We start from the raw sequence: 458,457 nt of genomic DNA, 5'->3' as shown, positions 1-458,457 counted from the left end.
ACGCGTGCAGGCCACCACGCCGCACGCCGAGTGGCCGACGCGCGTCACCTGATCGCGCGAAGGCGGTGGCCCGAGCGGCCACGTTCGACCTGAGAGAAGCCGCATTGGCGGCACAAGCTGAAAACGGGATCGAAGCCGGCGCGTCGCGTACGTTGGGCGGCGCCGGTTTCGCGTCCTCCGCCCAAGGTCATCGCCGGAAACGGCTCACACCGCCGTCGCGCGCGATCAGCCCGTCACCGCGAGAATCACGCTCGATGCCTTGAACAGCGCGATCGCACGCCGGCCGGCGTCGAGCTGCAACGCCCCGACGCTGTCGTTCGTGACCACGGCCGTGAGCGTCCCGCCGCCGTCGAGCGCCAGCGTCACCTCGCTGTTCACCGCGCCCGCCGCGACGGCGTCGACCGTCCCGCGCAACTGGTTGCGTGCGGATACCTTCAGAGACGCTTCGGCGCCGCCTTCGTCGTCAACCGCCAGCACGACCCACGACGCCTTCACGAGCGCGCACGCATCCGCGCCCGGCTGCAGGCCGAGCGCGTCGGCGCTTTCGTGCGTGAGCACCGCGACGATCACCTGCCCGCCGGGCAGCACGAGCGTCACCTCGTCGTTTACCGTGCCGCGCACGATCGATTCGACCTTCCCGAACAACTGGTTGCGCGCGCTCGTCTTCATCCCGATCCGGCCGATCAGCGCCCAGTCGACGTCGAAACCGGACACCGCCGCGCTCGCGGCGTCGATGAAGCGGCGATGCTCGCGCTCGATCGTGCGGAACGCGGCGATCAGCGAGGTCGCGCGCGGCGTCAGCGTCGTGCCGCCGCCGCCCTTGCCGCCCGTCGCGCGCGTCACGAGCGGCTCGCCGGCCAGGTTGTTCATCGTATCGATCGCATCCCACGCGGCCTTGTAGCTAAGCCCGACGGCCTTCGCCGCGCGCGTGATCGATCCGGTGTCGCCGATCGCCGCGAGCAGCGCGATGCGGGTGGCGCCGCCGAGCGTCTGCCCGCCCGCGCGCAGCCACAGTTCGCCGCCCAGTTCGAGCGGTCCGGCGGAAGAGGAAGGAGGCGACGCGTCGCTCATCGGTCTGTCTGAAGAAAACGGGTGGCCATTATAGTGAGCGCGCGAGGCTCAGCGCGGCTTGCCATCCAGCTTCGGCGGACGCAGGCTCGCGAGCAGCGTCTCGGCGTCCCTCGCCGCGCGTTGCTCGAGCGCGGCACCGTAGCCGCGCACGAAACCCAGCTGGTAAGCGGGCGCCGCCAGTTGCTCGAGATGATGCAGCGCGACGATCGTGTCGTTCGCCTCGCCGAGCACGCTTTGCACGCGCGCGAGCGTCTTGACCGTCTCGTTGCGCGTGCGGCGCGAGGCCAGCGACGCGAAGAATTCGAGCGCATAGCGCAGCCGCTTCGCGTCGATCCGCACCTGATGCCGCGCGGCCGTGTCGAGCGACGTGAGCGACGGCGACGCATACAGGTGACCGAACAGCCGCCGCACGCGCTTGGTTGCATGCCGCCGCAGCGACGGTGTGTCGTCCGCATCGGTCGGCGGCAGCGCGAGCCCGCACAGCCACTCGAGCCAGCCGAGCGTCAGTCGCGCATAGCGCGCCGAATGCAGCGCCTGGCGCAGTTCGACGCGCGCGGTCAGCGCCTGTACGCGCGCGGCGTCGAGCGTGCCGTCCCAGTCCGCGCTGCCGCCGTCGGCAGCGATCAGCGCGGGCAGGCTCTCGGTCGAGAACACGTCCCAGTCGCGCACTGTGCCGAGCAGGGCCGCAAGCCAGCGCAAGTCGACGCCGAACGTGTTCTGCCATTGATCGTCCGCGAAACGCGGGAAGAAGCGCATCAGCGTACGCAGCCGTCGCAGCGCGACGCGCATCTGGTGCACGAATTCGGGATCGTCGCGGTCGAGCACGCCGCGCTCGTTGCCGAGCCATTGCGCGGCGATGTCGCCCGACAGCGCGAACAGCGCGGCCCGCTGCGTGCGGATGCCGGTGAGGTCGACGAGTTGCGCCTTGACCGGCCCGGCGACGGCAGGCTCGCCCGCGCACGCGCGATCGATCACGCTGGTCAGCTGCACGAACGCGGGCCATGCGCCGCTGAGCTCGCGCGCGGCGGCAAACAGCGCGCGAAGCGCGGCCGTGCGTGCGGCGGCGGTTTCCCAGTCGGGCGCCGCGAGGCGCAACTCGACATGGCGGCGCGGCGGCTCGGCGCCGCCGTGCAGCGTGATGTCGTCGAGCGTCATCTCGACCACCACGCCGCTGTCGTCCGCCCAGCGCCCGCGCCGCCGCTCACTGACGAGCCGCGTCGGCGCCGGCGCCGACGATGCGGCGACCGCCGCTTCGTCGACGTGGCCGGGCACGACGCGGTCGCCCTCGCCCGCGGCCTCCGCCGATTCCGTATCGGCAACCGGCCCGGACGCCGGTGCGGCCACGACGACGCCCGCATGCTCGGCATCGAACAACTCCCGCTCCACAACGCCGGGCGCGAATGCCTTCGTGCGTGACGCAACGACCCGCCGCCCCTGCGCGTTCGACTCGATCCACGTCCACCAGCATTCGCCGGGGTTCGGTTCGGCCTCCTCGACCTGGCACGGCTCGATCGTCACGCGCTCCTGGCCGCGCCGCATCCGCACCTGCGGGCAGATCCGCCACGCGCGGACGAGTTCGGCACCGAAGTCGCGCTGCTCGCCACGGGCGCGGCTTCCCGTCTTGACCGGCCAACCTTCCAGCGACAGGCACAACACGATTTCCAGCACACGCGACATGGAGGCTCCTGCACATGAAGAATCGCCGGCGCATCCTTCGCACCGGCGTCGCCCGTGAAGCAGCTTCCATAGTACACGCCGCGAAAACGCGCGGGAAACGATCTGGCCCTGTCGCGCCTGTCGCGTGTCAAACGACGTATCAGACGACGTATTGCGCGATGCCGTTGCCGAACGACCAGTCCTCCTTCAGCACTTCGACGAGACTGATGAATACGTCCTGCGGCCGCACGCCGGGCTGCCGCGCGAGGTTTTCGGCGATGGTCCGGTACAGCGCCTGCTTCTGCTCGAGCGTGCGCGTATTGTTCGCCGTGATCTGGATCATCACGAGATCGTCGCTGCGTTCGATGTCGAGGTAATGGCGGCCGAACACGAAGTTATCGGCCGAATGCTCGGTCACGACCATGAAGATGTCGTCCTCGGGCACGTTGAACGTGTGCATCAGCGCGCGATGCACGCCGTCGACGAGCGCCGCGCGGTAGGCGGCGGGTTTGCCTTCGCGCACTGCGATACGGGTGAACGGCATGGTCTGCTCCTTTCGGTGACGTTGAAAAGTGGAAACGCCACGCCAGATTAGGCGCGCATAACTATAATGAACAGTCATCAATCAATATTTCATTCATTTTCATCTGAAATGAAAGTCCTCGACCTCGATGCGGTGCGCGCGTTCGTGCTGGTCGCCGATCTCGCGAGCTTCACGCGCGCCGCCGACGCGCTCGGCACCACGCAATCGGCCGTCAGCCTGAAGCTGAAACGGCTCGAAGCGCACCTCGGCAAGCCGCTGCTCGCGCGCACGCCGCGCGTCGTCAAGCTGGCCGCTGACGGCGAGAACTTCCTGCCGGCCGCCCGCGCGCTGCTCGACGCGCACGACCAGGCGCTCGGCGCGATTTCGGCCGGCACGCATCGCCTGTCGCTCGGCGTCAGCGAGCACGTTGCGGTGCCCGACCTGCCGGCCGTACTGACGAGCCTGCACCGGCAGGATCCCGGGCTGTCGCTGGAAATGCATCTGGGAATGTCGGCGAGCCTGCTCGCGCAATACGACGAAAGGCGGCTCGACGCGGCGATCGTGCGGCACGAACCGGGCGAGGATCCGCCGCGCGACGACGGCACGCTGCTGTTCACCGAGCCGCTCGCGTGGCTCGCCGCGCCCGACTGGACGCCGCGCGCCGGCGAGCCGCTGCCGCTCGCGGTGCTGGCCGGGCCGTGCGGCGTGCGGGCCGCCGCGCTGCGCGCGCTCGAGCATGCTGGACGCCCGTGGCGCGAGCGCTTTACGGGCGGCGGCGTCGCGGCGGTCACGGCGGCCGCCGCGGCCGGGCTCGCGGTCTGTCCGCTGGCCCGGCGCGTCGCGCCGCGCGCGCTGGTCGACGTCGGCGCGAAATTCGGCTTGCCGCCGCTGCCGCACTCGCAGGTCGTGCTGTATTCGCGCGTGCGCGACGCCCGCGCGGCGGCCGCACTCCGAAGGTTTTCCGACAGCCTTGCAATCTCGGCGTAAACTAGTCGGTTTCGCCGTTCGCAATCTCCCGAAGAATTCCGATGAAGCCCGAAGCCCGCAAGCACCTCCGCGCCAACCTGCTGATGCTCGCCGCCGCCGCGATCTGGGGCTCGGCGTTCGTCGCGCAACGACTGAGCCTCGACGTGATCGGGCCGTTCCTGTTTACGGGGCTGCGTTTCCTGCTCGGCGCACTGGTGCTGATCCCGCTGCTGACGTTCAACGCGGGCTCGCGCGCGCAGCTTGCGGCGATTCGGCGCGAACCGGCGCTCCTCGCGCCGGGCCTCGCGCTCGGCGGGCTGCTCGCCGTGTCGATCTCGCTTCAGCAGTTCGGCCTGCAGTACACACGGGTCGCGAACGCGGGCTTCATCAGCTCGCTGTACGTCGTGATCGTGCCGCTGATGGGCGTGTTCGTCCGCCACCGGATCGGCGCCGGCACGTGGTTCGGCGCGCTGCTCGCGGCGATCGGCCTGTATTTCCTCAGCATCGACGAGCATTTCTCGGTGCTCTACGGCGACTGGTTCCAGCTCGTGGGCGCGGTGATCATCGCCGCGCACGTGATGACCGTCGGCCATTTCGCGAAGCGGCACGATCCGCTCGTGCTCGCGTTCCTGCAGTTCGTCGCGTGCGGCGCGCTGTGCCTCGCGGTCGGCCTCGTGATCGAGCCGGTCAGCGTCGCGATGCTGCGCAGCGCGCTGCCGACGCTGCTGTACGGCGGGCTGCTGTCGGTCGGCGTCGGCTATACGTTGCAGGTCGTCGCGCAGCGCGATGCGGCGCCCGCGCACGCGGCCGTGATCTTCAGCATGGAAGGCGTGTTCGCGGCCATCGCGGGCTGGGCCGCGCTCGGCGAGACGCTGACGCTGCGCGCGCTGGTCGGCTGCGCGCTGATGCTCGCCGGCCTGCTCGCGTGCCAGTTGCTGCCGAACGGCGACGCCCGGAAAAAGGACGAGGACGCGCTGCCGGCGTGACACGCGCGATCCCTATAATGGCGGTTCGCGTGTTTTTCATGCCAACCGCTTCCGACAGGCCAGCTCCGTGACGTCCCATCCCGTCGATCCCGCCGCCGACCTCCTGCGCGAACGCGCAGCGCACTATGCCGCCGAGGCCGCGCTGTTCCTGCGCGACCAGGCGCTGTCCACCGCATCGCACGACCTGCGCAGCCCGTTGAACGCAATGCACAGCTGGGCGTACGTGCTCGAGCGCCAGCTCGCCAGCGCCGACCCGAACCTGCAACGCGCGCTCGCGGGCATCCGCGCGGGGATCGACCAGCAGGTCGCGCTGATCGACGACGTGCTCGACGCGCCGCGCGCGGCAACGCGCACGCTCGCGATCGCCGTGCAGCCGTTCGCGCTGCGCCCGTTGCTCGACGACACGCTCGCACTGGTGCGCTTCGCGCTCGCCGACGCGCGGCAGGTGACCATCGACGCGACGCTGCCCGACGGCGAACCGTCGCTGAGCGCCGATCGCGAACGCATCGCGCAGGCGCTCTGGACGATGCTGACGACGGCCGTCGAAACCAGTGCCGCCGGCAGTCGCGTGACCTTCACATGCACGCGCGACGGCGCGCTGTGCGTCGCGCACGTCACCTGCGACGTGAGCGCCGACGCCCTCGCCGATCCCGCGCTGCCGCACGCATTCGAACCGTTCGCCCGCAGCGAGATGCTGCGCGCGCGCGACGCGAAACGCGTCGCGTGGACGCTCGCGTTGTGCCAGCGTGTCGCGCTCGCGCACGGCGGCACCTTCACCCACACCCCGTTCGCCGACGGCTCCGCCGTCACCCTCTCGCTCTCCGTCCCCTGCGAGGCGCCGGTGTAACCGATCGGCGCCCGAATCATTACATTTCCCTTTCCGGCCCTATACTGATGGGCCTGTCATGACTGGAGCGATTCTTTGTTACAGATCTTCGCGCTCATCGGCGCGTTGTTCCTGGTGGCCCTGAACGGGTTTTTCGTCGCGGCCGAATTCGGCCTCGTCAAACTGCGCGCGACACGCGTCAAGACACTTGCCCGCAAGCACGGCCTGCGCGGCCGCATCCTCGCCGTCGTGCACGGCCGGCTCGACGCGTATCTGTCCGCCTGCCAGCTCGGCATCACGCTCGCGTCGCTCGGCCTCGGCTGGGTCGGCGAGCCGGCGTTCGCGGAACTGATCGGCCCGCTGCTCGACCTGATCGGCGTGCAGTCCGAACGCATCGTGCACCTGATCTCGCTGGTGTTCGCGTTTTCGCTGATCTCGTTCCTGCACATCGTGGTCGGCGAGCTCGCACCGAAATCGATGGCGATCCGCCAGTCGGAAAAGGTCGGCCTGTGGGTCGCGCTGCCGCTCTACGCGTTCTACTGGGCGATGTATCCGGCGATCTGGGTGCTCAACAGCAGCGCGAACGCGGTGCTGAGGCTCGCGGGCCTGTCGGCCGACCACGGCGGCGACGCGCACTACTCGACCGACGAACTGAAGCTGATCCTGCGCAGCCGCCGCAGCGCGGGCAACGCGGCCCAGCCGGCCCGCGGCACGTACACCAACGACGAGTGGAACACGCTCGCGCATTCGCTCGATTTCTCGTCGATGACGGTGTCGGACCTGATGCGGCCGGCACACGAAATGATCGGCCTGCGCCGCGACCTGCCGCTGCCCGACAACATGGAAATCGTTGCGCGGCACCGCTTCAGCCGCTATCCGCTGTTCGAGGATGCGTCGCGCGAACAGGTGAGCGGGCTGATCCACCTGAAGGACCTGCTGCTCGCGCGTCATGCCGGTGCGGCGCTCGAGGATCTGTCCGACTACGTGCGCCCGGTGCAGTACGTGAAGCCCGACATGCCCGCGCTGGAGCTGTTCCGCCGCTTCCGCAAGGGCGCGCCGCACTTCGCGCTGGTCGGCAACAAGGGCGAGAAGCCGATCGGCTTCCTGACGCTCGACAACCTGCTCGGCGCGCTGGTCGGTCAGATCCACGACGAGTTCCGCCAGGGCGATGCGGACTGGAGCCGCCTCGACGACGGCACGCTGATGGGCAAGGGCAGCCTGCCCGTCGTGTCGCTCGAGCAGGCGCTCGGCATCGACATCGACGAAGGGCGCGCGGAATCGGTCGGCGGCCTCGTGATCCAGGCGCTCAGCGATTTGCCGACCGAAGGGCAGCGCGTGTCGTTCGATCGCTTCGACGTCGTCGTGAAGAAGATGAACGGGCCGCGCATCGTGCTGGTGCGCGTCTATCCCAAGATCGCGAAGGAGGCCGACGAATGACGGCCGCCGCTCGCCGCACGCAATGACGCCGACGCTGCCGCGCTACTGCGTGATCACACCGGAGCCGGCGTCCGCGTCGGCCGCCGATTGCCGCGCATTCCTCGACAGGCTGTCGGCCGTGCTCGCACGCGGCGAGACGCTCGTGCAGTTGCGCGTGAAGTCGTTCGATGCGGACGCGTTCGCGCGGCTGGCCGCCGATGCGCTCGCGCGCTGCGACGCGGCCGGCGCGCAACTGATGCTCAACGGTCCGATCGATGCGGCCGGCGTGATGCAGCTCGACGGTGCGGGCTGGCACCTCGACGGCGCCGCCCTGCGCGCCGTCGCGCAACGGCCGCTGCCGGCCGCGCGCCGCATGTCGGCCGCATGCCACGCGGCCGACGATCTCGAGCTGGCCGCGCGCGCGGGCGTGGATTTCGTCACGCTGTCGCCCGTGTTGCCGACGCTCAGCCATCCCGGCGCGCCGACGCTGGGCTGGACGCGATTCGCTGCATTGGCCGCGCAGGCCGCGATGCCGGTCTATGCGCTCGGCGGCATGACACGCGCGCATCTCGACGACGCGCGCCGCCACGGCGCGTATGGCGTCGCGGGCATTCGCGGCTTCTGGTAAGTGTGCGGCCGGGCGCGCCAGCACCCGGCAATTCAAACATCATGCGCCAGGAACGGGACGCACTGCGCGCCGTGCGCTGTCGTCGATCCGGCGCACGTCGTGCGTCAGCGCGTAGCGGTTGACGTCACCCGTCAGCCACGCGACGAGCGAATACGGCGGCAACTCCCCTTCATCGACCCGGTCGCGTGCGCGTGCCGGCGTCTCGAACACGACCTGCCCACTCGGCGCATCGAACGGCACCGCGTCGGGCGACAGGTTCAATGCGATGGTCAGCGTCTCGTCATCGGCGAGCCACCATGATGCGAGCAGCGCATCGGCATCGCCGTCACCGCTCGCCTTCAGCGCATGCGCGTCCTGCGGCCGGCAATCGGTCAGCCGCGGCGCAATCAGCTTCGCGCGCACCGCGAGCGCCGACTGCACGAAATGCGCACGATCGACATCGCGCGCGGTTTCGTCGAAGATCAGCGGGATCTGCGGCGTGAGCAGCGACAGCGCAAGCGCCGCGAGGCCCGGCGTTTGCTCGTGGTCGCCATGCTCGCTCTCGTGCCATGCGCCATCGGACAGCACCAGCGACGTGAGCGACAACCCTTCCGCGCATGGACCGTCGCCCGCCGTGGCCGGCTGGAATGCCGCGCCTGCCGCGGTCAGCGCGCGCGCGAGCGTGTGGATCGACTGGTGAGGCGAAATCCCTTCGTGCGCCGACACGTCGCGCCCCGTCAGCCGATGCAGCGCACGTTCTCCGCAACCGTTCCACTGCGCATCGAAATGCGTATCGGCCAGATGCACCGGATGACGCTCGCTGCCGAGCACGAGATGGATCATCCGGTCGGCCGGCACGGCCGCACGCACGCGGTCAGCGATCTCGCGCAGCCACGACGTGCCGATCCGGTCAGCCTCGCGCAGCCGCAAGCCGTCGCAACGGTATTCGTCGATCCAGTACAGCGCGTTGTCGCAGAAGAAGTCGCACACCTCCGGATGGTCGAGCGCGAGCGGCGGCACCTGCAGCGGATCGTCGCCCGTGTGGAAGAACGGCGCCGCGTAATGACGCAGCGCGTCGGTGCCGCTGCCGAAGCGCGCGTAGTCGAGTTCCAGCAGCACCGCGAGACCGTAGCCGTGCGCATCGTCGATCAGCGCCTTCAGTGCGTCGGGGCCGCCTTCCGCCGCGAGCGGCGCGAACGGCAGGCTGTCGTGCGGCGACGCGAGCAACTCCAGCGCGGTCACGCCGAGACGGGCAAGCTGAGGCAACCGGCGCCGCACGCCGTCGAAGCCGCCCACCGCATGCGGACGAATTGCGTACAGCGCAATGTCTTCCCACGCACGTCCGCGCCAGAACGTGTTGCGCCACGTGAACGCGCGCGGATCGACGACCTCGCTCGGGCCGTTGAGCCCGTCGGGTTGCGAACGCGACGCGGGATCAGGAATCGACGTGACGTCGTCGAGCCGATAACGGTAACGCGCGCCCGCACCGCATTCGACGAACGCTTCGAACCAGTGCGGACCGGCCGCCGTCATCGGAACGAGCGTCGGGCCCATGCCGGTATCGAGTTCGAGCTGGATATGCGTGCTGCCCGGCGCCCACACGCGGAAATGCGTGCGCGGCGACGTGCCGAGCGCGCCGCAGGGCTGCGCGCCGGACGGCAGGCAGTGAATGTAGTGCTGCGCATACGGATCGTGCGGACAATCTGACATCATGCGCTCCTCGTGCGTGCCGAGCGGCATGGCCGCGCGGTCGGCGCGGCGCATCGTGGCCCGGCATGCGACGGCCAGGCAGAGGGGGAGAAAAGTATGCGCCGGTTTCACGGCCGCGATGCATCGAATCCTCACATTTTTAAATGCGAATCGACCCCGCCAATGTTTGCGCGTATCGCGCGCCGAATCGGGTAGTCCGCATACCGGAATGTCCGCTCGCCTTGTTGCGCGGCCGGCCCGCGCTTACGCTCCGTGCGATGCGCGTGGGCGCCCCGTCCGCGCCCGAACCCGAGGAATCCGCCATGTCGCTCCCCGCCAGCGCCGCGAAGTTCGATCCGGCACGCGCGCACGAATACGCCGAACAATCCCGCATCGCGCTCGCCGGCTACGACGCGTGCCACGAGCTCGCCGCTTGCATGCTCGCGTCGGCGATCGATGTGCCGGAGGCGCGGCTCCTCATCGTGGGTGCGGGCGGCACCGGGCAGGAAATCTGCGTACCCGCGACGCTGGAGCCCGGCTGGCAGTTCACGGCCGTCGATCCGTCCGCGCCGATGCTCGCGCTCGCGCGTGCCAACGTCGAAGCGGCGGGTTTCGCCGCCCGCACGCAATTCGTCGAGGCCGGCGTCGACGCGCTGCCCGATGCGCCCGCCTTCGACGGTGCGACGTTGATCGGCGTGCTGCATCACGTCCCCGGCGACGCGGCGAAGGCCGCGCTGCTGGACGCGATCGCGCGCCGTCTGAAGCCCGGGGCGCCGCTCGTGATCGCGGGCAACTATCGCCGCTACGCGGACCACCCTCGCCTGCTCGACGCGTGGCAGCAGCGCTGGCGGATGAAGGGCGCATCGCCCCACGCCGTGCGTGCGCAGCTTGCGAAAATCCTGCAGGGCGCCGACCCGCCGGTTGCCGAGGAAGCCGTGTTCGCGTTGCTGCACGATGCGGGCTTCGATGCGCCGCTGCGCTTTTTCTCGAGCCTGTTCTGGGGGGCGTGGATCGCGGTGCGGCGCGGCGCGTGACAACGCGAAACGCCGTGAAGCGGCGGTCTCCACGAGCCGCTCAAGTCACCCGCGTCAGCTCAACAACCCTGCCGCGACGTTGATCGACAGACCGAGCACGGCCATGTTGAAGTAGAACGACAGGATCGACTGCGCGAGCACCGCGCGCCGAGCGGAGCGGTTCGCGAGCGACACGTCGGCCGTCTGCGACGCGACCGCGAGCGTAAACGCGAAATAGAGGAAATCCCAGTAATCGGGCTCGGGGTTGCGGTCGGGGAACCGCAGTGCGCGATCGCTGCTCGGCGAGCCGTAATAGAGCCGCGCATAGTGCAGCGTGAAGATCGTCGGAATCAGGAACCATGCGCCGAACAGCGTCGCGCCCGTGACCGCGTAATGGCCGAGCCCGGCACGAAAGCCGACGTTCTTCGCGGTGGCGAGTTCGATCGCGATCGCGGCGACGCTCGCGACCGTCGCGATGCAGATGACCGTCAGCACGGTCGTCGCGTTCTCGTCCTCGCGGATCGCGATCTCGCGCACCTGATGATGATGCGCGGTGACCATGCGCACCCACATCAGCACGAGATACAGCCAGATCGTGCAATCCCAGCCGATCAGCGCGCGCGCGGTCGGCCTCAACTGCAACGGCAGCAACACCGCGCAGAGCACGCCCGCGGCGAGGGCGGCGACCATGCGCGGCCGATTGCGTAACACCTGCGGATAAAGCGTCATCGTACGATTCCGAAAGCGGATGGAAAGGATTCGGCCGGCGTGCGAACGGCCCGCTGCGCCGCGCCGGGCGGTACCGCCCCGATTATCGCCATTCCTGCATGACGTTGCGATGGGCGTGAGCGCCTAAGATATCGGGATGACTCCCGTCCTCTGCCATCATCCCGCGAACGCGGCCGGCCGCGACTTCGTCGTCGGCGATCTGCACGGTTGCGTGGATGTGCTGCGCGCGCTGCTGCACGACATCGGCTTCGACCCGGCTCGCGACCGGCTGTTTTCGGTCGGCGATCTCGTCGATCGCGGCCCCGCCTCCGAAACCGCGCTCGAGCTGCTCGACCGCCCGTGGTGCCACGTGGTGCGCGGCAATCACGAAGAAGTGCTGAGCCTCGTGTCGCGCGGCAAGCTGTCGCCCGACGCGTGGCGCGGAATCGGCGGCGACTGGGGCGCCGATCTCCCGCCGGAAAGGCTGCACGCGCATGCGGCACGCGTCGACGCGCTGCCGCTCGTGCGCGTGATCGGCGACGGCCCCGCGCGCTTCAACGTGCTGCATGCGGAATTCTTCGGCGCGGACGCTGAACTCGACACGGGCAGCTATTCACCCGACGTGCGCGAGCGGCTGATCTGGGGGCGCGACCTGGTGCAGGGGCTCGCCGACCCGGCCCGGCAGGCCGGCCTGTCGCTGACCTGCACCGGCCACACGCCCGTGCGCGCGCCGCAGCGCATCGGCGCGCAATGGTTCATCGACACCGGCGCGTTCGCACCATCCGGACGCCTGACGATCGTCGAGCCGCGCACGGGCGAGACGTGGTCGCTCACCCAGGCCGACGCGCGCGCACGTCACGCGGGCGACCTGCCGCTGCCTTGAGGTCTTCACGCCGATAACGGACCTGAGGCCCGCGGCGTTCATGGCGTGCCCCACCCGCACGCGTTTGCGTTCGCGAGCACCGCGCGGGCTAACCGACCTGATTCAATTCGAACACCGCGTCGATTGCGGAACCGTTCCAGTTGTATTCGAGGTACGCCGCGTGATGGCAGTCGCGCAGCACCGTCGTGCGGAACGCCGCGAGACACTCGCCGCGCGGGTCGCGCACCGACGGATAGACGATCCCCGCGCCGCCCGCGCTGCGCACTGCACGGCCGAACGCCTGCCCGGCGCTGTAGTCGAGCGGATCGAGCAGCCCCGGGCTGCGCTGCGGCCAAGTGCGCACGTCGGCGACGTCGCCCTGCGCGTACACCGTGTACAGCCGCATCTGCTGGCGCATCGGCGCCTCCTTCGTCGCGGCCAGGAATAGCCCGCTGTGATAGCGCGTCTCGGCGATCGCCGTATCGCGCGACCGCCCGCAGTAGAACACGCCGTAGCTGCCGTCGGAAAAGCGGCTGCCCTGCGGATTCAGGTGCGTGAACGCGGCCATGATCGGCCCCCAGCCCTGGCCGTAGCGGCGCTCGGCCGGCGGCACGAGTTCGAGCGTGCCGACTTCGTTGCGGATGCGGTCGTTGGTCAGCGATTCGAGCGCATAGAGCGCGTCGAAATCCTCGGCGGACGCGACGCGGTCGAACAGGTTGATGGCCGGAAAACGAGTGGGAATCACGCGATAGGCAGGTGCCCAGTCGACGACGGTCGTGGGCCAGTGTTGGACTGCTTCGATCGGCATCGTCACGCCCAGCCACCCCGCATCGCGTCGAGATATTGACGGACGGCAACCAGGTCGCCGACGTTGCCGGCGAGCATGCGGTCGAGCGCGCGCTTGCCGCCGAACGGCGCGGCGTCGTTGGGCCGCTTGACCCAGGTGTCGGCCGCGGCCGGCTGCGGCAGCAGGATCTGCAGCGCCTTGTAGATGCCGAGCAGCAGCGATAGCCGCTCGAGTGTATCGCGCGGCAGGCGCGCCGATTCCGGCGCGGCCTTCCACTTGAAGAACGTCGAGCGGCCGGGCGACCCGAGCAGCACGATCTGTTCGTCGATCGTCAGCTCCCAGTCGCGCGCGATGTTGAAGAATGCGCGCAGGCCGGCCGCCGACATCTGCGCGACCGAGGCCTGCCGCGGGGCGGAATGCGGATCGAAGGCGGGCTGTGACATGATCGTTAGTCTCGAAACGAATTTACTAACAAGATTAGTCCATTTTCGTATTTTTGCAAGGATCGTCCCCCACCGCGTCGGCATTCCGTCCGAAGGATCGATATTTTTTGTCCATTCTGGACTGCGATTTTATTTTCTGCGTTAATGACCGTGCGGACGGCGCAGCGGGACGCGGTGCGTCCCCGCAGCAACCGTGTCGCCCAGAACCGGATAGACCACGCCAAGGAACCACCATGAAGAGACTGATTGCCGCCGTTTCGATCGCCCTGCTCGCGGTATCGGCAGGCCCCGCCGCCGCGAAGGACTGGACCACGCTGCGCTTCGGCACCGATGCCAGCTACGCGCCGTTCGAATCGAAGGCGCCCGACGGCAAGCTCGTCGGCTTCGACATCGACCTCGGCAACGAGATCTGCACGCGGCTGAAGGCGAAGTGCGTGTGGCTCGAGAACGATTTCGACGGAATGATCCCGGCGCTGAAGGCGAAGAAGTTCGACGCGGTGCTGTCGTCGATGTCGATCACGCCGCAGCGCGCGGAACAGATCGGCTTCACGACGAAGATCTACAACCAGCCGACGCGGCTCGTCGTGAAGAAGGGTTCGCCGCTGTTGCCGACGGCCGAATCGCTGAAGGGCAAGTCGATCGGCGTCGAACAGGGCACGACGCAGGAAGCGTATGCGAAGGCCTACTGGGCCAAGCAGGGTGCGAACGTCGTGTCGTATCAGAACCAGGACGGCGTGTATGCCGACCTGACGTCGGGCCGCCTCGACGCCGCGCTGCAGGACGAGGTGCAGGCCGCGATCGGGTTCCTGAAGTCGCCGCGCGGCGCGGGCTACCAGTTCGTCGGGCCCGAACTCGTCGACGAGAAGGTGCTCGGCATCGGCGCCGGCATCGGGCTGCGCAAGGAAGACACCGACCTGAAGGCGAAGATCGATCGCGCGATCCTCGACATGGTCAAGGACGGCACGTACAAGCGGCTCGCGTCGAAGTACTTCGACTTCGACATCTACGGCGGCTGAAGCGGTGCCGCGCGCGCACGGGTGCGATGCCCGTCGCGCGCGGCCTGACCGCCCCTCCCCTGCTCGCCGGACGGCGACGCCTCCCTGACGTTCGCCGTCGCGCCGGTTCGTCGTCCGTATTGCGCATCCGGACGCGGCACGTCATTCGCATTGCAAACGGATCGCCTGCGCTGGCGACCGCAGGCGCTCGACGTCGTCAATAAGCGAAGATCGGGCGCCGGGGGACCGGTGCCCGCGTGCACATCCCCATGCGGATCGGGTTGGCGAGCGAGAAAGCGCCGGCCCGGCGCGGATGACCGGGTATCAGCCGGATCCGCCTCGCACCGGGCGCGGAGAGGTGGCCTGTCGACGCATGCCGGCCGGCAGCAAGATGCGCGGTCGACCGGCGATGGGTCGAATCACTGCGATCGCGGCCTGCCGGCCGCGGCGTGTGGCGATCGTTCGTCATTTTTCTACCCCGTATTCGATCCGTAGCTTGTACCGGCAACCGGACAACGCCGGCGCCCCGACGATCCGTCGACAACGGCCCATGCCGTTCGGAGCAGGGCTGTGCTGCCCGTCCGTCCGGTCATCCCCCGGACTGCGTCCTTGCCGGTCCTCGCATGGTTCGCTGCCGAACCGGCCGGACGCCACGTCGTCGACTTTCGCACCTCAAACTTCGCAAGGAGCGGGCCAGCTTCGTTCCGGGCCGGCCGCGCAAGGCTTTCGTCGGACAAGCCCGCGGCCGGAACGGTCGGGGCAGGCAGGACGTTGCGAAACTGAAACATGGCGGGCGCAGGCGCGCGCGCCCGTGTGACGGCGACGCCTTGTCAGACAAGGCGCGCGGACGATCCGGAAAATTTTCCCGGCGCGGGCGGCACGCCGCCGCGCGCGTTTGCATGGGCGATTCGGGCGGCCGCCGGCAGGAAACGTTTCACGCGCTTTACATGGCGCCGGCCGCCCGCGCACGGGACGACCGCGGACGCTTCCCGCCGCCGTTCAGCCGACTCGCTGATGGTCGGCGTCGTCCGGCGGCGCGCCGTCCTTTCCGCCGTTGTCGCCGTTGTTGTCGTGGTCGTTGAGCCCGTGCTCGATCATCATCCGGTAAAGCGTGACGCGCGAGATGCCGAGTTCGGCGGCGGCCTTGTTGATCCGGTGATCGTTGCGCAGCAACGCGTTTTCGATCGCGGTGCGCTCGGCGAGCGAACGCGCCTGCTCGAGCGTCACGGGCTCCGTTTCGCCCGGGACATCGAGCCCGAGATCGTGCGGCGTCAGGAGCCGGCTCTCGGCCATCACGATCGCGCGGCGCACCCGGTTGATCAGCTCGCGCACGTTGCCGGGCCACTCGTAGCGGCGCATCGCATCGAGCGCGGCCGACGTGAATCCGCTGATCTTGCGGCCGCTGTCGGCCTTGTATTTCTGCAGCACGTAATGCGCGAGGATGTCGATGTCCTTGCCGCGCGCGCGTAGCGGCGGCTCGTGAATGCGCAGCACGCAGAGCCGGTGATAGAGGTCCGCGCGGAAGCGTCCGGCTTCGACCGCGCCATCGAGATCCACGTGCGTCGCCGAGATGATCCGCACGTCGACCGGAATCGATTCTTGGCCGCCGAGCCGCTCGATCTTCCCTTCCTGCAGGAAGCGCAGCAGGCTCGCCTGGCTTTCGACCGGCATGTCGCCGATTTCGTCGAGAAACAGCGTGCCGCCGTTCGCGGATTCGATCCGACCCGCGCGCCGCTGGTTCGCCCCGGTGAATGCGCCGCGCTCGTAGCCGAACAGTTCCGACTGCAGCAGGTGATGCGGAATCGCGCCGCAGTTGATCGCGACGAACGGCCCCTTGCCGCGCGCCGAGCGCTCGTGGATCGCGAGTGCCGTCAGCTCCTTGCCGGTGCCCGACTCGCCGGAGATGAACACGCTCGCGTCCGTTTTCGCGACCTTGCGGATCGTGCTGAACAGCTGCTGCATCGCTTCGCAGTTGCCGATCATCCCGTGCTCGCCGATCGACGCCGCGTACGCCGCGCCGTCGACGCGATCGAGCGCGGCCATCCCGCGCGCGTGGCCGAGCACGTGCGAAATCCATTCGTACGGCAACGGCAGCGTCACGTAATCGAAACAGTAGCTGCGGATCAGCTCGCGCACGGCAACGCCGATTGTGATGCCGGCCTGCGCGACGGAAATCCAGCCGATCGCCGGCTGGCTCAGGCACGCCTTCAGCGCGGGATAGTCGCGCGACGTGAAGCCCGAGAAATCGACGAGCCCGGCGGCGACGTTCACGCCGGACGTCATGTTCTGCGCGGCGCCGGCCGTCTTCGCGACGGAGATGTCCCAGCCGAGCTCGCGCAGTTGCGCCAGCAACGGCTCGTCCGGCGAACGCATGATGACGAACAGCTTGCGTCCGGCCTCGGGAGCGGTAACGGACACGAACGGCATCTCGGACGCCGTCGTCCCGCTTGCGTCGGGTGACCTTGCAACCATCGTTGTTCCCCGCTTGGCGTTGGTATCGTGCGCCGGCTCGCCGCCGCATCCGAAGGACCTCGATCGAACCGACATATTGGCCGCATTTCCGTCCGAATAAAATCCCCCCGGGCAATAATCGCGCGCCGGGCGGATCCTTTCATGAACGGTATAACGGTGCCGCCGATGTGCGGCTAGATGGGTGATATCCCGGTGGCGCGGCGCGTGAGAAACCACGGCCGTACGGGTATCGGGCGCGCGAAGCCGCGCCGGTGCGGGGCGCGCCGGTGCGCCACGCGACGCCGGGCACGAGGAATCGGACCGGCGGCAGGCGCCGGCACGGCCGCGGCGGCCGTACCGGCGCCTGCTCGCGCAACCGTTTTCCGCTTGACGCCAGTCAATCGTCGGAAGAAGTGGGGTTGATGCACGAACGCAACACGTGCCGCGTGGCGCGGCGGCGTCAGCGCCCCGAGGCGAGCGGCGCGAGTGCGTTGGCGCGGCCGCGTCCGGCCGACGCGCCGTCGTGTTCGCCGTAGGCGGCGACGAGCGCGTCGACGCGCGCGAGATGGTGGCGGTTGTCGTGGTCCCACGGATGGAAGCCCGGCCGGAAGAAGCTCAGCCATTCACCCGCGATACGCGGGAACAGCCCGCGACGCGGCCCGTACAGGAATGCCATCATGCGCAGCATGCCGCGCACGCGATGCCTGATGTCGCGATCGCGCGACAGCAGCGTCACGTGCATCAGGAACACGGTCGGCCAGAACGTCAGCGTCGTCACCAGGTACACGCCGACGCGGATCAGGTAGCGGCGCGGGCCCGGTTTCATCACGGCGTTCCACACGTCGTAGGACACGGCCTTGTGCTCGGTTTCCTCGAGCGCATGCCACAGCCACATCTGCCGGTAACCTTCGACCGAGCCGTCGAGGCGCGTCGGGTCGCGCAGGAGCCAGTCCGCCAGCATCGCCGTGTAGTGTTCGGCGGCGACCGTGTGCGCGAGCTGCACCGAATGCGGCAGCGTGCGCTTCACGAAGCCGAGCACCGTCCACACGCGCTTGTCGAGCTTGCGCGCGGGCAGGCGGTTGGCCTGCATCAGCTCGTTGTATTCGACGTGCTCGCGCGTATGCATCGCCTCCTGGCCGATGAAGCCGAGCACCTGCCGCTTGAGCACCGGGTCGTCGATCCGGTCGCGATAATTGCGCACCGAATCCATGAAAAAGCGTTCGCCGGCCGGAAACAGCAGCGACAGCGCATTGAAGAAGTGGGTCACGTGCGGGCCGAGCCCATGCCAGTCCTTCGCGCGTTCGACCGGCAGGTCGAAGCGCAGGTCGCGGCGCACCGGCATCACCTCGGCGGCGGTGGCGGAAGCGGCTGACTTCATGTTCGTCGTTCTCCTGGTTTTCGGGCGGCCCGGCAGCCGTCGCGGCCTTGTCGGCGCGGGCCCGGGCAGCGCATCGCGCAACGCCGAAATCTTGACATCGATAGCTGTAAAGATAGGCGCCGGCCGGCGCCGCGCGCAAGCTACGCGGTAGACGCGCGCTTCCAAACAGGGCACGGTCGGCAGCGCGGAAAAAGCGACGTTCGAGCGGCGTTCGCGCATGCCACGATTCGAACGCGCATGCCGGTAAGGGACCGCCAGCCGGGCGGCGCGCGCACGCGCCGAAATCGGCACGAAAACGCCGCGTGACGGGCGTTTCACGGGATCGCGCGATGGCGCTCGACGTGACGCCGAGCAGCCGGGTGGCGCCGATTCATACGCGCGCCCCGTTCGCGCGGTGCAACCCCGTCGCTCCGGTTCGCGAAAAATTCAAACGCACGTTCCATTGGCGTATCGGGCGGGTTCTGCGAAGACCGCCGCGACCGACCCGCGATCGGCACGCGGACGGGCGCTCGCCGCGTACGGCGGCCCCCTGCCCGCTCGCCTACAATAGCGGTTTTACCCAACCCCCTTTTCAGGAGAAGTCATGTCTGTCACTACGACCGCATCGGGCCTCAAAATCGAAGACCTGACCGAAGGCACCGGCGCGCAGGCGCAAGCCGGCCAGACCGTCAGCGTCCATTACACGGGCTGGCTGACCGACGGTCAGAAATTCGACTCGAGCAAGGACCGCAACGACCCGTTCGCGTTCGTGCTCGGCGGCGGCATGGTCATCAAGGGCTGGGACGAAGGCGTGCAGGGCATGAAGGTCGGCGGCGTGCGTCGCCTGACGATCCCGCCGCAACTCGGCTACGGCCCGCGCGGCGCAGGCGGCGTGATCCCCCCGAACGCGACGCTCGTGTTCGAAGTCGAACTGCTCGCCATCTGACGACGCCACCGGCCGACGTCCTTCCGATGGAACGCATCCCGTCTCCCGCCATCGCGCTGCGCCGTTACGACACGAGCGAAGCATCCGACGTGCACGACTTTCACCAGGTCGTGATCGGCGTCGATGGCGCGATGGTGATGGCGGTGGACGGCGTCGGCCAGCGCATCGACCGGCACGCGGCGTGGCTGATTCCGGCCGGCGCGCGCCACGATTACGCGGGCCTCGGCGACAATCGCCAGCTCGTGCTCGACTTGCCCGCCGCGTCGCTCGCGGTGCCGCGGCGGCTGTTCGACAGCGCGCGTGCCGTGTCGATCGACCCGGCGCTGACGTCGCTCGTCGCGCAGGTCGCGGCAGCGGCCGCGCAACTCGACGGGACGGCCGGCGACACGCGGCGCGCGCATCGCTTCCAGTGGCAGGCCGCCGCGCGTCTGTGCGACGCGCTGCTCGACGATGCCGGCCTCACCGCGCCCGCTGTGGGCCTGGATTTCGCGCGCATCGACCGCTGGCTGCGCGCGCGGCTCGCGGAACCGCTGCGCATCGCCGATCTCGCCGCGCACTGCGGTTACGGGATGCGCCGCTTTCATCAACTGTTCGTCGACGCGTTCGGCGAAACCCCGCATCGCTACCTGCAGCGGCTGCGGCTCGACGCCGCCGTCGTGCTGCTCGCGGACGGCCGCCATCCGCTCGTCGACATCGCCGGCATGGTCGGCTTCGCCGACCAGAGCACCTTCACGCACGCTTTCAAGAAGCGCTTCGGCGTCGCGCCTGGGCGCTGGCGCGGCGAGCGACACTGAGCGCTCACGCACGCCGCTGCGGCCTGCCGGAAAGCCGTGTCACGGCTCGCCGAGCCTCCCGGCCCCCGTTCCCCGTTTACGCACCGGACGGCAAGCCGGTCGCATCGCGACGATATCGACGCTTCACGCCCCCCTGAAACATCACCCGCCCGTCGCACCCTACGATGGGCGCATGAATACGACCGCCACCTCCCCCGCGTTTCCGCCCGTGCTCGCACGCATCGTCGCGGCCGTCAGCATCGGCTTCGTCGTCACACAACTCGACGTGACGATCGTCAACATCGCGCTCGTGCATCTGGCCGGCGATCTGCGTCTGTCGGTGGCCGGCCTGCAGTGGGTCGTCGATGCGTATACGCTCGCATTCGCCGTGCTGATGCTGTCGGGCGGCGCACTTGGCGACCGCTTCGGCACGCGTCGCATGTACATCGCCGGCCTCGTGCTGTTCGCGCTCGCGTCGCTTGCGTGCGGCGCCGCCGTCGCCCCCGCGATGCTGATCGCGGCCCGCGCGCTGCAGGGCGTCGGCGCCGCGGCGATGCTGCCGAATTCGCTCGCGCTGCTCAACGATGCCTGCCGGCATGATCCGCATCTGCGCGCCCGTGCCGTCGGCTGGTGGACGGCCGCGGGCTCGATCTCGATCGCTGCCGGCCCGGTCGTGGGCGGCCTGCTGATCGCCGCATGGGGCTGGCGCGGCATCTTTCTCGTGAACCTGCCGCTGTGCGCGGCGGGGCTGGCGGCCACGTTCGCATGGGTGCCCGCGCACCACATCGGCGTTGCATCGAAGCAACCGACGACGCCCGTGCGTTCCGTGCATGCCCTCGACCTGCGCGGCCAGCTCATCGCGATCGCGATGCTGTCCGCGCTGACCGCCGCCGTGATCGAATGGCAACCGCTCGGCTTCACGCATCCGGTCGTCGCCGGCGGCTTCGCGCTCGCGGCAGTGGCCGGGCTCGCGTTCGTCGCGGTCGAGTCGCGCACCGCGATGCCGATGCTGCCGTTGTCGCTGTTCCGCCGGCGCACGTTCAGCGCGGCTGTCCTGTTCGGAATCTGCGTGAACCTCACGTACTACGGCACCGTGTTCGTCCTTGCGCTGTATCTGCAGCGCGTGCGCGGCGAATCGGCGTGGCAGGCGGGGCTCGCGTTCCTGCCGCTCACGGGCGGCTTCCTGCTGTCGAACCTCGCGAGCGGCCGCGCGGTCGCGCGTCACGGCCCGCGCGCGCCGATGCTCGCGGGCGCGCTGGTTGCCGCGCTCGGCTACGCCGCGCTGCATTTCATCGATGCGTCGACGCCGCTGCCGCTGCTACTCGTGCCGTTCCTGCTGATTCCGACCGGCATGGGCTTCGCGGTGCCGGCGATGACGACGGCCGTGCTCGCGTCGGTCGAGCATGAGCGCGTGGGTATCGCATCAGCGGTGCTGAACACCGCACGACAGGCCGGCGGCGCGATGGGCGTCGCCGCGTTCGGCGCGCTCGCGGGCGGCGGCGGCGCGTGGCAGACCGTCGAGGGCCTTCATGTCGAAACCGGTGTGTCGGTCGGGCTGCTGGTCGCGGCCGCGCTGCTCGCGACGCGGGTCAGGCCGGATGCGTATCGCGGCGCATCCGGTCCGCGTCGTGCGGTGTCGGCAGCCGATTGAACGGAACGGTCGGCCGTCATCGGGCGCGACCAGTGCGTCGGCGCAGCGAAGCGGAAACGACACGCTTCTTGCGTCGCGCGGCGATCGGACACTCACGCGCGCTTCCCGCCCCCCTCGTCGCCCACTTTCCGCACGACCGTCTCCGCCGCCTTCAGCGGCCGGCCGTCGTCGTGCCGGAGCGCGAGCTTGCGGATCGCGCGGCCGGTCTTGCGCTCGACCAGCACCGAATGCGGCTCGCCGCGCTCGAACAGGTTCGCCTCGCCCCACTGCCGCAACATCACGATCACCGGAAACAATCCCTCGCCCTTCTTCGTCAACGCGTATTCCTGATACGCGCTGCCGTCCGACGCGGGCACGACTTCGAATACGCCTGCGTCCACCAGCATCCTGAGCCGGTCCGACAGGATGTTGCTCGCGACGCCGAGGCTCGCACGGAAATCGCCGAACCGGCGCACGCCGTCGAACGCGTCGCGCACGATCAGCAACGCCCAGCGATCGCCGACGATATCGGTCGCCCGTGCCACCGGGCACGGCGAATCCGCAAGACTTTTCTGCCTGGCCATATTGCTCTCCGCTGTCGCGCCGGCGCCTTCGCGGGCCGCCGGCCGTCCGTGCGCGGGCCCGTCGCCCGCCGTCACACAGGTTGCATTTTAAAACCACTTTTCCTACACTCACACTGATTTCAAATTGCAACTACTTGAGCAAGCGTGAGGCCCACCATGGAATCGTCCTGTTCAGGAACGGTCGCGTCGAACGCGGCATCGCGCGCCGCGCGCCCGGTCGCCATCTCACGTGTGCCGACGGCGCTCGTCGCGCTGCTGGCCGTGTGCTGCGCGGCGAGCGTCGCGAACGTGTACTACGCACAGCCGCTGCTCGACTCGATCGCACATGACTTCGGCGTATCGCAGGCGGCGGTCGGCGGCGTCATTACCGCGACGCAGCTCGGCTGCGCGCTCGCGTTGCTGTTCGTCGTGCCGCTCGGCGACCTGCTGAACCGCAAACGCCTGATCGCCGTTCAACTTCTGCTGCTGACGGCGGCATGCATCGGCGTGGCCGCCTCGTCGACGCGCATCGCATTGCTGGCGGGCATGGTCGCGGTCGGGCTGCTCGGCACCGCGATGACGCAAGGGCTGATCGCCTGCTCGGCCGCGCTTGCGGACGCCGGTGAGCGCGGCCGCGTGGTCGGCGCGGCGCAGGGCGGCGTCGTGATCGGCCTGCTCGCCGCGCGCTCGCTTGCCGGTGTGGTCACGGATGTCGCCGGCTGGCGCGCGGTTTATCTGGTGTCGGGCGCGCTCGCGATCGCGATGCTGGTCGCGCTGGCGCGGCTGTTGCCCGATTCCCACGCGCCGCGCGAGCGCATCGGCTACGCGGCGCTGCTCGGTTCGATGGTCACGCTGCTGCGCAACGAGCGCGTGCTGCGTGTGCGCGGGGCAATCGCACTGCTGATGTTCGCGGCGTTCAGCATCTTCTGGAGCGCGCTCGTGCTGCCGCTGAGCGCGCCGCCGTATGCGATGTCGCATACGCAGATCGGCGCATTTGGTCTGGTCGGCGCGCTGGGTGCGGCCGCCGCCGCGCGCGCGGGCCGGCTCGCGGATCGCGGCCTCGGCGAAGCCACGACCGGCGCCGCCCTCGCGCTGCTCGCGCTCTCGTGGCTGCCGCTCGCGTTCGCCGGTACGTCGATCGCGCTGCTGGTTGTCGGCATCGTGCTGCTCGACGTCGGCGGGCAGGCCGTCCACGTCGTGAACCAGAGCCTGATCCTCGGCGCGCGGCCCGATGCGCATGCCCGCCTCGTCGGTTGCTACATGCTGTTCTATTCGGTCGGCAGCGGGCTCGGCGCGATTGCGTCGACGATGATGTATGCGCACGCCGGATGGATCGGCGTCTGCGCGCTCGGCGCGGCGGTCAGCGTGGTTGCATTCGCCGTCTGGGCCGTGACGCTCAGGCGTGCATGACGCGTGGCGACGTGTCGAAGTGTCGAACGCGGAGCGCTGAGCGCGAATCGCGGCGTGCCTCGTATAGAACGAAAAAACTGGCTCGCCCGGTTCGGGCGGCCGGCATGCGGACCGGACGCATGCGCATGCGCCGGCCCGACCGTCGCGGCGGCGTGCCGCGTTCGCTTACCCCGCCGCCTGGATCGCCTCTTCGTACACGCCGGCGACGCGCCGCGCGATCACCGCATTGTCGAAATGGTCGCGCGCGTAGCGCTTGCATGCGGCCTCGTCCGGCAGCGTGATCGCGCCCGACAGCGCGCCGCCGAGCCCTTCCGCGATCGCATCCGCGCCCGTCGACGGCAGCACGAGATCGCTGGACAACCCGGCCACCGCCTCCGGCAGCCCACCGACCGGCGTCACCAGCACCGGCGTGCCGGACGCCAGCGATTCGACCGTGATCAGCCCGAAGCCTTCGAGCGCGACCGTCGGCACCACGCTGACCGTCGCCGCGCGGTACAGCGCCGCGAGATGATTGTCGGGCACGAAGCCGAGCAGCTTCACGTTGTCCTGCAGCCCCGCGTCGTCGATGCGCTGCTGCAGTTCCTCGCCGATCTTGCCCTTGCCGGCGATCAGCAGCAGCACGTCCGGGTGACGGTGCTTGACGAGACCGATCGCGTCGATCAGGTCTTCCAGCCCCATGCGCCGCACGAGGCGGCGCACGGCCAGCACGATCGGCCGGTCCTGCGGCAGTTGCAGCTTGTGCCGCGCCTCGGCCGGCGTGAGCGGCGTATCGAACTGCGCGGTATCGACGCAGCCGGGAATCACGCGCACGCGCGACGGATCGATGCCGTAGCGGTTCGTCAGGATCTGGCCGAACGCCTGCGACAGCACGATCAGGCGCGACGAGCGCGTATAGACGGCCTGTTCGAGATAGCGCTTCGCGCGCTGCCCGAGCGACGCGGCGCCCTCGACCTGGCTTTCGTCGGCCCACGGCCCCTGGAAATGCGACACCTGCGGAATCCCGCGCGTCACGTCGAGGCCCGGAAACGTGTACAGCGCGAAGTGCGACGAAATCACGTCCGGCCGCTCGCTGCGAATCTCGTCGCGCAACGCGCGGCGCGCGGCGAGCATGCGGCGCGCGAGCGGCTGCGACGCGGGTCCGAAACCCTGGATCGCACCGCCCGTGTCGTCGGCGACCTTCGGCGAGCCGGCGACGAGCCCGCGCACCTCGACGCCCGCGCCGGGCAGCGCGCCGACGAGCGAGTAGTACATCCGGTCGAGGCCGCCCGCGCGTTCGGGGAACCAGTGCATGCCGATCTGCAACGATTTGATCGGCCGGGAAGATTGGGACATTACGACTGCTCCTGCGTAACCGCATGCTCGACCCGCTCGAACGCGGACGGCTGCGAGGGTTGGCCGATGCGCCGGTAGAGCGCGACATACTGGGCGCCCATGTGGGCCCAGCCGAAACGGGTCATCAGTTCGCGGGCCGCGTCGCCCATCGCGCGGCAGGTGTCGCGCGACGCCGCGAGCGAGCCGATCGCCTGCGCGAGCGCGGCCGGATCGTCGGGATCCTCCAGCACGATCCCGCAGTCGCGCGTGATGATTTCCGCACCGCCGGCGGTGCGCGCGGTGACGACCGGCAGCCCGGCCGCCATCGCCTCGAGCAGCGACAGGCTCATCGCTTCGTAGCGCGACGGAAACACGTATGCGTCGACCGAGCGCATCAGCGTCGGCATGTTCTTCACGAGACCGAGGAAATGCACGCGCGAATCGATGCCGAGCGCGCGCGCCTCGTCCGGATACGGGCTGCCGGGCAGATAACCGGCCACCGCGAGATGGACGTTCGCCGGCAGCTTCGTCAGCGCCTTCAGCACGGTGCCGAGGTTCTTGCGCGGCGTGCGCAGATCGCCGACGAACAGCAGCAGGAACGCCTCGTCCGGCAGCTTGAACGCCGCTCGATCGGCCTGCGCGCCCGCGAACGCGCTGCCGTCGACGCCGTTGTAGATCACGCTGATCTTGCCGCTGTCGATGCCAAGCCCGGCGATCTCGTCGGCCACCTTCTGCGACACGGCCGTGATCGCGCGCGAACGCCGGTACGCCCAGCGCTCGAGCGCCGTATTCACGCGCGTGTAGACGTACTGGTACGCCGACCACAACCCCTTCGTCAGCCCGAACGGGTAATACGGACTCTTGAACCAGCCGCCGTGCACGAAGTGCGCGGTATTCACGTCGGCCTTGATCCACGAAATGAAACCGTTCACGTGCAGCACGTCGTACTCGCCGCGATGCGCGCGCAGCCACCACGCGCTCTTCAGCGCGAACACCTGCTGCTTGACGAGATTCGACGGCCAGAAGCCGCCGACCTTCACCGGCACCCAGCGCACGCGCGGGTCGGCCAGCAACTCGGGCGCGACATGCGACGCGACCAGCGTGACCTCGTAGCCTTCGGCCAGCGCCGCGCGCGCGATTTCGTAATTGACGCGGCCCTGCCCGTCGTTATGTCGCACGACGTGCGTGACGATCGCGATTCTCAATGGTCGCCTCCCCGTGAACGCGCGGCGGCCAGCAGGCGCTGTGCCTTCTGCCAGTGCGCCGCGGATAGTATTGAAAAAATGGCCGTGAACAGCAGCAGGCCGCCTGTGCCGATCAGCGAGTTCGTGAACACGAGCATCGCGAACACCGACAGGCACAGGCTCAGGCATGCGCCGACGAACTTGTCCTTGCGCAGCTTGAACGCCGCGCGCAGTGTGCGGGCGAGCAGCATCACGACGCCCGACAGGTACAGCAGCGTGCCGGGCCAGCCGAGCACGAACGGCACGTTCATCACGCCGCTGTCGAAGCTGCCGTACTTGCCGAGCTCGCCGCTGTCGCTCGACAGCTTGGTGGACGCGCCGGTCGCGCCCATCCCCTCGCCGGCGACGTCGGTGAACGCCGTTTGCGCGAAGGTCGCGTAGAACTTGTTGCGGTCGTCGTAGCTGCGATCGTCCTTCAGGTTCGTGATCGACTGCAGGCGCGCGCCGAGCCGGTCGGCCACCGGCCCGACGGTCAGCAGCGGCACGCACAGCCCGACCAGCACGACACCGCTGATCAGGATCCGCATCCGCACACGGTTGCTCGACTGCACGAGCTGGATCGCGAGCGCGATCACCCAGCCGCCCCAGGTCGAGCGCACGAGACACAGCGCGAACGACACGAAGCCGGCGGCGCCCGCGAACCAGCGGACCTTCTGCGGCGCCGCGAACACGAACACCAGCGCGCCCATGATCGCGAACGCGAACGGGCCCGACGAGTTCATCGTGCTGAAGACGCGGACACCGTACGGCACCGGCTCGCCCTGCGAACCCATGTCCGAGCCGATCATCCACAGCACGTCCCACTGCGGCATCACGAAGTACTGCACGACCCCGTACACGCCCATCACGAGCATGCCCCACATGAACGTGGACAACAGCACGTCGCGGTACTCGGGATAGTCGCGCGAGTTGACCATGATGTGAAAGCCGATCAGCACCGGGTACACCCAGTTCGCGAGGTCGTAGGTCGCGGCCATCACGCCGCTCGACACGATCCCGACCAGATACGCATACGTGAGCCCGAACAGCATCAGCAGCACGGGAATCCCGCGCCGCTGCGCGAGCACGCGGTAATGCCTGAGCAGCCCGAACCCGGCGATCATCGTCACCGCGAGCGGCGCGACCTGGATCAGGCTCGTCGGCGTGAACGCGCCCTTCGACCAGTCGGCGAGACGCCGCACTTCGGGGCTCAGGAACCACACCCACCACATGAAGCCGACGTAGCGCGCCGGGCTCTTGAAATACAGCCAGATGCCGACCGCGATCGCCAGCACCGGAAACGCGAGCGTCAGCACCTTGCCCTGGTGAATGGCGATCAGCGCGGCGGTAAACGTCCACAGCCCGGCTTGCCCGACCCAGTGCTTCGGTTCGGGCAATCGGCTGCGGCTGCGCGACGGTGCGCGTTCGGCGGCAATCGTACTCATCGATCCGCTCTCACCGCGACGACGGGCGCGAATCCGCGAGCGGCATCGCGAGACCGGCCGCCGCCGGCGTGCGACGCCGGCGCAGCATGTCGCGCGTGATCCGCACGTGCTGTTCGGCGAACGCCTGCGTGGTCAGGTCGCGCTCGCGCAGGCACGCGGCCGCGGCACGCGCGCATTCGAGCGCGGCGACCGGATCGGCCGCGAAGCGATCGGCGGCCTGGCGCATCGCCGCCGCATCGAACGCCGGCACGTAGGCGGCCGTGTCGTGCGGGAAGTAGTCGCTGAGCCCGCCGACGTCGGACACGATCATCGGCTTGCCGACCGCCGCCGCCTCGAGCATCACGGTGATGCCCGATGCGTGGAAGTTCGGCCGCAGCGGCACGACGATCACGTCGGCCCACGCGTACAGCTCGTGCTGCTTCGCGAGGCCCGAGGCCGAGCCGATCTTCACGTTCGGCGCATGCCATTCGCGCGGCACGCGGCGCCGCGTCGCGAGCCGCACGTCGTAGCGCTCGTCGCCGCCGAACGCGGCGAGGAACGTGCGCCAGTCGCGATCTCGGTCGTTGCCGATCGCCGCGATCCGCAGCGGCCGGTTCGGCTGCCACTGCCGCGGCTCTGTCGGCGGGAAGTCCTGCGTGTTCAGCCCGTAGTAGACGAACTCGGCTTCGCGTCCGAGAAAGCGGCGGCACAGCTCGGCGTTGTCGCGGGCGAGCGTCGTCAGCGCGTCGGCGCGCGCGAGCAGCTTGCGGTACAGCCAGCGGCGCGGGCCGCCGAACGTGTTCCACTTGTCGAACAGCCACACGCTCTGCGCGAGCAGCAGCGGACGCTTGCCCTGTGCGCCGGCGAGCTTCAGGATCAGCGCGGCGGCGAGATGCTCCTGCTCGGTGTGCGTCCAGATCACGTCAGTGCCCAACAACGCGGCGCGATTGCGCCACGCATGTACGACGTCGAAGCCGAGCGCCGCCTTCAGCGCACGGCGCGCGAGGCTCGCGACGCGGTTCTCGCGCCGGTCCTGCGAATAGGTCAGCCGGAATTCGTCGGATTCCGCGTGGTGATAGCCGTACAGGCAGCCGATGTTCTCGCCTTTCCGGTAAGTACGCGGATCGGCGCCGTAGAACAGGTGAACGTGAACCTTCGTGGAATTCATGTCAGCCTCCGCCGGGCCGCCCCAAGGAGGCTGACCGTCCCCTCAGGAGACAGCGAACAAAGTGAGCGTTGGGGTCGTACCATTTCAAGCCCTCCGGGGATGGCCGCGCGTCGTGCGCGCAGCCCGTTCAAGACGTCACCGGCGGCATCGCCGCACGATGGGGGGCAAGGTCGGCGCGGCGCGCATCGCGTGCGCCGCGGCGCACCGCGCGCCAATGCTCGCGCACGCGCTCGCGCCGCGCGGTATGCAGCGACAGCAGCACATGTGCGAAGCCCGGATAGACGCGCGTGCCGATCAGCGTCCACCACCACCACGCGATCTCGCGCCGCACCGGCGGCAGATGCTCGCGGAGAATCAGATGCAGGTTGTACGCGCCGTTGCTGATCGCATTGAGCGATGCGGCATCGCGCCGGTCGTCGTCGAAACGCTCGGCCGGAAAATGATCGACCGCGATCGCCGGGTCGTAGACGAGCGTCCAGCCGTCACGCTGCACCTGCATGCTGAAACCCATGTCGTTGTGCACCTGCGCGCCGGCGCCGCGCAGCCGCGTGTCGAAGCGCAGACGTTCGATCGCGGCGCGGCGGTAGCTCATGTTCGCGCCCTTGAGCATGTCGACTTCGCGCGCGCCGCCGACGCCCAGATGATGGTTGCCGATGATCTTGCCCGACAGCGTGAGCTGACCGACGAGCTCGCGCGACTCGTCGAGCACGCGACCCTTCTCGTGCACCCAGTCGCGGCCGCCGACCGCACCGACGCGCGGGTCGGCCAGGAACACGGCCTCGATGCGCGCGAGCCAGTCGGCGCGCGGCGCCGCGTCGTCGTCGGTGATCGCGACGATGTCGCCGTTCGCCGAGTCGAGTCCCTTGTTCAGCGCGGCGACCTGCCCCGGCACGTCGACCGGCACGATCCGCAGCGGCAGCATGCCGCCGACCGACGGGTCGGCGAGGCGCTCGTGCGTGGCATCGTCCTCCGGGCGCGCGACGACGATCACCTCGTCGGGCAGCCGCTGCTGACGCTGCAGCGCCAGCAGGCAGCGCGCGAGGTCGGCGGGACGCCTGTAGGTCGGAACGAGCACGGAAATTTTCATCGAGGGTTCTCCAGTCGGCCGGGCCGGCGCTGCGCACGCCGGCCCGGTTTCGTGCAATGCCGTCAGGCGCTCAGGTATTCGTGGACGGCCGCATAGCCGCGGCCGTAGCCGCGCGCCTTCGGCGGCACGCCGTTGAAGATCCCGCCTTCCAGATCGACGCCCGCGGTACGCAGGCGCTTGATCGCGTCGGCGATCTCGCCTTCGGTATGCATGCCCGAGCGCAGCACCATGAAGGTCGCGCCGGCCATGCGGCCGATGATGGTCGCGTCGGTCACCGCCAGCACCGGCGGCGAGTCGATCAGCACGACGTCGTAGCGCTTGCCGAGGCCTTCGAGGTATTGCGGCAGGCGCGTCGACATCAGCAGCTCCGACGGGTTCGGCGGGCGCGTGCCGGCCGAGATGAAGGACAGGCCCTGCACCGGCGTCTCGCGGATCGCCTCCTCGAGCGGCGACTGATCGCTCAGCAGTTCCGACAGGCCCGGCTGCGCGGTGAGGCCGAAGTAGCGGTCGAGCATGCCGCGACGCATGTCGGCGTCGATCAGCAGCACGCGCTTGCCCGAATGCGCGAGCAGCACCGCGAGGTTGACCGTCAGGAAGCTCTTGCCGATGCCCGGCGTCGGACCGGTCAGCACGACCACGCGATTCTTCGCGTCCATCATCGCGAACTGCATCGCGGTGCGCAGGCTGCGCATGCTTTCGACGCTCAGGTCCTTCGGACGCAGGCTCGCGAGGATCGGCCGCGCGCGGCCGCCGCCCTTCTCGGCCATGGCGTCGAGCTTCACCTGCTCGGTGCTTTGCGGCACCAGCCCGTACAGCGGCAGGTTGAAGGTGCGCTCCACGCGATCCGGATCCTCGATGCCCTGGAACAGGTTGCGGCGCAGGAACACGACGCCGGTACCGAGGATCAGCCCGAGGAACACCGCGGCCGACAGGATCAGCACCTTCTTCGGCTTGACCGGATCGCCCGGGCGCAGCGCGGAATCGACGAGGTGGATGTTGCCGCCCGTGCCGGCCTTCTGCACCGACAGTTCCTGCACGCGGTTCAGCAGCAGCACGTAGATGTCCTCGGCGACCTTCGCGTCACGCTGGAGCTGGACGGCCTTCACTTCGGTCGCCGGCAGGCTGCGGAAGCGGTTGCTGAACTTGTCCTTCTCGCCCTGCAGCTCCGCGAGCTGCTGCTTCGCGGCGATCACCATCGGATGCGAATCGGTGAAGCGCTGCGCGAGCGACGCGAGTTGCAGGCGCTGAGCCGCGATCTGCTGCTCGTACTGCACGCTGCCTTCGAGGTAGACCTTCGCCTCGTCGCTCGCGTTGATCGAGCCGGACGTGCGCTGATACTGCGTCAGCGCGGCTTCCGCGCGCTCGAGATCGGACTTCAGGCGCGGCTCCTCGCCCTTCAGGAAGTCGAGCATCTTGGTCGCTTCGGCCTGCTTCGCGATCACGTGCTGGTTCAGGTACGACTGCGCGAGCGCGTTCGCGATCGCGGCGGTCTGGTCCGGGTCCTTGCCTTCGAGCGAGATCTGCACGACGCCCGTCTGCTTGCCCTGCTCGGACACCTGGATGCCCGACTGGAAACCGGTGATCGCATCGAGATCGTTGTAGCGGACCACGGTGAACTGCGTGCCCGGACGCGCGACCAGCTTCTGCACGAGCAGCGTCACGCCGCCGCCCTGCTCCGATTCGCCGACACGACCCGACAGCAGGCGGCTGCCGTTCGCGTCGACGAGCGTGTAGGTGCCGTTCGGGCCGGCCGTCAGCGTCATCTTCTTGCCTTCGAGCGCGGGCACGACGTTGATCGTGTCGATGTCGGCGACTTCGCCGCCCCAGGCGTACGACCGCAGGCCGAACCACGCGCGCGACGGCTCGCCCGGCGTCGCGACGCGCGCGGACAGGCTGCCGAGCAGCGGAATCGTCTTCGGCACGACCGAGAAGTTCAGCTTGAACTGCTCGACGACCGGCGTGACGACGCCGCGGCTCTTGATGATCTCGATTTCCGCGTCGGTCTGCGCCTGCTGCGGGCCGCTGTTGATCGTCGCCCCCGTCTGCGTCTGCGTGAGCGCCTGCGACGTGTTGTCGTTGCTCTCGACCCGCACGTGCACGTCGGCCTGGTACACCGGTTTCGCGATGTAGCAGTAGAGACCGGCGAGCGCGATGACGGTCACCGCGATGCCGAGCAGCAGCCAGATGTCGTCCATCAACACCTGGAGCAACTGGCCGAGGACGACGTCCTCTTCCTCGGTTTTCGCGGTCAGATCCGCGTAGGCGTGTTTTGCTTGCGTGTTCACCATTCGTTCCCGCTTGAGTGGTGCCGGGGCGGAGGCGCCGCCCCGGCGGGCTATCAGCGCGTGATTTGCCGCATGTAGAAGATCGTCTGGATCGTCGGCAGCACTTGCTGCAGCACACGGTTGAACTGCACCGAGCTGGCCGTGCTGACGTAGACGACGTCGAGCGGCTGGAGCGGGAAGCGGCTCGACAGCATCAGCGCGTCCGGCTGCGTCATGTCGAGACGGAACACTTCCGGCTTCGTCGGGTTGTCACGCATCCCGCGCATCACGTAGATCTTGCGCGGGTTCGCATCGGTGTCGAGGATGCCGCCGCCGGCCGTCAGCGCGTCGGCGATGGTCAGCCTGCCCTTGAGCATCGGCACCGTGACCGGTGTCTTGACCTCGCCCATGATGAACACGCGGCTGTCGCTGCGGTCCGGCACGTTGACGATGTCGCCCTGCTGCAGCATCACGTTCTGCTTCACTTCGCCGCGGTCGAGCACGCCGTTCGCGTCGAGCGTGTACAGCTTGCCGTCGCGCGTCAGGCGCACGCGCTGCAGGTCGGCCTCGGCGGTCGAGCCGCCCGAGCGCGAGATCGCGTCGACCAGCGTCAGCGGCACGTCGCTCATCGCGAGCGGGCCCGGCGTCTTCACCTCGCCCGTCACCTGCACCTTCTGGCTGCGGAACGACAGCACGCGCACGTCGAGCTGCGGATTCTTCACGTAGCGCGCGAGGCGCGTGGCCAGCTCGTCGCGCGTCTGCGCGATCGTCTTGCCCGCCACGTGGATGCGGCCGACGAACGGGAAGAAGATCGTGCCGTCGGCGGCCACGGTCTGGCCGTACGGATCGGCCTGGCCCGGCAGCGACGACGAATACGGCTGCTGCAGCGCGCCCGCGATCGTCTGCGTCGTGTTGCCGCCGCTCGAGAACGACTGGCCCTGCGGCGTCGTCAGCTCGGGGTGGTCCCACACGGTGACGCCGAGAATGTCCTGCGGGCCGATGCGGTAAACGTACTGCGACGGATCGGTGTAGCGGCCCGGCGGCAGCGGGTGTTCGACCTGCTGCTTCTGCAGCTGATCCATCACCAGCTTCGCGTCGATGTAATGAACCGGATAGGTTTCGGTCTGGCCTTGCCGGCCTTCGTCCTTCAGGTTCGACGAGTCGAGATAGTTGCCGGGCGCGGTCGCGCAGGCCGACAGGAATGTCGTCATCGCGACGGCGAGCGCCAGCGGGCGCATGGGACGTTTCAGCATAGTTTTTGCAGCCATCCTTGAACCAGACGTTCGATCAATGAGTAGCTCTCGCGATAGTCGGCCTCGGGGCCGCCATGCGGATCCGCGATCTCGGCGTCCTCCCACTTGCCCAGCAGGTGGACCTTGCCGCGCGCGAACGGATCGACCGATTCGACGGCCTTGATCTGTTCGCGCTCGCTGACGAGAATCAGGTCGGCGTCGCGCACGATCCGGCGCGACAGCCGCCGCGACCGGTGCGTCGTTGCATCGACGCCGCGCTCGGCGAGCAGTTGCCGCATCACCGGATCGATGCCGTCGCCGTCGTTCGCACGCACGCCGGCGGAGTGGAACGTCACGCGCGGGCCGCCACGCGACGCCGCGTGCGACTTGAACAGCAGTTCCGCCGCCGGACTGCGGCAGACGTTCGCGTGACAGACGATCAGGATGTTCCGGAACATGGCGTCTCGATTCGGGTTACGGGTAACGGCGACGCGCGGATTACGCGTTGGCGCGCGCGGCGCCCGGCACGCGGGCGGCGACGGCCTGGCGCGAGCCGGGGCGGCCGATCGGGTGGTATTCGATGCCCTGCTCGCTCATCGTCTCCGGCTCGTACAGGTTGCGGCCGTCGAAGATCACCGGCGATTTCCATTGACGGCCGAGCGCGACGAAATCCGGGCTCTTGAACGCCTTCCATTCGGTGACGATCACGAGCGCGTCGGCATCGCGCGCGGCCTGGGCTTCGTCGTCGACGAAGGTGAGGCGCTCGAGCCAGCTCGGGTGATCCGCGAGATCGAGCGCGAGCACGCGGCGCGCTTCCTGCTGCGCGACCGGGTCGTACGCCGCGATGCGCGCGCCGCGCGACAGCAGCTCGGCGATCAGCTCGCGGCTCGGCGCCTCGCGCATGTCGTCGGTGTTCGGCTTGAACGCGAGACCCCAGATCGCGAACGTGCGGCCCGTCAGGTCCTCGCCGAAACGCGCGACGATCTTGTCGGCGAGCACGCGCTTTTGCGTCGCGTTGACCGACGACACGGCCTTCAGGATCTGCAGCGACTGGCCGTGCTCGTCGGCGGTGCGGATCAGCGCCTCGACGTCCTTCGGGAAGCACGAGCCGCCGTAGCCGCAGCCCGCATACAGGAAGTGATAGCCGATGCGCGGATCGGAACCGATCCCGCGGCGCACGGCCTCGATGTCGGCGCCGAAGCGGTCGGCCAGGTTCGCGAGCTCGTTCATGAACGAGATGCGCGTCGCGAGCATCGCGTTCGCCGCGTATTTCGTGAATTCGGCCGAGCGCACGTCCATGTACAGCGTGCGTTCGTGGTTGCGGTTGAACGGCGCGTAGAGCTTCTTCATCAGCTCGCGCGCGCGCTCGCCCGGCACGTCGTCGTCGCAGCCGATCACGATGCGGTCCGGCCGCGTGAAATCGTCGACCGCCGCGCCCTCCTTCAGGAATTCCGGATTCGACACGACCGAGAACATCGGGGCGTCGCCGCCGCGCTTCGAGAGTTCCTCGGCCACCGCCGCGCGCACGCGCTCGGCCGTGCCGACCGGCACCGTCGACTTGTCGACGATCACCTTGAAGCCCTTCATGGTGCGGCCAATGTTGCGCGCCGCCGCGAGCACGTATTGCAGGTCGGCCGAACCGTCCTCGTCGGGCGGCGTGCCGACCGCGATGAACTGCACGTCGCCGTGCGCGACCGCGGCCTCGATGTCGGTCGAGAAGCGCAGGCGGCCGGCCGCGCGGTTGCGCGCGATGACTTCCTTGAGGCCCGGCTCGTGGATCGGCACGCCGCCGTTGTTCAGGACGTCGATCTTCGCCTGATCGACGTCGAGACAGAACACGTCGTGCCCGATGTCGGCGAGACAGGCGCCGGTGACAAGACCTACGTAACCGCTGCCGATGATAGTCAGATTCATGATGTGTCGGACCTCGTGACCAATGATTCGAAATTCGTGAAACCGGAGTGTCTGCGCGGGATGAAACCGCGTCAGTACGCGTTGCTGCCGGTGAAGCCTTTCCAGAGCGTCAGCACGACGATCTTGATGTCGAGCCAGAACGACCAGTTCTGCATGTAGTACAGATCGAGCTTCACGCGTCCCATCATCTTCTCGATCTGGTCGGTCTCGCCGCGAAAGCCGTTGATCTGCGCCCAGCCGGTGATGCCCGGCTTGATCCGGTAGCGGAACATGTAGCCCTTCACCAGATCCTTGTAGATGTCGTCGTGCGCGAGCGCATGCGGCCGCGGGCCGACGACCGACATCTCGCCCTTCAGCACGTTGATGAACTGCGGCAGTTCGTCGAGGCTCGTGCGGCGCAGGAAGCGGCCGACCGGCGTCACGCGCGTGTCGTTCTTGGTCGCCTGCGTGACCTGCCCCGCGACTTCCTGATGCACCTTCATCGAGCGGAACTTGTAGATCTCGAACTCGTGGCCGTCGATGCCCTTGCGCTTCTGGCGGAAGAACACCGGCCCGCGCGACGTGAGCTTGATCAGGCACGCGATCAGCACCATCGCCGGCGCGAGCGCCGTGAGCGCCGCCAGCGCGAACAGCCGGTCGAACACGAACTTCGGCAGGATCCGCACGTCGGTGATCGGCGACGCCGCGAGGTTGATCGCCGGCACGCCGAGCACCTCGACCACTTCCTGGTTGAAGAACGACAGCGTGCGCACGTCCGGAATGAAACGGATATTCACGAAGTCGTGGCGGAACACCGTCACGATCTGGTGAATCCGGCGCTCCTCCGTGATCGGCAGCGTGAGCCACAGCTCGCTGATCGCGCGGCTGCGCACCAGCCACACCAGCGATTCGAACTGCCGCTCGATGCGCACGTCGTCGAGCGCGACTTCGCCCGGCACTTCGCTTTCGTCGTACACGCACACCGGGTTGAAGCCCGCTTCCGGACGCGCCCGCATCTGTGCGATCAGCCGCCGCGCCGCCGGCGTGCCGCCGACGATCGCCACCGCCTTCAGGTTGTAGCCGCCGCGGCGCAGTTGCCGGAGCACCACGTGCACGCAAGCCTTGGAGCCGGCAAGCAGCGCCATCGTCACGAGCGCCCAGTAGCCGAGCCACAGTCGCGACAGGTCGCCCGACTGGTGGAAGCTGAAGCTCATCAGGATGCCCGCGAGCTCGACCACCAGCCACGCGAACGCGACGCGCCCCACCAGCCCGACGAGGCGCTTGCCGCGCCACGACTGGTAAATGCCGATGGCCGGAAAGAACACGACGACCAGCAGGCAGTCGAACAGCACCGTCGTGCGCTGCAGGTCGTTGAGCCAGATGCTGCCGCCGTGCAGCGCGGCGGCGATCAATGCCCCCAACACGACCATCGCAATATCGATGACTCTCGCCAGCACGCTCAACATGTCCGCTTCCTCTTTGAACAGGCGTTTGCCGAACAGCTCCTCGTGCAGCCCGTGCCGCACCTTCGATTCAAACGTTGCATGACGCTATTGAAGCGACAAGAAAATCGCGCCTCAAGCGCTCAAGTATTTCGAAAAATAATCGGAAATTCTTGCCGCGCAATTCTTGAATTAAATCGGCACGTTTTCCCGAATCGGTCGTGAATCGGGATTTTTTCGAGAACTTTACGGACCCCGCCAACCCTTTGCAGGATGGGGCCCCAGCCAGATTCAGCGAATTATTTTTTATTTTTTTATTTGCATCGCGTGCGATAGGGGAAAAATTTCCATGACGCATGCGCGCCGAATATCGCGCAAATCACCCGGTTTTATTGTCGATTTACTTCATGCTACAAAACAGGCACTGACTTCAATCGAGGAGAGTGTCATCATGAATGCTCCGGCCGTGGCAGCCGATACGCGCCCTTCTTCTTCCGCCGCAACCGACGCCGCGACGCGTGTCGCGGTGCAGCCGGTGATCCTTGCCGGCGGTTCGGGCACGCGTCTGTGGCCGATGTCGCGCGAACACTATCCGAAACAGCTGATCGGCCTGCTCGGCGATCATTCGCTGCTGCAATCCACCGCGCTGCGGCTCGACGGCCTCGCGACCGGTCATCCGCTGAACGACGACGTGCTGATCGTGTGCGGCGAGGATCACCGCTTCACGACCGCCGAACAACTGCGCCTGACCGGCAAGCGTGCATCGATCATGCTCGAGCCGCTCGGCCGCGACACCGCGCCCGCGCTGACCCTCGCCGCGCTGCGGATCGTCGCCGGCGGCGGCGATGCCGTGATGACCGTGATGCCGGCCGACCACGCGGTGGCCGACCAGCCGCGCTTTCATGCGGCCGTCGCGGCCGGCGTGCACTGCGCGGCCCAGGGCAAGATCGCGACGATGGGCATCGTGCCGGGCCGCGCCGAAACGGGCTACGGCTACATCCGCGTCGGCGCGCCGCTCGGCGACGCCGCCACCGGCAACCTCGACGTGCGCCGTCTCGACCGCTTCGTCGAGAAGCCGCATCTCGAACTCGCGCAGCAGTACGTCGCATCCGGCGAATACTGGTGGAACAGCGGGATCTTCATCGTGCGCGCGTCGGTGTGGCTGAACGCGATCCGCCAGCTCGAACCCGAGATCCTCGCGGCCTGCGAGCAGGCCGTCGCACGCGGCAAGGACGACGGCGACTTCTTCCGCGTCGATCGCGACGCGTTCGCCGCGTCGCCGTCGAACTCGATCGACTACGCGGTGATGGAGCGGCTCGTGAACCTGCCGCAGCTGTGCGAAAGCGTCGTCGTGCCGCTCGACGCGGGCTGGTCGGACGTCGGTTCGTGGGACGCGATCTGGCAGATCCTGCCGAAGGACGAAGCCGAGAACGTCGGCCGCGGCCACGTGCTGTTCGAAAACGCCGAATCGACCTTCGCGCATTCGGAAAGCCGGCTCGTCGCGTGTGTCGGCACACACAATCTCGTCGTCGTCGAAACGCCCGATGCCGTGCTCGTCGCCGACAAGTCCCGCGTGCAGGACGTAAAGAAGATCGTCGGGCGCATCAAGGCCGAACGCGGCGCGGAAGCGACCGATCACCGCAAGGTCCATCGCCCGTGGGGGCATTACGACTCGGTCGACACGGGCGAGCGCTTCCAGGTGAAACGCATCGTCGTGAAGCCGGGCGCGCGACTGTCGCTGCAGATGCACCACCACCGCGCCGAACACTGGATCGTCGTGCGCGGCACCGCGCGCATCACGCGCGGCGACGAAACCTTCCTGCTGTCCGAAAACGAATCGACGTACATCCCGCTCGGCGTGTCGCACCGTCTCGAGAACCCGGGCAAGATGCCGCTCGAACTGATCGAAGTGCAGTCGGGCGCGTATCTCGGCGAGGACGACATCGTCCGCTTCGACGATACCTACGGACGCCAGTGACGCAATGCCTGCCGGGCGCGCCGTCTCGACGGTGCGCCCGGCATCACGGAAATAACGAACACAAAAAAACGCGCGGGCGTCGTGACGGACGACGACCCGCGCGTTTTCGTTCGGATGACGATCAACCTACGCGATACGCGTATTCGCGACGGTCCGCTTGCACCGGGTCGTTGCGGCCCTCGGACAACGCGCCCGCACGACGCTCGGCGATGAAGCGCTTGATGTCCGACTCGGCACGCGCCAGCGCGGACAGGCCGGCCAGCACCTCGCTTTGCGGCGCACGCACCGGTTCGTCGCTCGCTCCATGGCGATCGATCCACTGACGCGCCCAGTCGAGCGCGTACTGCTCCGCTTCCTCCGCATCGGTGAAGCGCGGACCGATCAGGCCCGAGCGCTCGACGCGCCGGTCGTCCTGCATGATCTCGGCCCACGCGCGGTACATCAGGTTCTGCACCGGCTGCGCGCTGCCGCGGATCGTATAGCCGCGGTATTCGTCGACTTGCGGTTCGGCCGCGGCGAAGCTCGCGGCGGACGGACGCCCGTGACGCAGCCCCGCGGGCTGCGCACCCGGCACCGCGAACGACGTACCGGACGATGCTTCGGCGGCGCCGTTCGGCATCGCGGTCAGCGAAGCGCCCTCGCCATCCCAAACGTTTGCCTGCGCGACCGGCAGTTGCCACGACTCGGGGTTCTGCCAGAACACGCCGCGCAGACGGTCGTTGTCGGGCACGGGCTCCGCACGGCATGCCGGCGCGACCGGCACCGGCGGCGGCGGCACGTACGCGAACGTGCGCCCGCTGAACTGGGTCAGCACGTCGATCATCTGCAGCAGCGTGCCGTTCGCGAGCCACTCCTCGTAGCGGCGGCGGCACGTCGGCCCGGACGGATAGCGCCCGGGTAGTTTCGACCACGCTTCACCGGTCGTCAGGATCCAGAGAACCGCGTTGGCGACGACGCGCGGTTCGGCTCGCGGACGGCCTCGACGGTTCAGCCGAATGGGTTCATCGGCGATCAGCGCTGAAAGTCGAAACCACTCTTCATCGTTAAGCTCATCGAAGAACATAGTCGATTTCTCCACGCAGCCAGGCCGGGGCTGCGATTGTCGGCGCCGTCGTCACGCATCGCGTCACGGGGCGGCCCGGTTGCACATTATGGTTATCCGATTGTTGTGCATGCCGGTGCGACACCGCACTTTCACGGTGCCGCCATTCACGGCAATGGCGCACAAACTACGGTCTCACTCCAATGTGGGAATTTTTGTGCACGAAGCATACCATCCTCAGGGTTTATCTCAATATGACAATGACTTAATGTTACGCACTGAAACAACCTGCCATGGATGCGCAATCAATTTACGCTTGAATTTTTTTACGCGATCCTTATGCGAGATGCTGGGAAGCCCCGTCTGGCGGGGCTTTTCGAGGCCCGTCAGACGGGCCTCCGGCGTTGTTCCGACCCTTGCCCGCAACCCTCCCGGGAATCGCCGCCGAAAATCGGTAAATCAGGGAAAATTTCGTAACAAGATATTCACGGATCGGTAATTCGTTCAAATTGCATTCAACTGAATTTTCCCCGCGCACAATCTTGTTATTGTTTCTCCGCGAGTAATGAAAGCGGTCTGAGGCCGATGCACATCGTTTCGCGGCATGCAAGCGTCGACGGGTTTGTTACATCTCGGCGTAGCAGACAGCCAACGGCGGCGGGCGCGACGATCGGGCGCCGCGTTTCGGGTCGGAACGATGTGGGGAATCCGCGCGATACGGGAAGCGGCGCCGGGCCGCGCGCGTCAGCGCAAGTCGCCGGCCAGCGACGCGGCGACGTCCGCGTCCACGCGTTGCGGCGGCATCGTATAGGCCGGGTGATCGCAGCCGATCGACAGCATCGCGCCGCCCTTGAGCGCCGCGCGCATCGGCCCGTCCAGTTCGAAGCGCACGAAATGCACGGCCGAGGTCTTCTCCGCGTTGTCGCGATCGAGATCCTCGTCGGCGATCGCATAGACGTCGGGGTGCCCGTCGACGCGCAGGTACACGCGATCCTCGACGCCGATCAGCCGCGCGAGCGCCGCCCGCCGTTCGGCTTCGTGCTCGTATTCGATCTGCAGCGTCGCCTTCAGGTTGGTGCCGTCGGGCACGAGCGGCAGATAGGCCTCCAGTTCGCCTTCGATGCCGGCCTCGTCGAAGATCTTCTCGATGTGCAGCATTTCCTGGATCTGGTAGCGGATCGTGGTCTCGTCCTCGAACAGGAGGCGCAGATGGTTACCGAGCGCCACCGCGCGGCGGCGCTTGTACGCGACGAGCCTCGCGTGTTCGGCCTTGCGGATCTTCGCGTACGCTTCGAGCGTCAGCAGCGAGTCGCGGGTCAGCGTCATGGCGTGTCCTTGGATAGCGTCGATGTCTTCGTTGAGCGGCCGGTTCAGATGCCGTACGCGCGGCGCAGCAGCGTCAGCGGATGCGCGAGCGGCGCGGCGGGCAACCCATTCTCGTCGATGCCCTGCACGATGTGATGGCCGGCAAGCGCGCAGTCCGACGACACGACATCCGGCTTCGGCTCGGCCATCGCCTTGAACACCGGGGCGCCGATCCGCATCGCGTCCGCATGGAAGGCCTTCTTCACGCCGAACGTGCCCGCATGCCCCGAGCAGCGCTCGACGACGTTCACGCGCGTATCGGGCACGAGCGACAGCGTGTCGGCCGTCTTGCGGCCGATGTTCTGCACGCGCGCGTGGCACGGCACGTGATACGACACGGTGCCGAGGCCCTGCTTGAAATCGGTCTTTAGCAAACCGTCGCGATGCCGCGCGATCACGTATTCGAACGGATCCCAGAATGCGTCGGCCACCGCGCGCACGGCGTCGTCGCCGGGAAACATCAGCGGCAGTTCGCTCTTGTACATCAGCACGCAGCTCGGGATCGCGCCGATCAGCGCGTAACCTTCGCGCGCATAACGCTCCAGCACCGGAATGTTCACGGCCTTCTTCGCGGCGACGCCCGCAAGGTTGCCCTGCTCGAGGAGCGGCATCCCGCAGCACGCTTCGCGCGTGACGAGCTCGTACGGGATCTCGTTGTGCGCGAGGATCGCGAGCAGGTCGTGGCCGATGCCCGGCTCGTTGAAGTTCACGTAGCACGTCGCGTAGATCGCGACCTTGCCCGGCGTGCGTTCGCCGTCACGTACCGGCGGGCCGTCCGAGCGCTTCGCGGCACGCCGAAACTTGCGCGGCGCGAACTCCGGCAGCCATGCGTTGCGATCGACGCCCAGCGCCGCTTCGAGCGCGTGGCGCGCGGGCGGCGTGCGATTCACCGCGTTCACCGCCTGCGTGACGATCGGGATGCCCGCGAAATGGCCGAGCGCGTCGGTGTTCGACAGCACCTTGTCGCGCAGCGGCGCCTCCCCGCGCTTGTAGCGCGCCGCCTTGCCGCGCAGCATCAGGTGCGGGAAGTCGACGTTCCATGCGTGCGGCGGCACGTACGGGCATTTCGTCATGTAGCAGAGGTCGCACAGGTAGCACTGGTCGACGACCTTGCCGAACGCGTCCTTCGGCACTTCCTCGATGTCGCCCATCGGCGTGTCGTCGACGAGATCGAACAGCGCGGGAAACGCGCCGCACAACGACACGCAGCGCCGGCACCCGGCGCAGATGTCGAACACGCGCGTCATTTCCGCATCGATCGCGGCCTGGTCGTAGAACGCTTCGGACTGCCAGTCGAGCGGATGCCGCGTCGGGGCTTCGAGACTGCCTTCCTTGTGTGGCATGGGGCGCTCCAGCGTGGCGCGCATGCGCGCGGACGCGCCGCCCGCGTGATGCGGGCAGCGATCAACGCACGGCCGGCCGCAGGATGTCGGGCCGGGCCGTGCTGCCTTGCTGCCGGACTCGCGTCAGTCGACGAGTGCGTCGAGCGCCTTCGTATAGCGGTTGGCGTGGCTGCGCTCGGCCTTCGCGAGCGTCTCGAACCAGTTCGCGATTTCGTCGAAGCCTTCGTCGCGCGCCGTCTTCGCCATGCCCGGATACATGTCGGTGTATTCGTGCGTCTCGCCGGCGATCGCCGATTCGAGGTTCAGCCGCGACGAGCCGAACGGCAGCCCCGTCGCCGGATCACCGACTGCTTCGAGGTATTCGAGGTGGCCGTGCGCGTGGCCCGTTTCGCCTTCGGCAGTCGAGCGGAACAGCGCGGCGACGTCGTTCTGGCCTTCGACGTCGGCCTTCGAAGCGAAATACAGATAGCGCCGGTTCGCTTGCGATTCGCCCGCGAATGCGGCCTTCAGATTCTCTTCGGTCTTGCTGCCCTTGAGTTGAGCCATTTGCGCCTCCGTTCGAGTCGGCGCGGCCGCGTGCGAAGCCGGGCCGATGATGTATGTGGGGAACGAAGCGCAGGCCGGACGCGCACGCTTCGTGCCTTTTAATCTAGGCGCTGGCGTTCGCATCCCCCAATAGGCTTTTTCAATCCGCTCGATAGCGGAGAGCGGGAATGAGGGACAGATGACGGGTGGGACCGGGATGGGTCGCGTCGTCGGGTGGGTCGGCGTTATGCTCGGGATTCGGCTTCTTGCTTCTGGCGCGACGCCCGGTGCGCTCGCACCGGCGTCGCTCGTCACGCGTCACGCGTCACGCATCCGTCGCGCGCTTCAACAACAATTCCCTTTCACGCTCGTTGCGGGTCAACTCCGCCGCACGACGGAACTCGACCTTCGCTTCGTCGGCGCGGCCGAGCTTCGCGAGCAGGTCGCCGCGCACGCTCGGCAACCAGTGATAGCGGGCGAGCGCCGGATCGTCGCGCAGCACGTCGACGATTTCCAGTGCCGCGGCGGGCCCGAACGCCATCCCCACCGCCACCGCGCGATTCAGCTCGACCACCGGCGACGGCGCGACTTCGGCCAGCGCGTCGTAAAGCGCGACGATCTGTGCCCAGTCCGTTTCCGACGCGTGCCGCGCGCGCGCATGGCACGCCGCCAGCGCGGCCTGCAGCGCATACGGGCCGCGCACGCCGCCGAGCTTCGTCGCCCGCTCGAGCGCGGCGAGGCCGCGCCGGATCAGCAGCGGATCCCAGCGGGAGCGATCCTGGTCGAGCAGCAGCACGGGCCGCCCCTGCGCATCGGTCCGCGCGTGCATGCGCGACGCCTGCAGTTCCATCAGCGCGACCAGCCCGAGCACCTCGCTTTCGTCCGGCACGAGTCCGGCCAGCACGCGGCCGAGTCGCAGCGCCTCGTCGCACAGCGCCGGGCGCGTCCAGTCGTCGCCCGCGGTCGCCGCATGGCCTTCGTTGAACACCAGGTAGATCACTTCGAGCACCGACGCGAGCCGCGCGGGCCGCGCATCGGCGGCCGGCACCTCGAACGGCACGCGCGCCGCCGCGAGCGTGCGCTTCGCACGCACGATGCGCTGCGCGATCGTCGGCTCGGGCGACAGGAACGCGCGCGCGATCTCGCTCGTGGTCAGCCCGCCGAGCAGCCGCAACGTCAGCGCAACGCGTGCATCGGTCGACAGCACCGGATGGCACGACGTGAAGATCAGCCGCAGCAGGTCGTCGCCGATATCGTCGTCGCTCGCATCGGCGAGCGCATCCGCGATGTCGGGGACGACGTGCGCTTCGAGCGCGTCCATTTCATGCCCGAGCTGGTCACGCTTCGCTGCATGCAGCGACTCCTGCCGGACCCGGTCGAGCGCGCGCCGCTTCACGGCCGTCATCAACCATGCGGCCGGGTTGTCGGGAACGCCGTCGACGGGCCAGTGCTCGAGCGCCGCGACGAGCGTGTCCTGCGCGAGTTCCTCGGCCACGCCGACGTCGCGCACCACGCGCGCGGCGCGGGCAATGATCTTCGGCGCCTCGATCCGCCAGACCGCTTCGATCGCACGGTGAGTCGCCTCACGCGTCACGACGCCTGCCCCTGGGTGGCGGCATCCAGCGGCATGGCCATCAGCTCCCATGCGTGGCCGTCCGGATCGTCGAAACCGTGGCCGTACATGTTCGGATACTCGCGCGGCGCTTGCGGCGCGGACCCGCCGGCCGCGAGCGCCTTCGCGACGATCGCGTCGACCTCGGCGCGGCTGTCGCAAGACAGGCACGACAGCGCCTGCACCTGCGTCGCCGGATCGACGATGGTCTTGCCGGTGAAGGTCTGGAAAAACGGCCGCACGAGCAGCATCGCGAAAATCGTGTCGCTGATCTTGATGCAGGCGGCCTGATCGTTGGTATAGGCCGGTACGACTTCGAAGCCGAGTGCCTGGTAGAACGTCTTCGAGCGCGGCAGGTCGGCCACGGGCAGGTTGATGAAGACCATCTTGTGCATGACGGATGCTCCGGTGAGATTGGATTCAGGCAGACTCAGGCTTGGGTGCGGCCGACGTGGAGATCGCGGAACCGCTCGACCGCGTCGCTCGGTGTGAGGTCGTCGAGCTCGAACAGCGGCCGCACCTCGATCTCGCAGTCCATTTCGGCGCCGAACGGCGCGGGAAACCGGCGCGTCCATTCGAGCGCCTCGTCGCGCGAGCGCACCTGGATCAGCGTGTAGCCGGCAATCAGCTCCTTGGTCTCCGCGAACGGGCCGTCGACCACCGTGCCCTTGCCGCCGGTGTACCGCACGCGCCAGCCGCGCGCGCTCGGCCGCAAGCCGTTCGCGTCGAGCAGCACGCCGGCCCTAGCCAGTTCCTCGTGGTAGACCGTCATCGCCTCGACCAGCCGGTTGTCCGGCAACGCATCGGATTCGCTGACGGCGTTCGCCCGGATCATGATCATGAATCGCATCGCTCACTCCTTGTCATCGGTGAAAAGGGGCGTCCGTTCATCGGCGCCTTATCCGGACGACGGGCGGCAGACCGCCGGATCGACGTGCCGCGCGACGAATCAGGGTAAATACCGAGGCGCAGCCGTCACAGAAAGCACGGGCCGACCGCGCGCACTTCGACCGTGCACCATTGCGCGGCCGGGCACTGGCGCGCGATCTCGATCGCTTCCTCGCGCGTGTCGACGTCGACGATGAAGAAGCCGCCGACCATTTCCTTCGCCTCGGCGAACGGGCCGTCGACGAGGCGCGTCTCGCCTTCGCGCACCTGCACGCGCGTCGCGCGCTCGGAGCGCTCCAGCGACTCGACGCCGCGCAGCACGCCGCGCTCTTTCAGCGTCTCCGCGAAATCGACCATTCGCGCGTACAGCGCCTGCCCGTCTTCGAGCGTACGTTCGGCGCGCTGGCCGGTCGGTTCGACAATCAACAGCATGTAGGACATGGAAATCTCCTGTGGGGGCCGTGCGCGGACGCGTTCGGATCGCAGGCCGGAACGATGCGTCAGATGCGAAGCGTAGCAGCCCAGGCCGGCCCTGCCGTCATCGTTGGCCGTTCGGCACTGGCCTGATGGCCAATTCGATCACAACACGCGATTTTGCCGTCAGGATGCTTGCCCGGACCTTCGAATTTTCTTCCCGTGGAGCGCTCCATGTCACACCTGCCGCCGTTCATGCCGCCGCCTCGCTTCGCCGTTTTCGCCGCCCGCGTGAAGGCCGTGCATGCGTGACACACCAACGCCGCTGAGCCGATCGCGCTGCAATCCGTGCCCGATTACAAAACCCCGGCGCGACGGGCCGCCTGTTACGCATCCGATGCATATCGCTCGTCGGACCACGATCCCGTCGTCATGCGCCTCGGGCTGGACGGCGCCGCCGCCTGAGGCCATCGCGGGCACAAACCCTGCTCCACGAAGAAATGGACGATTAGTGCAATTGCATCGGTACGGCACGTGCAATGGCACTATTTACCTGACGCATCGGGCGACGCCATATTTACCGGACTTTCACGTCGCGCAACGGCTCGCTAGGTCGTTTCGCCCGAAGCGCGAAATTTTTTCAACCGCCGCCGCGCCCCGTCGCGCGGGGCTTCCCGGGAAACTTGCAGACGAATTGAAAATTTGTCTCGAAACTCAATTGGCTGATGTGAATCACATTGGTTGCTGGGATTCGTCTTATCTTCAAATGGGCCTGCAAATCCGGGCTGCAAACCAAATCCAAGGAGGATAAACATCATGGCGCTCACCGACTCGATCGAACACAAGCTGGACCGCGGCCTGTCCGATATCCGTCGCACCGGCCGGCGCGTGGGACGCTCGGCACGCTCGGCCGCCCGCGACCTGCATGCGGACGTGTCCGACGATCTGCGCGGGCTGGTCGATGAACTGGAAGACCTGCTGAAGAACGACGGCGACGGCGATATCGCCGCGCTGCGCAAGCGCGTGCAGTCGCGGCTCGACGAAGCGCGCAGCACGCTCGACTACGCGTCGGGCAGCGCGGCCGCCCGGCTGCGCGATTCGGCCGAGCGCGTGTCGCAAGCCGTGCACGACAACCCATGGCAGACCGCGGGCGTCGTCGCGGGTCTCGCGTTCGTCGCGGGCCTGCTGCTTGCCCGTCGTTGAACGGGGCTGCCCGCACCGCCGCCCGCCCCATCCGTTCTCAACCCGACAACGAAGGAGAAACGCCATGCAGAAGTCTCTCGCCCTGAAGGCCGCCGCCGCCGTCATGCTCGGCAGTCTCGCCCTTGCCGGTTGCACCACCACGCCCGACAAACCCGACAACGCATCGGCCAGCGCGTCGAAACGCGAATCGATCGACGCGAGCGTGAATGCGACGCTATCGCGCCTCTATTCGACGGTGCCAGGCTCGCGTGAACTCGTCGCGAAATCGCGCGGCGTGCTCGTGTTCCCGAACGTGCTGCAGGCCGGCTTCATCGTCGGCGGTCAATCCGGCAACGGCGCGCTGCGTGTCGGCGGCAGCACCGTCGGCTACTACAACACGTCGTCGCTGTCGGTCGGCCTGCAGGCCGGCGCGCAATCGAAGGCGATCGTGTTCCTGTTCATGACGCAGGATGCGCTCGACTCGTTCCGCAAGTCCGAAGGCTGGTCGGCCGGCGCCGACGCCTCCGTCGCGGTCGTGAAGGTCGGCGCGAACGGTGCGGTCGATTCCAACACGGCCACCGCTCCGGTCGAGGTGCTGGTCCTAACCAACGCGGGCCTGATGGGCGACCTGTCGGTCAACGGCACCAAGGTCACCCGCCTCCACATCTGACGAGCCGGCACGGCCCCAGGGCCGATTTGCTTTCCGGCAACGCCGCGACTCCGGTCGCGGCGTTTTCGCGTGCGCCGCGCGCAGCGGCTATGATGGCGGCACCTTTGCGGGCATACTGCCCGTCGGGCCGCCCTGCGCGCGCTTCGCCGCGAACCCGTGACGTTCGCGAGCCGATCGCGCCCGAGGCAACGAAATTCAATCAAACCAGGCATCAATCTGCGCGAACCATCCATGGATAGCGGACACGATCACCAAAAATTCTTCTATTTCCTGCTGTTCGCGGTCACCGTCGGACTGTGCTGGATTCTCGCGCCGTTCTCCGGCGCCGTCTTCTGGGGCACCATTCTCGCGATCCTGTTCCAGCCGGTGCAGCGCTGGCTCGCCGCGCGCTTCGGCAAGCGGCGCAACCTGGCCGCGCTCGTGACGATGTCGCTGATCATCCTGATCGTGATCCTGCCGCTCGTATTCGTCGCGGCGACGCTCGTGCAGGAAATCGCGTACGTGTACCAGGAACTCAAGAACGCGCAACCGAATTATTCGCAGTACTTCCATGACATCATTCACGCGCTGCCGACGTCGATCCAGAACCTGCTGCAGAAATACGGGCTGACCAACATCCCCGGCATCCAGAAGAAGCTGACCGACGGCGCCGCGCAGATCAGCCAGTTCGCGGCAACCCAGGCGCTCAGCATCGGACAGAACACGTTCCAGTTCGTCGTCAGCTTCGGCGTGATGCTGTACATGGTGTTCTTCCTGCTGCGCGACGGCGGCGAGATCGGCCGCCGCGTGCGCCGCGCGATGCCGCTCGACGAAGAGCACAAGAACCTGCTGCTCGCGAAGTTCACGACGGTGGTACGCGCAACCGTGAAGGGCAACATCGCGGTCGCACTCGTGCAGGGCGCGCTCGGCGGCCTGATCTTCTGGATCCTCGGGATCGAGGGCGTCGTGCTGTGGGGCGCGCTGATGGCGTTCCTGTCGCTGCTGCCGGCGATCGGCGCGAGCCTCGTGTGGGTGCCCGCCGCGCTCTACTTCCTCGCGATCGGCGCGATCTGGAAATGCGTGATCCTCGTCGCGTTCTGCGTCGGCGTGATCGGCCTCGTCGACAACCTGCTGCGACCGATCCTCGTCGGCAAGGACACGAAGATGCCCGACTGGGTCGTGCTGATCTCGACGCTCGGCGGGATGGCGCTGTTCGGCATCAACGGCTTCGTGATCGGACCGCTCGTCGCCGCGCTGTTCATGGCGAGCTGGGACATCTACGCGCGCGCCGAACAAGGGGAATGACGCAACGCGTCACGGATGTCGAATCCTGATCACGACGGGCGCCACGGCGCCCGTTTCCATGTCCGGCCCGGCGACCGTCAGCTCGCCGCCATACGGGCCGACACGATGCGCACGGCCCGCTTCCAGCGGCACGATCCGATCGTCGCGCGCATCGCGCCATGTCGCGCGAACCTGCGCTTCCGCGGGCCGCGAAAGCGGCTGGCCATCCAGTTCCACGAGCGTCACATGCGCGCCGGGCAGGCGCCGGCCATGCGCGTCGAACCGGAGTGCCGCCGCGGTCACGCTGCTTGACGCGCCGATCGACGGCGCGTCGAATCGCACGTCGTACAGATCGACGAGCGCGCCGGTGAATTGCACGATCCCATTCGCGTGAGCCTGCTCGGCCGCACCCGCGCCCGACATCGCGAACGCGATGCCGAACCCGGTTGCGACGATCCGCAACTTTGTGCCAATGCGCCGCTTCGTTCGATCACGCACCGCCGCCGGTGCCGCCTGCCCCGTCTTCGTTTGCATGTTTCGCCTCCCGTTTTGCCGTGCAAATGAAAAACGGCGGCGTGACGCGCATGTCACGCCGCCGTTTGCTGGCAATTACTTTAAGGAGAGCGGCCGGAACAATATATGGGACGAGTCTTAAATTGATGCCGGACGATGCAGACTCAACGCGCGCGCGTGCCGCGGCTCAAGCATCCGGGTCGACGCGCAGCACGAGCTTGCCGCGATGGTCGCCGTCGAACAGTCGATTCAGCACGTCGGGAGCGTTCTCGAGCCCGTCGGCGACGGTTTCCTCGGCCTTGAGTCGGCCGTCGCGCAGCCATCCGGCGAGCGTCTGCACCGCTTCGCGGCTCTTGCGGTAATCGAGGATCAGGAAGCCGCGCATCGTGAGCCGCTTCGAGATCAGCACGCCGACGTCGTCCGCCGCGCGGCCGCTGTTGTAGTTCGAGATCACGCCGCACAGCGCGACACGCCCGCCGATCACCATCCGCGACAGCACCGCGCGCATCACCTCGCCGCCGACGTTCTCGAAGTTCACGTGCACGCCGTCCGGTGTCGCTGCCTTCAGTTGCTCTCGGAAATCGTCGGCCTTGTAGTCGACGGCCGCGTCGAAGCCGAGCGTCTCGGTCAGGTAGCGGCACTTGTCCGCGCCGCCCGCGATCCCCACGACGCGCGCGCCGTGAATCTTGCCGATCTGGCCGGCGATCGAGCCGACCGACCCGGCCGCCGCCGACACGACGAGCGTCTCGCCGGGCTGCACCGGCGCGATGTCGGTCAGCCCGTAATAGGCGGTCAGGCCGCTCATCCCGCACGCGCCGAGCAGCGTCGGCAGCGGCAGACCCGACTGCGCGGGCAGCTTCACGAGCTGCGCGGCCTGCTCGGCCGGTACGACCGCATAGTCCTGCCAGCCGACCAGCCCCTGCACGAGATCGCCCTGCGCGCAACCCGCATGGCGCGACGCGACCACGCGCCCGATGCCGAGCGCGCGCATCACTTCGCCGATCGCGACCGGCGGCAGGTATTGCGGAACGTCGCTCATCCACACGCGGTTGGTCGGATCCATCGACAGATACAGCACGCGCACGAGCACTTCGCCGTCGGCGAGCGCCGGCACCGGCGTTTCGACGAGCGAAAAATGTTCACGGCCGACCCGCCCTTCCGGGCGCGTCTTCAGCAGCAGCTGGCGGTTCACGGGTGTCGACACGATGTTCTCCTCCGGTTGTTGTCGTCGATGCGCGTCAGACCGCGCACATGCCGCCGTCGATCACGAGTTCGGCGGCCGTCACGAAGCGGCTTTCGTCGGATGCGAGATAGACGGCCGCATGCGCGACGTCGTCCGGATCGCCGAGCCGGCGCAGCGGAATGCCGCGTGCGAGCTTGCGCGTCGCATCGCGTTCGCCGAGCGACTGGAACAGCGGCTCGACGATCCCCGTGCGAATGAACGCCGGGTGAATCGAGTTGCAGCGCACGTCGAGCTCGCGGCGCGCGCAGTCGATCGCGACCGACTTCGTCAGCGACGCGACCGCGGCCTTCGACGCGTTGTACGCGGTGAAATCCGGTTCGACCTTGAACGCGGCCACCGACGAGATGTTGATGATCGACGCCGGATGGCTCGCGCTCAGGTATGGCAGCGCGTGCTTGCAGCCGAGCACGATGCTCTCGACGTTGATCGCCATCACGCGCCGCCATTCGTCGAGCTCGATCTGCGCGGGCGCGCCGATCGACCCGACGCCGGCATTGTTGACGAGCACCGACAACCCGCCCATCGCTTCGTTCGCCTGCGCGAGCAGCGCCTGCCAGCGCGCCTCGTCGCGCACGTCCTGCGTGGCCGCAAACGCGACCGGCGCCGCGTGTCCCGCATTGAGTTCCTGCGCGAACGCGTCGAGCACCGCCGCGTCGGCGACGTCGGTCAGGAACACGCGCGCGCCCTGCTCGACCATCCGGCGCGCGATCGCGCGGCCGAGGCCGCCGGCGGCGCCCGTGATGTACGCGCACTTGCCTGCGAGGCGCGGGGAAACGACTGTCATGAGACCTGCTCCTATCGTGAATCGTCGTGGCGGACCGGTGCCGCGACGGCGGTTGCCGTGCGCGGGCCGACCGCCGCGCGGTTTGCGCGAGTATAGCGAGCCGGCCGCACCGCGTCGGACAAATCGGGCGGGCCGCCGCTGCCGGCCACGATCGAACGAACGCCAGCGTACGCGATTGCCGCCGATCGATGAAATGAATATTCGTAATGCCCGGTCATAGACCCGGCTCATGACCTTCGCCTCTCCGAGCGACGGGACGAGCGTGTCCCGCGCGCCGGATCACCGCGAATACCGATTCAATGAACGCGGAACGCCGGATTTTGACAATGAAGAGGAAAGAATTGGATGTGACTCGGCGGGGCCGCCGCCGCGGGCGACCACCTCACCTGACACCGGGACACCGACGCCCCGGGAAAAACGCCCTTCAGAACCCGTTGCCGGACGTGCGCATAAATGCGCAGAACTGCGGGGAATGCGTATCGATCATCTGCTGGAACGGCGCGCGATTCCCGTACGCGATGCCGGACACGAGCAGCAGGCAGACGGCCGCGATGCGCGGTGAGAACGAGCGCTTGTGCGCCCGTTCGTAGGTCCGCAGGAACACCAGCGCGACCAGCGCGCCGAGCAGCCAGCCGACAATGACTTCGGGAATCGTGTGCGAATGGTCGAACACGCGCGCGACGGCCGTCACCGCGCCGACGGCGAGGCCCGCCGCCACGCCCGGCACCTTGCCCGCACGGAAGGCCTGCCACAGCATCGACAGCGCGACGGTCCACACGGACGTCGACAGCATCGTATGGCCGCTGATCACGCGGAAGTCGAACTGCGGGATCTCGACACCGCAGCCCGCATAGAGAATCTTGGTCGCCCCGACCAGGCTCATGCCGGCCGCGAGCAGCACGATCCAGCGCACCGCGAGCCGCCAGTCGGACAGCGCGAGCCAGACCGCGCAGGTCAGCGCGACCGGCAGGGTCAGCGCGGCGTCGCCGATGTTGCTGATTTCACTCCACATAACGGACGTCGAACGGCTGGAAAACGCGCAGTTTAACGCACGCGCGCCACGCGCCTGTTTCAGCCTGTGACAGGCTGTATCAGCCCGCGACACCCGTAATCAGCAGCAGGTTCGTGCCGGTGATGACGGCGAACAGCGTCCATGCGGCGACCTGCATCCTGCGGCCGATCGCATGCTCGCCCATCACGTCGCGATCGCTGACCGACCGGATCAGCGGCCACATCGCGAACGGCAGTTGCAGGCTCAGCAGCACCTGGCTCCAGACGAGCAGTCGCCCGACCGAGTTCTCGCCGAGCCACAGCACGCCGATCAGCGCAGGCGCCAGCGCGAGCCCGCGCGTGATCAGCCGGCGCTGGTAGCACGGAATCTTCGTGTGCAGGAAGCCGTCCATGATCACTTGGCCGGCGATCGTGCCGGTCAGCGTCGAGCTTTGCCCCGACGCGAGCAGCGCGATGCCGAACAGCAGCGCGGCCGCGCCGCCCGCGATCGGCGTGATCAGCCGGTACGCCTGTTCGATGTCCGTCACGTCGTGCTGGCCGGTCGCATGGAACGCCGCGCCCGCGACGACCAGGATCGCCGCATTGACGAGCATCGCGACGAACAGCGACACGCAGGTGTCGATCCGCACCAGCGCGAGCGTGTCGCGGATCAGGCCGCGCGCGCCGCCGACGACATGGCGCGTCTGCACGACCGACGAATGCAGATACAGGTTGTGCGGCATGATCGTCGCGCCGACGATGCCGAGCGCGAGCACGATCGCGTCCTTGCGGTCATGGCCCGGATCGCCCGGCACGAGCCCCGAAGCGACCGCATGCCAGTCGGGCGGCGTGATCGCGACCTGCGCGACGAAGCAGAACGCCATCGTCGCGATCAACCCGAGCACGATCGCCTCGATCTGCCGGACGCCCTTGCCCTGCAGCCCGAGGACGATCACGGTGTCGAGTGCGGTGAGCACGATCCCCCACGCGAGCGGCACGCCGAGCAGCAGCTTGAACGCCAGCGCGCAGCCGAGCACTTCGGCGATGTCGCACGCGATGATCGACACTTCGGCGGTCACCCACTGCACGACGCGGCCGAAGCGGCCATAGCGGTCGTAGCTGGCCTGCGCGAGATCCTTGCCCGCGACGAGGCCGAGCCGCGCGGCGAGCATCTGCAGGAAGATCGCGGCGAGGCTCGAGAACGCGACGACCCACAGCAGCGAATAGCCGAACTGCGAGCCGGCCTGGATGTCGGTGGCCCAGTTGCCGGGATCCATGTAGCCGATCGCGACCAGCAGGCCCGGGCCGAAGAAGCGCTTGAGCTTCATCCAGCGCGACGCGCCGGCGTCGATCGTAATGCTGCCCTTTACTTCCGACGGGCAGAAGGGGGCTGTGGCGGTAGTGGGGAGCAAGGGCATGGAAACCGGGGATCGTGATCGCGACACGGTGATTTTACGGTTATCCGGCCCGTTTTCTCCCGCGCATCGGCGCGCGCGCCCCGGCTCGCCCGCTCGCCGCCGGATTTCGCGGGCCGCGGCACGAGTTGCGGATCGGCCGCGCCGGCGCCGTTCGTCAGGATCCGTTCGCGCTCGGCGACGCGAAATTCGGTCGGCGACACCCGCAGGCGCTGGCGAAACAGCTTCGCCAGACGCTCGCCGCTGCCGAAGCCCGTGCGCCGCGCGACCTTGTCGGCCGGCAGCGTCGTGTGGATCAGCATGTGGCACGCGCGCTCGAGCCGCACGTGCTGCACGAACTCGGTCGGCGTCACGCCGATTTCCTTCTTGAAGCGCCGCAGGAAATTGCGCTCGCTCATCGCGGCCGTCTGCGCGACTTCCGCGATCGAAATGCGGTTCGCGCTCTGCGCGCGCAGCCGTTGCGCCGACATCCTGATCGACGGGCTCGCGCTCAGCTCGCGAAACGCCCACATCGACTGTGCATAGCGCTGCTCGACCGGCCGCATCAGGTTGCTGGCGATCTCCTGCGCGGCGCTGTCGCCGAGATCGGCGCGGAACATGTCGAGCACGGCCGAGAACACGTCGGCCTCGCCGGCCTGCAGTTCGATCGTGGCCGCCGCCCGGCGCGTGCGATCGGTTCGCGCGTGACTTCCATCCGTCTGCCGCTGCGACGCGGCGAGCGTCGACAGGTCCATCGCGTCGACGATCCATCGCGCATGCCGGCGGATGTCGCTGAGCCGACGCCGCAATGCATCGTTCCAGTTGACCGACGCGCGGTCACCATGAAGATGAAAGAACGCGAGCGCACGATGGCCGTGCTCGTCACCGAGCGGATCGGCGGCGATCTGCACGCCCGACGACGACTGCAGCAATCCCCCGCTTTCCGATACGTACTTCAGCTGGTAATCCGCACTGAACGCGTGCAGGCGATTCGCCAGATTGAAGGCCTCGCCAAGGCGCGCGGCCTGCGCCAAGGAAAACCCCGTACTCAAATAGATTACGACCCACCTCTGATCTGCTGCTTCCACTGCCAAGCCCCCGGACTGTTTCGACTTCTTGTAATACCGTCGAACTGTCAGGCTTATATTTGGTTTGAACGCGTGCGACAGGGACGGCTATCTCGAAATATGAAGCGACGGCATCTTAGCCGAACGGGTCGTGTCTTTGGCATGAAATGGCTGACCGGGACAGTATGATGGCGGATTTCTACAGGCTGTCGCCGAACGCTGGTGCGACCGCGCGAAAATGCGCCTGCCGACGGGCAGGCTCGCATCGTGCGCACGATCCGCATCGCGCATCGGATGCGCACGCTCGCATATCGGGTCGATCGTCATCGACACGCATCGAACGGCATCGATCGTCTCTCTAACGCACGCACCCGCATGCCGTTGTTCGCGCATCCATTAGAATCGCTCCACCGTCCACCACGCCGACTTCGTCCGTGCCCGCCGATCATCGTCTCGACCTGAACCTGTTCCGCGTGCTCGACGCCGTCTACGTGCACGGCGGCATCGGCGCGGCCGCCCGTGCGCTGCACCTGACGCAGCCGGCCGTCACGCATGCGCTCAACCGGCTGCGCGCGCATTTCGACGACCCGCTGTTCGTTCGCCAGGGCAACCGCGTCGTGCCGACCGAACGCACGCGCACGATCATCGCGGACGTGCAGCTTCACCTCGCCGGCCTGCAACGCGCCGCGCGCGACCCGTCGGCATTCGACCCGGCGACGCTCGACCTGAGCATCGCGGTCGGCATTCGCGACGTGCTCGAATCGATCGCGCTGCCGCAGATCGTCGCCGCGTTCGCCGACGAAGCGCCGGGCCTGCGATTCGTGAGCCGCCGCATCGCGGTGCACGACATCGAACGCGAACTCGCGTCGGGCAATCTCGATCTGGTCGTCGATCGACGCGTGCAGACCGGCCCGCGCATCGCGACCGAACATCTGCTCGACGATTCGCTCGTCGTCGCGATGCGGCACGATCATCCGTTGACCGACGGTCCGCTGCGGCGCGGCGACTATTTCGCCGCACGGCATGTCGCGGTGTCGCCGCTCGGCGAGCCGCAATCGCTCGACGTGCTGCTCGGCAACGACGGGCGCTTCCGCCACATCCAGCTCGTTTGCCAGCATTACTTCGCCGCCTGCCAGATCGCCGCGGCGGGCGACCTGCTGCTGACGCTGCCGCGCACGTATGCGCTGCGCATGGCGGCGCTGCTGCCGATCGCCGTGCAGCCGCTGCCGCTGCGGCTCAAGCCGTTTCCGCTGCTCGCGTACTGGCACGAGTCGCGCGAGACCGACCGCGCGCACCAGTGGGTACGCGAACGCGTCGCCACGCTCGTGCGCCGGAGCGCCGGCGTCGCCGGCTGACTCTGGCGAGCCGCGTCGACGCACGCAGCGCCCGCGATTTTCGTCGAGACGGTATGCTGACGGCTCGCTCGCCGCGCATCGTCGCGGCCGCCTCTTTCCCCGCTTACCGGAGTCTTGCCATGCCGCTCATCCATGCTGCCGCCACCCTCGCCGCCGACGCGCCCGACTACGTCGTCCAGCTGCAGGCCGGCACGCACGCGCTGACCGGCGACGAAGCGCCGCGCGAAGGCGGACAGGGCCTCGGGCCGGCGCCGTTCGAGTTCGTGCTGGCCGGCCTCGCGCAATGCACGGCCGCGACGCTGCGCATGTACATGCAGCGCAAGACGTGGCCGGCCGTGCGCATCGACGTGCGCACCGAACTGCACGCCGATCGCGAAGGACAGCAATACGTGCGCCGCGTCGTGACGCTCGACGGCCCGCTCGACGATGCGCAGCGCCAGCGGCTCGCGGAAATCTGCGAGAAGACGCCGGTGACGCTGTTCATCAAGCGCGGCACGCGCATCGAAACGACGCTGAACTGACGGGCGGCGCAGCGCGCCGCACACGATCGCTACGCAACAAGCAAAACGGGCGGGCCGCGCACGATGCGCGACCCGCCCGTTTTCGGATGTCGTTCGGTGCTTACAGTCCGAGCGCGGACAGGTCCAGCTTGCCGTCCTTCACCGGCGGGCACCAGAAATACGCGCCCGTCAGCGGTCGCGTGAAACGGAACAGGCCGTCGACGATGCCGTCGTCCGCGCCGCTCATCCGGCGCATCTGCACGTCGAACGCGCGGAACGAACAGCCGAACGCGACGAAGTAGAGGCCCGCGCGACGCGCGTCGGACCACGGCGACGACCGGCGCAGCATGAACGCCTCCGGCTCGAAGCTCTCCTGCGCGGTGCGCTTCACGTGCGCGAACTCGGGCGCGTCGTCGAGCTCCTCGTTGTCCGAGCGGCGGCGGCCGACGATGTGATCCATGTCGCCGGACGCAATGCGCTCCATCTGGTCGAAGTCGTGCAGCCATTGCTGAACCGCGACGAAGCTCGAACCGTCGAGACCCGCGCCCTGCCCCGTGACGATCGCCGCGGCCAGCGCGTCGTCACCGGTCGGGTTCTCGGTGCCGTCCTCGTAACCCGACAGGTCGCGATCGTTCGAATAGCGGAATCCGTCGACCGCGTCCTGCAGCGCGAACGCCGGCGCAAGCGCCCGCTCGATCGCCCGCGCACGCAGCACGAGCTCGCCGCGATCGTCGCCGCGCAGCCAGACCCAGATGTCGGCCGGCGTGATCGGCAGCGTGCGATCGTTCACCGCGAACGCCGGATATTCGGTGAGGCCCGGGACCGGACGCCCGAGGTGTGCGGCCAGCGCGTGTCCGAAGCCCGCGACCGTGTCGCGCCCGTCAACGAGCTCGCGCAACGCCGTCAGCGCCGCTGCCACGTTGCCGTTGTTCGAAATCGTGAAAGTGAGGTATCGGGCCGCCGTGTCGATCGGAGCCAGGATGCCTTGCTGAACGTCGCTCATCGTTTCCTCAGGAATGTATCGGAGTGAATCCGCGCGGCCGCAGCGGCCGGCGCGCAACGGCAAAGTGTAATCGATGCGGCCCGCCGACCCGTGCGGCACCGCACCGCGGAACCCGCGCGAAAAAGGGCCGAAACCCCGAATACTAACCGTATCGACGCTGCAACGCCGCATTCGTCAGACGTTGCGGCGACTCCGGCAGTGCTGATAAAATCCCTTCACGTCTTTTCGGCGTCCTTTCAACCGTTCACTTCAGGGAGGTGCAGATGTTCCGAATGCCAGCAGCCTTCCCGAACGTGGTCCCACGGCGCGGCTGATCCAGCCCGTCGTCCGCGCCGGCTCCCGAGTGCTCCGCTAACTCGCCGGCCCGCGCATTTTCCCGACAGTCCGTTTCGTTTCGCCCGCGTCATCCGCGCGGCCGGGCTGTTGCGTTTTCGACGTTCTCCGAACCGGAAAGTCCCGTCGCGCGATGCGCCGGGCAACGATACATGACCAGAAAAACCACCCATCTGGGCGGCCAGGCATTCCAGGCCGTCTTCGGCTTCACGTTCCGCTACTGGCGCAAGCAGCCGGTGCGCATCGCAACGATCACGACCCTGGCGCTGCTCGGCGCGCTTGCCGACGTGCTCACGCCGCTGTTCGCCGGGCGCCTCGTCGATGCGCTGTCGACCGGCCTGACCGACCGCGCTGCCGCGTGGCATTCGGCCATCGTCGCGTTCGGCACGCTGGCCGCGCTCGGCGTCGGCGCGACGCTGTTGCGGCAGGGCGTCTACCTGAACATCATCACGCTCACGCTGAAGATGATGAGCGAGATCGCCGCCGCGTCGTTCCATCGCGTGCAGCGGTTCTCGACCGACTGGCACGCGAACAGCTTCGCGGGATCGACCGTGCGCAAGATCACACGCGGAATCTGGGCGCTCGACCTGTTGAACGACACCGTGCTGATCGCGCTGCTGCCGTCGGTCACGATGCTCGTCGGGGCGACGGTGCTGCTCGGCACGCACTGGCCTGTCATGGGGCTCGTCGTCGGCGTGGGTTCGCTGCTGTACATCTCGGTGACGGTCGCCGTGTCGCTCGGCATCGTCGCGCCGGCCGCGCGGCTCGGCAACATGTGGGACACGCGCATGGGCGGCGCACTCGCCGACGCGGTGAGCTGCAATGCGGTCGTCAAGGCGTTCGGCGCGGAAACGCGCGAGGAAGCGCGGCTCGCGCGCGTGATCGGCAAATGGCGCCAGCGCACGCGCCGCACGTGGGTACGCGGCACGCTCAACGGCGGGCTGCAGGGTGCGATGCTCGTCGCGATGCAGGCGGCGATGATCGGCGTCGCGCTGCGGCTGTGGGCGAACGACGAAGCGAGCGTCGGCGACATCGCGTTCTCGCTGACGATGTTCTTCATGCTGCAGGGCTACCTGCGCGACGTCGGCATGCACATCCGCAACCTGCAGCGTTCGGTCAACGACATGGAAGAGCTCGTCGCGCTCGAGCGCCAGCCGCTCGGCATCGACGATCGTCCCGGCGCGCCGGCGATCCGGATCGGGCAAGGCGAGATCCGCTTCGAGCACGTGACGTTCCGCTACGGCAACCATCCGGTGCCGCTGTACGACGACTTCTCGATGCGCATCGCGCCCGGCGAGCGTGTCGGCCTCGTCGGCCATTCCGGGTCGGGCAAGACGACGTTCATCAAGCTGATCCAGCGTCTGTACGACGTGTCGGGCGGCCGCGTCACGATCGACGGCCAGGATATCGCGCAGGTGCGGCAGGATTCGCTGCGCAACCAGATCGCGATCGTCCAGCAGGAACCCGTGCTGTTCCACCGCACGCTGGCGGAGAACATCGCGTATGCGCGTCCCGACGCGAGCCGTGCGGACATCGAGCGCGCCGCGCGTCTCGCCAGCGCGCACGACTTCATCGCCGCGCTGCCGGACGGCTATGACACGCTGGTCGGCGAGCGCGGGATCAAGCTGTCGGGCGGCGAACGCCAGCGCGTCGCGATCGCGCGCGCGTTCCTCGCGGATGCGCCGATCCTGATCCTCGACGAAGCGACGTCGAGCCTCGACAGCGAAAGCGAGGTGCTGATCCAGCAGGCGATGGAGCGGCTGATGGTCGGCCGCACGACGCTCGTCGTCGCGCACCGGCTGTCGACGGTGCGTTCGCTCGACCGACTGCTCGTGCTCGATCGCGGCAAGGTGATCGAGGAAGGCAACCACGACGCGCTGATCCGCATCGACGGCGGGATTTATCGCCGGCTGTTCGAGCGGCAGGCGCTGGAGCTGGCGAAGGGCCTGATCGATTCGCCGCGGCGCACGGTCAGCGGCGATGCCGGCCCGCGGGGGGAGCCGGCGGAGGCTTGACGGCAACCCGGTCGGGGCCGGACGTGCGGCAACTGCCGCCGCGCGCCCGGCCCCGACGCCGCCCGCCGCGATCACTTATCATACCGGCCAGGCAATTTGCGACGAAAGGCGGATCATGTTTACAGGCATTGTTCAGGGTGTTGGCGTCATCAAGGCCATCAAGGATCACGGCGAACTGAGAACGTTCAGCATCGAATTCCCCGAGCGGTTCACCACCGACATCGAGATCGGCGCGAGCGTCTCGGTCGACGGCGTCTGCCTGACGGTGACGACCATCCACTCACCGCTGCTGATCGACTTCGACGTGATGTTGCCGAGCCTGAGAATCACCACGCTGGCCGACCTCACGACCGGCGCCCGCGTCAACGTCGAACGGGCCGCGAAGGACGGCGCGGAAATCGGCGGGCATCCGCTGTCCGGTCACGTCGACTTCATGGGGACCATCCTGCAAATCGCGTCGTCCGAACACAACCGGATGATCCGCATCGGCGTGCCGGCCGATTTCAAACGTTACGTGTTCGCGAAAGGCTACATCGCGATCAACGGCTGCAGCCTCACCGTGTCGGACGTCGATCGCGACGCAGGCTGGTTCGACGTCTGGCTGATTCCCGAAACGCGACGCGCGACCACCTTCGACGCCAAAGGCGTCGACGACAAAGTCAACATCGAGATCGAGCGCAGCACCCAGGTCGTCGTGGATACGATCCGCGAGTCGGTCAAGGAAACGCTCGGGGAACTGACCGGCGTCGTGACGGCCTTGCTCGCGGAGAAAGGCGTCGACATCGAGGAACTGCTCGCGCGCAACGTCGCGAAACTGCCGAAGGCCTAACGGACGCCCCCCGCTCCCGGTGATCGGCGCGATCATCGGGTGTCGGTTTCGGTCGACGCACCGCGGTCGGCCGCCCCGCGCGCCGCCGTCACTCCGCCTCCACCTGCGCCCCCTTCCCCACCGCCACCCGCTGCGATCGATAAATTCCCGCGTGCCCGGAAAACAGATAGGCGACCACGCAGGCGACGATCGCATAGACGCCGACATCCGCGCCGAACAGTTCGATCGCCATGATCGTCGACGCGATCGGCGTGTTGGCCGCGCCCGCGAACACCGCGACGAAGCCGAGCCCCGCGAGCACCGGCACCGGCAGCGCGAGCACCTGGCCGAGCGCGTTGCCGAGCGTCGCGCCGATGTAGAACAGCGGCGTCACTTCGCCGCCCTTGAATCCCGACGCGAGCGTGACGACGGTAAACGCGAACTTGCCCGCGAAATCGTAAGCCGGCAGCGGCCCGTGAAACGCGGCCTCGATCGTCGGAATCCCGAGCCCGAGATACTGCGGTACGTTCAGCGCGGTGGCGGCGACCGCCACCAGCGCGCCGCCGAGCACCGGCTGCAGCGGCGCGTAGCGCACGACGCGGCGGAACCATGCGGTCAGCGCATGCGTCGCGAACGCGAACAGCCGGCCGACGACGCCGAACGCGACACCCGCGACGACCGTCGCGGCCAGCCCCGTCGCCGACACGGCCGGCACGAACGGAATCGCATACACGGTGTGATGCACGCCCCACGCGCGGCACACGACGTCCGCGACGATCGCCGACGCTACGCAGGTCAGCAGCGCGTCGTATCGTACGCGGCCGATCGCGAGCACCTCGAGCCCGAACACGGCGCCCGCGAGCGGCGTGCCGAACACCGACGAGAAGCCGGCCGCGATGCCGCCCATCAGCAGCACGCGCCGATGCTCGCGATCGAGCCGGAACAGGTGCGTGACGCGATCGGCGAGCGCGCCGCCCATCTGCACGGCCGTGCCTTCGCGGCCGGCCGACCCGCCGAACAGGTGCGTGACGACGGTCGCGACGAGCACGAGCGGCGCCATCCGCTTCGGCACGAGCGCCTTCGGGTCGTGAATTTCGTCGATCAGCAGGTTGTTGCCGCGCGCGACCGACTGGCCGAACCGGTGGTAGACCCAGCCGGTCGCGAAACCGGCGGCCGGCAGTCCCCACAACAGCCACGGATGCGCGACACGCGTGCCGGTCGCCCAGTCGAGCGCGATCAGGAACAACGCGGAAGCCGTGCCGGCCAGCGCGCCGAGCAGAGCGGAAAGCGCGAGCCAGCGGCACACGTAGCGCACGGTCGCGAAAAAATCGGCAGAAGTCGAGAAAAACATGATTTCCAGATTCGACAGGACATCAAAACCTGGGCGGCAGAATACCGCATGGACGGCCTGCGACCTCCTGACGACCCAGGAACACGCAGGCATCATCAGCCGGGCAACCGGCGGTTGAGGGCCGAACCGCGCGCGACGCGCGGGGATCGACCGCAGGGAGGCATGCCATCTCCGCAGGCGGCAATTGTACGCGACGCCGCGCGGCGCCTGCAACGCGGCCCCGCCGGGGTCGCGCGCCGTCAGTCGAGCGGCATGCGCGTCACGCGCGAGATCAGTTGCGGCGCGATCCGCTCGAGCGGCAGGATCGCCGACGCGGCGCCGATCGCGGCGGCCGCCTTCGGCATCCCGTAGACGGCGCTCGTCGCCTCGTCCTGCGCGATCGTGTAGCAACCCTTCGCGCGCATCGCCTTCAGCCCCAGCGCCCCGTCGCGCCCCATTCCGGTCAGCAGCACGCCGAGCGCGTCGCCCTGCCAGCCGTCGGCGACGCTGTTGAAGAACACGTCGATCGACGGCCGGTACGGCGTCTCGGCCGGATGCCGCGTATAGCCGAGCACGCCGCGCGGCGACATGTACAAATGATCGTTGGTCGCCGCGAGCAGCACCTCGCCCGCCTGCGGCACGCTGCCCTCCCGCGCGACGCGCACGGGCAGCCGCGTACAGCCGTCGAGCCACTCCGCCATGCCGACCGCGAACGCCTGGTCGACGTGCTGCACGATCACGAGCGCAGCCGGAAAATCCGCCGGCAGCGCGCGCAGCAGCGCGGTGAGCGCGGTCGGCCCGCCTGCCGACGCGCCGATCGCGATCAGCGTCGGCAGGCCGCGCGTGAGCGCCGGCCCGGGCGGCACGAGCGTCACGGTCCGGCTTTCGAGCAGCCGGCCGATCTGGTCGATCTTCGCGAGCAGCGGCTGCGGCCCCGCATCCGACGGCAGGCCGAGTGCGAGCGTCGGCGTGTCGACCGCGTCGAGCGCGCCGGCGCCCATCGCCTCGTAGACCGACGACGTGTTAGCGCTGACGCTCGCGGTCACGACCAGGATCGCGCACGGCGCGCGCGCCATGATCTGCCGCGTCGCGGCCACGCCGTCGAGCTTCGGCATCACGAGATCCATCAGCACGAGGTCGGGCGGATGCGCGACGCAGAAATCCACCGCCTCGTCGCCGTCGGTCGCCACCCACAGCACGCGATGATCGGTGCGCAGCGCGATCACGCGGCGCAGCGCCTCGACCGCGAGCGGCAGATCGTTGACGATGCCGATGTTCATCCGCGTGCATCCCCGATCAGGTCGTGCACCGCATCGAGCAGCGCCTCGTCGTGGAAACTGCTCTTCGCGAGGTAGTAGTCGGCGCCTGCGTCGAGCCCGCGCCGGCGATCCTCGTCGCGATCCTTGTACGACACGATCATCACCGGCACGCGCTTGAGCATCGGATCGCCCTTGATCAGCGTGACGAGTTCGATCCCGTCCATGCGCGGCATGTCGACGTCGGTGACGACCAGATCGAACGCGTCGCTGCGCACCGCGTTCCAGCCGTCCATCCCGTCGACCGCCACGGTCACGTCGTAGCCGCGCTTTTCCAGCAGCTTGCGTTCGAGCTCGCGCACCGTCAGCGAATCGTCGACGACGAGCACGCGGCGGCGCCGGTCGGCGAGTGCGAGCTGCGGATCGCGCTTGAGCTTCGCGAGCTGTCCGCCGCGCACGAGCTTGTCGACGGAGCGGATCAGGTCTTCGACATCGACGATCAGCACCGGGTCGCCGTTCTCGAGCAATGCACCGGCCGCGATGTTCTGGATCTTGTTCAGGCGGCTGTCGAGCGGCTGCACGACGAGCATTCGTTCGCCGAGAAAGCGGTCGACGGCGACACCGTAGAGTTCGGGCTCGCCGCCGACGACCACGACCGCCGTGCTCGCGCGCGCGACGTTGGGTTCGCCCGCATCGAGCAGCTGATGCGCGCCGACGAGGCCCGCGCGCCGGCCGTCGAACGGAAAATGCGGCTGCCCTTCGAGCACGTCGATGTCGTCGTGCGACAGTTCGAGCGTGCGGCGCACGTGCGCGAGCGGGAACGCGTACGGCTCGCCGCCGACCTCGACCAGCAGGCTGCGGATCACCGACAGCGTGAGCGGCAGCTGCAAGACGAAGCGCATGCCCGCGCCGGGCTCGTTGAAGATGCGCACCGCGCCGCGCACGCCGCGCACCATTTCCTGCACGGCGTCGAGGCCGACGCCGCGCCCCGACACGTCGGTCACCGCGTCGCGCATCGAGAAGCCCGGCAGCAGCAGGAATTCGAGCAGTTCGGGATCGGACAGCCGCGCGGCCGTCTCGTCGTCGGTCAGGCGCTGGCGCACGACCGCCGCGCGCAATGCGTCCATGTCCACGCCCGGCCCGTCGTCGATCACGCTGACGAGCAGCGAGCCGGCGCTGTGGCGCGCCTCCAGCGTGACGCTCGCCTCGGTCGGCTTGCCGCGGGCGCGCCGCGCGTCGGGCGCGTCGACGCCGTGATCGATCGCGTTGCGCAGCAGGTGGCCGAGCGGCGCGTCGAGCAGGTCGAGGATGTCGCGGTCGACCTGCGTGCCTTCGCCGACGATCGAGAAGCGCACCTGCTTGCCGAGCGAGCGCGCGAGATCGCGGACGATGCGCGGATACGCGCGCGTCGCGTCGCCGAACGGCCGCATCCGGCACTGCAGCGCCTCGTCGTACAGCTGCTCGGCGATGTGCGTGCTGCGCCGCTCGAAGCGGTCGAATTCGTCCATGCGCTCGGCGAGCGAGCGCTGCAGATCGTTGAGCATGTGCCGCACTTCGTTCACCGACGCGAGCACGCCCGCGTCGAGATCGTCGGCAAACTGTTCGTACAAGAGATCGAGCGAACGGGCCGCATCGCGCTGCGCACGCTTCACGCGCAGCATCGACTCCGCGAACGGCTTGAGCCAGCGCGATTCGACGAGCGACTCGCCGGACAGGCTCAGCAGCCGGTTCAGCGTATCGGCCCGCACGCGGCGCATCGCGCCCGCGCCGGCCGCGCGGCCGGCCTGGACCGGATCGGGCACGGCCGCCGACACGGCGAGCGGCGGCACTGCGGCGCCGGCCCCCACGGATTCGCTCGCGGCGCCGTCGTGCTCGCGAAGCGGCACGACGGACGGCGGCGCCGGCGGCGGCGCGAAGGCCGAGGCCGAGACCGGCATCGCGTGCGCGCCGTCGGCGCCCGTCAGCGCCAGCGCGAACGCCTCGATCTCCGTCGATGACACGGGCTGCGCCTGCGGATCGGCGACGCGCACCAGCAGGTCGACGCCGGCGAGCAGCACGTCGACGTGCGTGGCCGTCAGCGCGATCGTGCCGGCCTGCGCGGCGACGAAGCATTCTTCCATGCGCCCCGCGATGTCGACGCCGAGCGGCACGCCAACGATGCGTGCGGCGCCCTTCAGCGAATGCGCGGCACGCATGCACGCCTCGAGCGCGACGGAGTCGGGCTCGCCCGATTCGAGCGCGAGCAGGCGTTCGGACAGCGCCTGGGTCTGCGTGCGCGTCTCCTCGCGATACAGCTCGAGCAGCGACAGGTGGCTCAGATCGTCATCGCCGCTCATCGCATGCTCCGTGTCACGGCGTCGAACAGCCGATCGTCGTCGAGCAGGCCCACCGACTTGCCGCGCCACGACAGCACGCCGCGCGACAGGCCGGCACTCGCGCGCCCGACCGTCGCCGGCACGGGCACCCATTCGGATGCGCTGAAGCGCAACACGCCCTCGACTTCGTCGACCGGAAACACGACCGGCTCGCCCTGGTGCGCGGCGACCAGCAGTCGCGTGAAACGGCCGTCCGCGCCGCCGTTGCCACCCTTGCCCGCGTCGAGGCCGAGCAGCGCGCCGATCGAGATCGCGATGCGCAGCGTGCCGCGAATGTTGACCACGCCGCGCACGGCCGAATGACGGCGATACGGCAGCGAATGGATCGGACGCGTGCCGGCGATCTCGCGCAGCACGCCGATCGGCAGCGCGAGCCATTCGTCGGCGACGCGAAACGCCAGCGCCGCCTGGCGCGTATCGTCGTCGCCATACGCGCGGGTCGCGTCGAACGCGCTGATCCGCTGCGTGGCGTCGGCCATCTCGGCGACGCCGAGCGGGCGCTCGAGCAGCTTCGCCGCGTGATACGCGTAGACCGGACAGTTCAGGCAGCGCAGGCAGTCGGCCAGCCGCTCGCACGAGCGGTCGCCGTGCGTGCCGATCCGGTTCCAGCAATCGTCGACGCCGATCGTCGTGTCGTCAGTGGCAACGGCGTCGCGGTTCATTCTTTCCTCGGTCATCCCGATATCGGCTCCCAACCCGTATTCCCGTTATCCGGCCGAGCGTCGCGCACGCTCGAGCAGCCATCGTGCGCCGGCGCCGTCGCCGCCGACGTCGAGCAAGGTCGCGAGATGCGTCAGCGCTTCGTGGTGCGTCGGCCGCAGATACAGCGCCTTCCGGTAGAAGTCGCCCGCTTCCGCGACGCGCCCGCGCGCATCCGCGATCAGCCCGTTCAGGTAGAACGCGTCGGCGTGCGGCCCGGCGTGCGCGGAGAACTGCGCGAGCACGCGCTCTGCCTCGTCGAACGCGCCCGCGTTAGCCAGCGCCTGCGCTTCCTCGAGCGTCGGTGCGGCGCTGTCGGCGACCGGTGTCGCCGGCGCGGGCGTGTCGGCCACGTTGGCCACCTTGGCCACCCGGGTCGGCGAGTCAGCGTGCAGGTCGGCCCGCGGCTCGAGCGCCGTCGGGCGCTCGGCCGGCGCGAACGCGGCGCGCGACGGCGCGGCATCGCTCCATGTCGGCGGCACGACGGCCAGCAGCGGGCGCGTCGCGGCGGGCGGCGCCACCGTGAAGCGCTCGGCGCGACGGTACGGCGCGATCGCGGGCATCGGTGCCGCCTGGCCGTCCGCCACGGCGCCGCCGCGCACGCGATGAAACGCGAACGCCAGCGGCACGCGCGCCGAGCGCATCCCGTGCCGCATCGCGACGCCCGTTTCGGCGGGCCCGACGAACAGCATCCCGTCGTCGGCGAGCGAGTTTTCGAGCGAATCGATCACGCGATCCTGTGCGTCGCGGTCGAAATAGATCAGCACGTTGCGGCAGAACACGAAGTCGTAGCGGATGCCCGTGTCAGGGCCCGGTTCGACCAGGTTCTCCTGGCGAAACTGCACGCACGCGCGCACGCGCTCGTCGAGCATCCAGCCGTCGGCGACCGGCGTGAAGTAGCGGCCGCGAAACTCGGTCGCCGTGCCGCGAAACGCATTGCGCCCGTAGCAGCCGAGCCGCGCCTGTTCGATCGCGCGCGCGCTCAGGTCGATCGCGTCGATCGTGAAGCTGGCCGGATCGAGCCCGGCGTCGAGCAGCGCCATCGCCGCCGAATACGGTTCCTCGCCGGTCGAGCACGGCGCGCTCAGCACGCGGATCACGCGCCCGGGCATCGCGGCAAGCCGCTCGGCCGCGAGCCGCGCGAGCGTGGCGAACGCCTCGCGATCGCGGAAGAACCACGTCTCCGGCACGACGAACAGTTCGATCAGCGCGCGCCGCTCGTCGGCCGACGCGTTGAGCTGCTGCCAGTAGGCGTCGAGCGCTTCCGGCGTGACGGGCGGCCGCGCCGCCGACGGCAGCCGCTCGCCGTCGCCCTGCAGCGCCTGTACGCGCTCCGTCAGCGCGCGGCTCAGGAAATCGTTGCCGAGCGAATCGGGGTCGATGCCAGTCTCGCGCAGCAGCCAGCCACGAAATCGCGAATCGGGTTCTTTCATGCGGACTCCCCTCCGTGGCCCGGCAGGCCGTCGAACAGATACAGGCGCGCAACGTCGTCGATCAGGTCGGACACCGAGACCTGCTGCACGATCCCGTCCGGCGTGTTCGCGACGCGCCCGAGCCAGCGCGTGCGCGCGGTCGACACGCCGCTGGCGCGGAACGCGGTGCGGTCGATCCGCAGCGTCTGCGTCGCGCGCTCGACGATCAGGCCGACCACGCGATCGCGGTCAGGCTGCCCGACGCGATAGCGCGCCATCACCAGCCGCGTCGACCGCAGCGCATGCGCGCGCCGCCCGAGCGCCAGCATCGGCACGTCGATCACGGGCACGGGCTGACCGCCGCGCATCAGTAGCCCGGCAATCCATTCGGGCGCGCCGGGCACGGCCTTGGCGGTCGCAAGCGGCAGCACCTCGTCGATGTCGGCCGCGTCGAGCGCATAGCGCTCGCCGTCGAGCTCGAACATCAGGAACAGCGCGTGCGCGCCGCCGTGCGACTCGGCGCGCGTCACGCGTCGACCTTGAAGCGCGACACACTGGTGCGCAACTGGTTCGCGACGAGCGTCAGGTCGTCGATCGCCTGCGACGACTGGCGCAGCGATTCGGCCGTCTGCTGCGCGGCCTCCGATAGTTGCGACAGCGCCTGCGTGATCTGCTCGGCACCGTTCGCCTGGGTCTGCATCCCTTCGTTGACCATCTGGAAGCGCGGCGCGAGCGTCTGCACCTCGGCGATGATCTGCGACAGCTGCCCGCCGACCTGCTGCACGTCGAGCATCCCGCGGCGCACTTCCTCCGAGAACTTGTCCATCCCCATCACGCCCGCCGACACGGCCGACTGGATCTCCTTCACCGTCTGCTCGATGTCGTACGTCGCCACCGCCGTCTGGTCGGCGAGGCGGCGGATCTCGGTCGCGACGACCGCGAAGCCGCGGCCGTATTCGCCGGCCTTCTCGGCCTCGATCGCCGCGTTCAGCGACAGCAGGTTGGTCTGGTCGGCCACCTTGGTGATCGTCGCGACGACCTGGTTGATGTTCAGCGCCTTCTCGTTGAGGATCGCGAGCTTCGCGTTCACCGAACCGGCCGCGTCCATCACGCTGCGCATCGTCTCGCCCATCCGCGTGAGGCCGCTCTGGCTCACGCCGGCGAGCGTCGCCGACTGCTCGGCCACGCCGGCCACCTCGTTCATCGTGCGCAGCAGGTCGCGCGACGTCGCGAAGATCTCGCGCGAGGTCGCGCCGATCTCGGTCGTGGTCGCCGCGGTCTCGTTCGCGGTCGCCTGCTGCTCGCGCGACGTCGCCGCGATTTCGGCGACCGACGTCGTCACCTGCAGCGACGACTGCTGCGCGCGCGCGACCAGCTCGGTCAGCTCGTCGGCCATCCGGTTGAAGCCCGTCTCGAGCGTGCCGAATTCGTCGCGGCGGCGCAGGTCGAGGCGGCGCGTCAGGTTGCCGGTGCGCATCACGTCGTGCACCTCGACGAGCCGCGCCATCGGCACGGTGACGGAACGGTACAGCCCATAGCCCAGCCCCAGCGCGGACAGCAGCACGATCGCCAGCGCGGTCGCGAGGACGATCTCGGTGTCCTGCACGGATTCGCGGATCAATTTCGCGGACTGGTCGGCGAACTTGCGGTTTTCCTGCACCAGGATATTCGCGTTGCGCACGACCTCGGCCCACGCAGGCTGCACCTTCGCATAAGCGGCGACGGCCTCCTCGCGCGACGCGCGGCTCTTCTGCACCGCGTCGTTCAGCAACGGCAAGTAGCGGTCGAAGGCGCCGCGAAAGGCCGCGAAGCGCTGGCGGTCGTCATCGCGGAACGTCGTGTTCTGATAGTCGACCGACAACGACTCGATCTCCTTGAGCGTCTCGCCGATCTTCGCGAAATCACGCTGCACGAGTTCGGGATCGGTGTCGACGAACGTCGCCTGCTGCAGCGTCGCAAACGATTCGTTGACCGCCCCACGCAGCGACGCCGCCAGATACACGCCCGGCAGCGAATCGCGTTCGATGCTGACGGCCTCGGTGTTGATCGCACGCAGGCGCTCGTAGGACACGCCGGCCGTCACCAGCATCAGCACGAACAACACGCCGAAGCTGAACAAGATACGGTTGCCGAGCGTCAGCCGGGCGGCGCCGATCGTCGGGTGCAGGCTTTCATTGGTCGCGCGAGGCGTCACGGTGGCCATGTTCGTTATGGGCTTTCTAAAATCAGCGTTGAAAAAAACCGCGCCCGCCCGCGCGCCGGACGGCGCGCCACGAGCGCATCGGGGTCTGCGGGCGGCGCGGCACCGGCCGGCCGCGCCGCGAAATCATCGCTCCGCTTGCGCCGGCAGCCGAAGCGCGACCATGAAGCCGCGCGCCGTATTGCGCATCAGGATCTGGCCGCGATGCCGCGCGGCCGTCGCGCGGACGAACGCAAGCCCGAGGCCGAAGCCGCTGCGCGCCGCGCCATGCGCGGATTCGAGCCGCACGAACGACTCGGTCGCGGCCGTGCGCTGCTCGGGCGCGATGCCGGAGCCGGCGTCCTCGACGCCGATCAGCCACGCGCCGTCGTCGTCGCTCAGCGTGCAGTGCACGTCCGTGCCGGCCGGGCCATACTTCAGCGCGTTGTCGATCAGGTTCGCGACCGCGCGCGTGAGCATCATGCGGTCGCCCATCGTCACGCACTCGGTGCCGGGCACGTGGGCAAATACCCGGCTGCCGAATCCGGCCGCCTTCTCCCACAGCTGGTCGACGGCGTCGAGCACGATTTCGTTGAGACTCAGGACCTCGTGCGCGCGGCGTTCCGACTGCGCGCGGGTCAGGTGGATGAAGCCGTCGGCGAGCGCGAGCGCGCGCCGTGCGTGGCCGGCAATGCGCTCCATGATCGGCGGCATGTCGCCGTGCTCGGTCCGGTAGACCTCGAGCAGCGCGAGGATCGACGTCTGCGGCGAACGCATGTCGTGCGACAGGAAATCCAGCGCTTCGTCGCGCTGGCGCGACATCAGGTACGAATTCGAGTGATAGCGGATGCGCGCGGTCAGCTCCATCGCGTCCGGGAGCTTCACGAGGTAGTCGTTCGCGCCGGCGATGAACGCCTCGCGCTTGACGATCGGCTCCTCCTTCGCCGACAGCACGATGATCGGCACGCGTGCGGTGTCGGTGTCCGCGCGCCACGCGCGAACAAGGTCGAGGCCGTCGATTTCCGGCATCACGAGATCCTGCAGGATGACCGTCGGCTTCACGTCGCGCGCGACCGCCATCGCCCGATGTGCGTCCGTGCACACATGCAGGTCGATATCGTGCTCGCTGCGCAACGCGCGGCGGATCACCTCGCCGACGAACGGCTGATCGTCGACGAGCAGAACCGATAGCCCCGACTCCAGACAATCCGGCGCATTTTCACCGCTGGATTCTTTCATAAATACCGTTTCAAACGCCAAATCTCCAATTGATTCTTTCATAGGAGTTGTTTATCCGACTTGGACGCCATCTTAAAACTGGCGGCGGAGAAATCCGCCAATTGTTGCCGATCTGGCCTGTCGGCATTGCCTCGCGGGGATCCGAGCGCCGAATTCACCCCGACGACGGTCGCATTACCTCCGCGCGCTTTCTCTCAATAAAGATAACCGGCTGATTCTAAATGAAATTAGAACACAGCATCTATCTCCTTCCGGTTTAGTTTTGCCAAATATGGTGAAAGAGCGGGATTCAGATAAATCAGATCATTTCCGGATGCGAAAGACGATAACGTTTGCGAAGCCGGCACCGCGAGGTTTGCATGCGCTGCAAGGCCGTCGTGTCGAACGTTCTGGGGCCGGATTCCGAAGCGGCGGAATCGGGAGAGATGGAAGGGGGAAATCGTGCGCCGCGCCTGGACCGGCGCGACGCGAAGGCTCGCGGCACCGCGCGACGAACACGATCGGCGCGGCCACGCGGCCGCGCGGCCGCGCGTTCATGGCCCGCGCGCGCCGCCGGCTACCCGCGCGCGTGCTGCGCGGACACTTCCTGCAGGTCGAGATCGCGCTCGAGCATGTGCAGCATCTCGTCGTGGATGCGGCCCGAACGATGCAGACGCAACAATTCCGCACGCCCGGCCTTGATCGCGGCCAGCACGACGTCGTAGTGCGCGGTGCGTACCTCCGCCGGATAAGCAGGCTCGTTCTTCGCCCGCTCGGTCAGTTCCGCGCGATACGTGTATTGCTCCAGCAGGCGCGGGTGAATCACCTTGCCGCTCTCGTCGCGCACCAGCGGCTGGATCGCCGCGAGCTGCGCGGCCTCGATGTGCGCCCACGCCTGCGGCTCGGTCAGGTGATGCGCGGCGCGCTCCTCGCGCTGAGGCAGGCGCAGCAGCCGGATCAGCGGCCCGATCGTCGTGCCCTGCATGAGCACGGTGACGAGGATCACCGCGAACGACGCGACCAGGATCACGTCGCGGCCCGGCATCGCCTCCGGCAACGACAGCGCGATCGCCAGCGTCACGACCCCGCGCATCCCGGCCCAGCTCATGATCGTCGCGGCCTTCCAGTCGGGTGCGGCACCACGCCGAATGATCCCGCGCACCGGCACCTTCAGCGCCTCGACCGCGTAGATCCAGACGAAGCGCGACACGATCACCGCCACCAGCACCGCGAGCACCGGCGGGACCATCGTCGCGAGCACCTGCTCGAAACCGCCGAGCCGGTGGATCGCACCGCGCAGCGACAGCCCGATCAGCACGAACACCAGCGCTTCGAGCAGGAACACGATGACCTGCCAGAACGCGGTGCCGCGCGTGCGCACGGCCGCCGAGAACACCTCGTGCTGATGCCAGCCGACGATCATGCCGGCCGTGACCGTCGCGATCACGCCCGACACCTCGACCATCTCGCCCGCGATGTACGCGATCCAGCCGGCGATCACCGCGACGGTGATCACCAGATAGTCGTCATCGAGCAGCTTCAGGAACCACACGACGAGCTTGCCGACCAGGAAGCCGACCACGACACCGCCGAGCCCGAGTTCCGCGAAGCGCACGACCGCGTGCTCGAGGCTGAACGCGCCCGTCAGCGCGGCGGCGACCGCGAAGCGGAACAGCACCAGGCCCGCCGCGTCGTTCAACAGGCTTTCCCCTTCGAGCAACACCATCAGCCGGCGCGGCAGCGCGACGCGTTCGAGCACCGCTTTCGCGGCCACCGCGTCGGGCGGCGACACGATCGCGCCGAGCGCGAAGCACGCGGCCCACGGCAGCGACGGCACGACCCAGTGCACGGCGAAACCGACCGCGAACGTCGTGAACACCACCGCGCCGATCGCGAGCATCATGATGCCGCCGACGTTGCGCTTGAATTCCTCCCATACCGAGAAATACGCGCCGTCCATCAGCAGCGGCGGCAGGAACACGAGCAGCACGAGTTCCGGATCGAGGTTGATCGGCGGCAGACCAGGAATGAACGCGATGCCGATGCCGCCGATCAGCAGCGCGGCCGCGGGCGGCAATCGCAACCGCTTGGCGATGTATTCGAGCGCGACGATCGCGAGGAATGACAACAGAATCAGCTTGAATGCCGAGACGGGGGACATGAATCGACCTCGTGAGGAATGAATGCGCACGCCAGCCGGTGTCGTACCCCGGTCGGCCAATTCGCGCGATTACATCACGATGCGATGCAGGCAGTCGAGCGCGTTCGGCAAGCATGGCGCGCGGTGCCGCCACGATGACGCAATGGCGGGCATCTCCGCGCCCGTCGGCGTGCGCCGAGACGAAAACGGCACGCGGGCCGGCACGATCGCCCGCCCGCGTGCCGTCAGGCCGCCGCCCGTCGCGCTAGCGGCGCCGCACGACCATCAGGCGCGGCTCGGTCATGTCCTCGATCGCGTAGCGGATCCCTTCGCGGCCGAGCCCCGAATCCTTCACGCCGCCATACGGCATGTTGTCGACGCGGAACGACGGCACGTCGTTGATCACGACACCGCCCACCTCCAGCTCGTCCCACGCACGCTGCGCATGCGCGAGCGAATCGGTGAACACGCCGGCCTGCAGCCCGAAGTCGCTGTCGTTGACGCGCACGAGCGCATCGTCGAAACGCTCGAACTTCTCGAGGATCGCGACGGGACCGAATGCCTCCTTGCGGTACAGGTCCTGTTCGCGACCGACGTTTTCCAGCAGTGTCGCCTCGAACATCGCGCCGTCGACCTTGCCGCCCGCGACGATCTTCGCGCCCGCCGCGACGGCCGCATCCATCCAGCCGGACAGCCGGCGCGATTCGGATTCGGAAATCATCGGGCCGACGAACGTTGACGGATCTTTCGGATCGCCCATCTTCAGCGAACGCGTCTTCGCGATCAGCTTGTCGCGCAGCGCGTCGTACAGATCCGCATGCACGAGGATCCGCTGCACGCCGATACAGCTCTGGCCCGACTGGTAATACGCGCCGAACGCGAGACGCTCGACCACGTAGTCGAGCTGCTCGCGCTGGTCCGCGTCGACGATCGCCGCCGCGTTGCCGCCGAGCTCCAGCACGACCTTCTTCTTCCCGGCCTTCTCCTTGAGCGCCCAGCCCACGGCCGGCGAACCGGTGAACGACAGCAGCTTGAAGCGCTCGTCGATCGTGAACAGGTCGGCGCCGTCGCGATGCGCGGGCAGCACCGAGAATGCCCCCTTCGGCAGGTCGGTCTCGGCGAGCACCTCGCCGATGATCAGCGCGCCGATCGGCGTGCGGCTCGCCGGTTTCAGCACGAACGGACAGCCCGCGGCCAGCGCGGGTGCGACCTTGTGCGCGGCGAGGTTCAGCGGGAAGTTGAACGGCGAGATGAACGAGCACGGGCCGATCGGCACGCGCCGCGTATAGCCGGTGTAGCCTTGCGCGCGTGCCGAGATCTCGAGGTTGATCACCTCGCCGTCGATGCGCACCGACTCCTCGGACGCGACGCGGAACGTATCGATCAGCCGCGTCACTTCGCCCTTCGAATCGTTGATCGGCTTGCCGGCCTCGATGCACAGCGCCTCGGCCAGCTCGTCGAATCGCGCGCGAAAGCGCGCGACGCAGTGGTCGAGCACCGCCTGACGCTTGTAGGCCGGCAACTCGCGCATCGGCTTCGCGGCATCGACCGCCGCGCCGATGGCCGCATCGATCGCCTTCGCGTCGGCCAGCGCGACGCGGGTCGCGACCTTGCCGCTGAACTTGTCGGTCACTTCCAGATCGGTGTTCGCGTAGACGGCCTCGTTGGCCAGATAGTACGGATAGGTATCCTTCAGCATGGAACGCTCCTTCCGGTGAACTGCGGATTCAGAGTTGCGCAGACAGGCGCTTGATTTCGCGGTTGAGCACGCGTTCGTTTTCCGAATAGTCGATCGGCACGTCGATCACGTGCACGCCCGGCGTCGCGAAGCAGTCGCGCAGCAGCGGCTCGAGATCGTCCGCCGCTTCGACGCGATGCCCGTGCGCGCCGTAGCTCTGCGCATACGACACGAAATCGGGGTTCTTCAACGTCATCGCGAAATCGGGGAAGTTCATGTTCTCCTGCTTCCAGCGGATCATTCCGAACGCGTCGTCGCGCAGGATCATCACGACGATGTCGAGCTTCAGCCGCACGGCCGTTTCGAGTTCCTGCGAATTCATCATGAAGCCGCCGTCGCCGCACACGGCGATCACCTTGCGCTGCGGATGCACGATCTTCGTCGCGATTGCCGACGGCAGGCCCGCGCCCATCGATGCGAGCGCGTTGTCGAGCAGCAGAGAGTTCGGTTCATGCGCACGCCAGTAGCGCGCGAACCAGATCTTGTACATCCCGTTGTCGAGACAGACGATCCCATCGGTCGGCAGCGCGTTGTACAGGTCGTTCACGATCCGCACCGGATACATCGGGAAGCGCGGGTCGTGCTGGCCTTTCTGCAGGTGCGCGTCGAAGTGCTCCTTGATCATCGCGAAGCGCGCGAAATCCCAATGCGGCTGCGGCGCGATCGCCTCCTTCATCTGCCACACCGCGTTCGCGATGTCGCCGACCACCTCGATCTGCGGGAAGTAGACGGGATCGACCTGCGCGCCGAGGAAGTTCACGTGGATCACGGTCTTGTCGTCCGTGCGCATGAAGAACGGCGGCTTCTCGATCACGTCGTGGCCGACGTTGATGATGCAGTCCGCATGCTCGATCGCGCGGTGCACGAAGTCGCCGTCGGACAGCGTCGCGTTGCCGAGCCACAGCGGATGCGTTTCGTCGATCACACCCTTGCCCATCTGGGTCGTGAAGAACGGGATGCCCGTCTTGTCGACGAATTCGAGCAGCATCTTGCAGGTCGTCTTGCGATTGCCGCCCGCGCCGATCATCAACAGCGGGTGGCGCGCGGCCTGGATCGCGTCGACCGCGTGCGCGACCGCCTTCTCCTCGGCCACCGGCCGCCGGCTGTAGCTGCGCGGAATCGGCTTGCCGTCGCCCTCCTCGTGCGCGATGTCCTCCGGGAGTTCGAGGTGCGCAGCGCCCGGACGCTCCTCCTCCGCGCGACGGAACGCCTCGCGCACCGCCGACGGGATGTTGCCGATCGACACGATCTGTCGCGTGAACTTCGTGAGCGGCTGCATCATGCCGACGACGTCGACGATCTGGAAGTGCCCCTGCTTGCTGGACTTGATCGGCTTCTGCCCGGTGATCATCAGCATCGGCATGCCGCCGAGCTGCGCATACGCGGCAGCCGTCACGAAGTTGGTCGCGCCCGGCCCGAGCGTCGCGAGACACACGCCGGTGCGGCCCGTCAGCCGGCCGTAGGTGGCGGCCATGAACCCGGCCGCCTGCTCGTGCCGGGTCAGCACGAGCTTGATCTTCGATCGCCGCAGCGATTCGAGCAGATCGAGGTTTTCCTCGCCGGGGATGCCGAACACATACTCGACGCCTTCGGCTTCCAGCGCCTTCACGAACAGATCCGATGCTTTCATGGGGGACTCTCGGTTGATGCCGCCTGCCCGGCTTACGAGCGCGCGACGTTCAGAACGCGCGCCGGCCTACGGCACGCGGACGCTTTACCTACTGGTGACCACGGCACTGCCCGCCGCGCAACGCACGGCGGTGCCTCCCTGTGCAGGAGGACAAACGGATCCGCCCGCGCGCGGCAAGCACGCACGGGCGGCAAGGACGTTTTTGATTGTAGACGGATTCGCGGAATTCCGACTTCGGCCGAATGGCCGGGTCCGGCCGCGCGAAAGGATCGGCCTGACGGCCAATTCGACCTCAAACGGCACGCGCGGCCCTATTGTTGGACGCACCCCGATTCCACTCACCGAACATGTGAACCATGGTTGACATACCGCGATCCATGTCCTACAGTGCGCCTACATTCAGTATCCGGACTACCGACGTCTTCGACGCGTGGTTTGCCCGCCTGCAGGATCGCGTCGCCCGGCGGCGCATCCAGGCGCGCATCGACCGTCTGTCGATGGGCAACCCGGGCGACTGGAAATCCGCCGGCTCACCCGTCGTCGAAATGCGTGTCGACCACGGCCCCGGCTATCGCGTCTATTACGTCAGACGCGGAACGATATGGGTGATCCTGCTCTGCGGCGGCGACAAGTCGACGCAACAGGCGGACATCCGCGCCGCGCACGCGATGCTCGAGCGGCTCGACCTGGAGTGATCGATGGACAAGATCAAGACCCGGCCGTGGGATTCGGCCGAACACCTGAAAACCGACGACGACATGGCCGACTACTTCGAGGCCTGTCTGCAGGAAGCCGGCGACGACCCGGCCTTCATCGCGCATGCGCTCGGCGTGATCGCCCGCGCGCGCGGCATGTCGCAGGTCGCGCGCGATGCGGGCCTGTCGCGCGAAGGTCTGTACAAGGCGCTGTCGCACGACGGCAATCCGAGCTTCGGCACGATCCTGAAAGTGATCAAGGCCCTCGGCCTGCAACTGCACGGCGCGAAGGCACACGCTTGATTCAGCGGCGTACGGCGGCGCGCCACGTGCGCGACGGCCGCGCCCGCATCAATGCAACCACTCGGCCGCCCAGCGCGGCACCAGCGAGACCAGATACAGCCCGAGCCCGATCAGCCCGCCGACCAGCGTGCCGTTGATGCGGATGTACTGCAGATCCTTGCCGATGTTCAACTCGATTTGCCGCGACATCTCGCGCGCATCCCAGTTGCGCACCGTATCGCGGATGTGACGCATCAGGAAATCCGCGAAATCCGGCGCCATCTCGTGCACGGCCTTCTCGACGTGCTCGTTCAGCGACGCACGCAGCGCCGGGCTCTCCGCGAGCCGCGCGCCGAGCCAGCCGCCGAGCGTCGCGGCCTGCCGGTGCAGCGTCGAATCGGGCCGCGCAAGATCGGCCTTCAGCCATGCGCGCAACTGGTCCCACAGATCGCGTACATAGTCGTTGAACGCGTCGCCGTCGCGGATGTAGCGCTTGATCTCGTCGCCCTTCGCGATGAATACCGGGTCATGCTTCAGCCGCTCGGTGAGCCGCACGACCGTGCGGTCGAAGCGCTGCCGCAATTCGTGCTCCGGATCGGCCGCCACGCCCTCGAGCACACGGCTCACCGCGCTCGCCAGCATGCGCGCGCCGTTCTCGCCGAACCACTGCGTCGGCATGATCTTCTCGACCTTCGGGTATTGCGTCTTCAGCCATTCGACGATGAAGCCCGCGATCACCTCACGGTTCTCTTCCTTGTCGAGCACGTCGACCACCTGCCCGATCGCGTCGTCGAGCAACGCCTGGTGACGGCCGTCCTTCGTCAGCGTGTCGAGGATCGCGCCCACCGACTGCGACAGGTCGATCCGGTCGATCACCGCGCGGAACGCGTCGTGGACGAACGACTGGATCCGCGCATCGTCGGTCATGTCGAGCGCGAAGCTCATCAGCTTCGTCACGTAGCCGCCGAGCGCGTCGGTGTTCGCGGGCTCGCCGAGCCATGCGCCGAGTTTCCGTGCGGGATCGTGCTGGCGAATCTGCGCGACGAGTGCGTCGGGGCCGAGGAATTTCTCGCGCACGAACACCGCGAGGTTGTCGGCGATCTTGTCCTTGTTCTTCGGGATGATTTCGGTGTGGCGCGACACGAACGGGATCGGCACGCGGCGGAACAGCGCGACGACCGCGAACCAGTCGGCGAGCGCGCCGACCATCGCGGCCTCGGCCACCGCCTTGAAACCGTCGACCCACGGGCCGCGCGGCAGCAGGATCGTCGTGACGAATACCGCGACCGCGGCCAGCAGCAGCCATAGCGCGCGGCGCTTGCTGCGTTTCAGTTCGAGGGCTTTGTCTGGCGTCATGGGCGACCGGTGAAACGGCAATGCCGCTAATATGCACCGATCGCCGGCCCGCGACAAACCCGCACGCGAGGCGCGAGCCGGAAAGATAGCCCGGAACAGGTTTCCTTCGACGTTTCAGCGACCCGACGCGAACACGACCGCGCCTGCCGCGTTCGCGCACTGCCTCAGAGAAACGTCTTCAGGTTCACCGCCGGATCGGCGAGCTTCGCCGGATCGGGCACGGCGCCTGCCGCGATCAGGCGCCGCGATGCACCGATGTCGCGCCCCAGATTCGCCGCGGCCACCGCGGCGATCTTCCCGTCGTCGTCCAGCCCGAACACCGTGAACGGCCCGCTCACGGGATCGCCACGCACGACGGTCGTTCGCTCGTCGCCGAACAGCCCGAGCATCTGCAGGTTGCAGTCGTACTGATCAGACCACAGCCACGGCAGCTCGGCATAGATTTCATCCGCGCCCAGCAGGTTCGCGGCCGCGACCGCCGGCTGATTCTCCGCGACCTGCCACGACTCGATCCGCACGTGACGCCCGAGCAGCGGATTGAAGTGCATCGTCACCTCGCCCGCCGCGAAGATCGCGCGATCGGCCGTCCGGCACCCCGCATCGACACGGATGCCGTTGTCGACCGCGAGGCCGGCTGCCTGCGCGAGTTCGACGTTGGGCACGACGCCGATGCCGATCACGACGACATCGGCCGACACGTCGCCGCGATCGGTCTCGATGATCGCGCCGCCGCCCGGTGCGCGGCGAATCGCGCGCGGCAGCGTCGCCATCTGGAAGATCACGCCGCGTGCGTCATGCAGTTGCCGCGCATACGCGCCGACGACCTCCGGCAACGCACGCTGCAGCAAGCGTTGAGCCGGGTCGATCACCGTCACGTCGCAACCGAGCTGGCGTGCTGCGGCCGCCACTTCGAGGCCGATGAAGCCGCCGCCGAGCACCGCCACGCGACGCCCCGGCGCGAGCTGCGCGCGCAACGCACGCGCGTCGGCAACGGTGCGCACGTAATGCGGGACGACGCCTTCGTCGACCGGCCCGCCGAACGCACGCACGCGCGAACCCGTCGCGAGCACGAGCCGGGCGTACGGCAACGTCGCGCCGTCGTCGAGCCGCACGCGCTGCGCATCGCGCTCGATCGCGTCGACGCGCGTGCCGAGCCGCAGCTCGATGCGCTGCGCGTCATACCAGGCCGCATCGCGGATGAATGCACGCTGCTCGCCGCCGTCGCCCAGCAGCGCGTCCTTCGACAGCGCGGGCCGGTCGTACGGCAACTCGCGCTCCGCGCCGATCATCACGATGCGCGCGTCGGCGTCGCGCGCGCGCAGCGCCTCGGCCGTGCGCCGCGCCGCGTGGCCGGCGCCGACGATCACGAACGGGTCAGCCGACATTGACTTCCACCTGACCGTCGACGATCCGGATCGGATACGTCCGTACCGGCTCGGTGATCGGCGCGCATTTCGGCGCACCGGTGCGAATGTCGATCAGCCCCTGGTGCAGCGGGCATTCGACGCAGCCGTCTTCCACATAGCCTTCGGACAGCCGCGCGTGACCATGCGAACAGAGGTCGTGCATCGCGAACAGTTCGTCGCCGATCCGGAACACCGCGATCGGCTTCTGGCCGGCGACGCGCGCCGCCGGTTCGTCTTCGGAGAATTCGTCGAATGCGCCCAGCGGATGCCATTCGGCGAGCGTTGCTTCGGTCATGTCGTTTCCTTCGCAGTCAGATCGGGGTGGCGAGCAGCGTCTGCACGCGCGACGTGTCGTAGATCACGCGCTTGCTCTTGTAGCGCACCCCGTCGGGCGTGCGCACGACCGTGTCGTAGTACTTGCCGGCCTGGTACACGTTCGATTCGCCGTTGCTGCGCGTCTGCACGACCACGTAGTTGCTCTCGGTGTCGATCTCGCCGTCGCGCTCCGCGACGATCGTGAGGCCCGACGTCATGTGCCGGTACGTGTGCTCTTCGAAGATGTTCGCGTGCCGCAGCGACACCACGCGGTCGCGCAGCATCCGCTGGTTCGTGCAGTGGACGATCCCGACCGGCAGCCCGAGATCAGCATTCTCCTTCGGCACGATTTCGTACGTGCAGTCCTCGGTGAACATTTCCGGCCAGTGTTCGAGCCGGTCGTTGTCGAGGTGGCCGATGTAGCGGTTCTGGAGCATGTAAATCTCGAACCATGTCTTCATGTCTTCCGTCAGGTTTTCCATCGTTCCGCGCTCCCGCTTCAATAGCCCATCAGCTTCTGATAACCGACCCAGAACTTGCGGATCAGGCTTTCGGTGATCACCGTGTCCTGCTGGTCCGGGTTGCCGCGCGACATTTCGATCACCGACGTCGCATCCGCATCTCGCACCGTGCCGCGCTGCACCAGTTCGGTCGCCTCGGTGTCCTCCATCGAGATGTAGCCGGCCGGCCCGACCAGATTCGCCTGCTTGATGCGCAGCGCGCGCAGTTCGGGCGTGTCGTCCGCGTAGCCGAAGAAGTGGAAGATCAGCTCGAAGTTGTCCGGCCCCTTCGGCAGGATCTGGCGCGCGACCAGCGTGTTGTGGATCTGCTGGATCACGAGTTGCGGAAAGATCGGCTGGATATGGTTCGTGCAGTCCTCGTCGTATTCCGACACGAGATCGAGGATCGATTCGTCTTCCAGATGGAAGCCCTCGTCGAACGAGCGGATGTTCTGCTGCTTGTACGCGGCCGACGTGTCGTCGCCTGTCTTCGTCACGGTGATGATGCTGTGCAGCCCGTGGTTCGCATCCGGAATCGAGCGCGCCTTCATCCCGACGCGGAAGATGTTGAAGGTCGTATGGAACAGGTGCAGCATGCTCGCGTGATACGGATCCTTCACGTTCTCCATGTACAGCTTCCAGTTCGACTTCGAATACTGGCGCGTGCAGCCGAGATACTCGATCGGCTTGTGGAAGATGCGGTCGATCCACGGACGCATCTGCTCGCCGAGATAGTCGGGCAGCGGCGCCACGTCATCGCTGAAGGTCGCGAACACGAGCCCGCGATAGCTGTCGACACGCAGCTTGCGCAGCCCGTGCTGCTTCGGGTCGAAGTCGGCCGGCATCCCGGTCATCCCCTTCTGGCCGCGCCGGAACGGCACGCCGAGCAGGTTGCCCTGGTTGTCGAAGCTCCACTGGTGGTACACGCACGTGTGCGAGCTCGCGTTGCCGCGCGACTTGCGGCACACCTGCGCGCCGCGGTGCGCGCAGCGGTTCACCCATGCGGACAGCGTGCCGTCCTCGGTGCGCGTGACGACGACCGGCGTGTCGCCGACGAACGTGCTCTTGAAGTCCCCGGCGTTCGGGATTTCCGCTTCCAGCGCGACGAAGTTCCAGGTCGGGCCGCGGAAGATGCGTTCCTGCTCGCGATCGTAGACCGCGCGCGAGCTGAACACCTTGTACGGCACGCGCGAGCCGTCGTCGTGCGGAAAGCGCACGTCGGACGCGTCGTCGCGCGCGGCGAATACGACGGGCGATTCTGTCTGCTCCATGTCGGACTCCTTCTGGTTCCGTTTCGTTAATTGCATGGAGGCGATTTTTGAAAAGCTAATATTCGGCGTCTATCCGGAAAGTGCGATTGCGGCGGCGCAATATCCACTTTCGGCGGATTTCTGCGCTAGCATGGCGACACACGCGACCCGCGCACGATCGCGACCCATTCGTCGGATCGAAGCGCCCGTCGTTCATACCAAGGCCGATGCCCATGTCCCCAACGTCGTTCGAGCCGCTTGCGCTGCGTGCGCACCGGCTGTTCGAATCCCGCGATCTCGACGAGACGCGCGAGCGGATCTCGCGCGTGATGCAGCCGCATGCGCTGCTGCCGAGCGGCCGCGTGCAAAGCGCGTCGCATATGGATTTCGTGCGGCTCGGCGGGCTCGGGATCGGCACCATCGCGTTCGGCGACGCGATGCGCGTGCAGGTCGACGCCGTCGACGGCTATTACCTGCTGATGTTCTGCCTGTCCGGGCAGGCGGAAGTCCACGCGATGGGGCGCCGGCTCGGCGTCGACGGGCAGACCGGCGTGCTGTGCGCGCCCGGCGAGCGCTTCGACGCGGTGCTGTCCGCCGATTGCGAGCAGTTCGTGCTGCGCATCGATGCCGCGACCGTCGGCTCGCTGACCGGCGACCCGCGCGCGGTGCTCGACCCCGTGCTGCACATCAGCGATGCCGCGCTCACCGCGTGGCGCCAGCAGTTGATGCTCGTCGCCCGCTCGCCGGCGCTGCTCGAACGGGCGAACGCGAACCCGCGCGTCGCGTCGCAGCTCGAGCATCTGCTGATCGATTTGCTGATCGAAGGCCACCCGCCGTCGGCGCCGAGCGCGCGCCAGGATCCCGCGCCGGGCTTCGTGCGGCGCGCGCAGGAGTTCGTGAACGCGCACTACGCGCAACCGCTGCAGCTCGCCGATATCGTCCAGGCCGCCAACGTGCCGGAGCGGACGCTGCGCGACGCTTTCCTGCAGTTCCGCGGGATGAGCCCGATGCAATACCTGCGCGCGACGCGGCTCGAGCATGCGCGGGAGTTGCTGCGCGGGTCGGTGTCCGAGCGACGGATCGCCGATATCGCGCTCGATTGCGGGTTCACGCATCTCGGGCGATTCGCGATCGCGTACCGGGAGAAGTTCGGCGAATCGCCTTCGGAGACGCTCGACGGGAAGCGGTAGGCGGTAGGCGGGCTCCCCGCCTTGCCGATTGCCGGCCGAGGCAGCGTGCCGGCTTGCTGCCCGCCTGCATCAGCGGCATATGACATCTGCATCACAATACCGGCTCCGCATTCGGCCTGGCTCGCCGAAATTGACCGTTAGTTGCAGTCAATACGGAAACGACCGTCGCTACGCCGCCGGCGCGATCATCTCCCGCGCGATCGCGCAGAACGCGGTCGTCGCGGCGCTTTCGCCGTGCAGCCGGCGGCTCATGATGATCGGCGACGTCGCCGTGGGTTCCGGCAGCCGCCGATAGACGACGCCCTTCACGCGCACGCCTTCCACACTTTCCGGCACCAGCGACACGCCCACCTGCGCGGCGACGAGCCCGAGCGCCGTCTGCAGTTCGCGCACCTCGTGCACGGCCGCCGGCACGAGCGCGCCGTCGCGCAGCGCGGACAGTTGCTGGTCCGCGAAGCTCGGCCGCGGCGTGCTCGGATAGACGATCAGCGTCTCGTTCGCGATGTCCGCGAGCGTCAGCGGCCGGTCCGGATCGGCGAGCGGATGCCCGACCGGCAGCGCCGCGATCAACTTTTCCTCGATCAGGGCCTCGCGCACGAGCTGGTCGTCGTCGAAACGCAGGCGGCCGAACCCGACGTCGATCCGCCCGCCCTTCAGCGCGCCGAGCTGCTCGAGCGTGAACATTTCGATCAGCGACAGCTCGACGCCCGGATGCGCCTCGCGAAACGCGCGGATCACGTCCGGCAGCGCGCCGTAGAGCGTCGACGGCACGAAGCCGATCACGATCCGCTCCGACAACTGCGCGAGCCGCCGCGTCAGCGGGCCGAGCTCGTCGGCCTGTTCGACGACGCGCGTCGCCTGCGCATAGAACACGCGGCCCGCGTCGGTCAGTTTCAGCGGCCGCGCGCCGCGCTCGAACAGCGGCAGCCCGACCTCGTCCTCGATCGCCTGGAGCTGGCGGCTCAGCGGCGGCTGCGTCATGTGCAGCCGCTCCGCGGCCCGCGTGATGTTCATTTCCTCCGCGACGGCGATGAAGTACCGAAGCTGGCGCAATTCCATTTCATGCCTCGAAGGTATGGAAGTAGTCGGAAAGAGTGTTGGACGCCGCCGGGCGGGAATTCCTACCATGTGCACCAACAGGAGGAATCGCATGATAGCAACTACCGCCACCATCGAACGCATCGAGACGCTGCTCGTCGACGTGCCGACGATCAGGCCCCACAAGCTCTCGGTCGCCACGATGAATTGCCAGACCCTCGTGCTGGTCCGCGTTCGATGCACGGACGGTATCGAAGGTGTCGGCGAGGCGACCACGATCGGCGGTCTCGCGTATGGCGAGGAAAGCCCCGAGAGCATCAAGGTCAACATCGACACCTACTTCGCGCCGCTCCTGCAAGGCATGGACGCGACGCGCCCGGGCGCCGCGATGGCGCGTGCGCGCAAGCTGTTCCAGGGCAACCGGTTCGCGAAGTGCGCGATCGAGACCGCGCTGTTCGACGCGCAGGCGCGCCGCCTCGGCGTGCCGCTGTCCGAGCTGTTCGGCGGCCGCACCACCGATGCGGTCGATGTCGCGTGGACGCTCGCGAGCGGCGACACGCAGCGCGACATCGCGGAAGCCGAGGCGATGCTCGACGCGCGCCGCCATCGCGCATTCAAGCTGAAGATCGGATCGAACGCGGTCGACGACGACGTCGCGCACGTGATCGCGATCAAGCGCGCGCTCGGCGATCGCGGCGACGTCCGCGTCGACGTGAACCAGGCATGGACCGAAACCGACGCGATCCGGGCCGGCGCACGACTCGCGGAGGCTGGCGTGAGCCTCGTCGAGCAGCCGATCGCCGCGACCAATCGCGCAGGGCTCAAACGCCTCACGCAGCTCGCGCAGATTCCGATCATGGCCGACGAGGCGCTGCACGGGCCCGTCGATGCGTTCGCACTCGCGCAGGACCGCGCGGCCGACGTGTTCGCGGTGAAGATCGCGCAATCGGGCGGCCTGCTCGGTGCGGCGAGCGTCGCATCGATCGCGTCGGCCGCCGGCATCGACCTGTACGGCGGCACGATGCTCGAAGGCGCGGCCGGCACGATGGCGTCCGCGCAACTGTTCAGCACGTTCGGCTCGCTGAAATGGGGCACCGAGCTGTTCGGCCCGCTGCTGCTCACCGAGGAGATCCTCGTCGAGCCGCTGCGTTACCAGGATTTCAAGCTGCACCTGCCGGCGACGCCCGGCCTCGGCATCACCTTCGACTGGGCCCGCATCGAACGGATGCGACGCAACGCCCGCTGATCCCGCATGACACGACAACCGAAACCGGAGACACAGATGAACAAGCAAGCCATCGACGCCCTGCTGAAAACCTTCGACGACGCCGCGGAAAAGCCCGGCAACCCGCGCGTGCGCGCGATCGTCAACCGGATCGTGAAGGACATCTGCTACACGATCGAGGACTTCGACGTGCAGCCGAGCGAGTTCTGGACCGCGCTCAACTACCTGAACGAAGCCGGCCGTGAATTCGGGCTGATCGCCGCGGGCCTCGGCCTCGAGCGCTTCCTCGACGTGCGGATGGACGAGGCCGAGGAAAAGGCCGGCTTCCACGGCGGCACGCCGCGCACGATCGAAGGGCCGCTGTACGTCGCGGGCGCGCCGGAATCGGTCGGCCATGCGCGTCTCGACGACGGCACCGATCCGGGCCAGACGCTGATCATGCGCGGTCAGGTACTCGGTCAGGACGGCGCGCCGATCGCGAATGCGCTCGTCGAGGTGTGGCACGCGAACCATCTGGGCAACTATTCGTACTTCGACCAGTCGCAGCCGGCGTTCAACCTGCGCCGCTCGATCCGCACCGATGCCGAGGGCCGCTACAGCTTCCGCAGCGTGCTGCCGGTCGGCTACAGCGTGCCGCCGGGCAGCAAGACCGAGCAACTGCTCGACCAGCTCGGCCGTCACGGCCATCGTCCGGCGCACATCCACTTCTTCGTTTCCGCGGACGGATATCGTAAGCTGACGACGCAGATCAACATCGAAGGCGATCCGCACATCTGGGACGACTTCGCATTCGCGACCCGTGAGGGGCTGATCCCGAAGATCAAGCAGGCCGAGGGCGCGGAAGGCAAGCCGTATGGCATCGACGGGCAGTTCGCGCTGATCGACTTCGATTTCTCGCTGCTCAAGGACAAGCAGGACGTGCCGGCGAGCGAAGTCGAGCGGGCGCGTGCACAGGCCTGAGCGGTCCCGTTCGACGAATCGACAACGCAAGGAGCGCAGGATGCTGTTTCATGTGGAAATGACCGTCCGTCTGCCGGCGGACATGGATCCGGTCAAGGCGGCCACGCTGAAGGCCGAAGAGAAGGCGATGTGCCAGCGGCTGATGAACGAAGGGACCTGGCGGCATCTGTGGCGGATCGCGGGGCAGTATGCGAACGTCAGTATTTTCGACGTCGAAAGCGTGCAGCAACTGCATGACGTGTTGAGTCAGCTGCCGTTGTTTCCGTATATGGAGATGGAAGTGCGGGCGCTGTGCCGGCATCCGTCTTCGGTGCGGGAGGATGATCGGTAAGTGAACGCGACGCGCGGCGCGACTGAACGGCCGCGAAGAGTACGGCACGGGCGGCCGGCGATTTTCTCGCCGGTCGCCCGTGTCGTTTTGCAGCTGTCCCGTCCAGGTATCGACCCGCATCACGACGATGCGGCGACGATCACCGCTCCTGCGCCAGATGCGCCGCGAACCCCACCGTCCCCGGCGCGATCTCCGCCTTCAACGTCAGCGCCGGAATATCGTAGTCGCCCGCGTTCTGCCGCCGGAACGGAATCGGCTGCGCGGTCCACAGTTCGTCGAGACGTTCGCCGAGCGCAGCACGCGTTTCATCGAAGCGCGCGTCGTCCATCCGGTGCGTCTGGTAGATCACGAACGGCGGCAGCACGTCGAAGCCGGGGTAATAGAGAATCCCGTGCTGGATCGGAAACAGCACGTCGTCGATCGGCCCGTTGATGCCGCGTGCGCTGTAATGCGACTCCCAGCCGCCCGTCGTGACGACGATCATCGCGCGCTTGCCCGCAAGCGAACCTTCGCCGTAACGGTCGCCCCAGTGCAGGTCGGAATGTTCGCCGACGCCGTATGCAAAACCATACGCATACACGCGCTCGACCCAGCCCTTCATAATCGCCGGCATCGAAAACCACCACAGCGGAAACTGCAGGATCACCGCGTCGGCCCACTTCAATTTTTCCTGTTCGCGCGCGATGTCTTCGCTTTGCGTGCCCGTCGCGAACGCGTGCTTCGAGTCGAGCGACGGATTGAAACGCGCGTCGGGCGTGCGATCCGTCACGTCGTTCGCGTCGAACGCGGCCTTCCAGTTCATCGCATACAGGTCCGTCACCTGCACGCTATGCCCCGCCGCTTCGAGCCGCTCGACGGCAAAGTCGCGCAGCGCGCCGTTCAGCGAACGCGGTTCCGGATGGGCATAAACGATCAGCACATTCATGTTCGTCACTCCGTTGATTGAATGACTGCAGGATGCCGTCGCCAAAGGTATATTTGAAATGAATTCCTGATATTCCAGGTATAGCCATGAACAATCTCAGACGACTGGATCTGAACCTGCTGGTCACGCTCGACGTGCTGCTCGCCGAGCACAACGTCACGCGTGCGGCCGAAAAACTGAACATGTCGCAGCCGTCGGTCAGCGTGCAGTTGCAGAAACTGCGCGATTTCTTTGGCGATCCGCTGTTGCTGCCCGGACCGCGCGGCATGCGGCCGACCGCGCGGGCGGAAACGTTGCGCGAGGCGCTGCGTGACGCGCTCGACGCGGTCGAACGCGCGGTGCTGACGGCCACGCCGTTCGATCCGGCAACCGCGACGAACACGTGGCGCGTGGCCGCGACCGACTACGGCGAATCGACGATCGTCCTGCCCGCGCTGAACACGCTGCGGTCGGCCGCCCCCGCGACGCGCGTCGCCGTCGTCGAGCTCGTGCCACCGCGCATCGAGCAGGACGCGGAGCGAAACGGCATCGACCTGGCCTTCCACACGACGGAAGGTTCACCGGAAGGGATGCGGCGCCTGCCGCTGTTCATCGAGCGCTACGTGCTCGTCGGCCGCGCCGGTCATCCGAAGCTGAAGCGGCGCCCGACGCTCGCGCAGTTCGGCGCGCTGGAACACGTGATCGTGTCGCCCGACGGCGGCGGCTTCTTCGGCGTGACCGATGAAACCCTCGCGAAAGCGGGCGCCGCGCGGCGTGTCGTGCTGTCCGTTCCGCATTTCCTGTTCGTGATGTCGGCCGTCGCCAGCACGGATCTCGTCGCGATGCTGCCCGAGCGTCTGGTGCGCGACGTGCCCGCGCTGCGCGTGGTGGAAGCGCCCGTTCGCGTTCCCGGCTATGAAATGTCGATGTTGTGGCACGAGCGCGTGCACCGCGATCCCGCGCATCGGTGGTTGCGCGAGACGATCGCGGCGTCGGTGTAAGCCGTTCGCGAAAGCCGCTCGGTGCGCGCGTCGGCCACCGCCGCCGCCGCGCTCGACCCGGTGCCGGCAAACAGACATGCATTCAGGACTTGAAACCGCCTCTAACACTGTATATATTTACAGTACTTTTGCACCATTTGACCCGAATTCCGTCACCCATGACGGACGGACTTTTGTGAGGCGACCATGTTCCAGTCATCCGCATTCGATCCCGAGCAACCCGGCTTCAACCCCGCCCACTTCGAACGCGCCGCGCAGCGGGCGGTCGTCGACCTGCAGCGTGTCGTCGGCGGCCCCGCCCAACGCGCGCTCGGCCTGCGGCGCCGCACCCATCCGGCCGCCGTCCGCACGATGAGCTGGCAGGCGCTGCTGAACGTCGAGGAACTCGCGTTCTCGAATACCGGTTTCCTGAGCCGCAACGATCCGACGGTCGTCGACGCGTTCATCCGCCTGCGCGACAGCCGGCTGGTCGCGGCGGATGTCGAGGAACCGGTCGACTGGCGTCGCGACGACGACGACCTGCCGGCCGTCTACCTGATCGTCAAGGCGATGCTGGAAGCAGAAGAGGAAGAGCGCGCCGAAGCGGCCTGACGCATGCCGGCCGATCGCGAATGGCGTTCTGACGGAATCGCGTCGCCACGTTGCATGGCGACGCGGGAAGTCGCCAGCGCGTCGCGCGACGCACGCTGCCGTTTCGCAACCCGGAACGACGCCCCTTACAGCCGCGCCGCGAGTCGCGATCCCTGATCGATCGCACGCTTCGCATCGAGCTCGGCCGCCAGTTCCGCGCCGCCGATCAGATGCACCGAGCGTCCGGCCGCCTGCAACGGCGCGAGCAGCGCGCGCTGCGGTTCCTGCCCCGTGCACAGCACGATCGTGTCGGCTTCGATCAGTTCATGATCGGTCCGCTGCTCGCCGTACGACACGTGCAGCCCGCGCGCATCGATCCGTTCGTAGTTCACGCCGCCGATCATCTTCACCTGCTTCATCTTCAGCGTCGCGCGGTGAATCCAGCCGGTCGTCTTGCCGAGCCCCTTGCCGAGCGGCGCGGCCTTGCGCTGCAACAGCGTCACTTCGCGAGCCGGCGCCCCGACCTGCGCGCGCGTCACGCCGCCGCGCGTCGCGGCCGGATCGGTCACGCCCCACTCCGCTTTCCACTCTTCCAGATCGAGCGTCGGCGACTCGCCGCCCTGCACCAGATATTCGGCGACGTCGAAGCCGATGCCGCCGGCGCCGACCACCGCGACACGCCGGCCGACCGGCTGCCCGCCAGCCAGCACGTCGATGTAGCTGAGCACGTTCGGCCCGTCCTGGCCGGGAATCTTCGGGTCGCGCGGCGCCACGCCGGTCGCGAGCACGATTTCGTCGTAGCCGCCCGCGATCAGGTCGCTCGCATCGACGCGGCGGTTCAGGTGCAGGTTCACGCCGGTCAGCTCGACCTGACGGCCGAAATAACGCAGCGCTTCGTCGAACTCCTCCTTGCCCGGAATCCGCTTCGCCATGTTGAACTGGCCGCCGATCTCCGGCGCCGCGTCGAACAGATCGACGTGGTGGCCGCGCTGCGCGAGCACGGTCGAGCACGCGAGCCCGGCCGGCCCCGCGCCGACCACCGCGATGCGCTTCGGCTGCTGCACGCGCGTATAAATCAGCTCGGTCTCGTGGCATGCGCGCGGATTCAGCAGGCATGACGCGATCTGATTCTTGAACGCGTGGTCGAGACACGCCTGGTTGCAGCCGATGCAGGTGTTGATCTCGTCCGCACGGCCCTGCGCGGCCTTGACCACGAACTCGGCATCCGCGAGTAGCGGGCGCGCCATCGACACCATGTCCGCGCAGCCGTCCGCGAGAATCTGCTCGGCCACCTCGGGCCGGTTGATCCGGTTGGTCGTCACGAGCGGGATGCCGACCTCGCCCTTCATCTTCTTCGTGACCCATGCGAACGCGCCGCGCGGCACCGACGTCGCGATCGTCGGCACGCGCGCCTCGTGCCAGCCGATCCCCGTATTGATGATGGTCGCGCCCGCGCGCTCGACGGCCTTCGCGAGCTGCACGGTTTCGCTCCAGTCGCTGCCGTCCGGAATCAGGTCGAGCATCGACAGCCGGTAGATCAGGATGAAGTCGCGCCCGACCGCCTCACGCGTGCGCGCGACGATCTCGATCGGCAGGCGGATCCGGTTCTCGTACGAACCGCCCCATTGGTCGCCACGCTTGTTCGTATGCATCGAGATGAACTGGTTGATCAGATAGCCCTCGGAGCCCATGATCTCGACGCCGTCATAGCCGCCCTCGCGCGCAAGCTGCGCGCAGCGGACGAACGCGCGGATCTGCCGCTCGACGCCGCGCGCGCTGAGTTCGTGCGGCGCGAATGGCGAGATCGGCGACTTGATCTTCGACGGCGCGACCGCGAACGGGTGGTAGCCGTAGCGGCCGGTATGCAGGATCTGCAGCGCGATCTTGCCGTCGTCCGCATGCACGGCGTCGGTGATCACGCGATGGCGCCGCGCGCCGGCCGACGTCATCAGCGTGCCGCCGAACGGCTTGGTCCAGCCGGCCACGTTCGGCGCGAAGCCGCCGGTCACGATCAGGCCGACGCCGCCGCGCGCACGTTCGGCGAAATAGTCGGCGAGCCGCGGCAGCGTCTTGCGGCTGTCCTCGAGGCCCGTGTGCATCGAGCCCATCAGCACGCGATTCTTCAGCGTGGTGAAGCCGAGGTCGAGCGGCGCGAGCAGGTGGGGAAAGGAAGTCGTCATGGTGAGTCTGCCGATAAGCGATACGTGCCATCGTAGGCTGCGCGCCGCCTTGAACGTGAGGGGGCAAACAGCCATAATGCTTGTCATTTCCGGCCAAATCGACATGACCTCCCCGTCACGCAAGGACCACCTCGGGCTACGCCGGCCGACGATTCCGGTCGCCTACACGCGCCTGCTGCTGCAGGCGCTGGCCGCGCGCGGCGTCGATCCGGCCGCCGTGCGCGCGGGCACCGGGCTGCGCGATGCCGTATTGGCCGAACCGGACGCGCGCGTCGCGCCGTCGCAATGGGGCCGGCTCGTGCTCAACGCGATCGAGATCGGCGGCGATCCGGGCATCGGGCTCGCGTTCGGGCTGCTGCTGAAGCCGACCGTGCACGGCTTCCTCGGTTATGCGACGCTGACCGCGCGGGACATCCGCGAAGCACTGGTCGTCACGCAGCGCTACTTCCGGATGCGCAACCGCCAGTATCGGCTGACCTATGCGGAGGACGACGACGGCGCGACGCTCGAACTGCACGGCGTGCAGGCGAGCCCCGTGCTGCAGCATCACGTGATGTTCGAGTTCGTGCTGACGGGGCTCGCGCAGAACATCTCGCAGTGGTCCGGGCGCGCGTCGCCGCCGATCGCGCTGCGCTTCGCATGGCCGGAGCCCGATTACTTCGCACGCTATCGCGACCAGTTGCCACCGGTCGAATTCGGCTGCGCGGCGAACGCGCTGTGGATCGCGCACGACGTGCTCGACTGGCCGCTGCCGCTCGCCGACGAAGTCGCGCACCGGCAAGCGCTCGTGCAGGTCGAGCGCGAGTATGCGCAGGTGCGTCAGGAGGAAGGCGATCTGGTCGAGCGCGTGCGCGCGGAACTGGCGCGAACCGCCGGCAACTATTCCAGTCCGGAGGCGCTCGCCGACGCGCTGCTCGTGTCGACGCGCACGTTGCGGCGCCGGCTCGAGGAAGCGGGGTCGAGCTATCGGCAACTGCTCGACGAAGCGCGGTTTCGCGATGCGAAGCTATTGCTGTCGGCGTCGGATCTCGACCTGAAGACGATCGCCGAGCGGCTGCAGTTCACCGACCCGGCGAATTTCACGCGCGCATTCCGGCGCTGGGCCGGGCAGACGCCGAGCGCCTATCGGGAAGCGGCCGCCGGAGCCACGCACGAATGACCGGAGAACGCGGGCGGTGCCACGCGCCCCGTTGATATTTCATCGTTCGGTCAAACGACGATCGGCCTCTTCGTGCAAGTACGCGGCAAGCGCGAGATGGCCGGCACGAAACGCGCTGGCGCTCGTGCGGGAAGATACGCCGCACACCCGCTTCCTCCGAACCGGCGAGCGCGTGACGCGTCAGCCGCCGACGTCGATCCGCGCGCCGCCGTCGCCCTCGCCTGCGTCGATTCGCACGTCGCCCGTCGCGGCGACGATCGCGTCGTACACCGCATCGGTCACGCACACCACCGGCACCGCGATCGCATACAGCTCGGCAGCAACGATCGCGCCGATCGAGATGATCAGGTCGCGCTCCTTCAGCACGATCCCGACCGGCCCCGTGCCGTTGCGCACCGCTTCCGCGAGCACGCTGCTGCTCGAACTCGAGCCCTTCGCATGCGGCATCACCATGATCCGGCCGGCCAGGCTCGCGCCCGCCTGCGGGTGCCCGCGATCGACGATCCGCCCCGCGCCCGAGTCGTAGCCGCCCCAGAAGCTGAGCGGCTTGTCGAGCACGATCGTCGGCGCGCATGCGCTGCCCGGCACGAGCGTATCGCCCGTCAGTTTCCGAACGCTTGCTTCAGTCATCGAATCGCACCTTTCCTTCGAACGCGGAACGCACGCACTCGCGCATGCTGCCGTACGCGACCGTGACGCCGATGTTCGCGGGCGCATACGACGCCCATTTCCCCGAGTTCGTCATCACCAGGCCCGACAGCTGTTTCATCACCGGCGTGATGTACGTGCAGGTGTCGACGACGATCTGGATGCCGCGCGCGTCGAACTTGTCGGCAAGCCCGAGCTCGCCCAGTTCCCACAGGATGAAGCGGCTCGTGTTCACGTAGAAATCGCACTTCGGCTTGCCGTCGAACTGGTCGAGCAGCGCGTCGAGCGTGCGGAATTCGGCCAGCGAGAAGTGCGGCGTTCCGAGCGCGACCGCGACGAGCGCATCGCCGGCCGCGCCGTGATTCAGCGTGCGGCGGATCTCGTCGAGATCGGCCATTGCGACATCGACCGTTCGCTGCGCCGCCTGCCCGTGCAGTGCGGCGTCGAGCGTCGGCGCCTCGGGCGTGACGCCCACCGCATGGAACAGCGCGACCGCGCCGCTCGATGCGGCGGCCGCGCCGAGCGCCTTGAGTTCGTCCTCGGTGGTGTCCGCCGGCAGCCCGACGATCGCCGGCACGGTCGCGCCGGCAATCCGGCCGATCAGCAATCCGAGCGCGGCGAAATAGATGTCGCGCGACGGCCGGTGGCCGAAGTCCGGCGCGTTGAACACGATCCGCGCCGCGCGATTCGATTCGACGTGCAGCCCCGCATACGGCGCGCGTCCGGTGATCGCGGCGGCCAGATCGAGGAAGTCGCCGTAGCGGCTGGTGCGCGCGCCGAGCACCGAGTTGGCGAACACGATCGCATTGGATTCGGCCCACGCGATCTGCTCGCCCAAACGCGGGCGATTCTTCAGCTGATACGGCGCGCACGTGAAGCTCGACTCGCAGCCGAGCTGGAGATGCGCATCCATCAGGCGTTGCGCGTCGCGCTGGATCGTGCGGTCGCCGTGATACAGCTCGGGATGGATCAGGTCGAGCGACCCGACGTTCAGCGTGGTCGGCACCGCGACCTGCGCGCCGGTGTCGACGAAATACTCGACGAAGTCGAGGCTGGTCTGGCCGTGGTAAAGACAGCCGTCGATATGCGCGGACGTGATGTCGATCAGGCGCGGCGCCGACATGACCTCGGCCGTGCGCGAGACGATCCGCATCGCGCGCGCGACGCCGTCGCCGAATGCGCCGCGCAACATCGCGTCGTCGCGCTCGCTCAACTGCAGCATGGGGGTGCTCCTCGTGTCTCGTCCGGTGGATCCGGATCGCTTTTGTAATACTACCGCGCGCGTCGCGCCTATCGCTGCGCCGTCAGGCTGAACAGCTCGTCGCGCAGCGCCTTGGCGCGGCCGCGGCCGAACTGCGTCTCGAACTCGTCCTGCGCGGCTTGCCACGCGACTTTCGCCTGCGCGTAGGTACGCTCGCCGAGCTTCGTCAGGCTGAGCGCATGCGCGCGCGCGTCATGCTCGGACGCGGCCGCGGCGACGAAGCCGTCGCGCTGCAACGGCTTCAGCGCGCGCAACAGCGTCGTGCGATCCATCACCAGCGCATCGGCGAGTTCGCTCATCACCAGGCCGGGCCGGTGCGACAGGTTCACCATGATCGAGAACTGCGCGGGCGTGACACCGACCGGGGCCAGATGCCGTTCGTAAAGTTGCGTGACGAAGCGCGCTGCCTGACGCAGCGCGAGGCAATTGCAGGCCTGGGCCATCTGGAGATCGTTCATGACCGGCAATTTATATGTGCATATGCATAAAGTCAATGTACACTCCGCCGTAACATGGCCGGGCCGGCCGCGTGGATCAGGCGCCCCGCCATCGCCTCGAGGAGACGGACATGGACTACATCGACAAGCTGCGGATCTTCCGGTCGGTGGTGGAAATGCGCAGCTTCACGCGCGCCGCCGACATGCACGGCCTCGCGCGGCCGGTCGTGTCGCGGGCGGTCGCGGATCTGGAGGCGCGCTTCGGCAGCCGCCTGCTGCACCGGACCACGCGCCAGGTCTCGCTCACCGAAACCGCCGAGCGCATCTACGAACGCTGCGCGGCCGTGCTCGACGAACTCGACTCGCTGGAAGCGCAAGCGCAGTCGCACACGCGCGAGCCCGAGGGGCTGCTGCGCCTCGTCGCGCACACGACGGCCGCGCTGAACCGGCTCGTGCCGCTGATCGCCGGCTTCAAGGCCGCGCATCCGAAGGTGCGCCTCGACGTCACGCTGACCGAGCGCCCGGTCGACCTCGTCGGCGAAGGCTACGACATCGGCATCGTCGTGCCGTACATGCTGACGAGCGAGACGACCATCGTGCGGCTGGTCGAACGCATCCCGGTGGTGATCGTCGCGACGCCCGCGTATCTGCGCACGCATCCGCGTCCCGAAACGCCGGCCGACCTCGCCGGTCATGCGTTCGTGCCGCTGTCGCCGTCGCTGCGCCGGCCCGCGCTGTCGTTCCGCGTCGACGGCGACACGCTGACCGTGCCGTTGAGCTTCGACATCTCGTCGAACAGCCCCGTCTTCAACCGCGAAATGGTGATGCACGACTTCGGCATCGGCGTCGTGCCGAAAACGCTCGTCGAAGCCGAGCTCGCGTCGGGCGCGCTCGTGCAGTTGCTCGACGGCGCCGACCTCGTCGATGCGTTCGTCGAAATCAAGCTCGCGTACGCGAATCGCGCGCTGCTGCCGGCGAAGGTCAAGGCGTTCATCGACTACACGGCCGCGTACTGCGACCGCGAAGGCGGGATTGTTCCGGCCGCCGCCTGATCCGGCGCGAAAACGCGCCGTTGCACCGTCGATTGGTACAGCCACGGCACCAATCTGATCCTGCCTCGCCGCTCGCTTCAGGCCGCTGCGCCACCTAATATGTGCACATGCACAAGTCCACGCTTACCGATGACGATTGCTTCGCGGTCCGGCAAGCCGCCCGGCGGATCTCGCAGTTCTACGAGCGCTACCTGTCGCAGGCGGGCGTCACGCCGTCGCAATACAGCATTCTCGCGCTGCTGCGGGAGCGCCCGGGTCTGACGATGGCGACGCTGTCGGCGGTACTGGTGATCGAACGCACGGCGCTGCTGCGCGCGCTCAAGCCGCTGATCGGCGCGACGCTGGTCGCGGGCCGGATCGAGCCGCGCTGCCGCCGCCAGACGTTCGCGCTGACCGCGCACGGCGAAACGAAGATCGCCGACGCGCAGGTGCACTGGCTCGCCGCGCAGGAGGCGTTCGAGCAGCGGTTCGGGTCGGCGCAGGCCGCCCGCCTCAGAGACGAATTGTTCCGGATCACACACAACCTCCCGGAACGCTGACCCCTTCCCCGATCGGCGACGCGTCGTCGGTCGTTTCAATTAGTGCATATACATAGGTGAATCGATGGACACGACCCAAGCCGCTGCCTCCCGCGAGGCAGCCACAACCGACCGGCCGGCAAGGCAGCAACGCCGCGTGCCGTGGATGCGGATCGCGGTGGCCGCCGTCGTCGTCGCGATCGCGGCCGCGGCGCTCGACTGGCTGTTCGTGCTGCGCTTCCAGGAAAGCACCGACGATGCGTATGTCGGCGGCGACGTCACGGTGCTCGCGCCGAAGGTGAGCGGCTTCGTCGACAAAATACTCGTGACCGACAACCAGCGCGTGAAGGCCGGCGACGTGCTCGTGCGGCTCGACGCGCGCGACTACGATGCGAAGCTCGCACAGGCGACCGCCGAAGTCGACAGCGCGCGCGCCGCGGTGACCGAACTCGAGGCGAAGCAGCAGCTTCAATACGCGGTGATCGGCCAGCATGCGGCGGACAGGAATGCGTCGTCGGCCGAGCTCACGCGTGCGTCGTCCGATCGCGTGCGCTATCGCGAACTGGTGAAATCCGATGCGGTGTCGAACCAGATCGTCGAACGCGCGGACGCCGATTATTCGAAGGCGGATGCGGCCGTCGCGCGCAGCGACGCCGCGCTGCTCGCATCGAAGCGGCAGCTCGACGTGCTCGGCGCGCAGCTCGCCGATGCGCGGGCCCGCGTGAACACCGCGCTCGCCGCGCAACGCGTCGCGGCGCTCAACGTCGAGTACACGACGATCCGCTCGCCGGTCGACGGTTACATCGGCAACCGCACGGGCCGGGTCGGGATGCTCGCGAACGTCGGCGTGCCGCTGCTGACGGTCGTGCCCGTGTCCGGGCTGTGGATCGACGCGAACTTCAAGGAAGACCAGCTGCGCAAGATGCGCGCGGGCGATCGCGTCGACGTCGCGCTCGACGCGTCGAGCACGCGCCTGCACGGCCGCGTCGACAGCCTGGCCCCCGCGACCGGTGCGACCTTCAGCGTGCTGCCGCCCGAGAACGCGACCGGCAACTTCACGAAGATCGTCCAGCGCGTGCCGGTGCGCGTGCATCTCGATCCGCAGCCGGGCATCGAGCATGTGCTGCGTCCCGGCCTCTCCGCGGTCGTGACCGTGCACACCGACCACACGAACTGAACGGGAGCCTGCGATGACCACCGCGTTTTCCGGCGACCCCGCGTCGCAACCGACGAAGCAGCGCGTCTTCGCGTTCGCGCTGATGTGCGTCGGCTTCTTCATGGCGACGCTCGACATCCAGATCGTCGCGTCGTCGCTGCGCGACATCGGCGGCGGCCTGTCCGCGAGCCAGGACGAGTTGTCCTGGGTGCAGACGGCCTACCTGATCGCCGAAATCATCGTGATCCCGATGTCGGGCTGGCTGTCGAGGGTGATGTCGACGCGCTGGCTGTTCGTCGCGTCGGCCGTCGGCTTCACGATCACGAGCATGCTGTGCGGGCTCGCGTGGGACATCAACTCGATGATCCTGTTCCGCGGGCTGCAGGGCGCGCTCGGCGCCGCGATGATCCCGACCGTGTTCACGACCGCGTTCGTGCTGTTTCCGGGCAAGCAACGGCTGATCGCGTCGACGACGATCGGCGCGCTCGCGTCGCTCGCGCCGGCGATCGGGCCGGTGATCGGCGGCTGGATCACCGATCAATGGTCGTGGCACTGGCTGTTCTACCTGAACCTCCTGCCGGGCATCGCGGTGGCCGCGCTGGTGCCGCGCTACGTGCATATCGACGCACCCGATCTCAGCCTCATCAAGCGCGGCGACTATCGCGGCATCGCGCTGATGTCGGGCTTCCTCGGCTGCCTCGAATACGTGCTGGAAGAAGGCCCGCGCAAGAACTGGTTCAGCGACGATGCGATCGTCATCTGCGCGTGGATCTCCGGCATCTGCGGCTTCCTGTTCATCGTGCACGCATTGACTGCGGAAGACCCGATCGTCGATCTGCGCGCGCTCGCCGTGCGCAACTTCGGGATCGGCAGCCTGCTGTCGTTCGTGACGGGCATCGGGATCTTCGTGACGGTGTTTCTGACTCCGCTGTTTCTCGCGCAGGTGCGTGCGTTCAGTTCGCTGCAGATCGGCATCGCGCTGCTGTCGGTCGGTGTGTTCCAGCTGCTCGCGCTCTGCGCGTATGCGTTCGCCACGCGCTACTTCAGCATGCGCGCGCTGCTCGTGTTCGGGCTCGTCTGCTTCGGCCTCGGCTGCTACATGTATACGCCGATCACGCACGACTGGGGCTGGCGGGAACTGCTGCTGCCGCAGGCGCTGCGCGGCATCGGCCAGCAGTTCAGCGTGCCGCCGATCGTCACGATGGCACTGGGCTCGCTGCCGCAGTCGCGGCTGAAATCGGCGAGCGGCCTGTTCAACCTGATGCGCAACCTCGGCGGTGCGATCGGCATCGCGGTGAGCGCGACGATGCTCAACGACCGGCTCAACTTCCACTACCTGCGCCTGAACGAACACGTGAGCGCCGGCGAGCCGCAGGTCGCGTCGCTGCTCGATCGCCAGACCGCGTACTGGACCTCGGTGGCCGGCAACACGCTCGATACCGCGCAGGCCGGCCTCGCGAACCTGCACCGCCTGATCTATCGCGAAGCGCTGACGCTCACCTACGCGGATGCGTACTACGCGCTGTCGCTGTGCTTCGTGGTCGCGCTGCTTGCCGTCGCGTTTTCCCGTCCCATCACCCTGAACGCGCCGCCGCCGGACGCGCACTGAAGCCAAGGTCGTCATCATGAAAAAGCTACTCGTCGCGCTGGCCGTCAGCGCATTCGCCGCAGGGTGTGCGGTACAGCCCGCGCAGCACCCGGCGCTGCACGATTCCGTGCAATCGCTCGCGCCCGCCGCGTGGGACACCGACGTGCCGCGCGCGGACATCGACGCCGCCGCGTGGTGGGCGCAGTTCAACGACCCCGTGCTCGACCGGCTGATCGCGACCGTGCTCGACGGCAACCTCGATCTGCAGGCCGCCGCCGAACGCGTGAAGCAGGCGCAGGCGCTGACCGTGCAGAAGCGCGCGGCGCTGCTGCCCGAACTCGACGCGACCGCGCGTGCGTCCGACGCGCGCCAAAACACGCCGCCGCCGCTCGGCTACGTGCGGCAGGCCGGCGCGGGACTCGCGCTGAGCTGGTCGCCGGACGTGTTCGGCGGCGAACGGCTCGACCTGCTGGCCGCGCAGGCCGAGCTGGTCGGGCAAAAGCACGCCGAAGACGCGATGCGGCTCGCGCTCGCGGCCGATGCGGCCTCGGCCTATGTGGATCTGCGCTGGGCGCAGCAGGAACTGGTGATCCTGCAGGACAACGCGGCCATCCGCCGGCATGCGCTCGAACTCACGCGCAAGCGGCAAGCGTTCGGGTTGTCGACGGAGCTCGACGTCACACGCGCGCAGAACCAGCTCGATGCGCTCGAAGCGCGGATTCCGCCAACGCAGGCGCAGATCGCGCATCAGCTCAACCTGATCGCCGTATATTCGGGCCGCACGCCCGAGTCGATCGACCGGCTCGTGCTCGCGCAGGCCGGCGCGATTCCGGCGCCGCCTGCCGGGTCGCCCGCCACGCTGCCGTCGCAGGCGCTGCTGCGCCGGCCGGACGTGCTCACCGCGTACGCCCAGGTCGAGCGGCGCGCGGCGCAGGTCGGCGTCGCGAAGGCCGAGCGGTATCCGAAGTTTTCGCTGAACCTGACGGACGGGATTCTGGCCGCGTCGTATCTCGGGTTGCCGACGCTGACCGACAACCTGTTCAGCGCGGCGTTGAGCGCGACGAGCCCGATCTTCAACGCGGGGCGAATCACCGCCGACATCACGCAAAGCGAAAGCCGGATGCGCGAGTCGGAACTCGGGTTGCGGCAGACGATGCTGCAGGCGCTGCGGGAAGTCGAAGACGCGCGTGCGAACCTCGTCAGCAGCGATGAAGCGACGCGGCGCCTCGATAGCGCGCTGTCGGCGTCGGACAAGGCGCTCGGGCTGGCGAACCAGCTCTACAAGGGCGGCGCGACGGATTTTCTGGACGTGCTGTCGGCGCAGGAGGTGTATCTGCGGGATTCGGATGCGCTCAATCAGGTCAGGCGCGAGCATGCGCTGGCGGCGGTCGCGTTGTATCGGTCGCTCGGCGGTGGGTGGAGCAGGAACGATGCGGCGGGTGAAGCGCAGGCCGTCGCTGCCACCGCCGCGCGGGAGTGACCGCGGCCATGCGATGCCGGCGCCGTCGTCCGTGCACGGGAGGCCGGGCGTGCGGCGCGGTCAGCCCGCGTCCGGCCACCGGTACCCGATCACCTCGCTCACCGGATACGCAAGCTCGCGCACTTCCTCCAGCTGATTGCCGCCGAACAGGTGCACACGCTCGTCGTCGTGACGCAGATAGAACCCGACGTGGCCCTTCCAGCTCGCCGGGTCGTCGCGCGTCAGGATCGCGACGCAGCCGTACACCGGACGCTCCAGCGGTCGCCCCCATTCGAGCCACGAACGCGCGAGCGCCGACCCCGTGCCGCGAATGCCCGCATGCGTCATGCACCAGTTGACGAACGACGAGCACCACGAAATCTTGTCGTCGTAGCCGACGAGGTTCGTGTGGTTGTTGTATTCGACGATGCGCGGATTGATGCTGCCGGGCGGGAAGCGGCGAATGCCCAGCTCGGCCAGTGCGACGGCCATCCACGGCGGATGGCCGGCTGGCGGGTTGCCCTCGGGGTTCGATCGGATCACGACGGTCTCGATGGAATGCGGGTGGGATGTCGCTCGATCTTCGCACGAATGCGGCGGTATGGTGGTGTCGATTCGGGCCGCCTCGGGTGAACCGGTCGAGCATTGGGGCTCCGCCGTTACAACTGATGCCGTCGTCTTTCCGGATTCCCGATACAGAAGAAAACAATCGGCCGGATTCTTTTGCTTTCGTGCGGAGAACCCTGATTCCGGCGCGAGCCGTTCCACCAGATTACGCACCACCCGTGGTTCTGGTCGCGCCAGAGCCTTCCCGGCCGTCAATGACTCGTCTGGCCGGCCCGACGACGTCAAATCGTACGGACGTTTGCGTGCCGATCGCTGCTCAAATTCTGGCGTTACGCAACCTTAGCGCGTTCGAAATGACCGAAGCGGAGCTTAGACTCATTGCAAGTGCCGCAATCATCGGCGAGAGCAGCAAACCGGTGAATGGATAAAGTACCCCTGCCGCCAGCGGAACGCCAAGCGCGTTGTATATGAACGCGAAGCCGAGATTCTGCTTCATGTTCGCAACGGTCGCCTCGGACAGCACTCGAGCACGCGCGATACCGCGCAAGTCGCCCTTGACGAGCGTCACCTGAGCGCTACTCATTGCCACATCCGTGCCTGTTCCCATGGCCACGCCGACATCGGCCTTGGCAAGCGCGGGGGCGTCGTTTATGCCGTCTCCAGCCATCGCGACGACATGCCGGGCTTGCTGAAGCTGTGATACCAGATTGAGCTTATCGGCAGGCTTCACCTCGCCATGGAATTCGTCGATGGCGAGCTTCTCGGCCACCGCCTTCGCGGTGACCACGCCATCACCGGTCGCCATTACGACTCGAATACCGTTCTCCCTCAATGTCGAAAGCGCTTCCGGCGTCGTCGCCTTTATCGGGTCGGCGACCGCCAGCAGTCCGGCCAAACCGCCATCGACAGCCAGGTACATGACACTGGCGCCTTGCGCACGCAGGCCGTTCGCCTCCTTGGCCAGCGATTCGACGGATATGGCGTCAGCCTGCATCAGCGCGGTGTTGCCAAGCGCAAGTCTCCTGCCGGCGACCATTCCTCTCACGCCGATACCCGTCGCGGATTCGAAATTTTCCGTACGTTCCAAAGTCAACTTCTTCTCACGGGCTGCCGCAACGATGGCTGCTGCAAGCGGATGCTCGCTACCCTGGTCGAGGCTCGCCGCCAGACGAAGCACTTCGTCGGCCGTGTATCCGGTTGTGCCCACGGCTTGCTCGAACGCTGGACGCCCCTCGGTCAGCGTTCCGGTCTTGTCGACGATGAGCACATCGACCTTGCGAAAATTCTCAATCGCAGCCGCATCGCGAAAGAGGATCCCCGTTGTGGCGCCTTTTCCGCTCGCGACCATGATGGACATTGGCGTCGCGAGGCCTAGCGCGCAGGGACATGCAATGATGAGCACCGCCACTGCATTGATGAGACCGAACACCCAGCTGGGCTCGGGGCCGACGATGCCCCACACGACGAACGTCAAAAGAGCGACGCTGACGACCCCGACGACAAACACGCCAGCCACCTTGTCAGCCATACGTTGCATGGGGGCACGGGACCGCTGCGCCTGCGCGACCATCTGCACGATTTGCGACAGGAAGGTTTGGGAGCCGACCTTTTCCGAGCGGATGACGAGACTGCCCGTCGCGTTCATCGTTGCGCCAATGACGTGGTCGCCAACACGCTTCGTGACGGGAATGGGCTCGCCGGTAATCATGGACTCGTCAAGCGAACTCGTGCCGTCCGTCACTACGCCATCCACAGGAACTTTCTCGCCCGGCCGCACGCGAAGCAGGTCTCCCACATGTACATTGGACAACGGAATATCTTCTTCGGCGCCATCCGGGTTGATGCGTCGCGCAGTCTTGGGTGCGAGCCCGAGTAGTGCCTTGATGGCGGCGGACGTTTGCGAGCGCGCCTTCAGTTCGAGCATCTGCCCGAGGAGCGTCAGCGAAATGATGACTGCCGCCGCCTCGAAATACACGCTGACTCGGCCGTGCGCGCTGTACGTTTCCGGAAACACGCCGGGAAAGATGGTCGCGATGACACTGTAGATGTAAGCGGCACCTGTCCCAAGCCCAATAAGGGTCCACATGTTGGGGCTGCGGTTCATGAATGAGCGTACGCATCGCGCGAAAAACGGCAGGCCTGCCCACAGGACGACCGGCGTAGAGATAATGAACTCGACCCAGCTCTCGGTGTCGACGTCCATCGATCCGAAGCGATGGCCGAACATCGCAAGGACGAAGACTACGACGGTCAGTGGTAGCGTCCACCAGAATCTGCGTTGGAAATCGACCAGTTCCGGATTCTCGCCTTCGTCAACGCTGGGCAGAATCGGCTCCAGGGTCATGCCGCACTTTGGACATTGCCCCGGATGGTCCTGGCGAATTTCCGGGTGCATCGGGCACGTGTAGATGGTTCCGTCTGGCACTGCTTGCCGCTGCTCGATGGTCGAGGGCTCAACATACTTGGACGGCGCAGCCTGGAATTTCGTCAAGCACGCCTGGCTGCAGAACGCGTACCACTCGCCATTGTGTTCGCCGTGGAAGCGGGATTTATCGGACACCGTCATTCCGCAGACGGGGTCGCGAAGCGAATCCGTGGAACGAACGTGCTCGGCCCGGCCCTCATGCTGATGCGCACGCGCGCCGTGTCCGTGCGCGGCGGAAGGGGCGTGCTTGTCCGCCTCACGAGCGTGATGTTCGCCCGATGACACGCGGCCGGAAATCCGTTGATGATGAAGATTGTCTTCGCCGGGTCGGCCGCTCATTTGACGCTCCTATGTTCACCCGTTCCGCTTCCATTGAGGCCCGTCGCCCTGCGCATCAGAGGGCGCCACCGACGACGTGTCGGTATGTCGAGCGCTAGCACGGGAGCAACGATCATTCCGTGCTTTCCCGTTCAACCCGTTATCTCACTCTCCTGATTTCCGGAGACGGACACGGGCAACGTGTGGTCCGGGAGAGAGGTACGGGCGTACGGAATTGCGTCAGCCCGGTCCACTCAGGCGGTTGTGTAACCACGCGAAGAAGGCGCCAACTGCAAAGAACCAGACCGCGAACACACCGGCCGGGTAGACGACGAACCACCACGACAGTGGCTCGCCCGTCTGAAGGCGCCGAAAATCGAGTCCGTGAAAAAGCATGTTCATGAAGTTCATGAACGGTTCAGGAAGTGCCATCCATACGAGTGTGCACAGGACATAGAAGAGCACAACCGTGGCTGAAAGCGTCACGCCAGTCTTGACGGGCTTCATGGTAGCCTCCTCATCCCGGAAGATTGCGATTGAGTTCAGCAGCGGTGCCAGCTATCGGTGAGCCGCCTGAAATCAATGTATTTGGGCCGGGCGTTTTCCAAAAACGTTGGGTACAAATCGGGGCGTATGTGCCGCGTATTCACGCCACGCCGCGCCGAACTGCGCCTCCGAATCGCGTTCCTCTTGTATCGCTAGTCGAACGTACATGAAAACCAGAATGGGAAACATTGCCAAGGTCACCAGCGTGGGCCATTGGAGCAGGAAACCCAGCATGATGACGACGAACCCGACGTACTGAGGATGTCGGATTTTCGCGTAGGGGCCGGTGGTGGCCAACTCCTTGCTACGCTGAGCTTCATACAGTACGTGCCACGCCGTGGACAGCAAGTAGAAGCCGCCCAATATCAAGAAGAAGCTGAGAAGATGCGGAAGTCCGCCATGCGGGTCGCCGTGCCTGCCGGTCAAGGTCCACCACAGGTGTCCTGTATCGTGCGACAGTAGATTTGTTTGCGGAAAGCGCGTCTGCAACCAACCCGACAGCAAATAGATGGTGAGCGGAAACCCGTACATTTCCGCGAATAGCGCGACGATGAAGGCAGAGAATCCACCGAACGTTCGCCAGTCCCGCTTTGTCGCCGGCTTGAAGAAGCTGAACGCGAAGATGATGAAGACAAGTGAATTGATCGCTGCGAGGCTCCATAACCCGTAACCGTCATCGATGCTGGTCATGACCCTCTCCCGAATCAGGACGCCCCTCGGTCGATTTCGTTCCATGGTGCCCGTGCCCATGGTGCATAAACAGATGCATCAGCGGGCACGAGAGCAACAGCAGATAGGGCAACACCCCAAGGAAGTGGGCTCGGTGTTCGGAAAGCAGGAGAAACAGTGCTATTGCAGCGAACGCGACGAGTGCAATGGCCGACCGTGATTTCCAGAACGGCCGAGCACCATGTGAGTTGTCATTCACCGCTGCCTCCCATTTCGTACCGTCTCACTTCCCGGCCGGATGCTGCCGCGCAGTTTGCCTTGCTCGGCACTTTTGCGGTCGCCGTATTGGGATGATGGCGAAAGCGAGCTGCATTGTCGGTGCCGCCCGCGGACCGGCGATTGCAGCGCCATGACCATGCCGAGCGCCGCAACTGTGATTGCCGGTTTTTTCGGCAATGCCATCGCGTTCTACACGAGCATGGCTCCGGATAGCCGGTCGAGCCCTGAAATCACTCTATGCTGACACCCCTTCGATGGCTTGACGTGGCTCAACGAATCACGAATCGAACGCTTCATACGTAGCACATCCGCGGGGCGGACATGCGACCGGCAAGGGGTATCGCTGCGGGCACGCTCGACAATGCAGCATTGACATGAATCAACTCTGCGACCGCGCTGCCACTTACGATAAGCAGTGCACACGCGAGCGGCGGAATGCCGAGGCAAATATCGGACAGAGGCGCGTCCATGTCGACAAATCCTGCAGCAATCTCTGCGCGGCGCAGTCTGGCCCGCGCACTTCTGATAGCCGCATCGGCGGCGAGTCTGCTTGCTCTCTCCGGGTGCGGTTATAACGCCATCCAGAGCGAAGACGAGCAGGTAAAGGCCAGTTGGTCAGAAGTTCTAAATCAGTATCAACGGCGCGCCGACCTCGTTCCCAACCTCGTCAACACAGTGAAGGGGTACGCGAACCAGGAAAAGGAAGTGCTCGTCCGCGTGACAGAGGCCCGGGCACAAGTCGGCTCGATTCGCGCCACGCCCGAACTCATTGCCGACCCGCAGGCGTTCGCAAAGTTCGAAGCGGCGCAGGGACAGCTCACGTCGTCTCTGTCACGCCTGCTCGTGGTATCGGAGAACTATCCGCAATTGAAGTCGGACGCGAACTTCCGGGACCTGCAGGCGCAGCTCGAGGGTACGGAAAATCGCATTGCCGTAGCCCGCAACCGATACATTCGCTCCGTCCAGACGTACAACACGACGATACGTTCGTTCCCGAACAATTTGACTGCGAAGGCATTCGGCTATCTGGAGCGCCCCAACTTCTCGGTGAGCAACGAAGCCGAGATTTCCAAACCGCCTCGGGTCGACTTCGGCTCGACGCCGGCATCTGCAGGCAAGGCCTCCAATTGAACACGTTCCGACTGGCGATGGTCGTCGTCTTTGCCTTCTTTGTCCTGGGGGTAGCACACGCGCACGCGGACGCCGCTATCCCGCCACTGACATCCAGAGTGACCGATGAGACCGGAACCCTGACCAGCGGCCAGACGGCCAGCCTTGAGAAGACGTTGAGAGAGTTTGAGGCGAAACGAGGAACGCAGCTTTCAGTTCTCATTGTCCCGACCACGGAGCCCGAAACCATCGAACAGTATTCGATGCGAGTCGTCGAGCAATGGAAGCTTGGGCGCAAGAATGTCGACGACGGCGCGCTCCTGATCGTCGCCAAAAACGACCGGGCACTTCGAATCGAGGTCGGGTACGGCCTCGAAGGTGTGCTCACCGACGCAACGAGCAATCGCATCATCAACGAAGCGATAGTCCCGCGATTCCGAAACGGGGACTTCTACGGCGGCATCACCGCCGGCCTCGACGGCATCATGCGCGTCACCAGCGGCGAGCCGTTACCTCCGCCGCAGCGACCACCTCGGGCCAGCGACGGCGCCGGACGGTTACTTCCTGTTCTTTTCCTCCTGACGGTCATGGCCGGCGGGCTACTGCGCGCCATGTTCGGGCGTCTGCCAGGAGCCGTCGTTACCGGCGGCATCGTTGGGATACTCGCGTGGATTTTATCGCAGGCGCTTTTTGTCGCCATCGCGGCGGGAATGCTGGCGCTGCTCTTCACATTGCTGGGTGGCGGGATGCGAGCCGCTGGCGGGCGCTTCATTGGCGGTAGCGACGCACGTTTCGGTCGTGATTCGAATCGCGACATCTTTCGCGGAGGCGGTGGGGGCTTCGGCGGCGGTGGCGCATCGGGACGGTGGTGAGCATGGACCTGAAACGCCTCTTCCGGCATCTTTTCACGACCCACTGGCAGGTCAACCGCGCATTTTCACGGCGGGCGCTTGACGCTATCGACGAGGCTGTACGTACTAGTCATCGCGCGCACGTGGGTCAAGTCAGGTTTGCTGTGGAGGGGGCGCTGCACATTGGCGCCTTGCTGAAGGGCACAACTGCGAGGGATCGTGCCATCGAGGTGTTCTCGAACCTCAGGGTTTGGGACACGGAGCACAACAACGGCATTCTCATCTATCTTCTTCTTGCGGACCGCGACGTCGAAATTGTTGCGGACCGAGGCATACACGCCAAGGTGGATAGCCGCGAATGGGAGGCGATTTGCCAGGCCATGGAGGCTCATTTCCGGCAAGGCGATTATCGGTCCGGTGTTCTGCGAGGTGTCGAGCAAGTGACCGAACTGCTGCAAAAACACTTTCCAGTTCACGGTCCGCAGCGCGATGACCTTTCGAGTTCTCCCATCGTGATATGAGCTCCGGAGCTCGAGATCAGTCCTCTCCTCTCCGCGAGCGGCAAGCCGCCGATTCGTTACACGAGGTCGTCTGGATGAGACCGTGGACGGTTACTTCGTCGGCAAAGCGAGCGCCAGCAAGAAAAGGGAGCTAAAAAAGCTTTAGCCCCCTTCGCACCTCCCGTCACTCCACCGTCACCGATTTCGCGAGGTTCCTCGGCTTGTCGATATCCGCGCCGCGCAGGCAAGCCGCGTGATACGCGAGCAGTTGAAGCGGCACGACATGCAGGATCGGTGACAGCAGCCCGTAGTAATCCGGCATACGCAGCACCGACACGCCTTCGCCGTTGTCGATCCGCGTATCGGCATCGGCGAATACGTAAAGCTGCCCGCCCCGCGCCCGCACTTCCTGCATGTTCGACTTGAGCTTCTCGAGCAACGCGTCGTTCGGCGCAATCGTCGCGACCGGCATCGCGTGCGTCACGAGCGCGAGCGGCCCGTGTTTCAGTTCGCCGGCCGGATACGCTTCCGCGTGGATGTACGAAATCTCTTTCAGCTTCAGCGCCCCTTCGAGCGCGATCGGATAATGCAGCCCGCGCCCGAGGAACAGCGCGTTCTCGTGCCGCGAGAATTCCGCAGCCCAGCGCTCGATCTGCTGTTCGAGCGCGAGCACGTCCTCGAGCGCGTTCGGCAGCCGTCGCAACTGCGTCGTATAACGCGCGAGCTGCGCATCGTCGACGTAGCCGCGCAGCCGGCCGAGCGTCACCGCGAGTATGAACAGCGCGACGAGCTGCGTCGTGAACGCCTTGGTCGACGCGACGCCGATTTCCGGGCCGGCGCGCGTCAGGAACCGCAAGCCGGTCTGGCGCATCATCGCGCTGGTCGGCACGTTGCAGATCGCCAGCGTATCGATGTGGCCGAGCGCCTGCGCATACTTGAGCGCGGCGAGCGTGTCGGCGGTCTCGCCGGATTGCGACACGCTGACCACCAGCGTGTTCGGCAGCGCGAGCGCGTCGCTGTAACGGTATTCGCTCGCGATCTCGACCTGCGCGGGCAGGCGCGCGATCGTCTCGAGCCAGCGGCGCGCGGTGAGGCCGGAATAATGACTCGTGCCGCACGCGAGAATCAGCACGTTGTCGATCTGTTCGAACGCGCGCGCGGCATCCGGGCCGAATATCGCCGGATCGAACAGCCCCGCATCGGGAATCGTCGCGGCGACGGCCTGCGGTTGCTCGAAAATTTCCTTCTGCATGAAATGCCGATACGGTCCGAGCTCGACCGCGGCCTGCGCCGACGAGACGGTCTGGATCGGGCGATCGACCGGCGTGCCGCCACGCTCGAGGATTCGCACGCCGCCCGGCGTCAATTCGACGATGTCGCCTTCCTCGAGAAAGATGAAGCGATCGGTGATGCCGGCGAGCGCGAGCGCGTCGGATGCGAGAAAACATTCGTCGTCCTTCAGGCCGACGACGAGCGGCGATCCGACCCGCGCGCCGATCAGCCGCTGCGGCTCATGCTTGCTGAACACCGCGATCGCGTATGCGCCGTGCAGTTGCGACGTCGCATCGCGCACGGCGGCGAGCAGATCGCCGCGATACTTGCTGTGGATCAGATGGGCGACGACCTCGGTGTCGGTCTGGCCATCGAACTGGTAGTGCTCGTCAGACAGTTGCCTGCGCAACGTTTCATGATTCTCGATGATGCCGTTGTGCACGAGCGCGATTTCGTCGCGCGAGAAGATCGGATGCGCATTGCAGGTGGCGGGCGCGCCATGCGTCGCCCATCGCGTATGCGCGATGCCGGTGCTGCCGGACAGCCCGGCGCTGCGCACGTGCGCGTCGAGATCGGCGACCCGCGACACACTGCGCTCTCGTCGCGCCTGGCCGTCGACGACGGTCGCCACGCCGCATGAATCGTAGCCGCGATATTCGAGGCGGCGCAAACCTTCAATCAGAATCGGAACGATGTTCCGTTGCGCGACCGCGCCGACGATGCCACACATGACACGTCTCCTTCCCTGTTTCCGTTCATCGACCGTGCGCCGTCGTGTCAGCGCGATCCGGTCACCGTTATCTCCGCCGTCGTGAACCCGCATTTGGCGGGCGCGAGCGGGTCGGCCATCCGGCTTTCGAATGCCAGATACAGCGCCTCCTCCAGTACGTTCCAGTGCGAGCCATGACGGTACGGGCCCGAGCGCGCATACCAGCAGGCGACGGTGCTCCAGTCGTTCATCTTGAATGCGACCAGCGCGATCAGCCCCCACGGAAAATCGGAGCCGGCCAGTTGCATCCAGGTCTTTCCGTACTTCTGCATCCACTGCGCATAGATCGTCTCGTTCGACTGGTCGGGCACCTGGATGCCGGACAGGATCGGGAAGATCTGCGCGACTTTCGCCGGATAGAAGCTCGTGTCGCTGATTTTCTGCGTGCTCGCGCGAAAGCCGGATTGCGTGCCGCGCCAGAACACCTTCACGATCGCCGACGACAGCCGGTCGGCACGCTGGCTCCACGGCCCCGCGTGCGCGTAGTCGGCGCGGCGCACGTAATACGCGGCGAGCGCCTGGAACGCGCTGTGCACCTCGACGTTATCCATCAGCAGTGCGACATGCAGCGACGACGAGATCTGATAGACGCCGCTCGCCTTGTCGAGCAGCGTGTCCAGGTGCGCGCCCGCGCGGTTCAGGCTGAGTTCCCAGGCAGCCGGCATCCCGTCGGGAGGCGCAAAGCGCGCGAGCAGTTCGATCCAGGTCGCCATCATCGCGTCGTCCGCGTCGGCTTCCGCGCACGGGCCGACCTGTCCGCTCTTCACGCAGAAGCGGTCGAATCCGCCGTCCAGCCGCTGGCGCGGCAACACCCATCCGATCCACGCGAGTGCGGCCTGATGGGCATCCATATGGGTGTCGGCGGCGGCAAGCAGCGCCTTCGCCGCGAAATAAGGATCGATGCCGGCGCCGTTCAGGCGCACGGTGATCGCGCCGTCCGGGCGTTGATACAGCCCGTTCAGCTGAAGTTCGGCGGCGCCCGCGTGCAGCACGGAGCAGCACGCGGCGACGCAACAGGCAACGCGCCACGCATGGCACGGCCTGACAAGGGCCGCCACGCACGCGCGTGCGGCCGGGAAAAGCGCGGGCCGTTTCATGATCTGGGGCTCCTGCGCGGTAGTTCTGCGCAATTCGCGCCGGGCGCGGCGTTGGCCGCGTCGCGCACCGGCGAGTGTATCGACGTTGCGGCTCAGTGCACCTTGGCGCTGGTGAACTTGAGGCTGGTGCCGCTATTCGCGGTCACGAGCCAGTACGTCGAGTCGGTGATATTCACGCTGCCGCTGCCTTGCGTGATGATCGGCAATGCATACGCGGCCTTCGGCAACAGCCACGTCATGTTCGTCAGGCTGCTCGGGTGGCTGGCGGAGAATGCCCAGCCGCTACCCGTGTCGGTGGCCGACCACGTGACGTTCAAGCGCGCCCGGTCGAAGACCGTGATATCGGTCATCGTGTACCAGCGGAACTGCCCGGTCAGCTTCAGCAAATTGGCTTGCGTGAAGATCGAGGACAACGTCGATGGATAGAACGACGCGCCGTACGGGTGTGCATAGATCAGCCGGCTCGTGTGGTTCGCGACGACGAAGTTCATCAGCGCGGCGTACCAGTTGTTCACGTCGGTCGTCGGCACCGCGTACTGCTGGAACTCCTCGAACGTCGCGTACTTGCCGAACGGCATCACCGGGTACGCCCACAGCCCCGGGTTCAGCAGCGCACCGTTGCGGTATGCGCGGGTCGGCGCCGAGCCGGTGTGGCCGGTGAAGTAGTACCCGTTGAAGCCATTGCTTTCGAGCCAGTTCACCGACCAGGTCGGCGTGTTGCCTTCCGGCGCCGCGTATTCGACGTCGGGCTGGAGCGTCGCGGCCTGCACGGCCTGGTGGTTCATCACGAGGTACTGCGTGAACGTGCTCGCGTTCGTTTCGCTCGCATTCGCACCCCAGTAGTCGTGAATCCAGCCGCCGTGACTGCCGACATGATGGCCCCTGCTGACGAAGTACTTGAGGAGATTCTGTGCCGTCGGGTTGTTGGCGAGATTGATGCCGTCGCCGTCGCCGAAGGTTGCCTCATCCGGGCCGGCCGTCACGACGAGCGAGAACGGTCCGTTGTTCCACACGCCGAGGCTCTTCAGATAAAGCGCCGGCTGGATCTGGTCGCCCGCGCAGAAGTGCCAGTTGAACACGAGCCCGGCCTGCGCCTTGGGCAGCGGCGACAGCGACGGAAGATTCAGCATCTGCGTGCCGAAATAATGCAGGTAGCCGTGAATCAGCATGCCGTCGGTCTGGCCGTCGAGGTAGGCGAGCGGCAGGTTGACGAACAGCACGCCGCCGTTGCCGTACGGGTTGTAGCCCGACACCAGCCCGAACGTCGGCGAGGTCAGGATCGTCGTGCCGGAGAAGGTGCCCTGCGTCACGAAGCTCGGATAGGTCAGGAAGCCGTACACGTAGCCCGAAATCCCTTCGAGCGTGTCGGTGCTGGTCGTCAGCGTGGAAGCGAGCGTGCTGGCCGTCTTGCCGGTCGCGGTGCTCAGCAGCGAACCGGCGCTATACGTCGTGGTCTTCTTCAGCTTGCCGGTCACGGTGCCGGTCAGCTTCGGGAGCGTCTGGCTCAGCACGCCGCTGCCCGTGGGGGGCGTCGTGTACTGGAACCACGCATTGTGGTTGTAGTTCGCGAGGCCGCCCGGGTTCGACGGGCTGGCGGCCAGGAACAGCGCGCTGCCGGACGTCGATGCCGACGTCTTCGACGAGCCGGAGCTGCTCGTCGACGCGAACGAAGTCGTGGGGCTGGCGGCCGTGGTCGCCGAAGTCGTCGTCGTCCATGCCATCGACTTGCCGGGGGGCACTTGCAGCGTGCGCAGCCAACTGCTCATGCCGGTCACGTTGCCGAGGCCGATCATGTTGCCGCCGTATTGGTCATACAACACGTAGTCGACGCCGACCATGTTGCTGAAACGAGACTTCGGGCTCACATAGAAGCCTGCCGAATTCAGTACGCCGAAATCGTAGACGAGCATCACCTTGCCGCCGTTCAGCGCGTAATTCTGGATCGCCGTCACGAGCGCGTCGGCGGCCGTCGTATGAACCTGGTCCGGCAGGATCAGGCCCGGATACTGCGACAGCGACGAGCCGGCGGCCATGAACTGGCTGTCGGTCATGACGGTGATCTGCAACCCTTCTTCCTGCGCGGTATCGAGCCACGCGGACACGCGAGAATCAGGCAGCGTCAGCGTGTCGGGCACCAACAGGAGAAGCTGGTTGGTGGCCGCCCGAACGCCGCCCGGACTGAATGCGAACGCCAGCGCGAATAGCGCGAACAGTATCCGCAAGAACTTGCCTGACTTTGCCAACATGGTGTGCTCCTCGCTTAAGGAATGGGTGGCGCCACAGCAGCGATGAGCGTGCCGCCAGCTCGGCCCACCTTGCCCGGTAGATGTGTGCGGCTGCCCAGTTCGTCGAGCATCGATCGACGTCGGCCATCGGCGGCCGGCCCGTCTTCTCCGTTGGAAAAGAATCGATGCGACGCAGGGAGAGAAGCGAACAACGTGCCATTGGCTCCGGAAGCCCTGTCGTGCTCGCTCGGTGCGTCGCGTGCCGTGCGGTGCGGCGAAAAACGCGGCCGAATCGTTTCATCACTGATACGGCGGCGTTTAGCACGAATCGTCGGACGGATTCGTCAGCGAGCCGGGCCAGCTCGCGCAGTAGGTATAGAGCGTGACGAGCAGGCCGATCAGGAGCGGGCCGCCGAGCAGGAAATAGCAGAACGGCAGGAACAGCAGCGAGCCATGATGGATGACGACCGCGTGCAGCAGCATCACGAACGGCAGCGCGAACACGAAGTAGCCGACCACGAGAAGCGATGCGGCGATCTTCTGCAGCGGCGTGAAATCGAGCGGGTAGTAAAGCGCCGCCATCACCAGCGGAATCAGCGCGATCGCCGCGCCGTGCAGTACGAACATGTCACGCAGATGCAGCATCGGCACATATGGGAACGCGCCCGGTGCGAGCCAGAAATACGCGCAGATCAGCAGCTGAGTGAAGCTCGCGATACGTAACAGATATGCAACGGGCAACCAGTTCGCACGCCGGAAGAACGACGCGCCGAAGCCGATCGCGCAAAGCACCGCGGTCACGGCAAGCTGCGTCCCGCTCGGCATTCGCGCGGCGAGGTCGATCGACAGCAGCGGGACGCGCGGCGCATCGGGCGGGTAGCCGATCACGATCACGTGCAGTGCCGGATCGATCTCGTGCGCCCCCCACGCCATGACCGCGCGCCAGTAGCGCCACGCGAGCGGCAGGCCGAGCCACAGCAACGCATAGAGCGTCGGGGTCAGCAGCACGATCGACTTCAGCCAGCGCTGTGGATGCGGATGGATCCGCAGCGAACGGTCGACGGGAGGACGGACGGGATGCGTCTGCATGGCGCCCGTTCCCGTTACCAGCGATAGAACACGCTCAGCTCGCCGCCGATCCGTGAATAGTAAGGGTTATGGTAGTAGTCGAATTCGAGTTGCGTACCCCACTTGCGCGTGAACCAGTAGCGCCATTTCGCGATCACTTCGTGACTGCGGAAATCGGCGATCTGCGAACCGGATCCGGTGACCTGATACGCCTCGCGGCCGAACCCGCCACGCAGCACGATCACGCTCTTTCCGACCTCGCCGTAGGTGACGGCGCCGTAGTATTGCGGCGCCTTCACCGACCCCGGCGAATCGACCGTGTAGTTCGTACCCGCCTCGAAGATCCACTTCGGCAGCGCATACCAGATCACGCCGGCGTGATACAGCTGATCCCGGTGGCCGCTGCGGTTCCATGCATAGCCGGCGCCCAGCGACACGATCAGCGACCGGTTGGACAACAGCTTGCGGTTGATCGAGAGATCGACGCGCGCGCTCGGCAGGATCGTCCCGGACGTCGTGCCGGAAAAGCCGATCCCGCCGAACCAGTCCGGTCCCAGGTCCTGCACGTACGTCAGTGCGCCGAGCTGCGTGTTCTCGCCGAAGCGATGCAGTTGCGCCAGCTCGCCGAGTATCGTGCGGCCGCCGTCCTGATAGACGCCGCGCACGTGCACGCCGTACCAGTCGCCATACCCGTGCGTCAGGTGCGCGCTGGACACGCCGAGCGACATCTCGGCATGCGGTTCGCTCGGCGCCTGCACGTGCGCGATCACGGCGTCGGGCAACGGCGGCCGGTTCGTATCGTCAGGCGAGAATTCGGCGAGCGGCGTGCCGTCCGGCAGGCCGTCGGCGGACACGCGCACGAACGCGGGCGCGTCCAGCGTGCGCGGCACGATGACGGGTGCGGCGGCGGTGGGCGACTGCGCGGGTGCCGGCGCACCGGCGTCATCCGGCTGCGCCGCGAGCACCGGGAGCGGGCCGACGGCAACGCCGCACAGCACCGCCAGAGCGGCGACCGGTGCGCGCGTGCCGCGACGGCGGGAACGATCGGACATGGAGGCGCTCCTTAACGGGATGCGTGGAACCAGCCGCTGCGGCATGCGACGAGGTCGCCGTGCACGCATGCATGCCCGACGACCGAAACGTCGCGCGCACAGGCGCTGACAGGATGACCGGCGACGCCGATGCGCGCGCCGGTCAGGCGCAGCAGGCCACCGGCCGACACGACGCCGTCGATGCAGCTGCCGCTGGCGAGCAGCACGTCGTCCCGCGCGAACACCGAGCCGTGCAGCAACGCGTGTCGCTCGAGCTCGACGCGATGCGCCTTGACGCCGCCGCGCAGCACGCAGCCGTCGCCGAGCACCAGCGTGCCGTCCACGACGAGGTTCCCCTGCACGACCGTATGCGCGGGCAGACGCACGTCGCAGGGCAGCAGGTAGCGGCCGTGCACGTAGCGATGCGGCAGCGTCGAGAAGTGGCGGGTCAGCGAGATCGCGCGGCGCGGCGCGACGGCCGTATCGTCGGTCGGCACCGTCGGCGCCTTGCCGAACACGATCGGCTCGCCGTACAGGCACGCGAAGCCGCCGGCGCCATGCAGGTATACCGTCCCGCCCACCACGACGCCGCGCAGCACCGCGCTGTCGACATCGATCTGCGGCGCGTGCGCGAGCATGCCGATCGTCGCGCCGGCACGAACGTCGATGCGCTGCTCGGCGAACGCATACGTGGCCCGCGCGCCACGGTCGAGCGTGATCGCGCGATCCGCGTACAGCACATCTTCGCAATGTTCGTCGTGCACGACGCGGATCTCGTCGTCATGCCGCACCAGGAGCCCGAGCGCGTGCCACGGCGGCATCGCGGACGCATCGGCCGGCCGCGCACCGCCCGCGTGCGCGCGCAGCGCATCGCGCCAGCGCGCGGCGAGCAGCGCCTGGTCGACGAACGGCCCGTCGCCGATCGGCAGTGCCGCCACGTCGCTGCGCCGGATCAGCTCGTGCAGCAACGGCAGGAACGGCAGGCTCAGCACGCCTGCCACCGGCACCATCACATTGAAGGTCGTCATCGTTCACCGCCCCGGTTTCAGTTGCCGGCGAAAACGCTCGGTCTTGTCCCATTTCAGTTCGCGGCGCAACGCGGCGTCGAGCACGAGCCCCCATAGCGCGGACACCACGGCCGCGATCGTCACGCAAAAACCGACCACGTTGACCGGCACGAGCCGCAGGCGCGTCGCGCGACCGTCGAGCCGCGCGGCGACGACGATCTCGAAGAACACGCCGAAGTTGCCGAAGGTGCTGAACGCGAACAGCGCGAACAGCGACACGAGCAGGCCGAGCGCCGTCGAGTTGACGCCATTGAGCAGATAAAGCGTGATCGCGGTGCCCCACGCGATCGCGAGCAGTGCAGGCATCAGGAACACGCCGAGCAGCAGCGCGCCGTCCAGCCGGCAGCGCCGCGAGATCAGCGGATTGCGCAACACCGGACCGAGATAACGCAGCAGCGTCTGGTTGTGCCCCTTCGCCCAGCGCGTCAGTTGCCGCGCGCGCACTGCCCAGCGCTCGGGCACTTCCTCGTAGCATTCGGCGTGATTCAGGTAGACCGTGCGCCAGTCGCTCAGCAGCAGGCGATAGGTCATGTCGGTATCCTCGGCGAGCATGTCGTCGCACCATCCGCCGACCGCATCGAGCGCGCCCTTGCGGATGCCGCCGACCGTGCCGCCGTACTGCGGCACCAGGTTCAGGTTGTTGCGCGCCTGCTGGTTGACCTGATAGCCGCCCGCGCGCTCGAGATCGAGCAGCCGCGCGAGCAGATTGCTGTCGGCGTTCTGCGGCACGACGCGGCCCATCACCGCGCCGACTTCCGGATCGAAGAACGGCGCGACGAGTTCCTTCAACAGCCCGGGACGCGGCAGATAGTCGGCATCGAACACCACCATGATGTCGCCGCGGATGAAGCGCAGCGCATCCTTCAGCGCGGCTGCCTTGCCCGGCTTGCCGCTCTCGCGATGAAACGGCTTGATGAGCTCCGGCGCCAGCGCGCGCACCTCGTCGATCAGCGCGCGCGTGTTGTCGGTCGAACGGTCGTTGACCGGAATGATCGTCAGCCGGTCGTGCGGATAGGTCGTCGCGAGCAGCGCCATCAGGCAATCGACGACGACGGCTTCTTCGTTGTGCGCGGCGACGAACACCGTGAGCCGCGGCCATTCGCCGTGGGTCACCGCCCGATAAGGCGCGTGCTGCGGTTTGAACAGACGGTCGAGACTGAACACGTAATGCCGCGCCGCATAGACGCAGGTCAGTAGCGTGAACAGCCACAGGTAGGCGACACAGGGAATCAACAGCACGTCGGGATCGAACGTGACCTGCGCGGTACGGGCCGGCGCCGGTCCGAGCAACGCGTCCGCGTCGGTCGACGCGCGCACCGCGAGCGGCGCGGCACCGGCATAGGCCGCGCTGCGCTCCGCCGCGCCGGCTGCGGGCACGCCGATGCGCACCGCGTCGGCGAACGGCCGCAACGCGGTGTCGTGCACGACCTGCGAGCAGGCCAGCACGATCAAAAGCAGGATGCCCTCGACGCAGAGCGACACCGTCCGACGGTTCTTCATGTCCTGCCCCCGTGCCGGCGACGGCGGCAGCCGAGCGCTTGCGCCCGGGCCGTGCATCGCGCGGATGTCAATGGGAAGCGGCCGCACGTTCGTCGCGCAAGCGCGGGCGTCTTCCGCGCCGGAGGAACGTGTCGTGCCGCTTTCCGGATTCGTTGCTTTGGCGTCCCTGCCCGTCTGCTGTCGTTGGAACACGTCGGAACGCGCCTGTCCGCCCAGAACAAGCAAGCGGCGAGCCATCGACCGCCGCGCCCCGTGCGGCAAGGACCCACGATCAGGCGGCGGGCGCGGCCGGGGCCGCGGCCGAGTGTTTTTGATTCACCGGCGAATCAGCCTTTGGCACGGCATGTGCGGTCGGCATCGCGATCCGTTCGCGTTGCGCGACGAATCGTCTGTTCATCGCACGTATGTCGCCTCGCGCGCTTCGGCTTCGAGACGCGATCCGTCGCGAATCGCCGTCGCACGGGCCATGTCCGGAAAACGTCCGCGCCAACGCTGCGGCGCGCGCTGGAAGGCCGTCATGCGTGCATACCCGCCGCATTCCGGCCGCGCGTTACAGATACGCAACATTTCGCGCCTGTCGGCTCGAGCAGCGCGAGCGATGCGGCACGACGGGCAAATCATTTTTCCGCGACCCGATCCGGACAATCGGCGACATGCCTTTCATTGCCCAGACAAAATTCGCATGTCGAAGCGATTCAATGCGCTTCGAACGATGGATGCCGTTCGAGCGGTAGTCGACGCTCGATCCACGCCGCCGCGCTTCGCATGTCGCGACCGCACTGCTCACGCGAATGGGCGCCCGTTTATCTGCATCGCACCCTTGCGCCGATCCGGCGTCCGTAGCAGTTGTGAAACGTTCCGTAACGAACCGCGCGTGCCGCGCGAATCGGACCCGGACGCAGGGGCCGCTGGTTTGAATATTGCTGTATGGAAAGCGGGATCGCCTTTCTGGTGCGCCGGCGTGCAGCGACGCGAATCGTGTGACGGAAAGACGTGGCGATCGACACAATGAGGAACGCTAATGACGTGATTGACGAGATGCAAGGGGGCGTCCGTAGTCCGACGATTGCGCGGCGGAGACCGCGCGGACAAGAACGGTGCGCTCGCCCCGCCGCGCCGCTGCATGTCGTGCGGCCGACGCCGGCCGGCGTGGCCGCATGCGGGACGGGACGAGTCGCCTGCAACCAGGCTTGGCGCCAGGTGCCGGGTCTTCCGGCGCGAAGATGCTCAACGAGGATAACGATGAAGAAGATCTTGCTTGTATTCGGGACTCGGCCGGAAGCCATCAAGATGGCGCCGCTCGTCCGCGCGCTGAAGTCGCGCAAGGATGTCGACGCCCGCGTATGCGTGACCGCCCAGCATCGGGAGATGCTGGATCAGGTCCTTACCTTGTTCGACATCAAGCCAGACTACGATCTCAATCTGATGCGCCAGAGCCAGACGCTGACCGACGTGACGACCGGCATTCTTCAGGCGATCGGGATCGTCTTCGACGACTTCCGCCCCGACGTCGTCCTGGTGCACGGCGACACGACGACGACGCTGGCCGTCAGTCTCGCGGCGTTCTACCGCTATCTGCCGGTCGGGCACGTGGAGGCGGGCCTGCGCAGCGGCGATATCTGGTCGCCGTGGCCGGAGGAGCTGAATCGCCGCGTGACCGATGCGGTGTCGTCATGGCATTTCGCGCCGACCGGCCAGGCGCGCGACAACCTGTTCAGCGAAGGCGTGCCGGTTGGCGCGGTCGTGATGACGGGCAACACCGTGATCGATGCGCTGCACGACGTCAAACGCATGCTCGACCACGATACCGTGCTCAACGACAAGATCGCCGCGCACTTTCCCTTTCTCGATCCGTCCCGCCGCGTCGTGCTGATCACCGGCCATCGCCGCGAAAGCTTCGGCGAGCCGTTCCGGCATTTCTGCGAGGCGCTCTGCACGCTCGCGAACCGCTATCGCGATGCGCAGTTCGTCTATCCGCTGCACCTGAATCCGAACGTGCGCGAGCCGGCGCGCGCGCTGCTCGGCAGCGTGCCGAACATTTACCTGATCGATCCCCAAGAATATCTTTCGTTCGTATTCTTGATGTCGCGCTCGCATTTCATCATCACCGATTCGGGCGGCATTCAGGAGGAAGGGCCGGCGCTCGGCAAGCCGGTGCTGGTCACGCGCGAGACGACCGAGCGGCCCGAGGCGATCCAGGCCGGCACCGCGCGGCTCGTCGGCACGGACCGGGAACGAATCGTCTGGGAGGCGTCGCGGCTGTTCGACAGCGAGAGCGCGTACGAGGAAATGGCGCGCGCGAGCAATCCGTATGGCGACGGCCATGCGAGCGAGCGGATCGTTCACGCGCTGATGCATTCGCCGGGGGCGACCGCGAATGCGACGAGCTTTTCGCTGGGCGCTGCGGAGATGCCGTTCAACGCGCTCACGCTGGGACTGCAGGCGTTGCGGTCGCCTTGAATCCGGTCGGCGGGCGACAGGCCGACGGCTACCGTCCGCTACCGGACCACGGCATCGGCCATCGATTGCGCCTGCGCGATCAGCCGCGGGTAGATCCGCTGTGACACCACCTGTCTGGCGAAACACGCCTGCCGCGCGTCCTCGGGCACGCGCTCCGCGCCGCACGCCAGGATCGGGCGCAGCGTCACGCTCTTCCACTGGATATAAATCCGTTCGCCCTGCCGGACCGACACGGCCAGCGTGTTCGGCCCGTCCGGCACGCCGTCCTGGCTTTCGCCCAGCAGCCACGCCTTCACCACGCCGTCGGCCGGCTGCCGCTTGACGGGCAACTCGGCGAAGCGAAACGCCGCGGCGTCGTCGCCGAATACGTCCGTGTAAAGCGTTTCATTGTCGAGAATCGCGGCCACGTCGTCCGTCGGCTTGATGCCCGCATCCGCCGTGCTCGCCCACGCCTTCAGCAGCGGAACCGTCGTCACGACGAGATTCGTCTTGCCGTCGGCCGACTTGAAGGCCAGCCCGTCCGGCCCCGGCGGCATCCCGTCGACGGGGCCGACGCTCTGCACCGTGCCCGCCGCCTTCGCGGCAAACCCTTTCGCCCGGACCGTGCCGATGAGCCTCGCGAGCCGCGCATTCACGTCGGCCGTGTACTGCTGGTCGACACTCGGTCGATCTTCCGTTCGCGCCGCGGCCACGGCCGCCGCGGCCTTCTTCCGATACGCAAAATACGAATCTGCCGGCGATGCGATCACCTTCGCCCCAACCGCGCCGAGCACCGCCGCGACCACCACCGCCCCTACCCCGACCTTCAATCTTGAAATGCGCTTCATTTTTATGACGTTAACGAATCCCGCGCCGACCGCGAAAACGTCCGCCGCGATCCCGCGGCCGACGTCCCTCAGAAGCGCATCATTCTAACGTCGCGCGCGCGTCATTCATCCACCTTGAATGCCGATACCAGCTGCGTCAGTTCCGCCGCCTGCTGCTTCAGGCTTTCCGCTGCCGCCGCGCTTTCCTCCACCAGCGCCGCATTCTGCTGCGTCATCTGATCGAGCGACTGCACCGCGTCGCCGATCTGGTCGATGCCGGCGCTCTGTTCCAGGCTCGCTTCGGCGATCTCGCTCATCATCGCGCTGACGCCCTGCACCTGCGATACGACGTCACTCATCACCTTCCCGGCCTCGCTGACGAGCCGCGACCCGGCGTCCACCGTCCCCGCGCTGTGTTCGATCAATGCCTTGATTTCCTTCGCCGCCTGCGCGCTGCGCTGCGCGAGATTGCGCACTTCCGACGCAACGACCGCGAACCCGCGGCCCTGCTCGCCGGCGCGTGCGGCCTCGACCGCCGCGTTCAGCGCGAGGATGTTCGTCTGGAACGAGATGCTGTCGATCATCACGATGATCTCGGAGATGCGCTGCGACGCATCGCTGATCTGCTCCATCGTCGTCACGACTTCGCCCACGACGTGTCCGCCACGCATCGCCGTATCGGATGCGCCGGTGATCAGCTTCGCGGCCGTCGTCGCGGTTTCGGTGTTGTTGCGCACGACCGCCGTGATTTCCTCCATCGACGAAGCCGTCCGCTCGAGGTTGCTCGACTGCCCTTCGGTCCGTTCGCTGAGGTCTGCATTGCCCGACGCGATCTGCGCGGACCCGGTCGCGATCGACGCGGACGCCGCGCGAATCCGGTGAACGAGCGTCGACAACGACGACACGAAGCGGTTGAACGCGTCCGACAGCTGGCCGATCTCGTCCTCGCTCTCGACCGTCATCCGGCGCGTCAGGTCGCCCTGGCCGCTCGCGATCTCCGACAGCAGCGTCGCCGCGCGGCGGATCGGCGCGGCGATCGCGCGCCCGACCAGCCAGATCACGACCAGCGCGACGCCGAGGCCCGCGACCGCCGCGACCAGCGCCGCGCTGCGAATCGCACGCGTCACCGGGCCGAGCAGTTCGGCCTGCGGCACTTCGACGACCACGTACGCATTCAGCTCCGGAATGAACGACGTCGCGATGAAGCGCGCACCGCCGTCGCCGTCGTAGCTCAGGTACGCATACGGCTGGCCGGCCAGCAACGTCGACGATGCATCGCCGGGCAGCCCCGGTTCGTCCTTCAGGAAGTGCTTGCCGTCGATCAGCGACGTATCGCGATGCATCATGATCGCGCCGTCGGGCCGCACGAGGTATGCGAACCCGGTATCGCCGATCCGGTACGCAGCAATCCCCTTCGCGAGCGCGTCGACGGACAGGCTCATGCCGGTCGCGCCGACCGGCGTGCCGTCGAGTTCCACGCGGCTGTTGATGAACATCATGTAGCCGCCGGCCGTGACCTCGCGATCCATGTTCACGTCGTAGGTCTTGCCCGATGCGAGGAAGGTCGCGAGCCATCGATCGTTCTCGGTGACCTTCCGCTGCAGGCCGGCCTCGTTGTAGTAGTTGCCGCTCTTCACCGACACCCACTGCACGGACGCCGCCTTCTGCTCGTCCTTCACGTTCCTCGCCAGCTGGATCCAGTTGCGCGTGCCGGCGTCGGGCTCGCCGTCGGCTTCCCATTGCAGCAGGAACGCATCGCGCGCGAGGACGCGCGATGCGGCGATCGGCCCGGCCAACTGCCGCTGCACGTCGGCACGGATACCGCTCACGGCCGTCGGCAGCCCTTCGCGGACGACGCGCTCGCGCACGGCGTTGCCGATCAGACGGACACTCAACCCGCTCGAGATCGCGACGAACACGAGCAGGCAGCTCGTCATGCTGAGAATCAGCTTGCTCTGAATGGACAGCTTGCGCCAGAAATGCATGGGGAACCCTCGATAACCGCTCGGTCTGAGCCAGCTTGGTTTATCGGCAGGCGCGCGCGGAATCGCATCGCCGGGTTCACATGTTCGTCATGCGAGATCGGATATGTCGTTGACGGATAACCGTCGCGCGCCTGGCGAGGTTCGCACGCTCAATACGCGACGAAGATGGTCACGCGCCGGTTGCGCGCCCTGGCGGCCGCATCGTCGCCCGCGACGAGCGGCTGCGTATCGGCCCGCCCGATCGCGGCGAGCCGGTGCGGGGCGACGCCACGATCGGCCAGATAGCGCACGACGCTGCCCGCCCGCGCGGACGAAAGCTCCCAGTTCGATTCGTATTTCGCATTCGCGATCGGCACGCTGTCGGTGTGCCCTTCGACGAGAATGTCGCCGGTCGCATGTTCGCTCAGCGCCTGCGCGATCTGGCCGAGCACCGGCGTCGCATCGGGCAGCAAGCGTGCGTCGCCGACGTTGAACAGAACCTTCGCGTCGATGCCGATCTCGATGCCATGCCGCGCGCGCACGAGCGAGATGCGGCCGTTCGACTTCAGCGCGTCGAGCGATGCCAGCCAGGCGGGGGCACGCTCAGGCATCGCTGCGCCGGGCGCGCTGGCGGTCCCGCTGTCGTGCCGTGCAAGCGTCTGGTAGCGCGCATCGAGCGCGTTGTATTTCGCGAGCTGCAGCACGTACAGCGCGAGAAACAGCACCATCAGCGTCGTGATGAGATCCGCGTAGGAAATCAGCCAGCGTCCGGACTGCGTGCCTTCGCCTTCGTCGTCGCGATCGGCGGCGAGCGAGCCCGCCCGCGCGCCGTCAGTTCGAGCGGTCATGTCGAAGCTCCCGGTGCGTCATGCGAGGGACTCCGCCGCGCGGCCGCGCACGTCGCCGGTCAGCCGCGTCTCGATCGTATGCGGCGATTCCTTGCGCGAAATCGCGAGCAGGCCGTCGAGATACAGCTTGCGGAATCGCAACTCGCTGTCGATCTGCGCGCGCAGCTTGCCGTAGAGCGGCAGAAACACGAGGTTCGCGAACGCGAGGCCGTAGAGCGTCGCGATGAACGCGACCGCGATGCCCGGTCCGAGCTGCGCCGGTTCGAGAATATGGCTCGTCACCTGGACCAGCCCGAGCACCGAGCCAAGAATGCCGAACGTCGGCGCATAGCCGCCGGCCTGCTGCCACACGCGCGCGGCCGCGAGCCGGCTGCGCTCGTATGCGTCGAGCTCGCGGTGCAGCGCGTCCTCGAGCACGGCGGTCGACACGCCGTTCGCAAGCAGTTCGAGCCCGCGCCGCGCGAACGGATGGATACCGCTCACATCCATCGATTCGAAGGCGAGCAACCCGTCGAGCTTCGCGCGATCGCCCCACTCCAGCAGGTCGGTCAGGTGCTTGCGGTCGACTTCCTGCGCACGCACGAACGCGAGCCGCAACTGTTTCACCGCATCGAAGAACCGCGCCCACGTGTTCTGGATCATCACCGCGCCGAGCGTACCGCCGAGCACGATCACGAGCGCCTCGAACTGGAACAGCGTCGAAAAATGTCCGCCTTCCAGTGCGAAGCCGAACACGATGGCCGCGCCGCCGAGCAGCACGCCGGCCAGGGTCAACAAGTCCATGGGTGTCTCCGTCGGGTTGCGCGTCACGCGTCGGATGAAGCCAGCGGCATGGGTGCCGCGCCTGCCGCCGGCGCCTTGGCCGCGCGCACGGCATCGAGCACACGTCGTTCGATCTCCTCGATCTCGATCGGGTCGAGCTTCAGCTCGCGGCGCATCACCCACGACACCTCGTTGCGCCGCGCTTCCGTCATCACGGAGAACAGCTTGTCGGCCACCGCGCGATCGTCGAGACTCGCGATCAGCTTCGCGAGATCGTACGTATCGAATGCGCTGATCACGTCGAACAGCGTGCGCTGGTCGACCCACACGATGTCCTCGAGCGCGCGCACGTCGCCGCCGGCGCGCGGGCTGCGCCGCGAGAAATACGCGACGCCCTTCTGCTCGACGTAACCGAGCACCTTCGACTTGCGGAACGCGAACACCTCGTCGGCGATCTCGCCGTGCGACAGCTTGTTGAGCAGCAGCTTCCGGTCGACGCCGATCAGCGCTTCGAGATCGGCCAGCTCGATCAGTTCCAGCTCGCTGTTGATCGACAGGTCGAGATCGTGATCGGCGACCTGCTGCGCGCGATCGACCACGCGCGCGGCATCGAACGTGACGACCTGGCGCGCATCCGATGACGCCGTGTAATCGGCCGCGCCGCCGGCATGGTCCGCCTGCGCGGCTTCGATCGTGACGAGATTGAGCTTCTCCATGCGGCGCAGCATCGCAAGCACGTGCGGGCGCGAATGGCCGGCGATCGCGCGACAGCGGCGAATCACGTCAGCGAGCGGCACCGATGCCTCGCCCGCTTGCGCCTGCATCGGCCGCCGCGACCACGCGTCGTCCGATCCGCGCGTGTCGGCGCCCGCCATCAGCGACAGCACATGCGCATACGACAGCACGCCCGGCATGAAATCCGCGTGCGTGTAGGTCGCGAGCTGGTCGTCCTTGCGCTTCACGCGCCGGATCATCGTGCGCACGACATGACGGAGCAGCGCGGACACGTGCTCGATTTCCTCGTCGAGCAGCGTGGCCGGCACGACCGTGAGCTGACAGAACGACAGCGCCTTCGCCGTATGCGCGCGCGGCTCGGAAGCGAGCAACGCGGATTCGCCGAAGAACTCGCCGCGCCCGAGCGTCGCGACGACGACACGCTTGTCTTCGCAGCGCGTCGACAGCTCGACCTTGCCGTCGGCGATCAGAAAGATGACGGGCTCGCCGGCGAAGCCCTCCGAGTAGATGATCTCGCCGGGCGCGGCCGTACGCGTCCAAGATTGCTGACGGTTCAAGTTGGTTCCCCTGCTGCGCTGGTTGTTGCGGACTGCGCGTCGCATGTCGCATGCATGCGATCGACAGTCGTCCCCGTGCCCGTTTAACGTCATCGGCACCAGCATCCTTTAGGGAATTCGTCCTCGTTTCCAGCGAAAATCAACGTAAAACGTTTGCGAGTTGCGCAGTTGCGGCGGCGGTTCGTTTCGATGGACGTGCCGGCGTCCGACTCAACGCACGAAGGTGCGTCGCGCGTCAGAACTCCATGTCCAGTTCGTCGATGTCTTCCTGCTCCGCTTTCGCGGCATCGATCCACTCCGCGACGAACGGATGCGCGAGGATGCGCATGCAGTACTCGGCGATGTCGGGTTCGAGTTTCACGTCGTAGGTCAGGAATCGCGTGACGACCGGCGCGTACATCGCATCGGCGACGCCGATCCGCTCGCCGAACAGCCAGGGGCCGCCGTACGCGCCCAGACAATCGCGCCAGATCGTCACGATGCGCTCGATGTCGTGCTGCGCACGCGACCAGATCCGGAAACCGGGGAAGTGCGCGCGCAGGTTCATCGGCAACGCGGAGCGCAGCGCGCTGAAACCGGAATGCATCTCGCCGCAGATCGACCGGCAATGCGCGCGCGCATGCCGGTCGTCCGGCAACAGCCGCGCCTGCGGTCGGATCTCGTTCAGGTATTCGGCAATCGCGAGCGTGTCCCACACCGTGCTGCCGTCGTGCGTCAGGCACGGCACGAGGATCGACGGCGACAGCAGCAGCAGCTCCGCGCGCGATGCCGCGTCGATCGGCACGCTGACGGTCTCGAACACGAGCCCGCTCAGCCTCGCGAGCAGCCAGCCGCGCATCGACCACGACGAGTAGTTGCGGCTGCTGATGGTCAACGTCGTCCGCCCGGTAGATTCCATGTCGCTCTCCCGCTGATTGCCGTTCGTGCCCCTGCACCGAAAGGGCACGCCGCGCCATGCGAACCGCACCACGCCAGTGCGGCGCGTTCGCCGAAGTGGCGCATCGCCGCCTGGTGCAGAGGCACGGCCGTTACCCCGAACCGCAGCAGCAGCGCGCGGCGTTCGGTCGCCCGGCTGCACGGGGACCGCATGTATCGCCGTGTCCGTCGCCGCATTCGCGAACCGCGTGCAACGCGCGTGCCAGCCGCATGCTGGCACACGGCTTGCCTCGCTCCATGCAACGTGACGCAACGAGCGACGGACATGAACCTGCTTGCCTATCCGTACTACCAATGGTCTGCGGAATGCCTGCGCCCGGCGCGCGCATGGGCGGCAGTCACACGCGCGACGATGTCGCAGTGGCCGGCCGCCACGTCGACGCCGACGGGCCGCATGGTCGACGCGCTGTGCGAACTGCTCGAATGCTGCGCGTTCTCGCACCGGCGCCCGCCGTTCGGCATCGCGTCGGTCGTCGTCGACGGCGAATCGGTGCCGATCGTCGAGGAAGCCACGGCGGCCACGCCGTTCGGCACGCTGCTGCATTTCCGCAAGGCGCGGCCGGTTGCGCGCCAGCCGCGCGTGCTGATCGTCGCGCCGATGTCCGGGCATTTCGCGACGCTGCTGCGTGGTACGGTCGCCACGATGCTGGCCGATCACGACGTGTACATCACCGACTGGCACAACCCGCGCGACATCCCGCTTTCGGCCGGGCGATTCGGCTTCGACGAATACGTCTGGCACGTGATCGATTTCATTCACCAGATCGGCCCGGACGCGCACGTGCTCGCGATCTGCCAGCCGACCGTCGCCGCATTGTCGGCCGTCGCGCTGATGGCCGCCGCCGGCGATCCGACCCAACCCGCGAGCCTGACGCTGATGGCGGGACCGATCGACTGCCGCGTGAATCCGACGAAAGTCAACGCGCTCGCCACGAGCCGGCCGATCGAATGGTTCGCGCGCAACCTGATCAGCGTCGTGCCGACCGGCTTCGTCGGCGCGCAGCGTTGTGTGTATCCGGGCTTCGTGCAGGTCGGCGCGTTCATGTCGATGAATCCCGACCGCCATGCCGCTTCGTTCGCCGACCTCTACTACGAGCGTGCGAAAGGCGACCCCGCGAAAGCCGACACGCTGCGCCACTTCTACGATGAATACTTCGCGACGGCCGATCTCACCGCGGAGTTCTATCTGGAAACGGTCGAGAAAGTATTCCAGCAATACGCGCTCGCGCGCGGCGAGCTGCTGGTCGGCGACCGGTTGGTGGAACCGGCCGCGATCCACCGCACCGCGCTGCTGACGATCGAGGGCGAGAAGGACGACATCTGCGCCGTGGGCCAGACGATGGCCGCGCAGGATCTGTGTTCGGGATTGCCGCCGTACCTGAAAACGCACCACGTGCAGACGGGCGTGGGCCACTATGGCGTGTTCAACGGCAGCCGTTGGGAAACGCAGATCTATCCGATCGTGCGGGCGACGATCCATGACAACGAGCCGTACGATCGCACCGCCGATACGGACGGCGGCGCGAGCGGCGCGCACTACGTGACGCTGCGGTCATTGCTCGATGCCCGCGCGGCCGATCACGATGCGGCGGCGGCCGCGACGCAATCCGATCGCGTGCACTGAACCCGCGCGGTACGGCAGCAATCGGCGCGGCACATCGGAGTTGAAAACGAAGCGCCCCGCACGGACGGCGGGGCGCGATGCCGGTCAGTGCGCGAGCGGCAACGCTCGCGCATGCCGTCGATATTACGAACAGGCCTTGCCGTGCGATGCGTGGTAGCCCTTCGCCTTCGCATTGGCTTCCGACATGTAGCTGCCGTGCTTCGTCTTGCCGTAGTACTTGTCGGTCGAGCAGTGGTAGACCTTCGTGCTGTCGTTGGCCCACACCTTGCCCGCGCCGCCGCCGGGCGCCGCTGCCGCGGTCGTCGCGGGCGCGCTCTTCGCCGGTGCCGCGGCCGATGCGGCGGAAGCGGAAGCCGCGGTCGCGGGGGCTGCGGCCGGTGCGCTGGCCGCAGCTGCCGACGATGCGCCGTACCACGTCTTCACGCCCTTGTGACCGGCGCATGCGCCCTTCTTCGACGCGCCCGAGTAGAACGAGCCATCCTTGCACAGCCCGGTCGTGCCGGCCGGCGCGCTGGCCGGAACCTGTGCGAACGCACCGATCGACATGCCCATGCCCGCGACGAGCGCGGCGATCAACATCGTCTTTTTCATAGTCCTCTCCTGATTTGCCTGAATGGGAAAAACGTCCCGACGCGATGCCGGGAATACCGCGCCACGGGTCAACGGACCCAGCGGCACACGCGGTGATGGTGGTGATCGAAATGGCACACGCGGTGCGAATGGGCTTCGGCCAGCGCCGGGACGAGAGCGGCGCAAGCGACGGCCGTCACGGTCAGGATCTTCGCGATGCGGGTCATGACATTCTCCTGGGTAAGCCAGCCGGTGATCCGGCTGTTATCCCCTTAACGCCAGCCACCGATATGCCGTGCACCGCACCCGCATCGAATTGACGATCTTTGACGGCGTGTAACGAAACGTCACGCGAGGCTGACAAACAACCGTCCGTTATTTCGATTTCCTTACATGGAGAACGCTTCGGATGTCGAATGACCGAAGGAGGGCAACGCGACTAAAGAAGGCCAATAAAAAAAACCGCCCGAAGGCGGTCTTTCCCAGGCACGTGGATGCCTCGCATGCGAAACGACGGCGGCTACGCGCCTGCGTCGCCCCACGGCGTCGGCGCAGGCACTTCGCACGGCCCTTCGACGTCGATCGACTTGAAATCGGCCGGCCCGACGATCTCCAGATACTCCATGTCGGGCGAGTAGTCGAACAGGTAATGCACGATTCCCGGTGCCTGGTGCACGCAGTCGCCGGCGTTCACCAGCGTCTCGCGGTCGCCATACATGAAGCGCGCCCAGCCCTTCAGCATGATCACGATGTGGAACTCGGCCTCGTGACGGTGCCAGCCAGTGCCCGCCGTCGGTGCATGATTCGCCCTGACGAGTTGCGCGACGACCTTGCCGTTCGTCGCGGCCGCGATGCCGAGATCGCGATACAGGAAGAAGTCGCGCAGGCCTTCGCCTTGATACGCGGTGTCCTGCGGCCTCACATGGGAAAACGCGGTAGGGGTCGGCGTGCTCATCGCGGCGCTCCTCGATCGAAAGAGTCATCCGGGACAAGCATTTAGCGTTCCAGGCCGCGGCAGCGTCCGCTTACTTGAGCCGCCCCGACAGGAACTGCCCGAGCCGCTCGCTTTTCGGATTGACGAGAATCTCCCGCGGATCGCCCTCTTCCTCGATCTTCCCCTGGTGCAGGAAGATCACGTGGTTCGACACGTTGCGCGCGAAGCCCATCTCGTGCGTGACGACGACCATCGTGCGGCCTTCCTCGGCGAGCTTCTGCATCACCTTCAGCACTTCGCCGACGAGCTCCGGGTCGAGCGCCGACGTCGGTTCGTCGAACAGCATCACCTCCGGTTCCATCGCGAGCGCACGCGCGATCGCGACGCGCTGCTGCTGGCCGCCCGACAGGTGCGACGGATACATGCCTTCGACGCGCGGCGCGAGGCCGACCTTCTCCAGATACTTGCGCGCCCGCGCGACGGCCTCTTCCTTGCCGATCCCGAGCACCGCCATGGGCGCCTCGATCACGTTCTCGAGCACCGTCATGTGCGCCCACAGGTTGAAGTGCTGGAACACCATCGACAGCTTCGTGCGCATGCGCTGCAGCTGCTTCTGGTCGGCCACGCGCAGCGAGCCGTTGCGGTCGCGCGTGGTCTCGATCGGCTCGCTGCCGATCGTGATCTGCCCCGAGCACGGCTGCTCGAGGAAGTTGATGCAGCGCAGGAACGTGCTCTTGCCGGAGCCGCTCGAGCCGATGATGCTGATCACGTCGCCGGCCTTCGCCTTCATCGACACGCCCTTCAACACCTCGTTGTCGCCGAATTTCTTGTGCAGGTTGTCAACGGTGAGCTTGTACATGCTTGGTCCTTCCTTGCGAATCTTGCGAATGCGTTAATGGCCGCGCGGCGACAGGTACGCGAGCCAGCGCGTCTCGAGCTTGCGGAACGCCCAGATGAGCGCGAACACGACGATGGCGTACAGCACGGCCGCGATGCCGTAGGCCTGGAACGACATGTACGTGGCGGAGTTGACGTCGCGCGTGACCTTCAGGATGTCGGGCACGGTCGCGGTGAACGCGAGCGTCGTCGCGTGCAGCATCAGGATCACTTCGTTGCTGTAGCTCGGCAGCGAGCGGCGCAGCGCGGACGGCAGGATGATGCGCGTATAGAGCTTGAAGCGCGACATCCCGTAGGCCATCCCGGCCTCGATCTCGCCGGCCGACGTCGCCTTGATCGCGCCCGCGAAGATCTCGGTCGCATACGCGCATTCGTTCAGCACGAACGCGAGCAGCGTGCAGTTCATCGCGTTGCGGAAGAACGTGTCGAGCAGCACGTGGTTGTGCACGACCTGCAGGCTGTAGATGCCGGTGTAGCACATCAGCAGCTGCACGTAGAGCGGCGTGCCGCGGAACACGTACGTATAGAGCCACACGGGGCCGGAGATCCAGCGGTTCGACGACGCACGCGCGATCGCGAGCGGCACGGCCAGCGCGAAGCCGAGCGCGATCGACACGACCAGCAGCCACAGCGTGATCGCGAGGCCGCTGAAGCGGTAGCCGTCGGTGTAGAGATAGCTTTGCCAGTACTGGCTGACGAGTTCGATCACAGTGCAAGCCTCCGGACGCCCGCGGAATAACGCTTCTCGAGGTGGTGCAGCACGACGTTCGACACCGTCGTGATCGCGAGGTAGATCGCGCCCGCCGCGAGCGTGAAGAAGAAGAAATCGAGCGTGCTCTTGCCGGCGTCCTGCGACGCCTTCACGACATCGGCGAGGCCGATGATCGATACCAGCGCCGTGGCCTTCACGAGCACCTGCCAGTTGTTGCCGATGCCCGGCAGCGCGAAGCGCATCATTTGCGGGAACAGGATCCGGTGGAACACGCGCCAGCCGCTCATCCCGTATGCGAAGCCCGCTTCGAGCTGGCCGCGCGGCACCGCGAGGAACGCGCCGCGAAACGTCTCGGTGAAGTACGCGCCGTAGATGAAGCCGAGCGTTACGACGCCGGCCACGAACGGGTCGATGTCGATCTGATCCCAGCCGAGCAGGTCGGTCGCGTCGTTCAGCAGGATCTGGATCCCGTAGAACAGCAGCAGCATCAGCACGAGATCGGGCACCGCGCGGATCAGCGTCGTGTAGAACGTGCCGACCGACTTGAGCGCGCGGTTGGTCGACAGTTTCGCGCCCGCGCCCGCGAGGCCCAGTATGAGCGACGCGGCGAGCGACAGCACCGCGAGCTTCACGGTCTCGACCGTGCCGGCCCACAACAGCGGGCCAAATCCTTGGAAGATCATATAAGGGATCCAGAACGAAGTGGCTGGATTGTCAATAGCCATTAACCGCGCATCAAACGATATCTGCGCACTACCTGATGCGACTTGCTCATCAAGCCGGATGCATCATGCGAAGCGGGTTGCACGCGGCAACCGACGCGGCGCGCGCCACAGCCGACGCGCGCCGCATGGACGATCAGCCGCCGTAGACGTCGAATGCGAAGTACTTCTTCTCGAGCTTCTTGTATGTGCCGTCCTTGATCATGTCGGCGATCGCGTGGTCGATTTTCGCCTTCAGGTCGGCGTCGTCCTTGCGCATCCCGATGCCGGCGCCGTTGCCGAGCGTCTTCGGATCGTCGATGTCCTTGCCGGCGAATTCGAAGTTCGCGCCGCGCGGCGTCTTCAGGAAGCCGAGGTCGGCCTGCACCGCGTCCTGCAGCGCGGCGTCGAGGCGGCCGGACATCAGGTCCTGGTACACGCCGTCCTGGTTCTGGTAAGGCACGACCTGCACGCCCTTCGGCGCCCAGTAGGCCTTCGCGTAGGTCTCCTGAATCGTGCCCTGCTCGACGCCGACCGACTTGCCCTTCAGCGATTCGGCCGTCGGCTGCAGGTTCGCGCCTTTCTTCGCGACCAGGCGCGTCGGCGTGTTGAACAACTTGTCGGAGAATGCGATCTGCTCGGCGCGCGCCGGCGTCATCGACATCGACGACAGCACGCCGTCGAACTTCTTCGCCTTCAGCGCCGGGATCATCCCGTCGAAGTCGTTCTCGATCCACACGCATTTCGCCTTCAGCCGTGCGCAGATCTCGTTGCCGAGATCGACGTCGAAGCCGACGACCTTGCCGCTTGCGTCCTTCGATTCGAACGGCGGATAGCTGGCGTCGACGCCGAACCGGATCGTCGACCAATCCTTGGCGTGGGCACCGACCGCGAGGCAGGCAAGGGCAATACTGAGCGCGAGTTTCTTCATGGCGTTCCTGTCTTAGGCGAACTGGGCACGGATCCCGTCGGCGTCGCCGCCGCGAACCCTTCCAACCCGGGAGCCGCCTGTCCGGTGACTCTCGAAGTTGTACATACAACTTTGCCTTTTTCAGGTCACTGCCAGCAATCCGTGTTTATCTCTAATTGTCGGTTGATTGTTTCCATGAGCGAATTTCCCTTATATTTCAATTCGCTAGAGATTACATGCAGATGAAATCCAGCTTTCTGTGCGGATTCCGTGCGTCGTCGGCGCGACTACATTTGTCTATACTTTTTCGTCTGTCGCGCTCGCCGACGCGGCGGCCGCGGTCCGTACGGCCCCTGCGGGCTCCCCGACCGGCGCGCCGGATGCAGGCCGGAATTACCCGAATCCCGGGCCCACAGTCGGGCCCGCACCGCGTCGAACCCGGTACACTCCGCCCGGACACCGCACGAAGGCCGGCCTGCGACGGCACGCGGCCGCCGTCTCTTGAACAGCAATGCAATGACCACACCGATCTATCAGGAAATCAAGGACTTCATCCTCGCGCGCATTCATGCGGGCGAGTGGGCGGAAGGCGACCAGGTGCCGTCGGAGAACGAGCTCGCGCGCGAATTCAACGTCGCGCGGATGACGGTCAACCGCGCGCTGCGCGAGCTGACGGCCGAACAGGTGCTCACGCGCACGCGCGGCTCGGGCACGTACGTCGCGTCGCCGAAATACGAATCGACACTGGTCGCGATCCGCAGCATCTCGGATGAAGTCGCCGCGCGCGGCCATGCGTATCGTGCGCAGGTGCTGGACGTCGGCGCGGCCGTTGCCGACGCGAAACTCGCCGACGAGCTGCAGCTCGACACCGGCAGCCCGATCTTCCATTCGCGCGTGCTGCACTTCGAGAACGACACGCCCGTGCAGCTCGAGGAGCGCTGGGTCAACCCGGCCTGCGCGCCCGAATATGCGTTGCAGGACTTCACGACGACGACGCCGAACCAGTACCTGACGCGCGTCGCGCCGCTGCAGCGGGTCGAATACCGCATCGAGGCCGCGATGCCCGATGCGGCAACGCGCCGCCACCTCACGACGGACGAACGCGAGCCGTGCCTGCTGCTGCATCGGCGCACGTGGTCGCAAGGGATGGTCGCGTCGGTGGCCAATCTGTGGCATCCGGGCAGCCGCTACCGGTTCACCGGGCATTTCTGACGCGGGGCGGACGCGTTCAGCGCACGCCGGGGCGCCCCCAGCGCTCGATCGCGCCGACCGCCAGCCGCACCCCGTCTTCCCGCGCGATCCGCGCACCGAGTTCGGCGGCACGCGCTTGCGTGTCGGCGCGTGCCGCGAACGCGATCGCGCGTGCGAGCGCCGCAGCGTCCACACGCCGCCCCGCCACCGGCCCATCGGCCACACCGAGGCGTTGCAGCCGGCTCGCCCAGAAGAACTGATCGCCCGCGAACGGCACGACGACCGACGGAATCCCCGCCCGCGCGGCCGAATGCGTGGTACCCGATCCGCCGTGATGGATCGCCATCGATACATGCGGAAACAACCAGTCGTGCGGCGTCTCGCCGATCACGCACACGTGCGCCGGCAGCATCGACGCATCGATGCCGCTCCAGCCCGGATGGAACAGCGCGCGCCGGCCGTCGAGCGCCTGCAGCAGCGCGTCGACCATCGCGCCCCGGTCGAACCCGGCCATGCTGCCGAAGCCGATATACACGGGGCGATCGCCCGCATCGAGGAAGCTCGACAGCGCGGGCGGCGGCGTCCACGCCGGCGCGTCGACGCGCCACTGACCGCATGCCAGCACATGCGACGGCCAGTCGGCCGGATCGGCCAGCAGCGCGGGCGACACGCCGTACAGCATCGGATGATCGGTCCATACGCGCCGGCGCGGCGGCAGTCCGCACACGCTGGCGCGCGCTGCATTGGTCGCCTTCCTGAACGCGTGCCACAGCAGCGCGTTCACGAACCTGTGGCTCGCGCGATTCAGCCAGCGCGGCACCTTGCCGGGCGGCAGAAACGGCGACGCGAACGCCGCGGTCGGCGTGATCGGGATCATCCCCGTGCCGATCGCCGGCACGCCGCGATACTCGGCGATCGACAGCCCGACGAACGACGCCAGCCCCGACACCAGGATCGCATCGCAACCGGCCGACGCGACCGCGACTTCGCGCATCCATGCCGCCGTATTCGTATTCGCGATCGCGGCGAGCGCCTTCGACGTGTCGTTGAAACCGCCGCGCCCGCGCACCGCGTCGGACAACGCGCCATCCGGCGCGATCGCCGCGCGGATGTCGCCAGACAGCGGCGCGCAAGGCACGCCGAGCGCGGCGGCCGAACCGAGCGTCGCCGCGTCGGCCAGCAACCGGACCTCATGGCCGGCATCCAGCAGCGCGCGGCCGAGCGCCGCGAGCGGGCGCGTGTCGCCTTCGGTGCCGTAGGTGGCGATGACGAGCTTCATGCGTGGCTCCTCCTGCACGATGCAGGCGAGTGGATTCATAAAAATGCACGTCGTATACTAATGCAATTCGTGCACTTTCAGTCGATACCGAACCATGCCGACGACGACCGACGATCCGGGCCGCCGCGCACGCAAGCGCATCCAGATGCTCGCGCATCTCGCCGACACCGGCGCACGCCTGTTCGATGCGCACGGCTACGATGCCGTGACGATGGAACAGATCGCCGCGCAGGCTGATGTCGCGAAGCGTACGCTGTACAACCACTTTCCGACGAAGGAGGCCGTGCTCGCGCACTGGCTCGAAGGCGAACTCGCGCGCGACCTCGCGCACCTGCAGCGTGACGTCGCGCGACGGCGGACCTTCGCGTCGCGGATCGCCTGCGTGCTCGACGCGTCGGCCGCATGGTGCGAACAGCATCCGGTGTATCTGCTCGCATACCTGCGGCATCGGTTCCTGAGCATCGGCGTGGTGGAAGCGGAAAGCGGGAAGGACGGCGGCGGCGACATCGCGCTCGTGTGGCAGCAACTGATCGCGGCCGGACAGCAGGCGGGCGAACTGAACCCGGCGCTGGCGGCCGACCAGCTCGCCACGTGGTTTCATCACCTCTATCTCGCGGCGATGCTGCGCTGGCTGACGGTGCCTGGGTTGTCGCTGAAGCGGGAATTCCGGTCGATCGCGAAGCTGTTCGTCGAAGGCGCGCACGCGAAAGCGTGAGCGGTCGCGCAGGCGACGCCCGGTCAGGAACGTGCGTCCGCGTCGAACGCGCACCGCGCGCGACGACCGTTGAACGCATCGCATGATGCGGAGGGGTTTTTACAACGATCGCACGGACGGGATGCCAAATTTCCCGCGCAGCAGTATGCTGGTGCCGTACGACCGCGCACGATGCCTCGGGCAATCCCTTAGTCCGCACGTCGTCGCGCCGCCGTCGCGACCGCAATCATGCGTTGCAAGGAGGGCTTCTTGATGGCTACCACGCATCAGCACTTCCACCTCGAACTACGGCACGCCACCGCGCCGACGTATTTCATCAGCTACCTGTTTCCCGCCTTGCTGTTCGTCTACGAACTGCTGCGCGTCGGCCAATGGATCCGCGATCACGGGATGCAATTCGCCGCGTACAAGCAGATGGGTTACGAGTATCTGCTGATGCTGCTGTTCGTCGGACTGCAGATCGTCGTCGAGGCGATCTTCCTGCTCGGTGCCGCGATGCGCCGCGACAATCGCGACTTCGAACACCGGCTGCCGAACGTGGTTCTCGGCATCGGCTGCTCGATCGCGATTCTCGCGATCGACCTCGCAATCCAGCTGTCGTTCTGAGCCCCGGCGGGCTCGGCCCGCCGGTCGCATCGCACGCCGGCGCCCTCGCGTTCAGGCGAGCGCATCGCGCAGGAACGTCGCCACGGCCGCGAGAACGTCGTCGGTCCGCTCGCGATGCGGCATGTGTCCGCATCGATCGAGCAGCAGGAACGACGACGGCCCCGCGACGCGCGCGGCGATCCGTTTCGGATGCACGTCGGACCCGTATTCGTCCTGCTCGCCGTGAATCGCGAGTGTCGCGCAACGCACGCGCGGCAGGTCGTCGTCGAGACACCAGTCGCGAAACGCCGGCGACAGCCACGTATCGACCCACGCACGCAGCACCCATTCGGCCTTGTCGCCGTGATAACGCGCGAGCCGGTCGAGCTGGCCGGGCGCATCGAACTGCTGCGCCGCCTCGCGAATGCCGTCGCGCGTGCGATCCTCGACGAACGCCTGCGCGGAGACCGTCACCAGTGCGCGGCAACGCGCGGGATACGCGGCCGCGCAGCCGACGGCCATCCCCCCGCCGACGCTGTGCCCGAACGCCACGAACGCGTCGATGCCGAACCGCTCGAGCAGTGCATGGAATCCGTGGTCGGCCTCGTCGCGCACGAACGTCATGCCGAGTTGCCCCGGATGACGATCGGACCGGCCGAAGCCCAGCCGGTCATATGCGATCACGTCGCGGCCCGTGGCGCGCGCGAGTTGCGCGGGGAAGTCGCGCCAAAGCTCGATACAGCCGAGCGAATCGTGCAGCAGCACGATCGGCGCGGCCGGCTCAGGTGCGGCCGGCTCAGGCGCGGCCGGTGCCTGCGCGGGCACACCGCGCCAGCGCTTCGCGAAGAGACGCCCTTGCGGCGTCTCGACCCAGGTCTCCTCGGTCACGATTTCAGTCATGTGTGTCGTCGTCTGCATGAAGGCGGCCGCACGCGGGCGGGCCGCATCGAATGCCGACGATGGTGGCCCGGCGACGCGCGCGGCGTCAAGCAAGCCCCCACCGCCCGCACGCTCATTCGGGCTGCGGCGGCAGATACTCCATCTGCGACTCGTCGTACAGCCGGTAGATCAGCGCCTGCATCGCGCGGATGTCCTCCGATTCGTCGAGCATCCGCATGCTCATGATGATCGGCGACACGAGGTTCGGATCGTCGAGCGGCTTGTAGCTGATGTCGTCGCGCTTCAGGCCGTACACGCTGTGCGGCACGACCGACACGCCCTCGCCCATCGCAACGAGTCCGAGCGCGATCTGCAGTTCGCGCGTCTCGTAGATCTTGCGCGGCTGCAACGCGCGATCGTGAAAGGCGGCGAGCACCTGGTCCGCGTAGCTCGGCCGCGGCGCCTTCGGGAAGATGATCAGCGTGTCGTTCACGAGATCGTGCAGCGACAGCACGGGCTTCGCGCCGTCGAGCACGTGACCGACCGGCAGCGCGACGATCATCCGCTCCTCGCGCAGCACGACGCGCCGCACGCTCGGATCCTCGTGACGGATGCGCCCGAACCCGACGTCGATGCGCCCTTCCTTCAGCGCCTTGATCTGATCCATCGTCGACATCTCGTGCAGACTCAGCTCGACGGCTGGATATTCGCTGCGAAAGCGCCGGATGATCTTCGGCAACATCCCGTACAGCGTCGAGCCGACGAACCCGACCGACATGCTGCGCTCGATCTTGCCGACGCGCTTCGTCATCGATTCGAGTTCGGTGGTCTGCGCGAGCAGCTGCACGGCGTGCGAATAGAAGAACCGCCCCGCGTCGGTCAGCTTCAGCGGCCGCGCGGTGCGCTCGAACAGCGGCACGCCGAGCGCCTCCTCGAGCTGCTGGATCTGCCGGCTGAGCGGCGGCTGCGCGATGTGCAGGCGCTCGGCCGCGCGCGTGAAATTCCGCTCCTCGGCAACCGCGACGAAGTAGCGGAGGTGTCTCAACTCCATGTTCGATCCCTCCCGGACCGGCAACGGACGTTCATTCGGCCCCGCGCGCATGCGTGCCGCGCCGGTCGTCCCGTGATCGCCTGATCCCGATGCCATGACGATACCTCAGCCCGCGCCGATACCGGCGCGAGCAGCGCGGTGCCGCCCTGGCGTCCGGCACCGCGCAAAGCAAAACGGGAAGCCGTCAGGCTTCCCGTTGCTTCATCGACGCCGCGTCGCGGCGGCGTCTCGACCGCGCGTCACGCCTCGGTCGCGTACAGCGCATCGCGCTGCGCGTCGCTCAGCGAGTCGAGCGGCACGTCCGGCAGCCGATAGCAGATCATCGCGCCGTACAGCTCGGCCAGGCAGTTGCTGCCGGCATCGAGCGCGTAGCCGTCTTCGCCGTCCGGCGCCGGCGGATACACTTCGCGCCACGCGTTGATCGCGGCTTCGATTCGCACGATGGAAACGGGTCCGGCCTTCCGCTCGGCGGGTGATGCGCTCATGGATTCCTCTGGGTTGCGCGCTCCGCAGGCCGTGCCGGCCGCGGCGGAGCGATGAAAACGCCGGGCGCCGCCGGCCGCCGCGACAGGCGCGCGCCGGATGCCCGATCCGCGCCGCGCTCGTCGCGCAGGCCGGGCCGTGGCCCGGTAGGGTCGGGCAATATAACCGGCTTTGACCCCGTGCAGGGAAAAGCGGACAAAAAAAACGGGAAGCGCGCGGCTTCCCGTTTCGTTGCGCCATCGCGCGGCCGCATGCCGCGCCGGCATCAGCCCACGGTTTCGCGGTTCTCCACGCGCTGCAGCTGCGCGCCGCGGTTCGCGGCGATCCACGGTGCGATCTCCATGTCCTCGTAGCGCACGAAGCGGCTCTTGTTCAGGAACCGGTAGCCGAGCCACACGACGAGGAACAGCGGAATGCCGACGTAGGTCGCGGCCACGCCCGCCCAGTCGATCCGGTTCGCGAGGAACGCCTGATAGTCCTGGCCGAGCGCGATCACGAGACACAGGACGAATGCAAACAGCGGGCCGAACGGAAACCACTTCGACTGGTACGGCAGCTGGTCGAGCGCGTAGCCTTGCGTCACGTAGCCCTTGCGGAACCGGTAGTGGCTGATCGCGATGCCGAGCCACGCGATGAAACCCGTCATCCCCGACGTGTTGAGCAGCCACAGGTACACCGTCTTGTCGCCGTACAGCGACGTGAAGAAGCACAGCGCGCCGACGGCCGTCGTCGCATACAGCGCATTGCGCGGCACGCCGCCCGGCGACAGCTTCGCGAACAGCTTCGGCGCACGGCCTTCCGTCGCGAGGTTGTAGAGCATCCGCGTCGACGCGTACATGCCCGAGTTGCCGGCCGACAGCACGGCCGTCAGGATCACCGCGTTCATCACGCCGGCCGCGAACGCGAGGCCCGCGTGGCGGAACACGAGCGTGAACGGGCTCACGCCGATGTCGGTCACGTCGCTCTTCAACAGATTCGGATCGGTATAGGGAATCAGCACGCCGATCACGAAGATCGCCAGCACGTAGAACAGCAGGATGCGCCAGAACACCTGACGCACCGCGCGCGGGATCGTCGTGCGCGGGTTCTCCGATTCGCCGGCCGCGACGCCGATCAACTCGGTGCCCTGGAACGAGAAGCCCGCGATCATCGCGACGCCCATCAGCGCCGGCAGGCCGCCCGCGAACGGCGCGTCGCCGATCGTCAGGTTGCCCCAGCCGTTGCCCGGCGCGCCTTTCAGAATGCCGAAGATCATCAGCAGGCCGACGCCGATGAACGCGACCACGGTGACGACCTTGATCAGCGCGAACCAGTATTCGGCTTCGCCGAAGCCGCGCACGGTCAGCGCGTTGAGCAGGAACATCACGCCGAGGAACGCGGCGCTCCACCAGACGCCCGGCACGTCCGGGAACCAGTAGTGCATTACGAGCTGCGCGGCGACGAGTTCGACCGCGATCGTCACGGCCCAGTTGTACCAGTAGTTCCAGCCGAGCGCGAAGCCGAAGCCTTCGTCGACGTATTTCGCGCCGTAAGTCGCGAACGAGCCCGACACCGGCATGAACGCGGCCATTTCGCCGAGGCTCGTCATCAGGAAGTAGACCATCAGGCCGATCAGCATGTACGCGACCATCGCGCCGCCGGGGCCGGCCTGCGAGATCGACGCGCCGGACGCGACGAACAGGCCCGTGCCGATCGAGCCGCCGATGGCGATCATCGTCAGATGGCGCGCCTTCAGCGCGCGATGAAGCTTGGGTGGGTTCGCGGACGAACCGGGTTGGTCGGAATTCGGAATTGCGGACATAAACGAGACGAACGTTGAGCGGGCCGGCATCCGGAGCCGGCGCATGCGGGATCGGGGCGCGGCGCGCCGCCTGCGGCGATGCATTCGATGCGGCCCCGATACGCGTTGCGCGCCGGGCGCCTGCGGCGAAGCGCGGATTCTACCTGATTCGCCGCGCGGACAGCTGAGCGCCGGCCGCGCCGCCTCCGCACGCAGACGCAGCAGAATCAACAAGTTGGATGCGGCGCGGCGACGAGACGGCGGCACGGCCGCGGGTGGCGCGGCACAGGTCGTGCCATTCGACGGCCATCCGCGATGGCGCACCGTGCAATGCGTAATTGCGCCTGCGCAATCGTCGGATCCTGTATTAAACCGACAAATCGAACGGCATTCATCGCCAATAATCAGACAAAATATCGGCCACCCGTGAATTGATTCAAATCAGTTTGGGCACCTGGTTCACGGTAATGACATGTAATCGTTCCAAATCGTGAACGATGCATGCATGTTTGCATCGCGCGACGAAATTCGGGAATTCGCGAGATAATCCCGATTAATGCGAATTAATCAGTGCGCGGAATCGTCGACGACGCAAATTTCCGCCCCCCGCCCCCGAGGATGAAGCCACACACGCCGCTCGCTGCGCTGCGCCGTCATACCGCGTCGGCCGTGGCACGCATTCTGTCGCCCCGCGGCGTGCTCGTCGCGGGCATCGTGCTGCTGCTGTTCAGCTGGGGGCTCTCGACGTCGCTTTTAATCGAGGCACGCCACGACGCATACGACCATGCGGTCGAAAATGCGCGCAACCTGATGCTGCTGATCGAGCGCGATATTTCCCGCAATATCGAACTGTATGATCTGTCGCTGCAAAACGTCGTCGACGGCCTCGCCGATCCGGAACTGATGGCATTGCCGCCGCACCAGCGTCACCGGCTGCTGTTCGACCGCGCCGCGAGCGGCGCGTATCTCGGCGCCATTTTCGTGATGGATCCGCACGGCAATATCGTGATCGATTCGGCCGCATCGCCGCCGCGGCAAGGCAATTTCGCCGACCGCGAATATTTCGCCGTGCATCGCGACCGGCTCGCACAGGGCCTCTACATCAGCCGGCCCTATGCGTCCCGCCTGCGCGGCGGTGCGCTGACGATCGCGCTCAGCCGACGGATCACGCTGGCCGACGGCCGCTTCGGCGGGATCGTCGTCGGCACGCTCAGCATCGACTACTTCCGCGCGCTGCTCGACGGTCTCGCGGTCGGCAAGCACGGCAGCGCGGCGATCGTCGAGGACAACGGCGTGCTCGTATCCCGCCTGCCGTTCGATGCGCGCGTGGTCGGCCTCGACCTTCACGACTCCCCGCTCTTCATCGAGGCGCAGCGCAGCGGCGAAGGCGCGCTGACCGGCGTCGGCGCGATCGACGGCGTGCGGCGCATCTATGTTTACAAGCATCTCGCGAATCTGCCGCTGATCGTCGACGTCGCGCCCGCCGAGATCGACATCTACGCGTCGTGGCGCCATCGCACGATCTGGACCGCCGTGCTGATGGGCCTGTTTACCGTGTTCATCGCGTGGGGCTCGCTCGCGCTGTCGCGCGAACTCAGGCGCCGGCAGATCGCCGAGTCGAAGCTGTACCGGCTCGCGCACACCGATTCACTGACCGGGCTCGACAACCGCGGCACGTTCGACACGGTGCTCGCGAAGGAAGCGCAGCGCGCGTCGCGCAGCGGCCGCCCGCTGTCGGTGCTGTTCGTCGACGTCGATCATTTCAAGGCGTTCAACGACTATTACGGCCACCTCGCCGGCGACGACGTGCTGCGCCGCGTCGCGCAATCGGCATCGCGCTGCCTGCGCCGCGACAGCGACCACGTCGCGCGCTACGGCGGCGAGGAATTCGTCGTCACGCTGCCCGACACCGATGCGCGGGGTGCTGCGACCGTCGCCGAAGGGATCCGCCGCGCGATCGCCGGGCTCGACATCGCGCACGGCCGCAGCCCGTATGGGCACGTGACGGCGAGCATCGGCGCCGCGACCGCCACAGGCGGGCGCGTCAACGCCGCGACGCTGCTGCGGCAGGCCGACGAGGCGCTGTACCGCGCGAAGTCCGGCGGACGCAATCGCGTGTCGCACGCCGAGGCAAGCACGGCCGACGCGTGACGCGGCCGCCGCCGGGGCACCCGCGCCGCGCCGCCGTGGACAGCCCGCGCGCGTTCGGCTAGCGTTACGTCAGCTGCGCGTGCGGCGCGGCGCCGGCCCGCGCTGGCCGCCCGCGTGTATTCCGGCCACCCCGCCGGCCACCCCCGCACCGTCATGACCGCCCAGCTCCCTGCCCGACTGCCGCCGCTCCTGCGCCACGCCCTCCGTCCCCTGCTGGACCCTTACCGCCGCTACCGGCACGCGAAGCTGATCCATGCGGCGCGCGTCGCGCTCGCGATCCTCGTGTCGATCGCGTTGTCCACCGGGCTGCGCGTGCCGCACGGCGAATGGTCGACGATCACCGTGCTGATCGTCGTCGGCGGGCTGCAGCACCACGGCAACATCCGCAAGAAGGCGGCCGAGCGCGCGCTCGGCACGTCGATCGGCGCGCTCGCGGGGCTCGGGTTGATCCTGCTCTACTCCGTCCTGCACGCGCCGCTCGCGATCTACCTGCTGATGGCGATCGCGTGCGGGGTCTGCGCCTATCACGCGATCGGCAAGGCCGGCTACATCGCGCTGCTGTCGGCGATCACGATGGTGATCGTCGCCGGGCACGGCGACAACGAGATCGTCGACGGCCTGTGGCGCGCGGTGAACGTGCTGGCCGGCATCGCGATCGCGCTGGCGTTCTCGTTCGCGCTGCCGCTCTACGCGACCTACTCGTGGCGCTACAAGCTGGCCGACGCGCTGCGCGCGTGCGCGGCCGTGCATACGCGCCTCGCGGGCGACCGCCATGTGAGCGACGACGCGCACCTGAAGGAAATGGCCGCGCTGAGCGCGCTGCTGGTGCAGCTGCGTTCGCTGATGCCGTCGGTGTCGAAGGAATGCGAGATCTCGGTCACGCACCTCGAGGCGATCCAGCGCAGCCTGCGTCTGTGCATCGGCTACCTGGAGATCCTGTCGAGCATGGTCCCGGCCCGCGACGACCTGGCTGCCCGCGAATACATGCGCAGCGACATGAAGGCCGTGAACCGGCGCATCCGCGATACGCTCGTCGGCGCGAGCCGCGCGCTCAAGTTCGGCACGCCGAGCCGGCTCGCGGCCCGCCGCCGGCCGGCCGAGCCGCCGCACGACCTGCCTCCGCCGCAGTTGTCGGGCTACGTGTCGATCACGGCCAAGCTGGCCGGCGAAGTGGATCAGTTGCGCGAGAAACTGCTCGATACCGCGCAGGCGTGGAATATCTGAAGACCGGCGGATGGCGGGAAACGCCGGCAATACTTTCAAATATCTTTCATGAAGACGGACCGGCATCCCGTCGACGGCGACCGTGCCCGTCGGCCGATCCGGCCCCGGAAACCGGGCCTGCGCGCCGCCGCGTTTCCGCCGGTTTCGACAGCCGCCCGCGGCCGGTTCCCGCCGGATTCTCCGGCCGGTTAACCGCCGCCGGGCCCGCCGCGACAGGCCCGACGACGTATTGGCGCGAAAATCAGGTCTTGCCCCAACTTCCCGGACAGCCGATACTCGCATATTCCGCGAAATACGATCCCACCGGCTTCAATCCACGGTAATTCCTATGAGCACGATTCTCGAAAGCCTCCCGACCGGCCAGAAGGTCGGTATCGCCTTCTCCGGCGGCCTGGACACCAGCGCCGCGCTGCACTGGATGAAACTGAAGGGCGCCGTCCCGTACGCATATACGGCGAACCTCGGCCAGCCCGACGAAGACGATTACGACGCGATCCCGAAACGCGCGATCGAATACGGCGCAGCCGGCGCCCGCCTGATCGACTGCCGCGCGCAGCTCGTCGCCGAAGGCATCGCCGCGCTGCAAAGCGGCGCGTTCCACATCACGACGGCCGGCGTCACGTATTTCAACACGACGCCGATCGGCCGCGCCGTGACGGGCACGATGCTCGTCGCCGCGATGAAGGAAGACGGCGTCAACATCTGGGGCGACGGCAGCACGTACAAGGGCAACGACATCGAGCGCTTCTACCGCTACGGCCTGCTCGTGAACCCGGATCTGAAGATCTACAAGCCGTGGCTCGACCAGACGTTCATCGACGAGCTCGGCGGCCGTGCCGAAATGTCCGAATTCATGAACCAGGCCGGCTTCGCATACAAGATGTCGGCCGAGAAGGCGTATTCGACCGACTCGAACCTGCTCGGCGCGACGCACGAGGCGAAGGATCTGGAAAGCCTCGAAAGCGGCATCAAGATCGTGAACCCGATCATGGGCGTCGCGTTCTGGCGCGACGACGTGAAGATCGCCGCCGAGGAAGTGACGGTGCGCTTCGAAGCGGGCCAGCCGGTCGCGCTGAACGGCGTCGAGTTCAAGGACCAGGTCGAGCTGCTGCTCGAGGCGAACCGCATCGGCGGCCGCCACGGCCTCGGCATGAGCGACCAGATCGAGAACCGCATCATCGAGGCGAAGAGCCGCGGCATCTATGAAGCCCCGGGCCTCGCGCTGCTGTACATCGCGTACGAGCGTCTCGTCACCGGCATCCACAACGAAGACACGATCGAGCAGTACCGCGAGAACGGCCGCCGTCTCGGCCGCCTGCTGTACCAGGGCCGCTGGTTCGACCCGCAGGCGATCATGCTGCGCGAAACGGCACAGCGCTGGGTCGCGCGCGCGATCACCGGCGAAGTGAAGATCGAACTGCGCCGCGGCAACGACTACTCGATCCTGAGCACGAAGTCGCCGAACCTCACGTATCAGCCGGAACGCCTGTCGATGGAGAAGGTGGCATCGACGTTCTCGCCGCGCGACCGGATCGGCCAGCTGACGATGCGCAACCTCGACATCACCGATACGCGCGACAAGCTGCGCGTGTATTCGCAAGTCGGCCTGCTGACGCCGGGTGAAGCTTCGGCGCTGCCGCAGATCAAGAGCGACAGCGGCGAGTAAGCAAGCCGTTTTCGCGGGCAGCCGGGCGGCATGAAAACCGCCCGGCTGCGTGCAGCACTTCCTTCCCTCCCCCTTCAGGCACGGCCGGATCCAGACCAGCCGTCGCGTCATGGTCATTTCGATGCCGTGGCCGTCCCGGTCGCGGTCGTCGTCATCGCGGTAGAAGCAGTCGCAGTTGCCTGCGCCGGCGCCGGCGTGCGGGCCAGATCCTGACCGATCGTGTCCACGACCGACTTCTCGCACGACTTGATCCCTTCCACCGACTTGTCGAAATTCTTCTCGAGATCGCTGAAGCTGCCGTACGTATAAGCGAAATCGCTGTCGATGTGGACGCTGTTCGACTTGATGTCGTAGCCGCATGCGAACGTCTTGTAATAGATGTCCTGCTTCGTCTTCGCGTCGAGAATGCGCGCGCGGACGACCACCCACGGAATGTAATCGGGCTCGGTCGGCGGCGAGATATAGCCGAACGACGTAAACCAGACGTTCATGATGGCATCCGCGTCGGTCTGGATCGCGGAGTAGTCGTCCGACTTGCCGTCGTCGCTGAGCTTCACTTTCTGGCCGTCCAGCTTCACGACCTGATAGCCGTTGCTGGTGAGGCGGCCGGTGACGCCGTCCACGATGTCCGGTGCGAACACGATCTTGCCGGCCGCCACGTGATCCGTGTAGGTGCTCGAATGGCTCGCATTGACGGCGGCTTGCGCGAGCGCGCCGATCAGGCCGAACCCGCCCGCCGCGCCGCCAAGATTGATGACCGCGACACGCTTCGGCTCGTTGACTTCGAGGATCGCGATCGAATGCAGTTTCTGACGTGCTTCGGGTTTCATGTCGGTGTTCGGCAACGTGACGCAGCCGGAAAGCAGCGTCACGAGCAGGCCGCAAGCGAACAGGGTGGCTTTGGATGAGTTCTTCATGAGGTGTGTGGCTTTTTGTTGTTGACGGAACGTTTTCGCCGGGCCGTCGCACGTGGCGCGTCCAGGTGCTGCGTGCGAGTCGGCCGTACGCTTATTGTTTGATGACCTGACCGCAGGCGATGAAGCTGTAACCGGCCGCTCGCGGCACGTACGGGATCGAGCACTGGAAGCCGTGGGTTCCCGTGATCGACATGAACATGATTGCGGCGCGTCCAGACAGCGGAACGCCTGCCGGCAGCTGTCGTGCGGCTTGGTAATACTTTGGTGCGCTACCGAGAAAGGGTAACGGCGGGGCTTGATGTTTCTTTAGGGCTCGCTATCGAACAATTTTTCTAATCGTTTCGATATTACAAACAGGTTTCTGCACGCGCGTTCCATGCGGCTCGTCGTCTTCGTATCGGGCGCGGTATGAACGCCGGCCCGTGCGCCCGAGTGTCTCTACAGCCGCACGGCTCCCGCGCACGGGATCCTGATGCGCGCCGAATGGGATATCCGCGCTATCTGGCGGACGGGCGCCTCGTCGTCGTGCTGCCGGATTACGAGACGCCGAGCGCGGCCATCTATGCGGTGTATGCGCAGCGGCATCAGATGTCCGCGCGGATACGGGCGTTCGTGGATTTTCTGGCGGGGGAGCCGGGCGGCTGAAGGCCGGCGGCCGGCGCAAGCATCGATGCCCGAAACGCTGATATTCTGGCGAATCGAGCAGTGAATGATCGGAACATTCGCGCCGCCGCGTCGTCCCCCGCGCTGCGCCAACCTTGCCGGAGCCGCCATGTTCGACCTGACCACGCTGACCACCTTCACCGCTGTCGTCCTGGGTCTGTTCCTGATTCCCGGCCCCGCCGTGCTGCTCGTGCTGAGCCGCACCGTGCAGGGCGGCCGCAGGACCGGCATCCTGACCGGGCTCGGCGTCGCGAGCGGCGACTTCGTGCACACGCTGTTCGCGGCGGTCGGGCTGTCGGCGCTGCTGATGACGTCGGCGCTCGCGTTCAACGTCGTGAAGCTGGTCGGCGCCGCGTACCTGATCTACCTCGGCGTGCGTGCGCTGCTCGACAGGCCGTCCGACCCGTCGCTGCCGAAAGTGTCGCCCGTCACGCCGCTGAAGGCATACCTGCAGGCGATTCCCGCCGAAGTGCTGAACCCGAAGACCGCGCTGTTCTTCCTCGCATTCATGCCGCAGTTCGTGCATCCGGAACGCGGCTCGACGTTCGTGCAGTTCGCGGTGCTCGGGCTGATCTTCGTCGTGCTCAGCTCGCTCTACACGACGCTGATCGCGTGCTCGATCCGCCCGCTCGGCCGCCTCGTGAAGCGGCTTGCGCGGCTCACGCGCTGGCAGGGGAAGATCATCGGTTCGATCTTCATCGCGCTCGGGCTGCGCGTCGCGGTCCAGCAACGCTGACGCGCGCGTTTCGCATGGCGTCCGACGCGGCAACCGCCGGCGAAATCCTCTATACCGACCCGCGCCTCGTCGCGGTCTACGACCGGTTCAACGCAGGCGATCGCGACTTCGCGTTCTACGCATCGCGCATCGGCACCGCACGGCAGCGGATTCTCGATCTCGGCTGCGGCACCGGCACGTTCGCGCGCCGGCTCGCGGCGGCCGGGCACGACGTCGTCGCGATCGATCCCGCGCCCGCGATGATCGACCATGCGCGACGCCAGCCTGGCGCCGGCGCGGTCGGCTGGCTCGCGTGCGATCTCGGCAGCCTGCCGCCCGGCGCGCCATTCGATGCCGTCGTGATGACCGGACACGCATTCCAGTGCCTGCTGACCGACGCGGACATCGACGCGACGCTGCACGGCGTGCGGCGCGTGCTGGCCGACGGCGGCCGCTTCCTGTTCGACACCCGCAACCCGCGTGTCGAGCCGTGGCGTGGCTGGACGCCGCAGGCGTCCGCGTCCCGCATCGATTCGCCCGAGTTCGGCAGCGTCGAGCTGCACCATGCGGTCACCGCGGTCGAGGGCCCGATCGTGTCGTTCGACACGGTCTACCACTTTCAGCGCGACAATACGCGGATGAAGAACGCGAGCCGGCTGCGCTTCATCGCGCAGCCCGACCTGCGGGCGCGCGTGGCGGCCGCCGGCTTCACGTCGGCGGAATGGTGCGGCGACTGGCACGGCGCGCCGTTCGACGACGCGGCCAGCGCGGAGATCATCGCGATCTGCCGCGCGTGAGCGGTTGAACGCCGCGCCGGACGCGAATAGTGGAATGAAGGGTGAAGCAAATGAGTAGCGACGAATTCCAGGTGATGGAATTGTCGAACGGCAAACCGGTGAAGATGTGGACGCAAGGCGTCGCGGTCGAGGACGACGCGCGCGCGCAGTTGCGCAACACCGCGCAGATGCCGTTCATCTTCAGGCACGTCGCGGTGATGCCGGACGTCCACCTCGGCAAGGGCTCGACGATCGGCAGCGTGATTCCGACGAAAGGCGCGATCATTCCGGCCGCGGTCGGCGTCGATATCGGCTGCGGGATGATGGCAGCGCGCACGACGCTCACGGCAGCGGACCTGCCGGACTCGCTCGGCGGGCTGCGCGGCGCGATCGAACGCGCGGTGCCGCACGGCCGCGTGCCGGGGCGCCGCGATCCCGGAGCATGGGGCGATCGCACGCCGCCCGCCGTGACCGAGTCGTGGAAGTCGCTGCTGCCGGGCTTTCAGCGGATCGTCGACAAGTATCCGAAACTGGAGAAGACGAACCACCGTGCGCATCTGGGTACGCTCGGCACGGGCAACCATTTCATCGAGGTGTGCATCGACGAGGCCGGACGCGTGTGGTTCATGCTGCACAGCGGCTCGCGCGGCGTCGGCAACGCGATCGGCAGCCTGTTCATCGAGCTCGCGCAGGCCGACATGCGGCAGCACATCGCGAACCTGCCGGATCGCAATCTGGCGTATTTCACCGAGGGCAGCCGCCACTTCGACGATTACGTCGAGGCGGTCGGCTGGGCACAGGACTACGCGCGCCGCAACCGGCAGGCGATGATGGATGCGGTGATCGGCGCGACGCGCGGCGTGATCGCGAAACCGTTCGCGCTCGACGAGCACGCGGTGAACTGCCACCACAACTACGTGCAGCGCGAACGCCACTTCGGCGAGGACGTGCTCGTGACCCGCAAGGGCGCGGTGTCCGCGCAGAAGGGGCAGCTCGGGATCATTCCGGGCTCGATGGGCGCGAAGAGCTTCATCGTGCGCGGGCTCGGCAATCCGGAGAGTTTCTGTTCGTGCAGCCACGGCGCCGGACGCTCGATGAGCCGAACCGAGGCGAAGCGCCGCTTCACGGTCGACGACCAGGTGAGCGCGACGCGCGGCGTCGAATGCCGGAAGGACGCGGGTGTCATCGACGAGATCCCGATGGCCTACAAGGACATCGACGCGGTGATGGCGGCGCAGCGCAGCCTCGTCGAAGTGGTGCACACGCTGCGTCAGGTGGTCTGCGTGAAAGGATAGCGCGGCGCGCGCAATGAAAGTCGGTAGCCGCAACCGTATCGCACGGCCCGCCGACGATCGCGCTGACGCATCGCCGTCACGTCACGCGCCGACGATCGAGATCGAAAACCCGTCCCAGCCGCCGAGCGTGCCGACTTCGAGAATGCGCCGGGCTCCGCGAATCGTCGCGAGCAGTTGCAGCAGCTTGCCCTGGTTCGGCGCGACGTTGATCGCGTGCAGCCCGGCCAAGTCGCTCGCCGCGAGCGCGGCGGCCCCATAAGCAACCAACCATTCGTTCTAAAGGCGGCAGCGCACCTGCTCCTATAATCGCTCGACCACGACAACAACAGACGGAGCACCCATGACCGATCAGGCCACTTCGAACTGGCGACTCGAAACCATCGCCGTGCACGGCGGTTATCGTCCCGACCCGACCACGCGCGCGGTCGCGGTGCCGATCTACCAGACCGTTGCGTACGCATTCGACGACACGCAGCACGGCGCGGACCTGTTCGACCTGAAGGTCCAGGGCAACATCTACACGCGAATCATGAACCCGACGACGGACGTGCTCGAGCAGCGGATCGCCGCGCTCGAGGGCGGCATCGGCGCGCTCGCGCTGGCGTCGGGCCAGGCGGCCGTCACGTACGCGATCCAGACGATCGCCGAAGCCGGCGACAACATCGTGTCCGCCAGTTCGCTGTACGGCGGCACCTACAACCTGTTCGCGCATACGCTGCCGCAATACGGCATCACGACGCGCTTCGCCGATCCGCGCGACCCGGCGTCGTTCGAGCCGCTGATCGACGCACGCACGAAGGCGATCTTCGCGGAATCGGTCGGCAACCCGCTCGGCAACGTGACCGATATCGCCGCGCTCGCGGAAGTCGCGCATCGTCACGGGATCCCGCTGATCGTCGACAACACGGTGCCGTCGCCGTATCTGCTTCGCCCGTTCGAACACGGCGCGGATATCGTCGTGCATTCGCTGACGAAGTATCTCGGCGGCCACGGCACGAGCCTCGGCGGCGCGATCGTCGATTCGGGCAAGTTCCCGTGGGCGCAGCACGCGGACCGCTTCAAGCGGCTCAACGAGCCCGACATCAGCTATCACGGCGTCGTGTACACGGAAGCGTTCGGGCCGGCCGCCTACATCGGGCGCGCGCGGGTCGTGCCGCTGCGCAACATGGGCGCGGCGATCTCGCCGTTCAACGCGTTCCAGATCCTGCAGGGCATCGAGACGCTCGCGCTGCGCGTCGAGCGCATCAGCGACAACGCGCTGAAAATCGCGCGGCATCTCGCGCGCCACGAACACGTCGAGTGGGTGAACTACGCAGGGCTGCCCGATCACCCGGATCATCCGCTCGTCGCGCGCTACCTGTCGGGCCGCGCGCCCGGCATCCTGACGTTCGGCGTGAAGGGCGGCCGCGACGGCGGCGCGAAGTTCCAGGACGCGCTGAAGCTGTTCACGCGGCTCGTCAACATCGGCGACACGAAATCGCTCGCGACGCATCCGGCCTCGACGACGCACCGCCAACTGTCGCCGGCCGAACTCGCGAAGGCCGGCGTGAAGGAGGAAACGGTGCGGCTGTCGATCGGCATCGAGCACATCGACGACCTGCTCGCCGATCTCGACCAGGCGCTCGCGCAGCTGTAACCCGAAGCGGGCGTGCCGACACGCCCGCTTCGAATGTCTTGACCTTGAAGCGGCTTCAAGGTGTTCAATCCCCGGTTGATGCTCCACCGCCGAGGCCCACATGACACCGACCGCGAAGCTCGCGCTGCTCACGTTACCGCCGCTGCTGGCGGCTTGCTTCGGCGCGCTCGCCGCCGCATGGCGCGCACCGGGTCCGAAAACGTCGAGCGTCATCCAGCATTTCACCGGCGGCATCGTGTTCGCGGCGGCCGCGCTCGAGCTGCTGCCGCAGGATCGCGCGCACGCGCTGTTTCCGGTCGTCGTCGGCTTCGTGCTCGGCCTCGCGCTGATGCTCGCGATCCGCGCGCTGTCCGGCGCGGTCGAAACGCGCTTCGAGGACGCGCGGCTGCCGGTCAGCCTGATCATCGTCGCCGCGATCGATCTCGTCGTCGACGGTCTCGTCCTCGGCATCGCGTTCTCCGCGAGCGACGAAAGCGGCATCATCCTGACCGTCGCGCTGACGCTCGAGGTGCTGTTCCTCGCGCTGTCGGTCAGTGCGGCGCTGGCTTCGGCAGGTGTCGGCCGCCTGCTCGCGATCGTCGTGTCCGTTGCGCTGGCCGCGTTGCTGAGCATCGCGGCCGTCGTCGGCAATGCGGTGTTCGCGGGGCTGCCGGCGAATCTCTACGCAGCGCTGCTCGGGCTCGGCACGGTCGCGCTGCTCTACCTCGTCACCGAGGAACTGCTGGTCGAGGCGCACGAAGTGCCGGAGACGCCATTTGCAACCGCCGCGTTCTTCATCGGCTTCATCGTGTTCTTCCTGATCGAAGGTTCGGTGAAGGCCGGCTGAAACGCGAGCATCACCACGTCGTCGCGGCGGTCGGATACGTCTCGACGATGCGTGTGCCGTTGACAGGCGTCACGCCTTCGTTGCGCAATGCGGCCCACAGGTCGATCGCATGCTCGCGCGACTTGCGGCTGCCGTCGTCGGTCAGCACGTTCAGCGCGATCATTTCGTCGCGCGTGGTCAGTTGCAGTTGCTCCTTCAATTTGCGCGACTGATGCGACGCGGTACGCACCTCGCGAAGCATGATCCGCTGCTCGGCGAGCGGCGCCGGCACGGCGCCCGCATCGGCGGGCAGGAACGTGAGCCGCCCGTTCCCGACTTCGCATTGCCCGCGCGTAAACGTCGCGCTCCACTCGCCCGTTGGCACTGCCGCGAACTCGCAGCGCATCCGTTCGCTCGCGCGGCGGCCGACGTCGTGTTCCGGCGCATGCGACAGCGCGCGCTCCGGCCAGCCGGCCGCCGTCGCGGCTGTCGCCGTCAGGCACGCAGTCAGTGCGATCGCTTTCATCATGTTGCGCATCGTCCGTTCCTCCTCGAAAAAATATCAACGCACTGCCAAGCCGTTGTCATGCGCATCGACGACCGGCGCGGATTCGCCGCGATGCACCGTCGCGCGATGGATTTCCTGATTGCGGGCGATGGTGGCCGGGCTCGGCGGATAGTCGTGCTTCGGACTCGGGATCACACCGTCGTGACGGGCGCGCAGCAGCTCCTGGCGCACTTCCTGCCGAGTCCTGGACTGCGCGGTGGCCGACTGCGAGAAAGCGGCGATCGACAGCGCGGCAACGGCGATCGAAATCAGGGGGCGTCGAATGTTCATGAGCTTTGCTCCTTGTCCGGAATGGGTAACGTGAGTTCCAAGATTGATCCGGCGGCGGTGCGCGATCATGAACACGGGATGACGATTTCGTCATCGCACGCCCCGCCCTGAATCGCAGTGCGAAGCAAATCGACGAGATGCTGCGACTCACATGACGCGCGGATGACATTTTTCTCATTTGTCCCTCACCGTCGCGATTCGAACGGTTCCCAGAATCGCTTGCACGTTCGCCATATTCGTCGCCCGCACGCGGAACGCGCGGCGACACGATCGACGGACGCACGAAACGATCAACTCGAACCTCAGGGACCCAACATGAACACTCCAGCTCGGCTCGTCATGCTGTCCGGTGCGCTGCTCACGACCGCCCACGCGGTTCACGCGTCGGAAGTCAGCCTCTACGGCCTGTTCGATACGTCGCTGACGTATGTATGGAACGCCAATGCAGACGGCAAGAATCTTGTCGGCCTGGGCAACGGCAACCTGCTCGGGAACCGCTTCGGCGTGAGAGGCGCGGAAGACCTCGGCGGCGGGCTGAAGGCGATCTTCACGCTGGAGAACGGCTTCAATCCGAATACCGGCGCGCTTGGGCAAGGCAACCGGATGTTCGGCCGGCAAGCGTTCGTCGGTCTCGACAGCTCGCGCTGGGGCACGCTGACGATCGGCCGCCAGTACGACGCGCTTGCCGATGTCGCATGGCCGATTACCGGCGATTTCTACTTCGGCAGCGTGTATGCGACGCCCGGCGACGTCGACAACTACGACACGTCGTCGCGAACCGACAACGCGGTGAAGTACACGTCCCCCGTGATCGCCGGGTTCCAGTTCGTCGGTATGGTTGCGCTCGGCGGCGTGGCCGGCAAGACGGGCGCGGGACAAACTTGGTCGGCCGGGCTTTCGTACAGCAACGGCCCGATCGATGTCGCGGGCGGCTATTACTACGCTGCCAATAAGTCGCCGCTTGCCGACGGCATCCGGACCGGCTGGAACGGCACCTCCGACGGCACGTTCGACGGATCGCTGGTCAACGGCGGCTACGTCTCCGCGAAGTCGATCGGCATTGCACGCGGCGCGTTGCGCTATAGCTTCGCGCCCTTCGCGATCGGCATCGACTACAGCAACGCGCAGTACAAGGCCGATGCGATGTCGGCGTTTCGCAACACGCAGAAATACGATACCGTGCGCGGCTTCTTCAACTATCAGGCGAGCGCGAGCCTGCTCGTCGGCGTCGGCTACAGCTACACGAAAGCCCACGGCGATACGCGCGCGACCTACCATCAGGTGTCAGCCGGCGCGGACTACGTGCTGTCGAAACGCACCGATCTCTATGCGGTCGGCGCGTGGCAACGCGCGAACGGCGAGCAACGCACGCTCGACGGCGGCATGCAGAAGGCGCAGGCGTCGATCGGCTCCTACGGCTACGGCGGCACGCGCACGCAAGGGATCGTCAATCTCGGGCTGCGCCATCGCTTCTGATCGGGGCAGCGGCAACGCGCGGGTACGCGCATGACGAAAATTTCATCTTTCGATCAGGTTCGCGATGCATCGTGTCGCTACCATCGAATGCGTGACGGGCGATGCCCGTTGCAATCCACGCAAGCGGATCGCTGTCGCACGGCACGATCACGCGTTCGGCCCGGACACTGTGAGTGCCGGGCTTTTTTTTCGTCAGTATGACGGATCAAGGCGTGACGTTTCGCTTCGGGAACAGGCACGGGTGCGTCTTCACGTGGAAGTTCGGATTGCCGCAGCGATGTCCCGCATAGTCGATCTGCTCGCCGGGCGTCAGGCCGGCGGGCACCGCATTGCGCACGGCCTTCGGTGCGGACGATCCGACCGTTCCTGCATCGGGACGGGACGAAGCGCAACCGGCAACCAACGGGGCAATCAGCAACGCAAGCAACGACAGGCGAATGGCGGGACGATCCACTGTTTGGTCCGGAATGAAAGTCAAAACGAAGCCGGCCGCCTTCCATGCCGGTGCGGCGAACGGCGCGCATGCCGACGACACCATCGGCCGTCGGCAAGCGACATGCTCCGCTTTCCGTTCATCGCACGCATGACCCGAACATGACGATTACGTCATGTCGGCCAGGGCCCGCACGTTGGATACGCCGCCGCGCAATCTGACGGATTTTTCATCTGCCGATCACGGTCACGCTCGGCTGCTTTCGCATACTGGTTCCATGGATCGCCACCCGGCGGCCTCATCAAGGAGAGCTCCATGAAAACGGTAAAACTCGCTGCCCTGTTCGTCACCGCGACGCTGTCGCTCGGCATCGCCACGCAAGCCGCGTTCGCACAAACGCAAACACAAATGCAGGGCAAGACCCGCGCGGAAGTCATCAACGAACTGAAGCAGGCGCAGCACGACGGCGTGGTGCCGACGAGCAAGACGCAGTACCCGCCGACCGGCGAGATCGTTGCGCGCAACAAGGAGCTTCACGGGATTTCGGTGCATGCCGGCGAGAAGGCGCCGCAGGCCGACAATCACGACAGCCTCGCGACCCGCTGATGCCGGTCAGGCGCGGGCGCTGCCGCGCGATCGCGGGCAGCGTGCCGCGCGCCGCCGTATCGCGGCGAACGCGCGGCCGTGCCGGCGTGCGATTTCAAGCATGGGCCGCCGGCATCGCCTTCGGCGCACCCGGCGGCCGCTGCGGAAAGCGCAGCCAGAATGTCGTGCGCCGGCCGGGAACGCTGTCGACGCCGCATTCGCCGCCATGGTTGTCCATGATCGATCGGACGATCGCGAGGCCGAGGCCCGTCCCCGACGCCGAATTGTGCCGCGACGGATCGACGCGATAGAAGCGCTCGAAAATCCGCGCGACGTGCTGCGCATCGATGCCCGGCCCCGTATCCGATACGGCGATCGTCGTCGCGCCAGCCTGTTCCGAACAATCGATCGTCACGACACTGCCGCGCGGCGCATACGCCAGCGCATTGGACAGCAAGTTGCTCAACGCGCGCTGATACAGCGTGAGATCCGCGTCGACCCATGCGTAGCCGTCGACCTTCACCGACACACCCGCGTCCTCCGCGAGCGGCTCGTAGTAGCCGGCGACTCGCGAAGCCTCCTCGGCCGCATCGAGCCGCCGCACGTCGATCGACGTGCCGGCCTGCTCCGAGCGCGCGAGGAACAGCATGTCCTCGATCATCCTCGACAGCCGCTGATACTCGTCGATGCTCGACTCGATCACGCTGCGATATTCGTCCGCGCCGCGCGGCTGCGATAGCACGACCTGCGCGGCCGCCTGCAGGTTCGTGAGCGGCGTGCGCATGTCGTGCGCGAGATTCGACGAGAACTGGCTCAACCGCGTAAACGATTCGTTCAAGCGCGCGAGCATCCCGTTGAACGCATGCTCCAGTTCCTTCAGTTCACCTGACGTTTCGAGTTCCGGCAGCGGATGGGCCAGGCGGCTCGTCGACATCTGCTCGGCCCGCGCCGCGAAGCGCCGCAGCGGGCTCAGCCCGAGCGCCGCGATGCCGTATGCGATCGCGGTCGCCAGCACGACGCCGAACACCTCGATCACGACGATCGTATAGGCATGCGTGCGCAGCAGCAGCACGTCGGCGCTGCGATCGTACTGCACCGCGACGCGCACGACGGGCGCGCCCGCGCCGGCGAGCGGCACGGTCATCACCAGATACTGGTGCCGTACGCCGGGCGGCGCGACGAATACCGGAATACGGCCCGCGTCCGTCGACAGCAGCGGCGCGTAGGTCCGGAATCCCGGCGTGCCGACGATGCGCGTGCCGGCCGCATCGTAGATCGCCAGGTCCATGTTCGGATGCCCATGCAACTGGTCGATCCAGATATCGGGGTTGCGCGCGACGTCGGCCGTCGAAGGCGCTTCCGCCAGGTGCGTGCCCAGCGCGGTCGAAATGCCGGCCATCTGCTCGGCCGCCGTCGTCTCGATGCGATTGCTCAACGCCTTGTACAGCGCGACGCCGCTCGAGGCGAGGATCACCGACGTCGACAGGATGATCAGCGCGGTCAGGCGTCCGCGCAGCGTGCGCGGCAGCAGGCGCGCGATCATGTGGCCGCGCCGTCGCGCACTTCGAGCACGTAGCCCATCCCGCGCACGGTGTGGATCAGCTTCGGTTCGTAGGCGTCGTCGATCTTCGAGCGCAGTCGCCGGATCGCGGAATCCACGACGTTCGTATCGCTGTTGAAGTTCATGTCCCACACCTGCGACGCGATCGTCGCGCGCGGCAGGATCTCGCCTTCGCGACGCATCAGCAGCCACAGCAGCGCGAATTCCTTCGCGGTCAGCAGGATCGTGTCGCGCTGCCGCGTGGCCTTGCGGCGCGTCAGGTCGAGTTCGAGATCGGCCACGCGCAGCGTGTTCGAATCGCGCGGCTGGCCGCGCCGCAAAATCGACTTGATGCGCGCGGTGAGTTCGACGAAGTCGAACGGCTTGGCCAGGTAATCGTCGGCGCCGAGTTCGAGCCCCTTCACGCGGTCACCGACGTCGTCGCGCGCGGTGAGGAACAGCACGGGCGTCGACTTGCTGCGACGCAGGTTCTGCAGCAGCGTCCAGCCGTCCTGCCCCGGCAGCATCACGTCGAGCACGAGCAGATCGTACTCTTCGGTCTCGGCCTGGTGCTGGCCCGTGATGCCGTCCTCCACCCAGTCGACGACATAGCCGGCTTCGGTCAGGCCCTTGCGCAGATAGGCGCCGGTTTTCGGTTCATCCTCGACAATCAGAATTCGCATCACGCATTACCCTTGAAGAAACCCAGCCGGCGCAGCACGCCCGCGCCGAACCCGCCGCGCAATACCGCTCGCCACGACACAGCGTGGCTCACGCGGTACAGCACCGGCAGCACCAGCAGCGTCAGCGCCGTGGACGACAGGATACCGCCGATCACGACCGTCGCGAGCGGGCGCTGTACCTCGGCGCCGGTGCCGGTCGCGAATGCCATCGGCAGGAAGCCCAGCGACGCGACGAGCGCGGTCATCAGCACGGGCCGCAGCCGCGTGAGCGCGCCTTCGCGCACGGCCGCGTCGAGCGGCATCCCGTCGTCGCGCAGGTTGCGGATGAACGAGATCATCACGAGCCCGTTGAGCACCGCGACGCCGGACAGCGCGATGAAGCCGACCGCCGCGGTGATCGACAGCGGAATCCCGCGCAACCACAGCGACACCACGCCGCCGCTCAGCGCGAACGGAATGCCGGTGAAGACCAGCAGCCCGTCCTTCACGTTGTTGAACATCACGAACAGCAGCACGAACACCATGAACAGCGCGAGCGGCACGACGAGCTTCAGCCGCTCGCTCGCACTCTGCAACTGCTCGAACTGGCCGCCCCACGACACCCAGTAGCCGGCCGGCATGCGCACGTCCTGTTGCAATTGCTCGCGCGCATCGGCGACGAACGAGCCGACGTCGCGGCCGCGCACGTTCGCGCTGACGACGACACGCCGCTTGCCGTCCTCGCGGCTGATCTGGTTCGGGCCGGGCGCGACCTCGATCGTCGCGAGTTCCGCGAGCGGCACATACGGCGCCTGCGCGAGCGGCGCGCTGGCACCCGCGGCCGGCGCGGGCAGCGCGATCGGCAGACGCTTGATCGCCTCGATGTCGGAGCGCAGTTCGTCCGGCAGCCGCACGACGATGTCGAAGCGGCGATCGCCCTGGAACAGCGTCCCCGCCTTCTGCCCGCCGACGGCCGCGGCCACCGTATCCTGCAGGTCGGCGACCGTCACGCCGTAGCGCGCGAGCTTGTCGCGGTCGAGGTTGACGGTCAGCACGGGCAGGCCGGTGGTCTGCTCGACCTTCACTTCGGATGCGCCCGGCACCTTCTGCAACGCGGCCGCGATCTGCTCGCCGGTCTGGTTCAGCACGGTCATGTCGTCGCCGAAGATCTTCACCGCGACGTCGCTGCGCACGCCCGAGATCAGCTCGTTGAAGCGCAGCTGGATCGGCTGCGAGAACTCGTACGCGTTGCCCGGCAGTTCCGCGAGCGCCGCCTCGATCTCGCGCACGAGCTGATCGCGCGGCTTGTTCGGATCGGGCCACTTGTCGGTCGACTTCAGCATGATGTAGCCGTCCGACAGGTTCGGCGGCATCGGATCGGCCGCGATCTCGGCCGTGCCGGTGCGCGCGAACACGCGCTCGATTTCCGGGAAGCGCGCCTTCAGCGTCTTCTCGATCGCCTTCTGCATCTCGACCGATTGCGACAGGCTCGTGCCGGGAATGCGCAGCGCGGCGACCGCGAGATCGCCCTCGTTCAGGCTCGGGATGAACTCGCTGCCGAGCCGCGTCGCGAGCCCGAGCGTGACCAGCACGATCGCGCCAGCGCCGAGCATCACGCGCGCGGGGCGCGTCATGAACGCGGCGAGCACGGGTTCGTATGCACGCCGCGCCCAGCCCATCAGCCGGTTTTCCTTTTCCTCGACGCGCTCGCCGATGAACAGCGCGACCGCTGCCGGAATGAACGTGACGGTCAGCACCATCGCCGCCGCGAGCGCCATCACCACGGTGACGGCCATCGGATGGAACATCTTCCCTTCGACGCCGGTGAGCGCGAAGATCGGCAGGTACACGACCATGATGATCAGTTGCCCGAAGATCAGCGCGCGGCGCGCCTCCTGCGATGCGCCGAATACTTCCGCGAAGCGTTCGTCGCGCGTCAGCGGCCGGCCGGCGACGGCCTGTGCATGCGCAAGCCGTCGCACGCAGTTCTCGACGATCACGACCGCGCCGTCGACGATGATCCCGAAGTCGAGCGCGCCGAGGCTCATCAGGTTCGCGCTGACCTTCGCGTTGACCATCCCGGTGAACGTCATCAGCATCGACAGCGGGATCACGAGCGCGGTGATCAGCGCCGCGCGGATGTTGCCGAGAAACAGGAACAGCACCGCGATCACGAGGATCGCGCCTTCGAGCAGGTTTTTCTTCACCGTCGCGACAGCCTTCTCGACGAGCACGGTGCGGTCGTAGACGGGAATCGCCTTCACGCCGACCGGCAGCGTGCGGTTCACGTCCGCCATCTTCGCGGCGACGGCTTTCGCGACCGAGCGGCTGTTCTCGCCCATCAGCATGAACACCGTGCCGAGCACGACCTCCTCGCCGTTCGACGTCGCTGCGCCGGTGCGCAACTCGCGGCCGATGTCGACCTGGCCGACCTCCTTCATCCGCACCGGCACGCCGCCGACGTTGGTCAGCACGATGTTCGCGATGTCGTCGACGGTGCGCGCCTGGCCCGGCACGCGCACCAGGTACTGCTCGCCGCGCTTCTCGATGTAGCCCGCGCCGACGTTGTCGTTGTTGCGTTCGAGCGCGCGCACGACGTCGGCGAGCGTCAGCCCGTACGACATCAGCTTCGCCGGGTTCGGCGCGACGCGGTATTCCTTCACGTAGCCGCCGATCGAATTCACCTCGGTCACGCCGCGCACGTTTCGCAGTTGCGGCCGGACGACCCAGTCCTGCAGCTCGCGCAGGTCGGCCGCCGTGTAGAGCGTGCCGTCGGGCTTGCGCGCAGCCGCGTCGGCCTCGACGGTCCACAGGTAGATCTCGCCGAGGCCGGTCGACGTCGGCCCCATCGCGGGCGCGATGCCGGCGGGCAGCTTGTCCTTCGCTTCCTGGATGCGCTCGTTGACGAGCTGCCGCGCAAAGTAGATGTCGGTGCCGTCCTTGAAGATCACGGTGACCTGCGACAGACCGTAGCGCGAAATCGAACGCGTCTGCTCCAGGCCTGGCAGGCCGGCCATCACGGTCTCGACCGGATACGTGATGCGCTGCTCGGCCTCCAGCGGCGAGTAACCGGGCGCGGCCGTGTTGATCTGGACCTGCACGTTCGTGATGTCGGGCACTGCGTCGATCGGCAGCTTCTGGTAGCTGAACACGCCCAGCGCGGCCACGGCCGCGATCGCCAGCATCACGAGCCAGCGGTGCGCGATCGCAAAGCGGATCAGGCGCTCAAACATGGCGGGATTCCTCGAAGCGGGGAATGTCCACTGCGTGGGCCTTCGATACGTGACGTTCATTCATGTTCCGCGCTCCCCTTGCCGAGCTCGGCCTTCAGCACGAAGCTGTTCGCGGCCACATATTCCTGGCCCGGCTTGAGCCCCTTCAGCACTTCGGTCGCACGGTCGTCGCGCCGCCCCGTCTCGACGGCCTGTGCGACGAAGCCCTTCGGCGAGCGCACGAATACCGACGGCACGCCGTCGACGTCCTGCAGCGCGTCGCTCGTGACGGCGAGCGGCACGGCCTGCTTGCCCGCGTCGACTGACACGTTCACGAACATCCCCGGCCGCCACACGCCGTCCGGATTCGGCAGCACGACGCGCGCGGGCGCGGTGCGCGTCTGTTCGCCGAGCAGCGAGCCGACGTAAGCGATCGGGCCGCTCGAGCGCGATTCGAACGCGGTCGCGCTGACCGTCGCGTCGCGGCCGACGCGCACGTCGTTCAGCCGCTGCGCGGGCACGGCCATCTCGGCCCACACCGTCGACAGGTCGGAGATCACGAACATGCTCGCGTCTGCGGCGATCGCTTCGCCGGGCGTCGCATGCTTCTCGACGATCGTGCCCGCGAACGGCGCGCGCAACTCGTAGCGGTTCAGCGCGCCCGCGCCGACCGGCGCGTTCAGCGCGGCCAGTTTCTGCCGCGCGTTCTGCACGGCGATCTCGGCCTCGCGCAACTGAACCTGCGCCTGCTGGTAGTCCTGTTCCGCCGAGATGCGCTCCTGCCACAGCGTGCGTTCGCGTTCATAGGTCGCGCGCGCGCCCGACAACCGGCGTTCGGCGGTCAGCAGTTCGCTGCGACGGTCCGCGAGATCAGTGCTCGCGATCACGGCCAGCACCTGCCCCTTCGCGATGTTCTGTCCAAGCGCCACCGACACCTGTTCGACGATGCCGGCCACGCGCGGCACGACGTGCGCGGTGCGATCCTCGTTGAATTTGATCTCGCCCGGGAGCTGGAATGGCGTGGCGATCTGCGCTGGGCCGGCCTTCGCGAGCACGATCTTCGACGTCTGCAGTTGTGCGTCGGTCAGCGCGATCGCGCCGTCCGCACGGGCAAACGGGAACGACGCGGCCTCGTTGCCCGCCTTGACGTCGATCGTCGCGTCGAACACGTGCGGCTTCGCGATCGATTGCGCCGACACGAACTTCTGGCCCGCCGCGTCGAAGCGCATCGGTTCGTGCGAGCGGTCGTACCGCACCAGCGTGCCGGACACGGCAACGCCCTTGGTCGCAGGCTTGCCGTCGACGAACGGATAGACGACGAGCCGCGCGTCGCCGGGCTTTTCCGTCATCACGATCTCGACGGACAACGTGCCGCGCGTGAGCACGACGCCGCCGTGCGAGCCGGTGCCGATGCCGTCGGCCGCCTGCGCGGCTTCGGTTCCCGCGGGCACGGACGCGCCGCCTCGCGTGACGGCGAGCGCGCCGAGCACGATCCCGACGCCGCCGAGCACGGCCGCCGCAATGATGAAGATTCTGCTGCGTGACATGATGATCCTTCAGGTAAGAAGCGCGGCTATTGCGCGACGGCCGCGAGCGGCGTGCCGACGAGCCGGCCGATGTCGGCGCGGGCCGCATGCGCGTCGGCGAGTGCGCGCACGTATTGCGATTGCCCCTGGAACAGCGTGCGCTGCGCGTCGAGCACGTCGAGGAAGCTGAACTTGCCGAGCTCGTAGCCGCGCGACATCGCATCGAGCGCGAGCCGCGCGCCGGGCAGGATGTCGCTCTTCAGCCGCCGCGCTTCCTGCGCGGCCGCGTCGAAATTCGCGTACGCCTGCGTGAGTTCGAGCCGCAGCCGCGTGCGCTCGCGGTCGAGATCGGCATTCGCGCGCTCGGCCTTGTGCGTCGCTTCGAGCAGCGCGCCCCGGTTCGTGTCGAACAGCGGAATCGGAATCGACACGCCGACCACCGCCTGGTTGTCGGGCACGCCACCCGTCGTCACCCGCTTCATGCCCGCGCTGACCGTCACGTCGGGAATGCGCCGCGCGCGTTCGAGCGACACGGCCGCGTTCGAGCGCAGCATCTGCGCACGCGCGACGCGGGCGAGCGGCGCGTCGTCGAGCTGCGCGATCAGCGCGGACAACGCCTCGACCGCGGGCACCGTTTCCAGATCGCCGAGCGCGACGCGGCGGTCGCCGCGCGCTTCACCCATCACCGCATTCAGCTTCTCGCGCGCGACGTCGACACGGCCGCGCGCGGTCGCCACCTCGATCTGGACGCCGGCCGCCGCCACCTGCGCCTTGGTCGCCTCGACCGGCGACACCTTGCCGGCCTGCGCGCGGCGGCCCGCGAGGTCAGCCGAGCGCGCGGCGATCGCTGCCGACTCTTCGGTGACATGAAGTTGCCGCTGCGCGGCAAGCAATCCGTAGAACGCCGCGATCACATCGGCGCGCACGGCGGCACCCTGCTCGTCGAGCGACGCATTCGCGGCCTCGCGGCCGTACGACGCGACATCGAGCCGCGCGCGGCGCTTGCCCCCGAGTTCGATGGTCTGGTTGATCAGCGCGGTCGACGTGCGCTCCGCGCGGCTGAAGCCTTCCTGCAGGAACGACACCTCCGGATTGGGACGCGCGCCGGCCTGCATCAGCGCGCCGGCCGATGCGTCGACGTCCGCGCGCGCGCCGCGCAACGCCGGGTTGTTGCGGGCCGCTGCCGCGAGCGCGTCGGACAGCGTCAGCGATGGGGAAGAAGCGGCGTCGGACGGCGGTGCAACAGCGGATGCCGTCGAGGCCAAGGCCGGGGCCGCGACCTGCAGCGATTGCGCATGGGCCGTCGCGGCCGTCGCGAAGACGACGGCCACGGCGAGGGTGAGCTTGAGCATGTTCGGTTCTGCGATAACGGTTCGCACCGATGCTACGGATCGGGTGCAGTGCGAACATGAGCCGAAGATGACATTTCCGTCATGTTGGATGCGACGGCGTGCGGGCGTGCGGCGTCCTGCGGGAGCAGGGTCCGCTTCGTGGATCGGATGATTTCAGTGAATGTGCGGTGCGATCGCCGCACGGAAGGAAAATGGCTTTACCGGCTCGACGACGTCCGGCGTGCAGCTTTACACGCTGCCCCGCTTCGCGCGCCGGCGTTGCACCAGCCAGTCGAGCAGTTGTCGTCCGTCGCGTTCGCCGAACCAGCGTGCGTGCCCGAGCAGGTAGCCGTCGTACGCGACGTCGACGATCGCCGGGGCCTCGATGATGCACCCGAAATACGCGACTTCCGACAGCGCGAACTCCGTATGCACGATCGGCAGCATCGCGACCAGCGCCGCATACGCATCGTCGCTCAGCGGTTCGAGCGATTCGTAGCCGTCGAGCAGCGCATCGATGTGCGCGTATTCGACGCGGCGCGCATCGGCTGGCGCCATCCAGTCGATCGTATTGCGCTCGATCGCCAGCGCGACGTCCATCACCGCGCACGTGCGATCGGACAGGCCGAAGTCGAGCACGGTGCGCACCTGTGCGCCGGGGCCGGCGTCGGTCCACAGCAGGTTCGACGCATGCCAGTCGCCGTGCGTCCACAGCGGCGGCAGCGCGGGAAGCAGCGGCACGAGGCGCGCATGATACGGGCCGATCGTATCCGCTACATCGCCACGCCAGTCGCGCGTGCCGAGCGCACGCACCAGCAGCGGCTGCGCATCGACCCAGCGTTCGAGCGCACCCGCCAGATCGGCGGACGACAGCACGCGGAAACTCGACAGCAGCGTGCGCACGGGCCGCGCCGGCGCATCGTATCCGGCCGACGCGCGATGCAGTTCGGCCAGCGCGCGGCCGGCCGCGTAGGCATGCGAAGGATCCGTGAACGGCTGCCACGACATCACGCCGCGATACGCATCGACACCCGGCGCGACCACGTGCACTTCATAGGTCCAGTCGCCGGATGCGAACGCGGTCGCGCCGTCGCGACCGGCGAGCACATCGGCGACCGGAACATCGCGTGCACGCAGATGCGCGATGAAGCGATGCTCTTCCTCGAGTCCGGCGACATCACGCAAGCTCACGTGATGACGCTTGACGAACAGCGTGCGCTCGTCTGTCGTGTGCACCAGCACGGCCGCCGAGAACGGCCGCGGGCTGTGCCACGTGAGCCGCGCCGGCGCGCCGACGCCGTCGATCCGCGCCAGCACGCCCGCGACTTCGTCGTGCGTCATCAGCGGCCAGTCGCGTTCGGCGTGCTCGCCGTCGACGCCGAATTGCGGCGGTGCGACGTCCCGCGCGTCGGCGGCGTCACGCGACGCAGGCGCGTTCGGCTCGAGAGGGAATGTCATGAACGACGCTGCTCCGTAGTTGAATCGGCCCGTGAATCAGCCCGCCGGGCTGGCCGTCGCGCGCAGCGCGTCGGCCGTCCGGCTCCAGTCGCGCCAGCCGATGACGGCGAGCGCGATGAACAGCGCATAGAGTCCGGCCGTCAGATACAGTTCCTTGAACACGAACATCCCGACGTACACGACGTTCACGACGATCCACAACCCCCACGACGCGATGTAGCGCCGCGCGGTCCAGTATTGCGCGACGAGGCTGAATGCGGTCAGCGACGCGTCGACGAACGGCAGCGCCGCGTCGGTCCAGCGCGCCATCATCCCGCCGAGCAGCGCGCTGCCGACGACGGCCGCGATCAGGTCGGGCAGCATCTGCCGCGGCCGCACGCCGGTGACGGGCGCGACATCGCCGGCCGGCGCCGCGCCGCCGCTCGCCTCCAGCGTACGCTGCGCGATCCAGCGGCGCCAGCCGTACACCTGCAGCACCGCGAACGCGCCCTGCAGCAGCATGTCGGAATACAGCTTCGCGTCGAAGAAGATCCAGCCGTACAGCGCGACCGACGCGAGCCCGACCGGCCAGCACAGCATGCGCCGCTTCGCGGTCAGCCAGATCGCGAGCGCGCTGACGATCACGCCGGCGATTTCGAGTGGGGACATCGTCTGTGCTCTCCTGGTTGGCTGCCGGGGCCGCGCATCACGCAGCCGGATCCGGACGATCAGAAATCATAGGTCAACGATACGCGGGCGGTGCGCGGCGCGCCCGGGAACAGGTACGCGTCGCCCTGCTGCTCGCCCGCGTCGCGCCAGTAGAACTTGTTGAACAGGTTGTCCACCGACACGCGCAGCACCGTGCGATGGCCCGCGATCTTCGTCGTATAGCGCGCGCCGAGATTGAACACGAACCACGACGGCACGCGCGCGGTGCCTTCCTCGTTCGCATTGCGCGCGGCGCTGTACTCGACGCCGCCGAGCACGTTCAGACCGGCAACGCCCGGCACCGCGTAGTCCGCATACAGCGATGCGCGCAGTGCCGGCACGTTGATGATCTGATGCCCTTCGTAGGCCGGCGAACCCGAATCGTACGCGCGCGCGCGAATCGCCGCGACGCTGGCCGTCAGTCCGAGCCGCTCGGTCACGCGCCCGGCCGCACCGAGTTCGATCCCCTGGTGGCGCTGCGTGCCGCGCTGCACGAACGTATAGCTCGTGCCCGACGCATCGGGGTCGGCGAACTGGAACGGCTTGCTGATCGAGAACACGGCGGCCGTGAGGCTCAGCCGGTCGAGCCAGTCGTATTTCGCGCCGAGTTCGAACTGGTGCGATTCGACCGGCGGCAGGAACGCATACGCGTTGGTCGCGCGCACCGGCGCCTGGTCGCCGAGCGACAGCGCCTTGCTATACGACGCGTACAGCGACAGCACGTTCACCGGCTTGTAGACGAGCGCGACCTGCGGCAGGAACACCGAGCGGTCGGTGTGCGTCGCGTCGCCGTCGAGGCTGTTCCAGCTGCGCTGGCGCAACAGCACTTCCTTGCCGCCCGCGAGCACCTGCCAGTGCTCGCCGATGCTGATGCGGTCGAGCCCGAACACGCCGTACTGCCACGAGTCGAGCTGCGGATACGACGGCCCGGCCGTGTTCGGCGACGGCGCGAACGCGATGTCGGGCCCGTAGATGTTCTCGCTGCCCACGTAGTCGTACACGGCGTTCGCCATGTGCACGACGCGGCGCTGCACGCTCACGCCGAGCGTCAGCTCGTGGCGCAGCGGGCCCGTCGCGAACCTGCCCGTCGTCACCGCGCGCAGGTCGTCGTTGCGGCGGTATTCGCCGGGGCTGCGGAAATCGTACACGTCGTAGTCGCCGTTCGCGCCGAAGAAGAACGGCGACGTCGTGCCGGCCGCGCAGCTCGGCGCATACGAGCAGCCGTACGCGAACGCGCTGTTGTCGTCGATCATCGTGCGGCTGCGGCCCGCGGCGATGTAGGCCTTCCAGTCGTCGTTGAACTGGTAGTCGAAGCGCGCGTTCAGGTTCAGCGCGTCGGTCGTCACCGGCTTCGCCCACGGCTGCGTGCCGAGCGCCTTCGACGTCGTGTTGACGGACGGCACGACGGTGCCGCCGAGCAGTTGGTAGCCGGGCGCGGAGCGCTGGATCCACTGCTGGAATTCCGCGTTCAGCTGCAGGCTCGCGCGCGGGCTGATGTCCCAGTCGGCGGCGATCGAGCCGAACGTGCGTCGCCCGTTGGTGCCGTCGATGTACGAGTGCATGTTCTCCTTCGCGGCATTGATCCGGAAGCCGAACTGATTGTCGGGGCCGAAGCGGCGGCCGAGATCGACGGCCGCCGACGTCGAGCCGCGGCTGTCGACGCCGGTCGTCACGCTCGCTACGTTCGCCGAGCGCTTCGTCACGAAGTTGATCACGCCGCCCGGCGCAACCACGCCGCTGTCGATGCCGGCCAGTCCCTTCAGGATCTCGACACGCTCCTTGTTCTCGAGCGGCACGTTCTGCTCACCGGACACCGTCAGCCCGTCGATCCGGATTGCGCTCGCGAGATCGACCGGAAAGCCGCGGATCGCGAAGCCTTCGAAGTAGCCGACCGGCGCATAGTCGTTGACGACCGACGCATCGTTGCGCACCACGTCGCTCAGCCGCTTCGCCTGCTGGTCGTCGATCAGCGCCCGCGTGACGACGTTGACGGAGGCCGGCGTGTCGCGCAGCGGCGCGTCGTCGAGCCCCGCGACCGACGCCTCGCGCACGCGAAACGAGCCGCCGCGCTCGCCGCTGACCGTGATCGTCGGCAGTGTCGCGGCCCCGGCCGCATCGGCGTCGGATGCCGGCGCGTCGCCCTGTGCCGCGGCGGCCTGCGCCGCGGCGGCCTGCGCCGCGAAAAGCGTGATGCCGAGACCGACGCCAAGCCCGACCTTCGCGCGCCGCCGCCGTGCGGGCGCCGCTGTTGTTCTATTCACCGTCATTGTTCTGGATGGAAAACTCGCCACTCGACCCTGTCGAAACACTCGAAACGCGTTATGCAGCCGCGAAGCGCGACCTCGCGCAAGAACCCGCGGCGGCCCCGCGGACGCCGGGCGCGAACGTCGACACGACATTCATCAGACGAATCGGACGATCGGGCAGCATGCGTGCCGATCGATCGGGAAAGCGCTGGATGGGACATCGGATGACGGTGACGCGCCGGGTACCGACGCAGCCGCCGACCGGTTCGTCGGGAGCGTGTCGGGCGGCCGGCTGCATCGCGCGCGGCTTGTCATGCGGGGGGACGCTTCGAACGCCCCGTTACGGGCGCGACGTACTTGCGCGCGCCGTTCGCTGGAACGGCGGCATGCCCGTCGCGCACGACATCGCGGCGCGGCGCGCATTTTACCCCGGGCGGGGCTGACTGCCCTGGAATCGGGCAAATCGGGGGCGAGGAAGGCGAGAACGGAAACCGCGCGATCCATGCGACACGGCGACGGCGCCGAGGTGCGCGTGACTGGCGTCGTGCGCGGGCACCTCGATGGCCGGCACGGTCACGCGGCCGGATACCGGAGCGGGAACGTTCGCCCGCTCGCGATTCGGCGGTCGGTCAGAACCCCTGCATCGTCGCGGTCGGATCGACGACCAGGTGCACCACGCCGTAGATGACCGCACCAACCAGCACCGCGAGCACGATCGCCACGAACGGCAGCAACGTGTAGTTGACGTTCGCGAGATCGGCGGCGTGCGCCTTGCTGTTGCGTACGCCGAAGAAACTCCACAGGACCAGCTTGATCATGCCGAGCAGTTTCATGGTTGTGCTCCTTTCATCGAATCGGTTGACGCTATCGTCGACCCGACCGGCATCCGAAAAAAGCAGCAGTTGCGCGCGCTTTTCGCGCAGCAGGCCATCTGCGGCGGCATGTCGCATGGTGCGTTCAGCGCTCGAGCACGAGCGGTGCCACGGCCCCTTCGGCAGGCTGCGCGACGCACAGCAGCACGCAGCCGGGTTCGACCGGCGCATCGTGCGACCGCACGTAATCGACCGCACCGGACAGCATGCGCGTCGCGCACGTCCCGCACGATCCCGACCGGCACTCGGACGGCACCGCCACGCCCTGGCCTTCGGCGAATTCGAGCAATGTGCCGTCAGCGGGTGTCCAGGCAGCTTCGCGGCCCGTGCGCCGGAATACGACAGGCACGCTAGCCACTGGCGGCGCTGCTGCCGCTCGCGTCGCACTGCGCACGACGCTCGACGGCCCGAACGCCTCGAAGCGGATACGCTCGTCCGGCACGTTCAGCGCGCGCAACCCGTCGTACAAATCGCGCATGAACGCGGACGGCCCGCAGAGGTAGAAATCGTAGTCGTCGAACGGCAGGATGCGCTTCAGTTGCGCGATGTCGATGCGGCCCGGTCGCGCCGCGCCGTCGCGCTGCGGCCGGCTGTCGAACCAGTGCAGCGACACGCGTGCGCCCGCGTCGGCGATGCGCGTCAGTTCCGCCGCAAACGGCCGGTCGGCCGTATCGCGCGCGCCGTGCACGAACACGATGCGACGCGACGCCTTGTCGTCGGCCAGCGCGCGACGCAGCATCGCGATCATCGGCGTGATCCCGATGCCGGCCGACACCAGCACGGCCGGGCGCGGGCTCGCAACGTCGAACGTGAAGCGGCCGCGCGGCATCTGCGCGTCGAGCGTCATGCCTGCCTGAGCATGATCGTGCAGCCACGCCGACACGCGTCCTTCGCGCTTCACGGTGATCCGGTAACGCGGCGCGCCCGGTGCATCGGACAGCGTGTAGCTGCGGATCGTCGGCGCGTCGCTGCCCGGCAGCGCGACGCGCAGCGTCAGGTGCTGCCCGGCTTCGTACGTCGGCAACGCGTCGCCATCGGCCGCTTCGAAATGAAACGAGCGGATCGCGCGCGCTTCGTCGACGATCTTCGCGATGCGCAGTGGGCGCCATGCGGGAGCCGATGCGGTTGCCGATGAAGGCGCGGAGGTGAGCGCGGACGGCACCGGCCCGTCCGCCGCAACCGCGCCCGCCGCCATCGCCGCGAACTGCGGCGCACGTTCGACCGCCGACCACCTGAACGGCAGCACCGCACGCATGCGCCGCACTTCCCGCACATGAAACCGCACGACCCGCTGCGCGCCATCGAACGACGCGACGAGCGGCCCGTCCCACACGATCTCCGCCCGCGCGGCGACATACAGCAGATCGCCGCTGTCGAAATCGACGAACAGCAGCCCCGCGCGCGGATCGTGCTGCAGGTTGCCGAGCGTGTTGAAGAAGCGGTTGCCGCTGAAATCCGGCGTCGTCAGCGTGTGCGCGTCGTCGACGCGCACGAAGCCCGGCATGCCGCCGCGGTGCGACACGTCCGCGCCGCGCGCGGCGCCCGCGTCGGCCGACGTGTTCGCACTCGCGACGAAGAGCGTATCGGCCTGCGCGAGCAGCGCGCGATCCGCGTCGCTCAGCCGGTCCGACACGTCGGACGCGATGGACGCCCCGGCTTCACGCGCCACGAAGGTGGGTTTGCGGCCCTGGATGTACTTCGCACAGTTGCCGAAGCTCTGCTCGACCGCGATCGTCAGCGCGCCGCTGTCGGCCGAACGCACGACGCCGTTCACGCGATTGCGCCGGCGCGTATCGAATTCGATCCCGAGCCCGCCGAGCGGCGCCCCCGGCCGCCACGCGTCGGCCAGCGGATCGCCTGGCAGCGCATCGCCGTCGATGCGCAGCGTGCGCGCGTCCGGCGCCGTCACGAAGCCGGGCGTCCCGACCCGCAGCGTGGCCCACGGCTGGCCGTACGCATCGACGCCGCCGAGCACGAAGAACGGCAACTGCGCGAAGAACGTCCGGTGCTGGTCCGGCATGAAGCGGCGAATGCCGCGCCGGCCGGCCGTGCCCGCGGCCTCCGTCACGCCCGCGCGCTGCTGCACGGCAAGCTCGCCCGCGTGAAACGGCGCAACGTCGAGTTCCCAGCCCGGTACGGCGGCGGTCGGCGTGGTCATCGCGTTCTCCCGGTCAAGGCGCGGCTTCGCGTCAGGCGGCAAGCAGGCCGGCACGGGTCGTGGGCATCGCGACGAAGCCCGGCAGCGCCTCGACGCGCGCGAGCCACGCGCGCACGTGCGGATACGGTTCGAGCGACACGCCGCCTTCCGGCGCGTGCGCGATGTACGTGTAGGCCGCGATGTCGGCGATCGTCGGCTGCGCACCCGCGGCGAACGGCTTGCCGGCGAGTTCCCGGTCGATCACGGCCAGCACCTTCGCGGCCGTGCGCTTGGCCGCGTCGTGATCGAGCGGCGCGCTGAACACGGTGACGAGCCGCGCGGCCGCCGGCCCCGATGCGATCGGCCCGGCCGCGTACGACAGCCAGCGCTGCACCGTCGCCGCGCCGGCGGCATCGTCGGGCAGCCAGTGCGCGTCGCCGTAGCGCTTCGCGAGATAGACGAGGATCGCGTTCGAATCGGCGAGCACGGTGCCATCGTCGTCGATCACCGGCACCTGGCCGAGCGGATTGAGCGCGAGGAATGCGGGTTCGCGCTGCGCGCCGGCCGCGAGATCGACGTCGACGGTGTCGAACGGCAGCCCCAGCAGCGACAGGAACAGCCGCACGCGATGCGCATGCCCCGACAGCGGGAACGAATAGACACGAACCGGACGGGCGGGCTTGCTGGCGGCTGGCATGGAGAGGCTCCTGGATCTCGCGCCGCCGGGAATCGGCGACGAACGGCCCCAGCGTAGCGCTCGCCGTTCGCGTCCAGAAGACGGATAATCGCTGAAACATTATCCGCTTCCATAGGACAATCGACGATGGCCGATCTTCGCGACGTGAACCTGAACCGGCTGGCGATCTTCGTCGCGGTGGTCGATGCCGGCTCGCTGACGGCTGCGGCCGAGCGGCTTGGCCTCGCGAAGACGGTCGTCAGTACGCACATGCAGCGGCTCGAATCCGAGGTCGGCGCGAACCTGCTGGTGCGCACCACGCGGCGGCTGAGCGTGACCGACGCGGGGCGCGCGTTCTACGACGCGTGCCGCGACATCGTGCGCGCGACCGAAAGCGCGCTCGACGCGGTGTCGTCCGACGCGGGGCCGCTGCGCGGCACGCTGCGCGTGAGCGTGCCGATCGACTACGGCGCGCTCGTCGTCGCGCCGGCCATCGTCGCACTGCGCGACGCGCATCCGGGGCTCGACGTCGAACTGATCGCGAACGATCGCGTCGTCGATCTCGTCGCGGACAATCTGGACGTCGCGATCCGCATCGGCCGCCTCGCAGATTCGAACTATCGCGCGGTGCAACTCGGCGAGTACGAGAAATGGCTGGTCGCGAGCCCGGCGTTCGTCGCGCGGCACGGGCTGCCGCGCGCCCCGGATGCGCTCGCCGCGCTGCCGTTCGTGATGCTGTCGACGCTGTCGCGTCCGCATACGCTCGAACTTCTCGACGCGAGCGGCGGCCATGCGTCGGTGCGCTGCGTCGCGCCCGTCGTGTCGAACACGGCGACGGCCTGCCGTGCGATCGCGCTCGCGGGCGGAGGCTTCGGGCTCCTGACGGATTTCTCGATCGCGGAGGACGTCGCTGCCGGCCGGCTCGTCCGGCTGCTACCCGCATGGCGCTCGGCGCGGGCCGGGATTCACGCGGTGTATCCGTCGACGCGGCTGCCTTCGCCGAAGGTGCGTGCGTTCATCGATGCGATGAAGGCGAGGATCGGAGAAGCGCGATCAGCGACGCCGGCACGATCGAAACGCTCGAGGATGTGAAGCGTCGGATGGCTCCGCGACGCAACCGGATGCGAATCGCACAAGTCCGATCGTCGCCGCATCCTAGCCCGCTTCGCGCAACGTCCCCAGCAGCACTTTCCTGCAACTCGCGACCATCTGCGCCTCCGGGTCGCGATACCCAGTGAGCAGCCACGCCGCGCCGACGTTCGTCATCGCGCCGACCAGCGCGAGCCCGACGAGCCGCTGCTCAGTGCGCTCGGCAGGCGTCACGGCCTCGCGCGCCGTGCCGATCGCCATGATCAGCTTGCCGAAGTCGATCAGTATCCGCTGGTACGTCATGTCGGTATCCGCGCTCACGCCCATCACCTCGAGCAGCAGCACGCGGGCCGCGCACGGATCGCGCAGGAATCCGAAGAACGCGGCGAGCCCCGCGTCGATGCGCTCGCGCAGATCGCCGCCGCGCTCCGCCACCGCCCGCGCGACCGCGTCGTGCAACTGCTGCGCGTGATGCAGGTAGGTGCAGCGCAGCAGATCCTCGGTACTGTCGAACGCCGCATAGAAATAGCGGTCGTTGAGCTTCGCTTCCTGGCAGATCGACCGCACGGTCGCCTTGCGGAAGCCGACCGTGCCGAACACGCGCGTCGCCGCGCGGATCAGCGCATCGCGCCGCTCGGCGGCACGCACCTCGGGCGCCACGCCGCCGTACGCCCGGCCCCGTTTTTCCGTTTCGAGTGCTTTCTCCATTTCGCTATTTGACATCAGGACACCCGAAAACTAAAGTGGTGACGAATAACACCACAATAGGCGCGCCGCCGACGCAGCGCAAGCGGAACGGGAGGAACGACGAATGAAGGGGTTTTCCGGCAAGGTCGCCGCGATCACGGGCGCCGGCTCGGGCATGGGCCGCAGCCTCGCGGTCGAGCTCGCGCGGCGCGGCTGCGAGGTTGCGCTCGCCGACGTCAACGACGTCGGGCTCGCCGGCACGGCGGCCGCGTGCGCGAAGCACGGCGTGCGCACGAGCACGCGGCGGCTCGACGTCGCCGACCGCGATGCGGTGTTCGCGTGGGCCGATTACGTGCGCGCCGAACACGGCAAGGTCAATCTGGTCTTCAACAACGCGGGCGTGTCGCTGGCCGCGAGCGCCGAGACCGCGCGCATCGCCGATCTCGAATGGATCGTCGGCATCAACTTCTGGGGTGTCGTGCACGGCACGCAGGCGTTCCTGCCGCATCTGCGCGCGTCGGGCGACGGGCAAGTGATCAACACGTCGAGCCTGTTCGGGCTCGTCGCGATGCCGACGCAGAGCGCCTACAACGCGACCAAATTCGCCGTGCGCGGCTTCACCGAGGCGCTGCGGATGGAGCTCGAACTCGACGGCGCGCCCTGCGTGCATCCGGGCGGCGTCGCGACCAACATCGTCGACGCGAGCCGCGTCGACACCAGCATCCACGCGCTCACGGGCCAGGACGAAGCGACCCACCGCCGTCAGGCGAACCGCCTGATCAACGCGACGACAGCCGACGATGCCGCGCGGCAGATCCTCGCCGGCGTCGAGCGCAACGCGCGCCGCGTGCTGGTCGGCGCCGATGCCCGCCGCCTCGACAAGCTCGCGCGCCTGTTCGGCGCCGGCTACCAGCGGCTGGTGCTGCGCCACGTGCGCCGCGCCCGCGCGCGCAATCTCGAGCGCATCCATGCGCCGGCCGCGCTCCCGACCACCCTGACCAAGGATCCCTTATGACCTCGACGACGACCGACCGACGCGACGTGCCGTCCGCCCGCGGCGACAGCCGCGACCTCGACGTGCTGATCGTCGGCGCCGGCCTGTCCGGCATCGGCGCCGCCTATCACCTGAAGCAGCGCTGCCCGTATGCGAGCGTGGCGATCGTCGAGGCGCGCGACGCGATCGGCGGCACCTGGGACCTGTTCCGCTATCCCGGCGTCCGTTCGGATTCCGATATGTTCACGCTCGGCTACAGCTTCCGCCCGTGGCACAGCGACAAGGCGATCTCGGACGGCCAGACGATCCTGGACTATATCCGCGACACCGCGCGCGCGTACGGCATCGACCAGACGATCCGCTACGGCCAGAAAGTGGTCGCGGCAGACTGGGATTCGAACCGCGCGCGCTGGACGGTGCACATCGAGCGCACGCGGGACGGCGCGGTCGACACGCTGGTCTACACGTGCCGCTTCCTCTACATGTGCAGCGGCTATTACGACTACGACGGCGGCTACCTGCCCGACTGGGCCGGTATGGAATCGTTCGAAGGCCGAATCGTTCATCCGCAGCAATGGCCGAAGGACCTGTCTTACGCGAACCGGCGCGTCGTCGTGATCGGCAGCGGCGCGACGGCCGTCACGCTGGTGCCGTCGATGGCGGCCGATGCGAAACACGTGACGATGCTGCAGCGCTCGCCGACCTACATCGTGTCGCTGCCCGCACGCGACAAGATCGCGAACGCGTTGCGCCGCGTGCTGCCGTCGAGCCTCGCGCACCGGATCGTGCGAATGAAGAACGTACTGCTGACGATGTACCTTTACAACGTGTCGCGCCGCAAGCCCGAGCAGACGAAACGGTTCATCATCCGCGCGGCCGGCAAGCAGCTCGGCCCCGACTTCGACGTCGCAAAGCATCTGACGCCGCGCTACATGCCGTGGGACCAGCGCGTGTGTCTCGTGCCGAACGGCGATCTGTTCAAGTCGATCCGCGCGGGCCGCGCCTCGATCGTCACCGACGAGATCGAGCGCTTCACGCCGACCGGCCTGAAGCTGAAGAGCGGCCAGCAACTCGACGCGGACGTGATCGTCACCGCGACGGGACTGAAAGTGAAGATGCTCGGCGGCGCGCGCGTCACGGTCGACGGCCGCGCGGTCGATCTGCCCCAGACCGTGTCTTACAAGGGAATGATGTACAGCGACGTGCCGAACCTCGCATCGTCGTTCGGTTACACGAACGCGTCGTGGACGCTGAAGGCCGAGCTGATCGCGCGCTACGTGTGCCGGCTGCTCAACCACATGCGCGCGAACGGCTACGACACCTGCGTGCCGCGGCTCGGCGCGGGTGATCTCGGCGACGTGCCGGCGGTGAACCTGAGCTCGGGCTACATCCAGCGCGCGGCCGGCATCCTGCCGAAGCAGGGGCATCGCAAGCCCTGGAAATTCCATCAGAACTACGTGCTCGATCTCGCGTCGCTGAAGTTCAGCGGGCTCGCCGATTCGGCAATGCAGTTCGAACGCCGCGCGAAAGCCGGCCCGGCCGCCGCGCCGGTCGCCGACCCCATACTCGAAACCCGTTGAGGCCGACATGAGCCATACGCTCCACCTGATCCAGAACGTGCTGCTCGGCGTCGTCGCGGTACTCGCCGCGCTTGCGCTGTTTTCCGGCTACGTCGCGCGCCGCGTGACGCGCGCGTTTCCGCCCGAAGGCCGCTTCGTCGACATCGGCGGCGACCACATCCATTACGTCGAATACGGCAGCGGCCCGCCGCTCGTGTTCGTGCACGGGCTCGCCGGGCAGTGGCGCAACTTCGCGTACCTGCCGCTCACGCGGCTCGCGCAGCATCATCGCGTGATCCTCGTCGACCGGCCCGGCGCCGGCCGCTCGCTGCGCGGCGCCAACTCGCAGGCGAACGTGTTCGCGCAGGCCCGCACGATCGCCGCGTTCATCGACGCGCTGAAGCTCGATCGGCCCGTGCTCGTCGGCCACTCGCTCGGCGGCGCGATCGCGCTCGCGGTTGGCCTCAACCATCCGGAGCGCGTCAGCCGGCTTGCGCTGATCGCGCCGCTGTCGCACGAGCAAACCGAACCGCCGGCGCCGTTCAAGCCGCTGATGCTGCCGTCGCCGCTGGTGCGCCGCTTCGTGTCGTGGACCTTCGCGATCCCGCTGACGATCCTGACCGGCCGCAAGGCCGTGAGCCAGGTGTTCGCGCCGGAAGCCGTGCCGCGCGACTTCCCGGTGAAGGGCGGCGGGCTGCTCGGGATGCGGCCGCACGTGTTCTACGCAACGGCGACGGACCTGCTGTCGGCGCCCGTCGACCTCCCCGCGATGGAGCGCCGCTACGCGGACCTCGCGTTGCCGGTCGACGTGCTGTACGGTCGCGCCGATCCGATCCTGAACTGGCGTACGCACGGCGAGGCGCTCGCGCAGAAGTCGGCGCGCGTGCGGCTGAAAGTCGTCGAAGGCGGGCACATGCTGCCCGTCACGATTCCGGACGCAACGGCGGACTGGCTGCTCGAAGTCGCCGCCGCGCCGGTCGAGACGCCAACGCAGAGCGCGCACGTCGCGCATTGATCGGCCGCGGGCCTGCCGGCCGCAACGCGCCGCGTGCCGGTCAGCCTTCGTCATCGGGCAGCGACAGCCCGAGCTCCGTGATGACCTCGCGCGCGCTGCGGAACGCCTCGACCGCCGCCGGCGCGCCCGCGTACAACGCGCTGTGCAGCAGCACCTCGCGGATCTCGACGAGGCTCGCGCCGTTGTTGAGGGCGCCACGCACGTGGCCCTTCAGTTCCGTGCTGCGGCCGAGCGCGGCCAGCATCGCGCAGGTACAGAGGCTGCGCGTCTTCAGGTCGATCCCGCCGCGCTGCCACGTGCTGCCCCACGCGTGCTCGTTCAGCCAGTTCTGCATCGGACGCGAAAAACCGTCGAGATCGCGCATCGCACGCTCGACGAACGCCTCGCCCATCACCTCGGTGCGGCGCGCCTTGCCCTGTTCCCTGTCCTGTTCGCTCATGTCGTGTCCTGTCTGAAGTCGTGGCCGCTTCGGCGTTGCCCGCGGCCGGGTGGGTCCGCTTCATGTTCGCGGCGCGCGGGCGTTTCGTCAAAGACCGTGTCCTCGGGTCGTGGCCGGCCACGTCACGCGCGGAACGTCGGGTCGAACGCTACGTAACATCCGGCCCGGCGTTACGGTTCCTTACGGGAACATCACGGCGAGTGCGCCGGCACGTCCGGCGCCTCCGTCTCGCGAAAGCGCCATTCCTCCGTTTAAATCGCGTCGATATTCCCGATTCCCGCAACAAAGCGCTGACGCGTTTCGCGAAAGGTGTCATGGCGCGGAATTTGCAGTAATGGCCCGGACACAACTTCCAATGTCGAGGCCTCCATGCACCATTACTTAAAGAAGTCGGCGGTATCGCTGGCCGTCCTGTCGCTGCTCTCGCTGTACGGCTGCGGTTCGGTCGACGGACCGGTCACGCCGTCGATCAAACCGAGCACGTCGGGGACGTCCGGCACTTCGGGGACTTCAGGGACTTCAGGGACTTCAGGGACGTCGGGCGGCGGCTCGTCGGGCACGTCCGGCGGCGGTAGTTCGGGGACGTCGGGCACTTCCGGCACGTCGGGCACTTCCGGTACGTCGGGTACTTCCGGTACGTCGGGCACTTCCGGTACGTCGGGCACTTCCGGTACGTCGGGCACTTCCGGTACCTCGGGCACCTCCGGGACGTCAGGCACTTCCGGTACGTCGGGCACCTCCGGTACCTCGGGCACGTCCGGCACGTCCGGCACGTCGGGCACTTCCGGCACGTCGGGCACTTCCGGTACGTCGGGCACCTCCGGGACGTCGGGCACTTCCGGTACGTCGGGCACTTCCGGTACGTCGGGCACTTCCGGTACGTCGGGCACTTCCGGCACGTCGGGTACCTCCGGTACGTCGGGCACTTCCGGCACGTCGGGCACTTCCGGCACTTCCGGCACGTCGGGCACTTCCGGTACGTCGGGCACCTCCGGCACTTCCGGTACGTCGGGCACTTCCGGTACGTCGGGCACTTCCGGTACGTCGGGCACCTCTGGCACCTCCGGCACCAACGTCACCCCGCTCGGCAACGTCCTCCAGCAAACCGGCACGCTCGTCACGGCACTCGGCACGACGGTCGCGAACGGCGGTTCGCAGATCGGCGGCGTGCAAGTTCCGGGCACGAACCCGACGACGGCCACCAGCATCGGCAACGCGGTCACCAGCCTCGGCAACGGCGTGCAGTCACTCGGCAACGGCGTCGCGGCCGGCCTCGGCTCGATCGGCGTGTCGCCGAACCCGCTCGGCCCGACGCTCACGTCGACCACCGGCCTGCTGACCGGCGCCGGCAGCGCGGTCAACAACCTCGGCAACGCGGTGACGAGCCTCGGCACCGGTCCGCTGTCGCCGCTCGCGCCGGCGACGACCCTGGTCGGCAGTCTGGTCAACACGGTCGGCACCGCGGTCAACTCGACCGCATCGGCGCTGAACACCGCGCTGAACAGCGCACCGGTCCAGCAACTCGAGACGCAGCTCGGCAGCGTGATCAACCCGATCACGAACACGTTGACCGGCGGCGTCACGACGCCTGGCGCCACGCAGATGCTCGGCGGCGCAACCCTGCTCGGCGCCCCGCTCAGCGGCCTGCTGAACACCCTCGGCAGCGGCCTCGGCCTCGCCGGTACGCAGGTCGGCAACGCGACCGGCAACCCGGTCGGCACGAGCGCCGGCAGCAGCGTGTCCCAGCTCGGCAACACGGTGTCGTCGGCTGGCGGCCTGCTGTCCAGCGGCAGCTCCAGCAGCGGCACCAACCCGCTCGCGCCGATCACCGGTCTGCTCGGTACGCTGACGGGCGGGCTCGGCGGCGGCAGCAGCTCGAGCGGCTCCGGCGGCACCAGCGGGACGAGCGGCACCAGCGGCGGCCCGCTCGCGCCGATCACGGGCCTCCTCGGCACGGTGACGGGCGCGCTCGGCGGTCTCGGTTCGAGCGGCACCAGCGGCACGAGCGGTACCAGCGGCTCGGGCATCGGCGGCCTGCTTGCACCGGTCACCGGCCTCGTCAACTCGCTGACGCCGCTTGGCGCAAGCCTCACCGGCACGGTCACGACACCGGGCGGCAACCTGACCGGCAACCTCGGCGGTGCGCTGACGAGCGGCCCGGTCGGCACGCTGACGGGCTCGCTGACCTCGCCGGCCGGCGCGCTCGGTGCGCTCGGCACGGCCAGCCCGGGCGGCGCGGCCGGCACGGTAACGACGCCGTCCGGCAGCGGCACCGTCACGACCGGCCTCACCGGCACTTCGAACGGCACCACCACGGCTGGCGCGACCAACCTGCTGGCACCGGTGACGAACCTGCTCGGCGGTCTGCTCGGCGCCGTCCCGAAGAAGTAACGCTTCACCTATCAGAACCACAGGCCAGTGGCCGGGCACATACCAATCCAAAGCCCGGCCGATGGCCGGCGTCACCCGCCAGGCGGGGGCGCCGGCCCTCATCCCGACGAGGATCCGATCATGAACTCCACGCTCGACGGCATCGCCGCGGTCCAGGACCGCCCGCCCCGTTCCGCCACGCCATTCCGCGCGGGCCTGCTCGGCATCGCGGCCGGCCTCTTCGCGCTGTGGATCACGCGCGACCAGCCGAACCTCGACGCGGCCACGCGCGCGGTCATCGCGAGCCTCGCGATCATCGGCACGATCGCGCTGCACGAAATCTTCATCTCGCGCGTCTACCTGCGTCCGAGCGCGGGACTGTCGCGGCAGGCCGTGCGCCCGCTCGGGCTCGCTCGCGTCGCGACGCGGCTCGGCGCGCTGACGTCGATCTACGCCGGCATCGGCATGATCTACTGGCTGCTGCCCGAATATCACGGCGCGTTCTACCTGCCGTTCTGGTCGCTGCTGCGCTCGCTCGCGCCGTACGTGATCGTCGCCGCGCCGTTCTACTTCGCGTGGATGGATCGCCACCAGCGCGAAACCGACGACGCGTACCTGCTATGGGGCCGCTACCTGTTTCGCCGCGAGAAGCCCGCGAGCTGGCAGTCGGTGCGCGAGATGCTCGCCGGCTGGGGCGTGAAGGCGTTCTTCCTGCCGCTGATGACCGTCTACCTGTCGAAGGATGCCGATCACCTGAGTGCGTCGCTTGCGAACGCGCTGCACGCGCCGATGACGCTCGCGACGTTCGTATTCCTGTACGACCTGTCCTTCACGATGGACCTGATGTTCGGCACCGTCGGCTATCTGTGCACGTTCCGCATCCTCGACAGCCACGTGCGCACCGTCGAGCCGACCACGCTCGGCTGGGTCGCCGCGCTGATGTGCTACCAGCCGTTCTGGTCGCTGATCTCGAACAACTACATCCGCTACGAAGGCTCGCTGTTCTGGGACAACTGGCTGCTGTCCGCGCCGACGCTGCGCGTGATCTGGGGTGCGGCGATCATCCTGCTGCTGATGACCTACGCGCTGTCGACGATCTCGTTCGGGCTGCGTTTCTCGAACCTCACGAACCGCGGGATCATCACGTCGGGCCCGTATCGTTTCACGAAGCATCCGGCGTACATCACGAAGAATCTGTCGTACTGGATGGTGTCGGTGCCGTTCGTCGAACCGCTCGGCTGGCAGGTCGCGCTCATGCACTGCGCGGGGCTCGTCGCGGTCAATCTGATTTACTATACGCGGGCGAAGACGGAGGAGCGTCATTTGATGCGTGATCCTGACTACCGCGCGTATGCCGAGTGGATCGCGCAGCATGGGTTGTTCGCGCGAATCAGGCAGGCGTTCGGGGCGCGGCAGGCGGTGTGAGGCGGCGACGGGCAGCCGGGCAGTATGTGATCTCGAGACAACCGCCGGCAAACGGCATCGACACACCCGCCCCCTTGCGACCAATTGTCGCGAAACACCGCGATTTGCCGCGTTTCGTCGCTTTTCTCCCGCAGTCCGATTGCCCGCCCCGTGCCCGTCGCGTATGGTGCTGACCGTCCGCGCGCCTGCCGCCGGACCTCCGACCGTCGTCCCGCACGACGGCCGCGCGGGCCGTGCCCGCCATCACCGTCTCCGCGGCACCGCCTTCGGCGCCGCGCGTTCATGAGGAGAGAGGCGTGATCCACAAAGTCCTGATCCTGTTCGCACTCTGCATCGCGGGCCTCGCCGCGATCGCCGCCGGTTTCCAGCACATCCCCAGCTGATTCGCGGCCCCGGCTCGCTCGCCGAGCCCGGGGGCCGCTGCCATTTCCTTTCCCCGTTTGCGATGAACCCCTTTCTCGATGCGCCCGGGACGGGCGCCTTTTGCCATGCGTATCGACGTACAGCATTCCCAGCACGACATCGACGATGAACTCGACACGCTCTACGCGCGTCTGCACCAGCCGGGCCATCGCCTGCACGGCCTGCCGGCCGTCGCGCTCGGCGACTCGGGCCTGATCGTCCGCCACCGCGAAGCCGACGGCGAATACTTCCTTTACGTCGAGGATCCGTCGGCCCGGCAGCTCGCCGGCTACACGATCTTCAACCGGCTCCCCGAACTGCCGCGCCGCGCGGACCGCTACCTGCGCGCGCCGCACACGCGGCTGCGCGGGTCCGCGCAACGCAAGGGGCTCGCGACGACGCTGTATCGATGGGGCCTCGACGCGGGCCTGTGCCTGATCAGCGGCGCGCGTCAGTCGATCGGCGCGGCGCAGCTCTGGACCGCGCTCGCGCACGACTACCGGCACGGCTTCGTCGACGTCGAAGGCCGCGCGCTGCGCTATCTCGGCGAGGCCGTCGCGGACGACGTGCACGGTGCGCTGCATACGCGCCGGCTGTTGCTCGGCAACGGATGGACACTCGGCGACCTGGCGCGCGTAACCGGGATGATCGATACGCTCGCCGTGGGACGTCAGGATGTGAAGTTTCCGCGGGAAGGACGCGAGTGGCATCGCCTGCACCGCGTCGCGAACGCGCGCCACGTCGCTCACGCACCGATGCGATAATCCGTCGGATTCGCGCGGCGTCGCCGCGCAAGCCACCCTCCCCGACGCTCCTTGATGGCTTCCGAACTCCGAACCGATTCCGAACGCTGCATCGACATCGTCGCGCTGTGCGGCAGCCTTCGCGCGCAGTCGTACAACGCGGCGCTGCTGGACGCAGCCGCACGCGTCGCGCCGCGCGGGATGCGCATCACGCGTTTCGATCGTCTCGGCGAGTTTCCGCTGTTCAATCCCGATGCCGAATATCCGTCGCCGGCCGCGGTGCGCGACCTGATCGAGCGGCTGAACGCGGCGGACGGCGTGCTGATCGCGAGCCCGGAATACGCGCACGGCGTGACGGGCGTGATGAAGAACGCACTGGACTGGGTCGTGGGATGCGAGGCCGTGGTGTACAAGCCAGTCGCGGTATTGAACGCGTCGCCGCGCGCGACGCATGCGGACGCGGCGCTGCGCGAAACGCTGTCGGTAATGTCGGCGTGCATCGTCGAGCGCGCGTCGATCACGTTGCCGATCCTCGGCAGCCAGCTCGACGCGGCGGGCATCGCCGCGCATCCTCCGTTCGCGTCGGCGCTGACCGACGCGTTGCACGCGCTGCGCGCGGCGATCGACGCACAGGCGCCGGGTCGCTAGACGACAACCCGCGCGGCGGCCGGCCGAGGTCGTGCGTTATCGCGCCTTGGCGCGCGTGGTCTTCCTCGCGGGTTTCGTCGGCTTCGCGACCTTCGCGCGCGGCGCTTCCTTCTCGGGCTGAGCGCCGCCGCCGGCGAGATCCTCGAGCCACGCCAGCGCATCGATATACGACATGAATTGCTGCAGGTATTCCGGCGACAATTCGCGCATCGTCGCGAGCGACCGATGCACGAGACTGTTCGAATTGAGCGGCCCCGCGTTGCGCGGCACCTGGTCGAGCGACTGGCGATACTGCTGTTCGGTGCGGACCTTCGACCACGTCGTGCGGAAGTAGTCGATCAGTTCGGGATCGATCCCGCTTCGATCGGCCTGCGCATCGCGCGCGAGCTGCTCGACGAGCCCGCCGAGCAGGTCGCGCGCGGGCGCCAAGGCGGCGGCTTGCGCCGTCTCGCTCGCGGCTGCCGTCTCACCGGCTCGCGCGACGATCTCCGCAAACCCTTCCAGCAGCGTCGCGAGCCGCGCATCGAGCAACGCGCGCGCGTCGCCATCGAGCGCGGCCGCGCGCTTTTCGAGCGCGTCGAGCCGATGGAAGCGCACCGGATCCAGCCGATCGGCGCCCTGCTCGCGCCACGCGTCGAGCGTCGCGCGCACGTGCGTCGCGTCGTCCGTCACTTCGCCTTCCCCCCGCTCGATGCGGTCTTGCGCGGCACCGGCGCGATCTCCACGCGGCGGTTCTTCGCGCGGCCTTCATCGTCCGCATTCGAGCTGACCGGCTGCTCGGAGCCGAACGCGGCCGCGAACACCGACGGCGCCGGCACGCCGGCATCGATCAGCGCACGCGTGACCGTCAGCGCGCGCTTGGCCGAGAGTTCCCAGTTGTCCGCGAACTGGCGGTTGCCGGCACGCACCTGCTGGTCGTCGGCGAAGCCGCTGATCATCAGGATCTCGTCGCGCGTCTTCAGGTACGCGGCGAGCGGCGCGGCGAGCGTCTTCAGCAGATCGCGGCCCTCGGGCTGCAGCTGGTCGGAGTTCAGCGCGAACAGCACGTTGTCGCTGATGCCGATGCGTCCGTTCACGAGCGTCACGCGGCCGGCCGCGAGCGGCCCGGCGAGCGCCTCTTCGAGCGACTTGCGCTGCTGCGCTTCCTGCTGGCGCGCGCGCACGGCTTCCTCGAGCTTCGACGTGAGCTGCAGCTGCATGCCGATCACGCCGACGAGGATCAGCACGAATGCACCGAGCAGCACCGACATCAGGTCGGCGAACGCGGGCCACACTGGCGCGGAAGGCGCGCCGTCGTCGATTTCGTCGTGCATGCGTTACGCTCCGACCGAGGCCCGCCGACCGGCGATCTGCTGCAGGTCCTCGACGATCTGCTTCTGCGACATCATGCTCAGATCGATCACCTCGCGCGCCTGCGCAACGTAGTACTCGAGCTGCTCGTCGCTGCGCGCGAGCGATTTCTCGAGCGCCGCCTCGATACGCTGCAGGTGGTTCAGCAGCTTGTCGTTCGATTCGCCGAACACCTGCACGGCCGCACCGAATGCATCGCCGAGGCTCGCGACCTCGACCGCCCCCGCCGTGACCTGCGCGGCCACCGAATCGAGCTTGCGCGTTTCGGCATCGACGGTGTCGTTGAAGCGCGCGCCGACGCGGTCGAGCAGGTCGGCCGACGTGCTGACGAGCGCGTCGATCGCGGTGCGCTGCTCGGTCGACGCGTGGTTGACCGCGCCGAGCAGCGTTTCGAGCGTCGCGAGCAGGCGGCTGCGCTCCTCGAGCATCGCGGTGTCGCGCACCATGCTGTCGGACAGACGCTGGCGCAGTTCGGCGACGACGTCGGCCGCGGCCTTCGGCGCTTCGGATGCGGCCTGCACGAGGCGCGAGATTTCGTTGATCGTGTCGCTCGCGTGCACCTGTGCCTGGGCGGTGATGTCGTTCGCGGTGCGGGTCAGCGTGTCGCAGATGTCCTGCTGGCGCGTCGCGGCCTGTGCGCTCGTCCGCGCCCATTCGTCACGCAACGCGGCGGCCATGGCAGCGAGCGAGTCGTTCCATGCGGACAGGCGTGCTTCGTCGCGTGCGGCCAGTTGCGTTTGCAAGCTCGCGTGCGATTCGCGAATCGTCGACAGCAGGTCGTTCGAACGTTGTTCGAACGTGGACGCCTGTGCCGTGAGATCGCGCGTCGTTTGCGCGAGCGCATCGCAGATTTCCTGCTGACGGCCTGCACTATGCACGCCCGCACGTTGCCACTCGTCGCCGAGCTTCGTCGCCATCGCGGCCAGCGAAGCATTCCACGTCGCCAGACGTTCTTCATCGCGTGCGGCCAGTTGCGTTTGCAGGCCCGTGTGCGATTCGCGAATCGTCGCAAGCAGATCGGTCGAGCGTTGTTCGAACGTGGACGCTTGCGCGGTCAGATCGCGCGTGGTTTGTGCGAGCGCGTCGCAGATTTCCTGCTGACGGCCCGCGCTGTGCACGCCCGCGCGCTGCCATTCGTCGCCGAGCTTCGCAGCCATCACGGCCAGCGAATCGTTCCATGCCGCCAGACGTTCTTCGTCACGTGCGGCCAGTTGCATTTGCAGGCCCGTGTGCGAATCGCGAATCGTCGACAACAGGTCGTTCGAACGTTGTTCGAACGTGGACGCTTGCGCCGTGAGATCGCGCGTCGTTTGCGCGAGCGCGTCGCAGATTTCCTGCTGACGGCCCGCGCTGTGCACGCCCGCACGTTGCCATTCGTCGCCGAGCTTCGCGGCCATCGCGGTCAGCGACGCATTCCACGCCGCCAGACGTTCTTCGTCGCGCGCGGCCAGTTGCGTTTGCAGGCCCGTGTGCGAATCGCGGATCGTCGACAACAGGTCGTTCGAACGTTGTTCGAACGTGGACGCTTGCGCGGTCAGATCGCGCGTCGTCTGCGCCAGCGCATCGCAGATTTCCTGCTGACGGCCCGCGCTATGCGCGCCCGCGCGCTGCCATTCGTCGCCGAGCTTCGCGGCCATCGCGGTCAGCGACGCATTCCACGCCGCCAGACGTTCTTCGTCGCGCGCGGCCAGTTGCGTTTGCAGCGCCGCATGCGACTCGCGCATCGCGGCAAGCGCCGCGCCCGAATGCCGCTCGAACGTCGCGGCGGCTTCGCCGAGCGCCTGTGCATGCTGGCCGGCCAGCGTCTCGCCGACCTGCTCCTGGCGCGCGAGCGCATCGCGCCACGCATCGGACAGCCGGCTTTCGGTCGATTCGAGGCGCGTCGCGACGCCGTCGAGCAGATCCGTCGAACGCTGCGCGAAGGTGTCGGTGAACTGGCCGAGCGTCGTTTGCAACTGCTGCGCGACGGCATCGCCCGCGCGGCGCTGCTCGTCGAGCGCGCGATTCCAGACGGCCGTCACGTTCCCGGTGGTCTTCTCGAAACCGTCGGTCAGCCCGTCGAGCTGACGCTGCACGGCGCCCGTCACTGTGTCGCGCAGCGCGGCCATTTCCTGCGCGAGCCCCGCCATCGTCGCCGCGACGACCGGCTGCAGCGCGGCACCGGCCACGCGCGCGCTCTCGGCGGCGCTTTCCTTCAGCGCGTCGCCGACGTTCGATGCCAGGCCCGCATACGCGCGCTCGGTCCGATCGAAGAATGCCTGCTGGCTTTCGATCTGGCGATCGTGCAGCGCGACGCTGCGCGCCTCGAGCGTCGTCATCATCGTCTGGAGCCGGTCGACCAGCGCCGGCATCACGTCGGCCTGGCGCTGCAGCAGCCGGAACGATTCGTCGCGCTGGTGCGCGGACGAATGCACGCGCAGCGTCGTCGCGATCTTCGCGTCGAGCTGCTGGCCCGCGTCGAGCCGTTCGCGGCGCACGAGCGCGGACAGAAGACCGAGCATCGCGGACGTCGCGACACCCGCGATCGACGTGCCGAACGCGAAGCCGAGACCCTTCACCGGCGCGATCAGCGACGCGCGGATCGCGTCGAGGTCGGTCGCGCTTTCGAGCGCGGCGCCCGTGCCCTTCAGCGTCACGACCATCCCGAGCAGCGTGCCGAGCATGCCGAGCAGCACGAGCAGGCCGACCAGATACGGCGTGAGCGATGGGCCCGGCAGCGCGACGCGCGCGCCTTCGACGCGTGCCCGCACGGCACCGCGCAGGCCCGGGGGCAGCGTATCGAGCCACGTGTCGAGCTTCGCCGGCGGTTCGGTCAGGCCGTCCACCGCGTGCGACAGCGCGGCGGTGGCCTGCCGGTAGCGCCGCAGTTCCCACGCACCGGCGACGTAGCACGCGCCGATCAGCAGCGTGACGGCCGTCGCGAGCGGGTTCGACGCGATATAGCCGACGCCGATCCAGCACACTGCGAGCAGACCGGCGATGAAGACAACGAGATCAAGACGAATTCTGGACATAGCGTAGGGATTAGCAGGTACGAAGGGCCGCGAGCAGCCCGTCTACCGTTTGAAACCGGACTTCGAGTTCGGCGAGCAGGATGCTTTGCATCTCGTTGCGGAACGTGTCGAGCCACGTGCCCGGCACGATCGCCGCGACGGACGGTGCGTCGCCCTCGGCAGCGGCGTCGGCCGCCGCTTGCGCGTCGGCGAGCGCCTGCCGTTCCGCGTCGCGCAGCCGCTCGAAGCGCGTGCCGAGCAGCGCGGGCACGGCGGACAGCAGGCTGCGCTCGCGCGCGCCGAGCACGCGCTCCATGATCGCGTCGAGCGTCGCGAGCCGCGCCATCCCGGACGAGCGTGCGGCGACCGCGACCCGCAGGCGGCCGCGCAACTGGCCGATCGCGGTCTCCATTTCCTGCTGGAGCGACAGACAGCTCTGGCGGAAATCGGCGAAGTCGGCCGTGTCGGCGGGCGGCGGCGGCAACTCGCCGGGACGCCGCCGCGTGCGCGGGCGGTGGGCGGCCGTGATCGCCTGCGCGAGGTCGTGGCGCACGCGCGCGCAGTCACGCTCCGCGTCGTAACCACGCACGCCGGCCGCGACGCCGGGCGGGCTCGCATTCAGCGCGGACGACAGCGTGATCGCGTCGGTCCAGCCGAGCCACTGGCTCAGGCGGTCCGACAGCGTCTGCCGGGATTCCGCGACGTCGGCATCGGTCAGGCGCGCGAGCAGCCGGACGAGCGTCGGGCCGCTCAGTGCCGGGCGCGAGGGTGCTTGCACCATGCTGCAAACCGTCAAAAAAGGCAGCAGTTTACACGTCGTCGGGAGGTCGACCGCCAGAATCGGGGAAGCGGCCCGGCCCGGCATGCCGCGCAACCGGCCCGAACGCCCGTAGCAGAAGGCTCGCGGGCCGATCGCCGGGGATTCCCGGTGCGCCGGCGCGGCGCCGGCCACGCATCCGGACAGTCTCCGAAGCCGCCCCGGCGGGCGCCGGTTCACGCCGGACCATAATGTTCGCCCGCATGCGTTTCCGTCACTGACGTGCGGTACCATCGCAGCACCCGCCGCGCGATTTGCGCCCGATGCGGGCCCGCGCCGCTTTGCAGCCGGCGCGCGGGCCGCCGGACGCACATGGATATCCGGCCGATATCCGCGGGACGCAGGCGGCGCCCCGGGAGACCGGCGCCGCCGCCCATGACAACGACTGATAACAGACGGGCCTGCCCGACCGCTCACGATGCTTTCCGACTTCGTCGCGCGCCTGCGCGAGCGCTTCAGCAAACCGCCAACCCGGCAGGACTTCGCCGCCCGCCTGATCGCCGCGCTGCGCGCGACCGGCGACACGCGCGAGTGGCTTCACGAGGACGACAAGGGCCGTCTCGTGCAAGCGGATGTCCCGTCGAACATCATCAACCTGCACAACCTGTTCCGCGACTACGCGGACGCGAAGCCGGCCGAGCGCGAAGCGACGCTGCAGCGGCAGGCGAGCGCGATGATGCAGCACGAGATTCCGACGAACTTCGCGGACGTCCGTGCGCGACTGCGCCCCGTGATCCGCAGCGCGACCGAGCGCGGCACGGTCGCGCTGCAACTCGCCGGACAGCCCGCCGCGTCGGAAGTCGCGTTCCGGACGCTGTGCGAGAACCTCGAGATCGGCATCGCGTACGACGGCGAATTCAGCGTCGCGCGGCTGACGAGCGCACGGCTCGCCGAATGGGGCGTCAGCTTCGACGACGCATGCGACATCGCGATCGACAACCTGCGCGGTGCGTCGTCGACGCCGTGGGCCGCATTGCGCGACGGCGTGTTCCTGTCGCAGTTCGGCGACTACTACGACGCGGCGCGGCTATTACTGACCGACCTGCTGCACCGGCAGCCGATCTCTGGCGCGCCGGTGGTGATGGCGCCGAACCGGGCCGTGCTGCTGCTCACCGGCGACCGCAACGCGGCCGGGCTCGCGACGATGGTCGAACTTGCGGAACAGGCGCGCGCGCAGCCGCGTCCGCTGCCGCCGCTGATGCTGCGCTGGGACGGCGCCGCGTGGCGGAATTTCGTTCCGGCAGGGCTGGAAGCGAAGCTGCACGCGTTGCGCGTGGACGAACTTGCCGGCGACTACCAGGATCAGCGGACGCTGCTGGACGACCTCCACAAGCGGGACGGCATCGACGTCTTCGTGGCGTCGTACACCGTGTACCGGCGGCAGAACGGCGAGCTGTTCAGCGTCGGCGTGTGGAGCGACGGCGTGCCGACGCTGCTGCCCGAGACGGACATCGTCGTGCTCTATCGGGAAGCAACGCGGCAGTCGGCCCACGTGCCGATGGCCGCGCTGCGGGACGCCTGCGGCGACCTGATGACGGCCACCGCGCACCGGCCGGTGCGGTATGAAGTGACGGCGTTTCCGGATGACGCGCGGTTCGCGGCCCTGCTCGAACGGTTTCCGGCGGCGTGATGCGCGCTTGCGCGTCCGGGGGGCGGTGATTCGAAGCCGTGGCTCCGCCCGCGACGCCACGTGCCGGAATGACCGGCCTTGGCGGCATGCCTTTCAGGAATGCATCGGCGCCGCCGCTGCCGTCAGATCCCCGCCTTCGGCGCGTTCAGGATCAGCCGCAGGCCCAGCAGCGTGATCGCGCCGGCCGCGACGCGGTCGACCCACTTCTTCGCGCGCAGGTAGAGTTCGCGCGGCCGGCGGGTCGAGAAGCACAGCGCGACGAGCGTGTACCAGCCGAATTCGACGCCGAACACGAGCGGCGGCAGCGCCAGATAGCACCAGAGCGGCGGATGCTGCGGCAACAGCGCGGCGAAGATGCTGCCGTACCAGATCGCCGTCTTCGGGTTGCTGAGCTGGGTCGTGAGGCCGGTCCAGAACGACTTGCGCGCGCTGCCGGCGACGACGGCCTGCGAATCGTCCATCGCGATCGGCCGGTCGGCGCCGCGCCAGATCTTCGACGCCATGTAGATCAGGTATGCGCCGCCCGCGAGCTTGAGGCCCACGTACAACCATTCGACCGCCTGCAGCAGCGTGTAGAGCCCGGCCAGCGCGACGCCGCCGAACGCGATCCCGCCGACGCCCATGCCGAGCGCAGTCGCGAGCCCATCGCGACGCGACAGCCCGATCGAATTGCGGGCGACCAGCACGAAACTCGGGCCCGGAATCATCGCGCCAAGCCACAGCGCGGCCAGAATGGCGAGTACGGCAGCCGATGCAGTCATCGAAGTCTCCTTGATCAGCGACGCCGAAGCGCCGGCGCCTGCGTGTCGAATCCCGACGGTGAAGTCGACGATTCTGGCACGCTTCGCGGGCCGCCGGAAGCACCCGCGCGCTGCTATGCTGGGTGCCGTTTCCGCCATCGCGCCACGCCCCCATGATCGAGATCCGCGCCGCCCGCTATCCCGACGATGCCGCCGTCGTCGAAGCGATTTTCCGCGAGTACATCGCGAGCCCCGCGGTCAGCCTCGCGTTCCAGGACTATGAGCCCGAACTCGCTGCGCTGCCGGGAAAATACGCGGCGCCGCGCGGGCAATTGCTGCTCGCGTGGCGCGGCGAGCGCGCGGTCGGCTGCGCGGCGTTTCGCGAAATCGACGCGACGACGTGCGAGATGAAGCGCGTGTACGTGCGCCCCGAAGCGCGCGGGCTGAACGTCGGCCGCCAGCTCGTCGAACGGCTGCTGTGCGACGCGAAGGCGGCCGGTTATGCGCGGATGTGCCTCGACGTGCTGCCCGAATTCGTCGCCGCAAGGCAACTGTATGATTCGCTCGGCTTCACGCCCGCGCCGCCCGTGGCGTTCAATCCGGTGCCCGGCACCGCGTTTCTCGGGCGGGATCTGTGATGGGTACGACCGCGCGCCGCGCCCTCCTCGCGCTGCTCGCCGCGCTGTCGCCCGGCGCATGGGCCGACGGCCTGCCGCAATCCATCGCGACGCAACTGCCGTCCGGCTTCCAGCCGCTCGTCGCGCAAGCGGGGCCGGACCTCGGCGACGGACGGCGCAGCTTTCTCGTCGTCGTGCATCGCGCGGCCGATTCGCGCGGGCAGCCGTCGCCCCGCCCGCTGCTGATCTTCGAGGAGCGGCCCGATCACGCGTACCGCCTCGCCGCGCGCAACGACCACGTGGTCCTGCGCGCGAACGAAGGCGGCCAGTGCGATCCGTTCGATCCCGAAGACGCCGCCGACAGCGGCCTCTCGGTGAAAGGCCGCTATTTCACCGTGCAGAACTTCGTCGCGTGCGGACAGCACTGGAGCGACTACGTGACGTTCCGGTACGACTCGCGCACGCACGGCTGGCTGTTCTCCAGCGAGATCTACACCGAATCGTTTCCGCTCGACGACAAGCCCGACGAAGTCACCGTCACGCGCGCCGATGCGCTCCGGCCGGTGACGTTCGGCCAATGGCGGCGCAAGGACTGAAAAACCGTCGGCGGACCATGTTCCGCCGCTTGCATCAGCGCAACTCGCCTCCCCTCGCCAACCGGTCTACCATAGGCGCTCGTCGCCGTTCGGGCGCGCGCCGACGCGGCATGCGTCTTGCGTGTCCCCTTCCCACGTTGAACCAGCGCAGGAGGACGTCATGACGCAACACTTCGACGCGATCGTCATCGGCACGGGCCAGGCCGGTCCGCCGCTCGCCGCGCGGCTCGCGGGCGCCGGCATGAAAGTGGCGATCATCGAGCGTGGCCGCTTCGGCGGCACCTGCGTGAACACCGGCTGCATTCCGACCAAGACGCTGATCGCGAGCGCGTACGCGGCGCAGCTTGCGCGTCGCGCGGCCGAATACGGCGTGTCGGTCGGCCCCGTCAGTGTCGACATGAAGGCCGTGAAGGCGCGCAAGGACCGGATTTCGGGCCGCTCGAACCACGGCGTCGAACAATGGGTGCGCGGGCTCGAGAACACGACCGTGTTTCAGGGTCATGCCCGATTCGAGCGGGCGAACGCGGTACGCGTCGGCGACGAAGTGCTCGAAGCCGACCGCATCTTCATCAACGTCGGCGGGCGCGCGCAAATTCCGCCGATGCCGGGCCTCGACTCGGTGCCGTACCTGACCAACTCGACGATGATGGACGTCGACTTCCTGCCCGAGCATCTCGTGATCGTCGGCGGCAGCTACGTCGGGCTCGAATTCGGTCAGATGTACCGCCGCTTCGGCTCGCAGGTCACGATCGTCGAGAAAGGATCGCGTCTGATCCGGCGCGAGGACGAGGACGTCTCGCAGGCCGTGCACGAGATTCTCGCGAACGAAGGCATCGACGTGCAGCTCGATGCGAACTGCCTGACCGCGCGACGCGATGGCGACGGCGTCGCGGTCGGCCTGGACTGCACCGGCGGCCGCCGCGAGGTCGGGGGCTCGCACCTGCTGCTCGCGGTCGGCCGCGTGCCGAACACCGACGATCTCGGGCTCGAGCAGGCCGGCGTCGCGGTCGACGCGCGCGGCTACATCACCGTCGACGATCAACTGCGCACCAACGTGCCCGGCATCTGGGCGCTCGGCGACTGCAACGGGCGCGGTGCATTCACGCACACCGCGTACAACGACTACGAGATCGTCGCGGCCAACCTGCTCGACGACGATCCGCGCAGGGTGTCCGACCGCATCACCGCGTACGCGATGTACATCGATCCGCCGCTCGGCCGCGTCGGCATGACGCTCGCGGAAGCGAGGCAAACCGGCCGCAGGCTGCTGGTCGGCACGCGGCCGATGACGCGGGTCGGCCGCGCGGTCGAAAAAGGCGAGAGCCAGGGTTTCATGAAGGTGATCGTCGACGCGGACAACCATGCGATCCTCGGCGCGTCGATCCTCGGCGTGACGGGCGACGAGGTCGTGCACGGGTTGCTCGACGTGATGGCCGCCGGCGCGCCGTACACGACGATCAGCCGCGCGATGCACATCCACCCGACCGTGTCGGAGCTCGTGCCGACGCTGCTGCAGGACCTGCATCCGGTCGAATGACGCGCGACGGGCGTGCCCGGCCGAAAACGACGGCACGCCCCGCGCATTCGCGCATCAGGTCTCGAAGTACCGCGGCCGGTCGATGTCGGCCAGCAATCCCGGCTGCACCGGCGCCCAGTCGAGCAGCGCGCGCGTACGCTCGCTCGTTGCGGGCGCATCCATTCCCGCGAACATCGCGAACCAGCCGAAATGCTCGCCGGCTTGCGCGGCCGATTTCGACACGACCGGCACGTTCAGCCGGCGACCGATCACGTCCGCGATCGCACGAAACGGCACGCCCGTATCGTCGACCGCGTGATAGCGCGCGCCGGACGCGCCGCGTTCGACCGCGAGCCGGTACACACGCGCCGCATCGAGCCGGTGCACGGCCGGCCAGCGGTTGCCGCCGTCGCCGAGATACGCGGACGCGCCCTTCTCCCTCGCGAACGCGATCAGGCGCGGCACGAAGGCGTGATCGCCGTCGCCGTGCACGGACGGCGGCAGGCGCACGACCGACGCGCACACGCCGCGCGCGGCCAGCGCGGCCGCCGTCGCTTCCGACGCGCGCGGATAGGTCGCCGACACCGGCACGTGCGGATCGTCCTCCGTCGCCGCGCGGCCGGGCGCGACGAGCGCGAGGCCCGACGTGACGACCAGCGGCCGCGCCGACCCCGCGAGCGCCGCACCGATCGTCTCGATCGCGCGGCGGTCGAGCTCGCAGTTTTCCGCGAAGCGCGAGAAGTCGTGATTGAATCCCGTGTGGATCACCGCGTCGACGGCCTCGGCGCCGCGCGTCAGGCTGTCGAGATCCTCCAGCGACCCGCGATGCACCTCGGCACCCGCTGCCGCGACCACCTCGGCGGCCGCGTCGGAACGCGCGAGACCGAGCACCGCATGCCCGGCGGCCACGAGTTCCGCAACGACCGCGGAGCCGACGAAACCCGACGCTCCCGTTACAAAGACACGCATTTCGACACCTCCGAATGAATGAGAGGCTTACTATCTGTCGACCGTCGCGCGCGGTGAAGCCGTGACGGTTTACCGGTAAACGAACTAACAGGCTATGGCTGACGCATCCGACAACCTGCTCGGCGCGTACCTTCGGGACCGCCGCGAGAAACTCGATCCGGCCGCGCTCGGGCTGCCCGTCGCGCGCCGCCGCACGCCGGGCCTGCGGCGCGAGGAAGTCGCGCAGCGCGCGCACGTGAGCGCCGCGTGGTACACGTGGCTCGAACAGGGGCGCGGCGGCGCGCCGTCCGCCGACGTGCTCGACCGGCTCGCCCGCGCGCTGCTGCTCAACGACGCGGAACGCGAGCATCTGTTTTTGATCGGCCTCGGCCATCCGCCCGAGGTGCGCTATCACGCGAGCAGCGACGTCACGCCGCGCCTGCAGCACGTGCTCGATTCGCTCGACGCCAGCCCCGCGATCGTGCGCACGGCGACGTGGGACGTCGTCGCATGGAACGACGCGGCCGCCGCGACGCTGACCGACTATGCAACGCTGCCGCCGCCCGCGCGCAATATCCTGCGGCTGATCTTCGTCGATGCCGGGGTGCGCTACGCGCAGCAGAACTGGGAACGCGTCGCGCGGTTCGCGGTGGGCGCGTTTCGCGCCGACATCGCGCGCGGCGGGGCGACGCAGGCCGTGCAGACGTTCGTCGACGAGATGCGCGCGACGAGCGCCGAGTTCGACGCGATGTGGCGCGATCACGACATCCATTCGCATGACGAAGGAACGAAGGAGATTCGTCATCCGCAGGCCGGCCGGATCGCGCTCGAATACTCGGCGTTCTCGGTGACCGGCCGCCCGGACCTGAGCCTCGTGATCTTCACGCCGGCGACGCCGGCCGATCGTGCGCGCATCCGGACGCTCGTCGCCGCGCGTGAAAAGGCCCGCGAACGGGCCGACGAACCGCACCTGCCGGCCGCGTAGCGCGTCGAAGTTGCGCCCGGCGCCGCGCCATCGCAATCCGCACTGACACCCAGTCGAATATTTAATTTTCACCTGGGTAAGCGCGCCTTTACCCTTTCGGCATCGCATCACAGGGCCACCGGCCCGCCTGGAGCATTCCGATGACCGACCCCGGCACCGCGCAAGCCGTCCCCCGCCCGCACGCGGCTTCCGTATCCTGCGGCGCACTCGCGTTGCTGGTGCTCGCCGGCCTCAACCTGCGTCCGTTCCTGACCGCGTTCGGCCCCGTGCTCGACATCGTGCGTGCCGACACGGGCCTCGGCTTCCGCGCGGCCGCGCTGCTGACCACGCTACCGTTCGTGCTGATGGGCGTCGTCGCCGGCGTCGGCGTCGGGCTCGCACGACGCGTCGGCGAGCAGCGCGCGCTCGCCACCGCGCTGGCGCTGATCGCCGCGGGCTGCGCCGCGCGGCTGTGGATCGGCAGCAGCACCGGGCTGGTCGTCACGGCGGTCGTCGCGGGCGCGGGCGTCGCGGTGGTCCAGTCGCTCGCGCCGGGCCTCGCCAAGCGCTGGTTCGTCGACCGGCTGCCGCTCGCGATGGGTCTCTATTCTGCCGCGCTGGTCGGCGGCGGCGCGTTCGGCGCGGTCGCGAGCCCGTGGCTCGCCGCGCACGGCGGCTGGCATCTGTCGCTCGCCGTCTGGGCCGTGCCCGCGCTCGTCACGCTCGCGCTGTGGCGCGCGAAGGCGCCGCGCGACGCGGTGCATGCCGCGACGGTTTCGGCGCCCGTCACCGCGTTCGTCCGGATTCCGCGCGCATGGCAACTCGCGCTGTTCTTCGGCCTCAGCAACAGCGGCTACGCGAGCCTCGTCGCGTGGCTGCCCGCGTTCTATCGCAGCGTCGGCCTGGGCTCGCAAGCGAGCGGCAACCTGCTTGCGTGGATGGCGCTGTTCCAGGCGGCCGGCGCGCTCGCGATGCCGCTGCTCGCGAAACGCTCGCACGATCGCCGCCCCGTGCTGTGGCTCACGCTCGCGTTGCAGACGATCGGCTTCGTCGGCTTCGCGACGATGCCCGCGCTCGCGCCGTGGCTATGGGTCGCGAGCGTCGGCGTCGGGCTCGGCGGCTTCTTCTCGATGAGTCTGATCGTCACGCTCGACCACGTGCCCGATGCGCGGCTCGCGGGCGCGCTCGCCGCGTTCGTGCAGGGCATCGGCTTCCTCATCGTCGCCGCGAGCCCCTGGCTGATCGGCTGGCTGCGCGACGCGGGCGGCAGCTTCGCGATCGCGTGGTGGCTGCATGTCGGCGTGATCGCGTCGATGGCCGCGTTGAATGCCGCGTTCTCGCCCGCCGGCTACCGCCGCAACATGGCGCGCATCGCCGGCGCCGCGCGCTGACACAGAACCACCGGATTCCCTGACCCGGACGAACGCCGGCATCTTCCGGCGCTCGTCCAGCCGCCCGCGCATGGCCGGGCGCGGGCCGTCACGCCCACCGGCCGCATTCGCTTCACCGCACACGACATCAATCGATCATGGAGACAATCATGAAAAAACTCGTCATCGCCGTCGCGCTTGCGCTGACGGCAGGCGCCGCCGCCGCGAAAGACCCGGCCGTCCTGCGCCTCGGCGTCGATCCCAGCTACGCGCCGTTCGAATCGCTCGCGCCGGACGGCAAGCTCGTCGGCTTCGACATCGATCTCGGCAACGCGATCTGCGAACGCATGAAGGTGCGCTGCGTGTGGGTCGAGAACGCCTTCGACGGGATGATCCCCGCGCTGAAGGCGCGCAAGTTCGACGGCGTGCTGTCGTCGATGAGCGTGACCGAGAAGCGCCTCGCGCAGATCGCGTTCACCGACAAGATCAACAACGTGCCGCCGCGCCTCGTCGCGCGACGCGGCTCGAATCTGCAACCGACGGTCGGGTCGCTGGCCGGCAAGAGCGTCGGCGTCGAGCAGGGGTCGACGCAGGAAACCTATGCACGCACGTACTGGGAACCGAAGGGCGTGATCGTGCGCACGTACCAGACGCAGGATCTCGTCTATCAGGATTTGATTGCGGGGCGCCTCGACGCGTCGCTGCAATCGTCGGTGCAGGCCGATCTCGGCTTCCTGAAGACGGCGAAGGGCGCGAACTTCGAATTCGCGGGGCCGCCGCTGCATGATCCGAAGACGCTCGGCGTCGGCTCCGCGATCGGCGTGCGCAAGGATGACGACGCGCTGCGCACGCAGATCAACCAGGCGCTCGCGAGCCTGATTCAGGACGGCACGTATCAGCGGATCGCGAAGAAGTATTTCTCGTTCGATATCTACAACTGACGGGTGCGAGCGGCCTCGGCCGGTGGCACATGCGTGCCTCGGCCGTCGGCGCGCCGCTCACCACGGCAACGCATCCACCCTCCACCGCCGCCCTTCTGTCGCATTCGTTCAGATTCGCGTCGCGTGCGGATAAAACCGCCGCGCCACGCCTGCCGTTAACCCGTTCGCAACCCCGGCGCCCCGCATTCCGACGCGGCGCCCCTTCGTCGTTCGTGATCCGGAATCCACATCCGCCGTCGGCCGCCCGTCGGGCCGCCGGCAAGGGAACGTCATGCGAAAACTCACCATCCGCGGCGGACTCGTCGCGACCATCGCCGGCTATACGGCGCTGCTCGTGCTGGTCGTCGGCGCGTGCATCGCCGCCCTCTACGCGGGCAACAGCTCGCTCGAAGCGATGTACCGCGACGACACCGCGTCGCTGCTGCACCTGAAAACCAGCTCGGAGCGCATGCTCGTGCTGCGCGAACGCGTGAGCGACGTCGCGCAGATCATCAGCGCCGGCCAGCCCGCGAAGGCGGAAATCGCGCAACTCCACACGCTCCTCAAGCAGAGCGACGACGAACTGGACGCGTACACGCGCCTGCACACGCGCGATGCCGACGAGCAAACGCTGTTCGACACGCTGCGCAATCGCCGTCGCACGCTGCTCGACCAGGTGTTCCTGAAGGCGATGTCGCAACTCGATCACGACAACGCATTCGACTTCCTCGACACGCACCGCACCGCGCCGCCGGCACTCTTCACCGCCTACCAGGAAGCGATCGACGCGCTCGAATCGTTCCAGGTCGCACGCCAGAAGGCGCGCTACGACGCGGCCGGCGAGCGCTTCCACCGGATCGTGTGGGCCATGGCGGCGGTCGCGCTGTTCGCGTTGATCGTCGGCTTCCTGGCGCAGCGCGTGCTCGCGAAGGCGATCATCGCGCCGATCCATCTCGCCGTCGCGCATTTCGACAGGATTTCGAAAGGCGACCTGACCGGCACGGTCGTCATTCCCGGCGAAAACGAAATGGCATATCTGCTGAATGCGTTGAAGCGGATGCAGGACGGCCTCGTCGAAACCGTGAACCAGGTGCGCTCGAGCACGGAGACGATCGTCGGCGACGTCCGCACGATCGCGAGCGGCAACGTCGACCTGTCCGCGCGCACGGAGCAGCAGGCCGTGTCGCTGCAGCAGGCGGCGGCGAGCGTGGAGCAGCTGACGGCGACCGTGCGCCAGAACGCGGACAACGCGCGCGATGCGCGCACGTACGCGGAAGGCGCGGCCGGGATCGCGTCGAAAGGCGGCGATGCGATGCAGCGCGTCATCGAAACGATGTCGGCGATCTCGCACAGCTCCACGCGGATCTCCGGCATCGTCGGCGTGATCGAAAGCATCGCATTCCAGACGAACATCCTTGCGTTGAATGCCGCGGTCGAAGCAGCGCGCGCGGGCGAACAGGGGCGTGGCTTCGCCGTGGTGGCGACCGAGGTGCGCGGGCTCGCGCAGCGCTGCGCGTCGGCGGCGAAGGAGATTCGCGAACTCATCGGCAACTCGGCGCAGCGCGTCGAAGACGGCAGCGGCCTCGTCGCGCTCGCCGGCTCGGCGATGACCGAACTCGTCGCCGCGGTCGGGCGCGTGAACGCGATCATGGGCGAGACGAGCACCGCATTCGACGAGCAGTCGGCCGGCATCGAGCAGGTGAATGCCGCGGTCATCCAGATGGAGCAGACGATGCAGCGCAATGCGGCGCTGGTGGAAGAGGCGGCCGCCGCGGCGCTGTCGCTCGAGGATCAGAGCACGCGGCTGAGCGATGCCGTCGCGCAGTTCCGTCTTCGAGAGGCGGCGGTGGCGTGACGTGACCGGCCCGACCGGCGGCGGGCCGCCCGGCACGGTACGACACCCGAGCCGCGGCCCGGTGTCGTTGCCGGTAAAAATGTGGATCGTGTCGCGGGCCGCTCGCGCTAGGCCGCCCGTGCCAGCAGGTCCATCGCGAAGGACCTCGCGTGCGCGACGGCCTCCTGCGCGTCGGGGAATACGCCGAGCTGCTCCCAGCGCTCTTCGGCCGCGTAGGTTCCTTTCACGGCGAGCGCCCGCTGCACGCGCAGCTGCGCGGCGAACCCGCCGTCCTCCAAAGCGCGCGCCGTCGCGACGACCTTGTGCGGGGGACTGGCTCGCTCCGGCTGATTCAACTCGACCGGACCGCCCGGCACGCCAGCACTCGTCAACTCGTTCCTGGCCTTGCAGTCCGGGCAGTAGAAACACCACCCCGCATCCTCGTGCTCGGGCTTGACCTGACCACGAGCCAGCACGGCGCGGCATTCAACGTTTTCGCAGATGAACGGCATAGCAGTCTCCGGAGTTGTTTGACGGAAATCCTAGCATGTCCGTCGGCGGCAAAACCAGAAAAAAACCCGGCCCGAGCCGGCCCCGCCTCGCCGTCCTTGCACCGCGCAAACCGCTGCGGCAGCTGCGTCGTTCAGTAGCGACTGCGCCCCCACAGCGTCGTCGGCTCGTCGAGCAGGTGCCGCAACCCGCTGCGCGCGATCATCGTCTCCGCGACCGTCGTCACACGTTCGAGAATCTCGTGCTCGTCGACCGACAATACGCGACGATCCTCCATCAGCACGCGGCCGCCGACCATCGTCATGCACACGTCGGCCGCATTCGCGAAACACGTCACGCGATACACGGGCATGTTCATCGGCATCATGTGCGGGCGGAACAGGTCGACGAGGATGACATCGGCGAGCTTGCCGGCTTCGAGCGAACCGATCTCGTGATCGAGCGACAGCGCCTTCGCCGCGTCGATCGTCACCATCTCCAGCACCTTGCCGTGCGGCAGCACGTCCGGGTCGCGGAAGTGGCGGCGATGGTAGTGCATGCACTGCCACATGTGACGGAACATGTCGTAGCCGCGATCGGGCGCCGCGCCGTCCGACGCGATCGCAACCGTCACGCCCGCATCGATCAGCTCGGGCACCGGGCAGCGGCCGACGATCGACATGATCGCGCTCGGGTTGTGGACGATCGCGGTGCCGGTTTCCACGCACGCGGCGATGTCGTCGTCGGTCAGGTCGATGCTGTGCGACATGAACGACGTCGGGCCGAGCAGCCCGAGTTCGCGATGCGCGAACGCGAGCGTGCCGGCGCGATGCCCGTCCTGCGTGAACGTCAGGCCGCGTTCGCGCGCCAACGCGCCGTAGCGCGCCGCCTGGTCGCGGAAGTCGCGCTCGTACCGCGCGAGTTCGGGGTCGTGCTCGGGACCGTACACCGGCAGCGTCAGCGCGATCCGGATCCGGCCGTCGGCATCGCCGTGGCACGCGTCGACGATACGCTCGCACACGTCGTACATCGTGTCGAAATCGACGTCGCGCGTCTCGCTGCCGTTCGGCGTATGGCGCGTGTATGCACGCGGCGCGGGCGGGCGCGAAGGGCCGACGGCCACGATCGAGCGCGTGCCGGTACGCACGACCGCATCGCAGTGGCGCCGCGCGTAGACGGGATCGTCGACGCGCATGATCGAGTTGCCGCCGCCGAGCAGCGACACGCCCGTCGTCACGCCGGCCTTCAGCCGCTCGAGCGCCGCGAGGTGCGATTCGGTTTCCCAGAACGCCTCGTCCGACGCGCGCGTGTAGATCGTCTCGGCCGCGGCCGACCACGCATCGCCGTCCGCACCGCCGATCGTGCGCAGCATCGCGTGACCGGCGTGCGCATGCGAATCGATCAGGCCCGGCAGCACGGCCTTGCGGCGCGCGTCGATCGTGCGCGCGGCACGGAAACGCGCCTGCAACTCGACGGTGTCGCCGACGGCGACGATGCGATCGCCCTTCACGGCAACCGCGCCGTTCTCGATCACGCGCCGCTGCTGGTCCATCGTGATCACGCAGCCGTTCGCGATCAGCGTATCGATTGCTTCGCGCCGGTCGTCGGCCTTGTCCTCGGTCTTCATCGCCTGGTGTCCTGTTGGAATGCGAAATAGTTAAGGGGCCACCGAGCGGAACCACCGCCGAGCGGCTGCCCGGCGGCTCGACGGCGGCATGTCGGTCGTGACGTCACGCGGAGCGGACCGGTTCCGCCACCCGCGCCTTCAGCTTGCGCTGCGCCGCGCTGATCGCGATGAACACGACGGCGTTCGCGGCGAGCGCGACCAGCCCGGGGTTGATCGACGTCAGCGTGCTCGATGCGCCGGGGAACAGCGACGCGAGCGTCACGCCGTAGTAATTCGTCATCGCGATCACGATCGCGCCGGCGACGATCCCCGCGAACGCGCCTTCCCGCGTGCCGAACGGCCGCTTCAGGAAGCTCGACGCAAGCATCGGCACGAGCTGGGTGAGCAGGCTCGACGAGAAGATCGCGAGCGTGACGAAGGTGGCGCCGCCGCGCAGCACGAAGTAGACGACGACCAGCGTGAAGATCGGCAACGCGATCCGCGCGACGCGTGTCACCTCGCGATCGGTCGCATTCGGCGCGAAGCCTTCGCGGTAGATGTTGCGCGCGATCGTCGTCGATGCGTTCAGCATGATCAGCGAGCCCGGCACCAGCGCGGTCAGCAGGCCCGTGCCGCCGACGATGCCGACGAACCACGCGGGGAACGTCTGCTTCACGAGGCGCAGCAGCGCGAGGTCGGTCTGCGCTCCTTCGAGCCCGTGCACGGTCATCACGGCCGCGAAGCCGACGAGAAACAGGAACGCGATCAGCACCTGGTAAAGCGGCATCAGGATCACGTTGCGGCGCAGCGCGCGTTCGTCCTTCGCAACGTAGATCGCGGTGAAGCCATGCGGATACAGGTAATAGCCGAGCGACGTGAGCAGGATCGTCGAGTTGTACCAGCTCAGGTTGAAGCCGTGCTCCGGCATGCGCAGCAGTTCGGGATGCGCGGCGTCGATCTTCGCGAACATCTCGCCGAGGCCGCCGTAATAGTGCATCGGCAGGTACAGGCCGAGGAAGATCGCGATCGCGAGGATCAGCACGTCCTTGAAGATCGCGATGCTCGCGGAGCCGTGAATGCCCGACACGACCATGTAGACCGCCATCAGCGACGCGGCGATCCAGATCGCGGCCGATTGCGGGATCAGCCCGTACGACATCTCCGACACGATCACGCCGAGGCCGCGCAGCTGGATCATCAGCAGCGACACCATCGCGAACACGGCCACCACCGACACCAGCACGCCGATCGCGCGGCTGTCGTACTTCGACGCGAAGTAATCGGCGAACGACACGAGCCCGCGCTCCTTCGCGTAGCGCCACACCGCGGGCAGCATCCAGTAGCCGATCACGAACGCGAGGCAGCCGTACGACAGGATGTAGAACGCGGGTACGCCCTTGCTGTAGGTCCAGCCGCTCGCGCCGAGAAACGAGAACGTCGAGAACGCCTCGCCCGCCATCAGCAGGAACGTGAGCAGCGAGCCGAAGCCGCGCCCGCCGACCGCCCACTGCTCGAGCGTGAGCTTGCGGCCGCGCCGTGCCATCACGCCGATCGCGAGCGCGAACACGGCGAACGCCGCGATGATGAGGATCGATGCGTTCATCGCGCGTCTCCCGTGCGGCCGTCGCGGGCCGAGTCGCGCTCGTCGAGGTGGAACAGGATCGCGAGGATCGTGGCGGTCGCGGCCATCCAGATCAGGTTCCATACAAGCAGGAACGGCAGGCCGAACAGCAGCGGCCGCACCTCGGCGATCGAGCCGCCGGTGTACATCCCGACGAACGGCAACGCCGCCAGCAACAGTTTGAATTTCATTGATGTCTCCTCCGGAAGACGCGCGAACGCGTCAGGGCGTCAGAACTTCTGGCGAATGCCGACCACCGCCGCCACCTGCGACGTCGTCGACGACGGGCCGTCGGTGCCGTCGATCCACGCGTGTCCGACACCCGACGACGCCTTCTGGTAGAAGCCGTTCACGTACACGTCGGTGCGCTTCGACAGCAGGTACTGAACGCCGGCCGACACCTGCTGGTAGTGACCGCCGTCGCCGCCGCGCGCGACCTTCGTATACGTGTAGCCGGCCGCGGCCATCAACGCGGGCGTGATCAGGTAGCGCACGCTGCCTTCGTAATTGCTGAAGCGCAGCGCGCCGCCCGTTGCCTGGCCGAAGTTCGAGCCCGTATACAGCAGCCCGAGCGTCGCCTGCCCGATCGCATAGCTGCCGCCCGCGCCCCAGATCTGCTGGCGCACCGCGTTCCCGAGGCTCGCACCGAACACGGATGCCGACGACGGATAGTAGTTATCCGAAGCAACTGCGCCGCTCGTGCTGACCGCCGGATGGTTCACACGCGCATACGCGGCGCCCGCGTTGAGCGGCCCGTTCACATACGTGACGCCCGCGCTCCACATGTTGTCGTTCGAGAAGCCGGTCGAGTTCGAGAAGCCGTACACGAGGTTCGCCTGCAGGCCCGCGATCGTCGGCGACACGTACTTGACCGCATTGTTGGTGCGGAACGTGTTGTTGATGTCGTCGTTGTCGAACGGATGCGTCGAGTACTGCGCGAGGAAGCTGCTCATTTGCAGCGAGCCGAGGATGTCCTGCGTCGAGTTGTACTGGCGGCCGAGCGTCACCGCCCCCCAGCTCGCGCCGCTCAGGCCGACCCATGCCGAGCGGCCGAACATCCGACCGCCCTGCCCGAGCGCACCGTTCGCGACGTTGAAGCCGTTCTCGAGCCGGAAGTTCGCCTTCAGGCCGCCGCCGAGATCCTCGGTGCCGATCAAGCCCCAGCGCGGGCCCGATTCGTTGCCGCCCGTGAACTGCCACAGCGCATGGCCCTTCGCGTTGTTCGTATAGGTCACGCCCGCGTCGACGATCCCGTACAGCGTCACCGTCGACTGCGCGTGCGCGGCGCCGGCGAACATCATCGCAATGGCCGCGCTCATGCACGCGACGCCCCTGTTCCTGCCCATCGTTCGCACCATCTCCGTCATCTCCTCTCCAAACCGTCTTGTCGATGTTGTGTTGTGTTTTCTCGATGCTGGCCATACGCGCCGGTCGGCTTGTATAGACAGTGGCTGGATGGTATCCAGCCGCAATCGCATCAAGAAATGAAATGTTCAACTGGCCGGCAGTTGAAAATCGAATGGAGACGAATGAAGCGGGGACGGGCGGGGAAAGCGGCCATCCGCAAGCAAACGGAAAGCCTCGAGGCCCGCGTGACGCGGTGCACTTTGCTCAGACGTGAATGGCGCGCGTAAGCAAGCTGACGAAACGGCGACGCGCGATGCGGCTACGCGGTTTTCCCGGATAGCCCGTGCATCGGCCGCCGCAGTGCGGCGTCGAACGGGTTCGTGCGCGGGCCGATCGCGTCAGCCTGGCGCCTGAGCAGTTCGACGACCATCGGCATCCGGTCGTCGCCGAGACGCGACGCCAGCGTGCCGACGCTCAGCGCGCCAACCGGATAACCGGTGCGGTCGAGGATCGGCACCGCGACGCCGGCCATCCCGTCGAGCACGCCGCTGTTGCGTCCTGCATAGCCGAGCTGGCGCACGCGTTCGATCTCGGTGCGCAGATACACCTCGTCGAGCACGCCGTAGCCGCGAATGCGCGGCACGTTGAAGCGGATCACCTCCTCGCGCTCGGCTTCCGGCAGGAACGCGAGGATCGCGAGGCTGCCCTGCCCGACGCCGAGCGCGATGCGCCCGCCGATGTCGCCGGTAAACGAGCGGATCGGGAACGGCCCTTCGCACAGATCGAGGCACACCGCGTCGAAACCGCTCTTCACGAGCAGGAAGATCGTCTCGCCGAGACTCGCGCACAGCCGCAGCAGCGCGGGCCGGCACAGCGTACGCATGCTGCTCGGGTTGCCGGCCAGCGCCGCAAGCGCGAAGAAGTCGACGCTCAACCGGTACAGCTTCGACTGCTCGTCCTGCTCGACCATCCCTTCGGCGATCAGCGATTGCAGGATCCGGTGCGCGGTGCCCTGCGTCAGGCCGACGGCCTTCGCGAGGTGCGTGACGCGCACGCCGTCCTGCTGCATGCCGGCCAGTGCGCGCAGGATCGCGAACGCGCGCTGCAGCATGCCGGTGCCCGGCGTGCCGGCGGCATCGGCCGCATCGGCGGTGGCGTCCTCGTCCGGGGCCGGCACGCTTGCGGCACGCGACGTTCCGCGCGAATGAGGTTCCTGCATGCGAGTTCTCCTCGATGATTTCAGTGAACGGAATACGCCAGCCGCCATTGTCGTGCCGCCGAAATGCGTCGGGCATCCGGGTGTGCACGGGATTGACGCGCGCTTTTCATCGCCTCGCCCGCCTTCACTCAACGGAACGATTTTCCGGGGATGCTCCAAACCATTCCGATCAATGGAATTTTTCAGAAATTCATCCCGCTGAGCAGAATTCGAAATTGACGCTCCCCAATATGGCTGGCTAGAGTCCGCGTCAATGACGCACCGGCCATCCGGTGTGCGAACCCGGAGTTCCCCATGTCGTTTCTCACGCTTACGGATCTGACGAAATCGTTCGGCGAGCTCACGGCCGTCGCCGACGTCAACCTGTCGGTCGAACAAGGCGAATTCGTGTCGCTGCTCGGGCCGTCGGGCTGCGGCAAGACCACGACGCTGCAGATGATCGCCGGCTTCGTCGACGTCACGCGCGGCCGCATCGCGCTCGACGGCCAGGACATCACGCACATGAAGCCGAACCGCCGCGGGCTCGGCATCGTGTTCCAGAGCTATGCGCTGTTTCCGCACATGAGCGTCGCGGAGAACGTTGGCTTCGGCCTCGACATGCGCGGCGTCGACAAGGCGGAGCGCGCCGAGCGCATCCGTGCGGCGCTCGCGCTCGTGCGTCTCGATGCGCTCGCGCACCGCTTTCCGCGCGAGCTGTCCGGCGGCCAGCGGCAGCGTGTCGCGATCGCACGTGCGGTCGTGATCGAACCGCCGGTGCTGCTGCTCGACGAGCCGATGTCGAACCTCGACGCGAAGCTGCGCGAGGAGATGCAGTTCGAACTGCGCGCGATCCAGCGCAAGATCGGCACGACGACGATCATGGTCACGCACGATCAATCGGAAGCGCTGTCGATCAGCGATCGCGTGGTCGTGATGGAAGCCGGCCGCATCACGCAGACCGACACGCCGTACCGCGCGTACGAACGCCCGGAGAACCACTTCGTGTCGCAGTTCATCGGCAAGGCGAACCTGCTGCCCGGCACCATCGTCGCGCACGACGGCGACGCGATCCGCATCGACCTCGGCCACGATCTCGCGGAGACGGGCCGCACCGCGCACCTGCCGGCGCGCGAGCGCGACGTGCGCATCGGCGACGCCGTTTCGGTGTGCATCCGTCCTGAAAAACTGCGCCTGTGCGCGCCGGGCGCGGGCCGCTTCGCCGCGACCGTCACGAGCCGCTTCTTCCTTGGCAGCCAGTGGCTGTACCGCGTCGACAGCGCGCTCGGCGAAGTGCTCGTCTGCTGTCAGAACGAAGGCGCGGAGCCGCTCGCGGAAGGTGCGCCGGTCGGCGTCGACTGGCACAGCGACGCGGTGCGCGTGATGCGGCGGGAGGCCTGAATGGGACAGCCTGCCCGACCGCTCCCGACCGACGGCACGCCGGCCGCGCGCGCGCAATCGGCCGTGCCCGCATCCGCCGCCGATGCCGTGTCGCCACGCGCCGCCGGCGGCCGCACGTTGCGCGCGTCGTGGCGCGCCCATGCGCCGCTATGGCTGATGTGCGCGCCCGCGTTCCTGCTCTTCGCCGCGCTCGTGCTCGTGCCGCTCGCGATGACCTTCGCGCTCACGTTCTACCGCTACGACCCGGCCACGGGCCCGATCGCCGCGTTCCAGTTCGGCAACTACGCGGAAGTGCTCGGCTCGTCGTACTTCCACACGATCTTCGCGCGCACGTTCGGCATCGCCGCGCTGACCACCGCGATCTGCGTCGCGATCGGCACGCCGGAAGCGTACGTGCTGTCGAAAATGCGCGACCCGTGGCGCTCGCTGTTCCTGCTCGTCATCCTTGCGCCACTGCTCGTGTCGGTCGTCGTGCGCGCGTTCGGCTGGAGCATGCTGCTCAACACGAGCGGGCTCGTGAACCAGGCGCTCGGGCTCGTCGGTCTCGGGCCGTACAAGCTCGAATACACGACGTTCGCGATCGTGATCGCGCTGGTGCACGTGATGCTGCCGTTCATGGTGATCCCCGTGTGGACCGCACTGCAGCGGCTCGATCCGCAGACCGAGCACGCGGCGCTGTCGCTCGGCGCGTCGCCGTTCACGACGCTGCGCCGCATCGTGGTGCCGCAGCTGATGCCGGGCGTGCTGTCCGGCAGCCTGATGGTGTTCGGGCTGTCGGCGAGCGCGTTCGCGATTCCGGGCCTGCTCGGCGGACGCCGGTTGAAGGTCGCGGCGACCGCTGTCTACGACGAATTCCTCGGCTCGCTGAACTGGCCGCTCGGCGCGACGATCGCGGTGCTGCTGCTGGTCGCGAACCTCGTCGTGATGCTCACTTACTACCGCGTGCTCGAACGCCGCTATGCGCGCAGCCTCGGAGGCGCTTCCCGATGAGAAAGAACGGCCCCTTCGCCCTGGCGTTCCACACGCTCGTGATCCTGTTCGTGCTCGCACCGCTCGTGATCGTCGTGCTCGTCGCGTTCACGCCCGACGAAACGCTGACGCTGCCGACGCATGGCCTGTCGCTGCGCTGGTTCCGCGCGATCCTCGACTATCCGGACTTCGTCAGCGCATTCGCCAACAGCGTGAAGCTCGCATTCGCGTCGGCGACGCTGTCGCTCGCGATCGCGTTGCCCGCCGGGCTCGCGATCGGCCGCGCGACGTTTCCCGGCCGCGCGTTTCTGAACGGCCTGCTGCTGTCGCCGCTCGTGATCCCCGGCCTCGTGCTCGGCATCGCGCTGCTGCGGTTCTTCGCGCTGATCGGCGCAACCGGCTCGTTCGCGTGGCTGGTGCTCGCGCACATGATCGTCATCACGCCGTTCGTGATGCGGCTCGTGCTCGCGTCCGTCGCCGGCCTCGACCGCAGCATCGAACAGGCCGCATGCTCGCTCGGCGCCGATCCGTGGACGACTTTCCGCCGCATCACGCTGCCGATGATCGTGCCCGGCATCACCGGCGGCTGGCTGCTCGCGTTCATCAACAGCTTCGACGAACTGACGATGTCGATCTTCGTCACGTCGCCGCAGACGGTCACGCTGCCGGTGCGCATGTACATGTACGCGACCGAATCGATCGATCCGATGATGGCGTCGGTATCGGCGCTCGTCATCTTCATCACCGCCGGCGCGATGCTGCTGCTCGATCGCGTGTACGGCCTGAACCGCATCCTGATCGGCCAACACTGATGACGACTTCCGTTTCCCGTTCCACCGGCATCGCGGACGACGGCGCGCAGTTCGTGCGCGTCGCCGAACGCGAGCGCGCCGCCGTCGCGTTCACGCTCGACGGTCGCCCCGCGCACGCGCTCGCCGGCGACACCGTGCTCACCGCGATCCTCGTCGCGCAGCGCCGCGTGCGCGTGAGCGAATTCAGCGGTAAGCCGCGCGCGGGCTTCTGCCTGATCGGCGCGTGCCAGGACTGCTGGGTGCGCACCGAGGCCGGCGCACGCGTGCGCGCATGCTCGACGCCGATCGTCGACGGCATGCGGATTCTCACCGGCGCGCAGCCCGCCGCAGCCGGAGAGGCATCATGAACGACGCATTGCGACCGGTGATCGTCGGCGCGGGGCCGGCCGGCGTACGCGCGGCCGAGGCGCTGGTCGACGCGGGGTTGCGCCCCGTCGTGATCGACGAGAACGCGCGCTGGGGCGGGCAGATCTATCGTCAGCCGCCGGCCGACGGCGCGTTCGCGCGCGGCAAGCGCGTGCTGTACGGCTTCGAGGCCGCGAAGGCCGATGCCGTGCACCGGACCATGGCCGCGCTGCTGCCGCACGTCGATTACCGGCCGAACACGCTCGCGTGGGCGTGCGGCGCGGGCCGTGTCGACACGCTGCAGGACGGCCGCGAGACGACCGTGCCGTTCTCGCACCTGATCGTCGCGAGCGGTGCGACCGATCGCATGCTGCCGGTGCCGGGGTGGACGCTCGCCGGCGTCTACACGCTCGGCGGCGCGCAGGTCGCGCTGAAGGCGCAGGGTTGCGCGATCGGCAGCCGCATCGTGTTCGCGGGCACGGGACCCTTGCTGTATCTCGTCGCCTATCAATACGCGAAGGCCGGCGCGCAGGTCGCGGCGGTGCTCGACACGAGCCCGCTGCGCCAGCAGGCAGCCGCGACACCGGCCCTGCTGCGCATGCCGTCCACCTTCGCGAAGGGGCTGTACTACATCGGCTGGCTGCGCGCGCACGGCGTCGCGATCGAAACGGGCGTCACGCTCGAGCGCGTGCTCGGCAAGCAGTACGTGACGGGAATCGCATGGCGCGCGGCCGGCGGCGATGCGCCGCCGCGGATGCTCGACTGCGACGCGCTCGGCCTCGGCTTCGGGCTGCGTTCGGAAACGCAGCTTGCGGATCTCGCCGGCTGCCGGTTCGGTTTCGATCCGCTCAACCGCGCATGGCTGCCCGAACGCGACGCGGCCGGCCGCACGTCGGTGCGCGGCATCTACGTCGCGGGCGACGGTGCCGGCATCGCAGGCGCCGACGCGGCCGAGGCGTCCGGGCGACGTGCCGCGCTGGCGCTACTCGACGATGCGGGCATCGAAACGCCGTCGCGCGCGCGTTCCGGCAAACCCGATGCGGCGATGCTGGAACGCAGGCTCGCCCGGCTCGGCGCGTTCCGCGCGGGCCTAGAAGCCGCATTCGCGCCGCCCGCCGCACTCGCCGCGCGGTGCCCGGACGACACGATCGTGTGCCGCTGCGAGGAAATCGACGCGGGTACGCTGCGACGCTGCATTCGCGGCGGCGAAGCGACCGAGCTGAACCGGCTGAAAGCGCTGACACGCGCCGGGATGGGCCGCTGCCAGGGCCGCATGTGCGGCGACGCGACCGCGCTCGTGCTCGCCGCTGAAACCGGCCGCTCGCTCGCGGACGTCGGCCGGTTGCGCGCGCAACCACCCGTGAAGCCGTTTCCGATCTCCGCCGCGCTCGCGGGCGACGAAGTCGCGGCGATTCCCGACGAGGCGCGCGATGAGTGACCTTCGCCACTACGACGTCGCGATCGTCGGCGGCGGGCTCGTCGGTGCATCGGCCGCGCTGGCGCTGACGCGGCGCGGCTTGCGCGTTGCCCTGTTCGAACGCCGCGACTGCGGCGCGCAGGCGAGCGGCGTGAACTACGGCGGCGTGCGCTGCCAGGGCCGCCCGGCCGAACAGCTGCCGCTCGCGCTGCGTGCGCGGCGCATCTGGGATCGCCTGCCCGAGCTGATCGGCATCGACGGCGAATTCGTCGTGTCGGGCCACTTACGGCTCGCGCGCAGCGACGCCGATCTCGATGCACTCGATGCCTACGCGGCGCTCGCCGGCGAGCATGGCCTGCCGCTGCAGGTGATGCGCGGCGACGCGTTCCGTCGCCGCTATCCGTGGCTCGGCCGCGCGGCAGTCGGCGGCTCGCTGTGCGCGACCGACGGACATGCGAACCCGCGCGTCGTGTCGCCCGCGTTCGCGCGCGCGGCCCGCGCCGCAGGCGCCGACGTATTCGAGCACACGCCGGTCGACGAGGTCCGGCACGACGGCACGCGCTTTCACGTTCATGCCGGCGACCGCGCATGCGCCGCGACGTGGCTGATCAACTCGGCCGGCGCATGGGCGAACACGATCGCCGAACGCTTCGGCGAAGCCGTGCCGATGGAGCCGATCTACCCGAACATGTGGGTGACCGAACCGCTGCCGCCGTTCATCACGCACAACCTCGGCGTGTACGGCGGCGGCGTGTACGCGCGGCAAGTCGCGCGCGGCAACTGCGTGATCGGCGGCGGGCGCGGGCGCGGCGACGGCGAATTCGGCCAGCCGTCGGTCGATACGACACGCGCGGTGATGCGCGATGCGTGCGCGCTGCTGCCCGCGTTGCGCGACGCGCTGCTGATCCGCACGTGGAGCGGCGTCGAAGGCTGCACGCCCGACCACAACCCGATCATCGGCGCGAGCCGCACCACGCCGAACCTGCTGCATGCGTTCGGTTTTTCCGGCGGCGGTTTCCTGCTCGCGCCGGGCGTCGGCGAGGTGCTCGCCGATCTCGTCACGACGGGCGAAACCGCCACGCCACTCGATGCATTCTCGATCGGCCGCTTCTTCCCCCAAGCCGCGCCGACCGCCCCTTTCCGTCAAGAGGAGACCCAACGATGAAACTGCTCGGAACGATCGCGGCGGCTGCCGCCCTCTGCATTGCAGGCGCCAGCGCGCCCGCGTGCGCGCAAACGAAGACGATCTACGTCGGCATGAACGGCGGCCCGATGGAGAAGGCCTATACGAGCCAGGTGCTGCCCGACTTCGAGAAAGCGAACAACGTGAAGGTCGTCGTCGTGCCCGGCACGTCGTCGGACGTGCTCGCGAAGCTGCTCGCGAACCGCAACAAGCCGCAGATCCACGTCGCGTTCCTCGACGACGGCGTGATGGCGCGCGCGGTCAGCCTCGGCGTATGCCAGAAGCTCGACGATTCGCCGGTGCTGAAGGAGCTGTATCCGTTCGCGCGGATGAAGGACGACGTCGGCGCGGGCGTGCAGCTCGGGATGACCGGCATCGCATACAACAAGAAACTGTTCGCGGAAAAAGGCTGGGCGCCGCCGACGTCGTGGATGGATTTCGCCGATCCGAAATACAAGGGCAAGGTCGTGTTCCAGTCCGCGTCGAGCAGCACGTTCGGGCTGCACGGATTTCTCGCGATCAACCGGCTGCTCGGCGGCAGCGAACAGAACGTCGAGCCCGGCTTCAGCAAGTGGGCGAGCACGGTCGGGCCGAACGTCGTCGAGTACATCCCGAACTCGGCGAAGATCTCCGAGATGGTGCAGACCGGCGAAGCCGGCCTGTTCCCGCTGACGCCGACCGGCGTCGGCGACCTGCAGGACAAGGGCATTCCGGTCGCGTATGCGAACCCGAAGGAAGGCCCGGTGCTGCTGCTCGTCGACCTGTGCGTGGTCGCGAACAATCCGGATCCGCAACTGGCCCAGAAGCTCGCGCAGTTCTTGCTGTCCGCGCCCGCGCAGACGAAGGCGGCCGAGGCCGGCAAGCAGATCCCGACCAACCGTCTCGCGAAGATGCCTGCCGCGATGCAGCAAAGCCTCGGCAACGTCGACGACCTGGTGCGCAAGGTGACGGTGGTCGACTGGACGGCGATCAACGCGCGCCGCGCGCAGTGGGACACGCGCTGGAACCGGCAGATCGAGCGGTAACGGGCGCCGGCGCGCGGGCAAGACGGCGCGCGCCGCGACCATCATTTGCGGGAGTGACGACACTCCCCTTTCTCTGCGGATTCGACCGGGGCGGCGGTGCGCGTTACGTAGCCCCCCGCAACGCGCGCTGTCCGGCCGCGAGCGCCGCGCCCGCGAACAGCGTCAGCGCCGAATACACGAGCCCGCGCGCGAGCCCGGCGCTGTCGGATACCCAGCCGATTGCGACAGGCCCGGCGATCTGCCCGAACGCGAAGATCGTCGTGAACGCGCTGATGCCCTTCGCCCAGCCTTCCGGCGGCAGGTTGTGGCGCACGAACGCGGTCGTCGACGCGACCGCCGACAGGAACGTCGCGCCGAACAGTACGCCCGACGCGAACGCGGCCGCCGGATGCACGAACAGCGCCGGCATCAGCGTCGCGACGCCGAGCAACGCATTGAGCACGGCCAGCGCCTGGCCGCCGCGCATCCGGTCGAGCAGCCCCGACCACAACCGCGCCGACACGACGGTCGCGACGCCGAGCATCACGTAGAACGCGGACACGACCGTGCCGCTCATTCCCGCACCGCGCAGCAGCGCGACGATGAACGTCATGTAGCCGATGTAGCCGACGCCGAACAGTCCGTAGCCCGCGAGCGCGAGCGCGAAGCGCGCGGGGCTCGCGGTGGCTGCCGGCGCGACTCCGTCGCGTCGCACGGCCGGTGCCGCGTGCGCCTGCTCGATGCGACGCGCTGCCGCCACGGCGACAGCCGAGAACAGCACGCACGCGACCGCGAGCGCGAACCACGCCGGTTGCCAGCCGTGCGTGCGATGCGCGAGTGTCGCGGGCACGAGCAGCGACGACGCGACGATGCCCCACCCCGTGCCACCGTAATAGAGCCCGAGCAGCAGCCCCGCATCGCGCGGCGACGCGGACGCGAGCCGCGCCGCCAGCACGCCGCCGCTGATGAAGATCAGCGCGCTGCCGATACCTGTCGCGAGCCGCTCGACGAGCAGCGCGTTCATGCCGGACGTGAACCCGCATGCGGCCATCAGCACCGCGGTCAGCGCGCAGCCGGCCGCCAGCAGCGTGCCGGTGCGCCAGCGCCGCGACAGGAACGGGAAGACGAGCGCGCCGATCAGGTAGCCGGCCGCGTTCGCCGTGTTCAACGCGCCGGCCTGCGCGAAGCTCCAGCCGAGATCGGATTTCATCGGCGGAAGCAGCAATGCATATGAGAAGCGCGCGAGGCCGAGCGCAATCGCACTGCCGAGCGACAGGCAGATCGCGAGCCGCCAGGCGGCCATCCGGTCGGGTTCGGTGGCGCCTGCGTCCGGCCGTGCTCGGCCGGCGTGCTCCGGTTGCGGCGCTGCGCGCATCGCGGTGTCTCCATCGTGGTTCGAATCGTGCCGTCGGGATGGCGGTGCGCGCGCGGCGGCGGCCCGCACGCGAAGTCGTCAGATGGTGCCAGAAAATCGGTGCAACCGCCGGAGCCGGCTCGTCGGCGGCTGGCGGACAGCTCGCATGGACGTTGGCCGTGCGCGCATCGTTCGTGAATGGTGAAAATCGAAACGATCGACGCGATTGCACTCCGAATTTAAATAAATCACAAAAGTCAATTCGCCACTAACGGACGCGATATTAAAAAAATAATGGATGGCCTTCACGATCCGATTCATTCGCCTTCATCGCGAGATATCCCGCAAACCCGCTTGTTTAGCACGTCACAGCTAAAAACATCGCAACGCATTGCATTCGCTAAATCGTCAGACTAATATCGACGCCACTCTTCCGGTATTCAAAAAATTCCGGACGAGTGGCGGTAATCCATTTACCGCGCTTTCATGTTGAATCGCTCATGTTCACCACAGGAGAATTGACATGCAGGAAACCCGGCAGATCGAATTGCTTGACTGGATGCAGGAAGACACGCACCCCGAGGCCGTCGACATGATGGTCGAGGATGCCGTGGTGCCGTTCGGCACCGCGCTCTGGCCGGTCTGAGCGGCCAGCCCGTTCCCGCGGAAGGGCCACGGCCCTTCCGCCGCTTCCGGAGACACGCATGCTGAACCTGCACCGCGCGCTCGGCTGTCACCCGGCGCTGCGCGACAAGCTCGCACGCGGCGAAACGGGAAAACTGCTGGTCGGCTACGACACCCGCAATCGCGACATCGCGTTGCGCGCGTTTTCCGCCCTGCCCGACTCGCTCGACGCGACGACCCTCTGCCTCGAAACCACCCCGCCCGCCGACATCGCCGCCGCACTCGCGCGCGCGGACCTGTTCGTGCTGCTGTACGACTCCTCGTGCCTGCCGACACCGTCGCCGAGCGGCCCGCCGTTCCTGGCCGCGATCCGTCCCGCGATCGTCGAGCACTGGAGCAAGTCGGTACTGTTCAAGGATTACGGCCCGCATCTCGACGAAGCGTTCGCCGAATCGCTCGACGACATCGCCGCGCGCAACGGCCGGCTGATCGAAGCGGCCGCGCGCGCATCGCGGATCCACTTCATCGACGAAGCCGGCAACACGCTGACCGGCTCGCTTTCACCGGACCAGAAATGGACGAGCGTGGACGGGATGGGCAATCTCGACGTCGTGCCCGGCGAAATCGCGACGCACGTCACCGACCTGCATGGCTCGATCGTATTCAGCGGCACGTTCCTCGGCACCGTGCCGTTCGCGATCAAGTACCGCGTGACGGAGCGGCTCGCGACGCTGCACGTCGAAGACAGCCTGATCGTCGATTTCGACAGCGACGACGCGGGCTTCCGGCGCGACTTCGCGTCGTACCTCGACCGGCATGACAATCACCGGCGCATCGAGGAATTCGGTATCGGCACGAACCTGGGCATCCGCGCGCTGTACGGCCGCAACGCCGGGTTCGAGGAACGCCATCCGGGGCTGCATCTCGGCCTCGGCGGCGGCGCGAACGGCAGCCACCACCTCGACCTGATCTTCGCGCGCGGCACGCTCGCGTTCGACGAGCGGATCGTGTTCGACGGCGCGTTCGCCGTCTGACTTCGGAATCAGGCGCCGGCGACCACCGTGTCGCCGAGCCACTTGAACATCACCAGGCAGTCGACGAAGCCGAGCCGCGCGTGGCGATACGCGCGCGGCAAGCGGCCGACGATCTCGAAGCCGAGCTTCTGCCACAGCGCGACCGCCACCTCGTTCGTCGCGACCACCGAATTGAACTGCATCGCGAGAAAGCCGCGTTCGCGCGCCACCTGCTGCGAGTGCTCGCACATCAGGCGCGCGACGCCCTTGCCGCGCGCGGCCTCGCTGACCATATACCCGCAGTTGCACACGTGATTGCCGGGCCCGGCCGCGTTCGCCTTCAGGTAGTAAGAGCCGAGCAGCACGCCATCCTCCTCGGCGACCCACGTGCAGAGCGGTGCGTCGAGCCACAGCGCACGGGCGGCCTCCTGCGTCGCCGCCGGATCGAATGCATAGGTCTCCTGCGCGGCGACGATCGCGTGGTACGTGGGCCAGAAGCGGGGAAAATCGTCTTCGGTCATCGGGCGAAGCGTGATCATGCGGGTTCTCTCGTGAAGGGATTTTGGAGTGCGCGCGTGCGAACCGACGCGCGTGGCGCGACCCGGCGTCAGTGCGGGCCGCCGTCGCGCAGCAGGCCGCTGCGACAAGTGCCCGGCGGCACACCATACCATCGCTTGAACGCCTGCGAGAAACTCGACAGATCGCTGAAGCCGAGCCGCTCGGCTTCTCCCCGCACGGCGAGTTTCCCGTACGCGCCGGTGAAATCGGCCGTTCGGCCGAATCGCCATCGCACGCCCCGAATGAAAGAATGATCCTCGTTCGGGAAGCCGGTCTCACCGCCTGAAACCCCGGGCACGAAGGCACTGCAGGCAATCCCGCGCACCGCCTTCGCGTCATGCTTCGTCTCGATTCGGCAATCGACCCGCGCGCGTTTCACTTCATCCGCCTCATCGGACAAACAGCGCAATCACCTCGATATCCATACCCTTCATGTAGCTTATAAGTTACAATGCTCTCCAAGTTCGAACTGCTTCGCTATCAGCGCGACGACGGTCGCGAGCCTTTCACCGAATGGCTGAACGCCGTGCGCGACAAGGTCGCCCAGGCGCGGATTCGCGAGCGCCTGCGCCGCATACAGACCGGAAATTTCGGCGATTGCGAGCCCGTCGGCGAAGGTGTGATCGAACTGCGCATCCACGTCGCTGCCGGCTATCGCGTGTACTTCGGCCGGTACGGCGGCGCGCTGGTGCTGCTGTTGTGCGGCGGCGACAAGCACAGCCAACCCGACGACATCAGGCATGCGAAGGAACACTGGTTGAACTGGAAACGGAGGCAAGCATGAACAAGCTCAAAGGCTCGGTATCGCACCACGACGCGGAAGTCGCCGAACTCGGCGCCGATCGCGAGCTCGCGGTGGCCTATCTGCGCGTCGCGATGGAATCGCTCGACGATCCCGACAACCGTGCGGCCGCGCTGCTCGCGCTGCGCACCGTCGCGGAAGCCTACGGCGGGCTCGGCGCGGTCGCGGCCGAAGCCGGCATCAGCCGCGAATCGCTGTATCGCACGCTGTCGCCCAACGGCAACCCGACGCTGAAAACCCTGCTCGCGGTACTCAAGACCGTCGGCCTGCGCCTGTCCGTCGTCCCCGCGCAACCGGCGCACGCCTGACGCGCCGCACGCGACTCAAGGCTGCACCATCCACACGAGCAGCACCGCGGCCGGCGCCGCGCTCGTCCCCGCCGGCGGCCGCTCGACCGTCGGCTCGACCTGCAGCGCCTGCGTGATCGTCGCCGTATCGTCGACGGTCGTCGTGCGCACGATCGTCATCAGTCGCGCGGGCCGATGCAGCGTCTCGCGATACAGCGCGCCGTACCACAGCGGCCGCGTGCCGAGCGCATCCTGCAGCACGTACGGATAACGCCACATCCGCAATACGAGGCGGCTGTCCGGACGGGCCGGATCGACACGCACGAACACCCGGCGCGTACTTTCGCCATGCGTGTAGCGCGGCAGCACGGGCAGCGCATCGGCCGGCGCCTGCGGCAGCAGCCAGCGCAGTGCCGTGGCGGGCGACCACGGCGTCGCGCGCTGCCAGCCGGCCAGCGAAAGATGGCGATCGAGCGTGTCCGACGTCGCGCACCATTGCAGCGGCAGATATTCCTCGCGATCGCCGCCGATCTCGGTGCGCCGCGTCGGCACGCGCTGCCACCCGCCGCGCATCCACTGATCGACGGTCATCGCGACGACGTCGCCCACGTGCGGACGCGCCGCGCGATCGAGCTGCCATTGCGCGGGCACGGTCCAGACGCCGGTCGTCGCGAGCACGACGAGCACCGCGACCAGCGCGCCCCGCGGCTGCACATGCTCGCGCACGCGCCAGTACGCATAGGCGCCCGCCAGCATCGCGAACCACGCGAGCCCGAGGCTCCAGCCGCCGAGCAGACCCGACAGCCACGTGTCGCCGACGTACAGCCGCGCGAAGCCACCGAGCACGATCCACAGCACGACCGCCGTCACGACCGGGATGCGCCACAGCGCGGGCCGGTCGCGCGTCAGCACCCAGCCAATGCCGCTGCTCGCGAGCATCGCGAACGCCGCATCCGCGTCGGGCAGCGGCACGTGCAGCGCGCCGGGCGGCAGGCTCGCGGGCATCGTGCCGGGCGAGCCGGCGCCGAACGCCGGCACGAGCACGACCGCGATGCCGACCGTCGCGAGCCACCATGCGGACGTCACCCAGCAGCGATGGATCATCAGCCAGACGAGAAACGCGGCCGCGACGATCAGCCCGGTATCGTGTCCGTGCAGCACCGCGAGCGCGCGCATCGCGGCGTCCACGGGCGGCGTGCGCAGGTTCTGCAGGAACGCATACAGCGCGATGTCGGCGTGCATCAGCGGATCGTTCGCGACGACGTCCTGCACGATGCCGGCAAACAGCCACACGCAGCCGACGAACAACAGCGCGAACACGGGCACCGCGCCCGGCAGGCGGCGCACGCGCACGAACGTGTCGTGCACGCGCGCGCCGAACCGCGGCCAGCGGCGGATGCACGCGTACATGACCGCGACGAGCGCGCGGTGCAGCAGCGGCCAGCCGCGCCGCAGCGCGACGCGCACGCCGATCCACACGAGCGCGACCAGCGCGGCGATCACCATCAGAATTGCGGCGACCCGCACGCTGATCGCGGCGGCCAGCACCGCCGACGCGCCGAACAAAATGCCCGGCGCGACGTGCACCGGCGCCCAGATCAGCGCCGACACGACGTTGACCGGATAGAACGACCGGCGCGGCAGCGTCGCGCACCCCACCACCACCGGCACGACCGCGCGCACCGGCGCGAGGAAGCGCGCGAGCACGATGCTCTTCATGCCGTGGCGCAGCACGAACTGCTCGCCGCGCGCATAGGCATCCGCGTAGCCCAACCGGACCCAGCCATTTCGGATCGCGCCGCGGTAGTGGCGTCCGAGTTCGTAGCTGATCCCGTCGCCGACGATCGCGCCGGCGGCCGCGACGCCGATGGCCGTCCAGCCGTCGAGCGCACCCGCGCCGATCAGCGTGCCGGCCGCGAACATCACGGCGCCGGCCGGCACGACCGTGCCGATCAACGCGATCGCCTCGGCACAGGCGGTGGCGAACACGATCGCCAGCACCAGCGCCGGGTGTGCGCCGATCGCACTGAGCCACGTGTGGATCGTGCCGCTCATCGCGGGCCGCGCGGCGTGGCGGCGCGACGGGTCCGCACCGGGCCGGCGATGGCGTGAGGAAGGTTCATCGGAATGTGTGCGCGTTCGCGCCGGCCGGCGGCGTCAGTCGAATTCGTGCTGCCGCGCGTCGGCCTCGAGCGGCGCGTCGTGATAGCCGACCGTCGCGATCTCGTGCAGATAGCGCGCGAGAAACGCGCCGATCGACCCGGCTTCCTCGTACTGATGCACATGGCGGAATTCGTGCGTGAGCAGGCGTCGCGTGTCGTGGCCGCGCAGCACGAACACCGCATGGCCGAGCGTGAGGCCGATCGTCCCCGGCGCCAGCAGACCGGAGTCGCGCGCGATCGCAGCCAGCGCCGGCGTGTCGGGGAACGGCAGCCGGTCGGCGACCACGACGCGGATCCTCTCCGGTTGCGCGACGCCCACGATACGCGCGTCGTCGGCCTGCGCGGGCGTCAGCGGCACGCCCCGCGCGAGCCCGTGGGCCGCCTGCGCGTCGGCCCACGCGACGGCGTCGGGCAACGCGGACGGCAGGATGTCGGCAAGATCGATCATCGCGGCGGCTCCTCGGGTCTGGACGGTGCAATCAGGCACCAGTTTATCTCTGAATCAGGGTGGTCCGCGAGGCACGCCGTCCGTCGGACCGCGACGATTCCTCGGGAATACCCTCCCCGTCCGACCCTACCGCCCGTCCCATTTCACGACGATTATTTCGCTTCAAGACACATTCGATACCCAGATGTCTCAAAAATGTTCCGGAGGTGCACCATTTCCCGTTTCGGCGGCATATATTGGTCAGAAGAACCGCCGCGGCGACAACCGACAGAGCAGCCCGCGGCGTCATCCCGAAGAGGACCGCTAGATGATCAGGGTAATTCTGGCTGACGATCACGCAGTCATGCGAGACGGACTGCGTCACATCCTGGAAACGGCCGGCGGTTTCGAGATCGTCGGCGAGGCGAGCGACGGCGCGGCCACGCTCGCGCTGGCCGAGCGTCGCGCCGCCGACGTGCTGCTGCTCGACCTGTCGATGCCCGCGCCGACCGGTATCGAGTTGATCCGGCTGGTCAAGACACAGGCGCCATCGCTGCGCATGCTGGTGCTGACGATGCACGCGGAAACGCAGTACGCGGCGCGCACGTTCAAGGCCGGCGCGACCGGCTACCTGACGAAGGACAGCGCGACCGCCGAACTCGTCCAGGCCGTCACCAAGGTCGCGGCCGGCGGCGTGTACGTGAGCGCGTCGGCGGCCGAAAGCCTCGCGCGCACGATGCGCGCGCCGTCCGAAATGCTGCCGCACGAGCGGTTGTCCGAGCGCGAACTCGACGTGATGCGCCGTATCGTGGCGGGCCAGACGGTCACGCGGATCGCGGCGGACCTCACGCTGAGCGCGAAAACGGTCAGCACCTACAAGACGCGCATCCTCGAGAAGATGGAGCTGCCGCACGAAGCCGCGCTGGTGCGCTACGCGATGCGCCACGATCTCGACCTCGGCGTCGACGACGCATGATGCCCGCATTCCGCTTCCGCCCGGCCGCGGCCGATGACGACGACGACACGTCGGAGCCGTCGCGCCTGTTCATGTCGTCGCTGCCGCCCGAGCGGCGCGAGCGGCGGCTCGCGATCGCGACGGTCATCGTGTCGGCCTTGATCTTCCTCGCCCTCGCGCCGTTCGCGGGCATGCCGCTTGCCCGCGTGTGGGGCTTCATCCCCGTGTACCAGTCGGCGATCGTCGTCAACGACATGGTGACGGCCGGCCTGCTGCTCGGCCAGTACGCGATCCTGCGCGAGAAATCGCTGCTCGCGCTCGCCGTCGGCTACCTGTTCACGGGCTTCATGGCCGGCACGCACATGCTGACCTTTCCGGGGCTGTTCACGCCGACGGGCCTGCTCGGCGCGGGCGAACAGACCACCGCATGGCTTTATCTGTTCTGGCACGGCGGCTTTCCGCTGGCGGTCGTCGCGTACGCGCTGCTGCGCGCGGCGCCGCGCGCGCATCCGCCATCGCTCGAGCAGCGTCGCGCCACGATTCCGCTCCTGCTCTGCATCGTCCTGACGGCCGGCGCGACCGCCGTGCTCGCGCTGCTCGCGACCGCGGGCCACGACCTGCTGCCGCGCATCATGCACGGCAACCGGATGGCCTCGACGATGACGAACGCGATCGCGGTCGTCTGGGCGCTGAACCTTGCCGCGCTCGTGCTGATGTGGCGGCAGCGGCGCCGTCATTCCGTGCTGGACCTGTGGGTGATGATCGTGCTCGTCGCCTGGCTGTTCGACATCGCGCTGTCGTCGATGCTGAACCACGGACGCTTCGACCTGGGCTTCTACGCGGGGCGGACCTACGGCCTCGTCGCGTCGGGCGTCGTGCTGTTCGCGCTGCTGTTCGAGAACGGCCGGCTGCATGCGCAGACGGTGCGCGCGCTGGCCGGCGCGCGCTATCAGCACCTGCTCGTCGTGCAGAAGAGCGCGCAGCTCAACGAGGCGAACGAACGGCTCGAGCAGCGCGTCGCGGCCCGCACCGCGCAGTTGAGCGCGTCGAACCGCGACCTGCGGCGCGAAGTCGAGGAGCGCGTGCGTGCGGAGCGCGCGCTGCAGGCATCGCGCGAGGAGCTGCGCGAGATCGCGGCGATCAGCGCGAGCGCACGCGAGGCCGAACAGCGCCGCATCGCGCGCGAACTGCACGACGAACTCGCGCAGACGCTCGCGACGCTGAAGAACGATCTCGAATGGCTGCTCGATCACGTGCCGCAAGACGATGCGCCGCTGGCACGCAAGATCGCGACAATGCATGCCCTCGCGCGCGGCGCGGTGACGGCCACGCGGCGCATCGCGTCGGACCTGCGCCCGCTGATGCTCGACGACCTCGGGTTCGCGGCCGCGATGCAATGGCTCGTGGAGGATTTCCGGCACCGTCACGGCATGGCGTGCGCGCTGCACGTCGAGCCGGGCGAATTGCAGCTCGACGAACCGTATGCGACGGCCGTGTTCCGCATCGCGCAGGAAGCGCTCGCGAACGTCGCGCGGCACGCGGCCGCGTCGAGCGCGACGGTGGCGCTCGTTTATCGTGACGAGACGATCGCGCTGACGATTCGCGACGACGGTGCGGGATTCGATCCCGGTGCGCCGCGCAAGTCGGGATCGTTCGGGCTGGTCGGTTTGCGCGAGCGTGCGTATCTCGTCGGCGGCACGCTGCGGATCGATACGACGCTCGGTGAAGGAACGACGGTGGAGGTCGACATTCCGGTCGCGGCTGCGCATGTGGCGATCGCGCATGACGAACGGGGGGCGTCGCGCGCGGAGGGGTAAGGGTGAAGCAGCAACGGCGGAATACCGCTGCGGGGACCGGATCGGAAGCCGGGACCGCGCGGAACCGCGGCCCCGATGCGTCCCGCGCCGCTCACACCCGCACCGCCACCATCCCCCGCTCCGAACGCGTCCACGCGACCAGCGCGCCGATCCCGAGCAGCGCGAGGCATACGATCGGCACGATCATCGGACCGAACGCGGTGCCCGTCACCTTGCCCGCGAACGGCATCAGGTTCTGACTGAAGAAGCCGCCGAGGTTGCCGATCGAATTGATCGCCGCGACGCTCGCCGCCGCACGCGCGCCGGTGAAGTAGCGCGGCGGCATCGACCAGAAGCACGGATACAGCAGCGGAATGCACGCGCCGCCGAGCACGAGCGCGACGAAGCGCAGCGGCGTCGACGGCAACACGAGGCTCAGCAGGAAGCCGAGCGCGCCGAGCGCCGCGACGATCGCGATCGTGCGCAGGATGCTCTTCGCGCGGCGCAGCTTCGACGGCAGCCACAGCAGGAGCACGACCGCGAGCGCCCACGGCAGCATGCTCAGCAAACCGTTCGTACTGCTCGATACGCCGAACGATTTCACGAGCGTCGGCAGCCAGTACGTGACGCCGTACAGCGACGTCGACATCAGCATGTAGGTCGCGGCGAACAGCATCACGCGCGGATCGAGCAGCGCCTTCCACGGCTGCGCATGCTCGGCCTTCGCCGGCTTCTCGCGCTCCAGCGCGGCCGCGACGATCTGCTTCTCGCGTTCGTCGAGGAACGGCGCATCGCGGAACGACGCCGGCAGCACGCGGAACACCACGATCGCGACGATCACGGCCGAGATGCCCGTCGCCACGAACACCCACTGCCAGCCCGCGAGGCCCCACACGCCGTTCAGGCTCAGCAGCACGCCGCCGACCAGCGAGCCGAGCATGTTCGCGAGCGCGCTGCCGAGCGTGAAGATGCCGAGCACCTTCGCGCGGTAGCTTTGCGGAAACCACAGCGTCAGGTAATAGATCACGCCCGGATAGAAGCCGGCCTCCGCGATTCCGAGCAGGAAGCGCAGCGAACAGAACGCGGGCATCGACGTCGTGAAGCCCATCAGCACGGTGATGAGGCCCCACGTCAGCATGATCCGCGCGAGCCATACGCGTGCGCCGTAGCGATGCAGCGCGAGCGTGCTCGGCACCTCGAACAGCAGGTAGCCGATGAAGAACAGCGACGACGCGAGACCGAACGCTGCCTCCGTCATCCCGAGGCTGTGCACCATCTGCAGTTTCGCGAAGCCGACGTTCTGCCGGTCGATGAACGCGATCAGGAACATCACGACGAGGATAGGCATCAGGCGCCGCGCCATCTTCGACATGACGCGCTGCTCTTCGGCGGACGCGGGGTCCAGGGCTTCGGTGGTATTCACTGCGGGCTCCTCCGTGAATCGGTTGCTTGTCGGTTGAATCGGCGCCGCGCGCGATGCACGCGCGGGCGCAGGGGTGTTCGATGAAATCGGGGTTCGGCGGCGGACGGCGACGATCAGCCGGTCCGGAAGTCGTCGAGCATCGGCGCGAACATCTCGTGCCATGCGCGCGGCTTCGCCTTGATCGTGCCGGCGAGATACAGGAATTCGACGTAGTCCATCAGCTGGTTCGGCCGCACCGAGAAACGCGTGTCCGGCGCGGCGAGCATCTGCATCACGTCGTCGTGCGACACGCCGACACCCGACGAGGCCGCATACAGCGCGGCCGCCGCACGCGGGTCCTGCGCGATCAGGCGGTTCGCTTCGTCGAGTGCACCGAGAAATGCCGAGGCCAGCGCGGGCTCCGTGTCGACGAGCCGCTTCGGCGCGAACACGACGTCGAGCGTCAGCGGGCCGAGCACGTCGACCGAATTCACGACGCGATGAATGCCCGGCTGGCGCAGCTCGAGCGTCGAGAACGGCGGTGACGTGAAGTGCGCGGTGACGCCGTTCTCGCGGCGGATCAGCGCCTGCATCGCCTGCGGATGCGGCAGGTTCACGGTGATCGAATCGAGCTGCGCGAAATGCTTCGCGCCGAGCTGCCGGCTGGCGACCATCTGCAGCACGACCGCCGACAGCGACGTGCGGATGCCCGGTACGGCGATCCGGTCCGACGGCGTGAAGTCGCGCAGCGACGCGAGGCCCGGCCGATTCGCATTGAGCGACAGCGACGTCGTGGACAATCCGCTGATGCCGATCACCTCGACGTTCGGGATCCCGCGCGCCCGCGCCCATAGCTCGATGAAGCCCGGCGCGCCGGCACCCGCGAAATCGAGCGTGCCGGCCATCATCGCGTCGTTGACAGAATTGCCGCCGTCGAGCAGCACCCAGTCGACCGCGACCTCGCGCAGGCCGTGCCGCGCCGCGTGACGCTCGAACAGGCGCTGCTTCTCCATCACGAGCAGCGGCAGGTACAACACGCCATAGCCTTTCGAGATCCGCACCGTGCGCGGCTTCGCGCGCACCAGCGACGGGGCGGCAAGCGTGCCGAGGCCGGCGGCGAGCAACGCGCGGCGGCGTGGCGACGTGATCATGCGCATGCCTGCGTATGGGGGGCGGCAAGCGGCGACGCGGCAGCCCGCTTCAGGCTTCGCCGTGCATTCGGCCGCGCCTTCGTCGTGCCCGTGACATGCTGCATGTTGCCGTCTCCTCTGGTATTAATGCCGTCATCGCTCGTTCCGGCTGAACACAGGTTATCGAGCGAGTCTGAGAAAATGCTGACATCCCGGCCCCGGGAAAACCCCTAACTCATCTACCTGCAAACGGCACCATGCGCATTCTCGTCGTGGAGGACGATGCCGAAATCGGCGCGGCGATCCGCAGCCGCCTCACGCGGCTCGGCCATGCCGTCGATCTCGAAACCGACGGCTCGACCGCGAACGGCTTGCTGCGCGTCGAGCGCTTCGACCTCGTCGTGCTCGATGCGAACCTGCCCGGCCTCGACGGCTTCGCGGTGCTGCGCAACCTGCGCGCGTCGGGCAGCACGACGCCGGTGCTGCTCGTTACCGCGCGATCCGCGATCGACGACCGCGTGAGCGGCCTCGGCCTCGGCGCCGACGACTATCTCGTGAAGCCGTTCGACTATCGCGAGCTCGATGCGCGCGTGCAGGCGCTGCTGCGCCGCAACAGCGGCCATGCGAACGACGTGCTGACGCTCGGCGGCCTCGTGATCGACCGCAGCAGCCGTCTCGCCGAACTCGACGGCCAGCCGCTGTCGCTGTCGCGCCAGGAGTTCGCGCTGCTCGAGATTCTCGCGAGCCGCCCGCAGCGGATCTTCTCCAAGGACGAACTGCTGAACCAGCTGTTCAGCTTCGGCAACGAGCCGACCGCAAACGCGGTCGAGCAGTACGTGACACGCGTGCGCAGGAAGCTGCAGGGCAGCTCGGTCGAGATTCGCACCGCGCGCGGAATGGGGTATCAGATTGCAGCGCATTGACTGGTTCCCGAAGACGCTGTTCGGGCGCACGCTGCTGTTCATCGCGCTCGTCGTCGCGACCGGCGCGCTCGCGCTTGCCGCGATCGCGCGCTACTACGCGGGCGTCGCGGCCGAACGCGCGTACGACCAGTTGCTCGCCGGCGCGTCGATCCAGGTCGCGGAGAACCTGTACGTGCAGGGCGGCGTGCTCGCGCTGAACCCGCCCGTCGCCGCGCTGTCGACGCTGTCGCGCTACGACCTCGTCTACTACAAGGTCGTCGATTCGCGCGGGGTCGTCGTGGCCGGCTACAACGACCTCGCGAGCCCCGCGACGCTCGCCGCCGCGAAGCAGGGCCCGGCGTTCGCGAACGCCATCTACCAGGGGCACCGGATCCGCACCGCGACCATCGCGCGCTACATGCCCGAGGAAAGCACGCCGGGCTGGGCGCTCGTCACCGTTGCGCAGACAACCAACGCGCGGCAGCAGTTGACGAACGACATGAGCATCAAGGTGTGGACGCTGATCCTGCTGATGAGCGTGCTCGCGATCGGCGCGAGCGGCCTCGCGATCCGGCGCGGGCTGCGCCCGCTCGCGCAGATCGGCACGATCATCGCCGCGCGCGATCCGGCCGATCTGCGGCCGGTGGCCGTCGATACGCCGAGCGAGATCGACACGATCATCGGGTCGATCAACGGACTGATGCACCGCCTCGCCGAGCGGATCAACGCGATGCAGCGCTTCATCGCCGACGCCGCGCACCAGATGCGCACGCCGCTCGCGCGCCTCGACGCACAGATCGAATTGCTCGACGGGGAAGTCGATCCCGCGCGCCATGCGGCGCGGCTCGATGCGCTGCGCGCGACCTGCTCGGACGTCGGCCGCCTGACGGGGCAGTTGCTCAATCATGCGATGGTGATTCATCGCACCGAGGTCGTGCCGCTGCAACCCGTCGACCTCGTCGCGCTCGCGAAGGACGTGCTCGGCCGCACGATTCCGCTCGCGGACGCGCGCGACGTGGCCGTCGCGTTCGCGAGCGACACGCCGCATGCGTGGATCGACGGCGATGCGATCAGTCTGCAGGAGGCGTTGTCGAACGTGCTGCACAACGCGCTGCTGCATGGGCATGCGGACGACATCGTCGTGTCGGTCGCCAGCGAGGGCAATGCGGATCGAGCGGTGACGCTGACCGTCACCGACAACGGGCGGGGGATTCCGCGCGAGCATTGGGACGCGGCGTTGCAGCCGTTCGTCCGGATCGCGCCGGACGGCAGCGAGCGTCGAACCGGGTCGGGGCTCGGGCTCGCGATCGTGCAGGAAGTGATGAAGGCGCACGGCGGGCGTGTCGGGTTCGCGTTTCCCGATGCGGGCGGGTTCGCGGTGGTGCTGACGTTTCCGCGGGCGGTGACGAAGCCCGCCGGCGAAACCTGACCCGGTCGAACGTGACCGACGGCGGACAAACGTCTACGCCGCCTCCCCGCCCAGATACGCATCGCGCACGCGCTCGTCATCGAGCAGCGTTTTCGCGGGGCCTTGAAGCACGACGCGCCCCGTCTGCAGCACGTAGCCGTAATGCGCGATCTCCAGCGCAAGGCTCGCGTTCTGCTCGACCATGAACACCGTCACGCCCTGCCGGTTGATCACGTCGATCAGCTCGAGCACCTTGTCGACGTAGAGCGGCGACAATCCCATCGTCGGCTCGTCCATGCAGATCAGTTTCGGCCGCGCCATCAACGCGCGCGCCATCGCGAGCATCTGCTGCTCGCCGCCGGACAGCGTGCCCGCACGTTGCACGAGCCGCTCGCGTATGCGCGGAAACAATTCGAGCACGCGCTCGTAGTCGTCGGCCACCGCCGTGCGATCGCCGCGCGTATAGGCTCCCATCAGCAGGTTCTCGCGCACGCTCATGTCGCCGAACAACCGCCGCGCCTCGGGCACGGCCGCGATCCCGCGCCGCACGCGCTGCGGTGTCGCGAGCGCGGTCACGTCGTCGCCATCGAAGTGCACGACGCCGCGACGCGGCCGCATCAGCCCGAGAATCAGCTTCATCGTCGTCGACTTGCCGCTGGCGTTGCCGCCGAGCAGGCTGACGATCTGCCCGCGGCCGACTTCGACATTCACGTCGAAATGCACCTGCACAGGCCCGTAAAAGGTGTCGAGGTGTTCCAGTTTCAGCAGCGCATCGGTCATGGTCGTGTCGAGTCCGGAAGAAGGTGCGCTCATGCAGCCGCCTGCACGGTGCGCCCGGCGGCCGCGCCACCCGCATGGCGACGTCCGAGATAGGCTTCGATCACGCGTGAATCGCGGCGTACGTCGCGCGGCGCGCCTTCGGCGATCTTCGCGCCGTTGTCGAGCACGATCACGCGGTCGGACACGCGCATTACGAGTTCGAGCTTGTGCTCGATCAGCAGGATCGTCAGGCCGCGTGCCTTCAGCGACTGGATCAGTTGCAGCATCTCGGCGGTCTCGGTCTCGTTCATCCCCGCGGTCGGCTCGTCGAGCAGCAGCAAGCGCGGATGCAGCGCGAGCGCGCGGGCGATCTCCACGCGTCGCCGGTTCGCATACGACAGGCTGTGCGCCGGATGATCGATGCGCGGCGTGAGGCGCTCGCCGAACCCGGCGATGATGTCACGCGCCTCGTCGCGCAGCGCCGCTTCCTCGCGCCGCACCGACGCGGGCCGCACGAGCGCGCGCCACACCTCGGCCGCCGCGCCGAGCCCCGGCCAGCCGGGCCGCGCCGCGCGCAACCGCCCGTGCGCGCCGATCAGCACGTTGTCGAGCACGCTCAGGTTGCCGAACACGCGGCCGTGCTGGAACGTGCGTGCGATTGCGAGCGCGGCGAGCCGTTCCGGCGCCATGCCCGTGATGTCTCGGCCGTCGAACGTCACATGGCCGGCATCGGGCCGGTCGGCGCCCGCGATCAGGTTGAACAGCGTCGACTTGCCCGCGCCGTTCGGGCCGATCACGCTCAGCAACTCGCCGTCGGCGAGCGTCAGGCTCGCGGCGTCGAGCGCGGTCACGCCGTCGAAGCGGCGCGTCAGGCCCTGCACGTCGAGCAAGGGTCGGTTGGTGGTCATCGCATTGTTCCTCATACCGTGCCGAGCAGGCCTTGCGGCCGAAACCGGACGAGCAGCAGCAGCACGAGGCCATAGATCAGCATCCGGTAGTCCGCCGCCCAGCGGAACAGTTCCGGCAGCCCGATCAGCGCGATCGCGCCGACGACACCGCCGAGCACGTTGCCGAGCCCGCCGAGGATCACCATCGTCAGCGCGAGAATCGACACCTGCGAATCGAAGGTCTGGTGATTGATATAGCTGTACAGGTGCGCGGCGATGCCACCGCTCACGCCGGCCGCGACGCCGCCAACCGCGAACGCGATCGCCTTGTAGCGATTCGGCGCGATGCCGTGCGCGCGTGCGGCGACGTCGTCCTCGCGTACCGCGCGCAACGTGCGGCCGAGATGCGAGCGAAGCAGCCGCACCTGCACAAGCGCGAACACGACCAGCACCGCGAGGGTGAACCAGTACGCGGCGCGCGCGGTGCCCGCCCATGGCAGCGGCGCGATGCCGGTGATGCCGAGCGGGCCGCGCGTGAGGCCGTCCCAGTTCAGGATCACGAGGCTCACCACTTCGCCGATGCCGAGCGTCGCGATGGACACATAGTGCCCGCGCAGCCGAAATGCCGGGTAGACGAGCAGCGTACCGAGCACGGCGGTGATCGCGCCCGCGCACGGTATCGTCACAGCCGGCGACCAGCCGAGATCCGACGACAGCAGTGCCGACGCATACGCGCCGATCACGAGCAGCGCCGCATGCCCGAGCGAGATCTGCCCGACCGTGCCCGCGACGAGCGTGAGGCTCAGCGCGAGCAAGCCATACAGCCAGGCATTGGTCAACGTCTGCAGCACGTACGGCGACGCGCCGAGCCACGGCAGCACGGCCGCCAGCGCGATCAGCACGACGACGACCGGACGCGGCACACGCGCAGCCTGCGCGGCCGCGAGGAAGGTGCCGGTCATCGGTTCCGGCGGCAGCGCGCGATTCCTGCTGAACAAGCCGTTCGGCCGCCATACGAGAAACAGGATCAGCAGCCCGAACGCGAACAGGTCGCGATAGCTCGTGCCGAACAGCGCGACGCCATAACTTTCGACGAGACCGAGCAGCAGGCTGCCCGCGATCGCGCCCGGCACGTTGCCGAGCCCGCCGATCAGCAGGGCGACCACGCCCTTCAGCGTCGCCTGGAAGCCCATCGCCGGATCGATGCTGTTGTAGTACATGCCGACCAGCAGACCGCTGACGCCGCCGAGCGCACATGCGATCGCGAACACCGTCTGGTTCACGCGGTCGACATCGACGCCCATCTGCAGCGCGGCGTCACGATCCTGCGCGGTCGCGCGCACGGCCCAGCCGAGGCGCGTGAAGCGCAGGAAGCCGTATAGCAGCGCAGCCGCCGCGATGCCGATGCCGGCGATCAGCAGGTCGAGCGAGCCGAGCGTCGCGCCGGCGATTCTCAGGTGCCAGTCGGGCAGCGGCGTCGGCACCGCGCGCGGGTCCGCGCCGAACGCGAGTTGCGCGAGCTGGTCGAGAATGAAGCTGATGCCGATCGTCGCGAGCAGCGGCGCGATGCGCGCCACGTGGCGCAGCGGCCGCAACCCGATCCGCTCGATCGCGATGCCGAGCGCGCCGCAGCCCAGGACCACCGCCGCGAGTGCGACCGGCAGCGGCAATCCGAAGCGCGTCAGGCACAGCCAGCCGACGAAGGCGCCGACCATATAGACCGAGCCGTGCGCGAAGTTGATCAGATGCGACACGCCGAAGATCAGCGCGAGCCCGACCGCGAGCAGCGCGTAGATGTTGCCGACGATGAGGCCGTTGAGCGTGTAGTCGAGCCAGGAAGCCATCACGATGCGTCCGTCATTAGCATGCGGTTCGGGGGCGGGCTCAGCGCGCCGCGAGCTGCGGCTTCGCGCCGTCCCACAGCGCCCACTGCCCCTGCTTCACGACGAGATACACGGTGCGTGCGCCCGCGACACGGCGCGTCTGCGAATCGAAGCGCACCTTGCCGAAGATCACGCTCGGCACGTCGCTCACTTTCGCGAAACCGTCGTGCGCGGCCTGCCGCGTTGCGCCGTAGCGGCGCAGCACCTCGGCCGACAGGATCAGCGCATCGTATGCGCGCGCAACGAACGAATCGGGATCGGCATGAAATTTCGCGCGATAGCGCTGCACGAACGCCTGCACCTCCGGGCGCGGCTCGGCCGGGAAGAAGTTCGATTCCGTATAGACGCCGTCGACGGCCGTGCCGCCGAGTTCCAGGAACTTCGGCGAATACACGGAGCCAACCGCTGCGATCGGCAGCGTGACACCCGACGTGCGGGCCTGCCGCACGATCTGCGCACCGTCCGCGTAGTAGGAGATCAGCACGATCGAATCGGACTTCGACGCGCCGATCCGTACGAGCGTCGAGCGGAAATCCTTTTCCGTCGGCTGGTAGCCTTCGGCCGCGACGACCTGTGCGCCGAGCCCCGTCACCGCCTTCGCGAAGATGTCCTTGCTGGTGCGGCCCCAGTCGGTGTTCAGGTACAGCACCGCGACCCGCTTGAAGCCGAGTTCCTTCACCGCGTAGCGCGCGAGCAGCGGCTGCTCCTCGGCCTGGCTCAGTGCGGTGCTCCACAGATAGTCGCCGCCCTTGGTGAAATCCGGATGCGAGTTCGTGAAGCCGAATTGAATCAATTGTCCGCGCTGGTAGATCGGCGACGCGGCCATCGACGTCGCGCTGGAGAAGTCGCCGAGCTCGATCACGATGCGCGGATCCGCGACGAATTTCTGCGCGATCGCCACCGCCTGACGCGGGTCGCTGCGGCTGTCCTGGAAGTCGACCGCGAGCGGCCGGCCGTGGATGCCGCCGCTGCCGTTGATCTCGTCGAGCGCGAGGTCGAAGCCGCGCTTCCACTGCTCGCCGTATTGCGCGTCCTGCCCGGTGAGCGGCCCACTCACGCCGATCACCACCGGCTCGCCCGATACGCCCGCCGCGAGCGCGCCGCCCGTCGACAAGCCCCATGCCGCAGCCAGTGCCGCCACCGTGCCCAGCACGCGCCGCCATGCGCCGCGTGCGTCGTTCCCCGAAACGTTCATGCGTCCCCCACCATCGGTCAGTCGAAAAGAGTGAGGGCATGTAACCATCCGGTTCAGGGCGCTCAAACGAAGTTTTGCGCATATCGATATCGCGTGCGGCGCGAAGCAAAATGCACTTGCCGTGGTCTCCCGCATATCGCGTGTCGCGCGACGCATCGGCGTGCACCGCAGCGCATTGATTCGATTGATGTTTGCCGCGCGGCGCCGCTTCCGGTCGATCCGCAGGCCCGCATGGCCTGCCGTCGACACGGGTGCGCGCTTCGCATTTTTCGCGCTGTCGATACGAAAAATCATTATATGAATCTCGCATGATGGCACTCCTACAATGCGCAAATCGCATCATCGGAACGCGTCATGGAGTTGCATCAACTCGAAGCCTTTTCCGCGGTCATGTCGACCGGCAGCGTGACCGGCGCGGGTGAACTGCTCGGCCGTTCGCAGCCGGCCGTCACGCGGCAGATCCAGGAACTCGAAGCCGATCTCGGCTATACGCTGTTCGACCGCCACGGTCCCCGTGTCACGCCGACTGGCCGCGCGTTCCTGCTGTACGAGGAAGTCGAACGCTCGCTTGTCGGCCTGCGTGCAATCGAAGCGCGTGCGCGCGCGCTCGGCGACGACACGGCCGAACCCGTTCGCCTCGCGGCGACGCCTTCGCTCGCGGCCACTCTCGTGCCGGCCGCGCTCGCCGCGTTGCCCGATGACGCGCACGCGCCGCACTACCAGCTGCGCAGCGAGTCGGCCGAGCACGTCATGCACGAAGTGCTCGCCGGCACGGCCGATATCGGCGTCGTCACGCTGCCGATGGCGCATGCGGGGCTCGACGTGCACTGGATCGCACAGACGCCCTGCGTCGCCGTGTTGCCGGCCGGCGATCCGCTCGCGGACAAGCCGCGCATCGCGCTGCGCGATCTCGCACGCCGCCGCATCGTGACGGTCGCGAACCGGCACCGGCTGCGCCAGCGGATCGATGCGGCATTCGCGGCCGCACGCGTCGATGCGCGCGTGTTCATCGAAACCAATGCGTCGCTGAATGCGGTGATGGCCGCGCGCGCGGGCGTCGGAATCGGCATCGTCGACCCGGCGATCGGCGTGGCGCTGCCGGTGGACGGCGTCGTCGCACGTCCGCTCGATGTGGACATCCCGTTCGCGTTCGGTGTCGCGACGCCGACCGGCAAGCCGCGCACGGCCGCCGTCGATGCGCTGCTCGACGCGCTGCACCGCACGACGCGCACGCTGCTCGACGACGTGATCTTTCACGACGCATCCGTACATGACGCGTTGTTGCGAGGCGACCGGTTGCGCACCGATCGCCCGCCTCGCGCGACACGCACGGCACGCGCCCCACGCGCACGCCGTACCCGCCCGGAGGCCGCATGACGGCGACGCCCGACACGCACGAGGCACTCGACAGACTCGAAGCCCGCCTCGCCCAGGACCTGCGCTGGCTCGATCTGCCGGCACCATCCTGGGTGCCGCCACGTGACGTCGACGGCACGCGCGTGCTCGACGTCGCGATCGTCGGCGGCGGGATGGCGGGGCTCGCGGCCTCCGCCGAACTGCGCCTGCTCGGCATCGACAACCAGTGCGTGATCGACCGCGCGCCGGCCGGCTACGAAGGCCCGTGGGTCACGTTCGCGCGGATGGAGACGCTGCGCTCGCCGAAACAGCTCACCGGCCCCGCGCTCGGCCTGCCCGCGCTGACGTTCCGCGCGTGGTTCGAAGCGCAATACGGCCGCGACGCGTGGGACGCGCTCTACAAGATTCCGCGCACGCAATGGATGGAATACCTGCGCTGGTATCGCCGCGTGCTCGACCTGCCGGTGCGCAACGACACCGCGCTCGTGGCGCTGCGTCCGCGCGACGACGGCCTGCTCGCGCTCGACCTGCGCGCGAACGGCCAGGCGCAGACCGTGCTCGCACGGCACGTCGTGCTGGCGACCGGCCGCGACGGGCTCGGCGGCCCGTACGTGCCGCCCGTCGCGCAACGCGCGCCGCGCACGCGCTGGGCCCATTCGTCCGAGCCGATCGATTTCAATTCGCTCGCCGGCAAGCGCGTCGGCGTGGTCGGCGCGGGCGCGTCGGCGTTCGACAATGCAGGCACCGCGCTCGAAGCGGGCGCCGCGCGCGTCGACCTGTTCTTCCGTCGCGCGGACATTCCGCGCATCAACAAGCTGACGGGTATCGGCAGCCCCGGCCTCGTGCACGGCTATGCCGACCTCGACGATGCAACGAAGTGGCGCTTCATGCACTACGCGCTGACATCGCAAACGCCCCCGCCGCGCGACAGCGTGCTGCGCGTGTCGCGGCACGCCGGCGCGCATTTCCACGCAGGCAGCCCGATCGACGCGCTGGTCGAACACGCGGACGGCCTCGACGTCGTCACGCCGCGCGTCCGCACCACGGTCGACTTCCTGATCTTCGCGACGGGCTTTCATTCCGACTGGACGACGCGCACCGAATTCGCGTCGTTCGGGCCGCATGTGCGGCGCTGGAAGGATCGCTATCAACCGGAGCCGGGCACGTGGCTCGACGAGCTCGCCGAGTCGCCCGATCTCGGTCCCGCGTTCGCGTTCCAGGAACGCGAGCGCGGTGCCTGCCCGGCCGTCACGCACATCCACTGCTTCAACCATGCGGCAAGCCTGAGCCACGGCAAGCTGTCCGGCGACATCCCCGCGATCAGCGCGGGCGCCGAGCGGCTCGCACGCGGCATCGCGAGCCGGCTGTTCGACGCCGATCGCGACCGCCACTATGACGCGCTCGTCACGTTCGCGACCGCGGAGCTGCAAGGCGACGAATGGCGCGACGCCGACGCATGAACGCCGCCGCGATCCACGACACTCACGACGACTGGAAACCACCACGATGACCGCCCCCCTCCCGCCGGCCGCCGCGCCGGATACGATCGACGTCATCGCCGGCCTGCGCGAAAGCGACGCAGTGGCCATGCTGCGTCGCGCACGCGACAAGGTTCTGCTCCATACGCGGCTCGGCGAAGCCGCGCTGTTCGACGCCGCGCTACCCGATCTTTCGTTGATCGAACGATTGCATGCGGCACGGTATGTCGCGCAGCGATCGAATGCGCACGCGCTGGCCGCGACCTACCGCGCACGGCTGATCGACGCGGGCGGCACGCCGGACGACATCGCCCGTTCGGATGCCGATGCGTTCGACGCGCTGCCTCGACGCCTCGGCGCGCTCCTCGCGCATGCGCGACGCCTGACGCTCTCGCCCGTCGACGCGCGTCCGTCCGATCTCGATGCGCTGAAGTCGGCCGGGTTCACGACGCCCGCGATCGTCGCGCTCTCGCAGCTCGTCGCGTTCGTCGCGTATCAGCTGCGTGTCGCGGCGGCCGCGCGAGCGTTGCAGGCGCGCGCCGCCCGGGAGGCAGCATGACTACGGCGACTCACGGTTTCACGTCCGACACGCTCGGCTGGCGTGCATGGCTCAATACGGTGCCGCTCGAGAGCGCAACGGCAGAGCAGCTCGCGGTGCTCGAAACGAGCCATCCTCAAGCGAAGACATCCGACTATTACCTGCTGCTCGTGCACCTGCCCGAGATCCTGCGGCAGCGTTCGGGCGTATTCAACGCGATCATGTACGGCCCCGGCGGACTGTCGCGCGCGGAACGCGAGCTGGCGAGCACTGCCGTGTCACGCGTGAACGGCTGCGTATATTGCGCATCGGTGCATGCGCAGCGCTTCACGCAACTTGCGAAGCGCACCGATGCGATCGACCAGGTGTTCGACGATCCGTCGACAGCCGGCACGACCGCGCGCGAACGCGCGATCATCCGCTACGCGATCGCGCTGACAGAACGGCCCGACACGCTGGATGAAAACGACATCGCCGCGCTTGAGGCGGAAGGGCTTACGCACGAGGAAATTCTCGACCTGTCGCACGCGATCGCGATCTTCGCGTGGGCGAACCGGTTGATGCTGACGCTGGGCGAGCCGGTGTTTCCGGAGCCGGCAACCGGCAGCTGATACGCTGGCGCAGGCAAGCACACGGGCTGACGCGCCGCCGCGCGTCACGCCTTGTGCGTCGACAACAAAATACTCGTCTCCGTATTCGCGATCCCGTCGATCAACCGGATCGCGCCGAGCACGCGATCGAAATGCTCGAGCGAATCGGCGTGCAGCTCGGCGACGAGATCCCAACGCCCGTTGGTGCTGTGGATCGACGCGACGTTCGGATGCCCGCGCAGCACCTTCACCACTTCCGCGCCGCGATTGCCCTGCACCGCGATCGACATCAGCGCGCGGATCCGGTGCCGCTCGGCCGCCGGCTTGAGCCGCACCGTGTAGCCGACGATCACGCCGTTCTTCTCCAGCCGCGTTAGCCGGTTCTGCACGGTCGCGCGCGCGACGCGCAACGCCTTCGCGAGGGCGACGACGGGCATCCGCGCGTTGTCGCGCAGCAGCGCGATGAGCTGTCGGTCGACGTCGTCGAGCGTGATCATGAACGGACCTTCCTGTCGAACGTGAGACGGCTGCCAGCGTGCCGGATGGCGCGCATTTCGACCAGCCTGGGTTGCACAAACTGCCGGATATGGCCAGCAATCTGTCAAGTCTATCGATAAATCTGCCACTTTTGCCGTCTTTTTGTTGGCTCGACTCACGGAAATAATGACTCCATCGACCGGCCGCACACGCCGCGACACCGCTTTTGATGAAGCCTGGGCCCGGGCCGACGCGCCCGCCCCGCTCGACCAGGACGCCAGGACACCCGTACCGGCAAAAAATTGGAGACAGACCGATGACCCGCTTCCTCGACGTTCCCGCCACCGCCCGACTGATCGCCAGGACGGGCGTCACGACGTTCCTGCGCGAACTCGTCGACACGCTGCGCGCCGATTACCTGCACTGGGCCGATTTCGACAAGTCGCCGCGCGTCGCCTGCCACTCGCGCGACGGCGTGATCGAGCTGATGCCCGTCGCGAACGCATCGCTGTTCGCGTTCAAGTACGTGAACGGCCACCCCGTCAACGCCGCGCGCGGCATGCACACGGTGATGGCGTTCGGCGCGCTCGCCGAAGTCGATACCGGCTACCCGCTGCTGCTCGCCGAACTCACGCTGACCACCGCGCTGCGCACGGCCGCGACGTCGGTGCTGGCCGCGCAGGCGCTCGCCCGCCCCGGCTCGCGCACGATGGCGCTGATCGGCAACGGCGCGCAGAGCGAATTCCAGGCGATCGCGTTCCATACGCTGCTCGGCATCGAGGAAATCCGCGTGTTCGACGTCGACCCGCTCGCGACCGACAAGCTCGCGAAGAACCTCGCCGCCTACCCTGACTTGCGCGTCGTGCGCGCCGCGTCGACCGCCGACGCCGTGCGCGGCGCCGACATCGTGACGACCGTCACCGCCGACAAGGCATATGCGACGATCATCACCGCCGACATGATCGAGCCCGGCATGCACCTGAACGCGGTCGGCGGCGATTGCCCGGGCAAGACCGAGCTCGAGGCGGGCGTGCTGCAAGCGGGCCGGGTGTTCGTCGAATTCGAGCCGCAGTCGCGCATCGAGGGCGAAATCCAGCAGATGCCGACCGACTTTCCGGTGACCGAGCTGTGGCGTGTGCTGCAGGGCGAGACGGCCGGCCGCGAACGCGCGGACGAAGTCACGGTGTTCGACTCGGTCGGCTTCGCGCTCGAGGACTACTCGGCGCTGCGCTACCTGTACGCGCTCGCGCAGCAGCACAACGCGGGCGTCGAGATCGCGCTGATTCCGCCGGCCGTCGATCCGAAGAACCTGTTCGCGCTGATCGACGATCCGGCCGCGATCGCGCAGGGTCACGCGGCCTTCGTGACCGAAGCCGTCGCCGCGTTCGCGCGCTGATCGTCATCCCGGGCGGCGTGCGCGCCGCCCTGCTTCCCGCCTCTCGCCCTCACCGTTCATGAATCTCGTATCGATCCAGGCGCCGGCCGCCGTCGTGATGATCCGGCCGCACCGCTTCCTGCCGAACCCGCAGACCGCGGCCGACAACGCCTTCCAGCGCACGGCCGCCGCCGGGGCGAACGACGCGCCGTCGGTGTCGGCCGCCGCGCGCGACGAAGTCACGGCCGCGGCGCGGACGCTCGCCGATGCAGGCGTGCGCGTGCACGTGTCCGACGACCACGGCGAGCGCGACACGCCCGACTCCGTGTTCCCGAACAACTGGTTCTCGACGCATCCGGGCGGGCATGTCGCGCTGTTTCCGATGTATAGCCCGAACCGCCGCCGCGAGCGACGCGCGGACATCGTCGAGATGCTGAAGGCGGAATACCGCGTGCAGGACGTGATCGACTACTCGGGGCTCGAATACGACGACGTGTTCCTCGAAGGCACCGGCGCGATGGTGCTCGACCACGTCGCGCGGATCGCGTACACCGCGCGTTCGCGCCGCGCCGATCCGGTCGCGCTCGAACGCTTCTGCACGCACTTCAACTTCGAGCCGATCTGCTTCGACACGGCCGACGCGAACGGGAACCCGATCTATCACACGAACGTGATGATGAGCGTCGCTACGGAGTTCGCGATGGTCGGCCTCGACCTGATCGCCGACCGCCGGCGCCGCGACGAAATCGCGCAACGCCTGACCGAAACGGGCCGCACGGTGATCGCACTCGATCACGCGCAGATCGCGAATTTCGCGGGCAATACGCTGGAATTGTCGGGCAAGGACGGACGCGTTCTCGCGCTGTCGCGGCGCGCGTTCGACTGCCTCACGGGCGACCAGCGCGCGACGATCGAACGCTCCGCGCGGCTGCTTCCGCTCGACGTGCCGACAATCGAACTGGCCGGCGGCTCGGTGCGCTGCATGCTCGCGGGCATACACCTCGCGCGGCGGGCAACCGCGCCTGATGCGATCGCCGTGGAATCGGCCGCGTCGCCACGGGAGACGACGCCGCAAACCTGACCGGCAGACTCACGAAGCACGAACGGCTGCCGATGCGATGCAACGGCAGCCGTTTTTTGTTCGAAGGGTATTGAATCGGCGGGCGTCAGCCCGCATCGGCAACGCCGCAGAATGCTCCGGCATCCGAACGATACCGGAGCCCGCCGCGCCGCTCACCCCGCCAGCAGCTTCAACCCGGCCGGCAGCGTTTCGCCGAACACGCGCGCCGTGTCGGCTTCGTCGAACGCGATCGCCTCGCGCACCATGTCGATCCACGCGGCCGACGCATTCGCGGCCGACAGACGCCGGATCACGGCCTCACGTGTCTTGTCCGGCAAATCGCGTTCGCGGTCGCCCGTCATCCGCGCGATTTGCGCGACCGCGAATGCCGCGGGTTCGACCTGTTTCCAGTCCAGCGCGAACAGCGCGTCGAGCCAGCGGTTCGCGACGTCGGCCGGCACGACACTGTGCGCGCTGCCGTAGAACGGCCGTCGCGCACCGATCCGCCCGAGCGCCCACGCGCACAGCGTGCGCTCGGCCGGCTTCTGCAATTGCGCGATCAAACGCTCGGCCAGTTCCACCTTGCGCTCGACCGGCAATCGTTCGAGCGACGCGGACAAGCGCGTCATGTCGGCCGGGCCGACCTTGGCCGGGTCGAACGGCAGCTTGCGGCGCTTGTCGTCGGACGGTTCGAGGAACGCAATGGCGTCGCGCACCTGCGTCTGCGCGTCGTCGTCGAGGCCGCCGGCCACGCGCCGCCACAGCGTCCACCACTCGGACCACACCTGCGCGTCGTTCACGTACTGGATCCCGTCGTCGAACAGCGGCCACAGCTGTTCGATGCGCCACGCATCGAGCGGATGACCGAAGCCGGGGCGCAGGCAATAGCCGGCGAGGTTCAGCCACGCGCGTTCGTGATCGGCCGAGCGCCGGCGGCGACGCGCCCGAGCGAGCAACGCGTCGAACAGTTCGCGCGCGAGCGCGACGTCCCACTCGTCGCGCGGGCCGAGCACCTGTTCAAGTTGCGCACGCAACCGTCTCGTGTCCTTCGGTGTGACGTTCGCGGCCTTGCTGCCGAACGAGCGGTCGATCAGCTCGATCGCATGATCGAGACGCGGATGGCGTGCGAGCGCGGTGTCGTCACCCTGCGCGGGCGCGTCGCCGCGCAACTGGAATTCGAGCCGCCAGCGCCGCGACGCGTCGTCGGTCGCGATGCAGTGCATTTCGAGCGTGCCGACTTCGGTCAGCGATGCCGTGAGTTTCACCGGCGTTTCGCGTGCGTCGCTGCCGGCTTGCCGGTCGACGACCGTCGCGATCGGCGGCAGCCGCACGAAATCGCCGCCGTCGAGTTCGACGAGATCGCCGGGCCGGTATGCCGTCTCGGCCACCGTCGACACGAGGTGGAAACGCACCGGCTGCCCGAGCTGGAGCGCGAACGTGCGCTCCTCGAGCCGGATCTCGCGGCCCTCTTCCGAACCGCGCGGCAGCAGGCAGACGCCACGCGGGGCCGCATCGCCGTCACCATCGTCGAGCACCAGGAAATAACTGCGCGCGGAGCCGCCGCCGATGCGCGGCGCATGCCCCGCCCGCGCAAGGCCGTAGGCCACCGCGCCGCGCGCGACCGCCACGTCCGGATGCGCGTTGTGCAGCACGTCGAGCGGCGCACCGCGCCACGCGCCGAGCGTTTGCGCGAGACGGCCGGCGAGCGCGCCCGCGCGAAACACGCCGCCGTTGAGCAGCAGCGTGTCGGGCAGCGGACCTTCCGCATGGCGATTCAGGAACGCGGCGACGTGGCGCGTGACGGCCGGGTCGCTCGCATACGGCAAGCCGAATTCGACGATCGCGGCCCGCGCGCGGCGCGGCAGCTCGCCGGCATCGACCTGCGGAAAGAAGCCGTCGACGACGATCTGCTCGACTTCCTGCCGCGTCAGCTCGGCCGAACGCGCGCCGCCGACGAGCTTGCTGCCCGCGCCGAGCAGCGTCACGGTGACGGACGCCGGCGCGTCGTCGCCGAGCAGCCGCTCCTTCGCCGCGCGGCAGCGTTCGACGAGCTGCGACAGGCTCGCGGCGGACAGCCGCGTGCCGGGCTCGGTCAGCCGCGTCTCGACCAGGCGCGCGAGCGCGAGGTCCATGTTGTCGCCGCCGAGCATCAGGTGATTGCCGACGCCGACGCGCGTGAAGGCCGGTTCGCCGTCGTCGCCCGGCACGACGTCGACGAGCGTGAGATCGGTCGTGCCGCCGCCGACGTCGCAGATCAGCACGCGGCGCGCGGCGGCGAACGTATCGCGCAACGTCGCGCGCTGGCCGTACAACCAGTCGTAGAACGCGGCCTGCGGCTCTTCCAGCAACCGCAACGCCGGCAGCTTCGCGCGTTTGGCGGCCTCGACCGTCAACGCGCGCGCGCCGTCGTCGAACGATGCCGGCACCGTCAGGATGACGTCCTGCTTCGCGAGCGGCGCGTCGGGAAAGCGTGCATCCCACGCGGCACGCACGTGCGCGAGATAGCTCGCGCTCGCGTCGACCGGCGACACCTTGTCGACGCCTTCGGCCGCGCCCCACGGCAGGATCGCCGCGAGCCGGTCGACCGATGCGTGCGACAGCCAGCTTTTCGCGCTGGTGACGAGCCGCCCCGGCACCTGCGCGCCGAGCGTCCGCGCATAGCGGCCGATCACGGCCGGCGGTGCGCCGGCCGTCGAATCGGACGCCCAAGGCAAGCGCAGCGCGTCCGGCGGCAGTTCGCCCGCCGCCGGGTGATAGCGCACCGACGGCAGCAGCGGCTGCGCGGCCACCGCGCCGGGGCCGACCAGCTGCTCGACGTCGAACACGCGGATCGCGTCGGAGCCGGCCTCGACGTATGCGACGACCGTGTTGCTCGTGCCGAGGTCGATGCCGACCGTATAGCGCTTCATCGCGCTCAGGCGGCGCCGCGCACGTCGAACTCGACCTTCCAGCGCTCGTTCGTGCCGCTCGGGATCGCCTCGAGTTCGAGCGTGCCGGCTTCGGTCACGCGCGCGTGCAGCTTCACCGGCACGACCTCGCCGACCGTGCGCCCTTCGGCAGGCAGCGTCGCCTGGATTTCCTCGAGCTCCTGCAGCTCTTCAGGCGACCAGTAGTCGAGCAGCGTGCCGACCTGGTCCTGACGGCGCACCGACGATCCGAAGAAGCGGAACTGCACCGGTTCGCCGACGACGAGGCCGAACTCCTGCGGCGGCAGCGCCGCATCCGAGCCTTCCTCCATCCCGAACGGCGCGACGCACAGCGCCTGCACCGGCGGCTCCAGCCCCGGCACGGCAGGCATCGCCGATTCGATCGCGACGTAATACGCACGCGCCGTGCCGCCGCGAATACGCACGCCACGGCCGCGCTTCACGTAACCGTAATAAGCCGCGCCGCGCGCGACCGCCAGATCGAGATCCGCGCCTTCGAGCAGGCGCGCGGACGGCGCGCCTTCGGCGGCCAGCCAGCTGTTGAGCGTGTCGAGCACGCGCTGCGTGAGCAGCGTCGACTTGAACACGCCACCGTTGAACAGCACCGCAGTCGGATGCAGGAAGGTCGCGCCTTGCGGCAGCGTGCGCTGCACGCCGTCGAGCGCGTCGAGCGCCGCGACCTGGCGGCCGAGGAACGCCGCGAGATGGCGCGTGATGCCCGCGTCCTGCGCATACGGCAGGCCGAGTTGCGTCAGGCCGACGCGCGCGCGGCTCACCGGACGCGCCGCCGCATCGACTTGCGGGAAGAAGCCTTCGAGGATCGTCTGCGTGAGTTCCGCGCGCGTCAGCTCCGTGCGGATCGAGCCGCCGATCAGCTTCGAGCCGCGGCTCGGCACGACGAGCGGCACCGCGTCGGTCGTCGGGTCGGACAGCAGGGTTTCCTTCGCGGCGCGGCACGCGTAGGTCAGCGCGCGCAGCTGCCACGGATCGGCCTGCGTGCCCTGCTGCGCGAGCTTGCGCGCGACCACGTGCGCGAGCGCGAGGTCCATGTTGTCGCCGCCGAGCAGGATGTGCTCGCCGACCGCCACGCGATGCAGTTCCAGGTTGCCTTCGCGCTCGACCACCGCGATCAGCGACAGGTCGGTGGTGCCGCCGCCGACGTCCACGCACAGGATCAGGTCGCCGACCCGCACCTGCTTGCGCCAGCCGCCTTCGCTCTTCTGGATCCAGCTGTAGAGCGCCGCCTGCGGCTCCTCGAGCAGCGTCATCCGCGAATAGCCGGCGGCACGCGCGGCTTCCGCCGTCAGTTCGCGCGCGGCCGGGTCGAACGACGCAGGGATCGTGACCGTCACGTCCTGGTCGGCGAACGGCGCGTCGGGATGCGTGTGGTCCCACGCTTCGCGCAGGTGGGTCAGGTAGCGGATCGAGCTTTCCAGCGGCGACACGCGCGCCACTTCGGGCGGCGCATCGCTCGGCAGGATCGCCGCGCGGCGATCGACGCCGGGGTGGCACAGCCAGCTCTTCGCGCTCGACACGAGGCGGATCGGCGTGCCCGCGCCGCGGGTGCGCGCCATTTCGCCGACCGCGAAGGCGCGCGAGGCCGTCCACGGCAGCGTCAGGTCGCCCTGCGTCAGCTCGCTTTCATGCGGAAGATAGAGGAACGACGGCAGCAGGTCGCGCGACTCCAGCGCGCCCGGCGCGGTCAGCTGCGCGATCGGCAGCACCTGCTGCGTGATCTTTTCGCCGTCGCTCGCGGCGCTGTCGACGTACGACAGCGCGCAATGGGTCGTCCCGAGGTCGATACCGATCGAATAGCGCGGATCGCTCACAGTTCCACCTCCGCCGGTGCGACCACCGATGCGTCGTGGCTACCCGTCAGCTTCGGCAGGCGCACGTCGGCCACGCGCCAGCCGCGATGGCTGACCGTACCCGTGAACGGCGCCGAGCCGACGACGTTGCCCGTCACGCGCACGGCCGTCGCGTCGAAGCCGGCCGGCAGCGTCACGCGGCTGCCTTCGGCTTCGTCGCGCACCGGCACGATCGTGAAATGCTCGCGCAGCGCGGCGCGGCAGCCGTCGTGCACGAGGCGTGCGGCGGCGCCGATGTCGGCGTCCGCATAGCCGGCGATGTCTTCCTCGACGAAGTCGATGAAGCGTGCATCGCGCTGCAGCAGGCCGAGCAGTTGCAGCGCGGCTTGCGGGCTCGCTTCGCGCAGCTCGGGGGCCGGGGCCTTCGCGGGCACGGGCGCCGGAGCCGCGGCGGGGGCCGGCGCAATCGGCGCCGGGGCGACCGGTGCCGGCGCGCCGTCGCGCACGCGCAGCACGCCGGCCGCGAACTCGCGGTTGCCGATCACGGAAAAGAACGTGCCGACGGCCAGCGACAGCCGGCCGAAGAAGGACAGGTTGGATTCGGGCATGGGGTCTGGACTCCTGTGGGCTCGCGACACGGCGAGCATCTTGCCTGGGCGCCGGGCGGCGGCGTGCGATGACGCACTGCCGCCGCCCGGCGCGTGATTCGGGCGCGCCCTCTCGGGTGCGGAAAACCCGTATTTTGCCCTGTGGCGGGCGAACCGGGCAGAAGTTGGGGGACAGAACGCGGCGGCGCGCGGATTTCGCGCCGCGCCGGATTGCGTCGGACTACCGGCTATCGGATGACGGTCGCGATGTTGCGGCGCGTCAGCGCGGCTTGCGGCGGCGCGCCGCCTTCGCCTCGAAATCGCGCGACAGCATGCCGAGCGTGACCTCGCCGAAGCGCGCAAGCAGCACCGCTTCGGCCTCCTTCAGCGTGGCCGACAGATGCGCGTTGACCGCCTGTTCGACCAGGCATTCGGGTGCATCCTCGGCGACCAGATCGGAAAACACCGGCGGCTCGCCCACCGCCCGATAGACGTCGAGCAGCGTGATGTCGTCGAGCGCGACGCTGAGCGCCCAGCCGCCGCCGTGCCCTTTCTCCGACTGCACGTAGCCGCAGTCGCGCAGCCCGCCGAGCAAACGCCGCACGACGACCGGATTCGTGCACAGCATCGCCGCGATCGCCTCCGACGTCAGCGGGCCGTCGGCCTGGTCCATGTGGATCAGCGCATGCAGCATGCGCGACAAACGGCTATCGGTTCTCATGGACGGTTGGCTCCCACTCTCGAAACTTCTGAAGTTGCGTGAATGATATCACCGACCTATCATGCAACTTCTCGCGTTTCATGACTTGACCACCATCGGAGCGCGTTCATCGCTTGATACGGATTCAGGAAAGGAGTGAACACATGCAGAGCCATCATGAGGTGATCGTGATCGGCGGCAGCTTTGCCGGGCTGTCGGCCGCGATGCAGCTCGCACGCGCGCGCCGCCGCGTGCTCGTGATCGATGCCGGGCGGCCGCGTAATCGTTTCGCCGACCATGCGCACGGATTTTTCGGGCAGGACGGCAAGCCGCCTGCGCAGATCGTCGCGGAAGCCGCCGCGCAACTCGCGGCTTATCCGACCGTGCAGCGGATCGCCGGCGAGGCGCGCACCGCCGGGCGCGATGCGAACGGCTGCTTTCACGTGACGCTCGCGGACGGCAGCCGCGCAAGCGCGGAACGGCTGATCCTCGCGACCGGCATCCGCGACGAATTGCCCGCGCTGCCGGGGCTCGCGCAACGCTGGGGCGTCAGCGTGCTGCATTGTCCGTATTGCCATGGCTACGAGGTGTCGGGCCGGCAACTCGGCGTGCTGGCGACGCATCCGCTTTCCGTGCATCAGGCGATCCTGATTCCCGACTGGGGACCGACGACGTGGTTCACGCAAGGCGTCGTCGAAGCGAACGAAGAGGAAGCCGCATTGCTCGCCGCGCGTGGCGTGCGTATCGAACGGTCGCCGGTCGTCGAGATCCTCGGCGAAGCGCCGCGAATCGACGCGCTGCGGCTCGCCGACGGGCAGGTCGTGCCGATCGATGCGCTGTTCATCGGCGCGCGCACGGAGATGGCGAGCGATCTCGCACACCAGCTCGGCTGTGCGTTCGACGACGGCCCGCTGGGTACGGCGATTCGCGTCGATCCGTGGAAGCAGACGAGCATTCCCGGGGTGTTCGCGGCCGGCGATGCGTCGAGCCTGATGACGAACGCGACGTTCGCGTCGGCGTCCGGCGTCGCGGCCGGCGTGGGCGCGCATCGATCGCTGATTTTCGGGCTCGAGACGTGAAAAGCGTGAACCCGCATGTGGACCGATGCGGTGTAACGCTCCTTTCTTCATCCGATGTGATGTTTAATGCTCGACAACATCAGCATCAAGAGACATGCAATGCTCGACCTTGACGATCTTCGGCTCGTTCGCGCGATCGGCGCGTCGCGCTCGTTGGCATCCGCCGCGCGCCTGCTCGACCTCACCCCGCCCGCGGTCACGATCCGCCTGCAGCGGATGGAGGCACGACTGAACGTCCGGCTCGCCGTGCGGCAGCCGAAAGGGATCGCGTTGACCGACGAGGGTCAGCGGCTGTACCAGGAGGCGGTCGGGATTCTCGAGCGCGTCGAGGCGCTGCCGGTCAATATCTCCGGCGATCACGGCGACGTGCAGGGCACGCTGCGCGTCGTCGCGCCGTTCGGCTTCGGACGCAAGTACGTCGCGCGGATCGTGCGTGACGTGCAACGCGCGCATCCGAAGCTCGAAATTTCGCTGCACCTGTCGGAGAGTCCGCTGACCAGCGCGTCGGGGGCCGACGTGGTCATCCATGTCGGGGGCCTGAAGTCGTCATCGTGGATCGGCTATCCGCTCGCGCCCAACGAGCGCTTCCTGTGCGCGAGCCCCGGTTACGCGCGGCGCATCAAGGAACTGAACCATCCGTCCGACCTCGCCCGCTACGACTGCCTGTGCCTGCGCGAAAACGACGAGGACGTTCCGCGCTGGCGCTTCTCGCAAACCGGCGATGGCAAGGGCGAATCCCGGCGATCGACGGTGATTCGCGTCACGGGTGCGCTTTCGTCGAACGACGGCACCGTCGTCACCGACTGGGCACTGGCCGGGCTCGGGATCGTGGAACGCTCCGAGTGGGACGTCGCGCCGCTGCTGGCCAGCGGCAAGCTGGTCAGGCTGCTGCCTGACTGGCATCTGCCGCCCGCGCCCGTGACCGCGCTACTGCCGTCGCGCACCGGCCGCTCCGCGCGGCAACGGGTCTTCCTCCAAGCCGCGACGCAATTTCTCGATCCGCCGCCGTGGCGCGGCAAGGCATGAGCGGCTTCCCGAGATTAAATCGAACTTAATGATCGATTTGGCTCACGTTAAACACACTGCTTGCCCAACACCCTACAGTGTTCGCTGTCGGCAAACCACCGAGGCAACGCATCATGGGCATCCCGCTTCCGAACACCCCCGCCGCATTGATCGACGTCGGTCGCATGCGTCATAACATCACCCGCATGCAGGCGCATCTGAACGCGCTCGGCGTCAGGTTCCGGCCGCACGTGAAGACCACCAAATGCCGGCATGTCGTCGACGCGCAGATCGCTGCCGGTGCGCAGGGCATCACGGTGTCGACGCTCAAGGAGGCCGAACAGTTCTTCGCGGTCGGGGTACGCGACATCGTCTATGCGGTCGGGATGATTCCCGCCAGGCTCGGCCACGCGCTCGCGCTGCGCCGGCAGGGTTGCGACCTGAAGATCGTCACCGACAGCCTGCAGACCGCGCGCGCCATCGCCGAATTCGGGCGCGAGCACGGCGAGCGCTTCGAAGTCTGGATCGAAGTCGACGTCGACGGTCACCGCTCGGGGATTGCACCCGACGACGACCTGCTGATCGACGTCGGCCGCGCGCTGGTCGACGGCGGAATGACGCTCGGCGGCGTGCTCGCGCATGCCGGCTCCAGCTACGACTACGACACCCGCGACGCGCTGGTCGCGCTCGCCGAACAGGAGCGTAGCCGGACCGTGCACGCCGCGGAACGCCTCAGGGCCGCCGGGTTGCCCTGCCCGGTCGTGAGCATCGGTTCGACGCCGACCGCGTTGTCCGCGGAGCGTCTCGACGGCGTGACGGAAGTCCGCGCGGGCGTGTACGTGCTGTTCGACCTCGTGATGCACAACGTCGGCGTGTGCGCGCTGTCCGACATCGCCCTGTCGGTGCTGACCACCGTGATCGGACACCAGGAAGAAAAAGGCTGGGCCATCGTCGATGCGGGCTGGATGGCGATGAGCCGCGATCGCGGCACGCAGCGGCAGGCGCGGGATTTCGGCTACGGGCAGGTGTGTACCGAAGACGGTGAAGTGCTCGGCGACTACGTGATGAGCGCGGCCAATCAGGAGCACGGCATCGTGTCGCGCGCGGGGATGGCCGACACCGCGATTGCGAAGCGGTTTCCGATCGGCACCCGTTTGCGGATCCTGCCGAACCATGCATGCGCGACCGGTGCGCAACATCCGGAATATCTCGCGCTGGGCAGCGACGGCGCCGTGCAGGCCTGGCCACGCTTCTACGGGTGGTAGGACGCCTCAAGGCCATGACCGGTGCGGCGGCAGATTTCGAGCGGTGAAACCTGCCGCCGCACCCTCGCCCGAACGAAATTGACTATTTGTCTAAATCTAGACACAATTTAAAAACCGCGATCCGCGACGCATCCGACAGACTGCGCCACCATGCCGACAGACGCCCACCTCCTTCTTCTCGACCGGGATGCCGTCGAACCGGCCCTCCAACCCGAACCGGTAATGACGGCGGTGCACGAAGCCTTCGTGCTGCACAGTCGACGTGCCGGGCGCGTGTTCCCGGTCGTGCGCGAACGGCTGCATACCGGTGGCGTATTCGGCATCAAGTCCGGCGACGTCGCGAGCCAGGATCTGCTCGGCTTCAAGGCAGCCGGGTTCTGGCCCGGCAATCGAAACCGGGGCGGCGAGCCGCATCAGGCGACGATCGCGCTGGTCGATCCGGCCACCGGCCGTCCGCTCTGCATCATGGACGGCAATGCGATCACCACCGCCCGGACCGGCGCGGCCGGCGGCCTCGGCCTGCAGGCGCTGGCCCGCCGCGACAGTACGCGCATCTGCGTGTTCGGCACCGGCGTGCAGGCGCGCGTGCAGCTCGACTACGCGCTCAGACTGCTGCCGCAACGGTGCTCGGTGCTGTATGTGAACGTCAGCGGCGAACCGGACGCGGTGTTCGAGTCGGCATTCCGCAAGCGCTGCGACATCCAAATCACACAGGACTGGAACGATGCCGTGGCCGCTAGCGACGTGGTCATCACGGCCACGCCGGGCGGCGGCCCGCTGTTCGACGCGGACGCGGTTCAGCCCGGCACCCACCTGACCTGCGTCGGCGCGGACACAGCGGGCAAGCGCGAACTTCCCGAAGGCGTATTGGCGCGCGCGCGCATTTTCGTGGACGATCACGAGCAGGCGGGTAGCATCGGCGAATGTCAATGGGCGCCCGATCTGCCGCGCGCTGAAATCGGCGACGTGCTTGCCGGCACCGTGTCCGTTGATCGATCGCCGGGCGAGATCACCGTGTTCGACATGACGGGACTCGCGCTGCAGGACCTGACCGTTGCGCGTTTCCTGTACCGGCAGGCCGTCGAAAACGGCGCGGGACGTTCGATCCCGTGGCCGTGGTGAACGGCACCGGCGTGGTATCTTCCATCGTCATGCGTCTATCCCGAATTTCCGCCATCTCGTTCGATCTCGACGACACGCTGTGGCCGTTCGGACCTTCCGTCGAACGGGCCGAGGCATCGCTGCATGCGTGGCTGATCGCGCACGCGCCCGATACCGCGAGCGTCGTGCCCACGTCGCAGGCACTGGGCCAGTTGCGCAACGAATACGAACGCTTTCGGCCGGACCTCGTCAGCGACTTCCGCGCGCTGCGCATCGGGTCGATCCGGCTTGCGCTCGAACGCGCGAACGAAGACGTCACGCTGACCGACCGCGCATACGACGTGTTCTATTCCGCGCGAAACCGGGTCGAGTTCTTCGACGATGCGTTGCCTGCGCTCGCGTGGTTGAGCGCGCGATTTCCGCTGATCGCGGTGACGAACGGCAATGCGGATCTTCGGCTGACCGGCGGCGGCGAGTTCTTCCGCGACACGCTCAGCGCGCGTGCGTTCGGGTTCGCGAAACCCGAGCCGGAAATCTTCCATGCGGCCGCCGCGACGCTCGGCGTGCCAGCGGCGGAACTGCTCCACGTCGGCGACGACTTTCACCTCGATATCGTCGGCGCGTTGAATGCCGGGCTTCAAGCGGCCTGGGTGGTGCGTCACGAAGGGCCGGAAGCGGAGCACGCCGCGCATCGTGCTCCGTCCCCGCATCTGACCGTTCGCGACTTGTCGGCGCTGTGTCGTGCGCTCGGCGGCCCCGTCGAAGCGTCGTAACCGCTAGCCCGCAACGCCGCGCGATCGCGCGATCGAGGTCGATCGCCGCCATCGGCACGTCCGACCACCGTTTCACGCCGCCTTGCGCGCGTCCGCGATCCGTTGCGGCGCTTTGGGCCGCGCATAAAGCCGCTCAAGATACGCGCGCAATTGCGGGAACGGTTCGATCAGGTGGCATTCGCTCGCCCAGTCGATCAGGTAGACCGTCACGCAATCGGCCACCGTCAACGAGTCGCCGACGATGAATTCGCGCCCTTCGAGATGCTTTTCGAGGATCGCGGCCATCGTCGCGAAATCCTCGCGAGCCAGCTCGATATCGGCCGGCGAGCGCTTTTCCGGCGGATAGATGAACGAATGTCGCGTAATCCGCCACAGCGGCTGTTCAAGCTCCGTCACCGCGAACATCACCCACCGATACGCCTGCGCGCGCAGCGCCAGATCGACGGGCAACAGCGCCTTCTCCGGGTACTTGTCCGCGAGATACAGCACGATCGCGGCCGACTCGGGAATCACGAGGTCGCCGTCCACCAGCACGGGCACCTTGCCGGCCGGATTGAGGCGCAGGAATTCGGGCCGCTTGTGCTCGCCCTCGAGCAGGTTGACCGACACGAACTCGAAATCCGCGTCCAGTTCCTTGAGCCCCCAGAGCGCGCGTTGCGAGCGCGTGCCTGCGAATCCGTAAAGCTTCATCGCAATGTCTCCATCGATAATGTCGGGAAAAATCGCCGCACGCAGGCGACGGCCCATCGGCCGCGACGACCGCGCGCGCAGCGCCTGTCGCCGCTCACATGCCCGGCACCGCGAGCACCGGCATCACGTCGATCGCTTCACCCGGAAACAGCGTGAAATGCGGATGACCTTCGAACAGCGCGGCGGCCGCGTCGTGCGATGCGGCGCGTACGACCGTGAAGCCGCTCATCGCATTGGCGGTGTCCGTCACGCCGCCCTTGGCGATGGTCTTGGTCTTGCCGAGCGGCCCGCCGAGCTCGACGATCGCGTCGCGATGCCGCTCGACCCACGCGTGCCACGCGGCGATCCCTTCACGCTCCCGCGTGCGCCGCTCGTCCTCCGGCAACGCCATCCACGCCTTCATGGCCGGGCTCTCCTTGCTGCCGAGGAATACCGCGAGATACAACTGCTGTTGCGCACCCATGCTTCCTCCGTCCGATGGCGGGAACGACGGGCTGCCGCTCCTCGCCCTTGACACAATAGGTTGATATCAACACAATTGCAACATGGCACGCAAAGAAATGCTCCCTTTCGAAACGACGCTGATGGTGCGCGATTGCTGCCTGTGCCTGCACATGCAGCGCGCGGCGCGCAATCTCGCGCGCATCTTCGACGATGTGCTGCGTCCGCTGGATCTCACCAACGGCCAGTTTTCGCTGTTGATGTCGCTGAACCGGCCGCAGCCGGCCGCGATGAAATCGGTCGCGTCATTGCTCGCGATGGACCGCACCACGCTGACCGCCGCGCTCAAGCCGCTCGAGCGGCGCGGGCTGCTCACGATCACGCAGGATCCGGACGACAAGCGCAGCCGCCTGCTCCAACTCACGCCGGCCGGCCATCGATTGCTGGCCGAAGCGTTCCCGCTGTGGCAGCAGACGCACGCCGAGATCGAACGGCCGTTCGCGGCGGGTGAAGTCGATGTGCTGCGCGGGCAGTTGCGCGCGCTGTCGGAGGATCCGGCTACGCGCGACTGACGCGGCGCGCCATGCGCGTCACTTCCGCGCCTTCTTCGGCATCAGCAGTTGCGCGAACTCCTGCAGGAAGCGCACGGGCCCGTGCGCGTGCAGCGCCTGCCCGCTGCTGAGCGCGCCGTCGATGACGGTCGCGAGCCGCAGCGCGTAGGTTTCCGGTTCGTCGATCCGCATCGCGCTGGCCAGCTCCGTCAGCCGGCGCCGCAATTCCTGCTTGTGCGCGACGGCGACCTTGCGGGCCGGATGATTGCCGTCTGCATACTCGGCGGCGATGTTGATCTGCGGACAGCCGCGATAACCGGGGCGCTCGATGCGCTCGCCGATCCACTGCAGCTGCGCATCCAGCTCCTCGCGCGGCGTGCGCCGGTATTGCGCGGCCACCGCGTCCCAGTGCGCCCAGAAATCCGCATCCTCGCGCAGCAGGAACGCCTCGATCAGGTCGTCTTTCGTCGCGAAGTGCCGATACAGGCTCGTCTTCGCGACGCCCGCCCGCGCGACGATCAGGTCCACCCCGACCGCCCGCGTCCCTTCCTGGTAGAACAGCGCGCTCGCCGTTTGCAGAATGCGTTCGCGCGTATCGGGCGCGCTCCCGTTCGTGTCCGTTCCCTTTTTCATCCAAGCCCGGCCGCCGAGGCCGCCTGTCCCGCGAAAGTGCGTCCGATGATAGCACCCGGAAGTTGACGACGCTACAGGTCTGTACTATAAAACGTACCGTTCTGTATCGGAGTTGATCATGGACGATCGAATGACGGTTGCAGTGTATGGCGCCACGGGTCACACGGGGCGGTTCGTCGTGGCCGAGCTGGAACGGCGCGGCCTCGGCGCGATCCGCATCGGGCGCGATGCCGCGCGCCTCGCGCAAGGCGGCCCCGACGCGCCGCCGTGGCGCGTCGCCTCGGTCGATGATCCGGCCGCGCTCGACGCCGCATTGCGCGGCGCGCATGCGGTGATCAACTGCGCGGGCCCGTACCTCGATACCGCGCTGCCGCTCGCCGATGCGGCGTTGCGGGCAGGCATCCCGTATCTCGACCTGACGGCCGAGCAGCCGTCGGTCCAGGCGCTGACCGACCAGCGCGACGCCCGCGCACGCGCCGCCGGCGTGACGCTCGTGCCGGCCGCCGCGTTCTACGGCGGCCTGGCCGACCTGCTTGTCACGGCGATCGTCGAGCCACGCGAGCCGATCGAGCGCGTCGACGTCGCGACCGGCCTCGACAGCTGGCATCCGACGCGCGGCACGCGCGTGACCGGCGAGCGCAATCATGCGATCCGGCTGATCCGGAAGGACGGCAAGCCGACCGCGGTGCCGTCGACGCCACGTGAACGCAGGTGGCCGTTCCCGTCGCCGCTCGGCGACGTCGACGTCACGCTGCTGCCGTTTTCGGAAGTGATGACACTCGCGCGTCATCTGCGCATCGATACGATCGAGTCCTGGCTCGCGACGCGCGCGCTGCGCGACGTGCGTGATGCCGGCACGCCGCCGCCGCGGCCGGTCGACACGCTCGGCCGCTCCGCGCAGCAATTCGCGATGGACGTGGTCGTCGTGCAGAACGGCAGCACGCATCGCGCGACCGCGGCGGGACGCGACATCTATGCGGTCAGCGCACCGATCATCGTCGAGGCGACGGTCCGCTTGCTGAGCGGCAACGCGTTGACGTCGGGCGGCGTGCGCAGCCTCGGCGAACTGTTCGATGCACGCGATTTCCTCGCGGCGCTCGACACGGTCGCCGTATCGTTCGATAAGAACACCGATCGAAATTTCAACCGGAGGAACGAGCATGAGCCGCAATAACAAGGAGAAAGCCGCGTATTTCCGTTCGCTTCATCGCGCGGGCCAGCCGCTCGCGTTGTTCAACGTGTGGGACGCCGGCAGCGCGCGCACGGTGGCCGACGCGGGCGGCGTCGCGCTGGCAACCGGCAGCTGGTCGGTCGCGGCGGCCAACGGTTTCGTCGACGGCGAGCAGATGCCGAAAGCGCTCGTGATGGAAGTGCTCGCGCGGATCGCTCAGGCGACCGACCTGCCCGTCACCGTCGATCTCGAAAGCGGGTATGGCGAGCGGCTGGAGGATGTCGCGGACACGATCGCGCGCAGCATCGAGGCCGGCGCGATCGGCTGCAATCTCGAGGACAGTTTTCCGGCGACGGGCGAGCTGCGCACCGTCGACGCTGCGGCGGCGCGTCTCGCGGCGGCGCGGCAGGCGGCCGACCGCGCGGAGATCGGCTACTTCATCAACGCGCGCACCGACGTGTTCTTCAAGGCTGCGGCCGACACGCACGACGAGCGTTTGCTCGACGACGTGCTGACGCGCGCGCATGCGTACGCGGAGGCCGGCGCCGACGGCCTGTTCGTGCCGGGGCTGCAGTCGCCGGCGCTGATTCGCGCGCTGACGGCCGCGTCGCCGCTGCCCGTGAACATCATGCGCGTCGCGCAAACGCCGACGCTGGCCGAACTCGCGTCATACGGCGTCTCGCGCATCAGCCACGGGCCGTACCCTTACCTGCAGGCGATGAAGGCACTTGCGGCGGTGGTCAGGCAAGGCGGCTGATCGGCCGCTGAACGTCGCATGAAGCAAACAGCTGGCGCGCCGCAACAAGCAGCGTGCCCGCGCCGATCACTTCATCCTGACACGCCGGCTTCTCGACGGTCCAAACGGCAGGCCGATCCACGCTCGCGTCGATCGGCCCGCATGCACCTCACTCGGCCAGCACCGGCGCCACGCCCACCCGCTTCGGCACGCCGGTCACGATCGTCGCGACCGCCACGGCAAGCACCGCGGCCGCGCCCAGGAACACGCCGCCCGCGCCGTTCGCGTCGAACACGACGCCGCCAGCCGCCGCGCCCGTCGCGATCGCGAGCTGGATCGCCGCGACGATCAGCCCGCCCGCGCTCTCGGCCTCATCGGGCACGGTGCGCGTGACCCACGTCGACCATGCGACCGGCACGCCGCCGAACGCCATCCCCCACAACGCGACGAGCACCGCGTCGATCATCGGTGCGCGGCCGAGCGCGACGAGCGCGACGCCGAGCACGACCATCAGCGCGGGCATCCCGATCAGCATCGGCCGCAGTCGATGCTCGAGCACGCGGCCCGCGAGCGACGTGCCGACGAAGTTCGCGATCCCGTAGCCGAGCAGGATCGCCGACAGCCCGTTCACGCCGACACCGGCAACCTGTTCGAGGAACGGCCGCAGATACGTGAAGAACGCGAAATGCCCGGTGAACACGAGGATCGTCGCGAACATCCCCAGGCCGACGGTCGGCCGGCGCAGGACGTCGACGAGCGTGCGTAGCCGCGTCGTGCCGCTCGGCGGCATCGACGGCAGCGTCATCACCTGCGACGCGAATGCGAGACCGCCGAGGCCGGCCGCGATCAGGAACACGTTGCGCCAGCCGATCAGGTGCCCGAAATAACTGCCCATCGGCGCGGACGCGATCGTCGCGACCGCCACGCCGCTGAAGATGATCGACAGCGCGCGCGGCACCATCGCGGTCGGCACGAGCCGCATCGCGGTGGCGGTCGCCATCGTCCAGAAGCCGCCGAGCGCGACGCCGAGCACGACGCGGCCGATCAGCAGCGTCGTCAGGTTGGGCGCGAACGCGACCGCGAGATTGGACGCGACGAGCAGCATCGAGAACACGAGGAGCACGCGCCGGCGGTCGATCGTGCGCGTCAGCGCCGAGATCAACAGGCTCGTGACGAGCGCGACCGTCGCGGTGGCCGTGACGGCCTGGCCGGCGACGCCTTCGGTCACGCCGAGGCTGTCGGCCATCGGCGTGAGCAGGCTCGCGGGCAGGAATTCGGCGGTGACGAGACCGAACACGCCGAGCGTCATCGCGAAGACGGCGCCCCAGGCCGGCTCGCGGGGGGCCGCCGTGGTGGCGGCAGAGGAGATTCCTGGATTCATGCGTCGTTCCGGGTCGTATAGGGAAAATACTGATGACGACGTATCGTAAGGAACGGCGGCAGGACGGTCTATGACATACAATCCGTTCTTGTTGATCGATCGTCCGAATTTCGCGATGTCCGAGCCCCTGCTTCCTCCCGTCCCCGACGTGCACGACCTCGTCAGCGAACTGCTGCTGGGGATGCGCCTGAGCGGCGTGCAGTATCGCCGCATCCAGGTGCCGCGGCCGTTCGGGCTGAGTTTCGGCCATGCGCCGGGCCGCGCGCAGTTCCATTTCGTCGGGCGCGGGCCCGTGCTGCTGCGCGACGCGGACGGCACGACGATGCGGCTCGAAGCGGGCGACGCGATCCTGCTGCCGCACGGCCGCACGCACGCGCTGGTGTCCGATCCGGATGCGCCGTGCCGCGAGATCGGCGGGTTCGAGGTCGCGAAGATCTGCGACACGGTCGCGTCGGTGGGCGCGACGTCGTGCGCCGCGACGGAGCCGGCCGCCGGCGACGCGCTGATCTTCAGCGCGTGCATGGAGCTCGATCTCGGCGGCATGCAGCCGCTCGTCGGGACGATGCCGGAATTCATGCACGTCGGCACGCTGCTCGCGCGCTACCCGGAAATCCGTCCGATGCTCGACGCGATGGAACGCGAATCGTGCTCCGAGCGCGCGGGCTTCGCGGGCATCCTCGCGCGGCTCGCGGACGTGGTCGCTGCGTTCATCGTGCGCGGCTGGGTCGAATGCGGATGCGGCGACGCGACGGGCTGGGTGCAGGCGCTGCGCGAGCCGAAGCTCGGCCGTGCGATCGTCGCGCTGCATCGCGATCCGGGGCGCAACTGGAGCGTCGCGGAACTCGCCGCCGAAGCGGGCGTGTCGCGCTCGGTATTCGCCGAGCGCTTTCTCGCGGCCACCGGGATGACGCCGGTGCGCTACCTGACCGAGCTGCGGATGCGGCTCGCCGCGCAGTGGATCGCCCGCGAGGGCGAGACGATCGAAGCGGTGGCATACCGGCTCGGCTACGGGTCGCTCGCGGCGTTCAGCCGCGCGTTCAAGCGCGTGGTCGGCAGGCCGCCGGGTGCGGTACGTGCCGAAGGCGACACGCACGCCGACGTGTGACGTGTAACGCTTCGCGTGCGGCGCGCGGCCAAGCAAACGCCTGCCGAGTCATGCCGGCATCGCTCGATCCGCCGTCGCCCGTGACGCTTGCGCTCAATCGCTGTGCGCGTCGAGCTTGTCCACCAGCGCCGTCGCGCACTCCACGGCCAGTGCCGCGCACTGTTGCGCATCCACCGGCTCGCCGTTCGTCATCGCGCCCTGCACGATCCGGCCCAGCAATTCCTTCGCCAGGTCGGCGATCTCGTGTTCCCGTTCCGTCATGATGTTCCTCCCGTGCGTCGGCCGATGGCGGCGACGCGCTCACTTCCCCTCCCCGCTCAATGCCCTTTCGCCCGCACGACGATCTGCGCCTGCGTGTCGCGTTCGATGCGTTCGAGCGACGCGCGCAGCGCCGTGAACTCGTCGGGCGTGCAGACCTGGCGGCCGAATTCGGCCTTCATCCGCCGCGTGACCTGCACGACCCGCGTGGCCGCATCGAATACGTAATGCGACGCGAAGTCGACGAAGCGGTCGTGCACGGCCGCATCGGCCGGCAGGTCGGTCACCGCGACGTCGGCCGGCAGCGTGATCTGACCGGTCTCCTCGAAACTGCCGCCGATGCACGTCCACGGCTGCGTGCGCGCGGGTTCGGCCAGCCAGCCTTCGACCTGTGTCGCGATGCCGCCCGTGAGGCTCGACAGCACGGGCACGGCGGTCGTGCCGTCGGGCCACACGACGTGATCGAGCGTGCCGGCATACGTCACGTCGAACGGGCCGCCGGTCGCGCGGCGATCGCTCGTCGTGATCCGCGCGTGACCGCGCAGCCCGCTTTGCCGCAGGCGTTCGTTCGCGAGCTGCCGGATCCGGTCGGGCGCCGCGCGGCGAAACAGCGTGCGTTCGAGCTCGGCGGTCCAGCCGTCGTCCTCGACGAGCGCATGAAACCCCGAGGCGCCCGGTTGCGCGGCATCGATCGCCACGCGCGCGGTGCGACGCTTCGGCTGCGTGGCGGGCGTGCGCGACAGCACGCCGGTATCGACGAGCAAAGCCGGCCGATCCATCACGATCGGCGGCAGGTAGCCGAACGCAATGCCGGCCGTCGTGGTGTCGGCGTAGAGGCCGAGATCGGGCAGCCACGTGATAGCGTGATTGATCGCGCCGCCGCCGTAACCGGGCACCGACGGCAGCGTGTACACGGAGCCGAGATTAATCAGCACCGGTTCGCTGCGGATACCGACCGCCGCGAGCAACGCGCCGAACAGCGCGACGTGGTCCTTGCAGTCGCCGTAGCGGTTGCGCAGGATGTCGGTCACGCGATGCGGCGCGGCGGCCGTCTCGCCGAGAAAGAGCGCGACGTAGCGCACGTTCGCCTGCACCCAGTCGTACAGGATGCGCGCCTTGTCGTGCGGATCGGCGGCGTCGGCGGTGAGCGCGCGTGCGAGCTGCACGACGGCCGGATCGTTCGCACCCGGGTCGACGGCCGCGTTGCGGTAGCGCGCGGCGAACGCCGCATAGTCGGGCAGCGTGGACACCACGAGCCGGTCGCCGTAGGTCGGGTAACCGACCGCGCCGCTCTCGATGCGCTCGTACGGGCCGTGCCGGTAGTCGAATTCGTAGCGCGTGCGGCCGTTCGCAGTTACCGGCGGCAGCGCGACGTAGCCGCGCGCGTCCGCGTGCAGTGTCATGTCGGCCGGCACGTCGAAGATCAGCCGCTGGTGCTCCACCGGCTCGCGCGACGGCTCGACGTAGTAGCCGAAGTAACCCGCGTTGACCGGCCTCGTGCGCGACTTGCGGAACGCGATGCGCGTGCCTGAGCCGGCCTCGACGCCCGGAAACACGACGGTGCGCAGCAACCCGTCCTGAAACGTCGGCGCGCCGGCCGAACGCGGCTCCTGGACGTCGCGGATGCCGTCGGGGCCGACCGGATGCACGACGCCGTCGCGATCGATCGTCTCGGCCGCGAGCAGGTCGACCTTCTCCAGGTTCTTGTCGAACCACACGTAGCGCTGCGCGACCGCGTCGATGCCGTTCGCGTTGTTCGCGCGCAATGTCGAATCGTCGTGCTCGTCGAGCGAACCGTCGTGCTGGATCACGAATTCGTGGACATCGCTGACGAGCGTGACGGGTGCTTCATCGGCCACGCCGCTCGCTTCGTCCACGGCCGGACCCGCACCCGGCGTCGCGCCGACAGCGTTCGATGCGCCGAACGCGGCGGCACATGCCAGCATCCAGCCGGCCAGGCCGGCAGAAAAGCGCACCACATCGCACCTCGTCGCGGTTCACGGAAAGCGCGGTCGCGCAGCGCACACGCCCGACCGCGCCCCGCTCGTGTCGGCCAGTGTGGGCGCCGCATCCGCACGCGTCAAGCCGGTGCGCGCCGACCTACAATGAGACATGGAAGCGTCATCGCGTGCGGCCGCCGGCATCCGCTCGATCGCCGAACGACGGCGATGGATCGCCCGCTCGCGACGAGGAGGCACCATGGAAACCGGGATCGTGGAAGTCGTCGTGCTGCTGGCGTTCGTCGCGCTCGCCGTGCTGTTCTTCATCAAGCGTCCGGGGCGCGACCGGCTGAGGGCCAAATTCCATCATCCGCCGCTGCGGCGGCCCAACCGACCGCATCGGCATCATCAACCCTGACGGCTGCCGCCGGCAGTCGCTCACGCGCTTTCCGCGCCGCCGCTACCCGACGTTCATCGGCAGCAGCACCATCTGCTTGCCCTCGACATGCAGGCGCGCCTGCAACTCGACCGGCGTCTGGTTGTGCAACCACGCGGTCAGGAAATTCACGCGCCGGAAGATCAGCTTGCTCGCGAAGCACACGGCGTTCGGATAGTCATCGAGCGTCGACGACGCGAGGTTCATGAATTCCACGACGGGATTCGTGCCGAACGCGATCCGGTAGTCGGCGGCGATGCCGTTGCGGCGACAGTGCGCGACGTAGTATTCGAGCGCTTCGGTGATCGAGCGACGCAGCCGTTCGAGATGTTCGTGCCCGTCGTACGCCTTCGCATCGACCTCACCGACCGCGAGGAAGATCACGTTGCGGAACTGCCCGGGAAACAGCCGGTTGACCCACAGCAGCGCGTGCATGCTCGCGCCGCGATGCTTGCCGACCAGCAGCACGGCCGTCGGTTGCGATGGATCGGGCTTGCCGGGCGCGGTGGCTTCGTCGACTTCCGGCGGCGCCCCCGAGAACAGCGCGTCCTCCTTCGCGAGCTGCGCGCGCGTGTATGCGTAGTGGCGGTTGATCATGAAGCACAGCGCGATCACCGCGCTCGTCACGAGCACCGTGAGCCAACCGCCGGCCGTGAACTTCTCGACCAGCGTAATGACGAGCACGGTCGCCGTCACGGTCAACCCGAGCGCGGACAGGAAGAAATGCTTGAGCCAGCCGCGCTCGCTGCGATGGCGCCACCAATACGTGCATAGTCCGAGCAGCGACATGCTGAACGTGAGGAACACGTTGATGCTGTACAGCACGACGAGCACGTCGACGCTGCCGTGCGTCCACAGCAGGATCAGCAGACTCGACAATCCGACCACGATGATGCCGTTCTGCCGCACGAGGCGCGTCGACAGGTCGCGGAAATGGCGCGGCACCCAGGAATCCGACGCCATGTTCGACAGCACGGCCGGGCCGTCGAGAAAGCCCGTCTGCGCGCCGACCATCAGCAGCCCGGCCTCGAACGCGAGCACGGCCGCGAGCAGCGCATGCCGCGCGAACGCCGAGCCGAGCCCGAGATGGTCGATCACGCTGCCGAACACGACCGCGTTGAGCGTCTCGCCTTCGACGGGCCGCGCGTGCCACAGCATGTACAGCAGGATGATGCCGCCGGCCGTGAACGCGAGCGACGTCGACATGTACCACATCGTCACCTTGCCGTTCGGCACGCGCGGATCGGCGAGCATGTTCACGTTGTTCGACACGGCCTCGAGGCCCGTATAGGTACCGCCGCCGAGCGAGAACGCACGCATCAGCAACGCGAGCATCACGAACACGCCGAGCGACTGCGACATCCCGTGCGCCTCGTGCACCGCATCGGGCACGATCGTCGCGAGGTTGCTGCCATGCACGGCGACGCCATACACGATCAGCCCGAAATGCAGGACAACGAAGCCGATGAAGATCGGCAGCAGTACCATGATCGATTCGCGCATCCCGCGGAAATTGAGCCCCGTCATCAGCAGGATCAGCACGATCTCGGTCGTGAGCTTGAACACCTGCGCACTGACCGGCAGCAGGCTGAAGAACGCGTCGACGCCGCTCGCGAGCGACGTCGCGACGGTCAGCACGTAGTCGACCAGCAGCGCGGCACCCGAGACGAGCCCCGGCTTCGACCCGAGCAGCGACGTCGCGACGCGATAGCCGCCGCCGCCGGTCGGGAACAGCTCGATCACCTGGTTGTAGCCGAGCGCGATGATGAACACGGTCGCCGCGGTCGCGAGCGCAAGAAACAGCGCGAGCGGCGTGTGGTGCGCGAGCGCGAGGAACGCCTCTTCCGGGCCGTAGCACGACGACGACAACCCGTCGGCGCCGAGCCCGACCCAGGCCAGCAACGGCGTCACGGCGATCGCATGGCGCGTGCGCGGATCGAGCGGGTCCAGCGGCTTTCCGATCACGAGCTGCCACATCTTCTGGAATGCGGTCATGGTCCCCTCCCGGAAGGCCCGGCGCAGCGGCGTCATCCTCTAAAGCTAGCCGACGCCCGGCCGCCGCACCAGTCCGCACATTCCATGAGACGCGACCGACGGCACCGCGCCGCTTTCAACGCGTAAGCGACCGGCATGTCGCGCCGCCCCACGGGCCGCATACGCACCGACCGCCCTCACCGCCTCCGCACACCCGGACGCGGGCCCCTTCCCCGCCTTCCCCATCGCCGTCCTCCCGCCGAGCGATCACCTCGATCGTGTCATTCGCATCGTTCGCATGCTTAGCCCGGTTCGCGCCGAACGCGCTGCCCGCTCGCGTCCCGTTCATGCGCTTTTCCGCGCAATTCGGCTTCTATGCGCGCGCAACAATGGCGGTGCCTCGCGGCCGGCGCCGTCCGGGGGCAGGTTTCCACGACGCCGGCCGCGGCGGTTCTTGAAAACCACATCTCACGAGGACATACCATGCAACTCCAATCCCATCCGGCGTGCCGTCCGTTTTACGAAGCAGGCGAACTCACGCAGCTGACCGCGTTCTACGAAGAAGGCCGCAACGTCATGTGGATGATGCTGCGATCGGAGCCGCGGCCGTGCTTCAACCAGCAACTCGTCACCGACATCATCCATCTCGCGCGCGTCGCACGCGACTCGGGCCTGCCGTTCGACTTCTGGGTGACGGGCTCGCTCGTCCCCGAGCTGTTCAACGTCGGCGGCGACCTGAGCTTCTTCGTCGACGCGATCCGCAGCGGCCGCCGCGACCAGCTGATGGCCTACGCGCGCTCGTGCATCGACGGCGTGTTCGAGATCTACACCGGCTTCGGCACCGGGGCGATCTCGATCGCGATGGTCGAGGGCAGCGCGCTGGGCGGCGGCTTCGAGGCCGCCCTCGCGCACCACTACATGCTCGCGCAGAAGGGCGTGAAACTCGGCTTCCCCGAGATCGCGTTCAACCTGTTCCCGGGCATGGGCGGCTATTCGCTGGTCGCACGCAAGGCGGACCGAGGGCTCGCGGAATCGCTGATCTCGTCCGGCGAGCCGCATGCGGCCGAGTGGTACGAGGATCGCGGGCTGGTCGACCAGACGTTCGACGCGGGCGACGCGTATCTCGCGACGCGCACCTTCATCGACGTGATGAAGCCGAAGCTGAACGGCATCCGCGCGATGCTGCGCGCACGCGAACGCGTGTTCCATCTCACGCGTTCCGAGCTGATGGACATCACCGAGCAATGGGTTCACGCGGCGTTCACGATCGAGCCGAAGGATCTCGCGTACATGGAACGTCTGGTGATGCTGCAGAACCGGCGCGTGTCGAAGCTGCGCACGGTGTGATGTGAGCGAAGCGCCGCCGCGAAACCGGCGGCGCCCGTCATGCGGTGGGGCTCAGGCGATCAGCCTGAGCTTTCTCGTTTCCGCGAGCCAGGCCTCGAACGCCTGGGCCGGCATCGGCCGCGCGAAGTAGAACCCTTGCGCGTGATCGACGTTGATCTGCTTCAGGAATTCGGCTTCCGCGTGCGTCTCGACGCCTTCGGCGACCACCGAGAAACTCAGCGCCTTCGCGAGCGACACGACCGAGCGCACCAGCGCCTGCGAGCGCGGGTTGCGGTCGATGCCCGTGATGAAGGTGCGATCGAGCTTGATCGAATCGAGCGGCAGCCGCGACAGTTGCGACAGCGACGAATAGCCGGTGCCGAAATCGTCGAGGTGAATCTCCGCGCCGAGCTGGCGGAACTGCTTCATCAGTTCGTGCGCCGACTCCTCGTCCTCGATGAAGCTGCTTTCGGTGAGCTCGATGTCGACGAGGCTCGGCTTCAGCCCCGCGCCGTCGAGAATCGTCGCGAACTGGTCGACGATGTTCATGTCCTGCAACTGCCGCGCCGACACGTTCACCGCGATCCGCACGCCGAGCCCCTTCGCTTTCCACGCGGCGGCCTGCGCGGCCGCGGTGCGCATCACCCAGCGGCCGAGCGGCGCGATCAACCCCGACTCCTCCGCGAAACGGATGAACTCGATCGGCGCGACGATTCCGCGATCCGGCGACTGCCAGCGGATCAGCGCCTCGACGCTGTGCACGTCGCCGGTCGCGATGTCGATGACCGGCTGGTAATGCAGCACGAACTGCTCGTCCTCGAGCGCCTTGCGCAGGTTGGTGTCGAGCCACATGTACTTCGCGACCTTCTGGTTCATCTCCAGCGAGAACACGCGGTACGTATGCTTGCCCTCTTCCTTCGCGACGTACATCGCGGTGTCGGCGCTGCGGATCAGCGTTTCGAGCGAATCGCCATGCTGCGGATACATCGCGATGCCGATCGAGCAGCTCGTGTAGACCTCCACCAGCCCGAGGTGGATCGGCGTACGCAGCCGCTCGAGGATGATCTGCGCGGTCGCCTCGAGCAGCGGCCGCGTGCCGTGCTCGAACAGCACCAGGAATTCGTCGCCGCCGAGCCGCGCGAGCGTCGCGCCGGACGGCAGGCAGCCGCCGATGACCGCGGACACGTCCTGCAGCAGGCGGTCGCCGGTGATGTGCCCGTAGTGGTCGTTGACGCGCTTGAAGTTGTCGAGATCGAGGAACAGGATGCCGACCTGGCCGCGCACGTCGGTGCGGTCCGCGGCCAGCGCGACACGGATGCGCTCGCTGATTGCGTGACGGTTCGGCAAGCCGGTCAGCACATCGGTATTCGCGAGCTCGGTGAGCCGCTGCTGAGCGTTGCGCTCCTCGGTGACGTCGATACCCGAGCAGATCAGGAACTGCTCGTCGACGCCGCTGCCGCTCTGCACGAACTTGTTGCGGAACTGGAACAGGCGCGGGCCGTTGACCGTGTTGATGTAGCGCTCGACCGCGAACGAACGGTTGCTCGCAAAAAAGCCGGTGATGTTGGTGCGCGACTGCGCGCCCTGCTCGGGGCTCATGAACAGCTCGAACGCGCTGCGGCCGATCACGTCGACCTCGCGCTTGCCCGTCACTTCCTCGCACAGACGGTTGAAGCGCTGCACCATGCCGTTGCGGTCGAGGATCACGACGAGCGAATTCACTTCGGACACGACCTGCTCGGCGAACGCGAGCCCGTGCGCGAGGTCGCTCGCGACGGAGGCGGTATCGGAATAGGCGGAGGCCGTGCCGGCCCAATTGGCGGTATCGACCTTCCTGCCGACCAGATGGAGGCTGACCGGATCGCCGAACAGCGAGAGTTCGAGCACGAGGTGCGACGTGACGCCGGTGAGCACGCGGATCCGCGCGGCCTGCTCGCTGGTCAGTGCCACCGCGACATTGGTCAGGCCGCGGACGGCGGCCAGTTCGAGTGCATTGCTGTCGCTGCCGAGACGCCAGCATGGGCTACGCGTACCGAGATGCGCTTCGAGCACGGCGCTATCGTTTTCGTCATCCATGGACACGCCCCGATCCAGAAAAAACGCACAGTGTAGACGGAGCCGAGCCGGCCGCCGCCGATCCCCGGGCGCGCTGCAAGCGTACCCGGCGGGGCAGTCGTGATGACTGTGCCAGCGGCCCTCGTTCCGTACTTGTTCCCAACCAATGCGAACCGGCGTTCGCGCATGTCGCGCGCAGGTTTCCAAGCGAATGATGGAAGCCATCTTATCAAATGACGAAGCGGATTGGCACTCACATTTAGAACGGAGTGTCAAGGAATCGCAACTCGATTGGCACGGAGGATTTTTCGTGATTGGCGGACCGCACGCGGGCGCCCGTAACGGCCCTGAGCGGGGCCGGCGGATTCGGCGGTGCGCCTTTCCAGGCGGGCGTTTGCGGGAATCGACGGCACCCGACAGCGATCTGCCCCCGTCGGATTTCTGGCGGGGTCGGATCGTATTGGGCAGCACGCGGAATGGGGAATTTCCATTTCCATTCACGCCGGAATGCACGACTTTATTCCCATACTCGCTGCAATATCGGGCCGATTAGCGCGCGCGAATATATCGCCGCGTCGCGCAGGCATTGCGGCGGCATCTGATGGAACCGGTGCGATGACCCGGCCGCAACGCGCGAAAACCGTCCGGCGGGCACGCCGCCGCACCGCTTCCGCGCGTTGCATTGCACACATTCCGTTGCGTCGAGCCGCTCAGCCCGCCGCGCCGTAACCGCCGCCGCCCGGCGTTTCGACGACGAACACGTCGCCCGGCGCCATCTGCGCGCGGCCGACGTGCTCGAGCGTCTCGACCGTGCCGTCCGCCCGCTCGATCGTGTTGCGGCCGAGCGCGCCGGCCTCGCCGCCCGCCGCACCGAACGGCGCATGGATCCGGTTGTTCGACAGGATCGACGCGGTCATCGGCTCGAGGAAACGGATCCGCCGCACCGCGCCGTCGCCGCCGCGCCAGCGCCCGCCGCCGCCTGAACCCGTGCGCAGCCGATGCGAATCGAGCCGCACCGGGTAGCGCCACTCGAGCACCTCCGGATCGGTCAGCCGCGAGTTCGTCATGTGCGTCTGCACCGCGCCGACGCCCGCGAAACCGTCGCCCGCGCCGCTGCCGCCGGCGATGGTCTCGTAGTACTGGTAGCGATCGTTGCCGAATGTGAAGTTGTTCATCGTTCCCTGGCTCGATGCGACGCAGCCGAGCGCGCCGTACAGCGCGTTGGTGATCGCCGACGACGTCTCGACGTTGCCCGACACGACCGCCGCCGGATACTCGGGGTTCAGCATCGAGCGCGCCGGCACGATCACCGTCAGCGGCTTCAGGCAGCCGGCGTTCAACGGGATGTCGTCGCCGACCAGCGTACGGAACACGTACAGCACGGCAGCCATGCAGACGGCCTTCGGCGCGTTGAAGTTGTTGTCGAGCTGCGCGGACGTGCCGGTGAAGTCGATCTCCGCACGGCGCGCCGCGCGGTCGACGCGGATCGCGACGCGAATCTCCGCGCCGTTGTCGAGCGGATAGCGGTACGCGCCGTCCTGCAGCGCACCGATCACGCGCCGCACCGCCTCTTCCGCGTTGTCCTGCACGTGTTGCATGAACGCGAGCACGACGTCGCGGCCGAACTGCTCGACCATCCGCCGCAGTTCGTCGACGCCCTTCTGGTTCGCCGCGATCTGCGCGCGCAGGTCGGCCATGTTCTGCTCGACATTGCGCGCCGGATAGCGGCCCGATGCGAGCAGCGCGCGTGTGTCGGCATCGCGCAGCACGCCCGCCGACACGAGCTGCCAGTTGTCGATCAGCACACCTTCCTCGTCGATGTGCGTCGAATCGGGCGGCATCGAGCCCGGCGTGGTGCCGCCGATGTCTGCGTGGTGGCCGCGCGAGCCGACGTAGAACAGCGGCGTGTCCGAGCCGTCCGCGAACACCGGCGTGATGACGGTCACGTCCGGCAGGTGCGTGCCGCCGTGATACGGATCGTTCAGCATGAACACGTCGCCGTCGCGCATGCGGCCGCGGTTGCGCTCGATCACCGTGCGGATGCTCTCGCCCATCGAGCCCAGGTGCACGGGCATGTGCGGCGCGTTCGCGATCAGGTTGCCGTCGCCGTCGAAGATCGCGCACGAGAAGTCGAGCCGCTCCTTGATGTTGACCGAATACGCGGTGTTCTGCAGCCGCAGCCCCATCTGCTCGGCGATCGACATGAACAGGTTGTTGAAGATCTCGAGCCGTACCGGGTCGGCGTCGGTGCCGAGCGAGCGGCGCGTCGGCAGCGGCGTCGTGCGCGTCAGCACGAGGTTGCCCTGCGCGGTCATCCGCGCGCGCCAGCCGGGTTCGACGACGGTCGTGCCGTTCTTCTCCGCGACGATCGCGGGGCCGTCGATCGCGTCGCCGGCGAGCAGCGTGTCGCGCACGTACAGCGCCGCGTCGTGCCATTCGCCCCCGGAATAGAAACGCACGGCGCTGTGCGCGTGCGGCGCCGCGCCCTCGTCGCGCGGCTCGAGCGGTGCGATCTCGACCGGTGCATCGGAGCGGCCGATCGCCTCGACCGATGCAAGTTCGGCGACCAGCGGCGTGCCGGGCATCAGGAACGCGTAGCGTTGCCGGTACGCGGTTTCGAACGCCTGCTGCATCGCCGCGACGCTGCCGGCCGGCACGTCGAGCGCGGAATCCGTGCCCTGGTAGCGCAGGTGCACGCGGCGCTCGGTCGCGATGCGCGCCGGCGGCACGCCCTGTTCGAGCAACGCGCCGACCGCCTCGTCGGTCAGCCGGTCGAGCGCGGCATTCAGCGCCGGCAGCGATTCGTCGGACAACACGGCCTCCACCGCGCGCTCGCGCATCGCGGTCTGGTCGGCAAGCCCCATCCCGTAGGCGGACAGCACGCCCGCGAGCGGATGCGCGAACACCTGCGTCATTCCGAGCGCGTCGGCCACGCCGCACGCGTGCTGGCCGCCCGCGCCGCCGAACGTCGTCAGCACGTAGCGCGACACGTCGTGGCCGCGCTGCACCGAGATCTTCTTGATCGCGTTCGCCATGCTGCCGATCGCGATTTCCAGGAACCCTTCGGCCAGCGCCTCGGGCGTGTCGCGCCGCCCGGTCGCCGCGTGGATCTCGTCGGCGAGCGCCGCGAACTTCGCCGCCACACCGTCGCGGTCGAGCGGTTCGTCCGCGTGCGGGCCGAACACGCGCGGAAAGTGATCGGGCTGGATCTTGCCGAGCATCACGTTGCAGTCGGTCACCGTCAGCGGGCCGCCGCGCCGGTACGCGGCCGGCCCGGGGTTCGCGCCGGCCGATTCGGGCCCGACGCGCAGCCGCGCGCCGTCGAAACCGAGCACCGAGCCGCCGCCGGCCGCGACCGTATGGATGCTCATCATCGGCGCGCGCATCCGCACGCCGGCCACCTGCGTCTCGAACACGCGCTCGAATTCGCCGTTGTAGTGCGATACGTCGGTCGACGTGCCGCCCATGTCGAAGCCGATCACGCGCTCGAAGCCGGCCGCGCGCGCGGCGCGCACCATTCCGACGATGCCGCCGGCCGGGCCGGACAGGATCGCGTCCTTGCCCTGGAACGCATCGGCGCGCGTCAGGCCGCCGCTGCTCTGCATGAACTGCAGGTTCACGCCGGGCATCTCGTGCGCGACCTGCTCGACGTAGCGGCGCAGGATCGGCGACAGGTACGCGTCGACCACGGTCGTATCGCCGCGCGACACCATCTTCATCAGCGGCGACACCTCGTGCGACACCGACACCTGCGTGAAGCCGATCCGGCGCGCGAGGTCCGCCAGCGCGCGTTCGTGCGCGGTGTAGCGATAGCCGTGGATCAGCACGATGGCCAGCGCCTGCACACCCGAGTCGAACACGCGGCGCAACGCTGCTTCCGCGCGTTGCACGTCGAGCGGCACGACGATGTCGCCGTGCGCGCCGATCCGCTCGTCGATTTCGACGACGGTCTCGTACAGCGCATCGGGCAGCACGATGTCGAGATCGAACAGGCGCGGGCGGTTCTGGTATGCGATGCGCAGCACGTCGCGGAAGCCGCGCGTCGTCGCGAGCGCGGTGCGTTCGCCCTTGCGTTCGAGCAGCGCGTTGGTCGCGACCGTCGTGCCCATCTTCACCATGTCGACGCCTTCGGGCGTGATCGGCTCGCCGTCGGCGAGGCCGAGCAGGTGGCGGATGCCGGCCACGGCCGCATCGCGATACTGCTCGGGATTCTCCGACAGCAGCTTGTGCGTGACGAGCGAACCGTCGGGCCGGCGCGCGACGATGTCGGTGAAGGTGCCGCCGCGGTCGATCCAGAATTGCCAGCGCGCGGCGTCGGAGGAAACGGGGGAAGGTTGTCGGTCAGTCATGGCGATGAACTCGATGCGTCGTTGAAGCGAAGGACGAGCGCCGCCGCACGGCGCGCGTCGCGCGCCGCGTGAGGGCTTCGATGAAAAGGGAGCGGTAAAAAGGCGGCGGGCGGATGCCCGCTCAGGCGGCGTCGAGTTCGCGGCCGCGCGTTTCGGGCAGCGTCAGCGCGGCGACGATCACCACGCCGTATGCGGCGACCGCGAAGATGCCGATGCTCATGCCGAGCCCGTACTGCTTCGACAGCGCGCCGATCAGGAACGGAAACAGTGCGCCGATCGCGCGGCCGACGTTGTAGCAGAAGCCTTGGCCCGAGCCGCGCACGCGGGTCGGGAACAGTTCGGTGAGGAACGCGCCCATCCCGGAGAAGATGCCCGACGCGAAGAAACCGAGCGGGAAGCCGAGCCACAGCATCGACGCATTGGTCAGGTTCAGCGACGTGTACGAGAACGCGATCACCATCGAGCCGACTGCGAACAGGATGAAGTTCGGCTTGCGGCCGAGGCGGTCGGTCAGGTATGCGCTCGTCAGGTAGCCGACCCACGAGCCGAAGATGATCATCGCGAGATAGCCGCCGGTGCCCATCACGGTCAGGTGCCGCTCGGTCTTCAGGAACGTCGGCAGCCAGGTCGTGATCGCGTAGTAGCCGCCTTGCGCGCCGGTCGTCAGCAGCGCCGCGCGCAGCGTCGTCGACAGCAGCTTCGGCGCGAAGATTTCGGTGAGACGCGGCGCGTCGGCCACCTTCGCCTGCGTGGCCTTCTCCTTCTCGTAGACGTCGGGCTCCTTCACGTAGCGGCGGATCACGACCACCAGCAGCGCGGGCGCGAGGCCGACGAGGAACAGCGCGCGCCATGCCTGCTCGGCCGGCAGCACCGAGAACAGCAGCGCATACAGCAGCGCGGACAGCCCCCAGCCGATCGCCCAGCCCGACTGCACGAGGCCGACCGCCTTGCCGCGATCGCGCGCGCGGATCACTTCGCCGATCAGCACCGCGCCGGCCGTCCATTCGCCGCCGAAGCCGAAGCCCATCAGCGCGCGCGCCGCGAGCAGCTGGTGATAGTTCTGCGCGAGCCCGCACAATGCGGTGAACACCGCGAACCACAGCACCGTCAGCTGCAGCGTGCGCACGCGGCCGATCCGGTCGGACAGGATCCCGGCGATCCAGCCGCCGAGCGCCGACGCGAGCAGCGTCATCGTGCCGATGAAGCCGGCGTCCGCGAGCGAGATGCCCCAGGTCGCGACGAGCGTCGGGATCACGAACGACAGCATCTGCGTGTCCATTCCGTCCAGCATGTAGCCGACCTTGCAGCTCCAGAACGCGCGGCGCTCGCGCGGCTGCGCGTCCGCATACCATCCGAACAGGCCGTTGCGCGCGGGGCCCGCGGGGTCGGCGGCGGGCGCCGCGAGGGTCTTGCTTTCCATGGTGAAGCTCCTGTCGAAATGTGCGGTCGAAACCGTGCGTGTGGTGCGTGTGGTGCGTGTGGTGCGTGGTGCGTGGTGCGTGGTGCGTGGTGCGTGGTGCGTCGTGCGTCGTGCGTCGTGCGTCGTGCGTCGCGCTCGCGATCGTCGGGCCGCGGCTGCGCGCCGCCCTCCGGTCGGGCGGATCGTTTGCGGCGGCGGCGCGCCGCCGCGTCGGGGCCGGACCAGCGACCGCGCGGGCCGCCGGCGTCGGTCGGGTCAGAACACGGCCAGCGACGCGTTCGTGATGTCGGTCATCAGCATGTAGCCGGGCGTATGCGCGATCGCGAGCGGCAGCTTCGCTTCCATCAGCGCGGTTTGCGGCGTCACGCCGCACGCCCAGAACACCGGCAGCTCGTCGTCGCGCACCGTCACGGCGTCGCCGAAATCGGGGGCGCCGAGATCGGCGATGCCGAGTTCACGCGGATGGCCGATATGGACCGGCGCGCCATGCACGCCCGGAAACCGGCTCGTGATCTGCACCGCGCGGATCGCGTCGGCGCCGCGCAGCGGCCGCATCGACACGACCAGCTGCCCGCCGAAGATCCCCGCGCGGCGATTCGGAATCGACGTGCGATACATCGGCACGTTACGACCCTCCTCGATGTGGCGCAGCCCGATCCCTTCACGCGCCAGCATGTCCTCGAACGAGAACGAGCAGCCGATCGCGAACACGACGAAATCGTCGCGCCACAGCGCCTCGAGCGATTCGACCCGCTCGGTCAGGCGGCCGTCGCGGTATACGTTGTAGCTCGGCACGTCGGTGCGGATGTCGAGATCCGCGCCGAGCACGTCAAGCCGGAACGCGCCCGGTTCGCCGACGCCCAGCAGCGGGCACGCCTTCGGATTCGCCTGGCAGAAGCGCAGGAAATCGTGCGCGTACGCGTTCGGCAGGATCGCGAGGTTCGCTTGCGCGAACGGGCCGCACTGGCCGGCCGTCGGGCTGCGGAACGCGCCGTTGCGCACGGACTGGCGGAATTCGGAAGGTGTCATGACGGTCGTTGGCGGATCGGTATGTCGTTGGATGACGGTTGCGTCAGCGGATACGGCGAAGAATAGAAAAGAAAAAATTTTGTCGCCAACGAGTTTTTTTGCGTCGCGTGTATAGAATTTCTTTACACGGAACCGGGTTTTCCCCAGTCCCGTTCATTTTTTCAGCGGGGGAAGCTGCGCGCCCAACGCCTTGCCGACCGCCATGAACACGCGTTTCCTCGAAACCTTCGTCACGCTCGCGAAGCTGCGCAACTTCCGCACGACGGCCGCCGCGCTGCACGCGACGCCGGCCGCGATCTCGCAGCGCCTGAAGGCGCTCGAGGATGAATTGCAGACCGTGCTCGTCGATCGCGACAGCCGCGAATTCCGGCTCACGCCGAACGGCGAATATCTGCTCGGCTATGCGAAGGCCGTCGTCGAGGCCACGCACGAACTGCAGGCCGCCGCGGCCGGCGAAAGCGCGCTGCGCGGCAAGCTGCGGCTCGGCGTGATCGAGACGGTCGTGCACAGCTGGCTGCCGCATTACCTGCGCCGCCTCGCCGCCGACTATCCGCAGCTGGAGATCGACCTGACCGTCGACGTCAGCGTCGTGCTGCAGCGCCGGCTGATGGCCGGCGAGCTCGATCTGATCATCCGCGTGGAGGGCAGCGACGAGGCATCGGTCGTCTGCGACGCGCTCGCGAACTATCCGGTGCGCTGGATCGCGCGCGCCGGGCTGCTCCCGACCGCGCGCACGGGGCTCGCGCGGCAGGTGCTGCGCCAGCCGATCCTGACTTACGGGCGCGGCACCGCGCCCCACCGTGCGCTCGAGGACATCGTGCGCACGCTCGCGCACGCGCATGGCGTGCCGCTGTCGGAGACGCGCATCACCGGCTCGCCGTCGATCTCGGTGATCGTACAGCTCGTGCGCGACGGCTTCGGCGTGGCGGCGATTCCGGTGCTGTTCGTCGATGCGTTGATCGCCAGCGGCGAGGTCGTCGAGCTGCCGCTGCAGCCGTCGCCGCCGTCGATCGTCGTGTCGATGTCGCGGCGGGCGGATGCGCCGAAATTCGTGCACGGCGCGTCGATCGCGGCGCGGGCTGCGTGTCACGAGTATTGCGAGAAGAGCAACCGGTTGCTGGTCGAGGCGCTTTGAGGTGGTGTGGGGATGCCGGGCGGATCACGCACGGCGCCTGAAGCGCCCGTTCGGCGATCAGCTTACGCCGGCTGCCCCGCACGCGACAGCGCGAGCTTGCCGTCGCCATACTCGCGCAACACCTGCGAGATCACCACGCGATAGCCGTCCAGCCAGCGCGCCTGCTTCGCCTTCGCTTCCAGATGCGCGGGATGCCGAATCAACTGCTGCAGCGCCGCCTCCGATTCCCAGTAGTAAACGTTCTGGATCAGCCCCGCCTCGGTGTTCTCCCACGTCTCCTCGCCGAGGTAGCCGGGCGTCGCGCGCGCCATGTCGGCGATCTGGCGGTCGAGCCGGTGAAACTCGTCGTCGTATTTCCCTGCGCGGAAAATGAAGGTCGAGGCGTACATGCGCGCTCCATCGGAGACGGTTGAAAGAGCGGCAAGTGTAAGGCACGCAGTGCGCACCATTGCAGCAGCGTCCGCACGCATCGCACGCGAGACGATAGCCGTCTACCACGGCCGTCGCACCGAGTCCTGATAGCGCGTCAGAATGTAATGTGCGACGTCGTCCGAGTGATACGCGGCGACGAGTTGCGCGACCCACGGCTTCGCGCGGTCGGTGTCGCGCACGGTCAGCACGTTCGCATACGGCGAGCGTGCATCCTCGAGATTGATGCTGTCGCGCGCCGGCTGCAGCCCCGCGCGCGCGGCGTCCTCGCTGTCCATCGCGACGAACACGGCCGAGTCGAGCGCCGCATGCAGCCGGTCACGGCGCAGGGCCACGAATTTCAGCGCAAGCCGGTTGCCCGTCACGTCGCGCAGCGTCGCATGCAGGCCGGCCTTTTCGCGCAGCGTCACCAGCGTGTCGTTCTGCAGCAGCACGAGCGCACGTGCCATCCCGCGCGGATCGGCCGGGATCGCAACCGTCGCACCGGGCTGCAAATCGTTCAGATTCCTTAGCTTGAGCGAATAGAGTGCCATCGGCAACGTGACGGTCGGCGCGACAGCGGTCAGTGCATAGCCTTTCGCCGTGCGCGTCGCGGCAAGGCGCTGCGCGTCCTCGAAGCTGGCCGCGTCGATCGTGCCGTCCGCGAGCGCGGCATCGACGCGCGACGCGTCGTCGAATTCGACGACGTCGACACCCAGCCCGCGCCTGGCCGCGACGCGTTTCACCTCGTCGAGGATGTCCGCGTGCACGCCGCGCGTCACGCCGACACGTACCGCCGGCGCGGCGGATTCGGCGGCGGCCCCGGCCGGATGAGCGAGGCCGCACGCAACGGCCAGCGACACCGCAAAGACACGCAGTGCCTGCTTCATGACGCATCCCTCAGAATCGTGCGGAACCCGATATGCGACGCGCCGAGATCGGCTTCCTGCTGTTCACGCGACGACGCGCGATAGCGCACGCAGTAATCGCGCGAGCACAGGAACGAACCACCCTTGATCACCATCGGCGTGTCGTGCCGCCGCGTCGGCGGCGCGACGGCCGCCGTGTCGCCGTTCGTGTGCGACTGATGCGGGCCCGTGTATGCGTCCTTGGTCCATTCCCATGCGTTGCCGATCATGTCGTACAGGCGGAAGCCGTTCGCCGCGTAGCAGCCCACGGGCGCCAGCCCCGCGTGGCCGTCCTCGGCCGTATCGAGCACCGGAAACGCGCCCTGCCAGTAATTCGCGGCCGGCTTGCCCTGCGCGTCGCGCGGCGCCGCGTCGAGCGATACGTCGTCGCGACCGGCCTTGCCCGCATATTCCCATTCGGCTTCGGTCGGCAGATCGCGGCCGAGCCAGCGCGCATACGCGAGCGCGTCGCGCTGCGTGACAAGCGTGACGGGCAGGTTGCCGAGCCCGGCGACGCCGCTGCCGGGGCCGCGCGGCTGCCGCCACGATGCGCCCTTCACCCACGTCCACCACGCGAGGTCGCGCGCGTTCAACTCGTCGCGCGTCGGCACATGAAACACCGCCGCGCCGCCTTGCTGCTCGGCCTCGGTCACGTAGCCGGTCGCCTGCACGAACGCGGCGAACTGCGCGATCGTCACGTCGGTCTGGTCGATCCAGAAGCCGCCGACACGCGTCTTGCCGTCACTAGCCGGACGCTCGTCCGCATAGCCGCGCGTGCTGCCGAACACGAACGCGCCGCCGCTCAGGTGCACCATCCCGGCCTTCGGGTCGTCGCGCCACTTCGCCGGCAACCCCGAGTAGCGCTCGCACTGCCGTTCGGAGCCGAGCGGCGCGAGCGGACGGCCGCGATTCGCGTCGTCGAAGGCGCCGCCGGGCGACGCCGACGGGCTCGCATAGCCGACGGCGAACGCAGCCGCGAACAGCGTGGCCGCGAGCGCCGCGCCGAGTGTCCGGAAGCGGAACCGCATCGTGTCGCCCTCAGTAGTAACCGCGCGGACGCAGCGGCTCCACCCCGCCGACGTTGCTCATGTAGGTCTTCCACTGGTCGACGAGCGTGCTGATCACCGACGGGTTTTGCGCGGACACGTCGGTCGTCTCGCCGCGGTCCGCCGCGAGGTCGTACAGCTGCCAGTGGCCATCGAGCGGCCCAAGCGGCGGCTCGGTCCACAACGCCTTCCAGCGGCCGTCGGCGCTGCGCAGGTACGCGCGGCCGTACGCTTCGTCGCCGAACGGCGTCGTATGCACTTCGCCCGTCGCCGAGCCGGTGAGCACCGGCAGCAGCGACTGCCCCGTCACCGGATAGACGTAGCGGTTGTTGTAGACGACCTTGCCCTTGTTCTGATCGACGCCCGTCAACGTGTTCACGAGCGGCGGCGCCGGCTGCGACGGCGGCGTGACGCCCGCGACCGCGAGGAAGGTCGCCGTGTTGTCGGTCACGTGCGTGAACGCACGCAGCGTCGGCAACTGCCGCGTCTGCCCCGGCAGACGCACGATCGTCGGCGTCGACACGCCGCCTTCGGCCGAATAGCCCTTCGTGAGCCGGAACGGCGTCGCGCTCACTTCGGCCCAGCGCAAGCCGTATTGCAGCCGTTGCGCGTTCTGCTTGCCGTTGTCGGTGCCGAGCGTCGAATAGACCGGGTCCTGCCCGTTCGCGGTGTCGGTCGCCGTCGGGTCCGCGCCGGAGTCGATCGGCCAGCCTTCCGCGCCGTTGTCCGACTGGAACATGATGAACGTGTTGTCGTATTCGCCGATATCCTTCAAGTGCTGGATCAAGAGGCCGATGTTGTAGTCGAGGTTCTCGACCATCCCCGCATAGATCTCCATGTAGCGCGCCTGCGCACGGCGCTCGGCTGGGCTCAGGCTCGCCCACAGCTTGTCGACCTTGCCGGTGCCGTAGTCGCTGTAGCCGTCGGCGGCCGAATGCACGGCGCTGATGTACTTCGCGTTCGCGGTGCCGTTGTTCGCCGTGGCCGGCGATGCCGACGTCGTTTCCGGAAGGCCGTCAAATGGCTTGAAGTCGGTCGGGATCAGCCCGAGCGCCTTCTGTCGCGCGATCCGCGCGTTGCGGATCGCGTCGTAGCCGGCGTCGTATACGCCCGCATATTTGTGCAGCCACGGGTCCGGTACCTGCAGCGGCCAGTGCGGCGACGTGTAGGCCGCGTACGCGAAGAACGGCTTGCCGTCCCGCTTGTTCGAATCGATGTACGAGATCAGCTTCTGCGTATAGAAGTCGGTCGAATAGAACACGGCCGGACTGCCGCCCGCGCCGCCCGGTTGTCCGGGCTGGCCCGGCTGCACGTAGCTGCCGTCTTCCGTGTAGTTCGACGAGCCGGCCGGTTCGTGCGCGAAGTGGTTCGTCGCCGCGCCGGCGAGCAGCACGTAGCTGCGCTCGAAGCCCCACTGGTCCGGCGTCTGTCCGCTGCCCGTCGCGCTGCCGACGATCCCCGAACCGATGTGCCACTTGCCCGCGATATAAGTGTGATAGCCGGCGTCCTTCAGCAGTTGTGCGAACGATAGCGCGCGATCGTTCAGGTAGCCCTCGTAGCCCGGCAACCCGCGCCGCTCGTCGGTCGGCACGCCCATCGTGCCTTCGCCGACGAGGTGGTGATCGGTACCGGAAATCAGCATCGCGCGCGTGATCGCGCATACGGTGCCCGTGTGGTGGTTCGACAGAATGCGGCCCGACGCGACGAGCGCGTCAAGGTTCGGTGTACTGATCTCGCCGCCAAATGCATGGATGTCGGAATAGCCGAGATCGTCGGCCATGATGTACAGAATGTTCGGGCGCTTGGCCGCGGGCGTCGCATTGGCCTGCGGCGGCAGATCGCTGTCGACGCCGCCGCACGATGCGAGCGACAGCGCGCCAGCGATCGCGGCGCAAACGACACGGAAACGGAAGGCATGCAACGGCGACGCGGATTTTTTCATTTTGTCGAACGCACGATCTACGGATCGGCGATCTTAGCGTCGCCCGCTCGGCATCCAAAGTCGGATTCGTCACATGCTAACGGGAACGGAGAATATGCACGCCGGTCCTTGTTTTACGGCTCGCGCCGCACTGCTTGCGTTGCGTCAGCTTCGCCCGCCGAGGCTGCCGCCGCCGTCCACCGCGAGCACCTGCCCCGTGACGAACGCCGCATCGTCGGACAGCAGGAACGCGATCGCCGCGGCTACATCGTGCGGCGTGCCGAGGCGACGGGCGGGAATCGTCGCGAGTACCTTCCGCTCCGCGTCGCTCCCGACCGGACGCGTCTGGCGAAACAGTTCCGTCTCGATCGGGCCCGGCGCAACCGCGTTGACCGTCACGCCATGTTCGGCCAGTTCCAGCGCCCACGTGCGCGTGCAGCCGACGAGCGCGCTCTTCGCGGCCGAGTATGCGGTGCGATCGAGACTGCCGAAGATCGCCCGGCTGCATACGTTGACGATGCGGCCATGGCCGCGTGCCTTCATCGCGTCGGCGAAATGCTGCGTGACCTGGATCGCCGCGCGCACGTTCAGGTCGAACACCGCCTGCAGCGATGCGAAATCGACTTTGCCGAGCGGCTGCGGCAACGCGATGCCCGCATTGTTCACGATGCCGTCGATCTCGCTCGACGCGCCGATACGGGCGAGCGTCGCAGCCGTCTGTTCGATGTCGGCGAGATCGCATGCGATCAGTTCGCCGGGAAAGTCGATGTCTTGCGCATGGCGCGCGAGACCGATGACGCGATGGCCGCGCTGCGCGAGCAGCGTGCTGGTGGCCAGGCCGATGCCGCGCGATGCGCCGGTAACGAGATAGGTGCGGGATGACATGATTCGTGCCTCTGACGAAATAATCGAAGACGGCGCGATGCGCGCGCTCGCGCGGCGCATTCACGATCCGCACCGATTGTGCGTCAGGTGGAGAAAACGCGTACGGTCGCCGTCGTTTGCGTCGACGACTCGATCGCGCGTCGTGGCTACGAAGCCTGGACGATGCGCCGCGGCACGCGCTCGCCGTCCGCGTTGTCCGACGCCAGCATGCGCGGAATCTCGTCAACGAGCGCATCGATGACGACGCGCACCTTCATCGGCACATTGCGCGACGTCGGGCGCACCGCGAACACTTCGGCGCCCGACACGCTGTCGCTGTCCATCACGAGCACGAGACGGCCGTCGCGCACGTACGGCGCCATCAGCCAGCACGGCAGCCACGCAAGGCCCGCGCCGGCCGCCGCCGCGTCGGCGATCGCCTGCAGGTCGTCGAATCGCAGGCGGCCTGCCGGGCGATGGTCGTGCACCGCGCCGTCCGCGCCGATGATTCGCCACGGCGTCGGCTGCCCGCCGCGCGAATACGCGATGCCGCCGTGCGACGCGAGTTCGTCGAGCCCCGACGGCCGGCCGTGACGATCGAGATAGGCAGGCGATGCGCAGATGCCCATGCGCTGCACCCCAAGCTTCCGGCCGACCAGCGCACTCGTGTCGGCCAGCGTGCCGATACGCACCGCGATGTCGAAGCCGTCGTTGACGAGATCGGCGACGCGATCGCTGAACGACACGTCGATTTCAAGCCGCGGATAACGCTCGATGATGCGCCGCACGACGGGCGCCACGCATTGCCGGCCGAACAGCACGGGCACGCTGACCCGCACGCGGCCGGTCGGCTCGCGCCGGCCCGCGTCGAGCGCGGCTTCCGTCTCGCCGAGTTCGGCCAGCAACCGCCGACACTGCTCGTAATAGACGAGCCCCTCGTCGGTCAGGCCGAGCTGACGCGTCGTGCGCTGCAAGAGGCGCGCACCGAGCCGCTGTTCGAGCCGCGCGACGATCTTCGCAACAGCCGAGCGCGTCATGCCGAGGCGCAGCGCCGCCGCCGCGAAGCTGCCCGACTCCACGACGTCGACGAATTCGACGATGCCTCTCAATCGCTCGTCCATGCAGTTCCGCTCCGATGGAATGACAGGTTTGTGTCCGCGCCGGCGACAATCGTTGGCCGAATTCTCGCCAATGTGTCCCGTTGCGCAACACTATGATAGTCCGGTCCATCTCGAAAAAGGAGCCGACATGCACGCATGGCAAATCAAACCGGGGGACGGCATTGCCGGGCTCCGGCGCATCGACGCGACGCTTCGCCCGGTCGGGCCGACCGACGTCGTCGTGAAAATCCACTCGGCAGGACTGAACTACCGCGACCTGATGTTCGCGCACGGCGACTATCTCGGCATCGGCACCGACGCGCTGATACCCGTCGCCGACGGCGCCGGCGAAGTCGTCGAGACCGGTCGCGACGTCACGCGGTTCAAGCCGGGCGATCGCGTGATCAACACGTATTTCCCGCACTGGATCGACGGGCCGCCCACGCCGCCGAAGGTCTCGGGGTCGCCCGGCTCGCATTTCGACGGCGTGCTCGCCGAACGCTTCGTCTCCGACGAAACCGCGCTCGTCGGGATTCCTGCGCATCTCGACTACGACGAAGCGGCAACGCTGTCGTGCGCGGGCATCACCGCGTGGAATGCGCTGTTCGTCGACGGCGGGCTGAGACCGGGCGCGACGGTCGTGCTGCTCGGCACGGGCGGTGTTTCGATCATCGCGCTGCAGCTCGCGCATGCGGCCGGACTGCGCACGATCGTGACTTCGTCGAGCGATGCAAAGCTCGAACGCGCCCGCGCACTCGGTGCGGACGCAACGATCAACTACCGCACGACGCCCGAATGGCAGCATGAAGTGCTGCGGCTCACCGACGGTGCGGGCGCGGATCTCGTCATCGAAGTCGGCGGACGCGATACGCTCGCGCGCTCGGTCGCCGCGACGAAAATGGGCGGCATCGTGTCGGTGATCGGCGGCGTCAGCGGGTTCGGCGGCCCGGAACTCGGGCTGCTGTCGCTGATCGGCGGCATTCGGAAACTGCACGGGATCATGGTCGGCAGCCGCGCGATGCTCGACGACGTCGTGCGGCTCGTCGATGCGAAACGGATCAAGCCGGTGGTCGATCGCGTGTTCGGTTTCGACGAAGCGCCGCAGGCCTATGCGTGTCTGCAGTCGGGTCAGCATTTCGGCAAGGTCGTGATTCGCGTCGCGTCGTAACGGATGAAGGCGGCGCACGCCGCCTTCTCCTCGCTGCCGTCTCTACAGCGCACTCTTCCGCGCCGGTACCCGCATCCGCGTACCGCGCTGTGCCGCGTCGTCGACGCTCCCATAGCGCATCCACGCAAATGCATTTCGGAATCCGTTATTGGATCGCGCCGTCCCGCGTTTTTATACTCGTCAGCACTCTCCATCAAAGAGTGCCAGCCAATTTCGACGCAACAGAACAGGACGGACAGATGAGCCTACGCCCCTTGCATGACCGGGTCATCGTGAAGCGACTCGACCAGGAAACCACCACCGCCTCGGGCATCGTGATCCCCGACAGCGCCGCGGAAAAGCCCGACCAGGGCGAAGTGATCGCCGTCGGCCCCGGCCGCAAGGACGCGGACGGCCAGCGCATCGTGCCCGACCTTCAGGTCGGCGAACGCGTGCTGTTCGGCAAGTACGCAGGCCAGGCCGTCAAGGTGGACGGCAACGAATTCCTCGTACTGCGCGAGGAAGACATCGTCGCGGTCGTCAGTCAATAACGGAGTGCAATCATGGCAGCGAAGGAAATCATTTTCAGCGACGTCGCCCGTGCGAAGCTGACCGAAGGCGTCAACATTCTCGCCAATGCGGTGAAGGTCACGCTCGGGCCGAAAGGCCGCAACGTCGTGCTCGAACGCAGCTTCGGCGCACCCGTCGTCACCAAGGACGGCGTGTCGGTCGCGAAGGAAATCGAACTCGCGGACAAGCTGCAGAACGTCGGCGCGCAGCTCGTGAAGGAAGTCGCGTCGCGCACCAGCGACGCGGCTGGCGACGGCACGACGACGGCCACCGTGCTCGCGCAGGCGATCGTGCGCGAAGGCCAGAAATACGTCGCGGCCGGGCTCAATCCGCTCGACCTGAAGCGCGGGATCGACAAGGCGGTGGCATCGGCCGTAGACGAGCTGAAGAAGATCAGCAAGCCGACCACCACCAGCAAGGAAATCGCGCAGGTCGCGACGATCTCCGCGAACGGCGAGGAATCGATCGGCCAGCGCATCGCCGAAGCGATCGACCGTGTCGGCAAGGAAGGCGTGATCACCGTGGAGGACGGCAAGTCGCTCGCCGACGAGCTCGACGTCGTCGAAGGATTGCAGTTCGATCGCGGCTATCTGTCGCCGTATTTCATCAACAACGCCGACAAGCAGATCGCCGAAATCGAGAACCCGTACATCCTGCTGCACGACAAGAAGATCTCGAACATCCGCGACCTGCTGCCGGTGCTCGAACAGGTCGCGAAGTCGGGCCGGCCGCTGCTGATCATCGCGGAAGACGTCGAAGGCGAAGCGCTCGCGACGCTGGTCGTGAACAACATCCGCGGCATCCTGAAGACGGTCGCGGTCAAGGCGCCGGGCTTCGGCGATCGTCGCAAGGCGCTGCTGGAAGACATCGCGATCCTGACCGGCGGCCAGGTCGTCGCCGAGGAGACGGGCCTCACGCTCGAGAAGGCGACGCTCGCCGAGCTCGGCCAGGCGAAGCGCATCGAGGTCGGCAAGGAAAACACGACCGTGATCGACGGCGCGGGCGATGCGAAGAACATCGAGGCGCGCGTGAGGCAGATCCGCGTGCAGATCGAGGAAGCGACCTCCGACTACGACCGTGAAAAGCTGCAGGAACGCGTGGCCAAGCTCGCGGGCGGCGTCGCGGTGATCAAGGTCGGCGGCGCGACCGAGATCGAGGTGAAGGAGAAGAAGGATCGTGTCGACGATGCGCTGCACGCGACGCGCGCGGCCGTCGAGGAAGGCATCGTGCCGGGCGGCGGCGTCGCGCTGATTCGCGTGCGGCAGGCGATCCGCGCACTCAAGGGCGCGAACGCCGACCAGGACGCGGGCATCAAGATCGTGCTGCGTGCACTCGAGGAACCGCTGCGCCAGATCGTCACGAACGCGGGCGAGGAAGCGAGCGTGGTCGTCGCGAAAGTCGCGGAGGGCTCGGGCAACTTCGGCTACAACGCGCAGACCGGTGAATACGGCGACCTCGTCGAATCGGGCGTGCTCGATCCGACCAAGGTCACGCGCACCGCGCTGCAGAACGCGGCGTCGGTCGCGGGGCTGCTGCTGACGACCGATGCGACGGTGTTCGAAGCGCCGAAGGATGCGGCGCCGGCTGCGGTGCCGGGTGGTCCGGGCGCAGGCGGCCCGGGGTTCGATTTCTGACGCCGGCAAGCGCGCACGCCCGAGCCGGGCGACCGCGCGCTTCGATCCACGACGCGTGGCGGCACCGGTCGCCACGCGTTTTTTCGTAAGCGCCCGCCCCGCGCGCCGTCGTCAGAACATCTGGCGCAGGCCGATCGCGGCCCCGACGTTGTTGGTCCTGCCGATCTGGTCAACCTTGCCGGTGAGCCGGTTGGTGGCGCCCGGGTAGTCGGCCGCGAACGCGCCGTTGCCGCGTGCGAAATCGACCGTGCCGTATACCTCCGTGTGCTTCGACAGCGCATATTCGGCCAGCATGGTCGCCGAGTAATTGATCCCGGAGCCGAGCGTGCCGTCGAGCCGCTCCGCGTTGCGCGCGTGGCCGTAATAGCCGGCCACCGTGATCAGCAGCGGCGCGGTGGCCTGCCAGTTCGCGCCGACGTAGAACGTATCGTCGATGCGATTCGGGCTGCCGCCGGCGAGCGTGGGCGCGCCGGCCTGCTGCATGTTGAAGTCCGTCGTGCCCGTCTTGTCCTGACCGTGCAGCCAGCCGGCCAGCAGGCGCACGGACGGCGTGACCTGATATGCGCCGCTCACGTGCAGGAAGTTCACCTTCGCGCCGTTGACCGCACTGCCGTTCACGGACGACACCGAGGTCTGCTGGTAGCCGGCGTTGATCGACGCAGGCCCTTGCGCGTAGGTCAGCTCGACACCGTACGTGCTGTCGAGGCCCATCGCGCCGGCATGATTGCCGAGCCCGTAGATCGCATCGATGCTGAAGCCGTTGTACGAGAACTTGTACTTCACCGAGTTCGGCACGGTCAGGTAATTGCCGATGCCGTTGTACGCCCAGCTGTCCTGCCAGTAGTCGCCGACGGTCATCGGATCGAACACGTCACCCATCGTGTCGTACAGCGGGGCGTACTGGTTGCCGAAGGTCAGCGAACCGTACCGGTCGCTCGACAGGCCGACGTATGCCTGCCGGCTGAACAGCGTGTTCGCGACGTGCAGCTTGCCGTCGCCGAGCTCGAAGCCGTTCTCCAGACGAAAGATCGCCGACAGGCCGCCGCCGAGATCCTCGCTGCCGCGCAAGCCCCAGCGGCTGTGCGTTTCGGGGCCGACGGTCATTCCGATCAGGTCCTTGCCGTCGGGGCCGGCGTTCGTCTGATAACGGATCGCCGTATCGACGAGGCCATACAACGTGACGGAACTCTGCGCAAATGCGGACGACGCCGCTGTCAAGACGAATACCGCGCCGACACCACCGGATACGACGATGCGTTTCATGAAAGGCCTCCCTGAGCGATTGATTTTGTAAGCAGTCCGACAGCATTCGCGTCGGCCTGCCGGTATAGCGCTCGGGAGAATAATCGGTCATATTCGCGGCACCTATTGCTGCTTCCGGATTGGACCTTTCCAATACGCTCAACAATCGCGGAAGCAGCCGTGCGGCGACCGGTGAGTCGCGCCCGCGGTAAGATGAACGCCCCTTCCGTCGCTTTGCCGCCCAAGCCATGTCGACCACCATCGCCACCCTTTTGCCGCTCGCCGGCGTCCTTCTCCTGAGCGTGGCCAGCCCGGGCCCGAACTTCGTGATCGTCACGTCGACCGCCGTCGCGCAACGCCGCGCCGGCGTGATGACCGGGCTCGGCCTCGCCGCCGCATCGGGCACCTGGGCGGCGGTCGCGATTGCCGGCCTCAGCCTGCTCGTGACCCACGTCGCCTGGGTGCACACCGCGCTGCGGCTCGCGGGCGCCGCGTATCTGATCTGGCTCGGCCTGAAAATGGTGCTGACCGCGCGCACGCCGCCCGCGGTTTCCGCGCCGGCCGCGTCCTCCGACTGGCATGCCGCGAAGAAGGGCTACGTGGTCAGCATGACGAACCCGAAATCCGTCGCGTTCTACGGCAGTATCTTCGCGTTGATGGTGCCGGCCCATGCGCCGGCGTGGCTCGATCTCGCGGTCGTCATGTTGTCGATCGGAATTTCGGGCGCGTGGTACTGCACCATGGCGCTGCTCGCGTCGCACCCGTCGGTGCGCCGGCTGCTGATCCGGCGCAAGGCCGTGCTCGACACGACGGCCGGGCTGCTGCTGATGGGGCTCGGCGGGCGGATGCTGGCCGTGCGCTGAGCGCCGTCACGCGCCGGCATCGCCACGAAAAAAGGCCGCTTGCGACACCCCGTTGCCGGGAGTCGCAAGCGGCCTTTTCGCATGCCGCGTGTCTCAGCGCCGCGCCGCCAGCCTTCTCACGACGCTCACGAGCGCGTCGACTTCATCGCACGTGTTGTAGAACGCGAGCGACGGGCGCACCGTCGCCTCAAGCCCGAAGCGTCGCAGGATCGGCTGCGCGCAATGATGGCCGGAGCGCACCGCAATGCCCTCTTCGTTCAGCGCCTGCCCGACCTCCTCGGTCTCATAGCCCTTCAGCACGAACGACAGCACGCTCGCCTTGTCGCGCGCGGTGCCCACGAGCCGCACGCCCGGCACGGGCGCGAGCACGCTCGTCGCATACGCGAGCAGGTCGTGCTCGTAGCGCGCGATGTTCTCGATGCCCACGCGGCTCACGTAGTCGAGCGCGGCCCCCAGCCCCACCGCGTCCGCGATGTTGCCGGTGCCGGCTTCGAACCGGTTCGGCGGCGGCTGGAATACCGTGCGCTCGAACGTCACGTCCGCGATCATGTTGCCGCCGCCCTGCCACGGCGGCATGTCGTCGAGGATCGCGCGCTTGCCGTAAACGACGCCGATGCCGGTCGGACCGTAGATCTTGTGCCCGGAGAACACGAAGAAATCCGCATCCAGCGCCTGCACGTCGACGCGCATGTGCGAGATCGACTGCGCACCGTCGACGAGCGCCTTCGCGCCCGCGCGATGCGCGAGCTCGACGATCTCCTTCACCGGCACGACCGTGCCGAGCGCATTCGACACCTGCGTGACGGACACGATCTTCGTGCGGTCGTTGAGCAGTCTCCGGTATTCGTCGAGCAGCACCTGTCCCGAATCGTCGACCGGAATCACGCGCAGCTTCGCGCCCTTGAGCGCCGCGAGCTGCTGCCACGGCACGATGTTCGCGTGATGCTCGAGATGCGACACGACGATCTCGTCGCCTTCGCCGACGTTCTGCACGCCCCAAGTCTTCGCGATCAGGTTGATCGCCTCGGTGGTGCCGCGCACGAACACGATCTCGTCCGGCGAAGCGGCGCCGATGAAGCGCCGCACGGTGTCCCGCGCATGCTCGTACGCATCCGTCGCGCGGCCCGCCAGTGCATGCGCGGCGCGGTGGATGTTCGAGTTTTCGTGCGCATAGAAATAGGCAAGACGATCGATCACGGCCTGCGGCTTGTGCGTCGTCGCGGCATTGTCGAACCAGACCAGCTGCTTGCCGTTCACGCGTTCCTGCAGGATCGGGAAATCGCGGCGGATCGCGTTCACGTCGAACGGCGGGTGCGCGCCGCGATGCAGGTTGCCCTGCGGCTCGGCGGCATGCGCATCGTCGATGAAGTAACGCGGCACGTCCGCGCCCGATGCACGCGACACCGGCACGTCGCGCTGCACGGCGAGCAGGTCGCGCAACGCATCGTCGCCCGGCAGCCCGAACGCTTCCGGCGATGCGAGGCCGTTCGACGGCACGACGATGTCCTGCGGCGTCGCCTGCCAGCCCTGCAGCGAGCCGTCGGTGAAGTAATACGGCGACGCGGCCGGCGCAGCCTTCACCGCACCCTCCGATACCGCCGCATTCGCCTGCGGCACGCCGAGCGCCGCGCCGCCGACGCGCGGTTCGAACGCGGGCGCGATCGACACCGCGTTGTCGGGCAGCCCGTTCTGCGCGGCCGCATGCGGCGCGAGCGCGGGCACGCGATTGCCGAGCGACAGCACGTGCGTCGGCGCGGACGGCGCGAGGTTCGCGCCGGGCGCCTTGCCTTGCGGCAGCGCGAAGCCCGGTACGCCGGTGCCCGTGCCGCCCGGCCCCGCGAGTGGCGAGCCGCCCGGCGCGGGATTGCTCGCCGACGCGAGGATCGGCGCGGCCGCCGGCAACGCCGACGGCACGCCGCCGACCGCCCCGCTGCCCGCCGACAGCCCGGGCGCGGTGGCCTGCCCGGGCGGCGTCGCGAAGAACTCGGACGCGAGCCGCGCGAGCGCCGCCGGGTCGGGCAGGCCGGCCGGCAGCGGCGCGTGCGGCAACGCGAGCGCGTCGCTGCCGGCCGAGCCGGGATTAACGGTAGGTGTCGGGATAGTCATGGTACTTGGCGATTTCGACGTCATCGAGGACAGCCAGCGCATCCGGCGAATGGACCGCGAGCGAGCAGTACAGCGAGATCAGGTACGACGCGATCGCCTGGTTGTTGATCCCCATGAAGCGCACCGACAGGCCCGGCCCCTGCTCGCCTGCGACGCCCGGCTGATAGAGGCCGACGACACCCTGGCGCTTGTCGCCGACGCGCAGCAGCAGGATCTTGGTCTTGCCGTCCGCGACGGGCACCTTGTCCGACGGGATCAGCGGAATGCCGCGCCACGTGAGGAACTGCGAGCCGAACAGGCTGACCGTCGGCGGCGGCACGCCTCGCCGCGTGCATTCGCGGCCGAACGCGGCGATCGCGAGCGGGTGCGTGAGGAAGAACGCCGGTTCCTTCCACACCCTGGTCAGCAGTTCGTCGAGGTCGTCCGGCGTCGGTGCGCCCGTCAGCGGGAAAATCCGCTGTTCGTCGGTCACGTTCGCGAGCAGCCCGTAGTCCGGGTTGTTGATCAGCTGGCTTTCCTGCAGCTCCTTGATCGTCTCGATCGTCAGGCGCAGCTGTTCCTTGATCTGGTCATGAGGACTGCTGTAGAGATCGGAGATCCGCGTGTGCACGTCGAGCACCGTGCTCACCGCGTTCAGGAAATACTCGCGCGGCTGTTCCTCGTATGGCACGAATGTCTGCGGCAGCACGCTTTCGTCCTCAAGCTGCGTGCACGCGGCGCGCACGGCTTCCGGGTTCTTCACCTGGTTCAGGCGATAGATGCCGGCCTCGACCGGCACCCACTGCAGCAAATGGGTCAGCCAGCGCGGCGTAATCGTGGAAAGCTGCGGGACGGTCTTGGTAGCGTTCGCTAGTTGGCGGGCGGCGTGATCGCTCAGCGCGGCCGTGCCGCTTGCAACGGTCGACATGTGTGGCTCCGGGTTCTTAAGATGAAAAACGGGATTGCTTATGACGCTTGGTGATTATCGGAAGCACGCACCTGCCGGCTCAACATGCTATAGCCGTCACACGGCACAACCGAACGGGAAGGGAAGCGGGATGCGTCAGGTGACGTACACGCCAAGAAGCAGCGTCGAGATCGACACGTCGAACGCGCGCGCGATCTTGTCGGCGGTGACGATCGATGCAATGGCCTCGCCGCGCTCGATCTCGCCGACGTACGAACGGTTCAGCCCCGCGTGTTCGGCGAGCTGCTCCTGCGACCACGTGCGCGCTTCGCGCAGCTTGCGCACGTTGGCCCCGAAGTGCTGGATCAGGTCGCTCATGTCGTCACCTGCGCGTCGGATACCGGCTCGGCCGGCTCGATTCGCGCGTGCGGCGCGGCATTCGCCTCGCTGCGCAGCATGGCCTGCGTGATGTTCGCGCCCGCCGGCACGTCCTGCGTGAGCCACACGTTGCCGCCGATCACCGCGCCGCGGCCAATCGTCACGCGGCCGAGGATCGTTGCGCCCGCATAGATCACGACGTCGTCCTCGACGATCGGATGGCGCGCGAGCCCTTTCTCCAGATGGCCGGCCGCATCGCGCGGGAAGCGCTTCGCGCCGAGCGTGACGGCCTGGTACACGCGCGCGCGCTCGCCGATGATCGCGGTCTCGCCGATCACGACGCCCGTGCCGTGGTCGATGAAGAAGCCGGCGCCGATCCGGGCGCCCGGATGAATGTCGATGCCGGTTTCCGCATGCGCCTGCTCGGCGATGATGCGCGCGAGCAGCGGCAGCCCGAGCCGGTACAGCTCGTGCGCGAGCCGGTGGTGGATCATCGCGAGGATGCCGGGGTAGCACAGCAGCACTTCGTCGACACTGCCCGCCGCCGGATCGCCATGAAATGCGGCCAGCACGTCGCTGTCGAGCAGCCGACGGATGTCGGGAAGCCGTGCCGCGAAGGCCTGAACGGCGGTGGCGGCCGCCTCGTCGATCTGCGCGTCGGCGTTGCGTTGCCGCGCCGCGTAGCGCAGCTCGAGCGTCACCTGCGCGAGCAGCGCATTCAGCGCCGCGTCGAGCGCGTGGGCCACATGGAGGTTTTCGCTCTCCTGCCGCAGGTCGGGCGGCCCGAGCCGCATCGGGAACAGCACGCCCTTCAGCGCGCCGATGATCTGCGCAAGCGCCTCGCGCGCCGGCAGGTCGCGCCCGCCCGGTTCGAGCGAGCGCCGCTGCTTCTCGCGCCACGCGCGGCGCACGGTCTGGAGCGACTGGACGATGTCGTCGATATCGAATGCGGCCATGCTGACTTCTCCCCGTAACGGCCGTGACTCAGTCCTGCGCCCACGGCAGGCCGCGATGGCGCCAGCCGTTGCGGCCGCCGCGATGCTGCTGTTCGTCGAGGTCGCCCTCGAACCCCTCGAGCACGTTGAATACCTGCGTGAAGCCGCCCTTGGCCGCCGCTTCGGCCGCCTGCGCGGACCGGTTGCCGCTGCGGCAGAGCAACAGCACCACCGCATCCTTGCCGGTCTTCGCTTCGAGTTCGCGCACGAAGCGCGGGTTGCGCGTCAGGCTCGTGCCGGTCGCCCACGGCACGTGCAGCGACTCCGGCACGTGGCCGACGAATTTCCGTTCTTCCGCGGTGCGCACGTCGACCAGCAACGCGTCCCCGGCGGAAAACAGCGCCCACGCAACTTCCGGCGCCACGCCACCGGCGTACGGCGTGCCCGCCGATGCGGCCGCCGCGCGGGCGTCTTCGAGCGCCTGCTGGGCGGCGGTTCGTTCTTCCAATGCAAACGTCATCACGCTTCCTTGTTCTCGCAGATTCGTATGATCAAAAACGCCGGGAATGCGGCCGGTGCAGCTTGCCTGCTGTCTATAGCCGTCAGCCCCACTATGCGAGCGCGGTCGGGGAAGCAGAACCAATAAAAATTCATTTCCTAATCAGCGGCGCGTGAAATGCAATAGCAGACGCGCGCTATCGGCGAGGGTTCGTGCGGAGGATGTGGAGCGATGGCCGTTCGATGTCGTGCATCGAAGGTTCTTGAAAGGATCGGCGACTGCGAGGCCGGGAACGATGCAGCACGCGACGCGCGCCGCGCGTTGTCGTTGCACCGGAATCCGAAATGAAATCGCGCGCCGGGTCGAATGGCGCGCTTCGATGGAACGATGGATCGATGAACGACAGCCGACGGGCATAGCGCATCGTCGCTGCACGCACCCCGTCATCGCATCAGCGTACCGGATCGACCGCCACGATCGGCGCGCCGCGCGCCTCGATGTCGCGCCCCGCGAGCAGACACAGATCCTCGCGATGATGCGTGGCGACCACTTGCACGCCCACCGGCACGTCGTTGACGATCCCGGTCGTCACCGCGAGCCCCGGCAGCCCCATCGCCGGCAGCGCCCGCAGCGTGAGCTGCGCTTCCCAGACGCGCTCGAACCCTTCCGGCCCTTGCCGATCGAGATCGTCGGGAAACGGCAACTCGGACGACACCGGCAACAACAACACCGCATATTCGTCGAGAAAGAGCCGCCATTGCCGCGTCAGCGTCGTACGCCGCACGAGCGCGCGGCTGATCACGTCGGCCGGCAGATCGCGCACCTTGCCGCGCACGGCGGCGATCACCGCGGCCGCGCCCGGATCGCCGTCGCTCGCCACCGCGTTCGCCAGCGCATCGAATCCGTCGCCGAGCCAGAGCTGCTCCTGCAACAGCGCGGCCTCGCGCATCGGCGGCGTATCGTCGATTTCGTCGACGGTCCAGCCCGCGTCGACGAGCCGTCGCGCGGCATCGCGCAGCGCGGCCTCGACCTCGGGCACGACCTCCAGACCGCGCGGACGCACGCATAGCGCCGCGCGTTTGGGCACCGCGCGCCCGTCGATCGGCACCGCCACGTACCACGGGTCGCGCGGGTCCGGCGCGGCGAATGCACGCAGCGCCAGCGCGAGATCGTCGATCGTGCGTGCGATCGGCCCCGTCGTCGACATCAGTTGCGCGCCGATCGCACGCTCCGGCCCTGACGCATTGAATGCCGGCACACGCCCGAGCGACGGACGGATGCCATGCACGCCGCACGCATAGGCCGGATAGCGCACCGAGCCGCCGATGTCGGTGCCGAGCGCGATCGGGCCGATCCCGGCGGCCACGGCAGCCGCCGCGCCGCCGCTCGAACCGCCCGGCGTCAGCGAACGGTTGCGCGGATTGTACGTATGGCCGTGCACGAGGTTCGACGTGAACCAGCGCAGCGCGAACGTCGGCGAATTGGTGCGGCCGAGCAGCACGGCGCCGGCCTTTCTCAGGTTCGACACCGACGGGCTGTCGGCGCTCGCGATCAGGTTTTCCTGCAACCGCGTGCCGTTGGTCGTCGCGAACGTCGCGACGTCGACGTTGATCTTCACCGTCACGGGCACGCCGGCGAGCGGGCCCGGATCGTCGCCGCGGGCGATCGCGCGATCGACGTCGTCGGCCTGCCGCCGCACCTCGTCGGGACGATGCTCGACCACCGCATTGATCGCCGGGTTCACCGCTTCGAGGCGCGCCAGTGTGGCATCCGCCACTTCCCGCGCGGAGACTTCACGCTGCCGCACACGCTTCGCAATTTCAGTCGCCGACAGTTGCCAGAGTTGCTGCGTCATGACTTCTCCTCGTGAAAGGACATCACAATCACCGACGGCGCCACGTCATCCGCCACGCGGCGCCGCATTCACTCACTGCGCATCCTGCTTCGCACGCTCCGCGGCCGCGATGATCGCGTCGGCCACGGCCTTCGGCTGGCTCAGCATCGCGACGTGGCTGCCGTTCACGCGCGTGACCGTCGCGCCGATCCGCTTCGCCATCGCCTCCTGCAGCTTCGGATCGATCATCCGGTCCTGCGTCGCGACGACGAACGACGACGGCTTCGCATGCCACGCGGCCTGCGCGACCTTCTCCGAAATGCAGCCACCGTACCACGGCCCTTGCGTCGCCGCGACGACGCGTTGCTGCGCGGGCGGCAGATCCGGCGCGAAATCCTGCGCGATCGCCTTGTCCGACAGCGTCGCGAAGCCGCCGCCGTCCTTGCGCAGCTCGCCGGCCCACGACGGTGCCGGCAACCCCTGCGTGACGTCGGCGATCGACTGGCCGTTGTCCGGCGCGAATGCGGCGACGTAGACGAGCGACTTCACCTTGTCGTCGTTGCCGGCGTCGCTGATCACGACACCAGCCCACGAATGGCCGACCAGCACGACGGGGCCCTTCTGTTCGTCGATCGCGCGCTTCGTCGCGGCTGCGTCGTCGGCGAGCGAGCTCAGCGGGTTCTGCACCGACACGACGTGCAGGCCGCGCGCTTCGAGCAGCGGAATCACGCGGTTCCAGCTCGACCCGTCGGCGAATGCGCCGTGCACCAGCACGACGTTCGTGCCTTTCAGGTCTTCCTTCGGCGCGGCCTGCGCCGCGACCGCACCGAACAGCCCGCCGAGCACCGCCGCGGACACCAGAACCCGTTTCGTCAAACCGATCATCTTCATGCTCCTTTCCGTCGTGTCGTTCATCTGAAGTGTTGCCGATGCGGCCGCGCCCGCGTGCGGCAGGCGCGGCAATGCATCACGAATGTGCGTACAGGTCGTCGGCGTCCGTCCGCGCGTTGCGCGCAGCGCGCTGGTCGGCCGCGGCGTAGCGCGCAGCGGCAGACGCGGACGCGGCAGCCACGTTGTCGTCCTGCGACTTCGACGGGCCGTTCTGGTCGGAGCGCGCGACCTGCTGCGCGGCGGCGACGGCGTTCTGCGCGGCGGCGATATCGTCCGGGTAACGCGCGTCACTGCCGGCCGGGTTATAGCCGGCCTTCTCGAGCCGGATGAGGTCGGCGCGCACGTCGGCACGCGTGAGGCCGTGGCCGGTATCGGCGAACGACAATGCGGGGATCGAAGCGAGCACGGCGACTGCGAGGATTCGAGCGGCTTTCATGAGATTTCTCCTTGGCGGAAGTTGGGGGTATCGATCACTCGGCGTCCGTTGCGACCGTCTCGCACCGAACGTTTGCTGCATGTCGACAGTAGAACCCGCTCACGTATCCGGCATGTTTCCGAAACAGGGGCGTTCTGCAATCCGATGTTTCCGCAGCGGTTCCCGATACAGTGCGATACAAATCCGGTAACCCGCACACCGCGCGCCCGCGTCCCAACATGAAAAAAGGCGTGCCTCGCGCGGCACGCCTTTCCGTCAAACCGGTCTGGTCAGGTCACATCAGGGCGCAAGCCGCGTGAACACGAAATCGTGATTCTTCACGCGCGCCTGATGACACGCGAAGCAGGTCTGGTGCTGACCGATATCGGCCGGCACGCCGTTGATGAAGCGCCCGAAACCCCAGCCGCCCGTCGACGCATAACGGCGCGAATCCTTGACCATCACCTGCACGGTCGTCGCCTGGCCCGGCACCGTCGCCGGCGCGAATTCGTCGGACTGCTTGCGTTTGTACGCGAGCTTCACAAGGATCGTGCCGTCCGGAAACGGCAGCGTCGACTGTTCGAGCGCGCGGATCGCGACGGGATTGCCGAGGACCACGCGCAGTTCGTCGAGCGGCGCCGCTTCCTCGGCCGGCGCGACCATTTCCCACTTCCGGTAGCCGGGCGGGATCGTCACGCCGTAGATTGGCGACGCCGCCGGCTTCGGCTGCTCCGCGAACGCGGCCGGACCGCTCGCCGACCACGCGCCCGCCAGCAGCGCGCCCGCGACGAGCGCACGGCGCGCGCCGCGGCGCGACACGATCGTGCCGGCCCGCATCACAGGTGCTCCACTTGCAGGATCGCATCGGCGAATGCCTGCGGCGCTTCCTGCGGCAGGTTGTGGCCGATGCCGCCCGTGATGGTCCGGTGCTGATACTTGCCCGTGAACTTCTTCGCATACGCGGCAGGCTCCGGATGCGGCGCGCCGTTCGCGTCGCCCTCCATCGTGATCGTCGGCACGGTGATGGCCGGGCCGGCGGCGAGCCGCCGCTCGATGTCGTCGTATTGGGCTTCGCCCTTCGCGAGCCCGAGGCGCCAGCGATAGTTGTGGATCACGACGGCCACGTGGTCGGGGTTCTGGAACGACGCGGCGCTGCGCGCGTAGGTCTCGTCGGAGAACTGCCACTTCGGCGATGCGAGTTGCCAGATCAGCTTGTTGAACGCGTCGCGATTCGCCGCGTAGCCGAGCGCGCCGCGCTCGGTCGTGAAGTAGAACTGATACCACCACTGGAATTCCGCCTGCGGCGGCAGCGGCTTGCGGTTCGCCTCCTGGCTGCCGATCAGGTAGCCGCTCACCGACACCAGCGCCTTCACGCGCTGCGGCCACAGTGCCGCGATGATGTCGGCCGTGCGCGCGCCCCAGTCGTAGCCGCCGAACACCGCGCGATCGATCTTCAGCGCATCCATCAGCGCGACGATGTCGACGGCCGTCACCGCCTGCTGGCCGTTGCGCACGGTATCGGCCGAGCGGAACGTCGTCGACCCGTAGCCGCGCAGATACGGCACGATCACGCGATAGCCGGCCGCCGTGAGCAGCGGCGCGACTTCCGCGTAGCTGTAGATGTCGTACGGCCAGCCGTGCAGCAGGAACACGACGGGGCCGTTCTTCGGTCCGAGATCCGCATACCCGACGTTCAGCACGCCGGCGTCGATCTGGTGGATCTTGCCGAGCGAGGCCGCGCCGGCCGTGCGCTTCGACGTCGACGCATCGGGCGCCGACTGCGCACGTGCCAGCGCACCGAACCCGAGGTCGGCGAGGCTCAGGCTTGCGAGTGTCGTGCCCAGAATCAGGCGGCGGCGGGTGTTCACGGTATCAGGCATGACGCGTTCTCCATTGTCGATCGCTAAGGAAGTGGCCCGCGGCACGTGCGGGCGCTCTGGTATCGCCGTTCACGGCGGCGGCGCCTGACATCGCGCCGCCCGTGTGAATCGCTTCACCGGTTTTATATCCGATCCATCCGAAGGCTTTGTATCCCAACGTATCCGGGTTCGGGCACGACATACAGCGATTCAAAATTGGCGGCGGAAACGGGGGTTCGCGGTCGGTCGTGCGCAACGCGTCACGCGGACCGGCATCGCGACCGGCCCGCGTTTTCCCGTCAAATCCCGCTTACGCGCGACGCAACGGCCGGAACCCGGCGCGCACTTCGCGAGCAAACAGTTCCGGCTCCTCCCATGCCGCGAAATGCCCGCCCTTGTCAACTTCGTTGAAGTAGATCAGGTTGTGATAGCTGCGCTCGGCCCAGCTGCGCGGCGCCTGGTAGATTTCGCCGGGGAACACCGTGATCGCCGCCGGCAGCGAGATGTCCACCGCGTTGAAGTTGTTCGAGTGATCCTCCCAGTAGATCTGCGCGGCGGACGTCGCCGTGTCGGTCAGCCAGTACAACGAAATGTCGTCGAGAATCTCGTCGCGCGGGATCGAGCGTTCGGGCACGCCGCCGCTGTAGGTCCACTGCGAGATCTTGTCGTACATCCACGCGGCCTGACCCGACGGCGAATCGGCGAGCGCATAGCCGACCGTCTGCGGGCGCGTGACCATCATCGCCGAGTAGCCGCAGTTGTCGCGATAGAACGTCGCGAGCTTCTCGTACGCGGCCTTCTCCTTCGGCGACAGCGACGCCGGTGCCGGCGCGTCGGTCTGGAGCAGCGTCGCGATGTCGGGCGGCACCGTCGCAGGCATGTTCACGTGAATTCCGGCCAGGCCCTGCACGCGCTGCATCGCCATCCGGTGCGAGATCACCGAGCCGCAGTCGCCGCCCTGCGACACGAAGCGCGTATAGCCGAGGCGCGCCATCAGCTCGCCCCATGCGCGCGCGATGTGGTCGGAGCCCCAGCCCGTCTTCGTCGGACGGCCCGAAAAACCGAAACCCGGCAGCGACGGCACGACGACGTGGAACGCATCGTCGGCACTCGCACCGTGTGCGGTCGGATCCGTCAGCGGGCCGATCGTCTTCAGCAGCTCGAAGATCGAACCCGGCCAGCCGTGCGTCATGATCATCGGCATCGCGTTCGCGTGCCGCGAGCGCACGTGGATGAAGTGAATGTCGAGCCCGTCGATTTCGGTGATGAACATCGGGAAACCGTTCAGGCGCGCCTCGCCCTTGCGCCAGTCGTAGTCGGTGCCCCAGTAGCGCAGCAGCGCCTGCATGCGCGCGAGCCGCACGCCCTGCGATTCGTCGGTGACGGTCTCGCGGACCGGCCAGCGCGTCGCGGCAATGCGGCGGCGCAGGTCGGCCAGTGCTTCATCGGGGATATGGGCGGTGAACGGACGTATGCCGTCGCCGCCGGTTGCCGCATGCAACGCGGTGGGCAGCATCGCGGATACGCCGGCGGCCACGGAGGTGGCCAGCAGGTGGCGACGCATCGGGGAAAACTGTGTGGAAGACATCGTTCGGCATCTCCTTTCGTGAAGTGGAAAGTGAACATGCCGCGCGGCGGAGCGCGCTTTCGCTTTCATCCGGGCGTGCGCCGGTTGCGCGGCGTTGCCCATTTGAAAGGTCTGACGTATCCGGGATGTGTCTGGTTTGTACGCGTTTGTAGTGGGGGCGCGACCGACGCCGTCAGGGAGCGATCCAGCGCCCTTCGTAGCCGTCGTCGTTCACGTCGAACACCGCGCGACGATGGCCGTCGCGGGCGAGGTCGAGCCAGTCGATGCGCGTCACCGCGACGTGGAGCAGGCAGAAGTTCCGGTAACCGTCGTCGGTGGTCGCCGTGCCCGGGCTTGCGGTGACATGCGCGTCTTTCGGCGATTCGATCGGCGTGCCGGGGCGCAGCGGTGCGCGATACAGCAGCAGCGTATGCGGACGGTTCGATTGCCAGACCGCGCGACGTTGCGCTTCGTCGTCGCAAATCGTCGCAACGCCTTCCGCGCGAATCTGCACGAGCGAATCGAGATCGCTCGCGACGATCGCGATACGCGGATCGCGGCGCAGCTCCACCACCTTCTCCGAGCGCGCGTCGGAGTGGAACGACAGCCGACGATCGGCGCGGCTCGCCTGCCGCAGCACGATCGTGCGCACCTTCGGCGCGCCGTCGACGCCGAGCGTCGCGGCCTGCACCATGGTGAACGGCGAGCGCTGTGCGCCGACGCCGGATTCCAGGCACGACCAGAGGCGGTCGTACGTTTGCGTGAGCGATTCGATGTCGGACATGATGACCCGGCGATCCTGCGTGGTTCGATCGCGCCAGCTTAACCGTTTCGGCGGCGGGATCCCGTCGCGGGCCCCCGCCGCGCGGTTCAGTTGTAGCCGAGGACGACCGGTGCGGCGTCGCGCGTGTCGGTCGAATCCGCGCCGAAGCGGCCGAGCACGTCGGCGACGTATTGCGGCCCCGCGCTGATCTGCGACGACTTGTGTTCGACGGGACGGATACCGGCCATGCGCGGCGCTTCGTCCATCCATGCCGTGTCGTTGACGACGATGCTCATATGTCTCTCCTCTTCACGCGGCCAGCGCCGCACCATACGCGCGCACGAGGCGCGCCACGCCTTCCCGGATCGCGTCGACGTCGGGCGCGGCGAACGACAGCCGCAACGAAGCGGCGTCGACGTTGTCGGCAAAGAACGCCTTGCCCGGCACGAAGACGACCTTGTTCGCAATCGCCTGTTGCAGCAGCACGTCCGACGACACCGCGCCGATCCGCGCCCACACGAACATCCCGCCTTCGGGACGATGGAACGTGATCGCATCGCCGAAGCCGTCGCGCAGCGCGTCGCACATCGCATCGCACTTGCGCTTGTAGGCCGCCGTGATGCGCGGCAGATGACGCTCGAGCGCGCCGTCGGCGAGATACTCGGCGGCGGTGGCTTGCGTCCACGGCGCGCTGCACAGGTCGACCGTCTGCTTCGCGATCACGCAGCGCCGCGCGATTTCGGCCGGCGCGATCGTCCAGCCCACGCGCAGCCCCGGCGCGACGATTTTCGACAGGCTCGCGAAGTGCACGATCCAGTCGCGTGCGCCTTCGACTTCGTTCGCGAGCGCGAGCATCGACGGCACCGGTTCGCCCGCGAAACGCAGATCGCCGTAGGGATCGTCCTCGACGATCAGGAAACGGTATTGCACCGCGAGACGCAGCAGCTTCAGGCGGCGTTCGCGCGCAAGCGTCGCACCGGTCGGATTCGCGAAGGTCGGCACCGTATAGAGCAGCTTCGGCTGCACGATCGCGCCGGATGCAAGTTGCGACGCGAGGCGGTCGACGTCGAGGCCATCGCCGTCGACGGGAATCGTCACGATGCGCGCCTGTTGCAGACGCATCGCCGACAGCGTCGCCGGATACGCCGGTTGTTCGGTCAGCACGACGTCGCCCGGGGCGACCATCACGCGCAGCAGCAGATCGAGGCCCTGTTGCGAGCCGGTCGTGACGAGCAGTTCGGCCGGCGTGCACGTCACGTTGCGGCGCGCCATCAACGCGATCAGTTGCTGCTTCAGTTCGGCGAGGCCGTCGGTCGGACCGTATTGCAGGCAGCGGACCGGCTGCGCGTACGCGCGTTCGGCAGCCGTGTTCAGGCCGTCGACGTCGAACAGGTCGCTGGCCGGGTAGCCGCCGGCGAACGAAATCATCCCCGGTTCGGAGAGGTACTTGAACAGCTCGCGGATCGGCGAACCGGCGGGATTCTGGAATGAGGGCGTGAACGCGTACATGTCGTCGTGAGCGGGGTGGCGGCGACGGCCGGGATAGCCGACAGGGCCGCCCGCCAAGGCGCTTCTGGCGCAACGGCGGGAATTCGAGCCACGATTGTCGATAGTCATTAACGCCGCGGCAAACGATATCTATGCACTAGGTCTTGCGGTTTGGTCATCAATTGGGAGAGGCAGATGCCGGCTGTCCCGGGCGAGTGCATGCGGCCGCATCGAACGCGCGGGGGATACCTGGACTGTTCTCGATCCGTTCCGAAGGACGCGTCGGGCACGTGACGCCGACCGCAGCCCTGATGGCGCCCGGCGAGTTGCCGCGACGTTTCAGATCTGCAACCTAACGTGCGTTCCGGATGCCCGGGTCGCACCCGATGCGCACACGGTTCGACAAGACCGCCGATTCCCGCCATGGGCGTCGCCGGCGCCGCGCGACGAGCTGTCCGGCACGCCTGCGCCCCTTGCGCAGCAACGGTCCCGCCATCCACTTGCCTGCCGCTGCTTCACGGCTGAAACCGATCATCCCGTCTTCGCGGCCGGTGGTCAGTCGCGCCGCGATGGACGATCGACCCGATCCGACGGTTCCCGACCGTTTCAAGACCGACACATTTCCCGCGACGACCGGTATCCCGGCCTGCATCGACGTCGCCTCATCGATCCGAACGCGCGCGCCGGCGGGCGTGGCACGCTCCGTGCGTTCACGCCGAAGGCGCCGGACAGCCGTCCCGGCGCTCAATCAAATATTTCGAAAAGTCCGCGTCCGGCACACCGGTAAGACGCTTTTTCGGTGCAGGACGCATCGGGGGACACAATGAAAACAAGCACCACGATCTCGATCGCGGCGTCGCCGGGGATGAACAGCGACGCAGCAACGATCGCACCGCGGCCGACCCGCTGCGGAAGCCGGGCATTCCCGCAAGCATCCGCGCCCGCTCGGAACCAGCGGACGCCTGCACACGCACGACCGCCCCATACCGCCTCTCTCTTCACCGGCATGCGCGTCTGCGTCCCGCTGACGATGGGCGGCATGGCGAAACGCGCGCCCTGAGCGGCCCCCTGCATCTCGCCTGAAGGCTCTCGAGCCGTCAGGGTGCAACGCGCCGCCGCCCGCGAAGCCGGGACCTCATGGTCCGTTTCGTCGCATACGGAGCGCCGGCTCACGAAATATCGTCGATAAAAGTCTTCCATTCGATCATGAATCGGACTGAGAAAAGCCCCTGTTCGGTCATCACACTTGCGCTTTCGTTGGCCGTTCTGTTCCTGATAACGCATCCTTATACAGGCATTCGGCACGACGCGATCCTGTACACCGCGCAGGCGCTATATAACGCGCATCCCGAGCATTTCTCGCACGATCTGTTCTTTGAATTCGGTTCTCAGGATCACTGGACGATTTACGGTCGGATCTTCGCGAAGCTGATCTCGGCATTCGGGCTCCGCGCCAGCAATCTCGCGTGCCTGATCGCGATTCAGGCGCTCTGGTGGAGCGGCATGTGGCGCCTGGCGAAGAAACTGCTGCCCGCCCCGTGGCACTGGCTTGCGATGTTCCTCGTCGCCTGCATGCCGTCCGATTACGGCGCCGGCCTGGTCTTTTCGTATGACGAAGGATTTCTCACCGCCCGGCTTCCCGCCGAAGCACTCGGCCTGTGGGCGATTGCGTCGATGCTCGAAGGCCGTCATCGCATTGCCATCGTGCTGACGATCGTCGCAACCGCCGTTCACCCGCTGATCGGCGGCGCTTCGCTCGTCTTCGTCGTCCTCGGCCGGACGCCACGCGTGAAGTGGTGGCGGCTATTGCCGCTCGCGCTCATGATTTTCGCCGTCGTCGAGATGCCGCCGCTCAAGGTGTTCCACCTCTATCCGTTCGATCCGGAATGGCGGTCGATCGCGCGATACAACGTGCCATTCCTGTTCCCGACGTTGTGGTCGCTCACTGAATGGAACAAGGTGTGCTGGGCGATCGCACTTCCCGCGGCACTATGCGCGAACCAGGCGCAGGATCACCGTGCGCTGTGGTCGAATCTCACGCTGATCGGCGTTGCCGGCATCGCGCTGACCACGATCGCGGACCTGGCCGGACAGGACGCGATCTGGATACAGATGCAGCCGTGGCGCACGCTGTGGCTGCTGACGTTGATGCAATGGCCCGCGGCCATTTTGCTCGTGCGACGCGAACGCCACACACGGCCGACCCTGATCTGGCTGCTCGCGATCTGCTGGCTCCTGCTCGACGTCGGCGGAGGATTCATCGCACTGGCGGTTGCCGCGACGCTCCACGCGGCAGCCCGTCGACGGGCACCCGCCGCTGCCGGCGCGCGGCTTGCCGACCTCACCCCTGCGCTTCGCCGGATGTGGATCGGGACGACCCTCGCTGCCGCGACGATCTGGGTCATATACCAGTGCGCGTACCAGGTCGGTCGCGTCGCGTATCCGACCGGCAGCGTGACGTTCGACATTCCGTGGCTTGAAACACTGATTCACACGCACCTGGTCATCATGCTGGTCGCGGTGCTCGCCGTGCTCAATCTGTCGCGCAATCGAATCGCGGCCATCGGCTTGCCGGTGATATTGGCCGTATTCGCCGCATACGGATTCGTCAATATCGACCAGCGGTCGGAAGCAGCCAGGATCCTGGAAGCCGGCGCCGACCGCGCCGACTTCACGCCGTTCGAAGGTACGGTCGCGCCCGGCGCCATCGTCTATTGGGACGGACCGGCGGACGAAGTCGTCTATCCGTGGCTGATGATGAAGACGTCGAGCTACTACTCGTCGACGCAGGCCGCGGGTCTGATCTTCCATCGCCGGACTACCTTCGAGGCGGTGCGACGGGTCGAACTGATCAAGCAAGACCCGCGCGCCGCACGACCGCGCGACGGGCACGACACCGACAGAAAGTCGACCGTGTTCGTGTCCAGGTACGAATACGTACCGCTCGACCGAGCTGCCATCCGGCACATCTGTGCAGACCCCGTACTGGATTTCATCGTGTCGCATCGGCACTACCCGGAGTTGGCAACAGGCTACGCGTGGTCGCCCGAACCCGAAAACACGGTCTGGCTGTACGACTGCCGCAGCATCAGGACGACTGCCGCAGCTCAGGATGCATCGTCCGTGCGCATTCAACCACTCGACCAGACGAACGCGATACCCGCACGACCGACCGCCCGAGGCGGCGCTTCCCCGCCGCGCCACGCGCAAGTGCGCGACGTCTGAACGGGATATCCGAATCATCGATTCGACATGGCAGTTTGCCGCCCGGCTGGAGCGGCCGATACGACAGTCAATGGACCAGCGACTTGAAACTCGGGGTGACAACATGGATCAATCGGTTGACGTACTCATCATCGGCGCCGGACCCGGCGGCCTCACCGCCGCCTATCTGCTGACCAGGCAGACCGACCTGTCGGTCGCGGTCATCGAGAAAGATCCTCGGTATGTCGGCGGCATCAGTCGCACCGAACAGTTCGACGGCCACTGCTTCGACATCGGAGGACACCGCTTCTTCTCCAAGTCGGCGGACGTTGTCGCACTGTGGCACGAACTGCTCCCGGACGACTTCATCGAGCGACCGCGCAGCTCGCGCATCTTCTACCGGAACAAATTCTATCGATACCCGCTCGACGGCATCGAGGCCTTGCTGAATCTCGGCATCGTCGAAAGCACTCGCTGCGTGCTTTCGTACCTCGCGGCCCGCGTCAAGCCCTGTCCAAACCCGAAGTCCTTTCATCAATGGGTCGCCAATCAATTCGGAGAACGACTGTTTTCCATCTTCTTCAAGACGTACACCGAAAAGGTCTGGGGCATGTCGTGCGACGAGATATCGGCCGACTGGGCCGCGCAGCGCATCAAGGGCCTGAGTCTGTCCACCGCCATCGTGAGCGCGGTAAAGCGCTCGCTCGGCATCCGATCGGGAAAGTCCAACGTCAAGACACTGATCGAATGCTTCCATTACCCGCGCCGCGGCCCCGGCATGTTGTGGGAAGCCGCCGCCCGCAAATTCCAGGATCAGGGCGGACAGCTGATGATGGGACAGGCGGCCGGGGCAATGCAGTACGACAGCCTCACGCGGCGCTGGCTCGTCGAAACCGTCGGCCAGGACGGACAGACGAATCGCATCAGCGCTCGCGATGTGGTGTGTACCGCGCCGCTGCGCGAAACGCTTCGCGCGATTTCGCCCCGTCCGTCATCCGCGGCTGCCGCGTCGAGACTGCAGTATCGGGACTTCATCACGGTCGCGCTGATACTCGACCGGCCCGCCACCTTCACGGACAACTGGATCTACATCCATGACCCGTCCGTCAAGGTCGGGCGAATCCAGAATTTCGCATCGTGGTCGCCCGAGATGGTGCCCGACGCGGCGACGGGTGGCTGCCTGGGGCTCGAATACTTTTGCTTCGACGGCGATTCGATGTGGGAAAGCAGCGATGCCGACATGACCGAACTCGCGATCGGTGAACTCGAGAAAATCGGCCTGGCGACGCGCGACCAGATTCGCGGTTCGCGTGTCGTTCGTCAGCCGAAGGCGTACCCCGTGTACGACGACGATTATCGCGACATCGTCGACGAGATCCGTTCGGATCTGGTCGAGCACTATCCGAACCTGCATCTCGTCGGTCGCAACGGCATGCACAAGTACAACAATCAGGACCATGCAATGATGACCGCCATGCTGACCGTCGAGAACATCGTCGCCGGGCACAAGCTTCGCGACGTCTGGGCCGTCAACGAGGACGCGGAGTATCACGAGAGCGGCAGCGAACCGCAAGCCGGCGCATCGGGGTTGCGCGCGGTCCCCACCCGCACCGTTCAGTGGGGGCGGACATGATGTTTTCCGGCTACTTCGTCGTGAGCGCCGTGTCGCTCGTCGTCGACTGGGCACTGTTCCTCACGCTGGCCTCGGCCATGCAGATCGATGCCGGGATATCGGCGTCGGTCGCGTACCTGGTCGGGGGTGGCGTGAATTACGTGCTTTCGCGCCGCTTCGTGTTCCGCTCGACCACGATCGGCCGCCGGCAGGTCCGCGAAGCGCTGCTGTTCGCGGCGAGTTGCGGGTTCGGCTCGCTGCTGACCGCGGGCATCGTGCATCTGGCGGCGGGACTGGTCGGCAATATTGCCGCGAAATGGCTCGCGGTGATGGTCAGCTTCATCACGCTGTACCTGGTCCGCAGGGTCGCCGTATTCAGGGTGCCGGGGGCGCGCGCGCCGGCCGCGATTCCGGCGACCGGGCGCCGGGAAGCCGGCGGGGACGCTTGTGTCGAGGCGACGGTTCGTTGAATGCGAGGGGATGGTACCGAAGCCAGTTCCGGGGCGGACCGATTGTCCGGCTGGCACGAGCCGAACGGGACGGACCGGTTCTGCGGTACGACAATCGAAGGCTGCTACCGGACGACGTCGGGAATTCCGAGCACGATCGCGCCGTCCGCCTCCCTCACCACCCCTACCGACGAACGCCGCCTTATCGGCACACAATGTCGACCGCCAGGATCTCGTACCCCGGATCGGCGTTTTCGCTTGCCACCTTTTTCGCTTCTTCATACGAAAGAAAGGACATCGCTTCTTCAATCTCCGGTGCCATGCCGATGTCGCCGTCCTCGCCGGTACAGAGGAACTGCAGACCGGTCTTCACGACATAGATGGTCGTCATGGCTGCCTCCATGGTTTGCATGGCGAACTTCCAGTCTAGTCTCCACGCTCCCTTATGCAACTCCTGCCGACGGTCGATCGCCCCCCGCCCCCGATTACCTAGGTAATTGACACGTATGGACCTAGGTAATTGGCGTCCCTACCATGGTTTTCGACGCGAATCCAAGCGCCCACATGAAGAGGACACGACCATGACCACCCAGGACGTCGATACCCGCACGCTACGACGCGTGATCGCCGCAGCGTCGATCGGCAATTTCGTCGAATGGTTCGATTTCGCCGCATACGGCTTTCTCGCCACCATCCTGACGCGCGAATTCTTCCCCAGCGGCGACCCCACGATCGGGCTCCTGAAAACGTTCGCGGTGTTCGCGGTGGCCTTCGCGTTCCGTCCGCTGGGTGGCCTCGTCTTCGGTGTGATCGGCGACCGGATCGGACGCAAGCGCACCCTTGCGCTGACGATCCTGATGATGGCCGGCTCGACGACGTTGATCGGCCTGCTCCCGACCTACGCGAGCATCGGCTACTGGGCACCGTTGCTGCTCACGATCATTCGCTGCGTCCAGGGGTTCTCGGCAGGCGGTGAATATGCCGGCGCATGCGCGTACGTGATGGAACATGCACCGCGCCGCCGCCGCGCCTTCTTCGGCAGCTTCGTGCCGGTATCGACCTTCTCGTCGTTCGCTTGCGCGGCAGTGGTGGCCTATCTGCTCGAATCGTCGCTGTCGTCGCAGGCAATGGTCGAATGGGGCTGGCGCGTGCCATTCCTGATCGCGGCGCCGGTCGGCCTCATCGGCGTCTACCTGCGTGTCAGCCTGAATGAAACGCCCGCGTTCCAGGCGCTCGAAGGCAAGCACGACATCGCGCATGCGCCGTTGATGGAAACGCTGCATTCGCAGTCGAGGAATATCCTGAAGCTCGGCGCGTTCGTGTCCGTGACGGCGCTGTCGTTCTACACGTTCACGACGTATTTCGCGACCTACCTTCAAGTGGCCGGGCACCTGTCTCGCGGCACGTCGCTTCTCGTGACGGTGCTCGCGCTCTTCTTCGCCGCGGCCCTGTGCCCGGTCGCCGGCTTCTTCTCCGACCTCGTCGGCCGCCGCGCGACGATCGCCACGACCGGCATCTTCATCATCGTGTCGGTTTATCCGGCGTTCTCGCTCGGCGGCTCGGGCGTGCTGTCGCAATCGCTGATCGGCGTCGCGCTGCTTGCGATCGGCGCGGTGTTCTCGGGCGTGGTGACGGCGCCGCTGATGTCGGAAGTGTTCGCGACGAAAACGCGCTACACGGCATCGGCGATCACGTACAACCTCGCCTACACGATCTTCGGCGGTACCGCGCCGCTCATCGCCACATGGCTGATCGCCGCGACCGGCACCAACCTGTCGCCCGCGTATTACCTGATCGCCGTGTCGATCTTCGCGATGATCGGCGGCCTGGCGCTGCCGGAAACGTCGAAGACGGCGCTCGAGGAAGCCGGTCCGGCGACCGCGGGCGCCGCTCGGGCCGCCAAGCGCGGCGTCTCGGGCGCCGTTTGAGCACGGGCCACGGATGAGTTGCCTGCAGGCGCTACCGCTACAATCCGGCAGGAGCAAACCCGCCCAATAGCCTTGGTCCGAACACGGTTCGGACCCGTCGACACGATGCCGACCATGACCGACACGATGCCAAGCCTCGACTACGAAGATCTCTTCAGGCATCTGCCCGTCGCGGCCATCGTCGCCAGAGAACGCATCATGGTCGACTGCAACGAGAAGGCGCTGCAACTGTTCCGGGCCACCCGCGACGACATCGTCGACCAGTCGTTCGCGAAGCTGTATCCGCAGCGGAAGGACTTCGCGACGACGGGCCGCCGCCTCGCGCCGCTGCTCGCGAAACATGCGGGGTTCAGCGACGACCGCATCATGCGTCGCGTCGACGGCAGTCATTTCTGGGTCACCGTATGCGGCTTCGGCTACAACTCGAAGCGGCCCTTCGAGCTGGCCATCTGGACCTTCACCGACCTGTCGGAGAACGCAAAGCATCCCGACGTCGCCAGCACGTTGACCGATCGCGAGCGCGACGTCGCGGCATTCCTGGTTCACGGCCTGACCAGCAAGGAAATCGGCAAGGAACTGAGCATCAGCCCGCGCACGGTCGATATTCATCGTGCGAGCTTGTTGAGGAAGTACGAGGTACGCACGACCCACGAACTGATCACGTGCCTGCTGGCGTGAGTTGCGCGCGCAGGAACGGCGCATCCGGCATCCCGCTCCGAAAAAAAAGGTTCATCGCAGAAAACCGTGGAGGGTTTTCGAGCGATTGCATAATCTGACACCTGATTCTAAGGATGTCGGAGGGGGCAATTGCTCGATAGAAAGGCACTTCAGGCATTGGGCTGCTGGACCGGCTATCGGTTGGAGCGTGTGGAATGGCCGCAAGGAGAAGAGCGCACGCTATCGCTGCATTTGAAGCCGGTCAGCAAGGTGATGTACTGCGAGCAATGCGGTGCACGGTGCAATCAAATCCACGAGACGATAGTTCGCCGCGTGCGCGATCTGCCGCTGTTCGAATACCGAGTAGTGCTGCACGTCCCCCGCCGCCGGGTCTGGTGCGAACGCTGCGGCGGTCCACGACTGGAGAAACTGGCGTGGCTGGGCCGTTACCAGCGAGTGACGGAGCGATTTGCCAAGGCCTGCGAGAAACTGCTGCAAGCAGCCAGCGTGCAGGCAGTGGCGGCCTTCTACGATCTGGGCTGGCACACGGTCAAATCGATTGACAAGATGCGCTTGCAAGCGCGTGTGGCTGAGCCGGACTGGTCGACGATCCGTTATCTTGCGATGGACGAGTTTGCACTCCATAAAGGCCATCGATATGCCACGGTGGTGGTCGATCCGATCGGCCGGCAGGTGCTCTGGATTGGATCGGGACGCTCACGCGAGACGGCCCGCGCCTTCTTCGAGCAGCTTCCTGAGGGTGTCGCCGAGCGCATCGAAGCAGTCGCGATCGACATGACCACGGCCTACGAGCTGGAAATCAAGGCGCAGTGTCCGCAGGCCGAGGTGGTCTACGACCTGTTCCACGTCGTGGCCAAGTACGGGCGCGAGGTGATCGATCGGGTGCGAGTGGATCAGGCCAATCAGTTACGCCATGACCGGCCGGCCCGCAAGGCATTGAAATCCAGTCGCTGGCTACTGCTGCGCAACCGCCACAACCTGAAGCCCGAGCAGTCCGTGCATCTGAAGGAATTGCTGGCTGCCAATCAGCCGCTGCTGTGCGTCTACGTGCTACGCGACGAACTCAAACAGCTCTGGTTCTACCGAAAGCCTGCCTGGGCGGAAAAGGCCTGGGAACACTGGATCGAGCAAGCCCGGCAAAGCGGGATTGCCGCGCTACAACTGTTCGCGCAACGCCTGCAGGGTTACTGGCACGGAATCCTCGCCCGCTGCCGCCATCCGCTCAATACCAGCGTCGTCGAAGGCATCAACAACACCATCAAGGTCATCAAGCGTCGGGCCTACGGGTACCGCGACGAGGAATACTTCTTCCTCAAAATCCGCGCCGCGTTCCCCGGTAATCCTCGATGAACCAAAAAAAAGCCCGGCAAAGCCGGGCCAATCAGATTGAGACACAAGGAGAATCCCGCCCACCCCACACCGGGCGGTCACGCCGCGCTACACGACGTTCTTTTCGACGATCGGCCGGTTTTCGAGCACACGCTCCCAGCCGAGCGACGACAGGTCGAGCGATTCATACCGCCCGCCCAGGATCAGTTCGCTCACGCCACGCCCCGTCGCGGGCCCTTGCTGCAGCCCGTGTCCGCTATACCCGTTCGCGAACACGACGTTGTCGAGTTCGGGGTGATATCCGATGATCGCGTTGTGATCGAACACGTTGTACTCGTAGTACCCGGACCAGCAGTTCTCCACGCGCAGCGCTTCGAACTCCGGCACGCGATTCGCGAGCGTCGGCCAGATCACCTCGTCGAACAGGTCGTGATCGACCTCGTCGAGCGGCAGGTCGTCGGGATCGCGATCCGGGCTCGGCGACGTCCCGCAAATGTACGTGCGCCCTTCCGGCCGGAAATACACGCCCGTCGGATCGATCAGCAGCGGGCAATCGGTCAGCTTCGCCGGCGACGACACGTTGAAGATGCTGCGACGCCGCGCATACACGGGAATGTCGATGCCCATCATCGACGACAGCGTGCGGGTCCACGCGCCGGCCGCATTGACGAGCGTGTCGCATGCGTAGCGCTCGCCGTCGTTCGTCACCACGTGCGTGATCTTGCGACCGTCGCGAACGACGCCGGTCACATCGGCCGGCACATACCGCGCGCCCAGTGCCTGCGCCTTCTTGCGCAGCGCCTGCACGAGCCCGTAACCGTCGAACCACCCTTCGCCGCTCACGCCATAAGCGCCCGACACGAGATCGTCGACGTTCAGCCAGGGAAACTTCGCGCGCAGCGCATCGCGATCCATCAACCGGATATCGGCGCCGAGCTTGGTCTGCAGCGCATGGTTCTCGCGCAGCGTCGCATCGCCCGCCGGCGTCGCGAGAAACAGGTAACCGCCTTCGTGCAGATCGATCGACGGCCGCGTGCCGTCGACCTCGAGCCGTTCGCCGATCGTGCGCAAGAAGTCGATCCCGAACAGCGACATCTCGATTGACAGCGGCGTCGAGAACTGCTGGCGAATCGACGCGGCCGACAGCGCCGACGACGATTTCGCATAAGTGGGATCGCGTTCGATGACGGTCACGGACACCGTCGGATCGGTAGCGCGCAGGAAATAGGCGATCGAGCTGCCGATCACACCACCGCCGACGATGACGACTTGAGAACTCACGACTGACTCCAGTTACACGTATAAGGCGCGGCCGGCCGGCCGCGCCCGAAGGTTGTTCGTGCCGCGTCGCGCGCGGCGCCGTGCGTGAGGACCACCCGGCGAATCGCCCCGACGTGCGCCGCGACCGCATCCGATCGCTTCGGCTATTTCAGCACGTCCTGCATCGCCGCGAAAGTCCGCGCGCGTTCGGGTATTCAGTCCGCCGTTTGCGTGGTAACGGGCTGCCACGCGGCGTTCTTCACTTCATACAGCGTCGAGCTCGGGTTCTTCAGGTCGCCCGTGCTCGTGAACGCGATCGTGCCGGTGATGCCGTCGTAGCGCGTGCCCTTCAGCGCGCCGTTGAAATCGGCCGGCTTCGTCGAGTTCGCCTTCTGCATCGCGTTGATCGCGATCCACGTCGCGTCGTACGCGAACGGCGCATACGCGAGCATGTCGACACCGTATTTCTGCTTGAATTTCGTTTCGAACTGCTTCCCTTTCGCGAGACGCGCGAGCGGCTGCCCGTATTCCCAGACGGCCGCGCCTTCGGCCGCGTTGCCGGCGAGCTTGATGAAGTTCGCGTTCATCACGCCGCCGCCGGCCAGGAACTGCGCGCGGATGCCGAGCTGACGCATGCGCTTGACCAGCATCGCAGACTGCGCGTCGAGGCCGCCGAAAAACACCAGGTCGGCATTCGTGCTCTTGATCTTGGTGAGCTGCGCGCTGAAGTCGACGGCCTTGTCGTTCGTGAATTCGCGCGCGACGATCGTGCCGCCGTTCGCCTTCGCGGCCTTTTCGAATTCGTCGGCTTCGCCCTGGCCGAACGCGGTGCGGTCGTCGATGATCGCGATGCGCTTCGCCTTGGTCACGCTCGCCGCATACGCACCGGCATTGCCGGCGTTCTGCGCGTCGGTCGCGATCACGCGATAGACGGTGCCAAGGCCGGCGCGCGTGATGTCGGGATTGGTCGCCGACGGCGTGATCATCGGAATGCCGGCCTTCGCGTAGAGCTTCGACGCGGGCAGCGTCGTGCCGGAATTGAAGTGGCCGATCACGACGGCCACCTGCGCGTCGGTCAGTTGCTGCGCGGCCTGCACACCGATGCGCGGATCGCTCTGGTCGTCCTGCGACGCGACGACGAATTTCACCGGCTTGCCGCCGATCGTCGTGTGCGCGGCGTTCGCCTCGTCGACGGCCATGCGCACGCCGTTCTCGATGTCCTTGCCGTATGCGGCGCCGCCGCCGGTCAGCGGCACGGCCACGCCGACCTTGACGACCGTCTCCTGCGCGTGGGCCGCGCCGGTCTGGAACGCGAGGATCGCGGCGGTCAGTGCAATGCCGGAAAGCGAACGAATGCGGAACGTCATCGGCCAATCCTTCTTCTGTGGGTCGGGATGCGACGCGCGATCATCGCGCGCCGGCGACCTCCCGCGTGCCGGTGATTTTTCCGTCGCCGGCGTGCCGCCGATGGCGCATCACGTGCCGGTCGATCACCGCGGTTCCGTCTCCGGGAAACCTGTCGGCGCGAAAGAGGTGAACCGATTGTGGGTAGCCAATACGCGTGCAGCAAACGAAATATCGGAACTATGTTGTGAGGAATTATCATCAAGTGCCGACGCTACCGAGGGCACGCGGCCCGCGCGACGGCGGGCCGGGAAGAGGAAATGTCAGCGGGATGCGCGCATGCCGCGCTGCATCGGGCCTGCCCGGGTAATGCAGATGGCGCATCATCGCCGTATCGGGCAGCGGCAACGCACCGCACATCGCGCGATTCGGTCGCGGGCGCCGGGCCGGTCAATGCCTGTCGGTGCCCGTCTGCTTGCGCACCGCATCGGCCGCCTCGCCGGCCTTCTCCTGAATCTTGCCAGCCTGCTGTTCCGCCACGCCTTCCGCTTCCGTCTCGCGGTCGCCCGTCACCTTGCCGAGCGCTTCCTTGACCGAACCCTTCACCTGTTTGAGTTTGCCTTCGATGCGATTCCTGTCCATGGTCGTCTCCTGCGATGAGTTGGGGAGAGAGCCGACGGCACGGCAGCCTGCGCCGCACCGCCGAGTGGACAGGATCGCAGCCGCGCGCCATGCGCGGCAGATGCGGATGCACCAGCCTGCATGGTGCATTCGCACCGATGGCCCGACGCCCGGCGTCAGTCCTTGCCGTTCGCGCCGCCCTTGTCGGCGCCCTTCTCGCCTCGCGCGCCGTTCGCGTCGGATGCGCCGACGATCCCGCGCTCGCGCGCCCATACGATCGCCTCGCCGCGGCTATGCACGTCGAGCTTCGCGTAGATCGTCGCGACGTGATTGCGGACCGTGTTCGGCGCGAGCCCGAGGCGCGCGGCAATCTCCTTGTCGGCGAGGCCGTGACACAACAGGTCGAACACGTCGCGCTCGCGCGCGGTGAGGTCCGACAGCTGCGCGCCCGCGTCCGGCGCATTCGCGCGGCGCACGTTCGCCAGTTTTTCGATCAACGTGCGGCTGAACCACGACGCGTCCTGCATCGCGGTCTCGATCGCATAGACGAGTTCCATCTCGGTGCGCTTGCGATCGCTGATGTCGAGCAGCGCGATCAGCAGGCAATCCTGCCCGTGAATCGCGACCGGTTCGGCCGACACGACGCAATCGCGCACGTCGCCGTCGCGCGTGCGGATCTGCACGTCCGCGTTGCGCACGTTGCCGTCGCGCGCGAGCTGGCTGTCGATGCACTGCCGGGCGCCGCGTTCGGCCCACAGCCCGATCTCGTCCGCGGACTTGCCGAGCAGATCGTCGCGCGCATGGCCGGCCATCGCGACGAAGGCATCGTTCACGTCGAGCAGCTCGAAGCGGTCGGCCGTGACGATCGCGGTTGCGACCGGCGCCATCCGGAACGCCTTCGCGAAACGCTCTTCGCTCTGCCGCAGCGCAAGCTCGGCCTGCTTGCGCGGCTCGAGATCCATGAACGTGAACAGCATGCACGCCTCGCCGTTCATGTCGATCGGCTGACCGGCGACCACCACCGCTTTCGTGCCGCCGTCCGCGCGCTTGAGCACGGCCTCCATCTGCGGGATCGTCGCGCCCTCGCCCAGCCGCTCGATCGCGAGTTCGCGCCGCTCGGCGTGTTCGAGCACGTCGAGTTCGTAGACGGAGCGGCCGAGCACGTCGTCGCGCGCATGGCCCGTCATCTCGAGGAAGCCTTGATTGACCTTCACGTAGCGCAGGTCGTCGAGCCGGCAGATCACGGCCGGCGCCGGGTTCGCGTTGAACGTGCGCTCGAAGCGGTCCTCGGCGCTCGCCCATTCCGTCGCATCGTGCAGCACGAGCGCGAGGCAGTCGGGCTCACCGGCCGCGTTCGTCAGCACGAGGCTGCGGATGCGGTGAACCCAGCTCACGTTCTCGTCGGCGGCCGATTCGACTTCGACGGTCACGTCGCTGAATTCCTCGCCCGCGATCACGCGATCCATCGGATAGTGGCCGTCGCGCACCGGATGGTTGTTCCGGTAGCGCAGCCGGAAGCGCTCGCGATACTCGGTGACGTCCGCGCCGAGCGCGTCGAGCTCGGTGACGCCGTGCATCGCGAGCGCGGCCTCGTTCGCCCACACGATGCGCTGGTCGGGTTCGATGAGGATCACGCCCTCGGTGAGCCCCGCGATGATCTGGTGCAGCTGGCGCCGGTCGGTATGCGACTTGAGCGCCTGTTCGTTGACTCGTTCGTCCATGGGTCGGTGGTCCACGTGGTCGACAGGGTTGCCGGGTCGGTCGCGTCCGCGCCGATGCGCGCCAGCCTGCTCCGGCCGGCGCGTGCACGCGATGATCGCGTGCGGCCGACGCAAGCGACAGGCGCGGATGCACCATGCGCAATAGTACATTCGCATGCCGCACAGGCTGCGTGCGCCATCCCGCCGAGCCGCGCGCGGCACGGCTTGCGCGCCGGCATCCCGCATCGCGCGCATCACCACGCACACGACGCACTTCCCGTTCCCGCTCCTTCGTTCCGTCCCCGTGCAAACGCACTAGCCGATCCGGTGAATTTGCGCGATGTCCGCGTGCATTCGCGCCGGTACGCTGGTACTGCATCGGCGCCCACGCGCCGCCCTTTCATACCGCAGAGGAGGATCACCTGATGAAGCTCCATCAGACACCCGATCCGACGCGCCCCGAGCCGGCCCCGGACAATCCGCCCGAACCCTCGCCCGGCACCGATCCGCCGGTGCCGCTGCCGCCCGACGTGCCGCGCCCCGACATGCCGCCGCGCGAGCCCGGCTACGACACGCCGATCGCGCGGTAACGCGCGGTGCGCCTGCGCAGATTCCCCATCCACCACGCCAATCGAAGGAGCACATCCATGAACAAGACCTCGAACCTGTCGGCGCTGCTCGCCGTCAGCGCGGCGTTCCTGCTTTGCGCCGCTCCGCTCACGAACGCACAGGCGGCGTCGTCGACCGACGACGGCATGAAGACCGAATCGAACCAGCCCGTCACCGACACGTGGATCACGACCAAGGTGAAGAGCGAACTCGCGACCACGGATGGCGTGAAAAGCATCCACGTCGGCGTGAAGACGGTCGACGGCGTCGTCACGCTGACGGGCGTGCTGCCGTCGAGGGTTGCGGTGAAGAAGGCCGTCGCCGTGACGCGCTCGATCAAGGGCGTGAAGCACGTCGACGCATCCGGCCTGAAGGCGAAGGCCTGAACTGTCGCGCGGCCGAGCGTCGCGCTTTTTTCCCCTTACTCCAGGAGCACACCATGAACGAAGACAAGATCAAGGGTCAATGGAAGCAGCTGACCGGCAAGCTGAAGGCCAAGTGGGGCAAGCTGACCGACGACGATCTCGCGGTCGCCGAAGGCAACCGCGACTATCTGACCGGCCGGATCCAGGAACGTTACGGGATCGCGCGCGACGAGGCCGAGAAGCAGTTGAAGGAATTCGATCGCGAGCTTTGACGCGCCGGTCGTCTCACCCCGCCGCGATGCGTCCTGCGTCGCGGCCACGCGGAGGACCACGACATGGGCAAATATCTGATCGCATGGCTGCTCGGCGTACCGCTCGGCGTGCTGGTGCTGTTCTATCTGGTCACGCACCTGTTCTGACGATCGCGGCGTCCATCCAATGCAAACGGGCCGGCGGCTGTCATCAGCCGCCGGCCCGTTCGTCTGCATGCGTCGTCGCGCTTACTTCGCCGCGTTCGCCGTCATCTTGAAGATGCCTTGCGCGTTGCCCGCGTCGAAACGCAGGTCCGTCACCCAGCGGCGCGCCGCCTGGTCGAACGTGCGACGGCGCGTGATGAATTCGTAGAACGAGCCCGGCACGTTGCGCTTCACGGTCCCGCCGTCGCGCGTGCGGAATTCGCGCTCGACGATGTCCGCGCGATACGCGGTCTGGAACACGCGGCCCGAACGCGAGCGCTCGACTTCCGGCTTCATCGGCCGACCCTTCGCCTTCTCGTCGTCGGACAGCTTGAACACGTCGGTCACGCGATCGGTCGCGTGGTTGAACGCGTTGCCTTCGGTCGCGATCCACGCCATTTCGGCCGATTCGAGCAGCAGCGTCTCGTAGTCGAGTTCGCTCGGCAGGTCGTGCTGGCGCGCGAACGCGCCGACGATCTCCGGCAGCAGCGCATGCGCGGCGTCGAGCGGCAGCCAGCCTTCGCGCTCGATCTCCCACAGCAACGCGACGGCCGCCGGCGACAGCGGATCGCGCGACGAGCTCACGACGTTCGTCACGGCCTGCTGGAATTCCCGGGAGAAGCGCTCGGGATGCAGTTCGCTGACGAAGAATTGCGCGATCTCGTCCGGCGCATCTTCATGCGCATACGCGCGGCCGGTCATGCCGAGCTTGTCGAGCGGATAACGGCCGTTCAGGCGGAAGCCGAGCGGACGCAGGATGCGCGTGAACGCGGCTTCGCCCGGCGGCAGCGCGCCCGTGTGCGGCCAGCGCACCGTGCGCAGCGCGCCGTGGTCGAAGTAGACCGAGCCGCCGTTTTCGATCGCGTCGGCCGTGTATGCGCGGCCGTTCGCCGAACGTTCGAGCAACCCTTCGAACAGCGCCATGTTCATCGCCTGCGCGATCTCCGCGCGCGTGACGACGTCGGTTTCCCATTCGTCGAGGATGGCCGGCATGTTCAGGGTCGCGAACAGGGCGTCGGTCTTCGCCTGTCCCAGCAGCTTCGTCAGCAGGCTCTCGATATTCGGATTGCGCATCAGGATTCTCGTGTTCGGGGGACCGCCGGCAAGCGTGCCGGCAACTCGAATGGCCGGCCGCCCAGCGGGCGCCTGGCCTTGCGTGGGATGCATTATTCAAAGGGTTGCAGCGGGGCGTAAAGCGAGATTAAATTGACACGTGATGAGTTTTTGGAATTATCGGCCGTCTCCGCATTCGTCCTCCGGCCCGCCGCGAGCGGGTCCGTTCGTCAGACAAAACGAGCATCATGCGCAAATTCAAGATCCCCAACATGGGTGCGCTCGTGGCTTTCGAAGCCGCGGCGCGCCACGAGAGCTTCACGCACGCGGCCAAGGAGCTGTTCCTGACCGAAAGCGCGGTATCGCGGCAGATCGCGACACTCGAGGCGAGCCTCGGCGTGCGGCTGTTCGCGCGCGTGAAGCAGCGCGTCGTGCTGACGCGCGCCGGCAAGCTGTACGGCACGCAGGTGCGGCGCGCGCTGGAGGCGCTCGATCGCGACACGCTGTCGATCATCGCGCACGGCAGCGGCGGCGGCTATCTGGAGCTCGCGGTGCTGCCGACCTTCGCGTCGCACTGGCTGATCCCACGCATCAAGAGCTTCTACGACCGCACGCCGGACGTGCGCGTGAACATGGGCAGCCGCACCGACCTGTTCTCGTTCGAGGACACGCACTTCGAGGCCGCGATCCACTACGGCAAGCCGACCTGGCCCGGCACGTCGTCCGACTACCTGTTCGGCGAGGAAGTCGTGCCGATCTGCTCGCCCGCGCTGCTCGACGGGCCGGTCGAGCGCGTGGAGGATCTGCTCGCGTATCCGCTGCTGCACTCGACCACGCGTCCCGGCGCTTGGGCGCAGTGGTTCGAGACGCATGGCGTCGAGGACATCCGCACGATGCAGGGCGTGCGCTACGAGCTGCACACGATGCTGATCAGCGCGGCCGCGGCAGGGCTCGGGATCGCGCTGGTGCCGAAGTTCTTCGTCGAGGAACAGTTGCAGCAGCTCGGCCTCGTCGTGCCGTGCGACGCGGCGACGGTCGGCGATTCGGCGTACTACCTCGTGTATCCGACGGAGTTCAGTCACAGCAAGCCGCTGGAATCGTTCCGTGCGTGGTTGCTGGAGCAGGCGAGCGCGTATGCGGCGCCGGGTCGGGAGGAGGAGGATGACGGCGACGCGGAAGATGACGAGGACGTCGAGTAACAGCGCTTCCGGCTATTTACGGTACGGCGCGGCGGCATTGCATGCGTGCCGCACCGGCACACCGGCCGCGACGACCCTCACCAGCCGCGCACTGTCAGGCGTTTCCAGCCCCGGGCACGCCGTGTTCAGATCGCGGATCACGAGTGTCGCGCCCCCGTCGAAGAGGCATATCCCGTCTGGCCGGGGGGCGGGCCATCACGACGATGACCCGCATTGTCGCGCACCACATGCGTGACGTGCGTCACATGTGCCACTTCACCGTGGCGGTCAGCGTACGCGGATCGCCGGGCATGTTGTACAGGTCCGCGTTGCCGTGCGCGGCGATGAAGTAGCGGCGATTGAACAGATTGTCGAGCGTGAGCGTCACGTCGACCTTCTTGCTGCGATAGCCGGCCCCCAGGTTGAATACGGTAAACGACGGCAGCGTGACCAGATCGCTCGCCGACGTATAGCGCGCCGACTGGAACTGCATGCCGGCCGCCGCATAGAAGCCGTACGGCAGCTCGCGCTTGAGCCACAGGTTCGCGCTGTGGCGAGGCATCAGCCCCGGCGTGTTGCTCGACACCGTGAGGCCGGCCGCCGTCGATTGCGGGGAGCCGTCAACCGTGCCGTTCATATACGCGTAACCCGCATACACCGACCACTTCGGCGTAATCTCGCCGGTGAAGCCGAGTTCCATCCCGCGCACGTGCTGCGTGCCGATCGGCAGCGCATAGCCCGGGTTCGCCGGGTCGCCGATCTGCTGATTGGTCTGGCGCATGTCGAACAGCGCAACGCTGGCCGTCGCCTTGCCGCCAAGGTCGAAGCGCGAGCCGACTTCATACGCGGTGGTCTTCTGCGGTGCGAGCGCGGCGCCGTTCGCGAACGCGCCGGAACTGATCAGCGTATCGGCCAGCGGCGAGAACGACTGGCTGAACGAGCCGTACAACGTCAGCCATTCGAGCGGTTCATAGATCAAGCCGACGCGCGGGCTCCACGCGTGATCGGTCCGGTCGAGATTGACGTTCGACGACGTGTAGTCATGCCGGATCTGGCTCAGGTAGTCGAAGCGCAGGCCCGCGAGCACCTTCCAGTGTTCGGTCAGCGAGATCAGGTCCTGCGCGTAGACGCCCGTGAGCCCGACCACGGTCGACGCGTTCGTCTTCGCCGGCGCGCCGGTCGGCACGCCGGGCAGGACCACCTGCTGCGGATTGAAGAGATCGTAGGTCGCGACCTTCGTCACGCTGTAGACCGTGTCGAATTTCTGCTGCTGCGAGAGTTCGAGCCCGTACAGCAGCTCGTGACGCATGCCGAACAGCGATGTCTTCTGCGTGAGCTCAAACAGCCCGTCGATGCCGTGGTCGGTGCGCTGGCGCGTCGACTGGTCGAGCGTGACGACCGGATGCGCGGACGTCCTGATCGGCTCGAACGTCACGTAGTTCTTGCGTTCGAGCGAGAAGTCGTACGCACGGATCGCGCCGTGAAACGACAACGAATCGCTGATGCGATGATCGAGCGACACCGTCGCGCTCTTCGCGGAGATGTCGTTGTATGAGCTGTTCCCCCCATCGGCCGAACCGAAATACGTGTTGATCGGCACATCGACGGGCCGGCCGCGGTACGCTGGCAGCCCCTGGTCCGACGTACGGCGATCGTGCAGATAGTCGAATTCGACGTTCAGCACCGTGTCGCTGTCGAGCTTGAACTGCGCGGACGGCGCGATCGCCTGCCGGTTGAGCTGAAACTGGTCGCGGAAGCTGTTCGAGTTTTCGGCTGCGCCGGTAAGGCGAAAGCGTGCGGCGTCGTTCGCATTCCAGCCGAGGTCGAATTCGCCGCGCCGCTCGCCGCGCGTGCCGAGCGTCACGCCCACGTCGTTCACCGGGTTCGCCTGCGGCCGCTTCAGCACGCGGTTCACGATACCGCCCGCCGAGCCGCGCCCGTACAGCACGGCAGCCGGCCCCTTCAGCACCTCGACGCGATCGACGTTCGACAGGTCGCGGTAGTACAGCGCATCGTCGCGAATGCCGTCGACGTACTGGTCTGTAATGCTGTTGAAGCCGCGGATCGTGATCTGGTCGCGCTGGCCGTCACCCACCGAGAAGCCGACGCCCGGCACGTTGCGCAGCGCATCCTGCATCGACGTGGCGTTCTGGTCCTCGATCACCGCGTGCGGGACAACGTTCACCGTCTGCGGCACGTCCATCAGCGACATGTCGGTCTTGGTCGCGGCGCGCGAGCGGCCACCGTCATACGACGCGTGGTCGGCGGCCGCGTTGACGGAGATCGCGGGCAGGGTCGCGGCGGCATCGCTCGCCTGGGCAAACGAAGTGCGGGCGCCAGCCAGCGCCGTGGCGATCAGAAGCGCATGACGGGCGCTCTTGTTGAGTTTCATCGTGAACGTAGAGGTGTCGAATAAAAACGGCGAACGGGAACGTGTCCGGCCAGCGCGCGACTCGCGTGGCGAATCGACCGACGAAGCCCGTTCCTTCAGGAAGACGACGCGCGCGGAGGACCGCCCCGTCGTGCCTGCCGGGCGGCACGACCGGCACGAAAAAAGCCGTAACGTGTCATCACGGCTCGTAATGAGGCGAAATAATAAACGAGAATGATTCGTGTTTTTAGTTAATTTTCGGCGTGTCGCCTGCCCGCAACGCGAACGCGCATTCGCGCCTCACATTCCTGACGAATGCCTTTCTGTTTTGCGCTATCGAGCCGCTTGGCTCGCATCAAAACGAAAGGACTCAATCAGCCGCAACGTGCGGTAGCCGCTATGAAAAAAGGTGGACTCGGGGAGACTGCGGCGGGGAAGGAACGCTGAAGAGGATCACGAAGGATCGGGCCAAGCAGGCGGGACGCATTCAAAGTCCGGTGCGCGCCGAGCCGGGCAACCCCGACCCGGCGCTCCGGGCAGCCGACCTCGCTTCGGCAGCGCGGCGGACCTTCTCTCTTTTCTTCACTGCGTATGTTTTCTCTCAGGTTCCGGGGCAATTTTTTCTTCGCCGCGTCGGGCCATTATCCGCCCAATCCGGCCGAAGTGAAACGTTTGCGCACGCTCTACGCCGCTTATACCCGCCATTCGGACACATTCCTTCAAATCGCTTACGCGTCGTGCAATCGCATTCGGCAAATCTTGCAATCGGTTCGGCGTTCCTTTTAAATGGAACTGGTTCCATTCCGCGTTTCGGCCACGCCGTCGCGTGACGCCACGTGACGCCGCTTCGTCCGCGCGTCATGATGCCGATTCAGGATCGAGGATCGTTCAGCTCAGGATTCCGCATCGCCCGTCCTTCCCGGACACCCCGTCAAACGAGACCGTCATGCCCGATTCCGCCTCCCTGCAGCAGCTGTTTCCCGCCTATCAAGACATCCCCGCCGAGTTTCGGCTCGCCGCGCCGATCCACCAGCGCGTGTCGCTGGTCGACGGCGAGTTGCGCCCGTGGGACGGCGCGACCAAGACCGTGCTGTCGCCCGTGTGCGTGCGCCAGCCGGACGGCAGCGTCGCGCAGATGGAAATCGGCAGCTATCCGGTGATGGGCGAGACGGAAAGCGATGCGGCGCTCGACGCCGCGGTGCGCGCGTACGACTCGGGCCGCGGCGAGTGGCCGACGATGAAGGTCGAGCAGCGCATCGCGTGCATGCAGGACTTCATCAAGCGGATGGTCGCGCAGCGCGAGCTGGTCGTGAACCTGATCATGTGGGAGATCGGCAAGAGCCTCGCCGATTCGCAGAAGGAGTTCGACCGCACCGTCACGTACATGACGCAGACGATCGACGCGCTGAAGGAGCTCGACAACGCGAACTCGCGCTTCGTGATCGCGGAAGGCACGATCGGCCAGATCCGCCGCACGCCGCTCGGCGTCGTGCTGTGCATGGGGCCGTACAACTATCCGCTGAACGAGACCTTCGCGACGCTGATCCCCGCGCTGCTGATGGGCAACACCGTGGTGTTCAAGCCGCCCCAGTACGGCACGCTGCTGTTCGAGCCGCTGCTCGAGGCGTTCCGCGACGCGTTCCCGAAAGGCGTGATCAACACGATCTACGCGCCGGGCACGGTGGTCGTGCCGCACATGCTCGCGTCGGGCAAGATCAACGTGCTCGCGCTGATCGGCTCGAGCAAGGTCGCCGATCACCTGAAGAAGCAGCATCCGAAGTCGCACCGCCTGCGCGCGATCCTCGGCCTCGATGCGAAGAACGCGGCGATCGTGCTGCCCGACGCCGATCTCGATCTCACCGTGAAGGAATGCCTGCTCGGCGCGCTGTCGTTCAACGGCCAGCGCTGTACCGCGCTGAAGATGCTGCTCGTGCATCGCTCGATTGTCGACGAGTTCCTGAAGCGCTTCACCGCCGCGCTCGAACAGTTGAAGATCGGCATGCCGTGGGAGAAAGGCGTCAGCATCACGCCGCTGCCGGGCATGCATCGCACCGCATACATGACCGACGCGATCGACGACGCGAAGGCCAGGGGCGCGCAGGTCGTCAACCATTCGGGCGGCGAATTCAGCAAGACGCTGTTCTACCCGGCCGTCGTGTATCCGGTGTCCGAAGGGATGAAGCTGTATCGCGAGGAACAGTTCGGCCCGATCATTCCGGTCGCGCCGTTCGACGACGTGGAAACCGCGCTCGACTACGTGACGACGTCGGAGCACGGCCAGCAGGTCAGCATCTTCGGTTCCGATCCGGCGCAGATCGGCGCGCTCGTCGATCCGCTCGTGAACCAGGTGTGCCGCGTGAACATCAACTGCCAGTGCCAGCGCGGGCCGGACGTGTTCCCGTTCGCGGGGCGCAAGGATTCGGCGGAAGGCACGCTGTCGGTGACCGACGCGCTGCGCGCGTTCTCGATCCGCTCGATGGTCGCGGCGAAGCAGACCGACGGCAGCAAGCAGCTGCTCGATTCGATCGTGTCGGATCACTACTCGAAGTTCGTCAACACCGGCTTCATTTTCTGAAGCGCCGAAGCCGATCCGCCGCGTGTTCGCGCGGCGGATCGCTCGTCTGGTTGCACGCGTGCGGGCTGTCCGCTCACACGTTTCACACGATTCAAACGTTCGACGCCAGCAACCGGATCCCCGCCACGCCGAAGACCACGGCGAGACACGCTTCCATCGCGCGGCGGCCGCGCACGTATAGCCGGCGTGCGCCGTCCGTCGAGAACACCAGCGCATAGCCGCCGAACACCAGGCATCCGATCGCGATGCAGCCCGGCACGACCGCGCCGTGCGACGCGCCCGCGCCGTTCGACGACAACGCGACGATCGACACCCACACCAGGATCGCTTTCGGATTCGTCAGATGCAGCATCGCGCCGCGCACGTAGAAGCGCGACAGCTTCCGGTCTGCCGTCGCCTTCGGCGTGGCCGCCGCCTTGGCCGACCACGCGGTGCGGCCCGACTTGAACGCGAGCCACAGCAGGTACACGCCGCCGAACAGCTTGATCGCGACCAGCAGTTGCGACCATGCGAGCAGCGCGGCCGACACGCCCAGCGCGGCCACCGTCGCCCAGAACATCGAGCCCGAGATGACGCCGAGCGCGAACACGAGCGCCGCCTTGCGGCCGTGGTTCGCGGCGACCGACATGATCGCGAGATTGCTCGGGCCGGGGCTGGCCGTACCGACGAAATAGGCCGTGTAGGCCAGCAGCAGATTGGCCGAGAAGAAGGCGTGGACGCTCATATCGAACCTCGCGGAGATGATGCGGTGATTGTTCGCAAACACGGCGCGGCTGCCCATGGACAGTTCTCCGGTTATTCGCTGGGCCAGTTGGGCGGCGCGCGCGACACAGGTTGCGCACGCATCCGGCATGCGGCGAACGAGACGTCTCGGATATGAAACATCCGGCGCATGCGTCGCGAGCGTTCGTCGTGAGGTGGGTGACGCCGCGGCTCGCCGCGCGAGACCGTCCCGACCTCGGGCCGACGCCCGGAGCGGCACCGGCACACGCGCGACACGACATTCCCCCGGTTCGTCGACGAAACACACGGCCCGTTTCAGCCCGGCGTTACGTTACATCGATGAAGCATTTCATTCGTCCGGCCCCTGCCGCGCTGCCGCTCGCGATCGCACACGGCGTATGGACGCCCTTCTCGATTTTTCGTGAAAGCCAGTATCGGCGGGACGCGGTGACCGCCGCCGCGCCCCGCGTCAACATTGCTCAACACTTCGATCGCGGGGCTGGTACGGAACCTGCATTCCCATCGGATGACAATCGCGCCGCCGATCGGCGCGGACATGAACCCGGATCGGGGCCTCCATCGGACACGCCCGAACGATCCACGCAAGTTATGAGGCTCTTCATGGATGCGCTGCCCAACTCATCCGATACGTCGTTCCAGATCTTTCTCGCGAAACTGCTCGAACAGCCGCAGCCCGAATGGACGGAAAAACAGCAGATGGAACTCGAGATGGCACGCACGCTGTCGACCCAGATGGTCAACTACGCGGAAGGCATGCGCGGCGGCAACGCGGATCTCGCGCGCTGCCTCGTGCTGTTGCGCTATGCGAAGGTCCTCGACTTCATGCTGACGTCGCTCGCCGCGCACCGCGACATTCATCCGCAGACGCTGCGCACGCTGTTCCGGCTCGCGAACCTGAAGGTCGACGATGCGTATCCGGTGTGAGCGGGCATCGGGCAGCCCGACGCCGCGCCTTCGCGGCTAGCGCGCCGCCCGCCCCGCCATCCACTTGCGGTAACGCCGCGTCTGGCACTGCGCGGCGAGTTGCTGCGACACCAGCGCGCGCAGCGGCGACACGCCCGGGTGCGTGCGCCGCCCGACACTCAACCGCGCGAGCTGAAACTTCACGACGGCCATGTTCGCCAGCGCACCCAGCGCCTTGTTCTTCCAGCGGATCGGCTGCAGCGCCGGCGCGCTGTCCTTGCCGGCCTGCCAGTCGCGCGGCAGGTTCGGCTCGATCGACAGCGCGGTCGCGATGCCGACCATCGCCACGCCGCTGGCGACCACCTGCTCGGCCACCGCGCGGCGCCGGATCCCGCCCGTGACCATCAGCGGCATGGCCGCGACGGCCGTGATGTCCCGCGCGAATTCGAGGAAATACGCTTCGCGGGCCAGCGTGCGTCCGTCGCGCGCCTCGCCCTGCATCGCGGGCACTTCGTAGCTGCCGCCCGACAACTCGACGAGGTCGACGCCGAGCGGATTCAGCAGTTCGACGACGCGCTTCGCATCGTCCGCACTGAAGCCGCCGCGCTGGAAGTCGGCCGAATTCAGCTTGACCGACACGACGAACGCCGGCGACACGGTCGCGCGCACCTCGCGCACGATGTCGAGCAGCAGCCGCGCGCGATGCTCGATGCTGCCGCCCCACGCATCCTGCCGGCGGTTCGTCAGCGGGGACAGGAACTGGCTCAGCAGATAGCCGTGCGCCGCGTGGATCTGCACGCCGGTGAAGCCGCTCTGCTCGGCGAGCTGCGCGGCGCGCACGAAGCGCTGCCGCACGTCGACGATGTCGGCTTCCGTCATCTCCTTCGGCACCGGGAACTGCTTCGACAGCACGCCGAGCGCGAGCGGCACGGCCGACGGCGCGAGCGTCGTCTGGCCGAGCGCCGCCTGCATCTGGCGCCCCGGGTGGTTGATCTGCATCCACGCGTGCGCGCCGCCGGAGCGCGCGACCTGCGCCCAGCGCCGGAAGCGGTCGAGATGCGCGTCGCTGTCGAGCACGACGCCGTTCGGCCCCGTCATCGCGCGGCCGTCCACCATCACGTTGCCGGTCAGGATCAGGCCTGCCCGGCCGTCCGCCCACGCCTGGTACAGGCGCAGCAACGCGTCGGACGGCGCGTGGTCCGCATCGGCCATGTTCTCTTCCATCGCGGCCTTGGCGAGCCGGTTCGGGATCACCGCGCCATTGGGCAGCGTGAGGGGCGCAAACAGGTTCATGGTGGACATCCTCGATTGACGATGCCCAACCATAACTTTAAAGTCAGCTTCAAGGTCAAGCCCCTCTGGAGCACAACGATGAAGATCGGCGAGCTGGCGCGAACCAGCGGCATCGCGGCGTCGCGCATTCGCTTCTACGAAGCGAGCGGCCTGCTCGAGCCGGCGCGCCGGCAGGCGAACGGTTATCGGGAATACGGGCCGGAAGCGCTGACACGGCTCGCGATCATCGACCGCGCGCAGCGCGCGGGCTTCGCGCTCGACGAGATCCGCGCGGTGCTGCCGCCCGATCTCGGCGCGTGGCCGCGCGACGAACTGTTGCAGGCGTTGCGGCACAAGGTCGACGAAATCGCGCTGCTCGAACAGCGGCTCGCGCAGAACCGGCGCAACCTGCAGGCGCTGATCGACGAGATCGCGAACAAGCCCGCCGGCGAGGATTGCGCGGGCGCCGCGCAACGCATGCTCGACAAGCTGTGCAAGGAAGCGGCCGAGCTGGAATCGGCGCCGGCAACCGTGCCGCACCCGCGGCCGATCCGCAAGCGCGCGTGAGTGGGTCGCGCGGCACGCGAGCGGCCCGTTGAGCCTGATCGACGGCGTGGACGAACGGCACAACGCGACGGACATCCTGCGCTGATCCGCGACGCCGGCGGCGCCCGCGATGCTTACTTCGCGTTGCGCTCCATCGGCTCGCCGACGACGAAACCGCCGCCCTGGTAGCGCTGCGCGGGATCGTCGTACTCGGCGGTCGGCGCCGTCACCGGGAACAGCCCGGCGAACTGCTCGGAGCTGTCCTGCGGCCGGTAGCCGAGGAAGCCGGTCTTCGTGTTGTCCCACCATTTCACCGGGTTGTCCGACACGCCGTAGACGATCGCGTGCCCGACGCGGTTCGTCAGCAGCGAGCAGCGCACGAGCTCGATGAAGTCGCGATAGCTGAGGAACGTCACCAGCATGCGCGGATTCTTCGGCGCCTCGAACGACGAGCCGATCCGCAGGCACACCGTCTCGATCCCGAAGCGGTCGAAGTAGTAGCGCGACAGCGACTCGCCGAAGCACTTCGTCACGCCATACAGGCTGTCCGGACGCTGCGGCGAATCGGCGTCGAGCACTTCCGTGACCGGATGAAAACCGATCGCATGGTTCGAGCTCGCGAACACGACGCGCTTCACGCCGTGCTTGCGCGCGGCCTCGTACAGGTTGTACGTGCCGGTGATGTTCGCATCGACGAGATCGTCGAACGGCGCGTCGACCGAAATGCCGCCGAGGTGGACGATCGCGTCGACGCCGTCGACGAGCGCCATCACCGCCGGTCGGTCCGCCAGATCGACGACCCGGATTTCTTCATGCGGGGCCGCGTCGTCGAGCGCGGCGATGTCGCTCACGCGCACGACGTCGGCCCAGTTCGCCAGCGCGCCGCGCACTTGACGGCCAAGGTTGCCGGCCGCGCCGGTCAGCAGCAGGCGCCCGAACGGCTTGCGTGCGCCGGTGGATGTGGCGTTCATCGAATCTCCTTGAATCTGTTCTGAAGTGTCCTGGACGTCGCCCGAAACCGGGTGGAATCAGGCGGAACCGGAAAACGTTTTCCAACTATACGCGGGACAAAAGCCGACCGTCAATGGTCGAATCCGCTCGCAGTCATCCGCACTTTCCCGATATCGGTCGGCGGCCGGACGCCGGCTTTTTCTGCCACAATCCGGTGCAATCGAACGAAAACGTTACCCTTCCGATGAAAAAAGTTTCCCCGACGATCCGCGACGTGGCGGCGGAAGCCGGTGTGTCGGTCGCGACGGTATCCAAGTATGTGAACGGCACGCAGCGCTTTTCGCCGACCGTCGAAGCGCGGCTCAAGGAAGCGATCGAGCGGCTCGGCTACCGTTCGAACCCGCTCGCGCGCTCGATGATCACCGGGCGCACGCGCACCATCGGCCTCGTGATCCTCGACATCAGCAACCCGCACTTCACGAACGTCGTCAAGGGCGCGAACCGCGTCGCGCTTCAACACGACTACACGCTGCTGCTCGTCGATACCGAAGAGAACCAGGCGCGCGAACGCTCGCTGATCGAGGCGCTCGCGCAACGCGTCGACGGGCTGATCGTCAGCACGCGGATGCCCGACGACCAGGCCGGCTGGATGCTCGACCTGCACAAGCCGCTCGTGCTGCTGCGTCGCAGCCCCGGCCTGCCGATTCCGAGCGTCGGCATCGACAACCGGCTCGCCACCTACATGCTCGCGCGTCACCTGCTCAATCTCGGCCATACGCGCATCGCGTACCTCGGTTTCGGCACCGCGCGCGTGAACGACGAACGGATCCAGGGCGCGCGCGACTGTCTCGCCGAAGCGGGGCTTACGCTCGACGTGCACGACGCGCATGCGCCGACCGCCGAGGCCGGCGAGCGCGCATGCTCGCGCGTGATGCTCGGGCCGCACCGCCCGCAGGCCGTGATCTGCTACAACGACCTGATCGCGCTCGGCTTCATGAAGGAAGCCGCGTCGCTCGGGTTCCGGCTGCCGCAGGACGTGTCCGTCGCCGGCGTCGACAACGTGCCGTACGGCGCATACGCGGCGCCCGCGCTGACCACCATCGACATCCAGAGCGAGAACATGGGCGAACTCGCGATGCAGAAGCTGATCGACGCGCTCGCCGGGCGCACCGACGCGAGCTATTCGACGTTCGAGCCGCGGCTGATCATGCGTGCGTCGACGGCCGCGGCCGGTTGAAGCGCGGTCGCGTCCGCCGCCTGGCGCCTCTTCGTCGTCGCGTCGCCTCCGTCCATCGCAAATGAAAACGCGCCGCCTCCGGGGCGGCGCGTTCGTTTTCCGGCATGCGATCAAGCGTCGAGCTTCGCGGGCTTCATCTTCGGCGTGAGCATGTGCATGACCGCCAGCGCGAGCAGATAGGCCAGCGCGCCGATCGCGAACAGCACCCAGTAATGGCCCGTGCGTTGCAGCACCTGGCCGATCACTTCCGAGAACAGCACGCCGCCGATCGAACCGGCCATCCCGCCGATGCCGACCACCGACGCGACCGCGCGGCGCGGGAACAGGTCGGACGCCGTCGTGAACAGGTTCGCCGACCAGCCCTGGTGCGCGGCGGCCGCGAGGCCGACGATCAGCACCGCGATCCACAGGCTCTGCACCTGCGTCACGAACGCGATCGGCAGCACGCAGCACGCGCAGATCAGCATCGCCGTCTTGCGCGCGCCGTTCACGCTCCAGCCCGCGCGCAACAGCATCGACGACAGCCAGCCGCCGCCGATGCTGCCGACCGTCGTCAGCGCATAGATGCACACGAGCGGCAGGCCGATATGCTGCATGTCCATCCCGCGCGACTCGTTGAGCCACTTCGGCAGCCAGAACAGGTAGAACCACCACACCGGGTCGGTCAGGAACTTGCCGATCAGGAACGCCCACGTTTCGCGCTTACGGATCAGTTCGCCCCAGCGCGGCGCGCCGGCATCCGCGTTCGCCGCGTCGAGCGCTTCGGCTTCGTCGCGCGGCTCGTCGTATTCCGCGGCGAGCGCGCGCGTGTCGGCCGTGCGATACATCACCAGCCAGACCGCGAGCCACACGATGCCGATCGCGCCGATGATCACGAACGCCGCGCGCCATCCGTAGGCCACCGCGATCGCCGGGATGATCGCCGGCGCGAACACCGCGCCGATGTTCGCGCCCGAATTGAAGATGCCGGTGGCGAGCGCGCGCTCGCGACGCGGAAACCATTCGGCCGTCGTCTTGATCGCGGCCGGGAAGTTGCCGCCCTCGCCGATCCCGAGCAGCGCACGCACGGCCGCGAAGCCCATCACGGAGCCGACCGCCGCGTGCAGCATTGCCGCGATGCTCCACACCAGCATCGCGACCGCATAGGAGATGCGCGTGCCGAGCCAGTCGACGATGCGCCCGAAGCCGAGCAGGCCGATCGCGTAGAACGCGGAAAACGCCATCACGATGCGGCCGTACTGCACCTGGCTCCAGCCGATGTCGTGCTGGAGCATCGGCGCGAGCAGGCCGAGGATCTGTCGATCCATGTAGTTGATGACGGTCGCGAAGAACAGCAGCGCACAGACGGTCCAGCGGTAGCGGCTGGCGGCCGCGCGCACCGCGCCGACGACGGCAGATTGCATGAGTGTCTCCGATGCGCGGCCGCGCCCGTCGCGCCGCTGGATGTTGTCTGTCCGTGACCGGCGACGGGCGCCGGGGCGGACGAGCGGCCCGCCTTTTGCGTGGCCGGCCGCTCGTCCGTCGAGTTCTGGAAAACGTTTTTCAAAGCATAGGGCTTGGCCCGGTGCCGTGTCAGTCGGGGATTTCGATGAGTCATCTCAAATCCAGCCACGCAAAAAGAGATGACTGTTCCGCAGAGTGGCATTAACCGTTTTTTCGGGACTTTCCTGCGTTCGAAACGGGGGCATGACGCGAGCCGGCGCGTCGAGACACATGTCCGATTCCAGCCAGAATCGGCGGAGCGGATGGTTTACAGTCGTCTCATGCACCTCGATCCAGACACCTGCTACGACGCCCTGCTTTCGCGGAACCGCCGCTTCGACGGCTGGTTCTTCGTCGGTGTGTCGACGACGGGCGTGTATTGCCGCCCCGTTTGCCCGGTGAAGCCGCCGAAGGCGCGCAACTGCAGCTATTACCCGACCGCCGCCGCGGCGGAGAAAGCCGGCTTTCGGCCGTGCATGCGGTGCCGGCCCGAGCTCGCGCCGGGCCACGGGCTGCTCGACCTGTCCGGCAATCTCGCCGACGCGGGCGCGTCGCTGATCGAGGACGGTTTCCTGAACGAGCACTCCGTCGATGCGCTCGCGCGGCGAGTCGGCGTGACCGAGCGCCATCTGCGCCGAATCTTCGCCACGCAGTTCGGCGTGTCGCCGGTCGAATTCGCGCAGACGCACCGGCTGCTGATGGCCAAGCGCCTCCTGACCGATACCGCGCTGCCGGTGGCCGTGGTTGCGTCGACTGCCGGGTTCGGCAGCGTGCGACGCTTCAACGATCTGTTCCGCCAGCGCTACGGCCTCAATCCGCTGCGCCTGCGCAAGGGCGCCGGCGCATCCGCCAATGGCGACATGACCTTCCCGCTACCGTATCGGCCGCCGTTCGCATGGCCCGAGTTGATGCGCTTTCTCGCGCAGCGCCAGATCGACGGCGTCGAGCGGATCGATGCGCACGGCTATGCGCGCGTCGTCGCACTGCCGAACGGGCACGGCGACGCCCAGGTGACGGGCTGGCTGTCCGTCACGCACGTGCCGCAGCGGTTCGCGCTCGCGGTGACCGTGTCGCCCGCGCTCACGCCCGTCGTCCCGGCCGTGCTCGCGCGCGTGCGGCGGCTGTTCGATCTCGACAGCCGCCCGGACGTGATCGACGCGCATCTGGGCGAACTCGCGGACGGCTCGCCCGGCCTGCGCGTGCCCGGCGCGTTCGACGGGCTCGAGATCGCGATGCGTGCGATCGCGGGCGAACGATTGGCGCAGACACAGGCGGGTGCGGTGCTGGCGCGGGTGTCCGAGCGCTTCGGCACGCCGGTGGACCACGCGCCGCCGGGGCTCACGCACGCGCTGCCTTCCGCCGCGACGCTGGCGACGGTGCCGCCGGCGGCGCTCGAAGCCATCGGCGTGACACGTGACGCGGCGCGGGCGATCGTGTCGCTGGCGCGTGCAGTCGCCGACGGCACGCTCGCGCTCGAACCGATGGCGCCGCTCGACGCGACGCTCGATGCGGTGCGCGCGCTGCCCGGCTTCGACGAACGCGCGGTGCAGTATGTCGCGATGCGTGCGATGGCCTGGCCGAACGCGTTCCCCGCGGACGACGCGTGGCTTGCACCGCGCGCCGCCGCCGCCGCCGCCGCCGCCGCCGCCGAGCGTCCGCGCAGCATCGCATCATCCGCGCCGCATGCGTCGCGCTGGGCACCGTGGCGCGCATATGCCGCACTGCATGTGTGGCGCCTTCATGGAGACGCTTCGCGATGACTCCCGCTCATCTGATTCCGAGCCCGCTGGGCGACATCGCCATCCGTATCGAGGACGACGCCCTGACGGGCCTCTTCTTCGTCGGCCAGAAATACTATCCGTCGCTGGCGATCGCACCGGATGCGGATGCACGCAACGCGTCGCCGCTCGCGCGCAAGGTTGCCGACGAAGTCGCCGAATATTTCACCGGCACGCGCGAAACCTTCTCGGTGCCGATTCATCTGCGCGGCACCGCGTTTCAGCGCAGCGTGTGGAAGGAATTGCTCGCGATTCCGTTCGGCGAGCTCGTGTCGTACGGTGACATCACCGAACGCGTCGGGCTGCCGATGAGCGCCGCGCGCGCCGTCGGCGGCGCGGTCGGCCGCAATCCCGTGTCGATCATGGTGCCGTGCCATCGCGTGATCGGCGCTTCCGGCAGCCTGACCGGTTATGCAGGCGGCATCGAACGGAAACGCGCGTTGCTGTCGCTCGAAGGCGCCGGGTTCGCGCGCGGCGAGCGCCATCCGATGCAGCAGACGCTTGCGTTCTGACGTCGCGCGTGCACCGTTCGACGTGTGTCGTGCAGTCTAGTCGTCGCCGCGCTTGCGCATCGCATGCGTGACCCGCGCGTTCGCCTCGAACTTCGCGCGATGCGTCGAGAAGAACGTCCGTACGTTGCGGACGTTCGATGCGCCGGTGAACAGCCGCCGCGCGAATGCGTCGTATTCGGCGACGTCGGCCAGATCGGCCACCACCACGAAATCCGGCCCCGGCGACACGCGGTAGCACTGCGTGACCGCCGGCTCCGCGCACACGTAAGCCTCGAACGCGTCGTAGTCTTCCGCCGTCTGCCGGTCGAGGCTGATCTCGATCAAGGCCGTGACGGCCGTGCCGATCGCGACCGGGTCGAGCACCGCGACCTGGCGGCGGATCACGCCCGCTTCCGTCAGCCGCCGCACGCGGCGCATGCACGTCGGCGGCGACGACAGCGCGCGCTCGGCGAGTTGCAGGTTCGACACCGATGCGTCGTCCTGCAGGATCGCGAGAATGCGCAGGTCGAGATCGTCGAGCGTGATGCCGGCCATCGGTGACTCCTTCCGGTCAAGGTTGTGAAATTTAATTTCAACACGATATCAGATCTATTGTCTGTTTCATTTTATTGCGTATTTTGAAATTTAATTCCATCCACTCGCTTCTACCATCGCTGTCACGGGTCCAGACAGGACATTTACGGAGCGCGATATGTGTGGAATTGTCGGGGCGGTTGCCCAGCGGGACATCCTGCCGAACCTCGTCGACGGGCTGAAGCGGCTCGAATACCGCGGTTACGACTCGTGCGGCGTCGTGGTCTATCGCGACCGTGCGCTGGCACGGGCGCGCAGCGTCGACCGCGTCGCCAACCTGCAGCGCGAGATCGCCGCGCACGCGCTGTCCGGCTACACCGGCATCGCGCATACGCGCTGGGCAACGCATGGCGCGCCCGTCACGCTCAACGCGCACCCGCATTTCTCGCCGAGCGACGACAACGCGCGCATCGCGCTGTCGCACAACGGGATCATCGAGAACTGCGATCAACTGCGCGCGCAATTGCAGGCGCACGGTTACGTGTTCGCGAGCCAGACCGACAGCGAAGCGATCGCGCATCTGATCGACCACCTGTATGACGGCGACCTGTTCGACGCGGTGCGCCGCGCGGTCGCGCGGCTGCGCGGCAGCTATGCGATCGCGGTGATGTGCCGTGACGAACCGCACCGGATCGTCGGTGCGCGCGACGGGATGCCGCTCGTCGTCGGTGTCGGCGATGGCGAGAATTTCCTGGCGTCGGATGCGATCGCGTTGTCGGGCATCACCGATCGCATCGCTTACCTCGAGAATGGTGACGTCGCCGATATTCAGCTGCATCGCTACTGGATCGTCGACGCGGCCGGACAGCGCGTCGAACGCGCGGTGCAGCGCGTGGCCGCGCACAGCGGCGCGGCGGACCTCGGCGCGTATCGCTACTACATGCAGAAGGAAATCTTCGAGCAGCCGCAGGCGGTGGCCGATACGTTGCTCGATGTCGGATCGATCATGCCCGAGTTGTTCGGCGACGGCGCGTGGCGCGTGTTCAACGATGTCGATTCGGTGTTGCTGCTCGCGTGCGGCGGTAGTTATCACGCGGCGCTGACCGCGAAATACTGGATCGAGAGCATCGCGAAGCTGCCGGCGAGCGTCGAGATCGCGAGCGAGTTTCGCTATCGCGACAGCGTCCCGAATCCGCGCACGCTGGTCGTCGCGGTGTCGCAGAGCGGCGAGACGGCCGACGTGCTCGGCGCCGTGCATGTCGCGAAGCAGCGCGGGATGATGCATACGCTCGCGATCTGCAACGTCGCGACGAGTGCGCTGATGCGCGAATGCGCGCTGCAGTTCGTCACGCGTGCGGGAATCGAGATCGGCGTGGCTTCGACGAAGGCTTTCACGACGCAGCTCGTGGCGTTGTTCTTGCTGACTTTGTCACTGGCGCAGGTGCGCGGGCGGTTGAGCGATGACGACGAGAAGGCGCATCTGCGTGCGCTGCGGCATCTGCCCGATGCGATGTCGAAGGTGCTCGCGCTGGAACCGCAGATCATGGGCTGGTCGGAGCTGCTCGCGCGACGCGACAACATGCTGTTTCTCGGACGCGGGATGCATTATCCGATTGCGCTCGAAGGCGCGCTGAAGATGAAGGAGATTTCGTATATCCACGCGGAGGCTTATCCTGCCGGGGAGTTGAAGCATGGGCCGCTGGCGTTGGTCAGTAATGAAATGCCGGTGATCGCGGTGGCGCCAAATGACGTGCTGCTCGAAAAGCTCCGGTCGAACATGCACGAGGTCAGTGCGCGGAACGGCAGGCTTTTCGTGTTCGCCGATGTGGACTGCGGGTTGGTGCCGAGTGAAGGGATCGAGGTGATTCGGCTCAACGAGTACTACGGGCCGCTTTCGCCGATTCTGCATACGGTGCCGATGCAGTTGCTGGCTTATCACGCGGCGTTGGCAAGGGGAACGGATATCGATAAGCCGAGGAATCTTGCTAAATCGGTGACGGTGGAGTGAGGGTCCGGGCAAACCGGCATCGGATCAGCATCACCGCCCCGCCCAAGAAAATCGCTACTTCGACAAACTCAGCTTCTTCGACAACACAACCCCACTCGACGGGCTCACCAGCGAGATGGATTGGAGATCCATGTGCAACCTGGAGATCCGGGTCGTAATGTCCGTCGGCTCCTCGATGCTCGGATCGGCATGCTCGGTTTGTTCGGTCAGGTAAGGCCGAACCAGGCGCCCCGACAAAACGAGCGCGAAGTCGCCATGCGCCTGGGCGTACACGGCAGGCGAAATCCGCATGCGGCTGCGAACCGTGCTCTTCTTCCCTTGCCCGGACTCGAGCTCGATGATGTCGACCTGCTGGATATATCCTTTTGCCTTCGCTTCGGGTGCGATCACGAGCCCTCGCCCTCGTGGCCCCGTCGTGACCTTTCTGAGCAGGATGCGCGTCCGGTCGTCGCGCTCCGCGTCGAACAGGTCGACGTCCAGCGTCAACAGGTGCCGCTGCGACTGATACCTCAGCCCATACCGCACCGGCACCACGAATGTCACGTCACGATCGAGATTGATGGGCGCCAGGTCGGGATTCGGGCCGTGCCGGTCGGTCGCGTTGGAGACGAGGCCGCGAACCCGTGCACTCAAGGAAGGTGCGGCGGCGCTGAAGTGCTGCTTCTTCAGCGCATCCCGGATGGCAACCGGATCGTCGCCGACAATCGGCCGTACGTGCGACGTGTCTTGACCGACAGCGGGCGCGTTGCGCGTCGAGCCGTCGACAGCAGACGCCGCCTGTGCATGCGCCGCCACTGGCGCCAGCATCACCGCCACGGCGACGGCCCACGCGAATTTCGAGCGACCCAACTTGGATTTCCTGTGCGGCACGACGAACTCCTGATTTTCTGGCAGATCGGTCAACGACGAGCACTATAGGGCGGAATGACCGGCAACGCATCCACGGTGTGAAATGACCCATGGTGCGGTCGCCGATCAGGAGTCGGCACCCTCATCCCGACCATCCTCCCGCCGATATTCCGCCGGCGCCTTCCCCACCAGCTTCCGAAAATCGCGCGTGAAATGCGCCTGGTCGAAATACCCCAACGAATGAGCCAGTTCCGCGAGATCGACCGGCTCGCCGCCGGCGAGTTTGTCCGCGGCCTCATGCAGGCGATAACGGCAGATCACCCACTTCGGCGTCACGCCCACATGGTTGGAAAAGAGTTGCTGCAGCGTGCGCTCGCTCAACCCTGCGCGCTCGGCCAGATCGCGCACCTGCGTGAGCCCGAGGTCCTGCTGCAGCATCTGCAAGATGCCATGAATGCGCTCGACCTGCGGATCGGCCGGCGGCAGCACCCGCAACAGCAACGCCTCCGTGGCGGCCACCATCCCGGCATCATCTTCGGCCCCGAGCACGGCGTCTTCGGCTTCCGCATCGCCGCAATCGAGCAGCGTCGACACCGGCAGCACCTTGTCGGTCGACAAATGCACCGGCTTGCCGAAGAACGCCCGAAACGCCCCCGGCCGAAAGCGCAAGCCGATCACCCTGCCGGCGCCGGCCAGCGTCGTCTCGAACGCCCCCGACACCACTCCGAAGATTCCCGTCCGGCGTCGATCGAACACCAGATTCACGCACGGATACGGCAGCGTGCGCTGCACGTACGGCGGCTGGTCGCGCAGATCCCATTCGACGATCCAGTGGTGATCCAGCACCCCGGCCAGTTCGGCACACGGGTAATAGCGATTCAGGCGGAAGCGCTGATTGAAGGCTTTCGGGCCGACGATGCCTTTGGGCGTCTCGGTCACGTTACGCAAGTCGGCCATGGTGACGAACCGTTGAGATGACCGCATGATGATGCACCGCCGCAGCGGATTTTTCCAAGACGAAGCCGCGCGGCCGTCCTACATTTCCATATTTGTCCCGAACGCATACCGGAGCCCGCGATGTCGCAAGACCGTCACCTGACCCTGTACCACTCCCCGCGCAGCCGATCGGCCGGCGCGCGGATGCTGCTCGAGGAACTGAGCGCCGACTACGAACTGCACGCGTTCGACCTCTCCGCGGGTAAACATCATGACGCCGAATATCTGCGCCTCAACCCGATGGGCAAGGTGCCCGCGCTACGTCACGGCGACGCGATCGTGACCGAACAGCCCGCCGTCTACATGTATGCGGCGGAACTGTATCCGGAAGCCGGCCTGTCGCCTGCGCCCGGCGATTCACTGCGCGGCCCGTACCTGCGCTGGATGACGTTCTATGGTTCGTGCTTCGAGCCGGCCATCGTCGACCGCTCGATGAATCGTCCGCCCGCGGCCTATTCGACATCGCCGTACGGCGACTTCGACACCGTCATCAACGCGATCGATACGCAACTGGCAAAGGGGCCCTGGCTACTGGGCGAGCGCTTCACGGCCGCGGATGTGCTGTGGGGCTCCGCACTGAACTGGACCACGATGTTCAAGCTCGTGCCCGAGACGCCGCGCATTCGCGCCTATATCGATCGCGTGCTCGCGCGCCCGGCCATCCAGCGCGCGCAGGCGGCAGATGCGGCACTCGCGGCGGAGCAGGACAAGGCCAAGGAGGCAGCGTCCGCCGCGAGGTAGTCCGGTGCGCGGGGGCGGACCTTGACGCAAGTTCCGCCCGGCGCCCCGTCAAAACATCGTATGCACCCCGACGCGCGCGACGGCCTGGCTCGCCGAGCTCGACGCCCCGTTCGGATCGAGCACGCCGTTGATCTGCGCGTTCGCGCCGCTGTTCGCGCGTTGATAATCCGCGGACACGTAAACCATCGTCCGTTTCGACAACAGGTACTGAAACGCGACGCTGACCTGATGCGCATGGTTGTCGTTCACGGCTTCGTTGCCCTTCATGTACATGTACTTCGCGCCGAGAAAGACGTCCGGCCTGATGCGCCACACGCCGCCTGCTTCGGCCATCCACACGCCTGCGTCGTTGAACGAATTGCGTACGGTCGTCAGCAGCGCCTTTGCACTGATCGCGCCGAAGTCGTAGTGCATCCCGACGCCCCAGTTGCGCACACTGGTCGACGGCGTACCCGGCGCCGGACCATACTTCTCGTTCGTATAGGCCGCACCGATACCGAACGCTCCGACTTCGTAGTTCAGCCCGACACTCACGGTATTGTCCGCACCGACGGAACCGGCCACGCCGCCGAACGCATACATCACGCCCCCGGAAAACCCGGCGATCGTCGGCGAGCTGTACTTGACCGAATTCGCGACCGGCTTGCTGCCTGCCATGCGGTCCCAGTCGAATGCGCCGGTCGGATTGCCCGGCAGCGCGAGACGCTGGAACGGGCCATTCCTGAACCCGTACAACCCCGTGAGATCCATCGAGATCGCGTTCCCCTTCGCAAACAGGGAATCCACCATGAAGTCATACTGATTTCCCAGCCTGATGCCGCCGAACCGGTCGCTCTCGATGCCCACGTATGCGTTGCGCCCGAAGATTCCGGTCCCGATGATGCTGCCGTTCGCCATCGAGAACTGGTTCACGAGCGCGAACGTCGCGCGATATCCGCCACCGAGATCTTCCGTTCCGCGCAAGCCGAACAGGTTCGGCGTGAAGATGCCGTCGTCGAACTTGACGTTCTTCCCGCCGCCCTCGTTGCTGACATACGAGATGCCGCTGTCGATCAATCCGAACAGCGTCACGCTGCTCTGCGCGTACGCACCCTGCGCGATGACAAGCATCGCGACTGCTCCAAACCTTAGTTTCATTGTGTCTCCGTCTTTTTTCTGTCAATGCGAACCGGCCGCCCACTGTCTCGCGGGTCTCGCCCGATGCTTCGTGAAACAACGACTCCCCCGGCCCGGCTTCGCATTCATCCGGGTCGGAAAGACTCGTATTTGATTAGCTTTACTGATTTAACAGAACGAATGAAATCCCGCTCATTCCCGATTTCATCCCGCACAATGCGATTACAGCGCGTCCCGACTTCCGTTGAGCAATCCGACCTTCCGAATCAAGCGCCCCGACAAATCACCCAGGCCGCCGAATCGACCTCGACAGTCACGGCTTCCAGCCCGGCGCCCGAACACGGTCCGTCGATGCACACGCCATCGTCGAACCTGAACAGCGCGCTGTGATGCGCGCACATCAGCACCTGGGACCGGTAGCAGGAAATGTTGCCCGGCACGAAATCGAGCGGAACCGAGAAATGCGGGCAACGATTCACATACGCCCACACCTGCTCCCCGCGCCGCACGACGATGACGGGACGCCCAATGCACGCTTCGTCGACGACCCGTGCCCCACCGTCCGGCACATCGGAGAAGCGGCAGAGTTGCGCGGCACCCATGACTCACGCTCTCCGCTCAGGATTGCCGAGGCTCCAGTCCCACGGTCGAACCTCCACCCGCGAGAACAGCCCCTCCTTCACGTATGGATCGTTGCCGACGAACTGCATCACCGCATCGATGTCGTCCGCCTCGACGACGAGCAGCGTGCCGTTCATCGCATCGCCCTGCGGATCGAGCGTCGGTCCGCCGAGCCGCACATACACACCGTGCTGCGCGGCGGAGCGCAGGTAGGTCCGATGCGTGGACCGCACGCGGTCGCGCACGTCGCGCATCCCGGGCTGGTCCGTCGCAAACACTGCAAAGAATCGCGCCATGTCGGTCAACTCCGGTCGAGCACGAAGTCGTATGTCGCTTCGCGATATGCGCCCGTCAAGCCGACGCGGCGCGCGAGTTCATCGCCCGCCGCACGCGGACGATAGGCAACCATCAGCGACGGCTTCACGCCGAAGACGGCATCCGATTTCAGATACGCGTCCTCCTCGTCGAACAGATGCGTGACGAGCTTGCGATAGCCCGGCGCGTCGATCATGAAATGCAGATGCGCGGGCCGCCACGGATGACGGCCGGTCGCGTCGAGCATCTTCCCGACCGGGCCGTCGGTCGGAATCGGGTAGCTGACCGGCAGGATCGTCGTGATCGCATAACGGCCTTCGGCGTCGGTCCGGTAGCGGCCGCGCAGATTGCCGTGCGGCTGCGCCTTGTCCTGCCCGGAATACATGCCGTTCTCCGCGGTCTGCCACACGTCGAGCACGGCGCCGCGCACCGGCGCGCCATCGGTGGCGAGCACGCGGCCGTGCACGACGACGGGTGTGCCGGGCGTGAACGCCATGTTCTCGCCATACGCGCGCTCGGGCATGCCTTCGATGTAGAACGGGCCGAATACGGTCGTTTCCGTCGCGCCGGTGGCGAAGCGATGGTTGATCGCGTCGACCAGCATCGACACGCCCAGCGTGTCCGACAGCAGGATGAATTCCTGACGCACGACGTCGTCGCACATCTGCCCGGTTTCGGTCAGGAAGCGAATCGCGGCCATCCACTCGGCCTCGGTCAGCTCCGTCTCGCGGACGAACGCATGCAGATGCCGCACGAGGCTCTGCATCAGCACGCGCAAGCGCGGGTTCGGCGTATCGTCGAAGCTGGCGACAACCTGCTCGGTCAGCCGCGTATCGCCGTCGTCATGAAGATCGTTCGTCACGTTCGTCTCCTGTGATGCAGCCGGCCGCTCAATGCGGCTCGCGCCCTTCCCACGCATGCTGAAGCAATTCGCGAATCGGCGCACGTTCGATCGGCCGCGGATTCGCATACGGATTCCGGCAGGCGAGGTCGGCGGCTTCGTCGAGGCCCGCTTCCGGCATCCCGATGTCGGCAAGCGCCGGCGACAGGCCCAGTTGCCGATTCAGCCGGAACAACAGCGGGCCGGCGTCGGCCGCATCGGTGCCGCCCAGCGCACGCGCGACACGGCGCAGCGCGTCGGGCGCCGCGGCATGGTTGTAGTGCGCGGTATGCGGCAACATCGCGGCGTGCGTCTGCGCATGCGGCAGGTTGAAGGTGCCGCCGAGCGTATGACACAGCTTGTGGTGCAACGCCATGCCGACCGAGCCGAGACACGTGCCGGCAAGCCATGCGCCATACAACGCGCGGCTACGCATCTCGCGGTCGTCTGGTGTGCGAACGATCGACGGCAGCGCCTCGCCGAGCGCACGAATCGACTCCTCGGCCATCAGGCTGATCACCGGGTTCGCATCTTCCGCGTAGAGCGCTTCGACCGCGTGCGCCATCGCATTGACGCCCGACGCCGCCGAAATCCCCGGCGGCAGCGACAGCGTCAGGGACGGGTCGTAGAGCACGGTTCGCGGCAGCACGCGCGCGTCGCGCCCGGTACGCTTCAGCCGGCCTTCCGTGAGCCCGAAGATCGGCGTCATTTCCGAGCCCGCGTAAGTCGTCGGCACGGCGAGGATCGGCAGCGACGACTCGAGTGCGATCGCCTTGCCGAGCCCGATCGTCGAGCCGCCGCCGATCGCGATGCAGCAGTCCGCGCCCAGCTCGGCCGCCATCTCGCGCGCGGCACGCGCGACTTCGATCGGCACATGCATCACGGCCTGCGCGCATACGCCGGCCGCGCGCGCGCCGAGCACGCGCCTGACCCGTTCGGCGAGCGGCTGCTGTTCCGGCGTCGACAGAATCAGCGCCCGCTGCGCGCCGAGCGCGGACAGCTCCTCCGGCAGCCGTTCGAGCGCGCCCCATTCGAACACGACGCGGGACGGCGTTCCCTGATAGACGAAGCGCTCCATTTCAGCCTCAACGCTTGAAGTGCGGCGGCACCTTGCCGTCGACATTGACCCACACCGAGCGCGCTTCCGTGTAGTCGTGCATCGCCTCGAAGCCCATCTCGCGGCCGTAGCCCGACTTGCCGACGCCGCCGAACGGGCTGCCCGGATTCACGCGCTTGTAGCAGTTGATCCAGCACATGCCCGCGTCGATCCGCGACGCCATCTTGTGCGCGCGGGACAGATCGTTGGTCCACAGGCCGCTGCCGAGCCCGTATTCGGTCGCGTTGGCGATCGACAGCGCTTCCGCGTCGCTGCCGAAGCGCAGCACGGTGACGAACGGGCCGAACACTTCCTCCTGCGCGACGCGATCGGCGGCGCTCTTCGCTTCGATGACGGTCGGGCGCACGTAGTAGCCGTCGGCGAGCGCGGCATCCTGCGGCGCGCTGCCGCCCGCGAGCACGCGGCCGCCCTGCTCGCGCGCGACATCGACGAACGACAGCACGCGATCGAGGTGCTGCTTCGACGTCAGCGGGCCCATCTCGGTGTCCGGGTCCAGCGGGTTGCCGACGCGGATCGACGAAGCCAGCGACACGAAGCGCTCGAGGAATGCGTCGGCGATGCGTTCATGCAGCACGAGACGCGAACCCGCGATGCACGCCTGCCCCTGGTTGTGAAAGATCGCCCACGCGGCGCCGTTGATGGCGGCATCGAGGTTCGCATCGTCGAACACGATGTTCGCGCCCTTGCCGCCCAGTTCCAGCTGCACGCGCTTCAGGTTGCCCTGCGAGGCCGCGACGATCCGGCGGCCCGTCGCCGTCGAACCGGTGAACGCGATCTTCCCGACACCGGGATGTTCGGCGAGCCGCTGGCCTGCCGTATGACCGTAGCCGGGGACGATATTGACGACGCCCGCGGGGAACCCGACCTCGGCCATCAGCTCGACGATGCGCAGCGTCGACAGCGGCGTGATCTCCGACGGCTTGAGCACGACCGTGTTGCCGGCCGCCAGCGCCGGGCCCATCTTCCAGCTCGTGAACATCAGCGGGAAATTCCACGGCACGATCTGGCCGACGACGCCGATCGGCGCGCGCTGCACATAGTTCAGGAAGCCGGCTTCGACGGGAATCACCGAGCCCTGCAGCTTGTCGGCCATGCCGCCGAAGTAACGGAAGCATGCTGCCGTGCGCGGCACGTCGAGCGCGCGCGAATCGCGAATCGGATGACCGGTGTCCAGCGATTCCAGTTGCGCGAGCTCCTCGGCGTTGGCTTCGATCGCGTCGGCAAGGCGCAGCAGCAACCGGCCGCGTTCGGCCGCCGCCATGGCCGACCACTTCGGGAACGCGCGGGTGGCGGCTTCGACCGCCAGGTCCACGTCCGCCGATGTGGCCGCGGCGATCTTCGTGATCAGCGAGCCGTCGTGCGGATTGAGCACGTCGATGGTGCCACGCTCGACGGCATCGACGAAGCGCCCGTCGATGAAGAGTTGGGTTTGCATGAATCGTCCTCGATTTATTGCTGAAGTGCTGCTTAGAACGCGATCGGATACGGCGCCAGCTCGCCACTCTCATATCGCTGCGGCAGGTCCGGCGTCGCGTTTTCCCAGACCAGCAGCATCGAGCGCTTCGTCGAGTAGCCCTGGTGCCGGATGTCAGCCGGCATCGCGCAGATGTCGCCGGCCCGCATCGTGATGCGCGCGCGCGGCGCGCCGGTGTTCTTGTCGCCGATGTCCCACACGATTTCGTCGGACAGTTGCAGGAACCATTCGACGCGGTCGTTGCCGTGGAACACCGGCAGGATGAATTCCTCGGTGGTCGGGCAGAACAGGCTGCGCCCGCACACGGACGTGACCGACGGATTCCACGTCACGTCCGAACGCGACAGGTACTTGAACAGGTTGAACGCGTGCAGTTCGCCTTCGAAGCCCGGCTTCACGTGCACTTCCGGCTCGTCCTGGCCGACGTCGAGGAACGCGCGGTTGACCGGCAGTTCGTCGCGCAGCGGCGAGTCGCCTTCGAGGCCCGGCATGCGGCGCGTCGCGATGCGCGTGCGTTCGATCGCCGCGCCGTTCTCGCCGTGCTTGCGCCCGAACGCCGTGCCGGTTTCCTCGGGCGCGGCGAACGGATCGAAGCCTTCGTTGGTCCAGTCGTGCAGCATGGCCTTGAAGGTCGCCATGATCGTCGGCGTTTCGAACGTCTCGGTGTAGTCGACGCCGGCTTCCTTCAGGATCCCATTGAACGTGCCCGCGTAGACGTCGACCTTGCCGTAGTGATTGCGCGTGCCGAACACGTGATCGAAGTTCACCCAGCCGTAGAAGAAGCCCCACGCAACGTCGCGCATCATCGCGCGCAGGAACGCGTCCGCGGGCATCGCATGCGTGCGCGTCCGGCCTTTCGCCGGCCAGCTGATTTTCACGAAGTATTCGTCGCGCTGGAACGCGAACTCGCCGAGCTGGAAGCGGCGGTAGCCGGTGACGGCATCGGCTTCCGTGGCCTGCACCAGATCGGCGGCGAAGCCGGCGGAAAGGTCAAAGGTCTCGAGGGTGGCCATAACGTGTCTCCTGGAATATTTGAACGGGGCAGTCGGATGTGTCAGTGCAGGCAGATGTCGGCCCACTTCTCGACGGACAGCTCGCCGAGCACGGTCTGCACGAGCGCGACGCCCGGCTTGCCGGCGGCGAAGCGATACGCGCAGCCGGCCGGCAGCAGCGCCTGATGCCCCTTGCGCAGGACGACGTAGCCCATCTCGCGGCCCGCCGGCTGCGTGCCGGCGCTCACGGTGCCGCGGCCGATGGTCGGCGGGTTGTCGAGCTTGATGAATTCGATGCGGACTTCGCCATCCATCTGAATCGCGAACTCGTCGTGCGCGCACGCGAACCATGGCGACTGGCCTTCGGTCCGCAGCACTTCGATCACGTATTCGAGGTTCTTGCCGGCGACGACCTTTTCGTAAGGAGCCGACTTCGATGCGATCTCGAAGACGTTCGAGAAGGCGTAGTGTTTTGCGCTGCCGCTGGTGATTTCGATCTCGCCCTTGGCGTGGCTGTCGAGCGAGCCAAAGACGGTGTGGAATGCCGTGTCGGTCATTGCTGTCTCCTGAGTTGAACCGCTTGTTGGATTCAACTCTAGGGGCAAGGGCGCCCCTCAACAAGGCAACGGACCGCGACTACGGCATTTGCGATTCCCGAATAATCGCTTCGTTCAGCGAACCCAGCCGCGCTCGAGCAGCGGACGGTCCCACGGCGACTCGTCGCCGATGTATTCGACGAGGAATTCGACCAGCGCCTTCACCTTCAACGCTTGTCGTTGCGTTGCGGGATAAACGGCGGCGAAGCTCAGCGGCGCGATCTGGAAATCGGTGAGGATGGGCACCAGCCGGCCCGCGACGAGCGCGTCGCTCGCAACCAGCGTGGGCAGGCACACGACACCGCCGCCCGTCAGCGCATACTCGCGCAGCAGGTGCACGGAGTTCGAGCGGATCATGCCGGGCAACTCCATTTCGACGACTTCGTCGCCGCGCGTCAGGGTCCAGCGATTGCGCGACGGATAGCCGGAATACAGCGCCGTGGTGTGCTGCAGCAATTCGCGGGGATGTTGTGGCGCACCATGCGCTTCGAGGTAGGCCGGCGCCGCGCAGAAGAGGCGTCGGACCACGAACAGTCGCCGCTCGATCAGCGACTCGGATATCGGCGGGAAGATCTGGAACGCGATGTCGAACCCTTCTTCGACGGGGTCCACGACACGGTCATTGACGATGATGTCGAGCTGAATGCCCGGGTAGCGGCGATTGAACTCGGCGAGCGGCACGCCGAAGTGATCGAGCGCGAAACCGGGCAGCATCTGGATACGCAGCCGTCCGGTCGGCGTCGCGCGCAGTTCGCGCATCTGGTCGGTCAGCTCGTTGACGCGCCCGACCACCTCGGCGCATTCGCGGTAGAAGGTCTCGCCCACTTCGGACAGGCGCACGTGGCGCGTGCTGCGATGGAACAGCGGTGCGTTGACGAACTTCTCCAGCTGCTGGATGCGGTTCGTCACGACCGAACTGGTGACCCCAAGCTGTCGCGCCGCTTCCGCGAAACTGCTCGCCTCCGCGACCCTGACGAACGCCTCGATGCTCAGAAACCGGTCCATGCTGCGCCCTTTCCGAAAGCGAAACCGGCAGTCTAACCGCACCGGCCGGCCGTTTGGGTCAAGCCGAACGCGTCACACTGTCACCGGGCGGGTGTCAATCTCGCCGGCGCACCGGGCGCGGGTAACACCGCGCGGTACGTTACGGCTGCTTGCCCGCCGACAGCTCCGGCTGCAAGCCCACGCGACGCTGCAGCACGGCCGGCGCGGTTTCCCGCAGCAGCAAGCTGACCACGATGCCGAGCAGCACTGCGCCCATCGGCAGCCACAGAATGTTCTGGATCCCGAAGTGTGCGGCAACGTAGCCGCCCATCGCCGGTGCGATGCCGCCGCCGAAGATCTCGCCGCAACCGACCACCACGCCGATCGACGTCGACACGAGGCCGACGGGCGCGGCTTCGGTCGCCACCGGGCCCGAGAGCAGCGACACCAGCCCGAGCGTGAAGAACGACGCGACGAACAGCACCGCGAACAGCACGAGCGGCTGCGGGCCCAGCCCGCGGAAAACGTAGAGCATCACCGCCGTGCCGGCGAAACCGACGATGCTCGCGAGGCGCCGGCCCACCAGGTCGGACAGGCCCGGCAGCCCGAACTGCCCGAGAAAGCCGCCGAAGCCGATCGCCGACACCACGAGGCCCATCTTCTGCGTGCCGAGCGCAAGGTAATCCGTCAGGTACAGCGGCAACAGCGCGCCGAGCACGAACACGCCGGTCATCGCGCAGCACAGCGCGGCCATCGCGACGAGGATGTTGCGGCTCTTCAGCACATGGCCGAGCGACGCCGGCGCGTGCTCCGTCACCACCTCCTTCGCGCGCTTCGGTTCGCGGATCACGAAGAACATGATCGCGCCGAGGATCAGCCCGGGAATCGCCACGAGCGCGAACACCCAGCGCCACGACACGACGTTGAGCAGCTGCGTCGCGATGATCGGCGACAGCGCGAGCCCGAACAGCGCGAAGCCGCTTTGCTGCAGCCCGAGGTTCAGGCCGCGCCGCCGCGGATGCGACGCGTCGGCGGTGGCCGCAAAGCTGGTCGGGCAGAACGAGCCTTCGGCGACGCCCATCAGCCCGCGGATCGCGATCAGGCCGAGCAGCCCGCCCGCGAGCCCCGAGAAGCCGGACAGCAGCGAGAACGCGATGATCGCCGGGATCAGGACCTTGCGGCGGCCGATCTTGTCGGAAATGCCGCCCATCAGCGCCGCGAAGATGCCCCACGACAGGCCGAGCACGCCGATGCAGTTGCCGACGTCCTGCGCGGTCAGGTGCAGATCCTTCATGATCGAAGGGAACAGCGGCGCGATGAGCCAGCGGTCCAGGCCGACCAGCCCGAAACCGAGCGCCAGCAGCGTCACCGCCTTCCACTCATAGGAGGTATCCCACTCGTTTGCTTTCATGTCCGTCTCCGTGGACCGGTCCGCCTGCACGCGCCGGGGGCGTCCGTGCATGAGCCGGGTCCGTTGTCTTGTGTGTGCGATGCGACGTGAGTCGCGAGGAAGTGGCGGCCGCCTGTCCGGTTGCAGGCGTCGAATTCAATCAGCCGACGCCCGAACGATAGGTGCGCGCACGCAGATCGGGTATGGAACAACCGGCGAACGCGCCATTCGCGAAACGCAAATAATCGGCGGATCGCTGCGGGAGGCGTCAGCGGACAGCGCGGAACGCGCGGCGCGCACCGGCGAAATGGCCCGGACGCGTGCGTCACCGGGGGAATCCCTCATGGACATCGGCGGATCGTTGCCGGGTGCCGCCAGGCGGCGGCAGGATCCGATTCCATCCAGATCGGCCTCGATGGAATATTTTTCTTCAAATTGGCGAACATCCAACCGTTTTTGGATCCTTTTTCCCCGCTCCTCCTCGTATCATTTCTCCCGTTACGAAAAGAACGAGCCAGAGAAGGACATGAGCGACACCACCCCGCTGCACTACCTCGACTACGCGGCCACCACCCCCGCGGATCCCCGCGTGATCGAAGCGATGACGGCCTGCCTCGGTGCCGACGGCATCTTCGGCAATCCCGCGTCGAGCTCGCACGCCGCCGGCCGGCTGGCGAAGGAAAAAGTCGAGCATGCGCGCGCGCAGGTCGCCGCGCTGATCGGTGCGGATGCCGACGAGATCGTCTGGACGTCGGGCGCCACCGAATCGAACAACCTCGCGCTGAAAGGCTATGCGGAGACCGCGACCGGCAAGCGCCACCTGATCACGAGCCGCCTCGAACACAAGGCCATCCTCGACACGATGGCCAACCTGTCGAAGCGCGGCATGACCGCGACCTGCCTGTCGCCCACCGCCGACGGCGAAATCACCGTCGACGCCGTGGCCGCGGCGATCGGCCCCGACACGGGCCTGGTGTCGCTGATGCTCGTCAATAACGAACTCGGCACGCTGACCGACATCGGCGCGATCTCGCGCATCGTGCATGCGGCCGGCGCGCTGCTGCACGTCGACGCCGCGCAAGCGCTCGGCAAGACGCCGATCGACGTGCGCGCGCTCGGCATCGATCTGCTGTCGATGTCCGCGCACAAGGTGTATGGCCCCAAGGGCATCGGCGCGCTGTTCGTCCGCCGCGAGATCGCCGACCGCATCGCGCCGCAGATCCACGGCGGCGGACACGAGCGCGGCCTGCGCTCGGGCACGCTCGCGACGCACCAGATCGTCGGAATGGGCACGGCCTGCGAGTTGGCCGCCGAAAAACTCGAGCGCGAAGCCGTGCGGATCGCGGCGCTCAGCGCACGCCTGAAGGACGCGCTGCTCGCGCTCGGCGGCATCACGCACAACGCGGCGGCGGCACGCCGCATCCCGCACACGTTGAGCCTCACGGTGAACGTGCCGGGCTTCTTCCCGTTCATGCTCGGCGATGCGCTCGCCGTGTCGTCGACCTCCGCGTGCAACTCGATGAGCGGCGCGCCGTCCCACGTGTTGACCGCGATCGGCCTCGACGCCGAAGCCGCGGGCCGCACGGTGCGCGTCAGCTTCGGCCGCTTCACGACGGAGCAGGACGTCGATTTCGCGATCGCGTGTTTCGCGCGCGCGCTCGAGCAATGCCGTGCCGCGACGGCGACCGGGTTCACCGCATCGCGACAGATCACGCCGGCGGACCTGAAGGCGATTCGCAATGCGGGCTTTCGCGCGGTGATCTGCAACCGGCCGGACGGCGAAAGCGCCGATCAGCCGGCCTTCGAGGAAATCGCCGCCGCCGCGCGCGAACTCGGTCTCGACGCGCGCTATCTGCCGGTCGAACGCGACCGGATCGGCGACGCGGAAGTCGATGCGTTCGGCGCGCTGGTCGATGCGCTGCCGAAGCCCGTGCTCGCGTATTGCGGAAGCGGGAGCCGCGCCGGAATGCTGTGGGATCGGCTGACGGAGCGGCGAACGGCAACGGTCTGAGCGCAATTCGTTCGTCACGACGCATCGCCCGCGTTCGCGCTCAACGCCGAATGCAAGTCGGTGGAAGGCGCGCGCGATGGGCTGCGCGCATTTCCGCTGGCACACGCCGGGCTCGTCGAGCGGAACATCATTCCGCTCGGGCGTTGTTTGCTTCGGGGGTTCATCAGCGCCGCAGCCGCTACCGCGCATACTCGAGTTGCAGGGCCACCCAGTCCGACGTCGCGTCGCCGTAGCGCGCCGCGACGTCTCCGAGCACACCGGGCAGCACACCGTCACCCCGCCGTCCCGCGGGAATCGTGACGCGCGGGTGGCCGGTATCGGCCGGCTGCGTCAGGAGGCGCAGCCCGTGCTTCGATTCGATCACGCGCGCGTCCGCCGTTGCGACGACGTCGCTGCGCCACGTCCGCGCCCATGCGTCGGCACTGAGCGCAACCGAGAGTTCATCGAATCCGCTCGCGACCGGCAGATCGAACGTCCGATGCCGCCAGAACGCGACGCGATTCGTCAGCGCGGTCGCCACGGCACGCGCGGTCAAACCGAACCGGCTGCCGTCGTGAACGTCGCTCCATCCCTCCGCGCCGATGTTGCGTGCCGCTTCGCGCGCCACCACCGGCCCCGCCAGTGCATTCACCAACGCAAGCGACGCGGGAATCGACGCCGACACACCGGCCGTCGTCATCACGTTGCCATCCATCACGTAGCGTCGATCGTCGAGCCACGCGGTATCGGCAAAACGGCGACGCAGCCCGGCACGCGAGTACCAGTGCGCGGTCGCCATACGGTCCCGCAACAGCCCGGCGTTCGCGAGCACCGCCGCGCCATCGCAGATCGCCACCATCGTGGCGCCGGCAGCGGCTTGCTTGCGCAGCCATGCCAGCACGGCTGGCCGGTCGGCTCGATGCAGCGCAGGCACGATCACGATGTCGGCCCCCGAAGGCACGGCCGCGTCGAATCGGTCGAACGTCGTATCGGCCAGCATCCGCAGTGCGGGCATCAGTTCGACCGCGCTGGCGTCGACCGACACAGCCACGACATCGGCAGCGCCCGACGTCTTCAGAATCGCGTACGGGACCATGAAATCGGTCGTCTCCGTTCCTGCATTGTCCGCGACGATCGCAACGAGCGGCCGCGTGCGACCCGCTTTCGGTGCGTTCACGGTCAGCGTTTGCGTGACCGTTCGGGCGCCGTGCGCGACCGACGGCCCGGGCTGCCCCGACATGCACGCGCCCAGCACCGCGCATACGATCAGCACCATTGCCACGCGTGCCGCCCCGTTTCTGTTCCGTTCCCGCATCGCCCACCCGAGTCAATCGATTGCATGTCCGGAAAATTACAAGGATCATGCTCGCGGTCACAAGGACAACTCCACCGCACTTTCCGCCATGTCCCAGTCAACCGGTTCGGCGCGCGACATCGTCGTCGTCGGCTTCGAAGGCGTCCAGTCACTCGACATCACGGGCCCGATGGAAGTGTTCGCTGTCGCGAACCGTCACCTTCCCGGCCATGTCCCGCGCTATCGGCTCACGCTCGCGTCACAGCATGGTCACGACATCGTCACGCATGCGGGCCTGCGTCTTGCCGGCCCGACCGCGCTTGCGGCCTTGCCCGAACGCATCGACACGATCGTCGTCGCGGGCGGCAGCGAAGCGGCGCTGCGACACGCGGCGTCGAACGCCGGTGTGCTGCCGTGGCTGCGCACCCGGATCGCGAACACGCGGCGCATCGCGAGCATCTGCACGGGCGCGTTCGTGCTCGCCGCGGGCGGATGGCTGGACGGCAGGCGCGCAACCACGCACTGGAATCAGTGTGCGACGCTGCAGGCGCTATGCCCTGACGTGCGGGTCGAGCCGGATGCGATCTACGTGAGCGATCCGCCGTTTCATACGTCGGCCGGCGTGACGGCAGGCATCGACCTGTGTCTCGCGCTCGTCGAAGCCGACTGCGGCGCGCCGACCGCGCTCGCGGTCGCACGCGAGCTCGTGCTCTTCATGCACCGCCCCGGCGGACAGGCGCAATTCAGCGTCGGCCTCGACATCCAGGCAAACGCGACACCGCCGATGCGCGCGCTGCTCACGTCGATCGCCGACGACCCGACCGGCGACCTCGGCGTCGCCGCGCTGGCCGCGCGCCTGCACATGAGCGAGCGGACGTTTGCGCGCAATTTCCTCAAGGAGACGGGGCTTCCGCCCGCGCAATTCGTGCTGGCCGCGCGCGTCGAGCGCGCGAAGGTGCTGCTGGAGCGGGCAGACTGGCCGCTCGAACGGGTCGCGCAACGTTCGGGGTTCGGCAGCGTGGATGCACTGCAACGTGCGTTCGCGAAGCGGGTCGGGATAACGCCGCACGACTACCGCGCGCGCTTCGGACCGAAACACGGCCGGCAGCAAATCGAGTAGGCCGTCCCGGGTATTCCCCGGCCGACTCACGCCCCGATCCGTACGGATTTCTTACAAAGTTTCACCCCGCCATGCGATGCCCCCGAACGGTGCACGCATCCGGAGTTTCACCGCATTGCCGAAATCCGATATCGCCGCGAGATTTGGCTTCATACCGTTCCCGTATCGGACCGGCACGCGGCCGTCGTCACCGCATGACATCGCGCGCCACCGACGAATTCCAGGAGCGGGCCGCCGTGCCGGGCCCGGGCAGCGATGACGGTCCTGCCTCGCAGGACATTCGTGACGGAGCGAACATGGATGCGAAAATCCAGCCTGATACAGGCACCGACAGTGACGTAAGCCTTCTCCACAAGATGGGGTACGCGCAGGAACTGTCGAGACGCATGAACGGCTTCTCGAACTTCGCCGTGTCGTTTTCGGTGATCTGCATTCTGTCGGGCGGCATCACGGCGTTTCAGCTGGCGTTTTCCGCGGCCGGCGGCGCATCGATCGGCCTCGGCTGGCCGCTCGGCTCGCTGTTCGCGCTGATCGTCGCGGTGTCGATGTCGCAGATCGCGTCCGCGTTTCCGACCGCCGGCGGCCTCTATCACTGGGGCGCGATCCTCGGCGGGAAGAAATGGGGGTGGATGACGGCATGGCTCAACCTGATCGGCCTGATCTTCGTGATCGCGGCGATCAACTTCGGCACCTACGATCCGTTCTTCAAGACGCTGATCGCGCCGATGTTCGGCGTCAGTCCGGACAGCCTGACATGGTGGCATCAGACCGCGTTCATCGCGGTCATCACCCTTTCGCAGGCAGTCCTGAACGCACGCGGCATCAGGATCGCGAGCAAGATCACCGACCTGTCCGGCTATCTGATCTTCGTCGTGACGATCGCGCTGGTCGTGTCGCTGCTGGCCTACTCGCCGGTCGCGTTCGACCTGCATCGGCTCGTCACCTTCACCAATTACACGGGCGTCGACGGCGGTGCCTGGCCGAAACAGGCCACGCCACTCGCGTTCCTGTCCGGCCTGCTGCTGGTGACCTACACGATCACGGGCTTCGACGCATCCGCGCACACGTCCGAAGAAACGCACGACGCGGCGAAGAACGTGCCGCGCGGCATCATCGGCTCGGTGTTCTGGTCCGCGGCGTTCGGCTACGTGATGGTGTGCGCGTTCGTGCTCGTCATGCCGGACCTGACCGCCGCGATGAAACAGGGCACCGGTTTCTTCGAAGCCATCCTCGCGCCGATTCCGAAGACGTTGCGCGTGTGCCTCGAGCTCGCGATGTTCTTCATCAACTACGTGTGCGGGCTCGCGGCGATCATGTCGACCTCGCGCATGATGTACGCGTTCGCGCGCGACGGCGGGCTGTCCGCGTCGAAACTGCTGCGCAGCGTGAATCACAACCACCGGACGCCCGGGCCCGCGATCTGGACGTGCGCGGTGCTTGCCATCGTCGTCACGCTGTATGGCGACGCGTTCTCGGTGTTGAGCGCGGGCAGCGCCGTGTTCCTGTTCATCTCGTATGCGATGCCGCTCGGCTCGGGGATGCTCGCCGAAGGCCGCACGTGGACCGAAAAGGGCCCGTTCCAGCTGGGCATCTGGTCGAAGCCATGCGCGCTGCTCGCGCTGGTGGGCGCCTGCGTGCTCGCATACGTCGGCATCCAGCCGCCGAACGAGAAAGTGCTCTACGTGCTCGTCGCGTTCGTGGCGGCGCTGATGGTCATCTGGTACGGCTTCGGTGTGCGCAAGACCTTCGCCGGGCCGCCGATGCTCAAGGACACGCGCAATGACGAGCGCATTCGCGAACTCGAGGCGAACGTCGATCCGACGGTGTGACGCGACACCGATTCGCGCACAGCGCAAAAATCCGGCTCGCGATTCGCGAGCCGGATTTTTTTACGTTGCTTCGGTGCGGACGAGGTTCAACCGCGTTGGCGGTTGAACCCGATTGCCGCAACTTAGCCGTAGACCGGGAAACGCTTGGTCAGCTCCGCGACCACACCGCGCACACGCTCGATCGTCGCCGCGTCTTCCGGCGCTTCCAGCACATCGGCGATCAGGTTACCGACCGTCTCGGCTTCCGCCGCGCCGAAGCCGCGCGTCGTCATCGCCGGCGAGCCCAGACGGATCCCGCTCGTCACGAACGGCTTTTCCGGATCGTTCGGGATCGCGTTCTTGTTCACCGTGATGTGTGCCGCGCCCAGCGCCGCTTCCGCCGCCTTGCCCGTGATGTTCTTCGCGCGCAGGTCCACCAGCATCACGTGGCTTTCCGTACGGCCCGACACGATCCGCAGCCCGCGCTTGACCAGCGTTTCAGCCAGCACGCGCGCGTTCTCGACCACCTTCTCCTGGTAGGCCTTGAACTCCGGCGACAGCGCTTCCTTGAACGCCACCGCCTTCGCCGCGATCACGTGCATCAGCGGGCCGCCCTGGATGCCAGGGAAGATCGCCGAGTTGATCTGCTTCTCGTATTCCGACTTCATCAGGATCACGCCGCCGCGCGGGCCGCGCAGGCTCTTGTGCGTCGTCGTCGTCACGAAATCCGCGTGCGGCACCGGGTTCGGATACACGCCCGCCGCGATCAAGCCCGCGTAGTGCGCCATGTCGACCATCAGGTACGCGCCGACCGACTTCGCGATCTTTGCCAGACGCTCGAAGTCGATCTTCAGCGCGAATGCCGACGCGCCCGCGACGATCAGCTTCGGCTTGTGTTCGTTCGCCAGTTTCTCGGCGGCGTCGTAGTCGATGTCTTCGTTTTCGTTCAGGCCGTAGCTCACGACGTTGAACCACTTGCCCGACATGTTCACCGGCGAGCCGTGCGTCAGGTGACCGCCATGCGCGAGGCTCATGCCCATGATCGTGTCGCCCGGCTTGAGCATCGCGAAGAACACACCCTGGTTCGCCTGCGAACCCGAGTTCGGCTGCACGTTCGCGGCTTCCGCGCCGAACAGCTGCTTCACGCGGTCGATCGCCAGCTGCTCGACCACGTCGACGTATTCACAGCCGCCGTAGTAACGCTTGCCCGGATACCCTTCCGCGTACTTGTTCGTGAGCTGCGAGCCCTGTGCAGCCATCACGGCCGGGCTCGTGTAGTTTTCCGACGCGATCAGCTCGATGTGGTCTTCCTGCCGGCGGTTCTCGTCCTGAATGGCAGTCCAGAGTTCCGGATCGACGTTGGCGACGGTGCTGGTAGTGCGATTGAACATGATGATTGATCAAAAGAAAGTGATGGATTGACCCTGGTATGCCGGACTTGCCCGGACCCGCGAAGCCGGGCGCCCGACCGGCGCCCGATGACGTCATCGCCCATGCCGCCCCGCGATGCCGGCTGAACGGTGATTCGGCATTGCCATTCCAGCAGACGCAAATCGGTTCAGATAGAAGGATTACGACAATCCGCTAGGACGCATCGCGCGGCGACCCGGCAAAAAAAATCGAAGGTCCGCATCGCTGCGGAACCTTCGACTGAACCTGCCGCTCCTTGGAGAACGCGTGCCTGCCCTTCGGCCTCCTGCGAATATCGGGGCCTAAACGGCGGAAAAACAGTTGTCGACGAACAGGTGCGTGCCGTTGACGAAACTCGATTCGTCCGACGCCAGGAACAGCGCGGCCGCGGCCACTTCCGACGGCTCGCACAGCCGGCCTTGCTGCACCGCGATGGCCGCTTCGGTCGCGTCCACGCCCATCGCCTGCAGATCCCTCAGCTCGCGCATCCCGTGCGGCGTGCGGATGAACCCGGGCGCCAGCGCGTTGCAGCGGATCCCGCGGTCGCGGTACTCGACGGCGATCGCCCGCGCGAACATATGGCACGCGCCCTTGGTCGCGTCATACAGCACCTCGCCGGGCGTCGCGCAAACGGCCGAGATCGACGACGTGCAGACGATGCTGCCGCGCCCCTTTTCCAGCATCTGCGGGAGGACCGCCTTCGTCATCAGGAACATGCTCTTCACGTTCACGCCCATCAGCCAGTCCCATTCCGACTCCTCGATGTCGAGGAACGGTTTGACGATCAACGTGCCCGCGTGATTGAACAGGATGTCCGCATTGCCATACTGCCCGCGCGCCGCGTCGACCGCCGCCTGCACGTCCGACTGCCTCGACACGTCGGCACCGAGGCCGATCGCCTGCAAGCCTGCATCGCGCAGCCGCGACGCAAGCGTTTCGGCCGCGTCGCCGTCGCGGTCGACGATCGCCACCTTCGCGCCCTGCGCGGCGAACAGTTCGGACGCGGCGGCGCCGCATCCGCCCGCGCCGCCGCTCACGATGGCGACCTTGCCGGCCAGGCGCCCGTCAATCTTGGCATTCATTCGTCGTTCTCCAGTCTGGTTCGTTCGGATTGCTCAGCTGAACAGCGTCCGAAGATGATCGTTGAGGAAACGGCCTTCCGGGTCCACGCTGCGGCGCAGTTCGCGGAATGCTTCGGCTTTCGGGAACCAGCGATCCACGTCGTCGCGGTTCGTGAAGTGCAGCTTGCCCCAGTGCGGACGCGACCCGTAATCGCGCAGGATGTCGTCGACGTCCTTCAGGAACGGCCAGTAGTCGACGCCGTTCGGCCCGCCCGAGCACGAGATGGTTACGCTGTCCTGATTGTTGAACGGGCTGATCCACGCCGGATCGCCCTTCGTGAAGCGGTACTCGACCGGGAAGATGCAGTCGCGATGCTTCGTGAGGATCAGGTCGCGCACGCGGCGCAGCGCTTCCTTGCCGTGTTCGGCAGGCACTGCGTATTCGAGTTCGTGGAAGTTCGCGACGTAGTGAATCGCATAGACCTCGGCGCTGTACGCGATCTTCTCGTGCTCGCCTTCGAAGAACGTGCGTTCGTCGGTGAGGTCCATCACCTTGATTTCGCATACGTCGTAGTCCTTCTTCGAGTTCGACACCTTCGCGGTATCGGGCAGACAGTACAGATGGCGGCTTTCGGACGTCGGGCACCAGAAAAAACCGAAATGCCGGTGTGTGGCCGCGAGCTCGTCGTACTTTTCCATCAGCGCCTCGAAGTCCTCGCGCCACACGCGGTCGTGCAGCCAGAACGCGTCGGTCACCTGCAGCGTCAGCTCCGACACCACGCCGAACATGCCGATGTTCACCTGCGTCGCATGCAGCAGGTCGAGGTCCTGCCCGTCGCTCACTTCCATGATCGAGCCGTCGGGGCGAACGATCCGCATCCCGACGACCTGCGACGACAGGTTGCTCAGCGTCGTCCCCGTGCCGTGCGTGCCGGTTGCGAGCGCACCGGCAATGGCCTGCGAATCGATGTCGCCCTGGTTGACGAGCGAGAAGCCGATGTCCTTCAGATGACGCGTCACCGCGTTGATCCGCGTGCCGGCCTTCACGGTGACGCGCTTACGTTGCTCGTCGATCGCGACGATGCCCTGGTAGTCCTTCAGCGACAGCAGTAAGCCGCTCGTCGCGACGACCGGCGTGAACGAATGTCCCGATCCCGAGCATCGGACGTTCTTGCCCTGGCTCGTCGCGGCATGCACCAGCTCGGCGATCTCCGCCTCGCTGGTCGGCGACGCCATGTGCGCGGCAACGCACGACTGATTGCCCACCCAGTTTCGCCAGAATCCGCCACGTGGAAGCTCCATCGACGTCTCTCCAGAAGTGTGCTGCCGGGCCCACGCCGGCAGCCGTGTTCGGTTCGTCCGGCAACGAAGCGGGAGGCTCCAGGCGCCGGCGCGATGCGATACGTTGTGTTCCGTTCGTGCCAAAGGTATTGCGCCGGCCGGCTTTTCACTATCGGATTTCGGCAAGCGAGGGTTTCTTCGGGGAATCGGGCCATCGGGGTTTTTGACCGGTTCGAGCAGCGGCTACAATGCATCGATCCGGCCCGCCCCTTCCCGACTCCGATGACGCCGTCCGCCGATCCGAGCGATTTTTCTGGCGCCCCGCCGTTCGCACGAACGGTGGCGTTCTGCGCGTTCACCGACGTGGAGGAGCAGGCGCGAATCTTCGACGGCTGGGATCTCAACTACACGCAAATCTCGGGCGGCCGATTTCATGGCTCGTCGTCCATCGTGTCGCTCGGCGGCATCCGGCTTCTGGTCGAGGATCTCGACAAGGTGATCCTGCAGCAGGGCGCGGTGCCGTCCGACCGCATCGCGGTGGCCGTGCCGCTGGAGCTCGAAGGCCATGCGCGCATGTGCGGCGAGAAGAGCGGGCGCGACAGCCTGCACGTGTTCTCGAGCCAGCCCGTGTTCGAGTTCTATTCGCCCGACCGGCACGTGCTCGTGAACGTCGAGATCGAGCCCGACAAGCTGTCGACGGAGGCGATGCGCACGCTCGCCGCGTCGCTGCGCGCGCGCACCTTCGCGCCGCTGATCCCGATGACGCCCCAGGTCGCGGACCGCCTGCGCGATCTGCTGCGCCACACGATGGCCGCGGCCGCGAAAAGCACGCCGATCGACGACGTGACGACGCAGGAGCGGATCGAGCTGCTCGAGCGGACCGTGCTGTATGCGATTTCCGAAGCGATGACGACGCCCGCGCCGGACGCGGACGCCCTCGCGACACGGCCGACGAAGTACTGGTCGCTCGTGAACGCGGTGCAGGAGCGGCTGCAGGACGCGTCGACGTGTCCGCTGTCGATCGCCGAACTGTGCGTGCAGCTCGGCATCAGCCGGCGTACCGCGCAATACGCGTTCAACGACACGCTCAACCTGAATCCGATCGCGTATCTGCGCGCCGTCCGGCTGAATCACGTTCGTCGCGAGCTGCGGCTCGGCGGGTCCGTGACGTCGGCCGCGACGAAGTGGGGCTTCTGGCACCTGAGCAGCTTTGCGCAGGACTACCGCGCGATGTTCGGTGAGTTGCCGTCCGCGACGGCGCGGCGTTACGCGCACCGGGAAGCCGAATCTCGATTACGCGATGCGTGACGCGGCTTCGCGCTGCCCGCGCATGAATTGAACCTCCATGTAGAAAGCCGCGGCCGAACGTGCGCCGCGGCGGGTTCAAAACAGACCGTCGGTGCAGGGAGACAGCCTGCATCGGCCCTCACCCTGCGCACGACCTCGCTACACCTTCACTCCTGCTGCTGTTCCTGCTCCGCCTGCACCTGCCGCTGCTGGATGAACTGCCGCACATCGCTCATCGTCACGCGACCGGTGTGTTTCGCATCGATCTCGTCGAAGTGCTTCGCGACGAAGCCCAGCCCGCTGCTCTGCGCCTGCGCTTTCGTCACCGCCGCGCCGTTGCTCAGCACCGTGTTGCCGCCGAGCCGGGCGTCGACGCGCTTCTGCGCCTGCTGTTGCAGCGTCGCGCCGGTCGACGGCAATACCGGCGCCACGCGGGTCGCAGGAAAGAACGGACCGTCGACACCGTGCCCGCCGCGCGGCAGCTTCACCGGCGCCACCGCCTGCGGCGGCAGTGCATGGGCGCTGCTCATCACGGCACCGAGGACGATCAACGGAGACATACGCCGCATCAAGTTGATTAGGGACATGATCACTCGCATTCAATGGATGAATTGAGGGTTCCTTTTCGCAAGGAGTCCGTCGGTTACGGTGCGGCCGCCAGCGTCGTCGCGGCCGTCGCGCCCGGCACGCTGCCGGTCGGCGTGCCGGCCGGATTCTCGTCCGGCCACGGCGGCGGCAGTGTGCGCAGCGTCAGCGCGGTCGGAATCCGCTTGCCTTGATAGAAGATCGTCAGGTCGCGCTTCATCTGCGGACGGGCCACGTCATCCAGATACGTCATGTGCCCGCCCTGGAAGAAATTCACCTGCAGCTTCGGGTTCAGGCCCTTCACCGTCTGCAGCCGCGCGAGCTGCTTCTCGGTGTTGAAGAACGGCGTCGCCAGGTCGTGGAGGCCGTTCTCCGCGAGCACCCGGAGCTTCGGATTGAGCTGAAGCGCGCCGAGCAGATCGGGGATCGAGTCGGGCATCGGCTGGCCGTCATGCGAGAAGTCCCACACCTGGATGATGTTGTCGTTCAGCGGCAGGTAGGTCGCGTTCGGCGCGGTGTAGCCGAGGTAGTCGGGCATCTGCGTCGCGAGCGCGTTCGTGAACGGCTGCGAGATCAGGATGTCCGACGGATCGCCGTCCGTTTGCAGCCGCGGATCCGAGTTCGGCAACGACACCCGTCCGTCGTAGCGGCCGATCGTCGTGCCGGGCAGCAGGCTCGTGCCGAACGGATTCGCATTGAAGTAGCCGCGCAGCGCCTGCTGCGTGAGGCTCGACGGCAACGACCACAGCTTCAGCGTCGCATCGCTCGGGAACACCGGCGTGCCGAGCGCATCCGGAATGCCGAGCTGGCTCAGCACCCACGACTGCGAGTACTGCTGCAACTGGTTGTAGATCAGCGTCGTGAACAACTCGGTCTGCAGTGCATACAGATACGGGTTGACCGGCGCCGGCGACACCTGGTTGAAGTACGCGGCGACCGCCGCATAGCCGGGCAGGTAGCCGGCCACGGTATCGGTCTCGAGCAGCAGTCCTTCGGTCGACTGCGTGATCGCCACCGCTTCCACCGCATCGGCGAAGTAGTTCAGGATCGACGATTGCAGCACGATCCCCGTCAGGTGCACGCCGGCCGATTCGAGCGCCAGCGCGAGCATGTCGGTACGCGGCGTGCCGTACGATTCGCCGTACAGGTAGATCGGCGACGTGCCGCGGCTGTTGACGTTCAGGTAGCGCTGGATGAAGTCGCGCATGATGTTGACGTCCGCGTCCGAACCCCAGTACTTCTGATTGGTGTTCGGCAGCACGGCTTCCGACAGACCGGTTCCGGGCGGGTCGATGAACACGAGGTCGGTCGTGTCGATCAGGCTGTCCGCGTTGTCGACGAGCGGATAGTTCGGCCAGTTGTTGCCGAACAGCGGATCGGGCGTGGCGACGCGCGTCGGCGCGAAGGAGCCGAGGCGCAGCCAGATCGACGACGAGCCGGGGCCGCCGTTGTAGACGAACGTGACGGGGCGCGGCTTGCCGTTCGTGCTCGGCGCGGTGTACGCGACGTAGGACATCGACGCTTCCGCGTTGCCGTTCGCGTCCTGCGCGGTCAGGTGGCCCGTGGTCGTCGTGTAGCTGACCGTCGTGCCGCCGGATTTCCACTGGTAATGCATCACCGCCGCCTTCTCCGAGACCTGCGCGGCCGCGAGGCCGTCGGTCGCGTTCATCGAATACGCGACGGGGTCGACGTAAGGCTGGTTCGCCGCCGGCGACTGGCTGGCGGCCGCTGCTTGCGCGCTGGCCTGCTGGCTGGCGGTGGCCTGCGCGAGGCTCGACGCGCCGACGGACGACGAATCGTCGCCGCCGCAGCCCGCGAGCACGAGCGTCACGATGGTCAATGCGCCTAGCCCGGCCAGCCGGCCGCGACGCTCGCGGCGGCTGCCGGTACTGCTCCTGTCTGGTTTCATGCCTCGATCCTTGTGTTGAGTCGGATACCGCTTCACACAGGCCGCCATCGCCGGCGAAAAACGCGCAGGCATACCCGCCACTCGCGTTGCACGGTTGGCAGACGGCGGTTGGGGATTGGACTTCTTCGAGAGACTGAACTTGATACAGACACAGCAAACTGCTGGCGGAGAATGATGCGGGAACGCCGCCCCCTGGCAGTTTCGACGACTTATCGTATTACCTGAATTTACGACACCACAAAAATAGGCGGTGCTGCGCCGCGTTGTCAAAGATCATTCCGATATTAAAAAATCTCTTATGATGCGAACGACGATCAGTGTCTGGCATTTGAAAGAAAACACGATTGTTCGCGTTTAGGTCGTTATACGAGGCGTTTTTATCGGAATTCGGCGGTGTTTTCGCGTGTCGTATCGTCCTTGCCGGAATTCGAAAGTGCGCATTGATCCCCTTCAAATCGACAGGATTTTTCTTTCATTTTAATTATCCTGAATCAATTAGTGAGATTCATTGAATAAAAACCGGCATCGTCCATAAAATACCGATGTCGATTATTTCGCGGAAACACAACGGAATTATTTACCCGATACCGGAATGAAACTATGGAGTGCGCCAAACGGCATTGATGCGTCATGCGCAGGCATTCGCGATGAAGAAGCCGTCATTCGCGCCGCTCATTCCGGATCGCATGACAGCGCGAGCGGCGCAACCGCCGCCCGCACGCCGTACTTCAGATACTCGATTCAGCGATCAGCGCCCACCGCCCGGCAACGCGATATCGATCAGCACCGGATCGTGGTCCGACGAACGATACGCATCCGGCGCGTAGAAGGTTTTCTGCTGCTCGGCCGACTTGTACGCGAGCGTGTACTGCAGCGCGAGCGGCTCGTCTGCGTTGATGTGCCATTCGTGCACGGCCTTCACGTGCGACGCGAGCGGCAGCGATGCAAGCGCGTGATCGAGGTAGCCGGCTTCGCCGTTGTACACGTAGCTGTACGCATTGGCGCCGATCCAGCGCGACACGAGGTTGCGGTAGCCGCGCGATTCGAGCAGGCGGATCGGGTCTTCATACGTGTAGCTGTTGAAGTCGCCGATCAGCAGCGTGCCCTGCCCCGCGATGCCCGTCGGCGTGCCGGCGAGCCAGTCGGCCAGCTTCGCGGCCGCGCGCGTGCGCGTCGGATTCCAGCAGCCCTGGCCGTCGCCCTGGTCGCGGTCGTCGTTCGCCGCGTCCGGGCAGTTCTTCGACTTCAGGTGGTTGACCGCGATCGTCAGCGCCTGCTTGCCGCCGATCCGGCGGAACGACTGCGCGAGCGGCTGGCGGTTCTTGTCGTCGATCGCGAGCGTCGACGCGCGGCCGACGGGTTCGACCGCGCGGCTGTCGTAGATCATCGCGACCGCGATCGCGTCGCCGCCGAGGCGCGACGTGCCCGGATCGACGACGCGCCAGTGGCTGCCGAGCTTCGCCGCGAGCTGGCGCACCGCGCTCAGTTCGCCGTAGCCGTTGTTCTGGATTTCCATCAGGCCGATCACGTCGGCGTCGAGCGCCTTCAGCGCGCTGACGATCTTCGCTTCCTGACGCTGGAATTCCTGATAGGTCTTCGCGCCGCGGTTGTTCGGATCGTCGAAGCCGCCGCCGAGACCGTTGCCGTTGAAGTAGTTGAGGACGTTGAACGACGCGACGCGCAGGTTCGATTTCGGATCGCGCGCCGGCGCGTTGGTGCGCGGGTTCGAACGCGTGTCGAACGTCGGCGTGGCCGCGCCGGGCAGCGGCTGCACGCGCCACGCGCCGTAGCGCACCTCGAGCACGCCTTCGACGTCGCGCACGGTGTAGCCCGAGCGCAGCGTGTTCGCGGCCGACAGTTCCGGTGCAGGATACGGCACGGCCGCCGGGTTCTGCTTGTTCGAGCCGTCGTCGAGGATCAGCCGGTTGCGTGCGTTCGCATCGATCTGCGTCTGCGCCTGCGACGGCGGCACCACGCTCGTCGGCGTGCGCAGGCGGCCGTTGCTCAGCATCACGCTGCCGTAGCGGCCGAGTTCGTAGTTGTCGGTGACGGTGAGCGTCTGCGGCAGGCGCACGCGCATGCCTTCATATGCGGCGAACGCGTTCGGGTTGTCGACCGGCAGCGTGAGCGTGGCCGGCGTGACCGTCTGGCCGTTCGCGCACACCGCGATCGCGCCCGACAGCGTGAGCTGCGTCTGCCCGTATTTTTCCTCGACCTTGCCGGTCACGTGCACGAGATCGCCGGCTTTCGCGCGCACTTTCGGCGCATAGACGAACAGGCCTTCGGAGACGCCCGGCTGGTTGCGGCGCTGCGCGTCGGCCTGCTGGACGAAGAAGCCGCCGAAGCCGTCCGTGCCGCCGAAATCGGCGGTGACGACCGCTTCGATCGACACGTTCTGGCTGGCGAGCGGCGACGGCGCGCCCGGCCCCTGGATGTCGGCGATCGGCGTCGTGCTGCCGCCGCAGTTCGGACTGACGGGCGCGGCGGTGGCGGCGAAGACGGGCGCGGCAAGCGTGGGCAGCAGCAATAGCGGGGCAAACAGGCGGATTGTCGAGCGCATGACGGGGAATCCCGGTTGTGAGGGTGGCGAAAGCTTAGCGGCGCTCGGCGACAGTTTTTAGTAACCAAAAGACAGATGGATGTAATCATCCAGCTTTGCTACCCCGGTCGGAAAGCGGGAAATCGTCTGATCAAAACCGCCGCTGTTCCGACGATTTCCCGTTACCGGCGTCGCCTGCCGACCGTGGCGCTAAACCGTCCCCGGCAACGCGCTCGACACGAGCACGGCGGCCACCATCAGCACGCCGGCCAGCACGACCGCCTCGATCCGCAACACCGCACCGAACCGTCGCAACAGGCCGGCCGGCGTCGCGGCCGCCGGATCCTTCAGCGCGGCCAGCAGCTTCGGCATCTCGAAGAACCGGTTGTGTCCGCCGAGCGCCGCCGCGATCAGCACGAGCGCGAGCTTGAACAGCAAGATCTGTCCGTACGTCGACCCGAGCAGGTTCGCGGGCGTATCGACACCGCGCCAGCCGTTGTAAGCGCCGGTCGCGAACAGCACGATCAACGCATACGTCGACGCATCGGACAGCGACTGCACGAACGATGCGCCGGTCGTGCGTTCGCTCGCGGGCATGCGGGCAAGACGCGGCATCACGCCGAACGCCGTCACGAACACAAGCCCGACCCACGCGCTGATCGCCAGCAGATGCAGCCAGTCGACCCACACCGGCACGCTGAACAGGCCCGCGTCGACCGGATGCCCGCCGTTGCTGCGCGCGAGTGCGACGCCCGCGAGCGCGGCCCACATCGCGAACGGAAAGCGCGTATCGTTCGCACGCCGGAACAACGACAGCAGCACGACGACCGCCGTGAACACCGCGCCGGCCAGCCACGCGTGGCCGAAGCCGGTGCCGGCGAGCATCGCGCGCACGGCCGGCCCGGCGTCCAGCATCGACACGTCGCTCATCAGCGCGCAGTGCGCCCAGAACGCGGTGACGCTCGCGAGCAGCGACACGCTGGACGCGATGCGCAGCGTCGCGACGAGACGCCGCGTGATGCCGCGCTGCCACACCGACTCGCCGCGCGCGAGCCAGTGGCTGCCGAGCAACGCACCGACGATGACGGCGAACCCGGTGTTCTGGATCGCCACCGACACGAGCCTCAAAAGGCCGACGAAGCCCTCGTTCACCCCTTCACCCTGAACGAATAGGCGCCCTTGGTGCGATGCGCGTCGGCCGTCATCGCCACCCACTGCACCGTGTACGCGCCGGGCGCAAGCTTGGGTATCGCGACGGTCATCACGCGCGGGTTCGACGCATCGACTTTCGCCTTTTCGTGCGCGACGGCATTGCCGTTCGCGTCCGACACCTTCACCGAGCTGAACGCCGGTTCGAGGTCTTCGTTGAACGTCAGCCGCAACGTGTCGGGCGCGGTGTCGACCGCGCTGCCCGTCGCCGGTGCGGCGCTTTCCAGCTTGCCGTGCGCGAATGCCGCGGCCGGCACGGCGGCGGCGATCGCGCCGGCCGCGGCGAGGGCGGCCAGCCGCCCGAGGGGGGTGATCTTCATGGTCATGCCCGGCGTCACGGCTTCTTCAGCTCGACGACGGTCAACGCGCCGCCCACGTCCTCGGCGACGAAGTCGACCTTGTCGCCCACCTTCACCTGCGACAGCATCGCCGGGTCCTTCACCTTGAACGCCATCGTCATCGCGTCCATCCCGAGGTTGTCCAGCGGGCCATGCTTGATCGTCAGCTTGCCGGCGCCCGTGTCGATCTTGCGGATCTCTCCGTGCGACATCTCGTGCTTCGCGGCGGCGCCCTGCATCGCGCCGCCGCTCATGTCCATGCCGGCCATGTCGCCGGCCGCGTACGACGCGGCGGAAAACGCCAGCATGCAACCCGTTGCAATCGAAACCAGTTCCTTCTTCATCGTGCGTGCTCCTGAGTGAATGAAACGAAAACCGGCGGCCGCGTCATCACGGCCGCCGCATGCTTCCCGCGGCTCAACCGTCCGGCAATTCGCCGGTGTATTCGTAAGCGACGGTGCCCTTCGGATGCCGGAACCAGCCCGGATCGCGATAATCGTTGCGGCCGAGGCCCTGCCGGACCTTCAGCACCGTGAACATGCCGCCCATCTCCAGCGGCCCGAACGGGCCGGTGCCCGTCATCATCGGCAGCGTGTTGTCGGGCAGCGGCATTTCCATGCCGCCCATCGCGCCGCCCGTGCTGCCCATCGCCATGTAGTCGGGCACGAGCTTGCCAATCTTCTTCGCGAGATCCTTCTGCGGCACGCCGATCAGGTTCGGCACCTGATGACCCATCGCATTCATCGTGTGATGCGACTTGTGGCAATGGAACGCCCAGTCGCCCGGACGATCGGCGGCGAACTCGATCGCGCGCATCTGGCCGACCGCGACATCGGCCGTCACCTCCGGCCAGCGCGCCGCCGGCGGAATCCAGCCGCCGTCGGTGCCGGCCACCTCGAAGCTGTAGCCGTGCAGGTGGATCGGATGGTTCGTCATCGTCAGGTTGCCGAAACGAATCCGCACGCGGTCGCCCGCCCGCACCGGCAGCGGGTCGATGCCCGGGAACACGCGCGAGTTGAACGTCCACATGTTGAAGTCCGTCATCTCGTTCACGCGCGGTGTGTAGCTGCCCGGATCGATGTCGTACGCGGCGAGCAGAAAGACGAAGTCGCGATCGACCGGCATCGTCGCGCGATCCTTCGGATGCACGATGAACATGCCCATCATCCCCATCGCCATCTGCACCATCTCGTCGGCGTGCGGGTGATACATGAACGTGCCGTGCGCCTCCAGCTGGAACTCGTAGACGAAGGTCTTGCCGGGCGGAATGTGCGGCTGCGTGAGGCCGCCGACGCCGTCCATCCCGTTGGGCAGCCGCAGCCCGTGCCAATGGATCGTCGTGTGCTCGGGCAACCGGTTCGTCACGAAGATCCGGACCTTGTCGCCTTCGACGGCCTCGATCGTCGGGCCCGGCGACTGGCCGTTGTAGCCCCACAGGTTCGCGTTCATCCCGGGCGCCATCTCGCGCACGACGGGCTCGGCCGTCAGGTGGAATTCCTTCCAGCCGTTCTTCATTCGCCACGGCAGCGTCCAACCGTTCAGCGTCGCGACGGGCGTGTACGGGCGGCCGTTGGGCGGCACGAGCGGGGGCTGCGTGCCGGCCTTCGCCATCGTGGGCGCGTCGGGCAGCGACGCCGCGCCGGCCTTGCTGACCATCGCCGCACCGAGCAGCGCGGCGCCCGAGCCGCTGAGAAATTGTCGACGTGACACCATGTCAATAACCTTCCGGATGCGTTGCGGGCGCCGGTTGCGCCACGGGTGAAGAAGCCGGCTGCGGCGCAGCGTCGGTCGTGGGTGCAGCGGGCGCGTCCGCGCGCGGCGTCGGCTGCGCGGTCGGCAGCCGGCCGCCGACGGCCGCCTGCAGATCGGTTTCGGCGAGCCAGTAATCCTTCAGCGCGTCGATGTAGCCGTTGACCGCGCCGACCTGTTCGCGCGCATCGCTCAGCAGCTCGAACACGCTCGCGAGCATCCCGTTGTAGCGCAGCAGCAGTTCGTCCGAGATCGTCTTGCGCAGCGGCACGACTTCGTCGCGATAGTGCTTCGCGACGTCGTAGCTCGTCGTGTACGCCGCGTACGATTCGCGCACGTCCGAGCGCGCGTCGATCGCCGTCTGCGCGAGCCGGTTCGCCGACTGCATGTAGACGGCCTCGGCCCGCGCGACCTTCGCGCCGCCCCAGTCGAACAGCGGAATCTCGACGCTGATCTCGTAGCCGTGCTCGTGCCCCTTGCCGGTCTCGTAGTTGTTCACGTAGCCGAGATCGACCGCGTTGACGAAGCGCGTCGCCTTGCTGAGCCCGAGCGACGACGCGACGCCCTGCGTCTGCAGCTTCGCGGCCTGGATGTCGAGGCGGTTGCTCATCGCAAAGCGTTCGAGATCGGGCAGATCGGGGCGTGCCTTCGGCAGGTCGGGCAAGCGCTCGGGCAGCGCATACCGCGTGCGCTCGCCCCACAGCCCCATCGCGCGCGTGAGCTTCTCGCGCGCGGCCACGGCCTGCTGCTGCGCCTTCGCCTGCTGCGCGACGGCATCCGCATGGAATGCCTGCTCGCGTGCATAGTCGAGCCGGCTGAAGTTGCCGGCCTGGCGCATGCGCTGCGCGAGCTCGGCGCCGGCGCTCGCGGCGTCGCGGACCTGTCGCGCATAATTCGCGGCCTGTTCGGCGGCGACGGCTTCGACATACGCGCGGCGCGCGTCGGCCGCGACCTTCAGCATCGCGTCGGCGGTTTCGAGCCGGGTCTGCTCGAAGCGGCGGCGTTCGATGTTCGTCGCGAGCGGCAGCGTCAGCAGCGCGAACACGTTGGCCGAGAACGTGCGGCCGAGGCTCAGTTCGCCGTCGCCGGCCCGCGTGCGGCTGAACGAAAAGCGCGGGTTCGGCAGCCGGCCGGCCTGCACGAGATCGGCCTCCGACAGCCCGAGTTCCGCGTACGACGCCTGCAGGCCACGGTTGTTCAGCAGCGCGAGCTGCACCGCGTCGTCCATCGACAGCGGTTTCTCGAGCAGTTCCTTTGTCCGCTTGTCGACGGCTGCGCGGTCGGCGTCGGTCCTGACGATGACGGCGTCCTTCCCGATGCGCTCCGATGCGACGGACGACACGGCGTCGAAGCCGCCGTCCTTCGAGAACGTCGTGCAGCCGGCGAGGAATGCCAGCACGAGCACGGTCGCGCCGATTCGCGGTGAAATCGCAAGTCTCGTCATTGCGCGGCCCCTCCGTGCATCGAACGGGCCGAGCCGCCCGCCGCATGTCCGGGTTTCGCGTGTCCGGTGGTGTTTCCCTTCGCGGGCCGCGCCATCACGTCCCGGTTCAGTTGCTTCCAGCCCGGGCCTGCGTCGTCCCGATACGGCACGTAGCCGTCGAACGCGGACGTCACCGTGACGTCCGGCACCGACGCGGCCGCGTCGGCCGGATCGGGAAAGGCGGTTTGCGCGGGCGCGAGCGACGGCACGAGCGCCGCCGCGCCAAGCAGCGCCGCAGTAATCAATCGCATGGATGTTTCTCGTCGTGAGTCGTGTGGCGGACGTCGCGCGTTCGCCGGCACGGTTTGCGGATCGCGGCCGGTCGGCCGCGGGCACGGATTAGACGGGAATCCGGCGTGGCGGCCGGTCGATGCCGCCGGTCAAAAACGACACGACGACCGTCGACGGTGCGGACGAGACGATCGCGAGGCCGACGTCCGACGTAACGGACACGGCAGGCGCCTCCGCCATGCCCGAGCCGACACAGCAGGATCCGCAGGCGGAACAAGACGTCGCATCCCGTGCGTGATCGCCGTGCTCATGCCACTCGCCGTGCGCGCTCGGCATCGCATGCGACGCGGCCTGGGCATCGACGCCGGGCCCCGCATGCGGTGCGGCAGCGGCAGCGCCCGCGCATGGCGTCGACACGGTCGCGAACGACTGGATCGGCACGCACAACGCCAGCAGCACGACGAGGATGAATTTGCGCCAGTACGACATGGATGCGGAATCAGGCAGACAGTGACCGGATGAACGGGAGCGGCGCCGCGACGACGCGCTCCGGATACAAGACGGCCGCAGCTTATCGCCGCCGGCGTGACGACGACATGGCCGAAACATGACCGAATTTTCATGAAGTACGGCGACGCATCGCACGCACGCTTCATGACAATTCCGTCATCCGGCGGTCATCTTTCGCGCACGCGCTGCGCCGTAAGCTCACGCGTTACACTGACCGGCTGGAATCACGAACGGCCTGCTCCACCATGCGGATACTGATAGTCGAAGACGAACCCAAGATGGCGTCGTACCTCCGCAAGGGGCTGACGGAGGCGAGCTACACGGTCGACGTGGCCGAGAACGGTCAGGACGGGCTGTTCCTCGCGCTGCACGAGGATTTCGATCTCGTCGTGCTCGACGTGATGCTGCCGGAACTGGACGGCTTCGAGGTGCTGCGGCGGTTGCGCGCGCAGAAGCAGACGCCGGTGCTGCTGCTGACGGCCCGGGAGGCGGTCGAGGACAAGGTCACGGGGCTCGAACTGGGCGCCGACGATTACCTGCTGAAACCGTTCGCGTACGCGGAGTTCCTCGCCCGCATCCGTTCGCTGCTGCGGCGCGTGCCGCGCAATTCCCGCGAAATCCTGCAAATCGCCGATCTCGAAGTCGACCTGATCAAACGCCGCGTGCGGCGCGCCGACGCCCGCATCGACCTGACCGCGCAGGAGTTCGCGCTGCTGCAGCTGCTCGCGGAACGCGAGGGCGAGGTGCTGACGCGCACCTTCATCACGTCGCAGATCTGGGACATGAATTTCGACAGCGACACGAACGTCGTCGATGCGGCGATCAAGCGCCTGCGCGCGAAGATCGACAACGCGTACGAGAAGAAGCTGATCCACACGATCCGCGGGATGGGCTACGTGCTCGAGGATCGCGCGTGACAAGCGGCCCCGCGCCCTATTCGCTGCTCCGGCGCCTGACGCTCGCGTTCGCGGTCGTGGCCGCGCTCGTGTTCGCGCTGACCGGCGCATATCTGTATCGCTCACTGTCCGCCGAGTTGACCCGGCGCGACGACATCGAGATCGCCGGCAAGCTCAACCAGTTCCTGCAGCTCGCGCGGGCAAGCGGCTCGACCGCCGCGTTGCGCGCCGATCCAGCCGTCTTCCATGAAGTGCTGCTTTCGCATCCGGGCGTCTATCTCGGCATCTACGACGGCGCGAACCATCCGCTCGTCGAACACACCGACGAAGCCGGCCACACGCTCGCGTCGGTGATCGCGCGGCCGCAGCCGGCCGGTGCAGCGGGCGCGGCGGCCAGCCCGTTCACGTGCTCGCCGCCCGGCATCGGCACGTCGCGCTGCGTCCGTGCGCGCGCCACGCTGCCGTCGGGCGAAACCGTTCAGATCGCGCTGGCGCGCACGGCGGCGGATCGCCAGTCGCTGCTGGAAAGCTATCGCGTCGACATCTGGCTCGCGGCCGCGCTCGGCGCGCTGCTGGTCGGCGCGCTCGGGTACGCGGTCGCGTCCCGTGGCCTGCGTCCGGTCGAGAGCCTCGGCCGGCAGACGTCGCGCATAGAGGCGCACAACCTGACCGCGCGCCTCGATGCACGCGGCGGCCCGATCGAGCTGCGCGAGCTCGCCACGTCGGTCAACCGGATGCTCGACCGGCTCGAGCGCGCGTTCGTGCGGCTGTCGCAGTTTTCGTCCGATCTCGCGCACGACATGCGCACGCCGCTCGCGAACGTGATCAGTTCGTCGCAGGTCACGCTGTCGCGTGCCCGCACCACCGAGGAATACGAAGCGCTGATCGATTCGAATATCGAGGAATGCGAACGGCTTCAGCGGATGATCGAGAACATGCTGTTTCTCGCGCGCACGGACAATGCGCAACAGCATCTGAAGACGGTCGAACTCGACGCGGGCAACGAATTGCGCCGGCTCGCGTCGTATTTCCAGGCGCTGGCCGACGAGACCGGCGTGCGTCTCGACGTGCACGGCGCCGCGCCGGTCGTCGCGGACGCGACGCTGTTCCGGCGCGCCGTCAGCAACCTCGTCTCGAACGCGCTCGAACACGCGGAAGCCGGATCGACGATCGAGCTGGCCGTATCGACCCGGCCCGGCTACGCGGTCGTCGAAGTCACGAACCGCGGCGTCGCGATTCCGCCCGAACAGATCGAGCGGATCTTCGAGCGCTTTTACCGGATCGATTCGTCGCGGCACGGCGCGGCGCGCAACACCGGGCTCGGGCTCGCGATCGTCAAGTCGATCGTCGAACTGCATCGCGGCAAGGTCGAGGTCGCGAGCCGCGACGGACGGACGACCTTCGCGCTGCACTTCCCGGCCCGCGTTTCGTGACATGCGGACGATGCCGCCGCGCGCGCATGCCGATTGCTTCCCACACTGCACGGGCATCCGTCACGACGCGGCTTGACCGCGCGCTTGCCGAAAGCGGCCGGCTCGGCTAGACTGGCCCTCGTCTTTGGGGAGTAGCCTGCTTTCCATCCCCGGAAAGCGAACGCGTCAACACACTCGGCCTGCGGCCGTGGCGCATTCGGCCGAATCGGTCTGGCGAGACCATCGACGCATCGCGTCGTTCCTGGTCGGACGTCGGCAGATGCGTCATGGTTCGTCCACGTCCGACCACGGAGTCCCCATGTTCCTTCCAGCCTTCCCCCAGCATTTCGTTCGCTGCGTCCGTTCCGCCCCTGCCGGCGTGCCTGCCTGCGGAGGTGCCGCATGACGTTGATGCTCGTCGAACTGGCGTTCATGCTGATCGTCATCCTGGTCGCCGCCGAACTCTTCACGAATGCGCTCGAACATCTCGGCGAGCGGCTGAAGATTTCGGAAGGCGTGACCGGTTCGCTGTTCGCCGCCGTCGGCACCGCGCTGCCCGAAACGATGGTGCCGTTGCTCGCGCTCGCGGGCGGCACGTCGAACGCGGCCGTGAACGAGGAAATCGGCGTCGGCGCGATTCTCGGCGCGCCGCTGATGCTCGCGACGCTGACGACCTTCCTGATGACGCTCGCCGTGATCCGCTCACGCGGGCTGACCGGCACGATCGCGCCCGAGCGCACCGGCTTCGTGCGCGACCTGAACTACTTCATCGCCGCCTTCACGCTCGCCACCATCGCGATGTTCGTCCCGCATCACGTGTGGGCGGTCCGCGCGCTGCTCGCCGCGATGCTGGTCGGCATCTACGTGATGTACGTCTTGATGACGTTCCGCGCGTCGACGCAACTCGTCGATGCCGGGCACGGCACCGAGGCGCCGCATGCGATGTTCCTGTCGCGCATCGGGATGCCGACCAACCTGGCGACCATCGCGCTGCAACTCGCGCTCGGCGTCGCGTTGCTGGTCGGCGGTGCGAAGGGCTTCATTCACGGCGTCGAGGGCGTGTCGCACCTGCTCGGAATTTCTGCGCTGCTGCTGTCGCTGATCATCGTGCCGATCGCGACGGAATTGCCGGAAAAGGTCAACAGCGTGCTGTGGATTCGCCGCAAGAAGGACACGCTCGCGTTCGGCAACATCACCGGCGCGATGGTGTTCCAGGGCACGCTGCTGCCGGCGATCGGCATCATGCTGACGCCTTGGGAACCGCGCCCCGAAGTGCTGACCGGCGTGGTCATCACGCTCGCGGCGGCGGTCTGGCTGCGCGTCAATGCGCGTGCGCGCGGGCTCGCGATCTGGGCGTTGCTGGCGAACGGCGCCGGGTACGTCGGCTATCTGTTCGTGACGCTGACGCGCTGAAGGCGCGGATCGGGCGGTCGCCCGACGACGCTCGATGCGGGCGGCCATGCCGCCCGCCTTCCCGCGCTTACGACACCTTCACGAGCTTGACGATCGTCAGCGTGCCGTTGACCTTCTCGATGCGGACCTTCACCTTGTCGCCCGCGTGAACCTCGGTGAGCATGGCCGCATCCTTCGCCTTGAACGCCATCGTCATCGGCGGCATCCCGACGTTCTCGAGCGCGCCGTGCTTCAGCGTGATCTTGCCGCTCGCGAGGTCGATCTTCTTCACCTCGGCATCGGTCAGCACGGCATTCGATTCGGCTGCGGCACCTGCCGACATCTTCATGCCGGACATGTCCATCCCCGACATGTCGCCCGCGGCCAATGCGGGTATGGCGAACGCGCCGGCGGCGAAAACGGCGGCGGCGCTGGCGATCAATTGATTCATCTTCATCGAGATTCTCCGGTTGGGGTGGATGGCACGTTCATGCCGTGAGGAACTGCATCGGAATGCCGCTGACGGCTCGCGCCTCGCGCGCGACGGCGCTGAAGCAGAAGCCATGCGGCGGGAATGACGAACATCGACAGCAAAGGCGCGGTGACCATGCCGCCGACCATCGGCGCAGCGATACGCTGCATCACTTCGGAGCCGGCGCCGTGTCCGACCATGATCGGCACGAGGCCGGCCAGCACGACGGCGACCGTCATCGCCTTCGGCCGCACGCGCAGCACCGCGCCTTCGCGAATCGCGTCGAGCAGCACCGCATCGGTCAGCGGCGCGCCGGCATCCAGGCGGCGCTGCAGCGCGCCCTTCAGGTACAGCAGCATCACGACGCCGAACTCGGCGGCCACGCCCGCCAGCGCGATGAAGCCCACCGATGTCGCGACCGACACCGCATGGCCCAACGCCCAGACGAGCCAGAAGCCGCCGACCAGCGCGAACGGCACCGTCGACATCAGCAGCAGCGCATCGGTCGCCGAGCGGAACGTGACGAACAGCAGCACGAAGATCACGACGAGCGTCAGCGGCACCACGGCGCGCAGCGTCGCCGCCGCGCGTTCGAGATACTCGAACTGCCCCGACCACGCGATCGAATAGCCGGGTGGCAACGCGACCCGTTGCGCGACCGCCTGCTGCATCGCGCGAACCGCCGTGCGCAGATCGGTGCCGCGCAGGTCGACGTACACGTAGCCGGACAGCCGCGCGTTCTCGCTGCGGATCATCGGCGGCCCGTCGGCGATCGCGATGCGCGCGACGTCGCCGAGGCGGATCTGCGCGCCGCGCGCGGTGACGACCGGCAATTGCCGCAAGTTCTCGAGCGAATCGCGGATCTCGCGCGGATAGCGGATGTTGATCGGAAAGCGCTCGCGCCCCGCGATCACTTCGCCGACATCCTCGCCGCCCACCGCCGACGACACGACCGCCTGGACGTCGGCCACCGACAGCCCGTAGCGCGCGGCCGCGAGCCGGTCGACGTCGACGTCGATGTAGCGGCCGCCGTTCAGCCGTTCCGCGAGCGCGGACGTGACGCCCGGCACGCGTTTCACCGCCGCCTCGACCTGCGTCGCGATCGCGTCGATTCCCGTCAGGTCCGGCCCGGAAATCTTCACGCCGACCGGCGTCTTGATGCCGGTGGACAACATGTCGAGCCGGTTGCGGATCGGCGGCACCCACACGTTCGACAGGCCCGGCACCTTCACCGTCCGGTCGAGTTCGTCGACGAGTTTCTCCGGCGTCATCCCCGGCCGCCATGCGCTGCGCGGCTTGAAGCGGATCGTGGTTTCGAACATCTCGAGCGGCGCGGGATCCGTCGCCGTATCCGCGCGCCCCGACTTGCCGAACACCGTGTCGACCTCGGGCACGGTCTTGATCAAGCGGTCGGTCTGCTGCAGCAGTTCACTCGCCTTGTCGGCCGAGATGCCCGGCAGCGCGGTCGGCATGTACAGCAGGTCGCCTTCGTCGAGCGGCGGCATGAACTCGCCGCCGAGCCGCGACAACGGCACGACGGTCAGCAACAGCGCGACGATCGCGACGCCGATCGCGAACCACGGGCGCCGCAGCGTCGCTTCGAGCAGCGGCCGGTACACGCGGATGAGCACGCGGTTGATCGGATTCGCGTGCTCGGGCGGAATGCGGCCGCGCACGAGATACCCCATCAGCACCGGCACCAGCGTCACCGACAACCCGGCCGCGGCGGCGATCGTGTAGGTCTTCGTGAACGCGAGCGGCGCGAACAGCTTGCCTTCCTGCCCTTCGAGCGAGAACACCGGAATGAACGACAGCGTGATGATCAGCAGCGAGAAGAACAGTGCCGGCCCGACCTCCGCGGCCGATGTCGCGACCAGCTCCCAGCGGCGCGCGGCCGTGATCGGCTCGCCGGGATGCGCATGGTCGTACGCCTCGAGATGCTTGTGCGCGTTCTCGATCATCACGATCGCCGCATCGATCATCGCGCCGATCGCGATCGCGATGCCGCCCAGCGACATCAGGTTCGCGTTCACGCCCTGATGGCGCATCACGATGAACGCGGCGAGCACGCCGAGCGGCAGCGACAGGATCGCGACGAACGCGCTGCGCAGGTGGAACAGGAACACCGCGCAGACGATCCCGACGATCACGAACTCCTCGATCAGCTTGTCCCTGAGGTTGTCCACCGCGCGCTCGATCAGTTGCGAGCGGTCGTAGGTCGTGACGACGTCGACGCCGGGCGGCAGCGAACGCTTCAGATCGGCAAGCTTCGCCTTCACCGCATCGATCGTCGTCAGCGCGTTCTTGCCCGACCGCATCACGACGACGCCGCCCGTCACCTCGCCCTGCCCGTTCAGCTCCGCGATCCCGCGCCGCATCGCCGGGCCGACCTGGATGCGCGCGACGTCGCCGAGCAGCACCGGCGTGCCGGCGTCGTCGGTGCGCAGCACCACGTGCCGGAAGTCGTCGAGCGTGCGCAGGTAGCCGGACGAACGCACCATGTACTCCGACTCGGCCAGCTCGACGACCGATCCGCCCGATGCCTGGTTCGCCTTGCCGAGCGCGTCCGCGACCGCCGCCTGCGTGATCCCGTACGCGCGCAGCCTGTCCGGATCGAGCACGACCTGGTACTGGCGCACCATGCCGCCGATGCTCGCCACTTCCGATACGTCCGGCACGGCTTTCAGCTCGAACTTCAGGAACCAGTCGTTGAGCGCACGCAGTTGCCCGAGGTCGTGACGGCCGGTGCGGTCGACCAGCGCGTACTCGTACACCCAGCCGACACCGGTCGCATCCGGCCCGAGCGACACGGTCGCGCCGGCGGGCAGGCGGCTCTGCACCTGGCTCAGGTATTCGAGCACGCGCGAACGCGCCCAGTACGGGTCGGTATGGTCATCGAACAGCACATAGACGAACGCGTCGCCGAACGACGAGTACGCACGAACGGTTTTCGCGCCCGGCACGCCGAGCAGCGTCGTCGTCAGCGGATAGGTGACCTGGTCCTCGACGACCTGCGGCGCCTTGCCCGGATACGACGCCTTCACGATCACCTGCGTGTCCGACAGGTCGGGCAGCGCGTCGAGCGGCGTCTGCCGCAGCGAATGAACGCCCCATGCCGCGATCAGCACGGTGGCGAGCAGCACCAGGAAGCGATTGCGGACGGACCAGCGAATCATGTGCGCGATCATCGTGCTTCTCCCAGCGGCTCGACCTTCGTCAGTCGATAACCGTCATCGGTCTGCTCGAACGCGAAACGCACGGTCTGACCGGCCTTCACGTCCGCGAACGCGTGCACCGACGGCTTGCCGAACGCCATCGTCATCGCGCCCCAGCCGAGCGCCGGCACCGGCTGATGCGAGAACGTGATGTCGTCGTCGGTCACCTTCTCGACCTTGCCGATCGTTTCGTACACCGGAGGGGTCGCGGCGGTGGACGCGGCCGTCGCGCTGGCGCCGGCCGCGCGCGCCAGCCGCGGCAACACGCTTTTCAGGCTCGCTTCCGAATCGATCAGGAACTGCCCTGATGCCACCACCGTATCGCCTTCGTGCAACCCGTCGAGCACTTCCGTGTCGCCGCCGATGTCGTTGCCCACCGTCACCGACACCGGCTGCAGACGGCCGTCGCCGCTCTTCACGATGACAATCGAGCGCGTGCCGGTCGCGATCACCGATTCGGACGGCACCAGCAGGCGCGACACCGTCTTGCGCGCCGCGACGCGTACGCGCATCAGCATGCCGGGCGTCAGCTCGAGCGCCGCGTTGTCGATCGCCACGCGCGCCTGCAGCGTGCGGCTGCCCGCGCTGATACCGGGCAGCACTTCGCGGATGCGGCCGGTGAAATGCCGTGCCGGGTCGCCCGCGAAGGTTGCGTCGACCGACATTCCCGGCTGCACGTTCAGCGCGAGCGCTTCCGGCACCTCGACGACGAGCCAGAGCGTCGCCAGCCCGGCGATCTTCGCGAGCGTCTGCCCCGGCGCGACCATCGCGCCGTCCCGCACGTTCAGCTCGCTGACGACGCCGGTTTCCGGCGCGCTCAGCACGACGTGCGTCTGTGCGCGGCCGGTGCGATCGAGCGCGGCGATCATCGCGTCGGGTATCGACAGCGCACGCATCCGTGCGCGGGACGCGTCGAGCAGCGTGCCGTCCATCCCGCCCCGCTTGAGCGCGAGATATTCCTCCTGCGGCGCAAGCCATTCCGGCACGAACAGCGATGCGATCGGCGCGCCCTTCTCGATGCGCTGCATCGGCGTCCGTGCGTAAAGCCGGTCGATGTAGCCGGTGACGCGCGACTGCACGACGTCCGCGCGCGATTCGTCGAATTGCGTCGTGCCCACCGCATCGAAACCGTCCGCCGTCTGCTGGCGGCGCACGACTGCATAGCGGATGCCGAGGTTCTGCTGCAGGCCCGGATCGATCCGGATGCCCGGTGCGCCACCGGCTTCATCCGCATAGACGGGCTGCAGCTGCATGTCCATGAACGGCGATTTCCCCGGCTTGTCGAAATGCTGGTTCGGCACCATCGGATCGTGCCAGTACAGCACCTTGCGTCCCGCCTGCGGATCGGGCATGGCCGCCGTCGTTCCCGCGCCGCCCGCTGCATGGCGCATGCCCGCGACATACCCCGCGCCGAGCAGCGCCGCGCCGGCAACGGCCAGCGTCGCCACGCGCGCCAGTGATTGCTTCGTCATGAGGTTCTCCTTCACTGCGCGGCGACCATCGCCGACGGCACAACCTGATATTCGAGCTGCGCCCAGGTTCGCGACACGTCGCGATCGAGATCGAGCACCTGCAACCGCGCGTCCAGTTGCGCGCGCCGGGCAGCGAACGTATCGGCGAGCGAACCGGTGCCGGCACGGTAGGCGGCCGTGGCGAGCTGCACGCGCTGCTCGGCGGCGGGCAACAGCGCTTCGCGCAAATTCGCGATGCGTTCGCGGCCGCTGGCCAGCGTTTCGGATTGCGTGCGGATATCGGCCTGCACCTGGCGTAGCGTGTCCTCGTACATCAGGCGCGCCTTCGTCGCGAGCGCGGCCTTTTCGGCGACGTCGCGGTTCTGCCGGTTCTTGCGGTTGAGCGGCAACGGGATCGTGACGCCGACGGACACCATGTTCGAATACGCGCCGCCGCGCTGCTGGTACGCGATCTCCCACGTCCAGTTCGGGCTGCGCTCGCTGTTCGCCACCGCGGTTTCGGCCTCGGCGACCGCGATGTCGTCCGCCGCGGCGACGAGCGCCGGTTGCGACACGCGCAGTTCGTCCGGCGGCAGCGACGACACGAAGGATTCGGGCGCGGGTGGCGTGCCCGTCACGTCCGCGACGGGCACGGCCGTCCAGCGGCCGAGCGCGATGAGCGCGGTGCGATACGCCTGCCGCGCGTCGAGCACCTGATCCTGCGTCTGCGCCAGCATCGCGCGTGCCTGGACGACCTCGCCCGCGCTCGCCTTCGCGCCGCGATACGACGCCTGCGTCGCATCGAGCTCATGCCGCATGTGATCGAGCAGCGCCTGTCGAAGCGCGAGCGCCTGCTTCGCGTAGACGGCATCGAGCCAGGCCGCCGCGGTCCGCTGGCGCACCGTCGCAAGCTGCACGAGATAGTCCGCGCGTTCGCGGCCGACCTGCTCGTCGGCCAGCGCCGAGCGCAGTCGCCGCTTGTCGGCGGACACCCATTCCTGCTCGATGCCGATGCGGCGCATCGTCATGAAGTCCTGGCCGACGGTGAAGCGCTGCCCGCCGTTGACCGGCAGGTTGTCGATGCCGGCCTTGAGCATCGGGTCCGGCAACTGGCCGGCCCGGGCGGCCGCTTCGAGCCGCGCGTGTACTGACGCCTGCGCGGCCTGCATCGACGCGGAATGTTCGGTGGCGGACTGCAGCGCGGCGTCCAGCGTGACGGGCGACTGCTGCGCCTGGACGGCACCCGCCGTCAGCAGCGCGGCCCACAATACGGGCGCGCGCCGATACGCACGCCGCATGCGCGGCGTGCAGAAATCGAATGACATGGTGTAACCCCAGATCGGAATCCGAATGGATTCCACGTCCTGAGCACAGGACGAACCTCACCGCCTCGGCGGTGAACCGGTCAAATCGGGATCAGCTGATGCGGGGTGGACGCCACAACCCGTTCGGGTCGCGGATCGGAACGGACCGCGTGTAGTGGAAGACGATCGTGCTGGCGAGTGCAGCAGGACGGCTGACGTCGGCGCGGGCGGCCGGGTGATAGAGACTGCCGAACTGGCACTGGGCGGTCACCTTGCAGGCCATGCCTTTCGCTTTGGCCTTCGTGGTGTCGGTGGGCGACGCCTTCATCGAATCGCAGTCGCTCATGTCGGTGGGCATGGCCATGCCCGCGTTCGCGTCCATCGACATCGTGTACTGCATCGGACATTCACCGGTCAGACCGCTCGCTGCCAGCCCGCTGATGGGCAGCACCGCGCAGAGCAGCAGCAGGATGAAGGTTCGAAGCAGTTTCATGCCCGCGATTATAGCGCCGCGATCTGCGGTGTGGCGCGACGACGTATGCGGCGTCGCCCCCTCTCCGCAGTTGCCGGCGACGCACTAGCGTGCCGGGCCGTCCGCGGCCAGCACCTGCTGCACGGCCGGCCGCGCCCGCACCCGCTCGTACCACGCGCGCAGGTTCGCGTACTGGCTCAGGTCGATGTCCGCGTTGTACACCGAGCGCATCCAGTCGGCCTTGCCCCAGCCCGTCAGCGCGAACAGGTACGCATCGGCGATCGTGAACGTGTCGCCCGTGACGAAGGTCCTGCCGTCGAGCTGCCGGTCGATCCATGCGAAGCGGCTGTCGAGCTTCTGCCGCGCCGGGTCGACGTATTTCCCCGCCTGCACCGCGTACAGCAGCGGGATGAAGCCCTTGTGAATCTCGGTGCCGAGGAAGTTCAGCCATTCCATCAGCCGGTAGCGCGCGAGCGTGCCGTACGCGGGCGCGAGCCCCGCTTCGGGGCGCCGGTCGGCGAGATACTGCGCGATCACCGGCCCTTCGCGCAGCATCGTGCCGTCGTCGAGTTCGAGCAGCGGCACGTAGCCGAGTTCGTTGACGTCGTAATAGTCGCGGCCGCCTTCGATCCGATGCTTGCGCGCGTCGACCGTGACGATCTGCACGTCGATGTCCGCTTCGTGCAGCACGATGCGAATCGCCTGCGAACAGCTGCCGGGAGCGTGATAGAGCTTCATGCGTTTCCTTGATTGGGTGGTTCGACTATCGATTCGCCGCGACGCGGGCGCTAATATCTCGCATCGGCGCGGCGCTGAGAAGAAGGCAGTCGTTTGTGCCGTAGTCACAAAAAAGTTACCGACCAGGGTTCAGCAGGATGAAAACGAGTGCGACAGGATGTTCCGTGGAAGAGGCGATGCGCCTGCTCGGCGGCCGCTGGCGGCTGCTGCTCGTGTCGTACTTGCTCGACGGGCCGAAGCGCTTCAGCGACCTGCGCCGCGACATGCCGGGCATCTCGCAGCGGATGCTGACGCTCGATCTGCGCGCGCTCGAGGATGCCGGCTTCGTGCGGCGCACCGTGTATCCGGAAGTGCCGGTGCGCGTCGAGTACGATCTGACCGCGGACGGCGACCGGCTGCGGCCCGTCGTCGAGGTCATGCGCGAATTCGGGCTGTGGCTGAAGGCGCGCGACGCGCATTGCGAGGTCGAAACGGAAACCACGCTGCCCCGATAACCCCACATCGAGAGAAACATCATGGAACTACACGCCACCGTCGGCGCGGCGACGTCCGACATCGACGACGACGAAAGCTGCGCGAACATCTATTGCCACGACGCGGAGCAGAACTATTGCTTCTCGCTGCTGCGCTTTCCGGAGGAAACGTCGATCGAGGTGATGGTGCTCGACCAGCTCACCGCGCACGTGAAGGATCTGACGGTGCGCCTCACGGGCGACACGATCGAAGTCGAACTCGACGAGCGCACCGCCGCGCGGCTCGACGGCAACACGCATTACGTGATTCATCTCGCGCCGGGCGAGCACGATCCGGTCGTGCTGCGTGCCGCGCTCAAGGAAATCTTCGACGGCAAGAGCGGGTATCGCGACGACAGCGCAAACGCGTAAGCCGGCCTGCCCGGCACTCGTCCGCATCTCACGCGTTCGCCCTTCGCTCATGACACGCGCTTCGCGATTCCAGCTGCTTCGTCGCCGCTGCTCGCGTTCAACGTCGACGACACCGTCACGGCGCGCGTCGAACGCATCGACGCCTGAGCAGGCCCCGCGCTACGCGGCCAGCGCGATCGACTTGATGTTGAACGCGCGCAGCAAATCCTCGCAGAACGCGTCGACGATCGGCTTGTCGCTCGCGCTGCGCTTCATCGCGAGATGCAGCGGCACGTCGAAACTGAAGGTCGTGCGGCCGATGGCCTTCACGAGCCCGCGCTGCTCGAACGGCTCCGCGTAATGCGCGGGCAGATAGCCGAGATGGCCGCCCGACAGGATCAGGATCGTCGCGGCCTCGATGCTGTCCGCGCTCGCGGTCACGCGCCGCTCCGGCAGCGGATACTGCTCCTCCGGCACCGGATAGGTGCGCCATACCCAGTCGTGCGCCTGCAGGTCGTCGGCCGACACCGGCCGTGACGCATGAAACAGCGGATGGCCGCGCCCGCAGTAGATCACCTGCTCCTCGGTAAACAACGGCGTGTAGTCGAGCCCCGGCACGCGATGCCAGAAATACCCGATCGCGAGATCGAGCTGGTTGTTGACGAGGCTTTCCTCGAGTTCCTGCGGCGACGCGACCTTCATCGAGAACGTGACGGCCTGGTCGCGCTTGCGGAACGCGCCGATGGCATCGGCCAGGCGCGCGTTCTCGACGAGCGGCGCCTGCCCGATCAGGCCGATCGACAGCGTGCCGACCAGCTTGCGGTCGATGTCGCGCACGCGCGCGACGAACTCGGACGTCGCCGCGACGAGCGTGCGTGCCGTGGCCGCGAAACGTTCGCCCTTCGACGTCAGCCGAAACCCGCCGCGGCCGCGATCGCACAGCTTGAAACCGACGCGCGCTTCCAGCGCGGACAGCTGCGTGCTGATCGTCGACTGCCGCACGCCGAGCGAGGCCTCTGCGGCCGTGATGCCGCGTGCGTCGACGACGGCGAGAAAGACCCGGATGAGCCGGAGATCGAGATCGGTGGTATTCGAAAACATGCTTCGAGCCGCTGCGCCTGAGCGCGTTGTCGGGCCGGCGCGACACCGGCCGTCTTCGCCGATGAACCTTGCCGGACGCGCGCCGCCATCGGCAACGGCACGCGCCATACGCGTCGCTCGCGGACACCGCGCGCCGCTTACATCGGGAAGCCCATCGCCTTGATCCCGTTGATCCACGCGCGCTTCCAGCCGCCTTCGGCATCCGCGCCGTCGAACGCATGGAACGTGATCTTCGCGGCGACCCAGCGCATCGGCTCGGGCGGGATGTAGCTCGGGCTCTGGTTCGCGATGTCGAGCTTGCGTTCCGGGCTGTCTCGATCGAACAGGATGTTCAGCCCCATGAACGCGCCGAACCGGCTCGCCGCGACGCCGAAACCCGTGTAGCCGGCGACAAACACCGCCTTGTCGCCGAGATAGCGCTTCGCGAACACCGAGCCGCGCGAGCAGTAGTCGATCGGGCCGCCCCATGCGTGCGAGAAGCGCACGTCGGCGAGTTGCGGGAACGTGCGATGGAACGCCTCCGCGAGCCGGTAGTAAGTTTGCCGCTCGCCGTCCTGGTGCGGCTCGGGATCGCCGTCGAAGTGATAGCTGACCAGCCCGCCGAAGATGATGTTGTTGTTCTTCGTCAGTCGGAAATAGTTCAGCTGCGTGCGCGTGTCGTACACGCCCTGGCGATTCTTCCAACCGATCCGCGCGAGTTGTTCGTCGGTGAGCGGCTCGGTCGCGAGCACGTGATCGCGCACCTGCATCACGCGGCGGTTGATGTCGGGAATGCCGACCTTCGCCGTGCCGCTGCCGAACACGACGCGCGGCGCGCGCACGCTGCCCCTCGGCGTCTTCACGTATACCGTGTCGCCTTCGTCGGTCACCGTCGTGAGCGGCGTGTGTTCGTACAGTTTCACGCCGAGCGACAGCGCCGCGCGCTTGAGCCCCCACGCGAGCTTCGCCGGATGCACGATGCCGCTGCGATTGCGCGACCACAACGCACCGGCGAACAGCGGCGAATTCAGTTGCTCGAGTGTTTCGTCGCGATCGAGCAGCACGACGTCGTGTCCATATTCGCGATGCAGGTCGTAGTCACCCTTCAGGTGCGCGACGTGCTCGGGGTCGACCGCCACCGTCATCTCGCCGTTCCACTCGATGTCGGCGTCGATGCCGTAGCGCTTCAGCGTTTCCTCGAAGCCGTCGAGGTTGTGATGGCCGAATGCCTCGAGTTGCGCGATGTCGTTCGGGAACACGCGCACCGCGTTCGGCAGCCCGTGCATCACCGACGTCGAGATGATCCCGCCCGCGCGGCCCGATGCACCGTGCGCGACCTTGCCGGCCTCGATCAGCACCACGTTCAGGTGCGGCATCTGCTCCTTCGCCTGCACGGCCGCCCACAGCCCCGTGAAGCCGCCGCCGACGATCAGCAGATCGGCCGTCGCGTCGCCGACGAGTTCCGGCTCGGCGGCCGGTGCGGCCGGGTTGTCGAGCCAGTACGGGAACAGCTTCGTATTCGCGAGCGCCTCGGCGGCGCTCAGTGCAACCGGCGCGCGACGCGCGTCGTGCGCGTGCGCCGGTGCGGCCTGCGTTGCTTCGTTGACTTCCATTTCCATGATCCCAGCCATCCCACGTGATCGCGGCCCGCGCATGTCGTGCGTACGCGGCCTGCCGAATTCGCCGATGTCATCGGTTGTTCTGCCGATGGCGATTTGCGGCGCATGCACCGCAAATCGCGATGCGTGCCGTCGCCAAGCGCGCGACGGGCTTCGCTTGCGGTCGATCGAAAACGCAACCGCCGCCAGGTGCGCGTCGATCCGACGACGACACCACGGCGGCGGTCGCTCGCATCACGACTTCTCGAGCAGCACGTAGAACTTCTTCGCGTCCTCGATCGTCTCCCAGCGGCCCGCGAAACCGGCCGGCAGCAGATAACCCTGGCCCGGCGTGAATTCCTTGCGGTTGCCTTCCACGTCGGTCAGCGCGATGCGGCCCTCGACGAGCCACACCGCCTCGTCCGCCGCCGTTTCCGGGAACTCCACGGAGCCGACCTTGCCTTCCCACCAGCCGATGAGGTAGCCGCCGCTCTTGCCTTCGGCCGCGCGCCAGTCGCTTTCGTCCATCCCGAAGTCGAGCTTCGTGAATTCGCCAATGCCTGCGCCCAGCGGCAGGATGTCCTTGATCAGTTTGGTCATCTGAATCTTTCGTCTCTTGATTGAAAAAGCAGAGACAAAGTTACTCATTTACACTGCCCCGGTATGCCCCCCTTCGGGGGGGACAAGCCGCGTTTTCCGCGGCGCGCGGGGTCGCAGGACTCCGTACCGTATTTCCCCCTAATGACGTGTTCGGCGTCCAACGCTAAAATCGCCGCCGCTTTTCACCGGGGAACCGCATGCTGCTCAACGTGAACCCCTTCCACCGCGACACCGACCGCTTCAACGTGTCGTTCAAGGCGCTGGGCGAGCTGATCGAGACGGTCGGCACGCCGCACTTCGTGCCGCGTCTCACGCAATTGCTGAACGACGTGGTGCCGCTCGACGTCGCGCACGTCGAACGCTCGCGCGTCGACGGCACGATGCCCACCGGCTACCGCTGCGAATGGATCGGCAGCAGCGGCATCGGCACCGCGACCGCCGAAATCTCCGACGTGATGACGCTCTACTACGAGCGCTTTCTCGACAGCGACCCGCTGTTCGCGGGGCTGCGCGGCAAGACGGGCACGATGCTGGTCGTGCGCGATATCGCGGCGATTCCGCCCGGCGAATTCCGTCAGCGGCTGTTTGACGACGTGCATATCGGCCACGAATGCGTGCTCGCGCGCGGCACCCGCTACGCGCAGCATTCGATCGCGCTGGAACGCGGCCGCGATCGCCCGCCGTTCACGCTCGCCGAGATGAACCGCTTTCGCAGCATCAGCGACATGCTGTTCCCGCTGCTCGAGCTGCACGCGTCGACCACCGCCGCGCGACGCGTCGCGCATCCGATGCCTGAAGTGCATCCGCTCGCGCAGTTCGATGCGCGGATCGCGGCCGACAGCGTGAAGCTGTCGAAGCGCGAATACGAAACCTGCAAGCATCTGATCTCCGGCAAGACCGTGCCGGAAACCGCCGACATCCTCGGCGTGCGGGTCGCGTCGGCCGAGTCGTACGTGAAGCGTGCGTTCGCGAAGCTCGGTGTGCGCACGAAGCGCGAGCTTGCCGCATGGGGTTCGGCCGCGCCGCACGACGGCGACGGCGCGCCGCCGCCCGCGATCGCGCGCTGATCCGGTCCGACGTCAACTGCCCGCCGACGGTCACGCCGCGTCGATGCGGCAATGCCACTCGCATCGAGCCGCATCGATGTAAACGTTGCGACTTCAAAATCTTCGCGTGCGCGTTCTCCTCTACCATCGGCCGATCGTTTTTCACCAGAAAGAGGAGACGGCCCCATGCACCGCGAACTGAACCAACCGATGGGCGGCAACGAGATGCCGCGCTTTGGCGGCATTGCCACGATGATGCGCCTGCCGCAGGCCACCACGACCGACGGCCTCGACGTGTGCTTCGTCGGCGTGCCGCTCGATCTCGGCACGTCGAACCGCTCGGGTTCGCGCTTCGGCCCGCGCCAGATCCGCACCGAATCCGTGCTGCTGCGCCCGTACAACATGGCCACGCGCGCGGCCCCGTTCGATTCGCTGCAGGTCGCCGACATCGGCGACGTCGCGACCAACCCGTATGACCTGAAGGATTCGGTGCGCCGCATCGAGCAAGCGTATGACGAGATCGTCGCGAACGGCTGCCGGCCGATCACGCTCGGCGGCGATCACACGATCGCATGGCCGATCTTGCGCGCGCTGCACAGGAAGTACGGCAAGGTTGCCGTGGTGCACGTCGACGCGCACGCGGACGTGAACGACACGATGTTCGGCGAGAAGATCGCGCACGGCACGCCGTTCCGCCGCGCGGTGGAGGACGGCCTGCTGCAATGCGACAAGGTCACGCAGATCGGCCTGCGCGGCACCGGCTACCACGCGGACGATTTCGACTGGTGCCGCCAGCAGGGCTTCACGGTCGTGCAGGCGGAGGAATGCTGGAACAAGTCGCTCGCGCCGCTGATGGCGCAGGTGCGCGAACGCATCGGCGACACGCCGGTCTATCTGAGCTTCGACATCGACGGTCTCGATCCGTCGTTCGCACCCGGCACCGGCACGCCGGAAATCGGCGGGCTGACGGTGCAGCAGGGTCTCGAGATCATTCGCGGGATGAAGGGGCTGAACATCGTCGGCGCGGATCTCGTCGAAGTGTCGCCGCCGTACGATCCGGCCGGCACCACCGCGCTCGTCGGCGCGAACCTCGCGTTCGAGATGCTCTGCGTGATGCCGGGCGTCGCCTACCGCTAACCCGATCGACAGGAAAACGTTGATGTCAACCGCTCAGCTTTCCCCTTCCGCCACGGCCATCGTGCTGCCCGCCGCGCGCATCGCCGGCCAGCCCGTGCGCACGCATTCCGATGAAGCCGGCGCGCCGATCTTCAATGCGTCGACCGGCGAGACGATCGGCTGGCAGGAATTCGCGACGGCCGCGCACGTCGACGCCGCGGTCCGCGCCGCGCGCGCCGCGTTCGCCGGCTGGCGCGACACGCCGCCCGCCGAGCGCGGCCGCCTGCTCGCGACGATCGCCGCGCGCGTCGAAGCCAACCGCGAACGCCTTGCGGCGCTGCAGATGCAGGTGAGCGGCAAGCCGCCGTTCGAAGCGGACGCCGACGTCGGCGACGTCGCCGCGACGTTCGCGTACTACGCGCAGCTGTGCGAGAACCCGGCGCTGTTCGCGGCCGAGCCGGTCGCGCTGCCGAGCGACGCCGTCGCCGCCGAGCGCTTTCACGATGCGGTCGGCGTGGCCGCGCTGATCGTGCCGTGGAATTTCCCGATGGTCACGACCGCGTGGAAGCTCGCGCCCGCGCTGGCGGCCGGCTGCACGGTCGTGATGAAGCCGTCCGAACTGACGTCGCCGACCGAGCACGCGCTGCTCGATCTGATCGCCGAAGCCGGCGTGCCGGACGGCGTCGTCAACGTCGTGAACGGCGGTGCGGAAGTCGGCGCGGCGCTGACCGCGCATCCGCTGGTCGACAAGATCTCGTTTACCGGCAGCACGGCCGCCGGCCGCAAGGTCATGCAGGCCGCGGCCGAGGACATGAAGCGCGTGACGCTCGAACTCGGCGGCAAGTCGTCGCTGATCGTGCGCGACGACGCCGATCTCGACGTCGCGGTGTCGCTGGCGGTGGCCGGTGCGTTCACGAACGCGGGCCAGATGTGCTCGGCCACCGCGCGCATCCTCGTGCACGACAGCGTGTACCGCAGCTTCATGGCCGCGTTCGAGACGGCCGTGCGCGCGCTCGTCGTCGCGCCGCCTTCCGCCGGACACGTCGCGATGGGGCCGCTGATCTCGGCCGCGCAGCGCACGCGCGTCGAGGCAATGCTCGAGCAAGGCATCGCGGCCGGCGCGCGCGTCGCGTTCAGCGGGCGCGTCGCCGAGGGGGGCGGCAATGGCTTCTTCATGGCGCCGGTCGTGGTCGCCGAACCGGCCGTCGACAACCTGCTGTGGACCGATGAAGTGTTCGGCCCGGTCGCGTGCGTGAAGTCGTTCCGCACCGACGACGAGGCGATCGCGCTCGCGAACGACACGCGCTACGGGCTCGTCGCGACCGTCGTGACGCGCGACGCGGAAATCGCGAAGCAGTTCCAGGCGCGCGTGCGCGCCGGGCTCGTGTGGATCAACGCACCGCAGCTCATCTATCCACACGTGTGCTGGGGCGGTTTCGGGCTCAGCGGGATCGGCCGCGAACTCGGCGTGACGGGCCTGCGCAGCTACCAGGAGCTTCGCCACGCGATGCGCGCGATCGATTGACCGGGGCGGCCGGCCGAAGCATGCGATGCACGCTTCCGAAGGTGACGATGTCCGCGCATGATCGCGGCGTCGTCACGGTCGATGTGCCGCCGCTTCGGCCTCGGTGTCGTGATACTCGACGAACGTCGCGATCTTCCCGTTTTCGATCGTGAGCAGATGCACCCAGTCGTCTTCGTACGTGCGACCCGTGGCGTGAACGTGCCAGCGTTGCGTGCCGAGCACGACGACCCGGTTGCCGCTGGCGATGAACTCGAGCGGCTCGAACCGTTCCGCGGTCTGCGTCGACGCAAGCGCCGCGAAGAACGCCGCGACCGCCTGCGGCCCATGTCGCCTGCCGACGAACGGAACGACGTCGGCCGGCCCCGGGATGAACCAGTCGATACTGTCGGAAAGCGTCTGCAGAATGCCGTCGATATCGGCCCTGCCGAACGCCGCGTATGCCTGCTGCACGAGTTGCACGTTGTCTTGTTCGCTCATCGCACCCTCCCGCCTTCGCCGGTTCGCCGCGTCGCGGCACGGAATTCGGGCCGCGGACAATTCAGCATAGTCGAACCGCGAGGCGGCACTTATGCGTGTTCTCCAGCAGTCGGGCGGCGTGAATTCCGTATGAGCAATCGGCGGTGGCGCTAACCCGACGCCACGATGACGTGCGCCTGAATCTTGCCGACCACCGGCCCGTCGCCATGACGGTCGGCAATGGCCGCGGTTGCTCGATCCGTGGCGAACTGAAGCAAGCCGGCATCGCGCGCGACGATTTCGTCGTGCAGCGGCGTTCCCAGGCAATACGCGGTGGCGACATCGCGTGCAGACGCCGCGCGACTTGCCTTCTCGTGCGTCGCGATATCGACGTTGGCGAAACCCGCGCGGCGCAGATCGTCCCGGATCAGCGCGACATCGTGATAGCCGTGCGGCGTGCGGGCGAGGAATCGCGGCGGGTCATGCGGAAACAGCGCCGCGACGGCCTGGGTGATTTCATCGGCAAAGGCATTTTCCTCGATGCGATCCCAGACACTGAAGACGAAACGCCCGCCCGGCCCCAGCACGCGCCGCGCCTCAACGTAGCCGGCGACCCGGTCGGGAAAGAACATCGCACCGAACTGACAGCAGACGACGTCGAACGACGCGTCCTCGAACGGCAGCGCGAGCGCGTCCGCCTGCCGCCATTCGATACGGGTGTCGGCTCCCTGTCTGGTGACGGCGTAGTCGAGCATCGGCTGGTTGAGGTCCGTCACGACGTAGCGCACGCCGGGGCCGAGCCGTGACGCAAGCGCCCGCGTGACCGCGCCGCTGCCGGCGGCGGTTTCGAGCACCGAGCAAGGCGCGAAGGCGGCGACGCGCTCCGCCAGGTCGGCAGCATATTCCGCGAAGATCAGCGGCACCATCAGCGTGTCGTAGAACGCGGGAATCGAGCCTGAAAACACCTTGTCGCGATCGGTCATCACGCCCCCTTGCAAACGTCGAGTGACGCGGTTGCGCGTCTGTTTCGGCACACACCAAGCCATGTCGAACGCGGGACAGGCTTGATACATGATAGGCGTTGAAAGCGGCGCGCGGCGCCGGCGGCGAATGCATGCCGAAGACCACGGTTTCCGGGGCGGAAACACGCCGACGCAAAGAGCCGATCGGCGACATCGATCGAGATCCGCGAAGTGTGTTCGTTGCGTAATCGATATATCCCATAGAATATATCGCCATCTGCACCAACGGAGATTCACCATGCCCCGCACGCCGACGGATCGCGCTCCGCGACGCACCGCACGCGCCCAGACGTCGGCGCCGACACCGATACGCAAGATCAGCGCGCTCCGGCCGTTGTCGAGCGACGAACGCGCGCAGCAGGTCACGGACGTCGTCGATGCGTTCCGGCGCCTGCGCGGCAGCGTCATGCGCTTCATCCGCGTTTTTTCCGCCGTGACGGACGACACGCTGTCCGCGCTGAGCCTGCGCGACCTGCTGTCGACGCTCGAGCGCGACGCTCACGCCGCCCGCTTCACGCGCGTGTCCGACCTCGAACGCGCGATCGCGCTGGCACGCGACCTCGAGCGCACGCGCGACGACGTGTTCTCCGACGCATTCAGCAACGACCCGGCCGCGATGCGCGACGCGGTGGCCGCGCTGGAGCGCGTCGACGTGCTGCTGGTCGGGCTGTGCGTCGAGCACGTGATCGAACGTCATGCATCCGCACCGCGCCCGGAATCGGCTGCCCTCTGCTGAGTTGTGAATCGCGCATTTCGCCGGCATTTCGACCGTTATATTCCGTGGTATATTTCGCTCCATCTTTCGCGCATCCGTCTCCGGCCCGTCGGGCCCGGATCGAGGTCCACATGCACGCTCCGCCCTTTCGCCTGGCCCGCACGGCGGGCCTGCCGCCGTCCGGTGGCCCTGCGTCCGCCGGCTCCGGGCGGACCGACGCCTGCTGCACGCCGTCCCGTGTGCAACAAGTCGAGCTGAAGCGCCGCGCGCGTCTGTCCGAGCTCGATTCGAACCTGCATTGCTCGATCGTCGGCACGTGCCTGACCACGCACGAACTGCGCAAGCTCGTACCGAAATTCACCGATCTCGACCGCCAGCGCGCGACCGATCTGGACATCCACCACGCGGCCGTCCAGCTCGCGATCGAGGGCGCGGCCGGCGGCAAGGCACTGCACAAAGTGCTCGACGAACGCTATGCGGGCGCGATACACGCGTTCGACAAGGCAAAGGACGCCGACGCGCTTCTCGCGCTGTGGCAGGACGCGCTGAAAAGCGGCGACATCCCGCCCGCGTACTGGGCGCTGATGACGCATCCGCGCACGACGATGGCCGTGCGCCAGGCCGCGTTCGGCGATTTGCACATGCTGTCGCACCTCGTCGGCGCAGCCAATCGTGCCGACATTCGCCGGCTGGTCGCGCTCGAGGAAGAAAATGCCGCGCTGCACGCGAAGATCGAGCGGCAACAGGCACGCCTGCACGAGATGAGCATGGCGCGCGATGCCGCATTGAAGGAACTGGATGAACGCGATGCACGCCGAAACGCACCGACGACGAGCGCCGAAAGCGCGTTGCGTGACGAAGTGCGAGAACTGCGCGAGGCGCTGGCCGCGCGCGACGAACGCGTGGCGCTGCACACGAGCCGCCGCGAGGCGGCGGAACAGCGGATCGCCGCGGAACAGGCGAGCGCGCGGGCGATGCGCGCGCGGCTCGACGACCTGACGGCGATGGTGAAGACCCTGCGCGCCGAGGCGAGCGCGATCGAACAGACGGTGCAGGCATCGACCGACGATCCGGCCGCGCCCGCGGCGGAGTCGCTGTCGATGCTGCGGCGCAAGCGCGTCGTCTATGTCGGCGGCCGGCCCGGGTCGAACCGCGCGATCCGGCGGATCGTCGAGACGGCGGGCGGCGAACTGACTTTGCACGACGGCGGCATCGAGGATCGCAAGGGCCTGCTGGCCGCCGCGCTGCCGGGCGCGAATCTGGTGGTATTCCCGGTCGACTGCGTCGACCACGATTCGGTGAACCTGCTCAAGCGGATGTGCGAACGCCACCAGATCGCGTACTACCCGCTGCGGACCGCGAGCGTCGCCAGTTTCGTCGAACTCATCGGGCGGCTCGATGCGCATGCGCGCGAGGTCGTGCCGCCGGATGTGCCGGCGGGTGAAGCGTCGCGCTTCTGCCTGCGGCACGGGTAGGCCACCGGCATCGCACGACCGTGCAACCGCGCAAGCTTCAGCGGCGCACCATCTTGGTCAGTGCGGCGATTTCGCCCGCACAGGCCGCGTACGCCCGTTCCTCAATCTCGCGATAAAGCCGGATGATCTCTTCGCCGACCGGCGTGAGCACACTGCCGCCACCACTCTGGCCGCCGTGTTCGGACACCGTCGCGGGCGACTTCAGCGACCGGTTCAGTTCGTCCATCAGCAGCCATGCGCGCCGGTACGACATCTCGAGGCTGCGCGCCGCCGCCGAAATCGAGCCGTGCTCGCGCACGGCCTCGAGCAGCGCGACCTTGCCCGGCCCGAGCGCGATCGTGCCGGCCTGCTGGATGCGCATTCTGAACCGCACCTCTGGCTTGGAGTGTGCCGAAGTCTTCATGTTGTCTGCCGGTGGAACGATGCGGGCAAGCATACACGATGGATGACGCGGCACGCCGGCCCCCATCACGACAGCACGATGTTCCGGATGGCCTTCTTGATGCTCGGGTAGCTGTCGACCGATTCCGCCTTCTGGTCCGTCACGAGAGTGCCGATCCGCGCGGGTTCGCAAAAGCCGATCCGGCTGTTCGTGCCGAGCTTGCTGAAGTCGGCCAGGATCGCGACGTCCGCCGCGTTGGCGACCATCGCGCGCGCGACTTCCGTTTCCATCCGGTCGTAGTTCGTCGCGCCGCGCACGTGGTCGACGCCGACTGGCGACAGCAACGCGAGATCGGCGCGATAGCGGAAGATCTCGGCGATCGTCCCGTCGCCGACCGTCGCGGCCGCGCGGCTGCCGATCATCCCGCCGAGCAGGATCGTTTCGTTCTTCGCCTGGCCGGGGTCGCTCGAGCGCATCTTCAGCGCGACGTCGATCGAGTTCGTGACGATCGTGAGGCCGGACAGTTTCGCCAGTTCCTCGGCCAGCAACGTGGTGGTCGTGCCGGCATCGATGAACAGCGTCTGCGAACCCGTGACGAGCCGTGCCGCGGCGCGCGCGATCGCCTGCTTCGCCTTCACGTGCGTCTGCGCGCGTTCGGCGATCGGCGCTTCGTCTCCCACCTGCACCGCGCCGCCGTGCACGCGTTTCAGTTCCCCCATCGCCTCGAGATCGACGAGATCGCGGCGCACGGTTTCCCGCGACACGTTCAGGTCAGCCATGATCCGGTCGGTGGAGACGCGCTGCATCTTCGATAACAGAAGCCGAATCCTCTGATATCGCTCTTCTTGCCACATGAAATGTCCTTGGAAATGAACGTCAATGGTATTCGAACCGAGGCTACGCGGCGCTCTCCTCCATCTTTTTGACCCCGCCGAGGGTCTGCAGTGATTGACGGACCACCTGGAATTCGCGGCTCGTCATCTTCGAGAACACAACGTGGATCCGGTCGTCGTCCGGTGTTGCGTCGTCCTGTTCGATGACGAACTGGACGATGCGCGCCTGGTCGATGCCGGGCATCGCCTGCAGCGACGTCAGCTTCACCGCGCCGCGGCTCGCGAGGATGCGCACGCCCCAGCGCTGCCGCGCGGCGAAGAAGCGCTTCTCGATCGGCTTCAGGCCGGCGAGGATCGTCAGCACGATCGCCGTCGCGGCGATCGCGGCGACGTACATGCCGCCGCCCACCGCCAGCCCGACCGCCGCGACGACCCACAGGCTCGCCGCCGTCGTCAGCCCGCGGATGATCTCCCCGCGCAGCATGATCGACCCGGCACCCAGAAAGCCGATGCCCGACACGACCTGCGCGGCGACCCGCGACGGGTCGAGCGAGACGTTCTTCGCATTCTGGATGTCCGCGAAGCCGAACGCCGACACGACCATCACGAGCGCCGCGCCGACCGCCACCAGCATGTGCGTGCGCAAGCCGGCCGCCCACGACAGCCGTTCGCGCTCGATGCCGATGATGCTGCCCAGCAGCGCGGCCAGCAACAGGCGGGAGATGATTTCCATCTGACTGATCATGCGATGCCTCCTTTTCTTGAACCGACTCGATGAAACGCGGCCCGCCCGGACCGCCGCCCGACGTGTCCTGCTTTCGTCCGGCTGACGGTTCGCGCGCGCCGCGGGTTGTATTTTTGTGCGAACTTGCGATTTTGTGCGTTCTAATATACGTTACGAAAAACCGCGCGGCTAGACCCAAGTTCGCTTGTTTCATCCGATCAATACGATCGATCGTCGGACCACTCACGCAACCCGATCCGGAACACTTGCTTAGGAGACCAACATGATGAAGAAGGCATGGATGCTGGCCGCAATGCTGCTCGCGTCGATCGCGACGGCGCCCGTTCACGCATCCGAAAGCGACGTCTGCAGGAAGGTGACGCTCGGCGACGTCGGCTGGAGCGACATCGCGGCCACGACCGGCGTCGCGATGATGCTGCTCGACGGGCTCGGCTACGAAGCCAGCAAGACGATCGCGTCGCCGCCGATCGTGCTGGCCGGCGTGAAGAAGGCGCAGATCGATGCGTTCCTCGGCTACTGGGATCCGAGCATGACGCCGACGGTGAAGCCGTTCGTCGACGCCGGCGCCGTGCACCTGCTGCCGCAGCCGAATCTGGTCGGCGCGCGTTACACGCTGGCCGTGCCGCAATACGCATCGGACAAGGGCCTGAAGAGCTTCGCCGACATCGCGAAGTTTCGCGACCAGCTCGACGGCAAGATCTACGGAATCGGCGCTGGCAACAACGGCAACGCGCTGATCCAGCGGATGATCGACAGGAACGAATTCGGGCTCGGCGGCTTCAAGCTCGTCGAGTCGAGCGAGGCCGGGATGCTGGTGCAGGTGACGCGCGCGGTGCAGGAACACCGGATGATCGTGTTCCTTGCGTGGGAGCCGCATCCGATGAACATCAACTACAAGATCGCATACCTGGAAGGCGGCGACGGCGTGTTCGGCCCGAACTACGGCTCGGCGAAGGTCTACACGCTCGTCACGCCCGGCTACCTCGAACGCTGCCCGAACGTCGGCCGCCTGCTGACCAACCTGAAATTCACGACCGACGAAGAGAACCAGCTGATGGTGCCGATCATGAATCACGCGGACCCTGTCGCGGTCGCGAAGGAATGGGCGAGGAAGAACCCGGGCGTGCTGTCGAAGTGGCTCGACGGCGTCACGACCATCGACGGGAAGAACGCGAAGGACGCGATCGAGAAACTCATCGGCGCATGAGCACGCCAGCAGGCAGGCAATACAAGGACTCTCACATGCACAGGAATCTCGCGCTGTTCGATCTCGACCATACGCTGCTTCCGCTCGACAGCGACCAGGCCTGGGGCCGCTTCATCGCCCGGATCGGCTCGCTGGAGGACGACAGGCACGCGGCGCTGATCGACGAGCACTACGGCCACTACGCAGCCGGCACGCTCGACATGGACGCGTATCTCGCGGTGACGCTCGCGCCGCTCACCCGCTATCCGCGGGCCCAGCTCGAACGCTGGCACGCGCAATTCATGGACGAGGTGATCCGGCCGGCCATCACGCCGCAGGCGCGCGCGCTCGTCGATCGCCATCGCGAGAACGGCGATCTCTGCTGCATCGTCACGGCGACCAACGTGTTCGTGACGGGGCCGATCGCCGCCGAGTTTGGAATCGAGCATCTACTCGGCATCGAGCTCGATACCGACGACGGCACGCCGGGCGGACGATTCACCGGACGCAGCACCGGCGTGCCGAGTTTTCGCGAAGGGAAGGTCGTGCGCACGAACGCATGGCTCGAATCGCTCGGCTACGCACCGTCGGATTTCGAACGAACCTACTTCTACAGCGATTCGATCAACGACGTGCCGTTGCTGGACTACGTCACGCATCCGGTCGCGACCAATCCCGATGCAAGGCTGTCGCACGTCGCCGGCACGCGCGGATGGCCTGTCATGAAGTTGTTCTGATTCGGACGATATTCTCCGCTGTTCATTTCATTTCTGGAGGGGCAATGAAAGCAGGAACAGGAACGACGCACGTCAATCACTCAGGAATCCGACTCGAATCGAGTCGCGACCACTCCGCTCCGCCCGTCGGCAAGGAAAGTCATTTTCCGCACTGGCGCGGCGCTTTCATGATCGCGCTCCTTTGCACGCTGGCCGGTTGCGGCGATGGCGATTCCGGCGCGGCCGGCAACCTCGCCGCGAACCGCGCATCGGCATCGGGCCCGGCCGCCGCGCCGGTCCTGCATTGCGCCACGGCTTGCCACTGACGGGCACCTGCCCTTGTCCGGCGTGACTGCGATCGCAACGCGCGGCGTTTGAAGCGCGGGGGCGTCCGGCCAGTCCGTCCGGCCATTCATGACAGAGAGCGAACATGCAAAACAAATCCACGACACGACGTCAGTTCCTGGCCGATGCGCTGAAGCTCGCGGGTGCCACGGCAGTCACCGGCATGCTGCCTGAAAGCATCCTGCGCGCGCAGTCGATTCCGGCAGCGACCGTCACCGGCACGATCCAGGACGTGAAGCACGTCGTGATCCTGATGCAGGAAAACCGGTCGTTCGACCACTACCTCGGCACGCTGCGCAGCGCGCGCGGCTTCGGCGATCCGCGCCCGGTCGTGATCTCGAGCGGGTATCCGGTCTGGCGCCAGCCATGGCTGCTGTCGTACGTGTTCCCGTTCAACCCGTCGCCGCCGGCCGGCAGCGCGAACGGCGACACCTATTACGGCGACCTCGACCACAGCTGGAACGGCACGCACAGCGCATGGAACAACGGCTGTTACGACAACTGGGCCGGCGCGAAGACCAGCGGCACGATGTACTACTTCACGCAGAACGACATCCCGTTCTATTACGCGCTAGCGAGCGCCTTCACCGTGTGCGACGGCTACCACTGCTCGATGCTCGGGCCGACCGACCCAAACCGCCTGTATCTGTGGACCGGTTGCTGCGGCAACGTGCCCGGCTACACGCCGTACACGACCAACACGATGACCGGCACCGGCTGGACCACGATGCCGGAACGGCTGAATGCGGCCGGCGTCACGTGGAAGTTCTACCAGGACAAGGGCAACGGGCTCGATGCCGCGCACGGTTACGGCGAGTACAACGGCTCCAGCAAGGATCTCTGGTGGAACGGCAACTACGGCGACAACGTCATCCTCAACTTCAGGCAGTACCAGAACCTCGGCGCGACCGATCCGCTCGCGCCGGCGCTCAACGGCACGCAAATCGACCCGACGGGTGGCGGCACCGAATACGACACGCGCCTGTTCAGCCAGTTGCAGGCCGACGTCGCGAACGACACGCTGCCGCAGGTATCGTGGATCGCCGCGCCCTACGCGTACTGCGAACATCCGTCGTGGGCCGCGAGCGGCGGCGAATGGTATGTGAGCAACGTCCTCAACGTGCTGACGTCGAATCCGAAAGTCTGGGCCAGCACGGTGCTGCTCGTGATGTACGACGAGAACGACGGCCTGTTCGACCACGTGCCGCCCGCCGTGCCATCCAGCGCATCCGCGGGCACAGGCCGGTCGACGGTCTCGACCGCGGCCGAATTCGTCGGCAGTAGCGGCGCGGCGTCCGACGGATCGGCCAGCGGCGACGTGCCGATCGGCCTCGGCCCGCGTGTGCCGATGTTCGTGATCTCGCCGTGGTCGAAAGGCGGCAAGGTCAACTCGCAGGTGTTCGATCACACGTCGGTGATCCGCTTTCTGGAAACGCGCTTCGGGCTGCAGGAAACCAACATCACGCCGTGGCGGCGCACCGTGTGCGGCGATCTCACGTCGGCATTTGACTTCACGAATCCCGACCAGACGGTGCCCGCGATCCCGAGCCCGGCCAGCAACATGGACCCGAACGGCTGGACGGTCATCATCCCGCCGGCGACCACCACCGCTGTGCCGGCACAAACGACCGGCCGCAATGCGGCATGCCGGCTGCCTTACGAGTTCTTCGTGCAGGGCAAGGTCAACCGCTCCGGCAGGACGCTCGCGCTGACGATGACCAATACCGGCACGGCGGGCGTGCATCTGCAGGCGTGGGTCGACGGCACCAGCACGATCCCGCGGCAATACACGATCGGCGCCGGCGCGAACGCGTGCACGACCCTGTCCGATTCGCTCGCGCTGAACTCGGCCGGCGGCTACGACTATTCGGTCTACGGGCCGAACGGATTCCTGCAGACGTTCCGCGGCAACGTCGGCGCGTCGGGAAATACCGGTTCGTCGGCCGAAGTCAGCCTCTGTTACGACGTGCAGAACGGCAACGTACAGATCACGCTCGACAACACCGCCGGATCGAGCGCGACGACGTTCCAGCTCGTCGACAACGCGTACGGAATGAACACGCCGCAGTCGGTCAGCGTGCCGGCCGGCGCGACGCAGGCCGTGACGTGGTACGGCGACTCAGGCTGGTACGACGCGAGCATCCGCGACGCGAACGACCCGAACTTCCTGCGCCGTGTGGCCGGCTGCGTGCAGGCGCAAGCAGGCGCGCTGCTGACCGATTCGGCGATCGGCAATACGAACGGGAAGTTCGTGCCCGCGCTGTCGTCGCAGGGCTCGTCGTACGGCACGCTGCGGTTCGACTACGTCGTGCCGCCATGGCGCCACAGCCCGAAGAACTGGGTCGGCATCTACCCGCGCGGCGCGCAACCGACCAAGGGCGGCTACAAGTCGTGGGCGTATCTGCCGAAGAGCACGGGCTCGCTGCTGTTCTCGACGACGGCGAACAGCGCGCTGGCGTCGGGCCAGTACGATGCGTGGTTCCTCTTCGACGACGGCTACACGCCGCTGGCAGGCCCGGTCGCGATCAGCATCTGACGAGCGGCGGGCGACGCGCGTTCACGGCGCGCGTCGCCCGGCTCGGCTCTCATCAGCAAGTCCTCGTGGAACGCGCCGAACGGCCGCGTCGGATGCGCGCTCCGGATTTCGAGGATCCACAGCCCGGCGGCCGGTGCGCCGTCGGAATCGCCCAGATTGCCAACCTTGTAGACCGCGTGCATTCTTGCGCGCCGCATCTCGCCGAGCGAAAACGCTTCGCCGACGGCTTCCCGCTGCGTCGAATTCAACATCGTGCTCCTGTGCCGGCGAATATGGGCCGGTGCGGTCGATCGCCGTTTCGATATGCACCGCTGAACATATCGCGTTCCGCGCCGATGCGTGGCGTGATTGCATACCCGTTCCAGGTCGGTGCAGCGACGCCGCCGATATCCCGCATAATCGGGCGTTGAATCGCGCCGCGGGGGAAGCATTGTGCGAGCGCAGCAATTCGAAACAGGAACGGGCGCGATCCGGCTCACCGCAAGGCGGTGGCGCTCGCCCCGGGGGAATACCCGGCAATCCCGCTGAAGACAGGACACCGACACACATGGACCGAGCCGAGCACATCAGCATCGAACAGGCGGTCGATCTGCCCGCCGACGAACTGAACGGATGCGACTTTTCGTTCGAGATCGCGTGGGAGCTGAATGCGCCGTACCAGGATCTGCTCGATTTGCGCGCGCTGCCCGTGCGGCGCAAGGACTACGGCTTCGACCCGGCCGGCTGGGCGCGCGAGGCGTCCAGCGGTACCGCGCTGTTTCGCGCGAGCGCGGGCGGGCGCCTCGCGGGATTCGTCGCGATCACCGAAAGCTGGAACGGGATGGCCGAAATAGCGGAACTCGCGGTCGACCGCGGTTGCCGGCGCCAAGGGATCGGCCAGTTCCTGCTGGCGGCCGCGGAAGCGTGGGCGCGCAACCGCGGGTTCGGCTTCATGCGGCTGGAAACGCAGGCGAACAACGTCGCGGCCTGCTGCACGTACGCGCGTGCGGGCTTCGTCATCGGCGGCCACGACCGCTTCCTTTACGCCGACGGCGCGAACGACGGGGAAGTCGCCCTCTTCTGGTACAAGGACCTGCGTGACGGGCAGTCCGCGAAGAGCCGGACGGTCGATCCGGAATCGATGCGGCCGGCGTCCTGACCGACGACCAGCCGCAGCCCCGGTCCTGCTTTCGCGTTACTTCCGCGTCGCGACGATGAACAGGCGCGGAAACGGCAGCAGCACGGTGCCGTCGTCGAGCAGCGGATAGCCGTCCGGACCGGCGAGCGCGTCGCGATAGCGCGCGACGAATGCGTCGCGTTCGCTTTCGTCCAGCGCCGCGAGGAACGGCCGCAGCGCGCTGCCCTTGAACCATTCGACGACCGCATCGATCCCGCCGCGCAACGGATGGTAGTAAGTCGTGCGCCAGACATCCACCCGCGAACACGACGGCGACAGCAACGCGTAGTAATACCGCGCGTCGAACCGCTCGGTGCGCGCCGCGTCCTTCAGCTTGTGCGCCCACGGTCCGGCCGCGGCGACCTCGCGCATCAGCCGGTGCGCGGGTTCGTCGAGGTTGTCCGGCATCTGCACGGCGAGATGGCCACCCGGCGCGAGCCGGCCGACGAGCGACGGAAACAGCGTGTCGTGCGCGGGCACCCATTGCAGCACCGCGTTCGACAGAATCAGGTCGTAGCCGCCCGGATCGTCCCAGGTGGAGACATCCGCGAGATCGAAACGCAGCGCGGGCAGGCGCTTGCGCGCGGCCGCGATCATGTCCGGCGACGCATCGATCCCGCGAACCGTCGCGTCGGGCGCGCGCGCAATCAGCGCTTCGGTCGAATTGCCGGGCCCGCAGCCGATGTCGATCGCGGTATGGATCGGCGTATCCGGCACGGCGGCCAGCAGATCGCGCACGGGCCGCGTGCGTTCGTCTTCGAATCGCACGTACTGGTTGGCGTATTGATCGAGTGATGTCGTCACGGTATGCCTCCTGGTCGGCGTAGACGGCGTCGGGATATCGACAGCCATCGATGCAGCGCATTCTGCGATCTCGCTGTTCTTCAGTAAAATGAATTTAATATCGTTATTGATTCATATTTCTGATGAAAATCGATACGCTCGGTGTCCAGGCTTTCGTCGCGATCGCCGACGGCGGCAGCTTCAGGCAGGCGGCCGACACGCTGCACGTCACGCAAACGGCGATCACGCAACGGCTGCGCAAGCTCGAATCGTTTCTCGGCGTCGCGCTGATCGAGCGCACGACACGCCGCACCACCCTCACCGAAATCGGCCGGCGTTTCCTGCCGCAGGCGCGCCGGCTGCTGAACGAGCTGTCGGACGCGCTGACCGAAATCCGCGAAACGGGCCTGAGCCAGCGCGGCGACGTGACGATCGCGTGCGTGCCGACGGTCGGCGTTCAGTATCTCCCCCGTATTCTGCGTGCGTTTTCCGGGCACCGGCCGCACGATCGCGTGAAGATCCTCGATCACGCGTCGGCGTCGGTATTGCAGGCCGTGCTGCGCCGCGAAGCGGAATTCGGGATCAGCATCGCGGGCGACCAGCACCCCGAACTCGTCAGCGTGCCGCTCACGCATGATCCGTACGTGCTCGTCTGCCGCGACGATCATCCGCTCGCGAAGCGTCGGCGGATCCGTTGGGCCGCGCTGCAACCGCATCCGCTGATCTTCGCGGGCGAGGTGAGCGGAAATCGCGGGCTACTCGAAGGTGCGCTGAAGACGAGCGGCGTGTCGCTGCATTCGTTCTACGAAGTGCAGCGCAGTTCGACCGCACTCGGCCTCGTCGCCGAAGGGCTCGGCGCCGCCGTGGTACCGAAGCTCGCGATCCAGAAGAACGCGTATCCGATGATTCGCACGATCGAACTCGTCGAGCCGTCGGTGTCGCGCACGCTGGTGCTGGTCAAGCGCCGGGCCGCGCAGTTGTCGCCCGCGGCGCAGGCGCTGTACGACATGATCGTCGAGCGCGCGACGCCGGGGCGGTGACGTCAGGCAACGTCGTTCAAAGCGCCTTGACCATGAACACGCGCGCCGTCCCTTCCGGCTCGCACGGCACTTCGCCGAATGCCTCGTACCCGTGCTTCCGGTAGAAATCCGGCGCCTGGAACGTAATCGTGTACAGCACCGCGCGGGCGCATCCGCGCCGCTTCGCTTCCGCTTCGGCCTCGCGCAGCAGTCTGCTGCCGAAGCCGCCGCCGCGCAGCGATTCCGGCAAGTAAAAGAGGTCGATGAAGAAGAGGCCGAGCGACGTTCGGCCGGTGAGCCCGCCCAGGACCTCGCCGGTCGCGGGATCGGTCACGTAGACGTCGAGCGCTGCCGTGTCGCTGCGGCCCGTCATCGCGTGGTTGAATTCGCCGAGCTTGCGGCTGATGAAATCGCGGGCAGCCGGTTGTTCGGTGTCGGTGAGCTGAAGGGAAACGGCGGGATGCGCGGTCATGGAATGGAGACGTGCGTGAATGAGCCGCCGAACGTGCAGTGTTCGTGACGGGCGTCGGGCGACTATAGCGCGTTCGGCGGCAGCGTCTTCACGAAGAACGCCATCAGCTGACTATGGCCCCATATACAAGCCGTCATCTGGATGCCGAAATGTTCCGATTTATCCGGTAAAATCGCCAACCAAGAGCATTCCTACGATAAATCCGGCGGAGAGAGACGCCCACTCGTCGTTCTCGATCCAAGAGGGCCACGGCGATGAATTCACAAGAACTCGTGCGCACAATCGGCGGCGGCCTGTTTCAACAAGGTCGCCTGCTCAGGCTCGATACCCCGCTCGGCCAGAACGTGTTGCTGCCCCAGACGGTTCACGGCGTATCGCGGCTCGGCCGCGAATTCACGATGACGGTCGATGCCGTCTCGACCCGCGACAACATCGAGCTGAAGAAGCTGATCGCGCAGCCGGTCACGCTATGGGTCGAACAGCAAGGCGACGCCTACCTGCCGTGGCACGGCTACGTGCAGACCGCGCGCCGGCTCGGCTTCGACGGCGGCATCACCGCATACCAGATCCGTTTCATGTCGTGGCTCGGCTTCCTGCGGTATCGCCGCGACCAGCGCATCTGGCAGGATCGCACCGCCGATGAAATCATTACCGACGTATTCAATCAGCATCCGCAAGCCGGCGGGATGTTCCGTTTTGCACTCTCCACGCCGCTGCGAAATCGTTCGTTTTGCATGCAATTCGAGGACGACTGGCATTTCGTCCACCGCCTGCTCGAGGACGAAGGCTTGTTCGGTTATTTCGAGCAGGCCCCGGACGGCTCCCACCATACGCTGGTGATCACCGATTCGCTCCACTCGCTGCCCGCCGCGGTATCGTCCCGCGTGCCGTTCCAGCGCGCGGCCGCCAGCGACGAGACCCAGGCGCTGGTCCAGTGGTCAGGCACGCGCACACTGCAAAGCAGCCGTTACACGACGCGCACGTTCGACTACAAGTCGCCCGGCTCCGCGCTCAATCCGAAAAGCACCGACATCCCGGCCCGGCCGAACCAGGGCGACCTGCCGGACCAGGCCGAGGTCTACACGTATACGGGCGCCTATACGTACGGCGCACAAGGTGACGGCAACCGCCAATCGACTATCCGGATGGAAGAATGGGAATCGCGCGCGAAGCGGTTCCACGGGATCGGTGGCATGCGCGGCATCGACGCGGGCCAGGTGTTCGAGCTGACCAGCCATCCTGCCCATCCGCCCGCCGAACAGGACGCCAACCGGTTCGCCATCGTCGAGACGGTCTGGTGGATCAGGAACAACATCCCGGCCACGCCGACGCATTTTCCGCACGGGCTGGCCGCGCGGTTCGACGCGATGAAGGCACAGCTCGGCGACGCGGCCGCCGCGATGGCTGTACGCCACGCCGACGGCAGCGAGGGTTTCTATCTCGTCGAGATTGAGGCGCAGCGCCAGACGGTGCCCTTTCGCAGCCCGTTCGAGCATCCGAAGCCCGAGATGCACCTGCAGACCGCGACCGTCGCCGGGCCGAAGGGCGAGGAAGTGCATACCGACGAACTGAACCGGATCAAGGTCCGGTTCCACTGGGACCGCCTGAACGAAGGCGACGAGCGCGCATCGTGCTGGCTGCGCGTCGCATCGTCGGACACGGGTGACGGATACGGCAGCGTGCACGTGCCCCGCATCGGCGAGGAGGTTGTCGTCGACTGGATGTCCGGCGACTGCGACCGGCCGATCGTCACGGCCCGGCTCTACAACGGCGCGACCAAACCGCAGTGGCACACGGACGGCCTGCTGTCCGGCTTCCGCTCGAAGGAATATGCCGGCGGCGGCTACAACCAGCTCGTCATGGACGACGCGACCGGGCAAAACCGCGCGCAGCTCTACAGCAGCACGGCGAACAGCCTGCTGCATGTCGGCTATCTGATCGAACAGTCCGGCAACACCCGCGGTGCGTACGTCGGCAGCGGCTTCGACCTCAGGACCGATGCATACGGCGCCGTGCGCGCGAATCAGGGCCTGTACGTGACGACGCATCCGCAGACGGTGTCGAGCCAGCCGCTCGACGTGCGCGAGGCGCAGCAACAGCTCATCGGCGGCGAAGGCCTGCTCGAATCGCTGTCGAGCGTGAGCGAAGCGCATCAGGCCGACACGCTGCAACCCGGTCGCGACGCGCTGAAGACGTTCACCGACGCGACCCAGCAGAGCGTGCCCGGTGCCGCATCGGGCGGACGCACGGCAGGCGGCGGCACGGGCAACGCGAACGCGTTCGCGCAGCCCGTGATGCTGTTCGGCAGTCCGGCCGGCATCGGGATGGCCAGCCAGCAGTCGGTGCAGGTGGTCGCGGATCAGCATGTCAACGTCGTCAGCGGCCAGAACATGCATCTCGCGGTCGGAAAGTCGCTGATCGCGAGCGTGATCTCCTCGGTGAGCCTGTTCGCGCAGAACGCGGGGATGAAATGGTTCGCCGGCAAGGGCAAGATCGAGATCCGCGCGCACGACGACGACATCCAGCTCACCGCGCAGAAGACCGTCAAGGTCGTCTCCGCCACGGCACGGGTCGACGTCGCATCGAAGCAGCCGATCCTGTTGACGTCCGGCGGCGCATACATTCGCATCGGCAACGGCAACATCGAGATCCATGCCCCCGGCAAGGTGGAATTCAAGGGAAGCGACCACAGCTTCTCGGGGCCGACGAGCCTCGACTATCCGCTGCCACGCCTGCCCGAAGGCGTATGTTCGGAATGCCGCCGCAGCGCCGCGAAAATGAAGTCCGCACTGACACCCCGGACATGAACGACGCTGCCTCCATGAAGCTGTTTCGCGATCTGGCGCGCGCGTTGCCGCTGCCGACGCAATGGCCACGCACGACCGCAGCGCAGCGGCACGACGATCTGCGCGACTGGCATCGCACGCGGCAAGTCGAGCACACGCGCCCGTTGCGCCTGATCGCGCTCGTCGACGGCGCGCTGGACGATTCGATGCTCGACGCGGCTCGTGCGCGGACCATCGCGTGGCAATCGTTGTATCCGGACACGATGCTCGAAGCATCACGTCCCGAAATGGGACCGCTCCTGCTCGATCTGACGGAAGACGACGATGCATCGCGCGGGATGATGCTCGACCTGCTGAATGCAGGCGGCGAATCGGATCTCGTCGTGTGGCTCAAGACGAGTCACTCGGTGTCCGAACTCGCGGCTTATCTGCATCCGCTTGCCGAAGCCACGTTGCCCGATACGCGTCAGGCGTTGCTGCGCTATTACGACCCGTCGGTTCTTCAGAATCTCTTGCCGGTCCTTACGCCCGCGCAACGCGGCGAATTACTGGCGGCGTTCGTCGAGTTGCGTTTTCGGTTCGATCCGTGGGAGGCCGTGGCGGGCGAGGAAAAAGGACCGCTACCCATGCCCGCCGCGACGCCGATCGTGTTCACGGACACGCAATACGACGCGCTCGCGCGGGAAGGCTTCGCGGAGACGCTCTATTTCCAGTTGCGCGACGAGTTCCTGCCGCCAGTGTCGGCAGTACCGGACCGCTGGGGCATTCGCTATGTGAAGGACCTGGTTGCACGTGCGCGGGAGCAGCATGGGCTCGCGAACGAGAACGATCTCGCGTATTTCGTGCTGGTCGGGATGAACGTGCATCCGGCGTTTGATGCGTATCCGGCGATTGCCGGGAAGATCGCGGCGCGCGGAGACGATCCACCGCCGTTGTCGTCCACGCTCGACGATGTCGATGCTCAAGTGTGGGCGGAACTGCTGGATGGGCATCCGCTGGCGGGTTACGCGGCGGAACGGCAACCGGCGGCGATGGCGGCGGAAGATGCGCGGCCAGATGCGGGTTGAACGGCGGGAGGCGGGGATGTTGAGTGGAATGCGTCGTGCGATTGCCGCAGGGATTACGATCGCAGGCAGCTTATGCTACGCACCGGCACACGCGGAGAGCGAAGGGCCGTATCGCGTCGTGGGCTTCAACTACACCGATCGCGGCGTCTACAATTTCGTCGTCGACGGATTCGGTGCAGGCAGCGTGTACGCCCGCCAGTTCGGCGGAGGCGGCGGGACGGTCTGTTGCATGCGGGTGCCGCGCAACAAGCAGACCTGGCACCTCAAGGTCACGTACGACCTGACTCCCGAAGAGGATGCGAAGAACCTGTCGCCGGAAATCTACGAGACGAACATCACCGTCCCGAAGTTGCCGAACAAGCGCGACGGTTATATCGAGTTTCGTTTCCTGCCTGACCGCAAGATCGAAGCCCAATGGGTCGAGTACCCGACCGGTCTGCGCAACTTGAACACAACGAGCAACGCGTCGTCTGCGACGAACTGAATGACAGGAACATCGACATGCTGAATTTTCTTCGCCGCCTCGTTCGTAACCCGATCGTCGTTGCGGTAATGCTGCTTGGCGGGGGATGGTGGGTGCATGCGCAGACCGCCAGCTACGGCCCCTATCGCGTCGTGGGTTTCAACTATACCGATCGCGGCGTCTATAACTTCGTCGTCGATGGATTCGGCGCAGGCAGCGTGCACGCCCGCCAGTTCGGCGGCGGCGGCGGGACGGTCTGTTGCATGGAGGTGCCGCGCAACAAGAAGACCTGGCACCTCAAGGTCACGTACGACCTGACTCCTGAAGAGGATGCGAAGAACCTGTCGCCGGAAATCTACGAGACGGACATCACCATCCCGAAGTTGCCGAACAAGCGCGATGGCTATATCGAGTTCCATTTCCTGCCTGACCGCAAGATCGAGGCCCAATGGGTCGAGTATCCGACGATGCCGCGCATGGGCGCCACCAACTAGCCGAGCGAGGAAAGCATGCCGAACGAGACCGCCGCCGCGCAAGGCGCCACGCAAAGTCAATCCGAATCCGGCGCCGCGGCGTCCCGCGCCGCACGCGCCGCAAGTGTCAGCGCGCAATTGCCCGCAGATCCGCCAAGTCCGTGCTTCCGCTGCAATCAGGAGATCTATCAGAGCTTCTTCTTCGATGGTTTCGCGCAGGGAATGGCAGACACCGATCGGCTATCGAATATCGCTCGCCTCTTCAACGCGCATGCGGACAGCAGCGACGAGTTCGGTATCTACAAGATGTATTACGAAGGCATGGGCCGCGACCTGTCGGTGCAAACAGTCGGCACCGCCAAGAAGGTCTTGACGGACGCGAGCGCCGCGTTGCTCAAGGAAGCCGACGGCAAGTTGATCAAGGACCCGGGCAAGAAAATCGCCGCCGACATCGGCCAACGGTTTCGCGACTCCCCTGCGGACAAAGGCCTGCTCTCGCGGGGAAAATCGTCCATCCTGGACGGACTGGATCATGCAGGCGAAACCGCACGAGGCAAGATCAAGGAATCGCTGACACTCAAAAAGGTAGGCGTCGATCTGCTGCCGGCCACCGTGACGATCGCGGCAGACTCCGTTCCGGTTGTCCGGGACAGTGAATTCGCGGCCGGTTATATGGGTACGGGTTTCGATGCACGCGTCAACAAGGCGATTGCCGATTTCAAGAGCAACGTCGAACACGCACGAGCAACCGACAAGCGTGAAATCAAGCGCATCCGCGTATCGCTTTTCGGATATGACCGTGGTGGCGTTATTGCGCGGAAGTTCGCGAACGAACTGATCGGAAAAATCTGCAAGCAGAAGGATGGAAAAATCACTTTTGACGAGATCGAGGTTCAGTTCGATTTCATGGGACTCTTCGATTGCGTATCGACGTCCTACGCGGATTCAATCTTCACCAAAGTCGTCGCACCGGTACTGGGTGTCGTTCCCGGAGAGGGAAAGGTCGCCAGCCTCAGCATCAAGGGATTGAGCCTTTTCGTCGCGCTGTCCAAGCAATCGCTCGGTCAATTCGATATCCAGAAGGAATTCAAGTCGATCGTCCACCACGTCGCCGCGACCGAGCTGCGCTTTTACAAAAATCTGGATTCGCCGAGAAAGTCACCCGACAATGCGAATCTTCGGGAAATCGTCTATCCCGGCAGCCAGTCGGATGTCGGCGGCGGATTCGTCGAAGGAGAGGATCAGAAATCAGCCGAACTCGCGCGTGTATCTGCACGAAACATGCTGGACAGCGCCTGGTCGGCCGGCGTACCGATGCTGCCGCTCGCGAAGTTGCGGGCCATTTCGCCGATGGCTGCACGCGAATTCGATTTTCGGAAGACCGTCAACGTCAACGGCAAGGATCTCAACGTCAATGACCTTTTCGGCGCATACACAGCCATGCTGCCGAAATCGACCGGCACGCTCGAGGCCAATTTCCTCGAACATCAAAAACTGTTCGTGTCTTGGGCCCGTCACGTCCATGATCGTACGGCGCACGAAAGCGCCGGCAACAACCTGTTCATCAACACCGTCGACGCCGACGTCTACAACGCGATCTTCCCCAATGGCGGCGGTCTGCCAAATTACGAAGGCCGCGACTGGTACTACAAGAGCCAGGACCCGAACTCCAAGGTTCCGCAGTTCACGTTCGGCGAGCGCCGCACGGTCGACAACATCTCCGACAAGACGGTGCGCGCCCTGGCCACAGCATGGGTGCATCCGCCGAAACTGTCACCGGAAGTCATCGCGTTCTTCGACAACTTCGTTCACAACACGATCACGCGACTCAACAACGTGTCGCTTGGCGACGGCGTATTCATGCAGCTTCGCGAAATCGAGGAGAAAGGCTGGATGGCGCGCAAGACCGACACAGCAAAGGACTACGTGAAAAAGGTCATGGGCAACATATCGAAGGACATCAAGGACGCGCAGGACGAGTACATCCGGCAAGTCACGTCGGGCCAGATCCCGCACGGTGCGTCGATCGGCGATCTCTCCGGCGACTGAACGGCACCCGGCGCACGCGACCGGGTGCCGTTCTCATTCAACCCGCGTCAGTTGTACCCGAGAATCGCCACCGCCGCGACATCCGGCCGATCGATCGTATTCCCGACGAGCGACGTCATCGGCTCCTGCAGCACGGCCTGATACGACGTCACACGCGCCTCCTCCGGCGCGCCGGCTTCGTCCCATACCGGCTCGTCGAATGCGTCGAGGCCACTGAAGAACCCGGGTTGCGTTTGCGTAAAAGTCATCTCCACTCCTTTTGATATGTCGTCGATGTTCTAATTTGCCTGTTTCAACGCCGCTGCCTGCACGGGTGCGCCGTCATGCGCGCCCTCCGACCGTGCAAGTTGCGCGCGCGTGCGCCGCGTGATGTGAATCACCGCGAACACGACCGGCGCGATCAGCAAGCCTTCCGCCAGTTCGGGATCGACCGGCAGGTTCATCACGTGCAGCGCCTTGAACGCCGCTGTCGCGAGTGACAGCACGTAGTACGAAATGGCTGCCACCGACAATCCTTCAACCGCGTGCTGCAGATGAAGCTGATTGCGCGCGGTGCGCTCCATGCCGGCCAGCAAGCGCGTCACGTCCTTTTCCTGCGCGAGATTCACGCGCGTGCGCAACAGGTCGACCGCGCGCGCGATCCGCGCGGCGATCTGCTCGTGACGCGCCCACACGCTGCGGCAGGTTTCCATTGCCGGCGCGAAGCGCCGCTCCATGAACTCGGCGATCGTCGGCATCCCTTCGATGCGCTCCTCGCGCAATTCGTGGATGCGCGCCAGCACGAGCTTTTCGTAGGCACGCGACGCGCTGAAGCGGCCGCCGGACCCCGACAGCGCCTCGACCCGCACCGCGAGATGCGTGAGCTTCACGAGCAAGGCCGCGTCGTCGCCGTCGGCGCCGCTCGCGTCCATCCGCTGCATCAGCGCATGCAGCGCCGCATGGATCTCGTCGAGCTCGCGGCTCATCCGCCGCGCGACCGGCAACGCGAGCAGCGCCATCATCCGGTACGTCTCGATTTCATACAGGCGCTGCAGCAGTCGGCCGCCCTGCTCCTCGCGAAAATCCTCGTCGACGACGAGAAAGCGCATGAAGCCGTCGTCACGCACGTGCCAGTCGCAAAACACCTTGCCGCCGCCCAGCACGTTGCTGCCGACGAGCGCGGGCCCGTCGATCCAGCGGCGCATGTCACCGCACACGAGCCGCGCGGCATCGCCCGACAGCAACTCCATGCGCACCGCGACGAAGCGGATACCCGCGAGCCGCGCGAACCACGCGGCCGGAATCCCTTCGATCGCGAGATCGTCGAAATAGCCGGTGTCGCGACGCGGCGCGACGAACGTGAACGTCGAGAATTCGGTGTGTCGCTCCCACTTCAGATGCCAGCCGCACGGCGACTGCACCGCATGATGGGTCGCGCCGTCCTGCGGCACGGCAATGCCGGTGTCGCGACACAGCGCGTGCAGCAGCGTTTCGTGGATGTCGGGCTGGCCGTCCGCGTAGATCGCGTAGTGCGTGAGCGACACGGCCTCGGCGAGCCGCAGGAACGGCCGGGCATGCAATTCCGCGGCCAGTGCGGCGCGCAACGGATGATCGATCATCGGTACACCACTCTTCCCTGTTCAACGCTGTGTGCCGGGCACGCCGGCGTGATAGCCGCACCGCATCGAACGACACGGCTGGCTCGATGCCACTATGGCAGACACACAGCGACAATAAAAACGCATAATGCTGATCGTTACATTCAGTTTTCCTGATACCGATGAAGATGCTCGATCACGACGTGCTGGCCACCGTCGTCGCCGTCGCGGAAACCGGCAACATGACCCGCGCCGCCGAGGCGGTGAACCGCTCGCAATCGGCCGTGAGCATGCAGATCAAGAGCCTCGAGGACGCGATCGGCCGGCCGCTGTTCGTGCGCAAGCCGCGCAGCATCGTGCTGACGCGCGAAGGCGAGGTGCTGCTGGGATTCGCCAGACGAATGCTGGCGCTGCGCGACGAGGCGTGGGCGGCCGTGGTGCGGCCGGAAGTGACCGGCAAGGTCGTGATCGGCGTGCCGGACGACTATGCGTCGTCGCTGCTGCCGTCGGTGCTGAAGAAGTTCTCCGCGACCTATCCGAAGGTCGAGATCCAGGTGATCGGGCTGCCGAGCAGCGCGCTCGCGCCGCTCCTGAAGGACGGCACCGTCGATCTCGTGTGCGGTACGCGCATCAAGGGGCTGTCCGGCGACTTCATCCGCCACGAGCCGATGGCGTGGGCCGCGATGACGAACGGGCCGCGCGTATGGGAAGAACGGCCGCTGCCGATCGCGGTGTTCATGCCGGGCAGCGTCGCGCGCGAGAACGCGATCCGCAGCCTCGAACGCGCGAAGCTGCCGTTTCGCACGTCCTATGAAAGCCCGAGCCTGCTCGGGCTGCTCAGCATGGTCGAGGCCGGGCTTGCGGTCGCGCCGCTCGCGCGCTGCGCGATTCCCGCGCAATTGTCGATGCTCGGCCGCTCGCACGGGCTGCCCGATCTGCCGCCGCTCGAGCTGATCCTCGCGCGCAGCACGAAATCGAAGCGCCCGCCGTGCGACTTTCTCGCGGAACAACTGATGGAAGACCTGCAGCGGCAAACCGGCCAGACCGGCGACGCCTGAGCCGCGGCCGGACGCGCGCCGCCTGCGCCGTCACGAGCCGCCGGGCCGTGGATGGCCGGCCGCGAGCAGCGCCGCGTTGACGATGCCCGCTATCGTGTCGACGAGCGCCTCCAGCGTGTCGCCATGCACATGCCTCCCGGCCGGCGGAATGCATTCGGTACGCCGGCCGCCCCACTGCGACCCGGCCGTCACCGACAGCGTCGCACCGAACCGGTTGCCGTGCCGCCGGCCGAAGATGCCGACGCGCTGCTCGCCCAGATACGCCTGCTCCGGAAGAAACAGCCGAATGTCGACCGCAACCTGGTCCGGATCGCCGGCGCGCGCAATCGCATCGGCCGACGGCGCGAACGTCTTCGCGATGCGCAGCGTCACGTGCGAATCCCAGGCGGCCAGCGGTCCGCCGGCCGCGTCGACACGTTCGAGGTCGACCGACCACTGATGGCGATCGGGCAGCCGGATCGCCTGACGCAGCAGCACGTCCGCCGCGCGCACGGTCACCCGCAACTGCAGGGCCAGCTGCGTGCCCGACGGCAACGTCGCCACGCGCACGCGGCCGCTTGCCGGACGCGTGGTCTGCACTTCTTCCATGAGGTGCATGGATTCCTCCCTGTCAAGGGCCGGCGCCGCGTGCGACGCGGCGCACAAACGCTCGCCGCGACCGACCGCCCACGGCACGATGGCCGGCGAATCGGCGGCGAACCCTACGGTACGAGCAATCGGCGTTCCCCGGCCGGACGATCCTGCGTCGCCACGCGCAGACGGCGGGCAACGGGACCGATCACGGCATCGACCTGCTGCGCGATCAGCATATGCAGCGTGAAGTCGAGATCCTCCGACGCGATGTCGAATTCCACATGGATCACGTCGCGCACGGTACGCGCGCTGACCACATACACGCCGAGCGGGGAATGCAGCAACGCCGCGAGCCGGGCGTGCGCGAGCGCGCCGGTGTCGGCCGTCAGCGTGACGGGCAACCGCAGGCGCGGGCGCGGCTGCGGAAATGGGATGACGGTCGTGCGCGCGCCGGCGCCCAGCTGGCGGCCGGCGATGTCGTATTCGGGTACGGGATGGATGAAGGTCATGGCGCGGACGGAGAGCGTCCTGGCTGTTGGACACATCCCGAGCTTAGAAGGCGCGGCATAAATACCGTGCAAAAAAACGGCTTTGCAATGCAAAAAATGGCATGCCGGAACAGCGGCGCATACCGGCCGGGTTGCGCTGCGTGCGCCCCGTCAACGCTGACAGGACAATCGCCGACGATCCGCCGATACACTGGTGCCACCGTGACGCCCGGCGTCCTCGATGCCGGACGGCGCTTTCATGGCACGCACGCTCCACCGCTTCCGGTTGGCCCGCCTGCATCGCACGCATTTCGCCCCGTTCCCGATCCGATGGAGTCCCGCTTGAACATCTGGCGCCCCACGCTGCACGACGCCCAACCCGAGGCCGTCCCGCATTCACGCGACACGTTCCCGGCTGCGCGGCCGTCTCGCGCGCGACCGGGCCAGCCGCAATGAGCGCCGGGCCGCGCAATGCCCGGATCGACGTGCTGCGCGGCGTGTCGATCCTGCTCGTCCTGCTGCATCACTTCAACATCCCGTATTCGCTGCGCGACACGTCCGTCGCGCGCATGCTCGGCTGGGACGCGGTGCATGCGGTGGTCCGCAACGGCAACTACGGCGTGACGATGTTCTTCGTGATTTCCGGCTACCTGATCACGTCGAATGCGCGCCGCCGCTGGGGCAGCCTCGGCGCGATGGACGTGCGCGCGTTCTACGTGTCGCGCATCGCGCGCATCGTCCCGTGCCTGCTCCTGCTGCTCGCCCTCGTCAACGGGCTGGCGGCGGCCGGCGTGCCGATCTTCGCGAACCACGCGCCGCAGGGTGTCGCCGTGTCGTTCTGGCTCGTCAATCTCGCATCGCTGACGTTCTGGATGAACGTGCTGATCGGCACGTACGGATGGGTCAATTACGCGCTCGGCGTGCTCTGGTCGCTGTCGGTCGAAGAGGTGTTCTACCTGTCGTTTCCGCTGCTGTGCATCGCCCTGCGCCGCGACGCGCTGCTGTTCGCGTTCTGGCTGGCGGTCGTCGCGATCGGCCCCGTGTACCGCGTCACGCATGCGGGCGACGAAGGCGGGTTTCTGTATGCGTATTTCGCGTGCTTCGACGGAATCGCGATCGGCTGCTGCACCGCGTTGCTGGCCGGACGCGCCGGCTGGCGGCGGCTCGCGGACGCGCCCGTGCAATGGCTGACCGCGATCGCGATGACCGTGCTCTATCTCGCGTGGCCGATCGCGCAGAGCCATGTGACCGGCGTGTCCGCGATGGCGCTCGGCACCGCCGTGCTGCTGATCGGCGCGCATGCCCGCGGCGAGCGAGCACCACCGGGCCGCGCGCTCGCGCCGCTGCGCTGGAGCGGCCGGCTCAGCTACGAGTTGTACCTGTTCCATCTGATCGCGCTCGGCGCGCTGCGCACGGTGTGGCCGCCCGCCACCATGCACGGCGACGGCAAGCTCCTGCTGCTCGTCGCGTATCTGGTGTTGTCGGCCGGATTGAGCGCGGCCGTCGCGCGCGGCTACGCGACGCCGCTCGAGCGCATCATCCGGCGGGCCGCGTCGCGACCCGCGGCGCGCATGCCGGACGCCGCGACTTGAACCGCGACCGACGGCATCCGCAGGGTCGATGAAAGGAAGCGCGCCACGATGCGGACATCACGCCACCTGTCCGATGGCGGCCCTGCGCATCGTGACGATGCGCGCAGGCGGAATATTTGCCCACACGATCCGGCTGGCGTCGGCAACAAATGCCGGATCGCGCAGCGGGTGACGCTCGGGCACGCGCAAATCGTAGGTGAACTGGATCATCACGCCGTCGACCGACAGCACGCGCTCGCACTGCCCGACGATCGCCGTCACGTCCTCGCGCGGCAGCGTGCGCAGCGGCAGGCAGGACACGATCGCATCGACCGCCGCGTCGGGCGGCAGCAGCCGCTCGAGCTGCCGCGCGTCGCCCGACACGATGGAGATGCCGGGAAAGCGGCGTCGCAGGTGCTGCACGAACGCCGGCGACCGCTCGACCACGACGAGGCGCCGTGGCGCGACGCCGCGTTCGAGCAACGCGGCGGTGATTGCGCCGGTGCCGCCGCCGAGTTCGACGACGAGTCCGTCGCCGTCGGGCACCGCATCGGCCATCTCGCGCGCCAGATGCCGCGAACTCGGGCACAACGCGCCCACCGCGGCCGGGCGGCCGACCCACTCGCGCACGAACAGTGCCGAGACACGCAACGCGTTCGGCCAGGTCATCGGCCGACCTTGCGCGGTTGCGCGTTCGGCTTCGACGTGCCAATGACTGCCTGCAACAGGGCTACGACGACACGGGGTTCTTTCACGTGCATCCTCCTGAAGAATCGGTTCGCCGCGCTCGCGCGGCGATCAATCGATTCTAGGAAATGCAAACTTAAGGCGACGTGAAGATTGTCCCTGATTGCGTCACCGATGCGGGCCGTGCAATCGATGGCGGCCCGATCAGCGGTCGACGCGCTGCTGAAACTGCGCGGGATACCGCTCGCCGACGATCGTGATCTGCCGCAGCGCCATCTCGATCGCCGACAATTCGTCGGTCGTCAGCACCACCGCGGCCGCGCCGATGTTTTCGTCAAGCCGATGCAGCTTCGTCGTGCCCGGAATCGGCACGATCCACGGCTTGCGGGCCAGCAGCCACGCGAGCGCGATCTGCGCGCGCGTCACGCCCTTGTCGGCCGCGATCCGGCCGAGCAGGTCGACGAGGCCCGCGTTGGCCCTGCGGTTTTCTTCCGAGAAGCGCGGCACGAGATTGCGGAAGTCGGTCGCATCGAACGTCGTGTTCGCGTCGATCGCCCCCGTCAGGAAACCCTTGCCGAGCGGGCTGAACGCCACGAAGCCGATGCCGAGCTCCTCGAGCGTCGGCAGGATGCGCTCCTCCGGCTCGCGCCACCACAGCGAATACTCGCTTTGCAGCGCCGCGACGGGCTGCACAGCGTGCGCGCGGCGAATCGTCTGCTCACCGGCTTCCGACAGCCCGAAGTGCGCGACCTTGCCTTCGCCGATCAGGTCCTTGACGGTGCCCGCGACATCCTCGATCGGCACGTTCGGATCGACGCGATGCTGATACAGCAGATCGATGCGGTCGACCTTCAGCCGCTTGAGCGCTGCGTCGGTCACCGCGCGAATGGTCGACGGCCGGCTGTCGACGCCCTTCATCGGCTCGCCGTTCTCGAAACCGAACTTGGTGGCGATCACGACCTGGTCGCGAAACGGTGCCACCGCCTCGCCCACCAGTTCCTCGTTGACGAACGGACCGTACGCTTCGGCCGTATCGAAGAAGGTCACGCCGCGTTCGAACGCCGTGCGAATCAGCGCGATACCGCTCGCCTTGTCGGTGGCCGGACCGTAGGCGTAGCTCAATCCCATGCAGCCGAGCCCGATTGCCGAGACTTCGAGGCCGCTCTTACCAAGCATGCGCTTTTGCATGAATTTCTCCTGCTGAAAGGTAAAGACGATCGACGGGATGCCGAGGAAGCGAGTGTAGGTTGATGGATACGCCTCAACAATCGGCGTACCATTTCATGCGTTATTGAGGAAATTTCATCAATGCTGCGCACCGGCCTCGGCGAACTCACGACCTTCATCACGATCGCGGAACAGCGCAGCTTCAGCGGCGCGGCCCGCATCCTCGGCGTGTCGCCGTCGGCGCTGAGCCACGCGATCCGCCATCTCGAAGCGCGGCTCGGCGTGCGCCTGTTCAACCGCACGACCCGCTCGGTCGCGCTGACCGAGGCCGGCGAACAGTTGCTGCTGCGCGTGCGGCCCGCGGTCGCCGATCTCGAGGACGCGATGAACGACGCCGCGACCGCCCGCAACCGGCCGTCCGGCCAGATCCGGATCAGCGCGTCGGAATCCGCGTCCCGCCCGCTGATCCGGCACGTGCTGCCCGGCTTCGTCGCGCGCTATCCGGACATTCATGTGGAGTTCGTCGTCGATTCGCGGATGATCGACATCGTCGAACACGGCTTCGACGCGGGCATCCGCGTGCGCGAGGACGTGCCGCGCGACATGATCGCCGTGCGGTTCGGCGATGCGGTCCGCTTGGTCGCGGTGGCGTCGCCCGACTACCTGGCGCGACACCCGGCGCCGGATACGCCGCAGGACCTCACGCGCCACCGGTGCATCCGGTTCCGCTTCGAAAGCGGCGCGCTCTATCGATGGGACCTGACGCGCGACGGCAAGCGCGTGAGCGTCGACGTCGACGGGCCGATGACGCTCGGCAACCTGAGCCTGATGGTCGACGCGGCGCTCGCCGGCATCGGCATCGCGTGGGTCACGCACGCGCGCGTCGCCGAGCATCTGGCCGACGGCCGGCTCGTGCGCGTGTTGCCCGAATGGGAGCAGACGTTCGACAGCCTGTGCCTCTACTATCCGGCGAACCGGCATCCGCCGGCGGCATTGCGGTTGTTCGTAGAGGCGGTGCGTGAATGGACGGATGCAGCGGGCAACGCGTCGGACAACTGATGGTTCGCCCCGCCCAGCCGCCTCACCGCAGGTTGGTCCGCGCGAGCTCGACGATCTCGTCGCCGCGCCCGCTCAGGATCGCGCGCAGCATGAACAGGCTGAAGCCCTTCGCATGCGCGATCTCGATCTTCGGCGGCATCGCCAGTTCGTACTTCGACGTGACGACGTCGACCACCGCCGGCCCGTCGTGCGCGAACGCCGTGCGCAGCGCATGCTCGACGTTCTCCGAATGCTCGACACGCACGCTGAAGATCCCCGCGCCCTTCGCGATCGCCGCGAAGTCGGTCGGGCTCAGGTCGACGTTCGTGTCGAGATAGCCGGCCGCCTTCAGCTCCATCGACACGAAGCCGAGCAGGCTGTTGTTGTAGACGACGATCTTGATCGGCAGGTTGAGCTGGCGCGCGGTCAAGAGATCGCCGAGCAGCATCGACAGCCCGCCGTCGCCCGACAGCGACACGACCTGCCGGCCCGGATGCGCGCCCTGCGCGCCGAGCGCCTGCGGCATCGCGTTCGCCATCGAGCCGTGGTTGAACGAGCCGTGCAGTTGGCGCTTGCCGTTCATCGTCAGGTAGCGCGCGGCCCACAGCGTCGGCGTGCCGACGTCGGCCGTGAAGATCGCGTCGTCGGCCGCGACGTCGTCGACGACTTTCGTCAGGTATTGCGGATGAATCGCGCGGCCCGGCGGCTCGGCCACGGCGAGATCGTCGAGCCCCTTGCGCGCGGCCGCATAATGCTTCAGCGCATTCTCGAGGAAGCGCCGCTGCGTCTTGCGCGTGAGGCGCGGCAGCAGCGCCGCGATTGTTTCCTTCACGGTGCCGACGAGCCCGAGCGCGAGCGGCGCGCGATGGCCGAGCTGCGAGCCCTTCCAGTCGATCTGCGCGATCTTCGCATGCGTCGGATAGAACGGCCGGTACGGGAAGTCCGTGCCGAGCATCAGCAGCGTGTCGCACGACTCCATCGCGTGATAGCCCGAGCTGAAGCCGATCAACCCCGTCATCCCGACGTCGAACGGGTTGTCCCATTCGACGAACTGCTTGCCGCGCAGCGCATGCACGACCGGCGCGCCGAGCGTGTCGGCCAGCTCGACCACCTCGTCGTGCGCGCCCTGCGTGCCGCTGCCGCACAGCAGCGTGACCGCGTCCGACGCATCGAGCAGCGCCGCGAGCCGGTCGAGATCGGCGTCGGCCGGCAGGATCGACGGCGGCGCCGAGTCGCTCCACGCCGGCAGCTCGTCCGGGCCGTCGCCGAGCGCGATGTCGCCCGGCAGTACGATCACCGCGACGCCGCGTTCCTCGATCGCGGTGCGCATCGCGCGCGCGAGCACGCGCGGGAACTGCGATGCGTTGGTCACGAGTTCCGCGAAATGACTGCACTCGCGGAACAGTTCCTGCGGATGGGTTTCCTGGAAATAGCCGAGGCCGATCTCGGTCGATGGAATGTGTGCGGCGATCGCGAGCACCGGCTGGTGATTGCGGTGGCAATCGTAGAGGCCGTTGATCAGGTGCAGGTTGCCGGGGCCGCAGCTGCCCGCGCAGACCGCGAGCCGTCCGGTCGACGCGGCATCCGCGCCGGCCGCGAACGCCGCACTTTCCTCGTGCCGCGTATGCATCCAGCGGATCGAACCGATCTGGCTCAGGCTGAACGACAGCCCGTTCAGGCTGTCGCCCGTCACGCCCCAGATGCGCTCGATGCCCGCTGCCGCCAGCGTCTTCGCCAGGTATTCCGCCATCGTCTGTCTAGCCATCATGCCCTCGCTCGTTGATCGGTCGTCACACGATATTCGGCCACGGCAGCCGCCGTCGCCGCTGACGGGACGAGCATACGCGATCGTGCCGCGCGGCGTCGTGACGACGCGGGCGTCATGCGCGGCGACGCGGCCAGGTGCGCTCCTCTTCGGTTGACGCATGCCGTTCAACGCAGCGTGCGCGGCCGACCACATCGCGATGCGCTATACCGGCAGCGCATGCGTCGACAGAATTTCCTTGAGCACCATGAACGAGCGCACCTGCCGCACACCGGGCAGGTACAGCAGCTGTTCCGCATGCAAGCGGTTGAAGCTCTCGTTGTCGCGCGTGCGCACCAGCATGAAGTAGTCGAATTCGCCGGTCACCACGTGACATTCGACGCACCCCGACACCTTCTGCGCGGCCTTCTCGAACTCGGCGAACGCCTCCGGCGTCGAACGATCGAGCACGAAGCCGATCACCACCAGCATCCCGGCACCCAGTGGCTTCGGGTCGAGCAGCGCCACGATGCCGCGAATCAACCCCATCTCCTTCAACCGCTCGACGCGCCGCAGGCACGCCGGCGCGCTCAGCTTCACCTTCGCGGCGAGGCTCACGTTCGAGATCGACGCGTCCTGCTGCAACTGCCGCAGGATCGCGCGGTCGATGCGGTCGAGCACCGGCGGCGTATCGGTCGGCAATGCGCTTCCACGATCTAATTTCATTGCGTCTCCCGTACTTTTTGCGAATCAAAATTAACTATCCGATCGCCATTTCATCTGTAACGTAGGTCGTCAGCATTTATTTCGCAAGCTCATTTCGCGGGGTCCTGCCTATCATTTTTCCATCGGGACACGGCGTGCCGGCCGCACCCGACCGACTCGAATTCCCGCCCACCGCCTTTCGGAGCTTGCCGATGAACCTGCAACGTTTCCCCCGTTATCCGCTCACGTTCGGCCCGACACCGATCCAGCCGCTCAAGCGCCTGAGCGCGCACCTCGGCGGCAAGGTCGAGCTATATGCGAAGCGCGAGGACTGCAACAGCGGCCTCGCTTTCGGCGGCAACAAGACGCGCAAGCTCGAATACCTCGTCCCCGACGCGCTCGCGCAAGGCGCCGACACGCTCGTGTCGATCGGCGGCGTGCAGTCGAACCAGACCCGCCAGGTCGCGGCCGTCGCCGCGCATCTGGGGATGAAGTGCGTGCTCGTGCAGGAGCACTGGGTCAACTACGAGGATCCGGTGTACGACCGCGTCGGGAACATCCAGCTGTCACGGATGATGGGCGCCGACGTGCGGCTCGTCGCCGACGGCTTCGACATCGGCATTCGCCGCAGTTGGGAAGAAGCGATGGAAAGCGTGCGGCAGGCGGGCGGCAAGCCATATCCGATTCCTGCCGGGTGTTCCGAGCATCCGCTCGGCGGGCTCGGGTTCGTCGGCTTCGCGGAAGAAGTACGCGAGCAGGAAGCGCAACTCGGCTTCAAGTTCGATTACGTCGTGGTCTGCTCGGTCACGGGCAGCACGCAGGCGGGGATGGTCGTCGGCTTCGCGGCCGACGGACGCGCGGACCGCGTGATCGGCATCGACGCGTCGGCAACGCCCGAGCGCACGCACGAACAGATCACGCGCATCGCCCGGCACACGGCCGAGCTGGTCGGGCTGGGGCGCGATATCGGCGAGCAGGACGTGGTGCTCGACACGCGCTATGCCGGGCCCGAATACGGACTGCCGAACGACGGCACGCTGGAGGCGATTCGTCTGTGTGCGCGGCTGGAAGGCGTGCTGACCGATCCCGTCTATGAAGGCAAATCGATGCACGGGATGATCGACAAAGTGCGGCGCGGGGAATTCGAGCCGGGGTCGAAGGTGCTGTACGCGCACCTCGGCGGGGTGCCGGCGTTGAGCGCGTATAGCGGGATTTTTCGGGAAGGTTGATCTCGCGTTGCGGCAGACCGGCGACGCATGCGCGACGTCGGCGCCGCGGAAATAACGCAAGGCGGAGGTCGCGAGCGGCCTTCGACGGCCGCTTCAACGAAACGATGCGCGGATCGGTCGCCATCGTCGGAATCGCCTTTTTTGATAGGAAACCTGATCGTCAGGGCGATCGGAACACCCGGTGTCATCGCAGGTCCGCACCATGTTGCCGGTGACGGACGCATCACGCGCACGCGGCCAACAGCAGCAGCCCCGGCGCCAGCAAACGACGAACCGTCGCTTCTTCTCCCACGTTCCATTTGCGCCGCACTGCTTCGCGCTATCTTGCCGCGAGCGCATACCCGGCTTGCGCGCGGCGGGGCGAATACAATTCACCCACGCCGACACGCAGTCCAAGGCTCTCTCAGGCTCTCTTCGAATCGTTCAGTCACGCGCTGGTTGCCGCTTTTCGCTGGGCCGACCGTTGTCGACACCGGCTTCCAAACATGACGCAACAAACAATAGTGACGTGGTGAGCAATAATAATGGAGAAAAATGGCATGTCAAGGTGATTCGCGATTTCAAAGTTTGCGCGTCGCGTCACTTTTGAATATGCTCTTCGTCGCTCAAACCAGGAGACCCCTTCGAGATGCCCAATAGCGAGCAGGCCAACGCCGACCTCATCACCGCCACCAAGGTGCGCGATCTGCTGACGCGCAACGGCGTCCCGCCGCGCAGTCACAACACGACGATCGCGAACGTGCTGGGCCTCAGTTTCTCGGTCGTCACGCGCAAGATGAAAGGCCTGATCCCGTGGAACCTGTCGCAGTTGCAGGACATCGCGACGCACTTCGGCGTGCCGCCCGCGATCCTGCTCGACGACAAGGGCACGCAGCCGGCCGCCGCGGAGATGATCGACGCGACGCTCGTGATCGAGTCGCGCCGTTTCCGCTGCCGTGCGGCGATCTCGGCGAAGGCCAGCAGCCAGACCGAAACGGACTTCGTCGCGTTGCAGTGGCAGGGCGAATGGATCGTCACCGAGCGCCAGCACGCACGCGAAGGCCGCCTCTATCCGGTCGACGTCATCGAACTGCGCTCGAGCCAGCCGACCGTGTACGCGGCGCGGATCGCGGTCGTCGACGATTCGCGGGACGTCGCCGAAACTGTCTGCGAATACTTCATCGAAAAAGGCGTGAACGCGATTCCGTACCATGACGGCGCGTCGTTCCGCAAGGCGCTGGAAGTCGAGGATTTCGACGGCTACATCCTCGACTGGATGCTCGGCGACCAGACCGCCGCCGAGCTCGTGCGCGGCATCCGTTCGAGCGAGAACGGCGGCGCGCCGATCTTCCTGCTGACCGGCAAGATCTCCACCGGCGAAGCGAGCGAGGACGAGATCGCGCACATCGTGTCGCACTACAACGCGCGCTGCGAGGAAAAGCCGGTGCGCCTGCCGATCCTGTTCGCCGAAGTCGCGCGCGAACTGAAGATCGCGCTGCCCGCCGCCACGGCCGCCGCCGCGAGCTGAGACCACGACAAGAACTCCACCACACGAACACGATCAAGGGGAAACACATGCGAATTTCGACCATCTGGGTCAAGAGCCTGGTCACGGCCTGCCTGCTCGGCATGGCCGCCGCGAGCTGGGCCGCGTCGTTCACGTTCACCGTCGACGGCAAGATCGGCCGCAGCAATCAGCCCGGCAAGACGACGTTCGTCTTTACCGAGCAGGCGCTGATGGCGCTGCCGCAGCACACGATCGTCACGTCGACGAGCTGGACGCCGAAGGCGACCTTCACCGGCCCGCGACTGTCCGACGTGCTGAAGACCGTCGACGCGCACGGCACGCAGATCGAGTTCCGCTGCATCGACGAATACACGTTCACGATCCCCGTGTCGGATGCCGACAAGTACGGCGTGATCCTCGCGCGCACGATGAACGGCAAGGTGCTCGGCAACGACAACTACGGCCCGCTGTGGATCATGTATCCGCGCGACCAGTATCCCGACGAGCTGAAGACGCCGCTCGGCGAAGCCAAGTTCGCATGGCAGATCATCGGCCTGACCGTGAAGTAAGCGCGTGACATGATGCGCGGGCGGTGGAAGAACAGAAAGATCATCCTCATCCTGGGATCGTTGTGGATCCTGGGATTCGCCGCGTGGGCGTTCCTGCTGTGGGACCTGCTCGCGACCTCGGTCAACGAGGGCGTGCTCGAAGGGCCGCGCGAAGGCGTGTTCTGGACGGCCGCGCAATACCGGAACGCCTACACGCGCTTCGACCGCCAGCTGATCCTCTACTCGACGCACGTGGACGACGACTTCGACAACGTGCAGATGCAGCTCGACAGCCTGTCGGTATCGTTCGGATTCCTGCAGCGACCGTCCGAAGTGTCCGAATACTGGCTGCGCATCCCGCGCGCGCGCGCCGAAATCGCGGTGCTCGGCGCATTCATGGCGCGCCTGAAGCACGACGTGCCGCTGCTGCGCAACGCGCCAAAGAATGCGCCGCGCGTGATCGACGACGTCAACGCATACTGGCCGAAGGTCAACGGCCTCGCGAACTACTTCCGCGCGATCGAGATGGCACAGCGCGACTTCACGTTCCATCAGCTGAAGGAAAAGCAGCGGGCGATCCTGTCGCTCGGCATCATCCTCGGCGTGATCCTGTGCGCGCTGTTCCTGCTGCTGTTCTACACGATGCGCACGCGCGACGACCTGCTCGAACGACAGGACGCGGCGCTCGACGCGGAGCGCAAGGCATCCGATCGCGCGTTCGAGATGATCGAGGCGAAGAACGCGTTCCTCGGGATGGTCAGCCATGAACTGCGCACACCGCTGCAGGCGATCTGCGGTTCGATCGAGATCCTGCTCGCACGGCCGCAATCCGACGCGAACCTGAAAACGATCCGGCGGCTGCAGAATTCCGCGTCGTCGCTCGAAGCGCTGGTCAAGGACCTGACCGATTACATCAAGCTGCGCTCGACCAAGCGCCTCGCCGAAACCGAAACGGTCGGCATGGCGTCGCTGCTTGCCGAGGTGCTCGATCCGCTGCGCGAGAAGATCGCGGCCAAGCGGATCGCCGTCGCACAGCGCGTCGAGCCTCACGACCTCGCGATCCGCTCCGATCGCAAGCTGTTGCGTCAGGTGCTGTCGAACCTGATCGAGAATTCGGTGAAATACACCGTCGACGGATCGATCGACGTATCGATCATGCTCGTCGACGCGCCGGCCGGCCGGCAACTGAAACTCGCGGTGCGGGACACGGGCGCCGGTATCGCGAAGCAGCATCTGCCGAAGATCTTCGAGCCGTTCTACCGCGCGAACGACGCGGTCGGCCTGCATGTGGACGGAATCGGCATGGGGCTCGCGGTCGTGCGCGAGATCGTGACGACGCTGCGCGGTCACGTCGACGTGCGCAGCGTCGTCGGCGAAGGCAGCGAGTTCGTCGTGACGCTGCCGGCCGAGGTGCCGGATGCCGGCGAAACGCCCGGCGACGCGCCCGCGTGGCCGGCCGTCGCCGCGCATCGCAACCGCCGCGCGCTCGTGGTCGACGACAACGACAACGCGCGCGAAACGCTCGGCGCGATGCTGTCGGCGCTCGGCCTCGACGTCGATCTGTGCGGCACCGGGCAGGAAGGCGTCGCCCGTTTCGGCGATACGCATTACGACCTCGTCGTGCTCGATCTCGAACTGCCGGACCTGAGTGGCTTCGAAGTCGCGCACCGCATCCGGATGGTCGCGCAGCCGGACGACGACGGAAAGTTTCCGTCGATCCTCGGTGTCAGCGCGTACGAATCGGCCGCGCTGCGCGAGAACCAGCGGGTGTTCGACGAATTCCTGCCGAAACCCGTTCACCTGCGCGAACTCGGCGCGCTCGTCGAGAAGCTGCTCGGCTGAGCAAGGCCGTGATGCGTGGCGGGCAGGCGTTCCGGCCGCCCGTTGCGCGTTTCCCGCTTACTCGCCGATCAAATGCAGCACGATGTCGCGCCGATGCGCGGCGCGACGATGCTCGAACAGATAGATGCCCTGCCACGTGCCGAGCACCATGCGTCCGTGCTCGATCGGGATCGACAGCTGCACTTGCGTGAGCGCCGTGCGCAGATGCGCGGGCATGTCGTCGGGGCCTTCGGTGTCGTGCTCGTAGCGCGTGTCGTCCTCGGGCGCGAGCGTCGCGAAGTAGCGTTCGAGGTCGCGCTGCACGGACGGATCCGCGTTCTCCTGAATCAGCAGCGACGCGGACGTATGGCGGCAGAACACGGTCAGCAGCCCGGTGCGGATCGCCTGCTGGTCGACGAATGCGCGCACTTGCGGCGTGAACTCGACGAGGCCGCTGCCGCGCGCGTCGACGCCGATATGCGTGATGGCCTGTTGCATGACGACGGCCTCAGGCGAGCGCGGCGAAGCCGTCGGACTCGATCTGCCCGGCATCGGCGGGGCGCACGACGCGCGCGACTTCGACCCCGTCGCGCAGGAATACCAGCGTCGGCCACAGCTTCACGCCGAACGAACGGCCGAGCGGCCGACCCGGGCCATCCTCGATCTTCAGGTGCCGCACGGCCGGATGCGCGGAAAACGACTCGACGATCGCGGGCTGCGCGCCCGCGCAGATTCCGCACCAGTTCGTGCCGAATTCGATGACGGTCGCACCGGCCAGTGCGTCGACTTCTGCGCGCGTCGGCGCGTTGGCGGTGTAGCGTTGCTCGATGTCCATCGGTCCCTCGTGTGCAATTGCGGAACGTGGCCGCCGCGCGCCGGCGTGGGCGGCACATGCGACCTTCGATTTCCCACTGTAGCGGAAAAGCACGCGCGATGCCGACGGCGGCCACGCCACGCCCCGCCCCGCGAATGACACGACAAGAATCGGAGCGCCGCGCGGCGGCGACGCGATCAGCATGCGAACTGATCCCGTCAACGAAGGAAAGGCCATGAACACCCCGCATCGCGTCACCGAACCCAACATCCTCTATTTCGGCACGCCCGTCGTGCTGATCAGCACGCTGAATCCGGACGGCACGGCCAATCTTGCGCCGATGTCGTCCGCGTTCTGGCTCGGCTGGCGCGGCATGCTCGGGCTCGCCGCCAGCTCGCAGACCACGCACAACCTGATGCGCACCGGCGAATGCGTGCTGAACCTGCCGTCGGCGGCGCAGGCGCAGGCGGTCGACCGCATCGCGCGCACGACGGGCACGCATCCGGTACCCGAGTCGAAGCAGGCGCGCGGCTACGTGTACGAACCGGACAAGTTCGGCACCGCCGGGCTCACCGAGACGCCCTCGCAGACCATCGCCCCGCCGCGCGCGCTCGAATGCCCGGTGCATCTGGAAGCGGTGGTCGCCGCCACGCACGGCATCGGCGACGAAGCGCCCGACCTGCGCGGCCACATCCGCGTGTTCGAGGTGCGCATCCAGCGCGTTCACGTACATCCCGACCTGCTGATGGACGGTCATCCGGACCGCATCGATCCGGACAAATGGTCGCCGCTGATCATGAGTTTTCAGAAGTTCTATGGCCTCGCGCCGCATCAGGTGCATGCGTCACGGCTCGCCGAGATTCCGGAGCGCGCCTATCGCAGCCCCGACATCGACCGCGCGCGCGAAGCGGGCATGTCGATCGGATAAGATACGGGCCGATCGACCCATGACCGAACCGACGGAGTGTTTCAGTGATTCAACCGACCCAAGTATTCAAGGACAACCTCGCGCAACTGCCGGCCATCGACGGTGTCGCGCGCATCGATCTCGTCGGCGCGAACGGCGACGTGGTCGCCAGCATCGAGAACCAGCCGGGCAAGCAGGGTTCGCTCGCGGTGTACAACTACCTGAAGCAGGCATTCGGCACGCTCGACGCGAAGGCCGCCGAGCACGGCCTCGCCGTGTTCGCGGAGCACACCGCCGACGCGCGTAACCGCCCGGGCGCACACCCGAACGTCGATCGTCTGCTGGCGATCGTCGACGGCGGCGACGCGCTGCGGATCGACGTGGTCGCGAAGGCCTGAATGCCCGGCGACGGGCACGCACGCAAACGGTCGATGCCCGTCCTTTCCCGGAGACTATCCACATGCGTCGCATGACTGTCCGGCCGTTCACCCGCCGCGTCGCATCGAGCGTCGCCCTCGCGTGCGTCGCGCTCGGCGGCACGGCGTCCGCCGAGACGCTGCACACGGCTTCCGATATCGCCGGCGCGTCCCTGGTTCCGCTCGGCGCGCTGCCGCGCTCGCCGGAGAACGGCACGCTCGACGCATTCTGTGCACGATATCGCGCGAAGACCGCAACCGCGGCCGGCCGCGACGTCGCGAAGCTCGGCTGGATCGTGACGTCGGAAGCGCCGCTCGGCCGCTACACGGTCGTCACGTTCGCGAGCGGTTTCAAGCCGGGGACGAGCGCGATCTGTTACGCGCGCAACGCAAACATCGGCGTCTTCGACGGCACGACGCTCGTCGCGCTCGGCTATACGGCACGCGCGGCCGGCTGGCAGCTCGGCTCGGTCGAGTCGCTGGAAAGCGGCGCGCTGCTGGTCTGGGGCGGCGACGGCCCGTCGGCGCCCGTCGGCGAGCTGCGCGAAGAGCATGGCGGCTTGCGGCTGACGGCGGTCGCCGCCGAACGCACGTACTGCCACGGCCGTGCGGTCGTGCCCAACGTGTACGGCAAGCCGCTCGATACGGCGCGCAAGATCCTGATCTCGCGTGGCTGGCAGCCGCTGCGTCCGCGCGAGAAGCCGGACCCGGCGGACGGCGCGGCCACGCTCGCGAAGCACGGGATCATCGAAGCCGAAGCGTGCTCGGGCACAGGCATGGGGTATTGCGCGCTGCGGTATCGGAGCGCGGCCGGCGTGCTCGGTGTGACGACGGCCGGCGGCGAGCCGGACACGCCGTCGGCGAATACCGTGATCGATTATCAGGTGGCTTGCAGGAAACAGTGATCGGCGCGGTGCGGCGCGTCGACGAGTGCGCGTGATTCCTCGCGCTTGCTCGCATGGCATGCGTTTGTCGTCGCGCGGAAGATGGAACAAATACGTTGACGATCGGCCGTCCGGTCGATTGACCCGCTCCACGTGCGCTCCTAAACTGACCTCCCTTTCGGGCATCTCCAGCACAAGGGGACTTCCATGATCGACCTCTCCACGCTCGCGCTGTTCTCCGGCGCGTGTCTCGCGCTGACCGCCACACCCGGCCCCGACATGCTGCTGATTGCGTCGCGCAGCTGAGCCAGGGCCGCCGCGCGGGGTTCGCCACGCTCGCGGGCATTCAGGTCGGCACCTACTGTCATGCGCTCGCAGCCGCGCTCGGGCTGTCTCAGCTCTTCGTCGCGGTGCCGCTGGCGTACGACGCCGTGCGATTCGCCGGCGCCGCGTATCTGCTTTACCTCGCATGGAAGACATTCCGTTCGGATGCGACCGCGCTGTCGCCGGCCGCGTCGCCTCGCCGCCATTCGACCGCCGCGATCTTCCGCCAGGGCGTGATGACGAACCTGCTGAATCCGAAGATGGCGCTGTTCGTCCTCGCGCTGTTCCCGCAATTCGTGCGTCCCGAGCATGGCTCGATCGCCGTGCAGATCCTCGTTCTCGCGACGGTGCTCAATGCAATCGGACTCGTCGTCAACGGCGCGGTGATTCTGTCCGCGAGCCGGTTGGGTCAGCGCATCGGCGCGCGACGCCAGCCGTCGAAGCTGCCGCGGTATCTGCTCGGAACGGTGTTCGTGGGATTGGCCGCCCGGCTGGCGGTGGCGGGACGGAATTGATCGTGAACCGGCCGACTCCGAAGTCCGTACCGAATACGATCGACTGACGCGCGAGAAATTCGTGTCACTCGATGCGATGCCTGGAAGACGGCGCCGCCGTATCCCCGGCCGGCGCACCATAAGCGGCTGAAAACCCGTGTCGATCAACATGCGAACCTCACGCGAGTGGACATGGCCGCGTGCATGACGGGACCAGCGCGCGCCGCCCGGTAGCGAATTCCGGTACCGGCGCGCGGCGCGCGCAATCGTCAGCGATTCGCGCCGAGCGCCACGCGCAGCCGCTCCATCAGCCGCGTGTAGTGCCGCACCACATCGGCCTTGTCCGTCACGTTCGCGATCGAGAACCGCTCGGACCACGCGGCCTTCCACTCATACGTGCCGTGCACGCTGCGGTCGCCGTCCGGCGACTGGATCAGCGAACGGATCCGCGCGTCGCGCCCCGGTCCCGTATGCATCTCGAACAACGCGTGGATGAACGTGTGATACGCGTCGTACACGTCGTCGTCGAACAGGTAACGGTAGATGTGAAACGTGCGGTCGAGTTCGCGCTTCGCGCGGATCACGTCGTCCGGCGGGATGTCCTTCCAGTAGCCGATCCACGTGTAGAAGCACAGCAGCGCATTGAGCTGCGGCGCGACCGTGTCGTACAGCGTGAGGCGCTTCTCGATCAGCCGCTGGTTGGTCCATTGCACGAGCTCGAGCCGCTTCAATCGGCGCGCGACGAGCCAGCCGAGACACGCGACCGACAACGGTGTCAGCACGCCGAGCACGAGCTTGACGATTTCCAGCGAATTCCACGGATTGTTGAATGGCTGCATGAATGGCTCGACAAGATGGACGCACCGCCCGGCGGATCGCATCGCGCGCAGCGCGCGTGTTCGCCGATCCCTTTGCGGCTGACCGTTAGTTGCTTGCGCATCGAAGTCGCACCGTGATGCGCCCGGTGCGCGGCGAAGCGGCTCGTCCTTCCAGTGTATCGGCCAAATGTCACTGGCCGGTGACGATTCGCCGAATCGTCGTCACGCGCCCGTGCCGCGTTACGTCGGCAGCGCCGACGTGAGCTTGACCTTCTGCATCGGAATGTCGGTTTTCACGCTCAGCACGCCCGGGATGCGCGTCAGGTATTCCATCTGGAAGCGCCGGTAGTCGTCGATGTCGGCGGCCACCACGCGCAGCAGGAAATCGCAGTCGCCGGCCATCAGGTGGCATTCGACCACTTCCGGCATCTGCTGGACGGCCTCGGCGAAGCGGTTCACGGATTCGGCGTCCTGCCCCTTCAGCCACACGCGCGTGAAGATCGTCAGCCCCTTGCCGACCTTCGCCGGGTTCAGCACGGCCACGTATTTCTCGATCACGCCCGCTTCCTCGAGCAGCCGCACGCGCCGCAGGCACGGCGACGGCGACAGCCCGACCTCGTGCGCGAGTTCCACGTTCTGCATGCGGCCGTCGCGTTGCAGCGCGCTCAGGATCCGCCGGTCGATAGCGTCAAGCTTCATTGGCATCAAATTCCAAAAAATTCGCAAATTGCTCACTCGATGCCAAATTCTCGTGAATATCGATCCGCAACGCAACCCGATTCGAGTCAAAAAAGCAGACAATCCTCCTCCCCGAAGGAGGAGTAATGAGCAGTAGCGTTTCAACGTCGTCCGGGCTTCGCGACAGGCCCGCCTATGTCGCCGAGATGGGCCGCGGATTGCGCGCGGCGCTGCCCGTCATGCTGGGTTTCGTGCCGTTCGCGCTGGTGCTCGGCGCGCAGGCTGCGCAAAAAGGGCTGAGCCTGTTCGAGGTCCCGATGATGACGGGCCTGAATTTCGGCGGCGGCTCGGAATTCGCGGCGATCCATCTGTGGACGTCGCCGCCGCACATCGCGCTGATCGTCGCGATGTCGTTCCTCGTGAATTCGCGCCACATCCTGATGGGCGCGGCGTTCGCGCCGTACATCCGGCGCCTGCCGCGCCGCCGCGCATTCGCCGCGCTGTTCTTCATGTGCGACGAAAGCTGGGCGATGTCGCTTGCCGACGCACGCTCGCGCTCGGCCACGCACATCAGCGTCCCGTATTACGCGGGCGTGTGCGCCGGGCTGTACCTGACGTGGATCTCGATGACGACGCTCGGCGCGGCGGTCGGCCCGACGATCGGCAACGTCGAGCAGTACGGCTTCGACATGGCGTTCACGGCCGTGTTTCTGGTGCTGCTGCGTGGGATGTGGAAGGGCATGCGCGCGAGCCGTCCATGGTTCGTGAGCCTCGTCGTCGCGGCCGCCACGCACCTGGCCGTGCCCGGCGCGTGGTACGTCCCGGCCGGCGCGTGCGCGGGGCTGATCGCCGCGCTGCTGTGGGAGCCGCGCGATGCTGCCTGATTTCGCGACGGTCGCGACCATCGTGCTGATGGCGTCGACGACTTACCTGTCGCGCGTGCTCGGCTACGTGCTGCTGCGCAACCGCACGCTGAGCCCGCGGATGGCGTCGGTGATGGAGAACGTGCCCGGTTGCGTGCTGATCTCGGTGATCGCGCCGGCCTTCGTGTCGACGCGCCCGGCCGATCTGCTCGCGCTCGCCATCACGCTGATCGCGGCGACCCGCCTGTCGATCCTGCCGACCGTCATCGTCGGCGTCGTGTCGGCCGGCCTGCTGCGGTATTTGCTCGGGTAATCGGGTAACGCGGTTCCGAGCGCCGCGCGGGCGACATATCGAAGCGGAAGACGGGCGCGCCATGCGCCCGTTTTCGCATCCGCGCGCCGGGAGCGGCTTCGGCTCTACGTGACGCGGCAAGCGGCACACGTCGCGACGGGGTGTTAGCCTTGCGGCTATACCCGCGATGCCTTCCCCCTCATTGCCTGCCTGCGAGGATCGTCCCGATGCAAGAAACCCGCCCGCTGTTCGACCGCGTCCTGCTCACCAACGACGACGGATTCGACGCCCCCGGCCTTGAAGTGCTCGAACAGGTCGCCACGCAACTGGCGCGCGAAGTCTGGATCGTCGCCCCGGCCGAAGACCAGAGCGGCACGTCGCATTCGCTGAGCCTGCACGAACCGCTGCGCGTGCATCGCAAGGGCGAGCGCCGCTTCGCCGTGCGCGGCACGCCGGGCGATTGCGTCGCGATCGCGGTCAGCCACCTGATGAAGGACGCACGGCCCGACGTCGTGCTGTCCGGCGTGAATCGCGGCGCGAACCTCGGCACCGAAACGGTGTTCTCGGGCACCGTCGGCGCCGCGATGACGAGCATGCTGGTCGGCGTGCCGGCGATCGCGCTGAGCCAGGCGTTCAGCGACCGCAACGCGGTGCCGTGGACCACGGCGCTCACGCATGCGCCGGACGTGATTCGCCGGCTCGTCGCGGCCGGCTGGGACAGCGACGCGTGCCTCAACGTGAATTTCCCGGCGCGGCCGGCCGACGACGTGCGCGGCTTGAAGGTGACGAACCAGGGCGCCGGCACGTTGCAGGGCGTCGAAATCGTGTCGGGGCGCGATCCGCGCGACATCGAATACCACTGGCTGAAACTGGCGCGCGCACCGCGCGACGACGATGCGGATTCGGAAACGGTCGCGCTCGGCGAAGGCTACATCGCGGTCACACCGCTGAAGTTCGAACGCACGCACGACCACGCGCTCGCGCGGCTGCGGTCGAACCTCGGCTGACCTCGGGGGTGATACCGGCCGGCGACTTCGCCGTCGGCGCGCATCGCCCCGGCACAACGCCGCCGCGCCCTTTCACCGCGCCGATGGCATCACCCGTCCGCGGTCACGTCAGGTTCAATCCCCCGTCGAGCATCACGATCTCGCCCGTCACGTAATCGGACGCGACGAGCATCGCGACCGTCTGCGCGACGTCGTCCGGCGTCGCCGCGCGGCGCATCGGCGCGCGCTCGCGCCAGAGCTGCTGCGCGTCGGTCCAGTCGGCGGTCAGCGGCGTATCGACGAGCCCCGGCGCCACCGCATTGACGCGAATCGCCGGCGCGAGCGTGCGCGCCAGCAAGCGCGTCGTGTGATTGAGCGCGGCCTTCGCCGCCGCATACGGAATCGACGCGCCCTTCGGCCGCACGCCCGCATGCGAGCTGACGTTGATCACGCAACCGGCGCGCCCGCTCGACGCCGCTTCGAGCAGCGCCGGCTGCGCTTCGGCGACGAGCCGGAACGGCGCGATCACGTTGATCTCGTGCATCTCGCGCCACACGTCGGGCGTCGCGGCGGCGAGATCGTCGTGCGGAATCACACGGCTGACGCCCGCGTTGTTGACCAGCACGTCGAGGCGGCCGTGCATCGCCACCGCGTCGCGGATCAGCCGCACGCGCTGCGCATCGTCGGCGAGATCGGCCTGCACGTAGGCCGCGCCGAGTTCGCGCGCCATCGCGCGACCGGTTTCGGCGGAACTGCGCGAATGCAGGATCACCGCGTAACCGTCCGCCGCCAGCCGTCGAGCGATGGCCGCGCCGATTCCCGACGTCGATCCGGTGACGAGCGCGACGGGCCGCTGCACGCGCGACGCGCGCGGCTCGGTGACGGTTTCGGTTTCAGGTTCCGTTTCGGAGATCGGGGCATTCATCGGCGGATGCGGCGCGTCCATGGCGTGGAATCCTGTCAGTGGCGTTCCCGCATCATAAGCATGACGACGGCCGATGCGGATGCGTGCCGTCTACGGCCGTTTCGGCAGATCGACGAAATCCTCGAGCTCGCCGGCGATGTGAAGCCGCTTGCCGACTCTCGGGTATTCGCAGACGTCGTGTTCGAGGCGCTGGCCGAGGACGAACAGTTCCAGCGGCCCATCGCCGGTGTTCTGCAATGTGTGCGCATCGCCGCCGCGCGGGAAGCCGAGAAAGTCGCCCGGCCCGATTTCGCACGTGCGTTCGCCGATCGTGACCGTGCCGGTGCCGGACAGCACGTACACGCATTCTTCCTCGTACAGGTGGCGGTGATACTCGGCCGATTCGTGGCCGGGCATCAGCGTCAGCAGATGCGCGCCGATCTGCGTGAGGCCAGTCAGGTCGCCGAGCTGTCGTTTGAGGCGAACGGCGTTGGGATTGAGCGAATGCACCGCGCGGGTCGGTTCCATTTTCGCGATGTCGGCGGCTTTCAGCAGTTCCCGGGGAGGTGTCGTGGACATGGGGATCTCGTCGGCGTCAATGCAGCGGTTGAACGCGCCGCCCGGGCGGGCGCGGCGTGCATGCCGCGCTATTGTCCGACATTTTCATGCGGACGAGATCGCCGGCACGATCCTCGTCCACCGCGCCCTGGGGACGTCGCTCAGCCCACGTGCACGCCGCGCAGCTTCGTCAGCAAGGCGACGAGGCGATCGATGTGTTCGTCCTCCGTGCGCCACGACGACACGCTGATCCGGAACGCCGGCCGCCCCTGCCACACGGTCTTCCCGAACCAGACGTCGCCCGAATCCTGCGCGGCCTGAAGGATCGCGATCGTCTCGTCGTCGGTGCCGGCGCGCACGAGCACCTGGTTCAGCACGACGCGGTTCAGCACGTCGTAGCCGGCCGCGCGCAGGCCGTCGGCGACGCGCTGGGCCTGCGCGCAATGTCGCTCGACCAGCGTCGCCACGCCGGCGCGGCCGAGCGCGCGCAGCGCGGCCCACACGGGAATGCCGCGCGCCCGCCGCGAGAATTCAAGGTTGAGGTTCTTCTGCGCGTCCTGCGCGCCGCTCAGGTAGACGGCATCGCTGTTCATCGCGGTCGCGAGCGCGGCCGCGTCGCGGCAGATCACCATCGCGCCGTCGTACGGCGTGTTGAGCCACTTGTGGCCGTCGGTGGTCCAGCTGTCCGCGCCGTCGATGCCGTCGGTCAGCGCGCGCTTCGACGACGCGCGCGCCCACAGCCCGAACGCGCCGTCCACGTGCACCCACGCGCCGGCGGCCTTCGCGCGCGGAATCAGCGCCGCGAACGGATCGAATTCGCCGGTGTTCACTTCGCCGGCCTGCACGCAGAGGATCGTCATGTCGTCGAGCGGCGGCAATTGCGCGGGATCGATGCGGCCGTGCGGATCGACCGGCGCGACGATCAGGCGCTTCATCCCGAAGGCGAGCACGCGCAGCGCCTTCTTCACCGTGATGTGCGCGAGCTCGGAGAGCACGACCTTCACCTCGGGCGCGCCGATCAGGCCTGCTTCGTCGACATCCCAGCCCTTGCGCGCAAGCAGCGCACGCCGCGCGGCGACCAGCGCGACCAGCGTGCAGGCCGTCGCGCTCGTGCCGAAGCCGACCGCGCTGCCCTCCGGCAGCCCGAGCACGTCGACGACCCAGCGCGCGGCCTGCCGCTCGATCGTCGCGGCCACCGGCGAATTCGCAAACGACGACGCGCACTGGTCCCACGCAAGCATCAGCCGCTCGGCCGCCGCCGCGGCCGGCAGCGTCGCGCCGATCACGAAGCCGAAGTAGTTCGGGCCGTTCGATGCGACGGTCGCGGGCGTGCCGCGCTCGTCGAGCAGGCGCAGCACGTCGTCGGCCGGGCGGCCCGTATCGGGCAGCGGTTCGTCGAAGGCCGCAAGACCGGCGAGCGCGGCCGCATCGGGATACGCGCGCCGTTCGCCGGTCGCTGCGAGATACGCGTGCGCGCGCCGGTCGGCGTCGGCCAGCAGGGCGAGTTCATCCATGTCGTTTGCCTCTGTGAAGATCAGAGTTGCAGGAGATCGCGGCCCAACCGATGCAGCGCATCGTCGATCCGCTTGTAGTACGTGAACTTGCCGACGCGCGTCGCCTGCACGAGCCCGGCATCCGCGAGGATGCGCATATGGCGCGTGGTCGTCGCCGGCGCGATGCCGAGCTTCTCGGTGATGTACGTGCAGCACACGCCGAGTTCGTCGAAGTCGCCATGCGGCTGCGGCGGGAAATGCTTGCGCGGCTGCTTGAGCCAGCGCATCACGGCCAGACGGCTTTCGTTGGCCAGTGCGCTGATGCGGGTGACGTCGTCCATGGTTCGGCCTCGTTTGACGTTTCGAATATTAGCTAAATGACGAAACGTGGGCAACCGGTTGCGCGCGGGATCGTTGCGTTTGCCGGCTTGCGGGAAGGTGCCGGAAGCGGCCTCTGCGCTGCTGCGCCGCATTCGACGTCATCACGTCGGAGGCCGACGCGGGAGCGCCAGCCGATGTGATCCGGTTGGTTGCGATCACTCAGCGGTCAGCGCCTGCGCCAACCTTTCGATCAGCGCCCGCACGCGCCGCGGCTGCACCGCACCGCCCGGATAGACGATCTGCAGGTCGACTTCGCCCGGCGAGAAGTCGCGGAGGATCTCGACGAGCGCGCCGGACGCCAGATCCTGTTCGACGTCGAGCCGCGATTTCAGCGCGATACCGCGCCCCGCGACGCACCACGCGCGCACAAGGGCGCCGTCGTTGGCCACGCGCCGGCCGCGCACCATCACGCGTTTCAGTTCGTCGTCGATGCGGAACGGCCACTCAGCATACAACTCCTGGCCGAAGCGCATCACGATGCAGTCGTGCGCGGCGAGTTCGTCCGGATGCCGCGGCGTGCCGTGCGCGGCGAGATACGCGGGCGCGGCGCACACCACGCGGCGCGAACGGCCGAGCGAACGGCTACGCAACGCGCTGTCCGCAAGCGTGCCGCGCCGGATCGCGAAATCGAGCCCCTGCCCGACGAGATCGACGTAGCCGTCGCCGAGATGCAGGTCGACCGTGACGCCGGGATGCTCGGTCAGGAACGCGTCGACCACCGGCACGACGCGCGCCTGTCCGAGATCGGCCGGCGCGCTCAGCCGCACGGGCCCCGACAGCGTCTGCGCGCCGAGCCGCACGCGGCTTTCGAGTTCGTCGGCCTCGGCGAGCAGGCGCCGCGCGCCCGCGACCAGCGTGCGGCCTTCGTCGGTCAGGCTGATCGCGCGGGTCGTGCGCGTGAGCAGCGCCGCGCCGTAGTAACTCTCGAGCGCCGCCAGCCGTTCGGAAACCGTGGCCGGCGACAGCCCGACCTCGCGGCCGGCCGCGGCCAGCCCGCCCTTCTCCACGATGCGCAGGAACAGCGCCAGATTGTCGAGCAGCATTCTTCGCTTCCTCCGAAGGATATTTTCGAAGTCTGCCCAATTATCCGGATCAATCGCAAGCGCTAGAGTGAGCGCTACCTTTCCGGCGCATTCACGCGTCGGCCTCGACGACGAGAGGGCACACGACATGGAATACCGCACGCTCGGCCGCTCCGGCCTCAAGATTCCCGTGCTGAGCTTCGGCGCAGGCACGTTCGGCGGCACCGGCCCGTTGTTCGGCGCATGGGGCAACACGGGCGTCGACGAAGCGCGCCGCCTGGTCGACATCTGCCTCGAAGCCGGCGTCAACCTGTTCGACACGGCCGACGTGTATTCGGACGGCGCATCCGAGCGCGTGCTCGGCGCCGCGATCCACGGACGGCGCGACCAGGTGCTCATCTCGACCAAGACGGGCCTGCCGACCGGCGACGGCCCGAACGACGCAGGCACGTCGCGCCCGCGGCTGATCCGCGCGGTCGACGACGCGCTGCGCCGCCTCGACACCGACTACATCGACCTGTTGCAGCTTCACGCGTTCGACGCGACCACGCCGGTCGAGGAAGTGTTGTCGACGCTGGACGACCTGGTGCGCGCGGGCAAGCTGCGCTATATCGGCGTGTCGAATTTCGCGGGCTGGCAGATCATGAAGTCGCTCGCTGCGGCCGACCGGCACGGCTGGTCGCGCTACGTCGCGAACCAGGTCTACTACTCGCTCGTCGGCCGCGACTACGAGTGGGACCTGATGCCGCTGGGCGCCGACCAGGGCCTCGGCGCGCTGGTGTGGAGTCCGCTCGGCTGGGGCCGGCTCACGGGTAAGATCCGCCGCGATGCGCCGCTGCCCGAACGCAGCCGCCTGCACGACACGGCCGGCTTCGGCCCGCCGGTCGACGACGAACGGCTGTACGACGTGGTCGATGCGCTCGACGCAATCGCCGAGGAAACCGGCAAGACCGTGCCGCAGATCGCGCTGAACTGGCTGCTGCAGCGCCCGACCGTGTCGTCGGTGATCGTCGGCGCGCGCAACGAGGAGCAGTTGCGCCAGAACCTCGGCGCGGTCGGCTGGTCGCTGACCGACGCGCAGATCGCGAAGCTCGATGCGGCGAGTGCGGTCGAAGCGCCGTATCCGTACTTCCCGTATCGCCGGCAGGACGCGTTCGCGCGACTCAACCCGCCGATGTGCGGCTGAGCGGACCAACGGGCAGGCACGCGCCGACGCAACGGCGGACCGGCGCGACGGACGTCAGTCTCGCCGCCCGGCCAGCGCGCGGTCGATCATCTCGCCGATCCGCCGCGCGAGCGCATCCATCCGCTCGGCCGGCACGCCGCCGTAGCCGAGCACGAGCCCGTTGTAGCCATGCGCGGTGCCCGGCAGGCAGAACGACGACAGCGGCCGCAGGATCAGCCCGTGCGCCTGCGCGACGCGGCTCAACTCAGTGTCCGCCACCGGCACGTCGAGCCGCGCGGACAGATGCATGCCGCCCGCACCGCCCGACACCGTCAGCCGCGTGCTCAATCGCCGCACCAGCGCGTCGTGCAGCGCATCGCGCCGCTCGGCATACACGCGGCGCATGCGCCGCAGGTGGCGCGTGAAATGCCCGGCCTCGATGAAATCCGCGAGCGCGCGCTGCTCGACCGCGCGACCCTGCAACATCAGCGCGCCCGCCGCGTCGCGCAGCGGCTGCGCGAGCGCGGGCGGCACCACCATGAAGCCAAGCCGCAACGCCGGAAACATCACCTTGCTGAACGTGCCGAGATAGATCACTGGCGCATCGTCGGCGAGCCCCTGCACGGCCGCGTGCGGTGTGCCGTGGTGGCGAAACTCGCTGTCGTAGTCGTCCTCGACGATCCATGCGCCGGCCGCGCGCGCCTGCGCGACGAGCGCGAGCCGCCGTTCGAGGCTCATCACCGCGCCGAGCGGATACTGGTGCGACGGCGTGATGTAGACGAGCTTCGGCGGACGATCGCGCCAGTCGTCCGGATGCGGCGCCAGCCCCTGCGCATCGACGCCGATCGGCTCGACGCGCAGGTCGGCCGCGAGAAACGCGTTGCGCGCACCGTGGTAGCCGGGGTTCTCGATCCAAGCGACATCGCCCGCGTCCGCCAGCGCGCGGGCGCACAGGTCGAGCGCGCCCTGCGTGCCGTCGGTGACGATCACCTGCGCCGCGTCGCAACGCACGCCGCGCGACGCGCGCAGATAACCGGCGATCGCGTCGCGCAACACTGAATCGCCCTCCGCCGATTGATAGCCGAGCTGCGCCGGCCCCGCCGCGCGCCATGCGCGTTCGATGCAGCGCCGCCACTGCGCGAGCGGGAATTCGTCGACGGCCGGCACGCCCGGCATGAACGGCAGCGATTCGTCGAGGCCGCTCGTCGCGCGCTCCGCCTGCGCGACGCGCCGCGACAGCATCGCAGCATCGCCGGCGGGCGCGGCAGCGGCGATCTGCGCCCCGCGCAAGCCCATCCGGGCAACCACCGTGCCCTGCCGCGTGCCGGTCACGAACCCTTCCGACGCGAGCCGCTCGTACGCGTACAGCACCGAGTTGCGCGCGATGCCGAGTTCGTCGGCCAGCGTGCGCGAGGCGGCAAGCCGCGCGCCTTCGGCGATGCGGCCGCTCAGGATCGCGTCGCGCAGGCACGCGTACAGCCGCTGCTGCTGCGACATCCGCGTGACCGCGTGCGGCCCCGCCTCGCGCTCGAAGGTCGACAGCAGCACCGCGTAATCCATCGTGGCTCCAGAATGTGGGAATGTCATGGGTCTACACATGGTGCCACGAACTTTCTATCGTGGATGTCTGTTCTCGTTTCCGGCCGCGCCGGCAACGCCTCATTTCATCCATCCTCGAAAGGTTCGCGACCATGAACGCTACCGACACCGGCCTGACCGTACGCCCCGTGCGAGAAGACGATTTCGACAACTGGCTGCCGCTGTGGGAGGGCTACAACCGCTTCTACGGCCGCTTCGGCGACACCGCGCTGCCGAGCGAGATCACGCAGCTCACGTGGTCGCGCTTCTTCGATGGCTACGAGCCCGTGCATGCGCGCGTTGCGGAACGCGACGGCCGGCTCGTCGGGTTCGTGCATTTCCTGTATCACCGCAGCACGACGCTGATCGGGCCGACCTGCTATCTGCAGGATCTTTTCACGCTCGAGAGCGAACGCGGCAAGGGCGTGGGCCGCGCGTTGATCGAAGCCGTGTACGACGCCGCGCGGGCACAACGCGCCGAACGCGTGTACTGGCAGACGCACGAGACGAATCACACGGCGATGCGGCTCTACGACACCGTCGCGGAAAAAACCGGATTCGTGATCTACCGGAAGGTTTTGCCGCGCTGAGGGGGCCGCACGCGGAGGCGCGGCGGCTGGTTCACGCCAGCCTACGGCTTATTACACGCCGTCTCAGCTGCTGCAGGATGCGCGACGCCATTGAGGTGCTACCTTTCGGCGTCAACGTGAGTACATGGGAATCTGCGATAGAAGCGCCAACGACGACGTCACCGTTGCGGCTCGGCTTCTCGTTATTGCGTGGCGTGTGCGAGGACGTCACCGACCGCATCGCGTCTCAGACGTGCCCTGTCCACGTCGGATAGTCTGCAGCGCAAAGTGGGTTTCGAGTGAGATGGAGCGAACATGGGCCGCCGGCGGCGGCAATAGCTCAGTCTTGCTACGTGGTCGTCGATTCGAGCGCTTTTGCGACATTCTGGTGACGGTACTTACTGTTGAATCGTTGCATTCTTCATCAGGCCACCGACGAAATTCGCCGTCGCCTTCTCAAGCGCCAACGCCTGAAGCTGCTGTTGAATCGTCGCCTTCGCCGCATCAAACGACGGTACCCGCGTTGGTCGTTTCGCGTCGACCTTGACAATCGCTCGCGGGCCATTCACGTCGTTGCCGAGTGCGATCGACTGCGGCGTCACGCCGCCTGCGGGCAACTGCGTGATCGCTTGCGCAACCGCTAGCGGCAACCCCTGCGTATTCCCGTCTGTCACCGGCGTCTTGAAGCTCACCCACGGCAGCTCACCGCCAGCCGCTGCGGTCGGCGCCTGGCTGTACTGTCGAGCCAGTGCGTCGAACGACTGCCCTGCCTTCAGCCCGGCCAGCACCGTCGCAGCGGTCGCCGCATCTTTCGTCACGATGATGCGCGGCTTGACCTCGTCCTTGCCGAGCGATGCGACGATTTCATTGTATCGCGCCTTCACTTGTGCATCCGTGACCGGCTCGGCGTTCACGTTATCGCGTACGAAGAGTTGCGTCTCGGCAGTCGATTTCGCAAGCTGCATGGCCGCCTGCACTTCCGGTTTGCTGCCGTAGCTCGCTTTGTCAGCCGCTTGCTGAATCAGCACGCGCGCAATCAGTTGATTCTTGATCGCTTGGCGAAACTGCGGCGTATCGGGCTGGCGCGATGCCTGCAACACGGCGTCGACCTCCGCCTTGGTGATCGGTGTACCGTTCACGGTTGCGACGGCACCTGCGGGCAACACCGAGGTTTGTGTTTGCGCCTGGACAGGCAGCGCCAATTGCCAGGCAATCGTCGTCGCGATCAGAATTCGGTTGAACGTCCTCTGCATGCTTGATGCTCCTGCTTGTGTAAAAAGGCACAGCGACCTCAGCCACTGCGCAAAGTGCCCGACACTGAGGGGTTGGCGGACACGACCAAATTCGCTCTAGTAAAACCAGTTCAAGGTGCCGAGTACCAGTGTCGCCTTGTTGCCCAGCGCCGCCGGCTGTGTCAGCGCGCGACCCACCAGCATCTCTCCCGAAAGCGACTGCTTACGCCACTGCCATTGGGCACGCAGGCCGGCTCCGATGCCGGCGAGCGTCGGGAAGCCCGACGCACCGATCAGGCTCGCCTTGCCGGCATCGAGGAATACGTACGGCTCGATACGGCCTTCCTTCCACATCGGAACGTTCACCCACGCGAGCTCGTTACGCGCATAGAGGCCGCGGTCGCCCGCGATCTCACCCGATCGAAAGCCCCGGATCGTATCCATGCCGCCGAGGTAGAGCTGTTCCGAGCCGTACAACGCCGTATTCGTGTATTGGCCGCCCAACACGCCCCGGTACACCAGCACCGCACCATTCAACTTCGGCAGTGGCAACGTAATCGTTGCTGTCGCATCGAGCTTGGTGAACTGACTGTGCGCTGCGTCACGCGCAATGCCGTGCTCGTCGTGGTTTGCACCGAACCACGGCAGGCCCTGCGACAACCCTCCATTTACGGTGAAATTCCCCTGCGCGTCGTTTATCACGAACTTGTGCAGCCAGTTCCCGCCGATTCGGAGCACGGCGACGCGCTGCGGATCAAGATCTGCCCCGTTGATCGTCCGGTCGGTGCGCCGCCACGATAGCGTCGTGTCGATGCTGGTGATATCGCTTGCCGTTCTGCCTACCAGATAGTTCCAGCCGAAAATATGCGACAGCGTGCGGCCATACAGCAGCGCCGTCGAGCCGATCAGTTGCTGGTATTCCGAATCCGCGATCGTGTAGCTGAAGGTATTCCGCCCGAACGGCACGGCGAACGATCCTACCAGTGCGTTGCTGTCCTGACTGTCAAGGAAGTTGAGACTCAGCGACTCCTGAAGTCCGAGCAGATTGTTCGCCTCGACACCGGCCCGATAGCGCGTAACGCCCGTTGCCGAACTGCCGTAGTTGTCGACACCGAGATTGAAATACAGCCGGTCACCGGGCTTGTTGTCGATCGCGACAACCGAATCGCCGGCATTCTGGCCCGGCAGGATCTGCACCGCAGCCTGATTGCGGCGCAGACGGTTGATCTGCGCGACACCTTGATCGATGTCAGACAGGCGGAGAGGATCGCCGGGCGACACCGGAAATGCATTCGCATAACCAACGTCGGTGAGCCAGCCGCCGCCCGCCGACGCTTCACCGGGCTTGAGGCGATGAATCGGTTGCCCGTTGACCACAAAACCAGCGATGTGGCCCACCTGAATCGTGACCCGGAGGGTGCCGGTCGACAGATTCTGTTTGCCAAGCAGTGCGCGCGTCGTCACGTAACCCGACGAGACGAAGGTATCCGTCAGGCGCTTCAGGAGCACATTGATGCGGTGCGTGCCGAGGTCGTGATTCGCAAACTCAGCGACGACGGCATCGAGTTTTGCGCGCGACACCCCGCCAGGCGACTCGAACGGCTTTCCGTCGGCCGATTGCAGCAGGATCTCCCCGATCCGAAATGTCGGGCCACTTTCGACAATCGCGTCGACCGGCGTACCGGGTGGCACGTCGAGCGTCGTATCGGACGGCGGCGGAATCGTTACCGAGGGGGGCGGTTGCTCGAGCTGACGCTGGCGCGCCTGTTCGCGTTGCTGTTCGATGATCAGTTGCGCTGGGTCCTGCACCGGTCGAACCGCCGGAGGCACCGTTTGCGCCTGCGCCGGCATGTACGATGCCGCGAGGCTCGCGACCAGCAGTGGCAGCTTGTATCGAGGGAAAACCGGTGCTTTCATCGTTGTTGTGCGTGTAGAAACCCGTGAGCCGATGTGGCGATGCAAGCTGCACTGCTCATCGATGCGGCGAAGACGACCGTGATTGCGAGAAAAGCGGCGACGACTATTCCGAGGCGATTTTTCGTTCGATGGATCATTCGCTCAACGCCACCACCAAGTCGTCAGGCCCAGATGCTGATCGATCGAAACCGGTGTTCTCGACGGCGCCCGTACGGTAGTGATGCCGCCAGCAGCCGTCACGCCCTTTCCGCCGCTGAACGAACCGCCGTCGATCACGCCGTCGCCGGTTAGGAACACCTGTCCATTCGCGGCGAAGCCGCCGCCGATATCCATCGCGATTAGCTGCGCCCAGGTACTGCCGAAGAACGCCTTGAAGCCACGGTCCTGATTGATCGCCGAGTATCCCGTCACGCCCTGCGCATACGTGATCGGCGCATCGACCTTGATGTCACCCGTCGCAAAGACATTGCCACCGACGTTGCGCGCGACTGTGCCACTCTTGATCGAGATGTTGCCGCCCGTCCTGGATTGCGAATCACTGCTGGCCTGAATCGTGCCGCCGTAGGGCGTGACGTTGCTTGACGCGTTGGCGTGACAAAAGATCCAGCAGCTGCGCGAGTAGTTCGCCTTCCCCGAGAACACCGCCGCATTCGTGAACGTGTTCTGCGCCGTAATGGTGACATCACCGCCAGTCGCTTGAATGACGCCGCCCGAATTCGTCACGTTGCGTCCGGTGATCGTCAACGGCCCGCTGGTCACCGCGAGGTAGGCAATCTGATCGGGCCGATTGACGGTACCGTAATCAACGTTCACGCCGGTCGTCGAATGCGAGAAGAAAAGGAAGCTGCCGCCTCGATCCGTATAGGCTGTTGGCTGACCGCCATTCGTGCCACCCGAATGGTCGATGACGTTCAGCACGTCGCCGGCCGCCGTCAGGCTCATGCCGCCGTTGGATGCGATACGCGCGTTATCGTTGATGATATTCCCGCCCGCAGTCAGCGATGTCTTGCCGTTGGCCGAGAAAATGATGCCCTGATTGCCGTCGCTCGATCCGTTGAGAATATCGCCCGCCGCGCTCAGCGTCAGGTCACCCCCGGAAGGTGTGCCGTTTGTCGTCGTACCCGCCTGAATCACACTGCCGACGTTCGTAATGGTGCTGCTGCTCGTCAGGTTGACTGCGTTGTTTGCACTCAGCGTCGACGGGCCGGCTGCGTCGTCCGAGAGCGAAATCGAGCCAGCGTGCACCGTCGCGTTGTTCCCGGCGTTCAGTTGGGCGCCCTGTAGCCTTACTGCGCCGGTCGTCGAGATCGAGGCATCATGCGCGCCGATGAACTGGTTGTCGGCGATCGTGACGTCACCGGTAGACGTGACCACGGCATCGCCCGCGTTCGCGTAGAGCTTGCCGAGGCTGCGCACGCCGGCACCCTGATCGGTGATGATCAGTTCCACTCGGCCGGCCGTGAGTCCGCCGGCGGCCGTGATGTCGACCGCGAGCGCGTTGCTTGCCGCTCCGGGGGAGGTCATACCGATCAGCCAGTCGTGGCCGTTATCGGTTGGCGACACGCCCCCGTTCCAGCTCGTGGTGCTGCTGCCAACGGTGCCGCGGACAAAACTCGGCACACCAGTCTTGTTGTCGTAGGTATTCGTCACCGGTCCGTTCACGGCCAGTTGCTTTGCGACCAGATCGAGACCGATGAGATTGCCCGTCAGGCCGCCAGCACCGATCGTGATTGTGCCGCGATCCGTGTTCAGCACGACGTTGCGCTGCACCGTGCCGGGCGCGAGCGCCACGTCGGCGAAGCTCACCTGGCCCGTCGACAGCACGACGTGGCCGGTGTTCGTGAAGCTTCCGCCGTCAACCGTCACGCCATTCGGATTGGCCAGAATGACGTTCGCGCGCGATCCGAGGACGTTGATGTTGCCCTGGATTAGCGACGGGTTTGTGCTCGTGACCTGATTGACGATCGTGCGCGCATTGATGCCAACGTTGTTGAGGTCCGCGCCGGCTTTTGAGACATTGAAGGACGAGTAACTGTTGTTCGAAACACCACCGATGGCAGGCGCGATGTTGACGGTCTGTCGCCCCGCCGCATCTGTCGAAATTGACGTTGCGGTGCCACCATCCGCAACGATGCCTGTTGCGAAAGCCGAGCAGGACATGCCAAGCCACGTCAGCACTAAGCTATGTTGGAGCGGTTTTCGATAAATCATCCGTCTCGACCCCGGGAAGTTTTTCATTTGTTTTCTAGTTCTGAGTCCGCGCAGAATTCCTATTGCAAGAATGCACTCCCAATGCGGTCCCTCGACACTACGAAGAGGGCCGCAACTCCATCAACGTCGGCCTGACCCGAATCAAGTGAATTCAACTTCGCATTGACTCAATTCAAACGTTCGACCATCGGATACGATGAATTGGTTGCCGTCGATCCGAGCAAGAAGGATATTTAGCGCGTGAGCGCCGGCTTCTATGTCCAAGCGCCATCCCTCGATATCGCCATGGTAGCCAATGGCATGAAATTGTCGCCCGTCTGGCAGTTTGATCCGGCACCCTCTTTCATTTACTCCTCCGTGCTGTGCATGCGGTGGGTTCGTGAATTCGGTCAAATTCTTAAACTGTTTTCTGAATGGGTGCTTCTCGTCATCAGAAAAATAGACAAACTCGGTTCCCTCCACAGCGACAGACCCGGGAACCACACGGCTACAACGCCGCTCGAGCTTGCCGCCCAACGTCCTTTCCAGTCGACTAGAGCAAGTCGTCATGCCAATTCCGTCCCGAGGAGCTAAGCATTCAGCAACTGCGAATGCCACAGATGGCCAATCAGATCCGCAGGCTCTAAGTACCGCAGGAATGTGTGTTGATCACGCGTCGCTAGCGATGCATCACATGATTCGATAGGTGTACTCCATTCTGACTCACAGTCTTCGCATACCACGAAGAGTGAGTGACCGTCCTTCTCGACTGCCACCAAAACACGCCCCTGGCCGCAAACCGGACACGATTCTTTGACGACTGCGTAGTGTAGATATGTCATAGTCAAGGTGCTTTGGGTAAGGGTATGTAGTGGTCAACTAATCCCGGACACTGCGTTAAGTTTTTCTTCCGCAACCGCCGGAGCCAGTCCGTCATTGAACTGATGCGGCCGTATCCAGTTGTACCGGTGCATCAGGTAGTGGCTGATGTCCCGGTGTGCCTCCTGCGCCGACATGTAGCCCACTGACGGTAGCCATTCGGTCTTGAAGCTGCGGAACAGCCTCTCCATCGGGGAGTTATCCCAACAATTTCCTCGACGGCTCATGCTCTGCTGTATCCGATAGCGCCAGAGGCGCTGACGGAATTTCCGGCTTGCATATTGGCCGCCTTGATCCGAGTGAAACAGCAAGCCTTGCGGTCGGCCACGTTGCTCATAGGCCATCTCCAACGCCTGCACGACCAGATCGGCATCAGGGCGTGTCGAGAACGCCCAGCCAACAACCCGACGCGTGAACAGGTCGAGTACTACGGCCAGATAATGCCAACGTCCCTGCGCCCAGACATACGTGATGTCACCACACCACACCTGATTCGGCCTACCAACCTCGAATTCGCGATTGAGATGGTTCGGGATATCGATCCGCTCGACCGTGGCCTGCTTGTAGGCATGGCGGCCCGGCTGCTTGCAGATCAACCCGAGTTCTTCCATCAAGCGGCTGACCTTGAAGCGGCCAATCGCCGTACCTTCCTCGCGCATCATGCCCATGATGCTGCGACTGCCAGCAGAGCTTCGACTCTCGATGAACAGCTCGTGTACCCGGCTACGCAGTGCCATGCGCTCGGCATCAACGCGTCGGGCTCGCCCTCGGTGGGCATACAGGCAAGACCGCGACACGTCGAATACCGCGCAGATCAGCTCGACCGATTCGCTTGCGCCAATCTGATCAATTACTTCGTACGTTCGATGCCTTCCGACATCAAGAGCGCGGTAGCCTTTTTTAAAATGGCCTTCTCACGCTCGAGGCGTTCGATACGCGCCTCGAGTTCCTGAATACGCTGTTGATCCGGCGTGATTGCCTTGCCCTGCGGCGTGACGCCCTGGCGTTCCATCTGAAGTTGCTTCACCCAGCGGCGCAGCACCGTCTCGCCGACGCCGACCGAGCGGCTTGCTTCCATATGACTATAACCCTGGTCGAGCACCAGACAGGCGGCTTGCTGTTTGAACTCCGGGGAAAACGTACGTCGTTGCTTGCTCATCAGACACCTCTTCATGGCGAACATTCTCGCCTAAATCAGTGTCCGGATTCATTAGACCACTACAGGTAAGCCATTACCGGGATACGCGGTTATGACCTGATTTGTTCCATGAACGGTGATGATTGTCACCGAGTTTAAATTCTGCCTCTGGCCAGAGTACCCGCCCGCATAACCGGAATTTGGACGAGGCACAACATATACGTCAGCGCCGCCGCTAGCTACCGGTTGGACTCCGGTCTTCTGAGCGATACTCCACGCATCGTTGACGGTAGATACCGGGTCGCCATAGAACACCCCTTGCGCCTGCTTCTGGAGATTCAAGTCACCGTGTTGAGCAGTCACGTGATCGGGTCTAGTTTCGCCTGATTTACTGACGATTGACCAGTCCAATCCTTGGCGATTACTACTAGCGGTGCCTCCATCACCTTGCGTTGCCGACGAACCACTGTCACCGTTGCCACTCGACAAACTGACATTGCTGGGCGCCGTCGGAGTTGACGCCGTAACCCCAAGCAGAAGCGACGTCATGCAGCCAAGGCCGCCTGTAACCGCGCACAACGCAGCCAGCACGGGCGTTACCGTCGCCGGTGCAGTCGGCGTATTGTTCGAGCCACCACTGGAATCGACCTGCCTGTTTGCGTCGGTCGGTGGTTGCGACTTATTCCCGTAGTTTGCCTGAACAATGTCCCCCACACCCTTCACGGTCGACGTGACCGGTTGCATGTAGGTTTGCCCCGTCTGACTCTTCCACGGCATCATTGCCGTCAGGATCATCTCTGCGGCCGCACTGAGCACCCCGCCGTTCTTCACGGCTGCAGCTGTATGGGTCGGACTTCCTGCGTCGTTGTTCAGCGCCTCGTTTTGAGCTGCCGTGGCACCGGCCATCGCGTTTTGACCTGCAAGGCCAGCAAATCCTCCCCCGGCCAACGTCGAAATCGCCGCCAGCATAGCCACTTGGCCCTGATCAAGCGCAGCACCGCTCGGATCGATCACTCTCAAAATATCGGGTGTGAGTGCAGCCGACACCGCCCCGCCAATCGCCCCGCCACCACACCCTAGGCCTGTTGCGGCACCAGCAGCACACCCAAGCACTGCGTGGGCTGCCACATAGGCGCCACCAGTTAATTCGCCGCCCTGGTTCAGGTTACCGATCGAGTAAGCGATTGACGCTGCAGCATTCGTCGCTGCGCTATTGCGCAGGTTCGTCAGGAAGCTACCGCCTTGCAGGGCAGTCTGGACGGTCGCCTGCAGCACCGACTCAGCGGCAAGCGCACCGATTGTGGTCGGTAATGAACCCGTTGCTGCGCCGGCTTGCGGCACGAGCGTATTGCCTACCGACTGAACGCCCGCCAGCGACGCGAGACTGTTCGGCGAAGCACTCCACGACCAGCCCGGGGTGCCCCCGTCGAACGTAACGCCGTTAGTCAGGCCGGCCGTGAGCCCCGCAACGCCCCCGGTTTCAAGCATCTTTCCAACACTGAACGAGCCGCCCGAATTCAGCTGGCTCATCGTGCTATTCATCATGCCGGCGAAAGCGGCCGACAACGCGACGTTGGCCGTGCCCGCACCAACCGCCGCCGTCGTCACCGTCACTTGCGTCGCGCCAATCGCGATCGTCGAAGTGCTCGCCGGCACCGCCGCAGCAAACGCCGTCCCCGACGCTGCGGACGCCATCGCCCCGATCGCGGCCGATGCCGCCATCCCGGACATGATCGACAGGCCGGTAATGACCGCCGTCATGAAGAGCTGGTCGTACCATGCTTCGCCACCGCCGACAACATCCGTATGCAGGTTGTCGCTGACCGTCTGCTGCGTAAAGTTTTCGCCGAGCTTCGTCTTCAGGTCGGACAGCATCTGCTGCGTTGCGGCCTCATTCACGCTACCGTCAGCATTGACCTGCTGCAACGCCCCACCGATCTGCGCGATCGACTGCGCATTGAGCTGATAGTTGGCGGCCGACATGAAGCCGCCTTGCTGCGCCACGGTGCCCGTGGTTTGCAGGAGTACACCGTCCTGCCCGGTCTGATAGATCGTGCCGACGTTCGTCGAACGTTGCTCGTTGGTCAGCGAATTCGTGTTGACCGTCAGGTTCTGCGCCGTGACGGTCCCCGTGTTCAGGATGCTGTTCGCGTAGTTGAGCGTGACGTTGGTGCCCGTAATCTCACCGTCGGCGTTCACCACCGCGAAGTTCTTCGGCAACAGCACTTCCGGCATCAACGCCTGCACCGTCGGGCACGTAGCGCCACCGGTCGTGCTGCAACCCGGCTCCGGCACCGACTGCTCGACATACCAGAGCATCGGATGATCGACCATCGCCAGCTGCGCGTCCGACAATTGCGTGCCGAGCGCGATGTTGTGGTCCTTCGCGTACTCCAGTGCCGCACCGTAAAGTGCCGCCTTGTCCTGATTGGCGATCGACGCCTGGCTCGTGCTGTCCGTGGCGCTCGTCGTGCTATAGAAACTGCTCTTGCCGGTCGCCTGCAGCGCCGCCTGCTCGATCTGCTGATTCTCCGTGTACGGGTCGTAGTAGAACGGGACATTGCCCGGCTGCAGATTCGCCGGCAGATTGGCAATCAATGACGCCGACGAAACCGTATCCACGACCTGCACAGCCGGGTTGTTCGTCAGGTACGCGACCGTCGTGGTTTGCCCCGAGATTGTCTTGACGGTCGCGCTCAGCGGCGTATTCGCCTGCGTGACGATCGGCGCGACCGGCGTGCCGACGGTCCGAGTGCCGATCGGTGTGTTCACCGGCAAACCGGTCGCACCTGTCACCGACGTCGGCTGACCATTAGCGTCGACGACCCGTCCGAACGCGTTGACGGCCGTCGACACGCTGCCCGGTGTCGTTACCGGCCCCAACGAAATCACCTGTCCCGACACGACCGGCGGCGGTGTAAAGACGTTCGGATTCGTGATGCCGTTGACAAGCTGCGAGCCAGTCAGCGCGATGGTCTGACCGATCACGTTACCGGTGTTGGTGAGCGTCGGCGAATTCACCGACAGCGAGTTGCCCGCTTGGATCGTAGCCGGCACAAAATCCGACATACCGACGTTCGACGGCAAGCCGGGGGCGGACTGCGCATCGCCGAGGCTGAAAGCACCGCCGTACAGGTTCTGGCAGGTCGCGGCTGAACCTTGGCAGCCCCACGTACGGATACCGGCCGGATTGCCCGTCCAGTACGCGTGCAGATACTGGTTGCCGCTGGACGCGCTCGAGCTGGCGTTGATCGTCGCGGTATTCAGCGCCGTGACAAGACTACCCGTATTGCTGAACACGCCCGCCGTGATCGACAGGTTGTTGTTCGCGATGATCGTCGACGGCTTGGCGGACTGTACTTCGATATATGCTTCGCAGTTCTGCCCGCATCCCGTGTATGGCGAAGCGGTGCCGTAGTTCTGATGAACCGTGACCGGCGCGGCAATCGTGTTCGTGACTTCCGCGGCGTTGAGAGTGACGTTGTTACCCGCCTCGATCGCACCCGAGGTGTTACTGACGCTCGATGCTTGCGTCGTAGCGTTAGCCGTCGTGCCCGCACCGCCGATCACGATGTCGTGTGCAGCGACCAGATTGCCATACGTGTTGTTGACTTGGGTCGCTGCAATGACGATGTCGTGACCTGCCGTTACGTTACTGTTGGTCTGCTGGTAGCTGTATGTCTCCGAGTTCGGATTAGTCGTGATCAGTGACGAACAGCCTGCGTTGGAAAAACCGGATGCACATCCCGCCGTGACGGTTTTCGAGCCGACGTTCGAGCCTTGATTCGTGAAGCTGGCTGCCTTCACGATCACATCATTGGCGGCAGACAGCGTACCTGCATTGGTCAGGTTGCCGCCCGACACATTCAGATTATTACCGGCGAGGATCTGCCCGACGGCTCCTTGCGTCGTAGTGCTCGACGAGACAGATTTCAGTTGTACCGTACCCGGCGCACTGATCGTGTATGTGGCCGGTGGTGTCGGCGTGCCAACCAGACAGCTTCCCCCAACACACTGGTACGTGCCATCCGGATTCGCCGTGCCAGCCACGCCAATCGGTCCGGATTTTTGCAATGTCTGCAACGACGTCAGGAACGCATTCAGAGAAGCAGCATCAACTGTATCTGTCACCGACGATGTGAAACTCGAACCGCCATTCCGGAGCTGCTGCACATTCACGTTGGCATCGTGGCCAGCGCTTACGGTCCCGCTCTGGTTGCTAAGCGTATTGGCGGTCAGCGTGAGGTCGTGGCCAGCCGCAATGATCGAAGGCGTGACGGTCGCGCCGGTCGTAGTGGTAGTCTCCGTGACCGTCGGCAAAGCCAAGGTCTGGACCGCCGTAGCGCCCGAAACCGGCGTCGACGGCGACTGGATCACCCAGATGGCGCCGCGAAGCGCATTGCTCGTGGGCACGAGTGCGAACTGAACCGATCCCGACGTCGCAACCGGTGACGAAGGATCCCCCCAACCCTGATAGGTCAGACGGTTGACCTGTGTCGACCAAACGGTCGTGTTGGTCGGCTGCTCGCCCCCAGTCGACAAGAGCCCTCCGAGCGTGGCCGGTATCGTCGCCTGCGAAAGGGTCAGTATTCCGCCGTCCTTGCCGAGGTTATAGATCGCATAGATCGTTTCGGTGCCGATCTGCGTGGCCATCAATAGCCCCGCGTTGTCGACCGTCTTCGTGGTCGTGGTGGTCGTGACCGACGCTGCGGCAGTATTGTTGACGTTGTTTGCCGTGATCGACAGATCGCTCGTCGCAGTCAGCGTGCCGCCTGCGTTCCCGAGATCACCACTCAGGTTGATCGTCGCGTTACCGCTGCCCGCCGGGCTATTGCCGTTGCCCGCCTTCGTCGTACCGCCTGAATTGTCATAGCTCGAACCGGTGATCGTCAGCGTGTTAGCCGCCTGCACCGTGCCGGCGTTCGTGCCCGAACCGTTCAGCGTGAACGCATCATTAGCCGTGACCGTACCGCTCGCCGCGTTGGCGAGCGTTCCGTTGATCGTCAGGTCGTTGCCATTGATTGCACCCGTGTTGCCCACCGCGCCGTTCAGCGTCAGTGAACCCGTACCTTGGTTGATCGTGCCGGCGTTGTTGATGCCGTTGGCCGACGAGACCGTAACGGCCGTTCCCGGCAGCGTCCACGTACCCGAATTGCTTACCGACTGGGCGGACAGGTTCAGCCCGTTGCCGCCGTTGACGGTCCCATAGCTGGCTACCGACGGATCAAGTGTCTGGTTCGGCAGGTTTAGCGTCGCGACGTTCTGCCCGAGAATCCGGCCGTTGGTATTGTCGAACGAACCATTGCCGCCGGTGACCGTCACTGTCGTGTTGCCGATCGCAGCGGAGGGATTGTTGACGTCGCCCGAGTAAATGAGCCCGTTGACGTTGCTCAGGCTGCCCGTCGTCAGGTTCAGCGCGTTCGTCGCGAGCAAACCACCCGAGTTGATCGTCGAGCCCGACACGTTGAAATTGGCCGTCGGTCCGTAGATCGTTCCGGAGTTGTTGAGGTTCGCCGCAGTGACGGTCGCCGTCTGCAGCGATGACAGGCTGCCCGCGTTTGTGACGGTCGTGCCCGATACGTTCAGATTGCCGGCCGCCATCTGCGTGCCGACGTTCGTTACCGTGCCTCCAGCGACCGTCGCGTCACCCTTGAACGCTGCGGTGCCGCCCGTCGTGACGCTCTGCGTGCCGGCGATCCGCGTCGTGCCACCCACCACGGCGTTCGCGGTCGTGACGTTCGCGCCCGACAGGGTCGCGTTACCGCCCACCGACAACGCCGGTGTGGTGGCGCTGAACGGCTGATTGAGCTGCCCCGCCGACGTGTCGAGATTATTCGTCGCTGTTGCGGTCAGATTCCCGCCGACCGCGACGCCCTGCGTCGTGATATTCGTCGCTGTCAGGCTCGCATCCTTCGAAGCGGTCGTCTGGCCGTTGAGCGTCAGGTTCTGACCGGCGTTTAGCGTCGCGTTCCCAGCCGTCGAGACCGGACCGGCCACCGTCAGATTGCCCGCCTTCGCATTGGCGCTCAGATCGCCCAGGCTCTTGACGCTGCCTTGTGCATTGAGGTCCGTGCCAGCCGCGATCGTCGTCGCCCCGCCCGAAAGGGCGTCGCCGGCAAGCGTCGCGCTGCCATTGGTCGCCGTGAGCGTGTTGGTGCCGACGGCCGTCGTCGCACCGACCGACAGATTTTGACCTGCCGTCGCGCTCAGATTGTTGCCGGTCTGAACCGCGCCGGAGATCGCGATGTTGTTGCCGGCATTGAGCGTCGTGTCGTTCGCGACGCTGAGCCCGCCCGTGCCATTGATGTCTCGGCCCGCCGTCACGCTGGCGTTTCCGGTATTGCTGACCGCGAGACCACCGTTCAGGTTTGCATCGCGCGCGGCGGCGATCGTCGTGCTCTGACCGCTCTGGAGGCTACCCACGACGGTCGCGTCCTGCCCGGCATTGATGTTCACCGCGCCTGGCGTCGACACCGCACCCGCGACCGACACGCTGCCCGCGCTCGATCCTATCGTTGCGTTGCCGCCACTGTAGACCGTACCGCCCAAGCTGACGCCCTGCTTGCCGCTGGCATTGAATGCACCGAGCGACACGACGCTGCCGGTCGTCGAGAGCGATCCGCCGTTGGCCGCAAGCGTCATGTCGCCGACCGACGAGGCCGTGCCCTGCACGTTCGTATTGCCGCCCGACGTCACGCTCAGATTTCCGCCGCTCGTAATGTCGCCGCCAAGCGTCGTATCCTGCCCGGCCTGAATCGTCACCGCGCCCGGTGCGGATACCGTCCCGCCGAAACTCGCGTTCGTACCGGCCGTCGCGTTGACCGTGCTGCCGCTCTGCACCGCGCCATTCAGCCCGATCGCCTGACCGGCATTCAGGTTCACTGCGCCCTGCGACGACGTGACGTTCCCTTGGCCCGTAATCGAACCGGCATTCGCCGCAATCGATACCGGCCCCTGAGCCTGCACCGTGCCGCCGACGGCCGCATTCTGGCCTGCCGTCACCAACAGCGCTCCATTCGACAGCGCGTTGCCATTCACGGTCGCCGAACCTATCTGCGCGGCAATCGTGGTGTCGCCCACGCCCGACACCTGGCCGTTGACGGTCGCGTTACGTGCGCCCGTCAGCGCGACCGTGCTGCCGCCCTGCACCGCACCGTTGACCGTCAGATCCCGCCCCGCCTTCGCCGATACCGTGCCCGGTGCACTCAAGCCGCCTACCATGAGGTCGCCGTTGGTCGTCTGCAGCGCGATATCGTGCGCGGAGAGCGAACCGATCGACATCGACTGGCCCGCCGTGAGATTGGCCTCTCCGTTTGCGGCAACCGAGGCGGCATTCAGATTGCCGCCTGCGGTCATCGCGACGTTCTGCCCGGCCGACACCGAACCCGGCGCGTTGATGTCGCCGTTCGCGTTGACCGTGTAATTCTGGTTTGCGAGCCCGGTGCCGTTGATCGTCGTGTTGCCCGCGCTCGTCAGATTCACGTTCTGATTGGCAAACGTTTGACCGACCGTGACGTCGCCGTTCGAGTTGACGACGACGTTCCCCGCCGTCGCGGTCAACGTACCTTGCATGTTGGCGCCAAGGCCAGCCGCGGTTTGAACGATATAAACTTGCCCGGCGGTGACCGATCCAAACTGATTCGCGTCGATCGCCAGGCCGTTCGGCGTCTGAATGGCCGTGACGTTGTTCGGCAAGCCGTTAGCTGCAGTACCGTACGCGGTGCCGGTATTGCCAGTTGTGGTCGGAGTGACGATCTGGTTGCCTGTCACGACGTTGATGCGCTGATCCGCGCGGATCGGGGCCGCCAACGTCACCGTTTGCCCGATCAGGTCGATATTCCCGACAGTCCCTTCTATCCCGGCTCCCGGGCCGTTTACGCCTGCCGGCCCGTTGATGGAAATGTTGCCTGACCGAACGTCGTACGCGACCGCGCCCGCGTGTGCGAAATCGGTCGGTGTGCCACCGATGCCTGTAATGAATTGTGGCGTGCCGGTGGTCAGCGTGAGATTCGGGATATTCGTGAGCGACAAACCGTTTGCAGATATCCCGCCAGGAGCCGCAATCACGATCGGCGCCGCAGCGCCGAAGGTCTCGAGTGGCCCGTTCAATATCGCGATATTGTTCGACGTGACCTGGTTGATGATCAACGACGCAGGTCGGCCGTTCAGATTCGGGTTCGCGCCAAGCGTACCGCCCAGCAGAGGCGTACCCGAAATCGTGCTGTTATTCAGCACGAGGCCTTCGGGTCCCACGTTGAACGACTGATACTGTCCGAGACTCACACCATTGGAGTTCGGCGCCGGGATATTGATAGCGGGGACGCCCGAGCTTGTCGCGGTCACCGTCGGCTGAAACGGGATCGGCGCGCGCGGATCGATGATCGGCGCAGCATGCGCAGTTTGGTCGATCAGAAGCACCGCGGGTGCGAAGTACATCACGACCGACATGACCCATGCGGTCGCCTTGACCCAAAGCACATGCTCCTCGCTTTTCAGCGAAGCTTGACCGAAGATAATTTTCTGTTTGGCCGTTCCCCGTTGAACGTGCCGAGCTTCTATTTCGCGCATCAGTCGGCGCATGGTTGGTCTCACTCGGAATTTTCAGCAGATGCTCGCACAGCCAAAAACAAAAGATGGTCAACAATTGTCATGGCTTTTCTTGCTGACAGGCGTGCCATCACGAAATGGCAGTCGGTGATATTGGAATTTTGAATATTAGCCAGTTCACTGAAGAATCAATACGATAATAATTGGATTTTTGAGATTAATTTGCTCGAAAAGACCACCATCTCCGGCGGTCGGACGGCACGCCCCTGCCCATCAAAGGCTTTCACGTCGACATCGGGGCGACTCACATCGAGTGTATGCGCTCCTGAGAATCGGACAGAAAAGTTAAAAACCGTTTCAGATACCTAAAAACCTGACCGAATAAATCGCAATCGAGAGAGAATGGCCGGTTTCCGTTTCCAACGGCGGCGTTCTACAGTTACGAGAGACGGCATGCGGCGCCAGCCACTTTCACGTTCGGTTCGCGTCCGTCGATACGCACCCGATTCCGAGGAATGTCCATGCCGAGTATCGTCGCCGGTCCCGCCCATCTTCCGCCGAGCCCCGTCGCCGCCGAAACGCGCATGGTGCACGACGTCGCCACGCTGCAGCCGTCGGACTATCGTTCGGCCGACGGCGCAGCCTGGGTCATCGCCACCGTCACGCCGGCCCCGGACAGCGGCGAAAACGTGACCGGCACGACCTACTTCGATACCGCGAAACAGCAAACCGTCGCGGTGCCCGACGCGCGCCGGCGTTATGCGAACCGCGGCACCTGGCAGGTCGTCGCGAGTTCGAGCCCGTCGGTGCCCGCCACCGGCCGCTACGACTGGCTGACGCTCGCGTGGCTGCCGATCAACCAGCGGCCGCTGCCGCAAACGCCCGAGCATCTGTATTCGCCGTTCATTCACGGCGGCACGATCGTTTATCGCTGGAATCCGGCCGCACAAGGCGGCGAGCAGTTCGGCAACGTGCGGATGATCTTTCCGGAGTGGCGGCAGCAAGTGGCGGACGTGCTGCGCGCCGCGTCCGGCGACGACGCGCAAGCGGCGGCGGCCGCGTCCGCATCGGCGCTCGATCGCGTGCAGCAGGACGGCAACCCGATGGCCGCCGTGCTCGACTTCGGCGCCGCGCTGCACGAGGAACCGGCCGACCGGATCGCCGCACGCCTGCCGGCATTGCTGCGCGCGAACGACCTGCATGAAGTGTCGGCGATCGTGTTCCAGTGCATCTCCGCGTCGCGCGAAGCGGACCGGCCGCGCTTCGTCGAAGCGATCAGCGGGTCGATCTTCTCGATCGACGACAGCGCGCGCCTGCTCGCGATCGCCTACGGCGCATTCGCGGCCGGCAGGGCGAAGCCGCGTCCGTTCAGCGATGCCGCGCAGGCCGCGCGTATCAACGACGTGTTCGCGGCATTGAAGCAGCGGACGTCGGCACTCGGCGTGCCGGTCGGTCAGGGTTCGCCGTGGTACGAGTTCTTCACCGCATACCGGCTCGGCGGCGCGTCGCCCGGCTCCGGCAGAAACAGGCAGTAATTACCGGTGCTGCGCGATCGTCAGTCGACCTGATGCTTCGAGAAGCCTCGACGAAAGCAACGTCATCCTGAATGCTGGTACTCGGCATGTAATCCGCGCGCGCGGGGCGACGCATGTCGCGAGCTCGCGACGGGAACCCGCATGCGTCGCGCGGGGTCGAAACGCCACATGACCGGCAACGGTATCGCCTTCACCGGTCGGTCCACGATCCCCGCACTTTTTTCTTCCCATGTTGAGCATCGGTCCCTTCTCGATCCGCGTCGTCGCGGTAGCCGCCGCCGCGCTGCTGGCGTGGCTCGTCGCCCGCTTCATCCAGCGCCGCCCGCCTGACGGCCAGCACAAGACCGCGTCGAGCCTGATCCTCGACGTGCTGCTGCTCGGGCTGGTCGCCGCGCGCATCGGCTATGTCGCGCAATGGTGGCGCGAATATGCAGCGGCGCCACGGTCCATCATCGCGCTCGGCGACGGCGGCTTCGACTGGCGGATCGGCGTCGCCGCCGCGCTGGTGTTCGCCGTGTGGCGGCTGCGTCGCCTGCCCGCGCTGCGCCGCCCGGTAGCAGCCGGCATCGTCGCGGGTCTCGCCGCATGGGGTATCGCGCAAGGCACGCTCGCGACACTGCAGCGCACCGCGCCGCCGTTCGCCGCGATGCAGCTCGAAGCGCTCGATTCGACGCCCGTGCTGCTGCAACGCTTTGCCGGCAAGCCGGTCGTCGTGAACCTGTGGGCAACGTGGTGCGCGCCTTGCCGGCGCGAGATGCCGATCCTCGAACAGGCGCAGCGGGAGCATCCCGGCATCACGGTGCTGATGCTCAACCAGGGGGAGAACGCGCAGGCGGTGCGCGCGTTCCTCGAACAGCAGGGGCTGCGCTTCGACAACGTGCTGCTCGATCCGCCGTTGCGTGCGATGCATGCGTACGGGTCGCGCGGGCTGCCCACGACGCTGTTCTTCGATGCGAAGGGCGAACTCGTCGAATCGCACATGGGCGAGATCACCGCCGCGCGGTTGAAGGACGCCGTGGCGCAGCGCTTCGGTCAGTGATCCCGTCGGCCGCCTGCGCGCGGCCATGCTCGATCGTCGATGGCGCGCGCGTTCCCGCTGCCGCGGCTGACGCGCCCCACGACATGCCGACAACCGCCCGCCACGCTTACGGCCTCGACAGCACCATCACGCGCCCCGACACACGCTGAAGCTTCAACCACCCCGTGTCGGCCGTGAACCGAAGCTGCTGCAACGGAAAATCGAATCCCGCCCGCTGCGCGGCGCTGACCACCGCGTCGGCGATCCAACGGATCAGTTCCTTTCCTTCGTCGGTCGTCTGGTGACCGTTCTGGACGCCGTAGAAATAGCGATTCCCTGCGTTGACTTCGTTTTGCAGCTGCATCCAGTGCCCCGGGAGGCCCGGCAGGGTTCTGAACAGATCGGCCACGCGC

At 67.2% G+C, this 458,457-nt stretch carries 412 protein-coding genes, 5 pseudogenes and 2 riboswitches (2 of these 419 cut by a window edge); of the genes and pseudogenes, 170 read left to right on the top strand and 247 right to left on the bottom strand.

Annotated elements, in window-relative coordinates:
- Nucleotides 1-52, top strand: the 3' end of a protein-coding gene (locus tag WS87_RS20225) for a sulfate/molybdate ABC transporter ATP-binding protein (protein WP_059818759.1). 650 nt of this gene lie to the left of the window's left edge; 52 of the gene's 702 nt are visible here — the last part of the coding sequence; the start codon falls outside the window, past its left edge; it ends in the stop codon at nt 50-52.
- 173 nt (nt 53-225) lie between these two features.
- On the opposite strand, the gene WS87_RS20220 is transcribed toward WS87_RS20225, so the two are convergent.
- The 3 genes from WS87_RS20220 to WS87_RS20210 form a co-directional block, all read right to left on the bottom strand.
- Nucleotides 226-1,071 carry a TOBE domain-containing protein gene (locus tag WS87_RS20220; protein WP_059531524.1) on the bottom strand — a complete coding sequence of 282 codons (846 nt, stop codon included), beginning with the start codon at nt 1,069-1,071 and terminating at the stop codon, nt 226-228.
- 48 nt (nt 1,072-1,119) lie between these two features.
- Nucleotides 1,120-2,748, bottom strand: coding sequence for a CHAD domain-containing protein (locus tag WS87_RS20215; RefSeq protein WP_059818758.1), 1,629 nt, complete (start codon nt 2,746-2,748; stop codon nt 1,120-1,122).
- A 139-nt stretch (nt 2,749-2,887) separates the two neighbouring features.
- Nucleotides 2,888-3,271, bottom strand: coding sequence for a tautomerase family protein (locus tag WS87_RS20210; protein WP_059818757.1), 384 nt, complete (start codon nt 3,269-3,271; stop codon nt 2,888-2,890).
- 108 nt (nt 3,272-3,379) lie between these two features.
- Here WS87_RS20210 and WS87_RS20205 point away from each other — a divergent pair, with 108 nt between their 5' ends.
- The 5 genes from WS87_RS20205 to WS87_RS20185 all read left to right on the top strand — a co-directional run bounded on the left by WS87_RS20205 (nt 3,380) and on the right by WS87_RS20185 (nt 8,072).
- Complete coding sequence (locus WS87_RS20205) at nt 3,380-4,237, top strand: LysR family transcriptional regulator (protein WP_059818756.1); 858 nt, start codon at nt 3,380-3,382, stop codon at nt 4,235-4,237.
- A 41-nt stretch (nt 4,238-4,278) separates the two neighbouring features.
- The gene (locus tag WS87_RS20200; RefSeq protein ID WP_059689599.1) at nt 4,279-5,202 is read left to right on the top strand and encodes a DMT family transporter; all 924 of its coding nucleotides are present in this window, start codon (nt 4,279-4,281) and stop codon (nt 5,200-5,202) included.
- Between the two features lie 67 nt (nt 5,203-5,269).
- On the top strand, nt 5,270-6,049 hold the full coding sequence (locus tag WS87_RS20195; protein WP_059818755.1) for a sensor histidine kinase: 780 nt from the start codon (nt 5,270-5,272) through the stop codon (nt 6,047-6,049).
- A gap of 75 nt (nt 6,050-6,124) precedes the next feature.
- Nucleotides 6,125-7,465: a hemolysin family protein gene (locus WS87_RS20190; RefSeq protein ID WP_059689595.1), complete on the top strand. Its 1,341-nt coding sequence runs from the start codon at nt 6,125-6,127 to the stop codon at nt 7,463-7,465.
- 22 nt (nt 7,466-7,487) lie between these two features.
- A complete protein-coding gene (locus tag WS87_RS20185; RefSeq protein WP_059818754.1) occupies nt 7,488-8,072 on the top strand; it encodes a thiamine phosphate synthase in 585 nt (194 codons plus the stop codon).
- A 39-nt stretch (nt 8,073-8,111) separates the two neighbouring features.
- Here the strand turns inward: WS87_RS20185 and WS87_RS20180 are convergent, their stop codons facing one another.
- Nucleotides 8,112-9,761 (bottom strand): DUF3459 domain-containing protein, encoded by a 1,650-nt coding sequence (locus WS87_RS20180; RefSeq protein ID WP_059819616.1) that lies wholly within the window; start codon nt 9,759-9,761, stop codon nt 8,112-8,114.
- Nucleotides 9,762-10,063: 302 nt separating this feature from the next.
- Between WS87_RS20180 and WS87_RS20175 the strand changes: the two genes are divergently transcribed.
- Nucleotides 10,064-10,774: a class I SAM-dependent methyltransferase gene (locus WS87_RS20175; protein WP_059819615.1), complete on the top strand. Its 711-nt coding sequence runs from the start codon at nt 10,064-10,066 to the stop codon at nt 10,772-10,774.
- 54 nt (nt 10,775-10,828) lie between these two features.
- Here WS87_RS20175 and WS87_RS20170 read toward each other — a convergent pair whose 3' ends face one another.
- The gene (locus WS87_RS20170) at nt 10,829-11,482 is read right to left on the bottom strand and encodes a DUF1345 domain-containing protein (protein ID WP_059531549.1); all 654 of its coding nucleotides are present in this window, start codon (nt 11,480-11,482) and stop codon (nt 10,829-10,831) included.
- 136 nt (nt 11,483-11,618) lie between these two features.
- Between WS87_RS20170 and WS87_RS20165 the strand changes: the two genes are divergently transcribed.
- Nucleotides 11,619-12,344 (top strand): metallophosphoesterase, encoded by a 726-nt coding sequence (locus tag WS87_RS20165; protein ID WP_059818753.1) that lies wholly within the window; start codon nt 11,619-11,621, stop codon nt 12,342-12,344.
- 88 nt (nt 12,345-12,432) lie between these two features.
- Here the strand turns inward: WS87_RS20165 and WS87_RS20160 are convergent, their stop codons facing one another.
- On the bottom strand, nt 12,433-13,131 hold the full coding sequence (locus tag WS87_RS20160) for an RES family NAD+ phosphorylase (protein ID WP_059818752.1): 699 nt from the start codon (nt 13,129-13,131) through the stop codon (nt 12,433-12,435).
- A gap of 2 nt (nt 13,132-13,133) precedes the next feature.
- Nucleotides 13,134-13,553 carry an MbcA/ParS/Xre antitoxin family protein gene (locus WS87_RS20155; protein WP_059531557.1) on the bottom strand — a complete coding sequence of 140 codons (420 nt, stop codon included), beginning with the start codon at nt 13,551-13,553 and terminating at the stop codon, nt 13,134-13,136.
- Nucleotides 13,554-13,786: 233 nt separating this feature from the next.
- On the opposite strand from WS87_RS20155, the gene WS87_RS20150 reads away from it, so the two are divergent.
- Entirely contained in the window at nt 13,787-14,569 is a 783-nt protein-coding gene (locus WS87_RS20150) for an ABC transporter substrate-binding protein (protein ID WP_059818751.1), read from the top strand.
- Nucleotides 14,570-15,547: 978 nt separating this feature from the next.
- On the opposite strand, the gene WS87_RS20140 is transcribed toward WS87_RS20150, so the two are convergent.
- Both WS87_RS20140 and WS87_RS20135 read right to left on the bottom strand, forming a co-directional pair.
- On the bottom strand, nt 15,548-17,020 hold the full coding sequence (locus tag WS87_RS20140) for a sigma-54 dependent transcriptional regulator (RefSeq protein WP_059818750.1): 1,473 nt from the start codon (nt 17,018-17,020) through the stop codon (nt 15,548-15,550).
- 439 nt (nt 17,021-17,459) lie between these two features.
- A complete protein-coding gene (locus tag WS87_RS20135) occupies nt 17,460-18,377 on the bottom strand; it encodes a metal-dependent hydrolase (RefSeq protein WP_059699862.1) in 918 nt (305 codons plus the stop codon).
- A gap of 583 nt (nt 18,378-18,960) precedes the next feature.
- Here WS87_RS20135 and WS87_RS20130 point away from each other — a divergent pair.
- From WS87_RS20130 to WS87_RS20120, 3 genes are all read left to right on the top strand, one after another.
- The gene (locus tag WS87_RS20130; protein WP_059531564.1) at nt 18,961-19,302 is read left to right on the top strand and encodes an FKBP-type peptidyl-prolyl cis-trans isomerase; all 342 of its coding nucleotides are present in this window, start codon (nt 18,961-18,963) and stop codon (nt 19,300-19,302) included.
- Between the two features lie 26 nt (nt 19,303-19,328).
- A complete protein-coding gene (locus WS87_RS20125) occupies nt 19,329-20,096 on the top strand; it encodes a helix-turn-helix transcriptional regulator (RefSeq protein ID WP_059818749.1) in 768 nt (255 codons plus the stop codon).
- Between the two features lie 172 nt (nt 20,097-20,268).
- Complete coding sequence (locus WS87_RS20120; RefSeq protein ID WP_059818748.1) at nt 20,269-21,726, top strand: MFS transporter; 1,458 nt, start codon at nt 20,269-20,271, stop codon at nt 21,724-21,726.
- 92 nt (nt 21,727-21,818) lie between these two features.
- On the opposite strand, the gene WS87_RS20115 is transcribed toward WS87_RS20120, so the two are convergent.
- Nucleotides 21,819-22,289 carry a winged helix-turn-helix transcriptional regulator gene (locus WS87_RS20115; RefSeq protein ID WP_059819614.1) on the bottom strand — a complete coding sequence of 157 codons (471 nt, stop codon included), beginning with the start codon at nt 22,287-22,289 and terminating at the stop codon, nt 21,819-21,821.
- Nucleotides 22,290-22,445: 156 nt separating this feature from the next.
- On the opposite strand from WS87_RS20115, the gene WS87_RS20110 reads away from it, so the two are divergent.
- Nucleotides 22,446-23,678: an MFS transporter gene (locus WS87_RS20110; protein WP_059818747.1), complete on the top strand. Its 1,233-nt coding sequence runs from the start codon at nt 22,446-22,448 to the stop codon at nt 23,676-23,678.
- Between the two features lie 165 nt (nt 23,679-23,843).
- On the opposite strand, the gene WS87_RS20105 is transcribed toward WS87_RS20110, so the two are convergent.
- The 10 genes from WS87_RS20105 to WS87_RS20060 all read right to left on the bottom strand — a co-directional run bounded on the left by WS87_RS20105 (nt 23,844) and on the right by WS87_RS20060 (nt 36,746).
- Nucleotides 23,844-25,010 (bottom strand): glycosyltransferase family 4 protein, encoded by a 1,167-nt coding sequence (locus tag WS87_RS20105; protein ID WP_059531574.1) that lies wholly within the window; start codon nt 25,008-25,010, stop codon nt 23,844-23,846.
- Complete coding sequence (locus WS87_RS20100; protein ID WP_059818746.1) at nt 25,010-26,194, bottom strand: glycosyltransferase family 4 protein; 1,185 nt, start codon at nt 26,192-26,194, stop codon at nt 25,010-25,012. The genes WS87_RS20105 and WS87_RS20100 overlap by 1 nt, the downstream gene beginning before the upstream one ends.
- The gene (locus WS87_RS20095) at nt 26,191-27,657 is read right to left on the bottom strand and encodes an O-antigen ligase family protein (protein ID WP_059531583.1); all 1,467 of its coding nucleotides are present in this window, start codon (nt 27,655-27,657) and stop codon (nt 26,191-26,193) included. The genes WS87_RS20100 and WS87_RS20095 overlap by 4 nt, the downstream gene beginning before the upstream one ends.
- A gap of 10 nt (nt 27,658-27,667) precedes the next feature.
- Nucleotides 27,668-28,804 (bottom strand): glycosyltransferase family 4 protein, encoded by a 1,137-nt coding sequence (locus WS87_RS20090; RefSeq protein ID WP_059818745.1) that lies wholly within the window; start codon nt 28,802-28,804, stop codon nt 27,668-27,670.
- A gap of 127 nt (nt 28,805-28,931) precedes the next feature.
- On the bottom strand, nt 28,932-29,891 hold the full coding sequence (locus WS87_RS20085) for a glycosyltransferase family 2 protein (RefSeq protein ID WP_059818744.1): 960 nt from the start codon (nt 29,889-29,891) through the stop codon (nt 28,932-28,934).
- 62 nt (nt 29,892-29,953) lie between these two features.
- Nucleotides 29,954-32,179: a polysaccharide biosynthesis tyrosine autokinase gene (locus WS87_RS20080; RefSeq protein WP_059818743.1), complete on the bottom strand. Its 2,226-nt coding sequence runs from the start codon at nt 32,177-32,179 to the stop codon at nt 29,954-29,956.
- 50 nt (nt 32,180-32,229) lie between these two features.
- Entirely contained in the window at nt 32,230-33,408 is a 1,179-nt protein-coding gene (locus WS87_RS20075) for a polysaccharide biosynthesis/export family protein (protein WP_059531595.1), read from the bottom strand.
- Nucleotides 33,402-33,845: a low molecular weight protein-tyrosine-phosphatase gene (locus WS87_RS20070; protein WP_059531598.1), complete on the bottom strand. Its 444-nt coding sequence runs from the start codon at nt 33,843-33,845 to the stop codon at nt 33,402-33,404. Before WS87_RS20070 ends, WS87_RS20075 begins: the two co-directional genes overlap by 7 nt.
- Before the next feature lie 40 nt (nt 33,846-33,885).
- Nucleotides 33,886-35,301 (bottom strand): UDP-glucose dehydrogenase family protein, encoded by a 1,416-nt coding sequence (locus tag WS87_RS20065; RefSeq protein WP_059818742.1) that lies wholly within the window; start codon nt 35,299-35,301, stop codon nt 33,886-33,888.
- Nucleotides 35,302-35,372: 71 nt separating this feature from the next.
- Nucleotides 35,373-36,746, bottom strand: a complete 1,374-nt coding sequence (locus WS87_RS20060) for an undecaprenyl-phosphate glucose phosphotransferase (RefSeq protein WP_059819613.1) — start codon at nt 36,744-36,746, stop codon at nt 35,373-35,375.
- 427 nt (nt 36,747-37,173) lie between these two features.
- On the opposite strand from WS87_RS20060, the gene WS87_RS20055 reads away from it, so the two are divergent.
- On the top strand, nt 37,174-38,700 hold the full coding sequence (locus tag WS87_RS20055) for a mannose-1-phosphate guanylyltransferase/mannose-6-phosphate isomerase (RefSeq protein WP_059531604.1): 1,527 nt from the start codon (nt 37,174-37,176) through the stop codon (nt 38,698-38,700).
- A gap of 121 nt (nt 38,701-38,821) precedes the next feature.
- Here the strand turns inward: WS87_RS20055 and WS87_RS20050 are convergent, their stop codons facing one another.
- The 9 genes from WS87_RS20050 to WS87_RS33685 form a co-directional block, all read right to left on the bottom strand.
- Entirely contained in the window at nt 38,822-39,763 is a 942-nt protein-coding gene (locus WS87_RS20050; protein WP_059818741.1) for a transposase, read from the bottom strand.
- Nucleotides 39,764-40,486: 723 nt separating this feature from the next.
- Nucleotides 40,487-41,068, bottom strand: a complete 582-nt coding sequence (locus WS87_RS20040; RefSeq protein ID WP_059818740.1) for a DUF3501 family protein — start codon at nt 41,066-41,068, stop codon at nt 40,487-40,489.
- A 44-nt stretch (nt 41,069-41,112) separates the two neighbouring features.
- The gene (locus tag WS87_RS20035; RefSeq protein ID WP_059819612.1) at nt 41,113-42,450 is read right to left on the bottom strand and encodes a heterodisulfide reductase-related iron-sulfur binding cluster; all 1,338 of its coding nucleotides are present in this window, start codon (nt 42,448-42,450) and stop codon (nt 41,113-41,115) included.
- A 123-nt stretch (nt 42,451-42,573) separates the two neighbouring features.
- A complete protein-coding gene (locus WS87_RS20030) occupies nt 42,574-42,996 on the bottom strand; it encodes a rubrerythrin family protein (RefSeq protein WP_059466550.1) in 423 nt (140 codons plus the stop codon).
- A gap of 304 nt (nt 42,997-43,300) precedes the next feature.
- Complete coding sequence (locus WS87_RS20025) at nt 43,301-44,569, bottom strand: RNA polymerase sigma factor (protein ID WP_059818739.1); 1,269 nt, start codon at nt 44,567-44,569, stop codon at nt 43,301-43,303.
- A complete protein-coding gene (locus WS87_RS20020; RefSeq protein WP_059818738.1) occupies nt 44,566-44,982 on the bottom strand; it encodes a VOC family protein in 417 nt (138 codons plus the stop codon). Before WS87_RS20020 ends, WS87_RS20025 begins: the two co-directional genes overlap by 4 nt.
- Before the next feature lie 35 nt (nt 44,983-45,017).
- On the bottom strand, nt 45,018-45,437 hold the full coding sequence (locus tag WS87_RS20015) for a YciI family protein (RefSeq protein ID WP_059818737.1): 420 nt from the start codon (nt 45,435-45,437) through the stop codon (nt 45,018-45,020).
- A gap of 125 nt (nt 45,438-45,562) precedes the next feature.
- On the bottom strand, nt 45,563-45,916 hold the full coding sequence (locus WS87_RS20010; protein ID WP_059818736.1) for a YciI family protein: 354 nt from the start codon (nt 45,914-45,916) through the stop codon (nt 45,563-45,565).
- 581 nt (nt 45,917-46,497) lie between these two features.
- Nucleotides 46,498-46,707 carry a hypothetical protein gene (locus WS87_RS33685; RefSeq protein ID WP_159085694.1) on the bottom strand — a complete coding sequence of 70 codons (210 nt, stop codon included), beginning with the start codon at nt 46,705-46,707 and terminating at the stop codon, nt 46,498-46,500.
- Here WS87_RS33685 and WS87_RS20000 point away from each other — a divergent pair.
- From WS87_RS20000 to WS87_RS19990, 3 genes are all read left to right on the top strand, one after another.
- Entirely contained in the window at nt 46,706-47,092 is a 387-nt protein-coding gene (locus tag WS87_RS20000; protein ID WP_059531622.1) for a DUF883 family protein, read from the top strand. The genes WS87_RS33685 and WS87_RS20000 overlap by 2 nt on opposite strands.
- A gap of 64 nt (nt 47,093-47,156) precedes the next feature.
- A complete protein-coding gene (locus tag WS87_RS19995) occupies nt 47,157-47,741 on the top strand; it encodes a BPSL1445 family SYLF domain-containing lipoprotein (protein WP_059531625.1) in 585 nt (194 codons plus the stop codon).
- Nucleotides 47,742-47,972: 231 nt separating this feature from the next.
- Nucleotides 47,973-49,025, top strand: coding sequence for an AI-2E family transporter (locus WS87_RS19990; RefSeq protein WP_059531628.1), 1,053 nt, complete (start codon nt 47,973-47,975; stop codon nt 49,023-49,025).
- Nucleotides 49,026-49,034: 9 nt separating this feature from the next.
- Here WS87_RS19990 and WS87_RS19985 read toward each other — a convergent pair whose 3' ends face one another.
- From WS87_RS19985 to WS87_RS19955, 6 genes are all read right to left on the bottom strand, one after another.
- Nucleotides 49,035-49,538 (bottom strand): thioesterase, encoded by a 504-nt coding sequence (locus WS87_RS19985; protein ID WP_082750640.1) that lies wholly within the window; start codon nt 49,536-49,538, stop codon nt 49,035-49,037.
- Nucleotides 49,539-49,704: 166 nt separating this feature from the next.
- On the bottom strand, nt 49,705-50,721 hold the full coding sequence (locus tag WS87_RS19980; protein WP_059818735.1) for an NADP-dependent oxidoreductase: 1,017 nt from the start codon (nt 50,719-50,721) through the stop codon (nt 49,705-49,707).
- Between the two features lie 34 nt (nt 50,722-50,755).
- Nucleotides 50,756-51,544 (bottom strand): SDR family oxidoreductase, encoded by a 789-nt coding sequence (locus WS87_RS19975; RefSeq protein WP_059818734.1) that lies wholly within the window; start codon nt 51,542-51,544, stop codon nt 50,756-50,758.
- A gap of 424 nt (nt 51,545-51,968) precedes the next feature.
- Nucleotides 51,969-52,556: a phosphatase PAP2 family protein gene (locus tag WS87_RS19965; protein ID WP_059818732.1), complete on the bottom strand. Its 588-nt coding sequence runs from the start codon at nt 52,554-52,556 to the stop codon at nt 51,969-51,971.
- Nucleotides 52,557-52,635: 79 nt separating this feature from the next.
- Entirely contained in the window at nt 52,636-53,952 is a 1,317-nt protein-coding gene (locus tag WS87_RS19960; RefSeq protein ID WP_059818731.1) for an Nramp family divalent metal transporter, read from the bottom strand.
- Nucleotides 53,901-54,962, bottom strand: a complete 1,062-nt coding sequence (locus tag WS87_RS19955; protein ID WP_059818730.1) for a helix-turn-helix domain-containing protein — start codon at nt 54,960-54,962, stop codon at nt 53,901-53,903. Before WS87_RS19955 ends, WS87_RS19960 begins: the two co-directional genes overlap by 52 nt.
- 467 nt (nt 54,963-55,429) lie before the next feature.
- Here WS87_RS19955 and WS87_RS19950 point away from each other — a divergent pair, with 467 nt between their 5' ends.
- Together WS87_RS19950 and WS87_RS19945 are read left to right on the top strand one after the other, a co-directional pair.
- Nucleotides 55,430-56,350 (top strand): LysR family transcriptional regulator, encoded by a 921-nt coding sequence (locus tag WS87_RS19950; RefSeq protein WP_059818729.1) that lies wholly within the window; start codon nt 55,430-55,432, stop codon nt 56,348-56,350.
- A gap of 119 nt (nt 56,351-56,469) precedes the next feature.
- The gene (locus WS87_RS19945) at nt 56,470-56,871 is read left to right on the top strand and encodes an OsmC family protein (protein ID WP_059466564.1); all 402 of its coding nucleotides are present in this window, start codon (nt 56,470-56,472) and stop codon (nt 56,869-56,871) included.
- A 100-nt stretch (nt 56,872-56,971) separates the two neighbouring features.
- On the opposite strand, the gene WS87_RS19940 is transcribed toward WS87_RS19945, so the two are convergent.
- A complete protein-coding gene (locus WS87_RS19940; RefSeq protein ID WP_059531647.1) occupies nt 56,972-57,853 on the bottom strand; it encodes a Dyp-type peroxidase in 882 nt (293 codons plus the stop codon).
- A 485-nt stretch (nt 57,854-58,338) separates the two neighbouring features.
- Here WS87_RS19940 and WS87_RS19930 point away from each other — a divergent pair, with 485 nt between their 5' ends.
- Nucleotides 58,339-60,201 carry an ABC transporter ATP-binding protein gene (locus WS87_RS19930; RefSeq protein WP_059818728.1) on the top strand — a complete coding sequence of 621 codons (1,863 nt, stop codon included), beginning with the start codon at nt 58,339-58,341 and terminating at the stop codon, nt 60,199-60,201.
- Between the two features lie 115 nt (nt 60,202-60,316).
- Nucleotides 60,317-61,030 (top strand): riboflavin synthase, encoded by a 714-nt coding sequence (locus WS87_RS19925; RefSeq protein WP_059818727.1) that lies wholly within the window; start codon nt 60,317-60,319, stop codon nt 61,028-61,030.
- An 88-nt stretch (nt 61,031-61,118) separates the two neighbouring features.
- On the opposite strand, the gene WS87_RS19920 is transcribed toward WS87_RS19925, so the two are convergent.
- The 11 genes from WS87_RS19920 to WS87_RS19865 all read right to left on the bottom strand — a co-directional run bounded on the left by WS87_RS19920 (nt 61,119) and on the right by WS87_RS19865 (nt 76,986).
- Nucleotides 61,119-62,360: a voltage-gated chloride channel family protein gene (locus tag WS87_RS19920; RefSeq protein ID WP_059818726.1), complete on the bottom strand. Its 1,242-nt coding sequence runs from the start codon at nt 62,358-62,360 to the stop codon at nt 61,119-61,121.
- 79 nt (nt 62,361-62,439) lie between these two features.
- A riboswitch (Fluoride riboswitch) is annotated at nt 62,440-62,542 on the bottom strand.
- Between the two features lie 57 nt (nt 62,543-62,599).
- Complete coding sequence (locus WS87_RS19915; RefSeq protein ID WP_059818725.1) at nt 62,600-63,619, bottom strand: chemotaxis response regulator protein-glutamate methylesterase; 1,020 nt, start codon at nt 63,617-63,619, stop codon at nt 62,600-62,602.
- A complete protein-coding gene (locus tag WS87_RS19910) occupies nt 63,616-65,931 on the bottom strand; it encodes a hybrid sensor histidine kinase/response regulator (RefSeq protein ID WP_059818724.1) in 2,316 nt (771 codons plus the stop codon). The genes WS87_RS19915 and WS87_RS19910 overlap by 4 nt, the downstream gene beginning before the upstream one ends.
- Nucleotides 65,928-66,632 carry a chemotaxis protein CheW gene (locus WS87_RS19905; RefSeq protein WP_059818723.1) on the bottom strand — a complete coding sequence of 235 codons (705 nt, stop codon included), beginning with the start codon at nt 66,630-66,632 and terminating at the stop codon, nt 65,928-65,930. The genes WS87_RS19910 and WS87_RS19905 overlap by 4 nt, the downstream gene beginning before the upstream one ends.
- 45 nt (nt 66,633-66,677) lie before the next feature.
- Entirely contained in the window at nt 66,678-68,102 is a 1,425-nt protein-coding gene (locus tag WS87_RS19900) for a CheR family methyltransferase (protein WP_059818722.1), read from the bottom strand.
- The gene (locus tag WS87_RS19895) at nt 68,099-68,611 is read right to left on the bottom strand and encodes a chemotaxis protein CheW (RefSeq protein WP_059531672.1); all 513 of its coding nucleotides are present in this window, start codon (nt 68,609-68,611) and stop codon (nt 68,099-68,101) included. The genes WS87_RS19900 and WS87_RS19895 overlap by 4 nt, the downstream gene beginning before the upstream one ends.
- A complete protein-coding gene (locus tag WS87_RS19890; RefSeq protein WP_059689503.1) occupies nt 68,608-70,284 on the bottom strand; it encodes a methyl-accepting chemotaxis protein in 1,677 nt (558 codons plus the stop codon). The genes WS87_RS19895 and WS87_RS19890 overlap by 4 nt, the downstream gene beginning before the upstream one ends.
- A 123-nt stretch (nt 70,285-70,407) precedes the next feature.
- Nucleotides 70,408-71,541, bottom strand: a complete 1,134-nt coding sequence (locus WS87_RS19880) for a hybrid sensor histidine kinase/response regulator (protein WP_059818721.1) — start codon at nt 71,539-71,541, stop codon at nt 70,408-70,410.
- A 514-nt stretch (nt 71,542-72,055) separates the two neighbouring features.
- A complete protein-coding gene (locus tag WS87_RS19875) occupies nt 72,056-73,639 on the bottom strand; it encodes a Na+/H+ antiporter (protein WP_059531680.1) in 1,584 nt (527 codons plus the stop codon).
- A gap of 244 nt (nt 73,640-73,883) precedes the next feature.
- Complete coding sequence (locus tag WS87_RS19870) at nt 73,884-75,317, bottom strand: aldehyde dehydrogenase family protein (protein ID WP_059818720.1); 1,434 nt, start codon at nt 75,315-75,317, stop codon at nt 73,884-73,886.
- A 28-nt stretch (nt 75,318-75,345) separates the two neighbouring features.
- On the bottom strand, nt 75,346-76,986 hold the full coding sequence (locus WS87_RS19865; protein WP_059818719.1) for an acetolactate synthase large subunit: 1,641 nt from the start codon (nt 76,984-76,986) through the stop codon (nt 75,346-75,348).
- A gap of 377 nt (nt 76,987-77,363) precedes the next feature.
- Here WS87_RS19865 and WS87_RS19855 point away from each other — a divergent pair, with 377 nt between their 5' ends.
- Together WS87_RS19855 and WS87_RS19850 are read left to right on the top strand one after the other, a co-directional pair.
- Nucleotides 77,364-77,681, top strand: a complete 318-nt coding sequence (locus tag WS87_RS19855; protein WP_107938181.1) for a type II toxin-antitoxin system RelE/ParE family toxin — start codon at nt 77,364-77,366, stop codon at nt 77,679-77,681.
- A gap of 3 nt (nt 77,682-77,684) precedes the next feature.
- Nucleotides 77,685-77,984 carry an addiction module antidote protein gene (locus WS87_RS19850; RefSeq protein ID WP_006750245.1) on the top strand — a complete coding sequence of 100 codons (300 nt, stop codon included), beginning with the start codon at nt 77,685-77,687 and terminating at the stop codon, nt 77,982-77,984.
- 48 nt (nt 77,985-78,032) lie between these two features.
- On the opposite strand, the gene WS87_RS19845 is transcribed toward WS87_RS19850, so the two are convergent.
- The 5 genes from WS87_RS19845 to andAc all read right to left on the bottom strand — a co-directional run bounded on the left by WS87_RS19845 (nt 78,033) and on the right by andAc (nt 82,811).
- Nucleotides 78,033-79,319 (bottom strand): DUF445 domain-containing protein, encoded by a 1,287-nt coding sequence (locus WS87_RS19845; RefSeq protein WP_059531692.1) that lies wholly within the window; start codon nt 79,317-79,319, stop codon nt 78,033-78,035.
- Between the two features lie 164 nt (nt 79,320-79,483).
- On the bottom strand, nt 79,484-80,704 hold the full coding sequence (gene andAa, locus WS87_RS19840; protein WP_059818718.1) for an anthranilate 1,2-dioxygenase system ferredoxin--NAD(+) reductase: 1,221 nt from the start codon (nt 80,702-80,704) through the stop codon (nt 79,484-79,486).
- Nucleotides 80,694-81,020, bottom strand: a complete 327-nt coding sequence (andAb, locus tag WS87_RS19835; RefSeq protein WP_039344765.1) for an anthranilate 1,2-dioxygenase ferredoxin subunit AndAb — start codon at nt 81,018-81,020, stop codon at nt 80,694-80,696. Before andAb ends, andAa begins: the two co-directional genes overlap by 11 nt.
- Nucleotides 81,021-81,036: 16 nt before the next feature.
- Nucleotides 81,037-81,522, bottom strand: coding sequence for an anthranilate 1,2-dioxygenase small subunit AndAd (gene andAd / locus WS87_RS19830; protein ID WP_059818717.1), 486 nt, complete (start codon nt 81,520-81,522; stop codon nt 81,037-81,039).
- Nucleotides 81,523-81,539: 17 nt separating this feature from the next.
- Nucleotides 81,540-82,811 (bottom strand): anthranilate 1,2-dioxygenase large subunit AndAc, encoded by a 1,272-nt coding sequence (gene andAc / locus WS87_RS19825; RefSeq protein ID WP_059448779.1) that lies wholly within the window; start codon nt 82,809-82,811, stop codon nt 81,540-81,542.
- Between the two features lie 212 nt (nt 82,812-83,023).
- Between andAc and andR the strand changes: the two genes are divergently transcribed.
- Nucleotides 83,024-83,980: an anthranilate 1,2-dioxygenase regulatory protein AndR gene (gene andR / locus WS87_RS19820; RefSeq protein WP_059818716.1), complete on the top strand. Its 957-nt coding sequence runs from the start codon at nt 83,024-83,026 to the stop codon at nt 83,978-83,980.
- A gap of 168 nt (nt 83,981-84,148) precedes the next feature.
- Here the strand turns inward: andR and WS87_RS19815 are convergent, their stop codons facing one another.
- Complete coding sequence (locus WS87_RS19815; protein WP_059531705.1) at nt 84,149-85,039, bottom strand: LysR family transcriptional regulator; 891 nt, start codon at nt 85,037-85,039, stop codon at nt 84,149-84,151.
- Nucleotides 85,040-85,130: 91 nt separating this feature from the next.
- Here WS87_RS19815 and WS87_RS19810 point away from each other — a divergent pair, with 91 nt between their 5' ends.
- The 3 genes from WS87_RS19810 to catC are packed head-to-tail and all read left to right on the top strand — an operon-like array spanning nt 85,131 to nt 87,534.
- Nucleotides 85,131-86,264, top strand: coding sequence for a muconate/chloromuconate family cycloisomerase (locus tag WS87_RS19810; RefSeq protein ID WP_059699810.1), 1,134 nt, complete (start codon nt 85,131-85,133; stop codon nt 86,262-86,264).
- Nucleotides 86,265-86,300: 36 nt separating this feature from the next.
- The gene (gene catA, locus WS87_RS19805) at nt 86,301-87,203 is read left to right on the top strand and encodes a catechol 1,2-dioxygenase (RefSeq protein WP_059818715.1); all 903 of its coding nucleotides are present in this window, start codon (nt 86,301-86,303) and stop codon (nt 87,201-87,203) included.
- Between the two features lie 40 nt (nt 87,204-87,243).
- Nucleotides 87,244-87,534 (top strand): muconolactone Delta-isomerase, encoded by a 291-nt coding sequence (gene catC, locus WS87_RS19800; RefSeq protein WP_050017398.1) that lies wholly within the window; start codon nt 87,244-87,246, stop codon nt 87,532-87,534.
- A 139-nt stretch (nt 87,535-87,673) separates the two neighbouring features.
- On the opposite strand, the gene WS87_RS19795 is transcribed toward catC, so the two are convergent.
- The gene (locus tag WS87_RS19795; protein WP_059819610.1) at nt 87,674-88,459 is read right to left on the bottom strand and encodes an NAD(P)H-dependent oxidoreductase; all 786 of its coding nucleotides are present in this window, start codon (nt 88,457-88,459) and stop codon (nt 87,674-87,676) included.
- Nucleotides 88,460-88,545: 86 nt separating this feature from the next.
- Here WS87_RS19795 and WS87_RS19790 point away from each other — a divergent pair, with 86 nt between their 5' ends.
- Nucleotides 88,546-89,439: a LysR family transcriptional regulator gene (locus WS87_RS19790; protein WP_059818714.1), complete on the top strand. Its 894-nt coding sequence runs from the start codon at nt 88,546-88,548 to the stop codon at nt 89,437-89,439.
- A gap of 186 nt (nt 89,440-89,625) precedes the next feature.
- Nucleotides 89,626-90,030 carry a DUF2471 family protein gene (locus WS87_RS19785; protein WP_059601528.1) on the top strand — a complete coding sequence of 135 codons (405 nt, stop codon included), beginning with the start codon at nt 89,626-89,628 and terminating at the stop codon, nt 90,028-90,030.
- Between the two features lie 125 nt (nt 90,031-90,155).
- Here WS87_RS19785 and WS87_RS19780 read toward each other — a convergent pair whose 3' ends face one another.
- Complete coding sequence (locus WS87_RS19780) at nt 90,156-92,189, bottom strand: NADPH-dependent 2,4-dienoyl-CoA reductase (RefSeq protein WP_059818713.1); 2,034 nt, start codon at nt 92,187-92,189, stop codon at nt 90,156-90,158.
- 76 nt (nt 92,190-92,265) lie between these two features.
- On the opposite strand from WS87_RS19780, the gene WS87_RS19775 reads away from it, so the two are divergent.
- The gene (locus WS87_RS19775; protein ID WP_059531726.1) at nt 92,266-93,348 is read left to right on the top strand and encodes an AraC family transcriptional regulator; all 1,083 of its coding nucleotides are present in this window, start codon (nt 92,266-92,268) and stop codon (nt 93,346-93,348) included.
- A 180-nt stretch (nt 93,349-93,528) separates the two neighbouring features.
- On the opposite strand, the gene WS87_RS19770 is transcribed toward WS87_RS19775, so the two are convergent.
- The 3 genes from WS87_RS19770 to WS87_RS19760 form a co-directional block, all read right to left on the bottom strand.
- Nucleotides 93,529-93,978 (bottom strand): aconitase X swivel domain-containing protein, encoded by a 450-nt coding sequence (locus tag WS87_RS19770; RefSeq protein WP_059818712.1) that lies wholly within the window; start codon nt 93,976-93,978, stop codon nt 93,529-93,531.
- Nucleotides 93,971-95,218, bottom strand: coding sequence for an aconitase X (locus tag WS87_RS19765; protein WP_059818711.1), 1,248 nt, complete (start codon nt 95,216-95,218; stop codon nt 93,971-93,973). The genes WS87_RS19770 and WS87_RS19765 overlap by 8 nt, the downstream gene beginning before the upstream one ends.
- 68 nt (nt 95,219-95,286) lie before the next feature.
- A complete protein-coding gene (locus tag WS87_RS19760) occupies nt 95,287-95,715 on the bottom strand; it encodes a MarR family winged helix-turn-helix transcriptional regulator (RefSeq protein WP_059818710.1) in 429 nt (142 codons plus the stop codon).
- Nucleotides 95,716-95,825: 110 nt separating this feature from the next.
- Here WS87_RS19760 and WS87_RS19755 point away from each other — a divergent pair, with 110 nt between their 5' ends.
- The 5 genes from WS87_RS19755 to WS87_RS19735 all read left to right on the top strand — a co-directional run bounded on the left by WS87_RS19755 (nt 95,826) and on the right by WS87_RS19735 (nt 101,488).
- The gene (locus WS87_RS19755; protein ID WP_059531738.1) at nt 95,826-96,746 is read left to right on the top strand and encodes a LysR family transcriptional regulator; all 921 of its coding nucleotides are present in this window, start codon (nt 95,826-95,828) and stop codon (nt 96,744-96,746) included.
- Nucleotides 96,747-96,853: 107 nt separating this feature from the next.
- Entirely contained in the window at nt 96,854-97,285 is a 432-nt protein-coding gene (locus tag WS87_RS19750; protein WP_059531741.1) for a MarR family winged helix-turn-helix transcriptional regulator, read from the top strand.
- 64 nt (nt 97,286-97,349) lie between these two features.
- Nucleotides 97,350-98,441, top strand: coding sequence for an HlyD family secretion protein (locus tag WS87_RS19745; RefSeq protein WP_059818709.1), 1,092 nt, complete (start codon nt 97,350-97,352; stop codon nt 98,439-98,441).
- Between the two features lie 13 nt (nt 98,442-98,454).
- Entirely contained in the window at nt 98,455-100,029 is a 1,575-nt protein-coding gene (locus WS87_RS19740; protein WP_059818708.1) for a DHA2 family efflux MFS transporter permease subunit, read from the top strand.
- A gap of 16 nt (nt 100,030-100,045) precedes the next feature.
- The gene (locus WS87_RS19735; RefSeq protein ID WP_059818707.1) at nt 100,046-101,488 is read left to right on the top strand and encodes an efflux transporter outer membrane subunit; all 1,443 of its coding nucleotides are present in this window, start codon (nt 100,046-100,048) and stop codon (nt 101,486-101,488) included.
- A 60-nt stretch (nt 101,489-101,548) separates the two neighbouring features.
- On the opposite strand, the gene WS87_RS19730 is transcribed toward WS87_RS19735, so the two are convergent.
- The 5 genes from WS87_RS19730 to WS87_RS19710 all read right to left on the bottom strand — a co-directional run bounded on the left by WS87_RS19730 (nt 101,549) and on the right by WS87_RS19710 (nt 106,251).
- Complete coding sequence (locus WS87_RS19730) at nt 101,549-101,959, bottom strand: TIGR02594 family protein (protein WP_059819609.1); 411 nt, start codon at nt 101,957-101,959, stop codon at nt 101,549-101,551.
- A gap of 391 nt (nt 101,960-102,350) precedes the next feature.
- Nucleotides 102,351-104,798 (bottom strand): heavy metal translocating P-type ATPase, encoded by a 2,448-nt coding sequence (locus tag WS87_RS19725; RefSeq protein WP_082750639.1) that lies wholly within the window; start codon nt 104,796-104,798, stop codon nt 102,351-102,353.
- A 219-nt stretch (nt 104,799-105,017) separates the two neighbouring features.
- Nucleotides 105,018-105,284, bottom strand: a complete 267-nt coding sequence (locus WS87_RS19720; protein WP_059818705.1) for a DUF5676 family membrane protein — start codon at nt 105,282-105,284, stop codon at nt 105,018-105,020.
- Nucleotides 105,285-105,356: 72 nt separating this feature from the next.
- Complete coding sequence (locus WS87_RS19715) at nt 105,357-106,013, bottom strand: methyltransferase family protein (RefSeq protein WP_059699793.1); 657 nt, start codon at nt 106,011-106,013, stop codon at nt 105,357-105,359.
- Nucleotides 105,997-106,251 (bottom strand): DUF2933 domain-containing protein, encoded by a 255-nt coding sequence (locus tag WS87_RS19710; RefSeq protein WP_082721894.1) that lies wholly within the window; start codon nt 106,249-106,251, stop codon nt 105,997-105,999. Before WS87_RS19710 ends, WS87_RS19715 begins: the two co-directional genes overlap by 17 nt.
- A 488-nt stretch (nt 106,252-106,739) precedes the next feature.
- Here WS87_RS19710 and WS87_RS19705 point away from each other — a divergent pair, with 488 nt between their 5' ends.
- From WS87_RS19705 to WS87_RS19695, 3 genes are read left to right on the top strand one after another with little or no spacing between them, the layout of a single operon-like run.
- The gene (locus WS87_RS19705; protein ID WP_059531760.1) at nt 106,740-107,402 is read left to right on the top strand and encodes a LemA family protein; all 663 of its coding nucleotides are present in this window, start codon (nt 106,740-106,742) and stop codon (nt 107,400-107,402) included.
- A gap of 17 nt (nt 107,403-107,419) precedes the next feature.
- Nucleotides 107,420-108,253: a TPM domain-containing protein gene (locus WS87_RS19700; RefSeq protein ID WP_059818704.1), complete on the top strand. Its 834-nt coding sequence runs from the start codon at nt 107,420-107,422 to the stop codon at nt 108,251-108,253.
- 2 nt (nt 108,254-108,255) lie between these two features.
- The gene (locus WS87_RS19695; RefSeq protein ID WP_059818703.1) at nt 108,256-108,753 is read left to right on the top strand and encodes a TPM domain-containing protein; all 498 of its coding nucleotides are present in this window, start codon (nt 108,256-108,258) and stop codon (nt 108,751-108,753) included.
- A 163-nt stretch (nt 108,754-108,916) separates the two neighbouring features.
- On the opposite strand, the gene glmS (WS87_RS19690) is transcribed toward WS87_RS19695, so the two are convergent.
- The 7 genes from glmS (WS87_RS19690) to WS87_RS19660 all read right to left on the bottom strand — a co-directional run bounded on the left by glmS (WS87_RS19690) (nt 108,917) and on the right by WS87_RS19660 (nt 118,761).
- Nucleotides 108,917-110,734, bottom strand: a complete 1,818-nt coding sequence (glmS, locus tag WS87_RS19690) for a glutamine--fructose-6-phosphate transaminase (isomerizing) (RefSeq protein ID WP_059531768.1) — start codon at nt 110,732-110,734, stop codon at nt 108,917-108,919.
- A 47-nt stretch (nt 110,735-110,781) separates the two neighbouring features.
- Nucleotides 110,782-111,870: a hypothetical protein gene (locus WS87_RS19685; RefSeq protein WP_059818702.1), complete on the bottom strand. Its 1,089-nt coding sequence runs from the start codon at nt 111,868-111,870 to the stop codon at nt 110,782-110,784.
- 92 nt (nt 111,871-111,962) lie between these two features.
- Complete coding sequence (locus tag WS87_RS19680) at nt 111,963-114,116, bottom strand: hypothetical protein (RefSeq protein ID WP_059818701.1); 2,154 nt, start codon at nt 114,114-114,116, stop codon at nt 111,963-111,965.
- Between the two features lie 297 nt (nt 114,117-114,413).
- Nucleotides 114,414-115,184 (bottom strand): hypothetical protein, encoded by a 771-nt coding sequence (locus tag WS87_RS19675; protein ID WP_059818700.1) that lies wholly within the window; start codon nt 115,182-115,184, stop codon nt 114,414-114,416.
- A gap of 14 nt (nt 115,185-115,198) precedes the next feature.
- Nucleotides 115,199-116,215, bottom strand: coding sequence for a YaiO family outer membrane beta-barrel protein (locus WS87_RS19670; protein ID WP_059818699.1), 1,017 nt, complete (start codon nt 116,213-116,215; stop codon nt 115,199-115,201).
- A gap of 11 nt (nt 116,216-116,226) precedes the next feature.
- Nucleotides 116,227-117,222: a polymer-forming cytoskeletal protein gene (locus WS87_RS19665; protein ID WP_059818698.1), complete on the bottom strand. Its 996-nt coding sequence runs from the start codon at nt 117,220-117,222 to the stop codon at nt 116,227-116,229.
- A 3-nt stretch (nt 117,223-117,225) separates the two neighbouring features.
- Nucleotides 117,226-118,761, bottom strand: coding sequence for a glycosyltransferase family 2 protein (locus tag WS87_RS19660; RefSeq protein ID WP_059819608.1), 1,536 nt, complete (start codon nt 118,759-118,761; stop codon nt 117,226-117,228).
- Between the two features lie 1,242 nt (nt 118,762-120,003).
- Here WS87_RS19660 and wecB point away from each other — a divergent pair.
- Nucleotides 120,004-121,221 (top strand): non-hydrolyzing UDP-N-acetylglucosamine 2-epimerase, encoded by a 1,218-nt coding sequence (gene wecB / locus WS87_RS19655; protein WP_059818697.1) that lies wholly within the window; start codon nt 120,004-120,006, stop codon nt 121,219-121,221.
- Nucleotides 121,222-121,259: 38 nt separating this feature from the next.
- On the opposite strand, the gene WS87_RS19650 is transcribed toward wecB, so the two are convergent.
- The 6 genes from WS87_RS19650 to WS87_RS19625 form a co-directional block, all read right to left on the bottom strand.
- Nucleotides 121,260-122,048 (bottom strand): hypothetical protein, encoded by a 789-nt coding sequence (locus WS87_RS19650; RefSeq protein ID WP_059818696.1) that lies wholly within the window; start codon nt 122,046-122,048, stop codon nt 121,260-121,262.
- Nucleotides 122,049-122,149: 101 nt separating this feature from the next.
- Nucleotides 122,150-124,012, bottom strand: coding sequence for a methyl-accepting chemotaxis protein (locus WS87_RS19645; RefSeq protein ID WP_059818695.1), 1,863 nt, complete (start codon nt 124,010-124,012; stop codon nt 122,150-122,152).
- 149 nt (nt 124,013-124,161) lie between these two features.
- On the bottom strand, nt 124,162-124,839 hold the full coding sequence (locus WS87_RS19640; RefSeq protein WP_059818694.1) for an OmpA/MotB family protein: 678 nt from the start codon (nt 124,837-124,839) through the stop codon (nt 124,162-124,164).
- Between the two features lie 18 nt (nt 124,840-124,857).
- Nucleotides 124,858-125,622 (bottom strand): flagellar motor protein, encoded by a 765-nt coding sequence (locus WS87_RS19635; RefSeq protein ID WP_059531800.1) that lies wholly within the window; start codon nt 125,620-125,622, stop codon nt 124,858-124,860.
- A 23-nt stretch (nt 125,623-125,645) separates the two neighbouring features.
- Nucleotides 125,646-126,893, bottom strand: a complete 1,248-nt coding sequence (locus WS87_RS19630; protein ID WP_059819607.1) for a Crp/Fnr family transcriptional regulator — start codon at nt 126,891-126,893, stop codon at nt 125,646-125,648.
- Nucleotides 126,894-127,128: 235 nt separating this feature from the next.
- Nucleotides 127,129-127,791, bottom strand: coding sequence for a glutathione S-transferase family protein (locus WS87_RS19625; RefSeq protein WP_059818693.1), 663 nt, complete (start codon nt 127,789-127,791; stop codon nt 127,129-127,131).
- 303 nt (nt 127,792-128,094) lie between these two features.
- Here WS87_RS19625 and WS87_RS19620 point away from each other — a divergent pair, with 303 nt between their 5' ends.
- On the top strand, nt 128,095-129,453 hold the full coding sequence (locus tag WS87_RS19620; protein ID WP_059818692.1) for a polyhydroxyalkanoate depolymerase: 1,359 nt from the start codon (nt 128,095-128,097) through the stop codon (nt 129,451-129,453).
- Nucleotides 129,454-129,576: 123 nt separating this feature from the next.
- Here the strand turns inward: WS87_RS19620 and WS87_RS19615 are convergent, their stop codons facing one another.
- The 7 genes from WS87_RS19615 to WS87_RS19590 form a co-directional block, all read right to left on the bottom strand.
- Nucleotides 129,577-130,044 (bottom strand): DUF3761 domain-containing protein, encoded by a 468-nt coding sequence (locus tag WS87_RS19615; protein ID WP_059818691.1) that lies wholly within the window; start codon nt 130,042-130,044, stop codon nt 129,577-129,579.
- 68 nt (nt 130,045-130,112) lie between these two features.
- A complete protein-coding gene (locus WS87_RS34025; RefSeq protein ID WP_167359252.1) occupies nt 130,113-130,250 on the bottom strand; it encodes an HHHH-motif protein in 138 nt (45 codons plus the stop codon).
- Nucleotides 130,251-130,543: 293 nt separating this feature from the next.
- Nucleotides 130,544-130,978, bottom strand: a complete 435-nt coding sequence (locus WS87_RS19610) for a cupin domain-containing protein (protein WP_059818690.1) — start codon at nt 130,976-130,978, stop codon at nt 130,544-130,546.
- A 70-nt stretch (nt 130,979-131,048) separates the two neighbouring features.
- The gene (locus WS87_RS19605) at nt 131,049-131,816 is read right to left on the bottom strand and encodes an ABC transporter ATP-binding protein (RefSeq protein ID WP_059511632.1); all 768 of its coding nucleotides are present in this window, start codon (nt 131,814-131,816) and stop codon (nt 131,049-131,051) included.
- Nucleotides 131,817-131,849: 33 nt separating this feature from the next.
- A complete protein-coding gene (locus WS87_RS19600; RefSeq protein WP_059466623.1) occupies nt 131,850-132,563 on the bottom strand; it encodes an ABC transporter permease in 714 nt (237 codons plus the stop codon).
- Nucleotides 132,560-133,249: an ABC transporter permease gene (locus WS87_RS19595; RefSeq protein WP_059531818.1), complete on the bottom strand. Its 690-nt coding sequence runs from the start codon at nt 133,247-133,249 to the stop codon at nt 132,560-132,562. The genes WS87_RS19600 and WS87_RS19595 overlap by 4 nt, the downstream gene beginning before the upstream one ends.
- 175 nt (nt 133,250-133,424) lie before the next feature.
- Nucleotides 133,425-134,198 carry an ABC transporter substrate-binding protein gene (locus tag WS87_RS19590; protein ID WP_059531821.1) on the bottom strand — a complete coding sequence of 258 codons (774 nt, stop codon included), beginning with the start codon at nt 134,196-134,198 and terminating at the stop codon, nt 133,425-133,427.
- 495 nt (nt 134,199-134,693) lie between these two features.
- Here WS87_RS19590 and hutC point away from each other — a divergent pair, with 495 nt between their 5' ends.
- Nucleotides 134,694-135,389: a histidine utilization repressor gene (gene hutC, locus WS87_RS19585; RefSeq protein ID WP_059818689.1), complete on the top strand. Its 696-nt coding sequence runs from the start codon at nt 134,694-134,696 to the stop codon at nt 135,387-135,389.
- Nucleotides 135,390-135,405: 16 nt separating this feature from the next.
- Here hutC and WS87_RS19580 read toward each other — a convergent pair whose 3' ends face one another.
- Complete coding sequence (locus tag WS87_RS19580; protein WP_059818688.1) at nt 135,406-136,647, bottom strand: glycosyltransferase; 1,242 nt, start codon at nt 136,645-136,647, stop codon at nt 135,406-135,408.
- A gap of 94 nt (nt 136,648-136,741) precedes the next feature.
- Between WS87_RS19580 and WS87_RS19575 the strand changes: the two genes are divergently transcribed.
- Nucleotides 136,742-137,362, top strand: a complete 621-nt coding sequence (locus WS87_RS19575) for a TetR/AcrR family transcriptional regulator (RefSeq protein ID WP_059818687.1) — start codon at nt 136,742-136,744, stop codon at nt 137,360-137,362.
- Nucleotides 137,363-137,614: 252 nt separating this feature from the next.
- A complete protein-coding gene (locus WS87_RS19570; RefSeq protein ID WP_059531827.1) occupies nt 137,615-137,968 on the top strand; it encodes a hypothetical protein in 354 nt (117 codons plus the stop codon).
- A 51-nt stretch (nt 137,969-138,019) separates the two neighbouring features.
- On the opposite strand, the gene WS87_RS19565 is transcribed toward WS87_RS19570, so the two are convergent.
- From WS87_RS19565 to WS87_RS19550, 4 genes are all read right to left on the bottom strand, one after another.
- Nucleotides 138,020-138,847, bottom strand: coding sequence for an alpha/beta fold hydrolase (locus WS87_RS19565; RefSeq protein WP_059819606.1), 828 nt, complete (start codon nt 138,845-138,847; stop codon nt 138,020-138,022).
- Nucleotides 138,848-138,959: 112 nt separating this feature from the next.
- Nucleotides 138,960-139,877: a LysR family transcriptional regulator gene (locus WS87_RS19560; protein ID WP_059818686.1), complete on the bottom strand. Its 918-nt coding sequence runs from the start codon at nt 139,875-139,877 to the stop codon at nt 138,960-138,962.
- A 239-nt stretch (nt 139,878-140,116) separates the two neighbouring features.
- A complete protein-coding gene (locus WS87_RS19555) occupies nt 140,117-140,362 on the bottom strand; it encodes a DUF3717 domain-containing protein (protein ID WP_006761486.1) in 246 nt (81 codons plus the stop codon).
- A gap of 263 nt (nt 140,363-140,625) precedes the next feature.
- A complete protein-coding gene (locus WS87_RS19550; protein ID WP_059818685.1) occupies nt 140,626-142,161 on the bottom strand; it encodes an amino acid permease in 1,536 nt (511 codons plus the stop codon).
- A 597-nt stretch (nt 142,162-142,758) separates the two neighbouring features.
- Between WS87_RS19550 and WS87_RS19545 the strand changes: the two genes are divergently transcribed.
- The 3 genes from WS87_RS19545 (at nt 142,759) to argG (ending at nt 147,181) form a co-directional block, all read left to right on the top strand.
- On the top strand, nt 142,759-144,291 hold the full coding sequence (locus WS87_RS19545) for a GGDEF domain-containing protein (protein WP_059818684.1): 1,533 nt from the start codon (nt 142,759-142,761) through the stop codon (nt 144,289-144,291).
- A gap of 153 nt (nt 144,292-144,444) precedes the next feature.
- Nucleotides 144,445-145,515: an FUSC family protein gene (locus WS87_RS19540; RefSeq protein WP_059818683.1), complete on the top strand. Its 1,071-nt coding sequence runs from the start codon at nt 144,445-144,447 to the stop codon at nt 145,513-145,515.
- Between the two features lie 328 nt (nt 145,516-145,843).
- Nucleotides 145,844-147,181 (top strand): argininosuccinate synthase, encoded by a 1,338-nt coding sequence (gene argG / locus WS87_RS19535; protein ID WP_059531840.1) that lies wholly within the window; start codon nt 145,844-145,846, stop codon nt 147,179-147,181.
- A 113-nt stretch (nt 147,182-147,294) separates the two neighbouring features.
- On the opposite strand, the gene WS87_RS19530 is transcribed toward argG, so the two are convergent.
- Nucleotides 147,295-148,098 (bottom strand): hypothetical protein, encoded by an 804-nt coding sequence (locus WS87_RS19530; protein WP_059818682.1) that lies wholly within the window; start codon nt 148,096-148,098, stop codon nt 147,295-147,297.
- A 460-nt stretch (nt 148,099-148,558) separates the two neighbouring features.
- Here WS87_RS19530 and WS87_RS19525 point away from each other — a divergent pair.
- From WS87_RS19525 to WS87_RS19510, 4 genes and pseudogenes are all read left to right on the top strand, one after another.
- Nucleotides 148,559-148,743, top strand: a pseudogene (locus WS87_RS19525) (LysR substrate-binding domain-containing protein); the annotation flags it as partial.
- A gap of 127 nt (nt 148,744-148,870) precedes the next feature.
- Nucleotides 148,871-149,497, top strand: coding sequence for a LysE family translocator (locus WS87_RS19520; RefSeq protein ID WP_059818681.1), 627 nt, complete (start codon nt 148,871-148,873; stop codon nt 149,495-149,497).
- A 14-nt stretch (nt 149,498-149,511) separates the two neighbouring features.
- Entirely contained in the window at nt 149,512-150,273 is a 762-nt protein-coding gene (locus tag WS87_RS19515) for a class I SAM-dependent methyltransferase (RefSeq protein WP_059818680.1), read from the top strand.
- A gap of 50 nt (nt 150,274-150,323) precedes the next feature.
- Nucleotides 150,324-151,547 carry an RtcB family protein gene (locus WS87_RS19510; RefSeq protein WP_059818679.1) on the top strand — a complete coding sequence of 408 codons (1,224 nt, stop codon included), beginning with the start codon at nt 150,324-150,326 and terminating at the stop codon, nt 151,545-151,547.
- 114 nt (nt 151,548-151,661) lie between these two features.
- On the opposite strand, the pseudogene WS87_RS19505 reads toward WS87_RS19510, so the two are convergent.
- Nucleotides 151,662-151,796 (bottom strand): annotated as a pseudogene (locus WS87_RS19505) (methyltransferase); the annotation flags it as partial.
- Between the two features lie 91 nt (nt 151,797-151,887).
- Here WS87_RS19505 and WS87_RS19500 point away from each other — a divergent pair.
- Both WS87_RS19500 and WS87_RS19495 read left to right on the top strand, forming a co-directional pair.
- Nucleotides 151,888-153,183 (top strand): O-acetylhomoserine aminocarboxypropyltransferase/cysteine synthase family protein, encoded by a 1,296-nt coding sequence (locus WS87_RS19500; RefSeq protein ID WP_059818677.1) that lies wholly within the window; start codon nt 151,888-151,890, stop codon nt 153,181-153,183.
- 100 nt (nt 153,184-153,283) lie between these two features.
- Complete coding sequence (locus WS87_RS19495; RefSeq protein WP_059818676.1) at nt 153,284-154,009, top strand: ZIP family metal transporter; 726 nt, start codon at nt 153,284-153,286, stop codon at nt 154,007-154,009.
- A gap of 10 nt (nt 154,010-154,019) precedes the next feature.
- Here the strand turns inward: WS87_RS19495 and WS87_RS19490 are convergent, their stop codons facing one another.
- Together WS87_RS19490 and WS87_RS19485 are read right to left on the bottom strand one after the other, a co-directional pair.
- A complete protein-coding gene (locus WS87_RS19490) occupies nt 154,020-154,517 on the bottom strand; it encodes a hypothetical protein (RefSeq protein ID WP_236873257.1) in 498 nt (165 codons plus the stop codon).
- A gap of 33 nt (nt 154,518-154,550) precedes the next feature.
- Nucleotides 154,551-154,895 (bottom strand): DUF4148 domain-containing protein, encoded by a 345-nt coding sequence (locus tag WS87_RS19485; RefSeq protein ID WP_236873266.1) that lies wholly within the window; start codon nt 154,893-154,895, stop codon nt 154,551-154,553.
- 246 nt (nt 154,896-155,141) lie between these two features.
- On the opposite strand from WS87_RS19485, the gene WS87_RS19475 reads away from it, so the two are divergent.
- Nucleotides 155,142-156,302 (top strand): porin, encoded by a 1,161-nt coding sequence (locus tag WS87_RS19475; protein WP_059818674.1) that lies wholly within the window; start codon nt 155,142-155,144, stop codon nt 156,300-156,302.
- A gap of 205 nt (nt 156,303-156,507) precedes the next feature.
- Here WS87_RS19475 and WS87_RS19470 read toward each other — a convergent pair whose 3' ends face one another.
- Nucleotides 156,508-156,756, bottom strand: a complete 249-nt coding sequence (locus WS87_RS19470) for a hypothetical protein (RefSeq protein ID WP_236873256.1) — start codon at nt 156,754-156,756, stop codon at nt 156,508-156,510.
- Between the two features lie 294 nt (nt 156,757-157,050).
- Between WS87_RS19470 and WS87_RS19465 the strand changes: the two genes are divergently transcribed.
- Entirely contained in the window at nt 157,051-157,341 is a 291-nt protein-coding gene (locus tag WS87_RS19465) for a DUF4148 domain-containing protein (RefSeq protein WP_059531872.1), read from the top strand.
- A gap of 94 nt (nt 157,342-157,435) precedes the next feature.
- Here the strand turns inward: WS87_RS19465 and WS87_RS19460 are convergent, their stop codons facing one another.
- The 11 genes from WS87_RS19460 to WS87_RS19410 all read right to left on the bottom strand — a co-directional run bounded on the left by WS87_RS19460 (nt 157,436) and on the right by WS87_RS19410 (nt 173,688).
- Nucleotides 157,436-158,863, bottom strand: coding sequence for a heavy metal sensor histidine kinase (locus WS87_RS19460; RefSeq protein WP_059818672.1), 1,428 nt, complete (start codon nt 158,861-158,863; stop codon nt 157,436-157,438).
- Nucleotides 158,860-159,543, bottom strand: a complete 684-nt coding sequence (gene irlR, locus WS87_RS19455; RefSeq protein ID WP_059450488.1) for a heavy metal response regulator transcription factor IrlR — start codon at nt 159,541-159,543, stop codon at nt 158,860-158,862. The genes WS87_RS19460 and irlR overlap by 4 nt, the downstream gene beginning before the upstream one ends.
- The gene (locus WS87_RS19450) at nt 159,543-162,755 is read right to left on the bottom strand and encodes an efflux RND transporter permease subunit (protein WP_059818671.1); all 3,213 of its coding nucleotides are present in this window, start codon (nt 162,753-162,755) and stop codon (nt 159,543-159,545) included. The genes irlR and WS87_RS19450 overlap by 1 nt, the downstream gene beginning before the upstream one ends.
- Nucleotides 162,756-162,811: 56 nt before the next feature.
- Nucleotides 162,812-164,281 (bottom strand): efflux RND transporter periplasmic adaptor subunit, encoded by a 1,470-nt coding sequence (locus tag WS87_RS19445; protein WP_059818670.1) that lies wholly within the window; start codon nt 164,279-164,281, stop codon nt 162,812-162,814.
- A 26-nt stretch (nt 164,282-164,307) separates the two neighbouring features.
- Entirely contained in the window at nt 164,308-165,612 is a 1,305-nt protein-coding gene (locus tag WS87_RS19440) for a TolC family protein (RefSeq protein WP_059818669.1), read from the bottom strand.
- Nucleotides 165,613-165,840: 228 nt separating this feature from the next.
- Nucleotides 165,841-167,049 carry a phosphotransferase enzyme family protein gene (locus tag WS87_RS19435; RefSeq protein WP_059818668.1) on the bottom strand — a complete coding sequence of 403 codons (1,209 nt, stop codon included), beginning with the start codon at nt 167,047-167,049 and terminating at the stop codon, nt 165,841-165,843.
- Between the two features lie 36 nt (nt 167,050-167,085).
- Entirely contained in the window at nt 167,086-167,697 is a 612-nt protein-coding gene (gene pnuC / locus WS87_RS19430; RefSeq protein ID WP_059531890.1) for a nicotinamide riboside transporter PnuC, read from the bottom strand.
- A gap of 59 nt (nt 167,698-167,756) precedes the next feature.
- Nucleotides 167,757-170,003: a TonB-dependent siderophore receptor gene (locus tag WS87_RS19425; RefSeq protein WP_059818667.1), complete on the bottom strand. Its 2,247-nt coding sequence runs from the start codon at nt 170,001-170,003 to the stop codon at nt 167,757-167,759.
- Between the two features lie 608 nt (nt 170,004-170,611).
- Nucleotides 170,612-170,815: a DUF2970 domain-containing protein gene (locus WS87_RS19420; protein WP_059531896.1), complete on the bottom strand. Its 204-nt coding sequence runs from the start codon at nt 170,813-170,815 to the stop codon at nt 170,612-170,614.
- A 124-nt stretch (nt 170,816-170,939) separates the two neighbouring features.
- The gene (locus tag WS87_RS19415) at nt 170,940-173,012 is read right to left on the bottom strand and encodes a pyridoxamine 5'-phosphate oxidase family protein (RefSeq protein ID WP_059819605.1); all 2,073 of its coding nucleotides are present in this window, start codon (nt 173,010-173,012) and stop codon (nt 170,940-170,942) included.
- A gap of 31 nt (nt 173,013-173,043) precedes the next feature.
- Nucleotides 173,044-173,688, bottom strand: coding sequence for a glutathione S-transferase family protein (locus tag WS87_RS19410; protein WP_059818665.1), 645 nt, complete (start codon nt 173,686-173,688; stop codon nt 173,044-173,046).
- A gap of 126 nt (nt 173,689-173,814) precedes the next feature.
- Between WS87_RS19410 and WS87_RS19405 the strand changes: the two genes are divergently transcribed.
- Nucleotides 173,815-174,759, top strand: coding sequence for a LysR family transcriptional regulator (locus tag WS87_RS19405; RefSeq protein ID WP_059818664.1), 945 nt, complete (start codon nt 173,815-173,817; stop codon nt 174,757-174,759).
- 63 nt (nt 174,760-174,822) lie between these two features.
- On the opposite strand, the gene WS87_RS19400 is transcribed toward WS87_RS19405, so the two are convergent.
- Nucleotides 174,823-175,479 (bottom strand): TetR/AcrR family transcriptional regulator, encoded by a 657-nt coding sequence (locus WS87_RS19400; protein WP_059689453.1) that lies wholly within the window; start codon nt 175,477-175,479, stop codon nt 174,823-174,825.
- A gap of 88 nt (nt 175,480-175,567) precedes the next feature.
- On the opposite strand from WS87_RS19400, the gene WS87_RS19395 reads away from it, so the two are divergent.
- Genes WS87_RS19395 through WS87_RS19385 form a run of 3 tightly spaced genes read left to right on the top strand, consistent with a single transcriptional unit; the run spans nt 175,568 to nt 179,011 of the window.
- Nucleotides 175,568-176,458 (top strand): SDR family NAD(P)-dependent oxidoreductase, encoded by an 891-nt coding sequence (locus tag WS87_RS19395; protein WP_059818663.1) that lies wholly within the window; start codon nt 175,568-175,570, stop codon nt 176,456-176,458.
- Nucleotides 176,455-178,017, top strand: coding sequence for a flavin-containing monooxygenase (locus WS87_RS19390; RefSeq protein WP_059818662.1), 1,563 nt, complete (start codon nt 176,455-176,457; stop codon nt 178,015-178,017). Before WS87_RS19395 ends, WS87_RS19390 begins: the two co-directional genes overlap by 4 nt.
- Before the next feature lie 7 nt (nt 178,018-178,024).
- Nucleotides 178,025-179,011, top strand: coding sequence for an alpha/beta fold hydrolase (locus tag WS87_RS19385; protein ID WP_059818661.1), 987 nt, complete (start codon nt 178,025-178,027; stop codon nt 179,009-179,011).
- Nucleotides 179,012-179,051: 40 nt separating this feature from the next.
- Here the strand turns inward: WS87_RS19385 and WS87_RS19380 are convergent, their stop codons facing one another.
- Nucleotides 179,052-179,450, bottom strand: a complete 399-nt coding sequence (locus WS87_RS19380; protein WP_059818660.1) for a carboxymuconolactone decarboxylase family protein — start codon at nt 179,448-179,450, stop codon at nt 179,052-179,054.
- Nucleotides 179,451-179,819: 369 nt separating this feature from the next.
- Between WS87_RS19380 and WS87_RS34715 the strand changes: the two genes are divergently transcribed.
- From WS87_RS34715 to WS87_RS19355, 5 genes are all read left to right on the top strand, one after another.
- Complete coding sequence (locus WS87_RS34715) at nt 179,820-181,841, top strand: collagen-like triple helix repeat-containing protein (protein ID WP_082750638.1); 2,022 nt, start codon at nt 179,820-179,822, stop codon at nt 181,839-181,841.
- Between the two features lie 120 nt (nt 181,842-181,961).
- On the top strand, nt 181,962-183,245 hold the full coding sequence (locus WS87_RS19365) for an isoprenylcysteine carboxylmethyltransferase family protein (RefSeq protein WP_059818657.1): 1,284 nt from the start codon (nt 181,962-181,964) through the stop codon (nt 183,243-183,245).
- Nucleotides 183,246-183,478: 233 nt separating this feature from the next.
- On the top strand, nt 183,479-183,628 hold the full coding sequence (locus WS87_RS33680) for a hypothetical protein (RefSeq protein ID WP_156441416.1): 150 nt from the start codon (nt 183,479-183,481) through the stop codon (nt 183,626-183,628).
- A 105-nt stretch (nt 183,629-183,733) separates the two neighbouring features.
- Complete coding sequence (locus WS87_RS19360) at nt 183,734-184,411, top strand: histone acetyltransferase (RefSeq protein WP_175906699.1); 678 nt, start codon at nt 183,734-183,736, stop codon at nt 184,409-184,411.
- Between the two features lie 54 nt (nt 184,412-184,465).
- Nucleotides 184,466-185,038, top strand: a complete 573-nt coding sequence (locus WS87_RS19355) for an NADPH-dependent FMN reductase (RefSeq protein ID WP_059818655.1) — start codon at nt 184,466-184,468, stop codon at nt 185,036-185,038.
- Nucleotides 185,039-185,074: 36 nt separating this feature from the next.
- On the opposite strand, the gene WS87_RS19350 is transcribed toward WS87_RS19355, so the two are convergent.
- Genes WS87_RS19350 through WS87_RS19335 form a run of 4 tightly spaced genes read right to left on the bottom strand, consistent with a single transcriptional unit; the run spans nt 185,075 to nt 190,162 of the window.
- On the bottom strand, nt 185,075-185,710 hold the full coding sequence (locus WS87_RS19350; protein ID WP_059818654.1) for a DUF2894 domain-containing protein: 636 nt from the start codon (nt 185,708-185,710) through the stop codon (nt 185,075-185,077).
- Nucleotides 185,707-186,351 carry an OmpA family protein gene (locus WS87_RS19345; RefSeq protein ID WP_059818653.1) on the bottom strand — a complete coding sequence of 215 codons (645 nt, stop codon included), beginning with the start codon at nt 186,349-186,351 and terminating at the stop codon, nt 185,707-185,709. The genes WS87_RS19350 and WS87_RS19345 overlap by 4 nt, the downstream gene beginning before the upstream one ends.
- A 3-nt stretch (nt 186,352-186,354) precedes the next feature.
- The gene (locus tag WS87_RS19340) at nt 186,355-189,402 is read right to left on the bottom strand and encodes a DUF802 domain-containing protein (RefSeq protein WP_059818652.1); all 3,048 of its coding nucleotides are present in this window, start codon (nt 189,400-189,402) and stop codon (nt 186,355-186,357) included.
- A 10-nt stretch (nt 189,403-189,412) separates the two neighbouring features.
- The gene (locus tag WS87_RS19335; protein ID WP_059818651.1) at nt 189,413-190,162 is read right to left on the bottom strand and encodes a DUF3348 domain-containing protein; all 750 of its coding nucleotides are present in this window, start codon (nt 190,160-190,162) and stop codon (nt 189,413-189,415) included.
- Between the two features lie 454 nt (nt 190,163-190,616).
- On the opposite strand from WS87_RS19335, the gene WS87_RS19330 reads away from it, so the two are divergent.
- Complete coding sequence (locus tag WS87_RS19330; RefSeq protein WP_059818650.1) at nt 190,617-191,828, top strand: hypothetical protein; 1,212 nt, start codon at nt 190,617-190,619, stop codon at nt 191,826-191,828.
- 122 nt (nt 191,829-191,950) lie between these two features.
- Here WS87_RS19330 and WS87_RS19325 read toward each other — a convergent pair whose 3' ends face one another.
- Nucleotides 191,951-192,589 (bottom strand): LysE family translocator, encoded by a 639-nt coding sequence (locus WS87_RS19325; RefSeq protein ID WP_059532414.1) that lies wholly within the window; start codon nt 192,587-192,589, stop codon nt 191,951-191,953.
- 152 nt (nt 192,590-192,741) lie between these two features.
- On the opposite strand from WS87_RS19325, the gene WS87_RS19320 reads away from it, so the two are divergent.
- The 3 genes from WS87_RS19320 (at nt 192,742) to WS87_RS19310 (ending at nt 195,318) form a co-directional block, all read left to right on the top strand.
- Nucleotides 192,742-193,206, top strand: a complete 465-nt coding sequence (locus WS87_RS19320; protein WP_059818649.1) for a GNAT family N-acetyltransferase — start codon at nt 192,742-192,744, stop codon at nt 193,204-193,206.
- Nucleotides 193,206-193,781, top strand: a complete 576-nt coding sequence (locus WS87_RS19315) for a hypothetical protein (RefSeq protein WP_059818648.1) — start codon at nt 193,206-193,208, stop codon at nt 193,779-193,781. Before WS87_RS19320 ends, WS87_RS19315 begins: the two co-directional genes overlap by 1 nt.
- A gap of 160 nt (nt 193,782-193,941) precedes the next feature.
- Nucleotides 193,942-195,318: an FAD-containing oxidoreductase gene (locus tag WS87_RS19310; RefSeq protein WP_059818647.1), complete on the top strand. Its 1,377-nt coding sequence runs from the start codon at nt 193,942-193,944 to the stop codon at nt 195,316-195,318.
- A gap of 54 nt (nt 195,319-195,372) precedes the next feature.
- Here the strand turns inward: WS87_RS19310 and WS87_RS19305 are convergent, their stop codons facing one another.
- Nucleotides 195,373-196,266: an SDR family oxidoreductase gene (locus tag WS87_RS19305; RefSeq protein ID WP_059818646.1), complete on the bottom strand. Its 894-nt coding sequence runs from the start codon at nt 196,264-196,266 to the stop codon at nt 195,373-195,375.
- Nucleotides 196,267-196,360: 94 nt separating this feature from the next.
- On the opposite strand from WS87_RS19305, the gene WS87_RS19300 reads away from it, so the two are divergent.
- From WS87_RS19300 to WS87_RS19285, 4 genes are all read left to right on the top strand, one after another.
- Complete coding sequence (locus WS87_RS19300) at nt 196,361-197,230, top strand: helix-turn-helix transcriptional regulator (RefSeq protein ID WP_059818645.1); 870 nt, start codon at nt 196,361-196,363, stop codon at nt 197,228-197,230.
- 140 nt (nt 197,231-197,370) lie between these two features.
- Nucleotides 197,371-198,600: a cyanate transporter gene (locus WS87_RS19295; RefSeq protein ID WP_059818644.1), complete on the top strand. Its 1,230-nt coding sequence runs from the start codon at nt 197,371-197,373 to the stop codon at nt 198,598-198,600.
- 149 nt (nt 198,601-198,749) lie between these two features.
- Nucleotides 198,750-199,520: an ABC transporter substrate-binding protein gene (locus WS87_RS19290; protein ID WP_059818643.1), complete on the top strand. Its 771-nt coding sequence runs from the start codon at nt 198,750-198,752 to the stop codon at nt 199,518-199,520.
- Between the two features lie 271 nt (nt 199,521-199,791).
- Nucleotides 199,792-201,354 (top strand): methyl-accepting chemotaxis protein, encoded by a 1,563-nt coding sequence (locus tag WS87_RS19285; RefSeq protein WP_059818642.1) that lies wholly within the window; start codon nt 199,792-199,794, stop codon nt 201,352-201,354.
- 107 nt (nt 201,355-201,461) lie between these two features.
- Here the strand turns inward: WS87_RS19285 and WS87_RS19280 are convergent, their stop codons facing one another.
- The 6 genes from WS87_RS19280 to WS87_RS19255 form a co-directional block, all read right to left on the bottom strand.
- Nucleotides 201,462-201,845 (bottom strand): hypothetical protein, encoded by a 384-nt coding sequence (locus WS87_RS19280; protein WP_059531991.1) that lies wholly within the window; start codon nt 201,843-201,845, stop codon nt 201,462-201,464.
- Between the two features lie 131 nt (nt 201,846-201,976).
- Nucleotides 201,977-203,449, bottom strand: coding sequence for an amidohydrolase family protein (locus WS87_RS19275; protein ID WP_059818641.1), 1,473 nt, complete (start codon nt 203,447-203,449; stop codon nt 201,977-201,979).
- Between the two features lie 103 nt (nt 203,450-203,552).
- Nucleotides 203,553-205,031, bottom strand: a complete 1,479-nt coding sequence (locus WS87_RS19270; protein WP_059818640.1) for a sodium:solute symporter family protein — start codon at nt 205,029-205,031, stop codon at nt 203,553-203,555.
- The gene (locus WS87_RS19265) at nt 205,028-205,240 is read right to left on the bottom strand and encodes a DUF3311 domain-containing protein (protein ID WP_059818639.1); all 213 of its coding nucleotides are present in this window, start codon (nt 205,238-205,240) and stop codon (nt 205,028-205,030) included. Before WS87_RS19265 ends, WS87_RS19270 begins: the two co-directional genes overlap by 4 nt.
- A gap of 39 nt (nt 205,241-205,279) precedes the next feature.
- Nucleotides 205,280-206,368 (bottom strand): porin, encoded by a 1,089-nt coding sequence (locus WS87_RS19260; protein WP_179952353.1) that lies wholly within the window; start codon nt 206,366-206,368, stop codon nt 205,280-205,282.
- A gap of 347 nt (nt 206,369-206,715) precedes the next feature.
- On the bottom strand, nt 206,716-207,615 hold the full coding sequence (locus WS87_RS19255) for an IclR family transcriptional regulator (protein ID WP_059818638.1): 900 nt from the start codon (nt 207,613-207,615) through the stop codon (nt 206,716-206,718).
- Nucleotides 207,616-207,909: 294 nt separating this feature from the next.
- On the opposite strand from WS87_RS19255, the gene WS87_RS19245 reads away from it, so the two are divergent.
- The 7 genes from WS87_RS19245 to WS87_RS19215 are packed head-to-tail and all read left to right on the top strand — an operon-like array spanning nt 207,910 to nt 214,743.
- On the top strand, nt 207,910-208,992 hold the full coding sequence (locus WS87_RS19245; protein WP_059532006.1) for an ABC transporter ATP-binding protein: 1,083 nt from the start codon (nt 207,910-207,912) through the stop codon (nt 208,990-208,992).
- Complete coding sequence (locus WS87_RS19240) at nt 208,993-209,982, top strand: ABC transporter permease (RefSeq protein ID WP_059818637.1); 990 nt, start codon at nt 208,993-208,995, stop codon at nt 209,980-209,982.
- On the top strand, nt 209,979-210,773 hold the full coding sequence (locus WS87_RS19235; protein ID WP_059818636.1) for an ABC transporter permease: 795 nt from the start codon (nt 209,979-209,981) through the stop codon (nt 210,771-210,773). The genes WS87_RS19240 and WS87_RS19235 overlap by 4 nt, the downstream gene beginning before the upstream one ends.
- Nucleotides 210,773-211,120 carry a (2Fe-2S)-binding protein gene (locus tag WS87_RS19230; RefSeq protein ID WP_059702776.1) on the top strand — a complete coding sequence of 116 codons (348 nt, stop codon included), beginning with the start codon at nt 210,773-210,775 and terminating at the stop codon, nt 211,118-211,120. The genes WS87_RS19235 and WS87_RS19230 overlap by 1 nt, the downstream gene beginning before the upstream one ends.
- On the top strand, nt 211,117-212,556 hold the full coding sequence (locus WS87_RS19225; RefSeq protein WP_059818635.1) for an FAD/NAD(P)-dependent oxidoreductase: 1,440 nt from the start codon (nt 211,117-211,119) through the stop codon (nt 212,554-212,556). The genes WS87_RS19230 and WS87_RS19225 overlap by 4 nt, the downstream gene beginning before the upstream one ends.
- Nucleotides 212,549-213,700: an NAD(P)/FAD-dependent oxidoreductase gene (locus WS87_RS19220; protein ID WP_059818634.1), complete on the top strand. Its 1,152-nt coding sequence runs from the start codon at nt 212,549-212,551 to the stop codon at nt 213,698-213,700. The genes WS87_RS19225 and WS87_RS19220 overlap by 8 nt, the downstream gene beginning before the upstream one ends.
- Nucleotides 213,697-214,743: an ABC transporter substrate-binding protein gene (locus WS87_RS19215; protein ID WP_059818633.1), complete on the top strand. Its 1,047-nt coding sequence runs from the start codon at nt 213,697-213,699 to the stop codon at nt 214,741-214,743. Before WS87_RS19220 ends, WS87_RS19215 begins: the two co-directional genes overlap by 4 nt.
- A 103-nt stretch (nt 214,744-214,846) precedes the next feature.
- Here WS87_RS19215 and WS87_RS19210 read toward each other — a convergent pair whose 3' ends face one another.
- Nucleotides 214,847-216,097: a YbfB/YjiJ family MFS transporter gene (locus WS87_RS19210; RefSeq protein ID WP_059818632.1), complete on the bottom strand. Its 1,251-nt coding sequence runs from the start codon at nt 216,095-216,097 to the stop codon at nt 214,847-214,849.
- Between the two features lie 502 nt (nt 216,098-216,599).
- On the opposite strand from WS87_RS19210, the gene WS87_RS34470 reads away from it, so the two are divergent.
- Nucleotides 216,600-216,722: a hypothetical protein gene (locus WS87_RS34470; RefSeq protein WP_006752127.1), complete on the top strand. Its 123-nt coding sequence runs from the start codon at nt 216,600-216,602 to the stop codon at nt 216,720-216,722.
- A 58-nt stretch (nt 216,723-216,780) separates the two neighbouring features.
- A complete protein-coding gene (locus WS87_RS19205) occupies nt 216,781-217,734 on the top strand; it encodes a hypothetical protein (RefSeq protein WP_059818631.1) in 954 nt (317 codons plus the stop codon).
- An 8-nt stretch (nt 217,735-217,742) separates the two neighbouring features.
- Here the strand turns inward: WS87_RS19205 and WS87_RS19200 are convergent, their stop codons facing one another.
- Both WS87_RS19200 and WS87_RS19195 read right to left on the bottom strand, forming a co-directional pair.
- The gene (locus WS87_RS19200) at nt 217,743-218,252 is read right to left on the bottom strand and encodes a GNAT family N-acetyltransferase (protein WP_059818630.1); all 510 of its coding nucleotides are present in this window, start codon (nt 218,250-218,252) and stop codon (nt 217,743-217,745) included.
- A gap of 68 nt (nt 218,253-218,320) precedes the next feature.
- Nucleotides 218,321-218,440 (bottom strand): annotated as a pseudogene (locus WS87_RS19195) (helix-turn-helix domain-containing protein); the annotation flags it as partial.
- 282 nt (nt 218,441-218,722) lie between these two features.
- On the opposite strand from WS87_RS19195, the gene WS87_RS19190 reads away from it, so the two are divergent.
- Entirely contained in the window at nt 218,723-219,055 is a 333-nt protein-coding gene (locus WS87_RS19190; protein ID WP_059818628.1) for a type II toxin-antitoxin system RelE/ParE family toxin, read from the top strand.
- A complete protein-coding gene (locus tag WS87_RS19185) occupies nt 219,052-219,381 on the top strand; it encodes an addiction module antidote protein (RefSeq protein ID WP_059532042.1) in 330 nt (109 codons plus the stop codon). Before WS87_RS19190 ends, WS87_RS19185 begins: the two co-directional genes overlap by 4 nt.
- A gap of 15 nt (nt 219,382-219,396) precedes the next feature.
- On the opposite strand, the gene WS87_RS19180 is transcribed toward WS87_RS19185, so the two are convergent.
- On the bottom strand, nt 219,397-221,415 hold the full coding sequence (locus WS87_RS19180; protein WP_059818627.1) for an LssY C-terminal domain-containing protein: 2,019 nt from the start codon (nt 221,413-221,415) through the stop codon (nt 219,397-219,399).
- 102 nt (nt 221,416-221,517) lie between these two features.
- Nucleotides 221,518-221,970, bottom strand: coding sequence for a hypothetical protein (locus WS87_RS19175; protein ID WP_059818626.1), 453 nt, complete (start codon nt 221,968-221,970; stop codon nt 221,518-221,520).
- Between the two features lie 307 nt (nt 221,971-222,277).
- On the opposite strand from WS87_RS19175, the gene WS87_RS19165 reads away from it, so the two are divergent.
- Both WS87_RS19165 and WS87_RS19160 read left to right on the top strand, forming a co-directional pair.
- Nucleotides 222,278-222,925, top strand: coding sequence for a response regulator (locus WS87_RS19165; protein WP_059532052.1), 648 nt, complete (start codon nt 222,278-222,280; stop codon nt 222,923-222,925).
- Complete coding sequence (locus WS87_RS19160) at nt 222,922-224,721, top strand: sensor histidine kinase (RefSeq protein ID WP_059818625.1); 1,800 nt, start codon at nt 222,922-222,924, stop codon at nt 224,719-224,721. The genes WS87_RS19165 and WS87_RS19160 overlap by 4 nt, the downstream gene beginning before the upstream one ends.
- A 91-nt stretch (nt 224,722-224,812) precedes the next feature.
- Here the strand turns inward: WS87_RS19160 and WS87_RS19155 are convergent, their stop codons facing one another.
- Together WS87_RS19155 and WS87_RS19150 are read right to left on the bottom strand one after the other, a co-directional pair.
- Nucleotides 224,813-226,123 carry an MFS transporter gene (locus WS87_RS19155; RefSeq protein ID WP_059818624.1) on the bottom strand — a complete coding sequence of 437 codons (1,311 nt, stop codon included), beginning with the start codon at nt 226,121-226,123 and terminating at the stop codon, nt 224,813-224,815.
- Nucleotides 226,124-226,236: 113 nt separating this feature from the next.
- Entirely contained in the window at nt 226,237-227,253 is a 1,017-nt protein-coding gene (locus WS87_RS19150) for an ABC transporter substrate-binding protein (RefSeq protein WP_059819603.1), read from the bottom strand.
- Between the two features lie 236 nt (nt 227,254-227,489).
- Here WS87_RS19150 and WS87_RS19145 point away from each other — a divergent pair, with 236 nt between their 5' ends.
- Both WS87_RS19145 and WS87_RS19140 read left to right on the top strand, forming a co-directional pair.
- On the top strand, nt 227,490-228,155 hold the full coding sequence (locus tag WS87_RS19145; protein WP_059532061.1) for a response regulator transcription factor: 666 nt from the start codon (nt 227,490-227,492) through the stop codon (nt 228,153-228,155).
- On the top strand, nt 228,142-229,563 hold the full coding sequence (locus WS87_RS19140) for a sensor histidine kinase (RefSeq protein ID WP_059818623.1): 1,422 nt from the start codon (nt 228,142-228,144) through the stop codon (nt 229,561-229,563). The genes WS87_RS19145 and WS87_RS19140 overlap by 14 nt, the downstream gene beginning before the upstream one ends.
- A 33-nt stretch (nt 229,564-229,596) precedes the next feature.
- Here the strand turns inward: WS87_RS19140 and WS87_RS19135 are convergent, their stop codons facing one another.
- From WS87_RS19135 to WS87_RS19120, 4 genes are read right to left on the bottom strand one after another with little or no spacing between them, the layout of a single operon-like run.
- Complete coding sequence (locus WS87_RS19135; RefSeq protein ID WP_059452061.1) at nt 229,597-230,355, bottom strand: ABC transporter ATP-binding protein; 759 nt, start codon at nt 230,353-230,355, stop codon at nt 229,597-229,599.
- Nucleotides 230,352-231,209 (bottom strand): ABC transporter ATP-binding protein, encoded by an 858-nt coding sequence (locus WS87_RS19130; RefSeq protein ID WP_059819602.1) that lies wholly within the window; start codon nt 231,207-231,209, stop codon nt 230,352-230,354. Before WS87_RS19130 ends, WS87_RS19135 begins: the two co-directional genes overlap by 4 nt.
- An 11-nt stretch (nt 231,210-231,220) precedes the next feature.
- Nucleotides 231,221-233,032 (bottom strand): ABC transporter permease, encoded by a 1,812-nt coding sequence (locus WS87_RS19125; protein ID WP_059818622.1) that lies wholly within the window; start codon nt 233,030-233,032, stop codon nt 231,221-231,223.
- Between the two features lie 40 nt (nt 233,033-233,072).
- A complete protein-coding gene (locus WS87_RS19120) occupies nt 233,073-234,266 on the bottom strand; it encodes an ABC transporter substrate-binding protein (protein WP_059818621.1) in 1,194 nt (397 codons plus the stop codon).
- A 354-nt stretch (nt 234,267-234,620) separates the two neighbouring features.
- Here WS87_RS19120 and WS87_RS19110 point away from each other — a divergent pair, with 354 nt between their 5' ends.
- From WS87_RS19110 to WS87_RS19095, 4 genes are read left to right on the top strand one after another with little or no spacing between them, the layout of a single operon-like run.
- Nucleotides 234,621-235,643, top strand: a complete 1,023-nt coding sequence (locus WS87_RS19110) for a LysR family transcriptional regulator (protein WP_059818620.1) — start codon at nt 234,621-234,623, stop codon at nt 235,641-235,643.
- The gene (locus tag WS87_RS19105) at nt 235,640-237,082 is read left to right on the top strand and encodes an NAD(P)-binding domain-containing protein (RefSeq protein ID WP_059449149.1); all 1,443 of its coding nucleotides are present in this window, start codon (nt 235,640-235,642) and stop codon (nt 237,080-237,082) included. Before WS87_RS19110 ends, WS87_RS19105 begins: the two co-directional genes overlap by 4 nt.
- Before the next feature lie 46 nt (nt 237,083-237,128).
- On the top strand, nt 237,129-237,659 hold the full coding sequence (locus WS87_RS19100) for a CMD domain-containing protein (protein ID WP_059818619.1): 531 nt from the start codon (nt 237,129-237,131) through the stop codon (nt 237,657-237,659).
- Nucleotides 237,656-238,249 (top strand): peroxidase-related enzyme, encoded by a 594-nt coding sequence (locus WS87_RS19095; protein ID WP_059818618.1) that lies wholly within the window; start codon nt 237,656-237,658, stop codon nt 238,247-238,249. Before WS87_RS19100 ends, WS87_RS19095 begins: the two co-directional genes overlap by 4 nt.
- 44 nt (nt 238,250-238,293) lie before the next feature.
- Here WS87_RS19095 and WS87_RS19090 read toward each other — a convergent pair whose 3' ends face one another.
- Nucleotides 238,294-238,725: an Lrp/AsnC family transcriptional regulator gene (locus WS87_RS19090; protein WP_044845386.1), complete on the bottom strand. Its 432-nt coding sequence runs from the start codon at nt 238,723-238,725 to the stop codon at nt 238,294-238,296.
- 296 nt (nt 238,726-239,021) lie between these two features.
- Here WS87_RS19090 and WS87_RS19085 point away from each other — a divergent pair, with 296 nt between their 5' ends.
- Nucleotides 239,022-240,101, top strand: a complete 1,080-nt coding sequence (locus WS87_RS19085) for an ornithine cyclodeaminase (protein WP_059818617.1) — start codon at nt 239,022-239,024, stop codon at nt 240,099-240,101.
- A gap of 58 nt (nt 240,102-240,159) precedes the next feature.
- Nucleotides 240,160-241,161: a citrulline utilization hydrolase CtlX gene (gene ctlX / locus WS87_RS19080; protein WP_059818616.1), complete on the top strand. Its 1,002-nt coding sequence runs from the start codon at nt 240,160-240,162 to the stop codon at nt 241,159-241,161.
- A 152-nt stretch (nt 241,162-241,313) separates the two neighbouring features.
- Here the strand turns inward: ctlX and WS87_RS19075 are convergent, their stop codons facing one another.
- The 4 genes from WS87_RS19075 to WS87_RS19060 form a co-directional block, all read right to left on the bottom strand.
- Complete coding sequence (locus WS87_RS19075; protein WP_059818615.1) at nt 241,314-244,049, bottom strand: Hsp70 family protein; 2,736 nt, start codon at nt 244,047-244,049, stop codon at nt 241,314-241,316.
- 5 nt (nt 244,050-244,054) lie between these two features.
- The gene (locus WS87_RS19070; RefSeq protein ID WP_059818614.1) at nt 244,055-245,896 is read right to left on the bottom strand and encodes an Hsp70 family protein; all 1,842 of its coding nucleotides are present in this window, start codon (nt 245,894-245,896) and stop codon (nt 244,055-244,057) included.
- Nucleotides 245,893-246,483 carry a DUF2760 domain-containing protein gene (locus WS87_RS19065; protein WP_059818613.1) on the bottom strand — a complete coding sequence of 197 codons (591 nt, stop codon included), beginning with the start codon at nt 246,481-246,483 and terminating at the stop codon, nt 245,893-245,895. The genes WS87_RS19070 and WS87_RS19065 overlap by 4 nt, the downstream gene beginning before the upstream one ends.
- A 259-nt stretch (nt 246,484-246,742) precedes the next feature.
- On the bottom strand, nt 246,743-247,183 hold the full coding sequence (locus tag WS87_RS19060) for an RrF2 family transcriptional regulator (protein WP_059601208.1): 441 nt from the start codon (nt 247,181-247,183) through the stop codon (nt 246,743-246,745).
- Between the two features lie 143 nt (nt 247,184-247,326).
- Between WS87_RS19060 and WS87_RS19055 the strand changes: the two genes are divergently transcribed.
- The 5 genes from WS87_RS19055 to WS87_RS19035 all read left to right on the top strand — a co-directional run bounded on the left by WS87_RS19055 (nt 247,327) and on the right by WS87_RS19035 (nt 252,385).
- Nucleotides 247,327-248,241, top strand: a complete 915-nt coding sequence (locus WS87_RS19055) for an NAD(P)/FAD-dependent oxidoreductase (RefSeq protein ID WP_059818612.1) — start codon at nt 247,327-247,329, stop codon at nt 248,239-248,241.
- 66 nt (nt 248,242-248,307) lie between these two features.
- Entirely contained in the window at nt 248,308-249,267 is a 960-nt protein-coding gene (locus WS87_RS19050; RefSeq protein WP_059818611.1) for a LysR family transcriptional regulator, read from the top strand.
- A 113-nt stretch (nt 249,268-249,380) separates the two neighbouring features.
- Complete coding sequence (locus WS87_RS19045; RefSeq protein ID WP_059818610.1) at nt 249,381-250,511, top strand: DSD1 family PLP-dependent enzyme; 1,131 nt, start codon at nt 249,381-249,383, stop codon at nt 250,509-250,511.
- Between the two features lie 150 nt (nt 250,512-250,661).
- Complete coding sequence (locus tag WS87_RS19040; protein WP_059818609.1) at nt 250,662-251,633, top strand: ornithine cyclodeaminase family protein; 972 nt, start codon at nt 250,662-250,664, stop codon at nt 251,631-251,633.
- A gap of 29 nt (nt 251,634-251,662) precedes the next feature.
- Nucleotides 251,663-252,385, top strand: a complete 723-nt coding sequence (locus tag WS87_RS19035) for an HAD family hydrolase (RefSeq protein WP_059819601.1) — start codon at nt 251,663-251,665, stop codon at nt 252,383-252,385.
- 72 nt (nt 252,386-252,457) lie between these two features.
- Here WS87_RS19035 and WS87_RS19030 read toward each other — a convergent pair whose 3' ends face one another.
- On the bottom strand, nt 252,458-253,075 hold the full coding sequence (locus tag WS87_RS19030; protein WP_059690341.1) for a glutathione S-transferase family protein: 618 nt from the start codon (nt 253,073-253,075) through the stop codon (nt 252,458-252,460).
- A gap of 94 nt (nt 253,076-253,169) precedes the next feature.
- Nucleotides 253,170-253,538, bottom strand: coding sequence for a YciI family protein (locus WS87_RS19025; RefSeq protein WP_059818608.1), 369 nt, complete (start codon nt 253,536-253,538; stop codon nt 253,170-253,172).
- A gap of 82 nt (nt 253,539-253,620) precedes the next feature.
- Here WS87_RS19025 and WS87_RS19020 point away from each other — a divergent pair, with 82 nt between their 5' ends.
- Complete coding sequence (locus tag WS87_RS19020; protein WP_059818607.1) at nt 253,621-254,088, top strand: MarR family winged helix-turn-helix transcriptional regulator; 468 nt, start codon at nt 253,621-253,623, stop codon at nt 254,086-254,088.
- Between the two features lie 18 nt (nt 254,089-254,106).
- Here WS87_RS19020 and WS87_RS19015 read toward each other — a convergent pair whose 3' ends face one another.
- Nucleotides 254,107-254,700, bottom strand: coding sequence for a TetR/AcrR family transcriptional regulator (locus tag WS87_RS19015; RefSeq protein WP_059702824.1), 594 nt, complete (start codon nt 254,698-254,700; stop codon nt 254,107-254,109).
- 118 nt (nt 254,701-254,818) lie between these two features.
- Here WS87_RS19015 and WS87_RS19010 point away from each other — a divergent pair, with 118 nt between their 5' ends.
- Nucleotides 254,819-255,874, top strand: coding sequence for a saccharopine dehydrogenase family protein (locus tag WS87_RS19010; protein ID WP_059818606.1), 1,056 nt, complete (start codon nt 254,819-254,821; stop codon nt 255,872-255,874).
- Nucleotides 255,861-256,628 carry an isocitrate lyase/PEP mutase family protein gene (locus tag WS87_RS19005; RefSeq protein ID WP_059818605.1) on the top strand — a complete coding sequence of 256 codons (768 nt, stop codon included), beginning with the start codon at nt 255,861-255,863 and terminating at the stop codon, nt 256,626-256,628. The genes WS87_RS19010 and WS87_RS19005 overlap by 14 nt, the downstream gene beginning before the upstream one ends.
- A 148-nt stretch (nt 256,629-256,776) precedes the next feature.
- On the opposite strand, the gene WS87_RS19000 is transcribed toward WS87_RS19005, so the two are convergent.
- Nucleotides 256,777-257,988 carry an MFS transporter gene (locus tag WS87_RS19000; protein ID WP_059818604.1) on the bottom strand — a complete coding sequence of 404 codons (1,212 nt, stop codon included), beginning with the start codon at nt 257,986-257,988 and terminating at the stop codon, nt 256,777-256,779.
- A gap of 70 nt (nt 257,989-258,058) precedes the next feature.
- On the opposite strand from WS87_RS19000, the gene WS87_RS18995 reads away from it, so the two are divergent.
- A complete protein-coding gene (locus WS87_RS18995; RefSeq protein WP_059690345.1) occupies nt 258,059-259,093 on the top strand; it encodes an AraC family transcriptional regulator in 1,035 nt (344 codons plus the stop codon).
- Nucleotides 259,094-259,186: 93 nt separating this feature from the next.
- Here the strand turns inward: WS87_RS18995 and WS87_RS34020 are convergent, their stop codons facing one another.
- Both WS87_RS34020 and WS87_RS18990 read right to left on the bottom strand, forming a co-directional pair.
- Nucleotides 259,187-259,354: a hypothetical protein gene (locus tag WS87_RS34020; RefSeq protein ID WP_175906761.1), complete on the bottom strand. Its 168-nt coding sequence runs from the start codon at nt 259,352-259,354 to the stop codon at nt 259,187-259,189.
- Between the two features lie 56 nt (nt 259,355-259,410).
- Nucleotides 259,411-261,330: a DUF3857 domain-containing transglutaminase family protein gene (locus WS87_RS18990; RefSeq protein WP_059818603.1), complete on the bottom strand. Its 1,920-nt coding sequence runs from the start codon at nt 261,328-261,330 to the stop codon at nt 259,411-259,413.
- Between the two features lie 133 nt (nt 261,331-261,463).
- Between WS87_RS18990 and WS87_RS33675 the strand changes: the two genes are divergently transcribed.
- Nucleotides 261,464-261,709 (top strand): hypothetical protein, encoded by a 246-nt coding sequence (locus WS87_RS33675; RefSeq protein ID WP_159085693.1) that lies wholly within the window; start codon nt 261,464-261,466, stop codon nt 261,707-261,709.
- Between the two features lie 42 nt (nt 261,710-261,751).
- On the opposite strand, the gene WS87_RS18985 is transcribed toward WS87_RS33675, so the two are convergent.
- Nucleotides 261,752-263,722 carry an APC family permease gene (locus WS87_RS18985; protein WP_059818602.1) on the bottom strand — a complete coding sequence of 657 codons (1,971 nt, stop codon included), beginning with the start codon at nt 263,720-263,722 and terminating at the stop codon, nt 261,752-261,754.
- A 462-nt stretch (nt 263,723-264,184) separates the two neighbouring features.
- On the opposite strand from WS87_RS18985, the gene WS87_RS18980 reads away from it, so the two are divergent.
- The gene (locus WS87_RS18980) at nt 264,185-265,048 is read left to right on the top strand and encodes a crotonase/enoyl-CoA hydratase family protein (protein ID WP_059532133.1); all 864 of its coding nucleotides are present in this window, start codon (nt 264,185-264,187) and stop codon (nt 265,046-265,048) included.
- Nucleotides 265,049-265,099: 51 nt separating this feature from the next.
- Here the strand turns inward: WS87_RS18980 and pdeR are convergent, their stop codons facing one another.
- The 4 genes from pdeR to WS87_RS18960 form a co-directional block, all read right to left on the bottom strand.
- Nucleotides 265,100-267,103 carry a cyclic di-GMP phosphodiesterase gene (gene pdeR / locus WS87_RS18975; RefSeq protein WP_059818601.1) on the bottom strand — a complete coding sequence of 668 codons (2,004 nt, stop codon included), beginning with the start codon at nt 267,101-267,103 and terminating at the stop codon, nt 265,100-265,102.
- A gap of 689 nt (nt 267,104-267,792) precedes the next feature.
- Nucleotides 267,793-271,431: a hydantoinase B/oxoprolinase family protein gene (locus tag WS87_RS18970; RefSeq protein ID WP_059818600.1), complete on the bottom strand. Its 3,639-nt coding sequence runs from the start codon at nt 271,429-271,431 to the stop codon at nt 267,793-267,795.
- A 121-nt stretch (nt 271,432-271,552) separates the two neighbouring features.
- Complete coding sequence (locus WS87_RS18965) at nt 271,553-272,851, bottom strand: MFS transporter (protein WP_059818599.1); 1,299 nt, start codon at nt 272,849-272,851, stop codon at nt 271,553-271,555.
- A 255-nt stretch (nt 272,852-273,106) separates the two neighbouring features.
- Nucleotides 273,107-273,880, bottom strand: coding sequence for a putative hydro-lyase (locus WS87_RS18960; protein WP_059818598.1), 774 nt, complete (start codon nt 273,878-273,880; stop codon nt 273,107-273,109).
- Between the two features lie 202 nt (nt 273,881-274,082).
- Between WS87_RS18960 and WS87_RS18950 the strand changes: the two genes are divergently transcribed.
- On the top strand, nt 274,083-275,015 hold the full coding sequence (locus WS87_RS18950) for a LysR family transcriptional regulator (protein WP_044847290.1): 933 nt from the start codon (nt 274,083-274,085) through the stop codon (nt 275,013-275,015).
- 62 nt (nt 275,016-275,077) lie between these two features.
- Here WS87_RS18950 and WS87_RS18945 read toward each other — a convergent pair whose 3' ends face one another.
- The 6 genes from WS87_RS18945 to WS87_RS18920 form a co-directional block, all read right to left on the bottom strand.
- The gene (locus tag WS87_RS18945) at nt 275,078-275,404 is read right to left on the bottom strand and encodes an antibiotic biosynthesis monooxygenase family protein (protein WP_059818597.1); all 327 of its coding nucleotides are present in this window, start codon (nt 275,402-275,404) and stop codon (nt 275,078-275,080) included.
- A gap of 102 nt (nt 275,405-275,506) precedes the next feature.
- Nucleotides 275,507-276,313 (bottom strand): MetQ/NlpA family lipoprotein, encoded by an 807-nt coding sequence (locus WS87_RS18940; RefSeq protein ID WP_059818596.1) that lies wholly within the window; start codon nt 276,311-276,313, stop codon nt 275,507-275,509.
- Entirely contained in the window at nt 276,310-277,359 is a 1,050-nt protein-coding gene (locus tag WS87_RS18935; RefSeq protein WP_059818595.1) for a formylglycine-generating enzyme family protein, read from the bottom strand. Before WS87_RS18935 ends, WS87_RS18940 begins: the two co-directional genes overlap by 4 nt.
- Nucleotides 277,360-277,369: 10 nt before the next feature.
- Nucleotides 277,370-279,319, bottom strand: coding sequence for an arylsulfatase (locus tag WS87_RS18930; RefSeq protein WP_059818594.1), 1,950 nt, complete (start codon nt 279,317-279,319; stop codon nt 277,370-277,372).
- Between the two features lie 144 nt (nt 279,320-279,463).
- Nucleotides 279,464-280,183 (bottom strand): SDR family oxidoreductase, encoded by a 720-nt coding sequence (locus WS87_RS18925; protein ID WP_059818593.1) that lies wholly within the window; start codon nt 280,181-280,183, stop codon nt 279,464-279,466.
- A 146-nt stretch (nt 280,184-280,329) separates the two neighbouring features.
- The gene (locus tag WS87_RS18920; RefSeq protein WP_059818592.1) at nt 280,330-281,283 is read right to left on the bottom strand and encodes a LysR family transcriptional regulator; all 954 of its coding nucleotides are present in this window, start codon (nt 281,281-281,283) and stop codon (nt 280,330-280,332) included.
- Between the two features lie 127 nt (nt 281,284-281,410).
- Between WS87_RS18920 and WS87_RS18915 the strand changes: the two genes are divergently transcribed.
- The 3 genes from WS87_RS18915 to groL all read left to right on the top strand — a co-directional run bounded on the left by WS87_RS18915 (nt 281,411) and on the right by groL (nt 284,613).
- Complete coding sequence (locus tag WS87_RS18915; RefSeq protein ID WP_059818591.1) at nt 281,411-282,430, top strand: zinc-dependent alcohol dehydrogenase family protein; 1,020 nt, start codon at nt 281,411-281,413, stop codon at nt 282,428-282,430.
- Between the two features lie 239 nt (nt 282,431-282,669).
- Complete coding sequence (locus WS87_RS18910; protein ID WP_059532162.1) at nt 282,670-282,960, top strand: co-chaperone GroES; 291 nt, start codon at nt 282,670-282,672, stop codon at nt 282,958-282,960.
- Between the two features lie 12 nt (nt 282,961-282,972).
- Nucleotides 282,973-284,613: a chaperonin GroEL gene (gene groL / locus WS87_RS18905; RefSeq protein WP_059690357.1), complete on the top strand. Its 1,641-nt coding sequence runs from the start codon at nt 282,973-282,975 to the stop codon at nt 284,611-284,613.
- A gap of 111 nt (nt 284,614-284,724) precedes the next feature.
- Here groL and WS87_RS18900 read toward each other — a convergent pair whose 3' ends face one another.
- Nucleotides 284,725-285,876: a porin gene (locus WS87_RS18900; protein ID WP_059702853.1), complete on the bottom strand. Its 1,152-nt coding sequence runs from the start codon at nt 285,874-285,876 to the stop codon at nt 284,725-284,727.
- A 227-nt stretch (nt 285,877-286,103) separates the two neighbouring features.
- Between WS87_RS18900 and WS87_RS18895 the strand changes: the two genes are divergently transcribed.
- Nucleotides 286,104-286,718, top strand: coding sequence for a LysE family translocator (locus tag WS87_RS18895; RefSeq protein ID WP_059818590.1), 615 nt, complete (start codon nt 286,104-286,106; stop codon nt 286,716-286,718).
- Between the two features lie 93 nt (nt 286,719-286,811).
- Here the strand turns inward: WS87_RS18895 and WS87_RS18890 are convergent, their stop codons facing one another.
- The 15 genes from WS87_RS18890 to WS87_RS18820 form a co-directional block, all read right to left on the bottom strand.
- Complete coding sequence (locus WS87_RS18890; RefSeq protein WP_059818589.1) at nt 286,812-288,824, bottom strand: family 2A encapsulin nanocompartment cargo protein cysteine desulfurase; 2,013 nt, start codon at nt 288,822-288,824, stop codon at nt 286,812-286,814.
- Complete coding sequence (locus WS87_RS18885; RefSeq protein WP_059818588.1) at nt 288,799-289,731, bottom strand: family 2A encapsulin nanocompartment shell protein; 933 nt, start codon at nt 289,729-289,731, stop codon at nt 288,799-288,801. Before WS87_RS18885 ends, WS87_RS18890 begins: the two co-directional genes overlap by 26 nt.
- Before the next feature lie 135 nt (nt 289,732-289,866).
- Nucleotides 289,867-290,088, bottom strand: a complete 222-nt coding sequence (locus WS87_RS18880; RefSeq protein ID WP_059818587.1) for a helix-turn-helix domain-containing protein — start codon at nt 290,086-290,088, stop codon at nt 289,867-289,869.
- Nucleotides 290,085-291,044, bottom strand: coding sequence for a serine O-acetyltransferase EpsC (epsC, locus tag WS87_RS18875; protein WP_059818586.1), 960 nt, complete (start codon nt 291,042-291,044; stop codon nt 290,085-290,087). Before epsC ends, WS87_RS18880 begins: the two co-directional genes overlap by 4 nt.
- A 28-nt stretch (nt 291,045-291,072) precedes the next feature.
- On the bottom strand, nt 291,073-291,543 hold the full coding sequence (locus WS87_RS18870) for a rhodanese-like domain-containing protein (protein ID WP_059818585.1): 471 nt from the start codon (nt 291,541-291,543) through the stop codon (nt 291,073-291,075).
- 430 nt (nt 291,544-291,973) lie between these two features.
- Entirely contained in the window at nt 291,974-293,377 is a 1,404-nt protein-coding gene (locus tag WS87_RS18865; protein WP_059818584.1) for an amidase family protein, read from the bottom strand.
- Between the two features lie 72 nt (nt 293,378-293,449).
- Complete coding sequence (locus WS87_RS18860) at nt 293,450-294,241, bottom strand: alpha/beta fold hydrolase (RefSeq protein WP_059702948.1); 792 nt, start codon at nt 294,239-294,241, stop codon at nt 293,450-293,452.
- A gap of 82 nt (nt 294,242-294,323) precedes the next feature.
- Nucleotides 294,324-294,683: a DUF4148 domain-containing protein gene (locus WS87_RS18855; RefSeq protein WP_059818583.1), complete on the bottom strand. Its 360-nt coding sequence runs from the start codon at nt 294,681-294,683 to the stop codon at nt 294,324-294,326.
- Nucleotides 294,684-294,962: 279 nt separating this feature from the next.
- Nucleotides 294,963-295,499 carry a cytochrome P460 family protein gene (locus WS87_RS18850; protein ID WP_059702865.1) on the bottom strand — a complete coding sequence of 179 codons (537 nt, stop codon included), beginning with the start codon at nt 295,497-295,499 and terminating at the stop codon, nt 294,963-294,965.
- Nucleotides 295,499-296,542: an alpha/beta fold hydrolase gene (locus WS87_RS18845; RefSeq protein WP_059818582.1), complete on the bottom strand. Its 1,044-nt coding sequence runs from the start codon at nt 296,540-296,542 to the stop codon at nt 295,499-295,501. The genes WS87_RS18850 and WS87_RS18845 overlap by 1 nt, the downstream gene beginning before the upstream one ends.
- A gap of 289 nt (nt 296,543-296,831) precedes the next feature.
- Entirely contained in the window at nt 296,832-298,109 is a 1,278-nt protein-coding gene (locus tag WS87_RS18840; RefSeq protein WP_059818581.1) for an epoxide hydrolase family protein, read from the bottom strand.
- 172 nt (nt 298,110-298,281) lie between these two features.
- A complete protein-coding gene (locus tag WS87_RS18835) occupies nt 298,282-298,872 on the bottom strand; it encodes a pyridoxamine 5'-phosphate oxidase family protein (protein ID WP_059818580.1) in 591 nt (196 codons plus the stop codon).
- Between the two features lie 86 nt (nt 298,873-298,958).
- Nucleotides 298,959-299,147 (bottom strand): hypothetical protein, encoded by a 189-nt coding sequence (locus WS87_RS18830; RefSeq protein ID WP_059466156.1) that lies wholly within the window; start codon nt 299,145-299,147, stop codon nt 298,959-298,961.
- Between the two features lie 13 nt (nt 299,148-299,160).
- The gene (locus WS87_RS18825) at nt 299,161-300,360 is read right to left on the bottom strand and encodes an aminotransferase-like domain-containing protein (RefSeq protein WP_059818579.1); all 1,200 of its coding nucleotides are present in this window, start codon (nt 300,358-300,360) and stop codon (nt 299,161-299,163) included.
- Nucleotides 300,361-301,083: 723 nt separating this feature from the next.
- Complete coding sequence (locus WS87_RS18820) at nt 301,084-301,380, bottom strand: hypothetical protein (protein WP_159085692.1); 297 nt, start codon at nt 301,378-301,380, stop codon at nt 301,084-301,086.
- A 216-nt stretch (nt 301,381-301,596) separates the two neighbouring features.
- Between WS87_RS18820 and WS87_RS18815 the strand changes: the two genes are divergently transcribed.
- The 3 genes from WS87_RS18815 to WS87_RS18805 all read left to right on the top strand — a co-directional run bounded on the left by WS87_RS18815 (nt 301,597) and on the right by WS87_RS18805 (nt 305,625).
- Complete coding sequence (locus WS87_RS18815; protein ID WP_179952352.1) at nt 301,597-303,564, top strand: hypothetical protein; 1,968 nt, start codon at nt 301,597-301,599, stop codon at nt 303,562-303,564.
- A gap of 70 nt (nt 303,565-303,634) precedes the next feature.
- On the top strand, nt 303,635-305,176 hold the full coding sequence (locus tag WS87_RS18810) for an NAD(P)/FAD-dependent oxidoreductase (protein ID WP_236873255.1): 1,542 nt from the start codon (nt 303,635-303,637) through the stop codon (nt 305,174-305,176).
- The gene (locus WS87_RS18805; protein WP_236873254.1) at nt 305,176-305,625 is read left to right on the top strand and encodes a GtrA family protein; all 450 of its coding nucleotides are present in this window, start codon (nt 305,176-305,178) and stop codon (nt 305,623-305,625) included. The genes WS87_RS18810 and WS87_RS18805 overlap by 1 nt, the downstream gene beginning before the upstream one ends.
- Nucleotides 305,626-305,806: 181 nt before the next feature.
- Here the strand turns inward: WS87_RS18805 and WS87_RS18800 are convergent, their stop codons facing one another.
- Entirely contained in the window at nt 305,807-305,995 is a 189-nt protein-coding gene (locus tag WS87_RS18800) for a hypothetical protein (RefSeq protein WP_059819600.1), read from the bottom strand.
- Nucleotides 305,996-306,185: 190 nt separating this feature from the next.
- Here WS87_RS18800 and WS87_RS18795 point away from each other — a divergent pair, with 190 nt between their 5' ends.
- The 3 genes from WS87_RS18795 (at nt 306,186) to WS87_RS18780 (ending at nt 309,560) form a co-directional block, all read left to right on the top strand.
- Nucleotides 306,186-307,532, top strand: coding sequence for an MFS transporter (locus WS87_RS18795; RefSeq protein ID WP_059818574.1), 1,347 nt, complete (start codon nt 306,186-306,188; stop codon nt 307,530-307,532).
- 105 nt (nt 307,533-307,637) lie between these two features.
- A complete protein-coding gene (locus WS87_RS18790; RefSeq protein WP_059818573.1) occupies nt 307,638-308,210 on the top strand; it encodes a PAS and helix-turn-helix domain-containing protein in 573 nt (190 codons plus the stop codon).
- Nucleotides 308,211-308,339: 129 nt separating this feature from the next.
- The gene (locus WS87_RS18780; RefSeq protein ID WP_059819742.1) at nt 308,340-309,560 is read left to right on the top strand and encodes an ISL3 family transposase; all 1,221 of its coding nucleotides are present in this window, start codon (nt 308,340-308,342) and stop codon (nt 309,558-309,560) included.
- Between the two features lie 87 nt (nt 309,561-309,647).
- Here the strand turns inward: WS87_RS18780 and WS87_RS18775 are convergent, their stop codons facing one another.
- The 4 genes from WS87_RS18775 to WS87_RS18760 form a co-directional block, all read right to left on the bottom strand.
- On the bottom strand, nt 309,648-310,820 hold the full coding sequence (locus WS87_RS18775) for an NAD(P)/FAD-dependent oxidoreductase (RefSeq protein ID WP_059819713.1): 1,173 nt from the start codon (nt 310,818-310,820) through the stop codon (nt 309,648-309,650).
- 194 nt (nt 310,821-311,014) lie between these two features.
- Entirely contained in the window at nt 311,015-312,166 is a 1,152-nt protein-coding gene (locus tag WS87_RS18770) for a branched-chain amino acid ABC transporter substrate-binding protein (protein ID WP_059819714.1), read from the bottom strand.
- A 427-nt stretch (nt 312,167-312,593) separates the two neighbouring features.
- Nucleotides 312,594-312,785: a CsbD family protein gene (locus WS87_RS18765; protein WP_059532268.1), complete on the bottom strand. Its 192-nt coding sequence runs from the start codon at nt 312,783-312,785 to the stop codon at nt 312,594-312,596.
- Nucleotides 312,786-312,940: 155 nt separating this feature from the next.
- A complete protein-coding gene (locus WS87_RS18760) occupies nt 312,941-314,485 on the bottom strand; it encodes a helix-turn-helix transcriptional regulator (protein ID WP_059819715.1) in 1,545 nt (514 codons plus the stop codon).
- Nucleotides 314,486-314,889: 404 nt separating this feature from the next.
- On the opposite strand from WS87_RS18760, the gene WS87_RS34015 reads away from it, so the two are divergent.
- From WS87_RS34015 to WS87_RS18750, 3 genes are read left to right on the top strand one after another with little or no spacing between them, the layout of a single operon-like run.
- Entirely contained in the window at nt 314,890-315,054 is a 165-nt protein-coding gene (locus WS87_RS34015) for a hypothetical protein (RefSeq protein WP_167357956.1), read from the top strand.
- 57 nt (nt 315,055-315,111) lie between these two features.
- On the top strand, nt 315,112-315,459 hold the full coding sequence (locus WS87_RS18755) for a BON domain-containing protein (protein WP_059819716.1): 348 nt from the start codon (nt 315,112-315,114) through the stop codon (nt 315,457-315,459).
- Nucleotides 315,460-315,512: 53 nt separating this feature from the next.
- Nucleotides 315,513-315,710 (top strand): CsbD family protein, encoded by a 198-nt coding sequence (locus WS87_RS18750; RefSeq protein WP_059819717.1) that lies wholly within the window; start codon nt 315,513-315,515, stop codon nt 315,708-315,710.
- Nucleotides 315,711-315,938: 228 nt separating this feature from the next.
- Here WS87_RS18750 and WS87_RS18745 read toward each other — a convergent pair whose 3' ends face one another.
- Entirely contained in the window at nt 315,939-316,967 is a 1,029-nt protein-coding gene (locus tag WS87_RS18745) for a DUF1338 domain-containing protein (RefSeq protein ID WP_059690385.1), read from the bottom strand.
- Between the two features lie 227 nt (nt 316,968-317,194).
- On the opposite strand from WS87_RS18745, the gene WS87_RS18740 reads away from it, so the two are divergent.
- A complete protein-coding gene (locus tag WS87_RS18740) occupies nt 317,195-318,145 on the top strand; it encodes a LysR family transcriptional regulator (protein ID WP_059819718.1) in 951 nt (316 codons plus the stop codon).
- A 241-nt stretch (nt 318,146-318,386) separates the two neighbouring features.
- On the opposite strand, the gene WS87_RS18730 is transcribed toward WS87_RS18740, so the two are convergent.
- A complete protein-coding gene (locus WS87_RS18730; RefSeq protein ID WP_059819719.1) occupies nt 318,387-320,516 on the bottom strand; it encodes a TonB-dependent receptor in 2,130 nt (709 codons plus the stop codon).
- 925 nt (nt 320,517-321,441) lie between these two features.
- Between WS87_RS18730 and WS87_RS18725 the strand changes: the two genes are divergently transcribed.
- A complete protein-coding gene (locus tag WS87_RS18725) occupies nt 321,442-323,070 on the top strand; it encodes an NADP-dependent glyceraldehyde-3-phosphate dehydrogenase (RefSeq protein ID WP_059819720.1) in 1,629 nt (542 codons plus the stop codon).
- 91 nt (nt 323,071-323,161) lie between these two features.
- On the opposite strand, the gene WS87_RS18720 is transcribed toward WS87_RS18725, so the two are convergent.
- Nucleotides 323,162-323,794 carry a LysE family translocator gene (locus WS87_RS18720; RefSeq protein WP_059819738.1) on the bottom strand — a complete coding sequence of 211 codons (633 nt, stop codon included), beginning with the start codon at nt 323,792-323,794 and terminating at the stop codon, nt 323,162-323,164.
- 620 nt (nt 323,795-324,414) lie between these two features.
- Between WS87_RS18720 and WS87_RS18715 the strand changes: the two genes are divergently transcribed.
- Nucleotides 324,415-324,738: a hypothetical protein gene (locus tag WS87_RS18715; RefSeq protein WP_059466123.1), complete on the top strand. Its 324-nt coding sequence runs from the start codon at nt 324,415-324,417 to the stop codon at nt 324,736-324,738.
- A gap of 36 nt (nt 324,739-324,774) precedes the next feature.
- Here the strand turns inward: WS87_RS18715 and WS87_RS18710 are convergent, their stop codons facing one another.
- Entirely contained in the window at nt 324,775-326,010 is a 1,236-nt protein-coding gene (locus WS87_RS18710; protein ID WP_059819721.1) for an NADH:flavin oxidoreductase/NADH oxidase family protein, read from the bottom strand.
- Nucleotides 326,011-326,088: 78 nt separating this feature from the next.
- On the opposite strand from WS87_RS18710, the gene WS87_RS18705 reads away from it, so the two are divergent.
- Nucleotides 326,089-326,556, top strand: a complete 468-nt coding sequence (locus tag WS87_RS18705; RefSeq protein WP_059819722.1) for a MerR family transcriptional regulator — start codon at nt 326,089-326,091, stop codon at nt 326,554-326,556.
- Between the two features lie 113 nt (nt 326,557-326,669).
- Here WS87_RS18705 and WS87_RS18695 read toward each other — a convergent pair whose 3' ends face one another.
- On the bottom strand, nt 326,670-327,506 hold the full coding sequence (locus WS87_RS18695; RefSeq protein WP_059819723.1) for an NAD-dependent epimerase/dehydratase family protein: 837 nt from the start codon (nt 327,504-327,506) through the stop codon (nt 326,670-326,672).
- Between the two features lie 113 nt (nt 327,507-327,619).
- Between WS87_RS18695 and WS87_RS18690 the strand changes: the two genes are divergently transcribed.
- The gene (locus WS87_RS18690; RefSeq protein WP_059690394.1) at nt 327,620-328,723 is read left to right on the top strand and encodes a LacI family DNA-binding transcriptional regulator; all 1,104 of its coding nucleotides are present in this window, start codon (nt 327,620-327,622) and stop codon (nt 328,721-328,723) included.
- Nucleotides 328,724-328,833: 110 nt separating this feature from the next.
- Here WS87_RS18690 and WS87_RS18685 read toward each other — a convergent pair whose 3' ends face one another.
- Complete coding sequence (locus tag WS87_RS18685) at nt 328,834-330,126, bottom strand: MFS transporter (RefSeq protein ID WP_059819724.1); 1,293 nt, start codon at nt 330,124-330,126, stop codon at nt 328,834-328,836.
- A gap of 342 nt (nt 330,127-330,468) precedes the next feature.
- Between WS87_RS18685 and WS87_RS18680 the strand changes: the two genes are divergently transcribed.
- Both WS87_RS18680 and WS87_RS18675 read left to right on the top strand, forming a co-directional pair.
- Nucleotides 330,469-331,965, top strand: a complete 1,497-nt coding sequence (locus WS87_RS18680) for a DNA-3-methyladenine glycosylase 2 family protein (protein ID WP_059819725.1) — start codon at nt 330,469-330,471, stop codon at nt 331,963-331,965.
- Entirely contained in the window at nt 331,962-332,495 is a 534-nt protein-coding gene (locus tag WS87_RS18675) for a methylated-DNA--[protein]-cysteine S-methyltransferase (RefSeq protein WP_059819726.1), read from the top strand. The genes WS87_RS18680 and WS87_RS18675 overlap by 4 nt, the downstream gene beginning before the upstream one ends.
- A gap of 36 nt (nt 332,496-332,531) precedes the next feature.
- Here the strand turns inward: WS87_RS18675 and WS87_RS18670 are convergent, their stop codons facing one another.
- Entirely contained in the window at nt 332,532-333,029 is a 498-nt protein-coding gene (locus WS87_RS18670) for an Lrp/AsnC family transcriptional regulator (RefSeq protein ID WP_059532325.1), read from the bottom strand.
- A 157-nt stretch (nt 333,030-333,186) separates the two neighbouring features.
- On the opposite strand from WS87_RS18670, the gene glmS (WS87_RS18665) reads away from it, so the two are divergent.
- On the top strand, nt 333,187-335,016 hold the full coding sequence (gene glmS / locus WS87_RS18665) for a glutamine--fructose-6-phosphate transaminase (isomerizing) (RefSeq protein ID WP_059702917.1): 1,830 nt from the start codon (nt 333,187-333,189) through the stop codon (nt 335,014-335,016).
- Between the two features lie 54 nt (nt 335,017-335,070).
- On the opposite strand, the gene WS87_RS18660 is transcribed toward glmS (WS87_RS18665), so the two are convergent.
- Nucleotides 335,071-335,886 carry a hypothetical protein gene (locus WS87_RS18660; RefSeq protein ID WP_059819739.1) on the bottom strand — a complete coding sequence of 272 codons (816 nt, stop codon included), beginning with the start codon at nt 335,884-335,886 and terminating at the stop codon, nt 335,071-335,073.
- A 105-nt stretch (nt 335,887-335,991) separates the two neighbouring features.
- Complete coding sequence (locus WS87_RS18655; RefSeq protein WP_059819727.1) at nt 335,992-336,822, bottom strand: AraC family transcriptional regulator; 831 nt, start codon at nt 336,820-336,822, stop codon at nt 335,992-335,994.
- A gap of 120 nt (nt 336,823-336,942) precedes the next feature.
- On the opposite strand from WS87_RS18655, the gene WS87_RS18650 reads away from it, so the two are divergent.
- Entirely contained in the window at nt 336,943-337,602 is a 660-nt protein-coding gene (locus WS87_RS18650; RefSeq protein ID WP_059819728.1) for a glutathione S-transferase family protein, read from the top strand.
- 48 nt (nt 337,603-337,650) lie between these two features.
- On the opposite strand, the gene WS87_RS18645 is transcribed toward WS87_RS18650, so the two are convergent.
- The 10 genes from WS87_RS18645 to WS87_RS18600 all read right to left on the bottom strand — a co-directional run bounded on the left by WS87_RS18645 (nt 337,651) and on the right by WS87_RS18600 (nt 347,108).
- Nucleotides 337,651-338,739, bottom strand: coding sequence for a porin (locus WS87_RS18645; protein WP_059819729.1), 1,089 nt, complete (start codon nt 338,737-338,739; stop codon nt 337,651-337,653).
- A 245-nt stretch (nt 338,740-338,984) separates the two neighbouring features.
- Complete coding sequence (locus WS87_RS18640; protein ID WP_059819730.1) at nt 338,985-339,320, bottom strand: Rieske (2Fe-2S) protein; 336 nt, start codon at nt 339,318-339,320, stop codon at nt 338,985-338,987.
- A gap of 3 nt (nt 339,321-339,323) precedes the next feature.
- Nucleotides 339,324-339,635: a YciI family protein gene (locus WS87_RS18635; RefSeq protein WP_059532344.1), complete on the bottom strand. Its 312-nt coding sequence runs from the start codon at nt 339,633-339,635 to the stop codon at nt 339,324-339,326.
- A gap of 5 nt (nt 339,636-339,640) precedes the next feature.
- Nucleotides 339,641-340,516 carry an intradiol ring-cleavage dioxygenase gene (locus WS87_RS18630; RefSeq protein WP_059819740.1) on the bottom strand — a complete coding sequence of 292 codons (876 nt, stop codon included), beginning with the start codon at nt 340,514-340,516 and terminating at the stop codon, nt 339,641-339,643.
- Nucleotides 340,517-340,544: 28 nt separating this feature from the next.
- Nucleotides 340,545-341,612: a maleylacetate reductase gene (locus WS87_RS18625; protein WP_059819731.1), complete on the bottom strand. Its 1,068-nt coding sequence runs from the start codon at nt 341,610-341,612 to the stop codon at nt 340,545-340,547.
- A 7-nt stretch (nt 341,613-341,619) separates the two neighbouring features.
- Nucleotides 341,620-343,086, bottom strand: a complete 1,467-nt coding sequence (locus WS87_RS18620; protein WP_059819732.1) for an aldehyde dehydrogenase family protein — start codon at nt 343,084-343,086, stop codon at nt 341,620-341,622.
- Between the two features lie 32 nt (nt 343,087-343,118).
- The gene (locus WS87_RS18615) at nt 343,119-344,138 is read right to left on the bottom strand and encodes a hypothetical protein (protein ID WP_059819733.1); all 1,020 of its coding nucleotides are present in this window, start codon (nt 344,136-344,138) and stop codon (nt 343,119-343,121) included.
- A gap of 41 nt (nt 344,139-344,179) precedes the next feature.
- On the bottom strand, nt 344,180-344,674 hold the full coding sequence (locus tag WS87_RS18610) for a hypothetical protein (protein WP_059819734.1): 495 nt from the start codon (nt 344,672-344,674) through the stop codon (nt 344,180-344,182).
- 114 nt (nt 344,675-344,788) lie between these two features.
- On the bottom strand, nt 344,789-345,718 hold the full coding sequence (locus tag WS87_RS18605; RefSeq protein WP_059532357.1) for a LysR family transcriptional regulator: 930 nt from the start codon (nt 345,716-345,718) through the stop codon (nt 344,789-344,791).
- A gap of 139 nt (nt 345,719-345,857) precedes the next feature.
- Nucleotides 345,858-347,108, bottom strand: coding sequence for an MFS transporter (locus WS87_RS18600; RefSeq protein ID WP_059690417.1), 1,251 nt, complete (start codon nt 347,106-347,108; stop codon nt 345,858-345,860).
- A gap of 505 nt (nt 347,109-347,613) precedes the next feature.
- Here WS87_RS18600 and WS87_RS18595 point away from each other — a divergent pair.
- Nucleotides 347,614-349,098: an aminotransferase class V-fold PLP-dependent enzyme gene (locus WS87_RS18595; protein ID WP_059819735.1), complete on the top strand. Its 1,485-nt coding sequence runs from the start codon at nt 347,614-347,616 to the stop codon at nt 349,096-349,098.
- Between the two features lie 178 nt (nt 349,099-349,276).
- On the opposite strand, the gene WS87_RS18590 is transcribed toward WS87_RS18595, so the two are convergent.
- Nucleotides 349,277-350,392, bottom strand: coding sequence for a DJ-1/PfpI family protein (locus WS87_RS18590; protein ID WP_059819736.1), 1,116 nt, complete (start codon nt 350,390-350,392; stop codon nt 349,277-349,279).
- 88 nt (nt 350,393-350,480) lie between these two features.
- Here WS87_RS18590 and WS87_RS18585 point away from each other — a divergent pair, with 88 nt between their 5' ends.
- Together WS87_RS18585 and WS87_RS18580 are read left to right on the top strand one after the other, a co-directional pair.
- On the top strand, nt 350,481-351,491 hold the full coding sequence (locus tag WS87_RS18585) for a GlxA family transcriptional regulator (RefSeq protein WP_059819737.1): 1,011 nt from the start codon (nt 350,481-350,483) through the stop codon (nt 351,489-351,491).
- Nucleotides 351,492-351,787: 296 nt separating this feature from the next.
- Entirely contained in the window at nt 351,788-353,320 is a 1,533-nt protein-coding gene (locus WS87_RS18580) for an amino acid permease (protein WP_059819741.1), read from the top strand.
- Between the two features lie 122 nt (nt 353,321-353,442).
- Here WS87_RS18580 and glyA read toward each other — a convergent pair whose 3' ends face one another.
- The 3 genes from glyA to WS87_RS18565 form a co-directional block, all read right to left on the bottom strand.
- Nucleotides 353,443-354,690, bottom strand: coding sequence for a serine hydroxymethyltransferase (gene glyA, locus WS87_RS18575; protein ID WP_107938176.1), 1,248 nt, complete (start codon nt 354,688-354,690; stop codon nt 353,443-353,445).
- Nucleotides 354,691-355,011: 321 nt separating this feature from the next.
- Complete coding sequence (locus tag WS87_RS18570) at nt 355,012-355,791, bottom strand: SDR family NAD(P)-dependent oxidoreductase (RefSeq protein WP_059818391.1); 780 nt, start codon at nt 355,789-355,791, stop codon at nt 355,012-355,014.
- 33 nt (nt 355,792-355,824) lie between these two features.
- Entirely contained in the window at nt 355,825-357,072 is a 1,248-nt protein-coding gene (locus WS87_RS18565) for a D-arabinono-1,4-lactone oxidase (RefSeq protein WP_059818392.1), read from the bottom strand.
- Nucleotides 357,073-357,333: 261 nt separating this feature from the next.
- Here WS87_RS18565 and WS87_RS18560 point away from each other — a divergent pair, with 261 nt between their 5' ends.
- A complete protein-coding gene (locus tag WS87_RS18560) occupies nt 357,334-358,359 on the top strand; it encodes a helix-turn-helix domain-containing protein (RefSeq protein ID WP_059818393.1) in 1,026 nt (341 codons plus the stop codon).
- 146 nt (nt 358,360-358,505) lie between these two features.
- Here the strand turns inward: WS87_RS18560 and WS87_RS18555 are convergent, their stop codons facing one another.
- The 10 genes from WS87_RS18555 to WS87_RS18505 all read right to left on the bottom strand — a co-directional run bounded on the left by WS87_RS18555 (nt 358,506) and on the right by WS87_RS18505 (nt 368,870).
- Complete coding sequence (locus tag WS87_RS18555; protein WP_059818394.1) at nt 358,506-358,937, bottom strand: hypothetical protein; 432 nt, start codon at nt 358,935-358,937, stop codon at nt 358,506-358,508.
- A 44-nt stretch (nt 358,938-358,981) separates the two neighbouring features.
- Complete coding sequence (locus WS87_RS18550) at nt 358,982-360,832, bottom strand: S10 family serine carboxypeptidase-like protein (RefSeq protein WP_059818395.1); 1,851 nt, start codon at nt 360,830-360,832, stop codon at nt 358,982-358,984.
- 748 nt (nt 360,833-361,580) lie between these two features.
- Complete coding sequence (locus tag WS87_RS18540) at nt 361,581-363,392, bottom strand: ExeM/NucH family extracellular endonuclease (protein ID WP_059818396.1); 1,812 nt, start codon at nt 363,390-363,392, stop codon at nt 361,581-361,583.
- Between the two features lie 189 nt (nt 363,393-363,581).
- Nucleotides 363,582-364,523 (bottom strand): copper resistance D family protein, encoded by a 942-nt coding sequence (locus tag WS87_RS18535; protein ID WP_059818397.1) that lies wholly within the window; start codon nt 364,521-364,523, stop codon nt 363,582-363,584.
- Entirely contained in the window at nt 364,520-364,900 is a 381-nt protein-coding gene (copC, locus tag WS87_RS18530; RefSeq protein WP_059533811.1) for a copper homeostasis periplasmic binding protein CopC, read from the bottom strand. The genes WS87_RS18535 and copC overlap by 4 nt, the downstream gene beginning before the upstream one ends.
- Nucleotides 364,901-364,914: 14 nt before the next feature.
- The gene (locus WS87_RS18525) at nt 364,915-365,262 is read right to left on the bottom strand and encodes a copper-binding protein (protein WP_059692489.1); all 348 of its coding nucleotides are present in this window, start codon (nt 365,260-365,262) and stop codon (nt 364,915-364,917) included.
- Between the two features lie 73 nt (nt 365,263-365,335).
- Nucleotides 365,336-366,631, bottom strand: coding sequence for a multicopper oxidase family protein (locus tag WS87_RS18520; RefSeq protein WP_059818398.1), 1,296 nt, complete (start codon nt 366,629-366,631; stop codon nt 365,336-365,338).
- A gap of 1 nt (nt 366,632) precedes the next feature.
- Complete coding sequence (locus WS87_RS18515) at nt 366,633-368,111, bottom strand: TolC family protein (RefSeq protein WP_059818399.1); 1,479 nt, start codon at nt 368,109-368,111, stop codon at nt 366,633-366,635.
- Complete coding sequence (locus tag WS87_RS18510; protein WP_059818400.1) at nt 368,108-368,401, bottom strand: hypothetical protein; 294 nt, start codon at nt 368,399-368,401, stop codon at nt 368,108-368,110. The genes WS87_RS18515 and WS87_RS18510 overlap by 4 nt, the downstream gene beginning before the upstream one ends.
- Before the next feature lie 88 nt (nt 368,402-368,489).
- On the bottom strand, nt 368,490-368,870 hold the full coding sequence (locus WS87_RS18505; protein ID WP_059818401.1) for a hypothetical protein: 381 nt from the start codon (nt 368,868-368,870) through the stop codon (nt 368,490-368,492).
- 266 nt (nt 368,871-369,136) lie between these two features.
- Between WS87_RS18505 and WS87_RS18500 the strand changes: the two genes are divergently transcribed.
- The 3 genes from WS87_RS18500 (at nt 369,137) to WS87_RS18490 (ending at nt 372,612) form a co-directional block, all read left to right on the top strand.
- Nucleotides 369,137-369,808: a heavy metal response regulator transcription factor gene (locus WS87_RS18500; RefSeq protein ID WP_059533764.1), complete on the top strand. Its 672-nt coding sequence runs from the start codon at nt 369,137-369,139 to the stop codon at nt 369,806-369,808.
- Nucleotides 369,805-371,220 (top strand): heavy metal sensor histidine kinase, encoded by a 1,416-nt coding sequence (locus WS87_RS18495; protein ID WP_059818402.1) that lies wholly within the window; start codon nt 369,805-369,807, stop codon nt 371,218-371,220. The genes WS87_RS18500 and WS87_RS18495 overlap by 4 nt, the downstream gene beginning before the upstream one ends.
- A gap of 114 nt (nt 371,221-371,334) precedes the next feature.
- Nucleotides 371,335-371,510, top strand: a riboswitch (yybP-ykoY riboswitch).
- Nucleotides 371,511-371,601: 91 nt separating this feature from the next.
- Nucleotides 371,602-372,612, top strand: coding sequence for a sodium:calcium antiporter (locus WS87_RS18490; RefSeq protein WP_059818403.1), 1,011 nt, complete (start codon nt 371,602-371,604; stop codon nt 372,610-372,612).
- Nucleotides 372,613-372,679: 67 nt separating this feature from the next.
- On the opposite strand, the gene WS87_RS18485 is transcribed toward WS87_RS18490, so the two are convergent.
- The 6 genes from WS87_RS18485 to gstA all read right to left on the bottom strand — a co-directional run bounded on the left by WS87_RS18485 (nt 372,680) and on the right by gstA (nt 380,243).
- Nucleotides 372,680-373,048, bottom strand: coding sequence for a copper-binding protein (locus WS87_RS18485; RefSeq protein WP_059818404.1), 369 nt, complete (start codon nt 373,046-373,048; stop codon nt 372,680-372,682).
- Nucleotides 373,045-376,251, bottom strand: a complete 3,207-nt coding sequence (locus tag WS87_RS18480) for an efflux RND transporter permease subunit (RefSeq protein WP_059818405.1) — start codon at nt 376,249-376,251, stop codon at nt 373,045-373,047. The genes WS87_RS18485 and WS87_RS18480 overlap by 4 nt, the downstream gene beginning before the upstream one ends.
- A complete protein-coding gene (locus tag WS87_RS18475) occupies nt 376,248-377,750 on the bottom strand; it encodes an efflux RND transporter periplasmic adaptor subunit (protein ID WP_059818455.1) in 1,503 nt (500 codons plus the stop codon). The genes WS87_RS18480 and WS87_RS18475 overlap by 4 nt, the downstream gene beginning before the upstream one ends.
- Before the next feature lie 11 nt (nt 377,751-377,761).
- Nucleotides 377,762-379,054 (bottom strand): TolC family protein, encoded by a 1,293-nt coding sequence (locus WS87_RS18470; protein ID WP_059818406.1) that lies wholly within the window; start codon nt 379,052-379,054, stop codon nt 377,762-377,764.
- 91 nt (nt 379,055-379,145) lie between these two features.
- The gene (locus tag WS87_RS18465) at nt 379,146-379,526 is read right to left on the bottom strand and encodes a hypothetical protein (RefSeq protein WP_059818407.1); all 381 of its coding nucleotides are present in this window, start codon (nt 379,524-379,526) and stop codon (nt 379,146-379,148) included.
- Between the two features lie 84 nt (nt 379,527-379,610).
- Nucleotides 379,611-380,243: a glutathione transferase GstA gene (gene gstA, locus WS87_RS18460; RefSeq protein ID WP_059818408.1), complete on the bottom strand. Its 633-nt coding sequence runs from the start codon at nt 380,241-380,243 to the stop codon at nt 379,611-379,613.
- 137 nt (nt 380,244-380,380) lie between these two features.
- Between gstA and WS87_RS18455 the strand changes: the two genes are divergently transcribed.
- A complete protein-coding gene (locus tag WS87_RS18455) occupies nt 380,381-380,737 on the top strand; it encodes a winged helix-turn-helix transcriptional regulator (RefSeq protein WP_059818409.1) in 357 nt (118 codons plus the stop codon).
- A 21-nt stretch (nt 380,738-380,758) separates the two neighbouring features.
- Nucleotides 380,759-381,127 carry a hypothetical protein gene (locus tag WS87_RS18450; RefSeq protein ID WP_059818410.1) on the top strand — a complete coding sequence of 123 codons (369 nt, stop codon included), beginning with the start codon at nt 380,759-380,761 and terminating at the stop codon, nt 381,125-381,127.
- 159 nt (nt 381,128-381,286) lie between these two features.
- Here the strand turns inward: WS87_RS18450 and WS87_RS18445 are convergent, their stop codons facing one another.
- From WS87_RS18445 to WS87_RS18435, 3 genes are all read right to left on the bottom strand, one after another.
- The gene (locus WS87_RS18445) at nt 381,287-382,207 is read right to left on the bottom strand and encodes a LysR family transcriptional regulator (RefSeq protein WP_059692501.1); all 921 of its coding nucleotides are present in this window, start codon (nt 382,205-382,207) and stop codon (nt 381,287-381,289) included.
- A gap of 137 nt (nt 382,208-382,344) precedes the next feature.
- On the bottom strand, nt 382,345-383,805 hold the full coding sequence (locus WS87_RS18440) for an NAD(P)/FAD-dependent oxidoreductase (RefSeq protein WP_059818411.1): 1,461 nt from the start codon (nt 383,803-383,805) through the stop codon (nt 382,345-382,347).
- A gap of 234 nt (nt 383,806-384,039) precedes the next feature.
- A complete protein-coding gene (locus tag WS87_RS18435; protein ID WP_059818412.1) occupies nt 384,040-384,384 on the bottom strand; it encodes a cupin domain-containing protein in 345 nt (114 codons plus the stop codon).
- Between the two features lie 197 nt (nt 384,385-384,581).
- Between WS87_RS18435 and WS87_RS18430 the strand changes: the two genes are divergently transcribed.
- The 3 genes from WS87_RS18430 (at nt 384,582) to WS87_RS18420 (ending at nt 388,071) form a co-directional block, all read left to right on the top strand.
- Entirely contained in the window at nt 384,582-385,451 is an 870-nt protein-coding gene (locus tag WS87_RS18430; protein ID WP_059818413.1) for a helix-turn-helix transcriptional regulator, read from the top strand.
- A gap of 165 nt (nt 385,452-385,616) precedes the next feature.
- The gene (gene speB / locus WS87_RS18425; protein WP_059818414.1) at nt 385,617-386,567 is read left to right on the top strand and encodes an agmatinase; all 951 of its coding nucleotides are present in this window, start codon (nt 385,617-385,619) and stop codon (nt 386,565-386,567) included.
- A gap of 22 nt (nt 386,568-386,589) precedes the next feature.
- Entirely contained in the window at nt 386,590-388,071 is a 1,482-nt protein-coding gene (locus WS87_RS18420; RefSeq protein WP_059818415.1) for an aldehyde dehydrogenase family protein, read from the top strand.
- 72 nt (nt 388,072-388,143) lie between these two features.
- Here WS87_RS18420 and WS87_RS18415 read toward each other — a convergent pair whose 3' ends face one another.
- Both WS87_RS18415 and WS87_RS18410 read right to left on the bottom strand, forming a co-directional pair.
- A complete protein-coding gene (locus tag WS87_RS18415; protein ID WP_059818416.1) occupies nt 388,144-388,548 on the bottom strand; it encodes a nuclear transport factor 2 family protein in 405 nt (134 codons plus the stop codon).
- Between the two features lie 149 nt (nt 388,549-388,697).
- On the bottom strand, nt 388,698-389,510 hold the full coding sequence (locus WS87_RS18410; RefSeq protein WP_059818417.1) for a class I SAM-dependent methyltransferase: 813 nt from the start codon (nt 389,508-389,510) through the stop codon (nt 388,698-388,700).
- Nucleotides 389,511-389,787: 277 nt separating this feature from the next.
- On the opposite strand from WS87_RS18410, the gene WS87_RS18405 reads away from it, so the two are divergent.
- Both WS87_RS18405 and WS87_RS18400 read left to right on the top strand, forming a co-directional pair.
- Nucleotides 389,788-390,285, top strand: coding sequence for a hypothetical protein (locus tag WS87_RS18405; protein WP_082750625.1), 498 nt, complete (start codon nt 389,788-389,790; stop codon nt 390,283-390,285).
- Nucleotides 390,286-390,395: 110 nt separating this feature from the next.
- Nucleotides 390,396-391,739, top strand: coding sequence for a DUF2325 domain-containing protein (locus WS87_RS18400; protein WP_059818418.1), 1,344 nt, complete (start codon nt 390,396-390,398; stop codon nt 391,737-391,739).
- 37 nt (nt 391,740-391,776) lie between these two features.
- Here the strand turns inward: WS87_RS18400 and WS87_RS18395 are convergent, their stop codons facing one another.
- The 3 genes from WS87_RS18395 to WS87_RS18385 are packed head-to-tail and all read right to left on the bottom strand — an operon-like array spanning nt 391,777 to nt 393,699.
- Complete coding sequence (locus WS87_RS18395; protein WP_244135308.1) at nt 391,777-392,175, bottom strand: winged helix-turn-helix domain-containing protein; 399 nt, start codon at nt 392,173-392,175, stop codon at nt 391,777-391,779.
- Nucleotides 392,176-392,207: 32 nt separating this feature from the next.
- Nucleotides 392,208-392,975 carry a DeoR/GlpR family DNA-binding transcription regulator gene (locus WS87_RS18390; RefSeq protein ID WP_059818420.1) on the bottom strand — a complete coding sequence of 256 codons (768 nt, stop codon included), beginning with the start codon at nt 392,973-392,975 and terminating at the stop codon, nt 392,208-392,210.
- Between the two features lie 43 nt (nt 392,976-393,018).
- On the bottom strand, nt 393,019-393,699 hold the full coding sequence (locus WS87_RS18385) for an MgtC/SapB family protein (protein ID WP_059818421.1): 681 nt from the start codon (nt 393,697-393,699) through the stop codon (nt 393,019-393,021).
- Between the two features lie 262 nt (nt 393,700-393,961).
- Here WS87_RS18385 and WS87_RS18380 point away from each other — a divergent pair, with 262 nt between their 5' ends.
- The 4 genes from WS87_RS18380 (at nt 393,962) to WS87_RS18365 (ending at nt 398,482) form a co-directional block, all read left to right on the top strand.
- Nucleotides 393,962-394,906 carry a choline ABC transporter substrate-binding protein gene (locus WS87_RS18380; RefSeq protein ID WP_082750626.1) on the top strand — a complete coding sequence of 315 codons (945 nt, stop codon included), beginning with the start codon at nt 393,962-393,964 and terminating at the stop codon, nt 394,904-394,906.
- Nucleotides 394,907-394,941: 35 nt separating this feature from the next.
- Complete coding sequence (locus WS87_RS18375) at nt 394,942-395,622, top strand: HAD family hydrolase (RefSeq protein WP_059818422.1); 681 nt, start codon at nt 394,942-394,944, stop codon at nt 395,620-395,622.
- A gap of 167 nt (nt 395,623-395,789) precedes the next feature.
- Complete coding sequence (locus WS87_RS34275; protein WP_223960215.1) at nt 395,790-395,927, top strand: hypothetical protein; 138 nt, start codon at nt 395,790-395,792, stop codon at nt 395,925-395,927.
- Between the two features lie 104 nt (nt 395,928-396,031).
- Nucleotides 396,032-398,482 (top strand): phosphocholine-specific phospholipase C, encoded by a 2,451-nt coding sequence (locus WS87_RS18365; protein ID WP_059818424.1) that lies wholly within the window; start codon nt 396,032-396,034, stop codon nt 398,480-398,482.
- Here the strand turns inward: WS87_RS18365 and WS87_RS34270 are convergent.
- Nucleotides 398,443-398,733: a hypothetical protein gene (locus WS87_RS34270; protein WP_059818425.1), complete on the bottom strand. Its 291-nt coding sequence runs from the start codon at nt 398,731-398,733 to the stop codon at nt 398,443-398,445. The two genes, WS87_RS18365 and WS87_RS34270, sit on opposite strands and share 40 nt — an antisense overlap.
- Nucleotides 398,734-399,029: 296 nt before the next feature.
- On the opposite strand from WS87_RS34270, the gene WS87_RS18355 reads away from it, so the two are divergent.
- Nucleotides 399,030-399,620: a GNAT family N-acetyltransferase gene (locus WS87_RS18355; protein ID WP_059818426.1), complete on the top strand. Its 591-nt coding sequence runs from the start codon at nt 399,030-399,032 to the stop codon at nt 399,618-399,620.
- Nucleotides 399,621-399,656: 36 nt separating this feature from the next.
- Here the strand turns inward: WS87_RS18355 and tam are convergent, their stop codons facing one another.
- Entirely contained in the window at nt 399,657-400,442 is a 786-nt protein-coding gene (gene tam / locus WS87_RS18350; protein ID WP_059818427.1) for a trans-aconitate 2-methyltransferase, read from the bottom strand.
- 122 nt (nt 400,443-400,564) lie between these two features.
- Between tam and WS87_RS18345 the strand changes: the two genes are divergently transcribed.
- Nucleotides 400,565-401,461, top strand: coding sequence for a LysR family transcriptional regulator (locus WS87_RS18345; protein ID WP_059818428.1), 897 nt, complete (start codon nt 400,565-400,567; stop codon nt 401,459-401,461).
- Between the two features lie 16 nt (nt 401,462-401,477).
- On the opposite strand, the gene WS87_RS18340 is transcribed toward WS87_RS18345, so the two are convergent.
- Nucleotides 401,478-401,912, bottom strand: a complete 435-nt coding sequence (locus tag WS87_RS18340) for a GNAT family N-acetyltransferase (RefSeq protein ID WP_059818429.1) — start codon at nt 401,910-401,912, stop codon at nt 401,478-401,480.
- A 254-nt stretch (nt 401,913-402,166) separates the two neighbouring features.
- Here WS87_RS18340 and WS87_RS18335 point away from each other — a divergent pair, with 254 nt between their 5' ends.
- The 5 genes from WS87_RS18335 to WS87_RS18315 are packed head-to-tail and all read left to right on the top strand — an operon-like array spanning nt 402,167 to nt 408,750.
- Nucleotides 402,167-404,719, top strand: coding sequence for a type VI secretion system Vgr family protein (locus WS87_RS18335; RefSeq protein ID WP_059818430.1), 2,553 nt, complete (start codon nt 402,167-402,169; stop codon nt 404,717-404,719).
- Nucleotides 404,716-405,765: a DUF4123 domain-containing protein gene (locus WS87_RS18330; RefSeq protein WP_082750627.1), complete on the top strand. Its 1,050-nt coding sequence runs from the start codon at nt 404,716-404,718 to the stop codon at nt 405,763-405,765. The genes WS87_RS18335 and WS87_RS18330 overlap by 4 nt, the downstream gene beginning before the upstream one ends.
- Nucleotides 405,743-406,249 carry a DUF3304 domain-containing protein gene (locus WS87_RS18325; protein WP_236873252.1) on the top strand — a complete coding sequence of 169 codons (507 nt, stop codon included), beginning with the start codon at nt 405,743-405,745 and terminating at the stop codon, nt 406,247-406,249. Before WS87_RS18330 ends, WS87_RS18325 begins: the two co-directional genes overlap by 23 nt.
- A 17-nt stretch (nt 406,250-406,266) precedes the next feature.
- Nucleotides 406,267-406,722, top strand: a complete 456-nt coding sequence (locus tag WS87_RS18320) for a DUF3304 domain-containing protein (protein ID WP_059818431.1) — start codon at nt 406,267-406,269, stop codon at nt 406,720-406,722.
- Nucleotides 406,723-406,737: 15 nt separating this feature from the next.
- The gene (locus tag WS87_RS18315; protein ID WP_059818432.1) at nt 406,738-408,750 is read left to right on the top strand and encodes a phospholipase effector Tle1 domain-containing protein; all 2,013 of its coding nucleotides are present in this window, start codon (nt 406,738-406,740) and stop codon (nt 408,748-408,750) included.
- Nucleotides 408,751-408,797: 47 nt separating this feature from the next.
- Here WS87_RS18315 and WS87_RS18310 read toward each other — a convergent pair whose 3' ends face one another.
- Both WS87_RS18310 and WS87_RS18305 read right to left on the bottom strand, forming a co-directional pair.
- Nucleotides 408,798-408,998 (bottom strand): hypothetical protein, encoded by a 201-nt coding sequence (locus WS87_RS18310; protein ID WP_059818433.1) that lies wholly within the window; start codon nt 408,996-408,998, stop codon nt 408,798-408,800.
- Nucleotides 408,999-409,028: 30 nt separating this feature from the next.
- Entirely contained in the window at nt 409,029-410,348 is a 1,320-nt protein-coding gene (locus WS87_RS18305) for a DUF3422 family protein (protein ID WP_059818434.1), read from the bottom strand.
- A gap of 161 nt (nt 410,349-410,509) precedes the next feature.
- Between WS87_RS18305 and WS87_RS18300 the strand changes: the two genes are divergently transcribed.
- Nucleotides 410,510-411,385, top strand: coding sequence for a LysR family transcriptional regulator (locus WS87_RS18300; RefSeq protein ID WP_044848057.1), 876 nt, complete (start codon nt 410,510-410,512; stop codon nt 411,383-411,385).
- Between the two features lie 30 nt (nt 411,386-411,415).
- Here WS87_RS18300 and WS87_RS18295 read toward each other — a convergent pair whose 3' ends face one another.
- On the bottom strand, nt 411,416-411,982 hold the full coding sequence (locus tag WS87_RS18295) for a hypothetical protein (protein ID WP_059818435.1): 567 nt from the start codon (nt 411,980-411,982) through the stop codon (nt 411,416-411,418).
- A gap of 104 nt (nt 411,983-412,086) precedes the next feature.
- A complete protein-coding gene (locus WS87_RS18290; RefSeq protein ID WP_059818436.1) occupies nt 412,087-412,467 on the bottom strand; it encodes a hypothetical protein in 381 nt (126 codons plus the stop codon).
- A 431-nt stretch (nt 412,468-412,898) separates the two neighbouring features.
- On the opposite strand from WS87_RS18290, the gene WS87_RS18285 reads away from it, so the two are divergent.
- Nucleotides 412,899-414,038, top strand: coding sequence for an acyltransferase family protein (locus WS87_RS18285; RefSeq protein WP_059818437.1), 1,140 nt, complete (start codon nt 412,899-412,901; stop codon nt 414,036-414,038).
- A gap of 57 nt (nt 414,039-414,095) precedes the next feature.
- Here WS87_RS18285 and WS87_RS18280 read toward each other — a convergent pair whose 3' ends face one another.
- Together WS87_RS18280 and WS87_RS18275 are read right to left on the bottom strand one after the other, a co-directional pair.
- Nucleotides 414,096-414,686, bottom strand: a complete 591-nt coding sequence (locus WS87_RS18280) for a class I SAM-dependent methyltransferase (protein WP_059692532.1) — start codon at nt 414,684-414,686, stop codon at nt 414,096-414,098.
- A 222-nt stretch (nt 414,687-414,908) separates the two neighbouring features.
- On the bottom strand, nt 414,909-415,892 hold the full coding sequence (locus WS87_RS18275; protein WP_059818438.1) for an aldo/keto reductase: 984 nt from the start codon (nt 415,890-415,892) through the stop codon (nt 414,909-414,911).
- Nucleotides 415,893-416,012: 120 nt separating this feature from the next.
- Between WS87_RS18275 and WS87_RS18270 the strand changes: the two genes are divergently transcribed.
- Nucleotides 416,013-416,930 carry a LysR family transcriptional regulator gene (locus WS87_RS18270; protein WP_059818439.1) on the top strand — a complete coding sequence of 306 codons (918 nt, stop codon included), beginning with the start codon at nt 416,013-416,015 and terminating at the stop codon, nt 416,928-416,930.
- A gap of 22 nt (nt 416,931-416,952) precedes the next feature.
- On the opposite strand, the gene poxB is transcribed toward WS87_RS18270, so the two are convergent.
- On the bottom strand, nt 416,953-418,674 hold the full coding sequence (gene poxB / locus WS87_RS18265) for a ubiquinone-dependent pyruvate dehydrogenase (protein WP_059818440.1): 1,722 nt from the start codon (nt 418,672-418,674) through the stop codon (nt 416,953-416,955).
- A 204-nt stretch (nt 418,675-418,878) separates the two neighbouring features.
- Complete coding sequence (locus WS87_RS18260) at nt 418,879-419,379, bottom strand: Lrp/AsnC family transcriptional regulator (RefSeq protein ID WP_059818441.1); 501 nt, start codon at nt 419,377-419,379, stop codon at nt 418,879-418,881.
- A 191-nt stretch (nt 419,380-419,570) separates the two neighbouring features.
- Between WS87_RS18260 and WS87_RS18255 the strand changes: the two genes are divergently transcribed.
- The 4 genes from WS87_RS18255 (at nt 419,571) to atsR (ending at nt 424,463) form a co-directional block, all read left to right on the top strand.
- On the top strand, nt 419,571-420,587 hold the full coding sequence (locus WS87_RS18255; protein ID WP_059818442.1) for a 1-aminocyclopropane-1-carboxylate deaminase: 1,017 nt from the start codon (nt 419,571-419,573) through the stop codon (nt 420,585-420,587).
- 628 nt (nt 420,588-421,215) lie between these two features.
- Nucleotides 421,216-422,094 (top strand): response regulator, encoded by an 879-nt coding sequence (locus WS87_RS18250; protein ID WP_059818443.1) that lies wholly within the window; start codon nt 421,216-421,218, stop codon nt 422,092-422,094.
- 47 nt (nt 422,095-422,141) lie between these two features.
- Nucleotides 422,142-422,642 (top strand): molybdopterin-dependent oxidoreductase, encoded by a 501-nt coding sequence (locus WS87_RS18245; protein WP_059533695.1) that lies wholly within the window; start codon nt 422,142-422,144, stop codon nt 422,640-422,642.
- A 9-nt stretch (nt 422,643-422,651) separates the two neighbouring features.
- On the top strand, nt 422,652-424,463 hold the full coding sequence (atsR, locus tag WS87_RS18240) for a hybrid sensor histidine kinase/response regulator AtsR (RefSeq protein WP_059818444.1): 1,812 nt from the start codon (nt 422,652-422,654) through the stop codon (nt 424,461-424,463).
- Between the two features lie 57 nt (nt 424,464-424,520).
- Here the strand turns inward: atsR and WS87_RS18235 are convergent, their stop codons facing one another.
- Nucleotides 424,521-424,940 (bottom strand): secondary thiamine-phosphate synthase enzyme YjbQ, encoded by a 420-nt coding sequence (locus tag WS87_RS18235; RefSeq protein WP_059464957.1) that lies wholly within the window; start codon nt 424,938-424,940, stop codon nt 424,521-424,523.
- A gap of 10 nt (nt 424,941-424,950) precedes the next feature.
- On the bottom strand, nt 424,951-425,277 hold the full coding sequence (locus tag WS87_RS18230) for a thioredoxin family protein (RefSeq protein WP_059818459.1): 327 nt from the start codon (nt 425,275-425,277) through the stop codon (nt 424,951-424,953).
- Nucleotides 425,278-425,491: 214 nt separating this feature from the next.
- On the opposite strand from WS87_RS18230, the gene WS87_RS18225 reads away from it, so the two are divergent.
- The 4 genes and pseudogenes from WS87_RS18225 (at nt 425,492) to WS87_RS18210 (ending at nt 428,302) form a co-directional block, all read left to right on the top strand.
- Nucleotides 425,492-426,184 carry a flavin reductase family protein gene (locus tag WS87_RS18225; protein WP_059818445.1) on the top strand — a complete coding sequence of 231 codons (693 nt, stop codon included), beginning with the start codon at nt 425,492-425,494 and terminating at the stop codon, nt 426,182-426,184.
- Nucleotides 426,185-426,228: 44 nt separating this feature from the next.
- Nucleotides 426,229-426,561 carry a DUF2322 family protein gene (locus tag WS87_RS18220; RefSeq protein WP_059533687.1) on the top strand — a complete coding sequence of 111 codons (333 nt, stop codon included), beginning with the start codon at nt 426,229-426,231 and terminating at the stop codon, nt 426,559-426,561.
- A gap of 62 nt (nt 426,562-426,623) precedes the next feature.
- Nucleotides 426,624-427,484 carry a hypothetical protein gene (locus tag WS87_RS18215; protein ID WP_059818446.1) on the top strand — a complete coding sequence of 287 codons (861 nt, stop codon included), beginning with the start codon at nt 426,624-426,626 and terminating at the stop codon, nt 427,482-427,484.
- A gap of 186 nt (nt 427,485-427,670) precedes the next feature.
- A pseudogene (locus WS87_RS18210) lies at nt 427,671-428,302 on the top strand (LysE family translocator).
- Between the two features lie 248 nt (nt 428,303-428,550).
- Here WS87_RS18210 and WS87_RS18205 read toward each other — a convergent pair.
- Nucleotides 428,551-429,120 (bottom strand): hypothetical protein, encoded by a 570-nt coding sequence (locus tag WS87_RS18205; RefSeq protein WP_059818447.1) that lies wholly within the window; start codon nt 429,118-429,120, stop codon nt 428,551-428,553.
- A 219-nt stretch (nt 429,121-429,339) separates the two neighbouring features.
- Nucleotides 429,340-429,798 (bottom strand): Lrp/AsnC family transcriptional regulator, encoded by a 459-nt coding sequence (locus WS87_RS18200; RefSeq protein ID WP_006486309.1) that lies wholly within the window; start codon nt 429,796-429,798, stop codon nt 429,340-429,342.
- A gap of 125 nt (nt 429,799-429,923) precedes the next feature.
- On the opposite strand from WS87_RS18200, the gene WS87_RS18195 reads away from it, so the two are divergent.
- From WS87_RS18195 to surE, 3 genes are all read left to right on the top strand, one after another.
- Nucleotides 429,924-430,661 carry an AzlC family ABC transporter permease gene (locus WS87_RS18195; protein WP_059533681.1) on the top strand — a complete coding sequence of 246 codons (738 nt, stop codon included), beginning with the start codon at nt 429,924-429,926 and terminating at the stop codon, nt 430,659-430,661.
- Nucleotides 430,651-430,953, top strand: a complete 303-nt coding sequence (locus WS87_RS18190) for an AzlD family protein (RefSeq protein WP_082750628.1) — start codon at nt 430,651-430,653, stop codon at nt 430,951-430,953. Before WS87_RS18195 ends, WS87_RS18190 begins: the two co-directional genes overlap by 11 nt.
- Nucleotides 430,954-431,159: 206 nt before the next feature.
- Entirely contained in the window at nt 431,160-431,939 is a 780-nt protein-coding gene (gene surE / locus WS87_RS18185) for a 5'/3'-nucleotidase SurE (protein ID WP_059533679.1), read from the top strand.
- A 103-nt stretch (nt 431,940-432,042) separates the two neighbouring features.
- Here surE and WS87_RS18180 read toward each other — a convergent pair whose 3' ends face one another.
- The 5 genes from WS87_RS18180 to WS87_RS18160 form a co-directional block, all read right to left on the bottom strand.
- Nucleotides 432,043-432,864 (bottom strand): SDR family NAD(P)-dependent oxidoreductase, encoded by an 822-nt coding sequence (locus tag WS87_RS18180; protein ID WP_059818448.1) that lies wholly within the window; start codon nt 432,862-432,864, stop codon nt 432,043-432,045.
- Between the two features lie 69 nt (nt 432,865-432,933).
- A complete protein-coding gene (locus WS87_RS18175) occupies nt 432,934-433,401 on the bottom strand; it encodes a cupin domain-containing protein (protein ID WP_059818449.1) in 468 nt (155 codons plus the stop codon).
- A 140-nt stretch (nt 433,402-433,541) separates the two neighbouring features.
- The gene (locus tag WS87_RS18170) at nt 433,542-434,894 is read right to left on the bottom strand and encodes a pyridoxal phosphate-dependent decarboxylase family protein (RefSeq protein ID WP_059818450.1); all 1,353 of its coding nucleotides are present in this window, start codon (nt 434,892-434,894) and stop codon (nt 433,542-433,544) included.
- Between the two features lie 20 nt (nt 434,895-434,914).
- Nucleotides 434,915-435,214, bottom strand: a complete 300-nt coding sequence (locus WS87_RS18165) for an ArsR/SmtB family transcription factor (RefSeq protein ID WP_059533672.1) — start codon at nt 435,212-435,214, stop codon at nt 434,915-434,917.
- Between the two features lie 195 nt (nt 435,215-435,409).
- Nucleotides 435,410-436,297, bottom strand: coding sequence for a LysR family transcriptional regulator (locus WS87_RS18160; protein ID WP_059692541.1), 888 nt, complete (start codon nt 436,295-436,297; stop codon nt 435,410-435,412).
- A 127-nt stretch (nt 436,298-436,424) separates the two neighbouring features.
- Between WS87_RS18160 and WS87_RS18155 the strand changes: the two genes are divergently transcribed.
- Nucleotides 436,425-437,462: an aldo/keto reductase gene (locus WS87_RS18155; protein WP_059818451.1), complete on the top strand. Its 1,038-nt coding sequence runs from the start codon at nt 436,425-436,427 to the stop codon at nt 437,460-437,462.
- A 54-nt stretch (nt 437,463-437,516) separates the two neighbouring features.
- On the opposite strand, the gene pdxR is transcribed toward WS87_RS18155, so the two are convergent.
- Nucleotides 437,517-439,001: a MocR-like pyridoxine biosynthesis transcription factor PdxR gene (gene pdxR, locus WS87_RS18150; protein WP_059818452.1), complete on the bottom strand. Its 1,485-nt coding sequence runs from the start codon at nt 438,999-439,001 to the stop codon at nt 437,517-437,519.
- A gap of 131 nt (nt 439,002-439,132) precedes the next feature.
- Here pdxR and WS87_RS18145 point away from each other — a divergent pair, with 131 nt between their 5' ends.
- Nucleotides 439,133-439,609 carry a GNAT family N-acetyltransferase gene (locus WS87_RS18145; RefSeq protein ID WP_059818453.1) on the top strand — a complete coding sequence of 159 codons (477 nt, stop codon included), beginning with the start codon at nt 439,133-439,135 and terminating at the stop codon, nt 439,607-439,609.
- A 37-nt stretch (nt 439,610-439,646) separates the two neighbouring features.
- Nucleotides 439,647-439,830, top strand: a pseudogene (locus tag WS87_RS34710) (hypothetical protein); the annotation flags it as partial.
- A 156-nt stretch (nt 439,831-439,986) separates the two neighbouring features.
- On the opposite strand, the gene WS87_RS18135 reads toward WS87_RS34710, so the two are convergent.
- From WS87_RS18135 to WS87_RS18110, 6 genes are all read right to left on the bottom strand, one after another.
- Nucleotides 439,987-440,841 carry a peptidylprolyl isomerase gene (locus WS87_RS18135; protein ID WP_059818454.1) on the bottom strand — a complete coding sequence of 285 codons (855 nt, stop codon included), beginning with the start codon at nt 440,839-440,841 and terminating at the stop codon, nt 439,987-439,989.
- 96 nt (nt 440,842-440,937) lie between these two features.
- Nucleotides 440,938-442,671 carry a ShlB/FhaC/HecB family hemolysin secretion/activation protein gene (locus WS87_RS18130; RefSeq protein WP_059818461.1) on the bottom strand — a complete coding sequence of 578 codons (1,734 nt, stop codon included), beginning with the start codon at nt 442,669-442,671 and terminating at the stop codon, nt 440,938-440,940.
- A 207-nt stretch (nt 442,672-442,878) separates the two neighbouring features.
- Entirely contained in the window at nt 442,879-444,948 is a 2,070-nt protein-coding gene (locus tag WS87_RS18125) for a two-partner secretion domain-containing protein (protein ID WP_179952351.1), read from the bottom strand.
- A 141-nt stretch (nt 444,949-445,089) separates the two neighbouring features.
- Nucleotides 445,090-445,464, bottom strand: a complete 375-nt coding sequence (locus WS87_RS18120) for a hypothetical protein (RefSeq protein WP_236873251.1) — start codon at nt 445,462-445,464, stop codon at nt 445,090-445,092.
- A 338-nt stretch (nt 445,465-445,802) separates the two neighbouring features.
- Nucleotides 445,803-446,965, bottom strand: a protein-coding gene (locus WS87_RS18115) for an IS3 family transposase (RefSeq protein WP_107937997.1) whose coding sequence is annotated in 2 segments (ribosomal slippage) — nt 445,803-446,710 and nt 446,710-446,965 — 1,164 coding nt in all. Because the reading frame shifts where the segments join, the coding sequence is not laid out codon by codon here.
- Between the two features lie 51 nt (nt 446,966-447,016).
- Entirely contained in the window at nt 447,017-455,524 is an 8,508-nt protein-coding gene (locus WS87_RS18110) for a two-partner secretion domain-containing protein (protein ID WP_236873250.1), read from the bottom strand.
- A gap of 488 nt (nt 455,525-456,012) precedes the next feature.
- Here WS87_RS18110 and WS87_RS18105 point away from each other — a divergent pair, with 488 nt between their 5' ends.
- Nucleotides 456,013-457,026, top strand: a complete 1,014-nt coding sequence (locus tag WS87_RS18105) for a hypothetical protein (RefSeq protein WP_059818379.1) — start codon at nt 456,013-456,015, stop codon at nt 457,024-457,026.
- Between the two features lie 229 nt (nt 457,027-457,255).
- Entirely contained in the window at nt 457,256-458,065 is an 810-nt protein-coding gene (locus WS87_RS18100; RefSeq protein WP_059818378.1) for a TlpA family protein disulfide reductase, read from the top strand.
- Between the two features lie 106 nt (nt 458,066-458,171).
- On the opposite strand, the gene WS87_RS18095 is transcribed toward WS87_RS18100, so the two are convergent.
- Nucleotides 458,172-458,457, bottom strand: partial view of a hypothetical protein gene (locus WS87_RS18095; RefSeq protein WP_059818377.1) — the 3' portion only. Its footprint extends 119 nt past the window's final position; 286 of the gene's 405 nt are visible here — the last part of the coding sequence; its start codon lies beyond the right edge, outside the window — the gene reads right to left on this strand; its stop codon occupies nt 458,172-458,174.

The organism is Burkholderia sp. MSMB0856, from assembly GCF_001524645.2.
Taxonomy (GTDB): domain Bacteria; phylum Pseudomonadota; class Gammaproteobacteria; order Burkholderiales; family Burkholderiaceae; genus Burkholderia; species Burkholderia diffusa.
Note: the sequence above shows the minus strand (reverse complement) of the source record. Positions and strands in the feature narration are given on the sequence as shown.

Bases quoted from the DNA above. Each gene is read 5' to 3' on its own strand.
- WS87_RS20220 (WP_059531524.1), bottom strand. From the start codon at position 1,071: ATGAGCGACGCGTCGCCTCCTTCCTCTTCCGCCGGACCGCTCGAACTG.
- WS87_RS20215 (WP_059818758.1), bottom strand. From the start codon at position 2,748: ATGTCGCGTGTGCTGGAAATCGTGTTGTGCCTGTCGCTGGAAGGTTGG.
- WS87_RS20210 (WP_059818757.1), bottom strand. From the start codon at position 3,271: ATGCCGTTCACCCGTATCGCAGTGCGCGAAGGCAAACCCGCCGCCTAC.
- WS87_RS20205 (WP_059818756.1), top strand. From the start codon at position 3,380: ATGAAAGTCCTCGACCTCGATGCGGTGCGCGCGTTCGTGCTGGTCGCC.
- WS87_RS20200 (WP_059689599.1), top strand. From the start codon at position 4,279: ATGAAGCCCGAAGCCCGCAAGCACCTCCGCGCCAACCTGCTGATGCTC.
- WS87_RS20185 (WP_059818754.1), top strand. From the start codon at position 7,488: ATGACGCCGACGCTGCCGCGCTACTGCGTGATCACACCGGAGCCGGCG.
- WS87_RS20180 (WP_059819616.1), bottom strand. From the start codon at position 9,761: ATGTCAGATTGTCCGCACGATCCGTATGCGCAGCACTACATTCACTGC.
- WS87_RS20175 (WP_059819615.1), top strand. From the start codon at position 10,064: ATGTCGCTCCCCGCCAGCGCCGCGAAGTTCGATCCGGCACGCGCGCAC.
- WS87_RS20170 (WP_059531549.1), bottom strand. From the start codon at position 11,482: ATGACGCTTTATCCGCAGGTGTTACGCAATCGGCCGCGCATGGTCGCC.
- WS87_RS20165 (WP_059818753.1), top strand. From the start codon at position 11,619: ATGACTCCCGTCCTCTGCCATCATCCCGCGAACGCGGCCGGCCGCGAC.
- WS87_RS20160 (WP_059818752.1), bottom strand. From the start codon at position 13,131: ATGCCGATCGAAGCAGTCCAACACTGGCCCACGACCGTCGTCGACTGG.
- WS87_RS20155 (WP_059531557.1), bottom strand. From the start codon at position 13,553: ATGTCACAGCCCGCCTTCGATCCGCATTCCGCCCCGCGGCAGGCCTCG.
- WS87_RS20150 (WP_059818751.1), top strand. From the start codon at position 13,787: ATGAAGAGACTGATTGCCGCCGTTTCGATCGCCCTGCTCGCGGTATCG.
- WS87_RS20140 (WP_059818750.1), bottom strand. From the start codon at position 17,020: ATGGTTGCAAGGTCACCCGACGCAAGCGGGACGACGGCGTCCGAGATG.
- WS87_RS20135 (WP_059699862.1), bottom strand. From the start codon at position 18,377: ATGAAGTCAGCCGCTTCCGCCACCGCCGCCGAGGTGATGCCGGTGCGC.
- WS87_RS20130 (WP_059531564.1), top strand. From the start codon at position 18,961: ATGTCTGTCACTACGACCGCATCGGGCCTCAAAATCGAAGACCTGACC.
- WS87_RS20125 (WP_059818749.1), top strand. From the start codon at position 19,329: ATGGAACGCATCCCGTCTCCCGCCATCGCGCTGCGCCGTTACGACACG.
- WS87_RS20120 (WP_059818748.1), top strand. From the start codon at position 20,269: ATGAATACGACCGCCACCTCCCCCGCGTTTCCGCCCGTGCTCGCACGC.
- WS87_RS20115 (WP_059819614.1), bottom strand. From the start codon at position 22,289: ATGGCCAGGCAGAAAAGTCTTGCGGATTCGCCGTGCCCGGTGGCACGG.
- WS87_RS20110 (WP_059818747.1), top strand. From the start codon at position 22,446: ATGGAATCGTCCTGTTCAGGAACGGTCGCGTCGAACGCGGCATCGCGC.
- WS87_RS20105 (WP_059531574.1), bottom strand. From the start codon at position 25,010: ATGTCCCAATCTTCCCGGCCGATCAAATCGTTGCAGATCGGCATGCAC.
- WS87_RS20095 (WP_059531583.1), bottom strand. From the start codon at position 27,657: ATGAGTACGATTGCCGCCGAACGCGCACCGTCGCGCAGCCGCAGCCGA.
- WS87_RS20090 (WP_059818745.1), bottom strand. From the start codon at position 28,804: ATGAATTCCACGAAGGTTCACGTTCACCTGTTCTACGGCGCCGATCCG.
- WS87_RS20085 (WP_059818744.1), bottom strand. From the start codon at position 29,891: ATGAAAATTTCCGTGCTCGTTCCGACCTACAGGCGTCCCGCCGACCTC.
- WS87_RS20080 (WP_059818743.1), bottom strand. From the start codon at position 32,179: ATGGTGAACACGCAAGCAAAACACGCCTACGCGGATCTGACCGCGAAA.
- WS87_RS20075 (WP_059531595.1), bottom strand. From the start codon at position 33,408: ATGCTGAAACGTCCCATGCGCCCGCTGGCGCTCGCCGTCGCGATGACG.
- WS87_RS20070 (WP_059531598.1), bottom strand. From the start codon at position 33,845: ATGTTCCGGAACATCCTGATCGTCTGTCACGCGAACGTCTGCCGCAGT.
- WS87_RS20065 (WP_059818742.1), bottom strand. From the start codon at position 35,301: ATGAATCTGACTATCATCGGCAGCGGTTACGTAGGTCTTGTCACCGGC.
- WS87_RS20060 (WP_059819613.1), bottom strand. From the start codon at position 36,746: ATGTTGAGCGTGCTGGCGAGAGTCATCGATATTGCGATGGTCGTGTTG.
- WS87_RS20055 (WP_059531604.1), top strand. From the start codon at position 37,174: ATGAATGCTCCGGCCGTGGCAGCCGATACGCGCCCTTCTTCTTCCGCC.
- WS87_RS20050 (WP_059818741.1), bottom strand. From the start codon at position 39,763: ATGTTCTTCGATGAGCTTAACGATGAAGAGTGGTTTCGACTTTCAGCG.
- WS87_RS20040 (WP_059818740.1), bottom strand. From the start codon at position 41,068: ATGACGCTGACCCGCGACTCGCTGCTGACGCTCGAAGCGTACGCGAAG.
- WS87_RS20035 (WP_059819612.1), bottom strand. From the start codon at position 42,450: ATGCCACACAAGGAAGGCAGTCTCGAAGCCCCGACGCGGCATCCGCTC.
- WS87_RS20030 (WP_059466550.1), bottom strand. From the start codon at position 42,996: ATGGCTCAACTCAAGGGCAGCAAGACCGAAGAGAATCTGAAGGCCGCA.
- WS87_RS20020 (WP_059818738.1), bottom strand. From the start codon at position 44,982: ATGCACAAGATGGTCTTCATCAACCTGCCCGTGGCCGACCTGCCGCGC.
- WS87_RS20015 (WP_059818737.1), bottom strand. From the start codon at position 45,437: ATGCGATTCATGATCATGATCCGGGCGAACGCCGTCAGCGAATCCGAT.
- WS87_RS20010 (WP_059818736.1), bottom strand. From the start codon at position 45,916: ATGTCCTACATGCTGTTGATTGTCGAACCGACCGGCCAGCGCGCCGAA.
- WS87_RS20000 (WP_059531622.1), top strand. From the start codon at position 46,706: ATGGCGCTCACCGACTCGATCGAACACAAGCTGGACCGCGGCCTGTCC.
- WS87_RS33685 (WP_159085694.1), bottom strand. From the start codon at position 46,707: ATGATGTTTATCCTCCTTGGATTTGGTTTGCAGCCCGGATTTGCAGGC.
- WS87_RS19995 (WP_059531625.1), top strand. From the start codon at position 47,157: ATGCAGAAGTCTCTCGCCCTGAAGGCCGCCGCCGCCGTCATGCTCGGC.
- WS87_RS19990 (WP_059531628.1), top strand. From the start codon at position 47,973: ATGGATAGCGGACACGATCACCAAAAATTCTTCTATTTCCTGCTGTTC.
- WS87_RS19985 (WP_082750640.1), bottom strand. From the start codon at position 49,538: ATGCAAACGAAGACGGGGCAGGCGGCACCGGCGGCGGTGCGTGATCGA.
- WS87_RS19975 (WP_059818734.1), bottom strand. From the start codon at position 51,544: ATGACAGTCGTTTCCCCGCGCCTCGCAGGCAAGTGCGCGTACATCACG.
- WS87_RS19965 (WP_059818732.1), bottom strand. From the start codon at position 52,556: ATGTGGAGTGAAATCAGCAACATCGGCGACGCCGCGCTGACCCTGCCG.
- WS87_RS19960 (WP_059818731.1), bottom strand. From the start codon at position 53,952: ATGCCCTTGCTCCCCACTACCGCCACAGCCCCCTTCTGCCCGTCGGAA.
- WS87_RS19945 (WP_059466564.1), top strand. From the start codon at position 56,470: ATGCCGCTCATCCATGCTGCCGCCACCCTCGCCGCCGACGCGCCCGAC.
- WS87_RS19940 (WP_059531647.1), bottom strand. From the start codon at position 57,853: ATGAGCGACGTTCAGCAAGGCATCCTGGCTCCGATCGACACGGCGGCC.
- WS87_RS19930 (WP_059818728.1), top strand. From the start codon at position 58,339: ATGACCAGAAAAACCACCCATCTGGGCGGCCAGGCATTCCAGGCCGTC.
- WS87_RS19925 (WP_059818727.1), top strand. From the start codon at position 60,317: ATGTTTACAGGCATTGTTCAGGGTGTTGGCGTCATCAAGGCCATCAAG.
- WS87_RS19920 (WP_059818726.1), bottom strand. From the start codon at position 62,360: ATGTTTTTCTCGACTTCTGCCGATTTTTTCGCGACCGTGCGCTACGTG.
- WS87_RS19915 (WP_059818725.1), bottom strand. From the start codon at position 63,619: ATGAACATCGGCATCGTCAACGATCTGCCGCTCGCGGTCGAGGCGCTG.
- WS87_RS19910 (WP_059818724.1), bottom strand. From the start codon at position 65,931: ATGAGCGGCGATGACGATCTGAGCCACCTGTCGCTGCTCGAGCTGTAT.
- WS87_RS19905 (WP_059818723.1), bottom strand. From the start codon at position 66,632: ATGAACCGCGACGCCGTTGCCACTGACGACACGACGATCGGCGTCGAC.
- WS87_RS19900 (WP_059818722.1), bottom strand. From the start codon at position 68,102: ATGAAAGAACCCGATTCGCGATTTCGTGGCTGGCTGCTGCGCGAGACT.
- WS87_RS19890 (WP_059689503.1), bottom strand. From the start codon at position 70,284: ATGGCCACCGTGACGCCTCGCGCGACCAATGAAAGCCTGCACCCGACG.
- WS87_RS19880 (WP_059818721.1), bottom strand. From the start codon at position 71,541: ATGAAAGAATCAATTGGAGATTTGGCGTTTGAAACGGTATTTATGAAA.
- WS87_RS19875 (WP_059531680.1), bottom strand. From the start codon at position 73,639: ATGTCCCCCGTCTCGGCATTCAAGCTGATTCTGTTGTCATTCCTCGCG.
- WS87_RS19870 (WP_059818720.1), bottom strand. From the start codon at position 75,317: ATGCTGAAGGATACCTATCCGTACTATCTGGCCAACGAGGCCGTCTAC.
- WS87_RS19865 (WP_059818719.1), bottom strand. From the start codon at position 76,986: ATGAAAGCATCGGATCTGTTCGTGAAGGCGCTGGAAGCCGAAGGCGTC.
- WS87_RS19855 (WP_107938181.1), top strand. From the start codon at position 77,364: ATGTCCTACAGTGCGCCTACATTCAGTATCCGGACTACCGACGTCTTC.
- WS87_RS19850 (WP_006750245.1), top strand. From the start codon at position 77,685: ATGGACAAGATCAAGACCCGGCCGTGGGATTCGGCCGAACACCTGAAA.
- WS87_RS19845 (WP_059531692.1), bottom strand. From the start codon at position 79,319: ATGACGCCAGACAAAGCCCTCGAACTGAAACGCAGCAAGCGCCGCGCG.
- andAa (WP_059818718.1), bottom strand. From the start codon at position 80,704: ATGTCGGCTGACCCGTTCGTGATCGTCGGCGCCGGCCACGCGGCGCGG.
- andAb (WP_039344765.1), bottom strand. From the start codon at position 81,020: ATGACCGAAGCAACGCTCGCCGAATGGCATCCGCTGGGCGCATTCGAC.
- andAd (WP_059818717.1), bottom strand. From the start codon at position 81,522: ATGGAAAACCTGACGGAAGACATGAAGACATGGTTCGAGATTTACATG.
- andAc (WP_059448779.1), bottom strand. From the start codon at position 82,811: ATGGAGCAGACAGAATCGCCCGTCGTATTCGCCGCGCGCGACGACGCG.
- andR (WP_059818716.1), top strand. From the start codon at position 83,024: ATGTCCCCAACGTCGTTCGAGCCGCTTGCGCTGCGTGCGCACCGGCTG.
- WS87_RS19815 (WP_059531705.1), bottom strand. From the start codon at position 85,039: ATGGAATTGCGCCAGCTTCGGTACTTCATCGCCGTCGCGGAGGAAATG.
- WS87_RS19810 (WP_059699810.1), top strand. From the start codon at position 85,131: ATGATAGCAACTACCGCCACCATCGAACGCATCGAGACGCTGCTCGTC.
- catA (WP_059818715.1), top strand. From the start codon at position 86,301: ATGAACAAGCAAGCCATCGACGCCCTGCTGAAAACCTTCGACGACGCC.
- catC (WP_050017398.1), top strand. From the start codon at position 87,244: ATGCTGTTTCATGTGGAAATGACCGTCCGTCTGCCGGCGGACATGGAT.
- WS87_RS19795 (WP_059819610.1), bottom strand. From the start codon at position 88,459: ATGAATGTGCTGATCGTTTATGCCCATCCGGAACCGCGTTCGCTGAAC.
- WS87_RS19790 (WP_059818714.1), top strand. From the start codon at position 88,546: ATGAACAATCTCAGACGACTGGATCTGAACCTGCTGGTCACGCTCGAC.
- WS87_RS19785 (WP_059601528.1), top strand. From the start codon at position 89,626: ATGTTCCAGTCATCCGCATTCGATCCCGAGCAACCCGGCTTCAACCCC.
- WS87_RS19780 (WP_059818713.1), bottom strand. From the start codon at position 92,189: ATGACGACTTCCTTTCCCCACCTGCTCGCGCCGCTCGACCTCGGCTTC.
- WS87_RS19775 (WP_059531726.1), top strand. From the start codon at position 92,266: ATGCTTGTCATTTCCGGCCAAATCGACATGACCTCCCCGTCACGCAAG.
- WS87_RS19770 (WP_059818712.1), bottom strand. From the start codon at position 93,978: ATGACTGAAGCAAGCGTTCGGAAACTGACGGGCGATACGCTCGTGCCG.
- WS87_RS19765 (WP_059818711.1), bottom strand. From the start codon at position 95,218: ATGCTGCAGTTGAGCGAGCGCGACGACGCGATGTTGCGCGGCGCATTC.
- WS87_RS19760 (WP_059818710.1), bottom strand. From the start codon at position 95,715: ATGAACGATCTCCAGATGGCCCAGGCCTGCAATTGCCTCGCGCTGCGT.
- WS87_RS19755 (WP_059531738.1), top strand. From the start codon at position 95,826: ATGGACTACATCGACAAGCTGCGGATCTTCCGGTCGGTGGTGGAAATG.
- WS87_RS19750 (WP_059531741.1), top strand. From the start codon at position 96,854: ATGCACAAGTCCACGCTTACCGATGACGATTGCTTCGCGGTCCGGCAA.
- WS87_RS19745 (WP_059818709.1), top strand. From the start codon at position 97,350: ATGGACACGACCCAAGCCGCTGCCTCCCGCGAGGCAGCCACAACCGAC.
- WS87_RS19740 (WP_059818708.1), top strand. From the start codon at position 98,455: ATGACCACCGCGTTTTCCGGCGACCCCGCGTCGCAACCGACGAAGCAG.
- WS87_RS19735 (WP_059818707.1), top strand. From the start codon at position 100,046: ATGAAAAAGCTACTCGTCGCGCTGGCCGTCAGCGCATTCGCCGCAGGG.
- WS87_RS19730 (WP_059819609.1), bottom strand. From the start codon at position 101,959: ATGGCCGTCGCACTGGCCGAGCTGGGCATTCGCCGCTTCCCGCCCGGC.
- WS87_RS19725 (WP_082750639.1), bottom strand. From the start codon at position 104,798: ATGAGCGGCCGACCCGGCGAAGACAATCTTCATCATCAACGGATTTCC.
- WS87_RS19720 (WP_059818705.1), bottom strand. From the start codon at position 105,284: ATGAAGCCCGTCAAGACTGGCGTGACGCTTTCAGCCACGGTTGTGCTC.
- WS87_RS19715 (WP_059699793.1), bottom strand. From the start codon at position 106,013: ATGACCAGCATCGATGACGGTTACGGGTTATGGAGCCTCGCAGCGATC.
- WS87_RS19705 (WP_059531760.1), top strand. From the start codon at position 106,740: ATGTCGACAAATCCTGCAGCAATCTCTGCGCGGCGCAGTCTGGCCCGC.
- WS87_RS19700 (WP_059818704.1), top strand. From the start codon at position 107,420: ATGGTCGTCGTCTTTGCCTTCTTTGTCCTGGGGGTAGCACACGCGCAC.
- WS87_RS19695 (WP_059818703.1), top strand. From the start codon at position 108,256: ATGGACCTGAAACGCCTCTTCCGGCATCTTTTCACGACCCACTGGCAG.
- glmS (WP_059531768.1), bottom strand. From the start codon at position 110,734: ATGTGTGGCATCGTCGGCGCGGTCGCGCAACGGAACATCGTTCCGATT.
- WS87_RS19685 (WP_059818702.1), bottom strand. From the start codon at position 111,870: ATGAAACGGCCCGCGCTTTTCCCGGCCGCACGCGCGTGCGTGGCGGCC.
- WS87_RS19680 (WP_059818701.1), bottom strand. From the start codon at position 114,116: ATGTTGGCAAAGTCAGGCAAGTTCTTGCGGATACTGTTCGCGCTATTC.
- WS87_RS19675 (WP_059818700.1), bottom strand. From the start codon at position 115,184: ATGCAGACGCATCCCGTCCGTCCTCCCGTCGACCGTTCGCTGCGGATC.
- WS87_RS19670 (WP_059818699.1), bottom strand. From the start codon at position 116,215: ATGTCCGATCGTTCCCGCCGTCGCGGCACGCGCGCACCGGTCGCCGCT.
- WS87_RS19665 (WP_059818698.1), bottom strand. From the start codon at position 117,222: ATGACGACCTTCAATGTGATGGTGCCGGTGGCAGGCGTGCTGAGCCTG.
- WS87_RS19660 (WP_059819608.1), bottom strand. From the start codon at position 118,761: ATGAAGAACCGTCGGACGGTGTCGCTCTGCGTCGAGGGCATCCTGCTT.
- wecB (WP_059818697.1), top strand. From the start codon at position 120,004: ATGAAGAAGATCTTGCTTGTATTCGGGACTCGGCCGGAAGCCATCAAG.
- WS87_RS19650 (WP_059818696.1), bottom strand. From the start codon at position 122,048: ATGAAGCGCATTTCAAGATTGAAGGTCGGGGTAGGGGCGGTGGTGGTC.
- WS87_RS19645 (WP_059818695.1), bottom strand. From the start codon at position 124,012: ATGCATTTCTGGCGCAAGCTGTCCATTCAGAGCAAGCTGATTCTCAGC.
- WS87_RS19640 (WP_059818694.1), bottom strand. From the start codon at position 124,839: ATGACCGCTCGAACTGACGGCGCGCGGGCGGGCTCGCTCGCCGCCGAT.
- WS87_RS19635 (WP_059531800.1), bottom strand. From the start codon at position 125,622: ATGGACTTGTTGACCCTGGCCGGCGTGCTGCTCGGCGGCGCGGCCATC.
- WS87_RS19625 (WP_059818693.1), bottom strand. From the start codon at position 127,791: ATGGAATCTACCGGGCGGACGACGTTGACCATCAGCAGCCGCAACTAC.
- WS87_RS19620 (WP_059818692.1), top strand. From the start codon at position 128,095: ATGAACCTGCTTGCCTATCCGTACTACCAATGGTCTGCGGAATGCCTG.
- WS87_RS19615 (WP_059818691.1), bottom strand. From the start codon at position 130,044: ATGAAAAAGACGATGTTGATCGCCGCGCTCGTCGCGGGCATGGGCATG.
- WS87_RS34025 (WP_167359252.1), bottom strand. From the start codon at position 130,250: ATGACCCGCATCGCGAAGATCCTGACCGTGACGGCCGTCGCTTGCGCC.
- WS87_RS19610 (WP_059818690.1), bottom strand. From the start codon at position 130,978: ATGAGCACGCCGACCCCTACCGCGTTTTCCCATGTGAGGCCGCAGGAC.
- WS87_RS19605 (WP_059511632.1), bottom strand. From the start codon at position 131,816: ATGTACAAGCTCACCGTTGACAACCTGCACAAGAAATTCGGCGACAAC.
- WS87_RS19595 (WP_059531818.1), bottom strand. From the start codon at position 133,249: ATGATCTTCCAAGGATTTGGCCCGCTGTTGTGGGCCGGCACGGTCGAG.
- WS87_RS19590 (WP_059531821.1), bottom strand. From the start codon at position 134,198: ATGAAGAAACTCGCGCTCAGTATTGCCCTTGCCTGCCTCGCGGTCGGT.
- hutC (WP_059818689.1), top strand. From the start codon at position 134,694: ATGACCACACCGATCTATCAGGAAATCAAGGACTTCATCCTCGCGCGC.
- WS87_RS19580 (WP_059818688.1), bottom strand. From the start codon at position 136,647: ATGAAGCTCGTCATCGCCACCTACGGCACCGAAGGCGACACGCGCCCG.
- WS87_RS19575 (WP_059818687.1), top strand. From the start codon at position 136,742: ATGCCGACGACGACCGACGATCCGGGCCGCCGCGCACGCAAGCGCATC.
- WS87_RS19570 (WP_059531827.1), top strand. From the start codon at position 137,615: ATGGCTACCACGCATCAGCACTTCCACCTCGAACTACGGCACGCCACC.
- WS87_RS19565 (WP_059819606.1), bottom strand. From the start codon at position 138,847: ATGACTGAAATCGTGACCGAGGAGACCTGGGTCGAGACGCCGCAAGGG.
- WS87_RS19560 (WP_059818686.1), bottom strand. From the start codon at position 139,877: ATGGAGTTGAGACACCTCCGCTACTTCGTCGCGGTTGCCGAGGAGCGG.
- WS87_RS19555 (WP_006761486.1), bottom strand. From the start codon at position 140,362: ATGAGCGCATCACCCGCCGAGCGGAAGGCCGGACCCGTTTCCATCGTG.
- WS87_RS19550 (WP_059818685.1), bottom strand. From the start codon at position 142,161: ATGTCCGCAATTCCGAATTCCGACCAACCCGGTTCGTCCGCGAACCCA.
- WS87_RS19545 (WP_059818684.1), top strand. From the start codon at position 142,759: ATGAAGCCACACACGCCGCTCGCTGCGCTGCGCCGTCATACCGCGTCG.
- WS87_RS19540 (WP_059818683.1), top strand. From the start codon at position 144,445: ATGACCGCCCAGCTCCCTGCCCGACTGCCGCCGCTCCTGCGCCACGCC.
- argG (WP_059531840.1), top strand. From the start codon at position 145,844: ATGAGCACGATTCTCGAAAGCCTCCCGACCGGCCAGAAGGTCGGTATC.
- WS87_RS19530 (WP_059818682.1), bottom strand. From the start codon at position 148,098: ATGAAGAACTCATCCAAAGCCACCCTGTTCGCTTGCGGCCTGCTCGTG.
- WS87_RS19520 (WP_059818681.1), top strand. From the start codon at position 148,871: ATGTTCGACCTGACCACGCTGACCACCTTCACCGCTGTCGTCCTGGGT.
- WS87_RS19515 (WP_059818680.1), top strand. From the start codon at position 149,512: ATGGCGTCCGACGCGGCAACCGCCGGCGAAATCCTCTATACCGACCCG.
- WS87_RS19510 (WP_059818679.1), top strand. From the start codon at position 150,324: ATGAGTAGCGACGAATTCCAGGTGATGGAATTGTCGAACGGCAAACCG.
- WS87_RS19500 (WP_059818677.1), top strand. From the start codon at position 151,888: ATGACCGATCAGGCCACTTCGAACTGGCGACTCGAAACCATCGCCGTG.
- WS87_RS19495 (WP_059818676.1), top strand. From the start codon at position 153,284: ATGACACCGACCGCGAAGCTCGCGCTGCTCACGTTACCGCCGCTGCTG.
- WS87_RS19490 (WP_236873257.1), bottom strand. From the start codon at position 154,517: ATGATGAAAGCGATCGCACTGACTGCGTGCCTGACGGCGACAGCCGCG.
- WS87_RS19485 (WP_236873266.1), bottom strand. From the start codon at position 154,895: ATGATCGCGCACCGCCGCCGGATCAATCTTGGAACTCACGTTACCCAT.
- WS87_RS19475 (WP_059818674.1), top strand. From the start codon at position 155,142: ATGAACACTCCAGCTCGGCTCGTCATGCTGTCCGGTGCGCTGCTCACG.
- WS87_RS19465 (WP_059531872.1), top strand. From the start codon at position 157,051: ATGAAAACGGTAAAACTCGCTGCCCTGTTCGTCACCGCGACGCTGTCG.
- WS87_RS19460 (WP_059818672.1), bottom strand. From the start codon at position 158,863: ATGATCGCGCGCCTGCTGCCGCGCACGCTGCGCGGACGCCTGACCGCG.
- irlR (WP_059450488.1), bottom strand. From the start codon at position 159,543: ATGCGAATTCTGATTGTCGAGGATGAACCGAAAACCGGCGCCTATCTG.
- WS87_RS19450 (WP_059818671.1), bottom strand. From the start codon at position 162,755: ATGTTTGAGCGCCTGATCCGCTTTGCGATCGCGCACCGCTGGCTCGTG.
- WS87_RS19445 (WP_059818670.1), bottom strand. From the start codon at position 164,281: ATGTCACGCAGCAGAATCTTCATCATTGCGGCGGCCGTGCTCGGCGGC.
- WS87_RS19440 (WP_059818669.1), bottom strand. From the start codon at position 165,612: ATGCTCAAGCTCACCCTCGCCGTGGCCGTCGTCTTCGCGACGGCCGCG.
- WS87_RS19435 (WP_059818668.1), bottom strand. From the start codon at position 167,049: ATGACATTCCCTCTCGAGCCGAACGCGCCTGCGTCGCGTGACGCCGCC.
- pnuC (WP_059531890.1), bottom strand. From the start codon at position 167,697: ATGTCCCCACTCGAAATCGCCGGCGTGATCGTCAGCGCGCTCGCGATC.
- WS87_RS19425 (WP_059818667.1), bottom strand. From the start codon at position 170,003: ATGACGGTGAATAGAACAACAGCGGCGCCCGCACGGCGGCGGCGCGCG.
- WS87_RS19420 (WP_059531896.1), bottom strand. From the start codon at position 170,815: ATGAAACTGCTCGGCATGATCAAGCTGGTCCTGTGGAGTTTCTTCGGC.
- WS87_RS19415 (WP_059819605.1), bottom strand. From the start codon at position 173,012: ATGACCACGCCGACCGCCGCCGTACCGGGCTGGGAACTCGACGTTGCG.
- WS87_RS19410 (WP_059818665.1), bottom strand. From the start codon at position 173,688: ATGCCAGCCGCCAGCAAGCCCGCCCGTCCGGTTCGTGTCTATTCGTTC.
- WS87_RS19405 (WP_059818664.1), top strand. From the start codon at position 173,815: ATGGCCGATCTTCGCGACGTGAACCTGAACCGGCTGGCGATCTTCGTC.
- WS87_RS19400 (WP_059689453.1), bottom strand. From the start codon at position 175,479: ATGTCAAATAGCGAAATGGAGAAAGCACTCGAAACGGAAAAACGGGGC.
- WS87_RS19395 (WP_059818663.1), top strand. From the start codon at position 175,568: ATGAAGGGGTTTTCCGGCAAGGTCGCCGCGATCACGGGCGCCGGCTCG.
- WS87_RS19390 (WP_059818662.1), top strand. From the start codon at position 176,455: ATGACCTCGACGACGACCGACCGACGCGACGTGCCGTCCGCCCGCGGC.
- WS87_RS19385 (WP_059818661.1), top strand. From the start codon at position 178,025: ATGAGCCATACGCTCCACCTGATCCAGAACGTGCTGCTCGGCGTCGTC.
- WS87_RS19380 (WP_059818660.1), bottom strand. From the start codon at position 179,450: ATGAGCGAACAGGACAGGGAACAGGGCAAGGCGCGCCGCACCGAGGTG.
- WS87_RS34715 (WP_082750638.1), top strand. From the start codon at position 179,820: ATGCACCATTACTTAAAGAAGTCGGCGGTATCGCTGGCCGTCCTGTCG.
- WS87_RS19365 (WP_059818657.1), top strand. From the start codon at position 181,962: ATGAACTCCACGCTCGACGGCATCGCCGCGGTCCAGGACCGCCCGCCC.
- WS87_RS19360 (WP_175906699.1), top strand. From the start codon at position 183,734: ATGCGTATCGACGTACAGCATTCCCAGCACGACATCGACGATGAACTC.
- WS87_RS19355 (WP_059818655.1), top strand. From the start codon at position 184,466: ATGGCTTCCGAACTCCGAACCGATTCCGAACGCTGCATCGACATCGTC.
- WS87_RS19345 (WP_059818653.1), bottom strand. From the start codon at position 186,351: ATGCACGACGAAATCGACGACGGCGCGCCTTCCGCGCCAGTGTGGCCC.
- WS87_RS19340 (WP_059818652.1), bottom strand. From the start codon at position 189,402: ATGTCCAGAATTCGTCTTGATCTCGTTGTCTTCATCGCCGGTCTGCTC.
- WS87_RS19335 (WP_059818651.1), bottom strand. From the start codon at position 190,162: ATGGTGCAAGCACCCTCGCGCCCGGCACTGAGCGGCCCGACGCTCGTC.
- WS87_RS19330 (WP_059818650.1), top strand. From the start codon at position 190,617: ATGCTTTCCGACTTCGTCGCGCGCCTGCGCGAGCGCTTCAGCAAACCG.
- WS87_RS19325 (WP_059532414.1), bottom strand. From the start codon at position 192,589: ATGACTGCATCGGCTGCCGTACTCGCCATTCTGGCCGCGCTGTGGCTT.
- WS87_RS19320 (WP_059818649.1), top strand. From the start codon at position 192,742: ATGATCGAGATCCGCGCCGCCCGCTATCCCGACGATGCCGCCGTCGTC.
- WS87_RS19315 (WP_059818648.1), top strand. From the start codon at position 193,206: ATGGGTACGACCGCGCGCCGCGCCCTCCTCGCGCTGCTCGCCGCGCTG.
- WS87_RS19310 (WP_059818647.1), top strand. From the start codon at position 193,942: ATGACGCAACACTTCGACGCGATCGTCATCGGCACGGGCCAGGCCGGT.
- WS87_RS19305 (WP_059818646.1), bottom strand. From the start codon at position 196,266: ATGCGTGTCTTTGTAACGGGAGCGTCGGGTTTCGTCGGCTCCGCGGTC.
- WS87_RS19300 (WP_059818645.1), top strand. From the start codon at position 196,361: ATGGCTGACGCATCCGACAACCTGCTCGGCGCGTACCTTCGGGACCGC.
- WS87_RS19295 (WP_059818644.1), top strand. From the start codon at position 197,371: ATGACCGACCCCGGCACCGCGCAAGCCGTCCCCCGCCCGCACGCGGCT.
- WS87_RS19290 (WP_059818643.1), top strand. From the start codon at position 198,750: ATGAAAAAACTCGTCATCGCCGTCGCGCTTGCGCTGACGGCAGGCGCC.
- WS87_RS19285 (WP_059818642.1), top strand. From the start codon at position 199,792: ATGCGAAAACTCACCATCCGCGGCGGACTCGTCGCGACCATCGCCGGC.
- WS87_RS19280 (WP_059531991.1), bottom strand. From the start codon at position 201,845: ATGCCGTTCATCTGCGAAAACGTTGAATGCCGCGCCGTGCTGGCTCGT.
- WS87_RS19275 (WP_059818641.1), bottom strand. From the start codon at position 203,449: ATGAAGACCGAGGACAAGGCCGACGACCGGCGCGAAGCAATCGATACG.
- WS87_RS19270 (WP_059818640.1), bottom strand. From the start codon at position 205,031: ATGAACGCATCGATCCTCATCATCGCGGCGTTCGCCGTGTTCGCGCTC.
- WS87_RS19265 (WP_059818639.1), bottom strand. From the start codon at position 205,240: ATGAAATTCAAACTGTTGCTGGCGGCGTTGCCGTTCGTCGGGATGTAC.
- WS87_RS19260 (WP_179952353.1), bottom strand. From the start codon at position 206,368: ATGAGCGCGGCCATTGCGATGATGTTCGCCGGCGCCGCGCACGCGCAG.
- WS87_RS19255 (WP_059818638.1), bottom strand. From the start codon at position 207,615: ATGCAGGAACCTCATTCGCGCGGAACGTCGCGTGCCGCAAGCGTGCCG.
- WS87_RS19245 (WP_059532006.1), top strand. From the start codon at position 207,910: ATGTCGTTTCTCACGCTTACGGATCTGACGAAATCGTTCGGCGAGCTC.
- WS87_RS19240 (WP_059818637.1), top strand. From the start codon at position 208,993: ATGGGACAGCCTGCCCGACCGCTCCCGACCGACGGCACGCCGGCCGCG.
- WS87_RS19235 (WP_059818636.1), top strand. From the start codon at position 209,979: ATGAGAAAGAACGGCCCCTTCGCCCTGGCGTTCCACACGCTCGTGATC.
- WS87_RS19230 (WP_059702776.1), top strand. From the start codon at position 210,773: ATGACGACTTCCGTTTCCCGTTCCACCGGCATCGCGGACGACGGCGCG.
- WS87_RS19225 (WP_059818635.1), top strand. From the start codon at position 211,117: ATGAACGACGCATTGCGACCGGTGATCGTCGGCGCGGGGCCGGCCGGC.
- WS87_RS19220 (WP_059818634.1), top strand. From the start codon at position 212,549: ATGAGTGACCTTCGCCACTACGACGTCGCGATCGTCGGCGGCGGGCTC.
- WS87_RS19215 (WP_059818633.1), top strand. From the start codon at position 213,697: ATGAAACTGCTCGGAACGATCGCGGCGGCTGCCGCCCTCTGCATTGCA.
- WS87_RS19210 (WP_059818632.1), bottom strand. From the start codon at position 216,097: ATGCGCGCAGCGCCGCAACCGGAGCACGCCGGCCGAGCACGGCCGGAC.
- WS87_RS34470 (WP_006752127.1), top strand. From the start codon at position 216,600: ATGCAGGAAACCCGGCAGATCGAATTGCTTGACTGGATGCAGGAAGAC.
- WS87_RS19205 (WP_059818631.1), top strand. From the start codon at position 216,781: ATGCTGAACCTGCACCGCGCGCTCGGCTGTCACCCGGCGCTGCGCGAC.
- WS87_RS19200 (WP_059818630.1), bottom strand. From the start codon at position 218,252: ATGATCACGCTTCGCCCGATGACCGAAGACGATTTTCCCCGCTTCTGG.
- WS87_RS19190 (WP_059818628.1), top strand. From the start codon at position 218,723: ATGCTCTCCAAGTTCGAACTGCTTCGCTATCAGCGCGACGACGGTCGC.
- WS87_RS19185 (WP_059532042.1), top strand. From the start codon at position 219,052: ATGAACAAGCTCAAAGGCTCGGTATCGCACCACGACGCGGAAGTCGCC.
- WS87_RS19180 (WP_059818627.1), bottom strand. From the start codon at position 221,415: ATGAGCGGCACGATCCACACGTGGCTCAGTGCGATCGGCGCACACCCG.
- WS87_RS19175 (WP_059818626.1), bottom strand. From the start codon at position 221,970: ATGATCGATCTTGCCGACATCCTGCCGTCCGCGTTGCCCGACGCCGTC.
- WS87_RS19165 (WP_059532052.1), top strand. From the start codon at position 222,278: ATGATCAGGGTAATTCTGGCTGACGATCACGCAGTCATGCGAGACGGA.
- WS87_RS19160 (WP_059818625.1), top strand. From the start codon at position 222,922: ATGATGCCCGCATTCCGCTTCCGCCCGGCCGCGGCCGATGACGACGAC.
- WS87_RS19150 (WP_059819603.1), bottom strand. From the start codon at position 227,253: ATGATCACGTCGCCACGCCGCCGCGCGTTGCTCGCCGCCGGCCTCGGC.
- WS87_RS19145 (WP_059532061.1), top strand. From the start codon at position 227,490: ATGCGCATTCTCGTCGTGGAGGACGATGCCGAAATCGGCGCGGCGATC.
- WS87_RS19135 (WP_059452061.1), bottom strand. From the start codon at position 230,355: ATGAGCGCACCTTCTTCCGGACTCGACACGACCATGACCGATGCGCTG.
- WS87_RS19130 (WP_059819602.1), bottom strand. From the start codon at position 231,209: ATGACCACCAACCGACCCTTGCTCGACGTGCAGGGCCTGACGCGCCGC.
- WS87_RS19125 (WP_059818622.1), bottom strand. From the start codon at position 233,032: ATGGCTTCCTGGCTCGACTACACGCTCAACGGCCTCATCGTCGGCAAC.
- WS87_RS19120 (WP_059818621.1), bottom strand. From the start codon at position 234,266: ATGAACGTTTCGGGGAACGACGCACGCGGCGCATGGCGGCGCGTGCTG.
- WS87_RS19110 (WP_059818620.1), top strand. From the start codon at position 234,621: ATGGAGTTGCATCAACTCGAAGCCTTTTCCGCGGTCATGTCGACCGGC.
- WS87_RS19105 (WP_059449149.1), top strand. From the start codon at position 235,640: ATGACGGCGACGCCCGACACGCACGAGGCACTCGACAGACTCGAAGCC.
- WS87_RS19100 (WP_059818619.1), top strand. From the start codon at position 237,129: ATGACCGCCCCCCTCCCGCCGGCCGCCGCGCCGGATACGATCGACGTC.
- WS87_RS19095 (WP_059818618.1), top strand. From the start codon at position 237,656: ATGACTACGGCGACTCACGGTTTCACGTCCGACACGCTCGGCTGGCGT.
- WS87_RS19090 (WP_044845386.1), bottom strand. From the start codon at position 238,725: ATGATCACGCTCGACGACGTCGACCGACAGCTCATCGCGCTGCTGCGC.
- WS87_RS19085 (WP_059818617.1), top strand. From the start codon at position 239,022: ATGACCCGCTTCCTCGACGTTCCCGCCACCGCCCGACTGATCGCCAGG.
- ctlX (WP_059818616.1), top strand. From the start codon at position 240,160: ATGAATCTCGTATCGATCCAGGCGCCGGCCGCCGTCGTGATGATCCGG.
- WS87_RS19075 (WP_059818615.1), bottom strand. From the start codon at position 244,049: ATGAAGCGCTATACGGTCGGCATCGACCTCGGCACGAGCAACACGGTC.
- WS87_RS19065 (WP_059818613.1), bottom strand. From the start codon at position 246,483: ATGCCCGAATCCAACCTGTCCTTCTTCGGCCGGCTGTCGCTGGCCGTC.
- WS87_RS19060 (WP_059601208.1), bottom strand. From the start codon at position 247,183: ATGAGAACCGATAGCCGTTTGTCGCGCATGCTGCATGCGCTGATCCAC.
- WS87_RS19055 (WP_059818612.1), top strand. From the start codon at position 247,327: ATGCAGAGCCATCATGAGGTGATCGTGATCGGCGGCAGCTTTGCCGGG.
- WS87_RS19050 (WP_059818611.1), top strand. From the start codon at position 248,308: ATGCTCGACAACATCAGCATCAAGAGACATGCAATGCTCGACCTTGAC.
- WS87_RS19045 (WP_059818610.1), top strand. From the start codon at position 249,381: ATGGGCATCCCGCTTCCGAACACCCCCGCCGCATTGATCGACGTCGGT.
- WS87_RS19040 (WP_059818609.1), top strand. From the start codon at position 250,662: ATGCCGACAGACGCCCACCTCCTTCTTCTCGACCGGGATGCCGTCGAA.
- WS87_RS19035 (WP_059819601.1), top strand. From the start codon at position 251,663: ATGCGTCTATCCCGAATTTCCGCCATCTCGTTCGATCTCGACGACACG.
- WS87_RS19030 (WP_059690341.1), bottom strand. From the start codon at position 253,075: ATGAAGCTTTACGGATTCGCAGGCACGCGCTCGCAACGCGCGCTCTGG.
- WS87_RS19025 (WP_059818608.1), bottom strand. From the start codon at position 253,538: ATGGGTGCGCAACAGCAGTTGTATCTCGCGGTATTCCTCGGCAGCAAG.
- WS87_RS19020 (WP_059818607.1), top strand. From the start codon at position 253,621: ATGGCACGCAAAGAAATGCTCCCTTTCGAAACGACGCTGATGGTGCGC.
- WS87_RS19015 (WP_059702824.1), bottom strand. From the start codon at position 254,700: ATGAAAAAGGGAACGGACACGAACGGGAGCGCGCCCGATACGCGCGAA.
- WS87_RS19010 (WP_059818606.1), top strand. From the start codon at position 254,819: ATGGACGATCGAATGACGGTTGCAGTGTATGGCGCCACGGGTCACACG.
- WS87_RS19005 (WP_059818605.1), top strand. From the start codon at position 255,861: ATGAGCCGCAATAACAAGGAGAAAGCCGCGTATTTCCGTTCGCTTCAT.
- WS87_RS19000 (WP_059818604.1), bottom strand. From the start codon at position 257,988: ATGAATCCAGGAATCTCCTCTGCCGCCACCACGGCGGCCCCCCGCGAG.
- WS87_RS18995 (WP_059690345.1), top strand. From the start codon at position 258,059: ATGACATACAATCCGTTCTTGTTGATCGATCGTCCGAATTTCGCGATG.
- WS87_RS34020 (WP_175906761.1), bottom strand. From the start codon at position 259,354: ATGACGGAACGGGAACACGAGATCGCCGACCTGGCGAAGGAATTGCTG.
- WS87_RS33675 (WP_159085693.1), top strand. From the start codon at position 261,464: ATGGAAGCGTCATCGCGTGCGGCCGCCGGCATCCGCTCGATCGCCGAA.
- WS87_RS18985 (WP_059818602.1), bottom strand. From the start codon at position 263,722: ATGACCGCATTCCAGAAGATGTGGCAGCTCGTGATCGGAAAGCCGCTG.
- WS87_RS18980 (WP_059532133.1), top strand. From the start codon at position 264,185: ATGCAACTCCAATCCCATCCGGCGTGCCGTCCGTTTTACGAAGCAGGC.
- pdeR (WP_059818601.1), bottom strand. From the start codon at position 267,103: ATGGATGACGAAAACGATAGCGCCGTGCTCGAAGCGCATCTCGGTACG.
- WS87_RS18970 (WP_059818600.1), bottom strand. From the start codon at position 271,431: ATGACTGACCGACAACCTTCCCCCGTTTCCTCCGACGCCGCGCGCTGG.
- WS87_RS18965 (WP_059818599.1), bottom strand. From the start codon at position 272,851: ATGGAAAGCAAGACCCTCGCGGCGCCCGCCGCCGACCCCGCGGGCCCC.
- WS87_RS18960 (WP_059818598.1), bottom strand. From the start codon at position 273,880: ATGACACCTTCCGAATTCCGCCAGTCCGTGCGCAACGGCGCGTTCCGC.
- WS87_RS18950 (WP_044847290.1), top strand. From the start codon at position 274,083: ATGAACACGCGTTTCCTCGAAACCTTCGTCACGCTCGCGAAGCTGCGC.
- WS87_RS18945 (WP_059818597.1), bottom strand. From the start codon at position 275,404: ATGTACGCCTCGACCTTCATTTTCCGCGCAGGGAAATACGACGACGAG.
- WS87_RS18940 (WP_059818596.1), bottom strand. From the start codon at position 276,313: ATGAAGCAGGCACTGCGTGTCTTTGCGGTGTCGCTGGCCGTTGCGTGC.
- WS87_RS18935 (WP_059818595.1), bottom strand. From the start codon at position 277,359: ATGCGGTTCCGCTTCCGGACACTCGGCGCGGCGCTCGCGGCCACGCTG.
- WS87_RS18930 (WP_059818594.1), bottom strand. From the start codon at position 279,319: ATGAAAAAATCCGCGTCGCCGTTGCATGCCTTCCGTTTCCGTGTCGTT.
- WS87_RS18925 (WP_059818593.1), bottom strand. From the start codon at position 280,183: ATGTCATCCCGCACCTATCTCGTTACCGGCGCATCGCGCGGCATCGGC.
- WS87_RS18920 (WP_059818592.1), bottom strand. From the start codon at position 281,283: ATGGACGAGCGATTGAGAGGCATCGTCGAATTCGTCGACGTCGTGGAG.
- WS87_RS18915 (WP_059818591.1), top strand. From the start codon at position 281,411: ATGCACGCATGGCAAATCAAACCGGGGGACGGCATTGCCGGGCTCCGG.
- WS87_RS18910 (WP_059532162.1), top strand. From the start codon at position 282,670: ATGAGCCTACGCCCCTTGCATGACCGGGTCATCGTGAAGCGACTCGAC.
- groL (WP_059690357.1), top strand. From the start codon at position 282,973: ATGGCAGCGAAGGAAATCATTTTCAGCGACGTCGCCCGTGCGAAGCTG.
- WS87_RS18900 (WP_059702853.1), bottom strand. From the start codon at position 285,876: ATGAAACGCATCGTCGTATCCGGTGGTGTCGGCGCGGTATTCGTCTTG.
- WS87_RS18895 (WP_059818590.1), top strand. From the start codon at position 286,104: ATGTCGACCACCATCGCCACCCTTTTGCCGCTCGCCGGCGTCCTTCTC.
- WS87_RS18890 (WP_059818589.1), bottom strand. From the start codon at position 288,824: ATGACTATCCCGACACCTACCGTTAATCCCGGCTCGGCCGGCAGCGAC.
- WS87_RS18885 (WP_059818588.1), bottom strand. From the start codon at position 289,731: ATGTCGACCGTTGCAAGCGGCACGGCCGCGCTGAGCGATCACGCCGCC.
- WS87_RS18880 (WP_059818587.1), bottom strand. From the start codon at position 290,088: ATGAGCGACCTGATCCAGCACTTCGGGGCCAACGTGCGCAAGCTGCGC.
- epsC (WP_059818586.1), bottom strand. From the start codon at position 291,044: ATGGCCGCATTCGATATCGACGACATCGTCCAGTCGCTCCAGACCGTG.
- WS87_RS18870 (WP_059818585.1), bottom strand. From the start codon at position 291,543: ATGACGTTTGCATTGGAAGAACGAACCGCCGCCCAGCAGGCGCTCGAA.
- WS87_RS18865 (WP_059818584.1), bottom strand. From the start codon at position 293,377: ATGACGCAGCAACTCTGGCAACTGTCGGCGACTGAAATTGCGAAGCGT.
- WS87_RS18860 (WP_059702948.1), bottom strand. From the start codon at position 294,241: ATGATCGGTTTGACGAAACGGGTTCTGGTGTCCGCGGCGGTGCTCGGC.
- WS87_RS18855 (WP_059818583.1), bottom strand. From the start codon at position 294,683: ATGAAAGCCGCTCGAATCCTCGCAGTCGCCGTGCTCGCTTCGATCCCC.
- WS87_RS18850 (WP_059702865.1), bottom strand. From the start codon at position 295,499: ATGCGGGCCGGCACGATCGTGTCGCGCCGCGGCGCGCGCCGTGCGCTC.
- WS87_RS18845 (WP_059818582.1), bottom strand. From the start codon at position 296,542: ATGCCTGATACCGTGAACACCCGCCGCCGCCTGATTCTGGGCACGACA.
- WS87_RS18840 (WP_059818581.1), bottom strand. From the start codon at position 298,109: ATGTCTTCCACACAGTTTTCCCCGATGCGTCGCCACCTGCTGGCCACC.
- WS87_RS18835 (WP_059818580.1), bottom strand. From the start codon at position 298,872: ATGTCCGACATCGAATCGCTCACGCAAACGTACGACCGCCTCTGGTCG.
- WS87_RS18830 (WP_059466156.1), bottom strand. From the start codon at position 299,147: ATGAGCATCGTCGTCAACGACACGGCATGGATGGACGAAGCGCCGCGC.
- WS87_RS18825 (WP_059818579.1), bottom strand. From the start codon at position 300,360: ATGTACGCGTTCACGCCCTCATTCCAGAATCCCGCCGGTTCGCCGATC.
- WS87_RS18820 (WP_159085692.1), bottom strand. From the start codon at position 301,380: ATGCCGCCCATCGTCAGCGGGACGCAGACGCGCATGCCGGTGAAGAGA.
- WS87_RS18810 (WP_236873255.1), top strand. From the start codon at position 303,635: ATGGACCAGCGACTTGAAACTCGGGGTGACAACATGGATCAATCGGTT.
- WS87_RS18805 (WP_236873254.1), top strand. From the start codon at position 305,176: ATGTTTTCCGGCTACTTCGTCGTGAGCGCCGTGTCGCTCGTCGTCGAC.
- WS87_RS18800 (WP_059819600.1), bottom strand. From the start codon at position 305,995: ATGACGACCATCTATGTCGTGAAGACCGGTCTGCAGTTCCTCTGTACC.
- WS87_RS18795 (WP_059818574.1), top strand. From the start codon at position 306,186: ATGACCACCCAGGACGTCGATACCCGCACGCTACGACGCGTGATCGCC.
- WS87_RS18790 (WP_059818573.1), top strand. From the start codon at position 307,638: ATGCCGACCATGACCGACACGATGCCAAGCCTCGACTACGAAGATCTC.
- WS87_RS18770 (WP_059819714.1), bottom strand. From the start codon at position 312,166: ATGACGTTCCGCATTCGTTCGCTTTCCGGCATTGCACTGACCGCCGCG.
- WS87_RS18765 (WP_059532268.1), bottom strand. From the start codon at position 312,785: ATGGACAGGAATCGCATCGAAGGCAAACTCAAACAGGTGAAGGGTTCG.
- WS87_RS18760 (WP_059819715.1), bottom strand. From the start codon at position 314,485: ATGGACGAACGAGTCAACGAACAGGCGCTCAAGTCGCATACCGACCGG.
- WS87_RS34015 (WP_167357956.1), top strand. From the start codon at position 314,890: ATGAAGCTCCATCAGACACCCGATCCGACGCGCCCCGAGCCGGCCCCG.
- WS87_RS18755 (WP_059819716.1), top strand. From the start codon at position 315,112: ATGAACAAGACCTCGAACCTGTCGGCGCTGCTCGCCGTCAGCGCGGCG.
- WS87_RS18750 (WP_059819717.1), top strand. From the start codon at position 315,513: ATGAACGAAGACAAGATCAAGGGTCAATGGAAGCAGCTGACCGGCAAG.
- WS87_RS18745 (WP_059690385.1), bottom strand. From the start codon at position 316,967: ATGCGCAATCCGAATATCGAGAGCCTGCTGACGAAGCTGCTGGGACAG.
- WS87_RS18740 (WP_059819718.1), top strand. From the start codon at position 317,195: ATGCGCAAATTCAAGATCCCCAACATGGGTGCGCTCGTGGCTTTCGAA.
- WS87_RS18730 (WP_059819719.1), bottom strand. From the start codon at position 320,516: ATGAAACTCAACAAGAGCGCCCGTCATGCGCTTCTGATCGCCACGGCG.
- WS87_RS18725 (WP_059819720.1), top strand. From the start codon at position 321,442: ATGCCCGATTCCGCCTCCCTGCAGCAGCTGTTTCCCGCCTATCAAGAC.
- WS87_RS18720 (WP_059819738.1), bottom strand. From the start codon at position 323,794: ATGAGCGTCCACGCCTTCTTCTCGGCCAATCTGCTGCTGGCCTACACG.
- WS87_RS18715 (WP_059466123.1), top strand. From the start codon at position 324,415: ATGGATGCGCTGCCCAACTCATCCGATACGTCGTTCCAGATCTTTCTC.
- WS87_RS18710 (WP_059819721.1), bottom strand. From the start codon at position 326,010: ATGAACCTGTTTGCGCCCCTCACGCTGCCCAATGGCGCGGTGATCCCG.
- WS87_RS18705 (WP_059819722.1), top strand. From the start codon at position 326,089: ATGAAGATCGGCGAGCTGGCGCGAACCAGCGGCATCGCGGCGTCGCGC.
- WS87_RS18695 (WP_059819723.1), bottom strand. From the start codon at position 327,506: ATGAACGCCACATCCACCGGCGCACGCAAGCCGTTCGGGCGCCTGCTG.
- WS87_RS18690 (WP_059690394.1), top strand. From the start codon at position 327,620: ATGGTCGAATCCGCTCGCAGTCATCCGCACTTTCCCGATATCGGTCGG.
- WS87_RS18685 (WP_059819724.1), bottom strand. From the start codon at position 330,126: ATGCAATCTGCCGTCGTCGGCGCGGTGCGCGCGGCCGCCAGCCGCTAC.
- WS87_RS18680 (WP_059819725.1), top strand. From the start codon at position 330,469: ATGGTTTACAGTCGTCTCATGCACCTCGATCCAGACACCTGCTACGAC.
- WS87_RS18675 (WP_059819726.1), top strand. From the start codon at position 331,962: ATGACTCCCGCTCATCTGATTCCGAGCCCGCTGGGCGACATCGCCATC.
- WS87_RS18670 (WP_059532325.1), bottom strand. From the start codon at position 333,029: ATGGCCGGCATCACGCTCGACGATCTCGACCTGCGCATTCTCGCGATC.
- glmS (WP_059702917.1), top strand. From the start codon at position 333,187: ATGTGTGGAATTGTCGGGGCGGTTGCCCAGCGGGACATCCTGCCGAAC.
- WS87_RS18655 (WP_059819727.1), bottom strand. From the start codon at position 336,822: ATGGCCGACTTGCGTAACGTGACCGAGACGCCCAAAGGCATCGTCGGC.
- WS87_RS18650 (WP_059819728.1), top strand. From the start codon at position 336,943: ATGTCGCAAGACCGTCACCTGACCCTGTACCACTCCCCGCGCAGCCGA.
- WS87_RS18645 (WP_059819729.1), bottom strand. From the start codon at position 338,739: ATGAAACTAAGGTTTGGAGCAGTCGCGATGCTTGTCATCGCGCAGGGT.
- WS87_RS18640 (WP_059819730.1), bottom strand. From the start codon at position 339,320: ATGGGTGCCGCGCAACTCTGCCGCTTCTCCGATGTGCCGGACGGTGGG.
- WS87_RS18635 (WP_059532344.1), bottom strand. From the start codon at position 339,635: ATGGCGCGATTCTTTGCAGTGTTTGCGACGGACCAGCCCGGGATGCGC.
- WS87_RS18625 (WP_059819731.1), bottom strand. From the start codon at position 341,612: ATGGAGCGCTTCGTCTATCAGGGAACGCCGTCCCGCGTCGTGTTCGAA.
- WS87_RS18620 (WP_059819732.1), bottom strand. From the start codon at position 343,086: ATGCAAACCCAACTCTTCATCGACGGGCGCTTCGTCGATGCCGTCGAG.
- WS87_RS18615 (WP_059819733.1), bottom strand. From the start codon at position 344,138: ATGGCCACCCTCGAGACCTTTGACCTTTCCGCCGGCTTCGCCGCCGAT.
- WS87_RS18610 (WP_059819734.1), bottom strand. From the start codon at position 344,674: ATGACCGACACGGCATTCCACACCGTCTTTGGCTCGCTCGACAGCCAC.
- WS87_RS18605 (WP_059532357.1), bottom strand. From the start codon at position 345,718: ATGGACCGGTTTCTGAGCATCGAGGCGTTCGTCAGGGTCGCGGAGGCG.
- WS87_RS18600 (WP_059690417.1), bottom strand. From the start codon at position 347,108: ATGAAAGCAAACGAGTGGGATACCTCCTATGAGTGGAAGGCGGTGACG.
- WS87_RS18595 (WP_059819735.1), top strand. From the start codon at position 347,614: ATGAGCGACACCACCCCGCTGCACTACCTCGACTACGCGGCCACCACC.
- WS87_RS18590 (WP_059819736.1), bottom strand. From the start codon at position 350,392: ATGCGGGAACGGAACAGAAACGGGGCGGCACGCGTGGCAATGGTGCTG.
- WS87_RS18585 (WP_059819737.1), top strand. From the start codon at position 350,481: ATGTCCCAGTCAACCGGTTCGGCGCGCGACATCGTCGTCGTCGGCTTC.
- WS87_RS18580 (WP_059819741.1), top strand. From the start codon at position 351,788: ATGGATGCGAAAATCCAGCCTGATACAGGCACCGACAGTGACGTAAGC.
- glyA (WP_107938176.1), bottom strand. From the start codon at position 354,690: ATGTTCAATCGCACTACCAGCACCGTCGCCAACGTCGATCCGGAACTC.
- WS87_RS18570 (WP_059818391.1), bottom strand. From the start codon at position 355,791: ATGAATGCCAAGATTGACGGGCGCCTGGCCGGCAAGGTCGCCATCGTG.
- WS87_RS18565 (WP_059818392.1), bottom strand. From the start codon at position 357,072: ATGGAGCTTCCACGTGGCGGATTCTGGCGAAACTGGGTGGGCAATCAG.
- WS87_RS18560 (WP_059818393.1), top strand. From the start codon at position 357,334: ATGACGCCGTCCGCCGATCCGAGCGATTTTTCTGGCGCCCCGCCGTTC.
- WS87_RS18555 (WP_059818394.1), bottom strand. From the start codon at position 358,937: ATGCGAGTGATCATGTCCCTAATCAACTTGATGCGGCGTATGTCTCCG.
- WS87_RS18550 (WP_059818395.1), bottom strand. From the start codon at position 360,832: ATGAAACCAGACAGGAGCAGTACCGGCAGCCGCCGCGAGCGTCGCGGC.
- WS87_RS18540 (WP_059818396.1), bottom strand. From the start codon at position 363,392: ATGCGCTCGACAATCCGCCTGTTTGCCCCGCTATTGCTGCTGCCCACG.
- copC (WP_059533811.1), bottom strand. From the start codon at position 364,900: ATGAAGATCACCCCCCTCGGGCGGCTGGCCGCCCTCGCCGCGGCCGGC.
- WS87_RS18525 (WP_059692489.1), bottom strand. From the start codon at position 365,262: ATGAAGAAGGAACTGGTTTCGATTGCAACGGGTTGCATGCTGGCGTTT.
- WS87_RS18520 (WP_059818398.1), bottom strand. From the start codon at position 366,631: ATGGTGTCACGTCGACAATTTCTCAGCGGCTCGGGCGCCGCGCTGCTC.
- WS87_RS18515 (WP_059818399.1), bottom strand. From the start codon at position 368,111: ATGACGAGACTTGCGATTTCACCGCGAATCGGCGCGACCGTGCTCGTG.
- WS87_RS18510 (WP_059818400.1), bottom strand. From the start codon at position 368,401: ATGCGATTGATTACTGCGGCGCTGCTTGGCGCGGCGGCGCTCGTGCCG.
- WS87_RS18505 (WP_059818401.1), bottom strand. From the start codon at position 368,870: ATGTCGTACTGGCGCAAATTCATCCTCGTCGTGCTGCTGGCGTTGTGC.
- WS87_RS18500 (WP_059533764.1), top strand. From the start codon at position 369,137: ATGCGGATACTGATAGTCGAAGACGAACCCAAGATGGCGTCGTACCTC.
- WS87_RS18490 (WP_059818403.1), top strand. From the start codon at position 371,602: ATGACGTTGATGCTCGTCGAACTGGCGTTCATGCTGATCGTCATCCTG.
- WS87_RS18485 (WP_059818404.1), bottom strand. From the start codon at position 373,048: ATGAAGATGAATCAATTGATCGCCAGCGCCGCCGCCGTTTTCGCCGCC.
- WS87_RS18480 (WP_059818405.1), bottom strand. From the start codon at position 376,251: ATGATCGCGCACATGATTCGCTGGTCCGTCCGCAATCGCTTCCTGGTG.
- WS87_RS18475 (WP_059818455.1), bottom strand. From the start codon at position 377,750: ATGACGAAGCAATCACTGGCGCGCGTGGCGACGCTGGCCGTTGCCGGC.
- WS87_RS18470 (WP_059818406.1), bottom strand. From the start codon at position 379,054: ATGTCATTCGATTTCTGCACGCCGCGCATGCGGCGTGCGTATCGGCGC.
- WS87_RS18465 (WP_059818407.1), bottom strand. From the start codon at position 379,526: ATGAAACTGCTTCGAACCTTCATCCTGCTGCTGCTCTGCGCGGTGCTG.
- gstA (WP_059818408.1), bottom strand. From the start codon at position 380,243: ATGAAGCTCTATCACGCTCCCGGCAGCTGTTCGCAGGCGATTCGCATC.
- WS87_RS18455 (WP_059818409.1), top strand. From the start codon at position 380,381: ATGAAAACGAGTGCGACAGGATGTTCCGTGGAAGAGGCGATGCGCCTG.
- WS87_RS18450 (WP_059818410.1), top strand. From the start codon at position 380,759: ATGGAACTACACGCCACCGTCGGCGCGGCGACGTCCGACATCGACGAC.
- WS87_RS18445 (WP_059692501.1), bottom strand. From the start codon at position 382,207: ATGTTTTCGAATACCACCGATCTCGATCTCCGGCTCATCCGGGTCTTT.
- WS87_RS18440 (WP_059818411.1), bottom strand. From the start codon at position 383,805: ATGGAAATGGAAGTCAACGAAGCAACGCAGGCCGCACCGGCGCACGCG.
- WS87_RS18435 (WP_059818412.1), bottom strand. From the start codon at position 384,384: ATGACCAAACTGATCAAGGACATCCTGCCGCTGGGCGCAGGCATTGGC.
- WS87_RS18430 (WP_059818413.1), top strand. From the start codon at position 384,582: ATGCTGCTCAACGTGAACCCCTTCCACCGCGACACCGACCGCTTCAAC.
- speB (WP_059818414.1), top strand. From the start codon at position 385,617: ATGCACCGCGAACTGAACCAACCGATGGGCGGCAACGAGATGCCGCGC.
- WS87_RS18420 (WP_059818415.1), top strand. From the start codon at position 386,590: ATGTCAACCGCTCAGCTTTCCCCTTCCGCCACGGCCATCGTGCTGCCC.
- WS87_RS18415 (WP_059818416.1), bottom strand. From the start codon at position 388,548: ATGAGCGAACAAGACAACGTGCAACTCGTGCAGCAGGCATACGCGGCG.
- WS87_RS18410 (WP_059818417.1), bottom strand. From the start codon at position 389,510: ATGACCGATCGCGACAAGGTGTTTTCAGGCTCGATTCCCGCGTTCTAC.
- WS87_RS18405 (WP_082750625.1), top strand. From the start codon at position 389,788: ATGCCCCGCACGCCGACGGATCGCGCTCCGCGACGCACCGCACGCGCC.
- WS87_RS18400 (WP_059818418.1), top strand. From the start codon at position 390,396: ATGCACGCTCCGCCCTTTCGCCTGGCCCGCACGGCGGGCCTGCCGCCG.
- WS87_RS18395 (WP_244135308.1), bottom strand. From the start codon at position 392,175: ATGCTTGCCCGCATCGTTCCACCGGCAGACAACATGAAGACTTCGGCA.
- WS87_RS18390 (WP_059818420.1), bottom strand. From the start codon at position 392,975: ATGTGGCAAGAAGAGCGATATCAGAGGATTCGGCTTCTGTTATCGAAG.
- WS87_RS18385 (WP_059818421.1), bottom strand. From the start codon at position 393,699: ATGATCAGTCAGATGGAAATCATCTCCCGCCTGTTGCTGGCCGCGCTG.
- WS87_RS18380 (WP_082750626.1), top strand. From the start codon at position 393,962: ATGATGAAGAAGGCATGGATGCTGGCCGCAATGCTGCTCGCGTCGATC.
- WS87_RS18375 (WP_059818422.1), top strand. From the start codon at position 394,942: ATGCACAGGAATCTCGCGCTGTTCGATCTCGACCATACGCTGCTTCCG.
- WS87_RS34275 (WP_223960215.1), top strand. From the start codon at position 395,790: ATGATCGCGCTCCTTTGCACGCTGGCCGGTTGCGGCGATGGCGATTCC.
- WS87_RS18365 (WP_059818424.1), top strand. From the start codon at position 396,032: ATGCAAAACAAATCCACGACACGACGTCAGTTCCTGGCCGATGCGCTG.
- WS87_RS34270 (WP_059818425.1), bottom strand. From the start codon at position 398,733: ATGTTGAATTCGACGCAGCGGGAAGCCGTCGGCGAAGCGTTTTCGCTC.
- WS87_RS18355 (WP_059818426.1), top strand. From the start codon at position 399,030: ATGGACCGAGCCGAGCACATCAGCATCGAACAGGCGGTCGATCTGCCC.
- WS87_RS18345 (WP_059818428.1), top strand. From the start codon at position 400,565: ATGAAAATCGATACGCTCGGTGTCCAGGCTTTCGTCGCGATCGCCGAC.
- WS87_RS18340 (WP_059818429.1), bottom strand. From the start codon at position 401,912: ATGACCGCGCATCCCGCCGTTTCCCTTCAGCTCACCGACACCGAACAA.
- WS87_RS18335 (WP_059818430.1), top strand. From the start codon at position 402,167: ATGAATTCACAAGAACTCGTGCGCACAATCGGCGGCGGCCTGTTTCAA.
- WS87_RS18330 (WP_082750627.1), top strand. From the start codon at position 404,716: ATGAACGACGCTGCCTCCATGAAGCTGTTTCGCGATCTGGCGCGCGCG.
- WS87_RS18325 (WP_236873252.1), top strand. From the start codon at position 405,743: ATGCGCGGCCAGATGCGGGTTGAACGGCGGGAGGCGGGGATGTTGAGT.
- WS87_RS18320 (WP_059818431.1), top strand. From the start codon at position 406,267: ATGCTGAATTTTCTTCGCCGCCTCGTTCGTAACCCGATCGTCGTTGCG.
- WS87_RS18315 (WP_059818432.1), top strand. From the start codon at position 406,738: ATGCCGAACGAGACCGCCGCCGCGCAAGGCGCCACGCAAAGTCAATCC.
- WS87_RS18310 (WP_059818433.1), bottom strand. From the start codon at position 408,998: ATGACTTTTACGCAAACGCAACCCGGGTTCTTCAGTGGCCTCGACGCA.
- WS87_RS18305 (WP_059818434.1), bottom strand. From the start codon at position 410,348: ATGATCGATCATCCGTTGCGCGCCGCACTGGCCGCGGAATTGCATGCC.
- WS87_RS18300 (WP_044848057.1), top strand. From the start codon at position 410,510: ATGAAGATGCTCGATCACGACGTGCTGGCCACCGTCGTCGCCGTCGCG.
- WS87_RS18295 (WP_059818435.1), bottom strand. From the start codon at position 411,982: ATGCACCTCATGGAAGAAGTGCAGACCACGCGTCCGGCAAGCGGCCGC.
- WS87_RS18290 (WP_059818436.1), bottom strand. From the start codon at position 412,467: ATGACCTTCATCCATCCCGTACCCGAATACGACATCGCCGGCCGCCAG.
- WS87_RS18285 (WP_059818437.1), top strand. From the start codon at position 412,899: ATGAGCGCCGGGCCGCGCAATGCCCGGATCGACGTGCTGCGCGGCGTG.
- WS87_RS18280 (WP_059692532.1), bottom strand. From the start codon at position 414,686: ATGACCTGGCCGAACGCGTTGCGTGTCTCGGCACTGTTCGTGCGCGAG.
- WS87_RS18275 (WP_059818438.1), bottom strand. From the start codon at position 415,892: ATGCAAAAGCGCATGCTTGGTAAGAGCGGCCTCGAAGTCTCGGCAATC.
- WS87_RS18270 (WP_059818439.1), top strand. From the start codon at position 416,013: ATGCTGCGCACCGGCCTCGGCGAACTCACGACCTTCATCACGATCGCG.
- poxB (WP_059818440.1), bottom strand. From the start codon at position 418,674: ATGGCTAGACAGACGATGGCGGAATACCTGGCGAAGACGCTGGCGGCA.
- WS87_RS18260 (WP_059818441.1), bottom strand. From the start codon at position 419,379: ATGAAATTAGATCGTGGAAGCGCATTGCCGACCGATACGCCGCCGGTG.
- WS87_RS18255 (WP_059818442.1), top strand. From the start codon at position 419,571: ATGAACCTGCAACGTTTCCCCCGTTATCCGCTCACGTTCGGCCCGACA.
- WS87_RS18250 (WP_059818443.1), top strand. From the start codon at position 421,216: ATGCCCAATAGCGAGCAGGCCAACGCCGACCTCATCACCGCCACCAAG.
- WS87_RS18245 (WP_059533695.1), top strand. From the start codon at position 422,142: ATGCGAATTTCGACCATCTGGGTCAAGAGCCTGGTCACGGCCTGCCTG.
- atsR (WP_059818444.1), top strand. From the start codon at position 422,652: ATGATGCGCGGGCGGTGGAAGAACAGAAAGATCATCCTCATCCTGGGA.
- WS87_RS18235 (WP_059464957.1), bottom strand. From the start codon at position 424,940: ATGCAACAGGCCATCACGCATATCGGCGTCGACGCGCGCGGCAGCGGC.
- WS87_RS18230 (WP_059818459.1), bottom strand. From the start codon at position 425,277: ATGGACATCGAGCAACGCTACACCGCCAACGCGCCGACGCGCGCAGAA.
- WS87_RS18225 (WP_059818445.1), top strand. From the start codon at position 425,492: ATGAACACCCCGCATCGCGTCACCGAACCCAACATCCTCTATTTCGGC.
- WS87_RS18215 (WP_059818446.1), top strand. From the start codon at position 426,624: ATGCGTCGCATGACTGTCCGGCCGTTCACCCGCCGCGTCGCATCGAGC.
- WS87_RS18205 (WP_059818447.1), bottom strand. From the start codon at position 429,120: ATGCAGCCATTCAACAATCCGTGGAATTCGCTGGAAATCGTCAAGCTC.
- WS87_RS18200 (WP_006486309.1), bottom strand. From the start codon at position 429,798: ATGAAGCTTGACGCTATCGACCGGCGGATCCTGAGCGCGCTGCAACGC.
- WS87_RS18195 (WP_059533681.1), top strand. From the start codon at position 429,924: ATGAGCAGTAGCGTTTCAACGTCGTCCGGGCTTCGCGACAGGCCCGCC.
- WS87_RS18190 (WP_082750628.1), top strand. From the start codon at position 430,651: ATGCTGCCTGATTTCGCGACGGTCGCGACCATCGTGCTGATGGCGTCG.
- surE (WP_059533679.1), top strand. From the start codon at position 431,160: ATGCAAGAAACCCGCCCGCTGTTCGACCGCGTCCTGCTCACCAACGAC.
- WS87_RS18180 (WP_059818448.1), bottom strand. From the start codon at position 432,864: ATGGACGCGCCGCATCCGCCGATGAATGCCCCGATCTCCGAAACGGAA.
- WS87_RS18175 (WP_059818449.1), bottom strand. From the start codon at position 433,401: ATGTCCACGACACCTCCCCGGGAACTGCTGAAAGCCGCCGACATCGCG.
- WS87_RS18170 (WP_059818450.1), bottom strand. From the start codon at position 434,894: ATGGATGAACTCGCCCTGCTGGCCGACGCCGACCGGCGCGCGCACGCG.
- WS87_RS18165 (WP_059533672.1), bottom strand. From the start codon at position 435,214: ATGGACGACGTCACCCGCATCAGCGCACTGGCCAACGAAAGCCGTCTG.
- WS87_RS18160 (WP_059692541.1), bottom strand. From the start codon at position 436,297: ATGCTGCTCGACAATCTGGCGCTGTTCCTGCGCATCGTGGAGAAGGGC.
- WS87_RS18155 (WP_059818451.1), top strand. From the start codon at position 436,425: ATGGAATACCGCACGCTCGGCCGCTCCGGCCTCAAGATTCCCGTGCTG.
- pdxR (WP_059818452.1), bottom strand. From the start codon at position 439,001: ATGGATTACGCGGTGCTGCTGTCGACCTTCGAGCGCGAGGCGGGGCCG.
- WS87_RS18145 (WP_059818453.1), top strand. From the start codon at position 439,133: ATGAACGCTACCGACACCGGCCTGACCGTACGCCCCGTGCGAGAAGAC.
- WS87_RS18135 (WP_059818454.1), bottom strand. From the start codon at position 440,841: ATGCAGAGGACGTTCAACCGAATTCTGATCGCGACGACGATTGCCTGG.
- WS87_RS18130 (WP_059818461.1), bottom strand. From the start codon at position 442,671: ATGCCGGCGCAGGCGCAAACGGTGCCTCCGGCGGTTCGACCGGTGCAG.
- WS87_RS18125 (WP_179952351.1), bottom strand. From the start codon at position 444,948: ATGATTTATCGAAAACCGCTCCAACATAGCTTAGTGCTGACGTGGCTT.
- WS87_RS18110 (WP_236873250.1), bottom strand. From the start codon at position 455,524: ATGCGCCGACTGATGCGCGAAATAGAAGCTCGGCACGTTCAACGGGGA.
- WS87_RS18105 (WP_059818379.1), top strand. From the start codon at position 456,013: ATGCCGAGTATCGTCGCCGGTCCCGCCCATCTTCCGCCGAGCCCCGTC.
- WS87_RS18100 (WP_059818378.1), top strand. From the start codon at position 457,256: ATGTTGAGCATCGGTCCCTTCTCGATCCGCGTCGTCGCGGTAGCCGCC.